The organism is Arthrobacter sp. 9V (assembly GCF_902506065.1).
Classification (GTDB): domain Bacteria; phylum Actinomycetota; class Actinomycetes; order Actinomycetales; family Micrococcaceae; genus Arthrobacter.
In genome coordinates this window covers 1,194,087-1,653,961 of record NZ_LR732912.1, presented here as the reverse complement: position 1 = coordinate 1,653,961, position 459,875 = coordinate 1,194,087, and the positions used below count along the sequence as shown (strand labels likewise).

Annotated in this window: 428 protein-coding genes, 4 tRNA genes, 1 other RNA gene, 1 pseudogene and 2 riboswitches (2 of these 436 cut by a window edge); of the genes and pseudogenes, 147 read left to right on the top strand and 287 right to left on the bottom strand. The window is 61.4% G+C overall.

The genetic code is table 11. From position 1 onward, the window contains the following. From BACI9J_RS07730 to BACI9J_RS07715, 4 genes are all read left to right on the top strand, one after another. Positions 1-452, top strand: partial view of a malate:quinone oxidoreductase gene (locus BACI9J_RS07730; RefSeq protein WP_159733872.1) — the final stretch only. Its footprint begins 1,054 nt before the window's first position; 452 of the gene's 1,506 nt are visible here — the last part of the coding sequence; its start codon lies off the left edge, out of view; the stop codon is at positions 450-452. 67 nt (positions 453-519) lie between these two features. Further along, positions 520-3,744 (top strand): efflux RND transporter permease subunit, encoded by a 3,225-nt coding sequence (locus BACI9J_RS07725; protein ID WP_159733871.1) that lies wholly within the window; start codon positions 520-522, stop codon positions 3,742-3,744. Positions 3,745-3,893: 149 nt separating this feature from the next. Beyond that, positions 3,894-5,018 carry an LLM class flavin-dependent oxidoreductase gene (locus BACI9J_RS07720; protein ID WP_159733870.1) on the top strand — a complete coding sequence of 375 codons (1,125 nt, stop codon included), beginning with the start codon at positions 3,894-3,896 and terminating at the stop codon, positions 5,016-5,018. After that, a complete protein-coding gene (locus BACI9J_RS07715) occupies positions 5,018-5,479 on the top strand; it encodes a MarR family winged helix-turn-helix transcriptional regulator (protein WP_159733869.1) in 462 nt (153 codons plus the stop codon). Before BACI9J_RS07720 ends, BACI9J_RS07715 begins: the two co-directional genes overlap by 1 nt. A 13-nt stretch (positions 5,480-5,492) precedes the next feature. Here the strand turns inward: BACI9J_RS07715 and BACI9J_RS07710 are convergent, their stop codons facing one another. Then, the gene (locus BACI9J_RS07710; protein WP_159733868.1) at positions 5,493-6,299 is read right to left on the bottom strand and encodes a transglutaminase-like domain-containing protein; all 807 of its coding nucleotides are present in this window, start codon (positions 6,297-6,299) and stop codon (positions 5,493-5,495) included. Between the two features lie 68 nt (positions 6,300-6,367). Beyond that, positions 6,368-7,231, bottom strand: coding sequence for a hypothetical protein (locus BACI9J_RS07705; RefSeq protein WP_159733867.1), 864 nt, complete (start codon positions 7,229-7,231; stop codon positions 6,368-6,370). A gap of 54 nt (positions 7,232-7,285) precedes the next feature. On the opposite strand from BACI9J_RS07705, the gene BACI9J_RS07700 reads away from it, so the two are divergent. Then, positions 7,286-7,954 carry a DUF1684 domain-containing protein gene (locus BACI9J_RS07700; protein WP_159733866.1) on the top strand — a complete coding sequence of 223 codons (669 nt, stop codon included), beginning with the start codon at positions 7,286-7,288 and terminating at the stop codon, positions 7,952-7,954. On the opposite strand, the gene BACI9J_RS07695 is transcribed toward BACI9J_RS07700, so the two are convergent. Further along, positions 7,951-9,147: an SLC13 family permease gene (locus BACI9J_RS07695; protein ID WP_159733865.1), complete on the bottom strand. Its 1,197-nt coding sequence runs from the start codon at positions 9,145-9,147 to the stop codon at positions 7,951-7,953. The two genes, BACI9J_RS07700 and BACI9J_RS07695, sit on opposite strands and share 4 nt — an antisense overlap. Before the next feature lie 134 nt (positions 9,148-9,281). Between BACI9J_RS07695 and BACI9J_RS07690 the strand changes: the two genes are divergently transcribed. The 3 genes from BACI9J_RS07690 to BACI9J_RS07680 all read left to right on the top strand — a co-directional run bounded on the left by BACI9J_RS07690 (position 9,282) and on the right by BACI9J_RS07680 (position 11,367). Continuing rightward, positions 9,282-9,884 carry a DM13 domain-containing protein gene (locus tag BACI9J_RS07690; protein WP_236558580.1) on the top strand — a complete coding sequence of 201 codons (603 nt, stop codon included), beginning with the start codon at positions 9,282-9,284 and terminating at the stop codon, positions 9,882-9,884. Between the two features lie 101 nt (positions 9,885-9,985). Beyond that, a complete protein-coding gene (locus BACI9J_RS07685) occupies positions 9,986-10,864 on the top strand; it encodes a fumarylacetoacetate hydrolase family protein (protein WP_159733864.1) in 879 nt (292 codons plus the stop codon). A 17-nt stretch (positions 10,865-10,881) separates the two neighbouring features. Continuing rightward, complete coding sequence (locus tag BACI9J_RS07680) at positions 10,882-11,367, top strand: GtrA family protein (RefSeq protein ID WP_159733863.1); 486 nt, start codon at positions 10,882-10,884, stop codon at positions 11,365-11,367. Positions 11,368-11,382: 15 nt separating this feature from the next. On the opposite strand, the gene BACI9J_RS07675 is transcribed toward BACI9J_RS07680, so the two are convergent. From BACI9J_RS07675 to BACI9J_RS07650, 6 genes are all read right to left on the bottom strand, one after another. Further along, complete coding sequence (locus tag BACI9J_RS07675) at positions 11,383-12,552, bottom strand: cysteine desulfurase family protein (protein ID WP_159733862.1); 1,170 nt, start codon at positions 12,550-12,552, stop codon at positions 11,383-11,385. A gap of 5 nt (positions 12,553-12,557) precedes the next feature. Then, positions 12,558-13,430, bottom strand: coding sequence for a carboxylating nicotinate-nucleotide diphosphorylase (gene nadC, locus BACI9J_RS07670; RefSeq protein ID WP_159733861.1), 873 nt, complete (start codon positions 13,428-13,430; stop codon positions 12,558-12,560). Next, entirely contained in the window at positions 13,423-15,324 is a 1,902-nt protein-coding gene (locus BACI9J_RS07665; protein WP_159733860.1) for an L-aspartate oxidase, read from the bottom strand. The genes nadC and BACI9J_RS07665 overlap by 8 nt, the downstream gene beginning before the upstream one ends. Before the next feature lie 84 nt (positions 15,325-15,408). Next, positions 15,409-16,716: a quinolinate synthase NadA gene (gene nadA / locus BACI9J_RS07660; protein ID WP_159733859.1), complete on the bottom strand. Its 1,308-nt coding sequence runs from the start codon at positions 16,714-16,716 to the stop codon at positions 15,409-15,411. After that, positions 16,713-17,432: an NUDIX hydrolase gene (locus BACI9J_RS07655; protein WP_159733858.1), complete on the bottom strand. Its 720-nt coding sequence runs from the start codon at positions 17,430-17,432 to the stop codon at positions 16,713-16,715. The genes nadA and BACI9J_RS07655 overlap by 4 nt, the downstream gene beginning before the upstream one ends. A gap of 112 nt (positions 17,433-17,544) precedes the next feature. Next, complete coding sequence (locus tag BACI9J_RS07650) at positions 17,545-18,018, bottom strand: Lrp/AsnC family transcriptional regulator (protein ID WP_159702128.1); 474 nt, start codon at positions 18,016-18,018, stop codon at positions 17,545-17,547. A 174-nt stretch (positions 18,019-18,192) separates the two neighbouring features. Here BACI9J_RS07650 and BACI9J_RS07645 point away from each other — a divergent pair, with 174 nt between their 5' ends. From BACI9J_RS07645 to BACI9J_RS07625, 5 genes are all read left to right on the top strand, one after another. Continuing rightward, entirely contained in the window at positions 18,193-19,578 is a 1,386-nt protein-coding gene (locus BACI9J_RS07645) for an amino acid permease (protein WP_159733857.1), read from the top strand. Between the two features lie 138 nt (positions 19,579-19,716). After that, positions 19,717-20,769 carry a thiamine pyrophosphate-dependent enzyme gene (locus BACI9J_RS07640; protein ID WP_159733856.1) on the top strand — a complete coding sequence of 351 codons (1,053 nt, stop codon included), beginning with the start codon at positions 19,717-19,719 and terminating at the stop codon, positions 20,767-20,769. Beyond that, entirely contained in the window at positions 20,762-21,835 is a 1,074-nt protein-coding gene (locus BACI9J_RS07635; protein ID WP_159733855.1) for an alpha-ketoacid dehydrogenase subunit beta, read from the top strand. The genes BACI9J_RS07640 and BACI9J_RS07635 overlap by 8 nt, the downstream gene beginning before the upstream one ends. Next, positions 21,828-22,157 (top strand): biotin/lipoyl-containing protein, encoded by a 330-nt coding sequence (locus tag BACI9J_RS07630; protein ID WP_159733854.1) that lies wholly within the window; start codon positions 21,828-21,830, stop codon positions 22,155-22,157. The genes BACI9J_RS07635 and BACI9J_RS07630 overlap by 8 nt, the downstream gene beginning before the upstream one ends. Before the next feature lies 1 nt (position 22,158). Next, complete coding sequence (locus BACI9J_RS07625; RefSeq protein ID WP_159733853.1) at positions 22,159-22,989, top strand: alpha/beta fold hydrolase; 831 nt, start codon at positions 22,159-22,161, stop codon at positions 22,987-22,989. A gap of 20 nt (positions 22,990-23,009) precedes the next feature. Here BACI9J_RS07625 and BACI9J_RS07620 read toward each other — a convergent pair whose 3' ends face one another. After that, a complete protein-coding gene (locus BACI9J_RS07620) occupies positions 23,010-23,423 on the bottom strand; it encodes a MarR family transcriptional regulator (RefSeq protein ID WP_159733852.1) in 414 nt (137 codons plus the stop codon). An 85-nt stretch (positions 23,424-23,508) separates the two neighbouring features. On the opposite strand from BACI9J_RS07620, the gene BACI9J_RS07615 reads away from it, so the two are divergent. Continuing rightward, positions 23,509-24,174, top strand: a complete 666-nt coding sequence (locus BACI9J_RS07615) for a phosphoribosyltransferase (protein ID WP_236558839.1) — start codon at positions 23,509-23,511, stop codon at positions 24,172-24,174. A gap of 57 nt (positions 24,175-24,231) precedes the next feature. Here BACI9J_RS07615 and BACI9J_RS07610 read toward each other — a convergent pair whose 3' ends face one another. Continuing rightward, positions 24,232-25,566 carry an MFS transporter gene (locus BACI9J_RS07610; RefSeq protein WP_159733850.1) on the bottom strand — a complete coding sequence of 445 codons (1,335 nt, stop codon included), beginning with the start codon at positions 25,564-25,566 and terminating at the stop codon, positions 24,232-24,234. 129 nt (positions 25,567-25,695) lie between these two features. On the opposite strand from BACI9J_RS07610, the gene BACI9J_RS07605 reads away from it, so the two are divergent. Both BACI9J_RS07605 and BACI9J_RS07600 read left to right on the top strand, forming a co-directional pair. Further along, positions 25,696-26,442 (top strand): IclR family transcriptional regulator, encoded by a 747-nt coding sequence (locus tag BACI9J_RS07605; RefSeq protein WP_159736396.1) that lies wholly within the window; start codon positions 25,696-25,698, stop codon positions 26,440-26,442. Between the two features lie 123 nt (positions 26,443-26,565). Beyond that, entirely contained in the window at positions 26,566-27,366 is an 801-nt protein-coding gene (locus BACI9J_RS07600; protein ID WP_159733849.1) for a MoaF C-terminal domain-containing protein, read from the top strand. 72 nt (positions 27,367-27,438) lie between these two features. Here BACI9J_RS07600 and BACI9J_RS07595 read toward each other — a convergent pair whose 3' ends face one another. Then, a complete protein-coding gene (locus BACI9J_RS07595) occupies positions 27,439-28,914 on the bottom strand; it encodes an APC family permease (protein WP_159733848.1) in 1,476 nt (491 codons plus the stop codon). A 236-nt stretch (positions 28,915-29,150) separates the two neighbouring features. Here BACI9J_RS07595 and BACI9J_RS07590 point away from each other — a divergent pair, with 236 nt between their 5' ends. Next, a complete protein-coding gene (locus tag BACI9J_RS07590; RefSeq protein ID WP_159733847.1) occupies positions 29,151-30,125 on the top strand; it encodes a helix-turn-helix domain-containing protein in 975 nt (324 codons plus the stop codon). 19 nt (positions 30,126-30,144) lie between these two features. Here the strand turns inward: BACI9J_RS07590 and BACI9J_RS07585 are convergent, their stop codons facing one another. From BACI9J_RS07585 to BACI9J_RS07560, 6 genes are all read right to left on the bottom strand, one after another. After that, positions 30,145-31,755 carry a sulfatase family protein gene (locus BACI9J_RS07585; protein ID WP_159733846.1) on the bottom strand — a complete coding sequence of 537 codons (1,611 nt, stop codon included), beginning with the start codon at positions 31,753-31,755 and terminating at the stop codon, positions 30,145-30,147. Beyond that, positions 31,752-32,606 (bottom strand): ABC transporter ATP-binding protein, encoded by an 855-nt coding sequence (locus BACI9J_RS07580; protein ID WP_159733845.1) that lies wholly within the window; start codon positions 32,604-32,606, stop codon positions 31,752-31,754. Before BACI9J_RS07580 ends, BACI9J_RS07585 begins: the two co-directional genes overlap by 4 nt. Beyond that, positions 32,603-33,382, bottom strand: coding sequence for an ABC transporter permease (locus BACI9J_RS07575; protein ID WP_159733844.1), 780 nt, complete (start codon positions 33,380-33,382; stop codon positions 32,603-32,605). Before BACI9J_RS07575 ends, BACI9J_RS07580 begins: the two co-directional genes overlap by 4 nt. Further along, positions 33,382-34,155 (bottom strand): ABC transporter permease, encoded by a 774-nt coding sequence (locus BACI9J_RS07570; RefSeq protein WP_159733843.1) that lies wholly within the window; start codon positions 34,153-34,155, stop codon positions 33,382-33,384. The genes BACI9J_RS07575 and BACI9J_RS07570 overlap by 1 nt, the downstream gene beginning before the upstream one ends. Before the next feature lie 26 nt (positions 34,156-34,181). Then, positions 34,182-35,174: an ABC transporter substrate-binding protein gene (locus tag BACI9J_RS07565; protein ID WP_159733842.1), complete on the bottom strand. Its 993-nt coding sequence runs from the start codon at positions 35,172-35,174 to the stop codon at positions 34,182-34,184. A gap of 91 nt (positions 35,175-35,265) precedes the next feature. Next, positions 35,266-36,963: an amidohydrolase gene (locus BACI9J_RS07560; protein WP_159733841.1), complete on the bottom strand. Its 1,698-nt coding sequence runs from the start codon at positions 36,961-36,963 to the stop codon at positions 35,266-35,268. 202 nt (positions 36,964-37,165) lie between these two features. Between BACI9J_RS07560 and BACI9J_RS07555 the strand changes: the two genes are divergently transcribed. Continuing rightward, positions 37,166-37,777, top strand: coding sequence for a TetR/AcrR family transcriptional regulator (locus BACI9J_RS07555; RefSeq protein WP_159733840.1), 612 nt, complete (start codon positions 37,166-37,168; stop codon positions 37,775-37,777). Here the strand turns inward: BACI9J_RS07555 and BACI9J_RS07550 are convergent. The 6 genes from BACI9J_RS07550 to BACI9J_RS07525 form a co-directional block, all read right to left on the bottom strand. Further along, positions 37,768-39,174 (bottom strand): MFS transporter, encoded by a 1,407-nt coding sequence (locus BACI9J_RS07550; RefSeq protein WP_159733839.1) that lies wholly within the window; start codon positions 39,172-39,174, stop codon positions 37,768-37,770. The two genes, BACI9J_RS07555 and BACI9J_RS07550, sit on opposite strands and share 10 nt — an antisense overlap. Before the next feature lie 86 nt (positions 39,175-39,260). Continuing rightward, a complete protein-coding gene (locus BACI9J_RS07545) occupies positions 39,261-42,299 on the bottom strand; it encodes an AAA family ATPase (protein WP_159733838.1) in 3,039 nt (1,012 codons plus the stop codon). Next, positions 42,296-43,477: an exonuclease SbcCD subunit D gene (locus BACI9J_RS07540; RefSeq protein ID WP_159733837.1), complete on the bottom strand. Its 1,182-nt coding sequence runs from the start codon at positions 43,475-43,477 to the stop codon at positions 42,296-42,298. The genes BACI9J_RS07545 and BACI9J_RS07540 overlap by 4 nt, the downstream gene beginning before the upstream one ends. Positions 43,478-43,546: 69 nt before the next feature. Beyond that, the gene (locus tag BACI9J_RS07535; protein ID WP_159733836.1) at positions 43,547-44,479 is read right to left on the bottom strand and encodes an MIP/aquaporin family protein; all 933 of its coding nucleotides are present in this window, start codon (positions 44,477-44,479) and stop codon (positions 43,547-43,549) included. Positions 44,480-44,654: 175 nt separating this feature from the next. After that, positions 44,655-44,999, bottom strand: coding sequence for a DUF202 domain-containing protein (locus BACI9J_RS07530; protein WP_159733835.1), 345 nt, complete (start codon positions 44,997-44,999; stop codon positions 44,655-44,657). Between the two features lie 2 nt (positions 45,000-45,001). Continuing rightward, entirely contained in the window at positions 45,002-45,358 is a 357-nt protein-coding gene (locus BACI9J_RS07525; RefSeq protein WP_286179515.1) for a YidH family protein, read from the bottom strand. An 81-nt stretch (positions 45,359-45,439) separates the two neighbouring features. Between BACI9J_RS07525 and BACI9J_RS07520 the strand changes: the two genes are divergently transcribed. After that, positions 45,440-46,510 carry an ADP-ribosylglycohydrolase family protein gene (locus tag BACI9J_RS07520; RefSeq protein ID WP_159733833.1) on the top strand — a complete coding sequence of 357 codons (1,071 nt, stop codon included), beginning with the start codon at positions 45,440-45,442 and terminating at the stop codon, positions 46,508-46,510. A gap of 80 nt (positions 46,511-46,590) precedes the next feature. On the opposite strand, the gene BACI9J_RS07515 is transcribed toward BACI9J_RS07520, so the two are convergent. Next, a complete protein-coding gene (locus tag BACI9J_RS07515; RefSeq protein WP_159733832.1) occupies positions 46,591-47,601 on the bottom strand; it encodes an exonuclease domain-containing protein in 1,011 nt (336 codons plus the stop codon). A 204-nt stretch (positions 47,602-47,805) separates the two neighbouring features. Here BACI9J_RS07515 and BACI9J_RS07510 point away from each other — a divergent pair, with 204 nt between their 5' ends. Continuing rightward, on the top strand, positions 47,806-48,561 hold the full coding sequence (locus BACI9J_RS07510; protein WP_159736395.1) for a DedA family protein: 756 nt from the start codon (positions 47,806-47,808) through the stop codon (positions 48,559-48,561). A gap of 83 nt (positions 48,562-48,644) precedes the next feature. Here the strand turns inward: BACI9J_RS07510 and rdgB are convergent, their stop codons facing one another. From rdgB to clpS, 6 genes are all read right to left on the bottom strand, one after another. Continuing rightward, the gene (rdgB, locus tag BACI9J_RS07505; RefSeq protein WP_159733831.1) at positions 48,645-49,319 is read right to left on the bottom strand and encodes an RdgB/HAM1 family non-canonical purine NTP pyrophosphatase; all 675 of its coding nucleotides are present in this window, start codon (positions 49,317-49,319) and stop codon (positions 48,645-48,647) included. Continuing rightward, positions 49,316-50,074, bottom strand: coding sequence for a ribonuclease PH (gene rph, locus BACI9J_RS07500; RefSeq protein WP_159733830.1), 759 nt, complete (start codon positions 50,072-50,074; stop codon positions 49,316-49,318). Before rph ends, rdgB begins: the two co-directional genes overlap by 4 nt. 95 nt (positions 50,075-50,169) lie before the next feature. After that, positions 50,170-50,967, bottom strand: coding sequence for an MBL fold metallo-hydrolase (locus BACI9J_RS07495; RefSeq protein ID WP_159733829.1), 798 nt, complete (start codon positions 50,965-50,967; stop codon positions 50,170-50,172). Continuing rightward, positions 50,964-52,028: a glutamate racemase gene (murI, locus tag BACI9J_RS07490; protein ID WP_159733828.1), complete on the bottom strand. Its 1,065-nt coding sequence runs from the start codon at positions 52,026-52,028 to the stop codon at positions 50,964-50,966. The genes BACI9J_RS07495 and murI overlap by 4 nt, the downstream gene beginning before the upstream one ends. 84 nt (positions 52,029-52,112) lie before the next feature. Next, positions 52,113-52,679, bottom strand: a complete 567-nt coding sequence (locus BACI9J_RS07485) for a DUF2017 domain-containing protein (RefSeq protein ID WP_159733827.1) — start codon at positions 52,677-52,679, stop codon at positions 52,113-52,115. Continuing rightward, the gene (gene clpS, locus BACI9J_RS07480; RefSeq protein WP_011775237.1) at positions 52,672-53,034 is read right to left on the bottom strand and encodes an ATP-dependent Clp protease adapter ClpS; all 363 of its coding nucleotides are present in this window, start codon (positions 53,032-53,034) and stop codon (positions 52,672-52,674) included. Before clpS ends, BACI9J_RS07485 begins: the two co-directional genes overlap by 8 nt. Before the next feature lie 37 nt (positions 53,035-53,071). On the opposite strand from clpS, the gene BACI9J_RS07475 reads away from it, so the two are divergent. Together BACI9J_RS07475 and BACI9J_RS07470 are read left to right on the top strand one after the other, a co-directional pair. Then, the gene (locus tag BACI9J_RS07475) at positions 53,072-54,400 is read left to right on the top strand and encodes a nicotinate phosphoribosyltransferase (protein ID WP_159733826.1); all 1,329 of its coding nucleotides are present in this window, start codon (positions 53,072-53,074) and stop codon (positions 54,398-54,400) included. After that, on the top strand, positions 54,400-55,026 hold the full coding sequence (locus BACI9J_RS07470) for an isochorismatase family protein (RefSeq protein ID WP_159733825.1): 627 nt from the start codon (positions 54,400-54,402) through the stop codon (positions 55,024-55,026). Before BACI9J_RS07475 ends, BACI9J_RS07470 begins: the two co-directional genes overlap by 1 nt. Before the next feature lie 83 nt (positions 55,027-55,109). Here BACI9J_RS07470 and BACI9J_RS07465 read toward each other — a convergent pair whose 3' ends face one another. The 8 genes from BACI9J_RS07465 to BACI9J_RS07430 form a co-directional block, all read right to left on the bottom strand. Beyond that, positions 55,110-56,885, bottom strand: a complete 1,776-nt coding sequence (locus BACI9J_RS07465) for a DEAD/DEAH box helicase (RefSeq protein ID WP_159733824.1) — start codon at positions 56,883-56,885, stop codon at positions 55,110-55,112. Positions 56,886-56,988: 103 nt separating this feature from the next. Continuing rightward, the gene (locus tag BACI9J_RS07460) at positions 56,989-57,327 is read right to left on the bottom strand and encodes a DUF3039 domain-containing protein (protein ID WP_141282720.1); all 339 of its coding nucleotides are present in this window, start codon (positions 57,325-57,327) and stop codon (positions 56,989-56,991) included. An 8-nt stretch (positions 57,328-57,335) separates the two neighbouring features. Next, positions 57,336-58,118, bottom strand: a complete 783-nt coding sequence (gene nagB, locus BACI9J_RS07455; protein WP_159733823.1) for a glucosamine-6-phosphate deaminase — start codon at positions 58,116-58,118, stop codon at positions 57,336-57,338. Positions 58,119-58,199: 81 nt separating this feature from the next. Further along, positions 58,200-59,771 carry a transporter gene (locus BACI9J_RS07450; RefSeq protein ID WP_159733822.1) on the bottom strand — a complete coding sequence of 524 codons (1,572 nt, stop codon included), beginning with the start codon at positions 59,769-59,771 and terminating at the stop codon, positions 58,200-58,202. Next, entirely contained in the window at positions 59,753-60,667 is a 915-nt protein-coding gene (locus BACI9J_RS07445) for an ABC transporter ATP-binding protein (protein WP_159733821.1), read from the bottom strand. Before BACI9J_RS07445 ends, BACI9J_RS07450 begins: the two co-directional genes overlap by 19 nt. 40 nt (positions 60,668-60,707) lie before the next feature. Then, positions 60,708-61,808 carry an NADH:flavin oxidoreductase/NADH oxidase gene (locus BACI9J_RS07440; protein WP_159733820.1) on the bottom strand — a complete coding sequence of 367 codons (1,101 nt, stop codon included), beginning with the start codon at positions 61,806-61,808 and terminating at the stop codon, positions 60,708-60,710. Beyond that, positions 61,808-62,806, bottom strand: coding sequence for a tetratricopeptide repeat protein (locus BACI9J_RS07435; protein WP_159733819.1), 999 nt, complete (start codon positions 62,804-62,806; stop codon positions 61,808-61,810). Before BACI9J_RS07435 ends, BACI9J_RS07440 begins: the two co-directional genes overlap by 1 nt. A 38-nt stretch (positions 62,807-62,844) precedes the next feature. Beyond that, a complete protein-coding gene (locus tag BACI9J_RS07430; RefSeq protein WP_159733818.1) occupies positions 62,845-64,662 on the bottom strand; it encodes a hypothetical protein in 1,818 nt (605 codons plus the stop codon). Positions 64,663-64,864: 202 nt separating this feature from the next. Between BACI9J_RS07430 and BACI9J_RS07425 the strand changes: the two genes are divergently transcribed. After that, on the top strand, positions 64,865-66,175 hold the full coding sequence (locus BACI9J_RS07425) for an AI-2E family transporter (RefSeq protein ID WP_159733817.1): 1,311 nt from the start codon (positions 64,865-64,867) through the stop codon (positions 66,173-66,175). Here the strand turns inward: BACI9J_RS07425 and BACI9J_RS07420 are convergent. Beyond that, positions 66,172-66,966, bottom strand: coding sequence for an alpha/beta hydrolase (locus BACI9J_RS07420; RefSeq protein ID WP_159733816.1), 795 nt, complete (start codon positions 66,964-66,966; stop codon positions 66,172-66,174). The genes BACI9J_RS07425 and BACI9J_RS07420 overlap by 4 nt on opposite strands. Positions 66,967-66,985: 19 nt before the next feature. Beyond that, positions 66,986-67,330, bottom strand: a complete 345-nt coding sequence (locus tag BACI9J_RS07415; RefSeq protein WP_159733815.1) for an ATP/GTP-binding protein — start codon at positions 67,328-67,330, stop codon at positions 66,986-66,988. Positions 67,331-67,387: 57 nt separating this feature from the next. Here BACI9J_RS07415 and nucS point away from each other — a divergent pair, with 57 nt between their 5' ends. The 3 genes from nucS to BACI9J_RS07400 all read left to right on the top strand — a co-directional run bounded on the left by nucS (position 67,388) and on the right by BACI9J_RS07400 (position 69,880). Continuing rightward, a complete protein-coding gene (gene nucS, locus BACI9J_RS07410; RefSeq protein ID WP_017199739.1) occupies positions 67,388-68,083 on the top strand; it encodes an endonuclease NucS in 696 nt (231 codons plus the stop codon). Positions 68,084-68,130: 47 nt separating this feature from the next. Then, positions 68,131-69,378: an N-acetylglucosamine-6-phosphate deacetylase gene (locus BACI9J_RS07405; RefSeq protein ID WP_159733814.1), complete on the top strand. Its 1,248-nt coding sequence runs from the start codon at positions 68,131-68,133 to the stop codon at positions 69,376-69,378. A 298-nt stretch (positions 69,379-69,676) separates the two neighbouring features. Then, a complete protein-coding gene (locus BACI9J_RS07400) occupies positions 69,677-69,880 on the top strand; it encodes a cold-shock protein (RefSeq protein WP_017199737.1) in 204 nt (67 codons plus the stop codon). A 178-nt stretch (positions 69,881-70,058) separates the two neighbouring features. Here the strand turns inward: BACI9J_RS07400 and BACI9J_RS07395 are convergent, their stop codons facing one another. The 25 genes from BACI9J_RS07395 to argS all read right to left on the bottom strand — a co-directional run bounded on the left by BACI9J_RS07395 (position 70,059) and on the right by argS (position 97,592). Beyond that, positions 70,059-72,575: a bifunctional lysylphosphatidylglycerol flippase/synthetase MprF gene (locus BACI9J_RS07395; protein WP_159736394.1), complete on the bottom strand. Its 2,517-nt coding sequence runs from the start codon at positions 72,573-72,575 to the stop codon at positions 70,059-70,061. After that, a complete protein-coding gene (locus BACI9J_RS07390) occupies positions 72,557-73,855 on the bottom strand; it encodes an alpha/beta hydrolase (protein WP_159733813.1) in 1,299 nt (432 codons plus the stop codon). The genes BACI9J_RS07395 and BACI9J_RS07390 overlap by 19 nt, the downstream gene beginning before the upstream one ends. A 5-nt stretch (positions 73,856-73,860) precedes the next feature. Next, a complete protein-coding gene (locus tag BACI9J_RS07385) occupies positions 73,861-74,292 on the bottom strand; it encodes a DUF2550 domain-containing protein (protein WP_159733812.1) in 432 nt (143 codons plus the stop codon). Positions 74,293-74,302: 10 nt separating this feature from the next. After that, positions 74,303-74,587, bottom strand: a complete 285-nt coding sequence (locus BACI9J_RS07380) for a F0F1 ATP synthase subunit epsilon (RefSeq protein ID WP_014922172.1) — start codon at positions 74,585-74,587, stop codon at positions 74,303-74,305. A 1-nt stretch (position 74,588) separates the two neighbouring features. Further along, a complete protein-coding gene (atpD, locus tag BACI9J_RS07375; protein WP_141282550.1) occupies positions 74,589-76,040 on the bottom strand; it encodes a F0F1 ATP synthase subunit beta in 1,452 nt (483 codons plus the stop codon). Positions 76,041-76,124: 84 nt separating this feature from the next. Further along, positions 76,125-77,015, bottom strand: a complete 891-nt coding sequence (locus BACI9J_RS07370) for a F0F1 ATP synthase subunit gamma (RefSeq protein WP_159733811.1) — start codon at positions 77,013-77,015, stop codon at positions 76,125-76,127. Positions 77,016-77,091: 76 nt separating this feature from the next. Further along, positions 77,092-78,729, bottom strand: a complete 1,638-nt coding sequence (gene atpA / locus BACI9J_RS07365) for a F0F1 ATP synthase subunit alpha (RefSeq protein ID WP_141282718.1) — start codon at positions 78,727-78,729, stop codon at positions 77,092-77,094. 84 nt (positions 78,730-78,813) lie between these two features. Continuing rightward, positions 78,814-79,641: a F0F1 ATP synthase subunit delta gene (locus BACI9J_RS07360; RefSeq protein WP_142938632.1), complete on the bottom strand. Its 828-nt coding sequence runs from the start codon at positions 79,639-79,641 to the stop codon at positions 78,814-78,816. Beyond that, positions 79,641-80,198 carry a F0F1 ATP synthase subunit B gene (locus BACI9J_RS07355; protein ID WP_011775260.1) on the bottom strand — a complete coding sequence of 186 codons (558 nt, stop codon included), beginning with the start codon at positions 80,196-80,198 and terminating at the stop codon, positions 79,641-79,643. The genes BACI9J_RS07360 and BACI9J_RS07355 overlap by 1 nt, the downstream gene beginning before the upstream one ends. 50 nt (positions 80,199-80,248) lie before the next feature. Then, positions 80,249-80,467, bottom strand: coding sequence for an ATP synthase F0 subunit C (atpE, locus tag BACI9J_RS07350; protein ID WP_011775261.1), 219 nt, complete (start codon positions 80,465-80,467; stop codon positions 80,249-80,251). A 79-nt stretch (positions 80,468-80,546) separates the two neighbouring features. Next, on the bottom strand, positions 80,547-81,347 hold the full coding sequence (gene atpB, locus BACI9J_RS07345) for a F0F1 ATP synthase subunit A (protein ID WP_159733810.1): 801 nt from the start codon (positions 81,345-81,347) through the stop codon (positions 80,547-80,549). Positions 81,348-81,428: 81 nt separating this feature from the next. Then, positions 81,429-81,764: a hypothetical protein gene (locus tag BACI9J_RS07340; RefSeq protein WP_159733809.1), complete on the bottom strand. Its 336-nt coding sequence runs from the start codon at positions 81,762-81,764 to the stop codon at positions 81,429-81,431. Continuing rightward, on the bottom strand, positions 81,751-82,242 hold the full coding sequence (locus BACI9J_RS07335) for a hypothetical protein (RefSeq protein ID WP_159733808.1): 492 nt from the start codon (positions 82,240-82,242) through the stop codon (positions 81,751-81,753). The genes BACI9J_RS07340 and BACI9J_RS07335 overlap by 14 nt, the downstream gene beginning before the upstream one ends. Positions 82,243-82,361: 119 nt before the next feature. Continuing rightward, positions 82,362-83,474: an MraY family glycosyltransferase gene (locus BACI9J_RS07330; protein ID WP_159733807.1), complete on the bottom strand. Its 1,113-nt coding sequence runs from the start codon at positions 83,472-83,474 to the stop codon at positions 82,362-82,364. Between the two features lie 277 nt (positions 83,475-83,751). Then, positions 83,752-84,708 carry a glycosyltransferase gene (locus BACI9J_RS07325; protein ID WP_159733806.1) on the bottom strand — a complete coding sequence of 319 codons (957 nt, stop codon included), beginning with the start codon at positions 84,706-84,708 and terminating at the stop codon, positions 83,752-83,754. Further along, the gene (locus BACI9J_RS07320) at positions 84,709-85,494 is read right to left on the bottom strand and encodes a WecB/TagA/CpsF family glycosyltransferase (protein WP_159733805.1); all 786 of its coding nucleotides are present in this window, start codon (positions 85,492-85,494) and stop codon (positions 84,709-84,711) included. After that, the gene (locus BACI9J_RS07315; RefSeq protein WP_159733804.1) at positions 85,491-86,309 is read right to left on the bottom strand and encodes an L-threonylcarbamoyladenylate synthase; all 819 of its coding nucleotides are present in this window, start codon (positions 86,307-86,309) and stop codon (positions 85,491-85,493) included. The genes BACI9J_RS07320 and BACI9J_RS07315 overlap by 4 nt, the downstream gene beginning before the upstream one ends. 12 nt (positions 86,310-86,321) lie before the next feature. After that, positions 86,322-87,194, bottom strand: coding sequence for a peptide chain release factor N(5)-glutamine methyltransferase (prmC, locus tag BACI9J_RS07310; protein WP_159733803.1), 873 nt, complete (start codon positions 87,192-87,194; stop codon positions 86,322-86,324). Between the two features lie 46 nt (positions 87,195-87,240). Then, positions 87,241-88,314, bottom strand: coding sequence for a peptide chain release factor 1 (gene prfA / locus BACI9J_RS07305; RefSeq protein WP_014922181.1), 1,074 nt, complete (start codon positions 88,312-88,314; stop codon positions 87,241-87,243). A gap of 254 nt (positions 88,315-88,568) precedes the next feature. Beyond that, positions 88,569-90,755: a transcription termination factor Rho gene (rho, locus tag BACI9J_RS07300; protein ID WP_159733802.1), complete on the bottom strand. Its 2,187-nt coding sequence runs from the start codon at positions 90,753-90,755 to the stop codon at positions 88,569-88,571. Between the two features lie 305 nt (positions 90,756-91,060). Beyond that, positions 91,061-92,035 (bottom strand): homoserine kinase, encoded by a 975-nt coding sequence (gene thrB, locus BACI9J_RS07295; RefSeq protein ID WP_159733801.1) that lies wholly within the window; start codon positions 92,033-92,035, stop codon positions 91,061-91,063. 2 nt (positions 92,036-92,037) lie between these two features. Beyond that, on the bottom strand, positions 92,038-93,141 hold the full coding sequence (gene thrC / locus BACI9J_RS07290; protein WP_159733800.1) for a threonine synthase: 1,104 nt from the start codon (positions 93,139-93,141) through the stop codon (positions 92,038-92,040). Beyond that, positions 93,142-94,458: a homoserine dehydrogenase gene (locus BACI9J_RS07285; RefSeq protein ID WP_159733799.1), complete on the bottom strand. Its 1,317-nt coding sequence runs from the start codon at positions 94,456-94,458 to the stop codon at positions 93,142-93,144. Beyond that, complete coding sequence (lysA, locus tag BACI9J_RS07280) at positions 94,451-95,923, bottom strand: diaminopimelate decarboxylase (protein WP_159733798.1); 1,473 nt, start codon at positions 95,921-95,923, stop codon at positions 94,451-94,453. Before lysA ends, BACI9J_RS07285 begins: the two co-directional genes overlap by 8 nt. A 4-nt stretch (positions 95,924-95,927) precedes the next feature. Further along, positions 95,928-97,592 (bottom strand): arginine--tRNA ligase, encoded by a 1,665-nt coding sequence (argS, locus tag BACI9J_RS07275; protein ID WP_159733797.1) that lies wholly within the window; start codon positions 97,590-97,592, stop codon positions 95,928-95,930. Between the two features lie 245 nt (positions 97,593-97,837). Here argS and BACI9J_RS07270 point away from each other — a divergent pair, with 245 nt between their 5' ends. From BACI9J_RS07270 to BACI9J_RS07245, 6 genes are all read left to right on the top strand, one after another. Continuing rightward, positions 97,838-98,332 carry an FMN-binding protein gene (locus BACI9J_RS07270; RefSeq protein WP_159733796.1) on the top strand — a complete coding sequence of 165 codons (495 nt, stop codon included), beginning with the start codon at positions 97,838-97,840 and terminating at the stop codon, positions 98,330-98,332. A 6-nt stretch (positions 98,333-98,338) separates the two neighbouring features. After that, a complete protein-coding gene (locus BACI9J_RS07265; RefSeq protein ID WP_159733795.1) occupies positions 98,339-99,211 on the top strand; it encodes an FAD:protein FMN transferase in 873 nt (290 codons plus the stop codon). Beyond that, positions 99,208-100,710 carry an FAD-dependent oxidoreductase gene (locus tag BACI9J_RS07260; RefSeq protein WP_159733794.1) on the top strand — a complete coding sequence of 501 codons (1,503 nt, stop codon included), beginning with the start codon at positions 99,208-99,210 and terminating at the stop codon, positions 100,708-100,710. The genes BACI9J_RS07265 and BACI9J_RS07260 overlap by 4 nt, the downstream gene beginning before the upstream one ends. Positions 100,711-100,818: 108 nt before the next feature. Next, positions 100,819-100,891, top strand: a tRNA-Arg gene (locus BACI9J_RS07255). Between the two features lie 181 nt (positions 100,892-101,072). Next, a complete protein-coding gene (locus BACI9J_RS07250) occupies positions 101,073-102,089 on the top strand; it encodes a M4 family metallopeptidase (protein WP_159733793.1) in 1,017 nt (338 codons plus the stop codon). A gap of 80 nt (positions 102,090-102,169) precedes the next feature. Continuing rightward, on the top strand, positions 102,170-102,472 hold the full coding sequence (locus BACI9J_RS07245) for a protealysin inhibitor emfourin (RefSeq protein ID WP_159733792.1): 303 nt from the start codon (positions 102,170-102,172) through the stop codon (positions 102,470-102,472). Positions 102,473-102,492: 20 nt separating this feature from the next. Here the strand turns inward: BACI9J_RS07245 and BACI9J_RS07240 are convergent, their stop codons facing one another. Beyond that, positions 102,493-103,461, bottom strand: coding sequence for a GlxA family transcriptional regulator (locus tag BACI9J_RS07240; RefSeq protein WP_159733791.1), 969 nt, complete (start codon positions 103,459-103,461; stop codon positions 102,493-102,495). An 81-nt stretch (positions 103,462-103,542) separates the two neighbouring features. Here BACI9J_RS07240 and BACI9J_RS07235 point away from each other — a divergent pair, with 81 nt between their 5' ends. From BACI9J_RS07235 to hrpA, 3 genes are all read left to right on the top strand, one after another. After that, a complete protein-coding gene (locus BACI9J_RS07235) occupies positions 103,543-103,713 on the top strand; it encodes a hypothetical protein (protein WP_201296532.1) in 171 nt (56 codons plus the stop codon). A 125-nt stretch (positions 103,714-103,838) separates the two neighbouring features. Next, positions 103,839-104,831: a helix-turn-helix transcriptional regulator gene (locus tag BACI9J_RS07230; protein WP_159733790.1), complete on the top strand. Its 993-nt coding sequence runs from the start codon at positions 103,839-103,841 to the stop codon at positions 104,829-104,831. 13 nt (positions 104,832-104,844) lie between these two features. Next, the gene (hrpA, locus tag BACI9J_RS07225) at positions 104,845-108,792 is read left to right on the top strand and encodes an ATP-dependent RNA helicase HrpA (protein WP_159733789.1); all 3,948 of its coding nucleotides are present in this window, start codon (positions 104,845-104,847) and stop codon (positions 108,790-108,792) included. Positions 108,793-108,860: 68 nt separating this feature from the next. Here hrpA and BACI9J_RS07220 read toward each other — a convergent pair whose 3' ends face one another. From BACI9J_RS07220 to BACI9J_RS07210, 3 genes are read right to left on the bottom strand one after another with little or no spacing between them, the layout of a single operon-like run. Continuing rightward, complete coding sequence (locus BACI9J_RS07220; protein ID WP_159733788.1) at positions 108,861-109,289, bottom strand: HIT family protein; 429 nt, start codon at positions 109,287-109,289, stop codon at positions 108,861-108,863. After that, positions 109,286-110,434 carry an NAD(P)-dependent alcohol dehydrogenase gene (locus tag BACI9J_RS07215; RefSeq protein ID WP_159733787.1) on the bottom strand — a complete coding sequence of 383 codons (1,149 nt, stop codon included), beginning with the start codon at positions 110,432-110,434 and terminating at the stop codon, positions 109,286-109,288. The genes BACI9J_RS07220 and BACI9J_RS07215 overlap by 4 nt, the downstream gene beginning before the upstream one ends. After that, complete coding sequence (locus tag BACI9J_RS07210) at positions 110,431-111,330, bottom strand: sulfurtransferase (RefSeq protein WP_159736393.1); 900 nt, start codon at positions 111,328-111,330, stop codon at positions 110,431-110,433. The genes BACI9J_RS07215 and BACI9J_RS07210 overlap by 4 nt, the downstream gene beginning before the upstream one ends. 93 nt (positions 111,331-111,423) lie before the next feature. Here BACI9J_RS07210 and BACI9J_RS07205 point away from each other — a divergent pair, with 93 nt between their 5' ends. Then, positions 111,424-112,506 carry a PLP-dependent cysteine synthase family protein gene (locus BACI9J_RS07205; protein WP_159733786.1) on the top strand — a complete coding sequence of 361 codons (1,083 nt, stop codon included), beginning with the start codon at positions 111,424-111,426 and terminating at the stop codon, positions 112,504-112,506. Here the strand turns inward: BACI9J_RS07205 and BACI9J_RS07200 are convergent. Continuing rightward, positions 112,503-113,156, bottom strand: coding sequence for an MBL fold metallo-hydrolase (locus tag BACI9J_RS07200; protein WP_159733785.1), 654 nt, complete (start codon positions 113,154-113,156; stop codon positions 112,503-112,505). The genes BACI9J_RS07205 and BACI9J_RS07200 overlap by 4 nt on opposite strands. 94 nt (positions 113,157-113,250) lie before the next feature. On the opposite strand from BACI9J_RS07200, the gene BACI9J_RS07195 reads away from it, so the two are divergent. Continuing rightward, a complete protein-coding gene (locus tag BACI9J_RS07195) occupies positions 113,251-113,718 on the top strand; it encodes a Fur family transcriptional regulator (RefSeq protein WP_159733784.1) in 468 nt (155 codons plus the stop codon). On the opposite strand, the gene BACI9J_RS07190 is transcribed toward BACI9J_RS07195, so the two are convergent. The 5 genes from BACI9J_RS07190 to BACI9J_RS07170 form a co-directional block, all read right to left on the bottom strand. Then, the gene (locus tag BACI9J_RS07190) at positions 113,715-114,605 is read right to left on the bottom strand and encodes a metal ABC transporter permease (protein WP_159733783.1); all 891 of its coding nucleotides are present in this window, start codon (positions 114,603-114,605) and stop codon (positions 113,715-113,717) included. The genes BACI9J_RS07195 and BACI9J_RS07190 overlap by 4 nt on opposite strands. Next, positions 114,606-115,439, bottom strand: coding sequence for a metal ABC transporter ATP-binding protein (locus tag BACI9J_RS07185; protein ID WP_201296531.1), 834 nt, complete (start codon positions 115,437-115,439; stop codon positions 114,606-114,608). A gap of 134 nt (positions 115,440-115,573) precedes the next feature. Continuing rightward, positions 115,574-116,575, bottom strand: coding sequence for a metal ABC transporter solute-binding protein, Zn/Mn family (locus BACI9J_RS07180; RefSeq protein WP_159733781.1), 1,002 nt, complete (start codon positions 116,573-116,575; stop codon positions 115,574-115,576). A 106-nt stretch (positions 116,576-116,681) separates the two neighbouring features. Further along, the gene (locus tag BACI9J_RS07175) at positions 116,682-117,752 is read right to left on the bottom strand and encodes a hemolysin family protein (RefSeq protein ID WP_159733780.1); all 1,071 of its coding nucleotides are present in this window, start codon (positions 117,750-117,752) and stop codon (positions 116,682-116,684) included. Then, positions 117,749-119,101, bottom strand: a complete 1,353-nt coding sequence (locus tag BACI9J_RS07170; protein WP_159733779.1) for a hemolysin family protein — start codon at positions 119,099-119,101, stop codon at positions 117,749-117,751. Before BACI9J_RS07170 ends, BACI9J_RS07175 begins: the two co-directional genes overlap by 4 nt. A gap of 486 nt (positions 119,102-119,587) precedes the next feature. Between BACI9J_RS07170 and BACI9J_RS07165 the strand changes: the two genes are divergently transcribed. The 6 genes from BACI9J_RS07165 to BACI9J_RS24760 all read left to right on the top strand — a co-directional run bounded on the left by BACI9J_RS07165 (position 119,588) and on the right by BACI9J_RS24760 (position 127,147). Next, a complete protein-coding gene (locus tag BACI9J_RS07165; RefSeq protein WP_159733778.1) occupies positions 119,588-123,382 on the top strand; it encodes a multifunctional oxoglutarate decarboxylase/oxoglutarate dehydrogenase thiamine pyrophosphate-binding subunit/dihydrolipoyllysine-residue succinyltransferase subunit in 3,795 nt (1,264 codons plus the stop codon). Positions 123,383-123,521: 139 nt separating this feature from the next. Then, positions 123,522-124,121 carry a GDSL-type esterase/lipase family protein gene (locus BACI9J_RS07160; RefSeq protein ID WP_141282482.1) on the top strand — a complete coding sequence of 200 codons (600 nt, stop codon included), beginning with the start codon at positions 123,522-123,524 and terminating at the stop codon, positions 124,119-124,121. Between the two features lie 2 nt (positions 124,122-124,123). Further along, positions 124,124-125,413, top strand: a complete 1,290-nt coding sequence (locus BACI9J_RS07155; RefSeq protein ID WP_159733777.1) for a serine hydrolase domain-containing protein — start codon at positions 124,124-124,126, stop codon at positions 125,411-125,413. Positions 125,414-125,495: 82 nt separating this feature from the next. Further along, positions 125,496-126,344: a DUF4097 family beta strand repeat-containing protein gene (locus tag BACI9J_RS07150; RefSeq protein ID WP_159733776.1), complete on the top strand. Its 849-nt coding sequence runs from the start codon at positions 125,496-125,498 to the stop codon at positions 126,342-126,344. Continuing rightward, positions 126,344-126,958, top strand: coding sequence for a PadR family transcriptional regulator (locus tag BACI9J_RS07145; RefSeq protein ID WP_159733775.1), 615 nt, complete (start codon positions 126,344-126,346; stop codon positions 126,956-126,958). Before BACI9J_RS07150 ends, BACI9J_RS07145 begins: the two co-directional genes overlap by 1 nt. A 114-nt stretch (positions 126,959-127,072) precedes the next feature. Next, positions 127,073-127,147 carry a 50S ribosomal protein bL37 gene (locus BACI9J_RS24760; RefSeq protein WP_369299106.1) on the top strand — a complete coding sequence of 25 codons (75 nt, stop codon included), beginning with the start codon at positions 127,073-127,075 and terminating at the stop codon, positions 127,145-127,147. Between the two features lie 120 nt (positions 127,148-127,267). Here BACI9J_RS24760 and rsrA read toward each other — a convergent pair whose 3' ends face one another. Both rsrA and BACI9J_RS07135 read right to left on the bottom strand, forming a co-directional pair. Next, entirely contained in the window at positions 127,268-127,528 is a 261-nt protein-coding gene (rsrA, locus tag BACI9J_RS07140) for a mycothiol system anti-sigma-R factor (protein WP_142938598.1), read from the bottom strand. After that, complete coding sequence (locus BACI9J_RS07135; protein ID WP_159733774.1) at positions 127,525-128,322, bottom strand: sigma-70 family RNA polymerase sigma factor; 798 nt, start codon at positions 128,320-128,322, stop codon at positions 127,525-127,527. The genes rsrA and BACI9J_RS07135 overlap by 4 nt, the downstream gene beginning before the upstream one ends. Positions 128,323-128,502: 180 nt before the next feature. Between BACI9J_RS07135 and BACI9J_RS07130 the strand changes: the two genes are divergently transcribed. The 7 genes from BACI9J_RS07130 (at position 128,503) to BACI9J_RS07100 (ending at position 135,753) form a co-directional block, all read left to right on the top strand. Next, positions 128,503-129,018, top strand: a complete 516-nt coding sequence (locus tag BACI9J_RS07130) for a DoxX family membrane protein (protein WP_159733773.1) — start codon at positions 128,503-128,505, stop codon at positions 129,016-129,018. Between the two features lie 6 nt (positions 129,019-129,024). Beyond that, complete coding sequence (aroA, locus tag BACI9J_RS07125; protein WP_201296530.1) at positions 129,025-130,404, top strand: 3-phosphoshikimate 1-carboxyvinyltransferase; 1,380 nt, start codon at positions 129,025-129,027, stop codon at positions 130,402-130,404. Between the two features lie 2 nt (positions 130,405-130,406). Continuing rightward, positions 130,407-131,522, top strand: coding sequence for a ribosome small subunit-dependent GTPase A (gene rsgA, locus BACI9J_RS07120; RefSeq protein ID WP_159733772.1), 1,116 nt, complete (start codon positions 130,407-130,409; stop codon positions 131,520-131,522). 55 nt (positions 131,523-131,577) lie between these two features. Continuing rightward, a complete protein-coding gene (gene hisN / locus BACI9J_RS07115; protein ID WP_091468486.1) occupies positions 131,578-132,390 on the top strand; it encodes a histidinol-phosphatase in 813 nt (270 codons plus the stop codon). 182 nt (positions 132,391-132,572) lie between these two features. Next, a riboswitch (SAM riboswitch) is annotated at positions 132,573-132,686 on the top strand. A gap of 32 nt (positions 132,687-132,718) precedes the next feature. After that, entirely contained in the window at positions 132,719-134,128 is a 1,410-nt protein-coding gene (locus BACI9J_RS07110) for an aminotransferase class V-fold PLP-dependent enzyme (RefSeq protein ID WP_159733771.1), read from the top strand. A 77-nt stretch (positions 134,129-134,205) separates the two neighbouring features. Further along, positions 134,206-135,030: a class I SAM-dependent methyltransferase gene (locus BACI9J_RS07105; RefSeq protein ID WP_236558837.1), complete on the top strand. Its 825-nt coding sequence runs from the start codon at positions 134,206-134,208 to the stop codon at positions 135,028-135,030. 9 nt (positions 135,031-135,039) lie between these two features. Further along, a complete protein-coding gene (locus BACI9J_RS07100; RefSeq protein ID WP_159733769.1) occupies positions 135,040-135,753 on the top strand; it encodes a metal-dependent transcriptional regulator in 714 nt (237 codons plus the stop codon). Positions 135,754-135,772: 19 nt separating this feature from the next. Here the strand turns inward: BACI9J_RS07100 and BACI9J_RS07095 are convergent, their stop codons facing one another. After that, complete coding sequence (locus BACI9J_RS07095; protein WP_159733768.1) at positions 135,773-137,227, bottom strand: MFS transporter; 1,455 nt, start codon at positions 137,225-137,227, stop codon at positions 135,773-135,775. Positions 137,228-137,258: 31 nt separating this feature from the next. On the opposite strand from BACI9J_RS07095, the gene BACI9J_RS07090 reads away from it, so the two are divergent. After that, a complete protein-coding gene (locus BACI9J_RS07090) occupies positions 137,259-137,627 on the top strand; it encodes a hypothetical protein (protein ID WP_236558563.1) in 369 nt (122 codons plus the stop codon). A gap of 21 nt (positions 137,628-137,648) precedes the next feature. On the opposite strand, the gene BACI9J_RS07085 is transcribed toward BACI9J_RS07090, so the two are convergent. The 14 genes from BACI9J_RS07085 to BACI9J_RS07020 all read right to left on the bottom strand — a co-directional run bounded on the left by BACI9J_RS07085 (position 137,649) and on the right by BACI9J_RS07020 (position 149,106). Then, on the bottom strand, positions 137,649-138,632 hold the full coding sequence (locus BACI9J_RS07085; protein WP_159733767.1) for a S1C family serine protease: 984 nt from the start codon (positions 138,630-138,632) through the stop codon (positions 137,649-137,651). A 173-nt stretch (positions 138,633-138,805) separates the two neighbouring features. Further along, positions 138,806-139,174, bottom strand: a transfer-messenger RNA (tmRNA) gene (ssrA, locus tag BACI9J_RS07080). A 98-nt stretch (positions 139,175-139,272) separates the two neighbouring features. Beyond that, the gene (gene smpB / locus BACI9J_RS07075; RefSeq protein WP_017198498.1) at positions 139,273-139,743 is read right to left on the bottom strand and encodes an SsrA-binding protein SmpB; all 471 of its coding nucleotides are present in this window, start codon (positions 139,741-139,743) and stop codon (positions 139,273-139,275) included. A gap of 76 nt (positions 139,744-139,819) precedes the next feature. Further along, positions 139,820-141,235: a M23 family metallopeptidase gene (locus BACI9J_RS07070; RefSeq protein ID WP_159733766.1), complete on the bottom strand. Its 1,416-nt coding sequence runs from the start codon at positions 141,233-141,235 to the stop codon at positions 139,820-139,822. A gap of 55 nt (positions 141,236-141,290) precedes the next feature. Next, positions 141,291-142,205 (bottom strand): permease-like cell division protein FtsX, encoded by a 915-nt coding sequence (ftsX, locus tag BACI9J_RS07065; RefSeq protein ID WP_159733765.1) that lies wholly within the window; start codon positions 142,203-142,205, stop codon positions 141,291-141,293. Beyond that, entirely contained in the window at positions 142,202-142,966 is a 765-nt protein-coding gene (gene ftsE, locus BACI9J_RS07060) for a cell division ATP-binding protein FtsE (protein WP_017198501.1), read from the bottom strand. The genes ftsX and ftsE overlap by 4 nt, the downstream gene beginning before the upstream one ends. Positions 142,967-143,153: 187 nt before the next feature. Beyond that, a complete protein-coding gene (gene prfB, locus BACI9J_RS07055; protein WP_159733764.1) occupies positions 143,154-144,272 on the bottom strand; it encodes a peptide chain release factor 2 in 1,119 nt (372 codons plus the stop codon). 93 nt (positions 144,273-144,365) lie between these two features. Continuing rightward, entirely contained in the window at positions 144,366-144,821 is a 456-nt protein-coding gene (locus tag BACI9J_RS07050) for a pilus assembly protein TadG-related protein (RefSeq protein WP_236558561.1), read from the bottom strand. Beyond that, complete coding sequence (locus tag BACI9J_RS07045) at positions 144,818-145,354, bottom strand: hypothetical protein (RefSeq protein WP_159733763.1); 537 nt, start codon at positions 145,352-145,354, stop codon at positions 144,818-144,820. The genes BACI9J_RS07050 and BACI9J_RS07045 overlap by 4 nt, the downstream gene beginning before the upstream one ends. Then, positions 145,335-145,760, bottom strand: a complete 426-nt coding sequence (locus BACI9J_RS07040) for a TadE family protein (RefSeq protein ID WP_159733762.1) — start codon at positions 145,758-145,760, stop codon at positions 145,335-145,337. The genes BACI9J_RS07045 and BACI9J_RS07040 overlap by 20 nt, the downstream gene beginning before the upstream one ends. Positions 145,761-145,768: 8 nt before the next feature. Beyond that, positions 145,769-146,008, bottom strand: coding sequence for a hypothetical protein (locus tag BACI9J_RS07035; RefSeq protein ID WP_159733761.1), 240 nt, complete (start codon positions 146,006-146,008; stop codon positions 145,769-145,771). A gap of 82 nt (positions 146,009-146,090) precedes the next feature. Then, complete coding sequence (locus tag BACI9J_RS07030; protein ID WP_159733760.1) at positions 146,091-147,032, bottom strand: type II secretion system F family protein; 942 nt, start codon at positions 147,030-147,032, stop codon at positions 146,091-146,093. Beyond that, positions 147,029-147,883, bottom strand: a complete 855-nt coding sequence (locus tag BACI9J_RS07025) for a type II secretion system F family protein (protein WP_159733759.1) — start codon at positions 147,881-147,883, stop codon at positions 147,029-147,031. Before BACI9J_RS07025 ends, BACI9J_RS07030 begins: the two co-directional genes overlap by 4 nt. Then, positions 147,883-149,106 carry a CpaF family protein gene (locus BACI9J_RS07020; protein WP_159733758.1) on the bottom strand — a complete coding sequence of 408 codons (1,224 nt, stop codon included), beginning with the start codon at positions 149,104-149,106 and terminating at the stop codon, positions 147,883-147,885. The genes BACI9J_RS07025 and BACI9J_RS07020 overlap by 1 nt, the downstream gene beginning before the upstream one ends. A gap of 284 nt (positions 149,107-149,390) precedes the next feature. Between BACI9J_RS07020 and BACI9J_RS07015 the strand changes: the two genes are divergently transcribed. The 8 genes from BACI9J_RS07015 to BACI9J_RS06980 all read left to right on the top strand — a co-directional run bounded on the left by BACI9J_RS07015 (position 149,391) and on the right by BACI9J_RS06980 (position 162,705). Then, a complete protein-coding gene (locus BACI9J_RS07015; protein WP_236558552.1) occupies positions 149,391-152,132 on the top strand; it encodes a GH25 family lysozyme in 2,742 nt (913 codons plus the stop codon). 257 nt (positions 152,133-152,389) lie between these two features. Continuing rightward, positions 152,390-153,736: a hypothetical protein gene (locus BACI9J_RS07010; RefSeq protein ID WP_159733756.1), complete on the top strand. Its 1,347-nt coding sequence runs from the start codon at positions 152,390-152,392 to the stop codon at positions 153,734-153,736. A gap of 118 nt (positions 153,737-153,854) precedes the next feature. Beyond that, entirely contained in the window at positions 153,855-154,679 is an 825-nt protein-coding gene (locus BACI9J_RS07005) for a hypothetical protein (RefSeq protein WP_236558550.1), read from the top strand. An 84-nt stretch (positions 154,680-154,763) separates the two neighbouring features. After that, positions 154,764-155,291, top strand: a complete 528-nt coding sequence (locus BACI9J_RS07000) for a hypothetical protein (protein ID WP_159736388.1) — start codon at positions 154,764-154,766, stop codon at positions 155,289-155,291. Next, on the top strand, positions 155,291-158,374 hold the full coding sequence (locus BACI9J_RS06995; RefSeq protein ID WP_159733755.1) for a chitobiase/beta-hexosaminidase C-terminal domain-containing protein: 3,084 nt from the start codon (positions 155,291-155,293) through the stop codon (positions 158,372-158,374). The genes BACI9J_RS07000 and BACI9J_RS06995 overlap by 1 nt, the downstream gene beginning before the upstream one ends. A 213-nt stretch (positions 158,375-158,587) precedes the next feature. Then, positions 158,588-159,343, top strand: a complete 756-nt coding sequence (locus tag BACI9J_RS06990) for a glycosyltransferase (RefSeq protein WP_236558548.1) — start codon at positions 158,588-158,590, stop codon at positions 159,341-159,343. Beyond that, entirely contained in the window at positions 159,340-160,368 is a 1,029-nt protein-coding gene (locus BACI9J_RS06985) for a lysylphosphatidylglycerol synthase domain-containing protein (protein WP_159733753.1), read from the top strand. Before BACI9J_RS06990 ends, BACI9J_RS06985 begins: the two co-directional genes overlap by 4 nt. 93 nt (positions 160,369-160,461) lie before the next feature. Then, on the top strand, positions 160,462-162,705 hold the full coding sequence (locus BACI9J_RS06980; RefSeq protein ID WP_159733752.1) for a hypothetical protein: 2,244 nt from the start codon (positions 160,462-160,464) through the stop codon (positions 162,703-162,705). 203 nt (positions 162,706-162,908) lie between these two features. Here BACI9J_RS06980 and BACI9J_RS06975 read toward each other — a convergent pair whose 3' ends face one another. From BACI9J_RS06975 to BACI9J_RS06945, 7 genes are all read right to left on the bottom strand, one after another. Next, a complete protein-coding gene (locus tag BACI9J_RS06975; RefSeq protein WP_159733751.1) occupies positions 162,909-163,640 on the bottom strand; it encodes an ABC transporter ATP-binding protein in 732 nt (243 codons plus the stop codon). Further along, on the bottom strand, positions 163,641-164,498 hold the full coding sequence (locus BACI9J_RS06970) for an ABC transporter permease (RefSeq protein ID WP_201296529.1): 858 nt from the start codon (positions 164,496-164,498) through the stop codon (positions 163,641-163,643). A 2-nt stretch (positions 164,499-164,500) separates the two neighbouring features. Next, the gene (locus tag BACI9J_RS06965; protein ID WP_159733750.1) at positions 164,501-166,507 is read right to left on the bottom strand and encodes a glycosyltransferase; all 2,007 of its coding nucleotides are present in this window, start codon (positions 166,505-166,507) and stop codon (positions 164,501-164,503) included. After that, the gene (gene glf / locus BACI9J_RS06960; protein ID WP_159733749.1) at positions 166,504-167,688 is read right to left on the bottom strand and encodes a UDP-galactopyranose mutase; all 1,185 of its coding nucleotides are present in this window, start codon (positions 167,686-167,688) and stop codon (positions 166,504-166,506) included. The genes BACI9J_RS06965 and glf overlap by 4 nt, the downstream gene beginning before the upstream one ends. 184 nt (positions 167,689-167,872) lie before the next feature. After that, on the bottom strand, positions 167,873-168,859 hold the full coding sequence (locus BACI9J_RS06955; protein ID WP_159733748.1) for a Gfo/Idh/MocA family protein: 987 nt from the start codon (positions 168,857-168,859) through the stop codon (positions 167,873-167,875). Continuing rightward, the gene (locus BACI9J_RS06950; protein ID WP_159733747.1) at positions 168,859-169,950 is read right to left on the bottom strand and encodes a DegT/DnrJ/EryC1/StrS family aminotransferase; all 1,092 of its coding nucleotides are present in this window, start codon (positions 169,948-169,950) and stop codon (positions 168,859-168,861) included. The genes BACI9J_RS06955 and BACI9J_RS06950 overlap by 1 nt, the downstream gene beginning before the upstream one ends. Further along, complete coding sequence (locus tag BACI9J_RS06945) at positions 169,947-170,564, bottom strand: acyltransferase (RefSeq protein ID WP_159736386.1); 618 nt, start codon at positions 170,562-170,564, stop codon at positions 169,947-169,949. Before BACI9J_RS06945 ends, BACI9J_RS06950 begins: the two co-directional genes overlap by 4 nt. 184 nt (positions 170,565-170,748) lie before the next feature. Here BACI9J_RS06945 and BACI9J_RS06940 point away from each other — a divergent pair, with 184 nt between their 5' ends. Beyond that, positions 170,749-174,912, top strand: coding sequence for an FtsK/SpoIIIE domain-containing protein (locus BACI9J_RS06940; protein ID WP_159733746.1), 4,164 nt, complete (start codon positions 170,749-170,751; stop codon positions 174,910-174,912). Here BACI9J_RS06940 and BACI9J_RS06935 read toward each other — a convergent pair. Next, positions 174,873-175,250 (bottom strand): hypothetical protein, encoded by a 378-nt coding sequence (locus BACI9J_RS06935; protein ID WP_442858636.1) that lies wholly within the window; start codon positions 175,248-175,250, stop codon positions 174,873-174,875. The two genes, BACI9J_RS06940 and BACI9J_RS06935, sit on opposite strands and share 40 nt — an antisense overlap. Before the next feature lie 361 nt (positions 175,251-175,611). Here BACI9J_RS06935 and BACI9J_RS06930 point away from each other — a divergent pair, with 361 nt between their 5' ends. Further along, positions 175,612-175,860: a WhiB family transcriptional regulator gene (locus tag BACI9J_RS06930; RefSeq protein ID WP_003804966.1), complete on the top strand. Its 249-nt coding sequence runs from the start codon at positions 175,612-175,614 to the stop codon at positions 175,858-175,860. Between the two features lie 90 nt (positions 175,861-175,950). Here BACI9J_RS06930 and BACI9J_RS06925 read toward each other — a convergent pair whose 3' ends face one another. From BACI9J_RS06925 to BACI9J_RS06910, 4 genes are read right to left on the bottom strand one after another with little or no spacing between them, the layout of a single operon-like run. Further along, on the bottom strand, positions 175,951-177,420 hold the full coding sequence (locus BACI9J_RS06925; RefSeq protein WP_159733744.1) for a sensor histidine kinase: 1,470 nt from the start codon (positions 177,418-177,420) through the stop codon (positions 175,951-175,953). A 31-nt stretch (positions 177,421-177,451) separates the two neighbouring features. Then, the gene (locus BACI9J_RS06920) at positions 177,452-182,308 is read right to left on the bottom strand and encodes an NAD-glutamate dehydrogenase (protein WP_159733743.1); all 4,857 of its coding nucleotides are present in this window, start codon (positions 182,306-182,308) and stop codon (positions 177,452-177,454) included. A 57-nt stretch (positions 182,309-182,365) separates the two neighbouring features. After that, entirely contained in the window at positions 182,366-183,679 is a 1,314-nt protein-coding gene (locus BACI9J_RS06915; protein WP_159733742.1) for an AAA family ATPase, read from the bottom strand. Then, positions 183,676-184,317, bottom strand: a complete 642-nt coding sequence (locus tag BACI9J_RS06910) for an SAF domain-containing protein (protein WP_159733741.1) — start codon at positions 184,315-184,317, stop codon at positions 183,676-183,678. The genes BACI9J_RS06915 and BACI9J_RS06910 overlap by 4 nt, the downstream gene beginning before the upstream one ends. 155 nt (positions 184,318-184,472) lie before the next feature. Here BACI9J_RS06910 and BACI9J_RS06905 point away from each other — a divergent pair, with 155 nt between their 5' ends. Beyond that, a complete protein-coding gene (locus BACI9J_RS06905) occupies positions 184,473-184,694 on the top strand; it encodes a helix-turn-helix domain-containing protein (protein WP_159733740.1) in 222 nt (73 codons plus the stop codon). On the opposite strand, the gene BACI9J_RS06900 is transcribed toward BACI9J_RS06905, so the two are convergent. Next, on the bottom strand, positions 184,691-185,278 hold the full coding sequence (locus tag BACI9J_RS06900) for a hypothetical protein (protein ID WP_159733739.1): 588 nt from the start codon (positions 185,276-185,278) through the stop codon (positions 184,691-184,693). The genes BACI9J_RS06905 and BACI9J_RS06900 overlap by 4 nt on opposite strands. A gap of 136 nt (positions 185,279-185,414) precedes the next feature. Here BACI9J_RS06900 and BACI9J_RS06895 point away from each other — a divergent pair, with 136 nt between their 5' ends. Further along, complete coding sequence (locus tag BACI9J_RS06895; protein ID WP_236558544.1) at positions 185,415-186,197, top strand: LysM peptidoglycan-binding domain-containing protein; 783 nt, start codon at positions 185,415-185,417, stop codon at positions 186,195-186,197. A 178-nt stretch (positions 186,198-186,375) separates the two neighbouring features. Then, entirely contained in the window at positions 186,376-186,798 is a 423-nt protein-coding gene (locus tag BACI9J_RS06890) for an Rv3235 family protein (protein ID WP_236558542.1), read from the top strand. Between the two features lie 93 nt (positions 186,799-186,891). On the opposite strand, the gene secA is transcribed toward BACI9J_RS06890, so the two are convergent. The 7 genes from secA to mtrA form a co-directional block, all read right to left on the bottom strand. Next, a complete protein-coding gene (gene secA / locus BACI9J_RS06885) occupies positions 186,892-189,633 on the bottom strand; it encodes a preprotein translocase subunit SecA (RefSeq protein ID WP_159733737.1) in 2,742 nt (913 codons plus the stop codon). A gap of 42 nt (positions 189,634-189,675) precedes the next feature. Then, on the bottom strand, positions 189,676-190,965 hold the full coding sequence (locus BACI9J_RS06880; RefSeq protein ID WP_159733736.1) for a winged helix-turn-helix domain-containing protein: 1,290 nt from the start codon (positions 190,963-190,965) through the stop codon (positions 189,676-189,678). Positions 190,966-190,994: 29 nt separating this feature from the next. Next, positions 190,995-191,723 (bottom strand): ribosome hibernation-promoting factor, HPF/YfiA family, encoded by a 729-nt coding sequence (hpf, locus tag BACI9J_RS06875; RefSeq protein ID WP_159733735.1) that lies wholly within the window; start codon positions 191,721-191,723, stop codon positions 190,995-190,997. Positions 191,724-191,894: 171 nt separating this feature from the next. Beyond that, a complete protein-coding gene (locus BACI9J_RS06870; protein ID WP_236558540.1) occupies positions 191,895-192,875 on the bottom strand; it encodes a ComF family protein in 981 nt (326 codons plus the stop codon). A gap of 86 nt (positions 192,876-192,961) precedes the next feature. Further along, positions 192,962-194,671 (bottom strand): LpqB family beta-propeller domain-containing protein, encoded by a 1,710-nt coding sequence (locus BACI9J_RS06865; RefSeq protein WP_442858657.1) that lies wholly within the window; start codon positions 194,669-194,671, stop codon positions 192,962-192,964. A gap of 5 nt (positions 194,672-194,676) precedes the next feature. Then, entirely contained in the window at positions 194,677-196,686 is a 2,010-nt protein-coding gene (mtrB, locus tag BACI9J_RS06860; RefSeq protein WP_159733734.1) for an MtrAB system histidine kinase MtrB, read from the bottom strand. Further along, entirely contained in the window at positions 196,658-197,332 is a 675-nt protein-coding gene (gene mtrA / locus BACI9J_RS06855) for an MtrAB system response regulator MtrA (protein ID WP_014922244.1), read from the bottom strand. Before mtrA ends, mtrB begins: the two co-directional genes overlap by 29 nt. Before the next feature lie 240 nt (positions 197,333-197,572). On the opposite strand from mtrA, the gene BACI9J_RS24305 reads away from it, so the two are divergent. The 7 genes from BACI9J_RS24305 to BACI9J_RS06825 all read left to right on the top strand — a co-directional run bounded on the left by BACI9J_RS24305 (position 197,573) and on the right by BACI9J_RS06825 (position 203,881). Beyond that, positions 197,573-197,773 carry a hypothetical protein gene (locus BACI9J_RS24305; protein WP_236558538.1) on the top strand — a complete coding sequence of 67 codons (201 nt, stop codon included), beginning with the start codon at positions 197,573-197,575 and terminating at the stop codon, positions 197,771-197,773. 95 nt (positions 197,774-197,868) lie between these two features. Continuing rightward, a complete protein-coding gene (locus BACI9J_RS06850; RefSeq protein ID WP_236558537.1) occupies positions 197,869-198,843 on the top strand; it encodes a glycerophosphoryl diester phosphodiesterase membrane domain-containing protein in 975 nt (324 codons plus the stop codon). Continuing rightward, positions 198,840-199,529: a DUF4129 domain-containing protein gene (locus BACI9J_RS06845; RefSeq protein ID WP_159733732.1), complete on the top strand. Its 690-nt coding sequence runs from the start codon at positions 198,840-198,842 to the stop codon at positions 199,527-199,529. The genes BACI9J_RS06850 and BACI9J_RS06845 overlap by 4 nt, the downstream gene beginning before the upstream one ends. Continuing rightward, the gene (locus BACI9J_RS06840) at positions 199,526-200,719 is read left to right on the top strand and encodes a DUF4350 domain-containing protein (RefSeq protein WP_159733731.1); all 1,194 of its coding nucleotides are present in this window, start codon (positions 199,526-199,528) and stop codon (positions 200,717-200,719) included. The genes BACI9J_RS06845 and BACI9J_RS06840 overlap by 4 nt, the downstream gene beginning before the upstream one ends. Beyond that, positions 200,716-201,777 carry an AAA family ATPase gene (locus BACI9J_RS06835; RefSeq protein WP_236558534.1) on the top strand — a complete coding sequence of 354 codons (1,062 nt, stop codon included), beginning with the start codon at positions 200,716-200,718 and terminating at the stop codon, positions 201,775-201,777. The genes BACI9J_RS06840 and BACI9J_RS06835 overlap by 4 nt, the downstream gene beginning before the upstream one ends. 31 nt (positions 201,778-201,808) lie before the next feature. Next, positions 201,809-203,101, top strand: coding sequence for a DUF58 domain-containing protein (locus BACI9J_RS06830; protein ID WP_159733730.1), 1,293 nt, complete (start codon positions 201,809-201,811; stop codon positions 203,099-203,101). A gap of 66 nt (positions 203,102-203,167) precedes the next feature. Further along, positions 203,168-203,881 carry a DUF4166 domain-containing protein gene (locus tag BACI9J_RS06825; protein WP_159733729.1) on the top strand — a complete coding sequence of 238 codons (714 nt, stop codon included), beginning with the start codon at positions 203,168-203,170 and terminating at the stop codon, positions 203,879-203,881. Between the two features lie 12 nt (positions 203,882-203,893). On the opposite strand, the gene BACI9J_RS06820 is transcribed toward BACI9J_RS06825, so the two are convergent. From BACI9J_RS06820 to mnmA, 7 genes are all read right to left on the bottom strand, one after another. Beyond that, the gene (locus tag BACI9J_RS06820; protein ID WP_159733728.1) at positions 203,894-204,928 is read right to left on the bottom strand and encodes a hypothetical protein; all 1,035 of its coding nucleotides are present in this window, start codon (positions 204,926-204,928) and stop codon (positions 203,894-203,896) included. A 3-nt stretch (positions 204,929-204,931) separates the two neighbouring features. Beyond that, entirely contained in the window at positions 204,932-205,321 is a 390-nt protein-coding gene (locus BACI9J_RS06815; RefSeq protein ID WP_159733727.1) for a chorismate mutase, read from the bottom strand. Between the two features lie 200 nt (positions 205,322-205,521). Next, positions 205,522-207,228, bottom strand: coding sequence for an ABC transporter ATP-binding protein (locus BACI9J_RS06810; protein WP_159733726.1), 1,707 nt, complete (start codon positions 207,226-207,228; stop codon positions 205,522-205,524). Beyond that, positions 207,225-208,235: an ABC transporter permease gene (locus tag BACI9J_RS06805; RefSeq protein ID WP_159733725.1), complete on the bottom strand. Its 1,011-nt coding sequence runs from the start codon at positions 208,233-208,235 to the stop codon at positions 207,225-207,227. The genes BACI9J_RS06810 and BACI9J_RS06805 overlap by 4 nt, the downstream gene beginning before the upstream one ends. 2 nt (positions 208,236-208,237) lie before the next feature. Next, a complete protein-coding gene (locus tag BACI9J_RS06800) occupies positions 208,238-209,329 on the bottom strand; it encodes an ABC transporter permease (RefSeq protein ID WP_159733724.1) in 1,092 nt (363 codons plus the stop codon). Positions 209,330-209,458: 129 nt separating this feature from the next. Further along, positions 209,459-211,087: an ABC transporter substrate-binding protein gene (locus BACI9J_RS06795; protein ID WP_159736381.1), complete on the bottom strand. Its 1,629-nt coding sequence runs from the start codon at positions 211,085-211,087 to the stop codon at positions 209,459-209,461. A gap of 173 nt (positions 211,088-211,260) precedes the next feature. Continuing rightward, entirely contained in the window at positions 211,261-212,400 is a 1,140-nt protein-coding gene (gene mnmA / locus BACI9J_RS06790; protein ID WP_159733723.1) for a tRNA 2-thiouridine(34) synthase MnmA, read from the bottom strand. A 159-nt stretch (positions 212,401-212,559) separates the two neighbouring features. Here mnmA and BACI9J_RS06785 point away from each other — a divergent pair, with 159 nt between their 5' ends. Next, positions 212,560-213,795, top strand: coding sequence for an NAD(P)/FAD-dependent oxidoreductase (locus BACI9J_RS06785; protein WP_159733722.1), 1,236 nt, complete (start codon positions 212,560-212,562; stop codon positions 213,793-213,795). Positions 213,796-213,816: 21 nt separating this feature from the next. On the opposite strand, the gene BACI9J_RS06780 is transcribed toward BACI9J_RS06785, so the two are convergent. From BACI9J_RS06780 to BACI9J_RS06765, 4 genes are all read right to left on the bottom strand, one after another. Beyond that, positions 213,817-215,034: a cysteine desulfurase family protein gene (locus BACI9J_RS06780; protein WP_159733721.1), complete on the bottom strand. Its 1,218-nt coding sequence runs from the start codon at positions 215,032-215,034 to the stop codon at positions 213,817-213,819. Between the two features lie 59 nt (positions 215,035-215,093). Further along, complete coding sequence (locus tag BACI9J_RS06775) at positions 215,094-215,774, bottom strand: helix-turn-helix transcriptional regulator (protein ID WP_159733720.1); 681 nt, start codon at positions 215,772-215,774, stop codon at positions 215,094-215,096. A gap of 63 nt (positions 215,775-215,837) precedes the next feature. Further along, positions 215,838-216,509 carry a hypothetical protein gene (locus BACI9J_RS06770; RefSeq protein ID WP_159733719.1) on the bottom strand — a complete coding sequence of 224 codons (672 nt, stop codon included), beginning with the start codon at positions 216,507-216,509 and terminating at the stop codon, positions 215,838-215,840. A gap of 51 nt (positions 216,510-216,560) precedes the next feature. Continuing rightward, positions 216,561-217,487 carry a diacylglycerol/lipid kinase family protein gene (locus BACI9J_RS06765; RefSeq protein WP_236558531.1) on the bottom strand — a complete coding sequence of 309 codons (927 nt, stop codon included), beginning with the start codon at positions 217,485-217,487 and terminating at the stop codon, positions 216,561-216,563. A 122-nt stretch (positions 217,488-217,609) separates the two neighbouring features. On the opposite strand from BACI9J_RS06765, the gene BACI9J_RS06760 reads away from it, so the two are divergent. From BACI9J_RS06760 to BACI9J_RS06745, 4 genes are all read left to right on the top strand, one after another. Then, positions 217,610-218,554, top strand: a complete 945-nt coding sequence (locus BACI9J_RS06760) for a J domain-containing protein (RefSeq protein WP_159736379.1) — start codon at positions 217,610-217,612, stop codon at positions 218,552-218,554. 51 nt (positions 218,555-218,605) lie between these two features. Then, positions 218,606-219,073 carry a tRNA (cytidine(34)-2'-O)-methyltransferase gene (locus BACI9J_RS06755; RefSeq protein ID WP_159733718.1) on the top strand — a complete coding sequence of 156 codons (468 nt, stop codon included), beginning with the start codon at positions 218,606-218,608 and terminating at the stop codon, positions 219,071-219,073. Between the two features lie 188 nt (positions 219,074-219,261). Next, positions 219,262-219,867 (top strand): ECF RNA polymerase sigma factor SigK, encoded by a 606-nt coding sequence (sigK, locus tag BACI9J_RS06750; RefSeq protein WP_201296661.1) that lies wholly within the window; start codon positions 219,262-219,264, stop codon positions 219,865-219,867. A gap of 1 nt (position 219,868) precedes the next feature. Next, a complete protein-coding gene (locus tag BACI9J_RS06745) occupies positions 219,869-220,699 on the top strand; it encodes an anti-sigma factor (RefSeq protein ID WP_159733716.1) in 831 nt (276 codons plus the stop codon). Positions 220,700-221,043: 344 nt separating this feature from the next. On the opposite strand, the gene BACI9J_RS06740 is transcribed toward BACI9J_RS06745, so the two are convergent. The 6 genes from BACI9J_RS06740 to BACI9J_RS06715 all read right to left on the bottom strand — a co-directional run bounded on the left by BACI9J_RS06740 (position 221,044) and on the right by BACI9J_RS06715 (position 227,555). After that, a complete protein-coding gene (locus tag BACI9J_RS06740) occupies positions 221,044-222,447 on the bottom strand; it encodes a GntT/GntP/DsdX family permease (RefSeq protein ID WP_159733715.1) in 1,404 nt (467 codons plus the stop codon). Then, a complete protein-coding gene (locus BACI9J_RS06735; RefSeq protein WP_159733714.1) occupies positions 222,444-222,989 on the bottom strand; it encodes a gluconokinase in 546 nt (181 codons plus the stop codon). Before BACI9J_RS06735 ends, BACI9J_RS06740 begins: the two co-directional genes overlap by 4 nt. A gap of 74 nt (positions 222,990-223,063) precedes the next feature. Further along, positions 223,064-223,843, bottom strand: coding sequence for a PIG-L deacetylase family protein (locus BACI9J_RS06730; protein WP_159733713.1), 780 nt, complete (start codon positions 223,841-223,843; stop codon positions 223,064-223,066). Positions 223,844-223,848: 5 nt separating this feature from the next. After that, positions 223,849-224,802 (bottom strand): electron transfer flavoprotein subunit alpha/FixB family protein, encoded by a 954-nt coding sequence (locus BACI9J_RS06725; protein WP_159733712.1) that lies wholly within the window; start codon positions 224,800-224,802, stop codon positions 223,849-223,851. A gap of 14 nt (positions 224,803-224,816) precedes the next feature. Continuing rightward, entirely contained in the window at positions 224,817-225,620 is an 804-nt protein-coding gene (locus BACI9J_RS06720) for an electron transfer flavoprotein subunit beta/FixA family protein (RefSeq protein WP_159733711.1), read from the bottom strand. 264 nt (positions 225,621-225,884) lie between these two features. Continuing rightward, positions 225,885-227,555, bottom strand: coding sequence for a S1C family serine protease (locus tag BACI9J_RS06715; protein ID WP_201296528.1), 1,671 nt, complete (start codon positions 227,553-227,555; stop codon positions 225,885-225,887). A gap of 320 nt (positions 227,556-227,875) precedes the next feature. Between BACI9J_RS06715 and BACI9J_RS06710 the strand changes: the two genes are divergently transcribed. Both BACI9J_RS06710 and BACI9J_RS06705 read left to right on the top strand, forming a co-directional pair. Continuing rightward, positions 227,876-229,930, top strand: coding sequence for a TPM domain-containing protein (locus BACI9J_RS06710; RefSeq protein ID WP_201296527.1), 2,055 nt, complete (start codon positions 227,876-227,878; stop codon positions 229,928-229,930). A 98-nt stretch (positions 229,931-230,028) separates the two neighbouring features. Beyond that, positions 230,029-230,817, top strand: coding sequence for a PspA/IM30 family protein (locus tag BACI9J_RS06705; protein ID WP_159733709.1), 789 nt, complete (start codon positions 230,029-230,031; stop codon positions 230,815-230,817). A 110-nt stretch (positions 230,818-230,927) separates the two neighbouring features. On the opposite strand, the gene BACI9J_RS06700 is transcribed toward BACI9J_RS06705, so the two are convergent. From BACI9J_RS06700 to BACI9J_RS06680, 5 genes are all read right to left on the bottom strand, one after another. Then, complete coding sequence (locus BACI9J_RS06700) at positions 230,928-231,725, bottom strand: GntR family transcriptional regulator (protein WP_159733708.1); 798 nt, start codon at positions 231,723-231,725, stop codon at positions 230,928-230,930. A 121-nt stretch (positions 231,726-231,846) separates the two neighbouring features. Then, positions 231,847-231,920, bottom strand: a tRNA-Met gene (locus BACI9J_RS06695). A 421-nt stretch (positions 231,921-232,341) separates the two neighbouring features. Next, a tRNA-Met gene (locus BACI9J_RS06690) sits at positions 232,342-232,415 on the bottom strand. A 131-nt stretch (positions 232,416-232,546) separates the two neighbouring features. Then, positions 232,547-235,543, bottom strand: a complete 2,997-nt coding sequence (locus tag BACI9J_RS06685; protein WP_159733707.1) for a UPF0182 family membrane protein — start codon at positions 235,541-235,543, stop codon at positions 232,547-232,549. A 125-nt stretch (positions 235,544-235,668) separates the two neighbouring features. Then, positions 235,669-236,805 (bottom strand): YlbL family protein, encoded by a 1,137-nt coding sequence (locus BACI9J_RS06680; RefSeq protein WP_159733706.1) that lies wholly within the window; start codon positions 236,803-236,805, stop codon positions 235,669-235,671. 210 nt (positions 236,806-237,015) lie between these two features. Here BACI9J_RS06680 and BACI9J_RS06675 point away from each other — a divergent pair, with 210 nt between their 5' ends. Continuing rightward, entirely contained in the window at positions 237,016-238,473 is a 1,458-nt protein-coding gene (locus BACI9J_RS06675; protein ID WP_159733705.1) for a zinc-dependent metalloprotease, read from the top strand. A 76-nt stretch (positions 238,474-238,549) separates the two neighbouring features. Here BACI9J_RS06675 and BACI9J_RS06670 read toward each other — a convergent pair whose 3' ends face one another. Genes BACI9J_RS06670 through nudC form a run of 3 tightly spaced genes read right to left on the bottom strand, consistent with a single transcriptional unit; the run spans position 238,550 to position 242,294 of the window. Further along, positions 238,550-239,176, bottom strand: coding sequence for a M48 metallopeptidase family protein (locus BACI9J_RS06670; RefSeq protein WP_159733704.1), 627 nt, complete (start codon positions 239,174-239,176; stop codon positions 238,550-238,552). Next, entirely contained in the window at positions 239,176-241,308 is a 2,133-nt protein-coding gene (locus BACI9J_RS06665; protein ID WP_159733703.1) for an ATP-dependent DNA helicase UvrD2, read from the bottom strand. Before BACI9J_RS06665 ends, BACI9J_RS06670 begins: the two co-directional genes overlap by 1 nt. Further along, positions 241,305-242,294, bottom strand: a complete 990-nt coding sequence (gene nudC, locus BACI9J_RS06660; protein WP_159733702.1) for an NAD(+) diphosphatase — start codon at positions 242,292-242,294, stop codon at positions 241,305-241,307. Before nudC ends, BACI9J_RS06665 begins: the two co-directional genes overlap by 4 nt. Positions 242,295-242,488: 194 nt before the next feature. On the opposite strand from nudC, the gene BACI9J_RS06655 reads away from it, so the two are divergent. Further along, a complete protein-coding gene (locus BACI9J_RS06655) occupies positions 242,489-243,634 on the top strand; it encodes a macrolide 2'-phosphotransferase (RefSeq protein WP_236558528.1) in 1,146 nt (381 codons plus the stop codon). 31 nt (positions 243,635-243,665) lie between these two features. Here the strand turns inward: BACI9J_RS06655 and BACI9J_RS06650 are convergent, their stop codons facing one another. From BACI9J_RS06650 to BACI9J_RS06640, 3 genes are read right to left on the bottom strand one after another with little or no spacing between them, the layout of a single operon-like run. Then, positions 243,666-247,169 (bottom strand): ATP-dependent helicase, encoded by a 3,504-nt coding sequence (locus tag BACI9J_RS06650; RefSeq protein WP_159733700.1) that lies wholly within the window; start codon positions 247,167-247,169, stop codon positions 243,666-243,668. After that, a complete protein-coding gene (locus BACI9J_RS06645) occupies positions 247,166-250,513 on the bottom strand; it encodes an ATP-dependent helicase (protein ID WP_159733699.1) in 3,348 nt (1,115 codons plus the stop codon). Before BACI9J_RS06645 ends, BACI9J_RS06650 begins: the two co-directional genes overlap by 4 nt. Continuing rightward, positions 250,510-250,926, bottom strand: coding sequence for an MGMT family protein (locus BACI9J_RS06640; protein WP_159733698.1), 417 nt, complete (start codon positions 250,924-250,926; stop codon positions 250,510-250,512). Before BACI9J_RS06640 ends, BACI9J_RS06645 begins: the two co-directional genes overlap by 4 nt. Before the next feature lie 65 nt (positions 250,927-250,991). Between BACI9J_RS06640 and BACI9J_RS06635 the strand changes: the two genes are divergently transcribed. The 4 genes from BACI9J_RS06635 (at position 250,992) to BACI9J_RS06620 (ending at position 254,489) form a co-directional block, all read left to right on the top strand. Beyond that, positions 250,992-251,702 carry a 3'-5' exonuclease gene (locus BACI9J_RS06635; RefSeq protein ID WP_159733697.1) on the top strand — a complete coding sequence of 237 codons (711 nt, stop codon included), beginning with the start codon at positions 250,992-250,994 and terminating at the stop codon, positions 251,700-251,702. Positions 251,703-252,027: 325 nt separating this feature from the next. Then, entirely contained in the window at positions 252,028-252,978 is a 951-nt protein-coding gene (locus BACI9J_RS06630; RefSeq protein ID WP_201296526.1) for an ABC transporter substrate-binding protein, read from the top strand. Positions 252,979-252,990: 12 nt separating this feature from the next. After that, the gene (locus BACI9J_RS06625; RefSeq protein ID WP_201296525.1) at positions 252,991-253,755 is read left to right on the top strand and encodes an amino acid ABC transporter permease; all 765 of its coding nucleotides are present in this window, start codon (positions 252,991-252,993) and stop codon (positions 253,753-253,755) included. Next, entirely contained in the window at positions 253,752-254,489 is a 738-nt protein-coding gene (locus tag BACI9J_RS06620) for an amino acid ABC transporter ATP-binding protein (protein WP_159733696.1), read from the top strand. The genes BACI9J_RS06625 and BACI9J_RS06620 overlap by 4 nt, the downstream gene beginning before the upstream one ends. 96 nt (positions 254,490-254,585) lie before the next feature. On the opposite strand, the gene BACI9J_RS06615 is transcribed toward BACI9J_RS06620, so the two are convergent. From BACI9J_RS06615 to hemE, 10 genes are all read right to left on the bottom strand, one after another. Then, complete coding sequence (locus BACI9J_RS06615; protein WP_159733695.1) at positions 254,586-255,872, bottom strand: glycoside hydrolase family 3 N-terminal domain-containing protein; 1,287 nt, start codon at positions 255,870-255,872, stop codon at positions 254,586-254,588. 113 nt (positions 255,873-255,985) lie between these two features. After that, positions 255,986-257,305 carry a glutamate-1-semialdehyde 2,1-aminomutase gene (gene hemL / locus BACI9J_RS06610; RefSeq protein ID WP_159733694.1) on the bottom strand — a complete coding sequence of 440 codons (1,320 nt, stop codon included), beginning with the start codon at positions 257,303-257,305 and terminating at the stop codon, positions 255,986-255,988. 42 nt (positions 257,306-257,347) lie between these two features. After that, entirely contained in the window at positions 257,348-258,466 is a 1,119-nt protein-coding gene (locus BACI9J_RS06605; protein ID WP_159733693.1) for an LLM class flavin-dependent oxidoreductase, read from the bottom strand. Then, positions 258,466-259,446 (bottom strand): porphobilinogen synthase, encoded by a 981-nt coding sequence (hemB, locus tag BACI9J_RS06600; protein WP_159733692.1) that lies wholly within the window; start codon positions 259,444-259,446, stop codon positions 258,466-258,468. Before hemB ends, BACI9J_RS06605 begins: the two co-directional genes overlap by 1 nt. Continuing rightward, the gene (locus BACI9J_RS06595) at positions 259,443-260,297 is read right to left on the bottom strand and encodes a uroporphyrinogen-III synthase (protein WP_159733691.1); all 855 of its coding nucleotides are present in this window, start codon (positions 260,295-260,297) and stop codon (positions 259,443-259,445) included. Before BACI9J_RS06595 ends, hemB begins: the two co-directional genes overlap by 4 nt. A 10-nt stretch (positions 260,298-260,307) precedes the next feature. Then, positions 260,308-261,306, bottom strand: coding sequence for a hydroxymethylbilane synthase (gene hemC, locus BACI9J_RS06590; protein ID WP_159733690.1), 999 nt, complete (start codon positions 261,304-261,306; stop codon positions 260,308-260,310). Then, positions 261,303-262,526 (bottom strand): ferrochelatase, encoded by a 1,224-nt coding sequence (locus BACI9J_RS06585; protein ID WP_159733689.1) that lies wholly within the window; start codon positions 262,524-262,526, stop codon positions 261,303-261,305. The genes hemC and BACI9J_RS06585 overlap by 4 nt, the downstream gene beginning before the upstream one ends. Further along, positions 262,523-263,224 (bottom strand): hydrogen peroxide-dependent heme synthase, encoded by a 702-nt coding sequence (gene hemQ, locus BACI9J_RS06580; protein WP_159733688.1) that lies wholly within the window; start codon positions 263,222-263,224, stop codon positions 262,523-262,525. Before hemQ ends, BACI9J_RS06585 begins: the two co-directional genes overlap by 4 nt. Positions 263,225-263,296: 72 nt before the next feature. Continuing rightward, positions 263,297-264,787, bottom strand: a complete 1,491-nt coding sequence (gene hemG / locus BACI9J_RS06575; RefSeq protein ID WP_159733687.1) for a protoporphyrinogen oxidase — start codon at positions 264,785-264,787, stop codon at positions 263,297-263,299. 5 nt (positions 264,788-264,792) lie between these two features. After that, a complete protein-coding gene (hemE, locus tag BACI9J_RS06570) occupies positions 264,793-265,905 on the bottom strand; it encodes a uroporphyrinogen decarboxylase (RefSeq protein ID WP_159733686.1) in 1,113 nt (370 codons plus the stop codon). A gap of 158 nt (positions 265,906-266,063) precedes the next feature. Here hemE and BACI9J_RS06565 point away from each other — a divergent pair, with 158 nt between their 5' ends. Continuing rightward, positions 266,064-267,386 (top strand): glutamyl-tRNA reductase, encoded by a 1,323-nt coding sequence (locus tag BACI9J_RS06565; RefSeq protein WP_159733685.1) that lies wholly within the window; start codon positions 266,064-266,066, stop codon positions 267,384-267,386. 8 nt (positions 267,387-267,394) lie between these two features. Here BACI9J_RS06565 and BACI9J_RS06560 read toward each other — a convergent pair whose 3' ends face one another. Both BACI9J_RS06560 and moeB read right to left on the bottom strand, forming a co-directional pair. Continuing rightward, positions 267,395-268,384, bottom strand: a complete 990-nt coding sequence (locus BACI9J_RS06560) for an SDR family NAD(P)-dependent oxidoreductase (protein WP_159733684.1) — start codon at positions 268,382-268,384, stop codon at positions 267,395-267,397. 38 nt (positions 268,385-268,422) lie between these two features. Continuing rightward, complete coding sequence (moeB, locus tag BACI9J_RS06555) at positions 268,423-269,625, bottom strand: molybdopterin-synthase adenylyltransferase MoeB (RefSeq protein WP_159733683.1); 1,203 nt, start codon at positions 269,623-269,625, stop codon at positions 268,423-268,425. Positions 269,626-269,631: 6 nt separating this feature from the next. On the opposite strand from moeB, the gene BACI9J_RS06550 reads away from it, so the two are divergent. From BACI9J_RS06550 to BACI9J_RS06540, 3 genes are read left to right on the top strand one after another with little or no spacing between them, the layout of a single operon-like run. Next, the gene (locus BACI9J_RS06550; protein ID WP_159733682.1) at positions 269,632-270,366 is read left to right on the top strand and encodes a TetR/AcrR family transcriptional regulator; all 735 of its coding nucleotides are present in this window, start codon (positions 269,632-269,634) and stop codon (positions 270,364-270,366) included. 50 nt (positions 270,367-270,416) lie between these two features. Further along, positions 270,417-270,641 (top strand): DUF3107 domain-containing protein, encoded by a 225-nt coding sequence (locus BACI9J_RS06545; RefSeq protein WP_159733681.1) that lies wholly within the window; start codon positions 270,417-270,419, stop codon positions 270,639-270,641. 37 nt (positions 270,642-270,678) lie between these two features. Further along, complete coding sequence (locus BACI9J_RS06540; RefSeq protein WP_159733680.1) at positions 270,679-270,981, top strand: hypothetical protein; 303 nt, start codon at positions 270,679-270,681, stop codon at positions 270,979-270,981. 72 nt (positions 270,982-271,053) lie between these two features. Here BACI9J_RS06540 and BACI9J_RS06535 read toward each other — a convergent pair whose 3' ends face one another. From BACI9J_RS06535 to thiO, 4 genes are all read right to left on the bottom strand, one after another. Continuing rightward, entirely contained in the window at positions 271,054-271,380 is a 327-nt protein-coding gene (locus BACI9J_RS06535; protein WP_159733679.1) for a 4a-hydroxytetrahydrobiopterin dehydratase, read from the bottom strand. Positions 271,381-271,410: 30 nt separating this feature from the next. After that, positions 271,411-272,211, bottom strand: coding sequence for a thiazole synthase (locus BACI9J_RS06530; protein ID WP_159733678.1), 801 nt, complete (start codon positions 272,209-272,211; stop codon positions 271,411-271,413). A 3-nt stretch (positions 272,212-272,214) separates the two neighbouring features. Beyond that, a complete protein-coding gene (gene thiS, locus BACI9J_RS06525) occupies positions 272,215-272,451 on the bottom strand; it encodes a sulfur carrier protein ThiS (protein WP_159733677.1) in 237 nt (78 codons plus the stop codon). Further along, complete coding sequence (gene thiO / locus BACI9J_RS06520) at positions 272,448-273,716, bottom strand: glycine oxidase ThiO (protein WP_159733676.1); 1,269 nt, start codon at positions 273,714-273,716, stop codon at positions 272,448-272,450. The genes thiS and thiO overlap by 4 nt, the downstream gene beginning before the upstream one ends. Next, positions 273,709-273,827: riboswitch (TPP riboswitch) on the bottom strand. Its footprint overlaps the gene before it by 8 nt. Positions 273,828-273,854: 27 nt before the next feature. Here thiO and thiE point away from each other — a divergent pair. After that, complete coding sequence (thiE, locus tag BACI9J_RS06515) at positions 273,855-274,526, top strand: thiamine phosphate synthase (RefSeq protein ID WP_159733675.1); 672 nt, start codon at positions 273,855-273,857, stop codon at positions 274,524-274,526. 61 nt (positions 274,527-274,587) lie between these two features. Here the strand turns inward: thiE and BACI9J_RS06510 are convergent, their stop codons facing one another. After that, a complete protein-coding gene (locus BACI9J_RS06510; RefSeq protein ID WP_159733674.1) occupies positions 274,588-275,256 on the bottom strand; it encodes a ferritin-like fold-containing protein in 669 nt (222 codons plus the stop codon). 156 nt (positions 275,257-275,412) lie between these two features. Between BACI9J_RS06510 and BACI9J_RS06505 the strand changes: the two genes are divergently transcribed. The 4 genes from BACI9J_RS06505 (at position 275,413) to BACI9J_RS06490 (ending at position 280,919) form a co-directional block, all read left to right on the top strand. Next, on the top strand, positions 275,413-276,372 hold the full coding sequence (locus BACI9J_RS06505) for a TM2 domain-containing protein (protein ID WP_159733673.1): 960 nt from the start codon (positions 275,413-275,415) through the stop codon (positions 276,370-276,372). A gap of 118 nt (positions 276,373-276,490) precedes the next feature. After that, complete coding sequence (locus BACI9J_RS06500; RefSeq protein ID WP_159733672.1) at positions 276,491-278,005, top strand: RNB domain-containing ribonuclease; 1,515 nt, start codon at positions 276,491-276,493, stop codon at positions 278,003-278,005. Between the two features lie 278 nt (positions 278,006-278,283). Then, a complete protein-coding gene (locus BACI9J_RS06495; RefSeq protein ID WP_159733671.1) occupies positions 278,284-279,996 on the top strand; it encodes a DEAD/DEAH box helicase in 1,713 nt (570 codons plus the stop codon). 8 nt (positions 279,997-280,004) lie between these two features. Beyond that, positions 280,005-280,919: a DNA-methyltransferase gene (locus BACI9J_RS06490; RefSeq protein WP_159733670.1), complete on the top strand. Its 915-nt coding sequence runs from the start codon at positions 280,005-280,007 to the stop codon at positions 280,917-280,919. Here BACI9J_RS06490 and BACI9J_RS06485 read toward each other — a convergent pair. Together BACI9J_RS06485 and BACI9J_RS06480 are read right to left on the bottom strand one after the other, a co-directional pair. Next, positions 280,892-281,500 carry a MarC family protein gene (locus BACI9J_RS06485; protein WP_159733669.1) on the bottom strand — a complete coding sequence of 203 codons (609 nt, stop codon included), beginning with the start codon at positions 281,498-281,500 and terminating at the stop codon, positions 280,892-280,894. The genes BACI9J_RS06490 and BACI9J_RS06485 overlap by 28 nt on opposite strands. Continuing rightward, positions 281,500-282,345 (bottom strand): PHP domain-containing protein, encoded by an 846-nt coding sequence (locus BACI9J_RS06480; protein ID WP_159733668.1) that lies wholly within the window; start codon positions 282,343-282,345, stop codon positions 281,500-281,502. Before BACI9J_RS06480 ends, BACI9J_RS06485 begins: the two co-directional genes overlap by 1 nt. Before the next feature lie 80 nt (positions 282,346-282,425). Between BACI9J_RS06480 and BACI9J_RS06475 the strand changes: the two genes are divergently transcribed. Then, the gene (locus tag BACI9J_RS06475) at positions 282,426-284,000 is read left to right on the top strand and encodes an aminopeptidase P family protein (protein ID WP_159733667.1); all 1,575 of its coding nucleotides are present in this window, start codon (positions 282,426-282,428) and stop codon (positions 283,998-284,000) included. Between the two features lie 90 nt (positions 284,001-284,090). Here the strand turns inward: BACI9J_RS06475 and BACI9J_RS06470 are convergent, their stop codons facing one another. Further along, entirely contained in the window at positions 284,091-284,927 is an 837-nt protein-coding gene (locus BACI9J_RS06470; RefSeq protein ID WP_201296524.1) for a general stress protein, read from the bottom strand. A gap of 76 nt (positions 284,928-285,003) precedes the next feature. On the opposite strand from BACI9J_RS06470, the gene BACI9J_RS06465 reads away from it, so the two are divergent. From BACI9J_RS06465 to BACI9J_RS06455, 3 genes are read left to right on the top strand one after another with little or no spacing between them, the layout of a single operon-like run. Beyond that, entirely contained in the window at positions 285,004-286,287 is a 1,284-nt protein-coding gene (locus BACI9J_RS06465; RefSeq protein WP_159733666.1) for a magnesium transporter MgtE N-terminal domain-containing protein, read from the top strand. After that, positions 286,268-286,996: a DUF1003 domain-containing protein gene (locus tag BACI9J_RS06460; protein WP_159733665.1), complete on the top strand. Its 729-nt coding sequence runs from the start codon at positions 286,268-286,270 to the stop codon at positions 286,994-286,996. The genes BACI9J_RS06465 and BACI9J_RS06460 overlap by 20 nt, the downstream gene beginning before the upstream one ends. A 4-nt stretch (positions 286,997-287,000) precedes the next feature. Further along, positions 287,001-288,128 (top strand): Mrp/NBP35 family ATP-binding protein, encoded by a 1,128-nt coding sequence (locus BACI9J_RS06455; protein ID WP_159733664.1) that lies wholly within the window; start codon positions 287,001-287,003, stop codon positions 288,126-288,128. 18 nt (positions 288,129-288,146) lie between these two features. Here BACI9J_RS06455 and BACI9J_RS06450 read toward each other — a convergent pair whose 3' ends face one another. The 3 genes from BACI9J_RS06450 to sigE are packed head-to-tail and all read right to left on the bottom strand — an operon-like array spanning position 288,147 to position 290,122. Then, entirely contained in the window at positions 288,147-288,530 is a 384-nt protein-coding gene (locus BACI9J_RS06450; protein WP_159733663.1) for a Sec-independent protein translocase TatB, read from the bottom strand. Positions 288,531-288,540: 10 nt separating this feature from the next. Continuing rightward, a complete protein-coding gene (locus BACI9J_RS06445; RefSeq protein WP_236558526.1) occupies positions 288,541-289,491 on the bottom strand; it encodes a hypothetical protein in 951 nt (316 codons plus the stop codon). A gap of 7 nt (positions 289,492-289,498) precedes the next feature. After that, the gene (gene sigE / locus BACI9J_RS06440; protein WP_159733662.1) at positions 289,499-290,122 is read right to left on the bottom strand and encodes an RNA polymerase sigma factor SigE; all 624 of its coding nucleotides are present in this window, start codon (positions 290,120-290,122) and stop codon (positions 289,499-289,501) included. Positions 290,123-290,358: 236 nt separating this feature from the next. Here sigE and BACI9J_RS06435 point away from each other — a divergent pair, with 236 nt between their 5' ends. After that, positions 290,359-290,991, top strand: a complete 633-nt coding sequence (locus BACI9J_RS06435) for an O-methyltransferase (RefSeq protein ID WP_024817450.1) — start codon at positions 290,359-290,361, stop codon at positions 290,989-290,991. 88 nt (positions 290,992-291,079) lie between these two features. Here BACI9J_RS06435 and BACI9J_RS06430 read toward each other — a convergent pair whose 3' ends face one another. From BACI9J_RS06430 to BACI9J_RS06415, 4 genes are all read right to left on the bottom strand, one after another. Continuing rightward, entirely contained in the window at positions 291,080-291,247 is a 168-nt protein-coding gene (locus BACI9J_RS06430) for a DUF3117 domain-containing protein (RefSeq protein WP_009357720.1), read from the bottom strand. Positions 291,248-291,473: 226 nt separating this feature from the next. Beyond that, positions 291,474-292,676 carry a hypothetical protein gene (locus BACI9J_RS06425; protein ID WP_201296523.1) on the bottom strand — a complete coding sequence of 401 codons (1,203 nt, stop codon included), beginning with the start codon at positions 292,674-292,676 and terminating at the stop codon, positions 291,474-291,476. A gap of 116 nt (positions 292,677-292,792) precedes the next feature. Further along, positions 292,793-293,134, bottom strand: coding sequence for a DivIVA domain-containing protein (locus BACI9J_RS06420; protein WP_159733660.1), 342 nt, complete (start codon positions 293,132-293,134; stop codon positions 292,793-292,795). A gap of 18 nt (positions 293,135-293,152) precedes the next feature. Then, complete coding sequence (locus BACI9J_RS06415; protein ID WP_201296522.1) at positions 293,153-293,992, bottom strand: TIGR00730 family Rossman fold protein; 840 nt, start codon at positions 293,990-293,992, stop codon at positions 293,153-293,155. A 163-nt stretch (positions 293,993-294,155) separates the two neighbouring features. Here BACI9J_RS06415 and BACI9J_RS06410 point away from each other — a divergent pair, with 163 nt between their 5' ends. The 4 genes from BACI9J_RS06410 (at position 294,156) to BACI9J_RS06395 (ending at position 297,451) form a co-directional block, all read left to right on the top strand. Beyond that, positions 294,156-294,911 carry an amino acid ABC transporter ATP-binding protein gene (locus tag BACI9J_RS06410; RefSeq protein WP_062072913.1) on the top strand — a complete coding sequence of 252 codons (756 nt, stop codon included), beginning with the start codon at positions 294,156-294,158 and terminating at the stop codon, positions 294,909-294,911. 55 nt (positions 294,912-294,966) lie between these two features. Beyond that, positions 294,967-295,845 carry a glutamate ABC transporter substrate-binding protein gene (locus tag BACI9J_RS06405; protein WP_159733659.1) on the top strand — a complete coding sequence of 293 codons (879 nt, stop codon included), beginning with the start codon at positions 294,967-294,969 and terminating at the stop codon, positions 295,843-295,845. A 92-nt stretch (positions 295,846-295,937) separates the two neighbouring features. After that, on the top strand, positions 295,938-296,588 hold the full coding sequence (locus tag BACI9J_RS06400; protein WP_159733658.1) for an amino acid ABC transporter permease: 651 nt from the start codon (positions 295,938-295,940) through the stop codon (positions 296,586-296,588). After that, entirely contained in the window at positions 296,585-297,451 is an 867-nt protein-coding gene (locus BACI9J_RS06395) for an amino acid ABC transporter permease (RefSeq protein WP_159733657.1), read from the top strand. Before BACI9J_RS06400 ends, BACI9J_RS06395 begins: the two co-directional genes overlap by 4 nt. A 72-nt stretch (positions 297,452-297,523) precedes the next feature. On the opposite strand, the gene dapE is transcribed toward BACI9J_RS06395, so the two are convergent. Continuing rightward, complete coding sequence (dapE, locus tag BACI9J_RS06390) at positions 297,524-298,648, bottom strand: succinyl-diaminopimelate desuccinylase (protein WP_159733656.1); 1,125 nt, start codon at positions 298,646-298,648, stop codon at positions 297,524-297,526. Between the two features lie 95 nt (positions 298,649-298,743). Between dapE and dapD the strand changes: the two genes are divergently transcribed. Continuing rightward, on the top strand, positions 298,744-299,769 hold the full coding sequence (gene dapD, locus BACI9J_RS06385; protein WP_159733655.1) for a 2,3,4,5-tetrahydropyridine-2,6-dicarboxylate N-succinyltransferase: 1,026 nt from the start codon (positions 298,744-298,746) through the stop codon (positions 299,767-299,769). A gap of 14 nt (positions 299,770-299,783) precedes the next feature. Then, positions 299,784-300,626, top strand: coding sequence for a hypothetical protein (locus BACI9J_RS06380; protein WP_159733654.1), 843 nt, complete (start codon positions 299,784-299,786; stop codon positions 300,624-300,626). A gap of 22 nt (positions 300,627-300,648) precedes the next feature. Here the strand turns inward: BACI9J_RS06380 and BACI9J_RS06375 are convergent, their stop codons facing one another. Together BACI9J_RS06375 and BACI9J_RS06370 are read right to left on the bottom strand one after the other, a co-directional pair. Then, positions 300,649-301,260 (bottom strand): hypothetical protein, encoded by a 612-nt coding sequence (locus BACI9J_RS06375; RefSeq protein ID WP_159733653.1) that lies wholly within the window; start codon positions 301,258-301,260, stop codon positions 300,649-300,651. Between the two features lie 98 nt (positions 301,261-301,358). Next, complete coding sequence (locus BACI9J_RS06370) at positions 301,359-301,985, bottom strand: TetR/AcrR family transcriptional regulator (protein WP_159733652.1); 627 nt, start codon at positions 301,983-301,985, stop codon at positions 301,359-301,361. Between the two features lie 80 nt (positions 301,986-302,065). Between BACI9J_RS06370 and galE the strand changes: the two genes are divergently transcribed. Next, complete coding sequence (galE, locus tag BACI9J_RS06365) at positions 302,066-303,082, top strand: UDP-glucose 4-epimerase GalE (RefSeq protein ID WP_159733651.1); 1,017 nt, start codon at positions 302,066-302,068, stop codon at positions 303,080-303,082. 70 nt (positions 303,083-303,152) lie between these two features. On the opposite strand, the pseudogene BACI9J_RS24755 reads toward galE, so the two are convergent. From BACI9J_RS24755 to fdxA, 5 genes and pseudogenes are all read right to left on the bottom strand, one after another. Further along, positions 303,153-303,244: pseudogene (locus tag BACI9J_RS24755) on the bottom strand (hypothetical protein); the annotation flags it as partial. A 1-nt stretch (position 303,245) separates the two neighbouring features. Further along, positions 303,246-303,416, bottom strand: a 171-nt coding sequence (locus tag BACI9J_RS24750; protein WP_442858656.1) for a helix-turn-helix domain-containing protein, incomplete at its 3' end; no start/stop codon positions are given. Positions 303,417-303,502: 86 nt separating this feature from the next. Then, positions 303,503-304,786, bottom strand: a complete 1,284-nt coding sequence (locus BACI9J_RS06355; protein ID WP_159733650.1) for a citrate synthase — start codon at positions 304,784-304,786, stop codon at positions 303,503-303,505. 232 nt (positions 304,787-305,018) lie between these two features. Further along, entirely contained in the window at positions 305,019-306,167 is a 1,149-nt protein-coding gene (gene dapC, locus BACI9J_RS06350) for a succinyldiaminopimelate transaminase (RefSeq protein ID WP_159733649.1), read from the bottom strand. 12 nt (positions 306,168-306,179) lie between these two features. Next, positions 306,180-306,506 carry a ferredoxin gene (fdxA, locus tag BACI9J_RS06345; RefSeq protein ID WP_017200392.1) on the bottom strand — a complete coding sequence of 109 codons (327 nt, stop codon included), beginning with the start codon at positions 306,504-306,506 and terminating at the stop codon, positions 306,180-306,182. A gap of 135 nt (positions 306,507-306,641) precedes the next feature. Between fdxA and BACI9J_RS24745 the strand changes: the two genes are divergently transcribed. Then, positions 306,642-306,908 (top strand): putative acetyltransferase, encoded by a 267-nt coding sequence (locus tag BACI9J_RS24745; protein WP_442858635.1) that lies wholly within the window; start codon positions 306,642-306,644, stop codon positions 306,906-306,908. On the opposite strand, the gene BACI9J_RS06340 is transcribed toward BACI9J_RS24745, so the two are convergent. Both BACI9J_RS06340 and typA read right to left on the bottom strand, forming a co-directional pair. After that, complete coding sequence (locus tag BACI9J_RS06340; RefSeq protein ID WP_236558519.1) at positions 306,826-307,254, bottom strand: hypothetical protein; 429 nt, start codon at positions 307,252-307,254, stop codon at positions 306,826-306,828. The genes BACI9J_RS24745 and BACI9J_RS06340 overlap by 83 nt on opposite strands. Before the next feature lie 37 nt (positions 307,255-307,291). Beyond that, on the bottom strand, positions 307,292-309,208 hold the full coding sequence (typA, locus tag BACI9J_RS06335; RefSeq protein WP_062072937.1) for a translational GTPase TypA: 1,917 nt from the start codon (positions 309,206-309,208) through the stop codon (positions 307,292-307,294). A 193-nt stretch (positions 309,209-309,401) separates the two neighbouring features. Here typA and BACI9J_RS06330 point away from each other — a divergent pair, with 193 nt between their 5' ends. Beyond that, the gene (locus BACI9J_RS06330) at positions 309,402-310,334 is read left to right on the top strand and encodes an SGNH/GDSL hydrolase family protein (protein WP_159733647.1); all 933 of its coding nucleotides are present in this window, start codon (positions 309,402-309,404) and stop codon (positions 310,332-310,334) included. A 173-nt stretch (positions 310,335-310,507) separates the two neighbouring features. Here BACI9J_RS06330 and BACI9J_RS06325 read toward each other — a convergent pair whose 3' ends face one another. The 4 genes from BACI9J_RS06325 to BACI9J_RS06310 form a co-directional block, all read right to left on the bottom strand. Next, positions 310,508-312,223 carry an ABC transporter ATP-binding protein gene (locus BACI9J_RS06325; RefSeq protein WP_236558515.1) on the bottom strand — a complete coding sequence of 572 codons (1,716 nt, stop codon included), beginning with the start codon at positions 312,221-312,223 and terminating at the stop codon, positions 310,508-310,510. A gap of 11 nt (positions 312,224-312,234) precedes the next feature. After that, on the bottom strand, positions 312,235-313,218 hold the full coding sequence (locus tag BACI9J_RS06320) for an ABC transporter permease (RefSeq protein WP_062072945.1): 984 nt from the start codon (positions 313,216-313,218) through the stop codon (positions 312,235-312,237). Further along, on the bottom strand, positions 313,208-314,137 hold the full coding sequence (locus BACI9J_RS06315) for an ABC transporter permease (RefSeq protein WP_159733645.1): 930 nt from the start codon (positions 314,135-314,137) through the stop codon (positions 313,208-313,210). The genes BACI9J_RS06320 and BACI9J_RS06315 overlap by 11 nt, the downstream gene beginning before the upstream one ends. Positions 314,138-314,346: 209 nt before the next feature. Then, positions 314,347-315,984 (bottom strand): peptide ABC transporter substrate-binding protein, encoded by a 1,638-nt coding sequence (locus tag BACI9J_RS06310; protein ID WP_159733644.1) that lies wholly within the window; start codon positions 315,982-315,984, stop codon positions 314,347-314,349. A gap of 430 nt (positions 315,985-316,414) precedes the next feature. On the opposite strand from BACI9J_RS06310, the gene BACI9J_RS24610 reads away from it, so the two are divergent. After that, positions 316,415-316,540: a hypothetical protein gene (locus BACI9J_RS24610; RefSeq protein WP_268891924.1), complete on the top strand. Its 126-nt coding sequence runs from the start codon at positions 316,415-316,417 to the stop codon at positions 316,538-316,540. Between the two features lie 122 nt (positions 316,541-316,662). Here the strand turns inward: BACI9J_RS24610 and ychF are convergent, their stop codons facing one another. Then, the gene (gene ychF, locus BACI9J_RS06305; protein ID WP_159733643.1) at positions 316,663-317,748 is read right to left on the bottom strand and encodes a redox-regulated ATPase YchF; all 1,086 of its coding nucleotides are present in this window, start codon (positions 317,746-317,748) and stop codon (positions 316,663-316,665) included. A 112-nt stretch (positions 317,749-317,860) separates the two neighbouring features. On the opposite strand from ychF, the gene BACI9J_RS06300 reads away from it, so the two are divergent. Beyond that, positions 317,861-319,090 carry a DNA recombination protein RmuC gene (locus tag BACI9J_RS06300; protein WP_159733642.1) on the top strand — a complete coding sequence of 410 codons (1,230 nt, stop codon included), beginning with the start codon at positions 317,861-317,863 and terminating at the stop codon, positions 319,088-319,090. 104 nt (positions 319,091-319,194) lie between these two features. Here the strand turns inward: BACI9J_RS06300 and BACI9J_RS06295 are convergent, their stop codons facing one another. Together BACI9J_RS06295 and BACI9J_RS06290 are read right to left on the bottom strand one after the other, a co-directional pair. Next, a complete protein-coding gene (locus tag BACI9J_RS06295) occupies positions 319,195-320,280 on the bottom strand; it encodes a 4-hydroxy-3-methylbut-2-enyl diphosphate reductase (RefSeq protein ID WP_159733641.1) in 1,086 nt (361 codons plus the stop codon). A 50-nt stretch (positions 320,281-320,330) separates the two neighbouring features. After that, entirely contained in the window at positions 320,331-321,194 is an 864-nt protein-coding gene (locus BACI9J_RS06290) for a hypothetical protein (protein ID WP_159733640.1), read from the bottom strand. Positions 321,195-321,377: 183 nt separating this feature from the next. On the opposite strand from BACI9J_RS06290, the gene xseA reads away from it, so the two are divergent. Continuing rightward, positions 321,378-322,655 (top strand): exodeoxyribonuclease VII large subunit, encoded by a 1,278-nt coding sequence (gene xseA, locus BACI9J_RS06285; RefSeq protein WP_159733639.1) that lies wholly within the window; start codon positions 321,378-321,380, stop codon positions 322,653-322,655. 72 nt (positions 322,656-322,727) lie between these two features. Continuing rightward, positions 322,728-322,985: an exodeoxyribonuclease VII small subunit gene (locus tag BACI9J_RS06280; protein WP_159733638.1), complete on the top strand. Its 258-nt coding sequence runs from the start codon at positions 322,728-322,730 to the stop codon at positions 322,983-322,985. On the opposite strand, the gene BACI9J_RS06275 is transcribed toward BACI9J_RS06280, so the two are convergent. The 9 genes from BACI9J_RS06275 to BACI9J_RS06235 form a co-directional block, all read right to left on the bottom strand. After that, positions 322,982-323,836, bottom strand: a complete 855-nt coding sequence (locus BACI9J_RS06275) for a polyphosphate kinase 2 family protein (protein WP_159733637.1) — start codon at positions 323,834-323,836, stop codon at positions 322,982-322,984. The two genes, BACI9J_RS06280 and BACI9J_RS06275, sit on opposite strands and share 4 nt — an antisense overlap. 53 nt (positions 323,837-323,889) lie before the next feature. Next, entirely contained in the window at positions 323,890-325,110 is a 1,221-nt protein-coding gene (locus BACI9J_RS06270; protein ID WP_159733636.1) for a pyridoxal phosphate-dependent aminotransferase, read from the bottom strand. Between the two features lie 371 nt (positions 325,111-325,481). Then, positions 325,482-326,438 carry an ABC transporter substrate-binding protein gene (locus BACI9J_RS06265; RefSeq protein WP_159733634.1) on the bottom strand — a complete coding sequence of 319 codons (957 nt, stop codon included), beginning with the start codon at positions 326,436-326,438 and terminating at the stop codon, positions 325,482-325,484. Next, positions 326,435-327,178: an ABC transporter permease gene (locus BACI9J_RS06260; RefSeq protein WP_159733633.1), complete on the bottom strand. Its 744-nt coding sequence runs from the start codon at positions 327,176-327,178 to the stop codon at positions 326,435-326,437. Before BACI9J_RS06260 ends, BACI9J_RS06265 begins: the two co-directional genes overlap by 4 nt. Beyond that, positions 327,175-327,915, bottom strand: coding sequence for an ABC transporter permease (locus tag BACI9J_RS06255; RefSeq protein WP_159733632.1), 741 nt, complete (start codon positions 327,913-327,915; stop codon positions 327,175-327,177). Before BACI9J_RS06255 ends, BACI9J_RS06260 begins: the two co-directional genes overlap by 4 nt. Next, complete coding sequence (locus BACI9J_RS06250) at positions 327,915-329,009, bottom strand: ABC transporter ATP-binding protein (RefSeq protein WP_159733631.1); 1,095 nt, start codon at positions 329,007-329,009, stop codon at positions 327,915-327,917. The genes BACI9J_RS06255 and BACI9J_RS06250 overlap by 1 nt, the downstream gene beginning before the upstream one ends. Before the next feature lie 154 nt (positions 329,010-329,163). Further along, entirely contained in the window at positions 329,164-330,348 is a 1,185-nt protein-coding gene (gene rsgA, locus BACI9J_RS06245; RefSeq protein WP_159733630.1) for a ribosome small subunit-dependent GTPase A, read from the bottom strand. Between the two features lie 213 nt (positions 330,349-330,561). After that, positions 330,562-331,014 (bottom strand): NUDIX hydrolase, encoded by a 453-nt coding sequence (locus BACI9J_RS06240; RefSeq protein WP_159733629.1) that lies wholly within the window; start codon positions 331,012-331,014, stop codon positions 330,562-330,564. Between the two features lie 31 nt (positions 331,015-331,045). Then, positions 331,046-332,842, bottom strand: coding sequence for a glycoside hydrolase family 35 protein (locus BACI9J_RS06235; protein ID WP_159733628.1), 1,797 nt, complete (start codon positions 332,840-332,842; stop codon positions 331,046-331,048). Positions 332,843-332,892: 50 nt separating this feature from the next. Between BACI9J_RS06235 and BACI9J_RS06230 the strand changes: the two genes are divergently transcribed. Next, the gene (locus BACI9J_RS06230) at positions 332,893-333,924 is read left to right on the top strand and encodes a pirin family protein (protein ID WP_159733627.1); all 1,032 of its coding nucleotides are present in this window, start codon (positions 332,893-332,895) and stop codon (positions 333,922-333,924) included. Positions 333,925-333,988: 64 nt separating this feature from the next. Here the strand turns inward: BACI9J_RS06230 and BACI9J_RS06225 are convergent, their stop codons facing one another. Then, a complete protein-coding gene (locus tag BACI9J_RS06225) occupies positions 333,989-334,924 on the bottom strand; it encodes an N-acetylglucosamine kinase (protein ID WP_159733626.1) in 936 nt (311 codons plus the stop codon). Between the two features lie 41 nt (positions 334,925-334,965). On the opposite strand from BACI9J_RS06225, the gene BACI9J_RS06220 reads away from it, so the two are divergent. Continuing rightward, complete coding sequence (locus tag BACI9J_RS06220) at positions 334,966-335,997, top strand: nitronate monooxygenase (RefSeq protein ID WP_201296520.1); 1,032 nt, start codon at positions 334,966-334,968, stop codon at positions 335,995-335,997. Here the strand turns inward: BACI9J_RS06220 and BACI9J_RS06215 are convergent. Continuing rightward, positions 335,972-336,979 (bottom strand): LysR family transcriptional regulator, encoded by a 1,008-nt coding sequence (locus tag BACI9J_RS06215; protein WP_159733624.1) that lies wholly within the window; start codon positions 336,977-336,979, stop codon positions 335,972-335,974. The two genes, BACI9J_RS06220 and BACI9J_RS06215, sit on opposite strands and share 26 nt — an antisense overlap. A gap of 66 nt (positions 336,980-337,045) precedes the next feature. On the opposite strand from BACI9J_RS06215, the gene BACI9J_RS06210 reads away from it, so the two are divergent. The 3 genes from BACI9J_RS06210 to BACI9J_RS06200 are packed head-to-tail and all read left to right on the top strand — an operon-like array spanning position 337,046 to position 339,506. Further along, a complete protein-coding gene (locus BACI9J_RS06210; RefSeq protein ID WP_159733623.1) occupies positions 337,046-338,275 on the top strand; it encodes an MFS transporter in 1,230 nt (409 codons plus the stop codon). Positions 338,276-338,306: 31 nt separating this feature from the next. Continuing rightward, complete coding sequence (locus tag BACI9J_RS06205; RefSeq protein WP_159733622.1) at positions 338,307-338,960, top strand: TMEM175 family protein; 654 nt, start codon at positions 338,307-338,309, stop codon at positions 338,958-338,960. A 39-nt stretch (positions 338,961-338,999) separates the two neighbouring features. Further along, positions 339,000-339,506: an Lrp/AsnC family transcriptional regulator gene (locus tag BACI9J_RS06200; protein WP_159733621.1), complete on the top strand. Its 507-nt coding sequence runs from the start codon at positions 339,000-339,002 to the stop codon at positions 339,504-339,506. A 19-nt stretch (positions 339,507-339,525) separates the two neighbouring features. Here the strand turns inward: BACI9J_RS06200 and BACI9J_RS06195 are convergent, their stop codons facing one another. Beyond that, positions 339,526-340,761 carry an MFS transporter gene (locus BACI9J_RS06195; RefSeq protein ID WP_159733620.1) on the bottom strand — a complete coding sequence of 412 codons (1,236 nt, stop codon included), beginning with the start codon at positions 340,759-340,761 and terminating at the stop codon, positions 339,526-339,528. A 175-nt stretch (positions 340,762-340,936) separates the two neighbouring features. On the opposite strand from BACI9J_RS06195, the gene BACI9J_RS06190 reads away from it, so the two are divergent. Genes BACI9J_RS06190 through zapE form a run of 4 tightly spaced genes read left to right on the top strand, consistent with a single transcriptional unit; the run spans position 340,937 to position 344,048 of the window. Continuing rightward, complete coding sequence (locus BACI9J_RS06190) at positions 340,937-341,452, top strand: Lrp/AsnC family transcriptional regulator (protein WP_159733619.1); 516 nt, start codon at positions 340,937-340,939, stop codon at positions 341,450-341,452. Between the two features lie 19 nt (positions 341,453-341,471). Beyond that, on the top strand, positions 341,472-341,897 hold the full coding sequence (locus tag BACI9J_RS06185) for a DUF1761 domain-containing protein (RefSeq protein ID WP_159733618.1): 426 nt from the start codon (positions 341,472-341,474) through the stop codon (positions 341,895-341,897). A 10-nt stretch (positions 341,898-341,907) separates the two neighbouring features. Further along, a complete protein-coding gene (gene corA / locus BACI9J_RS06180; protein WP_159733617.1) occupies positions 341,908-342,903 on the top strand; it encodes a magnesium/cobalt transporter CorA in 996 nt (331 codons plus the stop codon). Continuing rightward, positions 342,900-344,048: a cell division protein ZapE gene (gene zapE / locus BACI9J_RS06175; protein ID WP_236558513.1), complete on the top strand. Its 1,149-nt coding sequence runs from the start codon at positions 342,900-342,902 to the stop codon at positions 344,046-344,048. Before corA ends, zapE begins: the two co-directional genes overlap by 4 nt. Before the next feature lie 38 nt (positions 344,049-344,086). Here the strand turns inward: zapE and BACI9J_RS06170 are convergent, their stop codons facing one another. From BACI9J_RS06170 to arr, 7 genes are all read right to left on the bottom strand, one after another. After that, a complete protein-coding gene (locus BACI9J_RS06170; RefSeq protein WP_141285964.1) occupies positions 344,087-344,617 on the bottom strand; it encodes a ferritin in 531 nt (176 codons plus the stop codon). An 81-nt stretch (positions 344,618-344,698) separates the two neighbouring features. Further along, a complete protein-coding gene (crcB, locus tag BACI9J_RS06165; RefSeq protein WP_159733616.1) occupies positions 344,699-345,070 on the bottom strand; it encodes a fluoride efflux transporter CrcB in 372 nt (123 codons plus the stop codon). Further along, complete coding sequence (locus BACI9J_RS06160; protein WP_159733615.1) at positions 345,067-345,507, bottom strand: fluoride efflux transporter FluC; 441 nt, start codon at positions 345,505-345,507, stop codon at positions 345,067-345,069. Before BACI9J_RS06160 ends, crcB begins: the two co-directional genes overlap by 4 nt. Next, positions 345,497-346,018: a universal stress protein gene (locus BACI9J_RS06155; RefSeq protein WP_159733614.1), complete on the bottom strand. Its 522-nt coding sequence runs from the start codon at positions 346,016-346,018 to the stop codon at positions 345,497-345,499. Before BACI9J_RS06155 ends, BACI9J_RS06160 begins: the two co-directional genes overlap by 11 nt. A 28-nt stretch (positions 346,019-346,046) precedes the next feature. After that, positions 346,047-347,750: an ABC1 kinase family protein gene (locus BACI9J_RS06150; protein WP_159733613.1), complete on the bottom strand. Its 1,704-nt coding sequence runs from the start codon at positions 347,748-347,750 to the stop codon at positions 346,047-346,049. Positions 347,751-347,755: 5 nt separating this feature from the next. After that, positions 347,756-348,292: a PadR family transcriptional regulator gene (locus tag BACI9J_RS06145; protein WP_159733612.1), complete on the bottom strand. Its 537-nt coding sequence runs from the start codon at positions 348,290-348,292 to the stop codon at positions 347,756-347,758. A gap of 302 nt (positions 348,293-348,594) precedes the next feature. Continuing rightward, entirely contained in the window at positions 348,595-349,008 is a 414-nt protein-coding gene (gene arr / locus BACI9J_RS06140) for an NAD(+)--rifampin ADP-ribosyltransferase (RefSeq protein ID WP_159736372.1), read from the bottom strand. 225 nt (positions 349,009-349,233) lie between these two features. Between arr and BACI9J_RS06135 the strand changes: the two genes are divergently transcribed. From BACI9J_RS06135 to BACI9J_RS06120, 4 genes are all read left to right on the top strand, one after another. Continuing rightward, positions 349,234-349,842: a TasA family protein gene (locus BACI9J_RS06135; protein ID WP_159733611.1), complete on the top strand. Its 609-nt coding sequence runs from the start codon at positions 349,234-349,236 to the stop codon at positions 349,840-349,842. A 128-nt stretch (positions 349,843-349,970) separates the two neighbouring features. Next, a complete protein-coding gene (locus tag BACI9J_RS06130) occupies positions 349,971-350,720 on the top strand; it encodes a signal peptidase I (RefSeq protein WP_159733610.1) in 750 nt (249 codons plus the stop codon). Continuing rightward, complete coding sequence (locus BACI9J_RS06125) at positions 350,704-351,114, top strand: Hpt domain-containing protein (protein WP_159733609.1); 411 nt, start codon at positions 350,704-350,706, stop codon at positions 351,112-351,114. Before BACI9J_RS06130 ends, BACI9J_RS06125 begins: the two co-directional genes overlap by 17 nt. Before the next feature lie 91 nt (positions 351,115-351,205). Then, entirely contained in the window at positions 351,206-351,673 is a 468-nt protein-coding gene (locus BACI9J_RS06120) for a hypothetical protein (RefSeq protein ID WP_159733608.1), read from the top strand. A gap of 43 nt (positions 351,674-351,716) precedes the next feature. Here the strand turns inward: BACI9J_RS06120 and BACI9J_RS06115 are convergent. The 5 genes from BACI9J_RS06115 to galU form a co-directional block, all read right to left on the bottom strand. Continuing rightward, a tRNA-Ala gene (locus tag BACI9J_RS06115) sits at positions 351,717-351,789 on the bottom strand. Between the two features lie 46 nt (positions 351,790-351,835). Continuing rightward, on the bottom strand, positions 351,836-352,627 hold the full coding sequence (locus BACI9J_RS06110) for an SDR family oxidoreductase (protein ID WP_159733607.1): 792 nt from the start codon (positions 352,625-352,627) through the stop codon (positions 351,836-351,838). Between the two features lie 6 nt (positions 352,628-352,633). Beyond that, positions 352,634-353,524 carry a hypothetical protein gene (locus tag BACI9J_RS06105; RefSeq protein ID WP_159736371.1) on the bottom strand — a complete coding sequence of 297 codons (891 nt, stop codon included), beginning with the start codon at positions 353,522-353,524 and terminating at the stop codon, positions 352,634-352,636. A gap of 145 nt (positions 353,525-353,669) precedes the next feature. Beyond that, positions 353,670-354,281 (bottom strand): GNAT family N-acetyltransferase, encoded by a 612-nt coding sequence (locus BACI9J_RS06100; protein WP_159733606.1) that lies wholly within the window; start codon positions 354,279-354,281, stop codon positions 353,670-353,672. A 6-nt stretch (positions 354,282-354,287) separates the two neighbouring features. Then, positions 354,288-355,223 carry a UTP--glucose-1-phosphate uridylyltransferase GalU gene (gene galU / locus BACI9J_RS06095; protein WP_201296519.1) on the bottom strand — a complete coding sequence of 312 codons (936 nt, stop codon included), beginning with the start codon at positions 355,221-355,223 and terminating at the stop codon, positions 354,288-354,290. A 98-nt stretch (positions 355,224-355,321) separates the two neighbouring features. Here galU and BACI9J_RS06090 point away from each other — a divergent pair, with 98 nt between their 5' ends. The 3 genes from BACI9J_RS06090 to cpaB (BACI9J_RS06080) all read left to right on the top strand — a co-directional run bounded on the left by BACI9J_RS06090 (position 355,322) and on the right by cpaB (BACI9J_RS06080) (position 357,230). After that, a complete protein-coding gene (locus BACI9J_RS06090) occupies positions 355,322-355,957 on the top strand; it encodes a 5-formyltetrahydrofolate cyclo-ligase (protein ID WP_236558504.1) in 636 nt (211 codons plus the stop codon). A 133-nt stretch (positions 355,958-356,090) separates the two neighbouring features. Then, on the top strand, positions 356,091-356,357 hold the full coding sequence (locus BACI9J_RS06085; RefSeq protein WP_159733604.1) for an FmdB family zinc ribbon protein: 267 nt from the start codon (positions 356,091-356,093) through the stop codon (positions 356,355-356,357). Positions 356,358-356,420: 63 nt separating this feature from the next. Next, a complete protein-coding gene (gene cpaB, locus BACI9J_RS06080) occupies positions 356,421-357,230 on the top strand; it encodes a Flp pilus assembly protein CpaB (RefSeq protein WP_159733603.1) in 810 nt (269 codons plus the stop codon). Between the two features lie 26 nt (positions 357,231-357,256). On the opposite strand, the gene BACI9J_RS06075 is transcribed toward cpaB (BACI9J_RS06080), so the two are convergent. The 19 genes from BACI9J_RS06075 to BACI9J_RS05985 form a co-directional block, all read right to left on the bottom strand. Then, positions 357,257-361,414 carry a DUF4011 domain-containing protein gene (locus tag BACI9J_RS06075; protein WP_159733602.1) on the bottom strand — a complete coding sequence of 1,386 codons (4,158 nt, stop codon included), beginning with the start codon at positions 361,412-361,414 and terminating at the stop codon, positions 357,257-357,259. 160 nt (positions 361,415-361,574) lie between these two features. Then, entirely contained in the window at positions 361,575-363,164 is a 1,590-nt protein-coding gene (guaA, locus tag BACI9J_RS06070) for a glutamine-hydrolyzing GMP synthase (RefSeq protein WP_159733601.1), read from the bottom strand. Between the two features lie 105 nt (positions 363,165-363,269). Beyond that, positions 363,270-363,770, bottom strand: a complete 501-nt coding sequence (locus BACI9J_RS06065; RefSeq protein ID WP_159733600.1) for a DUF3817 domain-containing protein — start codon at positions 363,768-363,770, stop codon at positions 363,270-363,272. Then, positions 363,767-364,639, bottom strand: a complete 873-nt coding sequence (locus BACI9J_RS06060) for an SURF1 family protein (protein ID WP_159733599.1) — start codon at positions 364,637-364,639, stop codon at positions 363,767-363,769. The genes BACI9J_RS06065 and BACI9J_RS06060 overlap by 4 nt, the downstream gene beginning before the upstream one ends. Positions 364,640-364,709: 70 nt before the next feature. Beyond that, positions 364,710-365,198 (bottom strand): PTS sugar transporter subunit IIA, encoded by a 489-nt coding sequence (locus BACI9J_RS06055; protein ID WP_159733598.1) that lies wholly within the window; start codon positions 365,196-365,198, stop codon positions 364,710-364,712. A 47-nt stretch (positions 365,199-365,245) separates the two neighbouring features. Continuing rightward, positions 365,246-367,000: a glycerol-3-phosphate dehydrogenase/oxidase gene (locus BACI9J_RS06050; RefSeq protein WP_159733597.1), complete on the bottom strand. Its 1,755-nt coding sequence runs from the start codon at positions 366,998-367,000 to the stop codon at positions 365,246-365,248. A 101-nt stretch (positions 367,001-367,101) separates the two neighbouring features. Continuing rightward, entirely contained in the window at positions 367,102-367,749 is a 648-nt protein-coding gene (locus BACI9J_RS06045; protein WP_159733596.1) for a hypothetical protein, read from the bottom strand. After that, entirely contained in the window at positions 367,746-368,378 is a 633-nt protein-coding gene (locus BACI9J_RS06040; protein ID WP_159733595.1) for a hypothetical protein, read from the bottom strand. Before BACI9J_RS06040 ends, BACI9J_RS06045 begins: the two co-directional genes overlap by 4 nt. 49 nt (positions 368,379-368,427) lie before the next feature. Beyond that, positions 368,428-369,300, bottom strand: a complete 873-nt coding sequence (locus BACI9J_RS06035) for a hypothetical protein (protein WP_159733594.1) — start codon at positions 369,298-369,300, stop codon at positions 368,428-368,430. A gap of 155 nt (positions 369,301-369,455) precedes the next feature. Further along, entirely contained in the window at positions 369,456-370,592 is a 1,137-nt protein-coding gene (locus BACI9J_RS06030; RefSeq protein ID WP_159733593.1) for a GuaB3 family IMP dehydrogenase-related protein, read from the bottom strand. 48 nt (positions 370,593-370,640) lie between these two features. Then, entirely contained in the window at positions 370,641-372,533 is a 1,893-nt protein-coding gene (locus tag BACI9J_RS06025; RefSeq protein WP_159733592.1) for an ABC transporter ATP-binding protein, read from the bottom strand. Between the two features lie 103 nt (positions 372,534-372,636). Continuing rightward, a complete protein-coding gene (gene guaB, locus BACI9J_RS06020; RefSeq protein ID WP_159733591.1) occupies positions 372,637-374,148 on the bottom strand; it encodes an IMP dehydrogenase in 1,512 nt (503 codons plus the stop codon). A 259-nt stretch (positions 374,149-374,407) separates the two neighbouring features. Beyond that, a complete protein-coding gene (locus tag BACI9J_RS06015; RefSeq protein WP_159733590.1) occupies positions 374,408-376,492 on the bottom strand; it encodes an acyltransferase family protein in 2,085 nt (694 codons plus the stop codon). Next, the gene (locus BACI9J_RS06010; RefSeq protein WP_159733589.1) at positions 376,489-378,552 is read right to left on the bottom strand and encodes an acyltransferase family protein; all 2,064 of its coding nucleotides are present in this window, start codon (positions 378,550-378,552) and stop codon (positions 376,489-376,491) included. The genes BACI9J_RS06015 and BACI9J_RS06010 overlap by 4 nt, the downstream gene beginning before the upstream one ends. A 215-nt stretch (positions 378,553-378,767) precedes the next feature. Then, a complete protein-coding gene (locus tag BACI9J_RS06005) occupies positions 378,768-379,865 on the bottom strand; it encodes a flavin-containing monooxygenase (protein ID WP_159733588.1) in 1,098 nt (365 codons plus the stop codon). A gap of 185 nt (positions 379,866-380,050) precedes the next feature. Then, complete coding sequence (locus BACI9J_RS06000; protein WP_159733587.1) at positions 380,051-381,685, bottom strand: response regulator transcription factor; 1,635 nt, start codon at positions 381,683-381,685, stop codon at positions 380,051-380,053. A 175-nt stretch (positions 381,686-381,860) separates the two neighbouring features. Further along, complete coding sequence (groL, locus tag BACI9J_RS05995; RefSeq protein ID WP_159733586.1) at positions 381,861-383,486, bottom strand: chaperonin GroEL; 1,626 nt, start codon at positions 383,484-383,486, stop codon at positions 381,861-381,863. An 84-nt stretch (positions 383,487-383,570) separates the two neighbouring features. After that, a complete protein-coding gene (gene groES, locus BACI9J_RS05990) occupies positions 383,571-383,867 on the bottom strand; it encodes a co-chaperone GroES (protein WP_011775524.1) in 297 nt (98 codons plus the stop codon). Between the two features lie 191 nt (positions 383,868-384,058). After that, positions 384,059-384,421, bottom strand: a complete 363-nt coding sequence (locus BACI9J_RS05985) for a hypothetical protein (RefSeq protein WP_159733585.1) — start codon at positions 384,419-384,421, stop codon at positions 384,059-384,061. Between the two features lie 67 nt (positions 384,422-384,488). On the opposite strand from BACI9J_RS05985, the gene BACI9J_RS05980 reads away from it, so the two are divergent. Beyond that, positions 384,489-385,718 (top strand): class I SAM-dependent methyltransferase, encoded by a 1,230-nt coding sequence (locus tag BACI9J_RS05980; protein WP_159733584.1) that lies wholly within the window; start codon positions 384,489-384,491, stop codon positions 385,716-385,718. Between the two features lie 12 nt (positions 385,719-385,730). Here BACI9J_RS05980 and BACI9J_RS05975 read toward each other — a convergent pair whose 3' ends face one another. The 3 genes from BACI9J_RS05975 to BACI9J_RS05965 are packed head-to-tail and all read right to left on the bottom strand — an operon-like array spanning position 385,731 to position 387,917. Then, a complete protein-coding gene (locus tag BACI9J_RS05975; RefSeq protein ID WP_159733583.1) occupies positions 385,731-386,543 on the bottom strand; it encodes a shikimate 5-dehydrogenase in 813 nt (270 codons plus the stop codon). Positions 386,544-386,594: 51 nt separating this feature from the next. Further along, positions 386,595-386,717 (bottom strand): type B 50S ribosomal protein L36, encoded by a 123-nt coding sequence (ykgO, locus tag BACI9J_RS05970; RefSeq protein WP_159733582.1) that lies wholly within the window; start codon positions 386,715-386,717, stop codon positions 386,595-386,597. Between the two features lie 48 nt (positions 386,718-386,765). Then, positions 386,766-387,917 carry a GTP-binding protein gene (locus BACI9J_RS05965; RefSeq protein ID WP_159733581.1) on the bottom strand — a complete coding sequence of 384 codons (1,152 nt, stop codon included), beginning with the start codon at positions 387,915-387,917 and terminating at the stop codon, positions 386,766-386,768. Positions 387,918-388,082: 165 nt separating this feature from the next. Between BACI9J_RS05965 and BACI9J_RS05960 the strand changes: the two genes are divergently transcribed. Then, positions 388,083-389,234: a glutamate--cysteine ligase gene (locus BACI9J_RS05960; RefSeq protein ID WP_159733580.1), complete on the top strand. Its 1,152-nt coding sequence runs from the start codon at positions 388,083-388,085 to the stop codon at positions 389,232-389,234. An 11-nt stretch (positions 389,235-389,245) separates the two neighbouring features. On the opposite strand, the gene tsaD is transcribed toward BACI9J_RS05960, so the two are convergent. Genes tsaD through BACI9J_RS05930 form a run of 6 tightly spaced genes read right to left on the bottom strand, consistent with a single transcriptional unit; the run spans position 389,246 to position 394,570 of the window. Continuing rightward, positions 389,246-390,391 carry a tRNA (adenosine(37)-N6)-threonylcarbamoyltransferase complex transferase subunit TsaD gene (gene tsaD / locus BACI9J_RS05955; RefSeq protein WP_159733579.1) on the bottom strand — a complete coding sequence of 382 codons (1,146 nt, stop codon included), beginning with the start codon at positions 390,389-390,391 and terminating at the stop codon, positions 389,246-389,248. Then, positions 390,388-390,891 carry a ribosomal protein S18-alanine N-acetyltransferase gene (rimI, locus tag BACI9J_RS05950; RefSeq protein WP_159733578.1) on the bottom strand — a complete coding sequence of 168 codons (504 nt, stop codon included), beginning with the start codon at positions 390,889-390,891 and terminating at the stop codon, positions 390,388-390,390. Before rimI ends, tsaD begins: the two co-directional genes overlap by 4 nt. 13 nt (positions 390,892-390,904) lie before the next feature. Continuing rightward, positions 390,905-391,576, bottom strand: a complete 672-nt coding sequence (tsaB, locus tag BACI9J_RS05945; RefSeq protein WP_159733577.1) for a tRNA (adenosine(37)-N6)-threonylcarbamoyltransferase complex dimerization subunit type 1 TsaB — start codon at positions 391,574-391,576, stop codon at positions 390,905-390,907. Continuing rightward, positions 391,576-392,154 carry a tRNA (adenosine(37)-N6)-threonylcarbamoyltransferase complex ATPase subunit type 1 TsaE gene (gene tsaE, locus BACI9J_RS05940; RefSeq protein ID WP_159733576.1) on the bottom strand — a complete coding sequence of 193 codons (579 nt, stop codon included), beginning with the start codon at positions 392,152-392,154 and terminating at the stop codon, positions 391,576-391,578. Before tsaE ends, tsaB begins: the two co-directional genes overlap by 1 nt. Then, positions 392,151-393,419: an alanine racemase gene (gene alr / locus BACI9J_RS05935; RefSeq protein ID WP_159733575.1), complete on the bottom strand. Its 1,269-nt coding sequence runs from the start codon at positions 393,417-393,419 to the stop codon at positions 392,151-392,153. Before alr ends, tsaE begins: the two co-directional genes overlap by 4 nt. A gap of 56 nt (positions 393,420-393,475) precedes the next feature. Continuing rightward, on the bottom strand, positions 393,476-394,570 hold the full coding sequence (locus tag BACI9J_RS05930; RefSeq protein ID WP_442858634.1) for a carbohydrate kinase family protein: 1,095 nt from the start codon (positions 394,568-394,570) through the stop codon (positions 393,476-393,478). A 64-nt stretch (positions 394,571-394,634) separates the two neighbouring features. On the opposite strand from BACI9J_RS05930, the gene BACI9J_RS05925 reads away from it, so the two are divergent. Beyond that, on the top strand, positions 394,635-396,008 hold the full coding sequence (locus tag BACI9J_RS05925) for a 6-phospho-beta-glucosidase (RefSeq protein ID WP_159733573.1): 1,374 nt from the start codon (positions 394,635-394,637) through the stop codon (positions 396,006-396,008). On the opposite strand, the gene BACI9J_RS05920 is transcribed toward BACI9J_RS05925, so the two are convergent. Continuing rightward, on the bottom strand, positions 396,005-396,523 hold the full coding sequence (locus BACI9J_RS05920; RefSeq protein ID WP_159733572.1) for a GNAT family N-acetyltransferase: 519 nt from the start codon (positions 396,521-396,523) through the stop codon (positions 396,005-396,007). The genes BACI9J_RS05925 and BACI9J_RS05920 overlap by 4 nt on opposite strands. A gap of 110 nt (positions 396,524-396,633) precedes the next feature. Here BACI9J_RS05920 and mshA point away from each other — a divergent pair, with 110 nt between their 5' ends. Next, complete coding sequence (gene mshA, locus BACI9J_RS05915; RefSeq protein WP_159733571.1) at positions 396,634-397,878, top strand: D-inositol-3-phosphate glycosyltransferase; 1,245 nt, start codon at positions 396,634-396,636, stop codon at positions 397,876-397,878. A 98-nt stretch (positions 397,879-397,976) separates the two neighbouring features. Beyond that, positions 397,977-399,665 carry a formate--tetrahydrofolate ligase gene (locus BACI9J_RS05910; RefSeq protein WP_159733570.1) on the top strand — a complete coding sequence of 563 codons (1,689 nt, stop codon included), beginning with the start codon at positions 397,977-397,979 and terminating at the stop codon, positions 399,663-399,665. Positions 399,666-399,955: 290 nt separating this feature from the next. On the opposite strand, the gene BACI9J_RS05905 is transcribed toward BACI9J_RS05910, so the two are convergent. From BACI9J_RS05905 to glmS, 8 genes are all read right to left on the bottom strand, one after another. Continuing rightward, complete coding sequence (locus tag BACI9J_RS05905) at positions 399,956-401,041, bottom strand: inositol-3-phosphate synthase (RefSeq protein ID WP_159733569.1); 1,086 nt, start codon at positions 401,039-401,041, stop codon at positions 399,956-399,958. Between the two features lie 170 nt (positions 401,042-401,211). Then, entirely contained in the window at positions 401,212-402,249 is a 1,038-nt protein-coding gene (gene mgrA, locus BACI9J_RS05900) for an L-glyceraldehyde 3-phosphate reductase (protein ID WP_159733568.1), read from the bottom strand. 335 nt (positions 402,250-402,584) lie between these two features. After that, positions 402,585-404,357: a malto-oligosyltrehalose trehalohydrolase gene (gene treZ / locus BACI9J_RS05895; protein ID WP_159733567.1), complete on the bottom strand. Its 1,773-nt coding sequence runs from the start codon at positions 404,355-404,357 to the stop codon at positions 402,585-402,587. A 90-nt stretch (positions 404,358-404,447) separates the two neighbouring features. Next, the gene (treY, locus tag BACI9J_RS05890; RefSeq protein ID WP_159733566.1) at positions 404,448-406,760 is read right to left on the bottom strand and encodes a malto-oligosyltrehalose synthase; all 2,313 of its coding nucleotides are present in this window, start codon (positions 406,758-406,760) and stop codon (positions 404,448-404,450) included. Further along, entirely contained in the window at positions 406,757-409,054 is a 2,298-nt protein-coding gene (glgX, locus tag BACI9J_RS05885; protein WP_159733565.1) for a glycogen debranching protein GlgX, read from the bottom strand. The genes treY and glgX overlap by 4 nt, the downstream gene beginning before the upstream one ends. Positions 409,055-409,123: 69 nt before the next feature. After that, positions 409,124-410,701 (bottom strand): NAD(P)H-hydrate epimerase, encoded by a 1,578-nt coding sequence (locus tag BACI9J_RS05880; RefSeq protein ID WP_201296518.1) that lies wholly within the window; start codon positions 410,699-410,701, stop codon positions 409,124-409,126. Between the two features lie 16 nt (positions 410,702-410,717). Continuing rightward, the gene (locus BACI9J_RS05875; RefSeq protein WP_066277757.1) at positions 410,718-411,065 is read right to left on the bottom strand and encodes a holo-ACP synthase; all 348 of its coding nucleotides are present in this window, start codon (positions 411,063-411,065) and stop codon (positions 410,718-410,720) included. Between the two features lie 4 nt (positions 411,066-411,069). Then, a complete protein-coding gene (gene glmS / locus BACI9J_RS05870) occupies positions 411,070-412,953 on the bottom strand; it encodes a glutamine--fructose-6-phosphate transaminase (isomerizing) (protein WP_159733564.1) in 1,884 nt (627 codons plus the stop codon). Between the two features lie 139 nt (positions 412,954-413,092). Here glmS and coaA point away from each other — a divergent pair, with 139 nt between their 5' ends. Together coaA and BACI9J_RS05860 are read left to right on the top strand one after the other, a co-directional pair. Then, positions 413,093-414,064 carry a type I pantothenate kinase gene (gene coaA / locus BACI9J_RS05865; RefSeq protein WP_105690383.1) on the top strand — a complete coding sequence of 324 codons (972 nt, stop codon included), beginning with the start codon at positions 413,093-413,095 and terminating at the stop codon, positions 414,062-414,064. Between the two features lies 1 nt (position 414,065). Then, entirely contained in the window at positions 414,066-414,950 is an 885-nt protein-coding gene (locus tag BACI9J_RS05860; RefSeq protein WP_159733563.1) for a M15 family metallopeptidase, read from the top strand. Between the two features lie 71 nt (positions 414,951-415,021). On the opposite strand, the gene glmM is transcribed toward BACI9J_RS05860, so the two are convergent. From glmM to rplM, 3 genes are all read right to left on the bottom strand, one after another. Beyond that, complete coding sequence (gene glmM, locus BACI9J_RS05855; protein ID WP_159733562.1) at positions 415,022-416,386, bottom strand: phosphoglucosamine mutase; 1,365 nt, start codon at positions 416,384-416,386, stop codon at positions 415,022-415,024. Between the two features lie 162 nt (positions 416,387-416,548). Continuing rightward, complete coding sequence (gene rpsI / locus BACI9J_RS05850; protein ID WP_024817562.1) at positions 416,549-417,058, bottom strand: 30S ribosomal protein S9; 510 nt, start codon at positions 417,056-417,058, stop codon at positions 416,549-416,551. A 39-nt stretch (positions 417,059-417,097) separates the two neighbouring features. Next, positions 417,098-417,541: a 50S ribosomal protein L13 gene (gene rplM, locus BACI9J_RS05845; protein WP_024817563.1), complete on the bottom strand. Its 444-nt coding sequence runs from the start codon at positions 417,539-417,541 to the stop codon at positions 417,098-417,100. Between the two features lie 298 nt (positions 417,542-417,839). Here rplM and BACI9J_RS05840 point away from each other — a divergent pair, with 298 nt between their 5' ends. The 9 genes from BACI9J_RS05840 (at position 417,840) to BACI9J_RS05800 (ending at position 425,869) form a co-directional block, all read left to right on the top strand. Next, the gene (locus BACI9J_RS05840; RefSeq protein WP_159733561.1) at positions 417,840-418,484 is read left to right on the top strand and encodes a prepilin peptidase; all 645 of its coding nucleotides are present in this window, start codon (positions 417,840-417,842) and stop codon (positions 418,482-418,484) included. 323 nt (positions 418,485-418,807) lie between these two features. Continuing rightward, a complete protein-coding gene (locus BACI9J_RS05835) occupies positions 418,808-419,005 on the top strand; it encodes a Flp family type IVb pilin (protein WP_159733560.1) in 198 nt (65 codons plus the stop codon). Between the two features lie 94 nt (positions 419,006-419,099). Then, positions 419,100-419,546, top strand: a complete 447-nt coding sequence (locus tag BACI9J_RS05830) for a TadE family protein (RefSeq protein WP_159733559.1) — start codon at positions 419,100-419,102, stop codon at positions 419,544-419,546. After that, positions 419,534-420,598 carry a TadE/TadG family type IV pilus assembly protein gene (locus tag BACI9J_RS05825; RefSeq protein ID WP_159733558.1) on the top strand — a complete coding sequence of 355 codons (1,065 nt, stop codon included), beginning with the start codon at positions 419,534-419,536 and terminating at the stop codon, positions 420,596-420,598. The genes BACI9J_RS05830 and BACI9J_RS05825 overlap by 13 nt, the downstream gene beginning before the upstream one ends. 45 nt (positions 420,599-420,643) lie before the next feature. After that, positions 420,644-421,390: a Flp pilus assembly protein CpaB gene (gene cpaB, locus BACI9J_RS05820; RefSeq protein WP_236558492.1), complete on the top strand. Its 747-nt coding sequence runs from the start codon at positions 420,644-420,646 to the stop codon at positions 421,388-421,390. Next, entirely contained in the window at positions 421,387-422,583 is a 1,197-nt protein-coding gene (locus BACI9J_RS05815; protein WP_159733557.1) for an AAA family ATPase, read from the top strand. Before cpaB (BACI9J_RS05820) ends, BACI9J_RS05815 begins: the two co-directional genes overlap by 4 nt. After that, a complete protein-coding gene (locus tag BACI9J_RS05810; RefSeq protein WP_159733556.1) occupies positions 422,580-424,022 on the top strand; it encodes a CpaF family protein in 1,443 nt (480 codons plus the stop codon). Before BACI9J_RS05815 ends, BACI9J_RS05810 begins: the two co-directional genes overlap by 4 nt. After that, entirely contained in the window at positions 424,019-424,969 is a 951-nt protein-coding gene (locus tag BACI9J_RS05805) for a type II secretion system F family protein (RefSeq protein WP_159733555.1), read from the top strand. Before BACI9J_RS05810 ends, BACI9J_RS05805 begins: the two co-directional genes overlap by 4 nt. 9 nt (positions 424,970-424,978) lie before the next feature. Next, positions 424,979-425,869, top strand: a complete 891-nt coding sequence (locus tag BACI9J_RS05800) for a type II secretion system F family protein (protein WP_159733554.1) — start codon at positions 424,979-424,981, stop codon at positions 425,867-425,869. 140 nt (positions 425,870-426,009) lie between these two features. Here BACI9J_RS05800 and BACI9J_RS05795 read toward each other — a convergent pair whose 3' ends face one another. The 8 genes from BACI9J_RS05795 to BACI9J_RS05760 all read right to left on the bottom strand — a co-directional run bounded on the left by BACI9J_RS05795 (position 426,010) and on the right by BACI9J_RS05760 (position 431,330). After that, the gene (locus BACI9J_RS05795) at positions 426,010-426,900 is read right to left on the bottom strand and encodes a tRNA pseudouridine synthase A (protein ID WP_201296517.1); all 891 of its coding nucleotides are present in this window, start codon (positions 426,898-426,900) and stop codon (positions 426,010-426,012) included. Positions 426,901-426,932: 32 nt separating this feature from the next. Then, on the bottom strand, positions 426,933-427,493 hold the full coding sequence (gene rplQ, locus BACI9J_RS05790) for a 50S ribosomal protein L17 (RefSeq protein ID WP_159733553.1): 561 nt from the start codon (positions 427,491-427,493) through the stop codon (positions 426,933-426,935). Positions 427,494-427,559: 66 nt separating this feature from the next. Next, entirely contained in the window at positions 427,560-428,570 is a 1,011-nt protein-coding gene (locus BACI9J_RS05785; RefSeq protein WP_011775567.1) for a DNA-directed RNA polymerase subunit alpha, read from the bottom strand. 149 nt (positions 428,571-428,719) lie between these two features. After that, complete coding sequence (rpsK, locus tag BACI9J_RS05780) at positions 428,720-429,121, bottom strand: 30S ribosomal protein S11 (protein WP_014922380.1); 402 nt, start codon at positions 429,119-429,121, stop codon at positions 428,720-428,722. Between the two features lie 51 nt (positions 429,122-429,172). Beyond that, positions 429,173-429,550 carry a 30S ribosomal protein S13 gene (rpsM, locus tag BACI9J_RS05775; RefSeq protein ID WP_011775569.1) on the bottom strand — a complete coding sequence of 126 codons (378 nt, stop codon included), beginning with the start codon at positions 429,548-429,550 and terminating at the stop codon, positions 429,173-429,175. Between the two features lie 196 nt (positions 429,551-429,746). Next, positions 429,747-429,860, bottom strand: coding sequence for a 50S ribosomal protein L36 (gene rpmJ / locus BACI9J_RS05770; protein WP_011775570.1), 114 nt, complete (start codon positions 429,858-429,860; stop codon positions 429,747-429,749). Positions 429,861-429,932: 72 nt separating this feature from the next. Then, entirely contained in the window at positions 429,933-430,154 is a 222-nt protein-coding gene (infA, locus tag BACI9J_RS05765; protein WP_011775571.1) for a translation initiation factor IF-1, read from the bottom strand. Between the two features lie 195 nt (positions 430,155-430,349). After that, positions 430,350-431,330 carry a P1 family peptidase gene (locus BACI9J_RS05760; RefSeq protein ID WP_201296516.1) on the bottom strand — a complete coding sequence of 327 codons (981 nt, stop codon included), beginning with the start codon at positions 431,328-431,330 and terminating at the stop codon, positions 430,350-430,352. Between the two features lie 323 nt (positions 431,331-431,653). Here BACI9J_RS05760 and BACI9J_RS05755 point away from each other — a divergent pair, with 323 nt between their 5' ends. From BACI9J_RS05755 to BACI9J_RS05745, 3 genes are read left to right on the top strand one after another with little or no spacing between them, the layout of a single operon-like run. Then, entirely contained in the window at positions 431,654-432,637 is a 984-nt protein-coding gene (locus BACI9J_RS05755; RefSeq protein WP_201296515.1) for a carbohydrate ABC transporter permease, read from the top strand. Continuing rightward, complete coding sequence (locus BACI9J_RS05750; protein ID WP_159733551.1) at positions 432,634-433,554, top strand: carbohydrate ABC transporter permease; 921 nt, start codon at positions 432,634-432,636, stop codon at positions 433,552-433,554. Before BACI9J_RS05755 ends, BACI9J_RS05750 begins: the two co-directional genes overlap by 4 nt. 52 nt (positions 433,555-433,606) lie before the next feature. Beyond that, positions 433,607-434,953: an ABC transporter substrate-binding protein gene (locus BACI9J_RS05745; RefSeq protein WP_159733550.1), complete on the top strand. Its 1,347-nt coding sequence runs from the start codon at positions 433,607-433,609 to the stop codon at positions 434,951-434,953. A gap of 71 nt (positions 434,954-435,024) precedes the next feature. On the opposite strand, the gene map is transcribed toward BACI9J_RS05745, so the two are convergent. From map to rpsJ, 23 genes are all read right to left on the bottom strand, one after another. Next, positions 435,025-435,852 (bottom strand): type I methionyl aminopeptidase, encoded by an 828-nt coding sequence (gene map / locus BACI9J_RS05740; protein WP_159733549.1) that lies wholly within the window; start codon positions 435,850-435,852, stop codon positions 435,025-435,027. 183 nt (positions 435,853-436,035) lie between these two features. Continuing rightward, a complete protein-coding gene (locus tag BACI9J_RS05735) occupies positions 436,036-436,605 on the bottom strand; it encodes an adenylate kinase (RefSeq protein WP_174754477.1) in 570 nt (189 codons plus the stop codon). Positions 436,606-436,610: 5 nt separating this feature from the next. Continuing rightward, positions 436,611-437,921 (bottom strand): preprotein translocase subunit SecY, encoded by a 1,311-nt coding sequence (secY, locus tag BACI9J_RS05730; RefSeq protein ID WP_159733548.1) that lies wholly within the window; start codon positions 437,919-437,921, stop codon positions 436,611-436,613. A 185-nt stretch (positions 437,922-438,106) separates the two neighbouring features. Then, the gene (gene rplO / locus BACI9J_RS05725; RefSeq protein WP_159733547.1) at positions 438,107-438,589 is read right to left on the bottom strand and encodes a 50S ribosomal protein L15; all 483 of its coding nucleotides are present in this window, start codon (positions 438,587-438,589) and stop codon (positions 438,107-438,109) included. Beyond that, positions 438,589-438,795: a 50S ribosomal protein L30 gene (rpmD, locus tag BACI9J_RS05720; RefSeq protein ID WP_011775580.1), complete on the bottom strand. Its 207-nt coding sequence runs from the start codon at positions 438,793-438,795 to the stop codon at positions 438,589-438,591. The genes rplO and rpmD overlap by 1 nt, the downstream gene beginning before the upstream one ends. Positions 438,796-438,797: 2 nt before the next feature. Beyond that, on the bottom strand, positions 438,798-439,469 hold the full coding sequence (gene rpsE / locus BACI9J_RS05715; protein WP_011775581.1) for a 30S ribosomal protein S5: 672 nt from the start codon (positions 439,467-439,469) through the stop codon (positions 438,798-438,800). Between the two features lie 29 nt (positions 439,470-439,498). Next, entirely contained in the window at positions 439,499-439,882 is a 384-nt protein-coding gene (gene rplR / locus BACI9J_RS05710) for a 50S ribosomal protein L18 (RefSeq protein ID WP_011775582.1), read from the bottom strand. Positions 439,883-439,885: 3 nt separating this feature from the next. Continuing rightward, positions 439,886-440,422: a 50S ribosomal protein L6 gene (gene rplF / locus BACI9J_RS05705; RefSeq protein ID WP_062073167.1), complete on the bottom strand. Its 537-nt coding sequence runs from the start codon at positions 440,420-440,422 to the stop codon at positions 439,886-439,888. Positions 440,423-440,440: 18 nt separating this feature from the next. Further along, entirely contained in the window at positions 440,441-440,839 is a 399-nt protein-coding gene (gene rpsH, locus BACI9J_RS05700) for a 30S ribosomal protein S8 (RefSeq protein ID WP_011775584.1), read from the bottom strand. A gap of 78 nt (positions 440,840-440,917) precedes the next feature. Next, positions 440,918-441,496 (bottom strand): 50S ribosomal protein L5, encoded by a 579-nt coding sequence (gene rplE, locus BACI9J_RS05695; protein WP_011775585.1) that lies wholly within the window; start codon positions 441,494-441,496, stop codon positions 440,918-440,920. Then, complete coding sequence (gene rplX / locus BACI9J_RS05690) at positions 441,496-441,855, bottom strand: 50S ribosomal protein L24 (protein WP_062073171.1); 360 nt, start codon at positions 441,853-441,855, stop codon at positions 441,496-441,498. The genes rplE and rplX overlap by 1 nt, the downstream gene beginning before the upstream one ends. 3 nt (positions 441,856-441,858) lie before the next feature. Continuing rightward, the gene (gene rplN / locus BACI9J_RS05685; protein ID WP_003803789.1) at positions 441,859-442,227 is read right to left on the bottom strand and encodes a 50S ribosomal protein L14; all 369 of its coding nucleotides are present in this window, start codon (positions 442,225-442,227) and stop codon (positions 441,859-441,861) included. A gap of 353 nt (positions 442,228-442,580) precedes the next feature. Further along, positions 442,581-442,877, bottom strand: coding sequence for a 30S ribosomal protein S17 (rpsQ, locus tag BACI9J_RS05680; protein ID WP_011775587.1), 297 nt, complete (start codon positions 442,875-442,877; stop codon positions 442,581-442,583). Continuing rightward, positions 442,874-443,194, bottom strand: a complete 321-nt coding sequence (gene rpmC, locus BACI9J_RS24300) for a 50S ribosomal protein L29 (RefSeq protein ID WP_014922387.1) — start codon at positions 443,192-443,194, stop codon at positions 442,874-442,876. The genes rpsQ and rpmC overlap by 4 nt, the downstream gene beginning before the upstream one ends. Before the next feature lie 2 nt (positions 443,195-443,196). Continuing rightward, positions 443,197-443,613, bottom strand: coding sequence for a 50S ribosomal protein L16 (rplP, locus tag BACI9J_RS05670; RefSeq protein ID WP_003803795.1), 417 nt, complete (start codon positions 443,611-443,613; stop codon positions 443,197-443,199). Continuing rightward, positions 443,614-444,435 (bottom strand): 30S ribosomal protein S3, encoded by an 822-nt coding sequence (gene rpsC, locus BACI9J_RS05665; RefSeq protein ID WP_011775589.1) that lies wholly within the window; start codon positions 444,433-444,435, stop codon positions 443,614-443,616. Further along, positions 444,436-444,801 (bottom strand): 50S ribosomal protein L22, encoded by a 366-nt coding sequence (rplV, locus tag BACI9J_RS05660; protein WP_011775590.1) that lies wholly within the window; start codon positions 444,799-444,801, stop codon positions 444,436-444,438. 38 nt (positions 444,802-444,839) lie between these two features. Next, positions 444,840-445,121: a 30S ribosomal protein S19 gene (gene rpsS, locus BACI9J_RS05655; RefSeq protein ID WP_011775591.1), complete on the bottom strand. Its 282-nt coding sequence runs from the start codon at positions 445,119-445,121 to the stop codon at positions 444,840-444,842. 12 nt (positions 445,122-445,133) lie between these two features. Then, a complete protein-coding gene (rplB, locus tag BACI9J_RS05650; RefSeq protein ID WP_011775592.1) occupies positions 445,134-445,973 on the bottom strand; it encodes a 50S ribosomal protein L2 in 840 nt (279 codons plus the stop codon). A 29-nt stretch (positions 445,974-446,002) separates the two neighbouring features. Next, on the bottom strand, positions 446,003-446,308 hold the full coding sequence (gene rplW, locus BACI9J_RS05645; protein ID WP_024817589.1) for a 50S ribosomal protein L23: 306 nt from the start codon (positions 446,306-446,308) through the stop codon (positions 446,003-446,005). Further along, entirely contained in the window at positions 446,305-446,922 is a 618-nt protein-coding gene (gene rplD, locus BACI9J_RS05640; protein WP_142938370.1) for a 50S ribosomal protein L4, read from the bottom strand. The genes rplW and rplD overlap by 4 nt, the downstream gene beginning before the upstream one ends. A gap of 4 nt (positions 446,923-446,926) precedes the next feature. Further along, the gene (gene rplC, locus BACI9J_RS05635; RefSeq protein ID WP_011775595.1) at positions 446,927-447,577 is read right to left on the bottom strand and encodes a 50S ribosomal protein L3; all 651 of its coding nucleotides are present in this window, start codon (positions 447,575-447,577) and stop codon (positions 446,927-446,929) included. Positions 447,578-447,594: 17 nt separating this feature from the next. Next, entirely contained in the window at positions 447,595-447,903 is a 309-nt protein-coding gene (rpsJ, locus tag BACI9J_RS05630; RefSeq protein ID WP_003803825.1) for a 30S ribosomal protein S10, read from the bottom strand. A gap of 382 nt (positions 447,904-448,285) precedes the next feature. Between rpsJ and BACI9J_RS05625 the strand changes: the two genes are divergently transcribed. Continuing rightward, positions 448,286-449,716, top strand: a complete 1,431-nt coding sequence (locus tag BACI9J_RS05625) for a GH1 family beta-glucosidase (protein WP_159733546.1) — start codon at positions 448,286-448,288, stop codon at positions 449,714-449,716. Positions 449,717-449,757: 41 nt separating this feature from the next. On the opposite strand, the gene BACI9J_RS24605 is transcribed toward BACI9J_RS05625, so the two are convergent. From BACI9J_RS24605 to BACI9J_RS05595, 7 genes are all read right to left on the bottom strand, one after another. Continuing rightward, positions 449,758-449,883: a hypothetical protein gene (locus tag BACI9J_RS24605; protein WP_268891917.1), complete on the bottom strand. Its 126-nt coding sequence runs from the start codon at positions 449,881-449,883 to the stop codon at positions 449,758-449,760. Between the two features lie 30 nt (positions 449,884-449,913). Next, positions 449,914-454,161: a hypothetical protein gene (locus tag BACI9J_RS05620; protein ID WP_159733545.1), complete on the bottom strand. Its 4,248-nt coding sequence runs from the start codon at positions 454,159-454,161 to the stop codon at positions 449,914-449,916. 155 nt (positions 454,162-454,316) lie between these two features. After that, entirely contained in the window at positions 454,317-455,507 is a 1,191-nt protein-coding gene (tuf, locus tag BACI9J_RS05615; RefSeq protein ID WP_011775598.1) for an elongation factor Tu, read from the bottom strand. 232 nt (positions 455,508-455,739) lie between these two features. After that, on the bottom strand, positions 455,740-457,854 hold the full coding sequence (fusA, locus tag BACI9J_RS05610; protein ID WP_011775599.1) for an elongation factor G: 2,115 nt from the start codon (positions 457,852-457,854) through the stop codon (positions 455,740-455,742). A gap of 69 nt (positions 457,855-457,923) precedes the next feature. Continuing rightward, the gene (gene rpsG / locus BACI9J_RS05605; RefSeq protein WP_003803829.1) at positions 457,924-458,394 is read right to left on the bottom strand and encodes a 30S ribosomal protein S7; all 471 of its coding nucleotides are present in this window, start codon (positions 458,392-458,394) and stop codon (positions 457,924-457,926) included. 1 nt (position 458,395) lies between these two features. Continuing rightward, the gene (gene rpsL / locus BACI9J_RS05600) at positions 458,396-458,770 is read right to left on the bottom strand and encodes a 30S ribosomal protein S12 (protein WP_009358312.1); all 375 of its coding nucleotides are present in this window, start codon (positions 458,768-458,770) and stop codon (positions 458,396-458,398) included. A gap of 350 nt (positions 458,771-459,120) precedes the next feature. Continuing rightward, a protein-coding gene (locus BACI9J_RS05595; protein WP_011775600.1) for a DNA-directed RNA polymerase subunit beta' crosses the window boundary here: on the bottom strand, positions 459,121-459,875 show its 3' end. It continues 3,145 nt past the right edge of the window; the window shows 755 of its 3,900 coding nt (coding positions 3,146-3,900); the start codon falls outside the window, past its right edge — the gene reads right to left on this strand; the stop codon is at positions 459,121-459,123.

The window sequence follows — 459,875 nt, the reverse complement described above, 5'->3', positions numbered from 1 at the left end:
TAGCCAAGGACAACATGGACCTCACCGCCTACCTCATCAAGGAGGTTGCCAAACGGCACGAGGCCAAGGTTGAGGCCCTGCGCGAGTACTACCCGGAAGCTTCCGGGGGCAATTGGGAACTGATCACTGCCGGCCAGCGTGTACAGATCATTAAGAAACACCCGCAGAAGGGTGGTGTCCTGCAGTTCGGCACTGAAGTCATTGCTTCCCGCGATGGTTCCATCGGCGCACTGCTGGGCGCTTCCCCCGGAGCGTCCACCGCTGTGCCCATCATGATTGAACTGTTGCAGAAGTCCTTCCCCAAGAACTTCAAGGGGTGGCAATCCAAGCTCAAGGACATGATGCCGGGCTACGGCGTCAAGCTCAACGAAAACCCTGACCTGGCCGCCGAACTGGAAGCAAGCACCGCCAAGTCACTGCAATTGGAAGTGGCCAACGCCATCCAAAGCTAGGCCACACCCGGGGCTGCGGCCGGTTCCCGTCAGTCGAATCGTTACGTAGACCGCAGGAGTCAATGCAATGTTCCGCTTGGCCAAACTGTCCTTGGGAAACCGGGCCCTGATCGCGCTGATCACCGTCTTTGCAGCGGTGTTCGGCGTGATCACCATGGGTTCACTCAAGCAGGAACTCATCCCCTCCATCGAGTTTCCGCAGATCACCGTGGTGACCTCCATGCCGGGCGCCTCTCCGGAGGTTGTGGACAAACAGTTGAGCCAGCCGCTGGAAACAGCATTGAACAGCGTGGAGGGGCTTGAATCCACCAGTTCAACGTCCCGCAACGGCGTTTCACAGATCACCATGGTGTTCACTTACGGGTCCAACCTGGACCGGGCGCGCAACCAGATTGACCGGGCGATCTCGAACGCAAAGCGGGTGCTGCCGGCCGACGTCGAGCCCCAATCCATCGCGGGCAACATCAGCGACTTCCCGATCGTCTATTTGGCGGTCTCCTCTGACAAGCCCCTGAGCGAACTGAATGCTGATCTCCTGCGACTCAGCGTTCCCCGTTTGCAGAAGATCGAGGGCGTCCGGGGCGCCGATGTGACCGGCGGTTCCAGCCAGCACATCCTGATTAAGCCACGAGCTTCGGATCTGGCAACCAGCGGAGCATCTGTCCAGTCCATCAGCAATGCGCTGAAGAACAACGGCACGTTGGTCCCTGTGGGCACCATTGAAGATCAGGGCAAGACCCTGTCCCTCCAGCTCGGTAGCCCTGTGGATTCCCTGGACATCATCAAGGGACTCCCCTTGGCCGGTGCTAAGAATGCCGCCACGATCGGGGCCGTTGCCGACGTCAGCATTGAAGACGACGCCGCCACTTCCATCACGCGCACCAACGGTAAGCCAACATTGGCCCTTTCCGTCACCAAGAAGCCCGAGGGCGATACGGTGGCGATTTCGCATGCCGTAAGGGACGCCGTCGGCCCTATGGAAACGGAACTAGGGAACAACGCCACCTTCACTCCGGTCTTCGACCAAGCTCCCTTCATTGAAAAGTCCATCAAGGACCTCACCACCGAAGGGCTGCTCGGGCTGGGCTTCGCCGTGGCTGTCATCCTGGTTTTCCTGATGTCCGTACGTTCAACGTTGGTCACGGCCGTCTCCATCCCGTTGTCTCTGCTGATTACCTTCATCGGCATTTCGGCCACGGGCTATTCGCTGAACATCCTGACCCTGGGTGCCCTGACCATTGCAATCGGGCGCGTGGTTGACGACTCGATCGTGGTGATCGAGAACATCAAGAGGCATCTGAGTTACGGCGAAGACAAGCTGACAGCCATCTTGACCTCCATCAGGGAAGTGGCCGGGGCCATCACGGCTTCCACTTTGACTACTGTGGCCGTCTTCCTCCCCATCGCTTTTGTGGGCGACCTCGCTGGTGAGCTGTTCCGGCCTTTCGCCTTGACCGTGACCATCGCACTGTTGTCATCGCTGTTGGTTTCCCTGACAATCGTGCCTGTCCTGGCCTACTGGTTCCTCCCCTCCCCCCGAACAGACGCTGAGGCACAAGCATCTGCAAAGGAAGCTGCGGAGAAAGCCCGGGAGGCGGAGCAGCGGAGCCGCCTGCAGCGCGGTTACCTTCCCATACTTGCGAAGACGCAAAAACATCCCGTGATCACCTTGTCAGCAGCGGCATTGATTCTGGTAGCCACCATTGCAGTCTCGCCACTCCTGGCCACTGACCTTTTGGGCCGGTCAGGTGAGAACAGCATGACGGTGCGCCAGGTTCTTCCGGCGGGGACCAGCTTGCAGGCCACCAGCGATGAAGCTTCCAAGGTTGAGGAATCCCTCAAGGGCGTTGAAGGCATCAAGGACGTGCAGGTCACTTCCGGAAACGCCCAGACAGGCTTTGCTGCACTGACCTCCACTGGCTCGTCCAACTCCACGTTCACCATTGTCACTGACGAGAAAGTGAACCAAAGCAAACTCCAGGACGAGGTCCGGGCCAAGCTGGGCAGAGCCGCCGGCAAAATCACGGTGGGATCCCAGCAGGGCGGATTCGGCACGTCCTCCACAGTGGACATCACCATCAGGGCCGCAAATTCAGCTGACCTGCAGACGGCAAGCGATGCCATGCTCAAAGCCATGGAGGGTGTCCCTGGCAGCTCCGAAGTGGCCACGAACCTTGCTTCCAAGCAGTCGGTGGTGCAGGTCCGGGTTGACAGGGCAAAAGCAGTAGCGGCCGGACTGACCGAAGAGCAGGTGGGTGCATTCCTCGCATCCACGGTGAGCCCCATTCCGGCCGGGACGGTCCGCATTGAGACGAACGATTACCCGGTGCAAATCGGCGAGGGCACACGCTTTACCAGCATCGCCGCCGTACGTGCACTCCAACTCCCCACAGCCGGTGGAGGCGTGGCATTGCAGACGATTGCCGCCGTCGAGCAGGTTGACACTCCCGTCTCCATCACCAGCAGCAATGGACAGCGGACGGCACGGGTAACCGTGACGCCTTCCGGATCAAATCTGGGCAGCGTGAGCACCGCAGTTCAGGAGCGGCTGGCAGCAGTGGAATTGCCCGCAGGGGTGACGGCTACCATCGGCGGTGCCACCACTCAGCAGGCTGAGTCCTTCCGGCAGCTCGGCCTTGCCCTGCTGGCCGCAATCGCGATCGTTTACGTGATCATGGTGGCCGCATTCAAGTCGCTCATCCAGCCGCTCATCCTGTTGGTCTCCGTACCGTTTGCAGCAACCGGCGCCGTGGGACTGCTGTTGGTAACAGGTGTTCCGTTGGGATTGCCGTCGCTGATCGGCATGCTGATGCTGGTGGGCATCGTGGTCACCAACGCCATCGTGCTGATCGACCTCATCAACCAATACCGCAAACCACACGACGGCAGTCCGGGCACGAACGTCGCTGACGCCATCACCCACGGTGCCCGCCAGCGCCTTCGCCCCATCCTCATGACCGCCCTGGCAACTGTTTTCGCCCTGACCCCCATGGCGTTGGGCCTCACAGGTGGCGGCGGGTTCATCTCTCAACCGCTGGCGATCGTGGTCATCGGCGGGCTGGTTTCGTCCACCGCGCTGACGTTGGTGCTGGTTCCGGTTCTCTACAAGCTGGTGGAAGGCCGCCGGGAGAAGAGGGACCTGCAGAAGGCTCTGCTGGATAAGCCCACGGTTACATCCGGCGACGGGACCGGCCGCAACGGCAGTTCCGGTTCGGGCGAGTTCCAGGACTGGACCACTGGCATGATTCCTCGTGTAACCGGCCGCCGCGCGGCCCACCATCCCGCAGAATAGCGGGCTCTCAGCAGAATCACCCTTAATGGTCAGGCCCTGGAACAATTCCCGGGCCTGACCTGTTACAGGTATCGATACATGCAAATGCATCTAGTTTGAGGTACACTGTTTACAGAGCCCGGGACCTCGGGCAGGGAGAAAGGCACATCATGCAGATCGGCGTATTCAGCGTCAGCGACATCACCACTGACCCCACCACGGGCCACACACCTACGGAAAATGAGCGCATCAAGGCCTCGGTTGCCATCGCCAAGAAGGTCGAAGAAATCGGCATGGACGTGTACGCCATCGGCGAGCACCACAACCGCCCCTTCTTCTCTTCCTCCCCCACCACCACCCTGGCTTACATCGCAGCCCAGACCGAGCGCATCACGTTGTCCACGGCCACCACCCTGATCACCACCAATGATCCGGTCAAGATCGCCGAAGACTTCGCCATGCTCCAGCACCTCTCCGATGGCCGCGTGGATCTGGTCCTGGGCCGCGGCAACACCGCGCCGGTGTACCCCTGGTTCGGAAAGAACATCCAGGACGGCATCGAGCTGGCGATCGAAAACTACAGCCTGCTCCGCAAGCTGTGGGATGAGGACACGGTCAACTGGTCCGGCAAGTTCCGCACACCCCTGCAGAACTTCACCTCCACGCCACGGCCGCTCGACGACGTCGCCCCCTTCGTATGGCATGGCTCCATTCGCACGCCACAGATCGCAGAAGTCGCTGCCTACTACGGTGACGGTTTCTTCGCCAACAACATCTTCTGGCCCAAGGAGCACTACCAGCAGCTGATCGGCCTGTACCGTGAGCGCTACGAGCACTACGGACACGGCACGGCAGACCAGGCAATTGTTGGCCTTGGCGGTCAGTTCTTCATGAGGAAGAACTCCCAGGATGCTGTGAAGGAATTCCGCCCGTACTTCGACAACGCACCGGTCTACGGACACGGACCCTCGCTGGAGGACTTCACCTCCCAGACTCCGCTGACCGTGGGCAGCCCGCAGGAAGTCATCGAGAAGACCCTGACCTTCCGTGAGGCCTTCGGCGACTACCAGCGCCAACTGTTCCTGATCGACCACGCAGGCCTGCCGTTGAAGACCGTTCTGGAGCAGTTGGACCTCTTCGGCGAAGAAGTCTTGCCGGTTCTCCGAAAGGAATATGCCGCCATGAAGCCTGCTCACGTGCCTGACGCACCCACGCACGCCTCGCGCGTTGCCGCCGCCTTGGAAGCCAAGGTGGGGGAATCCGCAACCGCTGGTGCTGCGGGGCAGGACGCCTGATGTCCGGCCCTTCGGCGTCCTCCGCCGTTCGCCTCGCCGCCGAAACCTGGGAGTCGTTGTTCCGCTCCCAGGTGGCGGTGATGCGGAAGCTCCAATCGGGACCGGCGTTCAAGACACTCCCTGTCAAGGAATACGATGTCCTGTTTACACTGTCCAAATGCCCTTCGGGCCAGCTTCGGCTCAATGAAATCAACGACAAAGTCCTGTTGAGCCAGTCCAGCCTGAGCAGGTTGGTGGACCGCTTGGAAAAGCGCGGTTTAGTGGAGCGGACAACAGCGCCCGACGACGGCCGGGGAGTCCTGCTCTCACTCACCGAAGCCGGTAGCGAGCTCCAAAAAACCATCGGCCGTGAACATGTGCGGGACATCGCCAATCTGGTTGCGCCTGCGCTCACAGCCGCGGAGCAACAGGAACTGCTGCGGCTGACGGAGAAACTTCGCGCTTCAGTGGCCGGACACTAGGAAATTCTCCGCACTAACGCAAGCTGATGAGCTCCCGGGGGTCCTCCACCGGGAGCTCTCCGTTGACTGAGGCACTGACCTTGAGTGTCTTCAGGGTGAGGCTGCCCCCCACAGTGGACAGGAACGCCGTATCTGAAGAGTCCCGCCCGGCGGTAATGCGGAGCATGGATTCGCGGGGCGCGAGTCCGGTGGGATCAATAATGTGCCAAGCACCGTCGATGTGCGCCTCTGCAACGGCATGGAAATCCATCGGGCTCAACCCGGGCGCATACACCGCAGCCAAGCGCGCAGGAACATCTTTTGACCGCAAGAGGGCGATGGCCAGGTGAGCGAAGTCACGGCACACACCTTTCCGGTGAAGCAAGGTTTCCACGGCTCCATCAGTCCCCCGCGAGGACCCGCTGACGTAGCGCAGTTCCCCGTTCACCCAATCGCGGACTGCATGGAGCAGTTCGGCACCGTGCAGGCTTCCGAACTCCGCATAGGAGGTAGGAAGCAGCCTGTCCGACTCCGCGTACCGGCTGGGCCTGACGTACCTGATCAGTTCCATGGGACTGGATGTGTCCGGCTCCCCAAAACCATGGACCGTTGCCCGATAATCCACTGTCACCTCGCTCGGCTCGGTGAACTCCATGTAATGAAAGCGTCCACCGTGGTGGTCGCCGAGTTCGGCAAAAGGAACCTCGGCACCGTCACTTGTGATGGTCAGATTTTCCACCACGGACTCGTAACCGCGATTCTTGGCGACGGCTATGGCCATGGCCACCTTGGTGTTGGCTGCGGTCTTGAAAACGAGCGAGGCAGCAACATTGCGTTCCATTGATCTCCGGGGTGGGTTGCGGCGGGCAGCCCATGGCCGCCGTGTGGGTGAATCAGCCAATCGCAGGGCTACAGATTGACCTTCAGAGACAGTAGCATCCGCTGGACATTCGCAAATTCAGAACCATGAACCGCGTACTTCGCGGCCAGGTCCAATGTATCGAAAGCCTTGGCCGGGGCCACCTTCTCATCAGCGGCGAAAGCATGGATCGACGGGACGTCCCCAAAAGAGATATCCCCCTTTCCGGCAGGACCCAGAACCCTGTTCCGCAGCTCGCAGGACTGTCCATCAGCACCCGCCACCACGTTGGTGATGCCGTAGGAGCCAAAGAATTTGTAGCCTTGCACCACGCGGAAAACCACACGCGGGTCAATGGTATCCGGGCCGTCAGAGTGCGGGATGTCCAAAGGCACGCTGCTGATCACCACATAGGGGCGCGCCTGCCCGGCCGGGCAGTTGACAGGCGCGGCTTGAGGCAGCCCGGTGTGAAGCGTGGCCACATAGCGCCCTTCCGCATCCTTGATCTCTACCTTCACGGCGTTGGCCAACGATCCAGCCTCCGGAGTCGCCGACTGGGCAATCCATTCCTGAGGTAATTCGAAGCTGACCGTCTTGGCGGCATCTGTATACGTTTTCCACGACACCGCCGTTGCCACCGGGCTCGCACCGGCGCTGGCCGATGAGCTGGCGGTGCCTGCTGGTTCGCCGGGAGTTGCCGAAGGTGAGGCTGCCGCAGAGTCCGATGCCGGCGTCGTGCTTTCCGGTGTTGCCGTCTCCGATTCCGAACTGTTTGGCCGCGCGGAATCCGTGGAAGTTACCTGCGGGCCCTTGTTTTCGGCGGAGCACGCTGCCGTGCCCGCGACGACGCTGATCGCCAGTGTCAGCACGGCAAGCCGCCTGGGAGCGCAGCGTAAGTTCAGGATGCCCTTCATGACAACAGCCTATCGGCGGCGATCCCGCGACACGCACAGGACTAGGCTGAGGGTATGGCTCCCGATCAGCAGGACTACTTCGAGGACGATGTCCCCACCATGTCAGCGGTTGATATAGCCGACTGGCGGCTACGGACGTTCGCCCTCTACGACAAGGTGCGTCAACTCGCAGCCACCAACCCTTTCGACGCACACACGTTCTGGCGGCAGGAACGGGATCTGATGTTTGCTACGCATCCTGCTTCAGCGCTGACCGCGGACATGAAGGCCTCCTTCTCCGGACTTAAGACTGCCGGCTACGATCCTTCCTTCCGGAGGTACGCCGCGCTGTCACCCGAAGGAGCGGGCCAGGAGATGAACGTCCGAACGGGGACTGACGGGGTGGTGCCCTTCATCAGGATCGGAACTTTTGAGCTGCCCAGGCTGGGTTCCTTGGCCGCGTGGCAGCTGCGAAGCTATGGCGGCGGCATCTTTGTACCCTTCCGGGATGCAACCGCAGGCAAGGACGGCGGAAGCTACGGAGCAGGCCGGTATCTTCTGGACACTGTCAAGGGCTCGTTTCACGGGACGCGCAGGGCCGGGGCCGAACAAGAATTTGTCCTGGACTTCAACTTTGCCTACAACCCATCGTGCGCCTACAACGAAGCCTGGGCGTGCCCTCTGGCCGGACCAGCAAACCGGCTGGACACAGAGGTGCCGGTGGGAGAGCTCTACCTGGGCTAACCCAACAGTCCGCCACGGCCAAAAACTGCGAGCGCGCCTACTGCCGCCAGAATTGTCAGGGGTCCAACCATCAGGCCGAACACCGCATATCCTTTCCACTTGATCAGCACGTTCATGCGCAGCAACCGGTCATGCCACAACAGGGTGGCCAGTGACGCCCACGGCGTGATCAGCGGCCCCGCATTCACGCCCACCAACAGCGCTGCCATACGCTCCGGGCTTCCGGCCAATGGTTCGGCCAGGAGGTAGGCAGGGAGGTTGTTGACCACGTTGGACCCGAGGGCACCGGTCATGGCCAACCTCAATAGCTCAACAAACCCGCCGCCTTCGCCGGCCACCTGTCCGAGCAAACGGGACGCACCGAGGTATTGGGTGGCCTCAACCACCAGGAAAAGTCCGCAGGTGAACAACAGCAGTGACCATGGGATCAGCGTCACCTTGAGTACCTTGGGGCGCCGGAAGGCAAACATGGCCGCCAGGATCACTGCCGCCGCGGTGGCGGGGATCCATATGGCGGCCCCGGAAACCAGGGCCGGAAGGAGCAACACCAGGACAACTGCACTGCCCGCAAGCAGGACCCTGTCAGTGCCGCCGCTGGATAAGCGTGAGATGGGCGGACGGGCGGAATCAAGGGCGTAGGTCTTGCGCAGTTCGCGCCGAAAGATGACCCCTATGAAGGCCAAAGGAACCAGAACAGCGGCCAAAGAGGGCGCCCACATAAGTTGGGCGAACTGTGCGGGACTGATGCCGCCCAGGCTGTGTTGCGCCAAGAGGTTGGTGAGGTTGGAGATCGGGAGCAACAAACTGGCAGTGTTAGCCAGCCAAACAGTGGTCAGTGCGAAGGGCAGGACGGGGAGGCCGGCTTGGCGTGCGACCGTGACCACTACCGGGGTGAGGAGTACCGCGGTGGTATCCAAGGAAAGGAAGACAGTGCTCAACGTGGCAACCAGGGCCAAAAGTAGCCACAGCAGGACGCTCCGGCCCCGCCCCCATCCGCGCAGGTGGCGGGCAATCCACTGGAAAGCACCGGCTTCGCTGATTAGTTCTGTCACCACCGTCATGGCAACAACAAAGCCCAGGATGGGCGCCACCCGGTCCACAAGGACCGCCACTTCCTGCCAGGGCAGGACACCCGTGGCCACGGTGATCCCACCAGCCACGAGGAGGACCAACCCGATGATCGCCAGACGCATGGAACGGATTCTAAGCCCGGGTCCTGTGTTCTTCCTCCACGGCAGTTGATTCGGCATGGTGCGTGAAGGTGGCGTCACCGTCTTGTAAGCAATGGCAACCCCCAAAGCCGTACCGCGGAGCCTACGGTTGGACCATGAACAGACAGCGTCCCTTGACCCGGCTGCGGAGCGTGGACAGGCTGCGGAGCGTGATCCGGACCCACAGGATACTTGCACCTCTGGCAGCTGTGGTGGTCCTTGGCATGGTGGTTGTGGGGGCGGCCCTGTTCCAACCGTGGCGCATCTTCACCAGCAGCAGCGTCAATGAACCTCTGCCCACCGCGGCCGGTTCAGCGGGCGCATCGGCTCCCCCAACGTTGGAACCCGCAAAGCCACCTTCCCCGGCAGCGCCTGCGGCACCCGTGATTCTGGGCTCGGGTACTTTCCAATCACAAGAGCATGAGACCACTGGCACCGCCCGGTTGGTGAAGCTCCCTGATGGCAGCCATCTGCTCCGGCTTGAGGACCTGGCCAGCAGCGACGGCCCTGACGTGAAGGTCTGGTTGAGCAGCCTCGAGGCCGGGGGTGATTGGTTCAAGTACAGGTCCGGCCGCTATGTGGACCTCGGGCCGATCAAAGCCACGCACGGCAATCACAACTATGTTCTCCCGGCCGGAACGGACATCGCTGGCCTGACATCTGTGGTGTTGTGGTGCGACCGGTTCAGTGTTGCTTTCGGATCCGCCCCTCTCGCCTGATGCGTTGCGAGGCCCGCTCTGCGCCCCCAAAGGTGCGCGCAAGGGCGTAAAGCGGGCCTCACATCGGCAACCATCGCTTGGTGAGGACGTAGGATGTCATCATGACTTCGCCTCTTCCCCGACGTATCGCCCGTGTCCGGCCCGTACGGGAACCGCCAAAGGACGGCTTGGGCCTTGCCCGCCAGTTTCCTGACGAGCAGTTCTTTGTGGCTAACGACTCCCCCGATTTCGACTCCGTGGAAGGCAACCGGTGGACTGTAGTGGAGTCCCCTTTTCCGGCGTCGAGGGCAAATGCCAACAGCCCCTTCAGGGACGGATGGGAGCTCGGGGCGGTGGTCAACCAAGACGCGTTTACTTTCCTGGCTCCTTCAGTGCCTGTGAACGTCTTCGGTATGGCGCACAACACCGGGCAACCCGGCCGGGACCTGCCACCACAGGCCTTCCACAAAGCCGCGTCCAGCGTGATCGGCCCCGGCGAAGCCATCCAACTGAGCTCCTCCGTGGGTTACGTTGATCCGGAAGCTGAATTGACGGTGGTGGTGGGCCGGGTTGCGCGAGGCTTGACCTTGGAAACGGCGGGATCGGCAATTCTGGGGTACACCATCGGCAACGACGTCTCCGCCCGCGACCTCCAGAAGAGCGACGAGTTGTGGATCAGCGCAAAGAGCCAGGACACCTTCACGCCGGCTGGCCCGTGGATGGTCACAGACCTGGACCACTCGGATCTTGAGATCGGCATAGTCCACAACGGCAAAGCCCTCAAGACAGCCAGTGCAGCGGACCTTGGCTGGAAAGTTGAGGAGATCCTGGTCTACCTGAGCTCGTTCATGACCCTCCAGCCCGGCGATCTTGTCCTCACAGGCTTCCCTGCAGAGTGCGCACGCATCCAACCAGGGGACACTGTGATGTGCCGTATAGAAGGAATCGGCGAGCTTTACAACCCCGTCACCGGCGCTTCATGGGAACATCAGCCCGCTTAGTGTGTCAGGCTTAACCCATGGAGATAGCTGCGGAGGCCACAGAGCTACGCCCATCTCCCCCACATAGCCAGCAGCGCAAACGGCACCGCGGACTCCTGAAGTACCCGGTAGTGCGGCAATTGATCCGTTTCACAGGCGTTGGAATCGTGTGCACGGCAAGTTCGCTTGCCATCTACGCCGTGCTGCGTCCATGGATTGATCCCCAGTTGGCCAACGCCGTTGCCCTCATTGTGACCTCGTTGATGAACACTGCACTGAACCGCAGGCTGACGTTCAAGATCACCGGCCGTAAAAAGCGTGCGAAGGATCACCTCAGTGGAGTGATAGTGATTGGCATCGCGCTGATCATTACCGGCGGGAGCTTGGGCGTGTTGCATCTTCTGCGGCCGGAAGCCACGGTCACTGAGGAGTTGTGGACCACTACGTTGTCCGGTTTCGTGGCCACAGCGGTCAGGTTTACCTTGCTGCGGCATTGGATTTTCAGGCGCGCACGGCACGTCTGAGCACCCAGGCAATGGTTATTGCTTTTGTTGCGGGGCAGTCAAGTTCCTGACACGCCCGACGGCGGTTTCCACAGCGGCGGCGGCTTGTTCCAGCTCGGCGTCTGTGATGGTTGATGTGAAGCTGAAACGTACAGCCGTCTGGGCGGTTTCCGGGGCGATGCCAAGTGCTACCAGTACTGGCGAGGGCGCATCTGATCCCGCCGCGCAGGCCGAGCCACTGGAACACACCACGCCGAGCCGCTCCAGCTCCAGCAGCACCGACTCGCCACTGGTTCCGGGGAAGCAGAACGAGGCTACCGAGGGGAGTCGTTGGGTGGGGTGTCCGGTGAGCAGGGCGCCGGGTACGGTGGCGAGGATCCGCTGGATGAACTGATTTCTCAGCTCGGTAACACGTGTTGCCTGTCCGGGCTGCTCAGCGTGTGAGAGCCTGAGCGCGGTGGACAGTGCCACAGCCCCTGCAACGTTCTCCGTGCCCGAGCGCTTCGCCTTCTCCTGTCCCCCACCATGAACCAGGGGCTCGACGCGCAGGCGGCCTTTGGTGAACAAGACACCGGATCCCTTGGGCGCACCAAGTTTGTGCCCCGAAATACTCAAGGCGTCCACCCCAAGCGCTTTGACGTCCAGCGGTAACCATCCGGCGGCCTGTACCGCGTCCGTGTGGAACGGCACGCCATTTTCCCGGGCCACCGCCGCCAATGCTGCAATGGGCTGGACGGTTCCAACCTCGTTGTTGGCGTACATGATGCTCACCACAGCGGTTTGGGACCCCAACACCGCCCGAAGCTCATCAACGGAGACCAATCCCTCCGCGTCCACCGGGAGCACGTCCACGCTGAATCCATGCACGCGCTCAAGGTAGCGGGCTGATTCTTCCACGGCTGGATGCTCGATCGCGCTGATCACTATGCGGTTCAGCGAAGGGTCCGTCCCGTGCCGGGCCAACGCAATGCCTTTGACCGCAAGGTTGTCCGCTTCCGTGCCTCCCGAGGTGAAAGTTACCTCGCCGGCGCGGCAATTGAGGACCTTCGCGACGCCGGCGCGGGCCTCTGCGAGCGCGGCTGCTGCCGTTTCACCGAGGCTGTGATGGCTGGAGGGGTTGCCGAACTCACCGCTCAGGTAAGGCCACATGGCCTCAAGGGCCTCACGGCGAACCGGAGTAGTGGCTGCGGCGTCGAGGAAGATCATGGGTGTCAGGCTGTCTTTAGAACCACGTCGAGGCCCAGGTCAAGTGCGCTCACGCTGTGGGTCAGGCCGCCAATGGAGATGACGTCCACGCCCGCAGAAGCGATCTCGGTGACGGTGTTGATGTTCACGTTGCCGCTGGCTTCCACCACGGCACGCCCGTCTACCTGCTTGACGCCGGCGCGGAGCTCCTCGATGGAGAAGTTGTCCAGCATGATGGTGTCCACGCCGGCCGCCAGGACGGGCTCAATCTGATCGGCCCGGTCCACCTCAACTTCGAAGTGTGTGGTGTGGCCCAGCTGGGCTTTCGCGGCAATCAGCAGCTCGGTCAGTTTGCCGGAGTCGCCTCCGGTCATGACGGCCAGGTGGTTGTCCTTGGCCAGTACGGCGTCGGAGAGACTGTATCGGTGGTTCGCTCCCCCGCCGCAGCGCACTGCGTAGCGCTCCAGGACCCGAAGGCCGGGCGTGGTCTTGCGGGTGTCAGTGATCCGTGCCCGTGTTCCTTCAACCAAACGCACGAACTCCGCGGTCTTGGTGGCGATGGCACTCATCCGTTGCACCAGGTTCAGGCTCACCCTTTCGGCAAGCAGCACCGAGCGGGCACTGCCGCTGACCCGGGCGAGGTGGGTTCCGGCGTCGAACGCTTCACCGTCGGCGAAGAGCAACTCCACCTCAGTGCCCGGGTCCACGAGCTTCATGGCATCGCGGAAGACGGTTCCGCCGCTGAAGACGCCGGGTACGCGCGCGTTCAACACTGCCGTTGCACGGGCGTCAGCGGGGATCAGCAGTTGAGAGGTGATGTCGCCGCTGGGCGCGTCCTCCGCGAACGCCCGCTCCAGGATGTCCCGGACGGGGGCTGCAGGGAGGGTCAGGTTAGTCATGGACGAGGCTCACTTTCCGGCTCATGGTGTAACGCTTGTCAAAATCTTCGACGACGGCGGGTTCCTGCACGCTGTCACTGCGGTAGTGCGCCCCCAATGACTCCCGCCGTTCCCGGGCCGAATGCACCAGCAACTGCGCCGCCAGCAACAAATTCGAATCCTCATGCACCCGAACATCCAGGGAATCGGGAACATTCAAGGGCAGAACATCCCCTGCCCAAGCCGCCAACGCCACCCCGGCCTCACGAATCAGAACGCCATCACGCAACACACCGGCCTTGGCAGTCATCAACCGCCGCAAAGCCCCCCGGGAAAACGTTCCCGCGCGAGCAAAAGAAACCTCCCGGGCGCCCGGCCCAGGCAAAGACTCAAACTCCCAGTAAACCGGCTTCGGGACAACGTCGTGCCCCCGGGCGAGCGATGGCGCGAACAAGTCCCTGTTGGACGGAACCGGGTTGAGGTCAACTACCGGTAGTTCCAGAGGTCCCGACAGCGCCGTTGTCGCGTGAGTGGTGCGTTCGCTCTGGTCGACTGGCGGAGTCCCGGCAGCGTGCGTAAAAGCGAGGCCGCCCGCGGCCGAGTTAGCACGCAGAGGGACTGCGTCTGGCGACCCGCCGGACAAGCCAAGGAAACCCTCAACGGCACGCCTTCCGAACACGAGGCCTTCGAGGAGGGAGTTGCTCGCCAAGCGGTTGGCACCTTGCACCCCGGTACAGGCCACTTCGCCGGCCGCCAGGAGCCCTGGAACGGAGGTCCGGCCGTAGAGGTCGGTCACCACCCCGCCCATCCAGTAGTGGGCCGCTGGTGCCACGGGGACCAGTTGGGTGGTCCAGTCGATTCCGGCTTGCCTGGTCCGTTTGCTGAGGTTGGGGAAGCGCTTGGCCAGGAAGCCCCGGCCCCGCTGTTGTTCAATCACGGTGGCATCGAGGAAAACGTGACCGTTGAGGTCCTCGAGTTTTGCCAGGTGCAGGGCGATGCTGCGGGAGACGACGTCCCTGGGGGCGAGCTCGGCGTCAGCGTGGTAGTCGGGCATGAAGCGGTGGCCGTTGGCATCGAGCAGGATGGCACCTTCTCCACGAACTGCTTCAGAGATGAGCAGGGGGTCGCTATTGCCCTCGGTTTCCCGGGCGTCCTCGGCAAGAACCATGCAGGTGGGGTGGAATTGGAAGAACTCCAGGTCTGCCACGGCTGCACCCACACGCCATGCGAGCGCCAGGCCATCTGCCGTGGCCACTGCGGGATTGGTTGTTTGGGCGAACAGCTGCCCGGCTCCCCCTGTGGCGAGCAGGACGGAGTCGCCGTGGACGCCGAGGTGGCGCCCGTCGTGAAGGAAGTTGGCTCCCACCACGCGGCTTCCCTGTTCTCCACCCAAAGAGAGCGAGGTGACGTGGGCGTGCCCGATGACCTGGATTTTTCCTGCTGCCTGGAAGTCCAGAACGGTCTTGATCAGCGCGGCGGCGACCCCCGCACCGGTGGCATCGCCACCGGCGTGCAGGATGCGTGGCGCTGAGTGGGCGGCTTCGAGACCCAAGGCGGGATCGCCGTCGTCGTCAAGGTCGAAGCGAACGCCGAAACGTCCCAGCCCTGCGATGTCCGTCCGCGCCTCGGTGCATAACACCCGGACAGCTTCTTCATTGCAGTGGCCCGCTCCGGCTTTGAGAGTATCCGCGATGTGGGCTGCCACAGTATCGCCGGGGGCCGGCTCATCCAAAACAGCGGAGATCCCGCCTTGGGCGTAGTAAGTATTGCTGTCGGCCAGGGCACCTTTGGTTAACAGCACCACTTCCGCGCCGGCATCTGCAGCAAGCAGGGCTGAGTACAGTCCCGCGATCCCGCTTCCGACGACGACCAGCCGTTGGGGGGCGGGCCCGCCGGTAAGGCTCTCTGTAGTCATGTGAGGCTCGATTCGGCTAGTCGGGCGGTTTTGCCCGGATAGTTGTGCCGGTCTGTTGGTGCCGGTTGGCTGATGCCGGTCTGTCTAGGCAGGTTTGGCTGCCAGCATGCGTTCCAGCGCAATCTTGGCGTTGTCCTGCACGGAGTCGTCAACGGTGATGCGGTTGACGATCCGCCCCTCCACGAGTTCCTCCAGAACCCAGGCGAGGTACCCGGGGTGGATGCGGTACATGGTGGAGCATGGGCAAATAACGGGATCGAGGCAGAAAATGGTGTGCTGCGGGTTTTCGGCGGCGAGCCGGTTCACCATGTTGATCTCGGTGCCGATGGCGAACGTTGCGGGTTCGGTGGCGGCGGCGATGGCCTTCTTGATGAAGTCCGTGGATCCGGCAGAGTCGGCGGCGTCCACAACCTCCATGGGGCATTCAGGGTGGACTATGACGTTGGCGCCCGGGAAGTCTTGGCGCGCTTTCTCGATCTGGCCCACGGTGAAGCGCTTGTGTACTGAGCAGAAGCCGTGCCAGAGGATGACGCGTGAGTCCAGCAAAGCTTGTTCGTCGTTGCCGCCCAGTTCCTGGCGCGGATTCCACATGGGCATCTGCTCGAGCGGGACGCCCAGCGCCTTGGCGGTGTTGCGGCCCAAGTGTTGGTCGGGGAAGAACAAGACCCGCTGACCACGTTCGAAGGCCCACTCCAGAACCACTTTGGCGTTGGAGGAGGTGCAGACAATTCCCCCGTTCCGCCCGCAGAACGCCTTCAACGCAGCAGAGGAGTTCATGTAGGTGACGGGGATGACCGGCACCCGTCCGGAGTTGTCCGGTTCCGTGCCGAAGATTTCTTCAAGCTGCTCCCAGCATTCCTCCACGGAATCTTCATCTGCCATGTCCGCCATGGAGCATCCCGCGGCGAGGTTGGGCAGGATGACGGCTTGTTCAGGCGTGGAGAGGATGTCCGCTGTCTCGGCCATGAAGTGGACGCCGCAGAAGATGATCGCCTCGGCGTCCGGCTTGGTCAGGGCTGCATTGGCGAGCTGGAAGGAGTCGCCTACGAAGTCCGCGTACTGGATGACTTCGTCACGCTGATAGAAGTGGCCCAGGATGACGGCACGGTCCCCGAGTGTCGCTTTGGCGGCCCGGATGCGGGCGTCCAGTTCGGCGTCGGTGGCTTTTTTGTACTCTTCGGGAAGCTGACCTTGGCGCGGCGTGGCTTTGGGGGCGACGTCGTCGCTGGAGGCACCCGGGCCATAGGCGGGCTCACCGACAAGGGACTCTGCGAGATCGTATTCCCAGGGGCCCCTGGCCAAGGCCGGACTGCACGTGGACCCTGCGCGCGAGAGGCCTTTCTCGGCTTCTTCGCGAGTGATCAGCTGGACGGCAGTGTTGACGCTGCTCATGGTGTACTCCTGTTATCTGGCCCGAGGCCGGGCGTGCCGGTGAAGCGGTAGAGGCGTGGCGGGCGGTGCTTACCGCCTTGCAGGTATTCACCGGTTTCTTCGATTTCCGGTGTTGCCTTGACGTGCCTGCGGAAGTTTGCGGGATCGAGCTGGCGATCCAGCACAGCCTCGTAGACTTCGCGGACTTGGGCGAGGGTGAAGAACTCCCCCAGCAGGTGGTACGCAATGGACCCGTAGGCCATCTTGTTGCGGAGCCGCCACAGGGCGTAGTCCACTATTGCGTTGTGGTCGAAGGCCAGTTCGCCGAGCCTATCGGCCCGGAACCAGCGCACATTCTCGGATTCATCAGCAAGGGCGGCCTCGGTGGGCTGCACCAGGGCCCAGTACACGATTGAGACGACCCGCTGGGTGGGTGACCTGTGGAGGCCTCCGAAGGCGTAGAGCTGCTCGAGGTAATGGGGTGCCAGGCCGGTGGTTTCGCGGAGGTTCCGGGAAGCCGCGTCCTGGAGCGATTCGTCATGGGCCAAGGGTCCTCCGGGGAGCGCCCACATGTCTTTGTACGGCTCACGGATGCGGCGGACCAGTGGCAACCATAGTGTGGGGCGCCCGGACGTCTCGCTGGGCCGAAGGGCGAAGATCACCGTTGAAATAGCCAACGACGGCGGTGCGAGCCGCCGCTCGGCGACGTTGGCTGAGTTGGTGTTCACGGCGTTCACCTCGCTTCATCGCCGTCCGAAATGCTCCCCATTTACAGCGAAGCACTAGTTAAAGTCACCTTGACTAGAACTAATGGTACGACTCAAGAGGCGCCAAGCAAAATGCTTCACGTCACACTGGCTTGGCTGCCGCTTCCATCAACGGCAGAGTGCGGCCCTGGATGTGACTGTTCAGGACGATGACCGACGAGCACCGGACCACCGACTTGGTGGCGATCATGGCATCCAGGACGCGCTGCATATCCGGGTTGGACCGCGCCGCGATCCTCACCATCAGATCCGAATTTCCCGTGACTGTATGGACCTCGATGATTTCCGGGATGGCGCCCAGGCTTTCAATGATGGCGTCGTGGCCGATCTCCTGCGTGATGGTGACCGAACAGAACGCCACCACGGGAAAGCCGAAATTGGCCGGATCAGGCTGTGGAACCCAGGATCCGATGACCCCGTTTTCGATCATCCTGTCGATCCGGGACTGCACCGTAGCCCTGGCCACCCTGAGCACGCGGGAGGCCTCCAGCACTGAAGATCGCGGTGAATCAGTGAAGAAACGTACAATTTTTGCATCAAGCGCATCGACCAGCATCAAAGTTCCTGTCCCCGGGGATCCGTACCCATCACATCGCTACAGCAAAAAGTGATGTATCTTACAAACTGCGAGAATTATTCCACGGCTCTTGCTGCGTCGTCGACGCCCGCGTGCCACGCCCATGAGGCCAACACGCCAAACCAGCATGCAATCCATAGAAGGTAGACACGTATGACAACGAAGTCCATCGCGGCTCCTGCCCCAACTTCCGGCCTCGGCCACTCGCTCAAGCCGCGCCAGCTCACCATGATGGGGCTCGGCAGCGCGATCGGCGCAGGCCTCTTCCTGGGCTCGGGAGCGGGCGTCCAGGCCGCCGGTCCGGCAGTGCTGATTTCCTACCTCGTGGCCGGCACACTGATCATCCTGGTGATGTGGGCCCTTGGCGAGATGGCGGCCGCCAACCCCAACAGCGGCGCATTCTCCGTGTATGCAGAAAAAGCCATGGGCAGGACTGCCGGCGGAACCATCGGCTGGTTGTGGTGGCTTCAACTGGTGGTGGTCATTGCCGCCGAAGCCCTTGGTGCGGCCGGGCTGCTGTTCTCCATCTGGCCCGTCATCCCCGTGTGGGTCCTGGCATTGGTCTTCATGGTGGTGTTCACCGGCATCAACCTGGTGGGCGTCCGCAACTTCGGCGAGTTTGAGTTCTGGTTCGCCATCCTCAAGGTCGCCGCAATCATCATCTTCCTGCTCATCGGCGCTGCCCTGCTGTTCGGCTGGCTGCCGAACGTCCCCTCCCCCGGCTTCTCCGCATTCGGCGACTTTGCTCCCAACGGGATCGGTGGCATCGCCGCCGCGTTGTTCGTGGTGATCTTCGCCTTTGGCGGGACCGAAATCGTCAGCGTTGCTGCCGCCGAAACCGAAAATCCCGCGCACAGTGTCGGCAAGGCCATCCGTACGGTTGTGTGGCGCATCCTGGTCTTCTACATCGGCTCAGTGTTCGTGATCGCAGCCGTTCTCCCCGTGGGATCTGAAGGACTGAAGTCTCCGTTCGCGGGCGTCCTGGACCTGGCAGGCATCCCGGGAGCCGGCGCCGCCATTACCCTGGTAGCCGTAGTCGCTCTTCTGTCCGCCCTCAACGCCAACCTGTACGGCGCCTCCCGCATGATCTTCTCCCTCTCGGAGCGCGGCGAAGCCCCACGCTTCCTGTCCCGACTCAGTGGCTCGAAGGTTCCCGTTGCCGCCGTCGCAATTTCTGTTGCCTTCGGCTTTATTGCCACGGTTCTCGAACTCCTGTTTCCGGAGAAAATCCTGCCTGCGCTGTTGAACCTGGTAGGTTCCACCTGCCTGGTGGTCTGGGGTACGGCACTGGTGTCCCAGTTCATCCTTCGCCGCAGGGCTGACAGGGAAGGCACCGAGCTGCCATTGCGCATGAAGGGTTTCCCCGTCCTCACCCTTGTGGGCCTTGCCCTGCTGGGCCTGATCCTGGTGGTGGGCTTCGCCAACCCGGAGAGTGCCGGGCAACTGATCGGAACATTCGTCCTGATCGTCCTTATCGCAGCCGGCTGCTTTATCAACGCCAGGGCAAAAGCTGCCAAGCACTCCACGCGCGTCGAATAACCGTTCTGCTTATCACCGCGAAGAAGCCCTGCACAGTTTGTACTGTGCGGGGCTTCTTAGTCTGCCCAAATTGTACAAAGTGTTCCGTTTGAACTGAGCTGATTGCGCACACGCCCACCCGGTGACTAGGGTCACACCATGACTACCAAAGCCGTGCGGGGAGCCGTCGATGATGACGCGGCCCCGCTCACCCACCATCAACTTCGTGAGCTTTACACGCTCATGGCAGCCGTACGGCACCTGGACACCTGTGCGGTCGCCTGGCAGCGCCAAGGCATCATTCCCGGCTACGCTCCGGAGCTTGGCCAGGAGGCGGCTCAGGTCGGGAGCGGGTACGCCGTGGACCGGACGCGCGACTTCGTCTTCCCCACGTACCGCGAAATGGGGGTAGCCCGGGCCATGGGCCTGGACATGGTGGGTTACATGTCCACGCACAAGGCCACGTGGCACGGCGGCATGTACAACCCGCTGGAGTCCAGGTTCGCCCCCATCCAGGCAGTAGTAGCAGGTTCGGTGCTGCATGCAGTGGGCTGGGCCCACGGCCAAACCCTGGCCGACCACGCAAGGGGTGGGATGGGCGTAGCCATGACCTACTTCGGCGACGGCGCCTCCTCCCAGGGCGACGTCCACGAAGCCATGAACTTCGCCGCCGTCATGAAGGCCCCCGTGGTCTTCTTCATTCAGAACAACGGCTGGGCCATCTCAGTCCCCACCGAACACCAGGTAGCCGGCGGCTCCGTGGCGGCCCGTGCTGCAGGGTACGGCATTCCCTCCTTGCAGGTGGACGGCAATGACGTTGTAGCGGTCTACGAAGCGACGCGTTCGGCTTTCGCACACTGCCGCGCAGGCGATGGCCCTGTAGTCATCGAGGCCATGACCTACCGCCGCGGCCCGCACTCCACCGCAGATGATCCCGGCCGATACCGCACGCTGGAGGAGGAACGCCTGGATGCCGGCGTTGATCCGCTGGAGCGCTTCAAGCAGCGGCTCCTCGCCGAAGGCGTAGCCGACGACGCCTTCTTCGCTGAGGCACAGCGCCTCGCGGAAGAGGAAGAAGAAGCAGTCCGTGCGGGCATAGCGGACCTGGGTCCGCGGCCCGGGGCTGAAATGTTCAGCATGGTCTTCCAGGAACCAACGCCCGCACTTCAATCCCAGGCCACAGCGTGGCGCGAGGAGTCCGAACATGTCTGAGACCACCACGGCGCTGGCCGGCACTGAGACTGCCGCAGCAGGCCTCCAGCAGATGTCCATGCAACAGGCACTCAACCGGGCCTTGGACGAGATCCTGGCCGAGAACCCCAAGACTGTCATTTTCGGCGAGGATTGCGGCCGGCTGGGCGGGGTTTTCCGCATTACCGACGGACTGCAGGACAAGCATGGCCAGGACCGCGTCTTCGACACCCCGCTGGCCGAGTCCGGCATCCTCGGCATGTCCGTGGGCCTGGCCATGGCAGGCTTCCACCCCATCCCCGAGGTCCAGTTCGACGGTTTTGCCTACCCGGCCATCAATCAGATCGTCTGCCAGATTGCCCGCATGAACTACCGCAGCCGCGGCACGCTGCCCATGCCCATCACCTTGCGGGTACCCAGCTTCGGCGGCATCCGCGCACCCGAACACCACGGCGAAAGCCTGGAGGCACTCTTCGCCCACGTCCCGGGGCTCAAAGTGGTTTCCCCGTCCACCCCGCACGATGCCTACCATCTGCTGAAGTACGCTGCCACCCGGCCGGACCCGGTGATTTTCATGGAACCGAAGTCCCGCTACTGGCAGAAGGGGCCCGTGGACCTCACCTCCGCGGTGCCTTGCGAACCAACGCACGACGCCGAAACGTCCAACGGCGGCGACCTCACGGGCGCCCGCGTGGCCCGGGAAGGACGCCACCTCACCCTCGTTGCCTGGGGTGCCATGGTGGCCCGCTGCCTGCAGGTTGCCGAACTGGCAGCCGAAGACGGAATCGACGTGGAGGTTTTGGACCTGCGCTGGCTGAAGCCGATTGATGCTGAAGCGTTGGCAACCTCCGTGGGGAAGACGCGGCGCGCCGTCGTCGTCCATGAAGCGCCGCTGACCTCCGGGCTGGGTGCCGAAGTGGCCCAACTCATCACACAGAGCTGCTTCGCAACGCTCAAGGCGCCGGTGGAGCGTGTCACCGGCTTTGACGTGCCTTATCCTTCCGGGGACCTGGAAGACGAATACATCCCCAACATCGATCGCATCCTCTTTGGGATCCAACGTGTACTGGAGTACCGCCGTGGCTGAAATTTCCTTCCCGCTTCCCGATCTCGGCGAAGGCCTTATTGAGGCAACCGTGCTGGACTGGCTCGTGGAGCCAGGTCAGCAGGTGGAACGCAATCAGCCGATCGTGGAGCTCGAAACCACCAAGTCAGCCCTCGAATTGCCCAGCCCGCAGGCGGGTAAAGTGGTGCGTATTCACGGAGCGCCCGGTGAGACCATCAACGTTGGCGAGCCGCTGATCGTGTTCGAGGTCCCGGATGACACCGCCGGGATCGTGGGCACTGTTCCGAAGGACGAAGCACCCAAGCGCCGGGTCCGCCTGAGCGCCGTACTCGATGAGGACTGACATGATGACCGGCAGGCACACCATGGAACAGCACAGGCACACAGTTGAGGGCACGGACCCGGGGCTGTATGTGGAAGTCCACGAGCCCGGCACCGATGCCGGCCTGCGGCCTGTCCTGCTGATCCACGGCTTCTCCTCCTCCACCAAACTGAACTGGGTGGACAGCGGCTGGATCACCACCTTGCAGGATGCAGGACGCCGGGTGATCACGGTCGACCTCCCCGGTCACGGCAGAAGCCACTCCCCTGAGGACCTGGACTCGTACACACCCAGCCGTATCCGGGCCGACCTTCTCCAAATAGTGACCGACGCCGGAGCCCGGCCCCTGCGCGACGGCGACCCTTCCACCGGCCTGGACGTCATTGGCTACTCTCTGGGTTCACGGCTGGCATGGGAATTCGGCGCCACCCAGCCGGACCTGGTTCACCGCATCGTGTTGGGCGGACCCAGCTCGGCTGATCCGTTGGCCGCTTTCGACCTCATTGCCGCCCAGCGGCATCTATCCGACGGCACGCCCATTGAGGACGCGTCCACGGCCGGGCTGCTGAAGATGGCCCAAATGCTGCCCAGCAACAACCTGTTTGCAATGTTGTCGCTGATTGAGGCCATCAAAGGCGAACCCTTCGATCCCGCCGAAGCCGCCCCTCATATGCCCTTGTTGCTGGTAGCCGGAGAGAAGGACGAACGGGCAACCACCATGCCGGAACTGGCCGCTCTCGCCGGAAAACGCGGCGGCATGGTGGAGACCCTGGTGATCCCGGGGCGTACTCATACCAACGTGATAACCAGCCGGGCGTTCAAGGAAGCTGCCGTTCAATTCCTCGGGGTGTAGTTCTCAGGCTGCCTGCAGTCTCAGCGGGCCAGTCGCTCGGCGTTAAGGCTCATCCGTTCCAGCACGCTCAATGCCATGGCGTACTCGTCCATGCCGATTCCCATGGATAAGTCCTGGCGTGCATCGTCGATCAGGCGTTGGGCTTGGTGGTATTTCTCCCGGCCACGTTCGCTCAGTGCCAGCCTGTGATCGATCATGGTGATCAGCCCATGCCCTACCAAGGCAGCAAGTTCCCGCTCACGCAGCCTGGTATCGCCACCCCACAGCGGCTGAAGGATGTCCTCCAGCTGATCCGGCAGCATGGCACCATCCGAAAGCGCACCCAAGATGTGCCATTGGCGTCGGGTGAGCTTGATCCTGGCCAGGGTGGCATCCAACTGGACGTCCAGTGCGGCGTCGAGCCTCTTGATCCAATATCCGATGGGCTTGTTCACAAGGCCATGCTTTCAGCGGGGGCCGCACCGGGCAAGGTGTGGACTGTAGGCTGGACATGCAACGAATTACGTGGAAGTGGAGCAGATGGGCATGCGTTTCAAGGACCGCGCGGAAGCCGGTCGACGCCTGGCTGAAGGACTCCCCCAACTAAGGGAACGGCCGGACACCATCGTGTTGGGCCTGGCCCGTGGCGGAGTCCCGGTAGCCGCTGCAGCAGCTGCAGAGCTTTACCTGCCCTTCGGTGCCGTACTGGTCCGCAAGCTGGGCATCCCCGGCCGTGACGAGACCGCCTTCGGGGCCTTGGCGTGGTCGCAGGGCGACGTCCTTCGAATGGTCAACAGGCCCCTGAAGGAACTCATCCTCGCCCACGGAATTTCCCAGTCCGCCCTGGATGCCGTGGAATCCCATGAACGTGCCGAACTGATCCGCCGCGCCAAAACATATCCGGGCATCGACCACGATCTTCGGGGAAAGACAGTCGTGTTGACCGACGACGGACTCGCCACAGGCGCCACCATGCGGGCAGCTGTGGAATCAGTCCGGGCCGGCGGTGCAGCTACGGTGGTGGCCGCGGTGCCCGTGGCATCATTGGAAGCCTCAACGTCCTTGGCCCGGGTATGTGACTTCGTCATGGCCTTGCACACGCCCGGCAAGTTCCATGCTGTTGGCGCTTTCTACGAACGTTTCGAGCAGTTGACCGACGCCGACGTCGTAGGTCAACTCAAAGGTGCCGGTGCAGGCGGGCGCTAGCAGCGCAAAGACGGGCGCGGTCCAGCTGGACCGCGCCCGTCTTTTCCTTGTCCCCTGTTAGTGGTGAACGCTGTATCCCAGCGGACGGCCACGGGTTTCCTTGGCGAGGATCACGCCAATTGCGGAGATCACGCACAGAACCATGATGTAGATGCCCACGGAGCCGGACCACTTGGTGGTGTCCAGAAGCGCCTGTGCGATCAGCGGAGCGAAAGCACCACCCAGGATGGCGCCCAATGCGTAACCGATGGAGATTCCGGAGTAGCGGACCTGCGCCGGGAACATCTCGGCGTACATGGCGGACATGGGCCCGTAGGACAGGCCCAAGCCGATGGTGAGGACGAACAGGGCCGTACCGTAGAGCACGATGTCCTTGGAATCGATCAGAACAAACATGGGAATCATCCAGGCGAAGACCAGGCCGTAACCGATCAGGAACGTCTTGACGCGGCCAATCTTGTCCGACAACCAGCCGCCCACCATGGTGAAGATCAGCCAGCCGAAGGACGCCACGGTGGTGGCCAACAGTACCTGCGGCGTGGGCATCTTCAAGGTACGCGTGGCGTAGGAGATGAAGAAGGCAATCAGCAGGTAGCCTGCGGCGTTATTGGCGATGAAGATCAACGCTGCAAGAACAACTACCTTCTTGTTCTTACGGAACAGTTCGCCCAGGGGCGCCTTGCTCTCGGCCTTCCGCTGGGCGATCTCCTTGAAGACAGGGCTCTCACCAACAGCGCGGCGGATGAGGTAGCCCACCACAATGAGGACCACCGACAACAAGAACGGCACACGCCAGCCCCATGAAGCAAAGTCTTCCTTGGACATTCCCGACTGCAGCAGGAACAGCAGGCCCGTGGCCAGGATCATGCCGATGGGAACGCCGATCTGCGGGTAAGCACCGAAGAGCCCGCGCTTCTTGAGCGGCGCATGCTCCACAGCCATGAGTGCAGCACCGCCCCACTCTCCACCGGCCGAGAACCCTTGGAGCACGCGCAGGGTGATCAGCAAGATGGGCGCCCAGACGCCGATGGTGGCGTAGGTGGGCAGCAAGCCGATCAATGCAGTGGCAGCACCCATCATGACCAGTGTCATGACGAGTACAGCCTTGCGGCCCATCCTGTCCCCGAGGTGTCCGGCGACGAACGCCCCGAGGGGGCGGAACAGGAAGCTGATGCCAATTGTGGCGAACGACAGGAGCTGCGCGACTCCGGGATTGGACTTCTCAAGTGGAGAAAGGAACAACGGGGCCAACAGCGTAGCCGTGAGCTGCGCGAAGATGAAGAAGTCGTACCACTCAATGGTGGTGCCCACCAACGTCCCGGCCAGTACCCTGCGCTCTTCGCGCTTGCTGCTGGGGCCTGACGGGGAGTCGACAGTGGAAGTTGCGGTCATTGGAACTCCATGGGGTGAGAGTGACTGGTCGGCGCTTGACTTGCATTAACCGACAGAACGGTCAGTTAGGAAAGAATACTACAACCTGTGAGCCAAAGCACAGACCCCTGCGGTGTGGGCCACCATAGAATGGTTCGCATGAATCCCCGCAGCGACGTCAAGGGCCCACCTGAAGCATCAACCCAGGTTCCGCCGTCGCAAACCCTCTCCCGCGGAATCCGCGCGCTGGAGATCCTCGCGGCCGCCGAACGCCCCCTCAGCATCGCCGAACTCACCGAAGCCCTGGGCGTCCACCGCTCCGTGGCATACCGAATCCTCCGGACACTTGAGGACCACTCGCTGCTGGTGCGCGACGACTCCGGACGCGTTCAACCCGGCCCAGGACTCTCAGTCCTGGCCCGCGGCGTGTCACGAAGCCTCCAAACAGCCGCGCTCCCCGAACTCACGCAACTGGCCAACACACTGCACATGACAGCCTTCGTCGCGGTGTGGGACCACCAGGAATGCGTCAACCTGGTCACCGTTGAACCACGGCACTCCGGCACCGCCCTCGCCCAGCATCCCGGCAACCGCCACCCCATCGCCACCGGCGCCCCGGGGATTGCCATCCAATCAACCATGACCGAAGAGCGGTGGCAGCAAGTAGGAGCCCCGAACCCCTACCGCGCCGAAGCCCACGAAGCCCGTCGCCTCGGCTATGCCACCAGCCATGACGAAGTCATCGCCGGCCTATCCTCCATTGCCGCCCCCATCCGGGTCCCGGGCGGACGGCCGGCAGCGATCGCCGTCGTCTATATCCGCCTGGATCAAGACGCCGATGCCGTGGGCAAAGCGCTCGCCGCCAGTGCTGCCCGGATCGAAAGCCAACTGGCCTGATCCTTTCCTTGCAGGTCAAGCGCTGTGCCCCACAGCACAAGACGATGGTGGCTGTGAAGCGAATACTCGGATGAAGGACCGGACATGCCGTCCGGTCCTTCTTTCGAGCCCGAGAAGGAACCCATGAGCCTGAATCTCCTAGACACCTCCAACTGGCTGCCGTTGGACGGCCTGGCGCCCGGCTTCGATGCCAATAAAGCCCCCATTGTGCAAGACCTGGCAGGAAAACAGTTCTCCCTCAACAATGACGGCGGCCCCATGACGTTCAGCTTCGGCGACGAAGAAGTTCACTGGGCTGCAGCCGGCCATTCAGGAACCGCCCCCTATGAGGCCTTTCTGGTAGCCGAGGAACTGTACTACGCCCAATGGCAGAGCCAACAGGATCCCAGGCTTGCCGTCTCCCTGGTCCTTGACCTGCTGCACGGCAGGGCGCTCTACATTGGCGCCGCGCTCGGCAGGGCAACGGCCTCCAGCGTCGCCGTCCAGCACGATTTCCGCCCAGGGACGCTCGATGGTCACCTCAGCACGGGAGCGGCAATTTCAGAAAGCAACGCACTCATTGGCCGCCGCGTTGAGTGGGTCTACAGCGAATCCCACGCCTATGAGCACATCTATCTGAGCCCCACCTGGTACACCTGGCAGTGTCTGGCGGGTCCTGAGCGCGGACTGGCGGACACGGATTCCAACACCGTTTTTCAGGTCCGCCCCGGAATCTTCGTGTTCACATGGCGGGAGAAAGTCATCCCCTGCGGTTCAGTCACCATCGCGGACCACCGTGATCCCCACGCCATCAGGTCCCACGGCAGCCTCTTCGGATGGGACGAGGCAGGCACTGAACCGGTGCACTTCACTTTCGGCGCACACGGACGCCTGATCAGCATCAGCCATCACAGCCCGGGACTCAACCCGGCTACAGGAATGTAAACAACCAGACACAGAAAGGAAGCCCCGGCGAGAGGAACGTTCGCCGGGGCTTCCTTTCTGATTGAGAGGTTCTCAGTCTTCAGACCCATGGCCGATCCGGGCATACAGTTCCGGCTGCGAGCGCCGGAGACGCAGGCCCCAGATGAGACCAACAACTCCGGGCAGCAGCACCAGCATCGGCAGGACAAACGACGCCGCTGTTGACTCGGTCTGCCCCAGCAGGACATTGAAGTTGGCCATGATGAGCACAAAGACAACGGCCAGAAGCACGAAACCCAGGCCGGGAGCGATCACCCTGACCCATAGGCTTGCCCCGTGCCGCTGGCGGCGGAAGAATCCGATCACCGCCACCGACACCACGGCCATCAGCAGCACCAGCCCCATGGCGCCGCTGTTGGTTAGCCACGTGAACATGGTCAGCACGGGGTACAGCTCGCCCATTTCGGAGCCGGAGCCGGCAATAGCGAAGGCGATGGTTACGACGACGGCAATCACCGTCTGCGCCAGAGAACCGGCGAAGGGTGCCCCGCTTTCGGCCCGAACCTTGGCCAGGGCCGACGGCAGGACACGCTCGCGGCCGAGGGAGAAGAAATAGCGGGCTACGGCGTTGTGGAAGCTGACGAGTGCGGCGAAGAGGCTGGTGACAAAGAGGATCTGGGCGATGTCACTGAGCAGCACGCCGCCGTGCGTGCCGAGGAAGGCGAAGATCATGTCCGGGCCATTGGTGGTGGCTGCCTCAATGACGGCGGAAGGTCCCGCACCGACGGTCATGGCCCAGGCAGAGATTGCGTAGAAGACAGCGATGATGCCAACGGCAGCGAAGGTTGCCCGGGCTACGGTGCGCTTGGGGTCCTTGGACTCTTCACCGTAAATGGCAGCGGATTCGAAGCCCATGAAAGCCGCGATTCCGAACGAGAGGACCGCTCCGATCCCGGGAACAAACAGGCTTTCCGGGCTGAAGGTTACTGCGCTGATGCCCTCGGGTGCCACTGCGAGGCTGATGACGTCATAGGCAATGACCACCAGGAACTCCAGCGCAACCAGGACACCCAGCACCTTGGCGGACAGGTCCACCCTGTTCACGCCCAGCCATCCCACGATTGCGATGCACACCAGCACGGGAATCCACCACGGCACGCTGATGCCAAGCCGGGCGGACAGCAGCGATGAGACGGTGAAGCCGAACAACCCGTAGATGCCCACCTGCATAAGGTTGTAGGCCATGAGGGCAATCAGCGATGCTCCCACGCCGGCCGGCCTTGAGATGCCTTGCGCAATGTAGGCGTAGAAGGCCCCGGCATTGGTGACGTAGCGGCTCATTGCGGCGTAACCCACAGCGAACAGGGCGAGGATTGCGCCAAGGATCAAAAAGGACAGCGGAACGCCGGTGACGCCGGTGACCGCGAAGGTGGTGGTTACGCCGCCCGCGAGCACAGTCAGCGGCGCCGAGGCCGCGATAATCATGAAGGTTACTGCCGGTACGCCGAGCCGCCTCTTAATGTCTGCGGCTCCGGCGGCCCTGCCCTTGACGGGGTTGTCCACGCTCATAGTGTGCTCCTGCCTCGGTGCCGCGGGAGATTGCGCGGCACGGTGTCTGTCATTCCGCAATCTTCCACCGCCAGGTACCTAGGTGACTTGTCTCACACGGCAGGGTGTTTGTCGGTGCACGCAAGCACGGGCGCAGGGGCCGCCCGGTGTAGAATCGTGGGCAAGCTCACGTCCGCACAACCGGGCATTCCCGGCATCAGTGGCAGCGGCGCCGCGGGCCACTTAAAAGGAGTTTGATGACCGTCGCGGCTGATACGGGCCCCGCAACTGTGGAAACCATCGTGGCGGAGTCGTTCCAGGAGTGGAGCAAGGCAATCTCCACCTCCTTCGTTCCCCTGTTGGCAACAGGTCCCAACAATTCATCGTTCCAAGCCACTGATTTCCGCGGCACCATGCGTGCACGGGTGCTGGGACAGATCTCCGTAGTGGAAATTACCGCCGGGCCGCACACTGTCCAGCGCACACCGGAGCTGATTGGCAAGTCCACAGGACGCTACTTCAAACTCAGCATCCAGCTGGCGGGATCGGGTCGTCTGGTTCAGGACGAACGCGAGGCAGTGCTGCTCCCCGGCGACCTCTCCATCTACGACACCTCCCGCCCGTACCAATTAACGTTCGACGACGACTTCCGCACTTTGGTGCTCATGTTCCCGCATGTCCTGCTGGACTTGCCTGCTGAAGCAATGGGACATGTGACGGCCCTGCGCATTCCGGGCGATGAGGGCCTGGGCGAACTCATCAGCCCCTTCCTGGTAAAGCTGGCCGATAACCTCGAGGCCCTCTCCGGCACCAACGGGCTCCGGTTGGTCCATAACGCTTTGGACCTGGTGACCACGCTCTTCAACGGTGAACTCGATCAACTGATCGAAACAGGCAGGGATCCACATTTGCTGCTGCTTGGCCGCATCCATGACTACATCGAGGCAAACCTGGGTGACCCCGAGCTCTCCCCGGGAACCATAGCCGCTGCACACTACATCTCCACCCGGCACCTGCACGACCTCTTCCAGGAAATCGGAACCACAGTGGCTGCCTCCATCCGGCAGCGGCGACTGGAACGGTGCCGGCGGGACCTTAGGGACCCAGTGCTGGCCGATCGACCCGTAACAGCCATCGCGGCACGGTGGGGATTTACTGATGCTGCCCATTTCAGCCGCATCTTCCGCGCAGCTTTCGGGAACTCCCCCACCGGCTACCGCAACAGCCACTGACAGCTCGCCGGACCGCTGACTAGGCCGCCGCCGTCGGGGCTGTTCCTTGGTCCGTGAGGGCTGCCATCTCTTCCAGCATGGTTCGCAAGAGCCGTTCTTCCAATCCGGCATAGGCAGGATTGCCCGCACGATTAGCCAGCTCCCCGGGGTCTTCGCAGTGATCGTACAACTCGCCAATCCCGGAGCCGAAGTAGCGGGTCAGCCTGCCCTCAGCTGTGATGACCGTTCGCATACGGACCGGTCCCGGCAACCCGTCCAAGCCAAAGGGTTGTTCCTCCTCCACCAACAGCGCGTCCCGATGATGATCGGTATCCCCGCGCAGAAGAGGCACAAGAGAGCGCCCCTGAATCCCCCGGTACTCCTTTGACCCGGAGAGCTCAAGCAGCGTCGGGGCCAAATCCGCGCTGGAAACCAGGGCCCGTGTACGCCGCGCGGAGGTCCCGGGAAGGTGCACCAGCAAGGGGACGTTGGTCACCGCGCGGTAATGGACAAAGTGCTTAAGCATGAGGCCATGATCGCCAAAAAGGTCTCCATGATCGCTGGTGAACACCACTATGGTGTCCTCGGCCAGGCCTTGGCGATCCAGCTCATCGAGGATCCGGCCAATGTGCTCGTCCATCATGGTGATCAGGCCATACTGGGCGGCCGCTGCGAACCTGTACTGTTCCTCCGTGGCCGCCCATGTCATGGTGGGGTCCATGTTCGGCTTTCCGCGGTGTTCCACCATCTTCCGCACGTGGGCAGGCGAGGCGGCATGGCCCTGCTCGAATCCAAGCGGGAGCGGCAGGTCCTGAGGATCGTAAAGGTCTGAATATCCTGCCGGTGGCGAGAACGGATGGTGGGGGTCCGGGAAGGAGACAAACATGAAGAAGGGCTGGTCCTGACCCGCAGCATCCTTCAGGTGCTCGATTGCTTTCTCGCTCACATAGCTGGTGGGGTGCACGTCTGCCGGGATGGCCGTCTGGTACACCTGATCCCAGCCGCCGTATGTGCTGGAGGAATTTCCCGGACCTCCCAGCGTTTCAGGGTCAACGCCGCGCTCCCGCGCCCAATGGACGTAGTGACCGCCGGGCCGGTCCCCGTGGCCGATCACAAGGTCCACGTGCTGGTACCCGTAGTAGTCCGCGGGGAGCGGTATGAACCGGGCATCGTGGGCGTCGCGGTTCTCCCACTGATCCCAGCCCGGAGCAAAACCCTGACGGCGGGCATCGCTGACACCCGAGTCCAGCAACAGGGGGTCCGTAGCCCGGATCTCCTCCGCTTGGTGCGGTTCAAACTCCCACCCCATGTTCTGGTGGTGCAGCTTCCCCACGCCCACTGTGCGGTAGCCTCCCGCGCCCAGGGAACCCGGGACAGTCTGCGTTAACGGGTCCAAGGTGATGCCGTTGCAGCGGGTGCCGTGCGCAGAAGGCCATCGTCCGGTCATGAGACTGGCACGGTTGGGCATGCACGTCGGGTTGGCCACTGTGGCATTCTCGAAAACCACGCTCTTGGCTGCGAGCGCATCCAGGTTTGGCGTCTTGACTGTGGCGTTACCGCCGAAGCCAAGGTGGTCGGCCCGCAACTGGTCAGCGATGATGAAGAGGACATTGGGCCGGCGATCCGCGGACGCCGCTCCGTGCCCCGTCACGCGGGCCTCTTGATGAGGGACAGCACTTCGGTTCGCTGCCGGGCGAAGTCCGGCAGCGAACGTGTGGTGATTTGGTCGCGCGGTGCCGGCAGGTCCACATCCACCACTTTGAGGACGCGGGCGGGACGGGACCCGAGGACCACTACGCGGTCTGCCAGATAGACAGCCTCGTCAATGTCGTGGGTTACCACCAAGATGGTCATGTTGAAGTCCTTCCGAATCTTCAGGCACAGATCCTCCAGGTCAAAGCGGGTCTGCGCGTCCACTGATGCGAAAGGCTCGTCCATGATGAGGATCTCCGGCCGATACGCCAGTGCCCGGGCAATAGCCACGCGTTGCTGCATGCCGCCGGACAACTGCCAGGGGTACTGGTTGTGGGCATGTGACAGGCCGACGGCGGCCAGCGCACTGTCGCAGCGCTCCTTCAGTTCCGCTGCGGGCAACTTGAGGTGCCGCAGAGGAAGGACCAGGTTTTTTCGCACAGTGAGCCATGGCATGAGCGAGCGGTTGTAGTCCTGGAAAACCAAGGCCATCTCCGGTGGCGGGCCGCTGATGGTTCGCCCGTCAATGGCTGCCCGTCCGCTGCTGGCCGGGTGGAGCCCGGCCAGGCATTTCAGGAGTGTGGTCTTTCCAACCCCTGATGGACCAACGATGCAGACAACTTCGCCGGCATCCACGGTGAAGGTGAGGTCTTCGATGACCGTATGTGATTTTTCGCCGCTGCCGTAGGTCTTGGCGAGATGCGCCACGTCCAACCGAGGTGTGGTCGCACTGATGCGGGTTTCTGGTTGCTGTGCCATGGTGGACTTTCTGTTTCGGGTGGGAAGAGTCGGGACCTGCGGGGCGCTCATGCTGCACGCGCCATGCGACGGGATCCGATGTACCAGGACAAAACCTTGCGCTTGAGCAGGCTGAACAGGATGTTGACCAGGAATCCGATGACCCCCAGGAGCAGGATGCCGGCCCACATGTCAGCGGTCATGAAGCTCTGCTGTGCCAACAAGGTCATGGCTCCGATTCCCTGCGAACTCCCCAGCATCTCGCTGGCGATCATCACGATGAAGGCCACCTGAAGGCTCACCTGAAGTCCTGAGAAGATCTGGGGCATCGCCGCCGGCAGGAGGACGTTCAGCACCCGCTCCTTTCGGCTCAACCGGTAAACCCTGGCAACGTCCATGAGATCGGTGCTGACGCTGCGGATGCCGTCCACCGTGGCGATCATGGTGGGAAACAAAGCCGCCAGGGCGATGCTGGTGACGCGCATTTGGGTACCAAAGCCAATGAGGGAGATGAAGATCGGAACCAGTGCCACGGGAGGAATACCACGGAGGAAATGGATCAACGGATCGATCATCCACCGGACAGGAGGCACCAGCGCAGTGGCGAAGCCCAGACCGACCCCGGCCACCGCTGCGATGGCAAAGCCCAGGAACAGGTTGCCCAGGCTCAGGAGGACATCGGACTGGAAGTGGTCAAACAGCCACAGCTCCTGGAAACGGATGAGGATGGATTCCAGCGGTGGGAAAAACGGATCGATGGAGTTGGCGGAAAGGAACCACCAGGCCGCCAACAGCAGCACCGGGGTACCTGCACCGATCACCCAGTTTCGGATTGCGAGGTTTCTCATCAGGGCACCACTTCCCGGTAGGACTCATGCCAGTGCAGGACCCGGCGCTCGGCCAACCGGGTAGCACCTTGGAACAGCAGACCCAGGACACCGAGGACCATCACCAGAGCGTAGAGGCTGGCGTAGTCACCCGCAGCCTGTGCCTGGTAAATGCTCTGGCCCAAGCCCGGACCCCCACCAAGGAGGCCTGCCACCACAGTGACCACAAGGGCAGCAGGAGCTGCCACCCGCATGGCTGTCCCGATGTAGGGCATGGCACTGGGCAAAACCACCCGCGCCAGAATTTCTCCCTCGCCCATGCCGTAGGAGCGGGCAGTATCGCGTGCCACGGGATCGGTCCCCTGAACACCATCCACGGTCTGCATGACGATGGGGAGCAAGCACCCGAAGACCACCAGGAACAGCGACATCTCAGCAGTGGGGCCAAGCACCAGCACCGCAAGGGGAAGGATAACGATCGGCGGGACCGGCTTCAGGAATTCCAGCACTGCCAAAGTGGCGAACCGCACGGATTGGAAGCTGCCTATGAGCAACCCGAGGACTACTCCCGCCAGCGCCGCCAAAGCCAGCGCGAGCAATGCGATGCCCATAGTGGCGCCAAGAGCGGACCAGAACGTGCCCGTGCCCAAAATGGTGGCCAGCGTAGTGAACACCGCGGTGGCAGTCGGCAGGGCGTTTCCTGCCACGTTGGCCGCAGCGAGAACCTGCCAGATAATCAAAGCTCCGACGATGCCCAAGGTACTGAACGCATAGGGGCGGATGGATGCTTTCATGATGAATCTCCCATATGGCTTCCTGCCTACTTCCCGAAAATTACGTCTGCGGGCAGCTTCACGGGTTCCTTAAGGAAGCCGAGGTCGGCAAGGTTCTTGTTGGCGCGCTCGATGTCTTCAGGGCGGACCTCTTCGGGCCAGTAGTTCACGGCACCGGATTTGACCACGTCCAGCGGAGTCTTGGTGATTTCGGCGCTGAGCTGCTGGGCTTCATCTACGTGACCATTGGCGTAAGCGTTCGCCTTGTAGATGGCAGCTTTGAAACCCTCCAGCGCCTTCTCCTTGGACTTCACCGTGTTCGCCCCGGCTACCCACAGGCCAATAGCGCCCTGTTCAAAGAACTCGACGCCGGGCGAGGCCAGGAGCCTGTTGCCTTCCGCTGCGGCCTTGGACGTGAACGGGGCCACGAGGGATGCGGCGTCCACCCGTCCGGAATTAAGTGATTGGAGTGCAGATGAGGGATCGAGGACCATCCAGTTCACTTTGGCGGGATCTCCGCCGTCGTCCTTGACCAGTTTGCTGACCGTGACCTCCAACTGTGCTTTGCGGGCGGGGACGCTGACGCTTTTTCCCTCGAGGTCTTTGGGCCTGCTGATGGCGGACGTCTGCTGTACCAGAAGCCCGGTGTCATCTACGCGGTTCAGGTCAGCTCCTTCGCTGGCACCATCCTTGTAACCGTCAGCTGCGGCAATGATCTTCAATGGCACGTTCTGGCTCAATGCATTCAAGAGCGGGATGGAGGGAGTGTAGGTGAGATCAATCTGACCGCTCTGGGCAGCTGCGATGCCGGCCGGGGGGTTGGCAATAACAGAAGTCTCGACGTTGAGACCCTGCTCCTTGAAGTAGCCCTTGTCAGCTGCAAGACGGATAGCGGCATCCGAACCGATGCCAATGGTGCCCACTTTGAGGGTGGTGGTTCCACCGGCGGCCGGCGCGGCGGCCGGGTTGGACCCGCCGCCGCAAGCGGCCAAAGTCATGGATAAAACTGCGGCCAGGGCCAAGGGAATTGTGCGTCGCATGGTGCTCCTTGAATCACGGATGGTTGGAAGGGAATTCCAGCTGCTTGATGGGTGATTTACGTTGATTGGTCGATTACGTTGCTTCGGTGGACTACGCGGACTGGTGGACTACTCGGCCACCGCTCAGGGTGAGCCTGACCTCTGTGTCGAGGAGCTTTTCGATCTCCTCGTCCACCGGCCAAGGGTTGGACAACAAACACAAATCTGCTGCCATCCCGGGAGTCAAAGCACCCTTGAAGTGCTCCGCATGGTCCTGCCAGGCGGCGTTGATGGTCATGGCAGTCAGTGCCTGCAGCCCGGTAATCCGCTCCGGATCATGCGGGGCGCCCGGCTGGGAACGAGTGGCACGGCGGACGGCTGCCACTACGGTGCGCCGCCAATCGGGACTGGTCACGGGGGCATCGGAGGCCAAATTGACTTGAACTCCGGCTCCAAACGCCGATTGCAGGGGCTGGTGCCGGGAGAAGCGGTCCTCACCGAGAACCTGGCGCATGATGTCGCCGGCCTCTTGGCGGATGAGCGGGTTGGTGCTGTAGCCAATGCCGTGGGAGGCCATGGTGTGAAGCATGCCGGGATCCGCGAAGGCCCCGTGGATGACGTAGTGGCGGTTAGCTGATGACCTTGCGCGGTTCTTCGGACCGTCGGCTGTAGCCATGATGGCTTCAACTGCGGCGGCGGTGGCCGCGTCCCCGGTGGCGTGAACCCCCGCCTGCAACCCGGCGTCGTTGATCAGTTCCAGGATTTTGTGCAGCTCAGCAACCCGCTGAGCGTCGCTGGCCCCTTGGATCACCAAGCTTCCGTGCGTGCATGCCTTGCCGTAGGGCTCACTCATCCATGCGGTGCCGCTGCGGGGAATACCGTCGGCAAAGATCTTGACCCCCGCGATCCGCAACTGTTCAGGGTTGAGGCCGCGGTTCAGATAGGCAGCGGCCAATCCGCTGCGGAGACCCGCCTCAACCGCATGGGCATTGGCTCCGCCCGTTCCCGCGAAGAGCATCAGGACGTTGATTCTCATGGTCAGTTGGTTCGCTTCGGCGAGGTCACCCAGTAAGTCAAGTGCCGCCGTCGAACCTGCACCATCCATAAGCCCCGCGCTTGCCGGACCCAAACCAGGATCGGTGAGGGAAGTGATGCCCAGAGAATGCAGCTGCTCTTGGAGCGCCAGCAGGGCTGGCCGCAGCGTGGATTCAGGGACCGGCGGCATGGACCGAGAAAGAAGTTCCATGGCTCCGTCCTGGAGCAATCCCGTAGGACTTCCGTCAGAGGTCCTGGCCACGACGCCGCCGTGAACGTCCGGGGTTGCGGCGTCAATGCCGGCCCTTCTCAGGGCTTCCCCGTTGGCCAACAACTGGTGTCCTGTGCTGTCGAATGCCACAACGGGCGTGCCCGGCCTCGCATCAAGCAGAAACCCCTGTGCCTGTCCCAGCAGGGCTTCGTCCCAGCCATGGGCGCGCACCCAGCCGTCCTCCCCCGCCGGCGCTGATTCCAGGACGTTGACGACGGCCGCCCAGTCAGGTGCCACCGCCGGCTCCAAGCGCACATACCCGAAGGCGGCCATGGCAGCTGAAACGAAATGGAGATGGGCGTCGTTGATGCCCGGAATGACAGCACCACCTGCGGCGTCGATGACACGCGTAGCGGGGCCGATCCACTGGCTGACGTCTTTGTAGCCCAGGGCGGCAATGCGGCCTCCCTTGACAGCGACGGCATCGCTTAGGCGCCCTGGGACCGCCGGGTCCATGGTGTGGACCGAGGCGTTCATGATCACCAGATCAGCGAAGTCTTCCATCGGTTCTCCTCAGTTCACGGCATCGAAATGTGATGCAGACAACGTTCCTGAAAGAAGTATGTCGCTTGACTGGGTCACTTGACTAGGTTTTGATGTAAAATTTCTTTGGAGGACTTTTCCGCCCCCGGCACGGCCACAAGGACGTCACGGCGGATAGCGCCTACGATCGATGAGACCGGTTGAAAAAGAAGAAGGTGCATGAATGGCCAGGGTTCCCGCCGAGGAAAGGCGCCTGCAGTTCGTCCAAGCCGCAGCACGAGTGATCGCCCAGGACGGCCTCGCCTCAGCAACCACACGACGAATCGCCACCGAAGCCGATGCCCCGCTTGCCGCCCTGCACTATTGCTTCCGAAGCAAGGACGAACTGCTCGAAGAGGTTTACAACTTCCTCAGCCGGGACTACGCCAAGGCTTTGGAGCCCGTGGCCGATCCCGGAATGGGACTACGCCACATGGTGGGCGCCCACGCGCGACGCATCTGGAGTCGCATGTTGGAGAACCCGCACGAGCAGGTCACTACCTTTGAGCTGCTCCTCCGGCGATTCCGGGTAGAGACCGAAGACCAATCCCAGGCATTGCTCATGAACCGTTCCATGTACGACGGCTGGGTCAGCTCAACTCTGGAATTGTTCCGTGCCGCCGCCGAAGCCGCGGGAGAACCTGTCCCCGCCAACCTGGAGGACATCACCCGTTTGTTCATTTCCGGAATTGACGGCATCAGCATGCAGCATCTGGCCGACCCCGACGACGAACGGTCCCTGCGCTTAGTGGAACTCATGGCTGCGTCCCTCGCCGGGGCCCTCGATTACGCCTGAGGCCTGCGCTTCATGACAAGGGACGTGAGAACGCCCAGCAGCAAGAGGCCACCCGCGGCCGCCATTGAAACAACGAACGCCGCACCGGCTCCCTGCGTTTGCGCCAATTGCCCGGCCAGGTAGGAGCCCAACGCCGTTCCGGCCACGATTCCGCTGGCCAGCGCCGTCATCACCGTCGCCATCCGACCGGCCGGTGCTACCACTCCACCGATGCTGAACACTGTCACCATCACCGGCCCCACGGGGATGCCCAGAATCAGCAGGACAAAAACCATGGGCCAGATACCCGCAGGAAGCAGCAGCAGGAGCGACAAAACGGACATCGCCAGCGCCGCGGCAACCCACCGCGAAGCCAGGCTGAACCGTTGCGGCCAAAAAGCTACGGACAGCGCTGCCACGGCTGAACTCAGGCCCATCACGGCATACAAAAGTCCGGCGATCTCGGCCGGTGCATACTGTGCCGAGAAAGCGCTCAGGGCGTTTTGTGTTGCCCCAAAAAAGGTACCCATGCACACCATGGCCAGCACCGGGACGGCCACCACGGCCGCGGCCCAACGGTTCCGCCGCTGCGGAGCCTGGGTGGTTTGCTCAACGGGAGGCACCTCTCCGCTGGAAGCCACTTCTCCGATTGGAGGCACCTGTCCATTTGACGGCGCGAGGCCGGCACGGGGTTTCCGTGGCGCCGGCACCACCGCAAGCTGGCTTGGATGAACCGCGAAGGCAGGAACCAGGGTGATAGTCATGACGGCGGCCAAAGTGAGCGGCAACCACGGTGCCACCACGGACGCCAAGACCCCTACAAGGGCAGGGCCGAGGACGAAAGTGACCTCGTCCGCGGTGCCTTCATAGGACAACGCCGTATCCAGGTCAGCCCGATTGGCCGCGACACTCCTGCCCCCTTTGGCTGCGGATAAATTGCGGGTGGTCAGTGCCATCCAGCGAACACGGGCCATGGGACCCACCTGGGGACAGCTGGCTCCGGCGAGGAAAGCTGCAATGAGCACACCAACTGCATCACCCACTGAACCGTACCCGGTGGTGAGATAGGCAGCGGCGAGAAGTCCCGCCACGGCAAGGCTGTTGATGACTGCTGCGACCAGCAGCACAATCCGTTGGCCGGCCTTGTCGGCCAGGGAACCCAACACCGGAGCGCCCAAGGCTGAGCCGATGCCCACCGCGCCGGCCGCCATGCCCCCAATAGCGTAGGAGTGGCTGACGGCAGTAACCAAGGTCAGGGTGCCAACCGTCAGCATGGCCAAGGGAAGCCTGGCGAAGAGCCCCAAGGGCAGAAAGCCAGGTCCAGCCAACTCGGGAAGCCGCGCGAAACGGCCGGGCGAGCGTGAGGGGCGTGAAGAAGCCTGCGATACAGGCTGTGAAGCTACAGAAGTTTTTTCCATTAATCCGGGTTCGCTAAAGAATGCGCATCGTCCCTCCTCCCGATGCGCGCGACCCTGTGTAACGGGTTAAGTCTATCGGATAGGTCTTAGACCGGAACAGCTTCGGAAATCCGCACGCTGGAACCATTCCTGCCCTTGATCACTTGGAGCTGGTTGGTGATCCGCTGCTTCATTTCCGCGACGTGACTTACAAGGCCAACTACCCGGCCGCCGTCGCGCAGTCCTTCAAGAGCGTCCATCACTTGCTCCAGGGATTGCTCATCCAGGCTGCCGAAGCCTTCGTCAACAAACAGTGTCTCGATGTCCACGCCTCCCGCTTCCTGCTGCACCACATCGGCTAGGCCCAGTGCCAGGGACAATGAAGCCATGAACGATTCACCACCGGACAGGGTGGAAGTGTCCCGCCTCTGACCCGTCCATTCGTCGACGACTTCAAGTCCGAGGCCCGACTTTGCACCTCTGGCTGCCTTCGCATCCGTATGTTGCAGCGTGTACCTGCCATCGCTCATGGCCACGAGGCGCTCGGAGGCTGCCATGGCCACCTGCTCAAGCCTTGCTGCCAGGACATAAGTGTTCAGGCTCATGCGGTAGTTGTTATCTCCGGATCCCCGGACAGTGTCCGCCAATTCCGCCAGCATATGCGCCCGGCTCCTTGGCTCCTTTCCGGCGAGCGCCAGGGTCCGGTACTCCTTGCCTAGCCGGGCGACCGTATCCGCGGACTTACTTGCAAGGCCGGCCGCCAAGGCCTTGGCCCGTGCATCATCCGCGGCTTTGGAAGCAAGCAGCTTCAATTCAGCAAGTTCGGCCTCTGCCAAGGGGAGTTCGCCTATGCTGGCTTCCTTGGCGGCAAGGACCAAGTCCTCACCGCCAAACAGCTCGTCCAAGCGGGACGATTCGGCCTCGAAATCGGCCAGGTCTTTTTCGAGGCCCACAACATCGGCCGGCGACAGAATTTCCCGGCGGGCTTCGTCAGCTGAAGCGAATCCGGATTCCGCCAAGGCTTTTTCAAGGGAAGCGACGGCCTCGTGGGCGGCTTCTTGTGCCTGTTCCAGTTCCCGTTCTGCATCCACGGCTGCTTGCAGAAGCCCGCGCTCAGCCATGAGCGCTTTCAAGCGCGCGCGGAGGCTGGGGAAGCCGTCCTTCAAGCCGGCAAGTTCTGTTTCAAGGGCAGCACACTGCTCCTGAAGCAGGTTCACTCCCGAGGCGGCGCGGGCGGCCGCGTTCACGGATTCGTCGTGCTCTTGCTGCACCAGCGCAATCCGTTTGCTGAGGTCCTCGTGCCGGGTGCGGAGCTTCTCCAACTCCCCCGCAGCCTTGCGGGCCTCCGAGGCAGCTTGGCGGGCAGAGACAAGTTTGGACTCGGCTTCTGCAGCATCCACTGAACCACCCTGGGCCACCAGTCCGGCGAGCACCTGTGCTGCGGAGGACAGTTGCTCAGCGAGGCGCCCCAGGGCTTTCTCACTTGCCTCAAACCGTTCCTTGGCTTCTTCCTCTTCCTGAGCCAGGGAGAGAGCTGACTGTACGGCTTCGGCGGGGCGGGGATGTTCTTCGCTTCCGCAAACGGCGCACGGCTGGCCGCTCTCCAACGATGCCGCCAGTTCTCCCGCTGCGTTGGCAAGCCGGAGTTCACGGACATCAAGCCACTGCTGCCGGAGGTCCTGCGATGCGGTCCTGGCCTGGAGATGCTTCCGGGTAATCCCGTCCAACTCCCTGCCGGCAATTGCGTGCCGGGCCACAACCTCCACCAGCCCTGAGGCTCCAGCAACCTCCCGCTCCAGTTCCGTGAGTTGGCCTGCCAACGGCTCCAGAGGCTGAATCTCCGACTCCACGGCGGCCATGTCTACGCGTAACTGTTCCAGGAGGGTGCTCGAAGCCTCGGCAGCGGCCTGGTGTTCGGCCCTATCCTCACGCATGGTCGCGAGACGTTTTGTGATCGCCTCCAAGCGCTGCTCATCGGCCAGCCGGGCCTCAACAACCGCGCAACCGACCTTGACGGTTTCCAGAGCTACGTCAGGATTGCCTGCGTCCAAGCCCGATGCCCCGAGCTTCTCGCGGACGCCCGCAGCCCGTGCGTCGGCAACGTCGACTTTGCGCGCTGCCGAATCAACTGCTTCGAGCTGCCCACTGAGAACAGCGGCCCGGCGATGCTTTCCGAGCATCTCCTTGTTCTCCAATGCCCGGGGCGCTGCCAGCTCCAGCAGCACCCGCCGCTGCATCGCAGCAGCGAGCCGCCCATGCCTGAGAGATCTCTCCTGGGCCTCCTGGAACTGTTCCAGAAGGCCGGTGGACACCGACTCTGCCTCAGCAGCTTCGTCCTGGCGACGTTTCCACTCAGCCCGCGCTTCTGCCTCCACGGCGGCCAGCCAAGCCTCCGGCTCCTGTCCCTGCTGCTGTTTCGGCTCCGGTCCCGGCTGGTTCCCACTTGCCTGAGTAGCAGCAGCGGGAAGGTTAAGCTGGTCCTGCTCCGAAGCAACCCGGTCCAGCAGCACTTTAAGCTCTGAGGCATTCTCCTGCACGGCACGGGTTGCCTCGGCTGCTTGCTGCAGGAGTTGGCGTTCAACAGCTTCAAATCGTTGCGTGCCGAATAATTTCTGGAGAAGGTCCAGCCGATCATTGGCCTTGGACCTAAGGAAAGCGGCGAAGTCTCCCTGTGGCAACATCACTACACGGGTGAACTGCTCCCGGTCCATTCCCAGGACGTCCGCGAGCTCCGCACCAACCTCGTCATTCCTGGAAGATTTCTCTTCCCAACTCCCGGCTACACGTTCCCGAAGCAGGGTTTTGGCCTGCTGGGTGGTGAATCCATTGCGGCCGCGGGCACTCGGCCGGTCCCATGCCGGAGATCGGGTCACCTCAAAACGGCGGCCACGCGCGGAGAACTCACAAACCACACGGGGCTCCGCACCCGGCGCGGCATGATCGCTTCGTAGCCGCTTCCCTTCCTGGCGGGCGCCGGGAACGGAGCCGTACAGGGCGAAACAGATGGCATCCAGAATGCTGGTCTTTCCGGCCCCCGTGGCGCCGTTGAGGAGGAAAAGCCCCTGTGCACTCAGATGGTCGAAGTCAATGTGTTGGGGTGTTGCAAACGGGCCAAAAGCCTCAATGTCCAAACGATGGATTCTCACAGCCCCGCCTCCTGCAACCGGACAGCTTCCAGTGCTTCGCGGAGTGCAGCCTCTTCGGCATGGTTCGCACCCCGGTCCCTGACATGGTCCAGGAAGCCACAGCAGACTCCGAGGTCATCTTCTGCCGCCGCCAGACGATTGCTGTAGCTGGTAGAGGTCCGGGCTTGCACACCTTGGGGATCGAAGGAGAGAACCAGGGTGTCCGGGAAACGGGCGCGGACCCTCTCCATGGCCTGAGCGGGCCGTTGTGCATCCGTTAAGGTGACTTGGCAGTAGGCGCTTTCTGCCCACGCGTGCTCAGTGTCCCCCAACAAATCCTCCAGCGTGCCGCGCAACGTGGCCAGTGCTTTTGGAGCATCCCACAGAACCTCCTCAACAACGGCGACGCCGTGGGTGTCAAGGTCCACAAGCCAGGCACCTTTGCGGTGCTTGGCTTCTGAAAACGAATAGGCCAAAGGAGACCCGGAGTAGCGGACATTGGGCGCCAACTCCTGCCGCCCATGGAGGTGACCCAGTGCTGTGTAGGCGAAGTCCTCAAAGAGATCCAGCGGAACGGCGCCCAGCCCACCGATGCTCAAGTCCCGTTCGCTCTCGGAGGTAATGCCGCCACTGGCAAAGGTATGTGCCAGTACTACCGGATAAACCGGTCCGGATGCGCGGCGCTTTTGAACATCCTTCCGGATCAGCTCCACAGCTGCCAGGGTGACATCAAAATGGTTGGGGTTCTCAGCGCCCAACCTCTCAGCGACCAGCCGGGGTTCAAGGTAGGGAATGCCGTAGATAGCCAGTTGCCCCATCCCTGCGCTGTCCTGGGCGGTATACAAGGGGAACAGCACAGGTACGTCAAGCTCCTCCACTTGCGTCCTCAAGTGGACTCCCCCGCGTTCCAGCAGTCGCGAAGCAAAGCCCAGCCTGATGGCGGAGTCGTGATTGCCGCTGGTCAAGACCACACTGGCCCCTGCCTGCGTGATGCGCACCAGCGCGTCGTCAAGCAGCTTGACCACATCCAGCCCGGGCAAAGCGCGGTCGTAGACATCTCCGGCGATCAGCACGACGTCAACGGACCTGGATTCCACCAGCGCCACCAACTGGTCCACGAAGTTGCGTTGGGCATCAAGCATGCCAACGCCATGGAATGACCGGCCAAGGTGCCAATCGGAAGTGTGTAGTAACCGCATATTCCCAAGTTAACCGCCGGGCACCGACAATAAAGCGCAGGCGAGCCGTCCGCCGTCGAGCCCGTATGGCTATTTGCTCTTTTTACCGTCGAAGAAGTCCCGGGCGTCATCGTTGACCGGCGCAGCCGGAACCGCCCGGGAAGGCGCGGCGCCAGGCTTCGCAACGGATTCCTCCGCTTCAATGCCCTCAACCGGCTCGTCGTTGGCAGTGAAGGAGTCGTTGACCCCATCACTGCCGCCCTGGACGTCCATAGGCACGGCGACGGCAGAAGATGACAGACCTTGGAAGCCACGGAAGGCTAGGCCGGCAAGCGCCGCACCCATCAGCGGGGCCGCCCAGAACAGCCACAGGCCCTCAAGAGCCCACGGCGAGCTGAAGAATGCCTGGGCTGTTGCCCGTGCAGGGTTGAAAGGAAGGTTTCCCAGCACCTGGCCGAGCTGAAGCAAAACAGCCATGCTCAGGCCAACGGCGAAGGGGGCCACCGCAGGAAGAGCCCGACGGCCCGCGGTGGCGCCGAGGAACACTGCCACAATCAGGGCCGCGCCAAGAACTTCCACCAACAGAACTCCTGCCAGCTGTGTTTGGGCGGCGGCATGCTCACCAAAACCCGGCGAAACGACATCGAATGCGGCCCTGGCGTCGGTGAGGACGGGCACCGTGCTTACCACGAAATAGATCAAGGCAGCACCAACCACGCTGCCGATGATTTGCGCCGCCACGTAACCCAGGGCAGCCACAGCCCGGATCCTGCCTGCGATCAGATTGCCCAGGGTGATCACGGGGTTGAAATGGCCTCCTGAGACGTGGCCGAAGGCCAGCATGGCTGCTGTCACCGCAAGGCCGGTCGAAAGGGCTACAGGCAAGGGGGCAGCACCGGGATTGGAGAAAATCCCGACTCCAGCTGCGACAACCACAACGAACATCGATCCCAGAGCTTCAGCCAACAACCGGGAAACAAGTCCCGGTTGGGGTTCGTGTGCGGCGTGTACAGGAGAGGTCATGTTGCGTAAGTCCTTACAGTTGGTGTGGATGCCGGTTTGAACGGCTGCGTCGCGGCGTCGCTGGCATTTGGTGCTGGTGCTGGAGGGGCATTGCACGTGCAAATCCACTGAGTATCATGCCAGCCGAGTCTGGACAGTTGCTGAATCCCGTCTCCGAGCTTATCCGCCCGCGAGCCTAAGCACCCAGAGCGATGGCTGCGATGGCCGTGGCCCCAAGTCCCACTACAGCCAACGTGCTAACCATGATGAGTCCGACCGATGCTGCCTCGCTGCCGGCACGGAGTTGACGTGAGCGAACCCACACAACGGATGCCAGAACGACTGTGGCTGCGGCTGCCATGACAGCGCAAATCCCCTGGTAATCCAGTCCGGGAAGACTGGCCACGAGGTTGCCGGTGGAGGGTTCGGACGTCAGCCAGCTACGCCAGATGAACAAATCCACCACTACCAGGGAAATCAGCGTCCGGCGCCAGGCCAACGTAGTGCGCTCGGGCTGCAACCCGGGATCGCGGGCTTCCATCTTTATCGCGCCACCAGTATCAGCACCGCAAAGGCGAACGCCGCGACAGCAACCACAATGGTCATGAACAGCATGACCCTGGAGAACGGGAGCGCCTGATCGTTGCGCATCGCCGCTTCCATCTGCCCCCAGCGGCGGTAAGACAGGACCGCAAGCCCGGCCCCTACCAAGGCAAGCAGCACACAGAGGACCAGGCGAACGGGTGTAGGTGCGATGTTCGGAGCCAGCTGGTCAACGGCGACCGCGCCGGCGAGCAAGGCCAAGGAAGTACGGATCCAGGCAAGGAAGGTACGTTCGTTCGCAAGAGAAAACCTGTAATCGGGGGTCTTGCCTGTCCGTCGCCAAGCAGGTTCACGCAAAGAATTTCTCCAAGTTTTGTCAGTGCCGGGCAGCTTCCCCACCATATCAGCGGAGGTGGGCAGACACGGTAAGTTACTGGCATGAGTGTTGATCCTAAGTCCCCAGCCGTTCCTTCGTTCGAGTCCCGCGTTCACGGATCGCTTTTGGGCGGAGCGTTGGGTGATTCCCTCGGGTATGCAGTGGAGTTCGAGTCCATTGCCGCAGTTCGCGCCCGCTACGGTTCCGCGGGCCTGACATCCTTCGGTCAGCTCGAAGGTGGCAGCCACTTTTCGGACGACACGCAAATGACGCTGTACACCGTTGACGGCTTGGTGGAGGCCCTCGAGTGGGCCAATGATGGCGTTGCGGCCGACGAGATTGCCTGCCTGTGGCTGGCCTATCTGCGTTGGCTCGCCACCCAGGACGTAGCTGTTGCTTCCTCGGCTCCCGTGCCGCAGCCTCGCTGGATCGATGCCCAAGAGGTCCTGCGTCACCGCCGGGCCCCCGGAAACGCCTGCCTCAGCGGATTGGCAACGGGCGAGATGGGAACAGTTGCACGTCCGGTCAATGCCGATTCCAAAGGTTGCGGCACAGTGATGCGTTCGGCCCCGTTTGGGCTCATCCCCCACATTTCACGCGAAGCGGTGTACAAGCTCAGCTCGGATGCTGCTTCGCTGACACACGGACACCCTTCTGCACGGCTCAGCGCGGCAGCGTTCAGCTTGCTGATCCACAACATCGTGGCTGGAAGCGACCTCCGTACCGCCGCCGTCGACGCCCTCAGCTATGTCAACGCCGTCCCCACCAAAGCACCCGAACTGTCGGAACGCCTGGAGGCCGCCCTTCAGCTTTCACTGCAGCCCACCCTCTTGAACCCGGAAGAACTGACCACAGCCCTTGGCGAGGGCTGGGTTGCCGAGGAGGCGCTCGCCGTGGGGCTTTACGCTGCGCTGGCTACCAGCGGCAGCACGCCGGCTGAGCATTTCCGCAATGCAATAACAGTGGCCATCAATCACAGTGGCGACAGCGACTCCACCGGGTCCATTGCCGGAAACATCATGGGAGCTTACTACGGTGAGGACTGCCTGCCGGCCGACTGGCTGGAGGCCTTGGAGGCACCGGAAGTCATACGCGGGATGGCTGACAAACTGCTTGCCGTCACCACCGGCTAGTCAGGAGCTACGTCCGGCTGAACGCTGCCAGCGAAGCTGGACGGTTGCGCAGTACGACCGGATGGCCTTGCGGCCGGAGGTTACGCCCCGCCCACCATTTGCAGAAACTCACCCTCGGACACAACTTCGATTTGTTGGCCCTTGGCGTGGAGCTCCAGGACCCGCTTTGCTTTGCCTGTGAGTCTGCCGGCGCGGAGGTCGCCTGCCACGAAGCCATCACCAACAATCAGCACAGTGGTCCGCGCAGTGACCCGGCTTTCCGGACGTGCGCCCATGTCCGCGGCCCGCGACTTGGCCTCCGGCCGGGTGATGGCCAGGTCACCGGTGAACACCACCGTCTGGCCGAAGAGCGGGTGTCCGGGTTCCGCGGACGGGTTCGGCAACGGGTTTGGCCCCTCCTCCGGCCAGGTCTGGAAGCCACCCGTGATGTCCAAGGCACGTTCAAGTGTGCGTTCCGCCGCGCTTCCCGTCCTGGCCGCGAGCGCGGATACGGTGGCTTTGGAGAGCCCAAGCGCGGGATCAAAGGCGGGCTGCTTCGGAAGGTTCAAGCCAAGGGAAAGGTAGAGCTCGGCGATGCTGTTTGCATTGTTCCGCTTGGCGATGTCCACCAGAATGCCGGCGCAGGCGCGGGCGTCTTCGGCGGCGTCGTGATGGTTGACCAGGGGAACCCCGGCTTCCTCTGCGGCATAAGGAAGGGAATTCGAGACCAGTGAATAGCAGCGACGCGAAAGCATCACGGTGCACACGTAGTCGTAAGCCGGCCCGGCCAGGCCCGAGACTTCCAGTCCTGAGCGAATAACGCCGAGGTCGAAGGCAGCGTTGTGGGCGGCGAGTACGTCGTCCCCAATGAAAGCGCCGATTTCCGGGAAAAGCTCCCCGAACCTGGGGCGGCCTGCCACGTCTTCGGCGCGGATGCCGTGGATGCGGGTGTTGTGGAACTCAAAGTGATCGTGATTTTCCGGCGGACGCATGAGCCAGGAGGCTTCCTCCACAACAACGCCGCCGCGGACTTTGCTGAGGCCCACCGAACACGGCGAGCCCCGGAAGCCGTTGGCTGTTTCAAAGTCGATCGCCGTAAAGTCCAATGCCACTGGACAAGATTACAGCCGGAAAAGACCGCCCCTGCCGATTTCTGCGGCGGGGCGGCCCTTCGGGCCCTCATTGTGGTCAAGGTGACATTCCGGTGACGCACGTACGGCTGCGTCCAGTTGTGGAGGCAGACCAGGAACCAAGTATTGGTCCCGAAAAACCCGACGACGGCCGTCAAGTAGGCTTGATGGGTGATCTTTTCTGCGATAAGCGACCTTGCCGTATCCACAATCGGGGGCGCGGGCCCGGTTTCGCCGCCTACGGCTTCGTTCCTGCCGGACTGGCTGAACCCCCAGATCTTCCTCGCCGATCCTGCCTTGGCGCCATGGGTGGTGCTCTTGGTGTGCGGCATCGTATTCGCCGAGACGGGCCTTTTGGTGGGCTTCTTCCTGCCTGGAGACTCCATGCTGTTCACAGCCGGTCTCCTGGTAGCCACGGATACCATCAAGTTCAACATCTGGGCCTTGGCGGCTCTCATCATCGTCTCGGCCATCCTCGGCAACCAGACCGGCTATCTCATCGGTTCCAAAGCCGGGCCTGCAATCTTCAACCGTCCGGACTCCAGGCTTTTCAAGAAGGAGAATGTGGAGAGCGCGCATGCGTTCTTTGAAAAGCACGGCGGAAAAGCGCTGATCCTGGCTCGCTTCGTGCCCATCATCCGCACCTTCGTGCCCGTGATCGTGGGTGTTGCCCAGATGGACAAGCGCAAGTTCTTCCTCTTCAACGTCATTGGCGCCGTCCTCTGGGGCGGCGGCGTCACCCTGCTGGGCTACCTTCTTGGTGATCGTGTTCCGTGGGTCAGCCACAACCTGGACATCATCTTCATCGTCATCGTCCTGCTCTCGGTCATCCCCGTCTTCATTGAAGTCGGACGCGGGTACATGGCCAAACGAAAGGCCGCAGCCGAAGGCACCGACCCTGTGGAGGAGTTCATCGAAGAACACGAGGGCAACGAGCACTGACGCTCCGCTGAACCTCCAAGAACAAGAGGCACCCCGCGCTGGCGGGGTGCCTTTTTTGGTCCAACAGACGCTCCTGGAAAAAGCTAGTTGGCGTTCGGCTCAGACAAGGGCTCAGACAAGGCAGAGACAATGGCGGGCAGCAAAGCACGGAACGCCTGCCCGCGATGGCTGATGGCGTTCTTTTCCTCAGAGCTGAGCTCGGCGCAGCTGCGGTCCATTCCTTGCGGTTGCAGCACGGGGTCGTATCCGAAGCCACCTTCGCCACGGGGCTCGCGCAGGAGGGTCCCCTCCAGCTGGCCGTACTCCACGGTCTCGCGGGCAATGCCGTCAGGACCCGGGACCGCCAGAGCAGCCGCACAAACAAAGGCAGCCCCCCGGAAGGGATCCGGGACGTCAGAGAGCTGTGCCAGCAACAGGTTCAGGTTGGCGACGTCATCACCGTGAGAACCGGACCATCGCGCCGAGAAGATGCCCGGCGCCCCGCCCAGGACGTCAACGGCAAGGCCGGAATCATCGGCGATGGCTATCAGTCCTGTGGCTTCTGCTACTGCGCGGGCTTTGAGAAGTGAGTTCTCAGCAAAGGTCACACCGGTCTCGGCGACATCCGGGGCACCCGCCGCAGCAGCGTCCACTACCTGGGTGTCGACGTCGAGCCCTGGAACCTGGCCACGGAGTAATTCGCGGAGTTCCTTCAGCTTGCCCTTGTTGTGTGTTGCCAGGACGAGGCGCGGGACCCCTGAGGCGGGAGTGCCGCTCACGGAGCTTCCGCCAGTGTCTCTCGTTGGATAGCGGACAACTGGGTGGTCCCCAGGAGGGCGAGATCCAGCAGGGCATTGAGCTCGTCGCGATCAAAGGGAGCACCTTCGGCCGTGCCCTGAACTTCTACGAACTTGCCCGAACCGGTTACCACAACGTTCATGTCCGTCTCCGCACGAACGTCTTCGACGTATGGGAGGTCCAGCATGGGGACGCCATCGATGATCCCCACAGAGACGGCCGCAATGGTATCCACCAGAGGCTGCGCGTTACGGGCAATGAGTTTGTTCTCACGGGCAAAACGGATGGCTTCGGCAAGCGCCACATAGGCGCCGGTGATCGCGGCAGTACGAGTGCCGCCGTCGGCCTGCAGAACGTCGCAGTCCAAAACTATGGTGTTTTCGCCCAAGGCCTTGGTGTCGATGATGGAGCGCAGGGAGCGGCCGATGAGACGCGAGATCTCGTGGGTGCGGCCGCCGATCTTGCCCTTGACGGACTCACGGTCCGAACGGGTGTTGGTGGCGCGCGGAAGCATGGCGTACTCGGCCGTGACCCAACCACGGCCTTCACCCTTGAGCCAGCGGGGCACGCCCTCAGTCAATGAAGCCGTGCACAGAACCCGGGTGTTGCCGAACTCAATCAGCGCCGAACCCTCGGCTTGCTTGGACCAGCCGCGGGTGATGCTGATAGGGCGCAGCTGGTCCGGGGTCCGGCCGTCGGCGCGGATAACGGGTGTGGCTGTAGCTTCAGAAGTCATGGTTCCAGCTTAGCCAAGCCGGCGGCAGCATTCCGACGCACGGCAACCAAGACGTCGGCAAACCTGGACGCCTGGGGGACCAGGACGCCGCGAAACTAGATCGTGTAGTGAACTCCGGCGACGGCCACAGCGACGTCACCGGTGAAGACCGGCTTGGCCTCGGACAAGACTTTGGTCTGTGAAGTCCACACTGGGATATGCGTGAGGAGGAGTCGCTTGGCGCCGGCATTCATGGCAGCCTCGCCGGCGCGCTTGCCGGTGAGGTGAACATCCTTGATACCGTCATCCCGGCCTTCCTCGAACGCAGCCTCGCACAGGAACAGGTCCGAGCCCCTCGCGGCGTCTTCAAGACCCTGGCAGGAATCGGTATCCCCCGAATACGTGAGGACCTTGGTAACGTGAACGCCGTCCTTGCCCGGCTCCGTGGCGGTGACACGCAAGGCATAGGCCTCTTCGACAGGATGGTTCACGGCGAAGGGGGTCACTGTGAAAGGACCTACTGATACCGGTTTGAGTTCGGTCCAGTTGGTGAAGTCGAATTCCTCGTGCATGCCGGGATCGAGGTCCAACCCATATGCCGTGGCCATTCTGTCCGCGGTAGCTGCAGGACCCCAAACCGGAAGTCGATCCCTGCCCCATCCGCCGGGCTTCCAGCGGACCGCGACGTGCAGGCCGCAAAGGTCCATGCAGTGATCGGGGTGCAGGTGCGTGAGGAAGATCGCGTCGATGTCTTCCAGATCCGTGTACCGCTGGATGGCGCCCAAGGCGCCGCTGCCCAGGTCCATCACGATTTTCCACTCACGCTCACCGTCGTGGGCGGTCACCAGGTAGCACGACGCCGGCGAACCGGGACCGGGGAAGGAGCCTGTGCAGCCCACGATGGTCAGCTTCACAGGCCACGTCCCATGGTTGTGCTGCGGCTCAAGGTGTTTTCCGGCTCAACGAAGGACGAACGGCGGGACAGACCGGCGCCGGACCTTGCCGCTTCCAGCATTTCGGGTGTGATACGAGCCAGGCTGCCTGTGGGGTACTGGGCCGCGACGTGGTCCACGTGCTTCACGGAAAGAACCTCAGGACCCAGGAAGCGGCGGGCCAGGGTCTCAAACTGGGTGGCATCACCGGTAGCTATGAATTCGTGGCTGGGTGCCCGCGTTTCCGTCCGCTGGATGCCGTGATTGGCCAAGGCCCGGTAGACATCCTTGGCAGTCTCCTCGGCACTGGAAACCAGTGTGACGTCCTCGCCCATGACGAACGAAATGACACCGGTCAGCAGCGGGTAGTGCGTGCAGCCCAGGACAACCGTGTCCACTCCGGCCACTTTGAGCGGCTCAAGGTACTCATTGGCAGCCGCCAGAAGATCAGGTCCGGTGGTAATTCCGGCTTCCACAAATTCCACGAACGCCGGACAGGCCACGGAAGTAATGGTCAGGTCCGGGGCGGCAGCAAAAGTGTCCTCATAAGCTCTGGACCCTACTGTGGCAGAGGTTCCGATCACACCGATCTTGCCCGAACGGGTAGCCGAGACTGCGCGCCGGACTGCCGGCTGGATGACCTCAATAACCGGGATGCCATAACGGGCCGTGTAGCGCTCCCTCGCATCGCGGAGCACCGCGGCGGAGGCGGAGTTGCACGCAATGGTCAGCAACTTCACGCCGGAATCCACCAGTTCATCCATGACGCCCAGCGCGTTGGCACGAACCTCGGCAATGGGCAACGGGCCGTAAGGGCCGTTTGCAGTATCGCCGACGTACAGGATTGATTCATTCGGAAGCTGGTCGATGATGGATCGCGCCACCGTCAACCCGCCCACGCCTGAGTCAAAAATGCCGATTGGACGTGTCCCTATGAGTTGCCCGTTGCCGATGGGGGCTTCACTGCCCAATGCGTTGATTGGCGAACCCGAGTCTGAAGTCATAATTATTCGAGAATAAGGCTTCCCGGGGTGTGCGGCCATTAACTGTGCTCTCCGCCTCGTGTCTGATGTGTCACAGGGCAGCCGGATCTGTTTCCGGGCAGGAGCGGCAAGCCGCTGTCGCGCTCAGGATTTCGCCTGCCTTGCGGCCATCATCGCCTGCACCAAAGACTCCTGGAGCCACGTAGTGAAGTTGTAAACAAGGGCCAGGTAACTTTCCACGTCTTCGGCTTGGCTCCAGTCCTGCATGCTGTGAATGTGCTCAGCATCGGCCTCATCGCGAATATCCAGGCGTTCGGCCAGAACGAGCCGGACATCGTTCAGCGCCATTGACCATCGGGTAGCATCCTCGGGCGTCAAAACAAGCTCGTTCTTGTCCAAGCCCAGAGCGGCCGCCCTCAAGGCCCCGATTTTGCTTTCCCGGACAGAGCGCTCGGTGAGCTGGCGGAACTCCAGCGAACCGCCGTCGTCGTCCTTCATGACGTTCGGCAACAAACGCAGCAAGGCACGGTCGCTGGGCTGCTTGACGTCCATATCCAGGCCGATCAACGCAGCCAGAGGGTCTTCGTTCTCCCGGACGTCTGACTCCAGCATGGAGATGACGTCGTCCAGCAAGCCGCGCAGGAGGTCGCGCTCGGCGGGTTCGAGGTATCCGCTGATGCCCTTGAGACCGTACTTGAATGCCTTAGCCACGCTGGCGGCCGCCCTTTCCGGGTGTTTCGTTGCCGCTCGCGGCCTTTTCAACCGTGGCCCACAGACCAAAGCCGTGCATGGCTACGGCATGCTGCTCCACTTGTTCCTTGCTGCCGTGGGCAACAATGGACCGGCCCTTCTTGTGGACCTCCATCATGAGCTTGTGGGCCTTGGACTCGGAATAGCCGAAGTAACTCTGAAACACGTAGCTTACGTAACTCATCAGATTCACGGGATCATTCCAGATCACAAGGTTCCACGGGATATCAGGGGCTGTCAGGACATCGGTGGACGACTGCTCTGCAGCTTTCGTCCGCTCATCAATGTCCGTGCCGTACGCAACGCTAGGGCTCATCTGTCCATTCTATGGCGGCTCGCACTAGAGTGAATCCGTGAGTAGAGCTACGTCGTGGGACCACCCCGCAACTTCCTTGTACACAGACCACTACGAGCTGACCATGCTTCAGGCAGCCTTGCACTCGGGCGCCGCGCACCGCCGCTCGGTGTTCGAAGCATTTGCCCGACGGTTGCCGGACGGCCGCCGCTACGGCGTGGTAGGCGGCACGGGACGCCTCTTGGAGGGCATAGCGGACTTCCGGTTTGGTGAAGACGAGCTCGCATTCCTGGAACAAAACAAGGTGGTCAACCAGGAAACCCTGGACTACCTGGCGGACTACAAATTCAGCGGCGACATCTGGGGTTACGCCGAAGGCGACGCCTACTTTCCCAACTCCCCCATCCTTATTGTCGAATCCACGTTCGCCGAAGCGTGCATCCTTGAAACCTTCATCCTCTCGGTCCTCAACCACGACAGCGCCATTGCTTCGGCCGCATCAAGGATGACGTCGGCAGCCGGCACCCGCCCCTGCATCGAGATGGGCTCCCGGCGCACCCAGGAGGAATCGGCGACGGCGGCAGCCCGCGCCGCCGTGATTGCCGGCTTCGCCAGCACCTCCAACCTCGAAGCCGGACGGCGCTACGGCATTAGGACCGTGGGCACAGCCGCGCACTCCTTTACCCTGCTCCATGACACCGAGCGTGAGGCTTTTGAGGCACAGATCGCGGCGTTCGGCCCCGGTACGTCACTGTTGGTGGACACCTACGACGTCGAGACGGCGGTGCGCACCGCCGTCGAGCTGGCCGGTGACAAACTGGGCGCTGTCCGGCTGGACTCCGGCGACCTCATTGCCCAGGCGCAGTGGGTTCGGCAGATGCTTGATGACCTCGGCAACGTCAACACCCGCATTGTGGTCACCTCGGACCTGGATGAATTCGCCATCGCGGCGCTGCAGTCGGCTCCGGTGGACTCCTACGGCGTTGGTACCTCGCTGGTCACAGGGTCCGGCGCTCCCACGGCCAGCATGGTCTACAAACTTGTCAGCCGCACCAACGACGCCGGTGAGTTCATTTCGGTTGCGAAGGCCGCCAAGAACAAGGCAAGCATGGGCGGACGCAAATACGCTCTCCGGAAGCTCAATGAACGCGGCCGGGCCACCCAGGAAGTCGTTGGGATCGGCCACCGCCCGGAGGACGACGGCAACGACCGCGAGCTGCTCCACCAGTTCGTCAAGAACGGCGAGGTGCTACCCGGATGGACCGGACCGGAGGGGGTCATCCGGGCCAGGGAACGGCACGCAGCAACCATGGCCGAGCTGCCCGCAGTAGTGAACCGCCTCCAGCGGGGCGAGGCTGCCATCCCCACCGTCTACGAGGAGAACTGATGTCCAGGGCCCTGATCATCGTCGATGTCCAGAATGACTTCTGCGAAGGCGGAACGCTTGCCGTTGCTGGTGGTGCCGCCGTGGCAAATGCCATCACGGAGTATGTGGATGCCAACCAGCAACACTTCGATCACATCGTGGCCACCCAGGATTGGCACATCGAGCCCGGCGAGCACTTCTCAGAGGCCCCGGACATGGTGGACTCCTGGCCCCCGCACTGCAGGGCCGGAAGCAAAGGTGCCGAACTCCACGAGGACCTGGATCCCGAATACATCCACGCGTACTTCCGGAAAGGGCAATACACCGCGGCCTACTCAGGTTTTGAGGGAGTGTTGGCTCCTGAAGACGACGTCCCCACCGGCGACCTCAAAGCCGGAGCGGCCACAGTGGAGGTCCTCGACGAAGACGCGATCGGTCTCGATGACTGGCTGCAAAGCCACGACGTCGAGGAAGTGGTAGTGGTGGGACTGGCAACGGATTACTGCGTGAAGGCAACAGCATTGGATGCTGTCCAGGCCGGATACACCACCACGGTGATTGCCGGGCTCACCGCTGGAATCGCCGAAGACCTCAGCGATGCCTACGACGAAATGGAAGCCGCCGGCGTCGAGGTCGAACGCGACTGAATCTCCCTGATACCGCTGGAAACACAGCAAGGGCGCCGCAACTGCGGCGCCCTTGCTGTGTTTTGCGCTGATGCTGGATCCAGCTATTTCCTGCCGATGAACCAATCCTGAAGTTTGCGCAGGCGCGCCTGCAACTGCTCCTCGTTAGCCTGTGCCACAGCGGGACCGCCGCACACTTCGCGCAGCTTGGTGTGAACCACGCCGTGCGGTGTTCCCGTGCGGGCTGACCACGCCGCCACGTTCTTGGCCAGCTCGTTGCGCAAATCCATCAGCATGCGGTGGTCAGGCACCGCAGGGGAAGCCGCAGCTGCCAAAGGCGACTGGCGCTTCTTTCGCGATTGCTGTTCGTGCTGACGCTGACGCAACAGCGTGCCTACTTGTTCGGCGTCCAGCAGCCCTGGAATTCCAAGAAAGTCCAGCTCTTCATCAGAACCGATGTCTGCCCCGGTGCCGAACTCGCCGCCGTCGAAAAGAACGCGGTCGAAGGAGGCTTGGGAATCCAAAGCTTCGAACTTGCCCTTGGTGAGCTCGTCCGAGGCCTTGTCTTCACGGTTAGCCTCCGCCATGAGGTTCTCTTCAGGATTGAAGAGGCCGTCTTCGTCCTTCTCCGGGCGGTCCAGGGCGTGATCACGCTCTGCCTCCATGGTGTTGGCGAGAATCATGAGCGGGGGTACAGATGGCAGGAATACCGACGCCGTCTCACCCCTTTTGCGGGCACGCACAAAGCGCCCCACAGCTTGGGCGAAGAAGAGTGGAGTTGAAGTTGAGGTTGCGTAGACGCCCACCGACAACCGTGGAACGTCCACGCCTTCGGACACCATGCGGACAGCCACCATCCAGCGCTGGTCCCCTGCGGAGAACTCCTCGATCTTGCTCGAAGCCTTGGAGTCATCGGAAAGGATTACCGTGGGCGACTGGCCCGTGATTTTCTTCAGTTGACCGGCATAGGCGCGGGCGTCATCATGATCCGTGGCAATCACCAGGCCGCCGGCATCCGGCACAGTCCGCCTGACCTCGCCAAGGCGTTTATCCGCAGCAGCAAGGACGGCAGGGATCCATTCGCCGGTAGGGTTCAACGCCGTACGCCACGCCTGCGAAGTGATGTCCTTGGTTACGGCAGCTTCCCCCAAAGACGCCGCCATCTCGTCGCCCGCACTGGTCCGCCAGCGCATCTGGCCCGAATAGGCCATGAACAGAACGGGACGCACCACGTGGTCCCGCAGTGCATTTCCGTAGCCGTAGGTGTAATCAGCTTTGGATCGGCGAATGCCGTCGCGGTCCTCGGCATACTCAACAAAGGGAATCGGCGATGTATCTGACCGGAACGGGGTGCCGGTCAGGGACAAGCGTCGCGCGGCAGGATCGAAGGCCTCGCGCAGGCCGTCTCCCCAGGACAACGCTTCGCCGCCGTGGTGGATTTCGTCCAGGATCACCAAGGTGCGGGCAGCTTCGGTCTTCGCCCGGTGCAGCATGGGCTTGCTTGCTACCTGGGCGTATGTGACTGCGACGCCCACGAAACCGCGGCCGTGTTGGCCATCGGAGTTCTTGAAGTTGGGATCAATGGCTACCCCGACCTTTGCCGCGGCGTCCGCCCACTGCCGTTTCAGGTGGTCAGTAGGGGCAACGATGGTAATCCTGTTGACCACTCCGCTGTCCAGCAAGGTGGTGGCAATGCGCAGTGCAAAAGTGGTCTTACCGGCGCCGGGCGTTGCCACGGCAAGGAAGTCCTTGGGATTGCGGTTCATGTAGAGGTCCAGCGCCTCCTGCTGCCATGCACGGAGCTTGGGCGCCGTACCCCAGGCGGCACGTTCCGGATACGCCGGAGGCAGGGATGGTCCACCAAAAAGTGTTTCTGTCATACCAATTCCCCCGGGGTGATGGTCATTTCCGGTTTTCCGGGCACGCCAAAGCAGACCGTAAACCGGTGATGATCAGATAGGGCCGGTGTTCTTTTCCCACCCACTACTTGGAGTTGCCCGGGCCGCCGTTGTTTCCGCCGTCATTGCCGGGGCGGAGGCCTTCGTAAATCTCCTTGCACTCCGGGCAGACCGGGAACTTCTTGGGATCGCGCCCCGGCGTCCAGACTTTGCCGCACAGGGCAATGACGGGCTCGCCGGTCAGGGCCGACTCCATGATCTTTTCCTTGCGGACGTAGTGCGAAAACCGCTCGCGGTCGCCGGGCTCCACTTCCTGGCGCGTTTCCTCGCGCTCAATGGTGGCAGTGGACGTTCCGGCTCCGGAAAGCTCTCGCATGGGGTCGTTTTCGAATGGATCCGGAGGAAGCGTAGTCATGCCAAACATCTTACCGTCTACAGTCCCTGCCACTCCGGCTTGTTGTCGTAAGTGTGCCGATAATAATCGGCCAGTTTCAGCGATGACGCAGCAGCTTCATCCACCAAAATCGTGGCGTGCGGGTGCATCTGAAGGATGGATGCAGCGCAAATGGCAGCTACCGGTCCCTCGACGAAATCCCTCACGGCTTGGGCTTTCTGGGCGCCCGTTGCGACCAACACCACATGCCGGGCATCCATGATGGTTCCCAGCCCTTGGGTGACCACGTGGTGGGGAACGTCGTCGATGCTGTCGAAGAAGCGGGCGTTGTCCTTCCGCGTCTGCTCGATCAGCGTCTTGATGCGGGTGCGCGATGCCAAGGAAGACCCCGGCTCATTGAAACCGATGTGGCCGTCTGTCCCCACGCCCAGAATCTGGAGATCCACCCCGCCTACGGCCTTGATCGCGTCTTCATAGCCTTGACATGCAGCTTCAAGGTCCTTGGCTGCACCGTCCGGCCCGTGGACGTTCTCCGGCTTGATGTTCACCCGGTTGGTGAACTCGCGCCGGATGACTTCGCGGTAGGACTCGGGATGTCCCGCTTCAAGCCCCACGTATTCATCCAAAGCAAAACCATGCGCCTGGCTGAAGTCCAACCCCCCGGCCTCGTAGCGGCTGGCCAATTCGTCGTAGATGGGCAAGGGCGACGAGCCCGTTGCCAAACCCAGGACCGCATTGGGCTTACGGCGAACCAGCGCTTCGATGGCATCGGCTGCAAGTGCACCGATCTGTTTGGTGCCAGGGAGAATGACAACTTCCATCGTCACGGCCTTTCGTAGTTTTGAGCTATCTGACAAAGACGTTATCCCATGTCCCACCTACAGGGCATGGTTGTTACGCGATTAACGGTTGACGCTGAGTTGGGCGAACATCTCCGGCCCCCGCGCATCCAACCATCTTCCACCCAAGCGGACGCCAACCACGAACAGGATGACCCCCAACACAGGACCAACAATCAGGTTGATCCATCCGGCTTCACTACCTCCGCTGAAGGCCTGGACAGATATCAGGGCAAGCTCGGGAACGAGCAGAAGCGCCAGAACGCCCATGCCAACGGCTTGAACTGCCAGCGTCTGGGCTACATTTCCCGGCGGTTTCTTGAAGGGGCTGTCCCCGGGCAAAGGCACAGCGATGTTGTACCTTGCAGAAATCACCGATGAGAGCCCCAAGCCGGTAAAGAGAGTACCGAGGGACAGGCCCAAGAGATTGGGGAGCCATGCCCACTCCCCGGTGACAAAAAGCGGTCCGACGGTGAACAACAGAACCACCGGAAGGGAAATTGCCAAGCAAGCCAACGCGCGGCCAAGGCGGTCGTCGAGGCCCCGGACACCCGCCGCGAGGTGGAGCGCAAAGGCTGTGTTGTCATACGAGACGTCCGCGCAGATGGACCAAGCCATGACGAAGGCGGTCAACGGCCCAAGAATCATGAGGAGTCCGTAGCTGCCACTCTGGGACCCGCTGAAGAAAAAGAGGACCGGAAACAGCGGAACAATAACCAAGGATGCCGCATACCGTGGATCTTTCATCCAGTAGACCAACGCCCGGGCGGCAACTGCACCTGCCGGTGTTCCGGGAAGAAGCCCGAACAGCCCAAGCTTTCCCCCCTTCTTTGCTGACCCTCCGGAGTACGGTGGCGTCACCAGCGCCCGCTGGAGCAGAACATGCCAGCACAGGAGAAGACCGGCAATGGTCGCCGCGGAAATCAGGAACTTGAGCCCGGCGGCGGCAACGTTGCCGGATTCGAGATCGCCACCCAGAGACCACGCTGCCCCCAATGGGGACCAGGAAACAGCCCGGGCCAGCACGGGCAGGTAATCGGCGCTTCCGCGAACGCCTTCAATAACTCCCATCATGATGGGTCCCAACAGCACCAAGGGGATGAACACAATAATGCTGCTGACGTCCTTGAAGCGCCGCGACGCCGCGAGGCCGGCCGTCGCCGTCGTGACTACCTTGGACAGGACAATGCAGGTAACGGCACCCAGAACGGCGCCCAACAAAGCGCCGGCCACTGCCGGGAAACTGCGCCACCAGGTGCCCACCGTGCCCAGGGCCGTGAGCAGCGTGGCCAGACCGGGGATACCAATGAACCCCGCCAGGGCGAGGCCCGTCAGGAGCTGCCTCGGTGGGATGGCGAACGTGGTGAAACGGGCAGGGTCCAAGGTCATGTCCGCCGCCGAAGCGACGAGCGGAATGATGGCCCACCCCAGGACAGCGGCCGCTCCACCCAATACCACTGCAGTGTGGGCGATCTCAGGATCAGCCCACCGCAGTGCTATGAGGCCTCCAATCAGGAGGACCAGCAATCCCAACGCATAAAGAAGCCCCAAGGCCATGCCTACCAGCTGCCACGGACTGCGCTTGAACCCGTTGAGGAGCAGGCGCCACTTGAGCCTTAGAAGGTGCGCAACCATTCCAAACCCTCCGTCCGGTGTCCGCCGCCCACCAACTGGACGAAGCGTTCCTCCAACGAGGAACCGGCGCGGACCTCGTCCACGGAACCGGCCGCCAAAACACGTCCACCAGCCACCACGGCAACATGGCTGCACATGCGCTGCACAAGATCCATGACATGGCTTGAGACGATGACCGTACCGCCGGAAGCCACGTATCCCTCAAGGATGCCCCTGATATTCGCCGCAGAGACAGGATCAACCGACTCAAAGGGCTCGTCAAGGACAAGCAGGCGCGGAGCATGAATCAGTGCAGAGGCCAAGGCAATCTTCTTGGTCATACCTGCCGAGTAGTCAACAACCAGCGTGCCGGCATCCGCCTGGAGATCAAGGGCAGCCAGCAATTCGGGCACCCGGGAGTTCACCACTTCACGATCCATGCCGCGGAGCAATCCGGAGTAGGTCACCAGCTGTTCACCGGTCAAACGGTCAAACAAGCGCACGCCATCGGGCAGGACGCCCATGAGCTTCTTGGCCTCCAGCGGCCGCGCCCACACGTCCACTCCATGGATCAATGCCGTGCCAAAGTCCGGCCGCAGCAGGCCCGTGGCCATGGACAACGTGGTGGTCTTGCCCGCACCGTTGGGACCCACCATTCCATAGAAGGATCCGGCAGGCACTTCCAGGCTCACGCCGTCGACGGCGATTTTCTCACCGAATCGTTTGGCCAGGCCTCGGATGGACAGGGCAGCCAAAGGCGCTCCACCGGCGGAGTTTGCCGAGGGAACCGTCGAAGCGGCTGCTTGTGGTGGAACTACCTGCGGTGTAGTAGCCGCATGTGGTGAAGCGGATGCTTGTGGTGGAGCTGCGGGTGGCGGCTCCGAGATGGGCGTGGGTTCATGGCGTGATTCCGTCATGAACCCAGCCTAACCTTGCCGGGAGAAACCCGCGGAGGTCCTAGAAGCCGTGGCGGGGAACCGCCCGCTGGTACTGCGGAACCCACCTGATGTCATGGCCCAGTTCGTAAGCAGCCCTGAGCCACCAGTGCGGATCACGCAGGGCGGCACGGGCCATGAAAACCGCATCTGCCCTGCCGTTGGCCACAATATCCTCGGCCTGGGTGGGGCTGGTGAGTAAGCCAACCGCACCGGTGAGAACACCGGCGTCGTGCTTCACCTGCTGGGCGAACCCGGCCTGATAGCCGGGCACGGCCCTGATCTGTTGATGCGCAACTGCGCCGCCGCTGGAGACGTCCACCAGGTCAACGCCGCGTTCGGCAGCGGCACGGGCCAGCCGCACTGAGGCCTCCACGTCAACCCCGCCCTCTGCCCAGTCCGATGCGGAGATACGGAGCAGCAGTGGCATTGAGTCGGGAATGACTTCCCTGACAGCATCCACCACCGCCAGCATCAGCCGGTTACGCCCTTCTTCGCTGCCACCCCAGCGGTCCGTCCGCGTGTTGATCAGCGGGCTTTGGAACTGGTGAAGCAGATACCCGTGGGCTCCGTGAATCTCCACGGTGTCGAAACCCACGTCCACCGCGCGCTTGGCAGCGGCGGCAAAGTCTGCCACCACAGCGTGGATATCCTCTTCGCTCATAACCTCCGGGGAAGCATAGCCGTCAAAAGGATCGCTGCCCGGGCCCACGGTGACCCAGCCACCCTCGCTTTCCGGGACAGAGCCGGAGCGATCGGAAAACGGCCAGTACGTGGATGCTTTGCGTCCCGCGTGTGCAAGTTGGACACCGATCTTGGCGTCAACAGCACCATGCCGGTGGATGAAGGCCACTATCCGCTCCCATCCGGCGGTTTGCTCATCAGAGTACAAGCCGGCGTCCAGCGGACTGATCCTGCCTGCGGCGTTAACCGCAGCTGCCTCGGTAAGGATCAACGCGGCACCGCCAGCGGCAAAAGAGCCCAGGTGCATCAAGTGCCAGTCGTGAGGAACGCCCTCGCCGGTCTCCGGGTGGCAACTGTACTGGCACATGGGCGATACCCAGCCACGGTGCGCAACCGTGAGGGAACGCAGCTGAAGCGGCGTGAACAGGGCGGACGGCACTAGAAAAGAACCCTCGCGAGCCCCTGCCGGGCCTTGGCCACCCGCTCGTCCTGAGTACCTACAACCTCGAAAAGCTCAAGGAGGCGTACACGGGCAGTCTCGCGCTCGGGCCCGAAGTTCCTGCCAATGAAGGTGATGATGCGCTTAAAGGCGTCGTCAATGTGGCCGCCGGAAATATCGAGGTCAGCAACAGTCAACTGAGCCTGGACGTTGTCCGGTTCTTTCGCGGCCAGGTCACGGAGACTCTCTGCCTCGGGTGCGGAGAGTTTTTCCAACCTTGCCATCAGTTCAACCTGCGCCAAACCGGCTTTGGCATCGGCATCTGCAGGCTGCTCGAGAAGAGCCTGCTTATAGGCCGCTACTGCCCCGGCGTAGTCGCCGGCCTCAATGGCGTCAATGGCCGCTTGGTGAAGTGGCGGAAGAGGCGCCGGCTCCGCGTCTTCTGCCGCGGCAGCGTCACTGATGCTGCCCGCGACGCCGTTGGCTGCGGCAACCTTCAGGAGTTCCTCTACAAGGTTCCGGATCTGTTCATCATCTGCCGGACCTTGGAAAAGAGGGACGGGCTGTCCCTTGACCACAGCAACTGCTGTGGGAACAGCCTGAACCTGGAAGGCCTGTGCAAGCTGGGGGAAAGTGTCAACATCCGCGGCTGCAAGGACCAAGCGGCCACCGTAGCTTTCCACAACGCGCTCGGCTGCTTCGAGAACGGCAGGTGACTCCGGTGCGTAGCGCGACCAAAGCAGGAAGAGCACGGGGATCTGTGCTGAGAGTTGCACCAGATCCTGGAAATTCGATTCGGTGGCATCTACCCGAAGTGGCGCTTTGCCGGTTTCGCCCCCCGGCGGGGTGGCATCCGCAGATGATCCGCCGTCGGCTGGGGCAGAAGGCGCGGGCGCCGGCGGGGCGGCAGGGCGGCGCAGCGACGAAAGGTCAACGGCACCGCGAAGATTGAGCTGGCTGGCAGCGGCTGGAGTGGGTCGGTATCCGGGCGAACTCATACCGTCCACTCTAGCCGCTGCCCTGCCATGGGTATGCCCTATTTGAAGCTGGCCCCGACCAACCCGCGGGTAGCTGCCACGAGCTTCATGGGATCGGCAGAACCTGCCGGCGGAATGTACACGGCTACTGATTCAGCGAAGTTCAGAACCATGCCCGTGGTGGTTTCCTTCCCACCGGCGAACACTGCGGAATCGTCTTCTAGGATGAGTTTGTCCCCTGCCGCCTTGGGCGTGCCCTCAAAAGCGAAGTCCAGTCGTCCCACAACCACGGCCCCGCCGTCCGCAGTCCTCAGCACCACGGTCTGGTTGGTAACCGGCGTGTGGGTGAACTTGAAGTTGGCGCTGGTTCCGTTCTTTACGGTGTCCGCCTGGTAGGCCAGTGCCCCTGCAATGTACGGAGAGGACTGCCCATCGGCCAGCTTGCTGCGGTTGGGCGACTCCGGATTGGTGAGCATTTCACTCAGTATTTCCAAAGCCTGGTTACCGCTGTAGGCCAATCCTGTGCTGTCACTGGCCGGTACTGGCTCTGTTCCCTTGCGCGGAACCGGGAAGGAAGGGAAGTTGGTGCCAGGCTGGAGCGGCGCGCTACCCCACAGCTTGTAGTTTTCACGCGGCGAAAGCTGCACCAAGGTCAGAACCTGCGGCACAACGTTGCCCTCGCCCTGGGTGAGGGCAAAGACCGTACGCGGCCAGTCACGTTTGGTGCTGATAACGCTGCTTTGAAGCTTGGTAGCCCGGACCGGCATGCGCGGCTCGTACGCAGAAACGGTGGACCGGATCTTGTAATTCTGTGTCCGGATCTGCAGTTCCATCTTGTCGACGCGCGGAGCCAGCTTTGCTGCGTCCTTCGCCGCATCCGCTGCATCCACAGTGCTGGCTACCTGCTCAAGGATGCGCTGCAGCTGGGACTCCAGCATGACCGGCGTTCCGCCCTCGGCTGGAGCTGCGGCGGAGGAAGCCGGCGTGGCCTCGGGGGTCGTGGTGGCCTGGGCAGCGATCGCTGTCCCGGCCACCATGACCGCAGCCAATGTGGCAGCAAGTGCCGTGATCCGGAGGGCCGGCCCTTCTGTTCCGGCAGCTCCGGCACCACGACGGGGGCCTTCCTCACCCGTAGGCGACTTGACCTCAGGGGACTGAACCGTCGTCGACTTGATCTCAGGCGACTGTGTTGTTGAGGACTGGATCGGCAGCGTTGTGGTTTCCCCACCATCGCGCGGGTGATCGTCGTCGTCCTTGCGCCGGTTACGGAGGGCTTTGGCGATGAACGGCAGTGCCGCTCCCACCAGGATGATGATGATGCCCAGAACAATCAGCGGCACCGCCCAGGGGGTGGTGGCGTTGTTCGGGAAGGTCATGGAAATCGACGACGGCGCAGGCTGGGTACCGTCGCCGGCTACCAGCAGGGACCACTCACCTTCAGCGGGAGGGTTCCACGTATAGTCCAGATCGCCACTGGCGTTCTCGGTGCTGACCCACAAATCGGATCCAGCCGGGGACGGCGCCGTGGCCTCTCCGTCTGCGGTGGAAACTTCCAGCGACTTCTGGTCCGAGGAGACGCCCGTCAGCGTGTTGTGGGCCGTCTTGCCAACCCAGGCTTCGACGTCGTCCGGCCGTCCGGTAGCGACGATGAAGTTGCCTTCGCCCTGGATCTTGATCTTCACCGGCCCGTCATGAAGGTCAATCAACTTTTGGTCGATTACGGTCAGCGGGGCAGCTTTGGTATCGCTCGGAACCGACGCCGTCACGGTCTCAGCGGGGGCCCAAAAAGTCAGCTGGCCAATACCGGCCAGCATCGTCAGCAGGCCCAGCAGCACCAGCAAGGCTGCAGTCTTCAAACGCACAGGATCACCTATCATCAGCGGTCGTTGAACTTCAAGGGTAACCGTTTTGTTATCAGAGAGTCAGATCGAGGCGATCTCCCTGACATGCAGAAAAGCCCGCCACCGCGCCGCTCCGGTGCCATTCCGCGCTCCTGATAGTGTGGCGATGATCATGATCTCCGGGCCTCCCAACGCCTAAGTCCACCCTGTACCACCACTGAAAAGGCAGCTAAACCGCGTGAAAGACCACATGGAGCCCCGTCCCTCCGATGAGCCTGGCTCAAGTTCGGTGGATTCCCCTATAGCGGGAAGTGCTGCTTCCGAGGGCAAGGCTACGACGGTTCCTGTCCGCACCGGACGTCTCGCTGCCATCAGCCGCAGGCTTCGGCAGCCCATTCCCGGCGCCCGAAACCGGGTGCGCTTTGAGATGCCACCGGAGGCTGAGTCCGACGAGGGCAGCGAAGGCTTCCATCCGGAGGACGACCATGGCTTCGGCGCCCCTGGCCCGAGAATGTCGTCCCAGCATCCTGTGTATGTGGGATTCATGGGTACCGCCGGCGTCGGTATTGCCCTGGCCGTGTTCTACGTCGCCAGCAACACCACCCAACTCATTTTGTGGATCGTGGCCGCACTGTTCATTGCCCTTGGACTGGATCCCGTGGTGCGCTGGCTTGAAGGCCGTAAGGTCCCCCGGCCCGCCGGGATTCTCATCTCCGTCTCAGCGCTGGTGCTCGCGGTGGCCGGTTTCTTCGCCACACTGATTCCCACCATCGTGGAGCAGGTATCGGAAATCGTCCGCCAAGCCCCGGAATGGATCCGCGGCTTCCTCGATTCCGACTTCTTCCGCAACGCTGACAGCCAATTTGGCGTGCGCGACCGCATCACCACAGAGCTGGACAAATTCGTCAAAGACCCTGAGGCAATGGGCGGCATCTTCGGAGGTGTGGTCGGTTTCGGTTCCACAGTGGCCAACGGCCTGTTCGGATCACTGATCGTTCTGGTCCTGAGCCTGTACTTCCTGGCCGCCCTGCCGTCCATGAAGAAGTGGGCTTACCGCCTGGCCCCCCGGTCCCGCCGTCCGCGTGTTGAGGCACTCTCCGAGGCGATCACGGATTCGGTGGGCAATTACGTGATCGGCCAGGTGTGCGTGGCACTCCTCAACGCAATTTTCGCCTTCATCCTGATGACCATCCTGGGCATCCCGTTCAGCGTCCTGCTTGCCTTCGTTGTTGCCCTGCTGGCATTCATTCCCCTGGTGGGTGGAATGATCGCCGCTGTGGTGGTCATCCTGGTAGCTCTCACCGCCGGCTGGCAGACAGCCGTAATTTATGCGATCGCCTACTTCGCCTACCTCCAGTTCGAGGCATACTTCATCTCGCCGCGCATCATGCAGCGGGCAGTTGCCGTTCCGGGAGCAGTGGCCGTGATCTCGGTCATTGCCGGCGGCAGCCTGCTGGGGGTGCTGGGTGCGCTGATCGCCATTCCCACCGCAGCAGCGATCATGCTGTTGATCAAGGAAGTATTCATCGTCCGGCAAGACCGGCACTAGCTGACTGCTACGGGCCCCGCCCACTCCCGAGGCAGTCCGTGCGCGCCAGCACCTGCCGGAGTGACGTCGTCGACGATTTCATTCAAGACGCGGGCAGCGTACTTCTCGCCCACCCAGAGGTGCTTGGCACCGTCGACGCCGACAACCCGGGCCTGCGGAACCAGGCTGAATCGCCGGGCTGCTTCGGCAGGCTGAAGGTAGTCATCATGCTCAGGGACAAGAACCGTCAGAGGCTTCTCTGACTCCGCCCACTCCTTAAGGTGGACGTCCGTGGCACGGTGTAGGGGCGGGGAAAGCAACACAGCACCCTCGATCAGCGCCGCCACGGGCTCCACCGCCCCGTACATGAGGGCAAGCTCAGTGCCGAAAGACCACCCCACAAGCCACCGGTTGGGTAGCCCGCGTTCCACGGCGAAACGGACAGCTGCCTCGACGTCGTAGCGCTCACCGATTCCTTCCTCGAACCGGCCATCACTGGTACCGCGTGGCGACGCCGTACCGCGTGTATTGAAGCGCAGCACCGCAACGCCCGCCAGCGCAGGCAGCCTGTAGGACGCCTTGCGGTACACGTGCGAATCCATGAATCCACCGTGGGTGGGCAAGGGGTGGAGGGTAATCAGCGTGGCTGTGATCTCTCCCGATTCCGGGAGCGCGAGCTCGCCCAGCAGCACTTTGCCGTCCTCTGTGGTGAATTCCACATTCTCGCGCACGGCGGGCAGGACCGTTGACGCGCGGATTTCCGAGGGCGCGTCCTGCGGGGTGAAAACGAACGAGGCGGGGTCGAAAGTCATGCAACCAAGCCTAAAGGAATCAGCGGTACCGGTACGTCCGGCCCGTCCAGCAGTTGGTGTGCCAGTGCCTGCGTTCGGCCAGCCCTGCCGCTTGTCCGAACAAGTGGCTGTCAGACCACACCACCAGATGCGCGATCCCCGGGACGATCGCAGTGGAACACCCTGGGCAGATGTACTGCTTTTCCGCCTTCTTGGCCGTCATGGTACGCACTATCCAGTCACCATCCGGAGCGCTTTCCCGCCTGGCGATTCCGCCACGTGCCCGCTCCAGGTCAAGCTCCGGCGTCGCTTCTGTCCACTTGCCTCCGGCATTGCCGGAGCGTGCACTGGACGCGTTGCGACGAGGACGGTTGGAGCGGGGCATGGTTCCATTCTGCCCCAGCCACCGTGTTGAAGATGGTGAGACGGTAATGTGGAGCGGGTGCGACTCGTCATAGCCCGTTGTTCTGTTGATTACGTTGGCCGCCTTAAGGCCCATCTCCCCCTCGCTACCCGGCTTCTGCTGGTCAAGGCGGATGGTTCGGTGTTGGTGCACTCCGACGGCGGCTCCTACAAGCCGCTGAACTGGATGAGCCCCCCTGCGACCCTTCGGGTCACTTCACCTGAGGAGACCGAAGTGGAGGAAGGCGTGGTGGAACAGTGGACCGTTCAGTCCGCCAAAACAGATGATCGCCTCATCATCAACATCTACGAGCAACTGCACGACACCTCGCATGAGCTCGGCACCGACCCCGGCCTGATCAAGGACGGCGTCGAAGCAGACCTCCAAAGGCTCCTTGCCGAGCAAATCGAACTCCTGGGGTCCGGCTACTCCCTTATACGCCGCGAGTACTTCACGGCTATCGGACCCGTGGACATCCTGGCCAGGGACGCTGACGGCGCCACTGTTGCCATTGAACTCAAACGCCGTGGAGACATCGACGGCGTGGAACAGCTCACCCGGTACCTCGAATTGCTGAACCGCGACCCCCTGCTGGCGCCGGTGCGGGGAATCTTCGCCGCGCAACAGATCAAACCCCAAGCCAAGGTCCTGGCCAACGACCGCGGGATCGATTGCGTCACGCTGGATTATGACGCCATGCGTGGCGTGGATGACAGCGAGTCACGGCTTTTCTAAGTTCCTGTCTTCGGGAGACTATGCCGCAGGCCACTAGAATCAAAACCATGACTGCTGCATCCCCTTTTCCCTCCTCTTCCGCTCCGAGCCATCAGATCATCAGAGGAACGCTTGTCAGCGACGGCGAGGTGGTGGAAGACGGCCTGGTTGCCGTGGACGGCGACAGGATCGCTTTCGCAGGACCGGCCAGCGACTTCGATCCCCAAGAGTTCGACGGTTTTCAAAGCGCCATCCGCTTGGGCATTCCCAGCGGCAGTTACCTCTTTCCCGGCCTCGTTGACGTGCACTGCCATGGCGGCAATGGCGGAGACTTCCCCGGGGGCGAGGAAGCCTCGGCACGCAAGGCCGTGGATTTTCTCCATCGATCAGGAACCACCACCTTCCTGGCAAGCATGGTCACCGCTCCCCGGGAAGACCTCCTCCGAGGCATTGAGCTCTACGTGAAGCTCGTGGACGAGGGGCTGGTGGCCGGCATTCACCTGGAAGGCCCGTTCCTTTCCCACGCCCGCTGCGGCGCCCAGAACCCTGACTATTTGTTGGAACCTGACCTGGAACTCATGGACGAGCTGGTGGGCGCCGCGGCCGGCAAACTGGCCACCATGACTTATGCCCCGGAGCTTCCCGGGGCGGCTGCATTGGTGGACCTGATGACTTCCCATGGCGTCACGCCTTCGCTGGGTCACACCGATTGCGACGACGCCACAGCCGCAGCGTCGCTGGCTGCAGCCCGCGAGGGACTCGAGTCAGCAGGATTTGACGGCGTCAGCTCGCTGCCCACCGTCACGCACCTCTTCAATGGGATGCCGCCCTTGCACCACCGCGCCCCTGGACCCGTGGCTGCATGCCTGCGCATGGCCCAAGAGGGAAAGGCCGTTGTTGAACTCATTGCCGACGGAACGCACCTGGACCCGAGCACGGTGGCAACGGTCTTCCAACTGGTGGGAGCAGGAAACATCGTTCTGGTCACCGATTCCATGGCCGCCGCAGGATTGTCCGATGGCAGCTACATGCTCGGCCCGTCTCCGGTCACCGTCAGCGAAGGCGTGGCCACACTCGACGCCACCGGATCCATAGCGGGAGGTACCTCCACTCTCCTTGAAGTGGTCAGCAAAACTGTGGCTGCCGGCGTCGGACTTCCGGACGCTATCTGCTCAGCGACCGCGGTCCCGGCCGCAGTCCTGGGACTTTCCGACGAAATAGGTGGGCTCCGCCGGGGACTACGCGCCGACGTTGTTGTAACAAACCAAGATCTGGAACTGACGGGCGTAATGCGCAATGGGCAGTGGCTGTCCTAGCTCCCCGGTTTCAGATTCCTTGGAAAAGGATCCTGATGAATTGGGGAAGCGGACGTTACCTTCTTTTTACCGAAAATTTTCCTGAATTGGGCAAAAGACCGTTGACCTCCGGCAGAGCACATGAAAGTGTTGTAGCAGTCTTTGTGTAGGTGTTTTTCATGCTCGCAAGACCAGTTGCGAGCGTGAAGCTCCTGCTAATCAATCAAGCTTCGGCTTGTTCGGTATTCAGGTCTTCTCGCGGAGTAACAAACCCGGTACGAGGTGTATCGGACTGAAGTTCCAAAATGAGGAGATATACATGGCACTGGGAACCGTCAAGTGGTTCAACGCCGAAAAGGGTTTCGGCTTCATCACCCCGGATGACGCGGATGGCGACGTTTTCGTTCACTACTCCGAGATCCAGACCGGTGGCTTCAAGACCCTCGATGAGAACCAGCGCGTTCAGTTCGAGATCGGTCAGGGAGCCAAGGGCCCCCAGGCAACCGGCGTTACGGTCGTCTAGTCTTACCCGTTGATCCCTGCCTTTTGCAAGGACAACAAACACGTTGACCCTGGCTTTCGAGCCGGGGTCAACGCGTCTTAATGCCAGGAGCCACGGTCCCTATCAAAGACTTCTTCAGAACGACTATTACCAACCATGAAGAAATACCAAAAGCGCACTTCGAATAAGCGTTGACCATTCAACCAACCAAGCTTCTGAGCAGCCGTGCGGAATGCCGGACTGACAATCCTGGAAGGTACGCCCTGCTGAGCGCACGTCCAATTGCAGGAAGTTGCAAGGGGTCTTGGTAATACATGTATAACGTTCTGTACTCAGGTTGGAATCTGGACTTAAACGACGCCAATGACCTGAATCCGTAAACAGGTTCCAAAGCCTGTCCCACCACCTCCAGTATTCCCGCCAGGCCTTTGGCACGCTCCTCGATTTCGCCCTCTTCACGGGCAAGAGGCGAACCCGACAAGGAAATCACTTCCACGGAGTCCCGCAAGTGCAAAACGGCCGACGCGATCAGGAACTCCATGACCCCCGGGAAAGAATCGCCGCGCCTCCGCATGAAGTCCAGCGTCCAGCTGACAACCACGCCGTTTTCATAAACGGGAAGCCAACTGGTCACGCCATAAACGAAGCCAGCCCCGTCCACAGCAACGCAGCACAGGACGTCGTCGTCATCCAATTCGTCCAGACCGCCCATGGTGAAGCCCATTTCCGGAATCCGCTTTTGTGCCACCCATTCCTCCGAGACTTCACTTACTTGGGCACGCACTCCATGGTGGAGTTCGGAGTATCGACCCCAGCTCGCCGTGATCCCCATCTTCGCAGCACGGTTAAGGGAGGTCCTGACGTTTTGCCACTCTTTGCCCCTGAACTCCAAACCCCTGATGCGTAACCGGGTCTCCTGTGCAACCGGGACCCGGCGGAAACCACGGGCCTCCAGCATCGGCCAAAGCTCGTCTGTGCAAGAGTAGAGGCAAGGCGTCAACGCATGCCGGGAGCAGTAATCCAAGAACCCCTTGGCGGTGCCCGCGTGATGCTGGCGTGCACCAAAGGGGCCGGCCAAGGTCAACGCCACGTGGCTGTGCTGTTGGTAGGCCACTCCCCCGGACCCATCCGGTGTGAACCAGTACTTGTTCGGTTCCCAGAGCGCCATCCACGAAAGTGAATCCCCGCCCCGCTTCACCAGAGCACGGGCCGCGTGTCGCGCCTGACGGTCAAGCCCTCCTGTGTGATGTCCGCGGATCAGCAGCACCCACACACCAAGTAGCGCTACAAACCAAAACAAGGTGCCTGAGTAGGAAAACAGGAAGACCTCTAGCACATCTCGCTCTGCGAAGACCTTACGGTATACCCCGGGAAGGGGAACGGGGAGATACTGCCTGGCAAGTTCAGCCACCAAACCCAGGAGGCCGCCGTCGCGAACCAACCCGCCGGAGGCAAACCACACCACCGTATAGCTCAGACCCAACCCTCCCCCGGTCAGCCCGACCAGCCAGAACACCTTCCGGCGGAGACGATCCGAAGTTTCTACCCTGAAGTGGCCCCTGTACGCGAACAGGAGCAGTGCCAAGGCCAAAGGAACCACTACCAGCGGAATGATGTGTACCACAGGCGAATTGAGCATGCCCGACTGTGGCCGGCCCGGGGGCCGCGGAATGCCGGCAAACAGCCCCAGGTAGATGGTGGACAAGGCCACCACCACCAACTGCACGCCGATTGCGATCCCCAGCGCCAATCGGCGTCCGCGCCTCATTCCGTCCGCACAAATCAGGAGCAATACAACAGGCACCACGGCCAAAGCCAATCCGAACGGACCCGTATACCCTTGCCGGGTTACTTCAAGGCAGGCAACGTCGATGGTTCCGCCGCAGCTGCTTTCCAGTTGGCTGAGGGTGGGTAGCGGATTGAGAATGACATCCCGCAAGAGAGCCAAGGGTCCGGCAGGACTCTTAGCGGCCGCGGTCACGATGGGACCCACAGCGAAAATTGCCATGGTCAGTGAAAGAAGGTTGCGGATTTCCCGGCTGGTTGACCTGTGCAGGTGGAGATGGCCCTGGCTGCTTTGCAGCCACCACCCGGTAAGCAACCCAATGAGCGCGCCCAGGAGACCAACCACCGTCTCTGCGTGTCCCACATACAGCACCAACAGCAAGGAAATGGCGAGTACCACTGTCCGCAGGCGCCGCTGCCACAAGGTGGACAGGAGCGCACTGGCGGCCAACACCGTAGCGAGGACTGCACCGTAGGGGCCGATCAGCCGAATGTCGGCCATCCCCGAAAGCCAGCCATCACCAAGGTATTGCGCAATTTGGGTTACCAGGAGAAACGCCGATACGCACGTGAACTGACCACCCAGGAAGACCCCTGCTGTACGCAGGGAACCCAAGCGTCGCTCTGCCAAGCCAAGGAGGAACAGGATCATCAGAACGGCGGTTGCATAAGCCAAAGGATTGGTCGCGAAGAACAGCGACGTCCAGATAGACCACCATTCACCCGACCTCAAACCCTCCAGCGAAACACTGGCAAAAGGAAGCCAGGACTGAGGTGGACCCGTCAGAAAGCTATCGGCAACCAAGGACAAGCCCGCAAAAAGGATGAGAACAAGCGTGGTAAACGGTGTTGACCGCACATGGCGCCCTGCTTGCCCCAATGCAGGTTGGATCACGCCTTTGAAGGCAAGGCTCACCGCGGCAACTCCCAGCGGGCGGCCAGGAATTCAAGTCCGCCGGGCATACCCCGTATCACTGCGTCCCAGGAATGCCCGGCCTGTGAAATGGCATGTTCTTCGGTTTCAAAGCCGGCATTTCGTGCAGCCTCAGCAAGTTCGTGCATGTAGTCAGTGAACTCATGGTCAGCCTCCCCTGAGACGAGATAAACGCCGCTTCCGGAAAAATCCCGTTCATGCATCAACACCAATGGTGTCCTGGACTCAAATGCCTCAACATCACCGTCGAACGAGTCTGTGATGGTTTTGTTTCTATCTTTGGCCAGGGCAGGTTCCCTCTCGGCAGCGAAGGGCAGAATTGACCTGAACAGCTCCGGATGCGAGGTTCCCATCTGCATGGCGCACGTGCCGCCGAAGGAGAACCCACCAACGGCCCACTGCTTGTGATCCTTGGAGACATCCAACGTCTCAGAGATCCAGGCAGGTACGTCCTGTGAGAGATACGTATCTACGGAAGCTATCTTGCTGTCCATACACATGGTGTTGGCATTGGCTGATCCATTGGGGTCCACCACCACCGTGACAGGGGCGATCCCGTGAAGGGTTTCAGCGAACTGGTCCAGAAGGGAACGGAGCTGGCCACCAGTAAGCCAATCAGCAGGACCACCTGGTTGACCAGCGAAGAGAATAAGCACGGGAAGTGGTGGCCGTTCTGCCGTCTGATAAGCGGGCGGCAAGTAAATGTAGGCTTCCCGTGCGGTAAAACCGGAAGTCGTGCCGGGAATGTCAGCTTTGCGCAGAATGCCGTTTCGTGGCATGGAGTCCGGGGCTTTCCATGCGGAGAGCTCAGGCCCGGGCTTTGCATCCGGGGTACGTTTGAGACTCGCTTCCAGTGGTTGTACGCGCGCCACCGCAGTACCCAGCAGGTCCGAGACCGTGTTGTTCAGACCGAAATAGAGGTTCACTTGGACCACGGATAACAGCAGAACCCCGAGCATCGCCGCCACGCTAAGGGTGCGGCCTCGCCAGGTATTCCGGGGGAAGCGCGCAGCGCAGAGGAGAAGGGCGGCGACAGCCGGGACCGCCCATGCCACCGTTTGAAACGGCAGGTTCTCCGAGAATGTGGCCATAAGATCCACGAGAATCCAGTGAACCAGCGCCACAACAACTGTGGCCACCACCAGGCAAACCGGGACCAGCAAAAGCCAGGAGCGGCGTCGACGCCAGAGGAGGTAGGCCGCGCCGGCTGAACCGCAAACGACGCTGAACCACAGGAATGGCCCATCCACCAGACTGATGTCGGAAAGAAAATCCATGGCGCCTAACGCCAGGTTCCAACGCCAATGACCGGCCCGGCTTCGAGCCAGGACGACAAACCGGCATAGGCATCAAAGTTCATGGCCAACATGAATTCCTTGCCTTCATACTGCAGCTCGACCACCACCACACCAGGCTGAATCCTGACCAGCTCATCTTCCGTGGGCTGTCTGCGCCCCAGCAATTCAAGGGAGCTGCGCGTGAACTTGTGCTTGGGGAGGACGCTCAGAGACATCAGGCGGAACCACTCGAGCTCGTTGTCCTGATAACGACAAACCCCCATCTGCCAGCTGTTTCCAGCCATGCAAATGGAGGCGTCAACCGTGCCCAGGGCGCGCCGCAGATTGAAGCGGCGCACCCCGAAAAGGCACAGTGAAATGATCAGCAACGTAAACGCTGTTGCCAGGGCGATGAACGGAATAAGGGAATCGTCCATCAAGGTCGTGCTATCGGATCCCCGCTGTAGCCGCTTCGCCCAATTTGGCGTTGTCAGCAACAATCACCACGCGATCGTTGTCGACGGAGAAGAATCCGCCGTCAACAACTACTGCAATGCGATCACCGGAAACCGGCTGGATTGCCAGCTCGCCCGCGGCCATGATGGCCAAAAGGGGCGAGTGGCCCGGCAGGATTCCGATTTCACCATCGCTGGTGCGGGCCTTCACCATCTTGGCCGCACCGGACCACACAAAGTGGTCCGCCGCGACAATCTCAACCTCGAGCTCAGCCATACTACTTGGTCTGTTCCTGGATCTTGGCCCACTGACGCTCGACGTCATCCAGGCCGCCGACGTTGAAGAACGCCTGCTCTGCGATGTGGTCAAGCTCGCCGTCGCAGATGGCCGTGAAGCCTTCAACAGTGTCCTTGATGGACACGGTGGAGCCTTCGACGCCGGTGAACTGCTTGGCGGTGTAGGTGTTCTGCGAAAGGAACTGCTGGATGCGACGTGCACGGGACACGACGATCTTGTCCTCTTCAGACAATTCGTCAACACCGAGGATGGCGATGATGTCCTGAAGTTCCTTGTTCTTCTGCAGGATCTGCTTAACACGGACAGCCGTGTTGTAGTGATCCTTGCCGATGTACTGGGGATCCAGAATACGGGAGGTGGACGTCAGCGGGTCAACGGCCGGGTACAAACCACGGGAGGCGATTTCACGGGAAAGTTCCGTGGTCGCGTCGAGGTGTGCGAAGGTCGTTGCCGGAGCCGGGTCGGTGTAGTCATCAGCGGGCACGTAGATAGCCTGCATCGACGTGATGGAGTGACCCTTGGTGGAGGTGATTCGCTCCTGGAGCAGACCCATCTCGTCCGCAAGGTTCGGCTGGTAGCCCACAGCGGACGGCATACGGCCGAGCAGCGTGGAAACTTCCGAGCCTGCCTGCGTGAAGCGGAAGATGTTGTCGATGAAGAGCAACACGTCCTGGTTCTGAACATCGCGGAAGTACTCCGCCATGGTCAGTGCCGACAGTGCCACGCGAAGACGCGTTCCCGGCGGCTCATCCATCTGGCCGAATACAAGGGCGGTGTCCTTAAGAACGCCTGCCTCTTCCATTTCAACCCAGAGGTCGTTACCTTCACGGGTACGCTCGCCAACACCGGCGAATACGGAAGTACCACCGAAGTTGCGGGCAACACGGGTGATCATTTCCTGGATCAGAACGGTCTTGCCAACACCGGCACCGCCGAAGAGGCCGATCTTTCCACCCTTGATGTACGGGGTGAGAAGGTCGATGACCTTGATGCCGGTCTCGAGCATCTCCGTGGAGCCCTCGAGGGAAGCGAAGGACGGGGCCTTGCGGTGGATCGGCCAGTAGGCGTCTGCCTTGATCTCGGACTCTTCGACGTCCAGCGGCTTGCCGAGAACGTTGAAGATGTGGCCCTTGACGCCGTCGCCGACGGGCACGGAGATGGGAGCGCCGGAGTCCTGCACGGTGGTGCCGCGGACCAGGCCGTCGGTTGCCTGCAGGGAGATGGCGCGAACGAGGTTGTCACCCAGGTGCTGGGAGGTCTCGAACGTGATGGTCTTCGTCTGGCCGTTGAGAGTGATCTCAGTGGTCAGAGCGTTGTAAATCGAGGGGATTGCGTCAGCCGGGAATTCGACGTCGACAACCGGACCAATAACACGGGCAATGCGGCCGGTGGCACCGGCCGTAGCTACGTGTTCGGTAGCAGTGGCAGTCATCTCTCTCACTTCACTCAGTAGATGGCGTGGGGTTAAGTTTATCTGTTTGGTGCAGGTGCGGCTTCGAGCCGAAGACGTTTCAGGCTAGGACGCGAGGGCGTCGGCGCCTGCCACGATCTCGGAAAGCTCCTGCGTAATCTCGGCCTGGCGGGCCGTGTTGCGAAGGCGCGTGTACTTCTTGATCAAATCCGTAGCGTTGTCACCGGCCGACTTCATAGCGCGCTGGCGGGCTGCGAGCTCGGAAGCTGCGGCCTGCAGCATGGCTGCGAAGATGCGGGACTCGATGTAACGCGGAAGCAGTGCGTCAAGCACCTGCTCTGTTTCCGGTTCAAACTCGTACAACGGCAACAGTTCGGTTTCCGAGGCTGCTTCCTCTTCGACGACCTCCAGCGGGAGCAAACGGATAACCGTAGGCTCCTGCGTCACCATGGACTTGAAGCGGGTGTAAACAACATGGATTTCGTCCACGCCACCCTCTTCGAAGTCAGTGGAGAAGTCTTCAAGAAGTGCAGCTCCGACTTCCTGGGCGGTTTCGAATTCCGGTGCGTCCGTGCCGCCGGTCCATACGCGGGAGTAGGACCGGTTGCGGAAATCGAAGTACGCCTGCGCCTTGCGGCCAACCAGGTACGCCTTGACTTCCTTGCCTTCTGCGTGAAGAAGCTCGGTGAGACCTTCAGCCTGCTTGAGCACGCTCGCCGAATAGGATCCTGCAAGGCCACGGTCCGATGTAATGATCAGGACTGCGGCGCGGCGGATCTGCTCCGGCTCGGTGGTCAGCGGGTGGTCGATTTCGCTCTGAGTTGCGACAGCAGAAACGGCGCGGGTAATCGCGTTCGCGTAAGGCAGTGAAGCTGCTACGCGGGCGCGGGCCTTACCGATGCGCGAGGTAGCGATCAGTTCCATCGCCTTGAAGATCTTGCGCATCGACGTCGTCGAGCTGATCTTCTGACGGTAGACCCGAATCTGGGCTCCCATACTTATCCTTTCCTAAGTTCCCGATGTGCTGCCCTGCCGGGGCCCTTTCGGACCCCGGCGGAGCAGGTTATCGGAACTAGCGCTTCTGCTTGACGATCTTTTCCTGGTCGACGTCGCCGCCGGAGATCGCTGCGTGCTCCTCGTGGCCGGCGCCAACCAAGTGGTTGTCGCCCTCGCCGAAGAAGCCCTTCTTGAAGGAAACAATTGCTTCCTTCAGAGCTGCAGCGGTGTCGTCATCCAGGACGTTGGTCTGAGCCAGCGTGGTCAGGATGGAGGACTTGTGCGTGAGGTGCTCCAGGAACTCGGACTCGAAGCGGTTGATGTCCTCAACCGGAACGTCGTCCAGGTAACCGTTGGTGCCGGCCCAGATCGATACAACCTGGTTCTCTACCGGGAACGGAGAGTACTGGCCCTGCTTGAGCAGTTCCATCAGGCGAGCACCGCGGGTCAGCTGCTGACGGGAAGCAGCATCCAAGTCAGAGGCGAACATTGCGAATGCCTGCATGTCGCGGTACTGAGCCAGGTCCAGCTTCAAAGTACCGGAGACCTTCTTCATGGACTTGACCTGTGCAGCGCCACCAACGCGGGAGACGGAGACACCAACGTCAACAGCGGGACGCTGGTTGGCGTTGAAGAGATCCGACTGCAGGAAGATCTGGCCATCAGTGATGGAGATCACGTTAGTGGGGATGTATGCGGAGACGTCGTTTGCCTTGGTTTCAACGATCGGAAGACCGGTCATCGAACCCGCACCGAGCTCGTCGGAGAGCTTGGCACAACGCTCCAGCAGGCGGGAGTGCAAGTAGAAAACGTCACCCGGGTAGGCTTCGCGTCCCGGCGGACGACGCAGCAGCAGTGACACGGCGCGGTAAGCTTCGGCCTGCTTGGACAGGTCATCGAAGATCACCAGAACGTGCTTGCCGCCGTACATCCAGTGCTGGCCGATGGCCGAACCTGCATACGGTGCCAAGTACTTGAAGCCAGCGGGGTCAGATGCCGGGGACGCCACAATGGTGGTGTACTCCAGTGCGCCGTGATCCTCGAGGGTCTGGCGGACTGCTGCAATGGTGGAAGCCTTCTGGCCGACACCAACGTAGACGCAACGAACCTGCTTGGTGACATCTCCGGAAGCCCAGTTGGCCTTCTGGTTGATGATGGTGTCCACGGCGATGGCGGTCTTGCCGGTCTGGCGGTCACCAATGATCAGCTGACGCTGGCCGCGGCCGATCGGGATCATGGCGTCGATAGCCTTGAGCCCGGTCTGCATCGGTTCGTGAACCGACTTGCGCTCGGTAACGCCCGGAGCCTGAAGTTCCAATGCACGGGTGGCTTCGGCCTTGATCTCGCCGAGGTCATCGATGGGCTGGCCCAGGGGGTCGACAACGCGCCCCAGGAAGGCATCGCCAACCGGAACGGACAGGATCTCACCGGTACGGTGAACTTCCTGGCCTTCTTCAATACCGGTGAAGTCACCGAGGATAATGACACCGATCTCGCGGACGTCAAGGTTCTGGGCCAGGCCCAGCGTGCCATCTTCGAAGCGAAGCAGCTCGTTCGCCATGACCGAGGGAAGACCCTCAACACGGGCGATGCCGTCACTTGCGGTGGTCACACGACCAACCTCTACGCGCTCTGCGTTACCGGGTTCGTAGGACGCCGCGAACTCGTTCAACGCATTACGGACGTCGTCGGCGTTGATGGTCAATTCGGCCATCTGCAGTCCCTGCTCTCCTGTTTTCGTGATCATCGTTGCTCACGATGACCGGGTTTTATATCAGTTAAGTTGTGCTTGTCTTCGCTAGCCAGCGAGCTGGCGGCGGAGTTCAGTCAGACGGGCGATAACCGAAGCGTCAAGCACTTCGTCACCCACCTGGACCCGAATTCCACCGATCAGTGCGGGGTCAACATTGACGTTGACCTTCAGTTCGCGGCCGTACAGGGCATCCAGCCCGGCCTGCAGACGGCTGGCCTGCGTTTCCGTCAACGGACGGGTAACGCTGACAGTTGCAATCCAGCGCTGCTGACGCTTGGCTGCAAGCTTGGCGAATGACTCGACGAGCTTGCTCGGCTTGACACCGCGCGGCTGCGTAACTGCCTGGCTGATGAGAACCTTTGCTTCCTCGCTGCTGCCAGGAACCAGTTTCTCGGCCAGTGCAATCTTCGCCGCGGGAGATGCCTGCGGCTCAGACAAAGCACGTTGTACTTCGTGGCTGGAGGCGACGGCCTGATTGAAGGCAAACAGATCGTTTTCCAGCTCTTCCAGCCCCGTGATACCGGAGGCAGAAACGGCCGACTTGTTTTCAGCTACGGCAATGACAACCGTGGCGGCAAGCGTCTCGAGTGCATCGCCGATATCGCGTGCCGATGCCCAGCGCGAGCTGGCCAATCCGCCTGCAATCTCAGCAGCATCAGCGGAGACTTTCCCGCCAACCAGCTGCTTGACCAGCGCCGACTTCTCGTCACCGGAACGGGACGGGTCAGTCAGGGCGCGGCGCAAGCCAGCCGAGCTGTCCACCGTTCCCAGGATTCCGAAGAGGTCCTTAGCCAACTGCAGCGAGGCGAAGGGAAGCTTGGCTTCCAACTGCGCCAGCGCTGTGGTCAGCGATTCGCTCGATATACCTGCCATTACTTAGCTGCACCTGCGCTCTGGGTCTCCAGATCTGCCAGGAAGCGGTCCACAACGCGTGCGGCGCGCTGGTCGTCGGTGAGTGCTTCCCCAACGATGCGGCCTGCCAGCGTGGTAGCCAAAGTGCCAACCTCGGAACGAAGCGAGACAACAGCTGCCTGGCGCTCCGACTCGATGGCAGCGTGTGCCTGCTCGGTGATGCGTGCAGACTCTGCTGCAGCCTTTGCCTTCAGGTCCGCGAGGATCTGCGCGCCTTCGGCGCGTGCTTCTTCACGGATACGGTTGGCTTCGGCACGGGCATCGGTGAGCTGCTGCTTGTACTCTTCAAGAGCTGCAGAAGCTTCCGCCTGGGCCGCTTCGGCCTTTGCAATGCCACCTTCGATTGCTTCGGCGCGCTCTGCGAAGGTCTTCTCGAACATCGGGACAACAAACTTGACCACGATGTACATGAGGACTGCAAAGCCTACGAGGACTACGCCCATTTCCCAGACGTTGGGAACGAGCGGATTAGCCTCCGCAGCGCCTTCAGTGGCGGCTGAGATGATCAGCTGATTCATATTTCACCCGTCCTATCTACTCGTGCTTGGGATTCGCTTGGTTCTAAGGACTAGGAAAGAACGAAAGCGAAGACCAGGCCGAGGATGGCGAGAGCTTCAGTCAGTGCCAGACCAAGGAACGCGATCGGCTGCAGCACACGCTGAGCTTCCGGCTGACGTGCAACACCGTTGATGTACGCGGCGAACACGAGACCCACACCGATACCACCGCCGATGGCCGAAAGACCGTAGCCGATGAGGTTGAGGGAGCCGTTGATGGTGCCTTCCATTTTTTCTTCCTTTCAAGATGCCGCCCGTGCGGCAGGTTGTTTGGGTTGCTTCATCCCCGCGAGGGGAAGTTTTGGGAGCCTAGTGGCTGTCGGCGTGCAGGGCGCCTTCGATGTAGATCGCGGTCAACAATGTGAACACGTATGCCTGCAGGGCCATGATCAACGCTTCGAGCATGTACATAGCTACGGCGCCTACCAGGACAAGTACCGAAGCACCCTTGAGCAGGACGTTCTCCTGCATGACAAGGAACTCGATGCCGGAACCGGCGAGCATGACGATCAAGTGGCCGGCCAGCATGGTTGCAAACAGACGGAGGCTGTGAGTGACCGGGCGGACCAGGAAGTTGGAGATGATTTCGATCGGTACAACGATCAGCAGGATGTACCACGGGATACCCGATGGAACGGTGGCCAGCTTGAAATACTTAATACCGTTCTTCTTGACACCGATGGCAATCCAGGTGAAGAACACGATGCCTGCGAGTACGTAGGCGCCACCTACGTGCGAGAAGCTCGGCAGCTGGATCACCGGGATGGCGCCGTAAATGTTGTTCACCAGAATGAAGAAGAACAGGCTGAACAGCAGCGGCACGTACTTGATGAAGTCCTTGCCGCCGATGATGTCCTTGGCGATGCTGTTGCGGACGAAGCCGTAGGCCATCTCGCCTGCAAACTGCAGCTTGCCGGGAACCAGCTGCTGCTTACGTGCAGCGAGGATGAAGAATGTAGCGATAATGACGACCGAAAGGATCACCAGCAGCATCTGCTTGGAGAATCCATCGTGCGCACCCCAAGGCAGGATTGCCGGCAGGTGCATTTCGTCGATTCCGGGTGGGGTGAATGACCCCGAATCCTGGGCGGGGAGCGCAAGCGCGATCAACGCGTTTCCTCTCTGCTGTGTCCATCATTGGGCATTGGTTGGAATGCGGACGCGTTGGACGCATCTGTAATCCATGTGAAATTATTTGGCATTACTGTCCCCGTCCGTGGACGGACCGCTGTCTGCGTTGCTCTCGCCAGAAGACGAACTTTGCCTGGTGAGGCCGTGCATATGGGAAAGATAGAACCCTCCTGCGGCTCCCAGCAGAGCGCCAAGGAGCACAATCCAGCGGGTCCCCCACAGATTATCCAAACCCCAGCCTATCAAACTCCAGACAATGATCCCGCCAATGATGTAGCTGAAGACGGCCATGCCGGCGTTGTATCCGCCGTCATTTCCGGCTTCAGCGCTTTCACCATGTTTGACAGGCTGCTGAGCAGTGGGGGCCGGGCGTGAATATCGCTTACGCGGAGACATTCGGGTCACCTTTCTGCTCCTCAGGATCGTTGAAGATCTGCAGGCGGGCCTTGCTGAAGCCGTAGATTTCGGCGGCTTGCCAGAAGACAACCGAGACCACGGCGCCAATGAGGAACCACCGGCCGTGAAGCCATTCCGGGGCGCCGAGTACAAACAGCACCACAGCAAACCCGACCACCTTGATGAAATATGTTGCAACAAAGAGGCCGACTGCGCCGGAGGGGTTGTTTCGGCCAACAAAGTGGCCAATCAGAAGGCTGATCCCAAAGAAGAGCATGACCAGCACGGCACCGAACGCCGCTGAAAGCGCGCCCTGCCCGCCGTTCATGAAGGCCGCAATCACGCAGGTAACGGCAGTGGCAGCTACTGCTGATGCGGCGCTAAGAAGAAGCAACCGGAGCCACAACGAGGACGGCTTGCCAACAGGTCCAACACCACGTTTACCGGAGGAGTGTCCGGTTTCGGCGTTGGATGTCATGGGGATACCAATCCTCGTGGCACAGGTGCCATATTCTCAAAGTGGGGATACGGGCGAGTGACTGTCCGCAGTAAGAATTCTACATGAGATAGAACTGTGACCATAACCAACAGTCACAACTACTCCCCCGGTCGGCTCGAGTTCCGGGTGAAGTAAGGCCATGCTGTCACGGCAGCCATGACAAGCGCAGCCGCTATGAGGACAATGAGCACGACTTGCCAGGGGAACACGGCAAAGGCGACGCCGCCGAAGGCAAGGATGCACGTCCAGACATACAGCATGACGACGGCGCTGCGGTGCGAGTATCCAAGGTCCACCAACTTGTGGTGGAGGTGCCCGCGGTCAGCGGACCAAGGTGACTGACCCCTGGCTGTTCTTCGCACAACGGCCATCCCCAGATCAAGAAGGGGAAGAGAGAGCACAGCAAAGGGCAGCAGGATGGGAACGATCGTGGGGATACCGTTGGCGCGATCGTAGAGGCCGGATCCGATCTGACCCGTGGCCACGACGCCTGCGGAGGCCATGAGTAGACCTATGAGCATGGCCCCTGAGTCGCCCATGAAAATTTTGGCTGGAAACCAGTTGTGTGGAAGGAACCCGATGCAACTGCCCACGAGGATGGCCATCAGCAGGGTTGCGAGGTCCGAGTTATCCGTGGAGGGGTTGTTCCGGTGAACCCAGTACGCGGTGAGGAAGAAGGCTCCCCCACCGATGATGGCGACTCCGGCTGCCAGTCCGTCCAGTCCATCAATGAAGTTCACGGCATTCATGGTGGTGACTATGAGCCCTGCAGTGAGCACAATCTGGACGACTTCGGACTCAAGGAAAATCGGTTCCGGAATGAAGGGCACAACAGACATCCGCACCCCCCAAATGGCCACAATGAAGGCGGCTGCAGCTTGGCCCAGCAGTTTGATCCACCAACGGATATCCAGGATGTCGTCCGCGACACCCACAGCGACGATCACCACGGCACCGGCCAGGATCCCCCAAGGGGCATCATTGTGCCTGAAGATGTCCTTGACGAAGAAAGAATTGCTCGCTACCACCAGGGCGGCGAAGAAGCCCACAAAAATACCCAGCCCGCCAAGTTTGGAAATGAGGGCCGAGTGCATGTCACGGCTGCGGATGGGTTGGTACAACCGCAGCTTGTTTCCCAGCACTCGGGCGCCCCACGTCCCGGTATATGACACAACGGCCGCCGTGAGGGCCATCAGCATGTACATGATCATGACGCGGCCCCGGAAAGCAGCCCGCACAAACGGTAAGAAGGGACCATCGAATGCAACCGGCGGGATTGAATGCCGTCGGGTTGCGGGCAGCTCAAGGTGTGGAAATCTGTCTTTGGATAAATGGAACTACTCCGTCGCCATGCCTGCACCGGCTGTGCCGAATGTTGCGGGATTTCTGTGGACTCTAGTCACGATACTAATGCCAATGGCCGTGACCACCCTGTGACGCAGCCGCCAAGCTCCAGCGTGTTTGGCTGGGATTCACGCGGCGTGAACGCTACCTGGCAGGCTCTTGGACGTTACGCAGTGCGTAGATCCCGTTCAGCACCTGGGCGTTGGGACGAGGGGCCTTCAAGCTGTGGCGCAGGCCCTTGAGAAGCCCGGCCAACAGCACTTTGCGATTCGGCGAGGCGGCAATCGTGCGTGTCCAGTTCCGCAAGGAAGCGCCTGTAAAAAGGATTTTCTCCCACGGCGCCAATGCGCTTGAGCGGGTGTAAACCCAGAGTTTGTTCCGCACTTCGTAGTAGAAACGCGGGCCGGGATCCGCTCCGGCATCACCAAAGACCTTCGTGTGGTGGTTGGCCACCGACGCGTTGGTGGTCAGGGCGGTCCCGCTACGTGAAATCCTGGCGGTGTATTCCAGGTCGTCGTTCCAGATGAAGTAATCCGCTATGGGCAGGCCATGCTGCCTGATTTCTTCGGCACGAATCAGCACCGACACAAACGACGCACTCCTAATCTGGGTTGCGCCCAGCCGGACTGCAGCAGTGCGCTGGTTTTCGCTCGCGCCCATCCGGGGCCGCATCCGATTCATCGGATGATCGCGGCCGTCAGTCCAGACCACACGGCTTGCGATGAACGCCGGGGCGTCGCCGGTTTCTTTCTTGTAAGACTCGGAGAGGTCCAATGCTTCGCGCAGGGCGTCGGGCTGCGGTTCTGTGTCGTCGTCCATGATCCACACGTGGTCCGCATCGTGGTCGAGCAGGGCACGTTCCATGCCGACGACGAAACCACCGGCACCGCCCACGTTGGTATTCAACGTCACCACATCCGTGGTCAGCGGACCTTGGTACTGCCGGAGGAACTCTGCGGTTCCGTCGGTGGAAGCGTTGTCCACTACGACGACGGCGTCCGGCACCTGAGTACCTGCAGCAATGCCATCCAAGGTGGTTTGGAGGAGTTCACGCCGGTTATAGGTCACTACGACAGCGACCACGACAGGGTGGGACGTCATTTACTTGCCTTTGGTCTTGGATGGTTGAAAACGGCGCCCGATCAGCAGGGCTGCCAGCTTCCAAGGTTCAACGAAAACTCTGTAGGCTACGCGCCCCGGGTGAAGGACCAGGCGCCAGGCCCACTCGAGCCCCAGACGTCCCAGCCAGCGCGGCGCCAGTTTTTGGATTCCCGCAACCTGTTCGATTGCACCACCGACGGCACAATAAACGGCAGGCGGCAGATTCTGGAGCCGGCGGTGAAGGACAGTCTCCTGCAGGGGCATCCCCAGTCCGAGCAGGACCAACTGCGGACGGAAATCCGCCAACCAGTCCACTACAGCGTCTTCCAGGGCGTTGTCCCAGCCCTCACCGGGCATGCCGTCCACTTTTGCACCGGGGACGATGGAGCGCAAACGGGCCACGGCCTTTGTATTGGCAGTCCGTCCGGCGCCCACGACGGCGATGCGCTCCAGGCCCTTGACCTGGCCGAGCTCCGGGATCCAGTCCATGGAACCGAGCCGGTAAGACATGGTTCCCGCCCCCAGCGCCTGCAGTTGGCGCTTGTGCGCGAGCCCCCAAAGCATCGCTACCGGAGCGCCGTCCAAGAGGACAATCGAGCTGTTCCGGTACAGGGAACGGATATCCGGGCGGGAGTGAAACAACGTGATGCTGTGGAGGTTGTGTCCAAGTACGGTGGCGGTTGTTCCTGCTGCGATGATCCCGCCCATGGCATCAATGACCTCATCGACGCGCATCGGAGTGGCGTCGACGTCAAGGACGGGGACGCGTTGACGCTCCGGACTCATTCGGACTTGGCTTTGCTGGAGTCCTCCGGCTTTACCGTGTCCTGGATCGAATCCTCGACGGCGGCGGCCTGTGTGACCTCGACCGGAGCATCGTCCGCTGTTGCAGTTTCTTCAACCGTCGCGTCCGCCGCAGCAGGTACCTCTGCCGGAATGGTTTCCCCTACGCCAAGGATCGAGGGAACGATCTCACGAAGCCGCTCCAGCTCAATGGCTCCCTGTCGCACTACGCGGAAGGGCGTGGACGTGGCGTCAACAATCGTCGAGGGCAAGGCAGCAGTTCCCTTCACAGGACGGAAACCGCCTTCAAGGTAGACCTCAACGGACTCCGCCAACTGCAGACGGGCTTCGGACGCTGTCTGCGCCGCTTCCTGACCCGTCCGGTTGGCCGAAGAAACAGCCAAAGGACCAGTGAGTCCGAGGAGGTCCAGAGCGATCTGGTCATCGGGCATCCTGAGGGCGACTGTGCCCTTGGTTTCGCCGAGGTCCCAATCCAGTGACGGCTGTGCGTGCAGTATCAAGGTGAGACCACCGGGCCAAAAAGCCTGAGCCAGTGCCCGGGCATCTGCAGGTACGTCGGTGGCCAGCCCGTCCAGGGCGTTGACCCGGGGAATCAGGACCGGAGGCGGCATTTGCCGGCTGCGCCCTTTGGAGGCCAACAACATGGTCACGGCCAACGGCGAGAAGGCATCTGCGGCGATGCCGTAGACGGTGTCCGTCGGTAGAACGACGCACTTCTTTTCGCTGATGGCGCGCTGGGCGTGCTGAAGCCCTTCAGTCCGCTGGTCATCGGAAGTGCAGTTATAGGTTGTGGTCACAGCGCTATTCTTTCACTCATCAGGAGACGGGCTGGCCAGTGTGGCGCTGGTGGCACGTTCCTTGCCGTTCAGGTCGTAGTGTGTGGTGACGTTGTTCCAACGTCCGGTTCGTTGCAGCATGCCCGCGATCCATGCGGCTTGGACTTCCGCGTGCTCCATCACAAAATAACCCCCGGGCTTAAGGAGCCGGGCCGCCGAGGCCGCCGCCGCCGTCGGAAGTACCATGCCGTCCGCTCCCCCGCCGTACAGCGCCTCCGGCGGATCGTGCAGAGCGACTTCAGGCTCCGTGGGGATGGCTTCGGCGGGAATGTACGGCGGATTGGATACGACGACGTCGAATGTTCCGTTGTGCTCGGGCAGGGCATCGCGCAGATCGCCTTCAATCAGCAGGACGCCAAGCGGTTCAAGGTTCCTGGCAGCCCAGGCATGCGCCAGGGTGCTGTACTCCACCGCGTGAACTTCCGCGCCCGGGACCTCATAGGCGATGGAGCCGGCGATGGCGCCGGACCCTGTGCCCAGATCCACCACTTTGGGGTGCGGGATTCCTAAGAGATGATCGATGACCAACTGGACAACAGATTCCGTTTCAGGACGGGGAATAAAGACGCCAGGGCCCACACGCAACTCCAGGTGCCGAAAATAAGCGATGCCGGTGATGTGCTGCAGCGGTACGCGCCCGGCCCGCTCCTCCACAAGTTCCCCATAGCCTTCAGGCGCGGGAGAATCGCCGAGCATCATGGCACGCAGGCGTCCGAGGCCGACACCCAAAAGGTGGTCGGCGAGCAATTCTGCGTCAACACGCGGGCTGGGCACACCGGCGTCGGATAAGACGGCAGTAGCCTCACGAACAGCGTCCGCGAGGCTCTGGCCTTGGTAAAACGTCATGGATGTACTCTGCTGTGCTTGTCCGGCGCGGCTGGTGTGAAGTCCGTTATTCGCCGATCGCATCCAGGCGTGCCTGCTCGTCAGCTTCGATCGCTGACTGGATGACGGGTTCCAGATCACCGTTCATGACGGCGTCCAGGTTGTACGCCTTGTAGCCGGTGCGGTGGTCAGCAATACGGTTTTCCGGGAAGTTGTACGTGCGGATACGCTCCGAACGGTCCATGGTGCGGATCTGCGACTTGCGCTGTTCGGAGTTGGCGGCGTCGATCTGTTCCTGCTGGTGGGCAAGGAGGCGGGCGCGGAGAACGCGCATGCCGGCTTCGCGGTTCTGCAACTGTGACTTCTCATTCTGCATGGCCACCACAATGCCCGTGGGCAAGTGGGTGATGCGGACGGCGGAGTCGGTGGTGTTCACGGACTGCCCGCCCGGACCCGAGGAACGGTAGACGTCGATCTTGAGGTCGTTCTGGTTGATTTCAAGTTCTTCGGGCTCATCAACTTCGGGAAGCACCAGCACGCCGGCGGCCGAGGTGTGGATGCGGCCCTGTGATTCCGTGACGGGCACACGCTGGACACGGTGGACGCCGCCTTCAAACTTCAACCGTGCAAAGACGCCCTGTGCAGGGTCATTGGAGTTGCCCTTGATGGCGACGGCAACGTCCTTGTATCCGCCAAGATCAGACTCGGTGGCGGAGATCATTTCGGTCTTCCAACCACGCGATTCCGCGTAGCGCATGTACATCCGCAAGAGGTCACCGGCGAACAAGGCAGCTTCGTCGCCACCTTCGCCACCCTTCACTTCAAGGATCACGTTGCGGGCGTCGTCCGGATCACGCGGGATCAGCAGACGCCGGAGCCGCTCCTGGGCCGCGGGAATCTGCTCTTCCAACTGCACCACCTCAGCAGCGAATTCCGGATCCTCGTCAGCCATCTCCTTGGCAGCTTCCAGATCATCATTGAGCCCGCGCCACTTGTTGTACGCCTCCACAATGCCCTGAAGCTGAGCAGACCGCCGCCCCAACTTCCTGGCAGCAGACTGATCGGCATAAACAGCAGGATCACTCAACTGCGCCTGAATAGCAGCATGCTCATCAAGCAATCCCTGTACGGACTCAAACATTTTCAAACCTCTTTCGACTCGCAGACAAGTCTAGTTGCGACGATTGGTGTCTTGACGACCAACCGCTCAAATAAGCCGGCCAGCGAAGGTGACGGCCGGACGCAAAGGTGACGAGTCCGCCGTCGAGTAATTTTGCCGGCCCGGGAGTGGCATCGGGCCTGTCGTAGCGTTGCTGCTGACGTACCCAGTACGTCAGCAGCAACGCGAAGGGGCGGGGCCGGCAAAATTACTTGACGGCCCCACCCCACATAACGCTATTTGTCGTTGTCCGACTTCGCTCCGAGCGTGGTCTTCTGTACCTGCATAAGGAACTCGACGTTGCTCTGCGTCTCCCGGATCTTGTTGGTCAGCAGTTCAAGGCTCTGCTGCTGCTCCAGGCCGGAAAGGACGCGGCGCAGCTTCCACATGATCTTGACTTCTTCAGGCGAGAGCAGGTTCTCTTCGCGGCGTGTGCCGGACGCGTTAACGTCCACGGCCGGGAAGATGCGCTTGTCTGCCAACTGGCGGGACAGGCGGAGTTCCATGTTGCCGGTGCCCTTGAACTCTTCGAAGATGACTTCATCCATCTTTGAACCGGTCTCAACGAGTGCGGTTGCAAGGATGGTGAGTGAGCCACCGTTTTCGATGTTGCGGGCCGCACCGAAGAAGCGCTTGGGCGGGTACAGTGCTGCAGAATCCACACCACCGGACAGGATACGGCCGGACGCCGGTGCTGCCAGGTTATAGGCGCGGCCCAGGCGGGTCATGGAGTCCAGCAAGACCACCACATCCATGCCCATTTCCACGAGGCGCTTGGCGCGTTCGATGGAGAGCTCGGCAACCGTGGTGTGGTCGTCGGCGGGACGGTCGAAGGTGGAGGCAATGACCTCACCCTTGACGGTGCGCTGCATGTCCGTAACTTCTTCGGGACGCTCGTCAACCAGAACCATCATGAGGTGAACCTCAGGGTTATTGGTGGTGATTGCGTTCGCGATGGACTGCAGGATGAGCGTCTTTCCGGCCTTCGGCGGGGAGACGATCAAGCCACGCTGGCCCTTGCCGATCGGTGCAACGAGGTCGATGACTCGCGGGCCGATCTTTTTTGGATCCGTTTCGAGGCGCAGGCGCTCAGACGGGTACAGCGGCACAAGCTTGGCGAACTCGACTCGATCCTTGAGTTCTTCGGGCGTCTTGCCGTTGACGGACGTGACACGGACCAACGCGTTGAACTTCTGGCGTGCAGACTGCTGGCTGCGGTCTTCTCCGTCTCGCGGTGCGCGGATGGCGCCGACGACGGCGTCGCCCTTGCGGAGGTTGTATTTCTTGACTTGCGCCAGGGAAACGTAGACGTCGTTTGCGCCGGGAAGGTAGCCGGAGGTCCGGATGAACGCGTAGTTTTCCAGGACGTCCAGGATGCCTGCTACGGGGAGCAGGACGTCATCTTCAGTGACCTCGACGTCGTCAACGTCCGGGCCCTGCGCACGGCCACGGCGACGTTCATTGCGGTCGCGGAAGCGGTCGCTACGGGTATTACCGTCACGGCTGTCCTGACCCCCGCGACGGTCGCTCCGGTCGTTCTGCTCGTTGCGGTCGCGACGATTGCGACGGTTCCGGCGGTTGCCGGTGTCGTCGCCGTCGTTGTTGTCTTCACGGCGTCCGCGGGTGTTGTCGCGGCGTTCGCGCTGCTGGTCGCCAGAATCGGACTGTTCGCGCTGCTCACGCTGTTCGGTGCGGTCAGCACGCTGCTCACGCTGTTCGGTGCGGTCAGCACGCTGCTCACGCTGTTCGGTGCGGTCAGCACGCTGCTCACGCTGTTCGGTGCGGTCAGCACGCTGCTCACGCTGTTCCGTACGGTCCGCACGTTGTTCGGTGCGGTCAGCGGGCTGCTCGGCGGCCGGTGCTTCTGCTGCCTCGGCAGGCGCTGCGGCTGCTTCGCCACGGCGCCGGTTACGGGTGCGGGGCTGACGACGCTCTGTTGCGGCCTCGCCGGTTTCAACGGCTGCCGGAGTTTCAGCAACGGGTGCGGCTGAGGGCTCTGCAGGCGCAGCGGTCTCAGCCGCTGCAACTACGCCGTCGCTGGTGGCGCGGCGGCTGCGGCCACGACCACGGCCTCGGGGTGCTTCCTGGGCCGGGGCCTCGGGAGCGGTGTCAGCAGGTGCGCTGCTTTCCCGTACAGCCTTCGGCTCTGCGGCCGGGGCTTCCTTGGCCACGGCTGCCTTCGCCGTGGCCTTGGCAGGCGCTTTGGTGGTGGACGTTCCGGCACGATGTGCCGAAATGGCCGTTACCAAGTCCCCCTTGCGCATACGGGATCCCCCGGAGATGCCCAGCTGGCTCGCAAGAGCCTGAAGTTGGGCGAGCTTGAGGCCTGCAAGGCCGCTGCTCTTGGTGGTTGCTGCAGTTGACGAATCAGCAGCAGAAGATGTTGTGTCCACAGCTGAAGCCAGCTCAGTGGTTTCTGTCACGAAGGATCCTTCCCCCTCGACGGCGTCCAGAGCGAGAGCTGGACGCGATGATTTGTTCTGGGCTGCAGTTCAGATCTGCAGCCGGTGATTTGGGCCGTGCCTGATGGATTGTGGCCAACAGGGCCGGATACTGATCGTCATCACTGGATCCGGTTGCCCGGACAGCCGGCGTAGCGTTCAGGGAACAGAGAGATTTCTGCGGCACCTGAGACAGGCCGGAAAGAGACGACACCACCAACGTTGGCACAGTTGACGAAAGGTACGGCAAAACACCGAGATCCAAAATCAGGGAACTGCCCGCGGCTTTACCGGCGGTGCACTTCCACTCTAGCACCTTGATCGTCTACAGCCAGCGTCATCACACGCCAGCTGACCTCGGGTGTGTTGACTGCGGTGAACGCCTCAATGAATTCAACAACCGCGGCCGCTTGGTCTGCACCATCTGCCAGCACCATCACCGTGGGACCCGCGCCGGATACGACCGCCGCGTGGCCCGCACTCCGCAGGGCTGCGAGGAGGTCGGCGCTGGGCCGCATGGCCTGTGCACGGTAGCTCTGATGGAGATAGTCTTCCGTGCCGGGAAGCAGCAAAGCGGGATCGGCAGTCAGCGCATGAATCAGCAATGCGGCCCGTCCGGAATTCATTGCTGCTGCGTGGTGGCCCACTGAGGCCGGGAGCAGTCCACGCGCCGTTTCCGTAGCCAGCTCGTAATCCGGGACTGCAACCACGGGAATAACCGAGGATGCGACGTCAGCGCGCGTGCTGCTGTACTGCTCGCTGTCCTGCCATGACAGCGCCAGTCCGCCAAAAATCGCGGGTGCGACGTTGTCCGGGTGCCCTTCCATCTCGCTGGTCAGCTGCAGGATCCAGTCACGGTCCTGCCGGGATTCTGCAGGAACCAGCGCATTGGCGACAGTAACAGCGGCCACCACAGCCGAGGCTGAGGACCCCAATCCCCTACCATGCGGGTTGACGTTGTCCGCAATGATTTTCAGACCGGATCGCTGGTAGCCGAGGCGATCCAAAGCAAGATCGATGGCACGCACCACGAGGTGGCTGGCATCCCTTGGTAGAGTTTCGGCACCCTCACCGGAGAGCTCGAACTCAAGCTCTCCGGTGCTGTGCGTTTCCACCGTCAAGGTGTCGTAAATAGATAAGGCCAAGCCGAGGCTGTCGTAACCGGGGCCCAAGTTGGCACTCGTACCAGGGACCTTGACGGTCAGCCGCTGGCCTGCCGCGACGAGCGCACGATCGGTCGCGGTGGGCTGCGTTGATTCCACTCTTAGTTTTCTTCCAGTCCCAGTTCCGCGGCAACGGTGACGACGTCGTTCGGAACTTTGACGGGCTGGACATCGCTGCCGTCTTCGGTACGGAGGGCCCACTGCGGGTCCTTGAGTCCATGGCCCGTAACAGTGATGACGATGGTTTTTCCGGACGGAACTTCGCCGGCGGCGTGCTTCTTGATCAAGCCGGCAACACCGGCAGCAGAGCCGGGTTCGACGAAGACGCCTTCCTTGGCGGACAACCAGCGGTGGGCGGCCAGGATCTCATCATCGGTGACGGCTTCGATCAGGCCGCCCGATTCCTCACGCGCTGCAACTGCGCTGTCCCACGATGCCGGGTTACCGATCCGGATGGCAGTGGCGATGGTGTCCGGTTCAGTGATGGGGTGTCCGGCAACGAACGGCGCGGCACCTGCAGCCTGGAAGCCCCACATGACCGGTGTCTTGGTTGATACAGCCGGAAGAGTTCCGTTGGCGGTCTCGAAGGGCGCCGAGTATTCCTTGTAGCCCTTCCAGTAGGCGGTGATATTGCCGGCGTTACCTACGGGCAGTACGTGGATGTCAGGGGCATCTCCGAGGCTGTCCACAACTTCGAAAGCACCGGTTTTCTGGCCCTGGATACGCGCCGGGTTGACGGAGTTCACCAGAAACACAGGGTATGCCTCGCCAAGCTTGCGGGCGATGTCCAGGCAGTTATCGAAGTTGCCGTCAACCTGGAGCAGCGTGGCGCCGTGAGCGATTGCCTGGCTCAGCTTGCCCATGGAGATTTTGCCCTCAGGTACCAGCACTGCGCACTTGAGGCCGGCGGCCGTGGCATAAGCTGCGGCTGAAGCGGAGGTGTTGCCTGTTGAAGCGCAGACTACAGCTTTGGCACCGGCCTCCACGGCAGCGGTCATGGCCATGGTCATGCCACGATCTTTGAAGGAACCCGTGGGGTTCATTCCTTCAACTTTCAGGTAAACCTCGGACCCGGTCAGCTCGGAAAGCTTCTGCGCGTGGACGAGCGGCGTGCCGCCCTCGCCGAGGGTGATGACCTTGGTGGCTTCCGTTACAGGCAAACGATCAGCGTATTCGCGGATTACTCCGCGCCATTGGTGAGCCACTTAGACCCCTTCTACCCGCAGTACGGATGTTACAGAATTGATGACGTCCAGGCCTTTGACGGCCTCGACGGTTGCCGCGAGTGCAGCTTCGGACGCACGGTGCGTCACGATTTTCAGCTCGGCTGACTCGATGTTCGAGGCAGAGTCGCGGTGGATCGTTTGGCGCATCGTTTCGATGGAAACGCCATTCTCGGCAAAGATGTGCGCGATCCTGGCCAGCACGCCGGCTTGGTCAGCGACATCCAGGCCGATGTAGTAACTAGTGGTGGACGCATCAATGGCCAGCACCGGGACGTGGCCCGTGGTGGTTTCCGTCCGGCCGGGACCGCCGAGGACCAAGCGCCGCGCAGCGGACACGAGGTCGCCCAGGACCGCAGATGCGGTGGGGGTCCCACCAGCGCCCTGTCCGTAGAACATCAGCTCACCTGCGTTCTCGGCCTCGATGAAGACGGCGTTGAAAGCACCTCGCACAGCAGCCAGCGGGTGTTCACGCGGCAGGAGGGTGGGATGGACGCGCACGGAAATGCCGCTTCCGTTCTCTGATGAGTCGATCTTCTCGGCAATGGCGAGCAGCTTGATCACAAAGCCGGCTTCCTTGGCGGAAGCTATGTCCGCAGCGCTGACCTTGGTGATGCCTTCGCAATAGACGTCATCCAGGGAGAACCGTGTGTGGAAGGACAATGACGCAAGGATCGCGGCCTTCGCTGCAGCGTCGTGGCCTTCCACATCGGCGGTGGGGTCTGCTTCGGCGTAACCCAGGCGCTGGGCTTCGGCCAAGGCATCGGAGAACTGAGCGCCGGTGGTGTCCATCTGATCAAGGATGAAGTTGGTGGTGCCGTTGACAATGCCCAGCACGCGGGTGATGCGGTCGCCGGACAGGCTGTCGCGGATGGGTCGCAGGATGGGGATGGCTCCGGCGACGGCGGCCTCGTAGGACAGCTGGACTCCGGCCTTGTCGGCCTCTTCGTACAGTGTGGGGCCGTCCTGTGCGAGGAGGGCCTTGTTGCCGGTGACAACGCATGCGCCGTTTTGGATGGCAGTGAGAATCAGCGAGCGGGCCGGTTCGATGCCGCCCATGAGTTCGATGACCAGGTCCGCGTCCTTGACCAAGGTATCGGCATCAGTGGTGAATAGTTCGCGCGGAAGTTCGACGTCACGCGGAGATTCGATATTGCGCACGGCGATGCCGGAAAGTTCCAGGCGTGCACCGCTGCGGGCAGCGAGGGCCTCGGCGTCGTCAATCAGAATCCGCGCAACCTGGGCCCCAACGTTGCCACAGCCCAGCAGGGCCACCTTCAAGGTTCGCACTTCAGACATTCGCCACTCCCATGTCGCGGTTCAAGAGATCTTCTTCGGTTTCCCCGCGGACAATGAGCCTGGCGGCTCCGTCGCGTACAGCGACAACGCCAGGCCGGGCCAGGTAGTTGTAGTTGCTGGAAAGGGCCCAGCAGTAGGCGCCGGTACCCGGTACTGCGAGCAAATCACCGGCTGCCACATCCGCGGGCAGATATACATCTCTAACAACTATGTCGCCGCTCTCGCAATGTTTGCCCACTACTCGGGACAGTTGCGGGGCCGCACTTGAGCCACGGGAAGCCAAAATTGCCGAATAATCCGCGTCGTAAAGCACCGGACGGGCGTTGTCGCTCATGCCGCCATCCACCGACACATAGCGCCGCGGATACGTAACGTTCTCCTGCCCGTCGTCGCCACCCGGGGCGTCCACGCGGACCGTTTTCAGCGTGCCCACTTCGTACAGCGTGAAGGTGGTACTGCCCACAATCGCGCGTCCAGGTTCGATGGAGATCCGGGGCGGGGTGATGTTCAGCTCGGCACACTTGGAACGCACGACGGCGGCCATCGCCTGCGCAATTTCCGCTGGCGGCCGTGGAGTGTCCACTGGGGTATAGGCGATTCCATAGCCACCACCGAGGTCCAGCTCGGGCATGACGATGGAGTATTTGGACTGCATGGCGGCCAGGAAGCCCAGTAGCTTCTCCGCTGCAACGGCAAAGCCGTCGGCCTCGAAGATCTGCGAGCCGATGTGGCAGTGCAAACCCAGAAGCTCGATGCCGGCGTAAGACGTTGCTGCTGCCACCGCTTCTTCGGCTGCAGAGAGGCCCGCTTCTTCGGTGGAATCCCCGGCCATGGAAAGCCCAAACTTCTGGTCTTCGTGTGCGGTGGCGATGAACTCGTGGGTGTGCGCGTGCACGCCAGGGGTCAGGCGCAGCATGACCTTGGCAACCTCGCCCCGGCTGGAAGCTATCTTGGCAACCCGCTCAAGTTCGTCGAGGCTATCCACAACGATCCTGCCAAGTTTCATGTCCAGGGCGCGGTTGATCTCTGCGTCAGACTTGTTGTTGCCATGCAAACCGAGATTGGAGCCGTCGACTCCGGCACGGGCAGCGACCGCGAGTTCGCCGCCCGAACACGTATCCAGGCGGAGACCCTCTTCTGCTACCCAACTGGCCACGGCGGTACATAGGAAGGATTTCCCCGCGTAGTAGACATCCACTCCCCCGCAGATGTCATCAAACGCGGCGTCGAAGGCGTCTTTGAAAGCCCGCGCCCGGGATCGGAAGTCTGATTCGCTCATGACGAACAGCGGAGTTCCGAACTGTTCCTTGAGCTCACTGACGGAAATACCGTCAACGGTGACTTCACCGGCGTCGTTCTTCCCTACTCCGGAGGCCCACATGGGCTCCTGCAATGCGTTGAGGTCCGCGGGGACGGCCAACCAGTCGGGCGCCAGCGGAGATGCGTGATCAGCGGCTGCATTCATTGCCTTACATCCGTTCCGGCGCCGAAACGCCCAGCAGTTCGAGTCCGTTGGCCAGCACTTGGCTGGTGGCGTCATTGAGCCAGAGTCGGGTGCGGTTGACGTCCAGGACAGGATCATCACCCTGCGGCGACACCCGGCAGGCGTCGTACCAGCGGTGATAGGCCCCGGCAATAACTTCAAGGTGCCGGGCCACACGGTGCGGCTCCCGCAGTTCGGCGGCCTTGGCCACGATGGAGGGATAGCTGCCCAGGTAGGAAAGCAACTCGTTTTCCGTGGCGTGGTCCAGGAGCGAGGCGTCGAAGGCATCCACTCCATCAACCTGCCGCTCCACGCCGGCTTCGGCAGCGTTGCGCGCCGTGCCACGGGAACGGGCGTGGGCGTACTGCACGTAAAACACGGGGTTCTCGTTGCTGTGTTTTTTCAACAGCTCCGGATCCAAAGTCAACGGCGAGTCGGCCGGGAAGCGGGCCAGTGAGTACCGGACAGCGTCCTTGCCAAGCCAGGAGATGAGATCCTTGAGCTCGATGATGTTGCCGGCACGCTTGGACAACTTGGCACCATTGACGGACACAAGCTGGCCGATCAGGACCTCGATGTTGACTTCGGGATCATCGCCCGCGCAGGCCGCAATGGCCTTCAGGCGGTTGATGTACCCGTGGTGATCCGCGCCGAGCAGGTAGATCTTCTCCGTGAACCCGCGGTCCTTCTTTGAGAGGTAATACGCAGCGTCCGCAGCAAAATAGGTGGGTTCGCCATTCGCACGGATCATGACACGGTCTTTGTCGTCACCGAAGTCAGTGGTGCGCAACCAAACGGCACCGCCGTCATCGAACACGTGGCCTTGCTCCCGAAGGCGGGCAACGGCGGATTCGATCGCACCGGCGTCGTGCAGTTCCTTCTCCGAGAAGAAGACATCGAACTCCACCCCGAACTCCGCCAGGGTGGTCTTGATGTCCGCCATCTGTGCCTCATAGGCAGCGGCCCGGATAACGGGCAGGGCTGCCTCATCGGTCAGTTCGCGGATGCCGGGGTGAGCCTTGAGGACTTCGTCGCCAAGTTCACGAATGTATTCGCCCGGGTAGCCACCCTCCGGAACCCCGCGGCCATGAAGCCGGGAGAGGACGGAGTTGGCGAAAACGTTCATCTGCGAACCGGCGTCGTTGATGTAGTACTCAGCGGTGACGTCCGCACCGGAGGCGCGCAGGACCCGTGCAATCGCATCACCCAGGGCCGCCCAGCGGGTGTGCCCGATGTGGAGCGGACCGGTGGGATTGGCCGACACAAACTCCATGTTAACCACGCGGCCCGCGAGGGCCTGGTTGGTGCCGTAATGGCTTCCGGCCTCAACAATGGCCTTTGCGAGGGCACCGGCAGCGGCTGCATCAACGGTGATGTTAAGGAAGCCGGGACCGGCAATTTCCACCCCGGTTACGCCGGGAATGCCCTGCAGATGGCTGCTAAGGATTCCCGCGAATTCGCGCGGATTCATGCCGGCTTGCTTGGAGAGCTGCAGGGCGATGTTGGTGGCCCAGTCTCCATGATCCCGGTTCTTGGGTCGCTCCACTCGCACTGATTCGGGCAAGGCAGATTCCGTCAAGGTGATTTCGCCGGTAGAGACGGCGTCCTTAAGGCAGGCGGATATGGCAGCAGAGAGTTCTTCGGGAGTCACGCTTCTAGCCTACCGGGGGCCCGCAAAGTCGCGGAATTGAGGCTCTCCTATGTGGATAATCCGGACACAAGCCACGCACAGGAACGGCTCGCAGACGGCACAGACTGAACCATTACGCTGAATTCAACGTTGTGAACACGTAGGGGGTGGCCTTAGTGGTTGTCCCGATACCCGCAGTATTCACAAAAATGACGATTGACGAATTCTTGTCCCAGTTGACTTGTCCAGTTGAAACGAGCAGAACCATGACTACGCCACTCCGCAAGAGCCTCTACGTTGGTTTCGCCGGCCTCTCCATCATCGGAACAGCCGCGGCATGCGCCCCCACTACGCAAGCACCTGCAGCCCAAAATCCGGCTACCCAGGAAGCCGGTCAGGCGTCAACAACCAGCCCGACAGCTGCCGGCACGTCATCATCGGAGACTGCAGCCTCCACCGGCGAGTCCACCTATAAAGACGGAACTTACAGCTCGGATGGCACGTACACCTCCCCAAATGGCCAGGAAACGGTAGGTGTTGAACTCACGTTGGCAGCTGACAAGGTCTCTGCTGTCAACATCACGGTCCACCCCTCCAACCCCAATACAAAGAAATTCCAGGGTGAGTTCGCCAGTGGCATTGCTGCGCAGATCGTGGGTAAGGACATCGACGAGCTCAATGTATCCAAGGTAGCCGGCTCGTCACTGACTTCCGGCGGCTTCAACGAAGCCGTGGAACAGATCAAGTCCCAGGCCAAGTAGCGGGACATGCCGCACCCTGGCTGGAGCACCTGCAAGTTCGAAGGGATCGGTACTCAGTGGGAAATTTCGACGCCGCTCGATGTTGCTCCTGCTGTCCGGGACGAACTGCTTGAAACAGTCGCGGCGTACGACAAGACGTGGTCGCGGTTCAGGTCCGATTCCATAGTCTCCTGCCTGTCCCGCGGCCCAGGCAGGATCACGTTGCCGGAGCATGCATGCGACCTCCAAGAGGTGTACTGCGCCCTGTATCGCCTCAGCGGTGGCACCATGACCCCGCTGATCGGTACCAGCCTGGAGCGGCTGGGTTATGACTCCGCCTACACCCTTATGCCCGCCGGAAGTCCCGTCGCTCCGCCATCCTGGGAAGACGTCCTTGACTGGTCCGGCACCGGGCTCGCTGTGAAGGAGGCGGTGGTCCTGGACATTGGAGCCGCCGGAAAGGGCCAACTCGTTGACCTGTTGGGCGACGTCCTTCGGAATCGGGGGCACAGCGACTTCCTGGTGGATGGAAGCGGAGACATGCTGCACGCGGGCAGCCATCCGGTCACCGTTGCGTTGGAGCACCCCTACAACCCACGGCAAGCAATCGGCACAGTGGAGCTGGACAACGCTGCACTGTGTGCTTCGGCTTCGAACCGCCGTGCTTGGGGAGATGGCCTCCACCATGTTCTGGACGGGACCACGGGTCACCCGATACAGACCACTGTGGCTACATGGACCATTGCGGCGAGCGCCTTGGTGGCCGACGCACTGGCCACGGCTTTGTTCATGGTTGAACCTCCACGATTGGAGGAGGAGTTTGAATTCTCGTGGCTTACGGTGTCCTCCGGTGGCGCTGCCGCATATTCGAACCTTTTTGAGGGGAGACTGTTCACATGATTGCCGCTAAGTCCCGAGTAGACACCTGGTTGGGCCGTTTCACCATGTATCGCTTGATTCTCTGGGTGCTGGGCGTGTTGGCGGTCTACAGCATGGTCCTGAATGTCCTGGGCTGGTTGACCTTTGGCCTGCCTGAGATGTTGGTCCATTTAGCGCTTTGCCTTGGGGTGACCTACGCGTCCAGCCGGCTGCTTGCCTTGCTCTTCGGGGTCAAACCGCACACTGAGTCCTCGTTGATCACCGGGTTGTTGCTGTACTTCCTGTTTTGGCCCGCCTTTGGGTTGATGGATATGGCCGGGGTCGCTTTGGCATGCGTGCTGGCCAGCGTCTCCAAGTACGCCCTGGCCTTCCGTGGGCGGCATATCTTCAACCCGGCTGCAGTGGGAGCGTTCATTACGGGTCTGACCGGGCTGAACATTGCCACGTGGTGGGCTGCCACGCCTGCCATGCTTTGGCTTCTGGTTCCGGGAGTGGTGATGGTCCTGTACCGTACCCGGAAAATGCTCATGGCCACGGTCTTCCTGGTGGCTGCTGCAAGCATCATCACCGTGGAGTTGCTTGCCCGCAATATGACATTGGGCCAAGCCCTGTGGCAGACCCTGGCGCAACGGCCGTTGCTGTTTTTCGTGGGGTTCATGCTTTCCGAGCCCCTCACCCTTCCTCCCCGGCGGTGGCAGCAACTGGCGATTGCCGGCGTCGTGGGTGTTGTTTTCGCAGTTCCGTACAATTTCGGGTTCATTGCCAACTCCCCGGAGCTGGCGTTGTTGTTGGGCAACCTCATTGCTTTCTTCCTGGGACAGCGTGGAGGCGTTCAACTCACGTTCAAGGGTTCGCGCCCTCTCACACCGGCCACAACTGAGTTCAGGTTCGAACCGCGGAGGCCGGTGCGCTTCGCGGCAGGGCAGTTCATGGAGCTGAACCTTCCTCACGCAGGCTCTGATGGGAAAGGGCGTCGACGGGTCTTCAGTATCACCAGCCCGCCCGGCGCGGAGGAAGTCACCTTCGGCGTGGGCACCGCCGGGCCCCTTTCCACAGCGAAGAAAGCACTGCTTGCACTTCGGCCAGGGGACAGTGTTTCCGCAACAGCGGTGGGTGGCGACTTTGTCCTACCGAACGACGCCGGGAAGCCGGTCCTGCTCATCGCCGCAGGAATCGGCATCACTCCTTTCCTGTCGCAGCTGGCGGCCAAGGACGCCGCACGCGACACCGTGGTGCTGTATCTGGCAAAAAGCCGCGATGAGCTGGCTTGTGTGGAACAGTTGCGGGCGTCAGGCGCCAAGGTTATCGCGCGTCTCGCGGACGGGTCCGCTCCCCCGGAGTTCATGTTCGACGCCGGCGCCTCCAGGATTGATGCATCGCGGCTTAAGGAGCTGGTTCCGGACATTGGGGATCGGGAAGTGTTCGTCTCCGGGTCCCCGGCGAGTGTGGATTCCCTGCGCTCTGCAGCACGTGGAGCCGGAGCGCGCCGGGTCCGCGTGGACTCGTTCGCCGGCTACTGATCGGAACGTTCCCGGCAGGGCTCGCCGCGGGGGCACCGGGTTTTCATTTGCGGCGCAGTGGCTGCTAAGCTCTAGGACGTCCCACCGGCAACGGAGGGAACCCCGGATGCCCTCGTAGCTCAGGGGATAGAGCGTCTGCCTCCGGAGCAGAAGGCCGTAGGTTCGAATCCTATCGAGGGCACAATGAATACCCCGCCAGCATTGCTGGCGGGGTATTTTTTTGTCCCGGATACTGACTATCAGTTCGGGGCTTGCCGGACCTGAACCGCAATAATGTCCGCCCCTGCTCCTAGGCTGAATTCAGTTGGTCATACCGATAGCCAAAGGGGTTTGCCGTGATGTGCTCGATCGTCCCGCCGTACATGCTTCGCAAGATAGCCGCCCAAAACGAGCCCCGGCTGCGTGCCGTTGCCAGGGCAGCCAAAGAGTCTCTGCTGCACATCAAAGACTTGCAAGCCATCCGCACAGCTCCCCTCCCGCCGGCGCCACCCAGTGCCCGCCAGGCCAAGCCCGGTCCGCCGAAGCGGACCATTTACGATGCTGAGTCTTCAGAATCGCTGCCCGGACGTGTGGTCCGAAAGGAAGGGGCGGCACCTGTTGGGGACGTGGCCGCCGACGAGGCCTATGACGGCCTCGGGAGCACGCATCGCCTGTATGGCGAGGTTTTCGGCAGGGACTCGATTGACGATGCCGGCCTCGTCCTGGATGCAACTGTCCATTACGGGAAGCTCTATGACAACGCCTTTTGGGATGGCTCCCAAATGGTTTTCGGCGATGGCGATGGGCAGATCTTCCAGCGCTTCACCAAGTCCCTCAGCGTCATCGGCCACGAACTCACTCACGGGGTTACCCAATACACTGCCAACCTGGCCTACCGGAACCAGGCCGGTGCGCTCAACGAGTCCATGTCTGACGTGTTCGGCGTCCTTGTGGAGCAGTACCTGAAGAAGGAGTCAGCCAAGCAAGCAAGCTGGCTCATCGGTGAGGGGCTCTTCACGGACCAGGTTCAAGGCGCCGCCCTGCGCTCCATGAAGGCTCCGGGCACTGCCTACGACGACGACGTCCTCGGCAAGGATCCCCAGCCGGACTCCATGGATACGTACGTGCGGACCAGTGCTGACAATGGCGGAGTGCATATCAACTCCGGAATCCCCAACAAGGCTTTCTATGTGGTGGCCACAGAACTTGGCGGCAATGCGTGGGAGGCGCCGGGCCAGATCTGGTACGGCACACTGACCAGCGGAAGCCTCCCCGCGACATGCACGTTTGGAAAATTTGCCAAGACCACCGTGTCCACCGCCGAAGAACTCTTCGGTTCCGGTTCAGCGGAGCATGACGCCGTCCTGAAGGCGTGGGAGACTGTGAAGGTCAAGGTTTAGTCAGCTGGCGGGGCCGGACTGTTCGCTTCCGTCCCTGCCGTTGGCTGGCTACGGAGCAAAAGAACGAGAAGCAGCCGGTCATGAAGATCACGGTCCAACGCAGTGGGGGAATTGCAGCGATGACTCGCGTCTGGAGCGTGGACGCGGTCTCCCCCGATGACAAAGATCGATGGGTTCCGATCGTGGAGGCTTGCCCTTGGGATGAAGCCAAAAGCCAGTCGCGGGCAGCCAACGAGCCTGACCGCTTCATGTACTCCATCAGGGCAGGCCAACGCCGTGCCACTCTCCCGGACCGTGCTGTCACCGGCCCTTGGCAGGAACTGGTGGAATGCGCCAAAGCTGAAGGATCAGAGTCACGGGGCCAGCTGGGCAGCCGCGGCTAGTCCCCGGCAATTCGGCTGGCTCAGATGGCTTCTGCCAATTGCCCGCGGAAGGCACGCCGGTAACTTTGGGGACTCGTGTCCAGCACTTTGGTGAAATGGTGCCGGAGCAGCACCGAATGTCCGAACCCTGCCTCCCTGGCAATTTCATCGATGTTAAGCTCGGTGGTTTCCAATAGTTCCTGCGCACGCAGCACGCGTTGGGAGTTCAGCCAGGCTGCCGGGGTCGCTCCGGTTTCAGCCCGGAATTTTCGGGCGAACGTCCTGGGCGACATATGGAGCCGTCCAGCCAGATCGTTCACGCTGTGCTCCTCGTCGAGGTGTTCCACCATCCAGCGCAGCAGCGCTTCCATTGGCGCGGAACCACAGCGGGGCATTGGTCTGTCGATGAACTGGGCCTGTCCACCGTCGCGATGCGGGGGTACCACCATGTCCCGCGCTATGGCCGCAGCCACATTCGCCCCCAACTCCTCACGGACAAGGTGGAGGCATGCGTCGATCCCGGCGGCCGTTCCCGCGCTGGTGATGATGGTTCCGTCCTGCACATAGAGGACGTTTTCATCCACGATCGCGGTCGGATAACGGCTCGCCAGATCCTGGGAATAGTGCCAGTGCGTGGTGCATCGGCGACCGTCCAGAAGCCCGGCGCGTGCCAGAGCATACGCTCCGGAGCAAATGGACATCACCCACGCACCCCGCTCATGGGCCGCCCGCAGGGCTTCCAAAACCGACTCGGGAATTTCCTGGTCCCGGCCGAACGGCGCCATGATGACAAGGTCTGCATCGGCTGCTGCTTCGAGGCCCAGGTTTACGTGAAGCGACAGTCCGGACTTCATCTGGACGTCGCCCGGTTCCGGGGCAACCACCCGGAAATCGAAGGCCGGCACCCCGACACCGCGATCCGATCGGTCGATGCCAAAAACCTCGAATGCCGTTCCAAATTCGAAGACCGAGAAGTTGGGGACAACGATCACCGCCACCGATTTCAACATAACTCCAGTGTGGCAGAAAATTATCTAAATGGGGCATTTCTGCCACTGTTTCTTGGTCTTCCACAAGAGCAGGCTGGAGGTATGGAAATCTTCGGAATCATCCTCTTCATAGTCCTCATCACCGCGATCGCTGCCACCATTTCGGCCTTACTGAAGGATGGCCGCGGACACAACCCGCCCATCACGTCCAAGGAAGCATGGAGCGCATTCGACGCTCCCAGCACCCCGTACTGGAACCCCCGCATCTACTAGGACATGCCGGTCCACTGCACTCATGTCTTCAGCCGCGGCCGCCTCCGGCCGCGGCTGGCGCGCCGAATCCATCCCCGGATGCGGCGGTCCTCCATGCTGAACGCACATGGACTAGATTCACTTGCATGATCCAAACCTCCGCCCGACTCCTCCAATTGCTATCGCTGTTGCAGGTGCGCAGGGAATGGACGGGACCGGCGCTTGCTGACCGTATGGGCGTGACGGAGCGGACCGTTCGGCGCGACATCGACAAACTGCGCAATCTGGGATATCCCATTCACGCATCCCCTGGAATCGCGGGCGGCTACCAACTTGGTGCAGGTGCGCAGCTCCCTCCATTGCTGCTCGATGACAATGAGGCACTGGCAGTAGCCTTGGGATTGAACTCTGTGGCCGCAGGTCCTGTTGCCGGCATTGGCGAGGCCTCAGTCCGCGCGTTGGCGAAGCTGGAGCAAGTACTGCCGTCGCGGCTGCGACCCAAGTTCGCAATGTTGAAAGCCGCAGTCACCACCCTCCCCAGCAACGCGGGAACCGTTGATCCTCAACAACTGACCGTAGTTTCGGCCGCGATTTCAGACAGGCGGCAAATCTCCTTCGACTACGTCAAGTCCGACGGCGAGTCTGCACGCCGGCTGGTGGAGCCCTACAGGTTGGTGGACACCGGCCGTCGCTGGTACTTGGTGGCTTGGGATGTTGAGCGGGAGGATTGGCGGACTTTCCGGGCTGACCGTCTGGCATCCCTGCCATCTGAACGCAAAAAGTACACCCCGCGCCCCCTGCCCGCGGAGGACCTCGCCGCCTACGTGCAGCAGTCGATCACCCGCTCGCCGTACAGATTCGACGTCGTGGTGCGGCTCCGCGCGCCCCTGGCCGAGGTGGCCGCCGTCGTCAATTCCCAGTACGCCACCCTTGCAGCCGACGGCCCCAAGGCCACCATGCTGCGGTCCGGATGGGACAATCTGGCAGCCCCGGCGGCGTATCTGGCAGCGCTGGACATGGACTTCGAGATCCTTGAGCCGGGTGAATTCAAGTCCTATGCCATGGAACTTTCGCACCGCCTGAGCGCCGCAGCCGGTACTGTGACGGACACCGCGGACGCCGAACCGCAGCCACAGTAGACTGGCAGCAGCCATGACACTTCATATTTCCTACCCCGCAGAGCTGCCCGTCTCCGAGCGCCGCGAGGATCTGATGGCGGCCATTGCCGCAAACCAGGTGACCATCATTGCCGGCGAGACCGGCTCGGGTAAGACCACCCAGATCCCCAAGATGTGCCTCGAACTTGGCCTTGGAGACAAGGGCCTGATCGGGCACACCCAGCCACGCCGGCTGGCAGCCCGTACTGTAGCCGAGCGAATCGCCTCTGAACTGGATGTGGAGATTGGCCAGGAAGTGGGCTTCCAGGTCCGGTTCACCGGCGAAGTCAGCGCATCCACCAAGATCAAGCTGATGACCGACGGCATCCTCCTCGCGGAGATCCAGCGGGACAAACTGCTGCGGAAGTACAGCACCATCATCATCGACGAGGCCCATGAGCGCAGCCTCAACATCGACTTCATTCTGGGCTACCTCAAGCGCATCCTCCCCCAGCGCCCGGACCTCAAGGTCATCATCACCTCGGCCACGATCGATCCCCAACGTTTCGCCAAGCACTTCGGCAGCGAGGAAGATCCAGCGCCGATCATCGAAGTGTCCGGACGAACATATCCGGTGGAGATCCGATACCGGCCCCTTTCCCAACCTGCGGGCGGGGACGACGACACCTCGGATGACGAACTCGAAGAGGACCGCGATCCCCTGGACGCTGTGTGCGACGCAGTGGACGAGCTCGCCAAGGAAGCACCGGGCGACATCCTCATCTTCTTCTCCGGAGAACGCGAAATCCGGGATGCCGCCGAGGCGATCAACGGCCGTATCCAAACAAACAGGCGCCTTGCCGGGACGGAAGTCCTGCCCCTCTTTGCCCGTTTGAGCCTGCAGGAACAGCACCGAGTGTTCAACCCCGGTGGAAAACGACGCATCATCCTGGCCACCAACGTTGCCGAGACGTCGCTGACCGTACCCGGCATCAAATATGTGATCGACACCGGTACCGCCCGTATTTCCCGTTACTCGCACCGGACCAAAGTCCAGCGGCTTCCCATTGAGCGTGTTTCCCAGGCCTCGGCCAACCAGCGCTCAGGCCGCTGCGGGCGCGTGTCCGAGGGCATTGCAATCCGCTTGTACTCAGAGGAGGACTTCGAGTCGCGTCCGCTGTTCACGGATCCTGAGATCCTCCGGACCAACCTCGCTGCCGTCATCCTGCAGATGACCGCCATGGGCGTTGCCCGTGGACCCAAAGACGTAGAGAACTTCCCCTTCGTGGAGCCACCGGACTCACGGGCCATCAACGACGGCGTCACGCTCCTGCGTGAACTCGGCGCCTTGACCTCTCCCAAGTCCGGTGACGCCGGCGGCAACGGTCGCAGCGGCAGTGGACTGACCGCCGTAGGGCAGAAACTTGCACAGCTGCCGGTGGATCCGCGGTTGGGCCGGATGATTGTGGAAGCGGGCAAGCGCGGCTGTGTCCGCGAGGTCATGATCCTGGCGGCTGCCCTCACCATTCAGGACCCCAGGGAACGGCCCACGGACAAGCAACAGTTGGCTGCTGAGAAGCATGCACGTTTCCGCGATGAGTTGTCGGACTTCACCGGCTTCCTGAACTTGTGGAACTACATCCAGGAAAAGCAGCGCGAGCTCTCTTCCACACAGTTCCGTAAGCTGTGCCGCAACGAGTTCATCAATTACCTGCGTGTCCGTGAGTGGCAGGACCTTTTCACCCAACTCCGGCAGATGGCCAAACCCCTCGGCATCGCGCTGGACAACAAGCGCGAAGCTGATCCGGTGGGGAACTATGAGGGCATCCACATCAGCCTGCTTTCCGGCTTGCTGAGCCACATCGGCCTCCTGGATGAGCGCAAGCGTGAGTACGCCGGTGCCCGCGGAAGCCGCTTTGCGATTTTCCCTGGTTCAGCGCTGTTCAAGAAATCGCCCACGTTCGTCATGGCGGCGGAACTGGTGGAAACAAGCCGCCTCTGGGCTAGAGTTGCCGCCAAGTTCGATCCCCTATGGGCCGAGCAGGTAGCCCCGGACCTGGTGAAGCGGTCCTACAGTGAACCGCATTGGTCTTCCCGGCAGGGCGCCGTCATGGCCCACGAGAAAGTGACGCTGTACGGCGTACCCATCATCCCCAACCGCCGTGTCAACTACGGGCGCGTCGATCCGGAGTTGTCGCGCGAATTGTTTATCCGCCATGCCCTGGTGGAGGGCGAGTGGAAAACCCACCATAAATTCTTCCACCGGAACCGCGCCTTGCTCCAGGAGATCGAAGAACTCGAAACCCGCATGAGGCGCCGGGACATCCTGGTGGACGATCAGACGCTTTTCGAGTTCTACGACGCCCGGGTGGGCAAGGAAGTGGTCTCCGAGCGGCACTTTGACAAGTGGTGGAAGGACGCCCGCCAGTCCGACCCCGATCTCCTGGACTTCGACCAATCGTTGCTGATGAGCGAGGATGCCGAGGCACTGGACGACTCCGCATATCCAAAGAGTTGGCACCACAAGGGCTTCGAGCTCCCGTTGAGCTACGAGTTCCACCCTGTGGCGCCCGGCTCGGCCCCCAATCCCTCCGATGGCGTCACCGCTGAAGTTCCTGTGTTGTTCCTCAACCAGATGGATGACTCCCCCTTCCGCTGGCAGATCCCCGGCCAACGGGTAGAGCTGGTGACGGCCCTCATCAAATCGTTGCCCAAGCAGGTCCGGAAGAATTTCGTGCCTGCCCCGGATGTTGCGAGGCAAGCAACAGCTGCACTGGAAGCTGACTTCGATCCCGCCACCGACGAACTTGAGCCCTCCTTGGAACTGGTCCTTCGCCGGCTCCGCGGGCACGTCATTCCCCCCGGATCCTGGAACTGGGAAGCCGTACCGCCGCACCTGCGGGTGAGCTTCAAGGTGGTGGACAGCCGCGGCAAGGTACTTGATGAAGGTAAAGATCTTGCCGAACTCCAGGAAAAGCTGGCACCGGCTACCCGCCGTGCAATCGCTGAATCGCTCGGCGCCACGCCCGCGACGACGTCCCGCGCCAAGGGTGGCAAGGGAACGGATAGGACAGGCACGCCCAACGGCAACACGCCTGCCGCCGGAGAAACCCGCGCCGGCGATGGATTGCTTGCCGAACGCGGCGGCATCACCACGTGGGACTTCGGCACCATGGAGCGTCAGGTGACGCGAACCGTCAAGGGGCATAGAGTCACAGGTTTCCCTGCCATTGTGGACGAAGGAAAGTCCGTTGGGCTTCGGGTTTTCCAGACCCGGCAGGAACAGGAAGCCGCCATGCGGGCCGGTGTCATCCGGCTGCTCGCCCTGCGGATCCCGCCACCTGACCGGTACGTGCTGGAACACCTCAGCAACACGGAGAAATTGACGTTCAGCCAGAACCCGCATGGTTCCGTGAGCGCACTCATCGCGGACTGCGCACTGGCAGCAATCGACAAATTGGTTCCCCAGGATCTGCCGTGGAACAAGGAAGCCTTCGATGCTTTATACGAGGTTGTCCGGGCAGAACTGATTGATACGGTCTTCACAGTGACAGCCGTCGTCGAACGCATTTTGGCCAGTACGCGGCGCATTCAGAAGCAGCTGAAGTCCAACACCAGCCTGCATCTGATCAGCGCCCTCAATGACATGAAGAGCCAACTGGAGCAACTGGTGTTCCCTGGTTTTGTGGCACAGACGGGCTATGGACAGCTTAGTCAATTGCCGCGTTACCTCCAGGGAATCGAGAAACGGCTGGAAAAACTTCCCGGCAATGTCCAACGCGATGGCCTGAACATGGCCGTGGTTCAGGCGTTGGAGGACGACTACGACGACGCCGTGTCCGCGCTGCTCCCGGGACGACGCGCCGGCACGGAGTTAACCCGCGTGCGCTGGATGATTGAAGAGCTGCGGGTGAGCCTCTTCGCAGTTGAGCTGGGCACGGCCTACTCGGTGTCGGAGAAGCGCATCCGCACAGCACTGAACCAGGCTCTGGCGCCGGCGTAGACCCACAGGCACGAAAAACCCGGCGGTGCTAAAAGCACCGCCGGGTTAACTCTGCCCGTTGTAGTGACTCAGCCCTCAGGGACGGCGTCCCCATGGCCAGCATCGCGTAAAGCCGCGCGAAGCTTCACTGCGGTGGCGTCCATGATGGCGGGATCCGGGTTGTGGTCCACGTTGTGGAGTTCAAAATCCGCCGTGGAATACGCCGGCCATACATGGACGTGCAGATGGTCCACCTCGAAACCTTCCATCAACACGCCCACCCGCTTGGCGTTGAAGAGAGACTCCTGCACTTTCCCGATGCGCTGCGCCACATCCATGACCTTGGCCAGCAACTCAGGGCTGGCCTGCGTCCAGGAATCCACTTCTTCGCGGGGCACCACCAGGGTGTGCCCTTGCGTGATGGGTGAGATGGTCAGGAATGCCACCACCTCCTCGTCCTTCCAGACGAAGCGCCCCGGAATTTCCCCGTTGATGATCTTGGTGAAGAGCGTGCTCATGCGTCTGCCCTTTCGGCTGGTTCCTGAAGTGTTGCGGTGTCCAGTACGAAGCGGTACTTCACGTCCCCGGCCACCATACGGTCGTACGCTTCGTTGAGTTGGCCGGCTTCAACCATCTCAATGTCGCTCACAACCCCGTGCTCTGCGCAGAAGTCCAGCATTTCCTGCGTTTCCTCGATCCCGCCGATCAACGAGCCCGCATAAGCGAGTCGTCTCCGAATGAGCAGGCCGGGGCTGACCGGTGGCATGTCATCGGCGGGAAGCCCCAACTGGAAGAGGGCCCCATCCAGGCGAAGGGTCCGGAAATAGGGGTTGAGATCATGAGGGGCTGCCACGGTGTCTATGATGACGTCGATGCTCCGGTTGGCAGCTTCCATGGCCTCTGCATCCTTGGACAGGACCACGTGGTCCGCACCCAATTCCCTGGCAGCCTCGAACTTTGACTCAGACGTAGTGAAGACGGTGACCTCGGCTCCCATGGCCTTGGCGATCTTGACGGCCATGTGCCCCAAGCCACCCAAACCCACAACACCCACGGAGTCGCCTTCTTCGACCTCGAAATACCGAAGCGGAGAGTACGTGGTGATTCCCGCACATAACAGTGGCGCCGCTGCTGCCGGATCCAGCGCATCCGGGACCCTTAGCACAAAGCGCTTGTCCACCACCACCGACGTCGAGTAGCCGCCTTGGGTGATTTGCTCGCCCTGCCGCGGATCCGCCGCACCGTAGGTGCCCACATTGCCCCGCTCGCAGTACTGCTCCAGTCCCTCAAGGCAGCTCTCGCACTCGCGGCAGGAGTCCACCATGCAGCCAACGCCCACGCGGTCGCCCGGGGCGAAATCCTCAACAGCGGAGCCCACACGGGATACTCGGCCAACTATTTCGTGACCTGGAATCAACGGGTAGGGAGGAACCCGCCATTCACCGCGCGTTGCGTGCACGTCAGAGTGGCACAGACCGCAAAATTCGATGGCGATCTCTACGTCGTCGGCTGTGGGGTTTCGGCGTTCAACAGTCAGCGGCACCAAACCACTCTCCGGCGAGGTAGCACCGTAGGCTGCCGCCAGCGTTCCGGGCCGGTCCCCTTTTGTTTCCGGCGTGACGGGTTTGGCGAGGGGCGGGGGCACAGGGCGTCCGGGTGTCATGCTCCGACGCTACTCCCGGAAGCCGTGGTCGTGCCACTTGGGCCAGGGGCTTGGACGCCAAGAGGCGTGCTGCCCACAGCAATATCGTTCAAAGCATTGTTGGACCATTGCGAGAACGAGCCTGGATACAGTGCAGCCCGGTATCCTGCGATCTCCAGTGCGGCGATCTCATGGGATGCCGTCACGCCGGACCCGCAATAAACGGCCACCCTGGACGACTGATCCAGGCCCAGCTCCTCAAAGCGCCGCCGCAGCTCCTCCACGGGAAGGAAGGTGCCGTCAGCGGTGACGTTCTCCGTGGTCGGCGCGCTGACTGCGCCCGGTATATGCCCGGCCCTGGGATCGATAGGTTCCACCTCGCCCCGGTACCGCTCCCCTGCCCTGGCGTCCAGCAGCACACCGTCGCGGTGCCACTGCCCGGCCTCCTGCTCCGTGATGGCCGGCATGCGACCCTCACCCAAGGTGACATTCCCGACGCCGGGACGCACCTCACCTGACTCCACCGGATAGCCGGCCGTACGCCAGGCGGCCAGGCCGCCGTCGAGCAGGTACACAGAGTCAAAGCCCGCATTCCGCAACATCCACCAAACACGTGCCGCGGCCATGCTGCCGCTGTTGTCGTAGGCCACTACGGTGTCGCCGTCGTTGATGCCCCATTTCCGCGCGGAATCCTCAAAGCGCTCACGGGCGGGCAAAGGGTGGCGGCCCAGCGCCGGCTCTGCGTGGTCAGCCAGCTCTGTGGGCAGATCCACGAACACCGCGCCCGGGAGATGGGCGCTCCGGTACTCAGCGTGCCCATCCGTTCGGCCCAAGACCCAGCGGACGTCGAGGATGACAGTGCGCTCCCCGGTTTCGAGCCGCTGGCCCAGTGCCGAGGCACTCATCAACGTGGCCATCATTTCTCCTTCATTCCTTCGGCATGGGTGCCCTTGCTGCCGGCACCCGGTCTCCAGCCTAGGCTCATCCGCCGGAGACATTAGGCTTATGCGGTGAGCAATTCGTGTATTCAGGACAGGGCATGGGCCAACGAGGCCATCCGCAAGATCGAGGCCGAGAACAACCGTTCGGCCGACACCCACCTTTACGCGGTTCCGCTCCCGGAGCACTGGGGAGTGCACCTGTACCTGAAGGACGAGTCAACCCACAGATCCGGCAGCCTTAAGCACCGTTTGGCCCGGTCCTTGTTCCTCTACGGCCTGGTCAACGGCTGGATCACCGAAGGCACCACAATCGTGGAAGCCTCAAGCGGGAGCACTGCGGTATCCGAGGCCTACTTTGCCCGACTGATCGGCCTGCCGTTCATCGCGGTCATGACCAAGACCACCAGTCCGGAGAAGATCGCCCTGATCGAAGAGTTTGGCGGTGCGTGCCTGCTGGTGGACCATGCTTCGGAGGTCTACGCAGTAGCAGAGGAGACCGCAAAAACTTCCGGCGGCTACTACATGGATCAGTTCACTTACGCGGAGCGGGCAACGGATTGGCGCGGCAACAACAACATCGCGGAATCGATCTTTGAGCAACTCTCTTTGGAAGAGCACCCCGTTCCGGAATGGATTGTGGTGGGCGCAGGCACGGGCGGTACCAGCGCCACCATTGGCCGCTATCTTCGATACAACCGGCATAGCACCCGCCTGGCCGTAGTGGATCCCGAGAACTCCGCCTTCTACCCGGCCTGGCGGGATGGGGACGCGGCTGCCGCCACAGGCCTGCCGTCCAGGATCGAAGGGATCGGCCGGCCCAGGTCTGAGCCAAGCTTCGTCCCGGCAGTGATCGATCACATGATCCAAGTGCCCGACGCCGCCTCTGTGGCTGCCATGCGGCACCTGCACAAACTCACCGGCCTGCACGCAGGGCCATCCACGGGGACCAACCTTTGGGGCGTTTGGCAACTGATGGCCGCCATGGTGGCGGAGGGTCGCCGGGGCAGCATCGTTTCACTCATGTGCGACGCCGGCGACCGTTACGCGGGCAGCTACAACGACGCCGGGTGGCTGGCTGCGAAAGGCCTGGACCCCGCACCTCACGAGGCGGCCCTGGAGCGGTTCCACACCACGGGACTCTGGACCGGTTAGACCTCTACTGAGTCGCGCGGTACAAGACGCTCATATCGGGTTCCGTAGCGGGCACCGATCCGGGTTACATGGCCTTCAACAATCCCGCGGCCGAGTTCGTTGAGCAATCCGTCGTGGACCGGGAAGGCCCTGGGAGCACGGACGGAGATGACGAAGTCCACCACTTCGCCCACCTTGGACCACGGAGCATGGATGGGAACAAGGAGGGTTTGGACCTCGATTCCATCAGGGACTACAAACGAGTCCCCCGGGTGGAAGACGTTCTCATCCACCAGATATCCGATGTTCGCTACCACCGGGATTTGTGCGTGGATGAGGGCATGTTGTCCCCCGAATGTCCGTATGTTGAACCCTGCCGCTTCAAAGCCCGAGCCAGGCTCGACGGTATGCACCCGATCGGCCACATCTGCGTTTTCCTGCAGCGCGGCGGCCACCCCTGACGGCGCATGGACCTCCAGTGCGTTGTTGCTGCGCAAAGCTGCCAGCACCGCCGTCTGATCGATGTGGTCATTGTGCTCATGCGTGACAAGTACGGCGTGGGCCCCGCTCAATGCTTCCTCAGACTCAGAGAACGTCCCGGGATCGAGCACCAGGACCCTTCCCTCTTTCTCCAACCGGACACAGGCGTGGGTGTACTTGGTGAGCTTCATGGAGACAGCCTATGGGCGCCCACTGACAGTTTCCAAGCCTCCCCTGCTGGTAAAATTGGGGTTTGCCAGCATCCCCAGGGAAGTGAGTCTTTCAATGCCACAAGGCACCAATTCCGCCACGACCGGCACCGCAACGCCGGCCACCAGCGGTGTGAAGGAGCAGCGCGTCACCAAGCAACGCTTGGCCGTCAGTGCCGCCCTGGACGAATTGGATGACTTCGTCAGCACCCAGGAGCTCTACCGGCTGCTGCAGAACAAGGGGATCTCAGTTTCGCTTGCCACTGCCTACCGGATCCTGCAGTCCTTGGCTGACGACGGACTTATTGATGTCCTTCGAAACGGGGACGGCGAGGCCGTATATCGGCGATGCGCGGTCACCGGCCACCACCACCACTTGCTGTGCCGCAACTGCGGCAAGGCCGAAGAAGTCGAAGCGCCCGCCGTCGAGACCTGGGCTGCCCGGACCGCTGCTGAACATGGCTTTACCGAGGTGGCGCACACCGTGGAAATCTTCGGGCTATGCGCCGATTGCACTGCCAGGAAAGCAGCAGGAGAGCTTTAGAGGGCGCCTGCAGGCTGGTCCCGGGACACGCGGCCGTTCAAGCCCTTGTTGGCACGGACCCGTCCGATCACCCGGCACACCACGTAGATCAGGAACGAGAGCGTGGTGACGTAAGGACTGATGGGAATCCGGCTGCCGAGAGCAAGGAGAATTCCACCCACTGTGGCCGTCATTGCGAAGACCACGCTCAACAGCACCACCAGCCGGGGCGATGTTGTAACCCTTAGCGCAGCGGCCGCCGGAGTGATCAGCAAGGCCAGCACCAGCAACGCGCCAACAATCTGGATGGACAAGGCCACACTGACACCCAACAGCACCATGAACCCGATTGCCAGGCCGCGCACAGGGACGCCCCGGGCCTCGGCCATTTCCGGGTCCACGCTGGCGAAGTTCAGCGGGCGCCAGATAGCCGCCAACGCAATCATCACCACAACAGCCGTGCCGGCGAGGACTTGAAGTTGCACCGTGTCAACTGAAACGATCTGCCCCGTCAGCAGACCGAATTTATTAGCCGCGCGGCCCTCATAAAGCGCCAGAAACAAGATGCCAAGGCCAAGTCCGAACGGCATGATCACACCAATGATCGAGTTCTTGTCCCGCGCCCTTACCCCCATGAAACCCAGGAGCACAGCGGCAGCCACGGAGCCAATGAGGGAACCGAAGATGATGTCGGCTCCGATCAACAGGGCAAAGGCCGCACCGGCGAAAGACAACTCAGAGATACCGTGGACTGCGAAAGCGAGGTCCCGCTTCATCACGAACGTACCAATAAGCCCGCCCAGGAGCCCCAGCACGGCACCCGCCCATATGGAGTTCTGGACGAGGACCAGCAATTCACCGTAGTTTTCAAAGTTGAAGATGGTCTGCAGCATGCTCTCGAGGTCCACCTAGAACTCCTCTCCGGTGGTTGCATGGGCTTCGTCATGGAAGTGCGTGGTTGCGTCGGGGAGACCCACCACCACGATCCTTCCATTGGCGTGGATGACTTCCACGTGACTCTCGTACAGCTCTGAGAGAACTTCCGTGGTCATCACTTCCTGAGGGGTGCCCACACGGAACTTGCCGCCGGCCAGGTAGAGCACACGGTCCACGTAGTCGATCACAGGGTTGATTTCGTGGGTCACAAAGACAACGGCACTGTTCCGCTCGTGGCATTGCTTGTTGATCAGTGAACTGACACCCTGCTGGTGATGCAGATCCAAGGAGAGCAGCGGCTCATCGCACAGGAGAACCTGCGGTTCGGTAGCCAATGCCTGCGCCACCCTGAGACGCTGTTGCTCTCCACCGGATAACTGTCCCACCGGCACTCTGGCGTAATCCGACGCACCGACTTGTCCCAGTAGTTGGTCGATCCTCTGGTTGATCGCGCTTGAGGCAAACCGCATTCCCCAGCGGTGCCCGTCAATCCCCAGTCCAACCAGATCGCGGGCGCGCAGCGGAGTGTCCGGTGCAAACGCTTTTTGCTGAGGTATGTAACCAATTCTTTTGCTTCCCCGTACCACGGGGTGGCCGCCCAAGGACACTGTTCCGGAGTGTAGTTCCTGCAATCCGAGCAGGACTTTCAGGAAGCTCGTCTTGCCGCTGCCGTTGGGGCCAAGGACAGCGAAGAACTCGCCCGGGTTGATGTCCAGATCCAGGTCCCGCCAGAGTGTCCTCTTGCCGAACTGCAGGCTGGCTCCGCGGAGGCTCACTACCGGTGTCAAAAGTTGTCCTCGATCCATGCGTTCCGTGGAACACAGTTGTTGTGCTGCTGGTGCTGGCCACCGGGCTGGTGGCAGGGAAAAGGCCCCGCAGCCATCCTGAATATCTTAGGACGCCTGCGGGGCCCATCACCCCAAAACGGGTCTCAGGGAGCCTACTTCTTAAGTGCGGAGGAAACTGACTCCACGTTATCCGTCATCCACTGGATATAGTCTTTCCCCTCCGGCAGCGTCTCGGTGAAGTTCACGACGGGTACGCCGGCGGATTCTGCAGCCCGCTTGACGGACTCGGTCTGAGGCCCTTCAGTCTGCTCGTTATAAGCCAGGAACCGGACTGATTTGGCGCTGACGAGGTCGGTAACTTCCTTCAGCACAGACGCCGGGACATCGGTCTCTTCTTCAATGGCGGCACTGTATGCCTCAGGTGTCTTGTTTTCCAGTCCGGCTGCTTCGAGGAGGTACAGGGGCACAGGCTCAGTAACCGCTACAGGAGCGTGATCGTTGTCCGTTTTGAGGGCAGCGAGCTTTCCAGAGAGTCCGGCGAGCCTGGTCTTGAAGGCGTCCGCGTTGGCGGTGAACGTGGATGCGGACTCCGCGTCCAGGCTTCCGAGCTTGCCCGCTACGGCATCGGCGAGCTTACCCATGGTGTCCAGGCTGTACCAGACGTGCTCGTTGAACTCGCCATGGTTGTGCGTGTGGCCTTCTTCGGCGGTGGCTTGCCCGCTGTGGCCCTCCTCCTCAGGAGCAAGGCCTGAGACTTCGACGGCGCTGAGCATGTTCTCGTGGCCCACCTTCGTCTCATCAGCAATCTTGTGGAGGAATTCGTCGTAGCCACCGCCGTTCTCCACCACGAGCCTGGCCTTGGAGATCACCAGCTTGTCTTGGGCGCTTGCCTCGTAGGAGTGCGGGTCCTGGCTTGTCTTGGTGATGATGGAGCTCACGTTAACCTTGTCTCCGCCGATGGCCTTCACCACATCCCCGTAGACGTTCGTAGAAGTGACAACCTCAATGGCGCCTCCGGATGCTGGGTTGTTCGCTCCGGCAGTACCGGCGCAGGAAGACAGCAGGAGTGCTGAAAGAACTGCTGAAGCGGCCACGGACAGGCGGAGGGCGTTGGAACGCACGAAGACCTCGGATCTACTCAAAATGAGAATCAAACACAATTACTGGCAGATTTCAGTGTAGCCCTAAATAGGAATGATTCCTATTAGACAGCTCTGGCGCTACCCCTTCCGGGGTAGCGCCAGACTCCTGCGTTGCGAACTACTGCACCTGTTGGCCGCCGTAGCGGCGGATGCCGGTTGCCTGGGTGGCGTCGCGGATCTCACCCACCAATTGCTCAATGACGTCTTCCAGGAACAACACACCCTGGGTTTCCCCGCCTGCACCCACCACACGGGCCAAATGGGAACCGGTGCGCTGCATAACGGACATTGCCTGCTCGATTTCGTCATCCGGGGCAAGGTTGGCCAGTGACCGGATCCGCCCCTCGGCAATCGGATGCTTTCTGCCCTCATCCGGAATGGACAGGATGTCCTTCACATGCAGATAGCCGGCGAGTTCGCCGTCGTCGTCAATCATCGGGAACCGCGAGAATCCAGTGCGGCTGACCGCCTTCTCCAACTCGACGGGAGTGGACGCGGTCTTCAGCACCACCAGCTTGTCCAAGGGAACCATGATGTGTGAAGCCGTGTGTTCCGAGAATTCCAAAGCACCGCTCAACAGCCCCGCTTCGTCGTCCACCAGCCCGTGGCGTGTGGACTCCTGGACGATCGACTGCACTTCTTCAAGCGTGAAAGAAGAGGACACCTCATCCTTGGGTTCAATCTTCATCAACCGCAGGATGTGGTTGGCCAGCCAGTTCAGTGACCAGATAATCGGGTTCACCACGCGGGCAATGAACATCAGCGGCGGGGCCAGCAAGAGAGCTGCCTTGTCCGCAACGGAAACCGAGATGTTCTTGGGCACCATTTCACCGAAGGTGACGTGCAGGAACGTGACGAACAGCAACGCGATGGCAAAGGCGATGATGTCTGCCAGTTCCACCGGAACACCAACCAGCTCAAGGGGCTCAGCCAACAGATGGTGGATGGCAGGCTCTGCAACCTGAAGGATCAGGAGGGAGCAGACCGTAATACCCAACTGCGCACAGGCGAGCATCAGCGAGACATTTTCCATGGCGCGCAATGTTGTTTGAGCGCGTTTGGACCCGGCTTCGGCCAACGGCTCAATCTGGCTGCGGCGAGCGGACATAACCGCGAATTCGGCACCCACAAAAAACGCGTTGCCAATCAGGAGTACTACCAGCCAGACGATTCCTACCCAGTCACTCATAGTGCACCTGCTTCATGACGCGGATTCCCGGCGTCCTCGGCAGCCGAGGTGTCCGTCTCAACGTGATGGAAACAGATTCTGTCTATCCTTCGGCCATCCATCCTGGTCACAGTCAGCGTGCCGCCGGCAGTTTCGACGACGTCGCCGGTCCTGGCGATACGGCCCAGTTGGCTCATGACGTACCCGCCCACAGTCTCGTAGGCAGACTCATCCGGAACAGTCAGGTTGGGAATTTGCTCGGATACTTCATCAGGCCTCAGCAAGCCCGGGAAGTACCAGTCGCCGGATGCGCTCTGCAGCACTCCCGGACGGACTTTGTCATGCTCGTCAGCGACTTCTCCGACGATTTCCTCCACAAGGTCCTCGAGCGTGGCAATGCCGGCGGTTCCACCATATTCATCCAGCACCACCGCGAGTTGCAGGTTTCCTTCGCGCAATTCAGACAAGAGTGCGTCCAAGTGAATAGTCTCAGGGACCTGCAGGACATCGGTCATGATCGCGCCGGCCTCAAGCTTGGCCCGACGCTCCGCAGGCACAGCCACCGCCTTCTTGACGTGAACCACGCCGCGGATGTCGTCAGTGGAATCCCCTATAACGGGGAATCGGGAATATCCGGTTCGCCGCGCGGCGTCCAGGACATCGGAAACCGGCTGGTCGGCGTCGATCGTTTCCATGCGAATACGCGGCGTCATGACGTCCGCCGCTGTGCGCCCGGAGAAGTTCAGCGTGCGGGCCACAAAGTTGGCAGTACCGGCATCCAACGTCCCCAACTCGGCGGAGCGCCGCACCAAAGACGCGAGTTCCGCAGGGGTCCTTGCCCCTGAGATCTCTTCCTTGGCTTCAAGGCCGAACAGGTTCAGCACCTTGTTGGAAAAACCGTTCAGCACCACGATTGCCGGCTTGAAAACGGCCGTGAACATCAGCTGGGCGCGTGCAAGCCGCTTGCCCAAAGGGAACGCGAGGGCAATGGCCATGTTCTTGGGGACCAACTCGCCCAAAAGCATGGACAGGAGTGTGGCGAAAGCCATGGCAACAATCAATGCCACGGAGTGAGCTACTTCAGGAGCCAGACCCAACAAGCCGAGCGGGCCTACCAACAACTGACCAACAGAGGGCTCCATCACGAAACCCGTCAGCAGAGTGGTCAGGGTAATCCCCAACTGGCAACTGGAAAGCTGCGTCGAGAGGGACTTGAGGCACTTCAGCAGCGGAGCGGCGGCGTGGTCGCCGTTATCCACCGCACGCTGAACGCTGGCTTGGTCCAAAGCCACAAGGGAAAACTCAACTGCTACAAAAAAGCCGGTGCCAAGAATCAAAGCAAAGCCGGCAAGGAGAAGAATCCATTCCACTTAGCGCATCACTCCAAGAGTGGGCACGTGCAATGGTGATAATGCCTCCGACGCGGGGATTTGCCCCGGCGGAGGCTGGTCGGGTCCCGCGGACGCACGGTCCTCGGCACCACCGGCAGTGAGGGCCGGCGCGTGATGGGCATGTGAACGGGTGTTGCCGGCTCGACGGGCACGCTGTGCGGAGGTGCCATAAAGGCTCCCCCGACAGTTCCCAGGCCGGCACCTAGATTTACTGTCCATAAGAATTCCAGTCTACAGTCCGCCCGCTCGGGAAGCCTCGCAGGCGTCACGTAGGCTTCCAAGAACAAGGACATGGCCATTAAGTCAGCCGCAACATGATTTAGGTCACCACTATTGGCAGTTAACCAACGATGCTAACTAGACTGACATGGGTCTGAGTTCGCGGGACCCGGACCCTGGCCCGTCATTGTGGAGAGCATCTGCGGCCAGCGGGAAAACAACACTCATGGAAGAGGCGTATTTCAAGTGCCAGAGCAGCCCAGCCACCGTCTACCAGAGGAATTTGGCGGAAACGAGTGGCTCGTTGACGAACTGTACGAGCGGTACCAACAGGATAAGAATTCGGTCGACGCCAAGTGGTGGCCGCTTTTCGAGTCCTTTGCTTCCGGTGACGGCACTTCTTCCAACGGATCCTCCGCAGCCGCTTCGGCTGTTAATCCCCCAACCCAAGTACTTCCCGTGGTAGCTCCGGCCGCAGCGTCACCGGCACAGGCGCCGGCCGCTCCCGCTGCTGCCCCTGAGGCTGCACCGGCGGCGCCCGCGCCGGCAAAGAAGGCACCGGCCACGGTTGCCCGGGACGGAGCAAAGAAGCCCGTCGCCGGCGCCACGGCCCAGCCCATCCCGGCACAGCTGCCCAAGAGCACCAAGGCCCCCACAGCACCGGAGGAAGACGTCGTTTCCGTCCTCCGCGGCCCGGCCAAGGCCATTGCCACCAACATGGTGACCAGCCTGGAGGTGCCCACCGCCACGAGCGTCCGGGCTGTTCCTGCCAAGCTGCTCATTGATAACCGTGTGGTCATCAACTCCAATCTGGCCCGCGCCCGCGGTGGCAAGGTCTCCTTCACGCACCTCATCGGCTACGCCGTTGTCCGCGCGCTCTCCCAGTTCCCCTCGATGAACGTCTACTACGACGAAATCGACGGCAAGCCGAGCGCCGTGCAGCCGGCCCACGTCAACTTCGGCATCGCCATTGACATGCCCAAGCCCGATGGCACCCGCCTCCTGATGGTTCCAAACATCAAGAAGGCCGAGACCATGGACTTCGCCGAGTTCTGGCACACGTACGAGGACCTCATCAAGCGCGCCCGCAACGGCAAGCTCACTGCTGACGACCACGCAGGCACCACCGTTTCCCTCACCAACCCCGGCGGAATCGGCACCGTCCACTCGGTACCGCGCCTTTCCAAGGGACAGGCTGCCATCATCGGCGTCGGCGCCCTTGACTACCCGGCCGAGTTCCAGGGTGCCAGCGAAAAGATCATCGCCCAGAACGCCATCAGCAAGATCCTCACCCTGACCTCCACCTATGACCACCGCGTCATTCAAGGTGCCGGCAGCGGGGAATTCCTGAAGCTTGTTCACCAGCTCCTCCTCGGTGCCCAGAACTTCTACGATGAAATCTTCGAAGCCCTTCGCATCCCCTACGAGCCCGTGCGCTGGAGCCCGGACCTCCAGGTTGACCCTGCAGACGAAATCAACAAGGTTGCCCGCATCCAGCAGCTGATCCACTCCTACCGCGTGCGCGGCCACCTCATGGCCGACACCGATCCTTTGGAGTACGTGCAGCGCAAGCACCCGGACCTTGATGTCCTGACCTATGGGCTGACCCTCTGGGACCTGGACCGTGAGTGGCCCACCGGTGGGTTCGGCGGCAAGCCACAGCTCAAGTTCCGCGACATCCTTGGCGTTCTGCGTGACGCTTACTGCCGCACCACGGGCATTGAATACATGCACATCCAGGAACCTGCCGAACGCAAGTGGTTCCAGGATCAGCTGGAACACCCGTATTCCAAGCCGAGCCGCGAAGAGCAGCTGCGTATCGTGTCCAAGCTCAACGCTGCCGAGGCTTTTGAGACGTTCCTGCAGACCAAGTTCGTTGGCCAGAAGCGCTTCTCCCTCGAAGGTGGCGAGTCACTGATTCCGCTGCTGGACGCCGTCATCTCCGACGCCGCCGACGACGGACTGGACGAAGTTGCCATCGGCATGGCCCACCGTGGGCGCCTCAACGTGCTGACCAACATCGCCGGCAAGACGTACGCACAGGTCTTCCGCGAATTTGAAGGTACCCAGGACCCGCGCTCTGTCCAGGGTTCCGGTGACGTCAAGTACCACCTCGGCACCGAAGGAACCTTCACCTCGGATAACGGCAAGCAGACCAAGGTCTACCTCGCCGCCAACCCGTCACACCTGGAGGCCGTGGACTCCGTCCTTGAAGGCATTGTCCGTGCGAAGCAGGACCGCCTGGACCAGGGCGAGTCCTTCCCGGTCCTGCCCATCATGGTCCACGGTGACGCCGCTTTCGCCGGCCAGGGTGTTGTGGCAGAAACCCTCAACCTCTCGCAGCTCCGCGGCTACCGCACCGGCGGCACCATCCACGTGATCGTCAACAATCAGGTCGGCTTCACCACTGCGCCTTCGTCCTCGCGTTCGTCCACGTACTCCACGGACGTTGCCAAGATGATCCAGGCACCGGTATTCCACGTGAACGGCGACGACCCCGAGGCCGTGGTGCGTGTTGCGCAGCTGGCCTACGAGTTCCGTCAGCGTTTCCACAAGGACGTTGTCATCGACATGGTCTGCTACCGTCGTCGTGGCCACAACGAGGGCGACGACCCCTCGATGACCCAGCCGCTGATGTACAACCTGATCGAAGCCAAGCGCTCCGTTCGTAAGCTGTACACCGAATCGCTCATTGGTCGCGGGGACATCACCGAAGAAGAAGCTGAGCAGCTGCTCCGCGACTACCAGGAACGTCTGGAGCGGGTCTTCGCTGAGACCCACGCAGCTCAGACGTCGCCGATCCCCATCATCACTGCGGACTCCGCGGCTGTCTCCGACATTGAGCGGCCCATTGCCCAGCAGGCTGATTTCGGCACGAATTCCCCGGCTTCCACCGCAATCTCCGCTGAGACCCTGGCCCGCATCGGCAAGGCTCACCTGGAAATCCCGGAGGGCTTCACCGTTCACTCCAAGCTCAAGCAGCTCCTGGAGAAGCGTGAGCAGATGTCCCGTGAAGGCGGCATCGACTGGGGCTTCGGTGAAATCGCGGCATTCGGTTCGCTGATCATGGAAGGTGTGCCCGTACGCCTTGCCGGCCAGGACTCACGCCGCGGCACCTTCGTTCAGCGTCATGCCGTTTTCCACGACCGCGCCAACGGCAATGAGTGGCTGCCCCTGGGCAACCTTTCCGATGACCAGGCGAAGCTGTGGATCTACGACTCCTTGTTGTCCGAATACGCTGCCATGGGCTTCGAATACGGCTACTCGGTGGAACGCCCGGATGCCTTGGTCCTTTGGGAAGCCCAGTTCGGTGACTTCGTCAATGGCGCCCAAACCATCATTGACGAGTTCATTTCCTCGGCTGAACAGAAGTGGGGCCAGCGTTCCTCGCTGGTGCTCATGCTGCCCCACGGCTATGAAGGCCAGGGTCCGGACCACTCTTCGGCACGCATTGAGCGCTTCCTGCAGATGTGCGCCGAGGACAACATGATCGTGGCCAACCCCACCACCGCTTCCTCGCACTTCCACCTGCTGCGTCGCCAGGCTTACAGCCGCCCGCGGAAGCCGTTGATCATCTTCACGCCCAAGCAGTTGCTCCGCCTCAAGGGTGCTGCTTCGGCTGTTGAGGACTTCACTACTGGTGGCTTCAGGCCCGTCATTGCTGACCCTGAGGTACAGCCGGCCAATGTGGACCGGGTCATCCTGGTCTCCGGTCGTCTGTACTACGACCTCCTGTCCAACCGCCAGAAGTCCGGCGATACCTCTACCGCCATCATCCGCGTGGAGCAGCTCTACCCGCTGCCCAAGGCTGAGATTGATGCCGAGCTCGCCAAGTACCCGAACGCTGACATCGTGTGGGCACAGGACGAGCCGGCCAACCAGGGTCCCTGGCCGTTCATGGGCCTGAACCTGGCACCGGAGCTTGACCGCAAGCTCCGACTCGTGTCGCGTCCGGCTTCGGCATCCACCGCTGCCGGGTCCATGAAGCGTCACGCCGCTGAACAGGACGCACTGATCAAGCAGGCATTCGAACGCAAGTAAACGAAACTGCCCGGCCTGAGGAGCGATGAGCGCGCCTTGGGCCGGGCAGTTCTGTTTAATGGGACAGGTACCCGGTTCCCGAACCGGCCGATGATCCGGCAAACCGTGCAAGGACCGTAACGAGTGTGAAGAGGTAACCGTGGAAGACAGGAAGCTGCGCATTGCAGCTGTAGGAGATGAACTGCTCGCGGGCCTGGGGGATCCCCGCGCCTTGGGTTGGCTCGGAAGAGTGCTGGCCCGCACGCCCCAGGATTCCGTCGTGGTGGAAAGTTTCCCGCTCCCCTGCCCCATGGAAGGCACCGAGGGCCTTGCTGCGCGTTGGCAGGATGAAGCCGGAAGGCGCTTCAGCGATCAGCATGAAAATCGGCTGGTGATCGGCCTTTCCGGACGCGACCTTGAGTTTGGGCTGTCCACGGCACGCAGCCGACTGAATCTTGCCAACATCCTTGACGGCGCATCCCACAGCAGTGTGGAGGTTTTTGTGGTGGGTCCGCCACCCACCTTGGACCCCGCCCGGAACAAGCGGCTGGCCGAACTGAACACGGCCTTCGCAGATGTCACTACCAGGCGGAACCATCACTACGTTGACACGTTCTCTCCCTTGCTCAATCATGAGCAGTGGAGGACGGACCTCGCAGCCAATGGGGGAACACCGGGCCAGGCGGGCTACGGATTGATTGCGTGGCTTGTCCTGCACCGTGGCTGGTTCCAATGGCTTAATATCGCTCAACCGGAGTAGCCATGAAGCGGAACGTTCAGGTTTCTGTCAGAGCAGCATTTGCAGCGGTCGCCGCAGCCGCGCTTGCAACAACAGTCTCCTGCAGTTCCAGCCCGCCGGTTCCATCCACATCGACGTCCGCAGCGAAGTCAACGGTGGAATCCTCTACGTCTCCGTCAACTGCCCCATCATCGGCGTCGGCTTCACTTCAGCCATTCGACGCTGCCACCCTGCGGGCGGAATTCGAGCGGACGGCCAAGGAACTTCTTGTGCCCGGCGCCGTGGTGCTGTTGCAGACCCCTCAAGGCTCGCTGACCGCGTCCTATGGCACGGGGAGCCGTGGGGCCAACCGTGCCGTGTCTGCCGAGGACCATATCCGGGTAGGTTCGGTCACGAAGACCTGGACTACCACGGTGGTCCTGCAACTGGTGCAGGAAGGAAAGCTGGCACTGGGCGACCCGGTGTCAAAGTTTCGCCCCGACGTTCCGAACGGGAGCGCAATCACGGTCGAACAGATGCTGACCATGCGCAGCGGCCTGTTCAACTACACCGAGACCCTCGAGCTCAATACAGCTATGGACCAGGATCCGCAAAGAGTCTGGCAGCCGGAGGAACTTCTGGCCCTGGCCTTCGCCCAGCCGCCCTATTTCGCCCCGGGCCAGGGGTTTCATTACTCCAACACCAACACGGTTCTGCTGGGACTGATTGCAGAGAAGATTGAGGGAAAACCCCTTGCGACTCTTTTCAAAGAGCGGATTTTTGATCCTCTTGGCTTGAAGGGGACGGTCTTTCCCGAGGCCTCGTCCAACGCAATTCCGGAGCCCCATCCCCAGGGATACTTCTATGGCGACAACGTCCTGACCATGACCAATCCGGCTCTGCCCGATGACATGCAGAAGGAAGCAACAGCCGGCACCCTTGCGCCGCACGATGTCACTGACGTCAATCCTTCATGGGCTTGGGCCGCCGGATCCGGGATTTCCACTGCTGCCGATCTCAAGATTTTGGGTGAAGCACTGGTTGATGGTCGGCTCCTGAAACCTGAACTCCAGAAGAAGCGGCTTGAAAGTCTTACGCCCACCAATCCGGATACCCCCGGCGGTGCATCATACGGGCTGGGAATTGCCAAGTTCGGCATGATGTACGGGCACACCGGCGAACTGCCCGGGTTCAATACCTTCATGGGAAATGACCCCGTCAACTCCGTCACGTTGGTGGTTTGGACCAACTTGGCGCCCGCCGCCGACGGACGGGATCCTGCCACCACCATCGCGCGCGCCCTGATTGGTAAGTTGTACCCTCCGGCTTCGTGATCCTGCAGAGACCATTGCCTCTCCCGCGATCACGATATATCGTGTTGTATATCAACGCGATATATCGCAACTTGGAGGGATCATGTCTGAGGAAGTCTGGACCGTGACGGGCCCGCAAACCATAGATGTAGAGAATGTCCGCTCTCTCAAGCTGGGCATCGTTAAGGGCCGTTTCGACGTCGTGACGCACCACGAGCCATTCGTGCGCCTTGAGATCAGCGAGGTTGCCGGGGATCCCCTGACGGTCACCCTTGTAGACGGGAGGCTGGAGGTACGCCACCAACTCCAGGGACCGCAAGGTTGGTTCCGTAACCTGATGGGTACCGTCAACAACACGAGCACAAACTCGGTGATCATCAGCGTCGCTTTACCATCCGGCGTCGACGTGGAGGCAGGTACCGTCAGCGGTGACGGCATGGTCTCGGGCATCAGTGGCCGCACCCGGCTGAACACGGTCTCGGGTTCGGTCCTGGCGGACGGAACCAGCGGCGAATTGCACGTCAACACAGTCAGCGGCGAGGTCATCGCCAGAAATCACGACGGCGTCCTGACCGCCAAAAGTGTCTCAGGCGAAGTTACCGCCTCCGGGACATTCAAGAATGTGCGCGCGAGCACAGTGAGCGGTGACCTCAGCTTCGATCTCCAGGACTACACCAATGACCTCGGAGCCAATTCCGTCTCCGGAGACCTCACCATACGGCTGCCGCACGACGTCGGCTTGGACATCGTGGCGAAGTCGGCAAGCGGAACGGTGGTCATCGATGACCGGATGTACGCGCAGCCCGGCAGCAACGTCCACACTATTGTGGGCCCGGACGACAAACTGATGTTGGTGAGGACCAACACCATATCCGGCAAGACCTACATCATGCACGGAGCGGCGCCCGCACCGGAAAACGGCCATCCGGCCTCCGGGGAAGCCGGTCTCTGATGGCTCCTGTCTTCGCGCACGGGGCACTGCGCCTCTACCTGCTTGCGCTGCTCGAAACAGGTCCGAAGCACGGCTACGAGCTGATCAAGGCCTTGGGCGAGCGATTCGGCGGCACGTACTCCCCCAGCGCCGGAACCATCTACCCACGTTTGGGCAAGCTGGAGGAAGAGGGCCTTGTTGCTACGGAGACTGAAGGGCGCCGCACCAAGTACCTCATTACGGAAGCCGGCCGCACTGAGCTGGACAGCCGCCGTGAAGAGTTGGCCGGCATCGAAGACAGCATATCTGCCTCCGTGAGGCGGCTCGCCGACAACCTGCGCGAGGACATTCGCACCAACATGCGCGGCCTTCGGGCAGATCTGGCCGCCACAGCAGAGGCTGCCCGCACCAGCGCTTCTTCGGCTTCATACAACGGCAGGACGGCGGGGTACACACCGGACAGCCAGCGGATCCTCAAGGAAGCTGAATTATTGGTCCAGTCCTTCCGGGATGACATCCGCGTGGAGTTGCGCCAGCATGGCGCCTCCCAGCCACTCACCCCGTTAGCGCTTGAAACAGTCCGCACCGTATTGGACCAAGCCCGCATATCGATCAGGAATTCGCTGCGGACCTGACTCCACGGGGGATCTAAACCACCACACCACCCGGTCCGGTTCGCGGCGCAGCACCCGGATGTGCGAAACTGGAGGGCAGCTTTATTGAGTATCAATCCTTGAAGGAGGCCAGCTATGAGCAAGCGTGCACGTAAGCGTCGTGACCGTAAGCGCGGCGGCGCGAACCACGGCAAGCGTCCCAACACCTAAGCCACCGGCTTAGCGTTACAGGCTTTAAAGCGAAGGCCCCGGAAACCATGCGGTTTCCGGGGCCTTCGAAGTTAACGCTGATCCTTCAAAAGAATCAGGGTCTGCCACATCCAGGAAGGATCAGGCGTCCACTGGCTTAATGGCGTGGATTCTGTCAAGTATGGAGTTTTTCAGGTTCTCCGGGGCAGATTCCGTGCATGAGCGCTTAACCATGGTGCGAATGAGGCACTCAAGGTCATACTGCTCGGCACACTCCTCGCAGGTGTCCAGGTGCTGCTTGATCTCAGTGAGGTCCTCGCGGGTCAATGCGCCGTCGAGGTACTCGTAGATCCGCTGCATTCGCGTATCGTCGCAATCGCCCAATCCCTGGCAGTCGCTCATTTCTCTTTCTCCTGATTGTTGCTTCCGGCCGAGGCCTGATCATCGGTTTGGGCCCTGAAGCCCCGTTCGGCGGCATAGTCCGCCAACATATCCCGCAGCATCTTCCTGCCGCGGTGCAACCGTGACATGACCGTGCCGATCGGGGTGTTCATGATTTCTGAAATTTGTTTGTAGGCGTACCCTTCAACATCCGCGAAGTAGACCGCCAGCCGGAATTCCTCAGGAATCGACTGCAAGGCGTTCTTCACGTCGGAGTCAGGCAGATGGTCCAGAGCCTCAGTCTCTGCGGACCTTAGGCCTGCCGAGGTATGGGACTCGGCCTTGGCCAACTGCCAATCCTCGATCGTGTCCGAGTTGGACTGCAGCGGTTCCCGTTGCCGCTTCCGATAGAGGTTGATGTACGTGTTGGTCAGGATGCGATACAGCCAGGCTTTGAGGTTGGTTCCCGGCTTGTACTGATGGAAAGCCGAAAACGCCTTGGTGTAGGCCTCTTGGACCAGATCCTCGGCGTCGGACGGGTTCCGCGCCATCCGCATGGCTGCCGAGTACAGCTGGTCCACGTACTGCATGGCGTCGCGCTCGAAGCGCGCCCGCCGCTGTTCTGGAGTTTCCGAAGCAGGATCGACGTCGTTTGCCGCCGTCGCGTCGTCATCCGCGCCGGCTGCCTGGTACATGGCCGCTGCGGCCGGTTCAGTGGTGCTCATCGTTGCCAAGTCTACTGTCAGCTGCCGGGATTCCGGCTGCATTCCATATCCAGGCTCCGGAAGCACTACCCGGTCCTTAACCAAAGTCAAAAAACCAACTCCGTTCAACAAGCGGCACACACCATGCCGCAGTCCGGTCTCCACCGCACCTGATGTTCACAACGGTTGCTGCCGGGTAAATATTCCGCAAAAGTGCAAGACTAGAGCAGACTGCACCCCTTGAACACAACACTCACCGAACTAATGTGGCAAGCCATCAGGAGGCAAGACATGTCTGTTATCCGTTTTCTCGCACGTCCCATGCTCGCGTCCAGCTTCGTCGTCGCAGGGCTGGACAAGCTCCGGAATGCGGACGACACTGCGAAGCAACTTTCGCCCGTCCTTCGCCGCGCTTCCGAGTCCCTGCCCTTCAAAGCTGACGAAAAGACGCTTGCGCGCGTGATTGGCGGGGCACAGCTCGGAGCGGGTGCGCTTCTGGGCCTCGGCAAGCTCTCACGCTTCGCCGCTACGGTCCTCGCCGTGACGTCGGCTTTGAACTCCTACGTCGAGTGGCGTTCTGCCGATATCAGCACCAAGGAAGGCCGCAGCGCCCGCAAGGCCCGGCTGCTGAAGAACATCTCCCTCACAGGTGGTGTGCTGTTGGCATCCGTTGATACGGCCGGCCGCCCGAGCATCGCTTGGCGGGCAGAGCATTTGGCAGCCGACGCCAAAAAGGTGACGGGCAAGCAGATCAAGCGTGCAGATAAAGCAGTTCGCAAGGCCGTTGACAACGCAGTTGGAGCATAAGGAAGCATGACCGGTACCACCGCCGCAAACACCGAATCAAACAAGTCCGCCACCACGTTGCCCTTGTGGCCGGCCCCTTATGCAAAGGAGCCGGTAGACGCAACGGTGACGGTCCCCGGTTCAAAGTCGCTCACCAATAGGTTCCTGGTGTTGGCGGCGTTGGCGGATGGTCCCTCACGATTGCGGGCTCCGCTTCACTCCCGCGACTCCGCCCTGATGATCCAGGCCCTCCGGCAGTTGGGCGCCACCGTTACCGAGGTACCCGGCGACGGTGACTTCGGGCCGGACCTGGAAATTACTCCCTTGGATCCGGCAATGTCCGGGGCCAAGACCGCGATCGACTGCGGGTTGGCGGGAACGGTCATGCGGTTCGTTCCGCCTTTGGCCTCGCTGCGAAACGGCGTTACAGTCTTCGACGGCGACCCCCACGCCCGTAACCGGCCCATGGGCACCATCATTGAAGCCCTGATCGCCCTCGGCGTCCCGGTGGCGGCAGATGGCGGCAGGACGCCGTCGTCCCTTCCCTTCGCTGTGGAGGGTACGGGCGAGGTTCGGGGCGGGCACCTGGTGATCGACGCCAGCGCGTCCTCGCAGTTCGTTTCCGCGTTGCTGTTGGTAGGTGCCCGGTTCGTTGAGGGCCTGCATCTGGAGCACGTGGGCAAGCCCGTTCCCAGCCTGGACCACATCACCATGACCGTTGAAGTCCTCCGCAGCGTCGGCGTCGTCGTTGATGACTCGGTACCGAACCACTGGCGGGTTTCCCATGGTCCCATTCGGGCTTTTGACCAGCGGATCGAACAAGATCTCTCCAACGCAGGACCCTTCCTCGCCGCTGCCTTGGCCACACGCGGCACCGTCCGTATTCCCAATTGGCCTGCCGGCACCACGCAGGTTGGTGATCAGTGGCGCACCATCCTGGCTGCCATGGGAGCAGATGTACGTTTCAAGGACGGAACCCTTACGGTAACCGGGGGTGCGGAGATCAAGGGTGCTGACTTCGACGAAACCAGCGAACTGGCACCCACTGTGGCTGCCCTGTGTGCCTTGGCCACCGGGCCCTCGCGGCTGACCGGCATAGCGCACCTCCGCGGACACGAAACGGACCGGCTTGCTGCGCTGGTTGCCGAGATCAACGGCCTCGGTGGCGACGCCGAAGAAACGGCCGATGGCTTGGTGATCCGCCCGACTGCCCTGCACGGCGGCGTGGTCCACAGCTATGCCGACCACCGCATGGCCACTGCCGGCGCCATCCTTGGGCTCGCCGTCGAGGGCGTCCAGGTTGAAGACATCGCCACGACGTCCAAAACCATGCCGGAGTTCCCCCACATGTGGGGGGCTATGCTGCAGCGCAGCAACAACGACGATCTTGATGAGGCCAGCAACTGACCATGGGCCGTGACGCACGCTCCTGGGACGAATCCGATGTCCGGATCCGGCCCAGCAAAAAAGGATCAAGGCCACGCACCAAGGACCGGCCCAGCCACGATGATGCCGTGATAGGCAGGATCATCACTGTGGACCGCGGACGGTACAGGGCAATTGTTGACGAAGACTCTGCCGACGAACGCATTGTCATTGCGGCCCGCGCCCGTGAACTACGCCGCAATCCCGTTGTTCCCGGCGACTTCGTGGCTCTGGTAGGGGATGTCTCAGGCTCACCGGACACCTTGGCGCGCCTCGTCCGCGTGGAAGAAAGAAAGACGCTCCTGCGCCGCAGTGCTGACGATACCGATCCGATCGAACGGGTTGTGGTGGCCAACGCCGATCAACTCGTGGTGGTTGTTGCAGCGGCAAACCCGGAACCGCGTACCGGATTCATTGACCGTGCGCTGGTTGCAGCATACGACGCCGGCATCGAGCCGCTGCTTCTCATCACCAAGGCTGACGTCAAGGATCCGGCAGAACTGCTGGCCAATTACCTGAGCCTGGACTTTCCCGTGATCATCAGCCGCACCGCTGACTCCGAGGCCGGGGGCATCGACGCCCGCTCGGATGATGGGCTCTCCGCCCGACTGGACAAGGACGCCGTATCCCAGTTGCATGCACATCTCGGTGGCAAAGTCACCGTCATGCTCGGCCACTCCGGCGTGGGTAAATCCACCATGGTCAACGCCCTGACAGGTGCAGAACGCGCCACCGGCGGGGTCAACGCGGTGACTGGCCGGGGCAGGCACACATCGTCCTCGGCCTTGGCACTTAAGCTTGACGATGCCCCCTCCGGCAGCTGGATCATCGATACTCCCGGTATTCGTTCCTTCGGTCTGGCACATGTGGATCCGGACAGGATCCTGCATTCGTTCCCGGACCTTGAGCCCGGCACCGAGACGTGCGACCGCGGCTGCAAGCACGGTGCCAATGCCACCAACTGCGGACTGGATGCGTGGGTGAATGACGGCCATGCCGGCCCGTCAGGCGTGGCCAGGCTGGCATCCCTGCGCCGCTTGTTGGGTGCAGACCCACGGCTCGAGGCCAAAGAGACCAAGGAACTGGGCACTGTCAACTGATCGTTGCCAGCTGCACCTCCCCGCTGCAGCGGCTGATTCAGGATAGTTTGGTGGCATGACCCATCCCGTTTCCACGTACAACGACGACCTGCGCCTTGCCCATGTCCTCGCCGATTCAGTCGACGCCCAGACCATGGATCGCTTCAAGGCACTGGACCTGCAGATCGAAACCAAGCCCGACCTCACGCCGGTCACTGACGCTGACAAGGCCGCTGAAGAAGCAATCCGCGGCCAGTTGTCCCGTTCACGTCCGCGTGACGCGGTCCTCGGCGAGGAGTTTGGCAGCAGTGGACACGGTTCGCGTCGTTGGATCATCGATCCCATTGACGGCACCAAGAACTTCGTCCGCGGCGTTCCCGTGTGGGCAACATTGATTGCCCTCGTGGACGAAGGGGAACCCGTTGTGGGCGTCGTCAGCGCGCCGGCCCTGGGTAAGCGATGGTGGGCTGCCAAGGACATGGGAGCGTACATGGGCCGCTCCCTCGCCTCGGCAACACGCCTCAAGGTGTCCAATGTTTCGCGCCTGGCCGACGCCTCCATGTCATATTCCAGCCTTTCGGGGTGGAAGGAACGCGGCAACCTGGACGAATTCCTGGGGCTCACCGAAGACATCTGGCGCACGCGCGCTTACGGCGACTTCTGGTCGTACTGCCTCGTGGCCGAAGGTGCCGTGGATATCGCCTGCGAGCCCGAATTGAACCTCTACGACATGGCAGCACTGGTCCCCATCGTCACTGAAGCCGGTGGTCGCTTTACCTCATTGGAGGGCGAAGACGGTCCTTTCGGCGGTAATGCCCTTGCCACCAACTCCATCCTGCACTCGGAAGTCCTCAAGCGACTGAACCCCGGATTGGACGACCTCCTCTAACATCATGGACGCACCGCCGATCACGCGGGAGACGGAATTTTCAGACGGCGGAGGCCCCTTTGGAGGGGCTTCTGCCGTTTTTTATTCGGCCAAGCTTGAGATTTCCATTCGACGTAACAAAGAGCTTAATAATGGGCGGCGGCTTTGGATGGGGCACCGGACGTGCCTTAGCCTTTTTTACAGGTCACGAGTGCCAGCGCTAAACCCCGGTTTGCTGGCCGGCAACCCTCCATTCGCGGTGGGGTGCCCCGGGTGACGACCCGGCCGGTCCGGAACGGATGCGGCAAGCGCGGATTCCCCTATGGGGGTCCCTCTTGAGCGAGGTCCCATGAGCACTGTCACGTTGAACTCAAACACCATTCCTTCCTTTGTTGAAGAATCCCAGCCGGAGGCAGCCGCAGCGGCACGTCCTCTCGCCGCAGTTACAGGCGCTGAGTTGCAGGCACCACTGATCCAAGGTGGCCACGTCCGCTACGCCAACCTCGACTACGGTGCATCGGCTCCCGCCCTGACCATTGTTTCGGCCTACCTCAACGAGGTCCTTCCTTACTACGCCAGCGTTCACCGGGGAGCCGGATACGCTTCCCAAATCAGCACCTCGGTGTACGAAAATTCACGGAACATCGTCCGCGAGTTCGTTGGTGGGCGCCCTGGCGACTCCGTGATCTTCACGCGCAACACCACGGACTCCTTGAACCTGCTGGCCGGATGCCTCCCGCAGGTGGACGGCGAGTTCGCCGGCGAGGTCCTCTACCTGGACATCGAGCACCACGCCAACCTGCTTCCCTGGCAAGGAGTCCCCCACCGCAGCGTCGTGGCGGCACCCACCTTGGCCGAAACGCTGGACAAGCTCCGCGGCGAACTTGCCCAGGGCGGGGTCAGCCTCCTGGCCGTGACCGGCGCCTCGAACGTCACCGGGGAAATCCTTCCCATCGCGCGGCTCGCTTCCCTTGCCCACGAATACGGCGCAAGGATCGTGGTGGACGCCGCCCAGCTGGCACCGCACCGCCGGATCAACATCACTGAGGCCGATGTCGATTACATCGTCTTCTCCGGCCACAAGTTGTACGCCCCCTTTGGCGCCGGCGTGGTAGTAGGCCGTCCGGACTGGCTCGACGCCGGAACTCCCCACCTGGCTGGTGGCGGCGCGGTTCGAGAAGCCCGCCTGGATTCAGTCAGCTGGGCCGCCGGGCCGGCGCGGCACGAGGGCGGCTCCCCCAACGTGCTGGGTGCTGCAACCCTCGCCCGCGCAACTCAGGTGCTGGCAGGCCTTGACCAGGATGCATGGCACGCTCATGAAGCAGCCATTCGCTCATACCTGGTGAAGGGCCTGGAATCGATCGACGGCGTAACAGTGCACAAAATCTTCACTGATTCGCTGGACACCATCGGTGTGGTCAACTTCTCCGTAGAAGGATTCGACGCCGGATTGGTTGCCGCTTATCTGGCAGCCGAGCACGGAGTGGGCCTGCGTGATGGCCGCTTCTGCGCACACCCGCTCCTCAAGCGCCTGGGGCTCCCCTCGGGTTCCTTGCGCGCCAGCTTCGGCGTGGGGTCCCGGTTGGAGGACGCCACCAGGCTGCTGGCAGGCATCGAAGAACTCAAGCGCAACGGACTGGGCTGGGACTACGTGGTGGACGAAGGCCGCTGGGTTCCTGCCAACGACCACCGCAGCTACCCCGAGTGGGCACCGAACACTCCAGGCACTGCCGGCGCCGCTCCCTGCACCGTCGACTAGAAACGGTGAAGGCCGGATGCAATGCGGTAAATTCGTAGGGTACTTTTAGCCACCCTTTGAAGGAGTTCCGCGTGTCACTGCCTTCCCAGGGCGCCGCACATGATGCGGCCGGCATCCCCGGGCCAGCAGGACCGCGTGGTCCAAAGCTGCATGCCACCCGAAGGCTCGAGCTCGGGCAAAGCTTTCAGGACGGCGGCGAGCACTACGAGCTCGTGCGTCCTGGTTATCCGGCGGATTCCGCGGACTGGCTCGTTCCTCCAGGGGCGCACACCGCAGCCGACATCGGAGCGGGTACAGGCAAATTCACCGCACTCCTCGTCCAACGCGGACTGGAGGTGGCCGCCGTCGATCCTTCCACGGACATGCTGGAGCAACTGCGAAAGGCCTACCCCACCGTCAACGCGGTGGAGGGAACGGCAGAGGTAACAGGGCTGACGGACTCAGCATTCGACGTCGTCAGCGTTGCCCAAGCCTGGCACTGGTGCGAGCCCCTGGCCGCGAGCACGGAGATTGCACGCATCATGCGCCCGCATGCCGTCCTGGGGCTGATCTGGAATCAGCTGGACACTTCAATACCTTGGGTACACCGCCTTTCACGCATCATGCATGCAGGCGATGTCCACAAACCCGGCTTCCGGCCAGTCATCGGACCGGAGTTCGAAGGCCTGGAGAGCCACCTGACCACGTGGGAGGATGCCCTGACGCCGGAGGACATCATGGAATTGACCAAGTCACGCAGCTACTATCTACGCGCAAATGATGCCACCCGGGCAAAGGTCATGGGAAACCTGAAATGGTACCTCTACGACCACCTTGGCCATGCCCCCGGTGAATCCATCGGCTTGCCCTATATGACGCAAACCTGGCGGGCATTCAAGAAGCAAGGTCCAGCGCCACGGTAGGCTTGGGGTGTGAAGACCAGTACGCCCTCCTCCTCCATTGAGGACTACGTCAAGGTCATCTACTCCTATACGGAGTGGCAGGACAAGCCCATTACGTCGTCCCAGCTCGCCCAGCGCCTGGGGGTAGCCAATTCCTCCGTGTCCGAAATGGTGCGCAAACTCAAGGACCAAGGACTGGTTGACCACCAGCCCTACAGCGCCATCAGGCTCACCCCGGAGGGCATGCGCCTGGCACTGTCCATGGTTCGCCGGCACCGGCTCATTGAGACCTACCTTGTGGAGGAACTCGGCTATAGCTGGGACGAAGTCCACGACGAAGCTGAGATGTTGGAGCATGCGGTGTCCGATACGTTCATTGAACGGATGTCCGCCAAGCTCGGCCACCCGTCCCGGGACCCGCACGGAGACCCGATTCCCTCAGCCGATGGCTCGGTGGAATTGCCCCACGCCTACCGCATGATCGAGCTCGATCAGGGCCATTCGGGGCGTATCACGCGGATCAGTGACGAGAATCCGGACCTCCTCAGGTACCTTGCGGCAGAAGAGATCGCTTTGGACGCACCTATTGAAGTGGTAGGGCGTAAACCGTTCGGTGGAGCCCTGGTGGTGCGCATCGGCAGCGGGGCTCAAGGCCGGGAATTCGATCTCGCGGACGAAGTCACCTCTGCATTGTGGGTCCAAAGCGCCGAAGCTCACGAAGGATGCGTTCTTCCGCTCCGGTGACCCCAAGGCCCGCCCAAGGTCAGTTGCGCTGCCCGGCGGCGTCGCCGTCGTCGGAGGCTGCATCAGGTTCGCTGAGAGCGGCGCTCGCGTCCGCCCGCACGGGATTCCTGATCCCTACAGCTGACGCCAACCCGCCCAACGCGAACAGGCCTGCCGTTGCCAGCAAGGCGTTGAACAAGCCTTCCCTGGTAAAGGCCGGCCCCACAATCACCCCGGCGAAAGCAATCGAGATCAAACCAGCGATCCTGGCCACAGCATTGTTCACGGCCGAACCAATACCTGCCTCTTCGGAAGGGACAGCACCGAGGATGGCAGCCGTGAGAGGCGCCACCAAGGTGGCCAAACCGATTCCAAAGACTATTTGGCCCGGCAGCACCTGCGTCCAGTAGTTGAGGGGCTCCTGCACAGTGAGCGCCATGAGGAAGCCTGCAGCGCACAGTAGCGGGCCTACAGTCATGAACCATCTGGGCCCGTACTTACCTGCAAGACCCCCGAAGTAGGATGCGCCCACCATGAGGATGACAGTGCCGGGAAGCAGCGCCATGCCCGCCATTGTGGCTCCCATGCCACCCACCTGCTGAAGATAGATGCCCAAAACGAAGAAACCCAGGGAGATGGCGGCGTAGATGGCCAGGGTGGCCAGATTGCCCCAGGCAAAATTGCCGATGGTGAAAAGACGCAGGGGCAACATGGGCTCGGCCGTCCGTGCCTCATGGATCAGGAACAAGGCCATTGCCGCTATTCCCAGCAGCAGCGGGACCCACACTTGCGGGCTGCCCCATCCCATCCGCCCCTGTTCAATGAAGGCATACACCGGGCCGCCCAGACCGACCATGGCCAGGAAAGCTCCCAGGTAGTCAATGGTCTTGCTTTTGTCCCTGGCGGCGTCAGACGCGCGTAAACCCGCTAGCATCGGCCAAATGGCAACCGCCGGGATGACATTGATGAAGAAGATCACCCGCCAGGACAGCAGGTCCACAGCCGCGCCGCCGATCAGCGGACCCACAATGGCAGCAGCGCTGGTCCACCCGGACCACTGACCAATGGCCTTGGACTGCGCCGGCCCTGAGAACGAGGAAATGATCATGGCCAGCGAACTGGGGACCAGAAGGGCGCCGGCGATCCCTTGCAGTGCACGGGAAACCACCAGTACTTCACCGCTCCATGCCAGCCCGCACATCACGGAGGTAACGGCAAAACCGGCCAGTCCCCATTCAAGAATCCGGGCCCTGCCGAAATGATCGGACAACGAGCCGGCCACCAGGATCAGCGCCCCCAGCGTGAGCAGGTACGCGTCCACCACCCACTGCTGGATGACCAGGCCACCCCCGAGTTCCCGCCCGATGGCAGGCAGTGCGAGATTCACCACAAAACCATCAAGGATTGCGATGAATGAAGCCACAATTGCCACCACGAGGACGCGCTTCTGGAGCGGGGTACTCGGGAGCAGAGCCGCTGCGTCAGTCATGTGCACAGCCTACGCCGTGAAAGTCCCGTATCGTTGAATGGTGATTAGCAGACGTGATGCCGCATTGGCCCTGGATATTCCGATGGAAATGGCCCAACGCCACGGCATTCCGTCCCGCCTCTCCGAGGCCGAGCTCAGGGACATGCAGGACAATCCTCCCGCGTGGCTGGTACAGTCCCGGGCCAACCGCACCGGCAAGCGGCCGGTCTGGGTCCACCTGACGTGTGCCGTGTGCGGATACACCGAGGCTGTCCGCCCCAAGAAGTGGTGGCCGGACTTCTCCTTCGTCTTCTGTGGAACCCACAGGAACAGCGAACTGCCCGAGCTCTTCCTCGGTGACGTACGCAGCGAATATGAAGGCGTCGGAAGCCGGTTCGTAGGTGTAGTAGATGTTCGCAAGGACTAACTTGCAGAGGACGGATGCAGGCTAGGTCTGCTGGCTCATCTCCGACGGGACAGCAGCGAGCTCCACTGTTTTCCCTTCCCGCAGGACCGTCAACGGGAACGGTCGGCCAATAGCCTCGGCAAACAGCAATTTCTGCAGGCTTTCAGCACTCGACACCGCACGGCCCAGAGCGCGCAGCACCACATCACCGGGCTGAAGTCCGGACACCTCCGCCGGCGAGCCCGGGATCACTTCCACCACACGCAGGCCCTCCTTCTGGCCCGTCCGCACCACTGCGCTGGCATCCAAGGGAATCGGAGTGCTCACCAGGCCCAGGTAAGCACGACGGACCCGTCCATCCTTCAGCAGTGCGGCGATTATGCGTTGAGTTGTGGTGTTAATAGGTATCGCCAAGCCCAGCCCGAGACCCGCAACAGCGGTGTTGATACCCACGATGCGCCCCCGTGTATCGGCCAGCGCGCCACCGGAATTACCCGGGTTGAGCGCAGCATCGGTTTGGATGACATCCTCGATCACACGCCTGTGCTCCCCTGCCCGCACAGGAATGGAACGTCCTAATCCGCTCACCACGCCTGCAGTCACCGAGCCAGCCAAACCCAGCGGATTCCCCACAGCAATAACCAACTGGCCCACCCTCAACGTCTCTGCGTTGCCTAACAACGCCGGCGGCGGGGCTGCCTTCAGTCCGCGGACTATGGCGAGATCGGAGAGGGGATCCGCGCCTACCAGCTCCACCCCCGTGTGCTTGCCGTCTGCGAAGACAGCCCGGCCGGACTGTATGCCAGCCACCACGTGGGCGTTGGTCAGCATGTACCCGTCACCTGTGAAGACCACAGCAGAACCGCTTCCCCCGCGAACCCGGCCGCGGCGGTCTGTGCTCGTCATCTCGATGGCAGCAACGTGGGGTGTCACCGACTCAGCAACTTGTATGACGATCCGCGAGTAAGCGTCCAGGGCTTCATCATCCCCGGCCGCAGGCTCTTCGAATGCCCGGTCCGTAGTCATCGCGCGCCTCCTGCCAACGCCTTGCCACGCCTCACCGCAAACCTCCGCAAGGCGCCTACCCACTACAACTGCCAACCGCGTGCCGGTAGTCCGGAAGTCACTACGCCCTAGGTGAACGCTCATGATTTCAACAAAAGAAAGCCCCCGGATCCAGAGGATCCGAGGGCTTTCCGGGGTGGAGATGGGGGGAATTGAACCCCCGTCCGATGTCGTTTTGTCAGGGCTTCTCCGGGCGCAGTTCGCGTCGGATTTTCTCGGCCCCAGCCATCCTGCGAACAGGTGGCTGATCCGGGCCCAGTCATCTAAGAGTCCCGTTTACCTCAATGACGAAGGCAAACAGCAGTGGCTATCTAAATGACGCCAGGAACCGGGGCGATAGCAACCCCGGGCTGACGGACTGTCTTACTGCTTAGGCAGCGAGAGCGAAGTCAGTGCGCTTAGATTCGGCACTTATTGGTTTGCAGACAGCGTTTACGAGATAATTCTGCATCCTCGGCCCGCTTCACCTGTCGCGACTAACATCGTCGAAACCGATCATCCCCGTATTTTGTTACCAAACCCGCCAAGAGTCTTTGAACTCCTGTCGGACTACCTATCATAACGCATTCATCCGGTGGATCATTCCCCCGACCACTGCTGCCTAGCGTCGGTTGCGTTCCCGCAACTCACGCAGCGATTCACGCTTATCCTGCTGTTCACGGAGGGTCTGCCGTTTGTCGTAGTCCTTCTTGCCTCGGGCTATGGCGATTTCCACCTTTGCCCGGCCGTCCAGGAAGTACAACTGAAGGGGCACAACAGTGAATCCGGACTCCCGGATCTTCTGCGAGATTTTGTCCAGTTCATCACGGTGCAGCAGCAGCTTACGACGTCGGCGTGCAGCATGGTTGGTCCAACTCCCCTGATGATATTCAGGGATGTGGATGCCCTCCATCCACAATTCGTCATTGTAGAAGGTGCAGAAGCCATCAACCATGGAGGCGTGGCCTTCACGGAGGGACTTCACCTCTGTTCCCATGAGGGCAATTCCTGCCTCATAGGTATCCAGGACATGGTAGTTATGCCGGGCCTTCCGATTGGTGGCCACTACCTTACGGCCACTTTCCTTGGGCACGGTAGAACTCCTTGTTAGATGCGGATTTCAACTAGTGTACGCCAGCGCGGCGGGGCTTCCGTGCGCCATCCGAACCCTAGAGGAGGGTCATGGGGTCCACTGCGGCACTGTTCAGCCAGGTTTCGAAGTGTGCGTGGCACCCTGTGGAGTTACCCGTGCTGCCCGAGTATGCGATGAGTTGGCCCGCCGATACCTGCTGGCCGTTTGCTACCACAATGCTGCTGTTGTGGTAGTAGATGGTGGTCAGCGAGTTTCCCTGGACCACGCCATGGGAAATCTTCACTCGCCATCCACCGCCGTCGGCAGAGTTCCACCCCGAATTGAAGACTTCGCCCGCCGCCGCTGCATAGACAGGCGTGCCGCATGCCGCCCCGAAGTCGATCCCGGTGTGCATGTATCCACCGGTGCCGTAGAAATCAATGGTGCCTGGTGGTGTTGCCCGCCAGCCGAATCCGGAGGTAATAGGGACAGCGCTTGCGAAGGGATGACGAAGACCGAACGCCGACGGCGAACCGGCGGGCGGAGGAGAATACGGCGGCTCGGGGGGTGCGGGCCTGCCTTGGGCGGCTGCCGCAGCTGCCGCCGCAGCCGCAGCCGCTTCAGCGATCCGACGCTGCTCGGCTTCCCAGGCCTCCCTGAGCTTCCGGTCCCTCTCAACGATTTCAGCGGCAACCGTATTCTGTTCCGCCTTCACCCGGGCAAGGTTGGCTTCGATGCCGGGCTTGGCCGCTTGCAGCTGTCCGTTCAGGCGGGTGGTGTCCTCGATCAGCTTGTCGACTTCAGCTTTCTTGCTTGCAGCTTCGTCCCTTGCCGACTTCTCACGCTCCAGTGCGGCGTCTGCCTTGCTCTTCAGGTCCTGGATCTCTTCCTCAACAGCTACAAGCCTCGCCTGGGAGTTCACGTTGGTAGCGTTCTGCTGAGTGAGTTTGGTCATCGCCGCGTTTTGGCTACGCATGGCCTGATCAGCCAAATCCATGGACTCAGTCAGACTGCCGGACTCGCTCGATCCGAACAACAAAGCAATGTTAGTGGGCACGCCACCGGACTTATATGCCTGGGAGGCGATCTGGCCGATCAGCTTCTTGGTATCGGTGATCTTTTGCTTATCACTCTCCAGCTGCTCTGTGATCTTGGCCTTGTTCTGCTGGGCAAGCTCAACCCTGGCAGCCAGCGCCTCGACTTCCTTGACCGCACTCGCAACCCGGCCCTGAGCCTCCAACAGGGCTTGCTGGGCGCCGGGAAGGCGGCCCTGGTAGATCACCAAGTCACCTGCCGCCTTGGCTATATTGGAGTCAACAAACTCCAGCGAGGCCTGAACCCGGGCCGCTTCTGCTTCCAGGGCAGCTTGCTGGTCCTCCAGGCTGTCCGCCATTGCAGGCGGGGCACCGGACAGCAAACTGACTGCCAAGCCCACCGCAAGAACCGCCCCCAAAAACCGGGCATGGCCGGACGCGAAACGCCGGCGCAGGGGGTTCGGGTCCAACGTGGTCATCAGGAGTCCTTTTCGCTTGTTGTCTTGGCAGTTGTTTCAATCCGGGCGTCCACGGCTACACCTTCAGATAACGCCGGAGGGTCAACAGCGAAGATATACCAGCCAGACCGGCACCGAGTGCAATCAGCACCGGGGCTATCACCAGCACTTGGGTGGAAGAGATGAACGGCGTGTTCAGGAACTGCCGCGACAAATCACCGTTGAGCCAGAAGTGCGCCATGAGCCAGAGAGTGACCGAGGCCAGCAGCGCCCCCACAACGGCAGCAATGACTCCTTCGAGGATGAACGGCAATTGGATCACCATCTTTGATGCGCCCACAAGCCGCATGATGCCCGTTTCCCGCCGTCGGCTGAACGCTGAGAGCCGGATGGTGGTGGTGATCAGCAGGACCGCGCAGAAGATCATCACCGCTGCCACGCCTATGGCCGCAACCGATGCTCCGTTCATCCAGGAGAAGATGCGTTCCAACACCTGCCGTTGGTCGCTGACGGTCTCAACTCCGGGTTGCGAGGAAAAGGTCTCGCTGATGATTTCGTACTTCTCCGGGTTCTTCATGTTGATCCGGAAGGAAGCCGGCAGTTGGTCTTCAGAGACGGAATCCACTATCGGCGAGTTGGAGAACTGCTCCTTGAAATGCGTGTACGCCTCAGCTTGGGACTCAAACTGGAAATCGTTGATGTACGGCTTGACCGCCGGGGATTCGAGCATCGCCTGAAGGTTTGCCTGCTGCTCCTTGGTGGCCGAGCCCGACGCACAGCCAACCGCCGTCGAACCGTCATTGCAGAGGAAGACCGCCACCTGGACTTTGTCGTACCAAAAGCCCTTCATCTGGTTGATCTGCATCTGCAACATTCCTGCCGCACCAACAAACGTCAGGGAAACAAAAGTTACCAGAACCACAGAGATAACCATGGAGAGGTTCCGGCGCAGGCCACTGCCGATTTCCCCCAGAATAAACAAAAGCCTCACAGCTGTGCCCCCTGCGCGCGGTTGAGCTCCTCGCCGCTGGCGTCCCTCAACCGGCGCGACTCGCCAACCACCGGAATCATCGAGGTGTACAGCGCCTTCGCTTCGTCGCGAATAACCTTGCCGTTCTTGAGTTCCACCACCCGGCGGCGCATCTCATTGACGATGTCGTCGTCGTGGGTTGCCATGACTACCGTGGTGCCGTTCTGGTTGATCTTGTCCAGGACTCCCATGATTCCCATCGAGGTAATGGGGTCCAGGTTTCCGGTCGGTTCGTCCGCCAGCAAAATACCGGGACGATTTACGACGGCGCGGGCGATCGCCACGCGCTGCTGCTCACCACCGGAAAGTTCATGGGGCATACGGCGTTCCTTGCCCTCCAGGCCAACTGTCTTCAAGACCTCCGGCACCGTCTCCCGAATTATGGAGCGGCTCTTGCCAATCACCTGCATGGCGAAAGCGACATTCGCAAAGACGTTTTTCTGCGGGAGCAACCTGAAGTCCTGGAAGACAACGCCGATACCGCGCCGAAGCTTCGGGACACGCCAGCTCGATATGTTGGCAACGTTCTGGCCGGCGACATACACAGAGCCGGACGAGGCTTTGTCCTCTTTTAGGATCAACCGAAGGAAGGTGGACTTGCCCGAGCCTGAGGCGCCCACCAGGAAGGTGAATTCGCCGCGGTTGATCTCAAGGCTCACAGAATCGAGCGCCGGTCGGGCATTCTGCTCGTAGACCTTGGTGACATTCTCAAATCTGATCATGGCCCTTTAGTACCCCGCCGGACATGACGTAGCCGCCCAGTCCAACAGCCGGAGCGCGGGCTTTCGATGGGGGAAGTGAGAGCACCGGCCACTCGACTATACGCATGGGGCAGTTGTGATCCGGCAGCTTTCAGAGGCGTGTCGCGGAATCCGAACGCTTATGTGTGCCGCGACATGCCGCCGGCTCCTAGTTGGCTGCGGCGTTTCGGTTGCCCGTACGCCAACGGATGCCGGCGTCGATGAAGTCATCAATATCGCCGTCAAGGACTGCGGAGGTGTTGCCGACTTCGTGCTCCGTCCGCAAATCCTTGACCATTTGGTAGGGATTAAGGACGTAGGAGCGCATCTGGTCGCCCCAGGACGCCTTAACGTCTCCGGCAAGCGCCTTCTTTTCGGCGTCCTGTTGTTCCTTCTTAACCAGCAGCAATCTCGACTGGAGCACACGCATGGCGGCCGCCCGGTTTTGAAGCTGCGATTTTTCATTTTGCATGGAGACCACAATGCCCGTAGGAATGTGCGTCAACCTTACTGCGGAGTCGGTGGTGTTAACGGACTGGCCGCCCGGGCCGGAGGAACGGAAGACATCGACGCGGATTTCGTTGTCCGGAATTTCGATCGAGTCAGTCTGCTCGATCAGGGGGATGACTTCCACTGCTGCGAAGGATGTCTGGCGGCGCCCCTGGTTATCGAAAGGACTGATGCGAACCAGACGGTGCGTGCCGGCTTCGACGCTCAAGGTGCCGAAGGCGTAGGGCGCCTTCACTTCGAAGGTGGCCGATTTCAAGCCTGCTTCTTCAGCGTAGGAGGTATCCATGACGGTGGTCGGATAGCCATGGCGTTCTGCCCACCGCAGGTACATCCTCATCAACATCTCGGCGAAGTCGGCAGCATCCACGCCCCCGGCTCCGGCCCTGATGGTAACAACGGCCTCGCGCTCGTCATACTCGCCGGACAACAGCGTTGTTATTTCAAGCTCCGCCAGCGCTTTGCGGATGGAGGAAAGTTCTTTGGCCGCTTCGGCCATGGAATCCTCATCGCCCTCGTCCTGGCCGAGTTCCACCAAGACTTCGAGATCGTCAATCCGGGAAGCAAGCCTGGACAGGCGCTCTACTTCCGATTGCCTGTGCGACAAACGCGACGTGATTACCTGAGCGGAAGCGGGATCGTCCCAGAGGTCCGGAGCACCGGCCTGCTCGCTCAACTCGGCTATCTCAGCCTTTAAGGCATCAACATCGGTGACGTTCTCGATTGAGCTGTACGTTGCTCGAAGTGCGCGGATTTCCGCGGGAAAATCAATTTCAGCCATGATCATCCCAGCGTACGCTATCCCTTGCACTCCCTGAGGGCTCCCCACTCCCGGCCCAAAGGTTACTCCCGCACGGCCTGCCCATACGGATCATTATTGGATCAAACGGGATCGGGCCGTGGCCTTCGCCTCGATGAGAATCCCATCCGGCAGCAGAAAACTGACCACAGGCGGGTGCACCACTGCGGTGAGGACCACGACGGCTGTGCCGCCGGGCTCGCTGCCCGTACCTCCCGCCACACTCAGATGATCATGGCGTGAAGAGGCGCTGATGGCTTGGAGATAAGAATTTGCAGCGGCCAACACTCTCGCGTCCACCAATGATGTGGACGGGAGATTGCCTCCACCGATGTCCCCCACCGTGTAGGAATCCACAGCTGCCAGCGCCGCTCCGTCCGCCAGGGACAGCAGTTTCTTGTGCTCCAGATACACCGCTGAAGCAGCCATCACCACTGAAGCGAGAAGGAGGGCCAAGAGCACGAAGCCAACAATGAGAACCGTTATTTGGCCTTCTTCCCGCGGCGCGCCCTTCGATGCCGAACTGGTCACTGGTAACGCCCCACAACCTGCGATGCAGAGGCACTGAGCCGGCTTGCCTTCAAGTTCAGTGAGTCGCCCAACGGCATCATCGGCAACGAAACGTCCAACTGCACCGTTACAGTCACTGTTGTACCGGCCGACAAACAGCCCGCACGGTCACATGTGATGGTCACGCTGGTGGACTCAGGTGAATGACCGTAGTCCTTAAGGGCAACCAGCACGCTGCGCTCCGCCGCAATCCTTGCGCTGGCCGGGTCCGATTGAGTCACGAAGACTTTTGCTGCTTGGTCAGCAGCACCCACCACCGCAAATGAACCCCCTTGAATCTGGCCTACAGTTACCACGAAATAGACCACGGGAACCATGAGCAGCACTGCGAGAAACGTGAATTCCACGACGGCACTGCCCTGTTGCGCTCCGGAACCTGCAATCCCGACATGCTCTTTGCCCGGAGGCCTGGCAGGCAAGCACAGGGCTTCGCGCACCCTTTGCCGAAGAGCGTTCAGCCGAGCCTCGGACATATCAGCCCCGGAGATCTGCATGCCCTTTGACCTCCAGTATTTTACCGGGGCCAATAAGACCAAGAACCGGCAAAGGGGCCCTCACTGTCACTTCCAAGGTTCGGAGCCCATCAATGGTGACTTCAGTCGACGTGACGTCGCGGGCAAAATCATCATTCAACGCATCACCGATCAACTCAGCAGTCCTGGCCCGGGCATCCATCAACGTGCGGTCCGACAGCGTTCCGTAACGCGCCCCGGAAGCGGCTGCATCAATGAGTGTGTTCCGAACGTGCAGGACCAGCATGAGTTGAACAATCGACATGAAGAACAAGGTCAGCAATGCACCGACCAACACGAAGTCGACCACCGCGGATCCGCGCTCGTTCGCCGTTCCTTCCGCCACCAAACCGGGACGGTGGTGGGCGATCCAGGTATGGTTCTTCATCCCGCGTCCTAGTTGCCTACCTTGGTCATTGCCTGATTAAACAGGTCGCTCAAGGCCGGTGTGGCGATGGCAAGTAGTCCGGCTACGAGGATGGCGGACATGAGTGTAATCATCACCCAGCCGGGTACGTCGCCACGCTCGCGGTCATCCAGCGGGGGCAACACCTTCCGGACTGCCACCACGAACATCCAAGAAGAGCAGAGGAGCAGGATGGAGACAGTGGACGGTTTCTTAACACTTCGTTTCATGTTTTTCCCTAATGTACTTTCAGACGGCGCCGGGTTGGCGTGGTTGGTGAATGGACTGGCGCGTGGATCGGAGGCTGGGATGTTAAAGGCTCATTTCCAAAGCAGCGATGGCAGGAAAAGCGGCAAAAACGACCGTCAGGGGGAGCACGCCGAAGACGAGGGGCACCATCATGGCAATTTCTTTTCGGCCCGCGGACTCCATCAGGTCGCGCTGGGCGGCGTCGCGGACGTCCGCCGCCTGCGCCCGGAGGACCTCTGCCAGGGGCGTTCCGCGCTCCACCGCCACCACCAGACCATCGATGAACCTGACCAAGGGTGGCAGTTCCGCCCTGGAAGAGAACGCCTGGAGCGATTCCGTGAGCGGCTTTCCGGATCGCGTATCCGCCAGGATGGTGGCGAACTCACCGGATAGCTCGCCGTTGGAACTGCGGCTCACCCTATCCATGGCGCCCATTGCGCTCTCCCCCGCAGCCACAGCGAGCGCCATTAATTCCGCGAGGCTGGGAAACTCAGACAGCATCCTCGATTCCCGCCGTTTGATCGTCTGCCCCAACAGATAGTCGCGAAGCAAATAGCCGCCCAAAGCGCTTCCAATGACTGCAATGAATGACACGGTGGGGCTGAAGTTGCCTGCGCTGACACCAGCGACAACAACGAGGACCGCAATCACAAAGGCGATACCAGCCCAAAGGAGCTGCTCGGCCCGGAAGTCCAGCGTGGATTTTGTCGAACCGGCACGGGCCAGTCGCTTCGCAAGGGCCGTGGAACCCACGTTCAAGCGGTACATGGAGGAAAGTGCATCGCGAATTATGGGTCGAAGAATTCGCTCCAAGGGTCCGAACGGCGTGAGATTGTGCGTGGGTCCGCGAAGAAGGCGGGATTCCAGGTTCTGCGACTTCAACTGTGGTTCGATCCGATCGGAGAATCTTGTTGCCCGCATGAAGGGCAGCCTCACCAGAATCAACCAGCATCCGGCACCCAGAAACAGTCCGCACAGCACGGCGAAAGCGGTTGTCGTGTTCATCCAAACACCCGCTCGTCCTCTGGCAGTGCACCGACGCGGAGCATCACGGAGTAGCAGAAAACGGAGACCAGGAGGCCTCCAAGCAACACCATGGCGCCAGTGCCGGAGTTGAAAGCGAGCATGGCTTCAGGCCTGCTGGCCATGACCACCAAAACAATCCAGGGCGCAGCTACGGCAAGCCGGGCGGCATTGATGGTCCAAGACTGCCGGGCTTCAAGCTCGCTGCGCGTCCGAGCGCTATCACGAAGGAAGCCCGACAGAGTCCCCAACATTCGTCCAAGGTCGGAGCCACCCACTTCGCGGGTCATTCGCAAAGCCTCTATTATGCGGTCGGCCACGGGATCAGCGAGGCGATCTTTCAGTTTGTTCACCGCAGCCTCAAAATTACCCGCAGCTCTGTAGTCAGCCCCGAAATCGAGGAACAATTCCCTTAATTCTTCGGGTCCGTTATGTCCCAGCTGGATCAGGGCTTCCGGAAGTGCGAGGCCTGCACGGATCGCCGAGCGCAAATGGTCCACTACATCCGGCCACAGTTGCCGAAGCGCGTTCCTCCGTTTCCGTGCCCGCCATCGCACCGTGGCAAAAGGAACCCAGGAACCGAAAATTGCAAAACACAGTGAAACCGGCGGGGACCCTGTCACTACATAGAACGCAAGCAGCGCAAAGAGTCCACAACCGCCACAGGTGGCAATGAGCCCGCCACCGGAGACTTTCTCGATTCCTGCTGACATCAGGAGAAGGTCCAAGCGACGGGGCCTCTTCGTCTTAGGTTCAGAGGGTGGCTGGACCCATGCGGACCACCACACGAGAAACACTCCTAAACCACCGACGATCCCCAAGAGCGGCGCCATCAGTTCAACTCCAGGAGGGCCGCCACATCAAAACCTGCCCGGGCAAACTTGTCCGCTGCGGGCATGGAATTGGCTCTGGGTTGGAGCTGCCCCGAGACCATTCCGAAAACGCCTGAGGATTCGATGATCCCGTTCTCTACCCTGCGTCCCAAGGACAGGATCTCGGTCACCTGCCTGCGTCCCGTTGAGTTCCGCCCGCAATGCACTACGAGGTCAATGCACGATGCGACGGTGGGCACTACGAAAGCACTCGAAATATTTGCCCCTGCCAAGAGCGGGAGGGTGCAGATCTTAGTGACGGCGTCGTGGGCAGAGTTGGCGTGTACTGTACACATCCCGGGCAAGCCCGAGTTCAGGGCAATGAGCATGTCCAGGCTTTCCGCCTCGCGAACCTCTCCCACTATGAGCCGATCCGGACGCATCCGAAGTGCTTCCTTGACAAGTCGCCGCAGGGGAATCCCGCCTTCACCTTCGAGATTGGGTTGACGGCATTGCAGGCCCACCACGTCACGCAAAGGCAGCTGTAGTTCAAAGATCTCCTCTACAGTAATGACGCGTTCACGGGAGCCAATGCTTGAAGCCAGGCAGTTGAGCATGGTGGTCTTTCCCGCTTGGGTTGCGCCTGAGACCAGAATGTTGAGTCCGCTGGCTACCGAGGCCCCAAGGAATCTGGCGGCCTGGGGCGTCAGGCTCCCGAGTTCCACCAGGTGTTCGAGGCGGCTTGCTCTGGCGTTGAATTTCCTGATGTTGACAGCCCAGTGCTTCCGGGTGATGTCCGGGATAGCCACGTGCAGCCTTGAGCCGTCCGGAAGGGCCGCATCAACGAAGGGGGACGAGACGTCCACACGGCGCCCTGAGCTCTTGAGCATCCTTTCCACGAGGTCACGTACCTGCTGCTCAGTGAGACATATGGCCGTCAACTCGGATTCACCGTTGCGGGCCACATAGATTTCATGCGGCGCGTTGATCCATACCTCTTCTATGCCGGGATCATCCAAGAGCGGCTGCAGGGGACCGAATCCTGCTACAGCATCAAAAATGTGCTGCCGGGCGGCCTCCAGGTGTCCAAGCGAAGGCAGCGGGCCCAACAATGCCCGTTCGTCGTAGTCGTTGACTGCAGCATCCACCAGGAGCCGCACATCCTTTGCCTGTTCCAGGGGATCCAGACCGCGGCGTCGGATGAGTTCGCGGACTTCTCCCTCGACGATTTCTACAGCATCCACATCTTTCCCCGATGATCACGAGCACTTAAACGAGAGGTGCATCTCGAGTTCCTCACGCTAGGCGAGCGGATTCGGTGCCTCAAGTTGCTGGGAAACACATGTGGATAAGTCTCATCATCTGTCACATCAGTATCGTTCATCCCTCTAGTCACTCCAGTCCCGGAATGTTAGGGTAAAGCCCGTTAGGAGCTGGCCTTTGGTCTCATGCGCAAGCGCCCGCCCCGGAGCTTGTCCGCAAGCCACACCATGCGCCGCTGAGCCGCGGTACAGGGCCGGATGTGAAAATGAAAACTAATTCGATGGACCCGGCCCACCGCATCCCACTGGCACGCGCAGCCCTGGCGCTTACTATCGCCTTGGTGGGGGGCAGTTGCCTTGGAGTGCCGGCATGGGCACAGACTTCCGGACCGCAACCGGCTCCACAGTCGGCCACCCAGGAAATTCCGCCATCCGAAGGACCGCGTCCGGCCGGAAACGGCCCCGGCACGGCAACCCCCGGCAGCGAGTTGCCGACCGAAACGTCGGTGCCCAACCAGCAAGTGCCGTTGCCCGCCGTCGAACCTTCCCCAACGGTCGCACCTGCACCATCCACAAAGGCCCTGGGGTCTGATGTTGCCCAGCCCTCAACGCCCCAGGCATCGCCTGGCACTGCGAGTGATGCCGACGCCATGAAAGCAGCCATGCGGGCAGCCATTCCGGCCGGTGGCGCTGAAATGGGCCAGCGATCGCCGAGAGTCTTGTCAGCCAAGCAACAGAAGGCAAGTTCACCCGCGTCCGGAGCCAAAGGGATCGGCGGAGCAGTGAAATCCGTGGTCCCCATGGCGGCTGATACGGGTCATTGGCGCCCCACCATCGGGGTGGCAGGGCAGGATGTCAGCGCCCACCAAGGCAACGTCAACTGGCAAAGTCAATGGAACCTGGGCTCCCGCTGGGCCTACGTCAAAGCATCCGAGGGTAACTACTACCTCAACGAAAACTACACCCAGCAGTACGACGGCTCCCGGGACGTGGGGATGGTCAGGGGTGCCTACCACTTCGCGATCCCCAATTGGTCCTCGGGTGCGGATCAAGCCAAGTACTTCGTGGCCAATGGGGGCGCGTGGTCGGCTGACGGTTACACGCTCCCGCCCGTCCTGGACATCGAATACAACCCCTATGCCGGACGCACCATCAACGGCTTCTACTTCGGCAACACGTGCTATGACATGTCCAAAGCCCAGCTGGGGCAATGGGCAGCCGATTTCGGAAACACCGTCAAGGCGCTCACAGGCCGCTTCCCGGTCATCTACAGCACCACCGATTGGTGGGACACCTGCGTGGGCAACTCCACCTTCGGAAACTATCCCCTGTGGATCGCCTCCTACTGGAACAACCCCACGAATTCGCCCGGGGACATGCCCCTCAGCTGGGGCAACTACAGCATGTGGCAGTACAGCAGCACCGGCCCCTTTGAAGGTGATTCAAACATCTTCAACGGCACCTATGACCAGCTACGAACCTTTGCACGAGGCGCCTCCCGCCCTTCCAGTCCCTCCATCCGGTCCGGTGCCGACGTGCTCGCCGCCATGCCCTCGGGGCGCCTTGATAACTTCCCCGCAGACGGACAGGGCCGCATCACCGGACCGGTAGCCATTGGCTCGGGGTGGGCAACTGCGCAATCCGTGCACGTCGTTGACTGGAACCAGGACGGAATCCAAGACATCCTCGCCCAGTGGCCTGACGGCTCGCTCCAGGTCTTCCGGGGAGCGTCGGGAGGCGGCTTCCTCGCTCCCCTACTGGTGGGAACCGGCTGGCAGGAGATGTCGCTCACTGTTGGATGGTGGAACTCCAAAGACGCCTACCCCGGTGTTATCGGTCAGGACGGCGACGGAAACCTATACCGCTACAGGAATGCCGGGGCCGGCGCCCTCAGCGGTGGCGTGTTGATCGGGACAGGATTCGGGGGGCACCAGTTCAACCAACTGGACTTCGACGGCGACGGAAACCAAGACATCGTCTCCCGAACAAATGATGGCATTATGCGCCTCTACCGCTCCAACGGGGTGGGATCTTTCCTCTCCGAGCCGAGCCAGGTGATAGGCAATGGCTGGTCCACCGTGACATCGGTAAGCTCCGCGGCCGGTTTCAACGGCGCCGGTTCGCAAGGGCTCCAAGTCCGGACAGCCAACGGCGACCTCTATTACTACCCTGCTTTGTCCGGGACCTGGGGCAACCGCTTCCTCATAGGGGTGGGATGGAATGACGCGAACGTTATCAGCGGTGCCCCCGTCAACGTTGAAACCACCTTGGGTGTCGATATCCAGGACGTCGTGGCTGCCCGTCAAGACGGCAACCTGTACCGCTACCCGGGATCAGGTTCTACCTCCTTGCTGCCTGCCGAACTCATCGGCTCGCAATGGACCGGTTTGAAGGCAGGCTTCCTTACGGACTGGAACGATGACGGCGCCTTGGACATCCTGGCGCAATGGAGCGATGGGCGACTCAGCGTCTACCCGGGCTTCAAGGGCCGGGGTTATGGGGCGCCGATCAGCCTCGGTACGGGTTGGAAGGACTGGACGCTCACAGTGGGTTCGTGGAAGAAGTCGGACGCCAGGCCCAGCATTGTGGGATACGACCCCTCAGGGCGCTTGTTCCACATCAGCAACCCGTCCGGCACCGGCCTGGGATCGCGTGTTCAGATCGGAACGGGTTGGGCCGGATTGGGCATTATTCAGATGGACTTCGACAAGGACTCCAACATGGATCTCCTGGCCAAGAATGCCGCCGGCGATTTGGTGCTCTACAGATCCAATGGCAGCGGAGCATTCGTCCAGGAGGCAGCCGACACCGTAGGAGTTGGCTGGAACATCATCAACAGCTTCGGAGCAATCGGAGGATTCGCCGGAACGGGTTCCACCGGAATCCTGGCGCGGACAACCGGAGGCGATCTGCGCTATTACCCGGTGGGGCAGAATCGCAGCTGGGGTACTGCCGCCAAAGTGGGCACCGGCTGGGGCGGCCTGAAAATCCTCTCCCCCGCCAGTTAGACCAGGCAGGGCTCAACGCATGGAATTAGGGAAGGGCCCGCACACTTCGAAAAGGAGTGCGCGGGCCCTTTCGTATTTGCCAAAAACTCCGCAAAGGAAACAAATAATGTTTGAGTCAGAGGACTGGCTTAAATCAGAGGATTGCGTGATCTAATGAAGGTGGTCTCACGTATTGGCTGTTCAGCGCATTCGGGAAACGGGCTTTGTTTGGGGGCAAGCGAAGGTCACCAATGCGCACAATCAAGGAGTGATCTTTCATGGCGTTTACCGTTTCAACGGCCAAGGTCAGCATTTCGCCGCCGCTTGACGTCAATCCCTACATGGCGGGGTACGGAACCCTCGATGGCGGCCGGGAGGCTACCAGCAGTGCACCCTACGAATCACTATGGGCCCGGGCAATCGTGTTGTGGGAAAACGGGTCCCCCAATCTGATCATGAGCGTTGACATTCTTGCCCTGCCCAGGTCAATCCACCAGCGGGCACGTCAACGCATTCTTGCCCTGGCGGGTTGGTCAAACGGAGACATCCTGATCCAGTCCACCCACACCCACAATGCGCCCGTGGTGATCGATACTCTCCACCCGTTCATGTGTTATGGGTTATCGGACTTGTCCATGGTGGAGACGTACAGCCAGCACCTGGAAAACGACCTCGTGGAAGCTGCAAGTGAAGCGCTCGATGCTGCGCAGACGCCGGTCACGTTGGACTACAAGGTCACTACAGCCAGCATTGCGTACAACAGGGTTGGACTTCCCTATCTCGAGAACACCGTTCCCGTCATCGTCGCTCGAAAGTCCAACGGGAACGCCGCGGCAGTGATATTCAACTATGCCTGCCACCCTGTGGCAGCGGGCATGCGCACACTTTTCGACGGCGACTATCCCGCCGGAGCATGTAACTACATCGAGAACAACAACCCGGAATGTTTTGCCTTGTTCCTGCAGGGAGCGGGCGGAGACCAAAATCCCATGGGCGTGCCCAGTTGGGAGCTGAGGGACGAGTACGCCACAACATTGGGTGCTGCTGTTGACGTTGCCATGCAAACACCGGGAAGGGCAATCGGCAGTCCCCTGCAGACCAGTTACAAGGAAGTCCAGATTCCGCTGGATATCACGCCAACGGCCGGGAACATGGCGGCTGTACGCGCCGCTTACGCGTCCCGGCTGCCGAATCTGGATGGCAATCCCGCCTGGTACGGTCGCCATGCCCAGGTCATGATTGGTCGAATTGATAGCGGCAGCTATCAAACGTCCGTTACCTGCCCCTTCCAGGTCTGGAAGTTCGGCGGGAGCCCTCAGTTGAGGATCGGGATCGTCGGAGGCGAGCTGGTGAGCGGCTACGCTGCCTACTTCCGGGCAAAGTACGGCGGAGCGAATGGCGTTATTGTGGGCGGCTACGGAAACGAGTCGTGCTACTACTTGCCCAGCGCGCAATTCCTGCCGCCATATTCAGCCGGCGGTAGCTACGAGGGCGGATGGGACCCTGACCACCCGGGTATTGCCGGAGGCGCCATGACTGTCTATGGCCACATCGGTCATTTCCAGGGCGGAACCTCCGGGGTGGAAGCAACAGTCATCAACACCCTGACCTCGATGTTCGCCTGAGGACCATCGCCATCGAAGGCCTTGCTCCCGGAGCAGGGCCTTCGACGATGCCCTTCACCGTTTTGTAGCGGGATCGATACCTGATTCACGGCCAAATTCATTGACCGGCGTTCCGGTTATGACAACCATGGAGGTGGAGGTCACCATGCGAACCTTGTACCCCGCTGCTGCGGCGCTGATACTGCTGCTTGCCGGGTGTTCCGGCACCACAACACCCCCAATCACGGAACCACCGGGCACCTCCGCATCGGCAACTCCCACCCCATCGCCATCCTCGTCGGCAACATCGGATACTGAACCGACAAGCCCTGGCAATGGCAGCGGTCAGGGTGCCGGCGCCCCTGATGACTCCGGCCGGTTCTCTTACGTGTGTTCGAACCTCAACGCGGCTGTTCCGGACGTTACCTTTTCAAGTCTTACGGAGGTCTGGGCTTCTACGGAATACGTCCGGTTGGCTTCCTGCACCGCGAGCTTTGAAGGCCCCCTTCCCTTCGAACCCACGGAGGATGAGGCAAAGATCATCTCCGTGGCACAACCTGGCATCAATCCATCCGACGGCCTCGACGCTTACCTGATGGCCTTGACGTTGTGCACTCGCGTCAGCGACGACGCAGCTTCCGACCTTTTCGGACGCAGCAGCCGGCAAATGCTCCAAGCCGCAAGCGAGCTTTGCCCCAGGGCGCCACAGGGAAAAGTCATCGGACTCTGGGCATCCGGCGAACGGGCTGGAGACGGTGAGTACACCGTGGCCAACGGCGGCCTGGTTCCTGGAAAGTTTCATCTCCGGAAGACCCCGCCCGAGGGCTGCACATGGTCAGTGTCGGCTTCCGACGGCAGCATCAAGGCAAGCGGCGGGGCCGCCGAAGGTCAATCCGGAATAATACTTGAAGAAAAAGACGTCCTAACTAGTGACAAATGTGGAATTTGGGAGAAGATGGAGTAATGCAGCCGGCAACGGCTGGGGCGAAAATCCAACTGCATGCGGAGCTGGGGAGCATCCGAATGAAGTGGGGATCCCTCGGTGGACATGCCAAGACGCGTTGTCGTCCAGCTTGGCCTAGCCGGTCTCGTTCTTACAGGCTGCTCGGTCAAGGTCGTAGAAAATGTTGAGCCATTCAAGCTGGGCGTGACGAATGCCGGCGATGCCGACAAACCACGCGTCGAAAGACCCGAACCAGTAAAGCGCTACCAATTCGAATGCCGCGGAGTTAATGGAAATCCGCTCATCATCTTGTCGAGCCTTGAAGAGGTTTGGGCAAACACTCAATACAAGAAATTCGCCGATGTTGTAGTGACTTATGTCGGCCCACAGCCCCAAGTATTGGCGGCGGAAGAAAATGCCGCCGTTAATGTTGCCGTGGAAGCCGGGGCAACAGGCTCGCGCAATGACATTTGTCTGGCGATTATCAAAGCCTGCACCAGAAACAATCCCCCAACCATCAATACGGCACTCTACGGCCTTGGCGGCGTTCCCATCGTCAAGGGAGCACTCACGCTGGCGCCCATGGCACCACAAGCCGCAGTCCTGACCAAGTGGCTGAAGGAAGTGGCGTAATGGAACAGCAAACAGCGCACGACGCCGGTTGGCAGCTTCGCGGACACAAGGTCATCACGGCACTCGCTGCGGTTCTCCTGACGGTTGCAGGTATGACAGCGGTCGTTTCAAGCACCCCTGCCCATGCGGACCAACAGAAACAAATCATAGGGATAGGCCTTACAAAACCAGCGGGGACCGTCCTGGACCCCATTGGCCGGATGTGGGTGTCAGACAGTGTTGCCGGATTCTGCCGAATGTCTGAAGCAGTCAACGGAAACGCGGGCACCATTGAGCAGGACACGTGCCTCGGTGGAAGCTTGCCTGGAGCCGGCCCCGGCCCCAAGGTTCCGGGAGTCTCAGTGGTCCTTGACCCGACGCCTGGGTCCGTAGGCAACGGAGACGAAACAGTCTTCATTCCGGACTCAGCTGTTGGGAGTTCACATCTGGTCCGGGCAGTGTGGAACCCTCCGCTGGACCTCTTCGAATACAGCAGCACGCTGACAGTCCTCGATGGCGATGTCCGCCCGAACGCAGTTTCCGACGGCCCGGACGGAAACATCTATTTGTCGTTCGCGAATGCGCGCTCAATCATCAAGATCGTCGACCCCACCATCATGCACCCAAGCATTGAATCCATCGCATCGGTAGCCACCCGTGCACTGGGTCTTGTTGCGGCGGGCTGGGACAGCAACGGACATGCCAGCGTCTATGTCCTTGAAACCACTGGCCTCAGGGCATTCTCGGCCCCGGGCGACGGTGAAATGACGGACTACGTACCATTGGCCTCCTACAACGTGGGCGTCGCGTCCTCGATCTTCTACGACTACGATGCCAATGTTATTTACACGGGGACGAGCAGCGGCACTACGGCGGGTGCAGACAAGGTCTCGCGCCTTAACCTCAGCACCGGCGCAGTGGACAACCAATGGGCCTTGGGATTCTCCAAGATCAGCGGTCTGGGCATGCGTGGCGGACAGTTGCTTGTGCTCGATGATCCCGGTCAGTTGAGCACGACTCCGGGAACCGGCCGGGGCAGCATCAGCATCCTCGGCGGCGCCGTGGCCAAGATTACTTCCGGCCCAACGCTGGCAAACGGTGCACAGGCTCCTAACCTCGAGTTCACTAATGACACCACTCCAACATTTATTGTCACCGCGGAACCGGCCGGAAGTGCCTTGGAGTGTTCCATGGGCGGCACATGGGTTAACTGCACCGGCGGCACCTATACCTCCCCCGCACTGCTCAACGGACTGCAGACTTTCTCCGTAAGGCCCGCCCCGGGTGGAGTTCCGGTTTCACGGACCTTCACAGTGGACACCGTTGCACCCGCTGCACCTGTCTTCACTGCTCCGAACAGCGGTCAGGTGGTCAACGGCAAGCCTGTCCTGGGTGCCACGTTTGAGCCAGGAACTACGCTGACCTGTTCAGTTGACTCCACTGCCGATGCCGCTTTCCAAGTTTGTGTACCTGGTGACACTTTCACGCTCACCACAGCGGGTGCCCATACTCTGCGGATCCGCAGCACGGACAAGGCAGGCAATGTCAGCCCCGTGACTGCTCAGACAGTCACAGCTGATCTGACTGCACCGCAGGTGGCGATCACGGCTCCGGCCAGCGGGGCCACCGTCGGAGCCGGCTACCAGTTCCAATTCAGCTCCACATCCTCGGATGTAGCGGGATTCCGTTGCCGCTTGGGAACTGATGCCTTCACCGCATGTACTTCGCCGAAGGTCTATGCGGACATCGCGAACGGACCAAACAGGTTCGAGGTAGAGGCCAGGGACGTTGCAGGCAACACCACTGTTGCAGGCGTCAACTTCACAGTCTTCGTAGCTGACACCACTGCACCTACTGTGACAGCCAATCCGGTAGGCGGCACGTACGGCCCTGCAACCAAGGTCGCGCTGACAGCCAGTGAGGCCGATGCCAAGATCTACTACACGGAGAATGGCACCACTCCCACTACGGCAAGTACGCTCTACACCGGTCCCATCACCATGGGTAGCAAGACCATCACGTACGTTGCCGTGGATGCAGCCAACAACGTTTCCGCTCCTCAGTCGCAGGTGTACGTGCTGGACAACGTTGCTCCAACGGTCACTGCAAGCCCTGTGGGCGGAAACCTCACCCTTGGTCAGAAAATCACATTGACCACCGAGTCCGGGGCGAAGATCTACTACACCACGGACAACTCCACACCAACGGTCTCCAGCCTTTCCGGGACCACAACAGTGTCAGTGACTCCAGGGGCCACCACCACGGTCAAGTACTTCGCGGTGGATGCTGCTGGAAACCAGTCCGCAGTAGCCTCGCAGACTTACACCCTGCCTGCGGCGCCGGCCAATACCTGGAAGGACTATAACTCCGATGCCAAGAATGACGTCCTTGCCAGGGACGCTGCAGGTACGTTGTGGCTCTACCCGGGCAACGGTACGGGCGGATGGTTGGGCAAGGTCAACACAGGAACATCGTGGAACAACTACAACCTGATCATTCCAACGCGGGACTTCAGCGGCGATGGACGAAGCGACGTCCTAGCCAGGGACGCATCCGGCCAGATCTGGCTCTTCAGGGGAAACGGTACAGGCGGGTGGCAATCTCCTGAGGTTGTCGGCTCCGGCTGGAGCGGCTTCACAGCTGTGGCGGCGCCAGGGGACTTCAGCGGAGATGGTAAATCCGATGTCCTGGCCAGGGATGCTTCCGGAGTGCTGTGGCTGTACAAAGGCGATGGATCGGGTAAGTTCAGCGCTGGTCGGACCCAGGTCGGAGCGGGGTGGAACGTCATGAATGCCGTCTTCAGCACCGGAGACTTCAACGGCGATGCGAAGACCGACGTTATTGCCCGCGATACGGGGGGCGCTTTGTGGCTCTACCCCGGCAACGGCAGCAGTGGCTGGGGTACACGCACGCAGATCGGCAGCGGGTGGAACGGCATGACGGCCCTGCTCGGACCAGGTGATTTCAACGGCAACGGCAAAGCCGATGTGCTCGCCAGGGATGCCAGTGGCAATCTGTGGCTCTATCCCGGCAACGGTTCCGGCGGCTGGCTCGCTTGGAGCCAAGTGGGCAACGGATGGCAGGGATTCACTTCACTCCCCTAACAAGGGTCTGACGTAGCTTGCCGTTTCGAGGGGTGCATCGGAGAATATCCGGTGCACCCCTTTCGTCTGCCACCGGCGGTGAAGCTTCTGCCTTTCCACAGAAGGCATCCGACAATGAACTAGACTGAGGGTTTGCAAGGAACTCGTGACACCAGCGTTGCGGGCTGCGGCTGGCGTCCAAGAATTCGTCGGCACGAACTACCGAGGAGAGTCTTGACTTTCGACCAGGCAGGCCAACCGGATCTCTCCGTTGTGATCCCGGTCTATAACGGAGAACGGATATTGGCGGCAACAATGGCCCGTCTTTCCGGCTACTTAACCAGTGGCACCTCCGAGATCATCATCGTAGAGAACGGTTCTTCCGACAAAACACTTGAGGTCGCCCTCAAGCACGCGGTGGACACCCCCAACGTCACTTTCCAGGTTCTCCAGAGCCAAAAGGGCATGGGAAATGCCTACCGCAGGGGCATCGAAGCCAGCTCCGGCCGCCGGGTACTCCTGACGGCGGACGACCTCCCCTTCGGCACGGACGATCTCGACGAAGACAAAAAACTGGCGTCAAAACCGCACGTTGTTATCGGCTCAAAGGCCCACAAGGAATCGATCACTGAACGAAGTGCGATTCGTGGCATTACCACCTTCGGCTTTAAAACCCTGCGGCAAGTAATCCTTGGATCCAAGATCGGAGACTCCCAAGGGACCCTCATTGTCGATGGCGAGTGGCTCAGAAGCATGGTTGACCGCTTTGACGACCCCGGGTTCCTCTTCAGCACCCAAGTTGTCTACGCTGCTGAGAAGCAGGGCTTCAAGATCGTTGAAGTGCCCGTCACACTGGCGCCCGATGACGAGCCGGGCGAAACCACTATCCGGACTGCCGACGTCGTGAAGATGTTCAAAGGACTCGTTGCCATGCGCCGCCGTCGGCGTGAGTTCGCCGCGGCTCCCAGCGCGGGGACGCGCGCCTCATGACGGACTCAATCGCAGAAACACCTTCGGACGAGAATCGCCTCAATCAGGAACAGCCGCCTCCAAAGAGCACCAAGGCCAAGCTGGTTGACTTTGCACGACGCGCCCTCGTGGTGATCGTGTTCGCCGCCGCGGTGTATTTCATTGCTGTCCAGTGGCCACAAGTTCAGGCCACGGTTTTCGCCCTCCACTGGTGGCAGGTTCTGCTGTCCCTGCTGGCTCTCATCCCTGGTGTCCTTCTTGGGATGTACATGTGGAGGGTCGTGATGGCGAGCCTGTTGAGGTCCGTTGACATCGAACCCCAGGGATTGGTGCTCAACCAGATCTATCTCGTCGGCCAAATCGGCAAATACCTTCCCGGTTCCGTATGGGCATTCGTGCTGCAGATGGAACTTGGCCGTAAAAATGGCATTGCACGTGCGCAGGTCTTCGTGGCATCGCTGGTGAGTACCGGAATCACCATTGGAGCAGCTCTGGTTGTTGGAGCATCGGCACTTCCCATCCTGGTCCAACGGCAGCCCAATCTGCAGTGGCTGTACGTGATCCTTCCCGTGGTGATCCTGGCCATGAACCCGAACGTTGTGACGTTCCTGGTCAACATCGTCCTGCGCGTCTTCCGCCGCCCCCCGCTTCCTGAGCGTATTCAAGCCAACACTATGGTGAAGGCCTTCATCCTCGGCGTTCTGATGTACCTGTGCTTTGGCCTGCATTTGTGGATCCTGGTCGGCCACGAGGCCACCCTGGACCTTGCAACGTTCCTGGTGCTAACCGGGGCGTTGGCTCTTGGCATGACATTGGGTGTACTGGCATTCCTGCTTCCCGCCGGCGTTGGTGCCCGCGAAGCCATCCTCATTCTTGCCCTGGCCGGAATGATGAGCGCCGGCGCCGCTACAGCCATCGCAGCCTTGTCACGCATCATGTTCACCATCGCGGACCTCCTGTGCGTCGGTATCGCCTTTGTTCATTTCCGCTGGCGGCAACAGTCCGCCCCCAAGACCCCCGCCGAGCCCATCTCCGAGACCAAATAGCGGTTCCGGTTGCCCCCGGGCTTTCCGTGAACCAAGCAGGCCCTTGGGCAGATTTTCATACTTATGCCGCGCGCTAAGGAGCAAGCCAACACCATGACAGCAGGAACTTCCGGGGCTACCGCCCAGCGCCCGCCGGTTGCCCGAAGGCGCTACTTCTTGCAGCACGATTGGCACTGGGGCATCGTCACCGCCGCCATAGCAGCCGTCGCCTCCATCATTCCCCGACTCTTCAATCCCACGTTCTACTACTGGGACGACATGATGCAGTCCTTCCTGCCACTGTGGCGGCACATGGGCGAGGAAATACGCTCCGGCCGATTCCCGTTGATGGAGCCAGGCGGCTGGGTGGGCGGCAACATTGTGGCGGAGGTGGGCTACGGTATTTTCAACCCGGTCAACATCGTCAATTCAGTTATTGTTTCGAACTTCGAGAACCTGTCTCTCGCGAGCTACTTCATCATCGTCCAGTTCATCGCTTTGCTGGCTTTCGGTACGTTCATGCTGGCCCGTGATTACGGTTCCAACCGGCCACTTGCCCTGGCAGCCGGCGTAGCCATCCCCTTCAGCGGCTTTACGCTCTTCTACGAAGCAGCGCGCTGGCCGGGCGGTCTCATGGCTTTCGCCTGGATTACCGTCTTCTGGTGGTCAGTCCGACGCTACGCTCGTCGCAACACTTCGCCATTCCTGCCGTTCCTGCTGGGCTTCCTCACCATGACTGCAGGAAACCCGTACGGAGCCATCGGCGTCATTCTGGTCCTCGCAGCAGTCGCCGTCGAGTTGATGCTGATGAGACACTGGCGTCGCCTCATTCCAATTGTCATCGTCGGCGCACTGGTGGGTCTTACAGCAGTTCTGGTCTACTTCCCGTTGCCGCTCAGTTCCGCAGTGACAGTACGCCAGCAGAACGAAATTCTGAATGACCTGTTCCTTTCCCCGGACATGTCATCGCTGCTGACAATGAGCACATCCTCCATGAGGCCTCGAATCAATAACTTCTGGGCTCCCATCGACAACGTCCCCTCAAGCTATTTGGCATGGTTCGTCCTGCCGCTGCTTCCTTGGCTTGATTTCCGCAGCTTCCGGAACCGCTCGCGCCAAATCTTCAGCATCTACATCATCACCGGAATCTATTTCCTCCTGACCTTTGCCCCTTCGCAGGTGCTCGTCTTCCGCTGGCCGATCCGGCTTATCGAGTACGTGTACCTTGGGGTCATTGTCCTCGTCGCCGTGGTTGCCTCGGCTGGCCTGAAGACCAGTTCCTGGAAGAAACGGTTGTTCATCACCGTTGCCATTCTTGGTTTTGGAACCTACCGGGCCTGGTCCATGGTCCCCGGTGGCGGCAAATGGCAAGTCTTCACTCTGGCCGTGACGCTCGTTCTGGTGGGGCTGGCCGTTCTCGGCTGGAAACGGTTCGGCTACCGAGGCCTCGCAGCGGTGATGGTGGTGGGAACGATCGCTACTTTGGGAATGCAATCCAGGCAGTTTGTTCCCAACAACGCCGTTGCCGGGATCGGTTCGCCCGTGGACGCAGATACGCTCCGTGAATCCACCAGTAATTACCGGGGCAACACCATTCAGATCTTCAACACCATGAAGATCACCGGTGAGGAATTCACTGAGGGCCGCCTCCTCTATGGCAACCAGATCCTCAATGCCGACGTCAACAACAGCATGGGCCGCTACAGCGGAATCAGCTTCACCACGTACGTCAATGCCCTGTGCATGAACTACCGGGGTGAGACCTGCCCGCTCGCCTACACGGAACTTTTCAAACAGGCATCAGGTGAAATCGACGTCACCCTAGCCGATGTCCTTCAAGTGGAAACCGTGGCGGTTCAAAAGACGATGATCGCGCCGGACCAACTCACCGTAGCCCCGGGCTGGTCCATAGTGGCTTCGGACGAGACCAGGACAATCCTTCAGCGGGAGAACCCACTGCCTTACCCAGGCACCGTTTCCTGGGCCTCCAAAGGTCTCTCTGTCAAAGATGCGGTAAGGAAGGGAAATGATGAACACATCACCCTCTCCGGAGACGGTACGGCAGGAAAGCTGACCCTTGCCCGACTCGCGTGGCCAGGTTACACCGTCACAGTGGATGGCCAACCACAGAAGCTGACGCAGGGTCCGGCCGGAGTAATTCTGGTGGACGTACCCGCTGGTGCCACATCAGTGGACATAACCTTCACGACACCGGGCCTCACCATGGGCCTTGCCGCTCAAGCAGTCGCGTGGTTGGGGATTCTGGTCTTCACTGTATTCCACTACATTCGCCGACGTCGCGTCAGGGCATCGGAAGAACACACGATTCCGGAGTCGGCCGATAAGGTCTCTGTCTAGCCAAGCCGGCCTGGACCCGGAGGCGTCTTCAAAATAAGAGAGCGTCCGTCCCGCCAGGGGACGGAGGCTCTCTTTGTAAGGAGCCGCTAAAACGCTTCAGACCGACTACTTCACCTCACATACAACAAGGGCCGCCCCACATCCTCCGGAGAGGACGTGGGGCGGCCCTGTGGCTGACCTGCAGATCAGATGCGTGAAATCCTTTAGTTACTGTCGCGCAGCCAAGCTACGGCCTCGTCCGCCGGGCCTTCGAACTGCACCGTACCGGAAGCAAGGACGACTCCCCTGTCGCAAATACGGGAGATCATGTCCAGATCGTGGCTGACCACAACCAGGGTCCGTCCCTCAGCCGAAAGCTGTTTGATCTTGGCCAAGCACTTCTTCTGGAACGGTTCGTCGCCCACGGCCAGAATCTCGTCCACAAGGAAGATATCCGGCTGCGTGTGGACCGCTACGGCAAAAGCCAGCCTCAGGAACATGCCCGAAGAGTAGAACTTTACTTCGGTGTCGATGAATTGCTCGATCTCGGAGAAGGCAACAATTTCGTCGAACTTCTCGTTAATTTCCTGTTCAGTCATTCCCAGGATCGCAGCGTTGAGGAACACGTTCTCACGCCCGGACAGGTCAGGGTGGAAACCAGCTCCCACCTCGATGAGGCCGGCCACGCGACCTTTAGTGCGGACTGTTCCCTTATCCGGCAGGATAACGCCGGAGATAAGTTTCAACAGCGTTGATTTTCCTGAACCATTGAAGCCCAACAAAGCCACGGTTTCACCCGGCTGAATTTCGAAACTCACATCATGGAGCGCATCGAACTTCTTGCTAAGGTCGCTTTTCCGCCCCTTCACCAACCAAACAAGCGTCTCCTTGAGGGAGTGCGAATGGCGAAGATTGAACGTCTTCTTCAGGCCCTTGACGATTATTGCGGCGCCCATCTAGACCTCCTGCGCAAAATGGCCCTCAAGTCGTCGGAAGACGAGCTGACCGATGATAAGGAACAGGGCTGCCATACCGAGACCGATAAGTCCCGTCCACATCAGATGCGGTGGCAGTTCGACCGGACGATCCACTGTGGGGTACCAAAAGGCCCAGTGAAACAATTCCACAGCTACTGTGATCGGGTTGAGCTGATAGATGACCAACACCCATGGGGGCGCCAGACGGCGGATCATGGTCCAGTCATAGAGCACGGGCGACGTCCATGTGACGATCATCATCAGCATGTCGACGATGTTTTCAGCATCGCGGAAGAAGACGTTGATGGCCCCGGCGAGGAGGCCCAAACCGGTTGCCGTCACTGCCACAATGACGAAGCCCAAGGCAGCACCAATGAGCTGCATGATGTCCGGCTTCCAACCGTTCAGCAGAGCAGCAGCCAACAAGACCACCAGTTGCGGGAGGAAGTGAACTGCCGCCACCCACACTGAAGCAACCGGGAACAATTCCCTTGGGAGGTAGATCTTTTTGACCAATGCAGCATTGGACACAATCGACCTCGTAGCGTTTGAGAACGCTTCCGAGAAGAAATTGATGACGATGACGCCGGAGAACATGTACAGCGCGTAATTGGGAATCTGGTCCCCCACGCGAAGGACAATTCCCAAAGCAAAGAACAGCACAACGTACTGAACCAACGGCTTGACGTAAGACCAGGCAAGGCCGAGGACAGAACCCCGGTACCTTACACGGAGTTCCTTACGGACTATCAATTTGAGGAGGTAGCGGCGCCGATATACGTCCAGCAGCCCCGCACCTACACCCGGAACAGCATATGTATCAGTGGAAGTTGTCATTTCTACTTGCCGGGCTCCGAAGCTTCGAATGTTTCCCTCCAGGATTCCATGGACGTGATCTCAGGAAGGGCGTCCCGGTACTGAGCCCGAAGGGTCTCCCAGTTTGAGAAAAGCTGAGCATGAAGTTTGGCCGATTCGACCACCAGCTGCCGTGCCATCTTGGGATCCCGCAAATGCCAGGAAGCTCCGGTGCCGTCCGCGTTCGACACCACGGCACTGTCCAAGTGAGCCAGGCTCCACCATTTGCCATCCTGATGGGCCACGTGTGCCTCGGGGTTGGCCTTGGCGGTATCGCGCACGGGGGCCAGCGTCTGCTTAAGGACAGTCTTCACTGCCCAAGGAAGCAGGCCCAGCGCGCCGGGCTGCTTGTAGGACTGCGGCTTCTTGGGGGGACGCTTGCGGAAGACTTCCGGGAACGCCGCGGGGTCGGTCTTGACCTGCGAGTCCGGGAACTCCTCGCGCATAGCGCGGAGCTTCGGCATGGTGGTGGGCAACTGTTTGTGCAGGTTACCCGGTCCGGCCAGCACATCGCGAAGAGCCATCACACGGGCCTGCTCCGGGTAGTACTGCATGGACACCAGGTGCTTGACGTCCGTGTTCAAGCTCTCCCGCAAAATACGTCCACCCTTGGGGAACGGGGAGTGCAGGAGCGTCGCAATGAGACGGTTGCGCTCGTGGTAGTAAGCCTGCCAGTCCACGGAGTCGTCTTTATCAGCCCAGGAGACATGCCAGACCGCTGCGCCGGGGAGGGTCACTGTGGGGAAGCCGGCTGCGCGGCCCCGAAGGGAGTACTCAGCGTCATCCCACTTGATGAACACAGGAAGGGACAGGCCGATGGTTTCCACTACGGTCTTGGGGATAAGGCACATCCACCAGCCGTTGTAGTCCGCGTCCCAGCGGCGGTGAAGCTGCGGCGTGGAACGCAAACCTGCATTGGAGAAGTCGTGATTGCCGAGTCCTTCCACCGGACCCCAGAGGAACCGGTAAAAGTTAACAACCTCGGAGTATGCGTGCAGGACTGACTTGTTGTACATGTCGAACATGTGGCCGCCAACGATGGTCGGCTTGCGGCAGAGGTCGGCAAACGCCACTGCGCGCATAACGCCCTCTGTTTCAAGTTCGATATCGTCGTCCAAAAGCATGACGTAGTCGCTCTTGTCGGAAACCACCATCTCGTACATGTTCCGGGCGAAACCGCCCGAGCCGCCCAGGTTGCCCTGGTTGATGATTCGGAGCTGGTCACCCATGGACTCCGCCACGGTATCGAACCCGGCTTCGTCGGCTACCTTCTTATTGCCCTGATCAACAATGATGAGCTCGGCCAGGATCTCCCGGAGGCCGGCGTCAGCATCAATGGACTTGATGGTTTCGAGGCAGTAGTCGGCGCGATTGAACGTTGTGACGCCCAGAGTGACACGACCCTGCGGGCGTCCCTCGTCCGGGACGGCCCAGTGAGCGCTCTTGAGCGTCATGCCGTCACCGCCGGCAATGAGGTCGAACCAGTACCAGCCGCCGTCGCCAAAGGGAGCCAATGTCAGCTCGAAATTATTGGTGGACGAGCCGTCCACCAAAATCGAATCAACACGCTGGGCTGCGCCACGAGCGTTGGAACGGTAAACGATGACCGTTCCTTCACCCTCGGTTTCAATGTGAAGCACCGTCTTCGAAGCGATGGTCCACTTACGCCAGTAACTGGCAGGGAACGCGTTGAAGTAGGAACCGAAGGAAAGGCGCTCACCACGGCGGACCTGGACTGAGCCGCGGCCCAGGATGTCCTCCGGGTGGAGTTTACGTGCCATGCCGATCGCCTGCACATCGGCGCTCCCGCCGCTCCTTTGAACCTTGTTGGTGTCAGGATCCACATACAGCGGCAATGTGTCGAGGTCGCGGTTGGCGGGAAAAATCACGCGCTGGACAATCCGCAGGTTCTGTTCCGTGGATGCCGGGGTTTCAGCGGCAGTAGTGGCCGTCATGGCGATCTCCTGGCTTTCGTTTGTTGTAGCGGTCATGCGTCCACTCCCCCGCTTTCAAGCTTGGCTCCGCCGGTAAAGTGCGGCTTGATCTTGTTGTCGTACATGGACAAAGCCGAACCAATGGCCATGTGCATGTCGAGGTACTTGTAGGTTCCAAGACGGCCACCAAACAGAACCGACTTCTCTCCCTTGGCAAGATCACGGTAAGCCAGCAGCTTCTGACGGTCATCGGAGGTGTTTACGGGGTAGTAGGGCTCGTCACCCTTCTCCGCAAAACGCGAGAACTCACGCATGATGACCGTGGCGTCCTTGGTGTAGTCGCGCTCAGGGTGGAAGTGACGGAACTCGTGGATGCGCGTGAAGGCGGCATCAGCGTCCGGGTAGTTCATTACTGCACAGCCCTGGAAGTCCTCGATCGGCAGGACTTCTTCTTCGAGATCGATGGTGCGCCACGACAAATCGCCTTCGGCGTAGTCAAAGTAGCGGTCAACCGGACCTGTGTAGATGACCGGCACCTGACCCAGGACAGAGGACCGGCCAAACTCGCCGTCGTCGAAGAAGTCCGTGTTCAGAACAACTTCAATGTTCGGGTGATCCGCCATGCGTTCAATCCAGGCGGTGTAGCCGTCTACCGGAAGACCCTCGTACGTGTCGTTGAAGTACCGGTTGTCGTAGTTGTAGCGCACGGGGAGCCGCGAGATGATCTCAGCGGGCAGGTCCTTCGGGTCCGTCTGCCACTGCTTTCCCGTGTAGTGCTTGATGAAGGCCTCGTAGAGGGGACGGCCGATGAGCTGGATCCCCTTGTCATTGAGGTTCTGCGGATCGGTGCCTGCAAGCTCGCCGGCCTGCTCGGCGATGAGAGCCTTTGCTTCCGTGGGGCTCATGGCCGAGCGGAAGAACTGGTTGATGGTGCCCAGGTTAATAGGCATGGGGTACACCTCACCCTTGTGGCTGGTGTACACCTTGTGCTGGTAACTCGTGAACTTGGTGAACCGGTTCACGTATTCCCACACACGTTCATTTGAGGTGTGGAAGAGGTGGGCACCGTAGCGGTGTACCTCAATTCCGGTCTTCGCCTCATTCTCGCTGTAGGCGTTTCCACCAATATGGTGGCGGCGATCGAGCACCGCAACCTTCAGCCCCAACTCGGTAGCGGCGCGTTCTGCAATGGTCAGGCCAAAGAAACCCGAGCCGACGACGACGAGATCAGCGTTCACAAACTCTCCTGTGTATTGGCGTGCGGGCACAGAGATGCCCACGTCTACTGGTCAAGGCTACCCGACGTTACGATCGTTCCTCGATTCGGCGGCACGCGGCAACCGGGCAACAATTGTCCGAAAAAACGAACGGGAGGCTGGGCACAAGGCCGGCCTCCCGTTCGATACTGCTAAGAGAACAAGGCTACAGCGAGATCACGGAGCCTGTACCTGCTGACTCGAGCACGGCCTCAGCAACGCGAAGGGTCTCAAGGCCCTCGGCCATTGTGACAATGTTCATGGACTTTCCGAGCACAGCGTCACGGAATGCTTCGTGTTCCATTTTGAGCGGTTCGCGTTTTGCCAGGGCAAAGCGCGTGGACGATCCCTCAGACACGCCGCGGAATGCCGCAACAGAGTCCCAGTCGGTCTGGAAAGTCCCATTCTCGATGAAAGTCAGGTCAGCCGAAATCGTATCGGCGATGTAGGCACCCCGCTCACCCAGAACCACAGTGGTGCGCTCCTTCATGGGCGAGAGCCAGTTGACGATGTGGTTGGTGACGACGCCGCTCTTGAGATGACCAATGGCGGTGACCATGTCCTCGTGCTCGCGGCCGCTCCTGGACGTTGTGTGTGCCACGACGTTCACGAAGTTGCTCTGCGCAAGCCAGGCCGTGAGATCGATGTCGTGGGTTGCGAGGTCCTTGACCACACCGACGTCAGCGATGCGGGATGGGAACGGACCCTGGCGGCGGGTCGAGATTTGGTAGACCTCACCGAGGTCGCCGTTGCCGAGCCGTTCGCGGAGGCTTTGCAATGACGGGTTGAAGCGCTCAATGTGGCCGACCGCCCCAATCAAACCGCGCGAGTCAAAAGCCTCGGCAATACGTCGGCCGGACTCGGAGTCGTTGGCAATGGGCTTTTCCACCAAGCAGTGCACTCCGGCTTCAGCCAATTGCAGCGCCACTTCTTCGTGAAGGACAGTTGGCACTGCGGCTACAGCCATATCGATTCCCTGCGCGATGAGCTGTTCAACCGAGCTGCAGACCTCAAGTCCACTGGCTACGTTGTGAGGATCCCCGAAGGAATCAGCCACGGCAACGAGGTCAACGCCTTCAAGCTCGCGAATAACGCGGGCGTGGTGACGGCCCATCATCCCCAGTCCGATGAGACCTGCACGCAAATTTGCCACTAGCTGCCTGCCTTCGCAATGGCGTTGACCGCGGAAACGATCCGGTCAAGATCGTCCTGGCTCAGCGACGGATGTACCGGGAGCGACAATACGCTGGCCGCGGCTTCCTCCGTAACCGGCAGATCATCCGAGGTCTGGAAAGGAGCGAGACGGTGGTTCGGGATGGGGTAGTAGACGCCGCAGCCCACGTTGTATTCCTCGCGCAGTGCCTTCGCGAAACCATCACGGTCCTCAGCTATGCGGATGGTGTACTGGTGGTAGACGTGCTCGTAGCCTTCAGCCACCTTCGGAGTGACGACGCCTTCGATGTTGGCGTCAAAGAAGGCAGCGTTTTCCTGACGGGTCTTGGTCCAGGCGTTGATTTTGGTCAGCTGCACGCGACCGATCGCCGCGTGGATGTTGGTCATGCGGGCGTTGAAACCAACAAGTTCATTTTCGTACTGGCGCTCCATGCCCTGGTTACGAAGCAGACGGAGACGACGCTCGACGTCGGACAGGCCGGTGCTGACCATGCCACCTTCGCCGGAGGTCATGTTCTTGGTGGGATAAAGGCTGAACATGGCAAAGTCACCGAATGTACCCACCTTTCGGCCGTTGACTGCCGCGCCGTGCGCTTGGGCTGCGTCTTCGAAGACCTTCACCCCGTGCTTGGAAGCGACAGCGCCGATTCCATCCACGTCGAAAGGGTGGCCGTAGAGGTGGACGGGCATGATGGCCGCCGTGCGATCCGTGATTTTCGATTCGACGGACGCGGGATCCAGGGTGTAGTGGTCCAGGTCCACGTCAGCGAAGACAGGAGTCGCGCCCGTCAATGCCACGGAGTTGGCTGTAGCGGCGAAAGTGAAGGACGGAACAATCACTTCGTCACCGGGGCCGATGCCCGCGGCCAACAGACCAAGGTGCAGACCGGACGTACCGGAGTTGACTGCTACGGCAGCCCTGCCATCGAGGAGGACCTGCGAGAATTCCTGCTCAAAGGATGCGACCTCCGAGCCCTGGGCGAGTTGGCCGGAGGCCAGCACGGCCTCTACTGCCTTGCGCTCGTCATCACCGATGATGGGTTTAGCGGGGGGAATGAATTCGGGGCTCATGCCTCTACCTCTCGAAGGGTCTCGTTCTGTTCAACATATGTGGCGCCGGTCTCCGGGCATACCCAGTTCCCGCCCTGGCGCTGCAGCGGGAAACCGGCCTTTCCGACCCAACCGTGGCGCTTGGCCGGAACTCCGACCATCAGGGCAAAATCAGGGACGTCTTTGGCGACAACAGCACCGGCAGCCACTGTGGCCCATCGTCCTATTGTCACTGGAGCGACGCAGACGGCACGGGCACCGATCGACGCACCTTCACGAATGGTGACACCAACGGGCACCCAATCGTGAGCGCTCTTCAGACCGCCGTCCGGGCTGACCGCCCGGGGATAAGTATCGTTTGTGAGTACAACAGCCGGGCCAATGAAGACGCCGGCTTCCAGCACTGCGGGCTCGTAAACAAGTGCATAATTCTGAACTTTGCAGTTGTCCCCCATCTTGACCCCGGTGCCAATGTAGGCTCCGCGTCCTACGATGCAATTGACGCCCAATTCGGCCTGCTCGCGGACTTGGGCCAGATGCCAAATCTTCGATCCATCACCAATTACCGCCTTGTCTGAAACATCGGCGCTCTCTGCAACCACTATCACCGGTGAAGGTCCTTCCTCATTGAGCACACGCGACAACGAGATTCATCTTAGCTGAGACACCAAGCCACGGTGTCAAGGCGGCGCGTGTATGAGCTCTGGGAAAAGTTGTCCACATAGGCCAAAACGGCCCCGGCGCTTGGGTTCGCTGGCCCGTAGCGTGAAGTGTGTCAGTCCGACGAACAATATCCGCCAAGTTGCAGAGGAAGAACCCATGGCCTTGGAGTGCACATTGGTACGCGCCCCTGGTGCCGCTGAAACTACGGAACCGGAGGAGCTCAGCATCGCCGTCCCGGAGGGCACATCCGGGACTCACATCCAGCAGCTTTTGACGGATGCACGCGGAACAGGCCTTCTCTCCGTCAGGGGTCAACCTCTGACCAGTCTTACGGTGGGAGAACCGCCTCTTATCCCGGGCGCTGTTCTTGTCGATCATGCTCCGCTTCACCGAGAGGAAAAGGATACGTCCTCTTCCCTGATGCTGCTGACCCACTCAGGGCCCGGCGCAGGAGCCATCTTCAACATTCAACGAGGCCGATATCGAATCGGCAGGGCTTCGGCCGAAATTTCGGTAGCGGATCCCGGGATGTCCAGGGAACACGCGATCTTGGAAGTGTCCAGCACCTCCATCACGCTGAGGGCTGCGGGCCGCTCGAATTCAGTGATTGTGGACAATCGATCCATAAATCAGGCTTTGCTGACGTCCTCGTCCACGGTCCAGTGCGGAAGCTCCACCTTTACCGTCCTCACAGACAGCGGTCCTCAACCTCGGATTACCAGTGAATCAGGGCTGTCTATTGAACAACCCCTGCAAATACGTCATTCCCGCCGCAACGGAAACCGGCTGGCCATGGTGTTGGCAGCCGGGCTGCCCTTGGTGGCCGGAGTCGGTCTTTCCATGGCCACAGGAATGTGGATGTATTTGGGATTTACCGCGATCTCAGCGATCAGCCTTCTCGTCCCGTTGACCACAGGGCGGAAAGGCCGCGTGGAGGGCAAATTGGCCATAGCGCGCGCAGTTCAGGACGACATCGAACGCCGACGCCGTTGCTCGCCGTCGGCGGCAGAGCTGATTGCTGCAGTCCACAGTCCGGCCTCAGTGGAACAGTCGTCGATGCAACGTGTAGGGAGAGAGGCGCCTGCCCCCACGCCGACGGCTTCAGCGGCAGAATTCCTCCCCTATGGACCCGGGGCATGGCTCCGTCTCGGAATCACACAAGCGGTGGCAAACATCCAGCTCATTCCTGACGATGCACACTTTCGGCAGCCGCCCATTGGGGGCGCAGCGATCACCTTGGATCCCAAATACCCCGAAGTAACCCTTTGTGGACAGCCTCACCATACAGATGCACTTCTGCGCTTCGTCTTGATGCAGCTAGCCGTTTTCCCCAGTGCCGCACGGACGTCTGTCATTGTTTTGGGCCGAATCAGCAGGTTGCCTTTGAGTGCCCGGTTCCTCCCTCGGGTTACGCTGACAAACAGCCCAGCCACCGCCCTTGCCACCCTGCAACAGGCGAACGGCGAGATGAACGGCAAGCTCTTCATGGTGGATGACCTTCCACCTGAAGACGCGGAATTCCAGCTGTCCCTTGTGGAGGCCGCACGAACGGCCGGGTGGCAAGTGCTCCGATGCTGCGTTTCCTCCCAAAGTACCGCGCCGGTCATCAAGCTCTTGCCATCAGGAACTGAAGGCTACTTGAAGGCGGGCGGGGAGCCCCGGGCGTTCGTTCCAGACTTGGTATCCACCGAAGTCTTCGACAGTTTCTGCCGTCAGGCGCGGGCCGCTTCGTTTGGCGAAGGCCCTGTTACGGGCATGGCGATTCCGGAAGAATGTTCACTCGCTGAATTGCTTCCCCTGGGCCAGCGAAGAGTCCTCCGCAGGTGGACCAAGGCGGCCGGGATGCCCGGCCCCAGCGCCATGCTTGGCACAGGCAACAACGGTCAGGTGGCCTTTGACTTCAAGCTCGACGGGCCGCATCTTTTGGTGGCCGGAACCACGGGTTCCGGTAAATCCGAACTTCTCAGGACCCTTGTGGCATCCATGGCCCTCAGTCATTCTCCGGATCACACAACTTTCCTTTTCTTTGACTTCAAGGGCGGGTCCGGGTTGCAGCCACTTGCACGCCTTCCTCACTGCGTTGGCCTTCTAACAGACCTCAGCAAGCACCACTTGGAGCGCGCCCTTGTTTCACTGCGCGGAGAGATCCGATACCGCGAAGAGCTATTCGCTGCCGCCAACGTCCCTGATCTTGGGCAGTATCGAAGTGCAGCCTCCTCCGGCGACGCCAATGTTCCGTATCTGGTCCTGGTCATTGATGAGTTCCGCATGCTGGTAGACGAGGCTCCCAGCACGCTCCGTGAACTCATGCGCATCGCCACCATCGGGCGGTCCCTGGGCATTCATTTGGTCATGGCTACGCAGCGTCCCCAAGGGGCTTTGACCGCCGATATCCGGGCAAACGTGACCTCAAGCATCGCCATGCGCGTGCAATCGGAAGCGGAATCCATGGACATCATCAACACGAAGGCAGCTGCCCACATACGGTTAGGGAGCCCGGGTCGGGCGTACCTCGCCAAAGCTTCGAGTAGCCCGGAAGAATTTCAAACAGCTTCGCTCGCGCTTTCACCCCACACCGCCGTATCCGACAACACCGGCCTTGGCAGTCCCCGGCAGGCCGTACTGTCGGCTGCGCTTGCTTTGCAGCAGCGTTCCGGGGTCCGTTATGTGGCCAGTGAGCAAGGTTCCCTCCCGGATTCCGGTCCCGAGGAAGTCGTTTCAATAGTCCGCGAGGCTTGGCGGTCACTGGGCAAGCCCCTCCCCAAACGTCCAATAGCAGCGCCACTGCCCATATCGATTCCCTGGCACGAAGACGTACCTTCGAAAGCCGCTGCCTCCGGCATGGAGGACAAATGGACAGTGGGACCGCTGGCAATCGTCGACCACCCTACCCACCAATTGATGGAACCGCTGCTGTGGTCCCCCTCCGAAGACGGCCATCTGGCAATGATCGGCAGTGACTCCAGCGGCATGCGGGACTGCTTCAGGGCTGCGTCGGCAATGCTGGCTATCCGGAAGCCACAACCCCACCTCTACATCCTCGACGCTACCGGCATGCTGGGTCACCTCGACGACGAGCTTCCCATCGGCGCCGCAGTTGGCCTGCACCAACTGCACCTGGCGGCGCGGGTCCTGCAGCGCATCGCCGCAGAAATGGAACGTCGTCGCAACCCTGGTGTATTCGGGGCGGGCAATCCGCCCTTGGTCTTGATAGTGGCCGGGTGGTGCTCGTGGGCTACTGCATTGAGGACCGGACCGTTTGGTTATGCAGAAGGAATCCTGCAGGACATCGTCAGGGACGGTAGTTCCCTTGGCGTTACAGTTCTCATCTCCGGGGAAAGGGAGCTCGTCAGCTCACGCTTTTTTGCCGCAATCCGGAATCGGGCGTATTTCCCTGCGGGCTCCACTGAAGAGTCGCGCTTCCACTGGCCGCGCCTTCCGGACGTGGAGCCAATTCCGGGGCGCGCCGTGGTCATGGGAAGTTTCACTAAAGCAGACAGTACTGTGGCCCAGTTCCGCGGGGCGCCGGTGGATGGGCACTGGCCCTTCGATGACCTTGTGCTTTCCGAACCGCCGTTCCGGATACGCCCGCTCCCCGACCATATCAACGCAGAGGATTTTCGGGCTTTGCTGGCCAGATTTCGGGGGCCGGAAGCGCTGGCCGGGTCCTACGCCGGGCCGGCACTCCCTTCAGAGCACCCCCGATTCGCGCATGGCGATGTGCAGGTTCGACTGTGGGTCGGCGTAGGTGGGGACGAAGCCGTCCCCGGATCCTTGCCCCTGGGCGCAAACGGAGTCAGCATCATCCTTGGCGGGCAACGTTCCGGAAAGAGCTCTGCTCTGGCATCACTTCAAGCCCTGAACCCATCGGTTTCATGGGTTTTCCCACCGAATGCGTCAACAGCCGGCACCTTTTGGCTTTCCGTGGCGCGCGAGGCTGCAACGGGGACCCTCGCCGCCACCAGCATCCTTCTCGTGGACGACGCCGATTTACTTGATGCTCAAGGCCGTCAGGCTCTGGCTGGCTTGGTCGGAAAAGTCCGCGGCATCATCCTCACGGCACAGCCAGGGCCATCTCTGCTTTTACACCTCCCGCTTGCAAAGGAAGCGCAGAGCTCCGGCACGGGTTTGGTGTTAGCGCCCGGAACACCTCATGACGGAGACCTCCTCGGAGTAAGACTTGAAGCCGATCGCACCGGGCGCCCCGGGCGTGGATTTCTCATCGCAGGTGGGGAGACAACGCCCTTTCAAGGAGTGTTTACCGGACGAGTCCCCGGTGTTCAGAGCGCAGCTGACGTTCCTCCGGTTCGTGAGGCATAGGCCACAACGTCTTTCTGAAAGAGGAAAACAATCGCAACCAAGGCCGGGACCAGCATCGCCAGTCCCTGCCACACCAGCCCGCCGGTCATTGTGGGAAAGCCGATGGTCAGGGCAAATAATTGGGCCACCAATGCTGCTGCACGCGTCCATCTATAGCCGCGGAACAAGAAGTGGCCTACCGCGAACAACCACACAGAGAAGGCCAGCAGTAACCCAAGCGTGAAGATCGCTCCCCAAAAAGTCAGCACAGGAGCACCGCTAAGAAGTTCAAATGCGTACCATGCAGCGGCACCGAGGAGGGCGAGTGCTTCAAGCACAACAACCACTGAGATAATCACAATTCCCAGGGGCCGGCGAGCTGGGCCGGGTCTGTTCGAAGCGAGGCTTCCCGTCGCTTTGGAATCATCGCTTCCGTCCGGGCCGGAAGCGGGCTGGGCTGAGTTTACGGGAGGTCTTGACACACTGGCACACTACCGGACATAGTCATCTAGCAGTGAGGGCACTGGCGGCTGATGTGATGCATCGCTCACGGATTCCGAGCATTTCGACCACTAACACCCCTTGTTTACAAGGCGTTAACATGAAACGCTTGACTCAGACGACCAAGGGGGCCCATGCGGGCCCCTTTCCTTTGGAGCCTCTCGTGAATGTTTTCACAAAAGGCCCTTCTAGTTCTCACGAATGGAGTGACTGATCAGCATGGATTGGCGTAATCGCGCAGCCTGCCTCGACAAGGACCCGGAGCTCTTCTTCCCAGTAGGCAACACGGGACCAGCACTTCTGCAAATCGAGGAAGCCAAAAGCGTCTGCCGCCGCTGCCCCGTTGTGGACACCTGCCTGCAGTGGGCCTTGGAGTCCGGACAGGACGCCGGCGTTTGGGGCGGAATGAGTGAAGACGAGCGACGCGCGCTCAAGCGCCGCGCTGCCCGCGCACGTCGCGCTTCCTAAACCCCAGGACCGAAAACGGCCGCGGACCATATGGTCCGCGGCCTTTTCGTTGGCTTCTGTTCCCTGAACAGTCACCCGAGCCTCGCCAGGCTACGCCCTGGCGAGGTTAAGGACGATCTCGACGGCGGTTCCGCCTCCTTCGCGCGGGATCCATTGGATGGACCCACCGAGTTCACTAGTCACGAGTGTACGAACAATTTGCAGGCCCAGCCCCTCGACGTACTGGCCGTCCGGCAGGCCTACGCCATCATCTGCAATGGTGACGGTCAGGAACTCGTCGTCGCCCTCGCCTTCTGCTCTGTCTGCCAGCAGCCACACCGTTCCTGTACGCCCCTCAAGTCCATGCTCAACGGCGTTGGTAACCAGCTCATTGATGACCAAAGCCAGCGGAGTGGCAAAATCGCTGGGCAACTCCCCGAAAAGGCCCGAACGTTCAGTCCGCACTTGCTGGGACGGGGAGGCTACTTCCGCGGACAGCCGGAACTGGCGCCCAATCAATTCGTCGAAGTCCACGCTCTGCGTCAGCCCCTGCGAAAGAGTTTCATGGACGAGCGCGATGGTTGCCACGCGTCGCATCGCTTGCTCCAAGCCCTGTTTGGCTTCGTCACTGACCATTCGCCGCGATTGCATTCGTAGAAGAGCTGCCACGGTCTGAAGGTTGTTCTTGACCCTGTGATGGATTTCCCGGATGGTGGCATCCTTGGTAACAAGCTCCATCTCCCTTCGCCGCAATTCTGAGACATCGCGGCAAAGAACAAGGGCTCCGAACCGGTGCTGTTCATCGCGCAGAGGGATGGCTCGCAGCGAAAGACTGACACCCCTGGATTCAATTTCACTGCGCCAAGGCATACGGCCTGTCACCACCAAGGGCAGTGTCTCATCCACCATCCGCCTGTCCTTCAGGAGGCCGGCCGTCACCTCCGCCAGCGAACGACCTTCCAAGGATTCCACTTCACCGAGTCGGCGGAAGGCGGAGACGCCATTCGGGCTGGCGTACTGCACGATGCCGTCGGCGTCGAGTCTGATGAGTCCGTCGCCTACTCGCGGCGCTCCTCGACGGGAACCCGTCGGAGAGGCAAAATCCGGCCATAGACCCAACGTCCCCATCCGCAGAAGATCATAAGCGCACTGGCGATATGTCAGTTCCAGCCTCGAAGGCATGCGTGAGCTCGATAAGTCCATATGGGACGTGACAACCGCGAGTGTCCTGCCGTTGCGCACCATCGGTACAGCCTCAACGCGGAGTGCCATCTCGCTGCTCCAACTCGTTTCACTGGAGCGCTCGATCGACCGGCTGTTCCACGCCTTTTCTACCAGCGGGCGCAGATCCGAACGGATGCCCTCGCCCACGAAGTCCGCGTGGAACACCGTATGCGATGTGGACGGACGGACGTGGGCGAGGGCAATGTAGCCGAATTCCGGATGCGGAAACCACAGAGCAAGATCCGCAAAAGCCAAGTCAGCAACCATTTGCCAGTCACCGACGAGGAGGTGCAGCCATTCGGCATCTCCAGGCCCGAAATCAGCGTGTTCCCTGATGGGGTCTGTAAAGATTGCCACTGCACCTCCATTTGCGACGCCGGGACTGACCCTAGCGTCGAACGATTGACCTCAAGAGCCTTAATGCTACCGACAGTGAAGCCATGTCGTCGGCTTCAAGCGCGTTGACCTCGTCGAACATGGTCTTGGCGCGCCCCAACTGTTCGGCATTTTGGCCTTCCCATTCCCTGAGGCGATCCTCAGCCACGGTGCCTGACGCTGTCGATTCAAGGACCGACGTCGTCATATCCGCCACTGTGGAGTACAGGTCGTCCCGAAGGGCTGCCCGCGCCAGGGCCTGCCAGCGGTCATCGCGGGGCAGGGAACTGATGCGTTCCAGGAGCGAATCCACATGGAAGCGGTTGAACACCGTGTAGTACACGTGCGCGACGTCCTCCACGCCTTCTTTTCCGGTTTGGGCAATTCGCGCAATGTCCAACAGTGCGTAGCTCTCGAACAGCTCCGCCCACCTGTGTGCCAGGTGATCCGGCAATTCCCAGCCACGGGCTTTATCCAACCAACCCGAGATGCGTGTCTTGTCCTCGCCGCGGAGGTAGTCCAGAAGCTTGGCCCGCAGAGGAGCCAGCATGGGCTTAAAGGATTCCACCACGTCAGCTATGGGCTGTGACGCCATCCCCTGCCCCAGGACCCAACGAACTGCCCGGTCAAGCAGGCGTCGGATGTCCAGGTGGACTTCACTCCAGTGTTCGGTCGGGAACGATGCCGGAAGCGCATTCAGCTCAGCCACCATCGGATCCAGATCATAGATTTCACGCAGAGCAACAAAAGCCTTGGCTACCGCTACCTCGTTGGCTGAAGTTTCTTCTATGGCCCGGAAAGCGAAGGTTATGCCACCCAGGTTGATGATGTCGTTGGCAACCACCGTGGCAATGATCTCGCGCCGTAGCGGGTGCGTGTCCAGCTCAGCGTCGAACTTCTCCCGCAGCTGCTTCGGGAAATAGTCACGGATGGTGTCCGCAAACCAAGGATCATCCGCGAGGTTGCTGTCCCGCAATGCTGCAGCGAGCTCGATCTTTGCGTAGGCCGCCAAGACCGCCAGCTCGGGCGAGGTGAGTCCTTGTCCCTGCTCCAGCCTCGAGCGCAGCGTTTCAGTGGTGGGAAGTGCTTCCAGATCGCGCTTGAGATCCGCGGACTTCTCCAGCCAGTCCATGAGCCTCTCGTAGCTCGGGCTCCAGTCCGCCACACGCGTGCGGTCATTGAGAAGCAGGATGTTCTGGTCGATGTTGTCCTGCAGGACAAGCCTTCCCACCTCATCGGTCATATCGGCCAGGAAGCCGGCTCTTTCTGCGGCGTCAAGTTTGCCTGCCGCAACCATTCGGTCAACGAAGATCTTGATGTTGACCTCATGGTCAGAGCAGTCCACGCCAGCGGAGTTGTCGATGGCGTCGGTGTTGAGGATGACCCCTTGCAACGCGGCTTCAATGCGGCCCCTTTGCGTCAGGCCCAGGTTGCCTCCTTCGCCCACGACTTTGACGCGCAGGTCCCGGCCATCTACGCGGATGGCGTCATTGGCTTTATCACCCACGGCAGCATGGGTTTCGGAACTGGCTTTGACGTAAGTGCCGATACCACCGTTGTAAAGAAGGTCTGCCGGCGCGAGCAGGATCGCACGGAGAAGTTCCGGCGGGCTCAGCTGAGTAGTTCCGTCCGGCAAACCCAACGCCTTGCGAACCTGCTCCGAAACCGGGATGGTTTTGGCTTGACGTGGGTAAACGCCGCCGCCTTCGCTGATAAGCGTCCGGTCATAGTCGTCCCAGGAAGACCGGGGCAGCTCGAACAACCTCTGCCGCTCCTCGAACGACGCAGCAGCATCAGGTGCGGGATCAAGGAAGATGTGGCGGTGGTCAAAGGCGGCAAGCAACCGGATATGACGGGAAAGCAGCATGCCATTGCCGAAGACGTCGCCGGACATATCGCCAACGCCAACAACCGTGAATTCCTCCGTCTGGGTATCAAGGTCGAGTTCGCTGAAGTGCCGTTTGACTGACTCCCATGCTCCGCGCGCAGTGATGCCCATGGCTTTGTGGTCGTAGCCCACAGAACCGCCGGAAGCAAAGGCGTCACCCAGCCAGAAGCCGTACTCGGCAGCCAGCCCGTTGGCGGTATCGGAGAACGTAGCGGTGCCCTTGTCCGCTGCCACAACGAGGTATGAATCGTCACCGTCGTGCCGGACAACGTCCGACGGCGGCACGAGCCTTTCGCCCTCTGCTGAGGTAACAAGGTTGTCCGTGATGTCCAGAAGGCCCCGGATGAACGTCTTGTAGCTCTCGATTCCTTCAGCCATCCACGCGGCCCTGTCCACCGCCGGATTAGGAAGCTTCTTGGCGAAGAAACCGCCCTTGGCGCCCGTGGGAACGATGACGGCGTTCTTGACGGTTTGCGCCTTGACGAGGCCCAGGATCTCGGTCCGGAAGTCCTCCCGGCGGTCGGACCAACGTAGGCCACCGCGGGCTACCTTGCCGAACCGTAGGTGCACACCTTCGACTCTCGGAGAGTAAACCCAGATCTCGTACATGGGGCGTGGGAAGGGAAGACCCTCAATGGATGTCGGGTCCAGCTTGAAGCTGAGGTAATCCTTGTTTTGGTAGTAATTAGTCCGCAGAGTCGACTCAATAAGGTTCACGAAGGTACGCAGGACCCGGTCCGCATCCAACGTGGCCACCTGGTCAATCGACTCCGCGAGTGCTGTCCGCGCTGCAGCCTGACGTTCGGGCCGTTGCTCTTCGGCAACAGAGGGGTCAAAGCGCGCGGAGAAGAGCTCGTTAAGCCCCCGCGCAACGTCAGGGTTACCCAAGAGCGTGTCAGCGATAAATCCGAACGAGTTGGTGTTGCCCATTTGCCGCATGTACTTGGCGTAGGCGCGGAGCACCACCACTTGACGCCAGTGGATGCCTTCGCGGAGCACCAGCCGGTCAAAGTTGTCCGACTCGACAGCGCCCGTGATGGCTGCGCCGAAGGAATCGCTCAGAAGCTCCCCTGTGGCCAAGGGGTCCACACCCGCAGGGTACTTGAGTCCGAGATCGTACAAGAAGAAGTCGCGATGATCTGAGGTTTCAATTTCGAAGGGCCGCTCATCCAGGACCTCAAGGCCGAGGTTGTGGAAGTAGGGAAGGATTTGGCTAAGGCTCTTGGGCTCCATCAAGTAAAGCTTGACCCGGGCATCCTCTTCCAGGGCATCACCGGCACCCTCGGGAAGATATACGTGGACGCCGGGCCTGATTTGCTTGGTAACCCGTCCTGCCCGCTCTGCCTGCGCCCCGTATTTCTCGAAGCGTTCGATGTCCTCAAGTGCGTCTTCCACTTCGTAGTCGACGCGGTAGCCGGCAGGGAACGCCTCGGCCCATAGCGCAGACAGGACATCGGCGTCCGCGGAAGACCGGTGCTCGCGGAGAACCTCCGAGATGCCTTCGCTCCAGGACCGGGACGCACGCATAAGCCGTTGTTCCAGCTCTTTGACGTCGACTTCGGCCAGTTCAGCTGTGCGGGGCAACCTGATCCGGAAGAAAACACGAGCCAATGCCGACTCAGTGATCCTGGCCTCGTAGTCGATGCTCTCGGCGTGGAACGTTTCGCGAAGTTCCTGCTCGATCCGGAGGCGAACGCTGGTGGTGTATCGGTCACGGGGCAAGTAGACCACTGCTGACATGAACCGGCCGTAGATGTCCGGACGCAGGAACAGCTTGGTCCGCCGACGCTCCTGGAGTCGCTGGATCCCCGTGGCCGTGGCGGCCAGATCGGGAATCTCGATCTGGAAGAGTTCGTCGCGGGGGTACGTTTCAAGGATCCCTAGAAGATCTTTGCCGGAATGGGAGTCGATGGGGAAACCGGCGTTCCGAAGAACAGCGTCCACTTTGTCCCGAACGATCGGAATACTGCGCACGGATCCGGTGTACGCACTTGTTGCGAAAAGTCCGATAAAGCGGCGTTCGCCATTAACGTTGCCCATCGCATCGAAACTTTTGACGCCGATGTAATCGAGGTAGGCGGGTCGGTGCACTGTGGAGCGCGAATTCGCCTTGGTAATCACCAGGGCGCGCTTCTCCCTTGCGCGCTTACGGCCGGCATCGGTGAGGTGCTGGACTTGACGCGTGGTGTCCCCGGCGCGCAGAAGCCCGAGACCGCTGTCCTCACGGAGCTGAAGAACATCCTCACCGTTCTCATCCACGAGGTCGTATTCGCGGTAACCAAGGAACGTGAAGTTTCCATTGTCGAGCCAACGCAAGAGGTCTTGTGCTTGCCTGAGTTCGGCCACTTGCTCAGGGTGGGTGACTCCGCCCAACGCCTCCGCCAGCTCGAGCGCCTTGCTGCGCATCTTGGGCCAGTCCTCTACAGCGGCCCTGACGTCGCCGAGAACGCGCTGGAGCCCGGCGATCAGTTCGTCGCGCGCATCATCACTCACCCGGTCAATTTCGACCGCGATCCATGACTCCATATGTGAGGCGTTATCGCCATCGCCCAGGAGATGGGCGATGCTGGGGAGCGCAGCGGTGTCGCCACTTGATATGCCAACGTTCGAAGGGACCCTTGAAATGCCGCTGAGCTCGCCTGACTCCCGATCCCGGGTGACTACGAACAACGGGTGCATCACTAAACGGATTGCGCAGTTCTGGCGAACAAGTTCTGCATTGACGGAGTCAACGAGGAACGGCATATCGTCAGTAACAATATAAACGACGCTCCGTTCGGGCTCACCGGCGATTTGGACGACGGCGTTTCCGGGTCGACGCGACTGGGCCACATCTCTGTGCTTGGTTGCCCGCGCAATCAAGACCTCAGGTGAATACGCTCGTGCATCCTCCTCTGCAAGGTGTTCATAGTAGTCACCGAAGAACCCTTCACGGACAACTGCTGCATCGGACCGATCCTCCACGCTGGATCCTGACGACATCTACAAACGCCTCCATCACATGTTGATTGCTGCGACTCTGCAGCCCACAACTCGACCCTAGCGCTTTAGGAGGTGCAAAGCTCTGATAGTTCGGCCAAAGGAACTGTCATTTTGCTGGACGGGTGCACAGACCAATGCGGCTATGGCCCTTCTTAAAGCCGAGTCAGGTGCGATTTCCATCAGCACCATGCCTGACCGGAGGGCGGCATCACAGGCCCCGGGGTCAGCTGGTAGATAGGCATCAACCCCTACTCCCGGGCCGTACCGGTCCCAGGCATCGTCCAGTTGCTGGTTGGGCGAATGGCCTACCGCCGAGCGTTTCACCTTGTTCAGCACAACACGGGGGGATACCTCCGGAAGCGCGGATTCAAGCTCCGCCAGGCCCCGTACCAGACGCGGTACTCCAATCGCATCCGCTGCACCTATGGCAAAGACGACATCGGCCATTTCCAAGCTGCGCAGTGTGGCAGCATTCCGGCGCGGAGCCAAAGTGTCGAAGCTAAGCTCTTCATCAGATTCCAAGCAGAAACCTGTGTCAACCACAACATGATCTGCCAATTGCCGGGCCGCATCCAGAACCGTCGAGACGGCCCCCGCCCTGAGTTCGGTCCAACGATCCGCCCTGGTGGTACCCGTGAGAACCCTGAATGTCCCGCCTTTAGTGAAGACGGGACTGGCCACCGCGCTGAGAGCTTCAACGTCGAGCAAGCCTTGGTCCGCCAATCGGCAGGCCTGGGCCATGCCTGCTGACTCATCCAAGAGGCCGAGCACAGCCGATACGCTTGCACCGTAACTGTCAGCATCCACGAGAATGACCGATTTTCCCTCCGCTGCCAGCTCCGCAGCGATGTTAACGGCGAGGAGCGTTCTTCCCGGAGAGCCGATCGGTCCCCACACGGCGATGATCTGACCCCCTCCCCCGGGCGCAGCCTCATCCACAGGGTCCGTCACGGGCATCAACTTCAGGCCCGCCCCTGGATCTGCAAATCCGGCGTCTCGAGCGGGCACAGGCCCGCTTTGTCGGCTCTGGCGACCCACCGCCTCCGAGATTTTGGCAGCGAGATCGGCAGCCTCGATGCCCGTCACAGCCGGTACTGCGCCTATGGAGGACAGTCTCCTGGTCTCAGCCGGATCATCCGTGAGGGCAATGATCGACACACCCACAGCCCCGAGGCGATCAACCAGCGTAGTGGTGAGTTCCTCGCAACCTTCTGCCACGACAGCGGCCACAGCGAGGCCGCTTTGGCAGGCAGCAATAAGTTCAGCAAGCTCCGAACAACGGCGAACCACGGTCACGGGGCCGTGCAATCGCTCCAACCCGCCCACCACTGCCTCCTGGGCAGAACCGACAGTAACAACAGGAATGCTCATCGGACTACGCCTGCGGGATTCCAGACCACTGAGACCTTAGCCTTGTTGGCCAGGGCACCCAGCAATTTTGGCATCTGCTCGTCCGTCACCAGCACCATCACCACAGTGGTTTTGGCCGATCCCAAGGTGGAATTTCCGGCAGTCATCGCGGCAATCTCAGCGCTCGGCAAAAGCAGTTCCGGTTCATCAAAAGCACTGCTGGAACCCGGCATTGAAACCCAGACGTCAACCCTGGCACCTGGAACAGCCTGCGCAGGCAGTTCTTCCTCCATGGCAATGGCCACGGGTTTGCGGTCCAACGCGTCAGCAAGCCCAAGGCTGTCGCGAGGGATCAAGTGATTCTTGCCTATCCGCTGCAGTGCAACTTTGCCCTCTACGAGCCCATGCTCCACAGTAAGGTAGCCGGCTTCGACGTCATCCAAGCGCACCTTGACAATGGAAAGGTCCTCCGGCGTGATCGTCTGGCCTACCGCGATGTCATCCCTGGCCGCGAAAACCTGCGTTGTCCTGTCGGCAGTGCCTACCAAGGCAATGACCCCTGCGATGGAGCCGAGAACCAACAGGATTCCGATAAGTAGCCGGGGATCTTTCCATGACGGCTTCTTTAGCCTGGCGGCGACGCCGGCACTTTGACCCATTTTCCTGCTCCCCCGCTATGAGTTACGGCATGGCAAAAGCGCCTGCCTTCCTATTCTTACCGGCGCGTTTTCGCGGATCCAAAGCCATTGCCCCCAAAAGGGCCGAAACTGTGGATAACTACACCAAACGGCAGCAACGGTGGCAAAATGAAGCCATGCCCCGATTCCTGACTCTTGCGGACGTCGCAGAACAACTTCAAATTAATTCACCTCAGGCCTATGCCTTGGTCCGCAGCGGCGAGCTGAAGGCCATTCAAGTGGGCGGCCGGGGACAGTGGCGCATTGAGGAAAAGATGTTGGAGCAATACATTGAGGATCGCTACGCAGAAGCAGGCCGCATGATCGAAGAGGCCAAGGTCAAGACCGGCCGATCCTAGCCACTGCCGCTGCTGAAGCTCTGGTTGCCCGCTGAACAAAGCGCCGCCAACGAACCGAAGGGGATGGTCATGACCGTTGCTACATTGCCGGCCCTTCGCACTTCGCCGTGCTGGAGGACTGCAAGGTCAAAGTAATCCCGACCCACCCTGTCCATCACTCCCTGCACCTTGTATCCATCACCTGCCGCCACCTTCAGATGAACAACCAACTCAGCGCGGTCCCGCGCCAGCGCCCTTAGCGCAGAAGCGATTCCCAGCGACTGCTGTATCCGCGATTCAGACTTCAGCGCCACTCTCCCCAGGCCTTGGTAAGACAGTATGGAGGAAAGAGGCAACAACCACTGCCGCACCTTCTCCGTCAGAACGAGCCATTCGCTTCCCACGTGGCTCAGCCGTCCACGTAAGACCCGTCCGTCAATGAGGACGACCTTGATTTCCGCTCCCAGGGCTCCACGGAGACGGTCCCCCAGTTCGATGCCTGCGAGCTCAACCCTTGCCCGCTCTGTTATTTCGGCTTCGGCCTCCAAGGCACGCGCATCCGAGAATTGTCCTTCCAAATCGCTGAAGAGAGAGTCCCATCTCATGTGGTCAGACTAGGCTGCATCATAGGTGCGTCGCGAATCCTTGAGGTACATCAGGATTGGAAGTAGACACAACAACGCAAATGTGTTCAGAATGTGTAAATTAGATCAAACTGCATCAAAGTGCATCAAACAAAGCATGGGGGCTTCAGTGGTAAAGGCATGGCGTAGTGACTTCGCCCTCGCAGCATTCGTTTTCGGCTTGGGGATCACCTTAGTAGTTGTAGGTAATATGCTCCTGGCGCAGTGGCAGGATGCTGAGCGGCACAGGCAGAATTTCACCTTCGAACACCTTCTCGGTTTTTCTGCCAGCGCCGCAGGACTGTCGGTTGTCGCATGGTGGGCGCTGACCTTCCTGATAGCCTTCCTGGCCTCGGTGTTGCATCGAACTGGGCGCAGGAAAGGAGCTGACTTCCTCTCCAAGTTCAGTCCGGCCTTTATGTTGCGGCTCGCGGCGGCTGTCATGAGCCTGAATGTTCTGGGCGTAGGCGTAGCCCAAGCGGATATCGTGTCACCTGAGCCAGGCTGGCATAGTGCGTCTCCCCACAACATGGCGCCCGGGCAAGCGGCATGGAAGCCTGGTTCCTTGAATCGGGTGAGTTCCACTCCACCGTTCTCCGAAGACATCCATGCCTCCCGGTCCAATGACCCGCGGTGGCACCCGAGGACTCCCGTACCCGATCCGGGGCTGCTCAGCCGACAGTCGATGCGCTCAACCACCCTACCGGCAGAGGCAGCCGTCGTGGTCAGGGATGGCGATTCGCTCTGGTCTATTGCGGCCTCCAGGTTGGGACCCTTTGCCACCGACGTGGAGGTCGCACGGACGTGGCCCAAGTGGTACTCCGCCAACCGGGCAGTCATCGGAAGCGACCCCGCTGTGCTGCTTGCGGGGCAGATTCTCCAACCACCCGCACCAAGCTAGCCACCCGCACCAAGCCAACAGTGCCGGGCCTACAGTGCCCGCCTTCTTTACAAGGACCGTCCGCTCAGGGGCAAACGTCCACATTCTCAAAACCAATTCCTAGCGTCATCCCAGCAGAAGCCATCGAGCAAAGCGTCCCCACGCTGCAGCTCATGTAGTGAATGCCAGAGGTATGACCATGACCCTTGCAACAACAACCCGACCAGCAAAGCGTACGAGCACATCACGTACAACACCTGCGATCGGCCAGGGCACACCGGACATCGACGTCCGACTCGTTGCCCGGAGCATTGCGCAGGCAGCCCTGGAAGTACTGGCAGGCACCCGCCCTGTGCACCAACTCTCCCGCTCACTGGATTCGGACTGCTACGTGTCCCTCCAGCATCGTGCAGCATTGACGCGAAAGCACGCAGCCAGAAGCCGAGGTACTTCTCAACCGCACCGCAGTCCCATGGTCCGTTCCGTTCGGGTCTGTTCCATTTCCGCATCCATTTGTGAGGCAAGCATCGTAGTGGCGGAAGAACAGCGGTGCCGTGCCGTTGCCATGAGGCTGGAGCGGCTGGATGGAGTTTGGCAGGTTACCGCGTTGGAAATTGGGTAGGCACAACCAGTCAAAGCCTCGGTATTAGAAGGGTGAAGCCCGGACGTTTAGTCCGGGCTTCACCCTTTTAAGAGGTCACATAACGGTAGCGGGCTAGCGACGCTTCTTCTTTGCCTGTTTCCGCTGGTCCTGGCTCGCCGCTTTGGCAGGATTGCCTGAGCGTCCAGATGCCCGCCCCTCGATGCGTGTCTGAGTCGCCCCATCTTCTCCAGGCGCGGTGTACTGGAGCTGTGCAGGCTTCTCCGGCGCTTGAAGGCCGGCCGCGCGGATTTGCGGATCGTGATGCTCTGTATGTGCGCCCGAGGCCGAATCGTCTGCTACTACAACGTCTTCAGCCGGTGTTACTTCAACTTCGAGGTTGTAGAGGAAGCCAATGCTTTCCTCGCGAATGGCTTCCATCATGCTTTGGAACATGACAAACCCTTCGCGCTGGTATTCCACCAGGGGATCGCGCTGGGCCATTGCACGGAGCCCGATTCCCTCTTTGAGGTAGTCCATCTCGTAGAGGTGTTCCTGCCATTTGCGGCCAAGGACCGAGAGGACCACCCGGCGCTCAAGCTCGCGCATGCTCTCGGAGCCGATGGCTTCTTCCCGCGCCTGATAAACAAGGCGGGCGTCGGAGAGGATCTCCTCCCGCAGGAACTCTGCAGTGACCCTGGACTTACCGCCTGCCTCGTCAATGATTTCCTCGGAAGTCACGGTTGCCGGGTACAAGGTCTTGAGGTTTGCCCACAGCTGGTTGTAATCCCAATCGTCGCCGGACCCCTCGGCAGTCGCGGCATCAATGAGCGAGTTGATGGTGTCTTCCAGGAAGAACTGGACCTTTTCGTGCAGGTCATCGCCTTCAAGGATCCTACGACGGTCACCGTAAATGGCTTCACGCTGGCGGTTCAGGACGTCATCGTATTTGAGGACATTCTTGCGCTGCTCTGCGTTGCGGCCCTCTACCTGGCCTTGGGCCGATGCGATGGCACGGGACACCAGCTTCGACTCCAGCGCGACATCGTCAGGCACGGAGCTGTTCATGAGTCGTTCGGCCGCACCTGAGTTGAACAACCTCATGAGGTCGTCCGTCAGGGAGAGGTAGAACCGGGATTCACCGGGGTCGCCTTGGCGTCCGGAACGTCCACGTAACTGGTTATCGATCCGCCGGGACTCGTGGCGCTCGGTGCCAAGGACATACAAACCACCAAGGTCCAAAACTTCTTCGTGCTCGTCCTTGACCGCTTGTTTGGCTGCGGCCAAGGCCTCCGGCCACGCGGCCTCGTACTCTTCCGAGTTTTCTTCAGGATCCAGCCCGCGCTTGGCAAGTTCGGCAATGGCCGTGAACTCGGCGTTGCCGCCGAGCATGATATCCGTACCGCGGCCCGCCATGTTGGTTGCAACGGTAACTGCGCCCTTGCGCCCGGCTTGAGCCACGATGGACGCTTCCCGCGCGTGGTTCTTGGCATTCAAGACTTCATGACGGATGCCTTCTTTGGCCAAGAGCTTTGAGAGGTACTCGCTCTTTTCAACACTGGTGGTACCTACGAGGACGGGCTGGCCCTTCTCATGCCGTTCAGCGATGTCCTGAACGACAGCATCGAACTTAACCACCTCATTCTTGTAGACGAGGTCCGGCTGATCGATGCGCTGCATGTCGCGGTTTGTGGGGATGGGTACGACGCCGAGCTTGTACGTGCTCATGAACTCTGCGGCTTCGGTTTCGGCAGTACCGGTCATACCAGCCAGCTTGGAGTACATGCGGAAGTAGTTCTGGAGTGTCACTGTGGCGAGAGTCTGGTTCTCTGCCTTGATCTCTACATTCTCCTTGGCCTCAATGGCCTGGTGCATACCTTCGTTATAACGACGCCCGGCAAGGATTCGGCCGGTGTGCTCGTCAACGATCAGGACCTCGCCGTCGAGGATGACGTAGTCTTTGTCCCGCTTGAAGAGTTCTTTGGCCTTGATCGCATTGTTGAGGAAGCCGATCAGCGGGGTGTTGGCGGATTCGTAAAGATTCTGAATACCAAGGTAGTCCTCTACCTTTTCAATGCCGGCTTCCAGCACACCCACGGTTCGCTTTTTCTCGTCGACCTCATAGTCGACGTCGGGCTGCAATCGGAGGACCACTTTGGCAAATTCGCTGTACCACCGGTTGGTGTCACCTTGCGCGGGACCGGAAATGATCAGGGGTGTGCGTGCTTCATCGATCAGGATGGAGTCGACCTCATCCACGATCGCGAAGTTGTGCCCGCGCTGGACCAGTTCACTGGCATCCCAGGCCATGTTGTCGCGCAGATAATCGAAGCCGAATTCGTTGTTAGTACCGTAGGTGATATCAGCGGCGTACTGCTCCCGGCGCACAGTGGGGTCCTGGTTGGACAGGATGCAACCACTGCTAAGTCCAAGGAACCGGTAGACCCTGCCCATGAGTTCGGACTGGTACTCGGCAAGGTAGTCGTTCACGGTGACAACGTGGACACCCTTGCCCGAAAGCGCATTGAGGTAGGCAGGAGCTGTGGCAACAAGGGTTTTGCCTTCACCGGTTTTCATTTCCGCGATGTTGCCAAGGTGTAGCGCGGCGCCACCCATGAGCTGGACATCGAAGTGCCTCATTCCCAAGGTCCTTGAGGAAGCTTCGCGGACAGCGGCGAAGGCTTCCGGGAGGAGTGCTTCCAAGGTTTCGCCATCTTGGTGACGGGACCTTAGCCGGTCCGTTTCCTCACGGATTTCAGCGTCCGAGAAGGACTTGAAAGTGTCTTCCAGGGCATTGATGGAATCGGCATAGTTCCGCAGTGTCTTGAGTGTCTTTTTGTCACCCGTGCGGAGAAGTTTTTCGATTAGTGATGCCACGTGAAATTGCTCCCAGTCTCATGCTGCCGAATTCTGGCTGTTTCAGTCTACGGGAGAGACCAGCGCCACGTTGCCGGGTTCACCTCTGAGCGGACTGTCCGACTGGAGCTGCTCTCCCGGGACAACACCATCTTTTGCCAAGGCCTCGGACACCGCCCGGGCGAGGTCCCCTACCGGCCAGACCACCACTTCTTGAAGGCCAAGCCAGGTAGCCATGAGCCTGAGTTCCGCGGCAAGCTCGACGGCGGTATCCGCCGGCGCGTTCAGCTCACCAAAAGCGGAGCGCACCAGAAGCTGACGGGATGCCCGGTCCGCCTTCAAATCCACTCTGGCAACGATTGCTTCCCCGAGCAGGAACGGCAGGACGTAGTAACCGAAACGCCGTTTGGCAGCAGGCGTGTAGATCTCAATCCGGTAGTGGAATCCGAACAACTCTTCCAGCCTCCGCCTTTCGAAGACCAGGGAATCAAAGGGGCTGAGAAGTGCGCGGCCTGTGGCCTTCCGCGGCAGAGTGGCGGCTACATGCTGGAAGGTTTCCCTGTCCCATCCGCGAACCTTTACGCGTTCAAGGCGGCCCGCACGGACCAGGCGTTGCACTGATGCTGCACCCGCTTTCAAGGGGGTACGGAAGTAGTCGGAGAAGCACCGCACCGTGCCAATGCCGTGGGCTTGTGCGGCTGCATCCATCAGACGGTCAAGGGACGCTTCAGCATCGACGTCGATCGGTTGGGCGTCTGGAACAACCCGTGAGATGAGGGTGTACTTTCGTTCGAATTGCGAAGTCCTGGAAGCCGCGGAAATCCTGCCTTCCTCGAAGAGATGCTCCAGGACCCGCTTGACGATGTTCCAGTTCCAGCCCCAGTTGTCCCGCTCCGGGTCCTCTTCATGGCCGAGCTCTGCAGTCAGCTCGGATGCTGTCATGGGTGGTCCTGCAGTGAGGGCCATCAGGATACGGTCTTCCATGTCCTGCCGTACGGCGGGATCAAGCCGCCCCGCTCCGACCCAGGCCCGCTTTTGCCATATGAGCAGATCGTGGAAGTGTTCGGGGCGGATAAAGCTGGCCTCGTGTGCCCAGTACTCCATCATTTTGCGCGGTTTGCGGCTGGCCATCGATTGAAGGATGAGGGGATCATAGTTGCCCAGCCGGGAAAAGAACGGGAGATAGTGGCTGCGGGCCACAACGTTGACAGAATCGATCTGGACGAGCTGGAGCCGGGCAAAGGTCCGGCCCACAGCCCGTGAAGTCACGGGGCCTGCGGGCCGGGCTTTTGCCAATCCTTGAGCTGCCAATGCGATCCGCCGTGCCTGTGAAAGGCTCAGCGAAGCGGTCATTGAAGTCCCTTCGTGGCTATGGTGAAGCTTTACTTGGCGGTGGCCGCCTGATCATCAGAGCGGTAGGCGTGGATCTTCTCTTCCACGGCTTCCTCGCCGGGCTCGCAGGTGGAGTCGAGGGTAATCACACCATAAGTCCAGCCACTGCGCCGGTATACAACCGAAGGCGCGTTCGTTTCCTTGTCCAGGAACAAATAGAAATTGTGTCCGACAAGCTCCATGTTGTCCACAGCGTCATCGAGGGTCAGCGATGCGGCAGGGAAAACTTTCCGGCGGATCAGCACAGGTGAGTCGCCTGCCGGAATGTCGTTCTCAATATCGTACGGAGACCGCTCATCGAGCGCCGGTGCGGACTCGTGGTGATTGCTCGCCTCGACGTACAGCGGCTCACTCGCGCTGGCTGGCTCAAGTGTTGCCGTAGCTTCCCGCACAGCCTTTGGCGTGTGGCGGCCGTGGTGCACCTTTTTACGGTCCTTCGCCCGACGAAGCCTCTCAAGCAGCTTGTTGTACGCGAGATCGAAGGCAGCAAACTTGTCAGCGGCTGTGGCCTCGGCACGGATAACAGGGCCCCTGCCCAGGACAGTCACTTCTACGGTGAGCTCGCCAGGCGTCTGCCTTGGATTGGTTTCCTTGGAAACCTTTGCGTCAACCCGCTGGACCTTATCCCCCAGCGATTCAATCTTTGAGATTTTTTCGCCGGCATATTCGCGAAAGCGGTCAGAAACTGTCAGATTTCGTCCGCTGATCATGAACTCCATGGTGCCCTCCAAATAACTCAGGTGACACGACAACGGCGCTGTTGGGGGCTTGTCTGACGGACAGTCGAGCCCCTTTCCGAGCCGCTATCGACAGGTACATCTTTTTCTTGGTACCCACAACCGACGTTAGTTCATCGCCACCGGTTATTCATCCTTTAGCCACTTATTTTTTCATTGAGTCTTAATGACTGATGCGGGGTCGTCCACGGCAGCGATGGAAGCGTAGGCTGGTGGCCTCGTGGCTGCGAGCACAACAGCGCCGGAGACCACGCCTCCGGCTGCCGTGACCGCCCGTGCTGCTTCAGCGAGCGTCGCGCCGGTGGTTAGGACATCATCAACAAGAATGCACTTCCGGCCCTTCAACTCGCCGGTTCGTCCGCGCCGTAGTCTCATGGATCCTCTGACCCGGCGGGCACGTTCACCCCTTCCCAAGCCCTTTTGACCTCCACCTCCGTGCTCCACGGCCGCATGTCCGGAGACCTCGTCAATAAGCCGGCCAGTCACCTGTCGGATAGCGTCGGGGCCAGCCATGAGTGCCGGCGGCTCCCCTGATTTACGCAGCACGTCAAGAATTGGACATAGGGGCAGCATCCGGCGCATGCGAATGAAAAACAGCAGGAGATGTACAGGGCTGAAGCCTCGCTTGCGGTAAGCCTTGCCGCTGCTGGGGACGGGAACCAGGCAGTAGCCGGAGCGGCCACCAATGGCGGTCTTCACGGCTTTGCTTAGGCAGGGAGCCAGGACAGCGGCAAGACGCCACTGCCCATGGTGTTTAAAGGCGAGGAGGCTCCGGGCCAGCTCATCCCGGTACGGCCCCGCCGCCACCACCCCGATCTTTGCTTTTCCATCGACATCAAGCAACGCGGGCGATTCCAGTTCGGCCCGGAACGGCTGCTTGCACAGCTGACGGACCCTCCTTGCGCAACTGTCGCAAAGCACTGCATCTTCCCTCCCGCAGGAGACACAGTCCATAGGGATGAGCACGGCCAGCAGATCAACCAGGGTGCCCTGCAGCGTGGCGATTATCCTGCCTGTTCTTCGGGGGTCCGGACCACGACGACGCGCGCCAACATGTTGGGGCATGTTCAAGTCGGGATCGAATCGGCGCAAGTGATGGCTAATGAGCCACAGGTCAAGGAAAAAGGAGGTCACCCTCCCAGTCTGAACGTGCAGGCCCTACCCCGGGAGGGCCTGTAGCCCGACATGTGGATAAGTGAAGCAGGCCCGTTCCCGGGAAGTCAGCCCGGGAATGCCGGCTCGGTAGGTCCTTTCAGCTGGAGCTCCCAGCCATTTCCAACTCGTTGGAAAATACCGGCAGCCGACTGTCCGTAAATTTGCTCGGCACCGTTTCCGACGCTGAGGCTGGTTAGTCCGTCCCAGGGTGCCAGTTGCTGCGGTTCACCCGATGCCAGCGACAAGAGCTCCGGAACCACCGTTGCAGTAGCCGAGCCGGACATTACAGCTACCGTCGACCCGTTGACCCACGCGCCTTGGTCAGCGGCACTGTTGCTGAGCAGGGTGATAGGAGCAGTGAGGTCCTTTGGAACACCGTCCGGGTTCCGGACTATGCCCGTAATCTGCACGGCGGACTTACCGTTTGCCTCGGAAATCACAAGCGCCCTTGTTCCTTCGCGGGAAACCCTGAAGTCCTTCACCGTTCGTCCGGTGAGCCAGGCCGGCGTCATGGTGACGCTGGGAATTGCGGCACCGGCAGCTATGCCTGTGGGCTTGTAAGCCACCACTTCGGCAACACCGGTGGCACCAGGGCCCGCTGTCCACACCCAATCGTGCGGGCTGAAGGAGGGACCGGTGAGAGTGCTTCTGGTGGTAAGTTGCCGCGGGGCCTGCCCCGGTTCGATGGAGTAAAGAGTGGTTTTGTCCCCATTAAGAAAAGCAGCAGTCTGGGAGACCGGCGACTCTGCGGGCGAATGCGGACCGAGACCGGCAACCGACGCTATGTCCGGCAGCGGCGTGACCCTGTTGTTCTCGTAGCGCACCAGATCGCCGTTGTTCACAGCGATCTGGCGGGCCGGGACACTTTTGTCCAGCACCGGAGGCAGAACAGTCCCGTTGTCTTCAACGCGTACCAGATCCTGATCAGCGCGGAGCTGAACGTTGATGACATCCGGCTGACTACGGAAAGTCAAAGCCAACTGGTTTTGCATCCTCTGGCGGTCCTCGGCGGAGGCGTCAAAAAGTTCCTTGGCAGAGAGGTCAACTTGCGCCGCACCGGAGACAACCGGCACCGATTCCCGGGCGAGTTTCATCCCGGAGGGGAAGGCACTGACTACTGCCCCTCTCAGATACGGGGCCGGGCCGGCAAGCAAAGCACTGGTCATGGACTTGACGGTGTTCTTCTTAATGAACCACCGGTAGTCCGGTACCGCGTAGGTAAACGTCGGGTCATAGAAGTAGATGGGATTGGCCCCATAGATCACCTTGAAGGTTTCCTCCGGGATGGCCGTGCCATCAGGCACCTTGGAAATCCGCCATTCTCCCTCCACCTGCTCGAGCGTTATGGGAATGGTTTCCTTGGTGCCGGGAGGAAACTGGGTTGCCACACCATCGGCGTCCACTGAATATGCGAGGTCGAGTTCATAGAGGTACTCGTTCTCCCCCGCTGCTTTAACCACGTGTGCCTCTCGAAACACCAGGGCCCGCTTGTCCGGCTTCCACGTCACGGACTGCGCTTGCGTCAGGTACTGCCGGGCCACCGGGTAGTCATCCTCATAACCGCTGCCGGCCATGTAGAAATCCTCGATCACAGTCTCGGGACTGGAACCTGCCCGCGGAGCAGCAGGGAAAAAGACAGGTGCATTGGGGTTGCCGGCGCCTTCGTCTTTGCTCTTGCCGACCGGCCCGGAGCGGGGAATTTGTGCGCAGGATGCCAGCAGGACCATCAGCACAGTAAACAGCGCGACCACTGCCCTCCTGCGCCCTGAACTCAGCGGTCTCACGAGCTACCCCTCGCTGCGTCGTCGCCAGGCACGGCTTGCCCGCCGAGGGTTTGGGGCCGGGGCAGAGTGCTTCCGGATTCCGGGCCCAGCACGAGCATCTGCCGTTCGCTTGCTGATCCGGGAAATTCGATGTCCGCAGGTTCGAGCTGAAGCGGAGACTTCACAATGGTGCCGCCTTGCCGCAGTGGAAGCGTCAAGCGGAAGTTCGAGCCGGACCCTTTTCGTCCCCATGCCTGCAGCCAGCCGTTGTGAAGCTTGGTGTCCTCAGCAGCGATGGAAAGACCCAGGCCGCTGCCCCCGGTGGTGCGGGCACGTGCAGGATCTGCCCGCCAAAAACGGTCGAAGACTCTGGCTGCCTCGGTCTGGGTCATTCCGATGCCGTGGTCCCGCACGGACACTGCAACTGCATCATGGTTGGCCGCAACGGAAATATGAATTGGTTTCCCCTCGCCGTGTTCCAGGGCGTTGAGCAACAAGTTACGGAGAATGCGGTCAATCCTGCGGGAATCCATCTCCACGATGATGCTCTTCTGGCGCGCATTCAGCCGCACTTCCGAGCCGTACTCCGCGGCTACCGGAGCAGCGCCTTCCATGACATGGGAGACCACTTGGAAGATGTCCTGTGGTTCCGCGTCAAGAACGGCGGCACCGGCGTCAAAGCGTGAAATCTCCAGCAAGTCTGAAAGGAGGGACTGAAAGCGCTCAACCTGGTGGTAGAGCAACTCTGCGGACCTCTTGTTCATGGGGTCGAAATCTTCACGGGCATCGAACAGGACCTCAGCAGCCATGCGTACCGTTGTGAGCGGGGTACGCAGTTCATGGGACACATCGGAAACAAAGCGTTGTTGCATCTGCGACAAGGTGGCCAACTGGGTGATCTGTTCCTGGAGGCTTGCGGCCATGTGGTTGAAGGACGCGCCCAACCTCGCGACTTCGTCTTCCCCCTTGACCACCATGCGTTCCTGCAATTGGCCGGCAGCGAGCTTTTCAGACACCACGGCAGCGTGGCTGACCGGACTGACAACATTGCGGGTCACGTACCAGGCAATGGCACCGATCATGAGGACCAGGGCCGCCCCGCCCGCCCACAGCACATTCTGGATCTCGTCCAGTGTTTGTTGAGCGGTATTGAGATCGTAAATCAGGTACAACTCGTAGGCCGTTCCATTGAACGTGACCATATTTCCCACGGCGATACCGGGTCTGTCCTCATTTCCCACGGGGAACTGTGTCGAGGCCCAGAACTGCTGTTTACCGCCGCTTTGCACGGCCTTTCGCAACTCGGGGGGAATCACTCGAACGGTCAGCTGGTCCGAAGCGCGCGACTCAACCCAGCGGTTGCGGGGTTTTGTTTGTTCCGGAGCCGCTTCGAAGACATACCTGCGCTGGATGACCGAGCCACGGCCTTCCACGGCAGTCAAGGTGTCATAGACCAAGGTGATGACACTTGACTGATCGGTGACCTGGGCGCCGTCGAACGTGTCCTGGACCTGCTTGACGTTGAAGCGTGACTCGGATTCCGCCTGGGCCAGCCGCTCCTGAAAGAGGTTGTTGGCAATTTGGTTGGACAGGTATGCGCCCACAATCGCAAACGAGGTCACCGCCAGCAGCAATGTGGTCAGGACCGTTCGGAACTCCAAAGACCGGCGCCAGCGGCGCAGGAGTGAACGCCAAACGAAGCGCAGGCCCGGCCGGATCTGTCGCACGCCAAGAGAAACCAGCCGCGAAACACGAAGAACCAGGATCAGGCCGCGGCGTGTCCAGATCCGCGCCCTGGAAAGGAACCAGGAGAGACTCCGGACGTTCCTGCCGGGCAGCGTATCTGGCGTGACAGGATGCTCCGGCGACGCTTCCTGGTGCTCAGCGGAAGCTTTCGGGGACTCTGACGGTGCCGGGGTCACTTGATGGACACCGGCCGGACCGGGATTGTTGGTCGCCGGGCCTCCGCCCTCCGTGCCGGTCTTGCCGACCGGGGACTCAGGAACCTGCTTTATATCCGACACCACGCACCGTCAAAACGACCTCGGGCGCTTCGGGATCGCGTTCAATTTTGGAGCGCAGCCGCTGGACGTGGACATTGACCAGTCGCGTGTCAGCGGCGTGGCGGTATCCCCACACCTGTTCGAGCAGAAGTTCGCGTGTGAACACCTGCCACGGCTTCCGTGCCAAAGCGACCAGAAGATCAAATTCAAGGGGCGTCAACGAGATCCGTTCTCCGCCCCGGGTCACCAAGTGACCTGCGACGTCGATGGTGACGTCTGCAATACGCAGGGTTTCAGGGGCCTTCTGGTCACCGGGCCGAAGCCGTGCGCGGACCCGCGCTACAAGTTCAGCAGGCTTGAAGGGTTTGGGCACATAATCATCTGCGCCGGATTCAAGACCGCGGACCACGTCCGAAGTGTCAGACTTCGCAGTGAGCATGACGATGGGTACGTCCGATTCGCCGCGGATTTGCCGGCACACCTCAATCCCGTCCGAGCCCGGGAGCATCAGGTCCAGGAGCACGAGGTCCGGCTTCGAGGAGCGGAAGACCTCCAAAGCTTGGCCGCCGTCTGCGCAGAACACCGGCTCGAAGCCATCATTGCGCAGGACGATGCCAATCATCTCTGCAAGTGCTTCGTCGTCGTCAACTACCAGAATGCGTGCCTTCATAGTTATATATTCCCTTATCGCCAAGTCTTTGTCCCGTTGGGCGCGGCGCACGGCATGGCGCCCGCGGAGCACTTCCACCGTACTGCACCCATCACTCACTACCCCCGCGAGGGACGTTTGGGCAGCAGTGCTATGTGGGACGACGGCGGGACTATAGGCTGGGTGCGAAGGTCCGTTTGGGGGACGTCGGGAGTCGGCGGGCCGGATCTTATGGGGAGGGAAACGTGTCACAACCAGAGCATGGCCAGAATCCGCCGCCGGGTGGTCAAGCACAGTGGGGTGGTCAACCACAGTGGGGTGGTCAACCACAGTGGGGTGGTCAACCGCAATGGGGATCTCCCCAAGGTTGGGCTGCGCCGCAGGGCGGCGGACACAATCATTCAGGCCAGCCTCCTGCGGGATGGCCAGCAGGACCACCCTACGGTCAACCTCTCTACGTAGCTCCCCCTAAGCCGGGAGTCATTCCCCTTCGGCCGCTGCAGTTCGGTGAGATCCTTGACGGCTCTTTCCAGACGATCCGCCGCAATGCTGCCTCCATGTTTGGCTCCGCGCTGATTGTACAAGCCCTCGGAGCAATCCTGATCGGCCTTGTCACGGTGGGTATGGTCCAGATGTCGACGTCCTTGGAATCCGTCAGTTCGGAAGCAGAGTTTACCGACGCGATGGGCCCCTTCTTGGCCTTCATGGCAGGCACCCTGGGGGTTTCGGTGTTGATCGGGTTCCTGGGATCCGTGCTTCAAGGGGTTCTGGTGGTGCCTGTCTCGCGCTCTGTGCTCAACCGGCGGACAGGTTTCAAACAGATGTGGAAGCTTGCGATCCCCCGCATACTGCCGCTGCTGGGCGTTGCGGCGCTGCTGACCTTGGGTGGCTTGCTCGCCGTTGCCGCGCTGATCGGGATTTCGATCTTGTTGTTTACAGCCATGGGGCCGGCCGCGCTGCTGATCGTCCTGCCATTGGGTCTGGGAGCGGTTGTGGCCTTCCTGTGGATCGGCCTGAAGTTGATGCTGGCCCCCGCCGTGATCGTGGTGGAACGGACCGGCGTTTACGACGGCCTGCTCCGGTCCTGGCAGCTGACAAAGAACAACTGGTGGCGCATCTTCGGCATCACCTTGGTGGTAGCCATCATGGTCGGAATCATCGCCCAAATTGTCCAAATTCCTGTTTCTTTGGTCTCTGCCGCAGTCGGTGGTGTAGTTGCTCCGCATCCGGACCCCGATTCGATGACCTCCACCTTGATTTTGACTACCGTGATTTCCACGGCAATCGCAGCGTTGGTGGGTTCCGTGACGTTCGCCTTTCAAGCGTCTGTATCCGGCCTGATCTATATGGACCTTCGTATGCGGCGGGACGGCCTGGACGTTGAATTGATGAGATTAATGGAAACCGGTTCCGATCCTGAAGGCATCCCCGGCGGACCTTCCACTGTGCCCGGCAACACCGGAAACACCTCCTGGCCACCGAGCGGCGGACAGTTTCCATCCACTCCCCCCGGGCAGCAACCTCTCGCATGAGAGCAGCAGCAATCGGGATTTTTTCGTCATTGGCCTTGATGGAACCGCCTGTCACACCGGATCGGGACGAAGCGCGACGCTGGGCTGTTGAGGAGCTATCCAACCCCCGGTACCCGGACGCAACGCCCGGCTGGCTTGAACAGATGTGGCGGGATTTCATGGATTGGCTTTCATCTTTGGATGGTGGATCAGGGGCCGGCCCTGATTTTGCTGTCCCCTTGATGGTGCTTCTGGCTTTGGTGCTCATTGTCGCTGCCATCATCTTCGTGCGGCCGAGGCTTAACGCCCGGCGGGCTAAGGAGTCCGGCGACCTCTTCGGAGACGACGACACTGTGGACGCCGCGGGCTACCGTACGCGGGCGGCGTCAGCAGCCGACGGCGGCAACTGGTCTGCCGCCGTCGTCGATCAGTTCCGTGCTTTGGTCCGTTCCGCAGAAGAACGGGACATCATTGATGCTCGAGCCGGCCGGACCGCAGATGAAGCCGCCGCTCAGCTGGGCGGAGTTTTTGGCACGGCGCAAGCCAAACTGATTGACGCTGCCGGTATTTTCGACGCTGTGCGGTACGGCGAGCACCCGGCAGCACGTACGGACTACGAGTCGGTCCGCCAATTGGACGCTGAACTTCTTACACTGAAGCCTGACTTCGCAGGACAGGCCAATACCGGATTTGCGGTACCCCGATGACAATCAAGGAACCCCTGGTACGGGAGAACGCTGCGCCCCCGGGACGTTCAGCCGGGCAAGGCTTCAAAGCCTGGTTCCGGAAACACTTGGTATGGATTGCCCTGGGAGCCCTGCTTGTTGGCTTAGTGATTTTCCTCGCCATCGATTCCGTTGCCGGTGCCACAGACTCCCGGCGATTATCCGCACGGAACCCGGCACCGGATGGCGGCATGGCGGTGGCGGAAATCCTGGGACGCCACGGTGTATCCGTCACGCCGACAGAGACGTTCGAGGACACGTTGGATGCGCTGGCAACCAGGGATGACACAACGGTCTTCCTCTTCGACGCGCAGGGCTTCCTTGAACGATCCCAGCTTGAGGAGATCACAGCAGCCGCAGACCGTGTTGTGGTGGTTACCCCGCGGCTGAGGACACTCAATGGGCTCACTGATGAAATCCGCCCCGGCGGCGTGGTTCCGGAAGCGACACAGAACATTGAACCCGGCTGCGACCAGGATGACGCCCTGGAAGCGGGCCGGGTAACTGCGCAGGGCTCCGTCTTTTCAGGGCCTGTCGTTTGCTACTCCCCGCGTGGAACCGGACCCGGGCTGTATGCGGAAACGGCCGATGGCAAGGTCATTGTTCTGGGCAGCAGGGAGCTCATGGACAATCAACACCTGGCGCTGGAGGGCAATGCCGCCCTCGCCCTCCGAACGTTGGGGAATAACACCGACCTCGTGTGGTACATCCCCGGCGTGGGAGATATCCCGGCGTCCAATGCGAGCCCCACGCTTAACGAACTTGCGCCACGGTGGCTTGCCTTTGCGGGACCGTGGCTGGGCTTCGTGGCCCTGCTGGCCATCGCATGGCGGGGTAGGCGCATGGGTCCCCTGGTTTTTGAACCTCTGCCCGTGGTGGTCAAAGCCGCCGAAACAGCAGAAGGCCGTGCACGTCTGTACCAAGACTCCAGGGCTGTGGAAAGAGCCGCCCGGAACCTGAGGGCAGGAACCCTGTCACGGCTGGCCAAGCACTTCAACCTGGGACCTGACGCCACCACCGAAGCACTTCTGGACACAACAGCCCGCCACGTAGAGCTGCCTCCCACCGAGATCCGCTCCGTCCTGATCGACTTCAGGCCGCAAAGCGAAGGACAACTGGTGCAGTGGGCACAACGAATTGAACGAATCGAACAGGAAGCGATCGCCCGATGAGCAGCCACACGGACAGCAACAGCCACTATGCGGATACGACGCCCCAGCCGGACACCCTGCAGCCGGAGGCACCCCCGCAAGGAACGACCAGCCAGAGGCAGCCCCTCGAGGATCCGGCGCGGCAGTCGTTGCTCAATGTCAGGAACGAGGTAGGCAAAGCTGTAGTTGGTCAGGATGCCACCGTAACCGGCATGCTGATCGCCCTGCTTTGCGGGGGACATGTTCTCTTGGAAGGCGTCCCCGGCGTTGCGAAGACCCTCTTGGTCCGGGCTTTGTCTACGGCGCTGAGTCTGGATACCAAACGCGTCCAGTTCACACCGGACCTCATGCCTGGTGACGTCACGGGATCTTTGGTCTACGACTCCCATACCTCAGAGTTCACTTTCCGTGAGGGCCCGGTGTTCACCAACATCATGCTGGCCGACGAGATCAACCGGACTCCGCCGAAGACCCAGGCATCACTCCTGGAAGCAATGGAAGAACGCCAGGTCTCCGTCGATGGCGTGTCCCGTCCGCTGCCGAGTCCCTTTATTGTTGCGGCAACCCAGAATCCTGTGGAGTACGAGGGCACCTATCCCCTGCCGGAGGCGCAGCTGGACCGCTTTCTCCTCAAGCTGACCATGCCGCTGCCCGGGCGGGCTGAGGAGATCGAAGTCATCCGACGTCACGCCGCTGGATTCGATCCGCGTAATCTGTCCGCAGCCGGCGTGCGGCCGGTGGCCGGCGCCGTCGAGCTTTCCAACGCCCAGGCTGCCGTTGAGCAGGTGGCTGTGGCCCCGGAAATCCTCGCTTACATCGTTGACGTCGTCCGCGCCACGAGGTCTGCGCCGTCATTCCAACTCGGCGTTTCGCCCCGCGGGGCCACCGCGCTGCTCAAAACGTCCAAGGCATGGGCCTGGTTGTCCGGCAGGTCTTTTGTCACCCCGGACGACGTCAAGGCGTTGTCCTTGCCTTGCCTGAGGCACAGGGTTGGCCTGCGGCCCGAAGCCCAAATGGACGGGATCGTGGTGGACGATGTCCTGGGCAGCATTCTGGCCTCCGTCCCGGTGCCCCGGTGATCACGGGACGTCGCCGGCCAAGGGGGCTTGAGTGGCCATAACGGGTCGTTTTGTGTTGCTGGCCCTTCTGGGTCTGGTTCCGTTGGTGGCTTTCCCCACCTGGAGCACCGTGCTGGTTGTTGGTGCGGGACTGGTTCTTGTGCTGGTCTTGGATGTGGTGCTGGCGGCTTCGCCCGCTCAACTTGCCCTGGATCGCATCCTGCCGGGAAACGTCACCCTCGAGGGCAAAGCGGACTCCGTCTTGACTGTCACAAACCCCACCAAGCGCAAGCTGCGGGCCGAGGTGAGGGATGCCTGGCAGCCTTCCGCGGGGGCCGTCAATCCTTCGCAGTCCCTTGTAATCCCGGCCGGTGAGCGTCGCCGCATGACAGTAACCTTGGTTCCCAGCCGACGCGGGGACCTCAAAAGCCCCCACGTGACCATCCGCTCCATGGGTCCTCTGGGCATGGCGGCAAGGCAGCGAACACGCATCCTGCCCGGCCAGCTGCGGGTCCTCCCACCCTTCCATTCCAAGCGCCATCTTCCTTCCAAACTCCGGAAGCTGCGGGAGCTGGACGGCAAGGCGGCTGTGCAAATCCGCGGGGCCGGCACCGAGTTCGATTCACTGCGCGACTACGTCCGCGGCGACGACGTCCGGTCCATTGACTGGCGTGCTACCGCGCGCCGCACCTCTGTTGTGGTACGGACGTGGCGCCCGGAGCGAGACCGGCGAGTGGTGATTGTTCTTGATACTTCACGGACAGCTGCGGCAAGAATCGAGGATGAACCACGGCTGGATACCGGAATTGAGGCGGCCCTGCTACTCGCAGTACTGGCCGAGCGCGGGGGCGATCGCGTGGACTTCCTCGCCTACGACCGCAGACTGCGCGCACGGGTGGAATCGGCGTCCAAGGGGAATTTACTGGGTCAGCTCGTTCAGGCCATGGCCCCCTTGGAGGCTGAACTGATCGAGCTCGATTGGCAGCAGGTTCCCGCCCAGGTGCGTGCGGTCTCGGCGCACCGCTCCATGGTGGTGCTCTTAACGGCGCTCGACGGCGGCGCCCCCGAAGAAGGGCTCCTCCCCACGGTGGCCCAATTGTCCCGCCAGCACGTTGTGGTGGTGGCCTCAGTCCGGGATCCCGTGCTCTCTGTCATGAAGGAAGAGCGGACCACCGCCAGTCAGGTGTTCCGTGCAGCCGCTGCCGAGCGTGCGCTGCTGGAACGCTCCGCGGTGATGGTTCAGCTCCGGCAACTCGGAGCCGAAGTGGTGGACGCTGAGCCCCATGACGTTCCCCCACTGCTCGCTGATGCCTATATAAGGCTGAAAGCAGCCGGGCGGCTCTAACGCGAGGATGTAAGTCCGCGCTCCGACAAAAGATATCGCTCCACTTGTGTCCAAGGAAGGACCGCCATGAGTACCCCCATCTACCAACTGGCACTTGGCGAGGAATTCGCCCGGCTTACCCCGGAGCTCCAAGAGTATTTTTCGTTGGCGGCCGGATCCGGCTCCTACGGAGTTGGCCAAGGAGTCTTCGATGTTGTGGGATGCCGGCAGAAGTGGTTGCGGCCGCTCCTTGCGCTAACAGGCAGCGAGGAGGCCTTCTTTCCTGAATATGGAGAGGGCATTGCGTTTCGGATCGAAAACCATGCCCATGTGGATCCCTTCGGACGCCCGGCCTTGACCGCTCGCCGGGAGATCTACTTTCCTCAAGGAACGCGCCTCTTCCACGATACGACCAGTGCCATCCTGCCTGAGGACGGGGATGGAAACGCCCGTTTGGTGGACCACGTGGGCCGATACCGTCGCTTGGTCACTGACCTGGACGTGAGCGTAACTGCCGAGGGCCGGCTCCGGGGTGTGTCCAAAGCCAGCAGGCTTTTGCTGGGCCCCCTGCGCATTCCGCTGCCCGCAGCCCTCGATGCCCGTGCTTATGCCGAGCAGTGGTGGGATAGTGCAGAGGGAAAACACCGCATCCAAGTCAAGGTCATCCAGCCACAAATCGGTCTGGTGCTTGTCTATGCAGGACGCTTCGACTACCGCCTGGTGCCTTATCTGCCGGGAGCAGCCCCGGGCACTGCGCTGCCCCGGTACGCGGAACCGGACCGCTGGGAAAAAAGAATCTGAGGCTTATGGACGTCAGCCCTGAGCCAGCTGGTCCAGTCCGTCAGCCACGTGGGTCAGTTTTTTAAGAACGTCCTTGGCCGTTGACGGAGTGAAGTCCGCCAATCCCGTCGACGGCGTGACGCGGAGTCCGGCTAGTCCGGCGGCAGGAAGGCCCAGTTGGCGCCACGGCTTCCAGATGCTTTCGATGACCTCAGCCGTGCGGGGAAGCTGTGCCCGGGGGTCTGTGGTGGAAAGCGCGCCGGCCCACACACGTTTCCCGTCCTCCACAGCTGCGGCCAACTGCTCCCACTGCCGGGTTGTCAGGGCCTTCAAGGGCACCGCCACGCCGTCGGCCCCGGCGGCGAGAATCCGCTCGATGGGCGCTTCGATTTCCGGCACGGAAACCACAGTCTCCACGACGCCCGCAGATTTCAGGGCGTCGATCACCACCTTCCAGGCACCTGTGACTTCCTCCCCGGAGATGGATCGTAGAGTTCGGTAACCGCTGGCCGTTGGAATGGTCCCTGCCATGACTGATGCAATCTCCGGCTCGTCAAGCTGAACCACCAGGCGGACACCCGGGACGGCCGCGGCGATTCGGGCCAGGTGCCCTCCGACGCCGGCTGCCAAAGATTCGGCGATGTCCCTGCGGGCGCCGTAATCCAGGAGTGCCCGTTCACCGCTGTGCAGGTGAAGACTTGCCGCGAGGCTCATGGGTCCCAGCAATTGGATCTTGAACTCGCTTGCTGAAACGTCCTCGGCCCCGGCGACGTCGGCCAGAATGTTGATGTCGGTGGACAATGCCGAGCTGGCGCGGCGGGCGTCCTTTCCCGGTCTGTCCACCAGGCGCCAGCCGTGCGGCTGGACGTCGAGTGCCAGGTCAACCAGTAACGAGCCTGTCCGTCCCGCAGCATCCGACCCCACCCCGCGATCCGGCAATTCGGGCAGGAAGGGAAGGTGTGGGTCCCCCAACTCGCCCCGGATGATCCGGGTTGCTTCCGCGGGATCGGTGCCGGGCCACGGCCCCAATGCGGTGGCGCTTGCGCGTACGCCATCGAGTTCGGTCATGGTTTACGCCTGCTGGCTGGAAATCTGGTGATCCTCGGCGATTGCTTCGTGGTGGCGGATCACTTCGCTGATGATGAAGTTAAGGAATTTCTCTGCGAACGCCGGGTCCAGGTGCGCATCCTCGGCGAGTCTGCGCAGGCGTGCAATCTGAGCCGATTCACGGCCGGGATCTCCGGCGGGAAGCTTGTGTGTGGCCTTCAGGATTCCCACTTTTTGGGTGGCCTTGAATCGTTCCGCGAGCAGGAAAACAAGCGTTGCGTCAATGTTGTCGATGCTCGACCGGATGGACAGCAGCTCATCCATGACAGCACGGTCCACGTGGCCGGCCAAGGAGCTCGCTGCCGGGTTGAAGGAATCGGCGTCATGGGAAAGGGCGTTGTTCTGCTCGGTCATGCACCCCAGTCTATGGTGTGGGGCGGTGCCCTCGCGGGTGTTACCTGCCGCCGGATCCGGGGCCGCCAGGGCATCCGTGGTGTTTGCCGGTACGGGACCGCTTCACGCGCAGAAGGTGCGCCCCTCCCCTCGACCAGCCAAGGCGAGCGGCGCACCTTCTTTACTTATTACGTTGCCCGTTCATCTGCCCGCCAGACGGTTCAGCCACCCAACAGCGAGCGGTGAGCTTCCCGACGTCGTGCTTGTTCATCAGGGTCCGGCACCGGCAGGGAAGCGATGAGCCTCTTGGTGTAGTCGTGTTGCGGTGATCCCATTACATGGTTGCCAATCCCCTGCTCCACCAGCCGGCCCTTATACAGGACGCCCACCCAGTGGGACAACATGTCCACAACAGCGAGGTCATGGCTGATGAAGAGAGCCGCGAAACCGTACTGCTCCTGGATGTCCTTGAACAGATCCAGGACTTTGGCCTGCACCGAGACATCCAAGGCGGAGGTGGGTTCGTCAGCGATCAAGAGGCGCGGGTTGAGCGCCAGGGATCGCGCCAAGGAAGCGCGTTGGCGTTGCCCGCCGGAGAGCTCGTGCGGGTAACGTTCAGCGTACGACGCCGGCAGCTGGACTGATTCGAGCAACTCACCTACCTTTTTCCTCGCCTCAGCCGCGCCTGGCCTGGTGTGGATCAGCAGCGGTTCGGCGACGCATTCACCGATGGTGAGGTGCGGGTTGAAGGACGCCGCCGGGTCTTGGAACACGAATCCGATGTCCTTGCGAAGCGGACGGAAGGAACGCTCCTTGAAGTCCAGCATCTCGTACCCGAGGACCTTAAGGCTCCCCCCGGTGGTCCTGGTCAGTCCGGCTATGGCCCGGCCAATGGTGGATTTTCCGGAACCGGATTCTCCCACCAACCCAAAGACCTCATTCTCCGAGACCGTGAAGCTGACATCATCCACGGCTTTGAATCCGTGCCTGCCGAAACGCCCCGGGTACTCGATGGTGAGGTTCTTTGCTTCCACCAGGATTTTGCCGTCCTGGTGGAGCCGGCCACGGGCACCCTCGGATGCAGAGTTGCGTCCGAGGTGGGGCACTGCGGCCAGCAGTTTCCTGGTGTACTCCTGACGGGGCTCAGCAAACAGGACCTTGGCCGGAGCCTCCTCCACAACATCGCCTTGATACATGACTACAACGCGGTCCGCCAGATCCGCCACCACTCCCATGTTGTGGGTGATGAGGACGATCGACGTACCGTAGTTGTCCCTCAGGTCGCGCAGGAGCTGGAGAATTTCGGCCTGGACTGTGACGTCCAGGGCCGTGGTGGGCTCATCGGCCACGATCAGCCCGGGGTTGAGCGCCAGCGCAGCGGCTATGACCACACGTTGCTTTTGGCCGCCGGAGAACTGGTGCGGGTAGTAGTTGACCCGCGTTTCAGGGTCAGGGATTCCCACTTTGCGAAGTGCCTCGGTCGCCCGTCGTTTGGCTTCCTTGGCGGAGATGCGCCGTCCGTCGGTGGAGTGCGCGCGAATGCCTTCTGCGATCTGCCAGCCAACGGTAAAGACCGGATTAAGGGCCGTGGAGGGCTCCTGGAACACCATGGCCACATCGCGGCCGCGGATTTTGCGGAGCGTGTGTTGGCTGACGCTGATGACGTTGTTGCCGTTGATTACCACGGCGCCGGAGCTGATGGCTGTTTCCGGAAGCAGCCCCAGGATGGTCTTGGCCGTCACTGTTTTGCCGGAACCCGATTCACCCACGATTGCCACAACTTCGCCGGCTCCGACCTTCAAGCTCACATCTTTCACAGCATGAACATCCCCGCCGTCGGTGGCGAACGTGACTTGAAGCCGGTCAATGGCGAGTACCGGCTGATCGGTTCCCTCGCGGTCTGCGACGTTTCCTGTGTTGGTGGTCATGACTTCCCTGCCTCTGCCGGGTTTGTTGGCGTTTCCGGTGCCGGCGCTACCGCTGCCGTTGTACGGCCCGCGCGTTTGCGGCCACGGATCCGGGGGTCGTTGAGGTCGTTGATGCTCTCGCCCACCAAGGTCAGCCCCAGGACCGTAAGGACGATCGCGATGCCGGGAAACACGCCGGTCCACCAAATACCGGATGAGGTATCAGCCAGTGCCTTGTTGAGGTCGAAACCCCATTCAGCCGCGGACGTGGGCTCGATCCCGAAGCCGAGGAACCCCAAACCTGCCAGTGTGAGGATGGCTTCCGAGGCGTTGAGGGTGAACATGAGCGGCAGGGTCCGGGTGGCATTCTTGAAAATGTGCCGCCCGATGATGCGAACACTGGACGCGCCAAGAACCTTTGCCGACTCGACGAACGGCTCGGCCTTGAGCCGGATGGTCTCCGCGCGTATGACCCGGAAGTACTGAGGAACGAAGACCACGGTGATGGAGAAAGCACAGGAGAAGATGCCGCCCCAAAAGCTGGACTGCCCGCGGCTGATCACGATTGAAATAACGATTGCAAGGAGCAGGGTGGGAAATGCATAGATGGCGTCCGCCACGACCACCAGGATCCTGTCCAGCCAACCTCCGAAGTATCCACTGAGCAGCCCCAGGATCACGCCGAGGAACAGGGACATGGCCACGGACACGATAATTACGGTCACCGCGGTTTGGGAACCCCAAATCACCCGCGAAAGGACGTCATAGCCACCAACTGTGGTTCCCAGCAGGTGCTTGCCGCCCGGAGCTTCCTGGGTGGGAAACGAGCCGGAAGCGTCGCTGAGTTGCGAGTATCCGTATGGAGCGAGGAGTGGGGCGAAGATGCTGGTGAGCAGGAAGAGTCCGCTGAGGACAACACCCACAATGAGCATGCCCCGCTGGAGTCCTACGCTCTTCTTCAGGTGGCTTATCACCGGGAGCCGTGAGGACAAGGGCTGCTTGTGCCGGGTCAACTGAGGAGTGCTCATGGTCAGTACCTCACTCGGGGGTCGATGAGCGCGGCAATAATATCCACGATGAAGTTGGTGACGGCAACGATGATGGCCAGAAGTACCACGATGCCTTGGACTGCCACGAAGTCGCGGGCATTCAAGTACTGCACCAATTGATAGCCCAGGCCCTTCCACTCAAAGGTGGTTTCAGTGAGGATGGCACCGCCGAGCATCAGGGCAATTTGCAGGCCCATGACGGTAATGATGGGAATCAGTGCCGGTTTGTAGGCGTGTTTGGTCACCAGCCGGAACTCGCTGACGCCCCTGGAGCGCCCTGCCTCGACGTAGTCCTTACCCAGCGTTCCGATCACGTTGGTGCGGACCAGTCGAAGGAAAACACCCGCAGTGAGCAGGCCGAGTGCGATTGCCGGGAGGACTGCGTGGGAAGCCACGTCAGCGAGTGCCGTGAAGTTTCCGCTGCGTAGCGCGTCCAGCCAGTAAATACCGGACGGGGCCGCCAGCGCACTCATGGTCAGTTCGGTACGGGTGGAGGCCCTGCCGGCCACCGGGAACCAGCCGAGCCATACGGAAAACGTCAGTTTGAGGAGTAGTCCGGAGAAGAAAACCGGGGTTGCATAACAAAGGATCGCGAAGAACCTCAGCACGGCATCGGGGGTCTTGTCCCGGTGTTGGGCGGCAATAAGCCCGAACGGAATGCCGACTGCAAGTGCCACGATCAGTGCGTTGATGGAGAGTTCAAGGGTGGCTGCGCCGAAGGTGGTCAGCACCTCCACTACCGGACGCCGGTCAGTGATGGTGGTGCCGAAGTTCCCGGTGATCAGCTGGCCGAGGTACTCGAAGTACTGAACCAGGACAGGGCGGTCGTACCCGGCGTCGTGGATGCGTTGGGCCAGGACGTCCGGGGGCAGGCGCCCGCCTTGGGATGCGGTGATGGGGTCGCCTATGACCCTCATCAGGAAGAAAACCAGTGTCACCAGGATAAAAACTGTGGGAATGATCAGGAAGAACCTGATCACGATGTATCTTCCCAGCCCTCCCCCGGCTTTGGACTTGCTCTTGGGAGCAACGATGCCGGGTTCAGCCTCGGGTACCTCAATAAGTGTTGTCATTTGCTACCTGCATTTCCTGCCCGTGGATTACGCGGGGTTGTCTCATGCGTGCCGGCCATGTTGGTGGTCAGCAAAGGAGGCGGGACACCGGATCAGTGTCCCGCCTCCCAACTAGTCGCAGAGGTGCGGTTACTTGGAAATTACGCCCAGGCGGAACTTGAAGGACGGATCCAGTGTCTTCTCAACTCCGTTGACGCCGCTTCCGACCACCGCCACCTGTGCACCCTGGAGCAGGGGCAATGTGGAGATGTCCTTGGCCAGCGCGTTCTGGACGTCCTTGATGGCCGCTTCGCGCTTGGTCTTGTCCGCTTCGGTGAGTTGCTTGCCGATGAGGTCGTTGACCGTGGCGTTGTTGTAGTGATTCTTCAGGAAGCCGCCCTCAGGGAAGAACGGTGTGAGGTAGTTATCGGCATCGCTGAAGTCCGGGAACCAGCCGAACTGGAACAACGGGTATTCGTCAGCACGGCTGGCCTTGCTGTAGGTGACCCATTCGGTGGACTGCAGGTTCACAGTGAACAACCCGGACTTCTCCAGCTGCTCCTTGACCATGGCGTATTCATCTCCGGAGGATCCACCGTAGTGGTCCGGGTTGTACTGCAGGTTCAGCGCCACCGGCTCGTTGATGCCGGCATCCGTCAGGACTTTCTTGGCCTTGTCCAGGCTGGGCTTTCCGGCATCGCCATATGCGTCCTTAAAGGACTCGTTGGCGCCGAGGAATCCGCTGGGAACGTTGGAGTAAAGGGGCAGGTAAGTGCCCTTGTAGACCTGATCGGCGATTGCTTGCCGGTCCACAAGGTTGGCAATGGCCTGGCGAACGGCCAGGGCCTTGGCAGGATCGGCACCTGCCGCTTTGGTTCCGAACGGCATGGTGTCGAAGTTGAAGGTGATGTAACGGATCTCTCCACCCGGACCGGTGAGGACCTCTACCTTGGAGTCCTTGCGGAGATCGTCGATGTCCGTGGCGCTGAGGCTGCGGAAGGCTACGTCAATGGCGCCTTGCTGGATTTCCAGCTTCAGGTTGGTGGGGCTGGCGTAGTACTTGATGGTGGCGGCATCGTTGGCCGGCTTGCCAAGCACACCCTGGTAATCGGCGAAAGCCTTGAAGCTGACAAGTTCGTTCTTCTTGTAGCTGTCAATGGTGTACTGGCCGTAGAACGCGTTTGCCTTGATGATCTCGTCATCCGAAAGGATCTTGTCGGCCGGGAAGACTTCATCGTCCACAATCGGCGCGGCAGGGCTGCTGAGGATCTGACTGAACGTCTGGTCATTGGCGTTCTTCAACTTGAACACCACTGTGGTGGCGTCCGGTGTGCTGACGCTTTCGATGTTGGTCAGCAGCGACGCAGGCCCGGCGGGGTCATTGATGGCTACCTGCCGGTCGAAGGAGTGCTTAACGTCCTTGGAATCCAAGGTGTGCCCGTTGGCCCATTTGAGCCCGGACTTGAGTTTGACCGTGTATTCCGAAGGCGCGGTGAATGACGATGATTCGGCGAGATCCGGAACGGGTTCCGCACCGCCTGGCTTGGAATTGAGCAGGAACGAGTAGACCTGGTTCATCACCATGAACGAACCATTGTCATAGGATCCTGCGGGGTCAAGCGAGGTGACTTTGTCAGTCGTGCCGTAGGCGATGGGGCCCGCGGCGGCCGGCGCGGACGATGAGCCGCCGCCGGAGGGTCCCGTGCATGCCGTCAAGGCGAGCGCGGAGATGCCCGCCAGCGCGATAACGCCGTGCAGGGCCTTCTTGTTCAGTGCCATCTGGTGAACCTTCTGTTCGATGGATTCGGCGCGCCGCCGTCGGATATTTGTGACGACGCGCACTCTTGATTCCACGATTCAACCAGACTTCGAAGGTCACAAACCCCTTATTTTGTGATTCGAGACACAAAATTTACTTTCCAGTAGGGTTTTTGCTGCGAAGGCTCGGGACCCTATAGGACTTCCCGCTGCAGGCTCCGGGCAGCGTCGATGGTTGCCTGGCCCAGGACGCGGCTGCCCTGATACAGGACAACGGTCTGGCCGGGGGCCACGCCACGCAGTGGATCCGTCAGGGTGACCACCAGCTGGGCTCGCTCCACCCCGGTATCATCGGCGACGTTCTCCACCCGGGCTATGGCCGGAACGGGATCACCATGGGCCCTGACCTGGGCATGGCAATCGAACTCAGCGCCGCTGGCAACCTCGGAAATGGGCAAACCGGCCCATGAAACCTTGATTCCGCGGATCTCGTCGATCGCCAGCAGTGCTTCCGGTCCCACAACTACCTTGTTTTCCTTGGGACGGATCTCCAGGACGAACCGTGGCTTGCCATCCGCGGCGGGGGTGCCCAGCTTCAAGCCGCGGCGCTGCCCCACGGTAAAGGCGTTGGCGCCCGGATGTTCGCCTACCTTGGCACCTGTTTCATCGACGATGTCTCCGGTGGTCATGTCAATTTTCTCGGCCAGCCAGCCGCGGGTATCTCCGTCTGAGATGAAGCAGATGTCATGGCTGTCCGGCTTGTTGGCCACGGACAAGCCCCGGCGCTCTGCCTCGGCACGAACCTCGGCCTTGGAGGGAGTGTCCGCGAGGGGGAACACGGAGTGCTTGAGTTGCTCGTGGGTCAGGACCCCCAGAACGTAGCTCTGGTCCTTGGCCCAGTCTGCAGCGCGGTGGAGTTCCCGATTGCCGTCGGCGTCCTCAATGACTTTTGCGTAGTGTCCGGTGCACACCGCGTCAAAACCCAACGCTATGGCCTTCTCCAGCAGGGCTGCGAACTTGATCCGCTCGTTGCACCGCATGCACGGGTTCGGCGTCCTGCCGGCCGCGTACTCGTCAATGAAATCCTGGACGACGTCTTCCTTGAAGCGCTCTGAGAAGTCCCACACGTAATAGGGAATCCCCAGGACATCGCAGGCGCGCCAGGCATCGCGTGAATCTTCGATGGTGCAGCAGCCCCGGCTTCCCGTGCGCAGGGTGCCGGGCATTCGCGACAACGCAAGGTGGACTCCCACGACGTCGTGTCCGGCCTCGACGGCCCGGGCTGCGGCTACGGCTGAGTCAACTCCGCCGCTCATTGCTGCAAGTACTCGCATGCTGGCTTTCTGTCTGTGGGAGTTTTAGCAACTGATCCGGCTGGGAGCAGCCGGCGTGCCCATCTATTCTAGCGTGCGTGGCCGTTTGCCCTGAAACCCCTTGACCGCCCCGGATTCTGATTCTAAAGTCAAAATTATTGGTTTTAGAAACGAGCTGACATGGCAAACGATCAGATGGTGATCCTGGGCGGTGGACTTGCCGGGGCAACGGCAGCCAAAACCCTCCGGACCGAAGGCTTTGAAGGACCGGTCACCCTGGTGGGCGCCGAGAACCGGACGCCTTACATTCGTCCTCCCCTGTCCAAGGAACTTCTACTGGGCAAAGCGGATGCAGATTCTGCTCTGGTGGTGCCGGATAACTGGTACGCGGACAACGACGTCGAGCTCCTCCTTGGCAGCCCGGCCAGCCGGGTAGACCCCGACGCCCATGTGGTGACACTGGCCGGCGGCCGGAGGCTTCACTACTCCAAACTCCTCCTGGCCACCGGCGCGCGGCCCCGCACCATCGCACTCGAAGGCGCGGACCTGGAGGGCGTCATGACCTTCCGGACACTTGATGACAGCCTGAAACTTACAGCCCTCCTTAAGGGCGGGGGCCGGAAGGTAGTGATGATCGGGTCCGGGTGGATTGGCATGGAACTGGCCGCAGCAGCCCGCACCTACGGCAACGAGGTCACGCTTCTGGGACTCGAAGAAATTCCCCTGAGCGCCGCCATCGGATATGAACTCGGCAGATATTTCCAGCGGGTCCATGAAGAACAGGGCGTGAGTTTCCGCCTCCCGGCGAGCGCGGCGGCTATTGACGGGCAGGACGGCAGAGCCACCGCGGTCCGCACCACCGCCGGCGAAACCCTTCCGGCCGACGTCGTCATCATCGCCGTTGGTGTGGTGCCGGACACCACGCTGGCCGAAGCCGCAGGGCTTGCCCTGCGCAATGGAATCCCAGTGGATGCCGGACTACGGACCAGCGCGCCGGATATCCTGGCTGCCGGAGACGTTGCCAATGCACTCCACCCCTTTACCGGCGAACACCATCGCAGTGAACATTGGGCCAACGCACTCAACGGCGGCAAGGTGGCTGCGCAGTCCATGTTGGGTTTGGACGCCCGGCTGGACGTAGTGCCCTACTTCTACACGGACCAATTCAGCGTGAGCATGGAATACTCAGGCTTTCCTTCACTGACTTCAGGAATCGTTCCAGTGATCCGCGGCTCCCTGGATGAAGGAAGCTTCATTGCTTTCTGGCTGCGGGAGAACAACGTAGTAGCTGGAATGAGTGTCAACAAGCGCCGGGTTCAGAAAGCCATCAAGGCCTTGATTTCTGCCCGTGTCCCGGTGAATGAGGCAAAGCTGCGGGATCCCGGGGTGCCGCTGGACTCGCTGTTGCCGGCCTAGGCCAAGCTCAAAAGTCTGCAGCTAGCTTTGCCGGGCTACAGTCGCCGCTGTCTGGATGGTGGATTCGTGCCCGGCCATTCCTGCCTGCCGCGCCCTGAGGCACGCCTCAGGAAGTGCCTTCAGGAGCACATCCACATCCTCTTCGGTGGAGTCATGGCCCAAGGTGAAGCGCTGGGCGCCACGGGCTGTGTCCTCATCCAGGCCCATGGCCAGGAGGACGTGTGAAGGCCGGGGCACCCCCGCAGTACACGCGGAGCCGGTAGAGGATTCAACCCCGGCAAGGTCCAGGAGGAAGAGCAGGGAGTCGCCCTCGCACCCGGGGAAGGTGAAATGCGCGTTTCCCGGTAGCCTCCCATCGCCTGATGCACCCCTGAGCACAGCGTCCGGAACTGCCGCGCGCACACCGCTGATGAGTCGCTCCCGCAACTTGCTGAGGCGCTCATGCTCAGCTGCAAGATTCGCAGTGACAGCTTCCGCGGCTGCGGCAAAGGCGGCAATCGCGGGAGTATCCAGCGTTCCCGAACGCACATCGCGCTCTTGGCCTCCGCCGTGCTGCACCGGGGTGAGCTTCACAGCCCTCCCAAGGAAAAGAGCACCAACGCCCACGGGACCACCAAGCTTATGCCCGGAAACGGACATCGCCGCGAGTCCGGAGCCGCGGAAATCCACGGGAATAGATCCGAAGGCCTGAACGGCATCGGAATGAACAGGAATTCCGTGCGGCTTCGCCAGCTCCACGATCTCCCTCACGGGCTCAATGGTGCCCACTTCATTGTTGGCCCACATCACGGTAACCAACGCCACCGATTCCGGCTCGCGCTCAATTTCCTGCTTGACTGCTTCGAGCCGGACCTTCCCTTCGCCATCCACGGGAATCCACACAACGTTTGCACCTTCGTGCTTTTCAAGCCATTCCACGGTATCCATGACCGCATGATGCTCGACGGCGGAGCACAGGATGCGCGTGCGGCGAGGGTCCTCGTCGCGCCTGGCCCAAAAGAGGCCCTTGACCGCCAGATTGTCAGCTTCGGTACCGCCGGAGGTGAAAATTACCTCGGATGGATGGGCCCCGGCCGCAGTTGCCAGCGTCTCCCTGGCGTCTTCTACTGCGCGCCTGGCGCGGCGACCCGCGCCGTGCAGCGACGAAGGGTTACCTGTCCGCGCCAGCTCGCGCGTCATGACAGCGAGCGCTTCGGCCGAGAGGGGCGTGGTTGCGGCATGGTCAAGGTATACAGGCACCCTCTTATTCTACCGACGCCGTCATTCGGGCCATGCGGGTGTTCACGAGCCTTCGCTGCTCAGGAGTCCTGATTGAGGCTGGTGATGCGCGCGCAACAATGGCCCGGGCCATGGTCCGGGACCGGCACCACAACGTCGGCGCTGAGTCCGGAGGCCCTCGCAGCTCCGGCCAGGAACGCGCCGTTCATGGCGCAGACTACTTCCCTGTGGTCCTGCGACAACCGGTGGAACGGGCAATTGAGCAGCCGGTATCCCCCGGAGGTGTCGGACACGGGTTGGTATCCGAGATCCCTGAGCACTCCCGGAAAATCGTCAGGCCTTCCCAGCTCGCTTCCTTTGGCTGCAGCGACCTCTTGCAGGGCTGCCGCTACCGGCGCGCCATCGCCGGCGCGTTTGAGGGCAGCTGCCATGATGTGGCCCGCAAGGTCATAATGCCTCTCAGGGAAGGAGACTCCAATCTCGTCCACCACCGGGCAGTACAGCTTCGATGGCCTCCCGGATCCTGGTCCTGATCTCCCGGGTGACTTCCTGAACTCCACCTGCAGCAGTCCGTCGTCAACCATGCGGTCCAAGTGGAAGGACACCGAACTCCGGGGAAGCTCCAACACTGAGGCAGCTTCGTCCCGACCCACCGCGTATCCCGCTGCCACAACGTATCCGTATAGCTTTCGGCGGTTCTCATCGTTCAAGGAAGCGGCCGCTGCGAGTTTCCGGATCCACGGGAGGTCAAAGGTGCCCATGCATCCACGGTAACTCTAAAAACAAGAATTACTTCTTTAGCCCGTAGCCGCTTTCTGCAGCGATCAGGACGGCGGGACAACCACAAGCCGGGCCAACACCTCTGCACGCGCAGCGGTCAAGGCAGCATCATTCGGGCACGACAAGGAGACATACACCGAGGACGCGGGGGCACTGAATAACCTAGCCAGGACAATCGCCGGTTTACCACCGGATGTTGCCGAAGATTCCAAGCTTAGGAACTCCACGCTGTGCTGCGGTTTGTCGGATCCTTCTCCCCAACGCAACGATGCCGGCTTCAGACCGTCCAGCGCACCAGCATTAAGGTAGGCGAATAGTTCCTTGGTCGACGCTGCGTCATCGCCTGCCACCACCAGAGGGCCCTGATTAACACTGACCCGGACTGCGAGCGTGCACCCGTCAGTCTTCTTGTACCTGTTTTCGCCCTGCAGTGCCGAGTGAAACACCGACCACCCAGGAACTTCCTCCAACCGCGTGGAGACCGTCACGGGATCCCCCGGCGCCAAAGTGCCCCCTGCCGCAAGCGGCAAGTCCTTCGCAGCAACCGCCGCCGCGTCGTGACCCGGAGTAATGGTGGGAGTTGACAGCGTAGATTCCGTCGGCGACGGCTTAGGCGCAGCAGGATCAGGAACATTAATGCTGCAGCCAGCCAACAAAACACCAGCAGCTCCGGTGGCAACAAAGCCGGCCAATCGTCGTCGAACGTTGCTCGCCACTAAGTCTCCTTGCCCTCTGGCCCTGTCACCGCGAACGAGTCTAGCTGCCCGCTAGGCGAGAACCCACAAACCTGCAGGAACAACCTCCACGTCCACCGGCAATTCAGCTATGCGCTCGCCGTCCGCATAGGCCACTACCCCGGGCGCCTCCAAATGCACTCTACGGACGCGCCTGATCTCCACCGCAGGATGGCTGGTGTGCTTCCCTGCGAAAACCTTGGGAAACACGGCAAGAAAACGCAACCTGGTCAGAGGCTTCACTACAAACATGTCCAGCCAGCCGTCATCGGGCACAGCCTCAGGGGTGATCTTCATGCCTCCGCCAATGGACTGCCCATTTGCTACCGAGATCAGCAAAGCGGGCTGGCTCCACGTCACGTCGTCGGCAGTGACGGTGTAAGTGATCGGCCGGAAAGAGCCCAGCTCCCTGAGCATGGCCAGGTTGTAGCGACTCTTCCCGCGGGGCCAGCTCCACGAGTTCGCCCGTTCATTGACGGCGGCATCAAACCCGGCAGACAGGACACCGGCGAAGTACGTATTCCGGCCACCTGCGGTAACCCTGCCCGCGTCGATTTTGCGCCCGCCGGTTTTCAACGCACCCAGCAAATGGCGGCACGCGGCCGCGGTGTCGTTCAGCGGCAAACCCAAGAGCCGTGCCACATCATTGCCGGTCCCTGCGGGAACAATACCCAGCGGAATCTGCAGACCCGCGAGCGCATTGACACCCAGATGAACCATGCCATCACCCCCCACCACTACCAAGGCATCCACCCCTTCTGCCAGTGTCCGCTCCACGGAACTGCGCAGGGCGCCATAGCTTTCCGCTTCAAGCACGACGACGTCCCGGCCCGCGGCGCGGATGTGCGCTACGGCCTGGTGCCCGGCGGGGCGCGCACCGCCAAAAGAGGCTGCAGGATTGATGGCAACGGCGATCTTCATCGGCGTGCCGGAAGGGTTCTCGGCCGCCGGAGGTTTCACAGCTCGAATTATGCCAGCGGGAACCACGCACCCCGTTACCGACGTTCACATAATGGCTGGATAAACTTGCCAGTACCGCGCCTCTCCAGATGCGCGACCACATCATAGAGAAGGGCCCGTGCTTGGCCGAGGGCAGCAGTTCGCACTATCAGGTTCTCCGCGTCTCCGTCACCGCTACGGACAAAGAGATCAAAGTGGCCTACCGCAAGGCTGCCCGGAAAGCCCATCCTGATCACGGCGGAGAACCGGAGATGTTCCGACGCGTAACCCTCGCATACGAAACTCTCATTGATCCCCAACGCAGGGCCGACTACGACCGCAGGTACGCGCGCGGCTCCTCGGATGTGAGCCAGCCGCGGCCCGGCGATTACACAGGCACTCCCGCGCCGGGTCCCTCCGCCACAACAAACATCAAAAAACCCCGGGCCCAGCGCAACACAGCAGGCGATCCTGCAGTCTATGTTCCTGCCTTCGAGGACCCCAACGAGGTTCCGCTCATCCCGGCGGAGGAAGCAGCCCAACAAGTCCACGGCCTCCCCCGCAAACGCGGCATATTCGGCGCCGAGGCCCGCATCCAGCGGGAAATGCGCACAGTTCAGCTCATCAGCCGGCAAGTCCTGACCGCCATACCCGCAGCCCGGCTGATCAACGGGTTGCGTTCGCCGTCGGACAACAACCACATAGACCACGCTGTCCTGTCCGGCTACCGGCTGGCATTGGTGGGTTCCATGCTCCTGCCCAAAGGCGCTTACGCCTGGGACGGCCATTCGCTGCGGCATGGCGGGCGTTCGGTGGCGCCTCCCCAGCTCGCCCACATCGTCCGGCATATGCAGGACCTCTTTCCCGAACTCAATGTCACCGGCTGGGTGGTCCTGCACAGTCCTGACGGAAATCTTCACGAACCTGTCATTGACCAATACGGCAAGGGCCAGTCGGGGAACAATTCGGTGGAAGTAGTTAACGCCGCAGGGCTGGTAAGGGGACTCAAGCATTTCCTCAGCTCAGGGCCCGCGCCAAACACCGTAGTAGTGCCTGTCCTGGCGAGACTCCTTCGCGGAATGCACTAGATCCACCTCGATGCAGCGGCCGGCCCGCACGGGGCTGACTAAGATGGGACAGTGTTCCGCATCCTCTTCCACACTCCAGAAATCCCGGGCAATACGGGCAATGCCATCCGTTTGGCCGCCATTACCGGGGCCGAACTTCATTTGGTAGAGCCCCTCGGCTTTGATTTTTCCGATGCCAAGCTGCGTCGCGCCGGGCTCGATTACCACGACCTGGCCGTAGTCACTGTCCATAAAGACATCGACGCCGCGTGGGCTGCCCTCAAGCCGGAACGGGTTTTTGCCTACACCTCCGACGGCGAGACCTCCTACACGGACATCAGCTACCGCGAGGGCGACGTCCTGATGTTCGGACCCGAATCCGTAGGCCTGCCGGACTGGCTCAAGCAGGATCCACACGTCACCGCCCGTGTCCGCCTCCCCATGAGACCCTCACTGCGCTCGCTCAACCTGGCCAACGCTGCCTCCATCGCGGTCTTTGAAGCCTGGCGACAGAACGGTTTTGCCGGCGCCAAGGTCTAGCCCATCCAACGGCGCGGCAGCACCGAATACCTTATGCAGGACAACTCCTGCCTTGGAGATTCGTTGAGGGAGCCTACGTGAGCGCGCTGCAAACCAGGGTGATGACGGCAAGCCGCTGCACCGCCGCGCCGTCGACGCAATCCCGTGATGCTGCCGGTTTCAAACGGGACGACATATGCTGGACGGTGATGGACATCCCCAACAATCCCGGCCCCCCGGTCTTCGAAGCTACCGGCTCTGCGACTGATCTGAACTCGCAGCTGACTGGCTTGCTCGAACAAGTGGCAGCAGGCGACCAGCAGGCTTTCGCCGAGTTCTACCAGCTGACTTCCCGGCGCGTCTTCGGCATGGCCAGACGCGTCCTCATAGACCCTGACCTCAGCGAGGACGCCACCCAAGAGGTTTACATCCAGGTCTGGCAGGGCGCTGCCAAGTTTGACCGCGCCGCTGGGACCCCGCTGGCTTGGCTGATGACCATCGCCCACCGGCGGGCCATCGATCGCGTCCGGACCGTACAAGCGGCAACTGACCGTGAAGCAAAGTACGGTGCAGCCAGCCAGGACTTGGACCGTGACCTGGTGGCGGAGGAAGCCGATACCAATCTTGAAGCCGAAGCTGTCAGCCGGTGCCTCGGTACGCTGACGGACACACAACGCGAATCTGTCCGCCTCGCGTATTACGGCGGATTGACGTATCGGGAAGTTGCCGAGCACCTCGGTGCGGCGGTCCCCACCATCAAGTCGCGCATCCGTGACGGGCTGCTGCGCCTGAAGACATGCCTGGGGGTGGGTTGATATGAGTGAAAACACCAGTGGAGGCTTTATCCGCAGAATGTTTGCCAACGACATCGCTACAGACCTTGCCGAGGGCCGTGTGCTCGAACTGGCGGAAATCTATGCCTTGGACGCTGTGAGTGACGACGAACGAGCCATGATTGACCGCTACGTCAAGGACGCCCCGGAAGGTCCTGAATTCCTGGAGCGTGTTCGCGAAGCCCGCGAGACTCTCGCCGTCAGCTTCGCCCCCGAAGAAGCGCCGCCGGCCGCCCTCCTGGAGAACATCATGGAGCACATCGCCCGGGATGCAGCCCAACCCGCTGCAGAGCCGTCGACCGCCCGGGTGGCGGCTCCCGCCGTCGACGACCTCGCCGTTGCCAGGGCCAAGCGTGAAGAACGTACGCGCGCCGGTGGCGCACGCCGGTGGATCGTCGGGGCAGCCGCTGCGGCTGTCATCGCACTCGGCGGCATCGGCGTGGGAGCCTACGTCTCCTCGCAGAATGACCCGGTCAACCAGGTGCTCCAGGCGCAGGACGTCCAGAAAAAGTCTGCTCCTGTTCCAGGTGGTGGTACGGCCACCATCTCCGCATCATCGGCCAAGGATTCCTTTGTGGTTCTGATGGACGGCGTTGCACCTGCGCCCGATGGCAAGGTCTACCAGTTGTGGACCCTCCCCAAGGACGGTTCCGCCCCGGTACCGCAGGGCACCATGGATGCTGAAACACTCTCCAAGCCGGCGGTGGTAAAGGGCCTGTCTACAGCTTCGTCCGTAGCCATCACCGTGGAGCCCACCGGCGGTTCAAGCGCCCCGACCACGGACCCGGTGCTGGTGGTCGGGCTCAGCGCCTGACTCCCAACGACGTACGACGGCGGCCGTCCCCCTTGGGTTCTAGCGGTCGTTGCAACACCCTAGATTTTTGGGAGTTGCAACGACCGTGCCGCATTTAAGCGATGTTTCCTCGGAGTCCCGGAAGTTTGCGAGATCTACCCCTGAGCAGAGGGAGGCTTTCTTCAGGGCTTGTCGCCCAGGAACTCAACGGCCGCCCACGCAAAACGCTCGACTGGGATACCCCAGCCGAGCGTCTGCGTGATCTACTAATGACCACATAACACCAGCAGTGTTGCAACGACCACTAGAAACCGCCCCCCTTGGGTGGGACGGCCGCCGTCGTACGTTTGGGTTGCTTTGGGCAGCTACAACACCAGCGAAAGAAGCATCACGAAGCCGAAGCCCACCACGGAGATCAGTGTCTCCATCACGGACCAGGTCTTGAAGGTCTGCCCAACAGTGAGCCCGAACAGTTCCTTGACCAGCCAGAATCCGGCGTCGTTGACGTGGGACAGGAACAAGGAACCTGCGCCTATTGCCAAAGCCAGCAGGGCCGCGTGCGTCGGGCTCAGGCTGCTTGCAAGCGGCGCCACGATGCCCGCCGCCGTCACAGTGGCCACAGTCGCTGATCCCGTAGCAAGGCGCAGGGCTACCGCCACGATGAAGCCAAGCACCAGGACTGACATGTTGGCACCTTCGGCCCATTTCTTGACGGCATCGCCCACACCGGCACCGATCAACGTCTGCTTGAAACCACCGCCGGCCCCCACAATCAGGAGGATTGCGGCGATGGGCCCCAGGCTTTCACCCAGCTTGACCGTGATCCGGCTGCCCGTGAACCCCACGGCGTATCCGAACGTCACGATCGCCAGGAGAACCGCCAACGTCATGGCCACCAGAGGCTGGCCCACAAAGTCGAAGAAGATCCTGATTGCAGGCGCCGTTTCAGGGTCCGGCCAGATGATGCCGCCCAAAGCTTTCAACAGCATGAGCACTACGGGGAAGATGGTGGTCAGCAGCGTCACAAGGAACGACGGCTGGCGCTTCACTTCACCCAGGTCAACTGCGTGCCGGGTGTCGATGCCACCGGCCACAGCCGGCGCGTCAACAGGTACCCAACGCGCAGCCAGGCGGGAGAAGAGCGGACCACAGATAATGACCGTGGGGATCGCCACGAGGATGCCCAGGCCAAGTGTTGTTCCCAGTTCCGCTTTGACCGCGCTGATGGCGATTAGTGGTCCCGGGTGGGGCGGCACCAGCCCGTGCAGCACGGACAGTCCGGCCAACGCCGGGATGGCAATGCGCATCAGTTTCATCTTGGACCGCTGCGTCACCAGGACGATCACCGGAAGCAGCAGGACGAGCCCGATTTCGAAGAACATCGGCAACCCGATGATCACAGCCACAAGGGTGATCATCCACACCAGCTTGTTGCCACTTGCTTTGGCCAGCAGGGTATCCACCACCCGGTTTGCCCCACCGGAATCAGCCAGCAGTTTCCCGAGCATGGCACCGAGGGCAATGAGCAGGCCGACCTCTTTGAGGACACCGCCCACGCCGTCCTCGAAGTTGGTGATGGCCTTGCCCGGTTCAACGCCTGAAGCCAGCCCCACAAAGGCCGAACCCAGAACCAGCGCCAGGAACGGGTGAAGCTTCAGCTTGGCGATCAACACAACAATCAGTGCGATGCCCAGCCCTGCGACCACGAGGAGTTGGGTGTCGTGCGCCGTCCACTCCTGTACCTGCGTCGCCGTTTCCAAGGCCTTCACGAGGCGGTCTCTTCAGTAGCGATCCCAAGAGGCCGCAGACCCAGCCGTTCAATGACTTCGTCAGCTTCTTCGGCCGGCGAAGCGGAGACACACAAGGAGATGTGGTTCTCATCCTCTGTGGGCTCCTCAAGCGCATCGAACTGCGACTCCAAGAGCGACGGTGGCATGAAGTGGCCATGCCTGGAGGCAAGGCGATCCGAGATCTTGTCTTTGCTCCCCTGAAGGAAAACAAAAACAACGCCTTCCCCGCGCAGCACATCGCGGTACTTCTTTTTTAGCGCCGAGCACGTGATGATGGCCGGTGTTCCGGACTCCACATGTTGCTGAATCCAAGCCGAGATGATGCCCAGCCAGGGCCACCGGTCCTCATCACTGAGGGCCTGCCCGGACTGCATCTTGGCCACGTTCGCCTCGGGATGGAGGTCGTCGCCTTCGGCAAGGTCCCATCCGAGCTTCCCGGCAAGTACGCCGGCTACTGTCGATTTGCCCGAACCGGAGACTCCCATAATCACCAGTACGGGTTGTTGCGCAGTCTTCGCCATCAAAGTCTGCCTTCCTCGAATAAATATGATTTAACCGAGATCAAGCATATGACACGGGTTACACCACGGCAACGTCAGAAGCCGGCGATAGTGCTGGACCCGTTGACGGATACTACGTGGAAGGCCTCTGCGCTGGTCCCGGCGGGCAGGCCGCCGCGCTCCCCGTTTGCCAGCATCATGCGCCGCACAACCTGGTCCATACCTTCAATATCCGGATGCTGGCTTGCATGGACACGGATGGCTTCCAGCTTGGCATCCACGTGCTCAGACACGTCCACGAAGTGGTTCTCCCTGGCATCCGGGCTGGAGATAAACCACAACCAGGGCAGCTTGTAGGCTGCGAGCCCCTCAGCGGCCAGTTCCGGGTAGGCAAAGGGATTCTCCACCGCCGGGTAGACAGCCCGGGTAACAGCTTCGCCGGCAGCGAGGTGATCGGGGTGGCTTTTTTGAAGGCGGTCCCAGTTCCGTTCCGGGTGCATGGTCAGCACGATGTCCGGGCGGATTTGGCGAATCAGCCTCACTACCTGCTTGATGACGCCATGTGTCGGCTCAAGGTAACCATCAAGCTCGTGCAGGTAATGAATGTCCGTGACGCCCACCAAAGCGGCGGCCCTTCGTTGCTCCTCAGCGCGGAGTTCAATGATCCTTTCCCTGTCCACGGGGTCGAAGCCGCCGGCATCGCCGTCGGTCATGATGCAATAACTGACCTCGACGCCGGCAGCCGTCCAAGCCGCGATGGTGCCGGCTGCGCCAAAGTCGATGTCGTCAGGATGGGCAGTAAAACAAAGCACCCGCTCGACGCGCTCCGTAGAGGCGTCGAACGGGCTCTTTGCTGACGTGGTGTCAGTAGGCAAAGGGATCAGCCTTTCCGCTTCTTGATCTCTGCAGTGGCCTGCGGAAGAACCTTGAAAAGGTCACCGATGATGCCGTAATCGGCGATCTCGAACACCGGCGACTCTGCGTCCTTGTTGATGGCCACAATGACCTTGGACGTCTGCATTCCGGCCTTCTGCTGGATGGCACCTGAAATACCGGCAGAAATGTACAACTGCGGCGAAACCGTAACTCCGGTCTGGCCCACCTGGGCATCGTGGCCGATCCATCCGGCATCAGTTGCAGCGCGGGACGCACCCACCGCCGCGCCGAGGGCGTCAGCCAGCTCTTCCAGCGGTCCGAAGTCGCCATCCACTCCGCGACCCCCTGCAACGACGATCCTCGCTTCGCTGAGGTCAGGTCGTCCACTGACAGGCTTCTCCGTGCGGGCTGCGATGCGAGCGGAGTTCGCCAGGCCCTCGGCGGGAACCTGGACCGTGGCAGTTGCCGGTGCAGCGGCGGCACCGGCGGGAGCAGGCTCCACATTGTTGGCCTTGACCGAAAGGACCGTCACAGGAGTCGTGGCTTTGGCGGTGGTGTTGTACGAGCCAGCAAGAACCGACTTGTGCGCAGTACCATCAGCCTCAACACCCACAACATCGGTAATAACACCGGCGTTGAGCTTGATGCCCAGCCTGCCCGCAATCTCCTTGCCCTCAGGCGAATTGTCCAACAGAACTGCCGTGGCACCGGACTCTGCCACGGCAGCAGCCAGGTAAGCAGCCTTCGGCCCTACCAGGTAGTTGTCGAGGTCTTCCACTGACGGCTGGTAAACCGTAGTGGCGCCATAGGCACCCAAGGTGGCCGCGACGTCGTCGTTCAACTCGCCGGTGAAAGCGACGGCGGTCTCCCCCAGTGAGCGGGCGATGGTCAGGAGCTCCAGGCTGCTCTTCTTGAGAGCTGCTCCCGGGTTGTCAATGAAAACAAGTGCATTTGCCATGGTTGGAGTCCCCTTTAGAGCAGCTTCTGTGCGGCGAGGAAGTCGACCAGCTTGATGCCGGCGTCGCCGTCGTCCGTGATGATGGTTCCAGCAGTCCGCGGCGGGCGTGCCTCTGCGGACTCCACCACCGTCCAGGAACCGGCCAAGCCCACCTGTGAGGCGTCCACGCCAATGTCAGCCAGTGACAGCGAGGCGATCTTCTTCTTCTTCGCTGCCAGAATGCCCTTGAAATTGGGGTAGCGCGGTTCGTTGATCTGGTCCGTGACCGAAACTACAGCAGGAAGCTGTGCTTCAACCGTCTCGGAGAAGGCGCCGGCGTCGCGACGGGCGCTTACCTGGCCTCCCGAAACTTCAAGGCTGGAAGCGAAGGTTACCTGCGGGAATTGCAGACGCTCGGCCAGCTGTGCCGGAATGAGCGAGGTCTCGCCGTCGGTGGAAGCCATGCCCGTCAGGACCAAATCCACTGGGCGACCATCGGCCGAGATATGACGGATGGCAGCGGCAAGCGCCAGCGAAGTTGCGGCAGCATCGGAACCCGCCAAAGCGTCGTCGCTGAGGTGGACGCCGGAATACGCCCCGATCTGGAGTGACTTCTTCACGGCATTGACCGCACCGGACGGGCCCATGCTCAAAGCAATGACCTCATTCCCGGCCTTCGGTCCGCCGCGTTCCTCCGCCAACTGGAGCGCTGCCTCGAGGGCGTACTCGTCCAGTTCAGACAAGATGCTCTCATCACGGTCGGTGGTGTTGCCAGGTCCGGTAATGTGCCGGTCAAACTGGGCGTCCGGGACGTGCTTGACCAGAACGACAATCTTCAATGTCTCTTCCACTGTCTTCGAAGCAGCCTTCCATGCTTGTGGACGGCCAACCGCAACAGCGTGGCCGTGGATTGCCCAGCGCGTGGGCTCGTCCTAGCTAAGCATATTGCCCGCAGAAAACCACTCCCCGCGTTAAGCCCTGTTTCAGCTACGCGCGATGCTTTCGCAGTTGCCGCCTTGATGCCGAGGTATCGCAAAACGGCGGGCAGCATCTGTGAGATGCCGCCCGCCGTCGTGAATTGTTCTTGCCTGCCGCTAAAGCGCCTACTGCTGCGCGGCGTCGAGGGTGACCTCAACTTCCTGCGTCTGGCCACCTCGCTGAATGGTGACCTTGACCTTGGCACCGGCGGGCTGCTCCCGGACTGCCGCGGTCAGCTGGTTGGGGTCGCTCACGGCGTAGTCACCGAACTTGGTTACCACATCGCCAACTTTGAGTCCGGCCTTTGCAGCAGCAGACCCCGAGGTCACTGAGGCAACCTCGGCACCAACAGAGAAGCCTGAATCGCTGCCCGTGGACGACTTCGAACGAACTGACACGCCGAACTGGCCATGGCTGGCCTTGCCGGTTTCGATGATCTCCTGCGCCACACGCTTGGCGTGGTTGATGGGAACACTGAAGCCGACGCCGATGTTGCCGCTGGAGGATTCCGAGGTTCCGCTGCCCGCCGAAGCGATGGCCACGTTGACCCCGATCACTTCACCCTTGCTGTTCACCAGAGCGCCACCGGAGTTACCGGGGTTGATAGCGGCATCAGTCTGGATGACGTTGATGGCAATCGAGCCCTCGTTGGCTGTGCTCTGGCTCTGGCCACCGTTAGGCGGTGCGAACTGGAAGCCTTCGTCCCCGCCCTGACTCTCGTCCGGTGTTCCTTCGGGGACGGCAGAGGACGCCACACTGATGGTGCGGTTGAGCGTGGACACAATGCCATCGGTCACCGTCCCGGTCAGGCCCAAAGGCGAACCGATGGCGACGGCGGTGTCCCCCACGTTGATTTTGGACGAGTCACCGAGCGTTGCCGGAACCAACCCGGAGGCATCGCTGACCTTGATGACTGCGAGGTCGGATAACGGGTCAGTACCCACTACGGTGGCCTTGAGGACCTTCCCGTCGCTCGTACGGACCTCAATGGCGGCGTTTGCGGTGGCACCATCCAGCGTGACCACGTGAGTGTTGGTGAGGATGTGGCCTTGGTCGTCCAGAATGATGCCGGAACCGGTGCCGCCCTCGTTCCCGCTGGTTGCCTTGATGGTCACAACGCTGGGCGAGGCCTTGGCGGCCGCAGCTGTAATAACGTTGACGTCATCCTTATTGTTGACGATCACCGTGCTGGACTGTCCGCCTGTTGAAGCTGCCGGTGCCGGGTTATCCCACAGTGCGTTACTGCCGGCCACTACACCGCCACCGATCAGGCCCGCCGCGAGCATGCTTGCCACCAGGGTACCGACGCCGAATGCCGGCTTGCGCTTGGTGGTAACTGCCGAAGAGTGCCCTGGCGCGTGCTGCATGCCGGGGCTGTTGTGAGCCTGTTGGTTCTGGAATCCTTGCTGGTTCGGGTATCCCTGCTGGTTTTGAAACTGGGAAGCGGGGTTGTTTCCCGTGCTCGAGCCACCGTAGAACGGCTGGTGCTGCGGGTAACCGGGGCGGTGAGCCGGATCGTGCTGCTGCGGAGCGCCGTAGTGCTGCGGATGTTGGGGCTGCGGCTGTTGGGGCTGCGGCTGCTGTTGGGTCTGCGGCTGCTGGGGAGAGGCCGGAGGCTGGAAGGCGGGCAGAGGAGTCGTGGGCTGTGCCTGGTTTTCGGTCCCGGCCCCCTCCCCCGAAGTCCAAGCGGGCTGCTGCCGGGTGGCGCCGGAATCGCCGTGCACCCCCGTTGTATCCCGCGGCTCTGATGGGTCGCGGTTCTCTGGTGCAGTGCCCTGCGCTGGGTTCTCCGTCATGGGTCTTCCTTTCATCCTCGTCTTCACCAACTATGTACCCAATAACTGGAACAAAAGCGGACGTTCGCTGGGAGCTTCCTGAAAGACCTCATGAGCATGTTTGCCCTGGTCCAGAGGGCCCTCAACGCGTCAACAATTCAGTCCTCTCCTATATTTCGCTGCTGGCATATTCACTCCTGTGGACGGGTTTGGGGGTGCACCATAGAATCAAGAGGAATTGCCACAGCGACCTGCGGCTTTACACCATGCGTGGGGGCGCTGAGCATTCTGTGACGATTGGTACGCCTTGTTCCAGTCGCAGACGTGCTGAAGGGTTGCACATGCGGTCAATAGTAAAACGCGCACTCGCCGTGATCGGCCTGGCTGGAATGTTGGCCCTACCGGCCACCTCCGCTTGGGCGGCCGATCCGGTGACCATACCGTCCGGCCAAAACATCGTGGACGATGCCAACGTCCTGGGCAGCCGAAAAGGCGAAGTCCAAGAGGCCATTCAAAAGACTCTCAAGGACCACAAGTACAACCTGTACGTCGTCACTGTGGACTCCTTCACCAACCCGTCGGTGCCTTCGGAGTGGGCCAAGACTGTGGCCACCAACAAGGGAATGGGCAAGGCAGACGCCATCTTGGCGATCTCCAAGGCCGGGCAATACTACTTCGCCCTTAACTCTGCTAGTTCCATCGCCTCAAAGCAGTCCAACATCACGCAAAATGCTGTTGCCGCCAATTTGGGTGCGGGGAAGGCTGACTTTGCCCAGGCCGCAATCGATACGGCCGCTGCAATCGGCGACGCAGCAGGCGGAGGCAGCGGGACGGTTCCCAGCGGAAACGCCGGCGTCGGAGTGCTTGTCGGGGTTGGTGTGGTCGCAGCCGGTGGCGCAGGCACATACCTGTACCTCCGTAACCGGCGCAAGAAGGGCAGCGCCAAGGCTGTCAGCGCCAGCTACGGACCACAAGGTGAACAGCTTGACCCACTGGCGGGCCTGACCATTCCCGAGCTCCGCCAGAAGAGCGGCTCGCTGTTGATCGAGGCGGACGACGCCATTAAGTCCAGCGAGCAGGAGCTTGGCTTCGCTCAGGCTCAGTACGGCGATTCGGCGATTGGCAATTTCACCAAGGCCTTGGAAGAGGCTAAGGGCCACATGACGGAGTCCTTCAAACTGCAGCAGCAGTTGGATGACCACATACCTGACACCGAAGAGCAGCAGCGCAGTTGGCTCGGCGAAATCATTCGCCGCTCAGAAGCCGCTCTTGCCTCGCTGCGGGATCAGAAGGCTGACTTCGACTCGTTGCGCGAGCTTGAAAAGAACGCGCCCCAGGCCTTGGCGGCCGTGACCAGCGGAGCCAGGGAGGCTGATGCGAAGATCGCCAACGCAGAGCAGTCCCTCGAAAGCTTGCGCGTCAAATATGCCGAATCCGCTTTGACACAGGTCTCCGACAACATTCTTCAGGCCAAGGAGCGGCTGGCTTTCGTACAGAACGCTGCTACGGCCGCCCAAGAGAAGCTGGCAAACGGCGAGAACAGCCTAGCTGCTGTTGCCGTCCGTGCTGCCGAGGAAAGCCTCCACCAGACCAACGTCCTGATTGATGCCATCTCCAAGACGGCCGGCAGCCTGGATGAGGCCCGTGCTTCCTTGGAAGGCGCCGTAGCGGAAACGAGTCAGGACCTTGCGCAAGCACGGGCGATGATTCAGTCCGGTGCGCACCCGGAGCTCGCCGGTCCTGTGGCGGGCGTGGAAGCGGCCTTGGCGCAGGTCAAGACCGAGATCCAAGGCGGCAAGATCGATCCCATAGCGACGCTCAGCCGCCTGGAATCAGCTCACCAGGCGCTGGACCAGTCTCTGTCCGGCGTCCGCGATCAGCAGGAGCAAGCCCGCCGAGCGCAAGCTTCACTTCAGCAAACCATCATGGCTGCGCAGGCACAGATCAGTGCCACATCGGATTACATCACAGCGCGTCGCGGCGGCGTGGGCACGGAGGCTCGGACGAGGTTGGCAGAGGCCCAGCGCAACCTCGACTACGCGCTTTCCATCTCCCGGAATGATCCGGTCACTGCCCTTACCTATGCCCAGCAGGCGCATTCCCTTGCGGCACAGGCCGCTCAACTCGCCCAGTCCGACGTCGATCAGTTCGGCTACGCCGATCAGGGCTACGGACGCGGTGGAATGTTCGGCGGAGGTGGCGGAGGCGGCGGCCTCGGTGGTGCCATCCTCGGCGGCATTCTCATTAACTCCATCCTGAACGGAGGAGGCGGCGGCTGGGGCGGCGGCAACGACGGAGGAGGCGGCGGTGGATTCTTCGGCGGCGATTCCGGCGGCGGAGGAGACTTCGGCGGAGGCGGGGGCGACTTCGGTGGCGGAGACTCCGGCAGCTTCTAGCCAGACAGACTAGGCGGGGTCAACGCCCCGCATAGAAGCGGTACAACAACTGATCACTGATTTCAGTGTCACCACTGAGCAGGACGAAAGGCAACACCATGGTTAAGCAGTCCATTTTCGGTCGGATCTCACAGCTCGCCAAGGCAAACATCAACGCCTTGCTGGACCAGGCTGAGGACCCGCAGAAGATGCTGGACCAGATGGTCCGCGACTACACGAACAACATTGCCGAGGCCGAATCAGCCGTGGCCCAGACCATCGGTAACCTCCGGATGCTGCAGGCGGACTACAACGAAGACGTCAAGAACGCACAGGACTGGGGCAACAAGGCTCTGGCAGCGTCGCGTAAGGCAGATGAGTACCGCGCTGCCGGTGATCCCGTTGATGCCCAGAAGTTCGACAACCTTGCCAAGGTAGCCATCCAGCGCCAGATGACCGCCGAGTCCGAGGCCAAGGCCGCAGAACCGAGCATCGCCTCCCAGACCGAGGTAGTGGACAAGCTCAAGACCGGGCTTGACCAGATGAAGAACAAGCTGAACCAGCTGACTGCCAAGCGCAACGAGTTGGTGGCCCGTTCCAAGACCGCCGCTGCGCAGTCCCAGGTGCACGATGCCCTCAAGAGCATCGACATCATGGACCCCACCAGCGAAGTTGGCCGCTTCGAAGAGAAGATCCGCCGCGAAGAGGCCAAGGTCCTCGGCCAGCAGGAACTCGCCAGCTCCAGCCTCGATGCCCAGTTCAACCAGCTCGAAGACCTCGGAGAGCAAACGGAGATCGAGGCCCGGCTGGCAGCCCTGAAATCAGGCGGTTCCAAGCCTGCCATTGGCGCAGGAGCCCCGGCATCATCCGGCGCAACCGTGGATGAAGCTGACTTCGACAAGCTCTAGGAGCTAAACCGGGCTGCAACCGTCAATCGGACGGGCTGCCCACATACTGCAACAAGAACCGGGCCGGATCCTGAAAGGGATCCGGCCCGCTTCTGTTGTACGCGCCTGACCTACCCCACGGCTGGAACCTGTGAGTCTTGCCCCGGACTGACATCCGTTGCTACCTCGGCGCGGATTTCGAATCCCTTGGGATGGAAGTAGGTCACCGTGCACTCCAGAACCTCCCCGTGATCCCCAAGCGTCGTCCGTTCCAGACGGGGAACCATGGCGAACCCGCGCACGTTCAGAGCATCTGCCAGGTGCTCAGGCGGTGCGTGCATGGTGACCGTGATTTCGGCGCGGTGCAGGGGCTTCAGCGTCCTGTCCTGGATCACCTGGTAAATAGAGTTCCGTTCAGCATCCGCCAAACTGATATGGCGGCCGATGTGCGAGGGAATGAAGATCTCCGCGATGGCATAAGGCCATCCGGCGCTTGAGTAGGAGCGCCGGATGACCAGAACCAGGTTGTCGTCGGACACCAGCTTTGCTGGTACTGACTGGTCCTTCTCCATCCACTTGTATTCGATGAGTCCCTTGACAGTCTTCATCCCGGCTGCGGTAAACGTCTCCATGAACGGCGCCAGCCGATTCAGCATCTTGACGGGGCGCTGGGCCATCACGAAAGTACCCTTGCCTTGCCGTCGGACCAGCAACCCTTTGATAACCAGGCTTTCTATCGCTTTCCGGACAGTGGTCCTGCTGATGCCATATGCGTCCATCAGGGTCTCTTCCGTGGGTATCCGGGATCCCGGCTCCAGCCGGCTAACCTGGTCCGTTAGAACGTCAGCCACCTGCTGATACACGGCAACCGGACCATCCCTCTGAAGAACTTCACGCTTGAGGCCAAATCCATAGTCTTCGTTGACCATTGAGCGTCCCATCCATTTCTTGCCTCAGCGAATCCGGCTTTGATGCTAGCACCCGGCAGGCCTGCGACTCGTTAAACAAAAGATCCGGATCAGTCGTTACTGATCCGGATCTTTTCTCCAGTTGCGGGGACAGGATTTGAACCTGTGACCTCTGGGTTATGAGCCCAGCGAGCTACCGAACTGCTCCACCCCGCGTCGCAAGAACAACTCTACCGCACCCCTTGGGGTGCTTCTGACCATATGGCACTCAAGGTGCCGCAGATCACTCGCCCGTTGTCTGCGAGCCTGGCTGTGGTGGTGGCCGAGGGTCGGAAGCCGATCCCAGGCCGGCCGCCGCTGTCCCTTCTTCACATGATCCTAGGACGATACGGACCAAGCATCCTTCCGCTCGAAAGTGAAAAGGGTTGGGGCCAAACCCGAGGGACATAAAGAAGGGTTGGGGCCAAACCCGAGGGACATGAAGAAGGGTTGCGCTCAAGCACGAGGGACATGAAAGAGGGTTGGGGCCAAACCCGAGGGATGTGAGAGAGCGCCGGACTGTGGAGGTGCGGCGCGGCAGTTTGGGGCAAAACAAAAGGTCCGGATCAGTGAATACTGATCCGGACCTTTTCTCCAGTTGCGGGGACAGGATTTGAACCTGTGACCTCTGGGTTATGAGCCCAGCGAGCTACCGAACTGCTCCACCCCGCGTCGCAAGAACAACATTACCGCCCGGTGAATGGCAGACCAAATCGAGGGGACGTGATGTGCATCTCCCCTACGCAAAAGGCCGGCACCCGCCCCGGAAAGGAGCAAGTGCCGGCCCTTAGCCAGCTCCAGATCTAGCTGCTTGGCGTAGCCGAGGGTGTCGCACTGGGAGTAGCTCCCGGCGTCGTTGTTGGAGCCGGGGTGGCATCCAAGCGGCCCTGAGCATCGATCGCCTTCTGCAGTGCCTCAGACAACTTGGTCTGCTGCGCACCGTAGCCGGCGAAGTCACCCTTAGCCAAGGCTGCCTGGCCCTCTTGGATGGCCTTGTTGGCCTCGTCCAGGGCAGCCTTGAGGTCTGCCTTGGCATCGGTGGGGCCAGCCGGCGGTGTAGTAGTGCCCGGAGGCGCCGTTGGTGTCTGGCCATTGTTGGCGACATCCCCGGCAGAAGCGCCGGAGTCTCCACCGAACAACTGGTTCAGTGCCTCGTCAAGGGTTGGCGCGAAGCCGATCTTGTCACCGAAGGCAACCAGCACACGCTGCAATGTGGGGTATGACGTCTCACCTGTGGACTTCAGGTAGACGGGTTGCACATAGAGCAGACCGCCACCCACGGGAAGAGTCAACAGGTTACCGTTCAGAACATCTGATGCCCCCTGGCGCAGCAGGTTCAACGCCTGGGACACGGTGGGATCGGAGTTGAACTTGTTCTGCGCCTGGCCCGGACCCGGCACCTGGGTGTCGGTTGGCAACTCGAGGAGCCGCAGCTTTCCGTAACTATCGGCCTTGACCCCCTTCTCGTTTCCGGCATCAGAGTCAGCTGCAAGGAATCCATACAGAATGTTCCTCGCACTGCCATTGACAGTCTGCGGAATGAACGACGACGTCAGCTGGAAGGCCGGCTTCTCCTGGTCAGGCATTTGCAGTGACATATAGAACGGAGGCTGCTTGACTGCCTCGGAAACGGTGGGATCGTTCGGAACGCTCCAAGCATCGTTGTTCTGGTAGAAGCTGTCCGGATCTGTCACGTGGTAGCGGCCCAGAAGTTCACGCTGAACCTTGAAGAGGTCTTCGGGGTAGCGAACGTGGCTCATGAGGTCGCCGGACATTTCCGAGTACGGCTTGATGACTGTGGGGAAGACCTTCTGCCAAGCCTTCAGGATGGGGTCCTGATCATCCCACGCATAGAGATTCACCGAGCCGTCGTAGGCGTCCACGGTGGCCTTGACCGAATTCCGGATGTAGTTCACCGAGCTGTTCGGCAAGGCTACTGTGCGCCCTGCGCTGGTTTGGGAATCGGCCGTCGCATTCTGCAGTTGTTGAGGCTGGGAGTACGGGAAGTACTGGCTGGTGGTGTAACCATCAACAATCCACTTGACGCGGCCGTCCACCACTGCAGGGTAGGCGTTGCCGTCAACGGTCAGGTACGGGGCGAGCTTCTCAACGCGTTCGCGCGGATTGCGTTCATAAAGAATCTGGGATTCGGCGTTGACGCCATCAGAGAGCAAGAGATCCGATGACTGGAACTTGATGGAGTAGAGAATCCTATTGAGCCAGTTGCCAACATTCGGTCCGCCGTTGCCGCTGAAGGTGTATTGCGTTTCGCCGCCGCCTTCACGGCCCGCCGGCCGGTCCTGCTCGCGGTTCGGTGCACCATCCGGCGCTCCGACAATGGAGTACTCAGGTGAATTCTCACCAAAGTAGATGCGCGGCTCGTAGGAAGCGTCGTTTCCGAGGACACCATTGGACGGAATGCCCGACTGCAGGAATTCCGGCTTGCCATCGGCAGTGAACTTATTGCCCTTGGCTGCGACCACGCCATAACCATGGGTGTAAACGATGTGCCTGTTGACCCAGGTCTGCTGGTTGGCGCTGAGGCCATCAGGGTTCAGTTCGCGAACAGCAATAACCGTGTCCTGGACTTTGCCGTCCACCATGTAACGGTCAACATTCAGGGTCTGCGGGAACTGGTAGTACGGACGGTACTGCTCCAACTGGGCAAACGCCGAAGAAATAAGGTTCGGGTCAAGGAGGCGGATGTTGGCAGTGGTCTGTGCGTCCGCGGCCAAGGCACCCGTTGTGGCGGTGGTGGTGGCGTTGTAGGCGGATACATCAATCTTGTCCAGACCGTAGGCAGCCCGCGTCATCTTGATATTTCGATCGATGAAGTCCTTTTCCAAGGTGTTCTCGGACGGACGTACCTGGAACTGCTGAATGACCCACGGGTAGACGCCACCGGCAAGGATGGCCGTGATGACCAACATGGCGGTACCGATCACCGGAAGGCGCCAGCGGCCAATAACCGCGGCAATGATGAACAGGATGGCGACAAGACCCGCGGCCACAGCAAGGATCGCCTTGGTGGGCACCACGGCATTAACATCCGTGTACAGTGCGCCGGCCCAGCGGCCCGAGTTGCTCTGAACGGTGGTGTACCTGTCCAGCCAGAAGTTGATGCCCAGCAGGACCAGGAAGAGAGCGCCGGTGACGGCGATATGGATCTGCGCGGCACGGCTCGTAAAGATCCCGCGTTCCATGAGGCGGATGCTGCCATAGAGGTAGTGAGTCAAGATGCCGGCAATACCGGCAACTACCGCGATGCTGATCAGGAAACCCGTGACGAAACCGAGGAACGGCAGCGTCATCAGGTAGAAGCTGATGTCCATGTTGAAGAGCGGATCGTTCTGCCCGAAGGGCTCCTGGTTGAAGAACAACAGAGCCTTTTGCCACTGGCTGGCGGCTGCACTGCCGGCGAAAAGCCCGAACAGGATAGGTAGGCCGATCATGACAACCCTGCGAACAGGCTCGAGCTGGGCCTGGTAACGGTTCAGGTTGTCCCGGGCTTCAGCATCCGGAGCGTACACGGGCCGGGAGCGGTAGGCGATCCTGATGGCGAAGAAAACTGCGGCAAACATCATGGCGAAACCGATGAGGAACGTGATGATCCTGGCGAGGTTTTCGCGGATATAGACTTCGAAGAAGCCAAGCTGCTGGTACCACAGGACGTCAGTCCACACATTGGCGAAGAAAATGAACCCGACGACGGCCACTGCCACAACAATGAGAGTGGGCGTAAGGGCACCTCGTCTCAGCGGTGATCTTCCGGGCGGATTGGAGCTGGCGGGACGGGACAAACTCTGTACCTCATTGGTGTCAGTGAACAGTCGGTGTGCGCGTGCTGACAGTCTCTACCGCTGGGAGTTGGCAGAGGCCGTCATCTATGCCACGAGTGGCAGTGAAGCTAAGTTCCACCGTCAGTCTAGTTGTTTGTGCAGGTGGGAAGGCTCCCCGTGTCCTGGCCGGCTCCGAGCCGCTCCACCGCGGACTTGGCATCGGCAAGGGTTTCCACTTTTACTACCTGAAGCCCGTCCGGTACGTGGCCCACAACATCGGAACAATTGGATGCCGGAGCGAGGAACATGGTTGCCCCTTTTTGGCGGGCTCCTATCATTTTTTGGGCAATGCCTCCGATAGGTCCAACAGCACCATCGGCTGTGATGGTTCCCGTGCCCGCGACGTGTTTTCCGCCGGTGAGATCCCCCGGAGTGAGGTTGTCCACGATTCCCAGGGCAAACATCATTCCTGCGCTGGGTCCACCAACGTTGTCCAGGGAAATGCTGACGTCAAAGGGGAAAGTGAAGTCGCTTGCCAGCAGCACGCCCAGAACGTACCTGTCTGCCTGGTTCTTGGTGGGGGTTATGGTTTCGGAAACGGCAGCGCCTTTTCTGTCCAAGCCAACTACCGCGGGCGCGCCTGCTCCTGCAGCCAGTTCTGCCTGAACCACGCTCATGGAGGTGATGGCCTTGCCATTGATGGAGACCAGGCGGTCACCTTCCTGGATCTTGCCGGCGGACGGAGAAGGATCCGACAAGCCTGCCACGTTAAGCCGCTGCTCAAACGGGATCTCAAGCTCACGCAATGCTGCGGCGACCGCGTTCTCCTGCGACGTTTCCATGGCAATTTCGCCTTGTTGCACCGTCTGCTCAGCGGTGGTGCCCTTGGGGTAGATGAGCTCCTCCGGATAGATGGCCTTGGAAGGATCCAACCAGGCCCGGAACACATCGAAAATGGTTGCGGGAGTCTTCGGACCGCCGGTCATGACCACGGTGGTCAAATCAAGGTTGCCATTCGCGGGAAAAGACTCGCGACCGGAAATAGTGATGACCGGTTTGTCTCCGTCCTTGCCCAAAGTATTGAAAGTGGGACCCGCTGACTCGATGACATACGGAACCGGCAACGCTGCCGCCCCGATGCCGAGGCCCAGTGCCAAGAGACCGGAGATCACCATGATCATGTACCGGCCGTCACGGGGAGGTGACGGAGGCACGGAGGCGGAATCGGCGTCGGGCGTCTGACGCGGGTTCAATGAGCCCTCGGGGCTGGGTGAAGTAAGCATTGAGGCCTCTCTATGCCGGCATTGCGTGACCGGATCAATGGCTCCTGCCACCACGAGCGGCGGCGGCACGTACCAAACATCAACACTACGCGGTCTGCAGTAGCAGGACTGCTTTGCCTACAGCGAACGGGACCTCATCCGGGCAGACAGCCTTCGGGCCGCGCGGTACGGTGAAAGAGATCACCAGCCAGTTCGACGATCGGCGGCACCATGACTTCCAACCCCAACAATCCGTCCAACGACGATGACGAGACCCCCAAGGATCCACTGGCAGAAATGCTCCAGAACCTGATGGGCGGCCAGGGCATGGGCAACATCGATCCCGCCGAGCTGGCCAAAGCCGCAGGCCTGCCCAACGATCCCCAACTCCTTCAGCAGATGTTCGCCCAGGTTCAGGCCATGATGAGCTCCACCTCTGATGGTCCGGTGAATTGGCAACTCGCCCATGAGAACGCACGGCGCGTCGCAGCCGCCGGAAGCGATCCTTCCGTCAACGCCCAACAGGCAAGGGAAATCGACGAAGCACTCAGGCTTGCGGAACTTTGGCTGGACCCCGTAACTGACCTCTCGGCAACCGGATTGATCGGCCGGGCATGGTCCCGGGCGGAATGGGTTGAGGCGACCCTGGGGACGTGGAAGCGTCTGACAGAGCCGGTAGCCAACAGCATCGCCAACGCCCTGTCCAACGCGCTCACCCAGCAAATGCCTGAAGAAATGAAGTCCATGATGGGCGGCGCGTCCTCCATGCTGCAAAACATGGGTGGAGCGATTTTCGGCATGCAACTGGGACAGGCGATCGGCGCACTCTCAGCGGAGGTTGTCAGTTCCACTGACATCGGAGTACCCCTGGCAGACCTGGAGATGGCTCTGTTGCCGGCCAACGTCGCCAAATTCGGAGAAGGCCTCAGCCTTCCGGAGAACGACGTCCGGCTCTTCCTTGCCGTACGTGAGGCCGCCCACGCGCGCTTGTTCGTCCAAGTTCCTTGGTTGCGTGGTCATCTGCTCGGAGCCATTGAGGCCTACGCCCGCGGTATCCACATTGATATGTCCCGCATCGAAGACCTCGCCCGGGACCTGGACCCGAGCAACCCCGAAGGAATTCAGGCAGCACTGTCCCAGGGGGTCTTCACACCCGAACGCACCCCCATCCAGACGGCCGCCTTGGAGAAGCTCGAAACAGCGCTTGCCCTGGTGGAAGGCTGGGTGGACGAACTCACGGCCGAAGCCACTGACAAACTGCTGCCCTCCGCTACTGCACTGCGTGAAACCGTTCGTCGGCGTCGTGCTACAGGCGGACCTGCCGAACACGCGTTCTCGTCCCTCGTCGGCTTGGAACTACGCCCGCGCCGGCTCCGTGAAGCGGCAACCCTTTGGGCGACGCTGAAGGAAGAGCGAGGCATCGCCGGCCGTGACGCAATCTGGCACCACCCGGATCTCCTGCCAACAGGTGAGGATTTGGACGACCCCAAGGGCTTTTCTGAACGTCGGCGCCTTGCCGAAGCAAGTGACAGCGATGTTGACGACGCCCTGCAGAAGCTCTTGAGCGGCGGCTACGAAACCACCGAAGACGATACTCAGGCTTCGAATTCCGGGGGCGATTCCGCAGAGAACGAATCCGGCCAAGCCCCGGAAACCGACAACACGGACCCCGAGGCACCGAGCAAGTAAGCAGCACCATCGGAAGAAACGCTGAGTAACGGCCGCCACTACCGGGCGGCCGTTACTGCGTTAAACGTCTGCCGCCCTAGTCAGCTATGTCGGCGGCGGAATCGCCGTGGCCCTCCGGGTCAGGTTCCGTAGGGATACCCCGCGATGTAGCGAACGCAACGCCCTCCAGGAAGGCCTTTGCCCGCTGAGTTTCAGGGTATGCCTCAACCAACTTCCAGAACTGGGCATTGTGCCCTGCCACCAGCAAGTGGGCGAGCTCGTGCACCAGGACGTAGTCAATAACCCACTGCGGCATACGCTGCAACTTGTTGGACAACCTGATGGTGCCGTCCGCAGGAGTTGCCGAACCCCACCGGGAATTCTGGTTGGAGACCCATCGGACCGAGGACGGGACGGCTCGACCACCGAGGTACGTTTGCGAGAGGTGTTCAGCATGTTTGGCCAGTGCTTGGTCCGTGGCTGGACGCCTCCTGCCGGAACCTGTTTGGCGTTCCCCCTGCTTCTTCAGCTTGGCCAGCATCCGCCGAACCCACTCCCGTTCCTGGGATTTGGTGAAGCTGGCGGGGATGGCGATCACAGCACTGCCGTCTTCCCAGAAGGCGGCAACGGTTCGGCGCCGTCTTGCTGATCGACGCACGACCACCGGCGCGCCGTCATCGGTGGTGTGAGGGACGTCGGCGTCGGAGCCGGGCCGGCGGGCCATCAGAGTTCGCTGCTCTCAGCGAGTACAGCCAGGACAGCTTCCCCATACCGTTCGAGCTTGGAGGGGCCAATACCTGCCAGGCCAGCCAGTTCCTCCAGCGATGAAGGCTTGGCCTCTGCAATGGCGGTCAGCGTAGCGTCCGTGAACACAACGTACGCTGGAACATCAGCCGATTGGGCTTCGTCCCTTCGCCATTGCCGCAGGGCGTCGAACGTTTGTTCCTCATAGGTTGGCGGACATTGGTTGCAGCGCCCCACCTTGCGTTCGGCTCCACTGGCCAGCATGCTCCCGCAGACCTTGCACGACGCCGGGGCCGCGGCTTTCCGTCGCGTGGGACCCGTCTTACTGCGTGCGTTGGCGGAAGCCACGGAATTAGGGCGAAGCCCGTCAAGGAAACGTGACGGCTTCCGGTTGGCCCGACCACCCGGTGTGCGGGCTGTAGACCATGAAAGATTCAGGTGCTCGCGCGCCCGGGTGATGCCGACGTAGAGCAACCTGCGTTCTTCGTCCACATCCTCGGGGGTATCTGCAAAGGAAATGGGCATGAGGCCTTCGCTGAGGCCTACAAGAAACACTGCGTCCCATTCCAGGCCCTTCGCTGCGTGCAGGGAAGCAAGTGTCACACCTTGAACCGTCGGGGCGTGCTGGGCGACCGAGCGCTCCTGTAGTTCGTTGACGAACTCAGCCAAGGTGAAGGACTCTCCGCGGCTGATGGCAAGCTCATCAGCCAACGCGACCAAAGCTGCCAAGGATTCCCACCGCTCACGCAGCGCTCCCCCGCTGTGCGGGGCTGCATCCGTGTACCCGAGTGAGGCAACGATATCCCGGACGATCTGCCCCAGTGCTTCCTGGGGCCCCTCGGCCACGGCACGGGTTGCCGCCCGCAGCTGGAGGATGGCATCGCGGACTTCCTTGCGTGCAAAGAACCTCTCGCCTCCCCGGAGCTGGTAGCCGATCCCGGCCGAGGCAAGGGCTTGTTCGTACGCTTCAGACTGGCCGTTGGTCCGGAACAGGATGGCTATTTCGCTGGCCTTGACCCCGGTGTTGAGCAGTTCCTGAATTCTGCCTGCCACTACCGCTGCCTCAGCCTCATCATCCGGGCACTCCATGAAGCGGGGCTCCGGACCGGAGGGCCGTTGGGCTACGAGCTTGAGCGGCGAAGCCCACGCGGCATCTGCCACCGGGCCGCCGCTTCGGCGGGAGCCCAGGAGGTCGTTGGCCAGCTTGACCACTTGCGGTGTAGACCGGTAATCACGAATGAGCTTGACGACGGTCGCTTCGGGAAACTGGGCTTTGAAACCCAGGAGATGCTTGGGTGAAGCTCCGGTAAAGGAGTAGATGGTCTGGCTGGCATCGCCCACCACACATAACTCGTTCCGCCCCCCGAGCCACAAATCCAGAAGCCGCTGCTGCAAGGGCGAGACGTCCTGGTACTCGTCCACCACGAAATGACGGTATTGCTCCCTGACCGTTGCCGCTACCTTGGGATCCTCCTGAAGAATCCCCACAGTGATCAGCAGAACATCTTCAAAGTCGATGACATTGCGGTCTGTCTTGATGTCCTCATAAGCCTGGAACACCCGGGAAACGGCGGTGAGATCGAAACCTCCGGGCGTTCCACGCCCTTGCGCGTTCTCCAGGTAATTAGCCGGGGTCAACATGGACACCTTGGCCCACTCAATCTCGGCCGCCAGATCCCTGATGGATGCGCGATCCGTACTGAGGCGAAGCCTGCGGGAAGCTTCGGCAATCATGTTGGCCTTGTGGTCCAGCAAGCTGGGCAACGTGCCTCCTATTGCTTGCGGCCAAAAGAACTGCAGTTGCCTCAATGCGGCTGCGTGGAAGGTGCGGGCTTGAACACTGGCAACCCCGAGATCACGGAGCCTGCTGCGCATCTCGGCCGCGGCCCGGGCAGTGAACGTCACGGCCAGCAGCCTCTGCGGGCTGTAGACGCCGGAGTGAACTCCGTAGGCAATGCGATGCGTGATGGCACGTGTCTTACCCGTGCCTGCACCCGCCAGGACACACATGGGTCCCGTCAAGGTACTGGCTACTTCGCGCTGCTCTTCGTCCAAGCCGCCGAGAATGCGTTCCTCAAGTGAGACACCGCTGTTGAAAATCTCTTCGGTCACGGCTGGAGGTCTTCGATGACGCCGCCGTACCAGTGCTCAATCAATGAACGCGCAATGGACAGGCGCGTTGAGATGGTGATTTCACCGCTCAAGACGGCCGCCTGCAACTCCTCACGACTGAACCACCGGGCACGGGTGACCTCTACGCCGTCGGGCCGCGCAACGGCGTCGTCCGTCTTGGCTGTAAAGCCCAGCATGAGGGAAGCAGGGAAGGGCCAGGACTGCGAACCGAGGTACTGGCAGGCAGTCACCCGGACACCTACTTCTTCCCCGATTTCCCTGACAACGGCCTGCTCCAGAGATTCACCGGGTTCAACGAATCCTGCGAGCGTCGAGTAATTTTTGGCATCCAGCGGCCCGCCTCCGCCGAGCAGGAGCCGGCCATCAGGGCCCACCACCGTGACAATGATGGCCGGATCAGTCCGGGGATAGTGCTCTGAATTGTCCTTGGGACAACGACGGACCCAACCGCCTGCCTCGATATCCGTGGGTGCCCCGCACTGCGGGCAATGCGTGTGGGTTGCGTGCCAGTTGGAGATTGCACTGGCCTCGATGAACAACGCGGTGTCCTTGGCATCCAGACGTGCCGCGACGTCCCGGAAGCCGGCCCACTCCGCATCCAACGGCACCGTTGCCGTGCCGGGAGCAGGCGGTTCCGCAACCGTGAACAGCACGATGGATGTGCCTTCCGGCAACGAAGACGACGTCAAGGTGGTCCCCAAATAGATGGCAGCAACACCGGCGGCAGCTGATCCACCAAGAGCATTCCAGAGCGGAGCTGCGTCCCCGAGCCACAATCCATCAGTGGTAACCAACGCTTTGCGCTGAGAAATGACCATGGCCTTTGCCGATCCGGAGGCGATGAGCTCCTCAACCATTCCCGGCTTCATGCGGATGCCCGAGCCGCGATCCACCATGGCAGGGCGAACGGGAAGGACAGTGTCCATCAGGTGGTTGGCTAGCCCCGGTGACTCCGTATAACTCATGTATCTACCGTACTGACTCGTACCGACAAAAAACATTTTGAAAGGTCCCCGGCTGTGGACACCTTCCCCCGCCATTGCCGGCTTGGGTATCAAAGCGGGGTTTTGCCCCGGATAACCTGCGCATTTGCTGCGGATCTGAAGACTCGCCGCACTGCATCATGGCCAGAGGCCACACTCAATCTACCGTTGAGAATGTGAGAAGAACACCGCTCGAACTGGCCGCCATAGCAACCGCGGCGGTGCCCGGCCTGGCGCCGACGGCCGCCGCCTATTCCCCCGACGACGACGCCGACTTCGACTCAGCGTTGCTGCTGGACGCGGAAGGCAAGCGCTGGCGGGTTCGTTCACCGCGCCATCCCGAAGCCAGCGCGCGGCTTGAAACCGAGTTCATGGTGCTGCGCGCCTTCGCTCCCGCCATCCGGGCCGAGCTGCCTTTTCATGTGCCCACCATCGCCGGCACAGTCCAGCAGGGTGCCCTGACGACCTTCGTCTACGCACACCTCCAAGGCTCCGTGCTCTCCATCGAAGAGCTCTCAGCCGGCAGCCCCGACCTGGCCCGGGAAGTGGGCACTGCCCTGGCGGCGATTCATGACTTGCCACTGACCCTGGTCATCAATGCAGATCTGCCCAGTTACTCAGCCAATGAGTTCCGGCAGCGCAAGCTCAACGAACTCGACCAAGCAGCCACCACCGGCAAGATTCCGGCCACCCTGCTGCGCCGCTGGGAGCACGCCCTGGAAGACGTCGCCTTATGGCGATTCAATCCCTCGGTGGTCCATGGGGACCTCCATGAAGACAACTTGATGGTTCAGGACGACACTGTCACAGCTTTGACGGGCTGGACGGATGTGCGGATCGGCGACCCTGCGGACGATTTCGCGTGGCTGGTGGCATCCAACGAAGCCTCGTTCGTCGAGGCGGTTCTCACCCATTACACCCAGGCACGCCGGGATGTCCCCGACGCCCACCTTCTCCGCCGCGCTGCACTGCTGGCCGAGTTTGCCCTTGCCCAATACTTGGTCAAGGCCATGGCGGCAGGGCACCGGAGCATGACCGCAGAAGCAGAATCAATGCTCCAGTCGCTTGCCGACGACATCGACGATTCGATGCGCCGGGACGAAGAAGCTGCGAAAGCCGCTGAGCACGAGGCTGCCCTGCGGGGAGCGTCAGATTCCTCTGCAGGCGTTCCGGCCGTGAGTGTCGCCGCGATTCCCGATGCCGGCAAGTCGACGGCCTCCCCGGACAGCGATGCCTCCACGACCCCAGGCTACGACGACACCTCTACGGCTGCTATCAGCGTGGTCAGCGTAACGCCGCTCAGCGCGGCCGAACGCTCCTGACTTTCGGAGCCTTCAATGAGTCAGCTGTAGTTCAACTGCCGCTCTTCAACGCCCTCTCGACAATCAACTCCAGCTCCTTGGCGCTGCCAAGATCGTGTGGCCGTACTACGGCGTCATCCGCCACGTAGTAAAAAGCGGCGCTGACATTCTCAAGGGGAACGTCCTTGAGTCGTGCCCATGCGAGCCTGTAAACGGCAAGCTGGACCGCCCTGGTTGCCAGTTCCCGGCCCGCAGGGCGACGTCCGGTCTTCCAGTCAATGAGTTGCCAGCGGCCGTCAGCATCACGGAAGACCGCATCGATGCGCCCACGGACTACGACGTCGCCGATCCGGGTTTCTACAGGTACTTCGACGAAGGCAGGAGCACGTTGCGCCCATTCGGACTGCTTGAAGGCGGCCACCATGTCATCCAGGCCGTAGGCCTCATCAATGTGCGAGTCCGAACCCGGCGCTTCATCAAGGTCCAACATGCCGGTTGTCCCGAAGTACTCCTCCACCCAAGCATGGAAGGCTGTACCTTTGCGGGCGAAAATGCCCGGTTCGCGAGGAACCGGCCTGCGCAGCTGGGACAAGACAGCCCCGGGGTCAGCTCCCAGGTCAACAAAAAGGGATGCCGAAATGTGGCTGGGCAGGTGAACATCCTGAACAGTTTTCAGCTGGCGTTGCCGGTCCAACAACAGTTCTGCCTCCTTCGACCATTTCCCGGCCATGCCTGCCAGGTCTGCTGTGGTTGCCTCGGCGGGTTCCTCCATGTATCCGCGGACCAAAGCTGCAGCTTGGTTCATGGCCAGCCTTCTGCCGGGAGTCAGCCTCAGACGGGCGCCGGTGCGTGGGTCTGAAGGCCCTTCCAAGGGGTCATAGGGAAATTGTGCAACCTCGAGCACTGCGGTCAACGGGCTTTCCTCGGGCAAGGCCTCCTCGGCCACAGACTCAGCGTGAACCGTCGCCGCTCCGGCGGAATGCACCGGTCCGCCGTTGTTGTCCTCTTGGCCAAGTCCCGCAAGCGGCGCCAGTTCGGAAAGGAAGGAGGACATGCCCGCCATTCCGGATCGAGAGCCATTCCACGCAGCGCTGGAGGCCCAGAGGACGAACTTCGCCCGAGTGTACGCAACATACGCAAGCCTCCGTTCTTCGGCCTCACCATGATGCTGGACCTCGGATTTGAAGTCTTTCTCAGCGTCCAGCCATCCCTTTTGGTCAGGCTGGTCCAGGTCCCATTGGGGAAGGTCAGCGCGATCGCCCCGCAATGGCCATGGCAATGCAGCTGCGCCCGTACTCCACCGCGAATCCCTGCTGCTGGGGAACGAACCAGCGTTGAGGCCAGGAACAAAGACAACGTCCCATTCCAAACCCTTGGAGGCATGGACAGTCAACAATTGCACCGCCTCCCGGTTGGTCTCAGCGGGGGCAACGTCCAGGCCTCCTTCCTCTGAGGCGGCGGCTTCCAGCCACGACAAGAACGCCAGCAAATCAATGCGCTGTGATGTCTGGAGGAACCCTGCCGCTGCATCCTGGAAGGCATCCAGGTTCCGTCGCGCCTGGTGAATACTGATTCCCGGCTTGGCTGCCACTTCAATGTCCAGGAGCATGGCACGTTCCACCTCGCCCAGCAGTGTGGTGAGGTCGTCACCGATGTAGCTCCTGAGCGAGCGAAGCTCTGAGGCCAACCTGGTCAGGCGTTCCAAGGCAGCAGCGCTCAAACTTCTTCCATGACCCGAGGTCCAGCCGGGCCGCGGGAGAAAGTCAAGGGCCTCCACGAGGCTTGCGGCATCGGTGATATCGCTTTCAACCACGGCCATGGCGGGTTCTTCGTTGTCTTCAAAGGAGTCGTCGCGGGCCGGCGGGGCCGATCTGCGGCGGGCAAGGAAGCGGGACCAGTCACTGAAAGCCATCAAGTCTGCCGGACCAATCCTCCACCGCGCACCGGCCAACAACCTCATCAGCGCATCAGAACGTCCAGGATCGGACAGGACCCTTAGCGTGGCCACCAAATCCACGATCTCAGGCGTGTCCAACAATCCGCCCAGTCCAACGATCTCGTAGGGAATACCTTGGAGCTCGAACTCGCGGCGAAGGCATTCCATCTGTGCCCGGCGCCGGCACAGCACCGCCATGGTTGGTTGAACCGCGGTGCCGTCCTTTTCTTCCTCAAAAACAGTCTTCCGGTACCGACGGACATTGCGGGCTATGACAGCGGCCTCGTCTTCATCGGTACCAAACCGGGCGATCACTACGCTTCCATCCACCGCGGCGGGGCTGGGAACCAACGCCGGGACCGAGACGCTCCCCGCAGCCTCCCTCTCCCCTGCGGGTCCGCCCGACGCCGCCGCCCTGTTCAGGGGCCCTGCAATGGTGTTGGCAGCCTGAAGGATGTTCCTCCCGTTCCGCCAGGCAGTGGTCAGATAGGAGGTGGGCGCAACGGAGTAGGATGCCTCGCCGCCGGGCTGCTCCGCTTGCCGCACAGGAAATTCCTGCACAAAGTGGAAGAGCTGGCCCGCCGACGCGCCACGGAACCCGTAGATGGACTGATTGGGGTCACCCACAGCAGTGACTGCGTGGCCCTGACCGAAAAGGCGTGAGAACAGGACAAGCTGTGCATGGGAGGTGTCCTGGAACTCGTCCAGGAGCACCACTTTGTAGCGGGCACGTTCTGTGGTGGCAGCGAGCGGGATGTCACTTGCAATGCGCGCCGCGAGCGCCACGAGGTCACCGAAATCAAGGACACCCCGTTGGCGCTTTGTTTCCTGGTAGCGAACCACCATATCGGCAACACTGGCGCGGGTCCGGAGCATGGCCGCGAGGTCTCCCGCAGCCTGGCTGGGATTCTTTTTGGCCCCGGCAATATAGGGAAGCTGTTCAAAAGCCTCAACGCATTCCAGAACCCATTCCCGGACCTCCCCCGGGTCCTGAAGGTGCTCGGCGCACTCCCCGGCAAGCTGGATGACCGCATTGACGAGCGTGGATTTCGCGGCTGTGAAGTGCTCGTAGTCGCCGTCGTATGACTCCACCACTTCGCTGGCCAATTGCCAGGACTGCGCGCCACCGAGCAAAACGACGTCCCGTTCGATACCCAACCGGAGGCCGTAGTCCGACACGATGCCGCTTGCATAGGAATGGTAGGTGGACACCTTTGGTTCGAGGTCGTCGGCACCAAGAAGCCCCTCCGGGAAACCAATGCTGCCATCATCCTCGGCCGCGATCCGCTGAAGAGTGGCCAGCTTGGACCTTATCCGACTCGCCAGCTCTCCTGCGGCTTTCCGGGTGAATGTCACGCCGAGAACTTCCTCCGGACGCACCCAGCCGTTAGCCACCAGCCACACCACACGGTCCGCCATGGTGGCCGTTTTGCCCGAGCCTGCTCCTGCGATCACCAAGCGAGGTGTGAGGGGCGAAGAGATTATTGCCGCCTGCTCGGGCGTAGGGTGGTTCTTCTCGCCGAGGATACCGGCAAGTTCGGAAGGCGAAAATCTAGGCTCAGGGACTCCTGCGAAGTCCGGGGTGCCGGAGGCCAGGTCTTCCAGGAGCTCGGTTGTCATTCGGTGACCTGCTTTCCTCTGGCGCACAACGGACAGATATCCGGCAGACGGCATCCATGGCCGCCATGCCCGCCTTTGCCGGGATCATGCCGTGCTTCGAACGTTGCCCCTGCCATCAGCGATGCCGCCTCATTGACCAGGGTCTCTGCCCAGTTATCTGCCGCATCCAGGGGTTCCTGCTGCTGTACTGCCGGGCTCTTGGTCTTGGTCCCGAGCTGGGCCAACACGGCCCCGCCGGGAACGAAGCCGGTTGCCAACCCCGCTTCCGGGACTCCAGCGTCCTGGAAAGCTCCCTTGAGGACCGCTGCCTGATAGGCACCCAGTTGCGGGTGCCGGGCAACCTCGGCCTTGCCTGGTTGCCGTTTGCCGGTCTTGAGGTCCACGATCACGAGCCTGCCTTCCTGATCTATTTCGAGTCGATCCACCTGGCCGCGGAGTACCGCATGACGTGTGGCCTCCTCTTCAAGAGTTTCAGGACCCTCAGCGCCAGCGCCATCCACAGTGGCGCCAGCGTCCACAGTGACATCAGGGAGTTGAACTTCAAAGTCGTGCTCTACCGCCAGCAAGCTTCTGCCATCGGCGCGCATAAGGAGCACATACTGGGCCAACTTCCGGACCATGAGTTCCGCACGCTGGAAATCGAGCTTTCCCTCCCAGTTATCCTTCATGCCCAAGGCGGGCCAGCGGCGTACGAGTTCAGCAACATACTCCGCTCCCGAGGCTTCGGGAAGCTCCTGCGCAATGCTGTGAACCAAAGTGCCCAGGCTGCGTGCGAAGTCGGTGGCAGCTTCCCCGCCCGCTGCTTGGACGAACCAGTCCAGAGGGGATTTATGGACAGCTTCGACCTTGGAAGGTGAAACGGACACGGTACCCCCGGGCGGCACCACAGCATCCTGGGAACTCAGCTCCGCCAAGCCCCACCAGGTGTCCGGGTGCGCCCCTGGAACCTGTGGGTGGGTGCTGGCGAGCCTGGCCAGTATCCGGGCGGCCTCGTGTGCTGTATTGGCGTCTCCAACACCGGCGTCCTCCACCTGGGCATGCTGCCTGAGTTCGGCTACAAGGGCCCTCAAGGTCATGGGACGGTCAACGGGGGTATAACCGCGTTTGTACTCACCGGAAGCCAGCGGGGACACGTAATCAAGGAAAGCGGAAGGTTGTTCATCCTCGGACGAAACTGCCGTGCAGATCAAAACTTCACGGGCTCGCGATACGGCGGTTGAGAAGCTCCTGAGTTCGTCGTAGCGGATATCCCGGAGCCGGCTCAGTGGTCCACGCCGGAGAGCGTAGTCCACTCCATGCTCTACGGCGTCAGCGTAGACGGTGCTGCCCAGCAGCTCTCCACGGAGGCGGGTGTTGGGCCAAACACCCTCTTGGAGGCCCGCTACGATTACCACCGGCCATTCACGGCCTGCAGCACTTGCTGGAGTCATGATCTCTACGCACGCCTCGAGCTGCGCCCTTGCGGCAAGGGTGTCCATGGGCAGTTCCTGATTCAACAGGTAGTCCAGGAACTGTTCGGGTCCGGACCCGGGCAACTGGTCCACGAAGCGCTCAGCCGTATGGAACAGCGCCATCATGGCGTCAAGGTCCCGATCGGCACGAGCCCCGGCGTTGCCGCCTTCAAGTGCTGTTTCCGCCCAACGGGAAGACAACCCGGTAGCGTGCCATAAAGCCCACAGGACAGATTCCGCATTGGCCCCGGGCTCGGCTGCGGCAGCGGTACCGGCTGCGATCATGCGGGCCAGCCTGCGGGCAGAGCTGCCTTCAATTCCCAACGAGGCCAGAGCACCAGGCTGGAGCAGGGCCTCCACTAACAGGGCGTCGCTGGAGCGGCCTCCACCGCCCAGGAGTTCCTCGCCGCGCAGGGATTGCCGCAGCCTGCGCAATTCGATGGCGGTGGCTCCTCCGATCCGTGATGTCAGGAGCGAAACTGCAGTTTCCGGCGTCAGCTTGGCCGGGTCCAGGACAACGGCAAAGGCTTCCAGCAACGGGCGAACGGCCACCTCGTCACGGACAGCTGAGTCCGCTACCGGAACGCGCACCGGAATCCCTTGGCCGCTCAGATAACGCTGCAACTGAGAGATCTGTCCCCCGTTCCGGACGATCACGGCGATGTCGCTGAACTCCCGTGATTCACGGAGCTGTGCCTCGAGGATGCGTTGTGCGACGTAGCGCAGCTCGTGAACGGCGGACGGCAGCACGTGCCCCTCGACGCGACCAGCCAGGCCTTGTGCCGGGAAAGTGCCCTCTTGAATTTGGGGTTGTTCCAACTGCCTGGCCAATTGGCCGCCGGAACGCTGCGATATCCGGGCCGCCACTCGGGTCCAGGCCTCAGCTACTTCCGGCGTGTGCCTGTGGGTCACCGACAGCGGACGTTCGAGAACAGTTTGCCGCGTGCCGCCCAGCAGCGTTGGCAGCTCTGAGACCAAGTCCGGACGTGCTCCGCGAAAACCTTGCACGACCGTATCCGGGGAGTAGGTGACCACTATGTCCTTCCCTTCGCCGATGTCGGCGAGGAGTTCGAACACCGCCGGGTTCGATTCCTGGGCGTCGTCTACAAGGATGAGTTGCAGGCGCTCCCTCTCCGCGGCCAGGAACTCCGGCGAATCCTGGAAAATCTGGCGGGCGGTGGTGATGATACCGGCTGGGTCAAAGGCCTCAGGCATACGGAGGTCCAAGACATCCCGATACTCGCTGTAAAGCCGGGCAGCCGCCATCCAATCCGGCCGTCCGCACTCGTAGGCAAGACCCACCAGGTCATCTGCAGTGCGCCCCGATTCGATGATGCGGTCAAACAACTGCCGGATCTCGTGGCGGAAGCCGCGGGTAGGAAGTGCCGCCGCAAGGTCCTCCGGCCAAGGCAGTTGAGATCCCGGACGGGAATGGCCCTCAAGCAATTCCTTGATGATGAGGTCCTGTTCAGGGCCCGACAGGAGCTTCGGTGGGCGCGTCAAGGACAGGATACCTTCAGCCTTTGCCCGCCGGATTACGTCGAAAGCGTACGACGCCCAGGTGCGTGCCGGCGTCGTACTGAGGCTGCGGTCCAGCCGCCCAGTGAAGGTGTCCCGCAAGTCCGCGGCGGCGTGGCGACCGGGAGCAAGGATGAGGATCTGCTCCGGATTCAGTCCATCTTCACGGACTCGGCGCACCGCGGATTCCACGAGTACCGTTGACTTCCCCGTGCCCGGGCCTCCGGGCACAAGGACCGGGCCGCTCCCCTGCCGGAGGGAAACGACCGAATGCTGGTCCGGGGATAAGCCGGGTGCCGCGTAGTGGGTCTCCCGCGGCGGGAGCAGGCGGAGGGCCGCCGGTGCTTGGCGGGTTTTGGCAGGAGTCGCGGTCACACAGTCATTTCATCATCGGGCACTGACAATTTATGGAGTTGACGCTCCAACTGGTCGGAGATCACATCAAGTTGATCGAAGTCAGAGTCCGAAGGCGCCCATCGGGCGTTTGTTAGATCGACGCGCCAACGGCCTTCACCGGTGACCAGGAAGGCTTCATAAGCGCCATGTAGCGGAGTGGACTCTTCCACGTAATGTCGCAATGCGTCCACTTCATGGCCGGGAGGCGCCTCCCCGCTGGCTCGAAGCACGCGCCACCAGGCTACGGAGCTTCCGTAATGGCTCATGACTGCGCCCACCTGCCGCGGCCCGCCGGCGCCCAGGAGCTCAGCGACGTCCCCATAGGCGACCGCCGAGCCCGACGGAACAAGGTCTACGACAGCCAGAACCGCCGTCACGTACTCCATCCGCATGTGTTCAGCGTAACGGCAGAGTGTCGTGCCCAAAGAGTGTCGGACCCACCCGGTAGCTTGAACATATGAGCTCCTGGAACACCCTCTCCCGTGCCGCATTCGACCTCGAGACCACCGGGAAGAATTCGCGGTCAGCGCGGATCGTCACCGCTTCCATCACTGTTGTGGATGACCACGGCGAGCTCATCGCAGAGCACGAGTGGTTGGCGGATCCCGGCGTGGAGATCCCGCTCGAAGCCAGTGAGGTGCATGGAATTTCCACGGAGAAGGCCCGCGCTGAAGGCCGCCCGGCAGCAGAAGTCACCCGGGAAGTCGCCGGGGTACTCCAAGGGCTGTTCGACGACGGCACTCCCGTCATTGCCTTTAATGCCAGCTATGACTTCACGGTGTTGGCAGCCGAGTCCGCCCGCTACGGCGTTCCTCAATTGAGCCGCTTTCCCGTGCTGGACCCCTACGTGATGAACAAGCAGGTGGACCGCTACCGCAAGGGAAAGCGCACCCTGACCGCGCTATGCGAGGAGTACGGGGTTGATCTGACCAACGCGCATACCTCCGCTGCGGACGCTTTGGCTACGCTCCGGGTCTTGGATGCCATGGCGGGCAAGTTCCCCAAGCTGCAGATGCCGGCCTCCACACTGCACCAGCTGCAAGTAGACTGGGCGGCATCCCAGGCCGCTGATTTCCAGCAGTACTTGCGTCGGAGCAAGCCCACCGCCGTGATTGAGGGCGAGTGGCCGGTTCTTCCTCCTGAGGATGCAAGCCGGGGCGGCTTCTAGGCCGACGGACTTTCCCTCATCATGACGTTCTGCGACGCAAGTCACAGGAACTTCAGGCACTCCCAAGCAGGGCTTATTGGCTCGCGGATTCCACGCTTGTCCACCCTGCCGAAATAGTCCGTAGCTCACGGACTCGGTTGCCTCAACATTATTCGAGTAAATCGGGTGTAAGCAACCGTTTGTTCGATTCAACGTGCGTTGGTGGGCTGGTGACATAATTAAGTTTGGCGGGTTGAAGTCTGCTAGGGCAGCCAACCTCCTCTCGGTTGCCACATTCCCCGCCCACCGTGAAACGTCTCCGTGACCCGATGAAAGTGATTTCTTTATGAAATTCAAAGCCCCTAAGTGGCTCTCTGTTGCCCCCGTGGCCGCAGCCTTGGTGATTTCCCTGGCAGCATGCGGCGGAGGAACCTCCGAGCCCAGCGGCTCGCCCACCGATGCGCTGGCCGGCAGCGACCAGAAATCGCTGGACACGTTCACTACCGCGGACGTAACGCCGCTGGACAAGATCGATAAGTCCAAGCTGGGACTTATCACCGACGGCACCCTGCGCGTGGGCACCCTCTCTGACGCCCCGCCGAACATCTTCATCGACCCTTCCGGTAAATTCACCGGCTACGACAATGAGCTCCTGCGCGCCATCGGCGACAAATTGGGCCTGAAGGTCGAGTTCGCCTCCACTGACTTCTCGGCGCTCCTGTCCCAGGTGGGTAACAAGCAGTTCGACGTCGGATCCTCCTCGATCTCCACCACCGATGCCCGCCGCAAGACGGTCGGTTTCACCAACGGTTACGACTTCGGCTACATGGCGATCGTCACCAAGAACGACTCCAAGATCACCGGCTTCGCCGACGTCAAGGAAGGCCTCCGCATCGGCGTCGTCCAGGGCACCGTCCAGGATGACTACATGACGAACACGCTCAAGATCGAGCCCGTCCGTTTCCCTGACTACAACACGGTCTACGGCAACGTGAAGAACGGCCAGATCGACGCTTGGGTTGCTCCTTCCCAGCAGGCCGATGGCCAGGTCAAGGAAGGCGACAACACGAAGATCGCCGAGAAGGTTGTCAACACCCAGAACTTCACCGCGTACGCCGTGAACAAGGACAACAAGCCGCTGATCGACGCTTTGAACTCCGGCTTGGATGCTGTCATTGCTGACGGTACCTGGGCCAAGCTCACGGCCGAGTGGTACAAGGACCGTCCGACTGCTGCCGAGCAGACCCCCCAGGGCTGGAAGCCGGGCAGCAAGGCCGTCCAGCTCCCCGCCAAGTAACCAGGGCGTTCCATGGATATCCTCAATCAACTGGCCGAGTCCTTCTTTGACTGGCAGGCAATAGGCGAAGTTCTCCCCAAGATGTTCGCTGTCGGCCTGCCCAATACCATCGTTCTGGCGGTCGTCTCGGGCATCATCGGGACTGCACTTGGGATGCTGCTCGCTCTGATGGGGATTTCCCGGAACGCAGCAGCCCGGTGGGTCGCCCGCATTTACACGGACATTCTCCGCGGGCTTCCTCCGGTGCTGACCATTCTGGTGATCGGCTTCGGTTTCGGTCCGATCATTCGCGAACTGACAGGGTCCACCAGCCCATACCCCATGGCCATCGCTGCTTTGTCCTTGATGTCCGGCGCGTACATCGGTGAAATCTTCCGTTCCGGCATCCAGAGCGTGGACAAGGGCCAGCTCGAAGCCACCCGTGCACTCGGGTTCAGCTACGGCTCGTCCATGCGCCTGGTGGTGGTGCCCCAGGGCATACGTCGGGTTCTTCCTGCCTTGGTAAACCAGTTCATTGCGTTGATCAAGGAATCCTCGCTGGTGTTCATGCTCGGTCTTTTGGCCACGGAGCGTGAGATTTTCCAGATCGGCAAGGACGCTGCCGCCAACAGCGGCAACCTATCCCCGTACGTGGCCGCTGCCATCTTCTATTTGGCGCTGACCATCCCGCTGACGCACTTTGTGAACTGGATTGATGCCCGCATGCGTTCCGGCCGGCCGGAGAAGAAGGAACCGGACGAAGCAGCAGCCGTGGTAGGAAAGGGAGCCCAGGCATGAGCGAATTCGCATCAGGCACATTGACGGCCAAGAACATCCATCTATCCTTCGGCAGCAACCACGTGTTGCGCGGCATCGACCTACATGTGGAGAAGGGCACCACGGCCTCCGTGATTGGCCCTTCCGGCTCGGGCAAGTCGACGCTCCTGCGCGTCATGAACCGGCTCATCGAACCGGACCAGGGCGACATCCTCCTGGACGGACGTTCCGTGCTCAAGGACAATCCGGACGAACTGCGCCGCCGTATCGGCATGGTCTTCCAGCAGTTCAACCTGTTTCCCCACAAGACCGTGGCCGAGAATATTTCCCTGGCCCTCCGCAAGCTCCGTGGCATGTCCAAGGAGCAGGCGCGCGATGAAGCCCTGGCTCAGTTGGACCTGGTGGGTTTGAAGCACAAGGCTGACGCACGTCCGGCCAACCTCTCAGGCGGCCAGCAGCAGCGTGTGGCGATTGCCCGCGCGCTTGCCATGAAGCCCGAGGTCATGTTCTTCGACGAAGCCACCTCCGCTTTGGACCCGGAACTGGTCAAGGGTGTCCTGGCCCTCATGACGGACTTGGCCCAAGGAGGCATGACCATGGTGGTGGTTACCCACGAGATGGGCTTCTCCCGCAACGTCTCTGACGTCGTAACCTTCATGGACGCCGGCGTGGTGGTTGAATCCGGCCCACCGGAGCAACTGTTCAGCAGCCCGGAAACGGAACGCCTTCAGGGCTTTCTTTCGGACGTTCTCTAAGGAACCTCCTCATACCCGGGAAGTGAATCCGGTGAAAAGAACCCCGCCTTCTCACAGAAGGCGGGGTTCTTTGCTGTTCCGCATTGCGTTGCGCCCCTATTGACCAGCCTTGACCCGCAGCACAGTGAGGGCGGCGGCATCCACCTTTGCGCGGAAGGAAGGGTCTGCCGCGGCCTTCTGCACCACAGCTTGGTGCATGGCCGGAATGCTTGTGGGATCGGCACAGACCAGCATGGTTCCGCCGGCACCAAAGAAGTTCAGGGCACGATCGGCATCGGACCAGGCCTCCAATTGCGCGGCACTGCAGAGGTCATCCGATAGGACAATTCCTGTAAAGCCTGCGTCAGCGCGCAGCATGGTGTCCATGATGGTCGGTGAGAACGGTGCGATGTTGGCGGGGTCGATCTTGTCGTAGTACGCGTTCGAGACCATCACCCAACGGGTGCCTGCCTGGATGGCTGTGTGAAACGGCTCCAGCGAAGGATCCGTGCGTGTGGTGGCCGTGTCACGGACGTCGCTGCTGACATCCGTGTTGGGAATCACCCTCCCAAGTCCCGGAAAGTGTTTCACCACCGGGGCAACCCCGGCATCCCTCATACCGTCGGCAAACGCATTGCCCAACAGCGAAACGTTGGCGGGGTCATAGCCGTACTCCCGCTGAAAGTGGCCGATGGGGGCGTTGGAGGGTGCAAACTGCGGGCTGGTCACTGTATCCAGGACCGGTGCGAGGTTCACATTGACCCCTACGCTGCGGAGTTCCTTCCCCCAGGTCGCCGCATCCGAACGGAGCTTTGCGGCTCCGGAAGAGGCCTGCACCAAGGCGGTAGGAATCGTGGAAAATCCCGGGCCGGAGAGCACCTGGACGTACCCGCCTTCCTGGTCAGTAGCAACAAAGAGTGGTACCCCGCCGGTTGTGGCAATGGAGACTGTACTCGTCAAAGAAGACACAACGTTTGCCGTCGGAGCAGTTCCAGCTTTGCTGCGTCCGCTGAGGTAAACGTTTCCGGCGTGATACTTGGTGAGTGCCTGCAGAGTTGCGGGTTCGGCGCCGGTGGCCTTGGCTGCCACCATGAACAGTTGACCTACGCGCTGCTCAAGGCTGAGGCCGGCGAGTTGCTGCTCGGCGGCTGACACGGTGCCCGGGGCCGGTGCAGGCGAGGCAGCGGCCGGCGTGGAAGGCGGCGCCGATTGCGTGGGTGAAGCGGCCTGCGGGCTTGGAGTCGGCACGGCCGATGGCGAAGAAGGGACGGGCGACGGCGTCCCCTCTGCCGGGGTTTGGCCGGAGTTCGCTGTGCCACTGGAACATGCAACGGCCGTTGCCAGGAGCACTCCTGCCGTGGCGATGCTGACACTTATGGATGCAGTGGACGGGGAATTGCGCATGGTAAACCGTGAATTCGTTGGGGGTGGGTTTCCATCTACGAGCCTACCCCGGGAGAAGCAACGATGCCCCGGCCGAGCTGCTTCAAGCAGTGCGGCCGGGGCATCACGAAGAATTAGGCCGTAGCGCCCGCCGCAGCCTTCGCTGCCGCAGGGAGGGCCTCAATAATCCGGTTCATGGCTGCGTCGTCATGCGCAGCGGAAAGGAACCAGGCTTCGAAAACGGACGGCGGCAGGTAGACGCCGGAGTCAAGCATGGAGTGGAAGAACGGGGCGTAGCGGAAGCTTTCCTGCCGCTGGGCGTCGTCGTAGTTGTGCACGCCGCGGGCAGAGGTACCGAAAGCAACGGAGAACAGATTGCCGGCCCGCTGGATGGAATGGTCAACGCCGGCGTCATCAAGGGCAGAGGAAAGCGCAGCGGAGAGCTCCAGCGAACGGGCATCAACGTAGGCATAGACCTCAGGAGTTGCGTGGCTCAGCGTTGCCACACCTGCGGCCATGGCCACGGGGTTTCCGGAGAGCGTACCGGCCTGGTAGACGGGTCCAACCGGGGCGAGGTAGTCCATGACGTCGGCACGGCCGCCCAGTGCCGCCGTCGGCATTCCACCGCCAATGACTTTGCCGAAGGTGAGCAGGTCCGGCGCCCAGCCTTCCTGCCGGCCGGTCAGTCCCCAGTAACCGGCGTAGCCGGTGCGGAAACCGGTGAGGACTTCGTCCAGGATGAGGAGGGCACCGTGTTCCTTGGTGATGCGGGACAGCCCTGCATTGAATCCCTCCCCCGGCGTGACGACGCCCATGTTGGCCGGGGCCGCTTCGGTGATGACGGCGGCGATGTTCTTGCCGTGCGCTGCGAACGCAGCCTCGACGGCGGCGAGATCGTTGTAGGGCAGAACCAGGGTTTCAGCGGCGGTGGCCTCTGTAACACCGGCAGAGCCGGGCAGAGCCAGGGTTGCCACTCCGGATCCTGCCGCTGCCAGCAGCCCGTCCAGGTGGCCGTGGTAGCAACCGGCAAACTTGATGATCAGGTTGCGGCCGGTGAAACCGCGGGCCAGGCGAACGGCCGTCATGGTGGCTTCGGTTCCGGTGGACACCATCCGCAGGCGTTCGACGGCGGACACCCGTTCCTTGACGATAGCGGCAAGGTTGGCTTCATCCGGTGTGGAGGCTCCAAAGGACAGTCCACGGTCCACAGCTGCGTGCACGGCGTCGAGGACGGCGGGGTGGGCGTGACCCAGCAACGCCGGTCCCCAGGAGCAGACGAGGTCCACGTATTCCTTACCGTCCGCGTCCGTCAGGTAGGCGCCCTTGGCCGAAACCATGAACTTCGGGGTGCCGCCCACTGAACCGAAGGCCCGCACCGGAGAGTTCACACCGCCGGGCATCAGGGACCGTGCACGGTCGAACAGTTGATCGGACACGGGGGTATTTGAGGTCATGGTTCCTATTCTTTCAGTGATTCAGGAGCAGTGAGGCGGGGTCTACGTTGCAGCCAGCAGCTCGGCAACGCGGGGAGCCACCTCAGTGCCGTAGAGCTCAATGCAGCGCATCATGGATTGATGCGGCAACGTTCCATTGCTGTATTTGAGGTCGAAGCGATCCACACCGAGATTCCGCTTGAGCAGGGCAATTTTCTGCGCCACGGTTTCCGGCGATCCAACGTAGAGGGCTCCTTCAGGACCGCACATGGCGTCAAACTCACCGCGGTTCCCCGGACCCCACCCACGTTCGGCGCCGATCCTGTTGCGCTGCTCCAGCCAGTGCGGGAAAAGCTCGTCGCGGGCAGCCTCGTCCGTGTCAGCGATGAATCCTGGTGAGTGTGTAGCAATTTGGCGCATGGGGTGGCCGTACTTCCCCATTGCCTCGCGGTACAGGTTGACCAACGGTGCGAAGCGGCGTGGCTCGCCCCCGATAATGGCGAATATGATGGGATAGCCGTATTGGGCGCAACGTAGCACGGACTCCGGAGTGCCGCCGACGCCAATCCAAGCGGGCAGCAGGTGGTGCTCAAGTTTGGGGTACACCTGCAGACCGTTGACGTTCGGCCGCGTGCGCCCCTCCCAATGAACCGGTTTCTGCGCCCTGACTTTGTCAAACAGTTCCAGTTTTTCCTCGAACAGGACTTCGTAGTCCGCCAGATCCAAACCGAACAGCGGGAACGACTCCACGAACGAGCCCCTGCCGAGCATGACTTCGGCCCTGCCGTTGGACAAAGCGTCTACTGTGGCGAACCGCTGAAATACCCGGATGGGATCATCGGAGCTAAGTACGGTAACGGCGGACCCCAAGCGAATCCTTGTGGTAACCGCGGCGGCCGCTGCAAGGAAGACCTCGGGTGCGGACACAGCGAAATCGCGGCGGTGGTGCTCCCCCACACCGAAGGCATGGATTCCGACGGCGTCAGCCAGCTTCGCTTCCTGCAGCAGCTCGCGCAGCACTCGCGCATGCTCCTTGGGGTTGCCCTCGGCATCCACCCCGGCATCGCCGAAAGTGTTCAGGCCAAGCAGGATCTGGTTCGCCGCCACCGGGGCGGCAGGATCGGAAAGTCCAGAAGACTCAGACGGGGCGGGAGATTCGGATTCGGGGGGAAGAGAGGACATCAGGACTCCTTCAGCCAGCCTGCCAGTTCGGAGGCCCAGTAGGTCAGGACGGTATCGGCTCCGGCGCGCTTGATGCCGAGGACGGATTCGGTGATGGCACCCCGCCTGTCGATCCAGCCGTTGGCAGCGGCCGCTTCGATCATGGCGTACTCACCCGAGATTTGGTAGGCCGAAACAGGTACCGGGCTCATGGCTGCGACGTCGGCCAGAATGTCCAGGTAGCTCATGGCAGGCTTGACCATCACCATGTCCGCGCCTTCTTCGAGGTCCAGTTCAACCTCCAGGATGGCTTCCCTGCGGTTGGCCGCGTCCATTTGGTAGGTCCGGCGATCACCCTTGAGCTGGGAATCCACGGCCTCTCGGAAGGGGCCGTAGAACGCTGAGGCGTACTTGGCCGCGTAGGCCAGGACGGCTGTGTTCTTGTGTCCGGATTCTTCCAGCGCCTGGCGGATAACCGCGATCTGGCCGTCCATCATTCCCGAGGGCCCCAGCACATGGGCTCCGGCCTCGGCTTGGGCCACTGCCATCCGGCCATAAATCTCCAGCGTGGCGTCGTTGTCCACATAGCCTTCGGAATCGAGGACGCCGCAGTGGCCGTGGTCGGTGAATTCGTCGAGGCAAACATCGCCCATGATCACCAAGTCATCGCCCACCTCGGCCTTGACGTCGCGGATGGCCTTGTTCAAGACGCCCTCGGGGTCCAGCGAAGCGGTTCCTTGCGCGTCACGTACTTCAGGCACACCGAACAGCATGATGCCGCCCACTCCCAGTTCAACGGCCTCGGCTGCTGCCCGCTTCAAGGACTCGGTGGTGTGCTGGACAACGCCCGGCATGGAGCTGATGGGGCTGGGCTCCGTGAGGCCTTCCCGGATGAATGCCGGGAGGATCAGGTCCGCGGGCGCCAAGCGGTTCTCGGCGGTGAGCCTGCGCATGGCCGGAGTTGTGCGCAAGCGGCGGGGACGATGGTTCGGAAAGCTCATTGCGGATTCCCTTCGTTGGCGAAAACTGTTTGCAGGGCGGCCACAATGCCGTCCGGGGTTGGTACTTTGGCGGTGGCTGCCACGGTGAGGCCGAGCCGGGAAGCCTCCGCCGCCGTCGGCCGTCCAATGGCGATCAGCCGGCAACGGCCCAGTGGCTGCAACGTTGCAGCAATACGGCGCGCAGCACTCGGAGAAGCGGCCACCACGGCGTCCACGGTTCCGGCGTCCAGCGCCGCCCGCGCCTGTTCCGGGCTGAGGGTCTTCGGTGCGTCGGCAACGGAAATCACGACGTCGGATGGAAGTTCCGTTGTCAGGCGAAGTTCCGCTCGGGCCGGATAGTCGACAGTGCGGTAGGCCACTACGGTCGTCACGTCTGCTCCCTTAGCCGCAAGGCCGCCACGCAGGCCGGGAGCCGCTATGTCAGCTTGGGGCAGGAAAACCCGTTCCGGGGCTGCTTTCCACGCAGCAAGGAGACCCTCCGCTGACTGGACATCGGTAGGTGCCAAGGAAACGGTAAGGCCAACGGATTCAAGGACTTCCCGGGAGGAGGGGCCAATAGTGGCAACCTTGGTTTCCGATGGGACAAGGTCTGCCAAGGCCATCCCGCGTTGGGCGGCCTTCTCCAACAGAACCCGGACGGTGGTGATGCTGCTGATCACCAGCCAGTCAAAGGCACCGGCCTTCAATCGGCCCAAGGCCTCCTCAAGGGGTGCCTGGTCCCCGGCCTGTTCGAAGTCGATGAGCGGAAGCACCAGCGGCTCCGCCCCCAGGTTGCTCAGGAGCGCAGCCAAGGGGCGCGCACGGTGGGCGGTCCTGGTAATCAGGACACGCCTACCGGCCAGCCCACTCATTTCATTCGGATCAGGACGCGGCAAGGTCCGCGATCTCCGCGGCGCCGGCAGCGAGCAAGAGCTCTGCCACTTCGATGCCGAGCAACGTGGCTCCGACGTCCGTGAGACCGTCGGTTGCTTTCTTCTCTCGGACCGTCTTGGTTCCATCCACGGCACAGACCGCTGCTTCAAGGTGCAGCATGCTGCCCTTCCGGAAGGCGTAGGCGCCCACGGGGGCTGCACAACCGGCTTCAAGCCTGGCCAGGACGGCGCGTTCTGCTGTGACGGCTAGGCGGGTATCGTCGTCGTTCAATGCCGCAAGGGCCTGGGCCAGCACTCCGTTGGACCCGCCGGTGGAACCGGCCACGCGCGGGGCGTCGGCGGACCGGCACTCGATGGCCAACGCTCCCTGGCCGGGGGCGGGCAACATGACGTCTGATTCGAAGAACTCGCTCACCGTGTCCAACCGACCCATGCGCTCCAAGCCGGCCGCGGCCAACACCACGGCGTCAAGATCGCATGATTTGCCCGGGACAACTTCATCGGTCACATTTCCCGGCAAGCCCGGAACACGACCGAGGCGCGTGTCCACGTTTCCGCGAATATCAAGTACCTCAATGTCCGGACGGGCGGCCCGAAGTTGGGCAGCACGCCGTGGCGAGCCTGTGCCTACCTTGGCACCGCCCGGCAGTTCGGCGAGCTTCATGCCATCACGGGCACAAAGGACGTCGCGGACATCCACCCTTTTGGGAGTTGCGGCGATGCTCAGGCCCAGTGCGGCGCCGGTAGGCAGGTCCTTCAGGGAATGAACGGCAACATCACAGGTCTCAGCAAGCAGGGCATCCCTAAGTGCTGCCACGAACACGCCGGTTCCGCCCATCTGGGACAAAGAGCCGGTCTTGACGTCGCCTTCGGTCTTGATGTGCACGAGCTCCACCGGGAAGCCGCCCACGGCCGCCAACCGGTCCGCAGTTTGCTGCGTCTGCGTCAGGGCAAGCTTGCTCGCCCTGGTGCCGATGCGAACGGTCACTTGGCAACCTCCGGAGCGGGGTAGGCGTCGTGGCCAGTGCCGATCCCGACGCCAACTTCTGAAATGACGGGCTTTGCTCCGCGGAAGTTTTCGCAGCAGTTGGGGCGGCAGACGTCGTACCAAGGGCCCAGATCCGTCACGTGGGGACGTTCGGCAATGTTGTTCTCCACGGTGCGTTCACAAATGAGATCAACCAAGCCGGACACGAAAGCCGCGTGAGTACCCGGGGTGGGAACACGGGTGGCTTCAATGTTGAGGTTTTTGCAGGTTTCCAATGCCTCGGTGTCGAGGTCCCAGGCAACTTCCATATGGTCGCTGACGAACCCAAGAGGAACGATGACCACACCACGGACGCCGTCGGGGGCGATCTCTTCGAGGTGGTCATTGATGTCCGGTTCAAGCCAGGGAATGTGCGGCGCGCCGGAGCGGGACTGGTACACCAGGTCCCAGGCAACGTTCGGCGCCACGGTGTCCATGATGGCCTGGGCATTGGCCAGGTGTTGCGCGGCGTAGGCGGATCCTTCGGCAAATTCGCGGGGCTCGTCCACGGACCTTCCCGCTGCCTCTGCATCCCGGGTAGGAATGGAGTGCGTGGCAAACAGCACCCGGATCTTCGAATCCGGATCAGTTTCGCCGGCGGCGGCCAGCTTGCCGCGGATCTCTTCCAAGCCCGCGGCAGTTCCCTCAAGGAAGGGCTGGACTACGCCGGGGTGGTCAAAGTACTGGCGGATCTTGTCCACTTCAAGCTTGCCGTCCAAACCGGTTTCGGTCAGGGCAACACCAATGTCCTCGCGGTACTGGCGGCAGCTGGAGTAACAGGAGTAGATGCTGGTGGTGAGCATCAGTATCCGGCGGTGTCCGGCGTCGTAAGCGTCCTGCAGTACCGGTGCGATGTACGGGTCCCAGTTCCGATTGCCCCAGAGGACCGGCAGCTCGATGCCGCGACGGGCCAGCTCTGCCTCGATGGCAGCCTTCAGCTCACGGTTCTGCTGGTTGATGGGGCTGATGCCGCCAAAGGCACGGTAATGGTGTGAAACCTCTTCGAGGCGCTCGTCCGGGATGCCGCGGCCTCGGGTGACGTTGCGGAGGAAGGGAATGACGTCGTCCTGGCCTTCGGGACCACCAAAGGAGGCAAGCAGCACGGCGTCATACTGCTTGGGTTCCTGGCGGCCACGCTCGGTGACGGCGTTCGGTGCTGTGGAGACAACGGGCTGGGTCATGCGAGGACCTCGGCAATCTCGGCAGCCGATACGCGGCGGCCAGTGTAGAAGGGGATTTCTTCACGGACATGATGACGTGCCTCGGTGGCGCGCAGGTGACGCATCAGGTCAACGAGGTCCACCAGTTCAGGTGCTTCGAGACCAAGGATCCATTCCCAGTCGCCCAAGGCAAAGGAGGAGACCGTGTTTGAGATGACCTGCGGGAATTCACGGCCCAGCAGGCCGTGGTCCCGGAGCATCTTGCCGCGCTCGTCCGTGGGAAGGAGGTACCACTCGTAGGAGCGCACAAACGGGTAAACGCAAAGCCAGGTACTGGGCTCGACTCCGCGCGCATAAGCCGGCACATGGCTCTTGGAGAATTCAGCTTCGCGGTGCACGCCCATGGCGGACCAAACGATCTCGGTTCCGGCGAAGAGCTTGCTGCGGCGGATGGAGCGCACTGCGGACTGCAGGTCCTCGGGCTTGGGACCGTGGAGCCACACCATGATGTCAGCATCCGAGCGCATGGCCGAGACGTCATAGCTGCCCCGGAGGATCACGCCGCCCTCCGCGAGCTTCTCCGCGAGGGCTTCGAACTCCTGGGCAGCATCGCCGCTGCGCAGGACGTCGGCCGAGCGCTTGAAGACCGTCCAGAGCGTGTAGAACTGTTCTTCGGTTTCAGCAGTTTTAGTGACAGATTCGGCAGAAGTGTGGCTCATGGTTCAAGTTTGCCCCGTGCCAGCCGCTAAGTCGAAACGGAACAGTTCTACAAGGCGTAGAAGTGATGCAAATCACAAAATCGGGGATCCGTCGGTACGCAACGAGGCCAGTTGCGTCCGGGTGTCGGCCACCACCGCAGCAAGGCCATTCCCAGCCAACCAACCGCCAACCACGGTAAGGCGGTCCGCAGCGGCGCACACCTGACGAGCCTGCGCCACGCGCTGTTTATGACCGACGGCGGCAAAGGGCAAGGCACCTGCCCACCGCACCACATCCCAGTCCACAATGTCCGCCCGGGATACCGGCACGGTCAGCAACGCGGAAGCATCTTCCAGGGCCGAAGCAAGGAGTGACTCATCATCCATGACGACGTCCGCCCCACCGCCTGCTTCCTCCCGCCGGCCATAGGACAGGCGCAGGACATGCGTGCCGGGACCGGCTTCGCCAGCCAACCAATCCCACTTCGCCGTTGCATGGGTCAATGCTTTGGCCTTGATGCCCGGGGTTTCAGGCGCCACCAGAATTCCGGTCCCCCGGGGCCTGTCATCGAGCTGCGGCAAGTCCACCACCATGGTTACCAGGCTCACCAACGGCCCTGGAGCCGGACGCAGGCCGGACAGCTCAGGCAAGGACTTCTCCAGCAACCCCACAGCCGCCGGGCCGTCAAGGGCAACAACCAGGCGGCCGGCGTCGTACTGTGAATCCCCGGCGGTGACCCGCCAACCTTGCCGGGTCTTCACGACGTCGCTGGCGCGCCGGTCCGTGAGCAACTGCACCCCCCGCTCCCGCAGGTCAGCCACGAGCGCATCCACCAAGGTGTTCATTCCACCCTTCAAGCCCGCAACAGCGGAACCCGCCTTTGCAGGACCTGAAGATGCCCCGGAGGAGGATGAGGCGCCCTTGCGTTGAGCCGCAACAGCAGCAGCGAGTGAGCCATGAGCGCGGATCCCTGCACGCAGGCCCGGGGCCACCATGTCCACGTCCAACAAGGCCGGGTCAGCCGAATGAACGCCGCCCACCACGGGCGAAACAAGCCGCTCCAAAACCCTTTTGCCCATCCGGGTACGAACCAAAGCCGAAACGCTGGTGACATCCGAGGACGTCCCTACGGAGGCCGGGAGCCAGCGGTCAAAGGACGCTCTGATGGCTCCGGCGAGCCCCAGGGATCGTCGAACCTCGGGGTCCCAGGCATTGGCAGGAATACCGAGCACTCCGGTTTTGGGGAGTTCCTGCGGCCCGTCCGGAAGCTGCACCCAGGCACCTCCGGGGTGAGGAGCTACGATCCGGTCCGCCAGTCCCAATTCACGTGCGAGATCGGCTACGGCTGAGGACCGGGTGGCAAACGACTCCGCACCGCTGTCCAGGTGCAGCCCGGCAACTACGTGGCTTCCCACGCAGCCACCCCATGCGCTGCTTGCCTCGAGGACCGTAACCGCTGAACCGGCTGCAGCCAGTTCCCGAGCGGCGATCAGGCCGGAAATACCGCCCCCCACCACCACGGCAGGTGGCCGTGCAGCTGTTGCTGCGGGGTTTGACGCGGGCGTTGGGTGCCCTCCGCGCATTGTTGCTACTCCGCGATGGAGTGGATGAGCTCCACCACGCGCGTCAGGACTGTGGGATCCGTTTCGGGAGGAACTCCATGGCCAAGGTTCAGGACGTGACCAGGCGCGTGGGAACCGGCGGCAATGACCTCGCGGACATGGGCTTCAAGGACCTCCCACGGAGCGGACAGCAGGGCGGGATCGATGTTGCCCTGCAGTGGCACAGTGCCACCCAGGCGGCGGTTGGCCTCATCCAAGGGCAGGCGGTAATCGACGCCAACGACGTCAACACCGACGTCTCGCATGGCCACCAGAAGCTCGGAGGTGCCGGTTCCAAAGTGGATCAGCGGTGCCCCTAGTCCGCGGACATGGTCCAACGCGCGGGTGGAAGCCGGCGCCACATACTTGGTGTAGTCAGCCAGGCCCAGGGATCCGGCCCAGGAATCGAAGAGCTGTGCGGCCGACGCGCCTGCCTCAAGTTGGGCCTGAAGGAACATGCCGGAGGTGTCGGCAGCCCAGTTTGCCAGGGCGGTCCAGGTCTCGGGATCGGCGTGCATCATGGTGCGCGGCCCGAGGTGGTCGCGCGAGGGCTTTCCTTCAACCATGTAGGCCGCAAGGGTGAACGGGGCACCCGCGAAACCGATCAGCGGCGTCTTTCCGAGTTCGGCAACCGTCAGGCGGACCGCTTCACGGATTGGTTCGAGGGCTTCCCACGTAAGGGTTGGCAGTGCGGCAACATCAGCTGCGGTGCGGACCGGCTTGTCCAAAACAGGTCCCACACCGGGGACGATATCCACGCCCACCCCGGCGAGCTTCAACGGAATGACAATGTCCGAGAAGAAGATGGCGGCGTCAACATCGTGGCGGCGAACGGGCTGGAGGGTGATCTCGGAAGCGAGTTCAGGCCGGAGGCAGGAGTCCAGCATGGCCACACCTTCGCGCACCTTCAGGTACTCCGGCAGGGAACGGCCGGCCTGTCGCATGAACCAGACGGGCCTGCGGGACGGTGTTCCACCGCGATAGGCCGTGATCAACGGCGAGTCCGAGGTACGGCCGTCTTTCAGCGGGTGGTTGGCGCCAAGGGTTCCCGCCGGTGCGTTGGAAGCCGTACTGTTGGATGCTGCCGCGCTAGAAGTCATGCCTTCGATTGTGCCCAAAATCCGGGGCAAAAGATAACGACAAGCTGTCACGTAGCGTCCCGCCCGGGCCGTTGTGGCGGGGATCACCGACCTTCGTGGGGATCACCACGGCGCAGTATTGTTCTACCGGGCTGCGAAAAAGCTATGATTGGGGTGCTGTGGTTCTTTTCTCATTGGTGGCTACACACGCCGACATCGACCTCGAAACTGTCGCTCAGTTGAGCAACGGTTCCTCTGAGCTTGCCTCGGCAGCCCTCACGGACTCCTCAGTGGTTTCCGGTGCGGTGGTCCTGGCTACGTGCAACCGCTATGAAATTTACGGCGAAACCGCCAACGGTGCCGACCTCGAAGCGGCCCGTTCTGCCCTTGTTTCACAGATCAGCGAACTGAGCGGCCTCAACGAGCAACTCGTCTCCCGCTCCTTTGCCACGAACACCGGTCCGGATGTCACACGGCACCTTTTCGCTGTCAGCGCCGGGCTGGATTCTGCCGTGGTGGGTGAGCGCGAGATCGCAGGCCAGGTACGCCGGGCACTGATCACCGCGCAGCAGGAAGGTACCGCCAGCTCGGGCCTTGTGCGCCTCTTCCAGGCCGCCTCCAAGACCGCCAAGGATGTTGGCGCGCAGACCGCCCTCGGCTCCCGCGGGCTTTCGATCGTTTCGGTCGCTTTGGACCTCGCCACGGACCTGGCAGAGAACGAGGATTGGTCCACCAAGAAGGTTGTGGTTTTCGGAACCGGGGCCTACGCCGGCGCTACCATGTCGCTCCTGCGTGAACGCGGCTGCAGTGACGTTTCTGTTTATTCGTCTTCCGGTCGTGCCGAGGGCTTTGTAGCCACTCGTGGCGGAACAGCACTGGACGCCGACTCCCTTCCCGCTGCAGTTGCCGCAGCTGACGTCATGATTGGCTGCAGCGGCTCGGACAACCGGGTGGAAGCTGCAGATCTTGCCCGGGTCCGGGCAAACTCAGGCAAACCGTTGATTGCGATCGACCTCGCCCTCACCCATGATTTTGACCCCGCAGTGGGCGAACTCGACGGCGTTGAACTCCTGACGCTTGAATCCGTCCGGCTTGCGGCGCCTCAGGAACAGGCAGAGTCACTCTCGCAGGCAAGCGCAATTGTCAACGGTGCGGCCACCTCCTTCGAGTCAGAACGTGAAGCCCGCTCGGTGGACACTGCCATCGTGGCTCTCCGCCGGCACACCATGAATGTCCTTGACGCGGAAATGGAAAAAGTCCGCGCCCGGCACGGTTGCACGGCCGCTGCCGAAGAGGTGGAGTTCGCCCTGCGCCGCATGGTCAAGCAGCTCCTTCACATCCCCACCGTAAGGGCCCGCGAACTGGCAGCCAACGGCCAGCAGGATGACTATGTTGCCGCTCTGGAGGCCCTCTACGGCATCCAGGTGGAGCAGCCACAGGCCGCTGCGCCGGCAGCGGAGTGCCCGGTGGATCACGAGCAAATCCGCTCCGAAAGCGCCTGACGCCAGGCTTACCCGAACGCGTTCATACCAGTCAGTTCAGCGGACAGGTTCCATAGTTTCTTTGCTGCCTCCTTGTCCACGGCGTGGGCATCCACTCCCTGATAGCGGGCGAGGGGCGAATCCTTGTCCGTGGGGCGCGCAATATCGCAGTCTTCGCAGTAGACGCCACCCTTGCCGGCCAATGCCGGGGACGTCGCGGCCCATACTGAGGTTGCTGCACCCTGCTCCGGCGTCTTGAACCCTTCCCGCACGGTGCCCTCGGCATCCATCCACCCTGCGGCAACCATCTCTTCCTTGGGCAGATGCCGTTGCAGTTCAGTCATGATGCCGCCTGGATGCACTGCGAACGCCCGAACTCCGGAGCCTCTGCCCAGCCGATCCAGCTCCACGGCAAAAAGTGAATTGGCCGTCTTGGCCTGACCATAGGCGCGCCATTTCTCGTAGCCGCTGGAGAAATTGAGGTCATCGAAACGAATAGGAGAGAGTTTGTGCCCGGTGGAGGACAGCGAAACAACCCGGGCGTCAGCAGCAGCAGCCAATGCCGGCCACAATGCATTCACCAACGTGTAGTGCCCCAAGTGGTTGGTGGCGAACTGGGCTTCCCATCCCGGGCCAACCCGTTGTTCCGGGCTCGCCATGATGGCGGCATTGTTGATGAGGATGTCCAACGAATCGTGGCCGGCCAGGTATCGCTGGGCGAATGCTTTAACGCTGTCCTGGTCTGCGAGGTCCATCTCATCCACTGAGACGGCCTCGCCGAGCCCTGCGGCGTCCAGCACTTCCTTGGCGTGTTGGAGCCGGCGCGCCGGTACTGTGACCTCCGCACCCGCTGAGACAAGGGCGCGCACAGTCTCCAGGCCAAGCCCGGAATATCCGCCGGTGACGATCGCACTTTTGCCGGTCAGGTCAATGCCGTCGATGACCTCCCGGGCCGTGGAACCGTGCCCGAATCCGGAGTCGATGGGCTGTTGCGGGGTCTCTTTCCAGTCTTCGCTCATGGTTGAGCTTCGCAGATAAACGCCGGAACGGGCAATGATCAGTAGACGGGCTTCTCCGGCTCAACGTCGCGAACCCAGGCGAGAATACCGCCGTCGAGATGGCTGACCCGCGTGTAGCCGGCCTTTTGTGCCGCCTCGAGGACCGCTGCCGAGCGTGTCCCTGCCTTGCAGTGGAAAACAATGTCCTTGTTCTGCGGCAGCTCAACCCAAGCTTCGCCGGAGAGAATGCGGCCCTGCGGAATGAGGACCGAGCCCTCGATGCTCACAATGCTGTGCTCGCCGGACTCCCGGACATCCACGAGCTCGAAGTCCCGCTCCCCCATTTCCCTTTCAGCCAACATTGCGGCGAGGTCCTTGGCGGTCACCGTGTGATCCTGGTCGGTGGCAAGCGGCGGCGTCACGCCGCAGAAGGCCTCATAGTCTGTCAGTTCCGTGATGGGTTCGGCTTCCGGATCTTTGGAGACCTTGATCTCGCGCCAGCTTCCGCCCAAAGCATCAAAAAGTGCCACCCGGCCCAGCAAAGAACGCCCGACGCCGGTGATCAGCTTCACGGCCTCAGTAACCATGAGCGAGCCAACCGCTGCGCACAGCATGCCGAAGACTCCGCCCTCGCCACAGGAGGGGACAGAGCCGGCGGGAGGCGCTTCGGGGTAAAGGTCCCTGTACGTGGGCCCGTGTTCGGCCCAGAAGACGCTCACTTGGCCGTCAAAACGGAAGATGGATCCCCAAACGTAGGGCTTCCCGAGGATGGCTGCGGCGTCGTTTACGAGATACCGCGTGGCGAAGTTGTCTGCGCCGTCCAGGATGAGGTCATACTGCGCAAACAACTCCAGCGCGTTTGAGGAGTCGAGCCGGAGGTCATGCAGGACAACATTGACCAAGGGGTTGAGCTCAGCGATGGCTTTTCGCGCGGATTCGATCTTGGGCGTACCCACGTCCTTCACACCGTGGATGACCTGCCGCTGAAGATTACTGAGGTCCACCGTGTCATCATCCACAATGCCCAACGTGCCCACTCCTGCCGCAGCCAAATACAGCAACGCCGGGGAACCCAGGCCACCGGCGCCTATGACGAGGACTTTGGCATTCTTAAGCCTGCGTTGGCCCAAGGAGCCAATTTCGGGAATGATGAGATGCCGGGAGTACCGCTCCACCTCGGCCGGCGTGAGTCCGGCGGCCGGTTCAACGAGGGGCGGAAGGACAGCGGACGCAGCAGTGTGGGCAGCAACAATTGAGGCCATACCCCAATGTATGCCTGCATATGCCGCCCGGTCATATTACCCCCCGGTAGAGTAGTCATAACTGCAAAGGAAAGGCGGCAGACTGTGGCTGACGGCACACGGGCAAACGGTGAGGCACCGGCCAAGCAGGAACGGGCAGGCACAACGCGTTCACCAAGGTTGCCACGCGACGAGCGCCGGGCACAGTTGTTGAACGCGGCATTGGAAGTTTTCGTCTCCAACGGCTTCCACGGGGCGGCCATGGACGAGATCGCCGAAGCCGCACATGTGAGCAAACCAGTGCTGTACCAGCACTTCCCGTCCAAGCGTGAGCTCTATATGGCCCTGCTGGACAGCCACCTGGCAACACTGACGCAGCTAATGCTCAACGCCTTGAACTCCACCACGGACAACAAGGAACGCGTGAAGGCAGTCATGCGCGCCTATTACAGGTTCATTGCCGACGACGACCAAGCCCATCGCCTGGTGTTCGAGTCGGACCTGATCAACGATCCCGATGTCAGCTCGCGTTTGGAGACTTTCAACAAAACGTTCGCGGATGCGGTGGCTCATGTCATTGCCGAGGACACCAAGCTGCCCCCTCTTGAGGCGCAGCTTCTTGGGCGTGGTTTGGCCGGGATGGCGCAGGTCAGCGCCAGATATTGGCTTGAGACCGATGGAAACCTGGACCTCGATGTGGCCAGTGATCTGATCTATCGTTTAGCTTGGCGCGGAATCAGTCGATTCCCCAAAGAGTCCTAGGCTACAAATAGAGGACTGACTTACAACTTGATTGGCTTGGAGGCCTTGCTGTGGAAGTAAAGATCGGCATTCAGAACGTTGGCCGTGAGATCGTGCTCGAATCCTCCTTGGATGCTGACGCCGTAGCCAAGATTGTGGCCGAGGCCGTCACCAATGGCTCCGAGCTTCGCCTCACTGATGAGAAGGGCCGCCAGATCATCGTTCCCGGCAACGTGTTGGGCTACGTGGAGATCGGCGCCGAGGAAGTTCGCCGCGTAGGCTTCGGCGCCCTCTAGGGCTTTCCCACTTATCGTCGTCCGCTAAGGAGTTTTCATGCTTTCTCTCGTCGTGGTGGTTCTGGCCACCGTTGCCACCGGGTTCATCGTGTGGGCCAACGACAAGCGGCACGGTAAATACGGGATCGCTTTGCCGGCCGGTGTCTCAGCAGCCGTGGGCACCCTGAGTTGGATCCTTTTCATCAGCGCCGGACTGGGTTACCAGCCTGGCGCGACCTGGATCCCGTGGGTCTTGCCCATTGTCCTGGGAACCGCTGTTGCCGCCGGTGTAGTAGTGTTCCTGGGCCGGACGCGCACCAAGCACGATACTGCGGCGCTGACCAAGGCGCTGCGGCTCTAGGGTTAAAACAGCCATACCGCACTGCAACAGTGACCGTCACCCATGGGTGACGGTCACTGTTGCTTAACCGCTTTACGACGCCGGATACCGCTCCGGCTGCGCGGTGGCGCCTTTTCCGGCAGTTGTTTCGCTCACTGCTTTGGCCGCGGCGAGGTCACGTTGAGTTACCTGTCCGCCGGCATCGTGGGACACGTAGCGGAGGAACACCCTGTTGTACCGCCATTCCAGATCAGGATGGTGGTTTTGTTCCTCGGCAATCCGACCGATCGCGGCGATGAGCGCCAAGGCGTCGGCCGCCGTCGAGGTTTTATAGACCGTGACCAGGCCTTCCAAGTACTTCCAGTCCGGAAGGTCTGCGAGGGCGGCATTGATGGCTTCTGCAGTTAACTGCTCTGACATGGCTGCTCCTCCATTGTGCGGAAGTCACCGCTAAAGGAACTCTGCCCGGCCTTCCATCGCGGAGGACGCCAGCGCGTGCTCCCGCCGTGGAATCCGGCCCGCCTGTCTGGCCAGCCTACCGGCGATCACCGCGTGTTTGAAGGCCTCCCCCATCTGAACCGGGTTCTGCGCGCGGGTTACAGCGGTGGCAAGCAGCACGGCGTCGCAGCCCAATTCCATGGCGAGTGCGGCATCGGACGCTGTCCCGATCCCGGCGTCGAGAACCACGGGCACAGAGGCCCGGGACACGATCAACTCAATATTGTGCGGGTTCAGGATGCCCAGCCCGGTCCCGATGGGAGATCCCAACGGCATCACGGCGGTGGCGCCCAGGTTTTCGAGCCTGAGCGCCAGGACGGGATCGTCATTGGTGTAGGCGAACACCTTGAAGCCGCGGTTGACCAGTTGTTCGGTGGCATCCACCAATTCCACCGCATCAGGAAGGAGTGTGTGTTCGTCGGCAATAACTTCCAACTTCACCCAATCGGTCTCCAATGCTTCCCGGGCCAGTTCCGCGGTCATCACGGCATCTTTGGCCGTAAAGCAACCCGCAGTGTTGGGCAGCACACGGATGTTGTGGTCCACCAGGAGTTGGAACAATGAGCCTGTTTCGGCCGGCGAGTAACGGCGCATTGCCACCGTGGTGAGCTCCGTGCCGGAAGCAAGAAGCGCAGCACCCAAGCCATCCAGGCTCGGGGCGCCGCCGGTACCCATAATGAGTCGGGACCCGAATTCGACGCCATCGATCACCAGCGCGTCAGTGGTACGGACGTCAACGTTTGCTGTTGTCATGTTTCAGCCTCCTTGGACTGCTGTTACGAGTTCGAGTTCATCTCCGTCGGCGAGCGCTGTGGCGGCCCATTGGCTGCGCGGCACCACCTCGGAATTACGGGCGACGGCGACTCCCAGCTTGCCGCCGTCGGCCGCTTGACCGCGGGAGTCAAGAGCACGACCGGTGATGGCGGTGACGAGGCTGCTGACGGATGCGTCATCGGAGACTGCGTGATCGGTTCCGTTGAGTTTGATGTTCATGCGGATTCCTTGGTGGGGGTTTGTGCTGCTGGTGTGAGTACGGCGGGGAGGGAAGCGCTGCTTGTAAAACGGTCGGGACGGAAGGGCGCCCATCTCGGGTCGGCGGAACCGTTCATGAGTTCTCCCACGATCTTTGCCGCCACAGGGGTCAGGAGGACTCCGTGGCGGAAGAAGCCTGTGGCAATGACCAAGCCGTCAACGTCGCCTGCAGGACCGGACACCCGGCCAAGGAGCGGCGCGTTGTCCGGCGTTCCGGGGCGGGCGCGGGCGGTTGCTTCCAGGAGTTCCAGCTCGGCCACTGCGGGTACCAGTTGTTGGGCGTCCCTGAGCAGTTGGTACACACCGCCGGCGGAAACTGCGTTGGAAGACGCCGACAATCCGTCCTCGCGCTGGGTCGCTCCTATCACCACCGTGCCGTCGTCCCGGGGAACGATGTAGACGGGCACCCCGTGAACCATCCCGCGGACCGTGGAGGAGATCAGTGGGCGTAGGTGCCCGGGGACGCTGAGCCGGAGGATATCGCCGTAAACCGGCCTCACCGGAAGGTTCAGATCTTCAGGAAGCCCGGACAGTTGAGGCGCTCCCAGTCCGTTGGCCACCACCGTCTCCTGGGCGTGGACGACGCCGCCGGACTCCAGCTGAACACCAGTGACGCGCCCGCCGTCCCACAGCAGGCGGCGTGCCGGCGAAGCCTCGGCGTATCCCTCGTGGGCTCCTTGCACCCAGGATTGCTCGTCCGGCGCATGGGATGTCAATTCCGCCAAGAGGCATGCCGCCAGCTTCCGCGGATCCACGTGATGGTCTGCGGGGATGTGGAAAGCGCAGGAAATCTGCGGACTGAGCAGCGGCTCGCGCTGCCTCGCGTCCCGGAGGGCCAGCGGTTCAACGCCCAGGCCGGCCGCAAGCTGCACTGATCTCAGGTCTGCGAGCGCCCTGCGATCGGCGGCATCCGCGCCCACGGCGAGTGTCGGCGTCGTGCGGTATCCGCTGTCCCTTCCCTCGCGGTGCAGTCCATTCACGAAGGAGGGCCAGAGCCGGGAAGATTCAAGCATCAGTTCCAAGAGGTCTTCCTCCTGGTAATGCAGCTCGCTGACGGGTGCAAGCATTCCGGCAGCTGCAAATGTTGCGCCCGAAGCCGGGTGGGGATCGATCAGCACCACTGACCGGCCCTGTCGCCTGGCTTCGTGAGCGATGCCAAGTCCTATGACGCCGGCGCCGATGACGGCCACGTCTGCCATGAGGTGGGTATGGCGGGAATCTGCCATTCGTTTCCTTCCCTACGCCGGTACTAGCCGGATCAGGTCAAGCGGTCGGCTCTGAAGCCCTCTCAGCCGGACAGTCATATGACGATCGTCGCGGCTCCCGCAGTACGTGCCCAGTTTAGAGGAACTACTCTGGTTTCCATGACCCAGCCTGACGCTCTCGCCTCTGCCCGCCTCTACCTGTGCACCGACGCCCGTAAACGGCAGGGCGATTTTGAAGACTTTGTGGATGCCGCTTTCGAGGGCGGCGTGGACATCATCCAACTCCGGGACAAGACTCTGGAAGCTGCAGAGGAACTGGAAATGTTGGCCGTCCTGCGGAGCGTCGCGCAACGGCACGGGCGCCTGTGGGCCGTCAATGACAGGGCCGATGTTGCCAGTATTTCCGGGGCTCCCGTGTTCCACATCGGGCAAAAAGACCTCCCACTGACCGCCGCCCGGACCCTCTTGCCGAACGTCACCGCCATTGGTCTCTCCACCCACACACCCGAACAAATTGACGCAGCAGTTGCCACCGCCCAGGGCCCTTTGGGATTGGACTATTTCTGCGTGGGTCCGGTCTGGGCGACACCCACCAAACCCGGCCGCGCGGCTGTTGGGACGGAGCTGGTCACATATGCCGCAGAAGCGCTGAAGCGTTCACGCGGCGAGGTGACACTTCCCTGGTTCGCCATTGGCGGCATCGACCACAGCAACGTTGAGCAGGTAGTGGCCGCGGGGGCGAGCAGGATTGTTGTGGTCCGCGCCATCACCGAGGCAACGGACCCGACGGCGGCAGCAAAGTCGCTGCTGCAGGCGCTGGACACTGTCTGACCCGCCGCCCGCTTGAGGGCAGTCCGGAGGCGCGAGGTCAGCCTCCCACGACGTCAGAGTCCTATGCGGTGAGGCCAAGGCCCGTCATCCGGAGGGCATGCTTCCTGGCCAATTCGCTCGTCAGCGACCTCACCTCGGCACGCGCGTCCCCGCCGCTTTTCAGCACCGGACCCAGCAGGGGGTGCTCCATGCCTACCCGCTGCGCCTGGGTCAAGGCCTCACCCACCAAACGACGTCCCCACAGGGCAAGGCGCGAGGCCAGGCGCGGGTCATCGGCCAGGGCCCTCCTGAGCAGGACGCGGAGGACCTCAGTGGCTTGGTCCGGGGAAGCCACGCGTTTTACAAAACGTTGCGTTGTTGGGTCGAGGAACATCGAGACGGCCCTGTAGAAGTCCGATGACACGGTGTCTATGACATAGGCCTTCATGACCGACTCGAACCAGTCCCCCGGATTGGTGCGCTCATGAAAGTGATCGAAGGAACGCTGGAACGGCAGCATGGCATGCTCGGGGTCTACACCCATCTCGGACAGTCGGTCGCTGAGGAGGGCGAAGTTCCCGTAGGCTCCCACCGCGATCTTGGCCAGCACTGACCTGTCATGCAGTGTGGGTGCATACCGGGAATCCAGGGAGAGCCGCCCGAAGGCGGACAGTTCCCCATAAGCCATGGCACCAAGCAACTCCGCGGAGAGTTGCCCGGCGGAGGCTGCGGCGTCCGGGGAAATGCCCATGGAGCCAGCCTATCCCCGGCCGGCCGTAAGGTTCCGGGTTTGGGTTCCCGCTTCCAGCGCCATTCCCACTAGGCTGGCTCGAAGTGAGTCGACTGTCCTCATGCCCTGCATGCCGTAAGTCCTCCTCCTCGCACCCACTTCACTGAAGGATCTTCCATGAGTCACCCAAGTTACCCTCCCGCGCCCCAAAACGAGGACGGATCAGGGATTCCACCGGTTCCCACAGCGCCCTACGCCTATGGCGGCCAGTTCCAAAACGGTGCACAACCGGGCTACCAGGCCGGACCCGAGACCAGCCCCTATGGAACACCGGGCGGTGCACTCCCGGCGAAGTCGTTCATGACCACGTGGATTCTGGCCCTTCTCCTGGGCGGCTTGGGTGTGGATCGTTTCTACCTGGGCAAGATCGGGACCGGAATCGCGAAGCTGCTCACTGCCGGTGGCTTCGGCATCTGGTCCATTGTGGACCTCATCATCACACTGACTGGCAACGCCCGGGACAAGCTTGGCCGGCCGCTGGCAGGTTACCCGGAGAACAAGAAGAAGGCATGGATCATCACCATCGTCGTCTGGTTCGCTGGCCTGATTGCAGGAATCGTCTCCGCGGTATTGTCATTCACTCTTGTAGCTGCTGCAGTCCAGCAGGGAGCAACAACGCCTATAGCGCCGCTCCCCTCGGCAAGCCAGGGGCCGTTGTTGCCGTCATCGGGTACTGCCAGCGAAGCGAATTCCTTCACGGTGAACGTTGATGAAAGCACCACGGTAAAGGTGGGTGTGGTCGATTCCCTTTACACCCGGGAGATCCCCTCCATGTCCTACATGAAACCTGCCAACGGAGGTTTCCTGGTACTGGAAGTGTCCTGGGAGACAGTGACCGGGACCAGTTTCACTGCGTCAACAAACTTCGAAGCCTACGATGCTGACGGCAAGCAGGGAGAACCCCTGTTCCTTGAGGAAGGCTTGGGCAGCCTTCCCATGGGGAACGTTGCCGCAGGAGAGGTACAGCAGGGAGTGATCGCGTTTGATATCAAGAACGGCCCCACCACCGTGGTTATCACTGACGTCTACGGCGAGGAAGCCGCAACCTTCACCCTGACACCCCCGGCGGGTCAGTAACCCATCCGGCAGCACACACTGATTACGGGCAAGAACCCGCCGCTCCCTGTTCGGGACGGCGGGTTCTTCTGCGAGGGCATCCAAGACTATCGACGCATTTCGGGCTAACCTGATTTTCGTGTCACATCATCGGATTGCGCCCAACGTCGACGACTCGTCGGATCAGCTCGCCGCGGCCCTTGCCGCCCTGAGGACAGAGCTGGAACTCCCGGGTGAATACCCGGTGGAAGCAGTGGCAGAAGCACGTCAAGCAGTGGAAAACCTTGAGTTGCCGGCTCAGGACCTGCGGGACATACCGTTTGTGACCATTGACCCGGCCACGTCCACTGATTTGGACCAGGCCCTGTTCATCGAGCGCGCCGGCCAAGGCTATAAGGTCTTCTACGCAATCGCCGATGTTCCCTCCTTCGTAACGCCCGGTGGCGCCCTGGACACCGAAACGCGACAGCGCGGACAGACCTTCTACGCACCTGACGGCCGGATCCCGTTGCATCCGGAGATCATCAGCGAGAACGCCGGCAGTCTCCTGGCCGATCAGGATTGCAGTGCTTTCGTCTGGGACTTTGAGTTGGATGCCCGGGCCGAAGTTCAGGCCGTCACTGTTGCGCGCGCGGCCGTCCGCAGCCGCGCCAAGCTGAGTTACAAGGGCGCTCAACAGCAGATCGATGACCATACAGCCCCGCCCGTCCTTCAGCTCCTCAAGGAAGTGGGACTTAAGCGCGTCGAACTGGAACGGCTGCGCGGCGGCGCAAGCCTGAACCTGCCGGAACAGGAAATTGTCCAAGCCACCGACGGCGGCGGGTACCGGATCGCTGCTGCCCCGTCCCTCCCCGTTGAGGACTGGAACGCACAGATCTCCTTGATGACCGGTATGGCTGCCGCCCAGATGATGCTCGACGGAAAAGTGGGCGTCCTGCGCACCATGCCCGCACCGGACGACCGGTCGCTGCTCCATTTCAAGCGCCAGACCTCTGCACTCGGCAAACCTTGGGACGGCCAGGTCAGCTACGGCGAGTACCTGAGGACCTTGGACGCGTCCGATCCCAAGCAACTGGCCATCCTGCATTCCGCCGGCACGTTGTTCCGGGGAGCCGGTTACACCCCCTTTGACGGTGAGGTGCCTCCAGAGGTGATTCAGGCAGCCATCGGGGCACCCTATGCACACACCACCGCGCCGTTGCGGCGCCTTATCGATCGCTTTGTCCTGGTGATCTGCGAATCGCTCAGCAACAACCGGGAAATCCCTCAGTGGGCGCGTGAAGCCCTTCCATCGTTGCCGGAGATCATGGCCTCCTCGGACCAGGTGGCCGGCCGCCTTGAGCGCGCGGCCCTGGACACTGTGGAAGCAGCCCTGCTGGCCAACCACATCGGCCAGGAATTTGACGCTGTTGTCATTTCCGGGTCCAAGCCCTCCAACGGAGCCGGCGCCAGAGCTTCCAATGGAAATGGCAACGGAAACGGGAACGGGAACGGGAACGGCAACGGCAACGGGCCCTATGGCGTCATCCAGATAGCAGACCCTGCCGTCACAGCCCGGTGTGACGGAGAAATGGAGTCCGGAACCAACGTGCGGGTTCGGCTGCTGAAGGCCGATATCGCCAGCCGGGAGATCAGGTTCGAGCTACTGCCCTGACGGGCATTCATGCGGCGATCCGGGCTTTCGGGCCCCCAGAGGATAGACTGGGCATGTAGTAATGGATGCCCGGTCGTTGATTCAGTTAATTTTTGAACTCAACAAGCCCGCCCCTACGCGATCTTGAGATGTACCAACTGGTCACCAGTGCCAGTACTTAGATAGCCCGCGATCGGCTTCCACTGGACTTGCTTGCGCGCCCGTTCGTGCTCCGGTACGGCTCCGCCGCCGCCGTTGAGCATGCAGCGCCAATGCCCAAATGAATAAGGAAACTCCCTGTGAGTGAATTGCATACCCACGAAGTCCTGACGGACTCCACCGGAACAGAATCCATCGAACCCGAGGAAACGATCATCTCGGATGAGACGCCCCACGAGATCGAAGAGAAGTCATTCGCTGACTTCAACGTCCGCGCGGACATCGTTGAGTCCCTGGCCGACGCCGGAATCACGCATCCCTTCCCCATCCAGGCCATGACCCTGCCCGTGGCCTTGAGCGGCCACGACATCATTGGCCAGGCGAAAACAGGTACCGGCAAGACGCTGGGCTTTGGCATACCCGCCCTGCAGCGTGTGGCCGGTCGGGATGATCCAGGGTATGCGAAGCTCGCCGTCCCGGGCGCACCGCAAGCCTTGGTGATCGTTCCCACGCGTGAGCTTGCCGTGCAGGTTGCCAACGACCTCCAAGCCGCTTCACGCAAGCGCAATGCGCGCATCGCCACAATCTATGGCGGTCGCGCCTATGAACCCCAGATTGATGCCCTGCAGAAGGGCGTCGAGATCGTGGTGGGCACCCCTGGCCGGCTCATCGATCTCTACAAGCAAAAGCACCTGAGCCTCAAGAACGTCAAGATGGTCATCCTTGACGAAGCCGACGAAATGCTGGACCTCGGCTTCCTGCCCGACGTCGAGACCCTGATTGCCGGCACCCCCGCCGTTCGGCAGACGCTCCTCTTCTCGGCAACCATGCCCGGCCCGGTCATCGCAATGGCGCGCCGCTACATGACGCAGCCCACCCATATCCGGGCAGCTGACCCGAATGATGAGGGCCTCACCAAGCGCGACATCCGCCAGCTCATCTACCGTGCGCACAGCATGGACAAGACCGAGGTTGTTGCCCGCATCCTGCAGGCACGCGGACGTGGCCGCACCATCATCTTCACCAAGACCAAGCGCACCGCTGCAAAGGTTGCCGAGGAACTGGTTGACCGCGGCTTCGCTGCCGCAGCCATTCACGGCGACCTCGGCCAGGGCGCCCGCGAGCAAGCCCTCCGCGCCTTCCGCAACAACAAGGTGGACGTCCTGGTGGCTACCGACGTCGCAGCCCGCGGCATCGACGTCGATGACGTCACCCACGTCATCAACTACCAGTGCGTGGAAGACGAAAAAATCTACCTGCACCGTGTCGGCCGTACCGGCCGCGCCGGCAACAAGGGCACTGCCGTCACGTTCGTTGACTGGGACGACATGCCTCGCTGGGGCCTGATCAACAAGGCTCTGGGACTCAGCGTTCCCGAGCCTGTAGAAACGTACTCCTCCTCTCCGCACCTGTACTCGGATCTGGACATCCCCGAGGGCACCAAGGGCCGCCTGCCGCGCAACAAGCGCGTCCTGGCAGGCGTAGACGCCGAGGTCCTTGAAGATCTGGGTGAGACCGGCAAGAAGAACGCACGCTCCGGCGGCTCAGGCCGCGATGCCGGACGTGAGAACAAGCGCGACGGCGGTCGGGACGCCGGCCGTGGCCGCTCCACCAGGTCCGGTGACACCGAGTCCAGTGAATCCAAGGGCGAGGGTGGCCGCAACCGTACGCGCCGCCGTCGTACTTCCGAGGGCGAGGCAGCACCCGCTGCCGCCGCAGCGGAGACCCGCACTGCCAGCGCCGACACTGCAGAGAAGCCGGCCCGCACACGTCGGACCCGCACACGTCGCCGCAACGGCGAAGTGGTTTCCGGTGAGACCGCAGCTGCCCAGTCCGGCAGCACCGAGGCCTAAAAACCTCAATGACTGAATCTGTTTGGGCGCCGGACGGCGGCAATTTGGTGGTGCACGCGGACAACGCGGAGTTCCTCCCTACGCTGCCGGACGGCGCCTTCACACTCATCTACGTGGACCCGCCCTTCAACACGGGCCGGGTCCAACGCCGCCAGGAAACCCGCATGGTCCGCAATGCGGACGGCGACGGCGACCGCGTTGGCTTCAAGGGCCGCTCTTACGACACCATCAAGGGCGCACTGCACAGCTACGACGACGCCTTCAGCGACTACTGGTCTTTCCTGGAACCCAAGCTGGTGGAAGCCTGGCGCCTGCTGGCTGACGATGGCACTCTGTACCTTCATTTGGATTACCGGGAAGTCCATTACGCCAAGGTGATGCTGGACTCGATCTTCGGCCGGGAATGCTTCCTCAACGAGATCATCTGGGCCTATGACTACGGCGCACGCGCCAAGAACCGATGGCCCACCAAGCACGACAACATCCTGGTGTACGTCAAAAACCCCACCAAGTATCACTTCGACAACGCCGAAGTAGACCGGGAACCGTACATGGCACCTGGTCTGGTCACTCCCGCCAAGCGAGAGCTGGGCAAGCTGCCCACGGATGTATGGTGGCACACCATTGTTTCGCCTACAGGCCGTGAAAAAACGGGTTACCCCACTCAAAAGCCTGAAGGCCTGGTTCGGAGAATTGTCTCCGCATCAAGCCGCGAGGGCGACTGGTGCCTTGACTTCTTTGCAGGCTCGGGGACTCTGGGCGCCGTGGCGGCCAAACTGGGCCGTAAGTTTGTGTGTGTCGACCAGAATGAGCAGGCCATTGAGGTCATGCGGAAACGGTTGGGCACCACAGCGGATTTCCTCCGGAGCGGCTCCATGCCAGACACCGCACTGGATCAGGCAGCACCCTTCACGAAGGCCTGAACGGCGTCGGCGATCATCTGAACGGCGATTGCTGACAGCAGCAAACCGGCGATCCTGGTGACGAGTTCCACCCCGTTTTCACCCAGGACGCGCTGCACCACACCCGCGAACCGCATTGCCAAGTACAACGACGCCAACACCACGGCAATGCCCAGGCCCACAGCCAGGTACTCCGAGAGCTGGCTGGACTGCTGCACAAACACCATGACGGCGACGATCGCGCCGGGCCCTGCCATAAGCGGGGTTCCCAGAGGCACGAAAGCCACGTTCTTGTACTTGGCGGCGTTCTCCTCGCCGCTGGTTGAGCCGGTCAGCAGCTGCAGTGCGATGAGCACCAAGAGCAGGCCACCGGCACCCTGCAGGGCCGCCAAGGAGATGTGCATGTAGTTCAGGATGGACTGCCCGAAGATCGCGAACACAACAATCACGCCAGTGGCCACGAGAAGAGCTTGGAACGCTGAGCGATTCCGGTCCCTGGCTGACATCTGTGCCGTCAAGGACATGAAAATCGGCACGGTACCCGGCGGGTCCATGATCACGAACAGCGTGACGATCACGGAGGCCAGCAGTTGCAGATCCATTACCGAAGGACCGTGCTTCCCGTAGCCAGCTCCTCTATCCGCGCCAAGACCTCCGGCGATGTGGTGTTTTCGCCCAACAGGTTGGGTTTGCCCGCGCCGTGGTAGTCCGAGGAGCCTGTCATGAGCAACCCGTGCTCGGCGGCCAGCCCGCGGAGAAACGCACGGCCCTCTTCCGGGTTGTCACGATGTTCAACCTCAAGTCCCAACAGTCCGGCATCAATCATGTCCAGGTACGCGCGCTCCCCCACGATCCGTCCCCTCGACGACGCCACCGGATGAGCGAAAACGGGAACACCACCGGCAGCACGGACGAGCTCCACGGCCACCGCCGGGTTGGGGGCATAGTGCTGCACAAAGTACCGCGAATGGGAGGTGAGGATGGAGGTAAAGGCTTCCGTTCGATCCGCCACCACGCCGGCGGCCACCAGAGCATCAGCAATATGCGGGCGGCCCACCGTAGCACCGGGAGCAACATGGTGGATCACGTCATCCCAGGTCAACGGATAATCCTCGGACAACAAAGTGACCATGTGCTCAGCCCGGGTGAGCCGGGCATCCTTGGATTTGGTGATCTCCTCCAGCAAACCGGCATGAGCGGGGTCGTGGAGGTAACTGAGCAGGTGGACGCTGATCCCTTCCTCCGTCCGGCAGGAAATCTCCATCCCGGGGACAAAAACAATGCCATGTTCACGCGCAGCAGCGGCGGCAGCCTCCCAGCCATCCGTGGAATCGTGATCGGTCAAAGCCACGGCGTCCAGCCCGGCCGAGACGGCGGAGATGATCACTCCGGTCGGCGTCTGGGTTCCGTCAGAAACATTCGAGTGTGCATGCAGGTCTATCCTCACTTTCCCAGCCTATGGGATGCGGCCCCGCTTGGAGCGTTGCGCCGTTGGCCTCCTCCCTTAACTGGTGGGACGATGTAACGGTGAACGATGCCGAAAACACCCAGAACTCGTCCTCCCAGCCACTGCAGGAGCGCGTCAACAACCGCTCGCAACGGCCCACGTCCGATGCCTTCAAGGCATTCATGGCCAGCAACTGGGCGCCCGCCCCGCAGGTAACCCCTGCGCGTGACGCCGTTGCAGACCACGCCGCACGCCGTCGTCGTACTATTTCCGAACAGTTCAAAGGCGAACGTCTTGTAATCCCCGCGGGTCCGCTGAAAGTCCGGTCCAACGACTGCGACTACCGGTTCCGTCCCCACTCCGGTTTCGCCCACCTCACGGGCCTCGGCCTGGACCACGAGCCCGACGCCGTGCTCATCCTTGAGCCCGTGGCTGAAGGAAAGGGCGACGACGGCGGTCACCACACTGCTACCCTCTACTTCCGTCCGCTGGCCGGCCGGGACACTGAGCAGTTCTACGCTGACTCGCGCGCCGGCGAGTTCTGGATCGGTGCGCGTCCCACGCTGGCCGAATTCGAGGCCCGCCTTGGCCTCCCCACCGCGCACATCTCCGAGCTTGAAATGGCCATCACCAAGAATGTTGGCGCCCCGGAAATCGGCGGCATCTCCATTCGGCTGGTCCGCAAGACTGATGAAAACATCGACGCCCTGGTGGACACAGCCCGCTACAACACAGCCAAGGACCCCGAGAACCTTGATCTCGGCGAACTCGACGCCTTGGATGAGAAGCTCAGCGAGGCTCTGTCCGAGTTGCGCCTGCTCAAGGACGAGTGGGAAATCGAGCAGATGAAGATTGCTGTGGCGGCAACCGTGGAAGGCTTCGCCGACGTAGTCCGTGCCCTCCCACGTGCGCTGACCCACAACCGCGGCGAGCGTGTAGTTGAAGGCGCATTCTTCGCCCGTGCCCGCGAAGAAGGCAACGAACTGGGCTACGACACCATTGCCGCCTCCGGCAACAACGCCACAGTGCTGCACTGGAACCGCAATTCCGGAACCGTCAACGCCGGCGAACTCCTCCTCCTCGATGCCGGTGTGGAAGCTGACTCCCTTTACACAGCAGACATCACCCGCACCCTTCCGGCCACAGGAACCTTTACTGCTGTCCAGCGGAAGGTCTATGAGGCCGTACTCGACGCCGCCGATGCCGGTTTCGCTGCCGCACAACCCGGAGTGAAGTTCCGCGACATCCACACCGCTGCAACCACCGTGCTGGCCGAGCGCCTCGCCGAATGGGGCTTGCTCCCCGTTTCCGTCGAGGAAGCCATCAGCCCGGAAGGCCAGCAGCACCGCCGTTGGATGCCTCACGGCACCAGCCACCACCTGGGACTGGACGTCCACGACTGCGCGCAGGCCAAGCGTGAACTCTATCTCGATGGAGTTCTCACAGAGGGCATGGTCTTCACAATCGAACCCGGCCTGTACTTCAAGAACGAAGACCTCGCCATCCCCGAGGAGTACCGAGGGATCGGCGTCCGCATTGAAGACGACATCCTCATGACCGCAGATGGCCCCGTCAACCTCAGCGCCGCGTTGCCGCGCAAGGCTGATGACGTCGAGTCCTGGATGGCCGGCATCTACCAGGAAGCCCAGGGCTAAGCCAGGGAGTTAAAATCACAAAAAGGGAAGGCCACCGGAGATCCGGTGGCCTTCCCTTTGCCCTGCTGAAGAGTGGAACTGTGGAGCGCCCTACTGCTTGGCGGAATCCTCGGAGTTGGACTGCTGCCCGTCTTCCTGCGGCGCATTCTGTGCATGATTCGGCGCCGGGTTCTGTCCGTCAGTTACCCGGACTCCGTACTGTGGACGGCCATCCGGGAGATCGGGGTATCGGACAGCGGCCGGCGTGGGCGCCTGCACCGGCTGGCTCACCGGGGCTGCGTTCTGTCCTTCCGAAGCGCTGGAGCCGGTGGGCTCCGGGCCGCGCTGACCATAAGGATCATTCCAGGTGGAAGGCCGCTCGGGCGCCTGTCCCGGCTGCTGGAACGGCGCATTTTGCTGGTTGTAGTTACTGGCCTGGGGCGTGGCGGCCTGGGACGGGTTCATCGGCAGCTGGTGAAGCAGGCGTCGGGCCTCGTGGGCTGCCTCGACGGCGACGATCACATCGTAATTGGTGGCCACCACCTGGCTGGTGGAGGTGAAGTCTCGCTTGCCACGCTGCGTGGCATAGGTGACGATGCCGAACAGCATGAAGAAAGCCGCACCCATCAGTACCGAGGTGATGATGGAGAACGGTCCCCCTGCAGGGGTGAAGAAGGAGAGCATGACGCCCACGAAGAGGCCGAACCACATGCCGCTCAGGGCGCCGGACAACGCCACCCTGGGGTAGCTCAGACGACCGGTCACCCGCTCCACCATTTTGAGGTCGTTGCCCACGATGGACACCAGCTGGACAGGGAACTGCTGGTCTGCCAGATAGTCCACCGCCTTTTGGGCATCCAAATACGAGGTGTACGAGCCTACGGTGTCCCCTTGGGGAACACTGCGGGACTCCTCAACGGCTTTGGGACCACCAAAAATGTTTGACATAGCCCCATTGTGTCTCATGGACATGTGTACCGGCTGGAATTCAGCTAAAAGAGAGCAGACTCGGTAGCCTGTAAATATGAGCACACATCCTTCACGCGTCTTCGTCGCGCGCTTGCTGGGCTTGGACGTCTTCGACCCCCTGGGCGATCGTCTTGGCCGGTTGCGCGATGTTGTGGTGCTCTCCCGCGGCACCCGTGGTGCTCCGCACGTGGTGGGCATCGTGGTTGAGGTTCCGGGCAAAAAGCGCGTATTCGTTCCCATGACACGCATTACGTCCATCGATCAGACACAGATCATCTGCACCGGTCTGGTGAACCTGCGCCGCTTCGAGCAGCGCGGTGCCGAAACCTTGGTGGTGGCTGAGATGTTCGACCGCCGCGTGACGCTGGCCGATGGCAGTGGAGATGCCACCATCGAGGACATCGCCATGGACCAGCACAGGTCAAAGGACTGGTTTGTCAGCAAGCTGTTCGTCCGCCGTGGCCACTCCCTCTCCCCCTTTGGCAGGCTCCGCCGCAACGAGACATTGATCATCAATTGGGCTGATGCCCAAACCGGCGCCCACAACGAGCCCCAGGCCGCAACACAGTTCGTTGCCACGCACGAAGACCTCAAACCTGCCGACTTTGCTGAAGCCCTCCAGGAGATGAGCGACAAACGGCGTTTTGAGGTGGCCAGTGAACTTCAGGATGAACGACTCGCCGATGTCCTCCAGGAACTTCCGGAAGATGATCAGGTGGAGATTCTCTCCGCACTGGATGTGGAACGCGCCGCTGACGTCCTCGAAGAGATGGATCCAGACGACGCCGCCGACCTCTTGGCCGAGCTTCCCTCTGCCCAGGCCGAAGAACTGCTTCAACTCATGGAGCCCCAGGAAGCCGAGGACGTGCGCCGCCTCCTTGAGTACGACGAAGACACCGCAGGTGGCCTCATGACTCCGGTCCCGGTAATCCTGCCGCCGGAAGCCACTGTGGCAGAAGCCCTGGCCCACGTCCGTCGGGAGGAGCTCTCACCGGCGTTGGCCTCATCGATCTTCATTGCCCGTCCACCTTTGGAAACCCCCACCGGGCGTTTCCTCGGAGTGGTGCATATACAGCAGCTTCTGCGCTTCCCCCCGCCGGAACCGCTGGGCAACCTCGTGGATAAAAACCTGGAGCCGCTCTCGGACCAGGCCCACATCTCCGAAGTAGCCCGGACCTTGGCCACGTACAACCTGAATTCACTCCCAGTGGTGGATGACGACGGCCGCCTCGTGGGGGCGGTGACTGTTGATGACGTGCTGGATCACCTGTTGCCGGATGACTGGCGCGCCCACGAGGACGACGCCCCTATAAGGAAACTTGGAGGCCGCATTGGCTGATATCAACGCCCGAACCGCCAAGTCCACCGGACGCTCCAGCAGCAGCCTTGACACGCCGTTGAGCGGACGCCAACGCATCCTGCCCAAATTCTCACCGAACCCGGACGCCTTCGGGAACGCCACGGAAGGCTTCGCCCGGTTTATGGGTACGCCTACGTTCCTGGTCTACATGACGGTGTTTTGTGTGTTCTGGCTTGCCTGGAACTCGTTCGCTCCCACGGACTGGCAGTTTGACCGAATGGAGCTCGGCTTCACCCTGCTGACGCTGATGTTGTCCCTGCAGGCCTCATACGCCGCGCCTCTCCTGCTGCTGGCCCAAAACAGGCAGGACGACCGCGACCGTGTCTCGCTCCAACAGGACCGGCAACGTGCCGAACGCAACCTCTCCGACACCGAGTACCTGACTCGGGAATTGGCCTCCCTCCGCATCGCCCTGCGTGAAGTGGCTACCCGTGACTACGTACGGACCGAACTGCGGAGCCTGCTTGAAGACATCATTGATGCCCAGGAGGAACTCCGCGAGAACGAAGGCGCCCCTGATGGGACGGAATCGCCAGGCGATAAGGTCAAGGAGAAATTGAAGGAAAAACGCGACAAATCGCGTAGCCCCCGGACTCAGCAGATACCCAAAGTCCGTGCCCCGCGAGCCGCAGGTCCACAACATTCAACCGCCAAGACATCGCCCCAAAACCCCGAAAGCCGAGCCTGACCCCATGAGCACCGCATCGGCCGAGGCGCTGCATGCTGCCTTGGCAACCGTCATTGATCCCGAGCTCCGGCGCCCCATTACGGAACTCGGGATGGTGGAGTCTGTCTCTTCCGATGATGCCGGCGCCGTGCGTGTGGCTGTTCTACTGACCATCGCCGGCTGCCCACTGCGCGAAACAATCACCAAAGACGCTACCGACGCCCTCATCCGCGTGGACGGCGTCACCGCAGTAGACGTGGAATTAAAGGTCATGACCCCCGCCCAGCTCGAAGCCCTCAAGGAACAGCTCCGTGGTCCCGGCGGACAACGCGGCATCCCCTTCACCAAACCTGGTTCCCTGACCAAGGTGTACGCCGTGGCCAGCGGGAAAGGCGGTGTGGGCAAGTCCTCGGTCACCGTCAATCTGGCCTGTGCACTGGCCGCCCAAGGCCTTCGTGTGGGGATAGTGGACGCTGACGTGCACGGCTTTTCCGTGCCGGCGCTCATGGGGATCACCCAGAAACCCACCCAGGTGGACGACATGATCCTTCCCCCCGTAGCCTACGGCGTGAAGGTGATCTCCATCGGCATGTTCGTTGCAGGCAACCAGCCGGTGGCATGGCGCGGCCCCATGCTCCACAGGGCCCTTGAACAGTTCCTTACCGATGTTTACTTCGGCGACCTCGATGCCCTCTTCCTGGACCTGCCTCCCGGCACGGGAGACATCGCGATCTCCGTAGCGCAGCTTCTGCCCAATGCAGAAATCCTGGTGGTCACCACGCCGCAGGCAGCGGCCGCGGACGTAGCTGAACGTGCCGGTACAATCGCCACCCAGACCGGCCAGAAGGTTGCCGGCGTCATTGAGAACATGTCCTACTTGGAAATGCCCGACGGCGGACGCATGGAATTGTTCGGAAGCGGCGGTGGTGCCATCCTGGCTGAAAGGTTGAGCGCTGCCGTAGGCTCCGACGTTCCGCTCCTCGGACAGATTCCGTTGGACATACGCCTAAGGGAGGGCGGCGACGCCGGGCACCCGGTAGTTCTGGCAGCACCTGAAACGGCTGCCGCGAAAGCCATGGAAGGCATTGCTTCTTCCTTGGCCACCCGGCCGCGCGGTTTGTCCGGAATGCCCTTGGGAATCCAGCCCCGCTGAGGTTGTGACGCTGTCGGCTCAGGTTGCCTCGGAATCGAAGGGTGCAGCCTCGCCCTCGGCAAGTCGCTCGATGACCCGCACCGGGGTCTTGGGTTTGACGCCTGCGGCTGCGGCAGCGGCCACAGGGGCTCCGGCACTGACGGGTTTGTCGTCCTCGAGCAAGGCATCCTTGATGATGCGCCGGGGATCGTACTGGCGGGGATCGTACTTCTTCCAGTCGACCTCGTCGATGTCGATGCCGACTTCTTCTTTGATCTGCTCGCGGGCACCGGATGCCATCCGACGCACTTCCTTGACCAGGTTGGCGAGCTTTTGAGTGTATTCGGGCAAACGGCTGGGACCGATGACGAGTACGCCGATAATCAGAAGGAGTATGAACTCCGGGCCGTTGATTCCAAGCACGTTACGAAGATTACCTTGTCTCCGGTGCCGCTCCTAAACCGGCAGGACGGAGGAGGGTCTGGAGGCCTCGCAGCACCCTTTTGTACCATGCCTCCCGATCTTCCGGGGCGGAAGCGGCGGACATGGAATCCCCGGCGCGGACGATTTCAGGGACAGCATCGTCGGCAGTGTCAGCGGGGAGGTCGGACGCGTAGCTAATGACGGCCGCCGGCATGGTGTAGACGGCCTTCCAGGGGGTTCCCTGTGTGACGGACAGTTGCGCTGACGTCGATCGGCCACGTCCGGTTCCATGGGCAGGCAGGTGTTCCTCCACGATGGTGGCGTAATGGCCGTTGTTTTCGAGCGTGATCTCCACGGCCGGGTTGCCATTGTGCCTGGTGGCTTGGGCTGACACCACGTGGAAACCCAAACCGGACAGTTCGGGGCATGCCCAGCCTTCTTCGCGCAGTGACTCCAACTGTCCGGGGTTCAAAGTGACCGTGCTGCCGGCCCTGAACGCCGGCCCCACCATGACCTCGGCGGGGATACCCGTCCAAGCGCCGGAAAGCAGGCCCGCGTCACTTGCTTCCGAGGGGGCTTGCGGTTCAGCATCACCGGCGATCACATAGGCCGACGCAGCCAGGGCACCCGCGCTGACCGCCAAGGTGGCCACAGCAACGCCCGCGACCCTCAGGCCCCGGAAACGACTGTACGGACGTTGGAGTGACGGGTATTGCAGCGTTGAGCCCAACTCCCCCGGCTCTTTGGCCAGGCGTTCCGTGTGCTGGATCAAGCGCGCGGCAAGATCCTGGCTGGCTTCGGGTACCGCTGCGCCACGGAGGCGCTCAAGGTACTGCCGCTCACGGCGTAGCGCTACTTGGCATTGCGCGCAGTGCTGCAGGTGTTCCGGGTTGCGCGTATGGCGCAGCGCAGCCAATTTGCGCCGGGACAGGGCTCCCGGACGAAGGGGACGTCGAGGCATCGACAACCTAAAGAATGCTGGCGATGCGGGGCATCTTCAACCGCGTCTTGCGCGCCTCTGCCGGGCGGGGGTCGCGGTGGGCAAGTTTCTCACGCAGCATGGTCCGTCCGCGGTGGATGCGGGACCGCACGGTTCCCAGTTTCACGCCGAGCGCCTCAGCCACTTCGTCATAGGAAAGGCCTTCGAGATCACACAGTACGACTGCGGCGCGGAAGTCCGGCGGAAGTTCTTCCAATGCCCGTTGGACGTCAAGGTCAAGGTTGTTGTGCTCAAAGCTCTGCTCCGGGCCGGGTTCGCGGCCCGGCAGACGGGATTCAGCATCCTCTGCGAGCGCGTCGAAGCGGATACGGCTCTTGCGCCGTGCCCCGTCCAGGAACAGATTGGTGGTGATTCGGTGCAGCCAGCCGTCCAGGGTTCCCGGCTTGAAGTTCTCCAGGGAACGGAACACCCGGACGAAAACCTCCTGGGTGAGGTCTTCGGCGTCGAACTTGTTGCCGGTCAGGCGGTAGGCGAGGCGATACACCTTGGCGGAGTGGTTTGAAACCACTTCCTCCCAGCTGGGCATAACCCAATCAGTGACGGCCTCAAGGCTTTCCGATGTTTGGACTGGCGCAGCATGCGATGCCGGCATCGTCCACTCCCCTCAAACTGTGGTTCACCGTTTGCCCGGTGCCGCCCACCTCATGGATGACCGGAGCAATATCATCCCAAGTTAGTCTGGGAATTTCCTGACTGACCGGTGATTTCTCCGCAGGGCTGAAAACGGTGCCGGACACAGCCCCAAGGAGCAGCTCTGCAGCAGGGTTACAGGTGCGGACACAGTAGTCTTGGTACAAACACCCCTACCCGCGGAAAGCGAACCCCTTCATGAGTGCCGACAAGTCAAGCAGCTGGTCCTACGCAGAAGATCTGCCGGCTGAAGATGACGTGTTGTTGCGGGCCCGTGAGCGTTCCTTTGAGCTGGGTGTTACACCCATCAGCCCCGGAGTGGGCGCCGTGCTGACAGTGCTCGCGGCCGCTTCAAAAGCGCAAACAGTGGTGGAAGTGGGCTCAGGCGCGGGCGTGTCCGGAGTTTGCTTGCTGCGTGGCCTCAGCCCCCATGCTGTGCTGACCACCATCGACGTGGACGTCGAACACCTGAAGGCCGCCAGGGAAGCATTCCTGGAGTCCGGCAGCCCGGCCAACCGTACCCGCACTATTTCAGGCCGTGCAGCGGATGTGCTGCCACGCCTGACTGACTCCGCATACGACCTCGTGTTCATTGATGCCGACAAGCCAAACTTCCCCAAGTATGTGGAACAGGCAATCCGCCTCCTCAAATCAGGCGGCACCCTGGTGATCAACGACGCCCTGGATAAGGACCGCGTGGCAAACCCGGCAGCACGTGAGGCTACCACCGTGGTTTTGCGTCAGATTGTCAAGGCCATTCGCGACGACGAACGGTTGGCTTCGGCGATGCTGCCCACGGGCGACGGACTCCTGGTGGCCGTCAAGAAGTAGGCCCCCGTGCAGGAAGTGCGAAAACACCCTTAAACAAATGCAGGGCCCTGGCTTGCCGGGCCCTGCTTTGTAACTCTGGTGAAAATGCCTATTCAGTAACGCCTACGAGGCATTCCTTGAGGTTGGCCGCTTCCGCAGCGTTGAGCTCGACCACGAGTCGTCCTCCGCCTTCGAGCGGCACACGCATAATCAAGCTGCGTCCCTCTTTGGTAACTTCCATAGGGCCGTCGCCGGTACGTGGTTTCATAGCCGCCATTAGGAAAATCCCCTCCATTTGTCCCAAGTCACGCCAACCCGGCCGGGCTGGTTCCGCGTCGCAATTGCAGCCGGCGGCACCGCTTGGGAGGCCGCCTTGGCCGGGCACTTTTCGGTGCTTTGTCCTTGCTCTTGGTCCATTATCCCGTAATTACCCGTCCGTAGCGAATCAAACGCGCATTTGTCCGGACTTTGTACATACTCAGTCGGCGCGGCAAACGTCCACGTCAGGGCGGATAGTCGCCGCCGCCGGGGAGCGGAGCCCACGCCCACAGCCACACCACCCAGACGATCTGGAGAAGGACAAACATCACCACAATCGTGCCCCGGTACGCTTTGGATTTTGAGAGCAGCGCCACGGCCAAAGCCAGCGGGAAAAGTGGGAGGAGCATTCTGAAGGTACTGGTCTGGGGATGAAGGAAGACAAGCAGGTAAGCCATGTAGCAAGCGCACCAGAGCCGCAGCTCGGTTCCCAGTGCCCTAACCGGCCTGGACATCATGACCACTACAAAGAGGGCTGTGAAGACGAACGGGGCCAGCACACCCAGCACGGGACCAAACAGCATCCGTCCCGTATCAAACCACGGCTTGAAAGGCACAAGATCGTGCCCCCGCCACGCTGTTTCCGTCCGGGTGTAGGCAGTGAGTTCACCGGTAGTGGCCCAGGCAATGGCAGGCCAGGCGAGGGCTCCGATACCCGCCGCCAGCACCAGTGCACCCATGGAGAACAAACTGCGCACCGCCACGGGCCGGTCCTCACCTGCTGCCGGGGGTGCCGACAGGATGGTGGCTGGCCGGAACCGCTGCCATAAACGCCACAGCAACAGCAACCCCATCATGGCTGCAAAGGGGACTCCCGTTGGCCTGGACAGACACATCAGAAGCACTACCGGGATGGCGGATAGATATCGGCGCCGGACCACCAGCAGCAACGAACCGGACAACAACAAAAGATTCAAGGACTCCGCGTAGGGAACCTGCAGGATGGGGGACACGGGAAACGTGGAGACGAAGACTACACCCCACAGCGCAGCACGCTTCCCTGCGAACTCCCGGAAGAGTTTATAGATCACCAAAGCCGCACCCATGCCTGCCAGCATCGCAATGGTGGTCAGGGCGGGCAGGGTTCCCATCCCTGTGGCAGCTCCAAGACCCCGGGCCAGGAAGGGGAAGAGCGCATAGAACGCCCAGGCGTTTTGCTGGACAACGCCGTTCGCATCCACCGGGAGTACCGACGGGTAGCCCTTATCGGCAGCTTCCTGGTACCAGCGTCCATCCCAGATCGTAATGAAGTTCCAATAGTCCGGAGCCGGCGGGAACCAGGGGTTCGTTCCCTGATGAATAGCGGCCGCCATGAAAATACAGGCGCTGACCAGCCGCGCCGCGGCAAAGATCAAAGTGACCTGCAGCCACCAAGGCCATCCCGCCATTTTTGCTGCCGCGGTTGATAGCCCCAAGGAAACCCGGTCCGCGGGTCCCCGCTGTCCCTGTGATGCGGGCGTCCCTGTCTGATTAGCGTGAATCCGGGGTTCCGGGATGGGCGGGGTCACTGCGGGGTCCGGCCGGTTTCGCCGTCCTCAAGGCGAGGCTGAACCAAAGCTCCAAGCCGTTCGATTTCGCGGTCCTTGGCCTGCAGCAGGTCTCTGAGCTCGTCCAGTACCTGGTCGACCTGATCCATTCGGTACCCGCGCAGACCCAGGGCAAAACGCAGCGAATCCACATCGCCGGGTTTGGCGTCCTCGGGCAGCAGGACCGCGGGCAGGTTGGGAACAGGCTGCTCAAGCCCCAAGCCAATGGAGCGCCCCCGAACTATTCCGGCACCGAGGTACAGCGCCGCGCCGACGAGGACTATCGCGAGAAACACCAGAAAAAAGCTCACAGTGTCCATCGTGCCAGAAACAGCGGATTACTCCGGGCGCTGGTTTCCGTTGCCGGCAGGTGGAAGGGGTGCGCCGTGCAGGACGCGGTGCACGGCATCGGCAGGGTCATCCACCAACTGGATCAGGTCAAGGTCCTTCTCCGAGACCATGCCTTCTGCCACCAAGGTTTCCTTGATCCACTCGATCATGGGCCCCCAGAAGCGAACACCCAGCAACACAATGGGGAACGAGGTCACTTTACGGGTCTGGACCAAAACCATGGCCTCAAACAACTCATCCAGGGTACCGAGTCCCCCGGGCAGCACCACAAAGCCCTGCGCGTACTTGACGAACATGGTTTTGCGGGCAAAGAAGTACCTGAAATTTATGCCCAGGTCCACCCATTGGTTCAGTCCCTGCTCAAAAGGCAGTTCGATGCCCAAACCCACGGAGACGCCATTGCCTTCCACGGCGCCCTTATTGGCGGCTTCCATGGATCCGGGTCCGCCGCCTGTGATCACGGCAACTCCGGCTTCAGCGAGCTTGCGGCCCACGTCCACGGCCATCTCGTAGTATTCGGTTCCCGGCTTGGTCCGCGCGGAACCGAAAACACTCACAGCAGGACCCAGATCAGCCAGGGCGCCGAAGCCCTCCACAAATTCACTCTGGATCCTCAGGACACGCCACGGATCGGTGTGGATGAACTGCCCTGCACCGCTGGTATCGAGCAAATGCTGGTCCGACATTCCCGTGTCCGCTTGTTTGCGTCGAAGCTCCAAGGAGCCTTTGTGCTTGGCGGGGGCGATCTCCGAGGGGAGGGGCACGTGGGTGCCCGTGACGCGACCGTTGGCATCCGGACGGGGAACGGGGTGCTGGCTCATGCTCATTGCCCAAGGCTAGCGCGGATGGAGGCTTGCTCCGCGGCAGCGACCCGCTTCTTGCATTGCAGTCTGGTACATCGATGCGGGACAGGTTTCTGTTCAGTCACGATCTTCAGGAAGTTGCCGTGACCGTGGTCATATTTGCTTCTTTGTTCGCTAGATTCGTCGTATGACTACTCAAGCGTCCGGCGATGCCCTCGTCTCCCTGAACGGCGTCAATAAGCACTACGGTCAATTGCATGTCCTCAAAGACATCAACCTTCAGGTTAAGAAGGGTGAAGTCGTGGTGGTCATTGGACCTTCCGGTTCCGGTAAATCCACTCTTTGCCGTGCAATCAACCGCTTGGAAACCATCGACGACGGCGACATCGCCATCGACGGGAAGAAGCTTCCCGAAGAAGGCAAGGACCTCGCGCACCTGCGTGCCGACGTCGGAATGGTCTTCCAGTCCTTCAACCTGTTCGCCCACAAGACGATTCTTGAGAACGTCACACTGGGCCCCATCAAGGTCAAGAAGGTGGCCAAGGGCACGGCCGACAAAGAAGCCATGGCCCTCCTTGAGCGTGTAGGCGTCGGACACCAGGCCCCGAAGCTTCCCGCCCAGCTCTCCGGCGGCCAGCAGCAGCGTGTGGCTATTGCCCGTGCTCTTGCCATGAAGCCGAAAGTGATGCTGTTCGACGAGCCAACGTCCGCGTTGGACCCCGAAATGATCAACGAAGTGTTGGACGTCATGATCCAGCTGGCCAAAGAAGGCATGACCATGATCGTGGTCACCCACGAGATGGGCTTTGCCCGCAAGGCCGCTGACCGCGTGGTGTTCATGGCCGACGGTCAGATCGTGGAGGACGCCACCCCCGAAGAATTCTTCACCAACCCGAAGAGCACCCGTGCCAAGGACTTCTTGTCCAAGCTCTTGACCCACTAGCTCCTTACCGCCAGCACCCCCGGCCGTAAGGCGGCCACCCAATGAAAGGAACACCATGAAGTCTCTTATTACCCGGAGGAAGTCACTCCTGGTGGCCGCATCGGCTGCGCTTGCCATCTCGCTGAGCGCTTGCGGCGGCGGCAGCAGCACCACCACTCCCCCGGTTGCCTCGGCGAGCTTTGAAGCCGGCACCACCATGGAGAAGCTGAACAAGGCCGGGACCATCAAGATCGGTACCAAGTTCGATCAGCCCTTGTTCGGCCAGAAAGGCCTTGATGGCAAGCCTGTCGGTTTCGACGTCGAAATGGGCAAGGCAATCGCCGCCAAGCTGGGTATCCCGGCTGACAAGATCGAGTGGGTAGAAACGGTCTCCCAGAACCGTGAGTCGTTCATCGAGCAGGGCCGCGTGGATCTTGTGATCGCCACGTACACCATCAACGATGCCCGTAAGGAAAAGGTCGCCTTCGCGGGGCCGTACTACGAAGCAGGCCAGGCGCTGCTGGTGAACAAGGACGATAACTCCATCACCAAGCCCGAGGATGTCGCCGGCAAGAAGGTCTGCTCCGTTACGGGTTCCACCCCGGCCAAGACCATCGCGGAGAAGTACAAAGCAGAGGTAGTCCCCGCGGCCACCTACACCGCTTGCCTGGAGCCGCTGCGCAACAAGCAGGTTGTTGCGGTCACCACTGACAACGTGATCCTTGCCGGCTACGTGGACAAGGAACCGGATGCTTTCAAGCTCGCCTCGGATGAAACCTTCACCAAGGAGCCTTACGGCATCGGCCTGAAGAAGGACGACACCGTTTTCCGGAACTGGATCAACGACCAGCTTGAGGGATTCGCCAAGGACGATACCTACAAGAAGGCTTGGGAAGCCACTGCAGGCAAGGTCATCAAGACCGCCCCTGAACTTCCTACGATCAACCGCTACTAGTCGGGACCCGTCAACTGCCGCCGCCCCTTCGGGTGGCGGCAGTTGACGAATCCAGGACCCTGTTCCCTGATTAGCTGCAGCCAAAGGAAGCCATGGACGCCGTCATAGCAAGCCTCCCCGAATACTGGGACGGATTTCTCCGAACCCTGTATCTCTCCGTAATTTCAGGAATCATTGCCCTTATTGTCGGCACACTCCTGGCGGCCATGAGGGTTTCCCCCGTGGCAGCACTTCGCGGTTTCAGCATGTTCTATGTTGAAGTGGCGCGTAACACCCCGTTGACCATTATTTTCTTTTTCGCCGCCATTGTTCTCCCCAGGCTTGGCGTCAAGTTTGAACAATTCGAAGTTGCTGCCATCATCGCGTTGAGCAGCTACACGGCCGCCTTCATTGCCGAAGCAGTCCGTTCCGGCGTCAACAGCGTTCCGGTGGGCCAGGCAGAAGCTGCCCGCAGCATCGGCATGACCTTCACCCAGGTTCTGGGCTTCATTGTCCTCCCACAAGCCGTGCGCACCGTTATACCCCCGTTGATCAACATCCTGATCGCATTGGTAAAGAACTCCTCGGTAGCAGGCGCGTTCTTCGTCCTGGAGCTTTTCGGTTACGGCCGCCAGCTCTCCAACGACTACGGCAACCAGGTCCTCTGGATCCTCCTCGGGGTGGCTTTCTTCTACCTCTTGATCACAGTTCCCTTGGGACTTCTGGCGCACTTTGTTGAACGAAAGGTGGCGATTGCCCGATGACATCGGTCCTTTACGACGTCCCCGGGCCAAAGGCCCGCCTCTATTCGCTCATCGGCTCAGCCGCGGGCGTCCTGATCATCCTTGGCATCCTGGCTATCGCTGTCATCACGCTGGCGCAGCAAGGTATTTTCGACGCCGAGCGCTGGGCCATCTTCTACGGCCCCATGGCGCCGGACGTGTGGAGCCTGATCGGCCAAGGCATCCTCTCAACGTTGGCTGCGGCTGCCGTGGCGGCCGTCATCGCGTTCCCTTTGGGCATCGCGCTGTGCCTGCTGCGTATCTCCTTGATCGCCTGGATCCGGATTCCTACCCAGGTGGTGCTTGAGTTCCTCCGCGGCATGCCTGTGGTCCTCATGATGTTGTTCGTCCTGCTGGTGTTCGCCACGGGCCAGTTCCAGGCTGTCGTGGTGGGCCTGACCCTGTACAACGCCGCCATTTTTGCTGAAATCCTCCGCGCCGGCATCCAGTCCCTCCCCAAGGGTCAACGCGAAGCCGGCCTGGCCATCGGCTTGCGGAGCTTCCAGTCGCGGATGTCCATCGAGTTCCCCCAGGCAGTCCGGCGCATGCTTCCATCCTTGGTAGCCCAGCTGGTGGTACTGCTCAAGGACACCTCGCTTGGCTACATCGTGGGCTACGAGGAACTGCTCCGGAAGATCCAGATCATGGCCGACTTCCTGGGCCCTGACTTCCTGTTCCCGGCATTCTTCGTGGGCGCTGCGATCTACATCCTGATCAACCTGACGGTCTCACGGATCGCAATCTTGATTGAGCGCCGCGGTTCCAAGAAGGCCGCCGGCGGCATGGCGTCGGCCATCAAGACGGTGGATCTCGAAGTCAACGTACCGGGTACGGACAAGAAATAATTCTCCACTAAAGCAGAAGGTCCGCAGCTACCAAGCTGCGGACCTTCTTTTTGTTGCGCGGGAATTCCAGGGCTACGGCGCCAGCCACGTCCTCAGCGCACGCAGGCACTCACGGATGGCATCGGCGTCGACGTGTTCGTTGTCTTTGTGCGCCAGGAGAGGATCGCCGGGGCCGAAGTTCACCGCCGGGATACCCAGCTCACTGAAACGCGCGACGTCGGTCCAACCGTATTTGGGCTTGGGCTCGGCACCCACTGCGGCAACGAAGGACGCAGCTGCGGGGTGGTTGAGTCCGGGCCTCGCGCCGGCAGCAGCGTCCGTACGGACGACGTCGAATCCTTCCAACAACTCTCTGACATGGGCCTCGGCCTGGTCAGGGGTTTTGTCCGGAGCAAAGCGGTAGTTGATTTCCACCACACAACGGTCCGGAATGACATTGCCTGCAGTTCCACCCTTGATCTTCACCGCGTTGAGGCTTTCGCGGTAATCCAGGCCATCCACGTTGATGGTCTCCGGCTGGTAAGCGGCCAGCCGAGCCAGGATGGGGGCTGCGGCGTGGATGGCGTTCACACCCATCCATGCGCGTGCGGAGTGGGCTGTTTCGCCGATGGTGGTGGCTTCAAAACGACTGGTCCCGTTACAACCGCCTTCCACAGTGCCGTGCGTGGGCTCCAAAAGGATCGCGAAATCACCCTTCAGCAGATCTCCGTGGTTCCGAACCAACCTGCCGAGGCCGCTCTTGGTCGCTTCCACTTCCTCGTGATCATAAAAGACGAACGTGACGTCCTTGTCCGGCTGCCGCCCGTCGTCGAACAGTGTTGCCGCAAGCGCGAGCTGCACCGCAACGCCACCCTTCATATCCGTGGTTCCACGGCCATACAGCACGCCTTCCCCGGGAATACCGGACTCCCAGGTGGCCGGGACGGTGCCCAGAGAACCCTCAACGGTGGGCAGGGGCACGGTGTCCAGGTGTCCGGCCAAGATCACACGCTCCGAGCGGCCGAGCTCGGTCCGGGCAATGATGGCGTCGCCGTCACGGATGACTGTGTAGGCGGGGATGGCACGCAGGGCGGACTCGACGGCATCGGCGAGCTCGGTCTCGTTGCCGGATACGCTGTTGAAGTCAATGATGGCTGCCGTCAGCAAGGCAACGTCCTGGCGAAGGTCAAGGAGGGCGGGTGCAGGATTCAAGGTCACCCGTCCAGCCTAATCCCAGGCATCAACCGTAAATGCGACTTCTACGGCGTGAGACGGGTTTTAACCGACCTCTGCCTGCTGGATAGACTTGGCCCATGACTGAAACTGCTTCCTCTGCTGTGCCCGCAACCGCGCCCGCCAACCCCCGATCGGCCTATGGCTTCGGCCTCGCCACCATCGCCACCTCGGCGTCCGGGGAAGCAACTGTGTTGGATGTCTGGTACCCCGCACCCGCGCTTGGTGTCGCCGCCGAGTCTTTGCGCGACGTCGAGAACGCCGATCCCGCACTCACGGCACTTGCCGAGGAAGGCAAGGACGCCGATCGCGGCACCGAGCAGAAGGTGGTCTTCGCACAGATCGACCTCGACGCCGCCCCGGCAGACACCGCCGATGCTTACCTGCGCCTGCACTTGCTTTCGCACCGCTTGGTGAAGCCGAACAGCATCAACCTGGACGGCGTCTTCGGCAAGCTGCCCAACGTAGTGTGGACCAATTTCGGCCCCGCCGCCGTTGACGGCTTCGAACTGACCCGCGCCCGTCTGCGCAAGCGCGGCAACGTTGTGGTGTACGGCGTGGACAAGTTCCCGCGGATGGTTGACTACGTGGTACCCACAGGCGTGCGCATCGCCGACGCCGACCGCGTCCGACTGGGTGCCCACCTCGCCGAAGGCACCACCGTGATGCACGAAGGCTTCGTGAACTTCAACGCCGGAACCCTGGGCACCTCCATGGTGGAAGGCCGCATCTCTGCAGGCGTCGTAGCCGGCGACGGCACGGACGTCGGCGGCGGAGCGTCCATCATGGGCACGCTCTCCGGCGGCGGCAAGGAAAAGATCGCCTTGGGCGAGCGCGTCCTGCTTGGCGCCAACTCCGGTGTGGGCATCAGCATCGGCGATGACTCCGTTGTAGAGGCCGGCCTGTACGTCACCGCCGGCACCCGTGTACGGATTCCCGGCCCCAAGGATGAGAACGGCGAGGACACCAGCCAGATCATCAAGGCCGTGGAACTCTCCGGCGTCCCCAACCTCCTCTTCCGCCGTAACTCCACCACCGGTGGCGTGGAAGTTCTTCCGCGCAAGGGCCAGACCGTGGAGCTGAACGAGGCTCTCCACGCCAACTAGCAGGAGATAAACCAATGCGCCGGTTCCGCCGCGCCATCGTTGCGGTGCTGGCTTTGGCCCTCGTGGCAGGTGCCGTTTACGCAATAGTTGCGGTGCTGCAGCGCTCCGAGACCCTGGTCACGGAGCGCTGCTTCGCCGTTGTGGGCCCCGAAAGCCATGAACTCGCCACCGATCAGGTTGCCAACGCTTCGCTGATCTCGGCCATCTCCGTTCGGCGAGGACTTCCGCCGCGGGCGGCAACCATTGCCCTGGCCACAGCCATGCAGGAGTCCAGGCTGCGGAACATCAACTACGGGGACGACGCCGGCCCCGACTCCCGCGGTTTGTTCCAGCAGAGGCCCTCGCAAGGCTGGGGAACCGAGGAACAGGTCATGGATCCCGTCTATGCAGCGAACGCGTTCTTTGATGGCCTGGTCAAGGTTCCCGGCTACGAGTCCATGGAGATCACCCAGGCCGCCCAAGCAGTCCAACGTTCCGCCTTTCCCCGCGCCTACGCTCAGCATGAAGGAATGGGCAGAGCCTTCGCTTCTGCCCTGACCGGGCACTCCGAGGCGGCGCTGAACTGCGAACTGCGGATGCCCGAAGCGGCTGGTGACCCTGCCGCCGTCGTCGATGAACTCACGACGGCGTTCGGCACCCAAGCGGCCACCGTTCAGGGCCGCTCGGTTCAGCTGGAGACTTCCGGAACGTTGGCCTGGGCTGTGGCCCATTGGGCAGTGGCAAACGCCAAGACGTTGTCCATCACGCAGGTGGACGTGGCCGGGCAGACGTGGAACCGGGAGAAGCGAGACGGCTGGCATCCATCTGCCGCTCCTACAGAGGCAGTCACCATCACTGTTTCAGCTCCGGCTACCTAAGTTCTCGTAGACAAAAACTCGCTCAGGCGAGCATCTCCACCACGGGCTGAACGTAGCTGCGGAACACATCAGGCTCGTTGAGCAGCTGGTGGCTCATGATCATGGTGCTTGGTTCCAGATACCAAGCACGCGGCTCGTTAAGTGGCAGTTCAATGATGGTGAGTTCAAAGTCGCGGGAACTGCGGCCCACCTCCAGGAGCCTGTCCTCAACCAATTCATTGAGGACATGAGTCTCCCCGTTGGCCTCACGAGCGGCCTCAAGGTGGGCATACTCATCGATCCTGTCCGTGGCCCATCCCAATGCTGAGCCAAAATGCGCCTGCAGGACGCGCTGGAGTGCCGGCGAATTGCCAAAGGCTTTGAAGCTGGGCGGTGACAATTCGGGAGCCGGATTGGGATACGACTTCACCAGGCTCTCCCACCACGCCTCCCACTCAGTTTTCAGCGCCGGGAATCCCCCAACATCAGAGGTGAGGTGCTTGTGGTCCGCGTGCCGGACTTTGGGAGCTGCTTGGGAGAGTACGGGTTTTCCGGCACCATCGAGTCCCGCTACATCGCGCAAGTACAGAGCGATGAGCATCGGCCCGGACGTATCCATGGTGATGCGCCATCCCGGGCCGCCTGATTCGTGCATGCGAATTCCTCCCTTTGGCAGGTCCCCGACATATCCCAGTCTATTCCCGATGCCGCCGGACGGTAATGGCGCCAGGTGCCTCTTGTAAAGTGAGCGGCCTACCCGTGGGAGGAAATGGTCCTGAGGGACCGCAGGTGAGCCGTGAGGACGTCGCTGCACATCTCCGCTGTCATCCACTCTGGCTGAAGCAGCGCGTGCATGCACAAGCCATCCATGGTGGCCAAGAGCCTCTCCGCTTCTGTCACGAGGGTTTGTTGCGCGTCGGCTTCGCCGGGGTTCAGGACCATGATGAGCCGGCCCACTACTGCAGCCACTGTGCGGTGGCTGCGTTCGGCTTCGGCGGCCAGGACAGGCTTGATCCGGGCAGCATGCCGGAATGCCATCCAGACGCAAGCATCCACGGCTAGCTCTTCGTCCAAGGGCAGGAACTGGCCTAGGAGGTTCAGCACGGCCTGCTGTTGCTCTGAGGAGTCCGGCGAGGCATCCTCCACGGATGCAAGCGCTGCCTCAAGACGGCCGGCAATGCGATCGATCACTACTCCGAAGGAGAAGACCAGAAGCTCATCACTACTGGCGAAATAGTGCCGCACCGAACCAACAGCCAAGCCGGCTTCGTCAGCAACTTCCCTCAGGGATGCCCGTTCCAAGCCGTCGCTGGCAATGATCCGGAAGACTGCTTGGACAACGTCATGGCGCCGGGCTTCGGCATCAACAATTTTGGGCACCAGTAGTTTTTAGCACGAACGTGCTTCAACACCGCTCAACACAGAGCGGCGTGGCTCCGATTTCCGATAGCGTAGGGACCATGAAAATTCTTGTCACGGGCGGCACCGGCTACATCGGTTCCCACACCGTTTTGTCCCTTCAGGAAGCCGGTCACGACGTCGTTGTGCTGGACAACCTCGTGAACTCCAGCGAGGAATCCCTCCGTCGGGTCTCGGAGCTCACCGGTAAAACCGCAGTCTTCCACAAGGTGGATTTGGTGGATGAACCGGCCGTTGAGGCCGTCTTCGATCAGCACCAGATCGACGCCGTGATTCACTTCGCCGGGCTGAAGGCCGTGGGCGAGTCCGTCCAGGAACCACTCGCCTACTACTACAACAACATTGTGGGCACCCTGAACCTGCTCCGCGCCATGGACAAGCACAACGTGCGCTCCATCGTCTTCAGCTCCTCCGCCACTGTGTACGGCGAGCACAACCCCATCCCCTACATCGAGAAGATGGAAATCGGCGCCAACAACCCCTACGGCCGGACCAAGGAACAGATCGAGGACATCCTCTCTGACCTGGGCAACGCCGATGACCGCTGGCATATCGCACTGCTGCGCTATTTCAATCCCGTGGGTGCACACCCGTCAGGCCGCATTGGCGAGGACCCCCAGGGCATCCCGAACAACCTCGTCCCCTTCATTGCACAGGTAGCCGTGGGACGCCGCGAGAAGCTCATGGTCTTCGGCGGTGACTACGACACCCCTGACGGCACTGCCCAGCGTGACTACATCCACGTGGTGGACCTGGCCGACGGCCACGTAGCAGCCCTGAACTACATCGCTGAGCGCCCCGGGGTTCGGCGGTGGAACCTGGGCTCCGGTCGTGGCTCCTCCGTCTTGGAGGTCCTGCGGTCCTTCGAGAAGGCCGTGGGCCAGCCCATCCCCTACGAGATCACCGAACGCCGCGCCGGCGACCTCCCCGCTTTCTGGGCGGACGCTTCCTCGGCCCTGGCAGACCTTGGCTGGTCCACCACCAAAACCGTGGACCAGATGTGCGAGGATCACTGGCGCTGGCAGAAGAACAACCCCTACGGATACAACGCATCGTAAGGGAAACGACGGCGGCCGCTCACCTCGCGCGAGGTGGCGGTTTCTAGTGGTCGTTGCAACACTGCTGGTGTTATGTGGTCATTAGTAGATCACGCAGACGCTCGGCTGGGGTATCCCAGTCGAGCGTTTTGCGTGGGCGGCCGTTGAGTTCCTGGGCGACGTNTCCAGCCTTGCGAACCCACTGATAGCAGGTGTTCCGGTTCAATCCGAGCCTAGCGGCGGCCTCTGTCACACTCGCTAATCGATCAAAAGCCCTGAAGAAAGCCTCCCTCTGCTCAGGGGTAGATCTCGCAAACTTCCGGGACTCCGAGGAAACATCGCTTAAATGCGGCACGGTCGTTGCAACTCCCAAAAATCTAGGGTGTTGCAACGACCGCTAGAACCCAAGGGTGAGCGGCCGCCGTCGTTAATGCCTTGGTCCTAGTTGGCCGGGTAGTTGCGCTCCGGCTCCCCTGTGTAGAGCTGCCGCGGACGGCCGATCTTGGTCTGGGGATCATTGATCATTTCGCGCCACTGGGCAATCCAGCCCGGGAGACGTCCAATGGCGAAGAGGACGGTGAACATCTTCTCCGGGAAGCCCATGGCCTTGTAGATCAGGCCGGTGTAGAAGTCCACATTCGGGTACAGCTTGCGCTGGATGAAGTAGTCGTCAGCCAGTGCCTTCTCTTCGAGGCGCATGGCGATGTCCAGCAGTTCGTCGTTGCCGCCGAGCTTGCCCAGAACTTCGTGTGCCGTTGCCTTGATGATCTTGGCGCGGGGATCGTAGTTCTTGTAGACACGGTGTCCGAAGCCCATGAGGCGGACACCGTCTTCCTTGTTCTTGACCTTCTCCATGTAGTCCTCGGGCTTGATGCCGTCGGCTTGGATCTGGCGAAGCATCTTCAGCACTGCCTCGTTGGCACCACCGTGAGCGGGGCCGAAGAGGGCGTTGATGCCGGCCGATACCGATGCGAAAAGGTTCGCGTTGGAGGAGCCCACAAGGCGCACGGTGGAGGTGGAACAGTTCTGCTCGTGGTCCGCGTGCAGGATGAGCAGGAGGTCCAGCGCCTTGACCACTACGGGGTCCATTTCGTACTGCTCGGCGGGGAGGCCGAAGCTGAGGCGCAGGAAGTTCTCCACCAGGTTCTGGGAGTTATCCGGGTACAACATGGGCTGGCCGATGGACTTCTTGTGCGCATAGGCAGCAATGACCGGCAGCTTGGCCATCAGGCGGATGGTGGAAACTTCCACGTGCTCCGCGTTGAAGGGATCCAGCGAGTCCTGGTAGAACGTGGACAGCGCTGAAACAGCCGAGGAGAGCACCGGCATGGGGTGCGCGTCACGCGGGAACCCGCCGAAGAAGCCCTTGAGCTCTTCGTGCAGGAGCGTGTGGCGTCGGATCTTCTGGTCAAACTCTTCCAACTCTGTGGGAGTGGGGAGGTTGCCGTAGATCAGCAGGTAGGAAACTTCGAGGAAGCTCGAGTGCTGCGCGAGCTGCTCAATGGGGTAACCGCGGTAGCGCAGGATGCCTGCGTCGCCGTCGATGTAGGTGATGGCCGAGGTGGTGGCCGCTGTGTTCATGAAGCCGGGGTCATAGGCAACGGCGCCCGTCTGCTTCAGCAGCTTGGAAACGTCGTAGCCTTCGTTTCCTTCTACAACCTTGATGCGCGGCAGTTCGAGTTCGCCGCCGGCATGGCGCAGTGTCGCGCTGGTGGTCTCAGTCATGGAGTCCCCTTCATGAGGCCTCAGGGCCTCTATCGAACGCTTGTCCAACCACCTTCTGGTGCCGCCGCCTTCGGCCCTACTGTTGCAGGGCTCCAACGGCCGAAGTGCTTTCTTAGAGAAGGCCACCATTGATAGTCAGTTAAAAAGCTACCGCCAGTAACCCTACGGAACTAATCCGTGCCGTCCGGTTACTGGCGGAATGACGCTATAAGTGGTGCAAGTCACAGCATTGTTATGAGGCTGTGGCAAGCCGTTCGACGGCGGCATCAATTCGTTCATCACTGCCGGTGAGGGCCACCCGGATGAAACCGTTGCCGGCGTCTCCATAGAAAACGCCCGGGCCTACGACGATCCCCAGTTCAGCGAAGCGCGCCACCGTGTCCCAGGTGGCTTCTCCAGCCGTGGACCACAAGTACAACCCGGCCTTGGAGTCGTGGATGGTCAGCCCGAACTTCTCCAGCGCCGGCACAATCCTTTCGCGGCGCCCACGGTACAGGTCCTTCTGGGCCAGGACGTGTGCGGAATCGCCCAAGGCCACGCGCATTGCTTCCTGCACCGGGTAGGGAACGATCATGCCCGCATGTTTGCGGCTATTGACCAGATTGGCCATGATCGCGGAATCACCTGCAACGAACGCAGCACGGTATCCCGCGAGGTTGGACTGTTTGCTCAGTGAGTAAACGCTCAACAGGCCATCCGTGGAGCCACCACTGACACGCGGATCCAGGATGCTGGGGACGGCTTTCCCGCCACGCTGGGCATCCCACTCCCCCCAGCCAAGCTCGGCGTAGCACTCGTCGGAGGCCACCACCGCGCCAAGCTCACGGGCCTGGGCCACAATTTTGCGGAGTGACTCAACATCGCGGACGCTGCCGGTGGGGTTGCCCGGGGAATTGATCCAGACCAAACGGACCTTCGCCCGCGTGGCCGGATCCAGTTCGTCGAGGTCATCCGCAGCAACAGCCGTGGCGCCCGCCAGCGACGCGCCGATGTCATAGGTGGGGTAGGCGACGGTGGGACGCACCACGACGTCGCCTGAGCTCAGACCCAGCAGGAACGGCAACCACGCCACCAGTTCCTTGGAACCCACCGTGGGCATGACGTCTTTGGGATCCAGCCCCGGAACGCCCCGGCGGCTGGCGAACCAATCCACCACAGCCTGCCGCAAGGCCTCCGTGCCGTGAACCGTGGGATAACCGTGGGCATCGGCAGCGTTGGCCAACGCCTCTCGAATCAACCCGGGTGTGGGGTCCACAGGCGTGCCTATGGAAAGGTTCACTATCCCGCCGGGGTGCTTGGCGGCCGTGGCAACGTACGGCGCCATGGCCTCCCACGGGTAGTCAGGCAGGTTCAGGCCGAAAGCCGGCGCCGCGGAAATCACAGAAACTACCGCCTAGTGGTCTTGGTTCTGCGGGGGCAGTGCAGCGATGTACGGGTGATCCTTGCCCGTGTTGCCGATCTTGGCAGCACCACCCGGCGAGCCGAGGTCATCAAAGAACTCCACGTTGGCCTTGTAGTAGTCAGCCCACTCCTCCGGGGTGTCATCCTCGTAGTAAATGGCCTCAACCGGGCATACAGGTTCGCAGGCACCACAGTCGACACACTCATCGGGGTGGATGTAGAGGGAACGCTCACCTTCGTAAATGCAGTCCACAGGGCATTCTTCAATACATGCCTTGTCCTTGACATCCACACACGGCTGCGCGATTACGTACGTCACGTCCCAGACCTCTCCACGGTTTGTCCCGGCGATGGCCGGGGTAATACGGCCGGCATCATGCCGGGCACTGAACTTCCGAGCCTATTATCCAACAGTGCGCTGACGCCAACCTAGCCCGCGTCTTAGTATGAAACGGTGACTCCCCCGAATTTGCCGCCCCAACAATTCCTCCTCCAGGCAGAACCAGGAATCCGGGTGGTGGTCCGGTACAGGCTCGAGGACGGATTGACCGATGCCCTGGGCTATCTGGTGGGAACCGCTGAAGGCTCCTGTACCGTCCGGACCCGCACGTCCGACGTCGAGATTCCGTTGGCACTGGTTATTGCGGCGAAAGAGGTTCCCCCACCGCCGCCGCGGCGGCAGTCCGTTCGGGCCGCGTCCGACTCAGAACCAAACGGCTGATAACAACAAGCATGATTAACGTCACTCCGCCGATGCCGAAAACCCACACGTTGCCCACGGTGTCTCCCGGGATCAACTGCTTGGCAGGACCGGCAGAAGACAAGACGCCGACGACGCCGTAGCTCACCACGCCTGCCACCGCTGCCGGCACCACTGAGCGGGACCAGGCAGCGAGCCACAGTTGCACCGACGCCAACAGCAGCAAGGCTGCAGCCACGCCCCAGGGGATTTCGACGCCGGACCAGACCACGGCCTGCCGGTGTAGCCCTGTTCCGGCCAGGGCAACGAAAAGAGCCGCCAGTACGGCCGTGGCAATTCCACGGACCGAACCGGCGGCTCTTCTCATCATTCAGCTGTTCCGGGCTGGTTCAGACCAGTACGGGCTAGGACTTGGCGCGGGCGCGGTTGGCCTTGGCGCGCTCGTTGGAGTCCAGGATGACCTTACGGATACGAATGGATTCCGGGGTTACCTCGACGCACTCGTCTTCGCGGGCGAATTCGAGCGACTCTTCGAGCGTGAGATCGCGCGGCGGCGTCAGGTTCTCGAAGGTGTCGGAGGAAGCGGCACGCATGTTGGTGAGCTTCTTTTCCTTGGTGATGTTGACGTCCATGTCATCGGCGCGGGAGTTCTCGCCAACAATCATGCCTTCGTAAACCTCGGAGGTGGGCTTCACGAAGAAGGAACCGCGCTCCTGCAGGTTGATCATGGCGAAAGGCGTAACAACGCCCGCGCGGTCGGCAATCATCGAACCGTTGGTACGGTATTCGATCGGTCCGGCCCACGGCTCGTAGCCTTCGGAGATGGAGGCAGCGATACCGGCACCACGGGTGTCCGTCAGGAAGCGGGTACGGAAGCCAATCAGACCACGCGCAGGAACGATGAATTCCATGCGGCACCAGCCGGTGCCGTGGTTGGCCATGTTGGTCATGCGGCCCTTGCGGGCAGCCATGAGCTGCGTGACGGCGCCGAGGTATTCCTCCGGCACATCGATGGTCATGTGCTCCATCGGCTCGTGCAGCTTGCCGTCGATGGTCTTGGTGACAACCTGCGGCTTACCCACGGTCAGCTCGAAGCCTTCGCGACGCATCTGCTCCACCAGGATGGCCAGCGCGAGCTCGCCACGGCCCTGGACTTCCCAGGCGTCGGGACGCTCGGTGGGGAGGACCTTGATGGAGACGTTACCGATCAGTTCCTTGTCCAGGCGATCCTTCACCTGGCGGGCAGTGACCTTGGCACCCTTGACCTTGCCGGCCAGCGGCGAGGTGTTGATACCGATCGTCATGGAGATCGCGGGGTCATCCACAGTGATCAGCGGCAGCGGCTGCGGGTTCTCGGCATCAGTAAGGGTTTCACCGATGGTGATTTCCTCGATACCGGCAACAGCAACGATTTCGCCCGGACCGGCGGACTCGGCCGGGACACGGGTCAGAGCCTTGGTGGCCAGCAGTTCGGTGATCTTGACGTTCTTGAGCTCACCGTTGGCGCGTGCCCAGGCAACGGTCTGGCCCTTGCGGAGGGTGCCGTTGTAAATGCGGAGCAGGGCGAGACGTCCGAGGAACGGCGAGGCGTCCAGGTTGGTCACGTGTGCCTGCAGCACGCCGTCCGGGTTGTAAGTAGGAGCCGGGATGTGCTCAATGATGGTCTTGAAGAGGGGCTCGAGGTCCTCGTTCTCCGGAGCGGAGCCGTTAGCCGGCTGGTCCAGGGAAGCGCGGCCAACCTTGGCTGCCGCGTAAACAACGGGAACTTCGAGGACCTTGTCCAGGTCCAGGTCCGGGACTTCATCGGCGAGGTCCGAGGCGAGGCCCAGGAGCAGGTCCATGGACTCGTGGACAACTTCGTCGATCCGGGCATCGGGACGGTCGGTCTTGTTGACCAGGAGGATGACCGGCAGGTGTGCGGCAAGGGCCTTGCGGAGCACGAAGCGGGTCTGGGGCAGCGGGCCCTCGGAGGAGTCGACCAGCAGGACGACGCCGTCAACCATGGACAGACCGCGCTCCACCTCGCCGCCGAAGTCGGCGTGGCCGGGGGTGTCGATGACGTTGATGGTGATGGTCTCGCCGTTGGACGACGGGCCGTTGTAAGCAACCGTGGTGTTCTTCGCGAGGATGGTGATGCCCTTTTCGCGCTCCAGGTCACCGGAGTCCATGACACGGTCCTCAACCTCACCATGGGAAGCGAAGGAGTTGGTCTGCTTGAGCATGGCGTCGACCAGGGTGGTCTTGCCGTGGTCAACGTGTGCGACGATCGCGACGTTGCGCAGATCGCTCCGCGACGCAGTGTTGGTGATGGTTTCAGACATGCGTTAATGACTCGTTTCAGTGGTGAAGTCAGCTGTTTGTATCCGCGCGCATACCTGATCGACTTGATCGGAACACACAGCGAAAAGACCCCGGGACACAGGGCACCTGCATCCAGTCTAAACGCAGATGCATTTCTGAGCCTAAAAAGCAAGCTATTGGGTAGCGCATTGTGGCCCCGCTCACACCCCTGTGATGTTACCTAAACGCAAGTCAAGATGCTGGATTTTCCCGGTCCCGTGGACCATGATTGGCTCCAGAACCAGTGCCACGTGGAGAACAAAGATGCGACAAGCTCCGGCCGCGTTCCGCATGCTCGCACCATTGATCGCCGCAGGCGTTCTTCTGGCGGGCTGCGGACCAAGCCCAGCGCCAATCACGGCCCCCCTCGGATCAAACGCGCCCGTGCCCGCGCAGACAGCAGCCGCGGATAAACCACTCAGGGTTGCCCCTGCCCCTAGTTCCCTGAACTTGCCGGTGGGCTCCTTATACAAGAACCCAGCGAACAACCGCAGCGAACTGGTTCTCGCGGACGTGCGCCACACCGCCGTGCTCATCGGCGATTCCCAGTCCATGCCCAAGGATTCCTGGCCGCAACAGGGCATCGCAGCCATGGGCTACAAACTGCACGTAGTGGGCATGGGCGGCACCGGCTACGTGGCAAGCAATGGGAAGACCGGCAACTACGTCGACGCCTTGCAACGCGGAGACTGGGTGCTCCCCTTTGGCGATCCCCCGTTGATCGTCATCCAGGGCGGCGGCAATGACGCCACCCAGCGTGCCACCGACGCCCAGATCACCAGCAACGCCGAACGCCTCCTGGCAGCACTGAAAAAGAGCTATCCGGGAAGCACCCTTGCCATGATCGGTACCCTTGCCAGGGGCGTGAGCAACGGCGGAGGACGTCGTACGGAGATCGACGCCCTCTTAGGACGCATCGCGGCCAAGCACGCCATCCCGTTCGTCAGCGCGGGCGACTGGCTCACCCGCTACGACGCAATCGGGGATCTCCAGGACGGCGTGCATTTGAAGCCTTCCGGGCATGCAAAGTTGGGCGCTGCACTGGCTCGCGAACTCACCGCCCTTGGCCTCACGGCACGCCCGGACACCGCCGAGCCGGCAAAGTAGCCCTCGCCGTCGTCGGCTTCTGGCATTGTGAGGCCCGCTCTGCGCGCTTCGCGAGTGCTTTGGCGCGCAGAGCGGGCCCCGCAACAAGCGTTTAACGGCAAGAGCCGGTGGTTCCCTTTCGACGGGAACCACCGGCTCTGTTGCTTCACGGCGAAGTCAGACTACGACGCCGGTCAGGCCACCTCTGGGGGCAACAGCAGCGAACCACCCGGAATGGCATCCAGGAGTGCTTGTGTGTAGGCCTCGCGCGGGTTGTCGAAGACGTCATCCGTGCTGCCCGTCTCCACAAGCTTGCCTTTCTGCATAACGCAGACGTGGTCCGCGATCTGGCGAACAACGGCGAGGTCGTGGGTGATGAACAGGTACGTCAGCCCCAGGTTGTCCTGAAGATCGGCCAACAGGTTCAGGACCTGGGCTTGGACGAGGACGTCCAAGGCCGAGACCGCTTCATCGCAAATGATGACTTCCGGATCCAGAGCCAAAGCCCGCGCAATGGCAATGCGCTGCCGCTGGCCACCCGAGAGTTCGTTGGGGTACCGGCGCATGGTGGACTGCGGCAAGGCCACCTGGTCCAGAAGCTCCCGCACCTTCTTTTCACGACTGGCTTTGTTGCCGATCTTGTGGGTCCTCAACGGTTCTTCTATGGTGCGGAAGATGTTGTACATGGGATCGAGAGAACCGTAAGGGTCCTGGAAAATGGGCTGCACCCGGCGACGGAACTTGAACAAATCCCTGCTGTTGAGGGTGGACGTATCCACGCCGTCGAAGATGATCTTCCCGGACGTAGGTTCCAACAGGTTAAGAACCATCTGTGCCACGGTTGACTTACCTGAGCCCGACTCGCCAACAATTGCCGTGGTGGTTCCGCGCTTGACTGCGAACGAGACCGAGTCCACGGCAGTGAAGTCAGTGGTCTTTCCAATGCCGCCGCGAAGCTTGAACACCTTTGTCAGGTCTTCAACCCTCAGGACGTCCTCGGGAAGTGCAGTTTCAACAACAACGGGCTCCGTGGGAGCCAACAGTTCCTCGGATTCGATTCCCTGTTCCTTGGCCACCTGGATACGGCGGGATGCCAGGGACGGTGCCGAGGCCACTAGTCGCTTCGTGTAGGGGTGGCGCGGATTGCGGAGCAGCTCAAGTGAAGGACCGGATTCCACAACCTGGCCCTTGTACATGACAACCACTTTGTCCGCACGCTCGGCTGCCAGGCCGAGGTCGTGGGTGATGAGGAGTACAGCCGTACCCAGTTCGGAAGTCATCTTTTCCAAGTGATCCAGAATCTGGCGCTGAACCGTAACGTCAAGTGCCGACGTCGGCTCATCGGCAATCAGCAGACGCGGCTGGCACGACAACCCGATCGCAATGAGCGCACGCTGGCGCATGCCGCCGGAGAACTCGTGCGGGTACTGCTTGGCTCTGCGCGAAGCATCGGGCAAGCCTGCCTCGGAAAGCACCTTTGCAACATCTTCAGGTCCGGAAGGGAGCCCGTTCGCCTTCAAGGTCTCCTTGACTTGGAACCCGATTTTCCACACGGGGTTCAGGTTGGACATGGGGTCCTGGGGAACCATGCCGATGGAATTGCCGCGGAGCTCGATCATGCGCTTCTCGCTGGCATGCGCAATGTCTTCGCCGTCAAAGAGAATTTCTCCGCCGGCTACCCGGCCGTTTCCGGGAAGCAGTCCTATGGCAGCCAGCGCGGAAGTCGATTTTCCTGACCCTGACTCCCCAACAATCGCCACAGTCTCACCCGGCATGACCGTCAGATGTGCGTTCCGCACCGCATTGACCTCACCGTTACTGGTGGTGAAGTTGATTGCCAGGTTCTTGATCTCCAGCAGCGGACGTTCCGAGCCGGCGATTTCTTCCTTGATGTGAACTGAAGAGTTCATGGCTTCGCCTTTCATCGTTTACGCGCCTTGGGGTCCAGAGCATCACGCAGGGCATCGCCGAGCATGATGAAGCTCAGGACGGTAATCGACAAAGCGATAGCCGGGTAGAGCAGGGGCATCGGGTTGGAGCGCAGCGAGGCCTGCGCTGCCTGAATGTCGTTACCCCATGACATGACGCTCGGCGGCAGCCCGATTCCAAGGAAGGAGAGTGTTGATTCGGCCACGATAAAGGTACCGAGGGAGATAGTGGCCACCACAATGATCGGTGCCAACGAGTTAGGCAGTACGTGGCGCAGCAGTGAACGGAAACGCGAGACACCAAGGGATCGCGCGGCCACCACAAAGTCAGCATTCCTGACCTCAATCACTGCGCCGCGGGTGATGCGTGCAATTTGTGGCCAGCCAAAGACGATCAGAATCAGCACCAGCGTCCACACCGTGCGGTTCGCACGGAAAACGGGGAGCTGCATCATGACGATTGCGCCGAGGATCAGCGGCAATGCGAAGAAGATGTCCGTCAGGCGTGCCAGGAGCGCATCTGCCCAACCGCCGTAGTATCCGGCGAGGGCACCAACGATGCCACCGAAAAGGACGACGCCGATGGTGGTGAACAGGCCAACCGTCACCGACGACCGGGTACCAAAGATGACGCGGGCGTAGACATCGCAGCCCTGCTGGGTAAAGCCAAGAGGGTGGCCTGATGCAGGTCCGCCGTCTGAGTTGGACAGCTGGCAGGCCTCGTTGGAGGGATCAATTTGTGAGAACAAGCCGGGGAAGAGCGATACCACCACAACGGCAAGGATCATGATGGCCGAGATGATGAAGAGCGGCTGCTTGCGCAGGTTCTTCCACGCCTCGCCCCACAGGCTTGAAGGAGCACTGTCTTCCTTGACCTTGTCTGTAGCCTGGAGCGGCGTTTCGTCAAGGTCGGCAACAAAGTGCTCGATGTGTCGGCGGGTGGTGTCCTGCCCGGTCAGATTACTTTCAGGAGTCATAGCGGATCCTCGGGTCAAGCCAGGCGTAAAGGAGGTCAACAAGCAAGTTGGAGAGGCAGTAAATCAACACCAACACCGTGACAATGGAGACCACTGTGGGTCCCTCACCCGACAAGACGGCCCGATACAGCCTGTTGCCCACGCCGGGGACGTTGAAGATACCTTCGGTGACAATGGCTCCACCCATCAGGGTGCCAAGATCTGCACCCAGGAACGTCACCACAGGAATAAGCGAGTTGCGCAAGATGTGGACGTTGACCACTCGGAAGCGGGACAAGCCCTTTGCCGTGGCCGTCCGGACATAGTCAGCGTTCATGTTTTCGATGACGCTGGTCCTGGTCAACCGCAGAACGTAGGCGAACGATGCCAGGCCAAGAACGATTGCAGGCAGGATCAAGTCCTGCACTGTCGCGGCCGCACTGACAGTTGGTTTAGCCCACCCCAACTGAACGCCGATGAAGAACTGGAGAATGAAGCCCAGGACGAAGATCGGAATGCCGATCACGATCAGCGAGGCAATCAGGACGGTGCCGTCGAAGAACTTGCCCTTGCGAAGACCTGCGATCAGGCCGAAAGCAATGCCGAAGACTGCTTCAAAGATGAGAGCCATCACAGCAAGCCGGGCCGTGACGGGGAATACCTCGCCGAGGACGGCGGCAATGGGCCGGCCGGAGAAGTCCTGGCCAAGGTCAAAAGTGAAGATGCTCTTGAGGTAGAGCAAATACTGGATAATGAAAGGCTGGTCCAGGTTGTACTGAGCCCGTAACTTCGCAGCAACAGCTTCGTTAACAGGCTTGTCGCCGAACAGGGCGGCAATGGGGTCGCCGGGAAGGCTGAAAACCAGGAAGTAAACCAGCAGCGTAGCGCCCAGGAACACTGGAATCAGCTGGAGGAATCGTTTGAGGATGTATGTGGCCATCAGCGCATCACACCCCGATCAGCAGGCACCCTGTCCAGGGGTGCAGCGGAGTTGTTCATCGAAGAACCTTTTCGTCTGATGTGCAAACGTTCCCTGCCGGGGCAAGTAAGCCTGCACAAGGACGCCCAACCGGAGTTGGGCGTCATTGATTTGCAACGTGATACGGCGGCGGATGCACTCAACTGAGCACCTCCGCCGCCGTTTCGCGGTTACTTGCCAGTGATGTTGTAGTACAGCGGAACGCCGTCCCAACCGTAGTCAACATTCGAGACGCCTGTGCTCCAGCCACCCTGCGATACCTGGTACCACAGCGGAATGGCGGGCAGGTCCTGCAGCAGGATTTCCTGTGCCTTGTTCATTGCCTTGTTGCCCTCGGCAACGGAGGGGGCAGACAGACCGTCAGAGATCGCCTTGTCAAAGGTGGGGTTCTCATAGCGGGCGTCGTTCGATCCTGCACCGGTCTTGTAGATCGGGCCGAGGAAGTTGTACAGCGACGGGTAGTCTGCCTGCCAGCCAGCGCGGATTGCACCGGTCAGCTTTGCGGTAGTGGCAAGGTCGCGGGCTTCCTTGAAGGTTGCGAACGGAAGGCCCTCTGCCTTGATGCCCAGGTTGTTCTTCAGCTGGTTGGTAAGAGCTTCAACCCAAGCCTTGTGGCCGCCCTTGTCAGCGTTGTACGCAATGGTGAAGGCCGTGTTCGGGTCCCACTTCTGGATGGCGTCTGCCTTGGCCCAGAGGTCCTTGGCCTTTGCAGCGTCAAACTTCAGGTTGTCCGAGCCCGGGATGCTGTCGCTGTAGCCGTCCAGGACGGGAGCAGTGAAGTCCTTGGCCGGCTGACGTCCACCGCTGAAGATCACCTTGGTGATTTCTTCCCGGTTGATGGCCATGGAGATTGCCTGGCGACGAAGCTTGCCGGCTTCACCGCTCCACTCCGGCAGGTATTCCGGGATAGCAATGGTCTGGTTGCCTGCGTAAGGCTTCTCAATGAAACGATCGCCCAGATCAGACTTGAAGTTCTTGAGCGCGCTGGTGGGGATGACCTGAAGGATATCCAGGTTGTTGGACAGCAGATCCTGGTAAGCAGCGTCGTCGTTCTGGAAGATCTTGAACGTTACGCCACCGTTCTTTGCCTTACGGGGACCGTTGTATTCCGGGTTCGGGACCAGCTGGATCTGCACGTTGTGCTGCCAACCGTTTTCCGCCATCTTGTACGGGCCGTTGCCTACCGGCTTTTCGCCGTAGGTCTTGGGATCGGCAAGCGCTGCAGCCGGAACCGGCATGAACGCCGTGTAACCGAGGCGCAGCGGCCAGTCAGATTCAGGCTGCTTGAGTTCAACGGTGAAGGTGGTGTCGTCCACAACCTTCAGGCCGGACAGGGTGTCCACGGTGGAACCCTCTGCACTGGCTTCGTCGTAGCCCTTGATGCTCTCAAAGAACGTGGCGCTCAGTTGCGCGTTCTTTGCTGCCGCACCGTAGTTCCAGGAGTCAACAAAGGTCTTTGCCGTGATGGCGTCACCGTTGGTGAACTTCTGGTCCTTCTTGATCTTGATGGTGAAGTTTTGCGCGTCAGGCGCTTCAATGGACTCCGCCAACTCGTTTACCGGCTTGCCGGACGGGTCATAGCTGACAAGTCCGGAGAAGATCAGCGTGGCAATCTTGCCGCCGCCGACTTCGTTGATGTCTGCCGGCATGAGCGGGCGCTGCGGCTCGGAGCCGTCGGCAATGATGACCTTGTTCGGGTCGCCCGCGGATGTACCGGAGTCGTTGCTGCCGCCGCCACCGCAACCGGTAGCTGCGAGGGCGATGATCGCCGCTACGCCTAGAGCTTTGGAAGTGCGCGAGAAACGCATTCCGCCTCCTATGAGTCGTGGAGTTGAGCAGGGGAAATTCGTGATTCCCCCCAGGCACAGGCACAGTTTCCTACTGTGACGTTGCCTACATGTGAGTGTAAGCCTACCCACATTGTGTCCGGATGATGGGACATGCTGGCCAAACTGTAACCGTTCCGCAACCTACACATGCCTAAATTGGCGCGGATTTCAAGTCAAACGTTACTCGGTGGTAGCATTCGCTGTCTGACAGCAGGACAGGAGCCCTTTGGCCCCAAGAAAGAGCCGCTTCGCGAAGCGACTCCCTCTTCCCCCGCTTGTCGCAATCGAATCTTCGCGGGGCCGTTGCCGCCACCTCGCCCCATCTGGCTGAGATCGTCAGGTCCTACTTCCTGGTCGATCTCCCAGACAACGCTGTGTGGTAATTTCCCCGAGCCACTATGCTGGGCGGATGTCTACAGATGAAGAGAAAGATCCACCCATCCCGGCTGATGTTGAGGGCAAGATTCCCAAAAAGGTCCACGACAATGTGGACACCAAGCCAGAAAAGGATGACGCGAAACCTGCCGGTTCTTAGCCGCTCCATGCTGGGCACAGCAATGGTTGGTGCAACAGCGAAGGCCGCAGGCAACGAAGCCTGAACTTCGTTGCCTGCGGCCTTCGGAGGGCAATGCAGATTTCTTGGATTGCCGAAGCGGATCACACGTTGAAGCGGAACTCCACAACGTCGCCGTCGGCCATCACGTACTCTTTGCCTTCGATCCGGACCTTGCCGCGGGACTTTGCCTCGGCCATGGAACCGGCATCAATGAGGTCGTCGAAGGAGACAACTTCGGCCTTGATGAAGCCACGCTGGAAGTCTGAGTGGATTACGCCGGCGGCCTGGGGTGCGGTGTCGCCCTGACGAATGGTCCACGCGCGGGTTTCCTTGGGACCGGCTGTGAGGTAGGTCTGCAGGCCAAGGGTGTGGAACCCGACACGGGCCAACTGATCCAGGCCGGATTCGCTCTGGCCGTTCATTTCCAGCATCTCGCGGGCCTCTTCCTCGTCCAGTTCAACGAGGTCGGCTTCGAGCTTCGCATCAAGGAACACTGCATCAGCAGGGGCTACCAAGGCACGCAGCTCGTCCTGCTTTTCCTGGTCACCCAGTATTCCTTCATCGGCGTTGAAGACGTAGATGAACGGCTTGGCGGTCAAGAGCCCGAGCTCCTTGAGGTGAGCCATCTCCAGTTTGTCGCTCTTGATCGAGGAGAAGATGGTGTCGCCGCGTTCCAGAACGGCCTGTGCTGCCTTGATGGCGGCCAGTTCTGCGGCATCGCGCTTCTTGATCTTGACTTCTTTTTCGATGCGCGGGATCGCGTTCTCGATTGTCTGAAGGTCTGCCAGTATCAGCTCGGTGTTAATGGTCTCCATGTCGGAGCGTGGATCAACCTTGCCGTCAACGTGAATAACATCCGGGTCATCGAAGACACGGACAACCTGCGCGATTGCCTCTGCTTCGCGGATATTGGCCAGGAACTTGTTGCCCAGGCCTTCGCCCTCCGAAGCGCCCTTCACGATGCCGGCGATGTCCACAAAGGACACCGGAGCGGGAAGCAACTTCTGCGAACCGAAGATTTCAGCCAGCTTCGCCAGACGCGGATCCGGGAGGTTGACCACGCCAACGTTGGGTTCAATAGTTGCGAACGGATAGTTCGCAGCGAGGACCTGGTTACGGGTCAGTGCGTTGAAAAGGGTTGATTTGCCGACGTTGGGCAGTCCGACGATGCCAATAGTAAGAGCCACGAGCATTGATTCTACCCGCTGGAGGCATGTCCGGGGTTGTCAGCACCCGCGAACCGGGGCCCACGCGCTGAGCCTCGCTAAAACTGTCGTACCCCTGTGACAGGGTTGCCCCATGGATGGATTTGGATTGGTATTGGCTCTGCTCATGCTGCTGATTGGCGCCGCGATTGGTCTCGCGGCCGGCTATGTTGTCTTCCGACGCAGGGGCGCGGGCTTGGAAGAGGACTTCGACGCCGTTTCCTCTCGGCTTTCGGAAGTGACTGCACAGCTTGCAGCGGCCGACGCCGAGCGGCGGCTGTTGTTTACACAGAACCGGGAGCTGAGTGCAGCAAGGAATTCGGACGGCAGCGTTTTGCGCGCGCTCGCTCCCGTGGCCGAAAAGCTCACAGCAGTACAGCAGCAGGTTTCGCTCCTTGAGAGGGACAGGGTGGAGCAATATGGCCAACTGGCCCAGCAGCTGCAGGATGCACGTTCGTCCGATGAACAGCTTTTGCGGTCAACGCATGCCTTGGCCTCAGCACTTCGCTCCAACAGTGCACGCGGCCAGTGGGGCGAGGTCCAGCTCCGTCGGGTGGTTGAGGCCTCGGGAATGCTGAGGCACGTGGATTTCCATGAGCAAGTTCATTCCGGACGTAACGACAACACGCTGCGACCGGACCTGGTGGTTCAGCTCCCGGGCGGTAAGCAGCTGGTAGTGGATGCCAAGGTCCCTTTGGCCTCCTACCTCGCTGCGCAGGAACAGCTTCACGGGGACGGCTCCTTCGGGGAGTCCGTGGGTCCCGCCGTCAACCATGACTCCAAGACGCTCCTGGCCCAGCATGCAAAGGCGCTGAAGGCTCATATCGATGCTCTGGCGGCCAAGAAGTACTGGGACATCCCGGGGAACTCCCCCGAGCTGGTGATCTGCTTCCTTCCTGCAGAGTCCATTCTGGCGTCAGCCCTCGAGGCCGATCCTGCCTTGCTGGAGCACGCCTTGTCCCGGAATGTGGTTCTCGCGTCGCCAGGAACGTTGTTGGCAGTCCTCAAGTCAGTGGCTTTTACGTGGCGACAGGATGTCCTCACCGATAGCGCCCATGAATTGTTTGAGCTCGCAAAGCAGCTCTACGAGCGCATGGGCACACTCGGTGAGAATGTCAGCAAGCTGGGGAGCTCGTTGAAGACCTCCGTGGATCGCTACAACGCCATGGTGGGAACGCTGGAGGCGCGAGTGCTGCCGACGGCGCGCAAGCTCAACACCATGGACGACGCCGGCCTCGCCGCCCCGATGTCCGTTGAAGCTGTCCCGCGCGCCTTGGCAGCACCGGAACTGCTTGCCGTGGAGGACCGGGAGTCGGCCGCCTAACAGGCAAGGCAGTCAACAGGCAAGAAGCTTAAATGAATCGGCCCGCAGTGGAAGCCTCCCGGAGGAAGGCAGCCACTGCGGGCCAATTTTGTAAAGAGCTTGGGCTAGGACGTCGGACGGTTTCCGCGGCCGCCCAGGGCACGTGTCACATCGCCGGCCTTCTTCAAGGTGGCGCGCAGTTCCTTCGGAAGTGAAAACAGCAGGTCTTCCTCCGCAGTGACGACTTCCTGAACCTCGCCGTAACCGTAGTCGGCCAGAAGCCGCAGAACATCCTTCACGAGGACTTCAGGAACAGAGGCACCGGAAGTCACGCCCACGGTGGCAACGCCCTCGAACCAGGACTCGTCCACTTCATTCGCGAAGTCCACCCGGTACGAGCTCTTGGCGCCATATTCAAGTGCTACCTCAACCAACCGCACGGAGTTGGACGAGTTGGCCGAACCCACAACGATCACCAGGTCAGCCTGCGGGGCGATCTTCTTGATAGCCACCTGACGGTTGGTGGTGGCATAGCAGATGTCGTCGCTGGGCGGATCCTGCAACGTGGGGAACCGGTCCTTGAGGAGACGAACTGTCTCCATGGTTTCGTCCACACTGAGGGTGGTTTGAGAGAGCCAGATGGTTTTCTCCGGATAACGCACTGTGACCTTGTCAACCTCGTGCGGCCCGTTGATGATCTGAATGTGTTCCGGGGCTTCACCGGCTGTTCCTTCGACTTCCTCATGGCCTTCGTGGCCGATAAGCAGGATGTCGTAGTCTTCTTTGGCGAAACGTACTGCTTCCTTGTGCACCTTGGTGACCAGCGGGCACGTTGCGTCGATGGTACGCAATCCACGATCCTCGGCTGACTGGACTACTGCGGGCGAGACACCGTGAGCGGAGAAAATCACCAGGGCACCTTCGGGGACCTCATCGGTCTCCTCCACGAAGATGGCCCCTTGTTCCTCCAAGGAGCTGACCACATGGACGTTGTGGACAATCTGCTTGCGCACATAGACGGGAGGGCCGTAGTGCTCCAGGGCCTTCTCCACAGCAATGACAGCGCGGTCCACACCGGCGCAATATCCTCGGGGAGCCGCCAACAGGACCTTCTTGGGACCCGTTACGGGAGCCGCTGCCTGAACCTCTTCCGGAGAACGGCGTCTGCGGGGCACCGTGGGCATAGGAATGGAAACTGCTGTGCTGGTCATTCCTCCATGCTACCGGGCCTGACTTTACCTCCCTGCTATCGGCCCGGACTTTAGCTGCCGGCCGAACGTGAGCCTCGTCGCCCTGAGACGAAGGAGCCTATGACGCCTGCCACAAAGACGGCACCGGATACCACTGCTGCTGTCAGGGTCCATTCTCCGAAGCCGGCTTTGGCTGCCGTGAGGAACTCTTCCTTGAACAGCTCAGCCACGCCGTTACCGCTGGACAGATTGCCAACCACTCCCCCCGCAAGGTCCGCGCCCGCCGTCCACAGTGCAGCAAGCGCCAAGCCGCCAAGCCCAAGGAAGACCAGCACTAAGGAACGCCGGCGGGCGGCGACCAGCGCCAGCAGCAAGGATATAAGAGCACCGAGTGCAGCCACCCACCATAACGGCGCAAACGCTGCCACCCGCTCCACCAATTGGCGGTGGGATGGCTCCCCCAGGGAAACCCGGCTTTCAGCTGGAACATCAATACTGATCCGGGTGGCCTCGGCGAAGTGATCGCGAATGAGCCTGACCATCGGGCCGATATCGAGGACCAATGCAGTGCTGGAGGTGCTCTCTTCGCTTTGGTTCACCGCGCCAAAGTTCAGCCTATGGCTGTTGCGTACCGTCTCCTCCCAGGCTTGCGGGTAATCGCTCCAGGACTGCATACCCGATGTAGCACTGCGGAGTGCACCGGCCGCCAAGGATTGGATAGGTCCTGGAAGATCCACCGAGGATTCGAAGGTGGCAACGGCGGCAGTGGCTAGCCGGCTTTGGAATTCCGGATCACGGCCCAGCGCACCCGCCAAGCGGACAAACCCCTCTTCCTTGACAATGTTCTGGTCAACCCATGCGGTGGGAACCGCAACTGCTGTGAGGAGTAAGGCGAGGATCACTCCCAATGCTGAAACAAAAGTACGCAAGGTCATCCTCGGGGCTCGGGGGCAATGCCACCATCCTAGATCTGTCCACATGGCAGAAAAAATGTCGGAGGCCTCGCTCAAGCTATGGATAGAGTTGGAAGGCCGGTTGGCACTCACAACCGCACCCCTGAGCGAGGACTATGACAATGCAGCTACAAACACGGCGACTGAACCGGGCACGGACTACCCATGTCCGCTGAACCCACGCCGGAATCCACGCTGCCGGGGACCGCCGCGGAGACCAGCCCGGACAACCCCTGGCCCCTGCAGTTACTCTCCCGCAAGCTCAAGGCTCACATCGAGCGGGCGCCCGCTGCATGGATTGAGGGTCAGGTCATTGAGTTGAACCGCCGGGGTGGCAACGCATTTTTGACGCTGCGTGATGTTGACGCTGAAATTTCCCTCCCCGCCTCGGTTTGGTCAACGGTGCTTGATCGCCAAAAAATACCCTTGGAGCGCGGCTCACGCGTGGTTGCCTTGGTCAAGGCGGACTTCTGGGTGAAGACGGGGCGCCTGAATATGTCCGTGAAGGACATCCGTCCGGTAGGCCTCGGAGACTTGCTGGCCAGGATCGAACGGCTGCGCCAAGCGCTGGCGGCCGAGGGGCTGTTCGCGGATTCCCGGAAACGGAAATTGCCGCTTCTCCCCCACCGCATCGGGCTCATCACCGGCAGGGATTCCGATGCCAAGAAGGACGTCATGCGCAACGCTGCGTTACGTTGGCCAGCGGTGGAGTTTGACGTCCGTGAAGTAGCCGTCCAGGGCAACACCGCAGTTTCGCAGATCATCGCCGCCCTGAAAAAACTGGATGCTGACCCGCATATTGATGTCATTGTCCTCGCCCGCGGCGGTGGCGCCCTGGAAGATCTCCTGCCGTTCAGCAACGAGGACCTCATTCGCGCTGTATCGGCAGCCACCACACCAATTGTCAGTGCGATCGGCCATGAAGCTGACCGGCCCATTTTGGATGACGTGGCGGACCTCCGGGCATCAACGCCCACGGATGCGGCCAAGCGAATAGTTCCGGATGTGGCCGAGGAACTAGCCATGGTTCGACAGGCCCGGGAGCATCTCCGCCGAAGTATCAGCCGCATGGTGGACCGGGAGACGGATAGACTCCACGCGCTCAGGTCCCGGCCCGTATTGGCCACTCCCTCTTCAATGGTGGACGCCCGCTCCGAGGACATTCATCGGCTCCAGCGAAGGACCCATGCTGCGGTCAACACCGCCGTACTCCGGGCTTTGGATCAAGTCCATCACCTGCGTGCGCAGGTCCGCGCCCTGTCACCGCAAAAAACGTTGGACCGCGGCTATGCGGTTGTTCAGCTCATTGGTGAGGACCAGGCGGGTCACCACGTGGTCAGCAGCCCCGAAGAAGCTCCGGAGGGGACATCCCTGAGTATCCGCGTAGCTGAGGGACGGTTCAGGGCTGTCTCTGCTGGATCGGGCGAGCTTATGGAACACTGACACCTCTTAGCCCACACCCGCTCAATCAGACTGGATTCGCTGGTTACGCCGCCACACTCACAAAGGACCACCATGACCGAGAACAACCAAGCAGCACAGACAGCACCCACGCCGGATTCACTCGACGGACTGAGCTATGAAGAAGCACGCGAGCAACTTGTGGCCGTGGTGGGACGTTTGGAGGCAGGCGGTGCCAGCTTGGAAGAATCGCTGGCGCTCTGGGAGCGCGGAGAGGCACTGGCCAAGCGCTGCGAGGACTGGCTTGAAGGCGCCCGTCAGCGCCTTGCAACCGCCCGCGACGCAAGCAACGACGCCGGAGCCTCGAGCTAAGACTCCAACACGAGGGCACGCTCGGCGGCAACATCAAAGTCAGCCTTGGGCCAGTCCAGCTTCAGCCCACTAAGGGCATCCAACAGCAGCTGCTGGACTGCGATGCGCGCGTACCACTTCTTGTTGGCCGGCACCACGTGCCATGGAGCAGTCTCCGTTGAAGTCTTCTGGAAGGCAACACTGTAGGCGTCCATGTAGTCATCCCAGAATGCACGTTCCGCGAGGTCGCCGCGACTGTATTTCCAATGTTTAGTGGGATCGTCAAGTCTGGCAATGAGTCGCTTCTTTTGTTCGTCCTTGCTGATGTTGAGCATGACTTTGACAATGGTGGTTCCTTGCTCAGCGAGACCGGCCTCGAACTCATTGATCGCGGCATACCGGCGCTCCAACTCGGAAGCATCGGCCCACCCGTGGACGCGGTGGATCAAGACGTCCTCGTAGTGTGAGCGGTCGAACACCCCTACTGTCCCGGCTTCGGGAACCCGCTTTTCGATCCTCCACAGGAAATCGTGCGATTTTTCCTCGTCAGTGGGGGCCTTGAACGCGGACACCTGAACACCTTGAACATCCATGGCCCCCACCACGTGGCTTACGATGCCACCCTTGCCGGCGGTGTCCATTGCCTGAAGGATCAGCAGCAGCCGCTTGGTGCTGCCGAACTTCCCCTCGGCAAAGAGCTTTTCCTGCAGTTCCTCGAGCCGATCATCCTGAGCGGCCAGCAGCGCTTTCCCATCAGCCTTCCCACCGGTGTATCCGGGGGTGGACTCACAATCCACGCTTGCCAGCGAGAACCCCGGCCCCACCCTCAGTACTTCGGCCGGACTTTTGGCGAACTCCACTGCAGCAGCCATCGGCATGCCTTTCTGCCCGGCCGCGCCCCCGTGGCGCGGCTATGGACCTCAGGCTAGTTGCCCGGGTACCTCGACAGGAAGTCCGCCATGCGACCAATAGCTTCTTCAATGTCTTTGACGTTGGGCAAGGTCACCATACGGAAGTGGTCCGGGCGAACCCAGTTGAAGGCACGTCCATGGGACACGAGGATTTTTTGCTCTTTCAACAGATCCAGGACGAATTTCTCGTCATCGCGGATATGGAAGACCTCCGGGTCCAACTTAGGGAACAAATACAGGGCGCCCCGTGCCTGTTGGGTGCTGACGCCCGGGATCGCGTTCAGGAGGTCATAGGCCTTGTTCCGCTGCTCCAGGAGCCTGCCACCGGGCAGGATGAGATCGTTGATGCTCTGGTAGCCGCCCAGCGCCGTCTGGATGGCGTGCTGTGCAGGGACGTTGGCACACAACCGCATGTTGGCCAGCAGGTTGATGCCCTCAAGGTAGTCCGCAGCGTCCTTCTTAGGACCGGAAATAGCCATCCAGCCGGCACGGTAACCACACACCCGGTAGGCCTTGGACAACCCACTGAAGGTCAGGCACAGAACGTCATCCCCGGTGAGCCCGGCAAGGTTCACATGGACGGCGTCTTCGTAGAGAATTTTTTCGTAAATCTCATCCGCGAACAGAACCAGCCCGTGCTTCTCCGCCAATGCCACGATCTTCTTGAGGGTCTCCTCCGGATACACGGCGCCGGTGGGATTGTTGGGGTTGATCACCACAATGCCCTTGGTCCGGGGCGTGATCCTGGCTTCCATATCCTCAAGATCGGGCTGCCATCCGGACTCTTCATCGCAGAGGTAGTGCACGGGACGGCCACCGGCCAAGGCCACGGATGCGGTCCACAATGGGTAGTCCGGAGTGGGAATCAGTACTTCGTCCCCGTCGTCCAGGAGCGCCATGAGGGACATGGTGATGAGCTCACTGACACCGTTGCCGAGGTAGATATCGTCAACGTGGATGTTCTGGATCCCACGTGTTTGGTAGTACTGCGAGACGGCGGTGCGGGCAGAGAAAATGCCGCGGGAATCGCTGTAGCCCTGGGCGTTGGGCAGGTGGCGGATCATGTCCACCAAAATGGCGTCAGGCGCTTCAAATCCAAAGGGTGCCGGATTGCCGATGTTCAGTTTGAGGATCCGGTGACCCTCCGCTTCCATTTGCTGAGCGGCCTGAAGAATCGGTCCACGGATGTCGTAGAGGACATTATGAAGCTTGGTGGACTGCTTGAAATTCGCCATTCCTCAAATATGCCACACGGGTGATGGGGTTCAGCTGAGACATGACTCACACATACGACGACGGCGGTGACGGTCCCGCGCGGGTCTTGGGTTCTAGCGGTCGTTGCAACACCCTAGATTTTTGGGAGTTGCAACGACCGTGCCGCATTTAAGCGATGTTTCCTCGGAGTCCCGGAAGTTTGCGAGATCTACCCCTGAGCAGAGGGAGGTCGCCCAGGAACTCAACGGCCGCCCACGCAAAACGCTCGACTGGGATACCCCAGCCGAGCGTCTGCGTGATCTACTAATGACCACATAACACCAGCAGTGTTGCAACGACCACTAGAAACCGCCGGTCCGTCACCGCCGTCGTACGCGGTTTTGTTCAGGTGTTACTTGACGATGCCCTTGTCCTTCAGCCATGCGGCCGCTGCGTCCTTGGGTGCCTGCTTCTGGTCGCCGCTGACTGCCCGGTTGAGGTTGATGAGGTCCTCCGTGGTGAGGATCTTGGAGACGTTGTTCAGCGCTTCCTTGGCCTTGTCCGTCATCTTGGCTTCCTTGACCAACGGCAGGACCTGCTGTGCCTTGAAGTTGTTCTTCGGGTCTTCAAGGACTACCAGGTCATTGTCTGCGATGGACGGCGTGGTGGTGTAGATGTCCGCCACCTGGACTTTGTCCTCAAGGAGGGCCTGGAGCGTCAGGTTGCCACCGCCGTCGTTGAAGGGCTGCAGGCCCTTGAGCTCGCAACCGTAGTTGGCCTTCAATCCCGGGAAGCCGTAGGCACGGGTCTCGAAGGTTGCCGGTGCAGCCATGGTGAAGTCCTTGCAGACCTTGGCCAAGTCCTCGATGGACTTCAACTGGTACTTCTCGGCCGTGGCCTTGGTGACCACCATGGCATCCTTGGACTCCGCCTTGGCCGGCTCCAGGACTGCCAGGCCGTCCGGAAGCTTACCCGGGAGTGCCTTGTAAACGTCCTCGGCGGATACCTCGGTAGCTTCCGTGTCCACGTAGGACAGCAGGTTGCCGGAGTAGTCCGGAACGAGGTCAATGGAGCCGTCCTGGACAGCCTTGAAGTAAATCTCACGGGAGCCGATGTTGGGCTTGGAGGTTGCCGTGAGACCAGCGGCGTTGAGGGCTCCAACGTAGATCTCTGCGATGACCTGGCTCTCCGGGAAGTCAGCCGAACCAACCACCAGTGAGCCGCCACCGGCGGAACCGCTGGGCGCCGAAGTGGAAGGCGTGGCCAAGGGGCTGCCACCGCACGCGCTCAGTGCGAGGGCCACACCCACTCCGGCGGCGAGGCCGCCGAGACCACGGCGCGTAAGGGTCATGGGGACGGGGTTTTTCATGGTGTACCTCCTTGAACGGCAGCCCCGGCGGGAACCGGTGCTGTGAGATCGTCGGCTGCCTTCTGGCGGCCGATTGAGTCGAGGGTGAGTCCGGGCGAGATAACAAGCCTCTGCACACCGGCAAGAACCAGGTCCACGGCGATGGCGAGCCCGGCGATGAGCAGGGAACCACCCAGCATCCTGGGGAAATCCTGCAGCACCAGGCCGTCGAACAAGTACCGGCCCAGCCCGCCCAACGGGAGGTAGGCCACCACGGAGACTGTGGCGATGACCTGCAAAACTGCCGTGCGGATACCACCGAACATGACCTGCAAGCCGTTGGGTACTTCCACCCGGAAGAGGATTTGAAGTTCGGTCATGCCCATGGCCCTGGCGGCGTCAACCACGTTGGCGTCAACGCTGGAAATGCCGGCATAGGTCCCGGCGAGGAGCGGCGGCACAGTGAGGATGACCAGAGCCCAGACGGGCGGCATCAGGCCGCTACCGGCAAGCAACGCAAAGAGGACCAACAATCCGAGTGTGGGGAGGGCACGTAAAGCGCCGGCCACGGCAACCGCAACCACCCGGCCACGGCCGGTGTGCCCGATGTACAGGCCAATGGGCACTGCGATGGCCGCCGCGATGAGCAGGACCAGGCCGCTGTACTGCAGGTGCTCCAGCAATCGGGTGGGGATTCCCCCGGTTCCGGTCCAGTTCTTGGGGTTGGTCAACCATGCGATGGTTTCAGCAAAAATGTTCATGCGGACGCTCCCGGGTCCGGGCGCAGCGCCGCGTGCGGTGTGGCAGTTCCGGCCTTGGGCTCAGTGGCCAGCGCGTTGGCGTCCGGGCGCGGCGATTTTCCGCCTGCTGCCCGGGTCCACGGAGTCAACAGTCGCTCCAAAATCACCAGAACCGCATCCATCAACAGTGCCAGGACCAGAATCGCGATGATGCCCACCACAACTTCGGTAATGAACGTTCGCTGCAGGCCGTCAGTGAACAGGACACCCAGGTTGCCAACTCCCAGCAGGGCCGCCACGCTCACCAGGGAGATATTGCTGACCGACACCACGCGAAGTCCGGCGAACAGCACCGGCAAGGACAACGGAAGGTCCACCTGGAAGAAGCGGGCCAGGGGTTTGAAGCCCATGGCCACGGCAGCGTTCCTGAGGTCATCGTCCACGGAGTCGAAAGCATCCATCGCGGCGCGCACCAGCAGGGCCACCGCGTATATGGTCAGCGCCACCACCACGTTCAGCGGATCCAGGATCCTAGTGCCAAGGATGGTGGGAAGAATAATGAACAGGGCCAGTGATGGAATGGTGTAGAGCAATGACGTGGCTGTGGCCACCACTGACCTCAGCACGCTGTTGCGTCTGGCCACCTGGGCCAAAGGAACCGAAATCAGCAGGCCCAGGATCATGGGGATGATGGCCAGCACCATGTGCTGGCCGGCCAACCCCAGAACCATGCCACTGTTGGCAAGGAACCACTCCATCAGGTGGCATCCTCCCTGTGGTGGCGGACTTCTTCGATCAGTGCCAGGACTTCCGGCGCCTTCAGGACTCCAGCCACCCGGCCGTCGTCGTCCACCGCAACGCCGAGGCCCGACGGCGACGACAACGCCGCATCCAACGCGCGCCGCAACGTATCTCCCTTGCGGAACAGTGAACCCCCGGGGATCAACCCGGCACCGTCACGCGGCGAGGACCAACCGAGCGGACGCGAATCGTCATCCACCACCAGGGCCCATTCCCCTGATTGGCGGCCTGCGTGCCGTCCATCGGAGGCATTCACCATGGTCACCGGGTGCAGGGTAACGGCGTCTGCCGGGTTGAAGGCAAGGTGCCGGAAACCGCGGTCCCGTCCCACAAAGGAAGCCACGAAGTCGTTGGCAGGTGCGCGAAGAATCTCTTCCGGGGCCGAGTACTGCGCAAGTTTGCCCCCGACGGCGAAGACCGCCACTTTGTCACCAAGAACAGTGGCTTCGTCGATGTCGTGGGTGACAAACACAATGGTTTTGGCCAGCTCCCGTTGCAGGCGCAGAAGTTCCTGCTGCAGTTCATCACGAACCACCGGGTCCACGGCACTGAAGGGTTCGTCCATCAGCAGCACCGGCGGATCAGCAGCGAGCGCGCGGGCAACCCCGACGCGCTGCTGCTGACCACCTGAGAGTTGGGACGGGTAACGCTTGCCCAGGACAGAAGCCAGCCCGACGACGTCGAGCAGTTCCGCCGCGCGTTTCCGAGCGGTGGCCTTGGGAACGCCGTTGAGCCGTGGAACCGTAGCGATGTTGTCCAGCACGGAACGGTGCGGCAGCAGTCCCGATGACTGCATGACGTACCCCATGGAGCGGCGTAGCTGGGCTGCTGGTACCTGTGAGACGTCTTCACCCGCAACAGTGATGGTGCCGCTGGTGGGCTCCACCATCCGGTTGATCATGCGCAGGGAAGTTGTTTTTCCGCAGCCCGACGGGCCGACGAACACCGTAATGGCACCTTTGTCGATGGACATGGTGAGCGCATCCACCGCCGGTTGCCCGCCTTGGTATTGCTTGGTGACGCTCTTGAACTCAATCATGGCTTCGGCCATACCAGGGCTTACCTATCTGTGGTGGAGAACATCGGTAGAGCCAGATGATCATATGCACTCTTATTACTTGGCTGCAAAGCAATCTTCACCCAGCGTAGCCAGCACCACCGAGGATGTCAGCGCCGCCACGAGTTCTGTAATGAATCGGCAATGTTCAGCGCTTGCGTCGCTTGCCACCCTTCCCCGCGCGGTCCTCGGCTTGATCGTGCCTGTATCGCTCAGCTGCACGCTGGCCCCGGTCCGCCGACATCACTTTTTGGTGCCATTCGCGCTGATACGCGCGACGCGCGGCCGCATCGTGTTTCCTGGCCAAAGCTGCCAGTTCGCGTTGCAGCTTCAGGTAGCTTGCCCAGCGCCTGGGATCAAGGGTTTCGCCGGCGAGCGCCTCTTGAACTGCGCATCCAGGTTCTGCCTGATGCGCGCAGTCGGCAAAGCGGCATCTGGAAAAAAGTTCCTCAAGATCGCCGAACATTTCCTCCATTCCCTCTTCTGCGTCGAAGAGTCCGAACCCGCGGACTCCCGGCGTGTCCATCAGCACCGCGCCACCGGTCAAGGGCACCAGCTCCCTGGAGGTGGTGGTGTGTTTGCCCTTGCCGTCACCGGCCCGCACCGCGCCCGTCTGTTGGACGTCCCGCCCCGCGAGGGCATTAATGAGCGTTGATTTCCCGGCACCGGAAGGACCCAGCAACACCAGCGTTGCACCTTGGGGAATGTGCTGCATCAGTTCCTCGAGGCCGTCACCCTGCTCCGCGGAGGTGGTGACAACATCCACGCCTGCGGCTTGCAGGATCACCTCCCCCACAACGTCGTCCGCGAGGTGGGCGAGGTCGGCTTTGGTGATGACCACTAGTGGAGTAGCACCGGAATCCCACGCAGCCACCAACGTCCGTTCAAGCCGGTTGTGGGTCAGCGGACGGTCCACGGGGACCACTACAGCAACAATGTCGATGTTGCTGCCGAGGATCTGCTCCTCCGAAGAGGCTTCGAACGCGCGCTTACGGCTGAGCGCTGAATGCCGTGGAAGGACCTCGACGACGGCGGGTTCACCCGCGTTGTTGTGGCCGAGCCACACCCAGTCCCCTGTGGCCGGCAGAACGCCGCTAAGTGGATAAGGCAGATGCAGGAGACCTCCGGCAGAGGCCACGAGAACCCGGTTCCGGTCCAAGCGCACTACCCTGCCCGGAACAGCAGATTCCTGGGAATCAGGTGCAGGGTTGGCACGGAAAAGTGCTGCGGTTGTATCGGTGAAGCCGTACTCGACGGGCCCCGGTAAAGAGTCAGCGGAAAGTTGTTTGGTGGTACTGATAAACGGGTCGCTTGTTGAAGCGTGAGTGTTCAATGAAATGCCTCTGATGAGGCCCGGCCGCCTAGTTTTGGCAGGCGGATGCCGGGACAGGAATGGTGGGCTGATGACGGCGCGCCGCAACTGAGTGCGGGGCGCGCAAGATCGCTGCAATCATCAAAATCCACCTCCTCGGCATCCAAGGCCGGCAACAGGAGAGCCGGCAACGATGTTCAGCCTAGCCAAGATGGGGTCTCCTTGGCTAGGGCTTTAGCTCAGCTTTCCATCGGCGGGCCGCTCCCGGTGCAAGCGGAGTGCCGTGTCCACCAAGGACACCCGGTTGAGTTTTTCTATGTCCTTGAGAGGGATCCATGCCGCGTGGGTGGTGCTGCCGTCCACCTCGTGGGTCAGTTCGCCGCCCACCACGGTGGCCTCGTAGACCAGTCGGAGGGCCTGAAAGTCCTTGTCCGAACCATCGGATCGGGCCTCGCCGGGCCAGTGTCCGACGTCGATTCCCAGCATGCGTTCAATCTGCGCTTCGTATCCGGTTTCCTCGTAGACCTCCCGCCTGCAGCCATCCACTGGATGTTCAGCCAGGTCCAAGCCCCCGCCCGGTAGTGTCCAGCCTTCCTTGCCGTCCTGCTTCCAATACGCCATCAGGATCTTCTCCTCCTGGATAATCACGGCGTAGGCGGCTGGGCGGGTATCGAATTGGAGGGTCATGAAGTCAGCATAAATCCTCGCGCGCCGAAGGCTACGGAAGTTCGGCGGCCTCGATCGGACCGGCTTCTTCGGGTCCAAGATCCGGCTCTTCGCGGAGTTCGACGACGCTGCCGTGCTTCACGAGTTCCAGCACCTTGATACTGTTCCGGCCGGCGTTCAGCAGCGGCCCTGGTACGTAGAGAGTCACCTGCGGGCCCTTCTCCCAGTAGCGCCCCAGGAGGAAGCCGTTGAGCCAGACGAAGCCTTTTCCGGAATCGGGCAAGGCAAGGTAGGTGTCGGCCGGCTCGTCCACCTCAAATTCGGCTCCTGCCAAGGCTTCCAGGTCTTCAAGCTTCCAGTCGGCGAGCGCCACGGGGATCTGCGTCCAGTGGAAGGTGTAGCGCTGGTTGACCAGAACACCGCGCAGAATTCCCTTGCCGTGTCCCGTCAGGGGGCCGTAGTTGATGCGCCCCAGGTTCTCCACCAGGATTTCCAGCTTGGCGGCGACGCCTGTTCCCGTAACGGCGAGGCCCTCCGCTCCGGTGACGTCGTCCAGGACTCCGGCAAAGGTGCCGTCCACCCACACGTAGGCACGGTCGTTGAGCCCGGTGATCTTCAACCGGCTCTCTGTGGGAGCATCGGCGCGACCGGGAAGGATGGCCTCGGAAGTGTAGAGGACCATGCCGGCGTCGAGTCCCAGCTCTTCGAAGCCAAGTGGCTTGACACTGGTAATCGGCGTTCCGGCGGAGCGCACCAACTCCAACAGATCCGGACCATCGCTCAGAGGCAGGGACCGGGCGGGCAGCACGGGAGCGTCAACCAGCAATTCAGCGGGCAGACCGGGCAGCTCTTCGATTCCCTGCGCGCGGAAGAACTCCTTGCGGAAGGCATGAAACTTTGGCGTTAGTGCCCCGTTCTCTGCAATGGGCGCGTCGGAGTCGTAGCTGGTGACGGTCGGTTGCAACATGCTGCCATGGTGATTACTGCCGGAGGTCAAGCCAAAGTTGGTCCCGCCATGGGCCATGTAGACGCAGAGTGAACCTCCGAGGTCAAGCATTTTGCGCGCTTCCGATGCGGCGTCCTCTGCGTCCCGTCGGTGGTGGTGTTCGCCCCAGTGATCAAACCAGCCGCCCCAGAATTCAACGTTGAAGAACGGTTCACCCGGCCGGCGTCGCTGCCACGTGGCCACGGCTTCGTCACCCCGGCTTCCCAGCGTTGCCGTTGCCCAGGTTCCTTCTATGGAACCGCCGTCGAGGAAGTAGTCCGTGCCGCCGTCGGCCGTAAAAAGAAGCTCAGTGATGCCGCGGTCTTCCAGGACACGCCGGTTCCAGCGGATGTACTCATGGTCATCGCCATAACTGCCGTACTCATTTTCAATCTGTACGGCCGCCACCGGGCCGCCCGCAGACGCTTGCCGAGAGGCGAGAATCGGGAGGAGGTGATCGAACCACTCCTCGATTGCAGCGGTGAACAGCGGGTCCATGCAGCGCAGACCGATCCCGGGAATCCCGGTCAGCCAGGCCGGGAAGCCGCCGTTGTCCCACTCGGCGCAGATATACGGGCCGGGGCGGACGATGACATCCAGACCTTCCTGGCCGGCGAGGTCAATGAAGCGGCCCACGTCCCGCCAGCCGGTGAAGTCAGGCGCTTCATCGCGCTTAGGCTGGTGGAAGTTCCAGGCAACATAAGTGTCCACCGTGTTGGCACCCATCGCTTTGAGGCGACGCAGCCGGTCCTGCCACAGGGCCGGGTGAACACGGAAGTAGTGGATGGCCCCGGCGAGGATGCGATACGGTTCACCCGAACGGTAAAGGACAGCGTCGCGGTAGCTCAGGAGGGCGTTGTTCACGTGGAACAGATTAGCTCAATTTCCAACATTTATGCACAGGTGATGATCACATGACCAATCTTGATACTTCCCCCGCACAGGAAGTCTGCCCCGCGGCACCGGAAGGTCAAGGTCCCTGCGTCCAGCTCTGGCCCGAGCGCGAGGTTCCCCTGGGTGGCGTGCGCGCCATGAACGTGATGAGGACGCTGCCCCAACGGGGGCTGCCCACTGTGGGCGCGTGGTGCTTCCTGGATAGCTTCGGTCCGGACCGGGTTGCCATGAGCGTACTCCCCCACCCGCATTGCGGACTTCAAACCGTCACCTGGCCCCTGGAGGGCTCGGTCCGGCACCGCGACAGCGTGGGCAGCGATGTTGTGGTTCAGCCCGGTGAGCTGAACATCATGACAGCAGGCCACGGGATCTCCCACTCCGAGTTCTCGGTGCTTGCAGCCGGCCCCGAATCCGGGTCCGGTGCCTTGGTGGAAGAGATTCCCATGTCCCGGGGGCTCCAACTGTGGGTTGCCCTGCCGGATGAACACCGGCACCGTGCGCCGTCCTTTGAGCAGGTGAAGGACCTGCCGGTGGCAGTGGGCGAAGGCTTCAGGGCAACCGTGATGGTGGGAGAATTTGCCGGCCAACGCTCCCCCGCCACCATGTTCAGCCCCATTGTTGGGGCGGACATCACCGGCACAGGCTCCCTGGAACTGCCGTTGCGGCCGGACTTTGAACATGCCGTGCTGGTCCTGGACGGACACCTCGTGATCGATGACCAGGAGATCGAGGCCGGTCCGCTGGCCTACCTCGGCGCTGGAAGGTCCAGTCTTGCTGTCCACGCGCAGCCCGAAACCCGCTTCATGCTTTTGGGCGGGGAACCGTTCGGCGAAGACCTGCTCATGTGGTGGAACTTTGTGGGCAGGACGCACGAGGAAGTGGAAAAGGCGCGCGAGGAATGGGAAGCCGAGGGATTGCTCGACGACGCCGCTGCCGCCGCCTCACGCTTTGGCTTCGTTCCCGGCCATGGTCCCGACGCAGGGCCGGAAGCCGGACGCATACCCGCCCCGCCCCTGCCGGGAGTGAAGTTGCGCCCACGAACCCGCGGCTGAGTTTTTGTACAGCTAATGCCCTCAAGAAGCGTTTTAGGGGGCATTGGCTGTACAAAAACTCCCGCTAGGCCTGCTGCTCCGCCACTAGCCGCGGGACTCCGAACACCGGATCCTGCTGAAGAATGCGCACATCAGTGATGCCGTTTTCGGCCAGCTTTGCTTTGAACGCTTCCTGAAGCCGCGGGACGTTCATGCCAAGTCCGCTCCCAAGGATCACCGGACCCTCGAGGCCCAGTTGGCGAACGGCCTGTTCGGCAAGGTCCGCAAGGTCGCGGCCCGCTTGCTCCACCAACGCCATACTGGTTCCGTCGCCGGCGTCGGCCGCTTCCACCACCAGCCGGGCCTGCTGCGCCCAATAACGGCGGCCGGTGTCCGGTGAATGGAACAGTGCAATGAGTTTGCCGGGTTCTTCCACTCCAACCGAGTCCAGCAGGGCACGGCTGAGCTGGTCGGGCTCCAAGCCTTGGTTCATCCGCCGCAAACTGTGACGGACAGCCTCGCGCCCAAGCCAGTAGCCGCTTCCTTCGTCGCCCAGCAGATAGCCCCATCCGCCCGCCCGGGCTTCCTCGCCGGCCTCATTCTTGCCCCATGCTGCCGAGCCGGTACCGGCGATCACTGCCACACCCGTACTCGCTCCCCCGGCTGCCAGCAGCAGGCGGGAATCGTGCACCACAGTGATGCGCGCGCCCGGCGCCTGGGGAGCGATCAAATCGGCGAGCGCCCGGGCATCTTCGTCGGTGTCGATACCGCCAGCACCGGCGTACACCTGATCTATGTGGCCGCCACCGATTTTTCCGAACAGCTCAGCGAGGTTCGCCGCAGCTTGTTCGCGGCTGACGTTCTGGACATTGGAGCTGCCCGCGCTCTCATCGCGAACCGGAGATCCGTTGTGGAAACGCACGCCGCGCGTTTTGGTCCCCCCGATGTCCAGCCCTATGACGGTGCCGCTCACGGGCTCCGGCTGGGCGTGGGAATGCTGGGCAGAGTCAGGATTGTTCACCGTGAAAGACTAGCTTGGAGCGTCAAGAGGAGAAACCGCACATGCCTGATTCCTTGTTTGGTACACCGTTTATTGCAGCTCCCATGGCCGGAGGAACGTCCACGCCGGCGTTGGTGAAGGCAGTTCATAAGGGCGGCGGGCTGGGTTTCATAGCTGCCGGCTACAAGAGCGCCGAAGCCATGACTGCCGAGATCGCTGCCACCCGGCAACTCAATATTCCGTTTGGCATGAATGTGTTTGTACCGGATCCGCGTCAGCTGCCGCCCGGCCCTGAAGACCGAGCCCTCATTAAGGCCTATCGGAAAGAATTGGAACCTGAGGCAGCCCGGTACGGTGTGACGCTTCCTCCCCTTCGGCTCGATGACGACGACGCATGGCAGGACAAGATCGACGCCCTGCTGGCAGATCCCGTGGACTTTGTGAGCTTCGCCTTTGGCCTGCCTGGTAAGCCGGTGATCCATGCCCTGCACAAGGCAGGCAGCCGGGTCATTTCCAGTGTCACCAGCGTCGAAGAAGCCCTTGCTGCTGCGGAGGAGGGCCCTGACGCCATCGCAGTGCAGCATGGCTCGGCAGGCGGCCACACGGCAGCTTTCCTGCCCGGCAGGAGAGGACAAGCAGCCCGGACGACGGCGGAGCTGGTGGCCCAGGTGCGTAACGCCGTCGGACTTCCGGTCATCGCGGCAGGCGCCATCACCGATAGCGCCGCCCTGCGTGAAGTGCTGGCAGCGGGCGCGGTGGCAGCGCAGGTGGGTACCGCTTTGGTTCGCACGGAGGAGAGCGGTGCACGGCAACTGCACAAGGATGCGCTAGGCGATCCATCGTTCAAAGAAACTGCCATGACCCGGGCGTTCACGGGACGGTGGGCGCGTTCACTGGTCAATGAATTCGTCCGGGATCACGGGGACGCGCCCGAGGGCTATCCCGCCATCCACCACCTCACCAGCCCTGTCCGGGCTGCAGCATCTGCAGCCGGCGATCCCCACCGCCTCAACTTATGGGCCGGGACAGGCTGGAAGCAGGCACGGGAAGGATCCGCTGCGGATGTGGTCAGGGAGTTCCTGAACGGGCTCTGACAAGTTCGGCGAGCAACTCACCGCCCTCCTCGGTAACCAGTTCACGGAATAGCCTGACGGCGTCAGGCTCGAAGCTTCGCTCCCGCCAGGCGATACCGATCTGCCGGAACGCCAGGTCTGATTCGATGGCCACTTCAACCAGCCCAAGCTCGGCCTCCGGAAGATACTGGCCTGTTCCCGAGCCGGGCCCTGCCGGCGGAAGTATGCTGAACCCCAGCCCGGCGGAGGCCAAGCCGCGGGCCGAGGTGGACTCCTGAACTTCAAAGGCAATGCGGGGACGGAAGCCGGCTTCCCGCAGTAGCGCCTCCCCGAGCGCCCTCAGTCCTACTCCTTCGGGAAGGGTGATGTAGGGGTCGTGCCGAAGCTCGGAAAGGTGAACACTGGATCGTTGCGCCAAGGGATGGAGGTAGTGGAGCACTGCCCGGAGGGGCTCGCGGTACAGCGGCATGGCGTGAATGCCACGCCCCTCCGAAGCGATGGGTGCCGTCAAGGCGAAGTCCATGTCCCCGTTGGCAAGCTGCGTCAAGCAATCGTCCCGCGGGCCCTGCCAGAGATCGAAAACAGCGTGCGGGTGGCGGCCTCGAAAGGCGCTGATGAGCAAAGGCAGCGTCGCTTCACCAAAGGTGTGTTGGAAGGAAACCCCGATCCGCCCCCGCACCACGTCCGATTCGTGCCGAACCCTGTCCAGCCCGGCTTGGAAATCCTGGAGAGCTGACTCGATGTAAGGCAGCAGGGTCCTGGCAGCGGGGGTCAGCCGGATTCCCCGGCCATCCCGGATCAGCAGGTCCATTCCCACTATTGAACTCGCCCTGGCCACTGCCCGGCTCACCGTTGACTGCGGGACACCGAGGATTTCCGCGGTTTCCGTCATGTGTTCCGTGCGGCCAAGCTCTGCAAGGACGGGCAACAGCGGGAGAAGCTGAATGAGTTGCTGATGATCCGGCTCCACTGCAGTCCTCCGCTGGCCCGTTGATTGATGCATTTCTGCATCAATCCTAGATGACCAATGCATTGGAACAAGGAGTTGGGTCCGGCCTAATCTGGCTCGGTGAGCAAAGCAACTTCCGTGGCCTGCACTGAATCCTGGGACGGTCACCCCAAAGGATCCCGCGGCTATAGCCGTGTCCTGGCCGCCTTGGCCCTGGCCGGCGTCGCCACCTTCGCCCAGTTGTACTCCACGCAGGCCGTGCTTCCCCTCATGGCCTCTGAGCTGCAGATCACCGCAGCCGAAGCCGCATTGAGCATTTCCCTCGCCACGGTGGGCCTTGCCGCCACCGTACTTCCATGGTCGTTCCTCGCGGACAGGATTGGCCGGGTCCGTGCCATGACAATCGGCATCGCCACTGCCACGCTGATGGGATTGCTGGTGCCCCTGGCACCCACCGTACCGGTGTTGCTGGGACTGCGGACGTTGGAAGGCATGGCGTTGGGCGGCATCCCTGCGATCGCCATCGCGTATCTCAATGAGGAAGTCACCAAGGTCCACACAGCCCTGGCAGCCGGCACCTACGTTGCAGGTACCACCTTGGGCGGTTTGGCCGGCCGCTTGGTAGCCGGGCCCGTTGGAGAACTTTGGGGATGGCGTGCCGCAGCCTTGGCGGTATCCCTGTTGGCAACCGTTGCGGCCGTGTTGTTCCTGGTGATTGTTCCCAAGCAACGCCGGTTCAGTCCGTCCCCCGCCATGGGATTCCGCGGTGCCCTCCGAACGCTCGGCGGGCACGCCGGGAATCCCAAACTACTATCGCTGTACCTCCAGGCTTTCCTGCTCATGGGCGGGTTTGTGGCCGTCTATAACTACCTGGGCTTCCGTTTGCATTCAGAACCCTTTGGGCTTCCTGCCACTATTGTCAGCCTCATCTTCCTGGCCTACTTGTCCGGGACGGTCAGTTCGCGTTGGGCCGCGGGACTGACCACCCGGTTCGGCCGGAGAAACGTCCTGGTGGCGGGCATCGCCATCATGTCGGCTGGTTTGGCCATGACCCTGGTGGAGAACCTGGCAGCCGTCTTGGCCGGGCTGGTGATCTTCACCGGCGGCTTCTTCGCCGCCCACAGCGTTGGTTCCGGATGGACCGGGGCCATCGCCACTACCGGCAGGGCGCAGGCAGCATCCCTTTACAACCTGTCCTACTACCTGGGTTCCAGCGTGATCGGTTGGGCTGGCGGCCTCGCCTTTCAAGCATTTGGATGGCCGGCTTTGGCATTGAGCGTGATTGCACTCTCATGCACGACGGCGGCCGTCACCTTGGTAGTTCACCGCCCGCCGCGCTACTCCCGCTGATTTCACCCCCGCTGCCCCTACAATCGGAGGCATGACACAGGTCACAAGAGCCCGGGAATTGTCGCCCCCGGAACGTGTGCAGCCGTTCACGGACGCAGTGGTGGCGATCGCCCTGACGCTGTTGATCCTGCCTCTGATGGACAGCGTGGGTGAACTGGCTGACCATGACGGCACTACCGCCCAGTGGTTGGCCGAGGAGCAGTTTGCCCTGCTCGGTTTCGGTTTGAGCTTTGTCCTCATCGCCGTGTTCTGGGTTCACCACCACAAAATTTTCCGCAGCGTCAAACGCGTGGACCCGGGCTTGCTGTGGTTGACGGTGGCATGGATGTTCACCATTGTGGTGATGCCTGTGGCTACATCGCTTTCCACCCAGATGGAGTCTGACTGGGCTCAGCCCCTGGTCTACATAGGAACCTTGTTCGCCACCAGCCTGATGCTTCTCCTCACCCGCACTTATCTGCGGTCCCACCCGGACCTCCATGACATGGCTGAGGGTGAGGCCGTGATGGGCATCCGGGCGAGTGGGATTGTTTCCGGACTCTTCCTCGCGGCGCTGGTCCTGGCAGTTGCCATTCCCGGGGCAGGAAACTGGCCCCTGCTGTTGATGCTGCTCAGTGAGGCGCTACAACGACTGGACCGGGCACGGATTCGCCGGGCATCCGCCCAAGAGGATCTGAAGAATTGACCGCCTAAGATGGATAAAAGGCAATTTTCAGGAGGATCCGTGAGCAACCCCACGAAGAATGTTCGGCTAGGCACCGGCAGCGCAGAGCCACTGGACGCGATTGATGAACGGATTCTCGCAGCGTTGGTGGACGACGCCCGCATTTCCAACAAGCAGCTGGCGGAACTGGTGGGGATCGCACCGTCTACGGCCCTCATGCGCACCAGGGCGCTCTCTGAACGCGGAATCATTGAGGGCTTTGAAGCAGTCTTGAGCCTGCCGGCAATCGGCCGCTCCGTTCAGGCTCTCATCGCTGTCCGCCTGCGCGCCCATGACCGCGACCAGATCGACCGCTTCACCGCGCGCGTCCCCAAGCTTCCGGCGGTCATTTCCACGTTTCACACCACAGGTTCGGTGGACTATCTACTCCACATTGCCGTCGCTAATACGGACGACCTCCGCAACTGGCTCCTGGACAACCTCGCCACCGACCCCGTGGTGGGCCACACGGAAACCACCATGGTCTTCCAGCACATTCCCGGCAACCGCGGACCGTTGCCCGAATAAACCCGGGAATCGAGCCAACCTAGGAATCCAGGGCACCCCGGAGGGCCACTGCCGCGAGCGCCAAGGCTGCAACACCGCACAAGGCGGTGAAAACCACGACGGCGGTCTGCAGACCGAGTGCCGTCACCGCCAGTCCCAGTCCAATCACCGGAACGGCACTGCCGAGGTAGGTGATGACGTACACGGTGCTGATAACTTGGGCGTGCCGTGCGGCTTCCACCTTTCCGGCTACCTCGTTGAAGACCTGCCGGAAGGCGATCCCTTGGCCTGCCCCGGCCGTAATGCTGGCCGCCACCAGGAGCCATGGACTGGACCACGCCGCGGCGGCTCCTACCAGAACCACCGAGGCGCCCAGGACGGCAAGTGCCACAGGAACAACGAAGCGTCCGCGGGCACCCAGCAGCTGGCTCAAGGCTGAAGCTCCCAGGGTTACCCCGGCAAGCAAGCCGATCAAGGGCCTGGAATCGGCGTGGACTACCGTGGCGAAATAACCGGGCGCCAACGACAGGCAAAAGCCGAACACCGCGAAGCTGAGGAACCCGGTGGAGGCAGCCATCCAGAACGCTCCCCGCGCATCACGGGAAATGGACGGCTTCCTTGGGGCAAGGACCTTAAGGGGCTTGGGTCCTGCCGCCGGAGCGATGGCAGGCCTGGCTTTGAGGAGCCACAGAGGTACCAAGGCGACCAGCAACACCGCCGCATGGATGTAGTAGGGGGTGCGCGTAGGGTCCGGCAGAAGTGACAAAAGGCCGCCGATTGCAGGGCCCGCGGCTACACCTCCTGCCGAGGAAAGCAACGTGAAGCGGGAGGCCCAATCGGGCCGCTGGGGAAGCAGTTCGCGCAGCGCCGCGGAACTGGCTCCGGTGGCGAGTCCCACCGCTACACCTTGCAGCGCCCTCCCCAAGGACAACGTGAGCAGCGAGTCCGCGTTCGCGAAGATCACTCCGCCTACCAAACCGACCAGCACAGCCAGTACCAGCGCTGCCCTTCGCCCGATGTGGTCCGACCAATGACCAGCCACCATGAGAACCGCTACCAAGGCAAGGACGTAGCTGGAGAACGCAACAGTGACGCCCAGCGAGGACATCCCAAGCCTGGCTTGGAGCAAGGGATACAAGGGCGTGGCGAGGTTCGCGCCAACCAGCAACGTAAAGATCACAACGCCGGCCAGGACCAGCCGGGCAGTGGTGGAGGCATCCCATCCCCAGCGTTCGGCGGTAGCCGGACGCATGCGGAGTTCGCTCAAGACAGTCATTTCATTGCCTTCGGGCTCGGTGGCCGGGCTGTTGGTTTTCCTTGTGGGAAGAGCAAACCCGGCTAACTATTGATGGCAACAGACTGCACCAGCACTAATCCAAAAGGTCTATAGAGATGCAACAATTGAGCAAAATAATCAAACTACTGCGAGCCAAGTGATCTGGAGTGACCATTTGAACACCCTTGACCCCATGGACTTGAAAATCCTCCTGGAACTCATCAAGGATCCGCGTATCCAGATAGCCGAGTTGAGCGACGCCCTGGGCATAGCCCGCAACACCGCTCAAAGCAGGGTCAAGCGCCTTCTTAGGTCCGGTGTGCTTCATGCAGCGGGGCGTGAAGTGGACCTCGAAAAGGTGGGGTACGACGTCGTCGCTTTCGTCACCATTGAAGTCACCCACCGGGAACTCGACGGCGTTATTGGCGCCTTGCGCCTGATCCCCCAAGTGTTGGAGGTCCACGAGATTTCCGGTCGCGGTGACCTGTGGTGCCGGGTAGTAGCAACGGACACCCACAATTTGCAGTCAGCCTTGCGCTCGGTGCTCCGAACCAAGGGAGTCATCAGGACCGAAACCGTCCTGGCCCTGCACACCCACATTCCCTACCGCACTGAGCCCCTTGTCGGCAGAATGGCGGCAGCACCAACACGGTCCAGGCAAGAGGGCCGGAGCACCGGGTCAGAGGCTTGAACGCACTAGGATTTTAGTCATGGATTGGCTCTCACACATCTCCCAGATCAACTGGTTCGCCGTACTATTGGCTTTCGTTTCAAGCATGGTGATCGGCTTCGTCTGGTACATGCCGGCCGTTCTCGGCCGCAGGTGGATGCAGGCGATCGGCAAAACAGAAGAGGACCTCAAGAACATTGAAGGCGGTCCAGGCATTTGGGTCCCCATGATGGTGGCCGCGGCCGTAACCAGCATTCTCCTGGCGGTCCTCATCAGCGCCCTGGACCTCAATACTCTTGTTGCCGGCGGTTTCTTTGCACTGATCCTTGCTCTGGTATTCCGGGCCGGCGGCCATGTCATCCACAACGGCTTCGCCGGGCGGCCAGCTGCAGTAACCGTCATCGACTCCGGCCATGACCTTGTGGCTATGACCATTGCGGGCGCGATCATCGGAGCCATGCAGTAGCGTTCAACCAGTGACCATCATCGATAACGCCGTATATGTAGACGGCGTCCGCACCGCCACCCCTCACAACCTCGAGCAGACCTTTGAGATGCTCGCGGAGCACGGCGGCATGGCTTGGATCGGACTGTACCGTCCCACCAAGGACGAGATGGCTGCCGTTGCCCAGGAATTCGGACTTCACGAACTCGCCGTGGAGGACGCCGTTTCAGCGCACCAGCGTCCAAAGTTGGAGCGCTACGACCACAACCTCTTCACAGTTCTCCGTCCGGCCCGGTACTTGGACGAGACCGAAACGGTGGAGTTCGGCGAGCTCCACGTTTTCACCGGACCGAACTTTGTGGTGACCATCCGGCACGCCGAAACCGGTGGGGTGGCCCGGGTCCGCCACCGGCTTGAGACGCGCCCCGACCTCCTCTGCCATGGGCCTGAGGCCGTGCTCTACGCTCTCCTGGACCAAGTGGTGGATGATTACGCCCCCGTGGTGGCAGGCCTCGAAAACGACATCGATGAAATCGAAGACCAGCTTTTCAGCGGCGACAGCACTGTGTCGCGTCGCATTTACGAGCTCGCCCGTGAAGTAATCCAGTTCCAGCGGGCTATCCAGCCACTGCCGGACATGATGGCACTTCTGGAAAAGGGGTTCGAAAAGTACGGCGTGGATATTGAACTGCAGCGCTCCCTCCGCGACGTCGAGGACCACGTGCAGCGCGTCATCTCCCGTGTGAACTCCTTCCGGGACCTGTTGCAGAACGCCCTGACCCTGGATGGCACCTTGACGGCAAACCGCCAGAACGAGGCCAGCGCTGCGCAAAACGAGCAGGTCAAGAAGATCTCCTCATGGGCTGCCATCCTCTTCGCACCCTCCTTCGTGGCGGGCGTCTACGGCATGAACTTCGACCATATGCCTGAGCTGCACTGGGACTTCGGTTATCCCCTCGCGGTGGGGCTGATGTTCGGCGCAGCACTGCTGATGTACCTCATTTTCAAGCGCAAAGGCTGGCTGTGACGCCCTCCTTGGGACGTCCTCGAGGCCAGCATGACACCGCACGCACCTTGCTTGCGGGCATAGTGCGCGACGCCGGAAGGTCAGGTTTTGAGCTTGAACCCAATCAGCGGTCAGCAGCTGAGCGGTTGGCCACTTTTGGTGCCCAAGTGACGGGCCGCCGTCGGGCGCTTCCCGGAAAGCGGCCACGAAGCCTTTACCTTCACGGACCTGTAGGCCGTGGAAAAACGTGGCTGATGGACGCTTTCTACGGAAGGCTTGAAGCTCGGAAACGGCGTGTCCACTTCCACGATTTTTTCCGCAGTCTTCACGGCGGCCTCCACGGGATGGAGTCCGGCAACGGTACAGCGATCCAGAGGTCTGTGGACGCCTTGCTGGACGGCGTCGACGTGTTGTTCTTTGACGAGTTCCACGTCCACGACATCGGCGACGGCATGTTCATCTCGCGCCTGCTACGAACTGCGGCGCAGCGCCGTGTTTCCATGGTGGTCACCTCAAACTACGCGCCTGAGGACTTACTGCCCAATCCCCTGTGGCATGACCACTTCCTGCCAACCATTGAGGCCATCAAGGACATGATGGATGTGGTGGAGATCAACGGCGCCTCGGATTTTCGTCGCTACCCGGCAGCGGGAACCCGTCCTGCCACGGCTACCGGAGCATTCCGCTCAGGACGCATCATCTCCCCCGGTACACCCGGACAATTAGGACGCCTCGGCCTCTTCAGGCCAACACCATCCCAAAGCCGTGTCCTGCAGCCCACAACCCAGCCGATCGTGGTCAAGAACTCGGACCCTGACCTTCTCTGGGTAAGTTATGAGGAACTGTGCGGCGGGCTGACCTCCACCTCGGACTTCCTGTCCCTGGCCGAGACGTTCCGGACCTGGGTCATTGACGACGTCCCGTCGCCAAGTGAAGGGGATGCCGCTACCGCCCCGGCGTGGCAGCGGTTCAGCAACGTGGTGGATGTGCTCTACGACCAAGACGTCACCTTGTTCCTGATCGGCTCCGCCCCCCTTGACTGGGACATTGAGGCGGGCGGGAGCGTTTTGCCTGTGGATCTCGCGCGCATCGCCAGCCGTTTATCCCTGCTGGGCCGATCCCATCAGGACGAACCATTGGAACGCGAAGAAGCCGCTGGAAGCTGAGCTTCGAGCGGCTTCTTCAAGCAAGTACCCCGGGCCAGTTAGATGACGCCGCCGGCGGCGGACGGAGCGCTGGTGTCGTTTCCGCCGTCACCTACGGTCTCGCGGGCTACGTAATTCTCGATGTCGAAGAGGTTCTCGGCACGTTCAGTAATGTTCAGCAGCGTGGTCATGGAGGCAACTTCCTCAACCTGCTCCTTCAGGAACCACAGCATGAACTGCTCACCCAGGGCGTCACCTTCTGCACGGGCAACGCGGAACATCTCCTCGATGTTGCGGGTGACTTCCTTTTCCTGCTCCAAGGCGAGCGCAATGGGTTCCTTGGCGTTGGTGAAGTTGTTGCGAACCGGAGCGATCCCCGGGATTTCCACGTGTACGTTACGGTCCAGCATGTACTGGACCATCATCATGGCGTGATTACGCTCTTCAAGGGACTGGCGATAGAAGTGACGCGCCAGCTGCGGCAGATCCTCGCCATCAAAGTACACAGCTACTGCAATGTATTGCTGGGAGGCCGCAAACTCATTGGCAACCTGGGCGGACAACAGCTCATTGAAAGTCTTCTTAGCCATGGCTCGATCCTACAGGCGGGCAATGACACTCAGACTGGTGAGCTTGGCCACTGCACACCTCAGGAACAGGTCAGCAGCGGGTCAGGGCAGCAACAGGCTGATGCCTACTCCGGAAGCTGCAGAAAGAACGCTGGCCGCCATGGACCCTAGGCCATTGATGAGCGCCAAACCCGTCCTTCCACTCTGGATGAGCCGGATGGTCTCCACGCTGGAAGTACTGAACGTGGTGTATCCGCCCAGAAAGCCCGTCCCGAGGATCAGGAACAGGGACCCGGACGCCTGGCCCCGCATCATCAGTCCAGCGAGGAACCCCAGAGCAAAGGAACCAGTGACATTGATCAGGATGGTTCCCCAGGGCAGTGCGGTCTTAATGCGCTGCCGGATCCAACCGTCCACCATGAACCTGACCGCTGCACCGACTCCCCCGGCGAGAGCAAGGAGTATGACCGTCACGAAGCTGGTCCGCTGACGCGCCGGTGCTGCCAAGCACCCAACCAGATGCCGGCAATTGTCGCCGCGGCTCCCCCGAACAAGCTTGCGGCCAGGTACCCGAAAGCTCCGGGCGCCGCATCCGCCGTGAACAGCCGGACAGCATCCACAGCGAGGGTGCTGTAGGTCGTATATGCCCCCAGGAACCCTGTTCCCAACGCCAGCCGCAAAACCCGGCGACTACCGACGTCGGGCCCTCTGCGGGAGAGTCCTTCCAACAACGCCCCAAGGGCCAATGCCCCTGACAAGTTGATGACCAAGGTAGGCAGTGGCCAGGCATCCGGCGCTGGTATCACCAGTCCAAGGCCGTAACGGGCAAGCGCTCCGAAGACGCCCCCGGCGGCCACTATGCCGATGAAGCCCCAGTGAAAGTGAACCGGCTTTCCTGCCTCAGTCGTCATCGTGATCGTCCCGGACCCGGGGGTTCACGGGGACAACGAGGACCGGCAGGTCCTGGCGATGCAACAAATGCCGGGCCACGGAACCTGCCGTCAGCTCTTTGAGCGCAGCAGTCAGCTTGTGCTCACGGGTTCCCACCACGATCATGGAGGCACCAATGGTTCCGGCTTGGCGGGCCAAGGCATGCGCGGGCTCTCCCGCAAGCGGTACTACGGACCACTCAACATCCATGCCGGCCAGTTGTTCGGCCAGGTCTTTTTCCAGTGCTTCCGGGATGCCTTGGGCTCCATCAACGCCATCGGGGTCGATCGGCGCCGCCGGCCCTCCGGTTGTTCCATCCATGGGATACACCGTGACATCGGAATAGGCGCAAACCAGCCGCAGGCCCGCACGAGCAGCAACCTGTGCTGCCTGCTCCACGACGATCGGCTGTTGCCCGGGCATCACTCCTACCAGGATAGGGCCGGACATCTTGCCGGCGGCCTCGGGATGGGGTTCGGGGGTCTCAGTCACAGCGCAATTCTACGACGACGGAAGTGGCTCACTGAGTGCCGCGTCCGGGCCAAAGACCATAGAGCAGCGGTAAGGCCGAGGCGATCATCACCACGTTGCCGAGCACCAGGTCATCGGATCGAACCACAGATCCAGCCACCAGCAGAGCTGCGAAGATCACTGCCGCCACAGCTCGCCGGACCAACACGATGAGCCGGGACATTTGCCGTTCCAGACGACGGTTGGATACTTGGAGCGTTCCGTCCTCGAACCGGGTCACCAGTCCGTCCAGTCGTTTCGGCAGACGCAAGGCGACAGCAGCGGCGTCGAACGCCTGCCCTGCGATGTCAGAGACGAGGTTGCCGCGTTCATCCCGAAGCAGCTGTGCTGCGTACGGTTCCACTGAGTCCCACAGGTTAAACCGGGCATCCAGCGAACTACACACCCCCGACGTCAGCGACATGGCGCGGATAATGAGCAGGAAATTCTCCGGCAGCTGGAACGGAAGCGACCTGATCACCGTGCCGAACTCCGCCCCGAAATCGCGGAACTCCCGCGGGTCCACTTCGCGAAGTTCAGCGAAGCCCATGCCGCCAAAACGGGAGAAGAGTTGCGTCATGGCCCGTTCCAACTCAGCCGTATCAGCCGAAGGCATCAGCACCCCCACATCGCTGATAGCGGCCACCAGGCCCTTTCCATCCCGCGACGCTGCCGCGATCAGGAGTTTGCGCAATCCGCTTCTGGTCTTCGCCGGAACCTCGCCCATCATCCCGAAATCGATGAACGTTAGTTTCCACGGGCGTTCCACCGACGTGGAATCAGGGGTGACAAAGATGTTGCCTGGATGCGGATCGGCGTGGAAGAAGCCTTTGGTGAACAACTGGTCAAACATCACCGACGCAAAAACGGGAGCAACCGACGCCGGATCAATCCCGGCCATGCGAAGCGACCCGGCATCAGTGATCTTGATTGCAGTGACATCTTCCAGAGTGAGCACCCGGCGTGTGGTCCGTTCCCAAACGACTCCCGGCACAGTCACCCGGTGGTCGTCCACGAAGTCAGCTGCAAAGCGCTCTGAATTTGCAGCCTCGTTAAGGTAGTCGATCTCCTCAAGACTGGTGTGTGCGAATTCCTTGATCAGGGCGGGCACGTCAGCGCGGTTCGAGACGATGCGGATGCGGCTGAGCCACCCTCCTACGCGTCGCAAAGCGGCCAGATCGACGTCCACGATCGTGTCGATGCCCGGCCGTTGTACTTTGAAAACCACGCTGCTCAGGCCGGTGTCTTCGGCTATGCCGGGCAGGAGTTTCGCCCGGTGCGCCTGTCCAAGGGATGCCGCGGCTATGGGCACCTCCTCGATCGAAGCGAACACGGATTCCAAGGGCGCTCCCAGCTCAGCTTCGGCGAGGGCCCTGATGGCGGGAAAGGGAACCGGCGGCACTTCGTCCTGAAGGCCCTCCAGTTCGGCCGTGATCTCAGGCGGAAGCACATCCAACCTGGAAGACATGAACTGACCCACTTTGATCATCAGGCCACCGAGCTCCACAGCAAGGCCATGGAATCGCCTGGCAAAACGCCGCATCCTTTGCGGGCGGTTGCGCTCAGTCAGTTTTCGCAGACCCACCCGAGGCAGGAACAGCTCGAACCACCACGTCATCAGCAAGTGCCATGCGGCAAACTTGAGGATTCGTCGATAGCGGGCACGGGCTTCCCCGGCCATGGGATCCGTCCGGTCGCGTCGAAGCGACGTCACTCCCTTCAGTCCTGGGCGAGGATCGAATACAGCCGGCGACGCGCCTCTTCCAGCACCGTCACAGCCTCCTGAACCTGCTTTGGGGTTCCGGTCCGCCCCACTTGGGCCGCCGCTTGGGCAAGCTCCACCCCCGCCTTGGGTAGTGCTGCGAAACCTGAAGTGTTTCCCGTGGATTCCCAGGGCGCCGCTGTTTCGGCGCTTGCAACATCCTCGCGGCCCGCCTCCGTGAGGGAGTAAATTTTGCGGCCGTTGGCTTCCTCTGTACTGACGAAACCCTCATCGGCCAGCAGCTGAAGGGTTGGGTATACCGACCCGGCGCTCGGCTTCCAGCTTCCACCGCTGCGCTCTTCGATTTCACGGATGATCTGATAGCCGTGCATGGGGCGCTCAGCCAGAAGAGCCAGAATGGCTGTCCTCAACTCACCTCGGCCGGCGCGGGTGCCGGAGCGCTTTTCAAACCGCGAGCGAAACTCCTCCACGGCCTGCCACATGCCGTCCAGGTTGTTTCCCATAAATCCGTTTGCAGGAAATGAGTTGTGCATCAGGTCCACCTCTGTATGTCGCGAACGATACTGAACGATAGTTAACGATATACATGCTTGGTCCCCAAAACAATGGCCACTCTGCGCAGGGCCGGACAGCACTTCTGGGTGATGCCGTCCGGCCCCTGCCGCGGATCCTGGGGCAGCTCCAGCGAACGAGGGGGGTCGTCGCCGGTGCGTGGATCCGCTGGATCCAGTAAAGGCTCCCCGCTTAGCGGGTGCACGAGTAGTGGGTACTCGACTTTTGTGGCTCCCGCGGCATGCACTACTTGTCCGCTCGGGAAGGAGCCGCCGACACATCCTTAGTTGATGATTTCTCCGCGTTCATCCGCGACGATTGCTGCGAGGCGTGCCCGCCATTCCTGCAGTGCTTCGGGAGTTAAGCGAATCCAGTCAGTAACCTCACCGATGACTTTCAGCGGGGCGCTGCTGCGAAACGAACGGGTGGGGTTGCCGGGAAATTTCTTATCCGTCACGTTCGGATCGTCCTCGAACGCAGCGGTGGGTTCAACGACGTAGACGCGCGGTTCACCGTCGCCGGCCGCGAGCTCGGCAGCCAAACCTGCGCCGTCCCGTAGGGCCGTGAAGTAGATGTGGTTCATCACCACTTCAGGACGGTAGTTCGATCTGAAGCCTGGTCTCAGGAGATCGCCGTCCCTGAGATCGGCCTTCGTCCCGTGATAGAAGGGACCTTCGTCCAGCGGTTGATTTACCAGAGGCTGACTCACGGTTACAGCCTACTTCCAGGCTCAAGGAACTTCGTGAGCCAGGGCCGGATTCCTGCGCTGCGGGAGTCTTGAGGTTTTCCTGAGGAAGTGTTGACCGTTCACAGGATTCCTTCTTGATCCGGGCCCGGCACAGTAGTTCTTGTCAGCCAGAGAGGCTGGAAAATGAACGGCCGGCCGGTCTCACGGTGGCCTCCCGAAAGGAAACTGATTCCCATGGCCATCAGCCTCAAAACCACCTCCGGCAAGATCCTCGCCTCCGTCGCACTGGTAGGCACCGCAGCCGCCGTCGCCGGCATGGGCACCTACGGCGCGTTCACCTCCTCCACCTCCGCCTCCCAAGCCGTCACCGCAGGCACCGTCGCCATCGCCCTGGGCGCCCCCGGACCGGCCAACACCCTCAACGTCCCCATCGCAGGAATGCTGCCCGGAGACAAAGTCGAAAAACTCGTCACCCTGGCCAATACCGGCAACTCGGACCTGAACAACGTCACCCTCACCACCTCCGCCGGCGCCACCGCCTCCCTGCTCACCACAGACGCCACCAACGGCCTGCAACTGACCATCGAAAACTGCTCCGTAGCCTGGACCGGCGCCACCGCACCCTACAACTGCGCCGGCACCCGAAGCACCGTCCTGGCCTCCGGCCCCGTCATCGCAGCGAACAAGGCCCTGAACAACCTCACCTCGTTGACCTCGGCCAAAACCGACAACCTCAAAATCACCACCGCGTTCCCCACCACCGCAGACAACACCTTCCAAGGCGCCACCTCCACCATCGCCTTCGCCTTCACCGGCACCCAACGCACCGAAACCACCAAGTAAGCACCACCACCAGCCCCGCCGGGCCTGGTCGGGCGCCCCCCCTGCCCGATCAGGTCCGCCGGTATTGACCCACCAGCAAGCTCGATTCCCACTACGAGCTCCACTCCCCACGGAAGGAACGCCAGGCAATGAGCACTCTCACCAGCATCACCGCACCCGCAGTCCATGGCCGACGTTCCGCCGAGGAGGCTAGCGCCGCCGTCGGGATCTCAGCGGCTCAGGCCGCCGAAGCTGCCGCGAAGGCCACCACCGAGACCGCCGCTGTGAAGCAGCCCGCAGCGGCCACCACCGTAGCCACCGCTCAACCGGGCACATTCCGCCGGGCCGCCGGCAAAGCAGCCAAGGGCATCGGCGTGGGAATGCTGGTCCTGGGCGCATTGGTGTTCCTGCTCCTGGCCATCGGCCCCCGGATCCTGGGCTACCAGACCTCCACCATGCTCACCGGATCCATGGCCCCGCTGATCAACCCGGGCGACGTCGTCGTCACCATCCCCACCCCCGTCACGGACATCAAAGTAGGCGACATCATCACCTACCACATCCCCGTCGAAGACCAACGCGTGGAAACCCACCGCATCACCGAGATCACCACCACCGCAGACGGCGGCACCGCAGTCCAAACCAAAGGCGACGCCAACAACGGCATCGACCCCTGGATCGCCACCCTTCAAGGCAAAACCGTGGACAAGCAGATCGCCACCATCCCTTACGTCGGCAACGCCATCCGCACCCTCCGCGAACCCATGGTCATGAACACCCTCATGTACGGCGCACCCGCCATCCTGGTGATCGGAATGCTCGCCTCCATCTGGACCAAAGACCCGGGCAAGACAACCCCGGAAGACGTCGCAGGAGCCGGGGATGAAACCGCCGCGTAGCGCCGCCGCCGGGGACTGGGACCTGAGTCGAATCCAGTCCTTGGCCGACGAGCTTGGCAACCCGCAGCCGGCATTGCGGTTCCTGGCGCAGTACCTTTCAATGCTCCCGCAGCGGGTGGAAAGGATAGTCCACGCACTGGACGAGGGCGACGCGGCAGAGACCACAACCGCACTCCTCAGCTTGAAGATCAGTTCCGCCATGGTGGGAGCCTTGGAAACCGAGCACCAGTGCCGGGCCATGGAATCGATGATCCGTGAAAATCATTTCGAGGACGCCGCTCAAGCGCTCCCGTCACTGCGGCACACAACAGACCGCTGCCTCGCGTCGCGGTCCAACCTCATCCGCGCAGCACACGCATCTCTGAACAGGCACGGCGGATTATTCCGTTCTTGAGCGGACCTTGAGTGTTCACCGAGGCGTTTCCTGAGGCCGGTTGGGCACACTGGACAGTGGAACATCCACTCGACAGGAACGGTAACGAGCAATGCAGGGCAAGGGCATCAGCTGGCAAGTACCGGCGATTATTCTGGCCGCTGTGCTGCTGTTGATGGGTGTCCAGATCTCACCAGCCCACGCGCAGTTCAACGACACAGAGACGGGCGCCATGCCCGTCGCCGCTGCCAAGCTCACCGCGCCGGCAGCCAACACGGTCGCCGTGACGAAGTCGTGCGATTCGTTTTTGTGGTTCGGCCAGGCAAAGATCAGCGTTGGAGCCTTCACCGCCGTCCCGTACGCCAATTATCACGAGTTGAAGATCATTGACCCTGACGGCGTCGTGCAGTTCACCGGTGACATGAGCAAAACAGCCGGTAAGTCTTACAGTTCAGGAGTCCAGAACGCGAGCAACCTGTCCGGGACGTGGACGTACCAGATCCGCGGCTTCTACAAAATACCCAACTCAACGAACGCGTGGGCAAGCCAACCCCTCACCGGTACGTTGAACTGCCCATAAGCACGCGGCGGTTTGGCTTCCGGAAACCGGCTCTTGAAAAGAGTGGAGCTAAGGAGATTCGAACTCCTGACCTCTTCGATGCGAACGAAGCGCTCTACCAACTGAGCTATAGCCCCTGAACCGAGCCTCAACTCTCCGGCCGGTGTCCTCAGGCTACAAACTTTACCGGCGCTTTTCCAACCACGACACGAACGACTCCTTGCCGTACGGCTGCTCGGGAGACAGATTGTGTCCGGCGCGAAGAAAGTCACCCATCGGTCCTGGTAAAGGCAGCTGGATAATTCTTCCCCGCGCACCTGTTGTTGACTTCCAGGATTCCGCCATCTCCCGCATGGTCAGGGCTTGCGGCCCCGCTATGGTCACCATGCTGTGATTCTCCGGCTGCGAATCATCCACAGCCGCAGCAAGCAATGCTGCTGCAACGTCTACGGGCGAAATCGACTGAAGGCTTACATCTTTGAATGTCGGAATCAGCCGGACCTTGGCACCAGCAGCGAAAATCATTGCTACCAAACCGTGAAACTGGGTTGCCCGGACCACTGCAGTCTGCAACGCAGACTCGGCGTACCTCCGTTCCTTGGCAGCCTTGGAGGCGTAGTAGGCGGACGAGCTCAGGTCGCAGTTGATGATGGAGAGCGCCACCGCCTTGCCAACACCGGCCAGCTGCGCGGCGCCAAGAAGCCTGCCACCGCCGTCGGCGAACTGCTTTTGCGCTTTGCCAAATTGCCCCTCAAGGCAATCAATAACGACGTCGGCGCCCGCCAAAGCGGCCGACAAACCGTCTCCGGAGGTGACATCGCCCGCAAAGTACGTGGCGCCGTCGACGTGCTTTTTAGAGCCGACTGGAGGCACGTGCCGGCTTAGGACCGAAACCTTGTGACCGGAAGCCACTGCCAGCCGGACGACTTCACGGCCAACCTGGCCCGTCCCACCGGCAACGCAAATGGTTGTCATGGGCTCTTAGGCGCGGCGACGCTGCAGGACATCATCCAAATTGCTCAGGGCACTGTGGCTCTTGGCAGTTGCCACAACAGAGCCTGCTGCCTCGGCCTGCTCAACGTTTTGTTTCAGCACAGGCTTGCCAACGGGCTTTGGTGCCTCGGGCAGATCCAATGGCTCAGGAGCCGGACGGGGCGCTTTGGCAGCATCAACGTAGGTGGGCTTCGGGACCTCCACCGGCTGCCAACTGGCACCCTTGGAGTCACTGGCTAACTCAGCGGACTTGTCTCCCGCGGCCACAGCAACAGCAAGCGCTGCCTCCCGCAGTTCCACGGCGGACAACCGCGCAGCTTCACGAGTGGTGGCTTCGGCGTCGAAAACCGTGGTTATCTTCGTTTCGGCCGCCGGTTCCTTCGGCAGGTAACGCGCAGGCGTCGGAATGGGCGAGGCTTGAGCTGCACGGCGCGCCCGCCGTTCGCGAAGGTCACGCAGGGCGAGCTTCCGCAAGGTCACGACGGCGAGGACTGCGCCAATGAGCGACACCAGCGGCAACCACACTGAGCCGATGCCGAGAATCCGTAGAACTCCGGAAACCGCGGCCGTTACCAACAGGGCAAGGCCCGCCAAGGCCAACGTGAGCCGGGCGTAACGGATAGTGAACGGCGTGGTGGGCGCCTTCCGGAGCGACGGCTCCGCCGCTGGGGATTCCTGGGGCGACGCCGGTGCTTTGCTGTGCATGGTCTCCATTGGTTTCTCCTGCTGAGGTGCCAAAGTCAGTACCACCCCTGCCTGCGTTTCGTCTGGTTCGTCGTCAAAAGCCTCTGCTGGAACAGCGGCCGTTTGGACTTGTTGCCGCCTGTTCCGGAGAACATAGGGCGCCACCCAGACCATCCACAGCGCGACAGTGACCACGAGTATCACTGAGCTGCTGAGAGGGAAGTCCACATTCAAAACCGTAGAAGCAAATCACCGGGTGCGGCGGCATTGCGGCCGGTGTGTCGTGGCCGAGTCCGCAAATGACTGGAGATAAGAGCAAAAAGGCCGATGACCTGCCCGTTTATCCTCTAAGCCACCGGCGCAGGAGTCCCTCCGGCACTTCCTCGGCAGTTAAGGCAAAGGATCGGTGATCGGCCCATTCGCCGTTTATGTGCAGGTACCTTTCCCGGTAACCCTCATCGCGGAATCCGAGCTTTTCCACAACCCGCAGACTCGGAGAGTTCTCCGGTCGGATGTTGATTTCCATGCGGTGCAAACCCAGCACCCGGAAGCAGTGGTCGGTTGCCATTGCAACCGCCGTTGGAGCAATCCCACGCCCTGCACGGTCCCTATCAACCCAATAGCCGAGGGTGGCCATCATGGCCGACCCCCACACGATGGACGAGACCGTCAGTTGTCCGACGATTTGCGGCTCGCGAAAGCCGGCGGTTCGCTCCACAATAAGAAACGGCAAAGCGGTTGACTGGCGCGCCTGCTCATTCAAGGAAGCCACCATCTGGCGGTAGCTGGGCAGGCGCCCACCCGGAGCCGGGTTGGACGCCTCCCACGGCGCTAGCCACTCGCTGTTCCGCGAACGGACTTCGGACCATTCCCGCTTGTCACGGTATCGGATGGGCCGAAGCAGCAGGTCTCCGCTTTCCAGCGTTACCGGCCAGATCGCAGAGCCGTACATTCTGGACTATTTGGGAAGCGCGGCTGTGAAGTTGGGCAGCCACTCACGAAGCTCAGGACCGAGGTCCTCGCGTTCGCAAGCAAGTTCGATGCACGCCTTGAGGTAGCTGAGCTTGTCACCGGTATCATAACGGCGGCCGCGGAAGACAACGCCGTAGACGCCGTAGCCTTCACCTTCGCCGGCAGCGAGCACCTCAAGGGCGTCCGTCAGCTGGATTTCTCCACCACGACCGGGAGCCGTCTTTTCCAGGACTTCGAACACGGCCGGGTGCAGCACGTAACGCCCGATCACAGCGAGGTTGGACGGCGCCTCTTCCGGAGAAGGCTTTTCAACGAGCTGCTTGATGCGCACATAGCCGTCCTCACCGTTGTCCTCAACATCTGCGCAACCGTAAGCGCTGATCTTGGAAGGCTCCACCTCGATGAGGGCAACCACCGAGCCGCCGGTCTTCTGCTGAACAGCAATCATTTCGCTCAGCAGGTCCTCGCGGGCATCGATCAGGTCATCGCCAAGCAGCACGGCGAAGGGCTCGTACCCGACGTGCTGCTTTGCACGAAGGACAGCGTGGCCGAGGCCGTTCGGGTCACCTTGACGGACATAGTGAATGTCACCGAGGTTGGTGGCGGACTGAATGGCTTCAAGCTTGGCGGTGTCGCCCTTTTCAGCCAAGGTGGCTTCAAGAGCCGGCACACGGTCAAAATGGTCCTCCAGTGCCCGCTTGCTGCGCCCTGTAATCATCAGGACGTCATGCAGGCCCACCTTGACTGCTTCTTCGACTACATACTGGATGGCAGGCTTGTCCACCACGGGCAGCATTTCCTTCGGCATCGCCTTAGTGGCGGGAAGGAACCGGGTGCCAAGGCCTGCTGCGGGAATGACAGCCTTACGGACAGCGTTGTTTTCTAGAGTCACCGGACTAATGTAACGGACGGAACACATCATCGGCTAAACCCCTCGCCGCGTGGATAGCACATTTGGTTTCCTGCGTGGACAACCCCTGCTGCCCAACGCGCATGCTTCAACCACAGGATCGGACACAGATGGCATCGAAGGAAGACATTCGCAGCAGCCGACGACTTCACAGGCGGACCCTCAGTCCGGAGCACTTGGCCCGCGCCGGAAGGTCGCTTGCGGAGCACGGCACAGCTTGGGCGGCAACGGTGTCCCCCGCTGCGTCCGGTACCTTCGCCGTGTACCTCGGCGTGGCCTTCGAGCCGCCCACCATCCCGCTGATTAATTCGCTGCACCAGGCCGGCCACCGGGTCCTCTTGCCCGTCTGCGAGCCGGGGCGGCTCCTGAGCTGGGTGCATTGGACACCTGAAACAGTGTTTGTCCGGTCTTCCTATGCGCCCATAGACGAGCCGGAGGGTGAACGCCTTGAAAGCTCAGTGGTAGCCGGTACCGCGGGAATCTTCATGCCCGCCACGGCGGTAGACCTCGATGGCAACCGCATCGGCCAAGGCGGCGGCTACTATGACAGGCTCCTTCAGGGCCTCGACGCTTCCGGTGGCCGTCCGCCCACCATCGCAGTGGTGTTTGACGACGATTTGTTACCTTCAGGTTCCATACCCGCCGAGGCGTTTGATCAACCCGTGCATCAGGTTCTGACGCCTTCCGGAGTCATCCAGCTCCATCCCGGCGTCGAGCAGGCTGACCGAGGACGGGTGGGGAAGTGAGGTCCCGCACAACCACTGGTACACCCGCTGGCTACCGATGATAGAATTGGCACTCAGGCCCTGCGACTGCTAAGGCGGAATTTCTCCGTCAACGCTGCACAGGACCTGAACTTTGTCCTAAAGGAGGAACTCAGTGCCCACATACGCATACGCCTGCAAAGACTGTGACCATGCCTTTGACATCGTCCAGTCCTTCTCTGACAGCTCTTTGACGGAGTGCCCCGAATGCAAAGGTGCGTTGAGGAAGAAGTTCAACAGCGTGGGCGTCGTTTTCAAGGGCTCGGGGTTCTACCGGACTGATTCCCGTGATGCCAAGGGCAGCACCGTTTCGGCGTCACCCGCGGCTCCCTCGGCCGCGGCACCTGCTGCAGCACCGGCAACCGCAGCGGCAACCAGCTAAGCGTTTTCCACATACGTCAACCTGGCGCTATTTGCGGCCCGGCAAGCTGGCTAACGTGGCGTCATGCCACATATGTCACGCAGCGCCCTCCTCGCCCGCGCCGAACGCTCGACGAACGGCCCCGGTGATGGGCCAACGCTGAGCCGTACGCCTTCCCTGCCTCCGCCTTCCCCCGCCCGGACCAACACACGGTTCGGCCGCAATGGACCACGAGTTCAGGCTGGTCAGCGGGGCTACCGGCCGGGTTTCGGCTCCTGGCTTGCCCGCAACCGCCGGTTGGCAGTGGCGCTCCTGTTATGTGTGGCTGCCGGTATTGCAGTCCAGCAACTCACCCCTGCGTCGGAGCAGCGAGTAAGCATTCTTGTGGCAGCCCGGGACCTGCCAACGGGGACCAGCCTTACCGCCACTGATTTCAGCAGTGTTGAGGTGCCCCCCGATCTTGCTATCGGCGGAGCTTCGGACACCGTGGACGCCTTTGTGGGCCGCCAACTCGCATCCCCCCTCGGCAGGGGCCAGATACCCTCGGAATCAAGCCTCCTGGGCCCTGGCCTCCTGACGGGAGCGCCCGTGGGCTCGGCTGCCGTCCCACTCCGGATGGCCGATCCATCATCTATCCAGCTTCTCTCCCCCGGGCAACTCGTCACAGTGGTCCTCACCGCATCCGGGTCCTACGACGAAACAAGGCAAAGCCAGATTCTTGCAGGCCCAGTACCCGTGCTCTGGACATCGGCCCAAAGCGGCAAGCCAGGTGAATGGCTGGGGACAGGCGACACTGATGGACTGGTGGTGGTGGCCGCCGATCCTCAACAAGCAGAAAAGCTTGCCGGCGCATCAACGCAAGGCAAGCTTTTCTTTGTTTTGGTCAACCCGTAACCGGCCGCTGAATGCGCCGCCGCTGCTTAGCCCCAGTGCGGGGGCTTCTGTTCCTTCAGCCACTGCTCATGGTCGTAACCCGAGTCATCGCCCCACCGCCGCGGATCATCCTCCGCGGCTTTGGTAGGAAGAATGCCGGTGGAACCCGTCTTGCCAGCAGTGGACTTCTGGTCCGCAGCTTCGTTCCCGGAACCGCTGACGATCTTATCCCCGGATTCCTCAGCAGCGCGGTCCTCGGCGTCTGTTTCCTGATCCATCAGTGGTGCTTCTTTCGGGTTCTCTGTCTCATGAACGTCGCTTTGGAGTACTTCATTTTCAGTATGGTCAAGGGAATCTCCAGGCAACAAAGGCTGCTCGTTTCCCGTATTCAATTCTTCCCCATCTGCGTGAAGGAAACCACTGTGGGCCGACGCCGATTGGGCGAGGTGATTCTCAAGACCCAAGTAGGAACCGATGCGGTCCGCGCAAGAGGAAGGATCGGTGAAGACCTCGATCGTCCAAAGCGACATGTAGCGCCACCCCATGCGCTCCAACAGTTGCGGCCGCAACCGGCTCCGCTCCCGGACGCTCATCCGCCTGTAACGTTCAGTACCGTCGGACTCGATGGCGACGGGGGTGGGAATTTCAGCGCCCTCCCGGCCAATGGTGTGTACCGGGTCAGCCGCCGCCGCGATGTCCAGCACGCCGTCGTAAAGGTGCCACACCCGCGCTCCACGGGCGCGCAAGCGTTCGCCAAGATCAGCCACCAGGGGATCTTCGCCCAAAGCCTGCTCGCTGGCTACAGCACGGGAGGCAGGAGTTCCCAGGTTGCTGTTTCCGGAGAGCTCACGGTCCAACAGTTCGTAGAAGTCCACCGCGCCATGAGCCAGGCGATCGAGGTCAAGGTCCTCGGGCCGGAAGCACGTGAGCACATGCATGGAGCGTCGGGCACGTGTCATCGCAAGGGCGAAACGGTTACGCCCGCCCTCGGTGGACAGGGGACCAAACGAATGGAGCGCGCGGCCATGCGGCGTGCGGCCATAGCCCAAGGAGAAGATCACGTGGTCACGCACCAGACCTTGGGCACGCTCGAGGTCCACCACACGGAAGGACTCAGGCCCCGCTCCGAAGAAGCTGGACAGCAGAGGGTGGTTAGGCAGTTGAAGCCTGATGGCCTCGCCAATCCTGGCAGCATGGCGCAAGCTCGCCGTCACTACGGCCAAGGATGTGCGGGGCCGGAGCCTGGCATGTTCAAAGACAAGATCCACCACGCGGTTTACCTCCGCGGTGACGGACTCGACGCCCTCGTGATCAGCCCCGGGCAAGCCGGTACCGTCCGGAATGTACTCCACGTGGATCGAACGGTCCAGGCCCGTGACCGAGTTGCCGTCGGGCAAACGGCGCAGTCCGCCGTCGTAATAGTTCTTGCTCAACTGGAGGATCAGGTCCTCGTCCACCGCACGGTAGACCCAGTTCAGTTGCCATGTGGGAAGGACCCTGGACAATGCCTTGAAGGCGCTGTCCACGTTCTCATGGCTGGCTACACCGGCAACGGGGGGCTCCACGGCAACGCTGAACGTGCGCGCGTGGGCAATCTTGGCATCACCGAAGGCAACCACTTGGCGCGCTCTCGCGATTGCCGGGAGAACGGCCTGCAACGAAGTGGATTCGGCGTCGATGATCACCACGGCGTCGAATTTCTGCTCTGCGGGGAGAACCCCGGTGAGCAAGTAAGGGCTGACGGACCAAACCGGGACAAGCAGCGGTACCAGATCCGGCGCCTGGGCGCTCAGCGCGGGCAATGTCACCCGGCCATCCTTCAACAGCGCACGGAGCAGTTCCGCCTGCCGTGGGTGCTCAAGAAGACCCTGACGCCATTTCTGTGCCAGCTGCCAACGGAGGCGAGCGGCGCCACTGGCAATATGCGCTTGGTCGGCAAGGCGGTACTCCGCTTCGAGCCGGCGCAAGGAATCACCGTCAGACATGGCGAGGTAATCATCACCGCTGATCATGGCTTCCAAGGCGGACTGCCACCAGGCCAGATCCAATTCGGCGGCTACGGACGACGCCTGGACTTCCCGGGCAGCAAGGTCAGCCAGCAGCTCCCCGAGTCCGTGCTCGCGCATTTCCTCGATGAGGAGCGTCCGCTCCGGAAGTGTCTCCAACGTGGCCGTGTCAGCAACAAGCCGCTCCAGCCGTTCCATGAGTTGCAGGTATGGTGTCCCGTGGAGGGAGCCGCCATCCGAGGTGTGCTTGAGCGCATCACCAAGTCGGCGCAGCTCGCCATCGAGTTCCCGGTAGAGCGCGCCGAGGTCGGCGAGGCCCGAGGGAACTGCCGGGTGTCGCTGGGTGGTGGCGTAGCCTGCCCACAGAGCCCGCTGCTCCTGGACCAGGACCAGGGAGCTGTGGAGGTCCGCAATGTGAACACCGGGCCGAACATATTCCTTAGCCACCCTGCGCAGACGGGAGCGCTGCATCGAGGGCATCTCAAGATTACGTTCACGGCGCCAGGCAGAGCTGGCAGTGGCGGAAATGAGATCGTGCACCGGACGGTCGAAGATGTCCGGTGTGAACTTATCCAGGCTCTCCCGGACGGCGATCAGCAGTTCCAGCTGGGCGCCCCACTCAGTGAAAGTCTCACCCAGGCGAATCTCGGCGTGATCGGAGACCTGCTTCATTCGGTCCCGCAGGACCGGCAACTTCTCCTCTGCCAGGCGCGCAAGCTGCTGTGCTTCCTCGGTCTCCTTACGGGTCACCAAACGGGCGCCGTACCACGGGCTGGAAGTGGAGGCACTGCTAAAGCTGCCAAGCTCTGCAGCCCGACGCAGGCGGCCCGCGAGTTCTTCACGATCCTTGATGTTGTCCAGGACGCTTCGCTTCAGGCGCACCGTTGTGGAGGGTGCCGGGTGTATCGATGTCAGTTCAGCAAGCGACTGCATTGCCTGATAGGGCGAGCAACCCCAGCGTTCCCGAACGTTATGCAGGGACGCTACGTGGTCCATCAGGGCATGGCGGTGGCCGGTCAGTGTTTGATGGAGGTTGCCAAGCTGTGGTTCAAGCGCTTTCTCATTGCGCATGATGGCCCTGACCAGCTGGCCTTTGAGCTGCTGCGGCGTGGTGCCGTTGCCGGGCCTGAAGAGGATGGATTCGAGGCCCAACGATTCAAGGTGGCCCGAAAGTCCCGCCAGGCTTGCTTGCCTGTCTCCCACCACCAGGACGGACTTGCCTTCGCTGACCAACGCACCGATCGCATTGATAGCGGTTTGCGTCTGGCCGCTGCCCGGTGGGGTGCTGACAACCAGGGAGTCGCCGGCCCGAACGGCATCCACCACATACTGCTGATCAGTGTCGGCATCGAGCAAAAGAAGTTCATCAGCCGGATCCCGAAGGTCCAGGCTGGGGAACCGGCCCGCTTTGATCGGCTCGGGCTCAATATCTCCACCGTTGGCGGCAGTTGAGAGCGCCGCCACTGTGGGGTTGTTCATGTTGATCCAAGGATCATCGAGGTTGCCCGACAAGTCAGCCAGCGTAGTGACCAGCAGGTTGAACTCCACCTCGGCACCGTGGATCGGCTGAATCAGCGTTGACAAACGGTCCAGGACAGGCTGGGGATCAAGCCGGGCAGTGTTGTAAGCCATGCGCGCCACGGCGTTGACGTCGAAAACGATGCCGTGAACTGTCTTCAGATGACGCACCAGTGCCGGGTTCATTCGCGCTTGCTCGGTGAGCTGGAGCTCAAAGTCGTCCTCGCCCGGCCTGACAGTCAGCACGATGGACGTGAGCATCACGGGTGCCGAAACGCGCTGGGGCTTGCCTCCTACGGCGGAAGTCCACACCACGGTCCCGGCGGACAAGTACCCGGCCTCTATGCCGCGGTCGTTGCTGAGCTCGAAGATCTTGGACCGGATGTTGCGGGCCGCCCTGGCCGCCACCAAGTACTGTTGACGATCCCTGATGAGGGTGGACAGACGTGTTCGTCTGCCTGCGAGCAACTGCGCCAGCCCTGACGGGTGGGCATTGCTGAGATCGATAGCGCCTTCAGGCGTCTTGACGAAGCGCAGCATTGTGTCCGCCCCGGTGACGGGTTTGAGACCAGACAGCCATTTACGGAGCTCTTCGGAGCCCTCTTCCTGGCCTTGACCTACTGACACGACTTCTGCCTTCTTTTCTGTACTAGCTTTAGACGCCTTGGACCATACCGGCATACTTTCGAGGGTAGCGGGAATCCTCGGACACCTCGCTCCGCAACGCTGTTCCACGCGAAATTCGCCGTCATTTCACAGCTGCCGGTGGTTGGCAGGACGGAAGCACCCCGGATTCAAGCAAAATGGCCGGCCTCCCAAAGGAAGCCGGCCACTCAAAGTGCTATTCCCACTCGATGGTTCCCGGTGGCTTGCTGGTGACGTCCAGTACCACGCGGTTAACTCCATCCACCTCGTTGGTGATCCTGTTGGAGATCCGGGCAAGAAGGTCATACGGCAAGCGCGACCAGTCCGCCGTCATGGCGTCTTCCGAAGACACCGGACGAAGCACGATCGGGTGGCCGTAGGTGCGGCCGTCGCCCTGGACTCCCACACTGCGCACGTCGGCCAAGAGGACCACGGGCATCTGCCAGACGTCGTTATCCAAACCTGCGGCGGTGAGCTCCGCGCGAGCGATGGCATCAGCCTTACGCAGCAGGTCCAGGCGTTCCTTGGTCACTTCGCCCACAATGCGGATTCCCAGGCCCGGACCCGGGAACGGCTGGCGGCCGACGATTTCCTGCGGCAAGCCAAGCTGCGCACCCACGGCGCGGACTTCATCCTTGAACAAGGCCCGCAGCGGCTCAACGAGCTCGAACTGCAGATCCTCCGGGAGCCCACCCACGTTGTGGTGGCTCTTGATGTTTGCCGCACCTTCACCGCCGCCTGATTCGACGACGTCCGGGTACAGGGTGCCCTGGACAAGGAACTTGATCTTTTCACCCTCGGCAGCGGCCTGGGCGATGATGGCCCGCTCCGCTTCCTCGAAGGCGCGGATGAATTCGCGGCCAATGATCTTGCGCTTGGTCTCAGGATCGCTGACGCCGGCCAATGCCGACTGGAAACGTTCTTGCTCGTTGGCAACGTACAGCTTGACGCCGGTGGCTGCCACGAAGTCGCGTTCCACCTGCTCGGCTTCGCCTTCACGCAGGAGTCCGTGATCAACAAACACACACGTCAGCTGGTCACCGACAGCGCGCTGAACCAAAGCGGCAGCTACGGCTGAGTCCACTCCACCGGAGAGGCCACAGATGACCTTGGAGTCGCCGATCTGCTGGCGGATCCGGTCCACCTGCTCTTCGAGGATGTTGCCTGTGGTCCAGTTGGGGCTCAAGCCCGCACCCTTGAACAGGAAGTTCTCCAGGACGTGCTGTCCAAGGACGGAGTGCTTAACTTCGGGGTGCCACTGCACACCGTAGAGGCGCTTCTCATCATTGGCGAAGGCAGCCACAGGGGCACCGGCCGTCGTGGCCAGAACTTCGAAGCCCTCCGGGGCTTCGTGAACCGAGTCTCCGTGGCTCATCCACGTGTTCTGGGACGACGGGACACCGTCCAGGATGGAGCGTGCATCACCCACGAGAAGTGCTTCGGTGGCACCGTACTCCCGCAAACCGGTCTGGGCCACCTTGCCGCCCAGGGCGTTCGCCATGGCCTGGAATCCGTAGCAGATGCCGAAAACGGGAACGCCGGCCTCGAAGAGGTCAGCACCCACGAACGGCGCGCCCTCCGCATAAACGCTGGAGGGCCCTCCGGAGAGAATGATGGCTGCCGGGTCTTTGGCCAGAAGCTGCTCGGTGGTGAAGGTATGCGGAACAATTTCCGAATACACATTCGCTTCGCGGACGCGGCGGGCAATCAGCTGCGCGTACTGGGCACCGTAGTCAACAACCAGCACCGGCTTCTGGGAAGTTTGGGGTGCGGTGGGAGTAGTCACCAGACAAGACTACTTTGCCGGGCCGCCCCGGTGCACGTCGGCAAAGGCGCTTGAGGCCCAAAACGGCCCCGCCGTTAGGGATCTCACATTTGGATCCCTTACGTCCTAGTAGCGCTTGGACGCCTGCGGATTGGCTGCGAGTTCCGCTTCCACCTGTGCGTGGAACTTCTTCTCCACAATGAAGGAGAGCAGCGGAACGACGCCACCAAGCGCCAAGAGGACCATTTTGGAGAACGGCCACCGCATCAGAGACCAGAGACGGAAGTTCGAAATCAGGTAGACCACGTACATCCAGCCGTGAACAATGAGCACCGAGGTGGAGATGTTGAAGCCGCCAATGACGCCCTTGGGTTCTGACTCTGCAAAACCGAAACCAAACGGCTGGCCCGTCACTGCGTCGGTACCGCCGGCAAAAAGTGAGACACCGAAGCCGTAGCGGGCGATCAGCTCGGCGCACAGCAGGAGAAGCATGGCGCCGGTGAGGTACGCCATGACTTTATAGAACTTCAACGCCGAACGGATTTGTGCTTCTGTCCCGCCGAATCGCCGCTTCTTGGGCTTGGGTCCGGACTGTTCGGGCTGGATGGCCGGTTTTGGCTCAATCATTGCTGCACCTTTTGTTCTGGCTCTGGGCTTGTAGGTTCTGTGGTTGTCTCGGGTTGGCCGGCTGCTGTGGCCTCGTCGTCGTCGAACTCGTCGTCCTCGTCCTCATCTTCTTCGAGGTCGCGCCGGTAGTCGTCCTTCACCAGCCGCCACCAAATGAAAATCGAGAACCCGGCGAACACAACCCATTCCACTGCATAGAAGAGGTTCAACCAGTTGACCTGCTCTGCAGGAGGCTGCGGCGGGATGTTGAGCGCCTTGACGTCGTCTCCAAGGGGAATCGCGGCACCGCCCGAAACTTCGGAGGTGGCGGCGATGAAGCCTTGGTAACTGGACACTTCCCACTTGTTGATGAGCTCCGCTGAGGAAACTGCCGACGCGCGGTCCGGACCGGCGTCGACGTTTGGAACGGGCGCTTCAGAGGGGATCAGGCGACCGGTGACAGTGATGGTTCCCGACGGCGGCGGGCCGGCTTGGGCGGCATCAGCCACCCAGCCGCGGGCCACCGGAATCCACGTCCGGGAAGAGGCACCGGCGCCCTTAAGCGTGGGGGCGTCGTCGACGGCAAAGGCGGAGACAATCCAGAAACCTTTTTGGTTGTTGTAAAGGCGGCCCTCTACGAGGACCTGCTTCCCGGGATCATACGTACCAGTGGCGGAGACCATCTGGTCCGAGACGGAACCGGGAAAGAACCCGCCCGGCTGGAGGACGTCCACCAGGGGTTTTACTTCCTCGATGCTGGACGGCGCCGGGGGCTCGTGTTGGGCGGACCGGCTGAGCTGCCATTGGCTGAGCAGCACAAACACCCCGGACAGCAGAAGTGCAAAGATCAGTCCTGCGATCCAGCGGGGTTTCAACGCGGTTTTCAACACCCCTTAACCGTACTTCGTCCGGCTGTAGAACAACGAAACGGCCTGGAATGGGTCAGCAGGGCCCCAATCTCTAGTGGTCGAAAAACACCAGGCTGGAGTTGATGAGTTCGGAAATGACCTCGGTGTCGTGCGCCCGGCGAAGGGACTCCCGGAAGGACTCCTTCGAAAGGGACCGGGCCAAGGTGGCAAGAACCTCGAGGTGATCCGAGAAGGAACTGGCGGGCGTGGCGATGAGGAGGATCAGGGTTGCCGGACCGTCAGTGGCGCCGAAGTCCAAGGCATGCCCGAATTTGGTCACACCAACGGCTATTGAGATCCTGTCCACGAACTCACTGCGGGCATGCGGTAGGCCGATTCCGCCGGGAAGACCGGTGGCAAGCTGGTGCTCCCGTGAGTGCACCTGCTCCAGAAAGCCCTCGAGATTGGTAATCCTGCCAGCTGCGTGGAGCCTGTGAGCGAGTTGCGCTGCGGCGTCGATTTTGTCCTGGGCAACAAGTTCGAGGATGACCGTATCCGGGGTTGTCAGTTCCGCGTCGTACCGGTCAAGTGGTTCAGCCAAGTTGTGTTCCCTCCGTGTGGCCTGCCGGCCTCAATTCCTTGAGCTGGTCAGCGAAGGGGGACGATGTCATCCACTCCCATGCGCGCAGCATCGGCCGATTCGTCATCGGGTTGCTGCTGGCTGAGCCTTTCGGCTTCCACGCGCGCCAGGTAGTGCCTGATTTCGCTTTCCCGCTGGGTTTCGCTCCAGTCCAGGATTTCTCCCATCAGCTTAGCTACTACAGGCGCAGCAGACACACCCCGGTCCCATGCTTCGATGGAGATACGGGTGCGGCGGGTCAGGACGTCGTCAACGTGGCGTGCGCCCTCGTGGGTAGTTGCATAAACAACTTCCGCGGCCAAGTAGTCGTCCGCTCCGGGGAGGGGCTCCCCCAGTTCCGGCCGGGCGGCGATGATCTCAAGGACCTCGGGGGTCATGGATCCGAAGCGGTTGAGCAGGTGCTCCACCCTTGCTACGTGCACTCCAGCCTGTTCTGCCAGCCTGCTGCGCCGGTTCCAAGCAGCCTTGAATCCCTCTGCCCCAAGGAGCGGAATGGTCTCTGTGCAGCTGGATGGAACGCGTTCGTCCATGGCCCTGGTTGCCTCGTCCACGGCATCCTTGGCCATGACCCGGTACGTTGTGTACTTTCCGCCGGCCACCACCACGAGTCCGGGCACCGGATGCGCCACCACATGCTCCCGGGACAGCTTGGCGGTGGAGTCATTGTCCCCGGCCAGCAGCGGGCGGAGGCCTGCGTACACTCCTTCCACATCTTCACGGGTCAGGGGGCGTTTGAGAACTTTATTGACATGCTCCAGGACATAATCGATGTCCTTGCTGGAAGCTGCCGGATGGGCTTTGTCCAGCGTCCAATCAGTATCAGTAGTGCCGATGATCCAGTGGCGACCCCAGGGGATCACAAAGAGCACGGATTTTTCGGTGCGAAGAATCAGCCCCACGGTGGACTGGAACCGGTCCCGCGGAACCACAAGGTGGATTCCTTTGGATGCGCGGACCTTGAGCTGGCCACGGTCCGTCACCATTGCCTGCGTTTCATCGGTCCAAACGCCGGTGGCGTTGACCACTTGTTTGGCCCTTATCTCAAAGACGCTGCCGTCCTCTTGGTTTTCCACTTTGGCGCCAACAACGCGTTCCCCTTCACGGAGGAAGTCCACCACCCGGACCCGATTCGCGGCGTGGGCGCCATAGTGCGCCGCGGTCCTCACGAGGTTAACTACCAAGCGGGCATCGTCTACCTGGGCATCGTAGTAGCGGATGGAGCCTACGAAGGCATCTTCCTTGAGGCTCGGAGCTGCGCGGAGTGTTCCGCGACGGAACAGGTGCTTATGCATGGGGACGCCCCGGCTGTTGCCGGAGGTCAGACCCAAAGTGTCATAGAGCATAATTCCCGCACCCACATAGGGGCGCTCCCAGATACGGCGCGTCAGAGGGTAAAGGAAAGGGACTGGGCGCACCAGGTGCGGAGCAATGCGCTGGATCAGCAGCCCCCGTTCCTGGAGGGCTTCCTGCACCAAGCCGAAATCGAGCATCTCCAGGTATCGCAGTCCACCGTGGATGAGCTTCGAGGATCGGGACGACGTGCCGGAGGACCAGTCCCGGGCCTCGACGATGCCTACCGTGAGCCCACGGGTAACGGCATCCAAGGCTGCGCCGGCACCCACCACGCCGCCTCCAACAATCAGGATGTCCAGCTCTTTGCCCGCTTGAGCAGTGGCTTTCAAGACTTCGATTGATGCGGCGCGGGATTCCGGGCTCAGTGCTCCCGGTGAATGTACCTGCGGACCGCCTGCAACATTGCTCATCGGACCCCTCCTCAAACGCAACAGCTTGGTAGTCCCCTACCCTACTTGTTGCTTGCCGGCTTGGGCAGGGCGCTCAGGGACGGTCTTCGGCAATGCGCCTGTCAGAGTGGGCCGAACGGCCGGTTCCCCGCGGGGTCGTGCCATGTCACGGACATCTCTTCAAGCGCTCGGCGAAGCTGCGGGTCGGCAGCAATCCTCCTGCGAAAATGCTCCCGGGCATGTTGGGCGAAATACGCCGGGGCAGCAAACAGGCTCCCTGTGGCCAGGAGCAACAAGAGGAATGCCGCGAAAAAACCGATGATGTGGGCGGGCCCTTCATCAAGCAACGGACTTACGACGGGGAAAAGCCCAACTCCAAAGATCACCGAGAAGAAGGCCGCAAGCCCAAGGCCGGAGGAGAACTTACCCGGAGCCCGTGAGCCCATGACCGGCCGGATGCGGGGCACTTGGTTCAGCTTGCTCCGAAGCAAGGCCGCGATGAGCAACAACACAAGGCCCATGCCGGCAAAGGAAACAACAACCCCGATGCTCCCTGCGAGCATCAGAACCAGGAGTGCGGTCCCAAACATGCTGACCGCTGCACCGAGGCATGCAACGGCAAGCCCCAGGTACTGCCCCCTGTTCCAGGCCATGTCGCGCAGGACCGAGGGAGCAGAGACCGGTGCCATGGCGGCAGGACCGGAGGCGATCCAATAGTCCAAGGAAGCCTGGCGGTTTGGCTGTTCCGGGTACTGGAATTGCTGGCTCATGCGAAGGTCAGTGCCGCCGCGAATTCGTCGAAGGCCTGATCTGCCGGAACAGGACGGTGCGGAGGGTTTTCCTCATCGCCTGTGGCCAGGGTCCAGCTTCCGTCCGCACCTGCTTTCAGGTGGGCCGTCAGGGGTGTGCCCTCGGCCCGGTGGTGCTTGATCATGGCTGCAGCCGGCAAACCATCCGGACCGTCTACGAGGTAGCTTCGGGCGATCTCGATCCCGAGCGGGAGCATACCGGACCGCGATTCGATCGGTTGGACCTCGTGGACGCCGTAGCGGCTGAGATTCACCAGGACGGCCCCTTGCTCTGAGCCCGCCGTGAAAAGCACATGGTCAGTATTGGGTGTCACCAATGCCATTTCCAGCCATTCATCAGCGCTGGAAACTACAGCCGCCACAATGGCACCCCGGTCTACGGGAACGATGTCCTCGCCGTCGACTTCGGCCAAACCGCGCACCAGCAGCGTGGTGATTCCGGCTTGTTCGAGGATTGCCTTGTCCTCCACGCCCGAAAGCCGGAACAACTCACTGGTCTTCTTCGCACCGGCGCTTGGGCGCATGGCCAACAAGGCCAAAAGCTCGTGGTCCGTCAGTCGCAGGGTCTCAAGGTTTGCCGTCTCAGTCATGCCGTCCTCACGTTGGTTGTCTGGTTCCACGCTATCTCAGGAAGCCAGGTCAACCGCCGAGCCAACCCCAGACCTTCTTTGCACCGTCCGCCACCGCTTTGGCTCCATCCTCCACGGCGCCGGCAACAGCCTTGGCACCGTCAACCACCATTTCCGACGTGGAATCGTAGCCCAGCCCTTTTGCCAGGAAGCCCATGCCGGCCCAGGCAAGGCTGGCCCCGGCGAAGAAGGGGCCAACTACCGGTATGAAGCTTCCGGCAGCCAGAACGGTAGTAATGCCGCCATCGGCCATCGCGTAGCCGTCGCCGCGAATATAGCCGTCAGCGAATTGGGCCACGCCCCCGATGACGCTCAAGACGCCGGCTGCCCGTCCCACCATCGACAGGCCGTTGAGCAACTGGGTGCCCTTCAGGTAACCCACACCAGGCATCTGCGTGAACTGAGTACCCAACAGGCTCCACGGCTGACGGAGCAGGAGGTTCGCCTTGCTCATCTTGTTCAGCAGGATGTCACTGATGAAACCGGCGCCGGAGGCCGTAAAGTTCAGCGCTTGGTAAACGGTATTGCCGTTGGCATCCACCACGGGCGAAAACGGCGTGGTCCCCTGGCTTGCCCCTCCTGAGGTGGATCCCGAGGATGATGAGCCGGAGGATCCCTGGCTTGCCTGTTCCTGTTCATCGGCCTGGGCAAGAAGCGCCTTGGCCTGCGTGCGCAAGGATTCGCTGGCCTTATGGAGCATTGGGCGCATCTTCCCGGACCATTCGGAACGAAAGCGCTCACCGTCCGCGCCGCGCCATGCAGTGGACGAAACAACGCCGTTGATATTCAGCTCGAGGTTGGACAAGGTGTTACCCGATGTGCCCATCACTTTGGACAGTGACCTCAACTGAGCAATATCTGCCCCATAAATGCCCGGCGCCATTCTCTACCCCACTTCTTGCCAGCAATGTATCTTCTCCGCGTCAGACTACGGGGGAATGCCGGGAGCTGCGATGGGGAGAACTTCCCGGTCAGCAAAAAGCCCCTGTTGACGCCGTAGTAGGTCGACGGCCAACAGGGGCCTTCAGGGAGTAGTTGTCAGTTGCCTGCGTACGGCGAAACGACGACGTCCACCCGCTGGAACTCCTTGAGATCCGAGTACCCGGTGGTCGCCATGGAGCGGCGCAGAGCACCTATGAGGTTGGATGTTCCGTCAGTGTGGTGGCCTGGTCCGAAGAGGACCTCTTCCAACGGACCGACTGTACCGACGTTGACCCGATCGCCACGGGGAGACTCAAGGTGGTGTGCTTCAGGGCCCCAATGCCAGCCTCGACCCGGTGCTTCCTCGGCACGCGCAAGGGCACTGCCCAGCATGACGGCGTCGGCGCCCATGGCAATCGCCTTGACGATGTCGCCGGAGCTGCCCATCCCGCCGTCGGCAATGACATGGACATAACGTCCGCCGGACTCATCCATGTAATCACGGCGCGCGGCCGCGACGTCCGAAATGGCCGAAGCCATGGGCGAGTGGATGCCGAGGGCGCGGCGGGTGGTGGTGGTTGCTCCGCCGCCGAAGCCCACCAGGACGCCGGCAGCGCCGGTGCGCATGAGGTGCAGGGCAGGCGTGTAGCCGGCCGCACCGCCAACGATCACCGGAACATCGAGTTCATAAATGAACTGCTTGAGGTTCAGGGGCTCGTGGTTCTTGGAGACATGCTCAGCGGAAACTGTGGTTCCGCGGATGACGAAGATGTCGACGCCGGCAGCCACCACGGTCTTGTAATGCTCCTGGGTGCGTTGCGGGGTCAGGGACCCGGCAACAGTCACGCCGGCGGCGCGGATCTCGGCCAGGCGCGAGCTGATGAGTTCAGGCTGGATAGGCGCTTGGTAAAGGTCCTGCATGCGCCGCGTCACGGCGGTGCTGCTGGTCTCATTGCCGAGGTGGGCGATCTCGTCCAGTACCTTCTGCGGATCCTCGTAGCGCGTCCAGAGGCCTTCGAGGTCCAGGACACCCAAGCCGCCCAGGCGCCCAAAGGCGATGGCGGTGTCCGGGGACATCACTGAGTCCATGGGAGCAGCAATCACGGGGGTGTCGAACTTGTAGGCGTCGATCTGCCAGGAGACAGAGACGTCCTTCGGGTCGCGCGTCCGGCGGTTCGGAACGATCGCAATGTCATCCAGGGAGTAGGCACGACGCCCACGCTTGCCACGGCCAATCTCAATCTCATAAGTCACTGCTCGAGTTTATCCCACCAAATCCAAGGGCCCGGTTCCTGTCCGCGGTCAGGGAATGTTCCGGCTGGTCTCGTCCGCCGAAAGCTGGGATTCGAACATCCGGAAGTATCTTCCCCTCAAGGCCACTAGTTCCTTGTGTGTTCCTTGCTCCGCAATGCGGCCGTCTTCGAGCATGTACACGATGTCCGCTTTCTCGATGGTGGCCAAGCGGTGGCTGATGGCAATGATGGTGCTGCTCCGGTCCGCGAAAAGCCGGGTGAAAATGCGGTGCTCTGCCAGTGCGTCAATGGCGGATGTGGGCTCGTCCATGACCATGAACGAGGCGTCCCGGTAGAAGTTCCGCGCCATGGCCAGCCTCTGCCATTGGCCACCTGAGAGCCCGCTTCCCTTGCGTCCCCGTGGGTCCTCCATCCAGTTGCTGACGTGGTTCTCCAGGCCGTTGGGCAACTTGTTGATGAACTCCATGGCTTCCGCGTCAGAGGCCGCCCGCCGAATGCGGGCATCGTCCCGGGGCTGGTCCACATCTCCCAGGTAGATGTTCTCTGCCGCAGTGGCGAACTCATACTTCAGGAACTCCTGGCTCAGAACTGCCAGATGCCGGTGCCAGCTGGTGACGTCAATCCCGGCAAGGTCCACGCCGTCCAGCAGGACCTGGCCGGAGTCAGGCCGGTATAGTCCGGCCAGGATACGGATCAACGTGGACTTCCCGGCACCGTTCTCCCCCACAATCGCGATGTGCTGACCAGCCTTGATGGTCATGGAAATGCCCTTGATGACCTCGATGTCGCTCCCCGTGTAGCTGAATCGGATGTTCCGCAGCTCCACGGTGGTTGGCGAGTTCGGGAGCGGTTTCTCTTTCCCGCCGGGGACCGGCAGGGCCATGAAAAGCTCGTAGTCCTTGAGGTTTGCAAGGTCCTCGTCAATGGAACTCAGAGAGGAGACGAGGCTGTTTGCGGTGGACAGTGCACGGCTGACGATCTGCTGCACATACAGGAACTGCCCCACCGGCTGAGCCCTTGCGATGATTTGTCCAACAACCCAGATCAAGGACACAACCTCGGCTCCGTATTGGAGGGCATCTGCGGCCAACTGTTTGGGAATGTAGCGTTTCTGGAAGTCCAGGCGCCTGCGCTCATCAGCATCGCGCAGCCTGGACCTCAGGTCCATGAGGTAAGCAACGATTCCGTAAAGACGCATCTCGGCAATGTGCTGGGGACGGAGCAGATTCTGTTCGATCATCCGGCGTTGCCGACGCGAATCCACCTGCGTATTCCAGTGGGCGATCTGCTCGCGGGACAGTTTGAACTGCAGGTACACGCTGGGCACGATCGCTACTAACACAATGACAGCGATCCACCAACTGACCAGCAACAAAGCACCGATTGCCAGGACCACTGAAACGAACTGCGTGAAAATGGCTGCTATCCGGTCCAGCACCCGGGCATACGAATCGGAGAACCGCTTGGCGCGATCATAAAGATCCACGGTTTCTTTGTCGTCATAACGCCAGAACTCAAGCGCCAGGAACCGCTGGTACATCATGTCCCCCACGATTGCGCCTACTTTGAAGCTCATCAGCTGTTGGATGTAACGGTCAACGCTGTTGAAGGCGCCCCAGAACAACCCGAGCGCCGCAGTGATGATGACGTACAGAACGGCCCGCGGACCGGCGTCGGGGTCGCCCGCATAACCGGCCGCCAACGCGGTGGTGGTCAGCGCGGCGAAGTAAGTGGTCACCAGCGGTAGGGTGGCAGAGATCAAAGACCCCGCCACCTTCATGATGACTGCACCGGGCGAGGCTTTGAAGCTCACCTTAAGGACCTGGCCGACGGCGCGTGCGTACGGCCGCAGGGCCAGCTTGCGGGGCGGAGCCTTGCCCGGTGGGACTGAATTCAGCCGGACCGACTCCGGGTGCCGCGGTTGCGCGGGCTTTTCTGACATGTGCCCAGCCTATTCTTCGGGACCGACAATTCTGCCGCGTCTGGTTAAACAAGTGTTCCCCGTGGAAACTTCCACGGGGAACACTTGTTTAGCAGCTGATGGATCAGCGGGAACCGTAGTTGGGTGCCTCGACAGTCATCTGAATGTCATGCGGGTGGGATTCCTTGAGTCCCGCCGGGGTGATACGCACGAACTTGCCGCGTGCCTTCAGTTCCGGGATGGTGGGCGCGCCGGTGTAGAACATGGTCTGGCGGAGGCCGCCAACCAGCTGGTAAGCCACCGAAGCCAGCGGGCCTCGGAAGGCAACGCGGCCTTCAATGCCTTCGGGAATGAGCTTGTCATCTCCGGAGACGTCAGCCTGGAAGTAGCGGTCCTTGGAGTAGGACGTGTTCTTGCCGCGGGACTGCATGGCGCCAAGGGAGCCCATGCCACGGTAGCTCTTGAACTGCTTGCCGTTGACGAAGATGAGCTCGCCCGGGGACTCCTCACAGCCGGCAAGCAGGGATCCCAGCATCACGGTGTCAGCGCCGGCAACCAGTGCCTTGCCGATGTCACCCGAGTACTGGAGGCCGCCGTCGGCAATCAGCGGAACGCCGGCAGGGATCGCAGCCTTGGCAGATTCGTAAATGGCGGTAATCTGCGGGACACCCACACCGGCAACCACGCGGGTGGTGCAGATGGATCCGGGGCCTACGCCCACCTTGATGCCGTCAGCGCCGGCGTCGATCAGCGCCTGGGCACCTTCACGGGTGGCGGCCTGGCCGCCGATGATGTCCACGTGGGCAGCAATGGGATCGGACTTCAGGCGGCGGATCATGTCCAGCACGCCCTGGGAGTGTCCGTTGGCGGTGTCAACAAACAGTGCGTCCACGCCGGCGTCGATGAGCTTCATGGCCCGCTCCCAGCCATCGCCAAAGAAGCCGATTGCGGCACCCACGCGGAGGCGGCCTTCGTCGTCCTTGGTGGCCAACGGGTACTGCTCCGCCTTGGTGAAGTCCTTGGTGGTAATGAGGCCCTTGAGTCGGCCCTGCTCGTCCACGAGCGGAAGCTTCTCGATCTTGTTGGTAGCCAGCTTGTGGGACGCTTCCTCACGGCTGATGCCCACGTGACCGGTGATGAGCGGCATCTTGGTCATGGCGTCGCTGACGCTGCGCAGCGGGAATTCCGATTCCGGAATGAAGCGCGTATCGCGGTTGGTAACAATACCCAGCAGGCGTCCATCGGTGTCCACTACGGGAAGGCCGGAGACGCGGTAGCGGGAACACAGCTCGTCCAGTTCCTGCAACGTGGCCTGCGGGCCAATGGTCAGCGGGTTGGTGATCATGCCGGATTCGCTGCGCTTGACGCGATCAACATGCTCGGCCTGGTCATCGATGGAAAGGTTGCGGTGAACCACACCCAAACCACCCTGGCGGGCCATGGCGATGGCCATGCGGGACTCGGTCACGGTGTCCATTGCTGCTGAGAGCAGAGGTGTTTGGACGGAAATCCGCTTGGAAATGCGGGAAGACGTGTCGGCCTCGGACGGGATGACATCCGTGTGGCCGGGGAGCAACAGGACGTCGTCGTAGGTCAGGCCAACAAAGCCAAAGGGGTCGTGTTCGGGCTGGGTCATGAGTGTGCGCCTCTTACCTGGGTTCCGGGGGCTTAACTGGTAGGGGTTGCAACTGATGACCAGCCCGTCATTACGGGACTGGCCTGTGCATTAAGGTACCTGTGCAAAAGTCACCTGTGCAGAAGGTATTGGATAAATACTAGAACCTCCGCGCCGATCGCCATATTCCGCGAGGCCCGAGTGTGAGCAACGGCACTGGCGGCAACAACGCCGGCGGCAGGACGGCGTCGTACGTTCGCCCCGCCCTGCGTCGCTGAACCTAAGCGGCGGACCAACCGGTAGCGGCCAGCAGCCGCTCTTCAAACATGGGAATCATGGTCTGCACGTAGGTCTTGGACAGGTGGTTATCGTCCTTGTAGACATAAACATTTCCCACCACCGCCGGACACGTGCCTTGCTCGCAGATGAAGTCGCTCATGTCCATCAAATAGAGCCCCTCCACCTTGCCGAGGTAGTCATCCAAGGGTGAGGACTCAGCCAATGATTGTTCAAGCGGCACGTTGCAGTCCGGGGAGTCCTTGCCCTTTTTCTGGACGCACTCAGGCATGTTGAAACTGAACCGAGGGTTGTCCCGGACGCCCACGACGTCAATTCCCAGGTCCGTGAACGGCTTGATACCCTCCAGGTACCCCGGCACTTCGGTCTCAAAAGGCGCGTCCACGTGCGTCAGCGACGCCACCGTGAACACGGCGTCGGGTTTGTGCTCCAGAACGTAGGCAGAACTCGCCCTGTTGAACTCGTTGCAGAACTCCGGGCGCTCGGGCGATTGGGCGCCAAACCGGCAACCACCCTTGAGCAACGTCACCACTTCCCAGCCGTGCTGCTTGGCAATCGGGCCGAGGGCAGCCATGTACTGCTGGGAGTGGGAGTCGCCCAACACAACAATCCTCTTGGTAATTACCTCGGGTTCCTCATTTTGCAGGCATCCCTCCAGCACCGGATCTGTAGGAACGTTGTCCCCCGTGCACGCCCCGTCCACGTTGGCCCACTCGTCCTTCATGGCCGCCGGTGCCGGGATGATCAGCGCTTCTTCGCTCGGCTCACCGGCGTAGTCGGGGGCCAGCGCTGCCGCACCGGGCGTCAGTTCGTGAGGCTGACCCGCGATTGCTGCCGCTTCCGCGGTGATGGCGCTTTGCCATGCGGAGACCGGTAACGCCAACAACGCACCGCAGGAGACAATCACGACGGCGGCCCGCCAGGACGGCACGTCCGGCCACTTCCAGCTGCGCAGGGGAACTTCGACGAACCTCGTGGTGGCTACCGCCAGCAGCAAGGAAACCGCCATGATTCCCAAGCCTTCCAGGAGGCTGGGCACGGTGGCACTTGAGGCAAGAAGGAAGAACACCAACACCGGCCAGTGCCACAAGTAGAGTGCGTATGAATTGTCTCCAAGCATGACCAGCGGGCGCGAACTCAAGAGACGATCCGCGCCGAAGCGGCTTCCGCTGTGACCGGCCACAATAACTGCGGCCGCCGCGAGGGTGGGCCACAGAGCTACGAAACCCGGGAAGGAACGGTCCACCGGGAGTACCAACCCGCAAGCGAGCATTGCCGCAATACCGGCCCAGCCCAGCACAACGCGGACCCGGCGTCCCGGCTTCAGGTACGGGATCGCCAAGGCCAGGAGGGAACCCAAAGCGAACTCCCACAGGCGGGCACGGGTGTCAAAGTAGGCGTAGGCCTGATTGGTGGCTGTCTGCTCAATGGAGAACTTCAGCGATGCCACAAAGACCGCACCGAAAGCGATAAACAGCAGTTGCCTGTGACCCATGGCTTTACGCTGTGGAAACAGCCGGGCCAGCAGCGGCTGCAGAAGGGCAACTCCGGCGAAGATCAGCGGCCACAGAATAAACACCTGGCCCTGGACTGACAGCGACCAAAAATGTTGGAGGGGACTGGCGTCCACATGCTGCTGGGCGTAGTAGTCCACCGCAAAGGCGGCAAGCTGCCAGTTTTGCCGGTACATCAGCGAGGCCCACGCCTCAGTCAGGACATCAGGCCACCGGCTCTGCGGGATGAGCGCCCAGGTGCCTGCAAGGATGGCAAGCAGGACCACCACGACGGCGGGCAACAGGCGTTTGAACACGTGGAGCCAGTGCCTCAGCAACCTCAGTGGCTTGCCACTTTCGAGCTTGCGGGTGAAGGACAACGTCAGCAGGAAGGCCGAGATCAGCAGAAAGACGTCCACGCCGCCGGAAACCTTGCCCAGCCAGATATGGTAGGCCGCAACCATCAGCACCGCCAGGGCACGCAGGCCCTGCACTTCGGGACGGAAGCCCGGCTTGGACCGGGGCTCCGGCTTATCTGCAGAAATGGCCGGCGCGTCGGTACGTGACTCCATCATCGCTGCCACCCTGTCGCGGCAAACCACCTTTCATCCAGCATCCCTGCCATGCTCTTGACGTAGGTTTTGGTCAAGTGGTTGTCATCGAGGTAGACGAACGTGTTACCGATGATCGGGGGGCAGTAGAGTCCCACGCAGATCAGGTCAGTCATATCCAGCAAGGAAAGATTCTGGAACTTACCCGTCACAGCATCAAACGGGCTGGGTTCGGCCAGGACATCAGCCTTGAGCGGACGGCAATCCGGGCTATCCACGCCTTTGGCGAGGGCGCAATCCGTCAGGCTGTAGCTAAACCGCGGGTTGTCCCGCACTGCCACTACCTGAATGCCCAGCCCGGTGACCTCGGGAACGAGCTCCTCAAAACCGTGGGTCAGCCTTTCATCCGGCAAGGAGGAAACAGCCGCGGTACCCACCATGAACACTGCGTCCGGCGCATGCTCGCGTATATGGCTGCGGACTTCACTGTTGAACTCATTGCAGCCCGGCTCGGACTCGGGATCTTCGGTCATGAAGGGGCACGCCCCGTACAGCAGGGAGTAGAGGCGCCAATGGTGTTGCTCCGCCAAAACTTCCATGGCGGCAAGCCACTGCTGGGAATGGGAGCTGCCTACTACGAGGACCGTCTTGGTGGCATCGGCTCCCACCTTGTTCTGCTTGCAATTGTCCTGCAGCAGTTGCGATTCAGGTTTGGTATCACCCGAGCATCCGTCGGGCAGATTGGCCCAGTCACGCCCAATCCTCTCCGCGGTGGGTTGGGTGAGGGCATTCGGAGCCACTTCGTTGACATAGGTGGGCAGGAGCGACTTGGCACCGGGGTTATCGAAGACCATCCGTGCCTCGGCAGCTTGCTGGTCCAGGTCCAAACGGTATTGGAAAGCCATGAGGGGCGCGGACACCACGGCCAGGCACGCCACGATCGCTATGACCGAGCGGCGGCGCTTTACCTCCGGCCACTTCCACTCCCGGAACGGCTTCTCCACGAACGTGGTGGTCAGGAAAGCCAGGACGAGCGATAACGCAATGATGGCCGTACCGGAAAGCCAGCCGGCGTGATCCTTGCCGCTCCAAGCCAGGGCGATCACCAGGATAGGCCAGTGCCAGAGGTAGAGGGCGTAAGAGTTGTCACCGAGCCGGACCAGGAATTTGGAACTCAGGATCCGGTCCACACCGAGACGGCTCCCCGTCTGGCCTGCCGCGATCACGGCCACTGCAGCCAGCGTTGGCCACAAAGCGACGAATCCGGGAAATGCCGTCTGTACCTGCAGCAGTATCCCGCAGCTGAGCATCGCGGCCACCCCAACCCAGCCCATCACAATACGGACAGGTTTGGAAAAGTTCTGGGCGGGCAGGATCAGTGCCACCAAGGTGCCCAGGGCAAACTCCCATAAACGGGCAAAGGTATCGAAGTACGCCACCGCCTGGTTGCTGGCAGTGAAGATGATGGAGTAAACGAATGAGACCAGGAAGATGATCGCGAAGACGTACACCAGCGTGGCACGGTAGCGGAGGGCGAAGCGGCGGCACACCAGCGCTGCGGTGGCGAAGATGATGGGCCACAGAATGAACACTTGCCCCTGGATGGACAGAGACCAGAAGTGCTGTACAGGGCTGGCCATGCTGTGGTCAGTGGCGTAATAGTCCACCGCCAGGTCCTGCAACAGCCGGTTTTCAAAGTAGAACAGCGAGGCCCAGGTCTGCTGGACGATCTCAAACCAGCGCGTGGCCGGCAGGAAAATGAAGGTTGCCGCGAGCGTTGACACCAGCACCACGACGACGGCGGGCAGCAGCCGCCTGAACAAGTGCAGCCAGTGGCGCACAAGATCCATGGGGCGGCCTTGTTTGTACCGTCCGGTGAACTGGAGTGTCATCAGGAAGGCTGAGATCAGGAGGAAGACATCTACACCTCCGGAGACCCTGCCGATCCAGATGTGGTAGCTCACCACCATGAGGACGGCCAAGGACCGAAGGCCTTGTATTTCGGGGCGGAACTTGGATTTCGCAACGGGTCCGGAAGCCCGCCTACCGTGGTGGGCAGGGGCTGGAATCGTTGGCGTAGTCACGGTAGGCAGTTCCTCAGAGCGGTGGCACAAAGCATCAATATTACGCGTTTTCAGTCGCGCAACCCATGTGGGAGAGTGTCCCTGGCCGCCATCCGAAGCCCCATCAGCACAGGTCCAGCCATACATTGTGCCACCCGAACCTGTGCGTGACCTGTGCTGATGCTCCTTTAGTCCATCAACGTCGCCGCCCGGCACAATCTCCCGAACGTGAGCTATTACACCTTGATCAGGCCGCTGGAACGCTGCGCCATAACCTGTCCGGCGAGGAACCGGGCGTCCCGGCAGGTTCCCGGCAGTGTTGCCGACGCCGCCGAGAACAGGAACTCCTGGCCAATGAAGTACAGGCCCGGGACACTATTGGCCACTCCCCTGGTTTGCTGCGGTTCACCGTGGTCATCAAAGGCCGGCAGCTTCACCCACGAGTAATCCTCGTGATAGCCAGTGCACCAGATGATGTTGGCCACCTCCAGCCGCTGTCCGTCTTCCAGGACGGGGAGGCCATCCTGAACACCAGCCAGCCTGGGATTGAGTTGGACACCAGCGGCGGCCAGGTCCTTGCTCTTGGTGCGGATCAGCGGGGCAGCCATGGCCTTGAACTTAGGGGCCGCTTTCCGTCCCATAGGTGTGTTGAGGTTGAGGATGTACAAGCCCAGGAACCGGACCAGGGGCAGGGCGAAACGTGCAGCAGTCCGGCCATGCCGCATGGGCATCTCGGAACTGGGCTTACCCGCAAGAAGGGTGGGACGGAAACGGGCAGTTTCAAGGGCGATCTCCGCTCCGGAATTTCCCAGCCCCACCACCAGTACAGGACCTTCCTTCAACTGGCCCGGGTTCTTGTAGTCCTGCGAATGCAGTTGCCGGATGCCAGGATCCAGCTCCCCTGCGAAGGCAGGCACCTTGGGGATACGGTGGCCACCCGTGGCAATCACCACATTCTTGCTTTTCCATTCACGGTCACCCGCCCGGAGCAGAAATGTTTCACCGTCCCGGCTGATGTCCTCCACGTCTACGCCGGGGACGTAAGGAAGGTCAAAGCGGCGAACATAATCCTCCAGGTAGTCAGCCAATTGATCCTTGGTAGGAAAAGCCAGGGGGTCGCCAGGGAAAGGGGAACCGGGAAGACCGTCATACTTGGCGGGCGTGAAGAGCCGCAGGGAGTCCCAGCGTTGGCGCCATGCAGCCCCTGGCCTTTGATGCTGGTCCAGAATGAGGAAATTCCTCCCTTGCCTGGACAACCAGTACCCGAGTGCGAGCCCCGCCTGGCCACCTCCCACAATCACGGTGTCAACCTCCGCAGTGCTGTTAATGGACATCATCGTCTCCTATCCCGCTAGCCGTGGATCACTGAACTGCCCGGTGATCTGAACTGTGCAGTGATCTGAACTGTGCAGTGACCTGATAAGAGCAACGCTAGGAGCCCGGACACCGGGGCCGCATCGGTCAAATGGGCCACTCGTACCCGGGGGCATGGGTATTTCTGCGCAGCAGCAGTGGGTCTTCAGCGAATCAATCCGTGTTCGAAGGCGTAGCCGGTTGCGGCAGACCGGGACGGCACGGCGAGCTTTGAGAGGATGTTGCTCACATGCCTGGCTACCGTCTTCTCACTGAGGTAGAGCTCCCGGGCAATGGTCCTGTTGGCATGCCCGCCGGCCACGAGCCGGAGCACTTCCAGTTCGCGCTCAGTCAACGGGGAACCACCTTTGTTCTTCTCGCCAGTGAGTTCCAAAACCTCTGCAACCGCCGGGGTCGCCCCCAGATCCGCGAACTCGGCTTTGGCAGCCTCGAACTCCATGGCGGCAGAATCGGGATCGCCCAATAATGCGCACGCACGTCCGGCAAGTACCCGGCAGCGGGCAGCCTCGTAGGGAGCTTCGAGGCTGTACCAAATCCGCCACGCCCTTCTCGACTCCCTCAGGGCGGCTTGCGGTTGGGCTTCGGCCAACAGCACCTGCGCAGCTGCGTGGGCAGCCATGGCCAGTTCGAGCGGCCGGCCGTCCTCGTGAGTTGGTTCGGACAATTCATTCAGCGCAAACCTGGCAGCAGCCATGTCTCCGGCGGCAAGTTCAACCTCGACGACGGTTGGCAGCAGGCGACGACGGTTGATTGAGTCGGCACCTGCCATGGCCCGGCGCAACGTGGCTTGCGCCTGGGCCGTTTTGTGCTCCGCCAGCTCAAGCAGTGCAATGCCGGGGACGGGCTCGAACCCGGTTCCGGCGGCCGTAGCGTATGCCTTGGTTGCTTCCTCCACGAAACCCTGCAAGCGGAATACCTCGCCCTGCTGATACCAGGATCCGAACGTTGCATCCGGATCGCCCTTCCGAACCCTGCCTTCGGCGGCGCGTGCCACAGCCAAGGCCTCCTCCCACGCGCCATGGAGGATCAGGAGTTCGGCGCGGTAAGCCTGGCACTGTCCACTGAACATCACCATGTCCGGGCGATCACCACACCAGCGTTCCAAGGCTGCGGTCCATTCGTGGGCGCGGCGGACATCATTTGAAAGACGGCAACTGCCCAGGACCGCACAAAAGATGATGCCCGCCGGGATGGGAGAGACTTCACCAGCGGTGACGGAAACCATCACTTCATCCAGGAGCTCCAACCCTTCTTCCACTTGCCCAAGGGAAACGTGGGACGTGCCGATGCCAAGCCGGGCCATGGCCTGGAGGTCTTTGTCGTCGAAGGTGGTACCCAGCTCCAATGCCCTGGAGAACAGTCCCTGCCCGACCTCAGGGGCTCCGCTGCGCAACAACCCCAAGGCAGCCGGGATAAGGAGGTACCCCTCGGCTGCACAAGGACCTGGCATCCCCTCCAGCAAGTGCTTGGCGCGGGACAACCACCCATTGCCACGGGCGGGCTCGCCCATGTCCTTCAGGAACATGACCAACCACGCCGCACACCTGGCGGCGCTGTCGATGTCTCCCATGGTGAGGAATTCGTCGTGCGCCCTGGCCAGATACTCAATGCTTTGGGTATTCAAGCCAAGCAGCATGGCCACTGATGCGGCCAATTCGATGTCCTGCGGAGGCAGTCCGCCCTCGGAATCGGCGCGTGTGAGGCACTCAAGGGCATCACGCCAACGACGCTCGTGGAATGCCGAGCGTCCCAAATCCAAGTCTGTATCCGGAACTGACATGGCTCACCTTGCGGACCCGGGAACAGACCGGTTGGCGCACCCAAGCCGCCCTAGTAGCGTCAGGTTACCGCCGCCGTCGTACGCTCACAATAGCTTCGCGACACCTGACGGACACGTCCCGGAAAACAACAGAAGCCCCGGTCAAAATGACCGGGGCTTCCGTGGAACGGCGGCCTTAGTGCTGGTGGCCTGCGTGTGCGTCTTCTTCTTCAGCCGGCTTCTCAGCAACCAGGGTCTCGGTGGTGAGAACCAGGGCAGCGATCGAAGCGGCGTTACGGAGTGCCGAGCGGGTGACCTTGACGGGGTCGATCACGCCGGCGGCGATCAGGTCCTCGTACTCGCCGGACTTGGCGTTGAAGCCGTGGTTGGCTTCCAGCTCGGAAACCTTGGCAACAACAACGAAGCCATCGAAGCCGGCGTTTTGGGCGATCCAGCGCAGGGGCTGAACCAGGGCGCGGCGGACGATGCCCACAGCTGCTGCAGCGTCACCCTCCAGTGCCTTGACGGCCGGGGACTCGTCCAGTGCCTTCAGGGCGTGGATAAGAGCGGAACCGCCACCGGAAACGATGCCTTCTTCAAGGGCTGCACGCGTGGAGGAAACTGCGTCCTCAATGCGGTGCTTCTTTTCCTTCAGCTCAACCTCGGTGGCTGCGCCAACCTTGATCACGCCGATGCCGCCTGCCAGCTTGGCCAGGCGTTCCTGCAGCTTTTCCTTGTCCCAGTCGGAGTCCGTCCGGGTGAGCTCAGCGCGAAGCTGTGCAACGCGGTCTGCAACGCGGTCTGCAACGTCCTCAGCCGTTCCGGCACCGTCAACAATGGTGGTGTTGTCCTTGGTTACCGTGATGCGGCGTGCGGTACCAAGTACCTCCAGGCCAACGGTGTCCAGGCTCAGGCCGAGATCCGGGGAAACAACCTGCGCGCCCGTGAGCGTGGCAATGTCCTGGAGCATGGCCTTGCGGCGGTCGCCGAAGCCCGGAGCCTTGACGGCAACAACGTTGAGCGTGCCGCGGATGCGGTTGACGATCAGCGTGGACAGGGCTTCGCCTTCAATGTCTTCAGCAATGATGAAGAGCGGCTTGTTGGCCTGGAGGGCCTTCTCCAGCAGCGGCAGGAAGTCCTGCAGCGAGGAGATCTTGCCCTGGTTGATCAGGATAAGGGCGTCTTCAAGGACGGCTTCCTGGCGCTCAGCGTCGGTGACGAAGTACGGGGAAAGGTAGCCCTTGTCGAACTGCATGCCCTCGGTGAGGACCAGTTCGGTCTGGGTGGTGGAGGATTCTTCGATGGTGATGACACCATCCTTGCCAACCTTGCCGAACGCTTCGGCCAGCAGTTCGCCAACCTCGTCGCTTTGCGCGGAGATGGCTGCGACGCTGGCAACCTGGGTGCCTTCGACTTCGCGGGCATTCTCCAGGAGGCGGGCTGCGACGGCTTCAACGGAAACCTCGATGCCGCGCTTGATTTCGCCCGGGGCGGCGCCGGCAGCAACGTTGCGCAGGCCTTCCTTGACCAGGGCCTGTGCCAGCACGGTAGCCGTGGTGGTGCCGTCGCCTGCGACGTCGTTGGTCTTGGTTGCTACTTCCTTGGCCAGCTGTGCGCCGAGGTTCTCGTAGGGGTCATCAAGCTCAACTTCGCGGGCGATTGTCACGCCGTCGTTGGTGATCGTGGGAGCGCCCCACTTCTTGTCCAGCACGACGTTGCGGCCGCGCGGGCCAAGCGTCACCTTGACAGTGTTGGCGAGCTTGTCGATACCGGCCTCAAGAGACCGGCGGGCAGCATCGTTAAAAGCAAGCTGCTTTGCCATGGTTGTGTCCTTTCAAGACAGAAAACCCGCACCGCTGACGGCTGGAATGATTCCAACGCGACGGCGGTGCGGGGCTCCGGGAAGTTACTTTACGACGATCGCAAGGACGTCGCGGGCGGACAGAACGAGGTACTCGTTGCCGCCGGTCTTGACTTCGGTTCCACCGTACTTGGAGTAGATGACGACGTCGCCAACAGCTACGTCAACCGGTACGCGGTTTCCGTTGTCATCGAAGCGGCCGGGGCCGATTGCAACAACTTCGCCTTCCTGCGGCTTCTCCTGTGCGGAGTCCGGAATGACCAGGCCGGAAGCCGTGGTCTGCTCTGCTTCGAGCGGGCGAACAACAATACGATCCTCAAGAGGCTTAATCGAGACCGACACTCGGACTCTCCTTTTCATGAGCTGATTCATGGACTAAGAACTAGGGTGCCGGAGCGTACATCCGTCGTCGCGGTGCCGGAAGACGCTTGGCGTGATTAGCACCCTCCGGAGGAGAGTGCTAACAAGACTCTATGTAAGCGTTAGCACTCGGTCAAGGCGAGTGCCAGCATTTCGTCATGGGTGAACGTTCCTCACCTGCCGGTGAGGTCCTCCAGATCGTAGTCTTCGCCGTCGTCATCCTCGTCCAGCGGACTGTTGCCTCGCTTCAGGTACAGCAGCACGGCGGCGGCAACTGCTACGACGCCGGAGATCACCAACGTGATGATTCCGCCGGCCCTGGCGCCGCTGTACAGTTCGCGGATACCCCTCGCTTCATCAGTGGCATCGTTAACGCTTTTGCCGGCTACCGAATAGGTTGCGGCATTGAAGGAATCCAACGCGAAGATGATGATCAGCAGGCCGATGCAGACCAACGCGATCACAACCCCGGCTATGAGGGCGGGGCGCGCGAACTTCATCAGGGTGGAGGGGTGTGGTGCTGCGTTGTCTTCCATGAAAACAACCCTATCCGGCTGATTCGCCGGTCATGTTCCCAAGCGCCGCGCCGTTAGGCTTGATCCCATGCCTCACGCACCGCAGGAACAGATTGCCCCCTTGCTGACTACTGAAGGATGGGAGCTTCTTGCCTCACTGGGACCCTACCGGGAGGCCGACTCATTCAGCGTCAATGCCCACCTCCGAAAGGCGGGGCACTCCCCTGAACTCGTAGCCGCGGTCCTCACGCAATCGCGGCTGAGGACACGGGCAGAGGCCAAGTTCGGCGAGTTTGCCCGGCAGATGTTGTTCACTCAAGCCGGCTTGGAGCAGGCCACGCGGTTGAACGTCGCCGCCCGGCATGCCGAGCGTTTCGCGAAGGCCGGCATCTCCCATGTTGCAGACCTCGGCTGCGGCCTTGGTGCGGATTCCATGGCGATGGCTTCCATGGATATTTCCGTGACCGCCGTGGAAATGGATGAGACCACTGCCGCCTGCGCCACCATCAACCTCATGCCTTTTCCGCATGCCACTGTGGTGCACTCCGACGCAACGTCCGTGGATCTGGAGGGGATCGACGGCGTGTGGCTGGATCCCGCCCGACGAACCACTTCCACATCAGGAACCAAGCGGATCTGGGACCCCGAGGCTTTCTCTCCACCGTTGTCCTTCGTGGAGCGCCTGGCGGCTACAGGCCGGGCCATCGGCGTCAAAATGGGCCCCGGCATCCCCCATGAATCCGTGCCATCAGGCTGCGAAGCCCAGTGGGTTTCGGTAGGCGGCGATGTTACCGAGGTGACCCTGTGGTTCAACGGAGTCTCCCGCCCCGGTGTGCGTCGGGCCGCACTGGTGATTGGCAGCCAGGGCGCGGCCGAAATCACCAGCAGTGAAGACTTCGACGGCGGCCCGGTAGCCGGCGTCGGGCCCGTTGAGGGTTACCTCTACGAACCCGACGGCGCAGTGATCCGCGCAGGACTGGTAGCCGACGTCGCTGAACGGCTGGACGGGCACCTCGTGGACGAGCACATTGCCTATATCTGCGCTCCCCAGCTGCACGACACCCCGTTCGCCCGCGCCTACAAGGTGCTTGAGGTGATGCCCTACAACGTCAAGGCGCTCAAGTCGTGGGTGAAGGTCAACAACATTACCGTGCTTGATATCAAGAAGCGCGGAACTGCCGTGACTCCGGAAGAGCTGCGGAAACAACTGCTGCCCGCCAAACCCGCAAAAGGCATGGATACGAAAACGGCCACCCTGGTCCTCACCAGGATCGGCGAGGAAAGAGTGGCCATAGTCGTGGAGCCTGTAACTTCCTAACGTCCGGCAACCCTAGCGGCGCGAAAACTCCGAGGCTTCGCGGACCTGCTCAGGGCTGGGGCGCACGCCGGTATATAGGACAAACTGTTCCTCGGCTTGGATGGCAATGACCTCCGCGCCCGTGATCACCTTCTTGTCCGCCTTTCGGGCAGCGCTGATCAGCGGCGTCTCCGACGGCAACGCCACGACGTCGAACACCACCTGTGCTGCGGCAATGGTGGCGTCATCAAAGGACTGGGCCGTCTCATCCGCGCCCGCCATTCCCAGTGGAGTGACATTGATGATGAGGTCCGCGGTTGAACCGTTGACGTCGTTCTGCCAGTCCAAGCCGTAGAGATCTGCAAGGGCACGGCCGGTGTTCTCATTGCGGGCCACGATTGTCACTGCGGTGAACCCGGCGTCCCGCAGTGCTGCGGCAACAGCCTTGGCCATGCCGCCGGCACCACGGAGCAGCACCGTGTGGCTGTTGGGAACCTGGTGGTCCTGCAAGAGCCGGGCAATGGCGATGTAGTCCGTGTTGTAGGCCGTGAGGACGCCGTCATTGTTGACGATGGTGTTCACCGAATCAATGGCTTTGGCCGACGGGTCCATCACGTCAACCAACGGAATGACAGCTTCCTTGTACGGCATGGACACCGCGGCGCCCCGGATGGGGAGGCCGCGGATGCCCGCCACTGCAAGGCCGATGTCCGCGGGGGCGAATGCCTTGTAGACAAAGTTCAGGCCAAGCAGATCGTACAAATAGTTATGGAACCTGGTCCCGATATTGCTGGGCCGGGCCGCAAGCGAAATGCACAGGGACATGTCTTTGTTCAGGATGGGCATTCCCCCATTAAACAACGCCCTTTCAGCGCTGCCGTCTGCGGACTGCCGGGTTTAGCCCTGGCGCGCCTTCATCCGTGGGTTGTTCTTGTTGATAACAAAGGTGCGCCCCCGCCTGCGGACAATCTGGGCTCCGGGGATCTTCTTGAGGGCACGCAGCGAATTCCTGATCTTCATGGTGTTTCTCCTTTGCGTTGGGTGTTTGGCCTGGATGATGTTGCTGGTTCAGAGGGCGTCGCTGAGCTCCAAGGGATCATCCCAGACGCCGGGATCCTGTTTCATCTCTGCTTCGGTCAGTTGGCAACCGTCCAAAAGCTCACTGAATTCCTGCTGATCAATGTCTTCGGCCCGTCCAGTGATAGCCAGGACAGTACCGCGGTCGCCATGGCTGGAGTGCCAGTCGAGGAGCGAGTCCACGTCCGCACCCGCCTTTCCGGGGCGAGCAAGATCCGGCACGGATTCAACGCAGTCCGCCAACCACTTCCCGGTGCTTTCGAGCCACACACGGGGCCCGATTCCTTGGACGGCGATCCTCGTTGTGGGCGCTGATGCGATCCAGAGCCGGCCCCGCAGCCAGTGCGTTCCGGCCGCCAGATGAGGAAGGGCCTCGCGGAAGCGTCCAGGGTGCAACGGACGGACGGCCTTGTGGAGCACCGTCCGGTAGGAACCGTCCGCTTCGCTGACGGGCACACGCACGACGCCGGGCCGGTTGCGGGCCGCTGCCTCGGCGTCATCGAAGCATCCCGGCCGGTAGTCCTCAGCCGCGCCCACAACGCTTGCATGGGGGGCCAACTCTCCCAGCAATTCAACGCCCAGCAGCCACTGCGCGCTGCCTTCGCGAGGGTCACCAGTAAGGACCGCACCCAGGCCAGGGTGGACCATCACGGTGTCCACCTGCCCGAACTCACCGATCAGAAATTCTCCGCTGGTTCGTTCATCGGTGGGCATGGACGTAAATCCGGACTCAAACAGCGTGTGACGGTCCCAGACATGGTCCTCCAGATCTACCGGGTCCAGCGCAAATATGGCGTTGTCGATCACCGCAGGCCGGCTGAGGCCATGCCGAAGCTCTGTAACGGCCATTGCCGCGGCAACTCCGGGCGGAAGGCCAAGGACAACGTGGTCGAATCCGCAGGAGGCGAGGCGCTCCGCCGTCGGGACTACATCCAACCTGACGGTGCAGCTGAGGCAACCATGCTCCAATACCGTGGTTTCGCGCTCGAACAACAGGCCGTTCCGATGGACCCGGCGTAACACCAGGGAGCCGTCCAACAGGTCGTGAAGGACCACTGCGGAATTCTGGTGGCTTTGACCAAGCCTCACCGCAGCGGACTCGCGGCATTGGCTGTCCAGGGAACTGAGGACCGTAAGATGCATGCATCGATTCTATTGAGAAGCGTTCTCAATAGCAAATGACGGAGGTTTTCCTTTAAAGGACCGCAGCAGAAACCTCCGTTCCGGCTGCATTAGACTTGATCCGACCGCTGGCGGCCCCACAGCGGGGAACCGTGTCCGGCTGAGACCAAATAATGAGGGGACTACGTGCAGATTGATTTTGCGCCATCCAGGCAATCGACACTGGGTGTGGAATGGGAGTTGGCGCTCGTCAATGCACGCACCGGGGAATTAGTATCAGTGGCCAACGACGTCCTCAAGGGCGTCGCCGCGAACCACCCCGACCTCAATGAGGACGACGAACACCCCCATATCAAGCGCGAACTGCTCCTCAACACGGTGGAACTGGTCACAGGGATCTGCGAGACCGTCAAGGATGCCAAGGAAGACCTCAGCCGCTCCCTGGCAGCGGTACGCGAAGTCACCGATCCCATGGGCGTGGAAGTGTTCTGCGCAGGCAGCCACCCGTTCAGCCCTCCCCTGCTCCAGCCCGTCACGGACAAGGAGCGCTACGCCAAGCTGATCGAGCGGACCCAATGGTGGGGACGCCAAATGGTCATCTACGGCGTTCACGTCCATGTGGGCATCGACCGCAGGGACAAGGTCCTCCCCATCCTGGACGGCCTGGTCAACTACTTCCCGCACTTCCAGGCTCTGTCCGCCTCCAGCCCTTACTGGGCCGGGGAAGAAACCGGCTACGCGTCCCAGCGTGCGCTCATGTTCCAACAGCTTCCCACCGCAGGCTTGCCCTTCCAGTTCGACAGCTGGGAGGCCTATGAGTCCTACGTCCAGGACATGTTCACCACCGGCGTGATCGATGCGACGTCGGAAATCCGTTGGGACATCCGGCCCGTCTCCAACCTGGGCACCATTGAGATGCGCATCTGCGACGGCCTGGCCACTCTTGAAGAAGTAGGAGCCATCGCAGCGCTGACCCAATGCCTGGTGGACGAGTTCTCTTCCATCCTTGACGCAGGCGGCAGCATCCCCACCATGCCTCCCTGGCATGTGCAGGAGAACAAGTGGCGTGCAGCACGCTACGGCATGGAAGCCATCATCATTCTCGACGCCGAGGGCAACGAGCAACTGGTCACAGAACACCTCGCCGAGACCGTGGCGCGGCTTGAACCCGTTGCGGCCAAGCTCGGTTGCTCCGAAGAACTGGCAGACGTCCTGAAAATCATCGAGCGCGGAGCAAGCTACCAGCGCCAGCGCCGCGTCGCCGCAGAACATAACGGCGATCTTCAGGCCGTCGTCATGGACCTCGTGCAGCAGATGCGCAAGGGGCCTGACGCGTAGTTGGTGCTGCGCTAGGCAGGCACTGACACCGTAGTTACGGGCATGGACGAGTCCGGCGCGAACCGCACACCGCTGGGAGCAATGCCGGCCATGATCAGCTGAGCTCCGAGCGCGGCAACCATGGCCCCGTTATCCGTGCAGAGGTTCAACGGTGGAACGTGCAGCGTGATTCCAGCAGAGGTACAGCGCTGCCCGGTCAATTCCCTGAGGCGCGAGTTCGCTGCAACGCCGCCACCAAGCAGGACATCCGTGATGCCATGCTCCTTGCAGGCCAGGACCGCCTTTGAACTGATGACGTCCACCACGGCTTCCTGGAACGCTGCGGCGATGTCCGCCACGGGGACTTCCTCGCCGCGGGCTTCGAACTGCTCCACGCACCGGGCCACGGCAGTCTTGAGGCCGCTGAAGGACCAGTCATAGCGGTGCGGGCCTTTTTCCTCTGCAGTACCCATGTATTTGGGTTGAGTGAGGCCCCGGGGGAAGCGGATGGACTTGGGATTTCCCTGGCGCGCCAACTTATCGATTGCAGGGCCGCCCGGGTATCCGAGGCCAAGAATGCGGGCCACTTTGTCGTAGGCTTCACCGGCGGCGTCGTCAATGGTTGAACCCAAGAGCTCTACATCGTCCGTGATGCTCCGGATGCGCAGGATTTCCGTATGCCCGCCCGATACCAGCAGTGCTCCGAGGTTCTCCGGCAGCCTGCCGGCACCCAAGCCGGCGGCAGCACCGGCGTCGGGCTTGCGGCTGGACCCTGGATTGCCGTCCAGCAGCCCCACGCCAACATGCGCCACCAGATGGTTGATCGCGTACAGCGGCTTGCCCGTGGCAACGGCCAAGGCTTTGGCGGCGCAGACACCCACCATAAGGGCACCCGCCAGGCCAGGACCGGATGTCACGGCAATGGCGTCGATGTCCTCCAAAGTGACACCGGCCTCCTGCAGAGACTCCTGCAAAGTGGGCACAAAAGCGTCCAAGTGCGCGCGCGACGCGATTTCCGGGATAACACCGCCAAAGCGAACATGCTCCTCCATGGACGAGGACACTGTGTTGGTCAGCAGGGTGGTTCCACGCACAATTCCCACACCGGTCTCATCACAGGAGGACTCGATGCCCAGCACCAGCGGCTGCTTTGACTGTTCCGGATACTGCCCGCTCACGCCGTGGCTCCTTCATTGGACTGTGGTTTGTTCAGTTCGAGCCGCATGATCAGGGCGTCGGTACCGTCCCGGTAATAGCGGGGACGGACGTGGATCTGTTCGAAGCCGAACCTCAAATACAGTTGCTGGGCGCGGGGGTTGTCCGCCCGGACCTCCAGCAGGACGTCCGCAGCACGGCGGCGCCGCGCTTCATCAATCAGTTCGGTCAGGACAGCGGATCCAATGCCCTTACCCTCGAATTCAGGCACGACGGCGATCGTCTGGACATCCGCGATCGGCTCGATGCACATCAATCCGGCATAAGCCACAATCTCCCCGCCGACCTCTGCCACCACGTAACGCCGGGTCTCGGGCTGGGCAAGCTCGTCGAAGAACATCTGCAACGGCCAGGCATCCACAGGGAACAACCGGCGCTCCAACGTCTCCACTGCCGGGATGTCGGCCTCGGTCATCTCACGCAGGGAGACACCGGCGAGTTCCAGTTTGGGTGAAAGTTTCACAGTGTCCCTCCCATCACAATGCGCGCTTTCTTGGCCCGGGCACCTGTGCGTCCGATTCGCGCAGGTACAGCGGGGTGGAGTCCAACAAGGCCTGGCCGGCGGTGAGCTTGGCCAAAGCGAACTGACCCAGCGAGGCGGCATCCGGTTGGGTCTGCGCGAAGTCTTCATTGGCTGTGAGGACTTCGGAGTACAAGCCTGCGCCCGCCCCGAAAACCGGCAAGTCCGGAAGTTCGGAGGCGAAGCCCACATGGGGGCCCTCCACGAGCTCCGGAAGCCGCCCGTCAGCCAAAGTGTACCGGGCCCAGTAGACCTCTTTGCGTCGGGCATCTGTGGCCACCAGGAAATCGGGGGCGGCAGCCGTTGACTCCGCCACTTCCAAGGCGATGGCATCCAGGCTCATAAGCCCGTACAAGGGCTTGTTCCACACGAAAGCCAAGGTACGGGCAGTCGCAATGCCGGAGCGGAGTCCGGTGAAGGGTCCCGGCCCCACACCGGTGACGATCGCGTCTATGTCTGCACCCGTGACGCCCGCACCTGCCAAAAGCTTTTCAATCCCGGGGGCAAGGACTTCGGCGTGGCTACGGGTGTCCTCCGTAGCGAAAGAGTCCACCACGCTTTCCATGGCATCGTCCGAAATCAACGCAGCGCTGGCAACCGCCGACGTATCAATGGCCAGGAGCAGCATTAATGACCTTCCACTTCAGATGTTGTTTCAAAAACCTGCGGCGCTTCCACCCAGCGGGGACCGAACCCACGGAAAACGATGGTGCGGGGTTCGTCGTCGTCATCAATATCGAAATCCAAGACCACCCCGTCTGCGGGGGGCGGCGCAATGTCCCCACCAACAGACCTGTGCAGGTCAACTTCCAGGCGGCTGTCCGAGAGGTGCTCCACCCGGTCCCGGCCCCACTCCACCACGGTGACGGCCGTGTCCATGGTGTTCTCAAGATCGATGTCGTCGATCTCTGCGGCCGAGTCCAGCCGGTACGCGTCAACATGGACAAGATCCGGACCGCCGGGCCTGGGACCATCAGGAAGATTGGGGTGGATCCGCACAAGGACGAACGTTGGCGAAATGATGCCCGCACGGACCCCCAGGCCCTCGCCGAGGCCCTGGGTGAACGTCGTCTTGCCGGCACCCAGCTCACCGGTCAGGACCAGGAGATCCCCGGCCTCAAGCACCCCGCCCACAGCTGCTGCGAGCGCATGGGTCTGCTCCGCCGTCGTGACCGTAAGCGTGCGCTCCCATTGGGCTTCGCTCACAGCACTGCCGTCCCGGCTGCGTTTTTGGCGTCGGCAGCTTTGGCGTCTGCGGTGGTGTCCGCGCTGGAGGGCTTTTCGTTGACATAGCTACGCGGGACCCGGGGGCTGATGCGCGTCACAATTTCATAGTTGTTGGTTCCCGCTGCGGCTGCCCAATCATCTGCGGTGGGGCCACCGTCGGCACCGTTGCCGAACATGAGAGCCTCGGCGCCTTTGAGGCCGGCCGCCGCTTCCGGGGACAACGGTCCCAGGTCGATGACCATCTGGTCCATGGCAATCCGGCCAACCACCGGGTAGGTGATGCCGTTCACCCGCACGGGACCCCCAGTGGCAATCCTTGGGACGCCGTCCGCATAACCCAGCGGCACCAGGCCCAGGGTGCTTTCTTCGCTGGTCCGGTAATTGAGCCCGTACGAAACGCCTTGGCCTTGGGGGACTTTTTTGCAGTTGGACAGGAGTGTCCGCACCGTCATGGCCGGACGCAGGCCAAGTTCGGCTGAGGTTGCCCCTTCGAAGGGGGAGAGTCCGTAGATGCCCAGGCCCACACGGACGAGGTCAAAGTGGGAATCCGGGCGGGATATTGCTGCCGGCGTGTTGGCTATGTGGCGGACCTCGGTATCCACTCCGGCATCCTCAGCCATGGCGATCGCTTCACGGAACACGGCCAGTTGGTCATCTGTTTCCGGGCGTTGCGGTTCATCCGCTACTGCGAGGTGGGAGAAAATCCCCACTACCCTGAGGAGGCCCTGATCCTGGTATTCCATGGCCTGACCCAAGAGTTGGTCCCAGTCGGCCATGGTGCAGCCGTTGCGCCCCAGCCCGGTATCCACCTTGAGATGTACGCGTGCGGGCCGCTCTTGTTCCCGCGCTGCTGCCACTACCGCTTCGAGCTCCCAGCCGGAGATGCCGACGTCGATTCCGGCAGCGACCGCAGCTTGGAAGTTGCTTTCGCGGGTGTGCAGCCAGGCGAGCAGCGGGGCATCCACTCCGGCGGCGCGTAAGGCGAGCGCCTCAGAAATGTGCGCGACCCCGAGCCAGGCCGCTCCGGCGTCGAGGGCTGCACGGGCAACCTGCACGGCGCCGTGTCCGTAAGCATCCGCCTTCACCACGGCCATTACAGCAGCCGGAGAGGCGATGCCTACGAACTGACGAACGTTGTGCCGCACAGCGTCGAGGTCGATCACGGCGGAGCGCTCCAGCACCGCTGACTTTGCTATGGAGGCCCTTGACCCGATCCCGATATCTGCAGCTGCTTCGTAAGTCACCCTAGAGATTCTAGTGCTGTCAGTGAACTCGGGTTAACTGCGGGGCACTGCTCCGGCTATTGAGCATCGGACAAGTGTGCGATGGTGGCCCTGGCTCGTCGTTGGGCTTCGGCAGGGATGTCCTTCACGATCGGTTCCAGGAAGGCGAAGCGCCGCAACCATTGACTGGACTGACGCTCCTTCCGTGCATTGGCCCGTTGCCACCAGTCGGCGATGTCACCCCACCCCGGTGCAGCCAATGAGCCTCCCACCTCCTGGACCGCCAGGGAAGCGCAAAGGTTCGCGAACCGGAGCCGGTCCCCCAGCCTCCACCCTGCAAGGCATCCCACAATGAAGGCAGCTCCGAAACAGTCCCCGGCACCTGTGGGATCAGAGGCTGCTACGGGCAGGGATGGAACCCATTCTTCTTCCCCAGTTTCAGAGTCCACTGCCACCGCGCCTTGGGGGCCAAGGGTTACCACGGCCACCGGAACACGGTCAGCCAGCGAATACAACGCCGCCCACGGGTCGGCTTTACCGGTGAACGCCATCGCCTCGGGAGCGTTGGGCAGGAAGGCGTAGAAGTTCGCCAATTGGTCAAGGCGACGCTCGGACCACTCCCCTGTGGGGTCCCAGCCCACCACGCCAAAGAGTTTGGTGCCTGAATCCTTCGCTGCGAGCATCCACGGTTCGAGTTCCTCGCCTAAACCAGCGACGGCGGCGAGCGCCTTGGGTGGCTTGCCGATCAGTTCCGAGGAACTGATCGGGGCGGGGTGCCCATGGGTGACCATGGAGCGGTCCTGGTTCACGCACATGGATACAGTCACCGGTGAGTGCCAGCCGGGAACTCTCTGTGAGAGGGAGAGGTCAACATGCTCCTGGCTTTCCAGGATCTGCCAGTTGTAATCCCCGTAGCCGTCGTCCCCGAACGTTGCCGCGAGGTTGGTTCGCAAGCCGAGCCTCGCTGCCGCAATGGCTTGGTTGGCTACGCCGCCGGGGCAGCTGCCCATGCCTTCGCTCCACACTTCCGTGCCGGGCTCGGGTGCGTGCGGGAGTCCGGTGAAGATGATGTCCTGGAAAACCGTTCCTGTGAGGAGGAGGTCACACCGTTGGTCCCCGTCCGACCGCAAAGCAGCCAGGGGGTCGAATCGTCGCTGGGGCATTGCGTCCATGCACGGCAGACTACGCTGCACGTACTGGGCTGCATAGTGTTGCGGGCCTGCATAGACTCGGACCATGCGGCTCATGATCGCCGGTGGCGGCGGATTCCGGGTTCCCCTCGTGTACAGGGCTTTGTGCGAGGGCCCATTCGCGGGTTTGGTGGACGAGCTTGTGCTCTTCGACGTGGATGAATTACGGCTCGCCGCCATTGAGGCAGTGCTCCGGGATATGCCAACCGCCCACGGGCCTGCGCCCGTCGTCGTGGTTTCTACGGACCTTGGGCAGGCGCTCACGGGGACAGACATGGTGTTCGCGGCGATCCGCCCCGGTGGTACTGCGGGGAGGATCGCGGACGAACAGATTCCCTTGGAGCTGGGGTTGCTCGGCCAGGAGACCACCGGCGCCGGAGGCATCTCGTATGCACTGCGCTCCATTCCCCGGATGCTGGACCTCGCCGAGGCCATGCGTCGCCATTGTCCTGAGGCGTGGCTCATCAACTTCACCAATCCTGCTGGCATGGTTACCGAGGCTCTGGTCCCGGTAATGGGGCGCCGGGTGATCGGCATCTGCGATTCTGCGGGGGGCTTGGTCCAGCGTGCTGCCCGCGCTGCCGGGGCGCCCCTTAAAGAAGGAAGGCTCGACGGCGTGGGCTACTACGGGCTGAACCACCTGGGCTGGCTTTACCGCTTGGCCCCTGAGGGGCGGGATCTACTACCGGCCCTCCTGTCCGATCACGCTGCTCTTGAGACCATTGAGGAAGGCCGCTTGTTCGGGCAACACACACTGCTTCAACTCCGTTGCCTGCCTAACGAATATCTTTATTACTACTACCAAACCCCGCAGGCCACCGAGGCAATCGGACATCAACGGCAAACCCGTGGAGCGTCCATCCATGGCCAGCAACAGTCGCTGTACCCGTCGCTTCTTCAGGATGCGCACCCCTATGAGCTCTGGGATTCCGCACGACGTTCCCGTGAGGAGGGCTACCTGGCCGAGGCCAGGACCCATGGCGAGCAGCGGGACGAGTCCGATCTCGCAGGCGGCGGCTACGAACGCGTTGCGCTCTCCGTCATGCGTGCGCTTTCCGGCGGCGGGACCGCCCAATTGATCCTCAATGTGCCCAACTCACCGGTGTCACTTGCCGGGCCCACTGCCGGGGCGGCGGTGCCAGGCCTGCCCGGGGACGCCGTCGTCGAGGTTCCTTGTGAGGTAACGCCCGACGGCGCGTTGCCGCTCGCGCAGGAACGGCCGGAGGGTCGGTTCCTGACTCTGATGCAGCACGTCAAGGAGGTGGAGCGACTGACTATCCGCGCTGTGGTTTCCGGCGAGCGCGAAGCCGCTGTCCGAGCGTTCGCCGCGCATCCGTTGGTGGGTTCACTCCCCCTGGGCAGGCAACTACTGGCAGGGTATGAGGCCGCTTTCCCCGAATTAACCCAACTGTGGTCCTAAAGCTTTCTGTACATCACGTGAAGGCCCACGTAGCCGATCTCCGGGTGGTTGAAAGCTTCCGGTACCGTGGCCAGAATGGTGAAACCCATGGACTGCCACAACCACACGGCGCGCACGTTGCTCTCCACCACGGCGTTGTATTGCATTGCACGGAAGCCTGCTGCCTTGGCTTCGCTCAAGGAGTAGGCGCAGAGGGCCCGTGCAATGCCCTGGCCCGAGTGGTTGGCCCCCACCATGTAACCGGCGTTGGCAACATGGCTTCCGCCACCGGCTTGGTTGGCGTGAAACTCCCCCGTTCCCAGGATCCCGCCAGTATCGCGGGCCACCGCTACGAAAGTTTGGCCGGGAGCTTCTTTGATCCACTTCGTCCTGGCTGTTTCTTCGCTGGTGTCGCGGTCCCAGGTGAAGGTCTCGCCCTCTCGGATCACGGGCTCAAGAATCGACCACATACCGGGCCAGTCCTGCGGTGTTGCCTTACGGATGTCAAAGGATTGTTCTTCGCTCACAGCGGCCACGCTAGCAGCCTTGTCCACATAGCGGAGTTCGCCCGGCCCGTTACCCAACGGCAGGAGTAGTGTTTTCTGCAGGGCAAAAATGACTTTGCTGTGATCTTGAGGAGGACCGGGTGCCGTTGATCCGTCGTGTGGCGTTCCTGTCGTTACACACCTCCCCCATGGAGCAGCCGGGCGCAGGAGACGCCGGCGGAATGAACGTCTATGTCCGCGCCCTGGCCATGGCACTTGCTGAAAATGGCGTTGAGGTGGAGATCTTCACGCGATCCACCAAAGCCGGTCAACCCGCAGTCGAACATCCGGGCCCCGGCGTCTGCGTCCATAACGTCATGGCAGGGCCACGCCGCAAACTACCCAAAGAAGAGTTGCCGGCGCTTCTGCACCACATGGTGGAGGAAATCGACAAAATCCGCCACCAACAGCTCCACGGCCGCTATGACGCCATCCACTCGCATTACTGGGTTTCCGGGGTGGCCGGGCTCGAGTTGTCAGAACTCTGGGGGGTCCCGCTGATCCACACCATGCACACCATGGCCAAGGTCAAAAACCTCGTGTTGGAATCCGGTGAACGGCCCGAGCCGCGCCGCCGGGAAGACGGCGAACAACGGATTGTGGACGGTGCCTCCAGACTGATTGCCAATACTCCTGCCGAAGCGGAGGAGCTGGTTTCCCACTATGGAGCGGACCTGGACAGGATCGACGTCGCACCGCCCGGAGTGGACCTCAAAGTGTTCACGCCATCGTTCCGGCGGAAGTCCCGTGCCTTGCGGGGCGTCAGGCCGGACAGCTTCCACATTCTCTTTGCCGGCAGGATCCAGCGGCTCAAAGGGCCCCAGGTGTTCGTTAAGGCCGCCGGAATCCTACGCAAACGCCGGCCGGACATTGATTTGGAGATGACCATCCTGGGATCCCTCAGCGGGGCAAAAGACTTCAACCTCCAACACATCATTGAGGACGCCGGGCTGGCCGACGTCGTCACTCACAGGCCGCCTGTTGTGGCACCGGAGCTGGCAAGCTGGTTCCGTTCCGCAGACGTGGTGGTAATGCCCTCCTTCAGCGAGTCCTTCGGCCTGGTGGCTTTGGAAGCACAGGCGTGCGGTACCCCCGTGGTGGCCACCAACGTTGGTGGTCTCTCCCGCGCTATCTCGGACGGGCGAACCGGCATGCTGGTGGACGGACATGATCCCTCCGACTGGGCAGATGCCCTGGAGGATCTTTACGACGACGTCCAAACGCGCGAGGACATGGGCAGGCTCGCCGCCACCCATGCCGAGTCCTTCGGCTGGCAAAGGACCGCGGCCATCACCTTGGAAAGCTACCGTGAGGCTGTAGGCGGCCTGTTGGTCCCCGGGCGCTGAGTCTTCGCTTGTATACGCTCCCGGACTGATAGATTGTGCCGCACAGCGTAAGAACCCAGCAGCAGCATCCCCGCTGCGGGCAGAGCCGAAGGACAAAGATGTCTGAAAACAAGGTCCTAAGTGATCTTGAAATTGCCCAGCACGCCACCATGCTTCCCATCGAAGCAATCGCCGAACGCGCCGGTATCACCGTGGAGGCCTTGGAGCTCTACGGGCCTTACAAGGCCAAAATCAATACGGGCAAACTCGTACTGCCTCAGGACAAGGCTCCAGGCAACGTAGTGCTCGTCTCTGCCATGTCACCCACTCCTGCCGGGGAAGGTAAATCAACAACCACTGTGGGACTCGCGGACTCCCTTGCCCGCGCCGGCCACAAGGTGATGATCGCCCTGCGCGAGCCCTCCCTGGGTCCAATTCTGGGTATGAAGGGCGGAGCCACAGGCGGCGGTTACTCCCAAGTGCTGCCCATGGAGGACATAAACCTGCACTTCACCGGCGACTTCCACGCCATCACGTCGGCGAACAACGCCCTCATGGCTCTGGTGGACAACCACATATTTCAGGGCAACCAACTCGGCATAGATCCACGCCGCATGACGTTCAAGCGTGTACTGGACATGAACGACCGCTCACTGCGGGAAGTCATCATAGGACTCGGCGGCCCTATGCAGGGAGTGCCCCGGCAAGATGGCTTCGACATCACTGTAGCCTCGGAGATCATGGCGGTCTTCTGCCTCGCCTCGGATCTTGACGATCTTCGGGACCGGCTGGGACGCATTACCTTCGGATACACCTTCGATCGCACGCCCGTCACGGTATCGGACCTCGGCGTGGAGGGCGCGCTCACCATGCTCTTGAAGGACGCCATCAAACCCAACCTGGTCCAGACCATCGCAGGGACCCCCGCACTGGTCCACGGCGGTCCTTTCGCCAACATCGCGCACGGGTGCAATTCGTTGATCGCCACACGCACCGCCATGCAACTTGCCGACATCGTTGTTACCGAGGCCGGCTTCGGCGCGGACCTTGGCGCTGAGAAGTACATGGACATCAAGGCGCGCATCGCCAACGTAGCGCCATCCGCCGTCGTAGTGGTGGCAACCATCCGCGCGCTCAAGATGCAGGGCGGAGTTGCCAAAGAGAACCTCAGCGAGCCGAACGTCGAGGCCATGGCCGCCGGCGTCGAAAACCTGAAGAGGCATGTGGGCAACGTGGCGAAGTTCGGCATCTCCCCCGTGGTGTCCATCAACAAATTCGCTACCGACAGTCCTGAGGAACTTCAGTGGCTACTGGCCTGGTGCGCGGCAGAAGGCGTACAGGCGGCAGTTGCCGATGTCTGGGGGCGCGGAGGCGGAGGCGACGGCGGCGACGAGCTCGCCACCAAGGTGGCTGCTGCCTTGGAAGCGCCCGCCGACTTCCACCACCTGTACCCGCTGGAACTTAGTGTGGAGGACAAAATCCAGACCATTGTGCAGGAGATCTATGGGGCCGACGGCGTGGAATTTTCCGTGCCGGCACTCAAGCGCCTTGCCGAGATCGAAAAGAACGGCTGGGCAGGGCTCCCCGTCTGCATGGCCAAGACCCAGTATTCCTTCACTGACGATGCCTCCAAGCTGGGGGCACCCAAAGGATTCCGGGTACATGTGCGCGAGCTGATCCCCAAGACCGGGGCCGGTTTCATTGTTGCTTTGACCGGCGCCGTGATGACCATGCCCGGACTCCCCAAAGAACCGGCCGCCATGCGCATGGACATAGATTCCGACGGCAACCCCACCGGCCTCTTCTGACCATCTCTCACATCCCAAGCCCTTCCGGCCAACCATCTCTCACTTTCTTAAGGGAAGTGATAGAGCGTTGGGCCCAAACCCGAGGGAAGTGATAGCGCGTCGGGCCCAAACCCGAGGGAAATGATAGAGCGTCGGGCCCAAACCCGAGGGAAGTGATAGCGCGTCGGGCCCAAACCCGAGGGAAGTGAAAGAGCGTCGGGCCCAAACCCGAGGGATGTGAAAGAGAGTCGGGGAGACGCAAAAACGCCCCCGGAGTGCGGGGGCGTTTTTGCGATTGGCGTAACCGGTGTTTAGCGTTCGATGTCGCCGCGGATGAAGGCTTCAACCTTGTCGCGTGCGAGGTCGTCGTTGAACTGCTCCGGCGGCGACTTCATGAAGTAGCTGGACGCGGAGAGCAGCGGGCCGCCGATGCCGCGGTCCAGGCCAATCTTCGCGGCGCGGATGGCGTCGATGATCACGCCGGCAGAGTTCGGTGAGTCCCACACTTCGAGCTTGTATTCGAGGGAAACGGGAGCGTCACCGAAGTTACGGCCCTCCAGGCGGACGAAGGCCCACTTGCGGTCATCGAGCCAGGCAACGTAGTCAGACGGACCGATGTGGACGTCGTCAGCGTGAAGCTCGGCCTCGACGTTGGACGTGACAGCCTGGGTCTTGGAGATCTTCTTGGACTCGAGGCGGTCGCGCTCCAGCATGTTCTTGAAGTCCATGTTGCCGCCGACGTTCAGCTGGTACGTGCGGTCCAAGGTGACACCGCGGTCTTCGAACAGCTTGGCCATGACGCGGTGCGTGATGGTGGCACCGATCTGGCTCTTAATGTCGTCGCCCACAATCGGGACGCCGGCTTCGGTGAACTTGTCTGCCCACTCCTTGGTGCCGGCGATGAAGACGGGCAGGGCGTTGACGAAAGCTACGCCGGCGTCGATGGCGCACTGGGCGTAGAACTTGGCGGCCTGGTCCGAACCGACCGGCAGGTAGCAGACCATGACGTCGGCCTTGGCTTCACGGAGCGCAGCGACAATGTCAACAGCTTCGTCCGGAGCCTCGACGATGGTTTCGCGGTAGTACTTGCCGAGGCCGTCGAGGGTGTGGCCGCGCTGGACGGTCACGCCTGTTGCGGGAACGTCGGCGATCTTGATGGTGTTGTTTTCGCTGGCACCGATGGCGTCTGCGAGGTCAAGTCCAACCTTTTTGCTGTCGACATCGAAAGCAGCAACGAACTGAACGTCGTTGACGTGGTACTTGCCGAACTCGACGTGCATCAGACCCGGGATCGTGGCCTTGGGGTCAGCGTCGCGATAGTACTGAACACCTTGGACCAGCGATGCGGCGCAGTTACCTACGCCGACAATGGCAACACGAATCGGATGTGAAGACACGGAACTCCTTTTTGAGAAATAACCTCAGGTGCCAGGCGCTTCCCTGACAGAGACCAGGGCACGTCTGATTGGCACGGCGCCATTCGGCGCACACTTGCATTGTAGCCAACACAGCGGAAGCCGGTTTTGTTCCCTACCGGCTTCCGCTGTTTTATGTCAGTTCCAGGAGGTTACTTCTGTGCCCACAGATTGATGTCCGACTCCACGGCGAACTCATCAATGGCCGTCAGCTCATCTGCGGTGAACTTCAGGTTGTTGATGGCGCTGAGAGTGTCCTCAAGCTGGGCCACGCTGGAAGCACCAACAAGGGCAGAAGTCACAGGCGAGCCCTTGGGCTGATCCCGGAGGATCCACGCGATGGCCATCTGGGCCAGTGTCTGTCCACGCCCCTCGGCGATCGCGTTCAGCCCTCGCACGCGGTCAAGCTTGTCTTCCGTCAGCGCAGACTCGGACAGGAACCGTTCCTTCGCTGCACGGGAGTCGGCCGGCACACCGTTGAGGTACCGGTTGGTGAGCATGCCCTGTGCCAGCGGCGAGAACGCGATGGAACCGGCGCCCACTTGGTCCAAGGACTCATACAGGTTGGGGGAGCCGTTCTCCGTCCACCGGTTCAGCATGGAATAGCTGGGCTGATGGATCAGCAAAGGTGTGCCGAGTTCCTTCAGTATCCGGGCCGCTTCGATCGTCTGTTCCGGTGTGTAGGACGAGATTCCTGCGTAAAGGGCCTTGCCGGACCGGACAGCGTAATCCAGCGCGCCCATGGTCTCTTCAAGTGGCGTCTCAGGATCGGGACGGTGGCTGTAGAAGATGTCCACGTAGTCCAAGCCCATCCGCTCCAGTGACTGGTCCAGGCTGGAGATCAGGTATTTGCGGGACCCCCACTCCCCGTAGGGGCCGGGCCACATGTAGTAGCCCGCTTTGGTGGAGATGACCAGTTCGTCACGGTACGGCTTGAAGTCGTCCTTCAGGTGACGCCCGAAGTTGGTCTCCGCCGAGCCATCCGGCGGCCCGTAGTTGTTGGCGAGGTCGAAGTGGTTGACACCCAGATCGAACGCGCGGCGCAGGATGGCGCGCTGTTCGTCGAACCGTTTGTCATCGCCGAAGTTGTGCCAGAGGCCCAGCGAGATCGCGGGGAGCTTCAGCCCGCTGCGTCCGACGCGGCGATAGGGCATGGTTTCGTAGCGGTTTTCCGCAGCCGAATAAGTCATACGTACCATCCTGCCACTGCCGAAAGAGAGGTGACGGCGCCGTCCGCTACTTGGGTTCTAGCGGTCGTTGCAACACCCTAGATTTTTGGGAGTTGCAACGACCGTGCCGCATTTAAGCGATGTTTCCTCGGAGTCCCGGAAGTTTGCGAGATCTACCCCTGAGCAGAGGGAGGCTACGTCGCCCAGGAACTCAACGGCCGCCCACGCAAAACGCTCGACTGGGATACCCCAGCCGAGCGTCTGCGTGATCTACTAATGACCACATAACACCAGCAGTGTTGCAACGACCACTAGAAACCGCCCTATGTGGGCGCCGTCACCTCGCTTTGTGCGGCTTAGAGGACGCGTACGACGGCGGCGCTACCGCCGGGAAGCGTCAAAGTGCCGTCTTCCAGTACTGCTTCGTCGTCGGTAGCGAGCAACACGGAGCCGTCCAGGGGCGTCCCGAGTGCTTCATCCCCAAAGTTGCAGACTACGCGCACTGTTCCGCGGGAAAACTGCAGCCAATGTTCGTCGTCGTCGAACTCAACGGACGTCGCGCCGAAGCCGCCGTCCACCAGCTCCGGGATGTTACGGCGCAGTTGTGCCAAATCCTTGTAGAGCTGCAGCAAGCGGGCGTGTTCCCCCTCGGCCGCTTCGTCCCACTTGAGTTTGGAGCGTTGGAAGGTCTCCGGGTCCTGTGGATCGGGAACAACCGCCGGGTCCCATCCCATGCGTTCGAACTCCTTGATGCGCCCTTCGGCTGTGGCTTTACCAAGCTCAGGTTCCGGGTGGGAGGTGAAGAACTGCCACGGGGTGGAGGCAGCAAACTCCTCACCCATGAACAGCATGGGCGTGAAGGGGGACGTCATGGTCAGCACTGCGCCGATGGCCAGCTTTCCGTAGGACAACGAGGCCGTGAGGCGGTCGCCGGTTGCCCGGTTTCCGATTTGGTCATGGTTCTGCAGGCAGACAACAAGCGCGGAGGGGTGTGCAAGATCGTGCCGGATAGGCCGGCCGTGGTGCCTCCCCCGGAAACTGGAGTAGCTGCCATCGTGGAGGAAGCCGTGTTCCAGGACCTTGGCCAGGACTGCGAGCGAGTCGAAGTCCGCGTAGTACCCGGTGGTCTCCCCGCTGAGGTTGACGTGCACGGCGTGGTGAAAATCGTCGCTCCATTGGCCTTCCAGCCCGTAGCCGTTGTCTTGGCGTGGGTAAATGAGCCGCGGGTTGTTCAGATCCGATTCCGCAATCAGCGTCCTGGGGATCCCCGTTGCTGCCTCCACCTCGTCTCCCAATGCCCCGAACTCCTCGAGGATGTGAACGGCACGCTCATCGCGCAAGGCATGCACGGCATCGAGACGGAGTCCGTCTACGTGGTAATCCCGGAGCCACATCGCCGCATTCTCCAGGATGTAGCGGCGGACGTCGTCCGAACCTGCACCATCAAGGTTTACAGAATCACCCCAGGTGTTGCCCTCCCCTGATTTCAGGTACGGGCCGAACTTCGGCAGGTAGTTGCCGCTTGGGCCGAGGTGGTTATAGACAACGTCCTGGATGACGCCCAAGCCCGCAGCATGCGCCGCATCCACAAAGCGCTGATACGCTGCCGGGCCACCGTACGGCTCGTGCACGGCGTACCAAAGGACGCCGTCGTATCCCCAGTTGTGGACACCGTTGAACCCGTTGACCGGGAGCAACTCTATGAAATCGACGCCAAGCTCCACCAAGTAGTCCAGTTTTGCGGCAGCGGCATCCAACGTGCCCTCGGGGGTGAAGGTGCCCAAGTGCAGTTCGTAGATGACCGAACCCTTGAGGCTCCGCCCCTTCCATTCGCTGTCTTTCCACTCATGGGCGGAGGGATCGAAGGTGGCGGACAGTTCGTGAACACCGTCCGGCTGCCTCCGCGAGCGCGGATCGGGAAACGGGCCTTCCCCGTCCAGGATGTAGCCGTACCGCGTCCCGTCGCCTTCCTGGGCGGCCACGCCAGCCGGCGCCCGCCACCATCCGGCAGCGGCGCCGTCGTGAAGTCTCTCCATGGCGTACTCGCGGCCGTCGGCGAGCAACCGTACTGAATCGGCGTTCGGCGCCCAGAGATCGTAAAGATTTTTTCCAGCAGCGTGCTCCAGCATCATGCTCCCCTGTACGTGTTTCAAGCGTGCTTTGCAATGACGGTGTTGACGGTGCGATCAACGCGATGCGGTGATCGCACCGTCAGGCAATCAGTCCGTGGGAACCAGCAAGGCCACCGGGTAGTGCTCCAGCAAGGTGGCCAAAGGGACGCTACCGGCCCTGTAGCTGGCACCGGTGAGTTCGTCCCGGCAGTCCACTGTCAGCTCAATTGCCGTGTCCCGCCAACCGCCCTCCCGGGCCAGGCGTTTGGGCAGGCGGGTGGCAACTGTGAGGGCTCCCCGACGTTCTGCTCCTCGATCGAACGCCACCACGTGTCCCGCCGCGGCGCCGTGGGCAGCCACCGGAAGGTAACCGGCGAACAGCTCCGGCCTGTCGCGGCGCAGCCTCAGTGCACGCGAAACCACCAGCAACTTGGCGGCTTCATCCGTGAACGCAGGCTTGGCACCAGCGTCCAACTCTTCCAGGGCGGCCATGCGAGCCTTGAAATCCACCGGGCGCCGGTTGTCCGGGTCGGTCAGTGAACCGTCCCTGAATTCCGTCCCTTGGTAAACGTCCGGGACGCCGGGCATGGTCAGCTGGATGAGCTTGGCAGAGAGCGAGTTGGACGTTCCGTAGGGTTCGAGCTCGTTGACGAAGTTCGTCAGGGCGGCCGCTACTTCCGGAACATCAAAAACGGCGTCGACGGCGGCTGCCAGCTGGCGCTCGAACTCCTGGTTGGGATCGGTCCAGTTGGTGGAGTTCCCGGCTTCACGTGCCGCTTTCAACGCATAGGACTGTAGCCGCTGGCGATCTGCCGGCCACGCGCCTGCGATCGACTGCCACACCAATGCGGAGAGGGGTCCATCCGGGATGGGTGCGAGTTCATGGACGATGCCCAGGAAAAGCTCCCATTCCGGTACAGCCTCCGAAATGATGGAGATCCTCGCCCTGGCATCCTCGCTCCGCTTGGTGTCATGGGTGCTCAGCGTTGTCATGGACAGCGGCAGAAGCTCCTGACGCCGGGCCATGCGCTCGTGGAAGACATTGCCGGGAAGGGAGAATTCCGTGGGATCCGCGCCGACTTCCGTCAGTGACCCAAGCCGGGTGTAACGGAAGAATGCGGTGTCCTCCACGCCCTTGGCCATGACCATGCCGGAAGTCTGCTGGAAACGCTGAGCCAGCAGACTCGACTCATCCAGCAGGAGCGGCTGAAGGTGGCTGAGGACAGTTGCCAGGTCAGGGCGCTGCTTGGCGGCGCTCTCAACGGACTCGATCAGCGTCTTCCCGCCATAGGGCAGATACGTCCGGTAGATGGGGAAACAGCAGATGACTTCCGCCAGGGCATCGGCTACCTTGGCGAACGGCAGTTCCAGCGATTCAGGCACAAGACGGGCCAGCCGCAGGACTTCCGAGCGCAGGATGCCATCGGCGATCCGGCGCTTGGTCGCATGAATCATGGCATGGTAATCCGCTGGAGCCTCTGCATTCCGGAGTCGGGCGTCGAGGGAGTTCAGGTACTCCTCCGCAGCCGGGTCCACAAAAAGACGGTCGACGTCAGCCAAGGCGTCGTATCCCGTGGTCCCTTCGCACTCGAAGCTGTCCGGCAGCTGCTCCCCCGGTTCCAGAATTTTCTCGACAAGAAGGTACGCCCCTCCGGTCGCCTCGCGAAGCCGTGCGAGGTAGCCCTCGGGATCTGCAAGCCCATCCGGGTGGTCGATTCTTAGCCCGTCCACCAGGCCATCACGGAACCAACGGACGATCTCTGCATGGGACTCATCAAAAACCCACGGAACCTCAACGCGCACACCGGCCAGGGTGTTCACGGCGAAGAACCGGCGGTAGTTCAGATCGGCGTCGGCCCTGCGCCAGCCCACCAACTCATAGTGCTGCCGTGCATGGACCTCGCGCGGGTTGTCCCCGGAGGCATAGGTCCCGTCGGCGAGCGGAAAACTGTGGTCGTAGTACCGCAGTTCGTCGTCCACGATTTTCAGTTCGTCCAGGTCGTCATCGCTCCCCAGGACGGGGATGCGGATCTTCCCTCCGCCGAAATCCCAGTCGACGTCGAATGCCTCGGCATATTTTGAACCGCGGCCTTCCTTGAGCAGCTGCCACCACCAGGCGTTTTGCTTTGGCGACGCAACGCCCATGTGATTGGGCACAATGTCAGCAAGCAGGCCCAACCCCTTGTCCTTTGCTGCCTTGGACAGCGCGGCAAGGCCTTCGGGGCCTCCCCGGGAGGGATCAACACTGGAGGGATCAGTCACGTCATAGCCGTGATCCGAGCCCTTCTCGGCAGTCAGGATCGGTGAGACGTAAACCCAGTCGATTCCCAAAGAACGCAAATATCCTGTGAGCTCAGCTGCGTCCTGCAAGGTGAAACTTGGGCGAATCTGGAGCCGGTAGGTTGAAACAGGCGTCCTCATGCTTCCGTCTCCTCCGTTTCACCTTCATCATCGTCCGCTTCGGACTCAGAAGCCTCAGCCTCGGAACCCTTGTAATCGAAGGGCAAGGAGGTCACAGCAGGGGCCGTGATGGATGCAGTTTCCGGAGTGCTGGTCTGCGTCAACGCAGCAAGGGAAGCTGCCACCGAGTGATCGGGTTCAATTTCCGGAGTGCTGTGGGCTCGGAGTACCACCAGTGACTTTCCGCCTACCATCAGGATCTGGTCCGGCTTGATGACGCCCGCTTCAGCACCTTCTCCAGCGGTATCGATCATGACATCCCAGGCCGGCGCGTACTCGTCGGAAGGAATCCGGAAGCCCACCTCCTCTTGGTCGGCGTTGAAGTACAGCAGGAAGTTGACGTCGGTGATGCGACGGCCCTGGGTATCCTGGCCATGGATGCCGTCACCATTGAGGAACACGCCCACGGAGCGTCCCAGAGCTTCGTCCCAATCGGACGGAGACATGGTGCTGGCGTCGGCATCGAGCCATACGATGTCCGGGAGCCGCTCGCCTTCACCGCGAAGCACAGGACGGCCATCGAAGAAACGGCTGCGACGCAGGCTGGGGTGTTTGGCCCGGAGTGCGCTGACCGCTGCGGTGAACTCGATCAGGGGCTGGTCCACGTTGTCCCAGTTGATCCAGGTGAGTTCGGAGTCCTGGCAGTAGCCGTTGTTGTTGCCGTTCTGTGTCCTGCCAAGTTCGTCGCCGTGCAGAAGCATGGGAACGCCCTGGGACAGGAACAGCGAGGCAATGAAGTTGCGCTGCTGACGTGCCCGCAGGCCAAGAACGGTGGGATCGTCCGTGGGCCCCTCGGCACCGCAGTTCCAGGAACGGTTGTGGGATTCGCCGTCGTTGTTGTCTTCGCCGTTGGCCTCGTTGTGTTTCTCGTTGTATGACACAAGGTCGGCCAGAGTGAAACCGTCGTGCGCGGTGACGAAGTTGATGGACGCCACAGGACGGCGCCCCGAGTGTTCATAGAGATCCGCCGAGCCTGTCAGGCGGGAAGCGAACTCGCCAAGGGTGGAGGGTTCACCGCGCCAGAAGTCACGCACGGTATCGCGGTATTGGCCGTTCCATTCCGTCCACTGCGGCGGGAAGTTGCCCACCTGGTAGCCGCCGGGTCCAACGTCCCACGGCTCCGCGATGAGCTTCACCTGGGAGACTACCGGGTCCTGCTGGATCAGTTCGAAGAACGTGGACAGTTTGTCTACGTCATAGAACTCGCGTGCCAGCGTGGAGGCGAGGTCGAACCGGAATCCGTCAACGTGCATCTCGGTAACCCAGTAGCGCAGGGAGTCCATGAGCAGTTGGAGGGAGTGTGGGCTGCGGACGTTCAGCGAGTTGCCCGTGCCGGTGTAGTCCATGTAGTACTTCTGGTCATCTTCCACCAAGCGGTAGTACGCGGAGTTGTCGATGCCCTTGAATGACAGCGTGGGTCCGAGGTGGTTTCCCTCGGCGGTGTGGTTGTACACGACGTCCAGGATGACTTCGATGCCGGCCGTGTGCAGCGCCCGCACCATGGCTTTGAAGTCCTGGACCTGCTGTCCGGTATCGCCCTTGGAGCTGTAGCTGTTGTGGGGTGCAAAGAACCCGATGGTGTTGTAGCCCCAGTAGTTGTTCAGGCCCTTGTCCTGCAGGATGCCGTCGTTGACGAACTGGTGCACCGGCATGAGCTCGATCGCGGTGATGCCCAGCTTCTGCAGATGCGAAATAACTGCAGGGTGGGCGACACCGGCATAGGTGCCGCGCTGTTCCTCGGGAACCTCGGGGTGCATTTGCGTGAGGCCCTTGACGTGGGCTTCGTAAATGACCGACTTGTGGTACGGAATCCTCAGGAGTTTGTCGCCGTCCCAGTCAAAGAACGGATTGATGACCACGCCCAGCATCATGTGCGGTGCCGAGTCCTCGTCATTCCGGGAATCCGGGTCACCCATGTTGTAAGAGAACAAGGACGGGTCCCAGTCGATCTGCCGGTGGATGGCCTTGGCGTAAGGGTCCAGCAGCAGCTTGTTGGGGTTGAAGCGTTGACCGGCATCGGGGTCATAGGGGCCGTGCACCCTGTATCCGTACTTCTGCCCAGGCTGTACCTGCGGCAAATAGCAGTGCCAAACATAACCGTCAACTTCGGTAACCTCTACGCGGACTTCCCCGCCGTCGTCGTCGAAGAGACACAATTCCACTTTTTCGGCCTTCTCGCTAAACAGCGCGAAGTTGGTGCCGGTGCCGTCAAAGGTGGCACCCAGCGGATAAGCCGATCCAGGCCAGACTTCCATGCGTTCTCCTCTTGATGATGCGAACAACTGTTGCAAGCCTACTCAAGCCCCCAGACACCGACAGCAACCTTAGGGTCTTGTTGGGTCGTATTCCGCGCTGAGCGAACCAATGACGCGCGGAACCGCCGTCATGATGGCCGAGGCTGTAATAGGACCTTCGTCGAAATCTGCCGATGCCAGGGTTCCTGCTCGTCCATGAACGCTCGCGGCAACGGCGGCCAGGGCAGCCCAGCGGTCGGCGAGGTCCAGGCCCAAGGAGGCATACGCGCCGTCGTCGCTCCGGATCAACTCCGCAGACTGTGCCAGCAAGGACCCCAGTACGCCGGCAAGGACATCGCCGCTGCCTGCAGTGGCCATCCACGCAGTGCCTTCAGACTGGCTGAAAACAACGCCCGACGGCGAGGACACCAGTGTGGTGGCACCCTTCAGAAGCACTGTGGCACCGGTTTGTTCAGCGGCCTCCCGCACATAGTGCAGTGTTCGGGACTCGACGTCGTCGCGGGTAACCCTTCGTTTGCCCGTCGAGGGAAGCGAGTTCAGCAATGTTGCCAGTTCGCCGGCGTGCGGTGTGAGTATCCAATGGGCGGGGCAGCGGTCCGGCAGGAGGCTCAAAGCCCCGGCATCCACCACCACCGGCAAGTCATCGGCCAGGGCCAATGCGGCGGCGTCCCTTGCCCGTTGCAACTGTTCCTCCCCGTCAACCCCGGATCCCAGAAGCCAAGCTTGGACACGGCCGGGGTGATCGCTTTCCCACAGGGCCTCCGGGGTTCGGGCCAGCACCAGCTGCGCCGCTTCCTGAGGCCCGACATAGCGCACCATTCCCGCTCCGGCGAGGGCCGCAGCGTGAACACTCAGCGCAGCAGCTCCCGCGAAGCGCGGCGAGCCTGCTACTACGCCCAAAACGCCCCGTGAATACTTGTGGGCACGGCGGCCAGGATCGGGCAGCAAAGCCCCGAGGTCCGGGGCCGTAAGTCGGCGGACTTCAGGCCGGCTGTGTTCCAGCGATTTGCCGATCCCGATGGGCACCAGCTCCACGCGTCCGGCACACCCTTCACCGGGATCCGTCACAAGCCCGGCTTTGACGCCGCCAAATGTCACTGTGACGTCCGCATCCAGCACCGGCCAATGCACTTCACCATTGTTGGCATCCAGTCCGCTGGGGAGATCGCAGGCCACCACCAGTCGTGGACGCAGCTCCTGGAGCGACGCCACCAATTCAGCCGAGGCGTCCCGCAAACCACCACGGGCGCCCGTCCCCAGCAGCGCATCGATGATCACGTCATTGCCCGCACAAAGTACGGCAAGTTCTTCCGCGTTCGCGGCTTCCAACCTCAGAACAGTCCCGCCGGCCGCGACAAAAGCAGCCAGCCCCTCCTGGTGCACCTCAGGGGCGGCCAGTACCGCCGTCGTCCGCATCCCGCGACCGGCCAGGAAAGCTGCAGCGAAGAGACCGTCGCCGCCGTTGTTGCCCTTTCCAACCAGCACACTGACGCTGGCTCCCGCAAGCTTTCGCCTGCTTTTGACCTCGCGAGCCACCACTTGGGCCAACCCGTAGGCGGCCCGCTGCATAAGAACAGCGCCCTCACCGGAGTCCAGGAGCGGCTGTTCCGCATCCCTGATCTGTTGTCCGGTGAAGGCGCTGATCATTGCTTATGAATTCCCTTTAGCCCTCGGCGAGGACAGTAGCCGTGGCTATGCCGCCGTCGTGGCTCATGGACAGGTGCCACCGCTTGACGCCCTTGGCCTCGGCCACGGCAAGCACCGTTCCCTTGACCTGGACGGTAGGCCCGTTCTGGTCAAGGCCGATCCAGCAATCCTGCCAGTTCATCCCTGCCGGAGCGCCCAGTACTTTGGCCACAGCCTCCTTGGCCGCGAAACGGGCGGCCAGGGACCGGGTGTTGAGTTCCCGCTCGGCAGGAACAAACAGACGGTCCCGGAGTCCCGGTGTCCGTTCCAACTGCCGACCGAACCGCTCGATGTCTACGACGTCTACGCCAATGCCAACAATCATGGCGTTATTCTACGGTGACGCTCTTGGCCAGGTTACGCGGCTGATCGACGTCGTAACCCTTGGCACCGGCCAGTTCAGCAGCAAAGATCTGCAGCGGAACGGTGGTCAGCAGCGGCATCAGCAAGGTGGGGGTCTCCGGTACGTAGAAGACGTGCTCTGCGTAGTCCTTGACGGATTCGTCGCCTTCTTCAGCGATGACCAAGGTGCGGGCACCACGTGCACGGACTTCCTGGATGTTGCTGACAACCTTGGAGTGCAGCGAGTCGCGGCCACGGGGGGACGGCACCACAACGAAGACGGGCTGTCCGTCGTCGATCAGGGCGATCGGACCGTGCTTCAACTCGCCGGCAGCAAAGCCTTCAGCGTGGATGTACGCGATTTCCTTGAGCTTCAGGGCGCCTTCAAGTGCTACCGGGTAGCCAACGTGGCGGCCCAGGAACAAGACCGACTTCTCGTCCTTCATGCTGCGGGCCAGCTCGCGCAGGGGTCCCGCGTTGTCCAGGATTTTCTGGATCTTCGCAGGGATCTTGTTCAGGTCAGCGAGGACATCCTTGATCTGGCCGGAGAAGATGTTGCCCCGCAGCTGGGCCAAGTACAGGCCGAGCAGGTAAGCAGCGGTGATCTGCGCCAGGAATGCCTTGGTGGAGGCGACAGCGATTTCCGGGCCTGCGTGCGTGTACAGCACAGCGTCGGATTCACGCGGGATGGTGGAACCGTTGGTGTTGCAGATGGAGATCGTCTTGGCGCCCTGTTCGCGGGCGTAACGGACAGCCATCAGCGTGTCCATGGTCTCGCCCGACTGGCTGATGGAAACCACCAGGGTGTTGGAGTCAACAATGGGATCGCGGTAGCGGAACTCGTGGGCGAGTTCGACCTCCGTGGGGATACGGCACCAGTTTTCGATAGCGTACTTGGCCACAAGACCAGCGTAGGCTGCGGTACCGCAAGCCAGAACGATGATCTTGTCCACCTGCTTGAGGAGTTCGGGATCGATGCGGACTTCGTCAAGGGTGAGCTTGCCGTTGAGGTCCGAGCGGCCCAGGAGGGTCTGCGCTACGGCGTCCGGCTGGTCGTGGATTTCCTTCTCCATGAAGGAGCTGAAACCGCCCTTTTCGGCCGAAGCCGGGTCCCAGTCAACGTGGTATTCCTTGCCTTGGGCGGGGGCGCCGAAGAAGTCGGTGATCTCCACGGAGTCCGCGGTGATGGTGACGATCTGGTCCTGCCCCAGTTCCACCGCGCGGCGGGTGTAGTCAATGAAGCCGGAAACGTCCGAGCCGAGGAAGTTCTCGCCATCGCCCAGACCCACTACCAGCGGGGAATTGCGGCGCGCGGCCACGACGACGTCGGGCTGGTCTGCGTGGACGGCCAGAAGTGTAAAGGCGCCTTCGAGGCGCTGGCAGGCCAGGCGCATGGCCTCGGTGAGGTTGCCGCCCTCGCCGTTGAGCCGGGTGCGGAAAATGTCACCGATGAGGGCGGCTGCAACTTCGGTGTCCGTTTCGGACTCGAAGGTGACGCCCTTGCCCAGCAGTTCCTGCTTGAGCTCAGCGAAGTTTTCAATGATGCCGTTGTGAATGACCGCGAGCTTGCCGCCGTCCGAGAGGTGCGGGTGCGCGTTACGGTCGGTGGGTCCGCCGTGCGTAGCCCAGCGGGTATGGCCGATGCCGGTCAGGGACTCGGGAACCGGGCTTGCTTCCAGTTCTGCGATCAAGTTGCTCAGCTTGCCGGACTTTTTACGGGAGGAGATGCTCCCGTCAGCCACTACTGCGACGCCTGCGGAGTCATAGCCGCGGTATTCCAGACGGCGCAGCCCTTCCACCACAACGTCAAGAGCGCTGTATCCAGCTGCCTTGCGAGACGAATTGCCAACATAGCCTACGATTCCACACATGGGTACAAGCCTAACGGCTAGTGCAAACAACTGATGTGGGACATCCCCCCTCCTCGGCCTCCGCTCAACGCAACCGGCCCCCACAATTCACCTGCCCGTCGTCGCGCATTTCCTGATCTGCCCTGTGGAGGGCAGAATCATGAGCGTGACTTTGCAACGCACCGAAGCTAATGGCGACGGCGCTTCCCCGTTTGTAGAGCTGGACCGTCAAACGTGGTCCAGGCTTGCAGCGCAGATGGAGCAGCCCCTCAACGAAGAGGACGTCTTCCGTCTCCGCGGGCTCGGCGACCCCCTGGACATGAAAGAAGTGAGGGAGGTTTACCTCCCGCTCTCACGGCTTCTGCATCTGTACGTCGAAGCCTCTCACCAACTCCATGCAGCCACCACCACATTCCTTGGCGAGCAGACACAACGTACGCCGTTTGTGATTGGTGTGGCCGGTTCAGTTGCTGTGGGCAAGTCCACCATTGCGCGCGTGCTCCGGGAAATGCTCCGGCGGTGGCCTGGTACACCCAATGTGGAGCTCATCACCACGGACGGTTTTCTCTACCCTTTGGCTGAGCTGAAGCGCCGGCACCTGCTGGAGCGGAAGGGTTTCCCTGAGTCCTACGATCGCCGCGGCCTTCTTCGCTTTGTGTCCGAAGTCAAGGGCGGCGCCGAGGAAGTACGCGCACCTTGGTACTCCCACGTCACCTATGACATCGTTCCGGGCAAGGAAGTTGTGGTGCGCCGGCCCGATGTCCTGATTGTGGAGGGCCTCAACGTCCTGGCCCCCGCCCGTCCGCGAATGGACGGGAAACAAGGACTGGCCGTCAGCGACTTCTTCGATTTCTCCATCTACGTGGATGCCAAAACCTCCTACATTGAGGAGTGGTACGTGGACCGCTTCCGGAAGCTGCGGACCACGGCCTTTGCCCAGCCCGAGTCCTACTTCCACCGCTACGCAACGCTCTCCGACGACGACGCCGAATCAACGGCACGTGGCATCTGGAAACGCATCAACGAGCCCAATCTTGAGGAAAACGTGCTGCCTACCCGCGGACGTGCGCAGCTGGTGCTGACCAAGGACGCAGATCATTCCATCCGCCGCATGCTGCTGAGGAAGGTCTAGAGTGCCCAACGCCCCTCGACCACTGCCCAGCCGGCGGGTCTTTGCCGGCTTGCTGACTGCAGGTGCGGGAATGGCAGTCCTCGCCGCCTGCACGCCTGAGAATGCCTCGCCCTCCCCGGTTGCGGCCAACGCCGCCAGCGAGGTTCCTTCGGCTTCTGCAACGCCCTCAGCCATCAGCTCCAGCGCAGCGGCTTCTGAGCCTGCACCTGCTGAACCCTCCTCTGTAGAACCAGCGCCCAGCGCAATGCCCTCCAGTGCTGCGCCTTCGCGGGCCGTTGCCCCGCAACACTCCCTGACGGATCCCACGAGTCCTTGGGTTGTGGTCAACAAGCACCTGCCTCTGGTTCCCCAGGACTTCGTTCCTGCAGATTTGGTGCAGCCCGGCGTGCAGCTGGCCGTCAGCGGCGAAGCGGCCTTGCTCAACAGCACGACGGCGGCTGCCGCAGAAAAGATGTTCGGCGCCGCAGCCTCGGAGGGCATCATCATGACGCTGGCTTCCGGCTACCGTTCCTATTCCACGCAAGTGGCGACCTACAACGGATACGTCGCCAGCACCGGTCAGGCGGCCGCGGACCGAGCATCCGCCCGCCCTGGCCACTCCGAGCACCAGACGGGCTGGTCATTCGACATTGGCGACGGCGCGGGAGCGTGCAGCTTTCAGCCCTGCTTCGCCGAACAACCTGCCGCAGTGTGGGCCAAATCCAATGCCCACAAGTTCGGATTCGTAGTGCGCTACCCATGGATGTTCCATGACACCACCGGGTACTTTTACGAGTCCTGGCACCTGCGGTACATAGGTGTGGAGGCAGCCACGGACATGTTTACTCGGGGCATCGCAACCTTGGAAGAGTATTTCGGGCTCGAAGCAGCGCCGGACTACCTGTAATGCCTTAAAACACTAAGGCCCGCTCCCCTGCTTCTACTCAAGCTGGGGTGCGGGCCTCAAAAGCGTGTTTCCTAGACTGCCATTTCGCTGGGGGCGCCCAAACGCTCCTTGACCACGGCTGCAAGGCCTTTGCAGACGCGCTCGGCAGTTTCCATGTCAGCGGCTTCCACCATGACACGTACCAGGGCCTCGGTGCCTGATGGACGGAGCAGCACGCGGCCGGTCTCCCCCAGCTCGAGCTCCGCTGCAGCAACAGCCTCAGCAACGCCTTCATCGGTGGCGGCCCGGGCCTTGTCAACGCCCTTGACGTTGATCATGAGCTGCGGAAGCTTGGTCATGGCGCTGGAGAGCTCTTTGAGGCTGCGGCCAGTCAGAGCAACCTGCGCTGCAAGCTGGAGTCCGGTCAGGACGCCGTCGCCAGTGGTGGCGAAGTCCGAGAAGATCACGTGGCCGGACTGTTCGCCACCCAGGTTGTACCCGCCGTCGCGCATTTCCTCCAGCACGTAGCGGTCGCCAACACCGGTCTCACGGATGGTGATGCCGGCCTCGCGGAGGGCAATCTTGAGGCCGAGGTTGCTCATGACCGTGGCCACAAGGATGTTGTCCTTGAGCTTTCCAGCGTCCTTGAGTGCCAGTGCCAGGATCGCCATGATCTGGTCGCCATCCACCTCGTTGCCTTCGTGGTCCACTGCCAGGCAGCGGTCAGCGTCGCCGTCGTGCGCTACACCGAGGTCCGCGCCGTGCTTGACTACAGCTTCTTTCAACGGACCCAAGTGTGTGGAGCCAACGCCCTCGTTGATGTTCAGGCCGTCAGGCTCAGCTCCGATGACCACCACGTCAGCGCCGGCGTCCTTGAACACCTGGGGCGAACAGCCACTGGCGGCACCATGGGCGCAGTCGAGGACTACCTTGAGGCCTTCAAGGCGCTTGGGCAGCGTGCCGAGCAGGTGCACTATGTATCTGTCCTCAGCGTCCGAGAACCGCTGGATGCGTCCGACGTCGGCGCCTACCGGGCGCTGCGGCTCTTTGCCCAGCTGCGCCTCAATGGCGTCCTCAACGTCGTCCGGCAGCTTCTGACCGCCCCTGGCGAAGAACTTAATGCCGTTGTCCGGGGCCGGGTTATGGGATGCCGACAGCATGACTCCGAAGTCGGCGTCGAGGTCCGCCACGAGGTAAGCAGCGGCAGGGGTGGGGAGCACACCGGCGTCGTAGACGTCGATACCGGAGCTGGAAAGCCCGGCCTCAACGGCGGCGGCAAGGAACTCGCCGCTGGCCCTGGGGTCCCGGGCGACCACGGCGCGCGGCCGCTTGCCATCAGTAGTGCGGTCATGGCCGAGTACGACGGCGGCTGCCTGCGCGAGCTGCATGGCCAGTTCGGCGGTGAGCAATCCGTTCGCGAGACCGCGGACGCCATCTGTTCCAAATAATCTAGACATCGGGTCAAGTTTAGACGACGTCAGGACACCACTGGTTCAACAAGTCGCCGAAGGGTCACCCGCGGCGCGGTCCCGGGCTACCGGACGGGGTTCTTAACGGCGAAAGCCCGCCCCGCCGAAACGGCGGAACGGGCTTTCGATACCCCTGTGGGGCGAAGCGGATTAACGCTTGGAGTACTGCTGAGCCTTACGTGCCTTCTTGAGACCGGCCTTCTTGCGCTCGATGACGCGGGCGTCACGGCTCAAGTAACCGGCCTTCTTGAGGGTGGCGCGGTTGTTGTCGACGTCGATCTCGTTCAGCGAGCGAGCAACGCCCAGACGCAGCGCACCGGCCTGGCCGGAGATGCCACCGCCGTGGATACGGGCGATGACGTCGTAGGCGCCTTCGAGATCAAGGATCTTGAAGGGCTCGTTGACGTCCTGCTGGTGCAACTTGTTGGGGAAGTAGTTGTCCAGCGTGCGGCCGTTGATGGTCCACTTGCCGGAGCCCGGTACAACGCGAACGCGTGCAACGGCTTCCTTGCGGCGGCCAACAGCTGCGCCGGCAACGGTCAGTGCCGGGCGCTCCTTCTTGGGAGCATCCTCGGCAGCGTTGCTGCTTTCAGAGGTGTAGCTGGTGAGGGTTTCCTCAGCCTCGACGGCTTCGGCGGTCAGTTCTTCGTTCTGAGCCACGGTTCTCCTTGTAATAAAAAGTTTAGTTGGTGGCCAGGACTACTGGGCGACCTGGGTGATTTCGAAAGTCTTCGGCTGCTGTGCAGCGTGGGGGTGCTCAGCGCCACGGTAGACCTTGAGCTTGCCCAACTGCTGTGCAGCGAGAGAGTTCTTGGGGAGCATGCCCTTGATGGCCTTCTCAACAGCGCGAACCGGGTTGGATTCCAACAGCTCGGCGTAGTTGACGGAGGTCAGGCCGCCCGGGTAACCGGAGTGGCGGTATGCGCGCTTCTGCTCCAGCTTGGCGCCGGTGAGGGCAACCTTTTCAGCGTTGATGATGATGACGAAGTCGCCCATGTCCATGTGGGACGCAAAGGTCGGCTTGTGCTTTCCGCGCAGCAGTGTTGCGGTCTGGCTGGCAAGACGACCAAGGACAACGTCGGTGGCGTCAATGACGTGCCACTGGCGGTTGATATCGCCGGGCTTCGGGGTGTACGTACGCACGGTTTTGCCTCGTTCTTGTTCTGGCGTTCATGTTTTAGGCGACACGCAGTGAGGCGTGTACCTACTATGTATGCGCTACCGGAGCAGAGGTGAGGGCTCTATGTACCAGTTATCCCAAGATCTCGATATGCCTCAGGAGTTAGCGATCCTGCAACTGGATCCCCCGGAAGGCATGTGTCATCGAGATAGGACACGCACAACGACTCTAAACAATACCGTCATCAGGGCGTCCGGGTCAAAATGGGGTAACCGCCCCTCGGGGTAGCGCAGCTGACCGGCACCGTACCAAGGGAGAAATATGACCGATGGCCCCGGCCTCTTGCTCCTTCTTGCGGTCCTTGGGCTGATGCTTAGCCCGGCTGCTGAGCTCATGATCGCGCGCACACTGCCGCGGCTCGGCAGCCTCCCTGCCCGTAAGGTCCGGATCACGACGGCGATGGTCACCGCGCTGCTGTTTGGCTTGCTTGCGTGGCGTTTTGGTTTTTCGCCGGAGCTGCCGGCATTTCTTTTCCTGGCGCTCCTGGGTGTGCAACTTTCACGGATTGATTTCACTCTGCATTTGCTGCCCAACCCCCTTGTAGTGACTCTTCTGGGTGGCGGCTTTCTGCTCTTACTTATTTCCTCAGCCCTCACTCCGGGCTGGGTGGACCTGCTCAGAGCACTGGCCGGAGGGGCCATCCTGTTCGCGGGCTACCTAATTCTCGGACTTATTTCGCCGGGAAGCCTCGGAATGGGCGATGTGAAGCTCGCAGCACCCTTGGGACTGTACTTGGGGTACTTGGGTTGGGGGCAAGTACTCCTCGGGGGGCTACTGGGATTCGTGGTGGGCGGGGTGCTCACGGTGCTGATGTTGCGGCTGCGACGCGCTGATACGCCAGCAGAAACGGCGCATGGACCCGCAATGGTCGCAGCAGCGCTGGGCGTCGCTTTCTTCATGAACTAAGCATTGGTTAGTACGCCCTTACTCCGCCTTTAGAGTGCCACGCAAATAATAAGGCTTCTTTGCAAAGCAAGTAGTTTCCGCCTGTTTCGGCGTCGAAACTGAGTACTTAACGTCTCCAGGCTTGGCCACCAAGTAATGGGTCCTCATTGAAATCGAGTACGACTACGCATTGTGGCCTACGCATGCACTGGTGAATTCTTATCTCATCGAATTCCGAACGGCCGTAGGTAACAAAGGGCAGTTCGGATCTCAAGCGAATTACCGTTCGCTATTTCTTATTTATCATTCGCTAAATCAAGTTTCATTCTGGGAAGGATTTTCCAATGTCATCTCTCATGGTTTCAGTTATCTCATTCATCGCCGGCGTCAAGGACCGCTTCACCTCCGAGGAGAAGGGCGCCACAGCTGTTGAATACGGTCTGCTCGTGGCCCTGATCGCGGCAATTATCGTCGGCACTGTTCTCACGTTGGGCCAAGACGTCCTGAAAGGCTTCGAAACCGTCGAAAAGGCTTTGCCGTAACCCCCACCGGCCGGCTTCACTACCGATCCCGGGCCGGCTGCCCCGATGCTCTCATCGGCTGCAGCCGGCCCGGACTCGTTTTCTGGGAGTTGCTATGAGATTCAAAGCTAAGAAGAGTACAGCGCTCACGCGACGGCGCTCTACCGTAAACAGCCAGTCTGGCGCGGTAGCTGTTGAATTCGCGCTTGTACTACCGATATTCCTCGTCCTGGTACTTGGGATTTTTGAGTTCGGCCGGGCTTTCAACATCCAGATTTCATTGTCTGAAGCCGCTCGGGAGGCCGCACGCTACGCAGCCATTCACCAGTCGGAGTCCGGCTATGCGGTGGGCGATGCCCAAGCCGCCGGTGTGGCCGCCGCGCCTTCAGTCGATCTGGACCCTGGCGACATCTCCATCGCTTCAACAGGAACCAGCCCTTGCAACGTGGAAGTCAACATCGCCTACAGCACGCCGTGGATGACCGGCTTTCCCGGGCTTGTGCCTGGAATGCCGGCTGAACTCGCTGTCTCAGGGACGGGAGTCATGCGATGTGGCGGCTGAAGCACGATGATCCCGAACGCGGTGCCGTCGCTCCTATGACTGCCATGCTAATGGTGGCCTTGCTGGGCATGACAGCTTTCGCCGTAGATGTGGCCATGATGTACTCCGAACACGCCCAGCTGCAGAATGGTGCCGACTCATCAGCCATGGGCATCGCCCAGGCTTGCGCTACTAATGCCAGCTCAGCCGATTGCGCTGGTCCCACTTCCGCCGCAACATCCTTGGCCGGGCTGAACGCCCTCGACGGCGTCAGCAACGCACCAGTGGCCACGGTAAATCTGAGCACCGGAACCGTGGACGTCACCACCCAGTCCCGGAACACCTCCGGTGATAACCACTTCAGCTTGGTGTTCGCCCGGGCACTGGGCGTTCAGACGGCGGACATCAAGGCCTCCGCCCGGGCCAAATTCGGCGGCTTTTCCGCTACTGACGCCATACCTCTGACGTTCTCGCAGTGCGAGTCGGACCCCGCCTTCACCAAGGGCTTGCAGTTCTTCCCTGTTCACGGCACCACTCTCGCGGATGACCCTAAGTACACCTGCAAGCACAAATCGTCCTCCGGTTTTGAGCTTCCGGGTGGCTTTGGCTGGCTCAAGCACCCTGGCTCAACCTGCAATGTTCATCTTGACATCGACGATCCATGGATCGAGGCCAACGAGGGCGCGGATTTCGATTCAACCTGCGCATCCGCTTTCGCCTCCTGGGAGGCAAAGCTCAAAGCGGGCAAGCCTGTGCAGCTCCTCATTCCGATTTTCGACACCGCTTGCCCTTTGAAAAAGGGCAAGGGTACGAATCCCTGTGCTTTATCGCCGTACACGAAATCGTTTAAAATCGAGGCTTTTGCCCAGATTTCGCTCAGGGGATGGCATTTGACGGGTGGTGGCACGGACTACATGACTTCTGATGCGGCTACCCTTCAATCCTCCTTGAAACTCAAGAACAGTGACACGGGCTTGTACGGCACCTTCATCAAGAAAGTAAGTCTGACGGAGGCCGCGACTCTGGGCGGCCCAACCACGTACGGCGCCTTGGGCGTCCAACTCACCGAGTAGTAACCAATCTGGGAGAAAACTCCATTGCACTAAAGGAGAAATCAAGTGAAAACTCGCCTACTGGGAGGCATAGTCGCGGTGGTGCTGGCAATAGTCGGCACGCTGCTACTGGTCACATACGTACAAGCAGCAGACGCACGGGCACAAAAGGACCTCCAGCCTGTTGACGTCCTCGTCGTTCAGAGTCAAGTCCCCGAGGGCTCGGATCTCCAGCAGATCAAGTCCGCTGTCAAGCTCACTTCCCTACCTTCGGCTTCTGTTCCCAACGGAGCGCTCAAGAGTCTGTCCGGGATGGAAGGCAAAGTCGCCGGAGCAGAGCTCATGCCCGGTGAGGCCTTGCTGGGAAACCGCCTGGTGGATCCCACCAGCCTGGCGGCTCCGGGTTCGGTCCCGGTGCCCGACGGTCTTCAAGAAGTTTCAGTTCAACTCGATGCCCAGCGTGTGGTGGGCGGGCGTCTGGCTGCCGGCGACACCGTGGGCGTCATGGTGCTGCTTGGCCAATCCGGGCAGGCCGAATCTGAGGCATCAGCGCAGCTCGTCTTCCACAAAGTCCTGGTGACCAGCGTTCAGCGGGCCACCGGGCGAAATAGCAATACAGCCCAGGCAAGCTCCGAGCAGGCCAATACCCAACTGCCGGAAGGTTCGTTCATCGTGACCCTGGCCCGTAGCGATCTGGACGCAACCAAGATTGTTTACGGCGCCAAGTACGGGGACATCTGGCTGACAAAAGAACCTGCAGAAGCTCAGGAAAGCGCACGCGTCACCATCAAGAAGGCAGAGGTACTCCAATGAGCCGCTTTCTAGTCATCACGGCTGATGTTGAGTTCGAAAGGCGCGTAAGGCAAGCAGCTTCGGGCATGCACGGCGACGTGCAGTCCATCATTGCCGATTACTTGCCGCAAGGCCCCGACGATGTCCTGCGCGTGTTGTCAGGTCAGCTGTTGGAAGTCCTTGTCCTTGGTCCCGGCCTGCAGGCAGAAGACGCCATTCGCCTGGCCAGTCTGTTCGACCTTCAGTATCCGGAGATCAGCGTAGTGCTCGCGTCGACGGATGCAGCCGAGGTGGCGCTGCCGGCAATGCGCGCAGGGATCCGTGACTTGTTGGAGCCGTCCGCGGATTCGGGCACCATTCGAGCGCTGTTGGAGCGTGCAAGCCTCGCAGCTGCCGGGCGTCGCAGGGGCTTGGGTGCACAAGTAGACGCAGGGCCACAGGGAGGGCGCATTATCGCGGTCATGTCGCCCAAGGGCGGAGTAGGCAAGACGACTATCTCAACCAACCTCGCTATTGGTTTGGGGCGTACCTCTCCCATGCGGGTGGTCATCGCCGATTTGGATCTCCAGTTCGGCGATGTTGCCTCCGGACTTCTCATAGACCCGGATAGGACAATCGCGGACGCTGTGACCGGCGCGGCAGTCCAGGACAGCATGGTGCTGAAGTCATATCTCTCTGTCCACCCTGCCGGGATTTATGCCCTCTGCGCACCCCGCAGCCCCTCCCAGATAGAACAGATATCGGCGGAACAGGTGGGGCACCTCCTGGAACAACTGGCCAGGGAATTCGACTACGTGATTGTGGATACTGCACCGGGCCTTGGTGAGAACGTCCTGGCTACTCTCGAACGTGCGTCCGATGTCGTATGGGTTTGTGGAATGGATATCCCGAGCATCAGAGGACTGCGGAATGGTCTTGAGATTCTGGACGAGATCGGGCTGGTCCCCGAACAGCGCCACGTTGTCCTGAACTTCGCCGACAAGCGCAGCGGGCTCACGTTGGTCGATGTGGAAGCAACCATTGGATGTCCGGTGGATGTCACCCTGCCACGGTCCCGTTCACTCCCCTACTCAACCAATCGTGGCATTCCTGTGCTGCAGGACGGAACAAAGGATGTCACGCTCCGCGGTCTCCGTCAGCTCGTGGAGCGGTTCAAGCCAGGTTGGGAAGAACGGCCGCACAAGCAGCTGCACCGAAGGGCGGTAGTCAAGTGAACCTCGCAAAACGCCTTCAGACTGTTCGGGGCCTGGAAGTTGAGACCCCGGGTACCTCAACATTGGGTGATCCGTGGGCAGGGCCAGCAACTCACACCCCTGACTACATCGCCGATTCAACGGGATCAGGAGGAACTACCGAGGACTCCAGCCAAGCGTTGTCGGCAGTCAAGGAACGCACCAGTTCAGCGTTGTTTGATCGTATGGGTTCCCGAATTTCAGACACCACACTGGATGAGGCGGAACTCCATCGTTACGTCAAAGAGGAACTCCGGGCCGTCATTGATGAAGACGACATTCCACTGACCTCCCAGGAGAGACAACGCCTGGTCCAGGAAATCGCTGACGACGTTCTTGGTCTTGGGCCGCTTCAGCGGTTCCTTGACGACAAGGACGTCACGGAGATTATGGTGAACGGTGCCGACAAGGTCTACGTGGAAATTGCCGGAAAACTTCACTTGACCAACGTCCATTTCAGCTCTGAAGAGCATCTTCGCCGAATCATTGAGCGGATTGTCTCTAAAGTTGGTCGCCGTATAGACGAGTCCTCTCCTCTGGTGGACGCACGGCTTTCGGACGGATCCCGAGTCAATGCGATTATTCCTCCGCTTGCCATCAATGGATCGTCACTGACGATTCGAAAGTTTGGCCGCGTTCCGCTGACAGCCCAGAATCTCATCCAGTTGGGAACCATGAGCCCGGAGATCACGGAACTGCTTCACGCTTGTGTGCAGGCTCGGCTGAACATCATCGTCTCTGGCGGTACTGGAACGGGAAAGACAACACTCCTGAACGTCCTCTCATCGTTTCTGCCTTCAGATGAACGCATCGTCACTATCGAAGACGCAGTAGAACTGCAGCTCCAGCAATCGCACGTTGTCCGGTTGGAAAGCCGACCAAGCAACATCGAGGGAAAGGGTGAGATTGCCATCCGGGACTTGGTGCGCAACTCACTGCGCATGCGCCCGGACCGGATCGTGGTGGGCGAAGTTCGTGGCGGCGAAGCCTTGGACATGCTGCAGGCCATGAACACCGGCCATGACGGCTCCATTTCCACAGTGCACGCCAACTCACCACGCGATGCGATCGCCCGCCTCGAAACGTTGGTGCTCATGGCTGGTATGGATTTGCCGCTCCGGGCCATCAGAGAGCAAATTTCGTCCGCGGTGAACCTGGTCGTACAAATTTCACGTTTACGCGATGGAACCCGTCGCATCACGCACGTGACTGAAGTTCAGGGCATGGAAGGTGACGTTGTCACCTTGCAGGATGCCTTCACCTTCGATTACTCAGCGGGCATGGACGCAAATGGTCGTTTCCTTGGCAAGCCGGTTCCTACAGGAGTGCGGCCACGGTTCGTAGATCACTTTGCGGATTTGGGTATCCATATCTCACCAGCCGTTTTCGGATCGATGGTGGCTGGCGGTGGACAGCGATGATCACCGCAACCAGCCCCCTGCTGCTCATCGGTGGGATACTCCTCGGAATTGCGGCTTTGGTCACCGGAATATTTCTCATCCCACGCTCGAGGAACTCGTCCATCGCTTTGTCGCGGAGACGTCCCAATGCCGGCAGCCAAAGTTCCGTACTGACCCGAGTCACTAATTCCGCCGTCGCGCTGGTTGATGGCTCCGTTTCGGCAACCCGTGCCTCAGGAACCAGAATTCTGCTGGAGCAGGCGGGCTCCAGGATGCGGCCGGCTGACTACGTGCTGTTTGTCATCTGCGCTACATTCACTGGCGCCGTCGTCGGCTTCATCCTGGGTGGCCTCCTGGTGGGAGTACTTTTCGGAATCGTAGTGCCCATCGGTTCACGCATGGTTTTGAGCTTCATGACATCCCGACGCAGGGCGCAGTTCGAAGCTCAGCTGGGTGACACCCTGCAAATGCTGTCCGGCAGCATGCGGGCCGGCCATAGTCTACTCCGGGCTGTCGATGCTGTGGCTCTGGAGGCACAGTCACCTACCAAGGAAGAGTTTGCCAGGATCGTAGGAGAAGTACGTCTGGGGCGCGATCTACGCCACGCGCTCCTGGATGCGGCCTCGCGTCTCCACAGCGAGGACTTCCTTTGGGCTACGCAGGCTGTCGAAATTCACCGTGAAGTGGGGGGCGACTTGGCCGAGGTATTGGACCAGGTGGCTGAAACGATTCGCGAGCGATCTCAAATAAAGGGCCAAGTGCGGGCACTCAGCGCGGAAGGCCGGCTTTCTGCGTATGTGCTCATAGCGCTGCCGACCGGCATGTTTTTGTACCTCAGCCTCGCCAACGGGACGTACATCCAACCCCTCTTCACGCATCCCGTGGGCTGGATCATGCTGGTGGTTGCCGTGGTCCTTCTAGGCTTGGGCTCGTTTTGGCTCAGCCGTGTCGTCAAGATCAAGTTCTAGGGAGTAACCATGAGTGCTATTGCATGGGTATCCGTCGCATTAATCGTAGTTCCCATCGCCTTTATGGCGTGGGCCTTCATTTCAGTGGACCGTACCGGCCTTGCGACCGTTCGCACCAACTTGAGTCGAAGCGCCGGAATGGCCACCGATTTGGGTGCACAGGCGTCATCATTCAACCTGCATCGCCTAGGCGCCAAGCTGACCCCCAAGGGATACACCATCTGGCTGGACAAGTTGCTGGCAAGGTTGGGCCGACCAGCAGGTATGCCCCTTGGACGCCTCCTGATCGTCAAACCGGCGCTGGCCCTGGGAGCAGGACTCGTGGGACTGTTGTTCTTTCTGAGAGCCCCGTCGGGCCAGGGTTTCCTGTTGTACCTGGCCGCAGTGTTGCTGGTGTACTTCCTCCCTGACCTGCTCATCCACGGCCGCGCTGCCGAACGGCAGAAAGCCATCCAGACTGAGTTACCCAATACTCTGGACCAGATGCTGATCTCCGTCGAGGCCGGCCTTGGTTTTGAAGGAGCCATGTCCAGGGCCGGGCAGAATGGCTCGGGACCGCTGGCCATGGAAATGCTTCGAACACTGCAGGACATGCAGGCAGGACGCAGCCGCAAGGAAGCTTACGTTGCTCTGGCCGAGCGTGTGGACGTCCATGACCTCAGGGCATTTGTCGGGGCCATAGTTCAAGCCGACACCTACGGGATCGCGATTGCGAATGTCCTGCGGACGCAAGCCAAGCAAATGCGTATCAGGCGACGCCAAAGGGCTGAAGAGCAGGCGATGAAACTGCCGGTAAAGGTTCTTTTCCCCTTGATGTTCTGCATCCTGCCAGTACTGTTCATCGTCATCATGGGTCCGGCCGTCATCAATGTGATGAGTAATTTAGCCGGTACATTTTAGGGCTCTGGCGTTCTGCCCTACAGACCGGCACTTCGCGGATCCCAGACCACGAGGTGCCACAACGGCCCCCTTCCGGTACCCAGAGCCGGGAGGGGGTCCTCCCATGTCCTGACAAGTTGCATTGTCGCGATCGGAAAGAGTTATGCGCGTCGGGCCCGCGTCAGTTCGGCCCGGGCCAGCAGATCGCTATCCGAAGGGTACGCAACTTCTTCCAGCACCAGAGGGTGCGGTGCAGCAAGAACGGACTTGGCATCGCGCTGACGCTCCAGGAGGCGCGAGTACAGCCACGCAGGAGTTTCCAAGCCCTCCCCCACACGCAAGGCGGAACCTACAAGGGACCGCACCATGTTGTGGCAAAACGCATCAGCCTGAACGGTGGCAACAATGACGCCGTCGCTGGCACGGGCAAACGAGAACTCTTGCAGCTCACGGATGGTGGTGGCGCCTTCGCGCGGCTTGCAGTATGAACGGAAATCCTGAAGCCCCAGCAGCGAACGCGCACCGGTATTCATGTGCGCAACGTCCAAGGGCGCTTTGTGCCACAATGTGATGCCACGCAGAACAGGGTCCCAGCGTTCAGGACCGTCTGCAATCCGGTAACTGTACCTTCGCCACAGGGCCGAAAAGCGAGCGTCAAAACCTTCCGGCGCCAGACCGGCGTCGTGCACTTCAACAGCTCCGGTAAGGTCACCGAGAATCCGGCTCAATGCGCCGCGGAGCCGCCTCAAGAGCGCGACGCCGGGATCAAGTTCGTGCCCACGCGGCAGTGAGAGCCACTCGGCTTCGCTCAGGTCCAGGTGAACCACTTGGCCGCGGGCGTGTACGCCGGCGTCAGTGCGACCGGCAACGGTGACGCGAACTGGTCGCTGCATAAGGAGCGCCAAAGCCTCTTCAAGGGATCCTTGAACGGTCCGAAGACCCGGCTGCAGAGCCCACCCGTTGAAAGGGCCACCGTCGTACGAAAGATCAAGCCGGACACGCAAAAGCCCGCCGCCCCCCAAAACGGGGGCAGCGGGCTTTTGTTCGTTCATAGACTTAAGTCTACTGGGAAGAATTCAGTGAATTACTTCTTGTCCTCAGCGGCCGGAGCCTCTTCGGTTTCAGCAGCTTCAGCTTCCGGAGCCTCAGCCTCAGCGGCCGGAGCCTCTTCGGTTTCAGCAGCTTCGGTCTCTACAACCTCTTCCTCAGCAGCCGGAGCTTCGGCAGCCGGAGCAGCCTTGGCAGCAGCGGCGGTTGCTTCAGCAACAACAGCCTGCTTGGGGGAAACCGGCTCGAGAACGAGCTCGATGACAGCCATGGGAGCGTTGTCGCCCTTGCGGTTGCCGATCTTGGTGATGCGGGTGTAGCCACCATCGCGGTTGGCAACGGCGCCGGCGATGTCGGTGAACAGCTCGTGGACAACGCCCTTGTCGCTGATCAGGCCGAGAACGCGGCGGCGGGAAGCGAGGTCGCCACGCTTGGCGAAGGTGACCAGACGCTCTGCGTACGGCTTAAGGCGCTTGGCCTTGGTAACCGTGGTGGTGATGCGCTTGTGCTCAAAGAGAGCAGCTGCCAGGTTCGCGAGCATCAGGCGCTCGTGAGCCGGGCCGCCTCCGAGGCGCGGACCCTTAGTGGGGGTAGGCATAGTTATTTCTCCTGTTATGTAAGCCGGTCAGGTCCATCGCTGGACCCGGCGGCCAAGATCTGCTGTTTAGAGCTCGTCGTCGCTGAACGCGGCGTCGTCCTCTTCGATGGCTGCGGCGCGGGCTGCGAGATCGAAACCGGGAGGGGAGTCCTTGAGGGACAGACCCAGTTCCACGAGCTTTGCCTTGACCTCGTCAATGGACTTCGCACCGAAGTTACGAATGTCCATCAGGTCAGCCTCGGAGCGGGCAACGAGTTCACCCACGGTGTGGATGCCCTCACGCTTGAGGCAGTTGTAGGAACGGACGGTGAGGTCCAGATCCTCGATCGGCAGAGCCATGTCAGCTGCCAGGGCAGCGTCCGTCGGCGACGGGCCAATCTCGATACCTTCAGCTGCGGTGTTCAGCTCACGAGCCAGACCGAACAGTTCCACCAAGGTGGTGCCTGCGGAAGCAACAGCATCGCGCGGGGCGATGGCCTGCTTGGTCTCGACGTCGACAATGAGCTTGTCGAAGTCGGTGCGCTGCTCAACACGGGTAGCTTCCACGCGGAAAGTTACCTTCATGACCGGCGAGTAGATCGAGTCAACCGGAATACGGCCGATCTCGGAGTCGCCGGACTTGTTCTGAGCTGCCGAAACGTAGCCACGGCCGCGCTCGATGGTCAGTTCGAGTTCGAACTTGCCCTTCGAGTTCAGTGTGGCAATGTGCAGATCCGGGTTGTGGAATTCGACGCCGGCCGGCGGAGCGATGTCCGCGGCGGTGACGACTCCGGGGCCCTGCTTGCGCAGGTAAGCAACAACCGGCTCATCGTGCTCGGAGGAAACCGAAAGGTTCTTGATGTTCAGGATGATCTCGGTGACATCTTCCTTGACACCCGGAACCGTGGTGAACTCGTGCAGCACGCCATCGATCCGGATGCTGGTTACAGCGGCACCGGGGATGGAGGAGAGCAGGGTACGGCGGAGGGAGTTTCCGAGGGTGTAGCCGAAGCCCGGCTCCAACGGTTCAATGATGAAACGGGAGCGGTTCTCGGATACAACTTCTTCAGACAGGGTGGGGCGCTGTGCAATGAGCACTTAGGTTTCCTTTCGGCGAGCATCCGCTATATGACGCAACACAGGTGGTGGAAATCGGCTTCGGTTTCCAGCCTGACCAGCCGGGCCATGCTGATGGATGATCGAAACCATCCATAGCAGGCCCGGCCGGTCAGGCGGGGAAGACCTAATTAGACGCGGCGGCGCTTCGGCGGGCGGCAACCGTTGTGGGCGCTGGGGGTGACGTCCTGGATGGAGCCAACCTCGAGGCCAGCGGCCTGAAGCGAACGGATAGCGGTTTCGCGTCCGGATCCCGGGCCCTTGACGAATACGTCAACCTTGCGCAGACCGTGCTCCTGAGCGCGCTTTGCAGCAGCTTCGGCAGCCATCTGGGCAGCGAACGGGGTGGACTTACGGGAGCCCTTGAAGCCAACCTCACCGGCGGAAGCCCATGAGATTACAGCACCGTTCGGGTCCGTGATGGACACGATGGTGTTGTTAAAGGTGCTCTTGATGTGCGCCTGGCCAAGCGCAATATTCTTCTTATCCTTGCGACGCGGCTTACGAACCGCTCCACGAGTCTTCGGGGGCATTGTTTCTCCTACAGAAAGTTATCGGGGGAAAACCGGATCAATCCCGAGGGATTAACGTCCGGCCTTCTTCTTGCCGGCGACGGTGCGCTTCGGGCCCTTACGGGTACGAGCGTTGGTCTTCGTACGCTGTCCGCGTACGGGCAGGCCCTTGCGGTGGCGCAGGCCTTCGTAGCTGCCGATCTCTACCTTGCGGCGGATGTCAGCGGCTACCTCGCGGCGAAGGTCACCCTCAACCTTGTAGTTGCCTTCAATGTAGTCACGCAGCTGGACCAGCTCGGCGTCAGTCAGGTCCTTGACGCGAACGTCAGCGCTGATGCCGGTGGCAGCCAGGGTTTCGTGTGCACGGGTCTTGCCCACGCCGTAGATGTAAGTAAGCGCAATTTCCAACCGCTTTTCGCGGGGAATGTCTACGCCAGCGAGACGAGCCATAGTGGCAGTACTCCTTGAATAAACCGGAGGTCGTAGGCAGTACACCCACACGTTCAGTGTGGCCCCAGCCTCCGACCGGGGGTTCGCTGACCAGGCTCTGTAATGCAGTCCTGGCACAGCTTGTGCTGCCTTTATTTACTTGCGTGGGCTAGCAGCCCAGGTTTGTCCTTGCGGACGCATATTCCCGAAGGGGGAATTAGCCCTGGCGCTGCTTGTGGCGCGGGTTCTCGCAGATCACCATGACCCGGCCGTTACGGCGGATCACTTTGCACTTGTCGCAGATCTGCTTGACGCTCGGCTTGACCTTCATGGCGTTCCTTTGCGTGTTTTGCAGTTGATCTGCTGGAGCGGCTTAGGCACTATTGCCTTGCCGCCCAGCAATTTACTTGTAGCGGTAGACGATACGACCACGTGTGAGGTCGTATGGGCTCAGCTCAACCACTACCCGGTCCTCGGGGAGGATTCGAATGTAGTGCTGTCGCATCTTCCCAGAGATGTGTGCGAGAACGACGTGCTTATTGGTGAGCTCAACACGAAACATCGCATTGGGCAGCGCCTCAGTCACAACGCCCTCGATCTCAATGACCCCGTCCTTCTTGGCCATATCCTCCGCTAACTGTTGTTTGCCGCCGTCCTTCAGTTAGGCACCGAAGATCCAGCGGACGTTTTTTGTTTGCTTGGCCCTCTTGGAACCACGACACTAAAAAGGGCGTGGCTGCACAGACAACCAACAAATAACTCTACGCCAATGAAGCCGGAAAGTTAAATCCGTCCATGGTAGCGCACCTGTCTCCAGCCGTCACTCCCCCGCTGGCCGATAAGCCGGAAAGTCCCCTGCCGCCGTCGAGACGCTTTCCGCCGCAAGCACGCCATCCAGAATGGCCAGTCGAGCGGCTTCCGCCGCGGCGCTTTGGAGCGTTATGAGCGAGACTTGCCGCGCCTGTTCGGTACTTCGGTCAAGCTCGACGGCGCCGGTCGCCAGGGCGAAAACGGTGTCACCGTCCGCCAAAGTATGGGACGGATCCAACGCCCGCGCCAGCCCCGCATGCCCGGCACTGGCAGTCCGCTTGCACTCAGCCGCATCCAGGACAGCATTCGTCGCGATCACCACAAGCGTGGTGTTGAGTCCCTGCTGTTCCGCTTGCGGGTCTGCGACCCTCTGCGCGCTCGGTCGTTCCTCCCTTAGACGCGCGCTGCCGGGTCCCAGCCCCACCGGCGATCCCAGGGCATTGACGATGGCAATGGCCCCCACAATCACCCCGCCATCAAGAGTGATGGACGACGTACCAATCCCGCCCTTGTACTGCCCACGCGCAACAACGGCACCGGTACCGGCTCCCACGTTTCCACGCTCGACGGCGGCGTGGTCACCTGAGGCGAAGGCCTCGGCGGCTGCCTGGTAACCCATGTCCGCGCCGGGCCGGGCTTTGACGTCGCCACCCCGCCCGAGGTCGAAGATGGCAGCAGCGGGAACAATCGGCACCACGGTCCCCGGAACGGCGAACCCCCTGCCCTGCTCCTCACACCACAGCTGCGCCCCGCCAGCCGACGCCAACCCAAAGGCACTGCCCCCTGTCAACACCACAGCGTCCACGGTGGATACCAATGTTGTGGGGTCCAGCGCATCAGTCTCATGAGTCCCCGGCCCCCCGCCCCGAACATCCACGGACCCTACCGTGCCCACAGGAGGAAGCACCACGGTCACCCCGGACAACCACCCCTCCCCCATCTTCTGCACATGCCCGACCCGTACCCCGGCAACATCGGTGATCGAACCCATGGCTCCATTCTCCACCTTGGGACCCAAACAAACTGCGGTCGGGCTGGACCCCGGCAGCGCGCGTCTAAGGGAGGCACGACCGAGCGCGCCGAGGGGTTCAGCCCGACCGCAGGGTGGGGCCCAGCGCCAAAGTGGGAGCCAAGCCTCAAGTACGAACACCCGAGTAACACCGAGTAAACGGGCTTGGAAGTGTAAGCCAACTATCGCTACGGGGCCCTCTTTTGGCTAAAACAGTGGCTTTCGGTGTGGTGAGCTAGGCCTGTCTTCGCCGCCCCGGCAAGGGAGCTGGCACCCCCATATTCGCCTGAAATCGTGAGTGACTCATGTGTACGCAACAGATTCACAGCAGCAGTGCTGCGCCCGCAGGCAGGCCCGAGCCTGCGGTTCCGCCCATCCGGGCAGTCAGACCGGCTCAGGACAGAAGGGGCTGGTCCGGCCGTAGCCGCAGGGACTTCCTGGTCTTCCTCGCCATGGCCTTGCCGAACCTCCTGCTGATCGGCACCTTTACGTATTGGCCATTGATCAACAACATCTACTACTCCACTTTGGATTGGACCCTCGGCTCTGCTTCGGCCACGGTGGTGGGCTTGCAGAACTATGTCACTTTCTTCACCAGTGAGGATGCTCCCAAGGTCCTTGGTACTACTGCCATCTTCACGCTGGTGACGGTGGGCGGTTCCATGGTCCTTGGTCTGTTGGTTGCCCTGGCCTTCAATTCCAAGGTCCGCGGCACCACGTTTGCCCGGTCTGCTGTGTTCGCGCCGTATGTACTGTCCGGTGTGGGAGTTGGTTTGGTGTGGTTGTTCATTTTCGATCCCGGCTATGGAGTACTCACCTGGATGCTGCGCGGCTTTGGCCAGCAGAGCCCGCAGTGGATTAATGATCCCCAGCTTTCGTTGGTGATGGTGATCGTTGTGTATGTCTGGAAGAACCTGGGCTACTGCGCCGTGGTTTACCTGGCCGGGCTGCAGTCATTGCCACGCGACGTCATGGAGGCCGCCGCGCTGGATGGTGCCAACAGCGCACGGAGGTTTTTCAGCATCTCCATGCCGTTGCTTTCACCCACCACGTTCTTCCTGCTGATCACCACCATGCTGAGTTCCTTGCAGGCGTTTGACCTTATCCGCATCATGACTCCGCTGGGCAACGGCACCAGCACCTTGATTTATGAGGCTTACCTTCAGGCGTTCGGTGCGTACAACCGGGCCGGTTATTCAGCAGCAATTTCGGTGGTCCTCTTCGTGATCCTGCTGATCATCACTGTTTTGCAACTGCGGTTCGTTGAGCGAAAGGTCCACTACTCATGAGCGCGCCCTCACCCGCCGTCGTCGTTGATCCCGCACGGGAGGCCCCGCGGCAGGCCGCCGAGCATGACCGGCCGCGCCCTCTGTCCGCAACCAATGTCCTCCAGACCATAGCGACGGGCTACGTTCCCTTGATCATCGCCACGCTTGTGGTGTTCCTCCCGCTGCTCTGGATGTTGCTGAGTTCCTTCAAGCAACCCGGCGAGATCGTCACCATGGACCTGAAGATCCTTCCGGAGTCATTGAACCTGGAGAACTACGCCACAGCGATGACCACTGTTCCGTTCGCACAGTTCTTTGCCAACAGCCTGATCGTCACGGTGGTGGGTTCCACCATCAAGGTCATTCTGGCCATCCTGACGGCGTACGCGTTGGTGTTTGTTCGCTTCCCGTTCAAGAACGTGATCTTCGTGCTGATCCTGGTAGCACTCATGGTCCCCGCGCAGGTCTCCATCCTGCCCAACTACATCCTGATCGCCGGCATGGGTGGGAAGAACACGTTGTGGGGCATCATCCTGCCAGGTCTGGGGACGGCATTTGGCACGTTCCTGCTGCGTCAACATTTCCTGACGTTGCCGCCGTCCATTCTGGAAGCGGCCGAAATAGACGGAGCGGGCCACTGGCGGCGGCTATGGCAGATCATCGTGCCGGTCTCAGTGCCGTCGATCGCCACGGTGGCACTGGTCACCGTGGTCAGTGAATGGAACGACTACATCTGGCCGCTCATCATCACTGATCGTCCGGAAACCATGACGCTGCCCGTGGGCCTCACTTTGCTGCAGAATTCCGAGGGCAACGGCGCCGGCTGGGGAATCCTCATGGCCGGAGCGGTTTTGGTGATCGTTCCCATCCTGCTGGTGTTCGCAGCGCTCCAGCGCTACATCGTTGCCGGACTGACCCAAGGCAGTGTCACCGGCTGAACTTCTCCAACCGCACCATTCGCATCGAAGCACTTTATTGAGAGGAAACACCATGCGCACCAACCTTGACCGCCGCCACTTCCTGGGGCTGGCAGGCCTCGGAGCCGGAGCTGCGGCCCTCGCCGCATGCGGCGGGCCATCGACGGCGGGCACGGCAGAGGCCGTGGACACCACAACGATCGACTTCAGCGGCGTAAAGCCCGCCGCGTCCATCGACTTCTGGACCAACCACCCGGGCAAGTCCCAGGACGTGGAGAAGGCGATCATCGAGAAGTTCCATGCCAAGTTCCCTGACATCAAAGTCAACCTGGTGACGGCCGGCGCCAACTATGAAGAGATCGCACAGAAGTTCCAAACCTCCCAGGCAGCCAAGACGGGCCTGCCGGGATTGGTGGTCCTCTCGGACGTCTGGTGGTTCCGCTATTACTCCAACGGCAGCATCATCCCCATTGACGGCTTGGTGAAGCAGCTGGATATCAAGATCGACGACTTCCAGAAGTCCTTGGTGGATGACTACAAGTACGAAGACAAGCAGTGGGCACTCCCCTATGGCCGGTCCACGCCGCTGTTCTACTACAACAAGGATCATTTCAAGGCCGCCGGACTTCCGGACCGAGCCCCTGCCACATGGCAGGAGTTCGCAGAGTGGGCACCTAAGCTGAAGGCCACCTCGGGCGCGCAGTACGCATACATCTACCCTGCCCTTGCCGGTTACGCCGGCTGGACCCTGCAGAACAACCTCTGGGGCTGGGGTGGCAGCTGGTCCAAGGATTGGGATATCACCTGTGACTCTCCTCAGTCCGTGGCCGCGCTGCAGTGGGCGCAGGATTCGATCTACAAGGACGGCTGGGCCGGCGTCTCCTCCAAAGAAGCGGCAGACGACTTCGCCGCCGGGATCACTTCGTCCACTATTTCCTCCACTGGCTCTCTGTTGGGCGTCTTGAAGGCGGCCAAGTTCAACGTGGGAGTCGGTTTCCTGCCCGGCGGCCCGGAGGCACCCAGCGGAGTCTGCCCCACGGGCGGTGCCGGCCTGGGCATTCCCAGCGGCATCAGCAAGGAAGAACAGCTGGCCGCAGCGACGTTCCTCAAGTTCATGACTGAGCCAGAGAACACGGCCGCTTTCTCGGCAGCCACCGGCTACATGCCCACCAGGCTCTCTGCCGACATGTCGTCCGTCCTTGCAACAACACCACAGATCAAGACGGCCATGGATCAACTGGCGGCAACCAAGGTCCAGGACAACGCACGGGTATTCCTGCCGGGTGCCGATCAGGAAATGGCAAAGTCAGCGGCCAAGATCCTCACGCAACAAGGCGACGTACAAGCAACCATGACCGAGCTGAAGAAAACCCTTGAGGGCATTTACACCAAGGATGTGAAGCCCAAGCTGAAGGCATAACCGCTTCGGAACCGCTTCAGAACAAGAAAGAGCCGGGCTGCTTTTGCGGCCCGGCTCTTCTCTTGCAGTTGTTACGGGATAGGCACGGGCACGACGCCGAGCGGCGCCAGCTGCCCGGCGCCTCCATCCGGGGCGGACAGCACCCAGATGCCCTTGTCATGGACAGCCACGGAATGCTCCCACTGGCAGGACCGCTTGCCGTCGGTGGTCACCACAGTCCAGTCGTCGTCCAGTGTTGCGGTCTCGATGTCACCACGGACCAGCATGGGTTCAATGGCCAGGCACAGGCCGGGCCGGATCTTGGGGCCACGGTGGCCGGTCCGATAGTTCAAGACGTCCGGGGCCATGTGCATCTCGGAGCCGATGCCGTGGCCCACGTAGTCTTCCAGGATGCCCAACGGCTTCCCTGGGACCGAGGAAACGTAGTCATCAATTGCGTTTCCGATGTCGCCCACAAACTTGCCCTTGGCGAGTGCTGCAATGCCGCGCCACATAGCTGCTTCAGTCACGTCGGAGAGACGCTGGTCTTCCGGATCCGCGGTACCCACTATCACGGTCCTGGCGGAGTCGGAATGCCAACCGTCAACTATGCAGCCTCCGTCAATGGAGATGATGTCGCCATCATTGAGGACCTTGCCGCCCGGGATGCCGTGGACCACTTCCTCATTGACCGAAGTGCAGATGGTGGCCGGGAAGCCGTGGTACCCGAGGAAGTTGGATTTTGCTCCGGCATCATTGAGCACCGCGGCGAAGACGTCGTCCAGGTCCTTGGTGGTGACACCCGGCTTGGCCGCCGCAACGGCAGCGTCGAGTGCACGGCTCAGCACAAGGCCGGCCTGGTGCATGGTGCGCATCTGCTCGTTGGTTTTGTATTCAATGCGGGGCTGACCGAACGCCATGATCTCCTCTGGAAGGTTTGCTGTAGAGGCCGAACCGGCCCCCTGCTTCAACCATTTTCCCGTACCGGGAAGCGTGGCCGAAATTCAGATGCTGGGTGGAAAAGGAAAAGGGTGCGTCCCGCACTCACAGTACGGGACACACCCCTCACTCCAACGCCGGATGAACGGCTATGTGGAGAACTACTAAACAGCCTTGGCTGACTCGATGGCCGTCAGCACACGGTCGGTAACTTCATCGATACCGCCGATGCCATCAACCTGCGTGAGGATGCCACGCTCGGCGTACTTGGCCACGACTGCCTCTGTCTGCTCGTGGTAGAGATCCAGACGGTGACGGATGACGGTTTCGTTGTCATCCGAACGGCCCGTTTCCTTGGCACGGCCAAGGAGGCGGGCTACCAGCTCTTCATCATCAGCGGTCAGCTGGAGCACGACGTCGAGCTCCTGCTCACCCTCAGCGAGGATCTGGTCCAGGTAGTCAACCTGTGCGGTGGTGCGCGGGTAACCGTCCAGCAGGAAGCCGTTCTCGACGTCGCTCTGGCTCAGTCGGTCGCGAACCATGTTGTTCGTGACGCTGTCCGGAACGAAGTCGCCGGCATCCATGTACTTCTTGGCTTCAATGCCCAAAGGCGTTTCGCCCTTGACGTTGGCACGGAAGATGTCGCCGGTGGAGATGGCGACTACGCCGAGGCGCTCGGAAATCCGCTCAGCCTGTGTACCCTTGCCCGAACCGGGAGGTCCAATGATCAGCATTCTCGTCATCGCAAAAGCCCTTCGTAGTGACGTTGTTGTAGCTGCGCATCAATCTGCTTGACGGTCTCCAAGCCAACACCCACCATGATCAGAATTGATGTGCCACCGAACGGGAAGTTCTGGTTGGCGTTGATCAGGACGAGTGCAACCAAAGGAATCAATGCCACGAAGCCCAAGTAGAGGGCTCCAGGCAAGGTGATCCTGGAAAGCACGTACTGCAGGTAGTCCGCGGTCGGTTTACCCGCCCGGATGCCCGGAATAAACCCGCCGTACTTCTTCATGTTGTCCGACACTTCTTCAGGGTTGAAGGTGATGGCTACGTAGAAGTAGGTGAAGAACACAATCATGGCGAAATAGAGTGCCATGTAGATGGGGTGGTCGCCACGGGTGAGGTTGTTGTTGATCCACTCAACCCACGGGGCCATCTGCTCCCCTGGCGCCGGCTGGTTGAACTGCGAAATCAGCCCGGGCAGGTACAGCATGGAGGAAGCGAAGATGACAGGCACGACGCCGGCCATGTTCACCTTGATGGGAATATACGTGCTGGTGCCGCCGACTGTGCGGCGTCCGATCATCCGTTTGGCGTACTGAACGGGAACACGGCGCTGCGACTGCTCCACAAAGACCACCAAGGCCACGGTAAGCAGCCCCACGGCCAGAACGATGAAGAACGTTCCCGGGCCCTTTGACGTCCAGATGGAACCCAGCGAGCCGGGGAAGCTTGCAGCGATCGAGGTGAAGATCAGCAGCGACATGCCGTTGCCCACACCCTTTTCGGTGACCAGCTCACCCATCCACATGATGAGGCCGGTGCCGGCCGTCAAGGTGATGATGATGAGGATGGTGGTGATGATGCTCTCATCAGGGATGATGGGCAGGTTACAGCCCGGAAGCAACTGACCGGATCGGGCCAGCGACACCAGGGTGGTGGCGTTCAGCAGGCCGAGGGCGATGGTGAGGTACCGGGTGTACTGCGTCAACTTTGACTGACCGGAGGCGCCTTCTTCATAGAGCAGCTGGAACCGGGGAATGACTACCCGGAGCAGCTGCACAATGATGCTCGCCGTGATGTAGGGCATGATGCCCAAGGCAAACACTGAAACCTGCAGCAACGCGCCGCCGCTGAACAAGTTCACCAGCTGGTAGATGCCCTGCGAGGTGTCACCGGTGTTCAAGCATTGCTGGACATTCTGGTAGTTCACACCAGGCGAGGGGATGAAAGCTCCCAAGCGGAAGATTGTGATGATTCCCAGCGTGAACAACAACTTGCGTCGCAAATCAGGCGTCCGAAACGCCCGGCCGAATGCGCTTAGCAAGCGTCCTCCTGAGTAGAAAGTACAAGGATGTGGATTGGATCAATGAAACCCAACAACCGAGTCTAACCGCTTGTGACGCCCTCGGAATAATCGAGAGTCAACAATCACGCAAAAAATCCCGGTATACAGGGCCGAAGCCCCGCATACCGGGATCCTTTTTCAACGGGCATCAGCCCCACTGGCTACTAGAGCGCAGTGGTGGTTCCGCCTGCTGCAGCAATCTTTTCCGAAGCGCTGGAAGAGAATGCGTGGGCGGTGACGTCAACCTTGACGGTGATGTCGCCGGTGCCCAGCACCTTCACGGGCTGGTTCTTGCGAACGGCACCCTTCTCAACCAAGGACTCGACGGTGACAACGCCACCTTCCGGGAACAGCTCGTTGAGCTTCTCCAGGTTGACAACCTGGAACTCAACCCGGAACGGGTTCTTGAAGCCGCGCAGCTTCGGCAGGCGCATGTGCAGCGGCAGCTGGCCGCCGGCAAAGCCAGCCTTTACCTGGTAGCGGGCCTTCGTACCCTTGGTACCACGACCAGCGGTCTTACCCTTGGAGCCTTCACCACGACCAACACGGGTCTTGGCTGTCTTGGCACCCGGGGCGGGGCGCAGGTGGTGGACCTTCAGAGCGTGCTGCTTCTCAGCAGTCTCTTCGGCGGTCTTGTTCTCTGCCATTACTTCGCCTCCTCTACATTCACGAGGTGCGGAACCGTGTTCAGCATGCCAACAGTCACGGCGTCAGCGTTGCGGACAACGGTGTGTCCGATGCGCTTCAGGCCGAGGGACCGAAGGGTAGCCTTCTGGTTCTGCTTGGCGCCAATGACGCCCTTGATCTGGGTGATCTCCAACTTGGCGTCGGAGGGAGTCAGGTTCTTAGCCATGACTAAACACCTGCCTTCTGGTTCTGGAGCGCGCGCACCAGAGCAGCAGGAGCAACCTCATCCAGCGGCAGGCCACGGCGGGCAGCCACGGAAGCGGGCTCTTCGAGCTGCTTCAGAGCGGCAACAGTCGCGTGAACGATGTTGATCGCGTTTGAGGAACCGAGCGACTTGGAGAGGATGTCGTGGATACCCACGCACTCCAATACCGCGCGGACCGGACCACCGGCGATAACACCGGTACCGGCGGAAGCCGGACGCAGCAGGACTACACCTGCAGCGGCCTCACCCTGCACACGGTGCGGGATGGTGCTGCCAACGCGGGGAACGCGGAAGAAGGACTTCTTGGCCTCTTCAACACCCTTTGCGATAGCCGCGGGAACTTCCTTGGCCTTGCCGTAGCCAACGCCGACCATACCGTTGCCGTCACCGACGACGACCAGAGCGGTGAAGCTGAAGCGACGACCACCCTTGACGACCTTGGCAACGCGGTTGATGGTGACAACGCGCTCTACGAACTGGCTCTTCTCAGCCTCACGACCGCCGTCGCGGCCACCACGGCCACCACGGTCGCCGCGGCCCTGGCCACGGTCGCCGCGCTCGCCACGACGTCCGCCGCGGCGGTCATCGGTAGCGGGAGCGGTCTCAGTTGCTTCAGCAGCTACAGCTTCAGTCACCTGAATGTCCTTTTCGTTATTTTCAACGGTCACAGTGCCAGCCCACCTTCGCGAGCACCGTCAGCGACGGCGGCGATGCGGCCGTGGTACTTGTTACCGCCACGGTCGAAGACAACAGCCTCGACGCCTGCAGCCTTGGCACGCTCGGCAACGAGCTCGCCGACGCGCTTGGCCTTGGCAGTCTTGTCTCCGTCAAATGCGCGGAGGTCAGCTTCCAGGGTGGAAGCGTAAGCCACGGTTACACCCTTGCTGTCATCGACAACCTGGACGAATACGTGACGTGCCGAACGGTTGACGACCAGACGAGGACGTACAGCCGTACCGGTGATGCGCTTGCGGATACGAAGCTGGCGACGGCTGCGTGCAGCAGACTTGCTCTTGTTCGAACGCTTCTTGTTAATTGCGATGGCCATGGTTTACTTACCAGCCTTTCCGACCTTGCGGCGGATGACTTCGCCGGCGTAACGGACACCCTTGCCCTTGTAGGGGTCAGGCTTGCGCAGCTTGCGAATGTTGGCAGCAACCTCGCCGACCTGCTGCTTGTTGATACCCGCAACAGAGAGCTTGGTCGGACCCTCTACTACGAAGGTGATGCCTTCGGGTGCAGAGACGCTGACAGGGTGGCTGTAGCCCAGAGCGAACTCCAGGTCAGAACCCTTGGCCTGAACGCGGTAACCAGTACCAACGATTTCAAGCTTCTTCTCGTAGCCCTCGGTAACGCCCTGGATCATGTTGGCGATCAGGGTGCGGGTCAGGCCGTGCAGCGAACGCGAGTTGCGCTCGTCGTTCGGGCGGGTGACCGTGAGAGTGTTCTCTTCCTGGGTAACCTCGATCGGGCTGGCCACAGTGTGGCTCAGCTCGCCTTTGGCACCTTTGACGCTGATGACGGAGCCATCGAGCTTGACCTCAACTCCGGCAGGAACGGTGATGGGGAGACGTCCAATACGTGACATTATTCTCTTCCTTTCCCGTTACCAGACGTACGCGAGGACTTCGCCGCCCACGCCCTTCTTGCCGGCCTGCTTGTCAGTCAGGAGGCCGGAAGAGGTGGACAGGATTGCGATACCCAGGCCACCCAGCACGTGCGGCAGGTTGGTGGACTTCGCGTAAACGCGGAGGCCCGGCTTGGAGATGCGGCGGACGCCAGCGATGGAACGCTCGCGGTTCGGACCGAACTTCAGGTCGATGGTCAGCTTCTTGCCAACCTCGGCGTCTTCTTCCTTCCAGCCGGCAATGTAGCCTTCTGCCTTAAGGATGTCAGCAACGCGTGCCTTCAGTTTGCTGTACGGCATGGACACGGTGTCGTGGTATGCCGAGTTTGCATTGCGCAGACGCGTGAGCATGTCTGCGACAGGATCTGTCATTGTCATTTGGGCTATAGCCCTTCCTCGTACCGGTTTCCGCTGCGCCTGCTCTTAGGAGCCTGCGCGGACGGACCTGTCACGTAGTTAGTTTTCGGTCTTGAACGGGAAACCAAGCGCCTTGAGCAGCGCGCGGCCTTCGTCATCGGTCTTGGCGGTGGTGACAACCGTGATGTCCATACCGCGAACGCGGTCGATGGAATCCTGGTCGATTTCGTGGAACATAACCTGCTCGGTCAGACCGAAGGTGTAGTTACCGTTGCCATCGAACTGCTTGCCGTTGAGGCCGCGGAAGTCGCGGATACGCGGCAGTGCAAGCGAAACCAGACGGTCCACGAATTCCCACATGCGGTCTCCACGCAGAGTTGCGTGTGCACCGATGGGCATGCCTTCGCGCAGCTTGAACTGAGCGATCGACTTGCGGGCCTTGGTTACCTGCGGCTTCTGGCCGGTGATCAGGGTGAGGTCGCGGACAGCGCCGTCGATCAGCTTGGAGTCCTTGGCGGCATCTCCAACACCCATGTTCACTACAACCTTCACCAGGCGGGGAACCTGGTTGACGTTCGCGTAGCTGAATTCGTCCTGCAGGGACTTCTTGATGGTCTCTGCGTACTTCGTCTTCAGACGCGGAACGATCTTTACTGGAGTCTCGAGAGTCTCAGTCATTAGATGTCCTTCCCGGTGGCCTTGGACACGCGGATACGGACGGTCTTGGTAGCGCCATCCTTCTCAACGGTGTCGAGACGGAAACCAACACGGGTCGGCTTCTTGGTCGACGGGTCAACCAAAGCAACGTTGGAAACGTGGATCGGGGCTTCAACAACCTCGATGCCACCGGTCTTGGTGCCGCGCTGCGACTGACCGACCTTGGTGTGCTTGGTGACGCGGTTGATTCCCTCTACCAGCACGCGGTTGGTGTCAGGGAATACGCGCAGGACCTTGCCCTGCTTGCCGCGGTCGCCGCCACGTTCCTGCTTGGCGCCGGTGATGACCTGAACGAGGTCACCCTTCTTGATCTTAGCCATGGACTAAAGCACCTCCGGGGCCAGCGAAACGATCTTCATGAACTTCTTGTCGCGAAGTTCACGACCAACCGGGCCGAAGATACGGGTACCGCGGGGGTCACCGTCGTTCTTCAGGATCACAGCTGCGTTTTCGTCAAACTTGATGTAGGAACCATCCGCACGGCGGCGTTCCTTCTTGGTACGAACGATGACAGCCTTGACGACGTCACCCTTCTTTACGTTGCCGCCAGGGATAGCGTCCTTGACGGTTGCGACGATGACGTCGCCAATGCCTGCGTAGCGACGGCCAGATCCACCGAGAACGCGAATGGTAAGGATTTCCTTAGCACCCGTGTTGTCGGCGACCTTCAGTCGCGACTCCTGCTGAATCAATTTTTACTCCTTGCGTCGCGCCGGTTCTCAGACCGAAATCATGCATACGGAATGAGCCTTGCGGAACGGTTGATCGGGGTGTCTCTTGACCCGTCTGGATTTTGCCAGGACGGGCCTAAACGCCCGTGCCACAAGCATCAGCTTCCCTTGCAGAAAACTCTGCGCGGGGCAGTATGCAGCAGCACGATTGTTTACGAGGTAGTGGACGACGCACAAGTGGCGCCATACAAACTCAATATCCTAGCACGTTTACAGCTCTAAACCGAAACGGCTGGACAAGCGGAAAGGCCCGCATTCCCTGAGGAATGCGGGCCTTTCCAGTGAATCACTGCCAGGCGTGCCCGGCGTCGGATTTACTTGGCCTTTTCGAGGATCTCCACCAGACGCCACCGCTTGGTAGCGGAGAGCGGGCGGGTCTCAGAGATGAGAACGAGGTCGCCGATGCCGGCGGTGTTCTCTTCGTCATGAGCCTTGATCTTCGAGGTGCGGCGAATAACCTTGCCGTACAGAGCGTGCTTCACGCGGTCTTCAACCTGAACAACGATGGTCTTTTCCATCTTGTCAGAGACAACGTAGCCGCGACGCGTCTTACGGTAACCGCGCTGTTCAGCGCTGGCTGCTGCTTCCGTCACAGTTTCCTTCTCGCTCACTTGGCGTCCTCTCCAGCTTCAACCTCGGCCTTTTCAGCCTTGGCAGCCTTCTTGGACTTCTTTTCTTCCTTGGCTTCCACAACCGGTGCGGCAACCTCGGCACGAATGCCCAGCTCGCGCTCACGGAGAACGGTGTAGATGCGTGCGATGTCCTTCTTTACCGCGCGCAGGCGACCGTGGTTCTCCAGCTGTCCGGTGGCGGACTGGAAACGCAGGTTGAACAGCTCTTCCTTGGACTTGCGGAGTTCTTCAACGAGACGCTCGTTGTCGAAACCGTCCAGCTGTGCGGGTGCGAGATCCTTCGACCCTACTGCCATTTCTATTCACCACCTTCGCGACGCACAATGCGTGCCTTCAACGGGAGCTTGTGGATTGCCAGGCGCAGGGCCTCGCGAGCTACCTCTTCATTGACACCGGAGAGTTCGAAGAGAACCCGGCCCGGCTTGACGTTTGCGACCCACCATTCCGGAGAACCCTTACCGGAACCCATACGGGTTTCAGCAGGCTTCTTCGTCAGCGGACGGTCCGGGTAGATGTTGATCCAGACCTTACCGCCACGCTTGATGTGGCGGGTCATCGCGATACGAGCGGACTCGATCTGACGGTTGGTAACGTATGCCGGGCTCAGAGCCTGGATACCGTACTCACCGAAGCTGACCTTGGTGCCGCCCGTTGCAGCGCCGGAACGACCCGGGTGGTGCTGCTTACGGTGCTTGACTCGACGTGGGATAAGCATTTAAGCCTGTCCTCCTTCTGCTGCCGGAGCAGCAGCTTCAGCGGCCGGTGCTTCAACGGCAGCGGGTGCTGCCTCAGCTGCCGGACGGTCGTTACGACGACGGCGGTCGCCGCCCGGGCGGCCCGGACGGTCTCCTGCACGGCCACGGGACGGAGCAGCAGCTGCCTGCTGAGCCAGTTCCTTGGCAGTTACGTCACCCTTGTAGATCCAAACCTTCACACCGATACGGCCGAAGGTGGTCTTGGCTTCGTAGAAGCCGTAGTCGATGTTCGCGCGGAGGGTGTGCAGGGGCACACGGCCTTCGCGGTAGAACTCCGAGCGGGACATTTCTGCGCCACCCAGACGACCCGAGCAAGCAACACGGATACCCTTGGCACCCGCACGCTGTGCGGACTGCATGGCCTTCTTCATCGCACGGCGGAAAGCCACGCGGGAAGTCAGCTGCTCAGCGATGCCCTGGGCAACAAGCTGTGCTTCCATCTCGGGGTTCTTGACCTCGAGGATGTTCAGCTGAACCTGCTTGCCGGTGAGCTTTTCGAGCTCGCCGCGGATGCGGTCTGCTTCAGCGCCGCGGCGGCCGATGACGATGCCCGGGCGTGCCGTGTGGATATCCACGCGGACGCGGTCACGGGTGCGCTCGATTTCAACCTTGGCGATGCCGGCGCGCTCCATGCCGGTGGACATGAGCTGACGGATCTTGATGTCCTCACGGACAAAATCCTTGTAGCGCTGTCCGGGCTTGGTGCTGTCAGCGAACCAGTGCGAAACGTGGTCGGTGGTGATGCCGAGTCGGAACCCGTGCGGGTTTACTTTCTGTCCCACTTAGCGAGCCTCCTCTTTCTCCGGGGTTGCGACAACCAGCGTGATGTGGCTGGTCCGCTTCCTAATGCGGTAGGCGCGGCCCTGGGCACGCGGCTGGAACCGCTTCATGGTCGGGCCTTCATCAACAAATGCTTCGGTGATGAAGAGGTCGCTGTCGTCGAATGCAACGCCGTCACGGTCCGCGAGGACACGTGCGTTGGCCATTGCCGACTGAAGTACCTTGAATACCGGCTCCGAAGCTGCCTGGGGGGCAAACTTCAGAATTGCCAGAGCCTCATTCGCTTGCTTACCACGAACAAGGTTGACGACGCGCCGGGCCTTCATAGGCGTTACGCGGATGTGACGCGCAATAGCCTTGGCTTCCATTGCTTTCCTTCTCTCGTCTAAGACGTAAAGTCAGGCGCCTAGCGGCGCTTGCCCTTACGGTCGTCCTTAACATGGCCGCGGAATGTCCGCGTGGGAGCGAATTCGCCGAGCTTGTGCCCGACCATCGACTCAGTGACAAACACCGGGATGTGCTTGCGTCCGTCGTGTACGGCGATCGTGTGCCCGAGCATGTCGGGGATGATCATCGAACGGCGGGACCAGGTCTTGATGACGTTCTTGGTGCCCTTATCGTTTTCCCGTGCGACCTTCACAAAGAGGTGCTGGTCAACGAAAGGACCTTTTTTCAGGCTGCGTGGCATGTGTCCAGGCTCCTATCGCTTGTTCTTGCCAGTACGGCGGCGACGAACAATAAGCTTGTCGCTCTCTTTGTTCGGACGGCGGGTACGGCCCTCGGGCTTGCCGTTCGGGTTAACCGGGTGACGTCCACCGGAAGTCTTACCTTCACCACCACCGTGCGGGTGGTCAACCGGGTTCATGGCTACACCACGGACGGTCGGGCGAACGCCCTTCCAGCGCATACGGCCGGCCTTGCCCCAGTTGATGTTCGACTGCTCGGCGTTGCCGACCTCGCCGACGGTTGCGCGGCAGCGCACGTCAACGTTGCGGATTTCACCGGAGGGCAGACGCAGCTGGGCGAAGCGGCCTTCCTTGGCAACGAGCTGTACCGAAGCACCTGCGGAACGTGCCATCTTGGCGCCGCCACCCGGACGCAGTTCAACTGCGTGGATTACGGTACCAACCGGGATGTTGCGCAGCGGCAGGTTGTTGCCCGGCTTGATGTCGGCGTCAGGACCAGCCTCGACGAAGTCACCCTGGGACAGCTTGTTAGGAGCGATGATGTAACGCTTGGTGCCATCAACGTAGTGCAGGAGTGCGATGCGAGCCGTGCGGTTCGGGTCGTACTCAATTTCGGCAACGCGGGCGTTGATGCCATCTTTGTCGTGACGACGGAAGTCGATCAGACGGTACTGGCGCTTGTGCCCACCACCCTTGTGACGGGTGGTGATCTTACCGGAGTTGTTACGGCCGCCTGTTTTGTGCAGCGGACGCAGCAACGACTTTTCCGGAGTCGATCGCGTGATTTCAGCGAAGTCGGCTACGCTCGAGCCACGACGGCCCGGGGTAGTCGGCTTGTATTTACGGATTCCCATAATTTATTTCCTCGTTAAAGTGGTCTCCGCTACGCGAGCGGACCGCCGAAGATGTCGATTGTGCCTTCTTTGAGGGTGACAATTGCACGCTTGGTGCTCTTGCGCGTTCCCCAGCCGAATTTGGTGCGCTTGCGCTTACCGGCACGGTTGATGGTGTTGATCGAGTCAACCTTGACCGAGAAGATCTTCTCAACGGCCAATTTGATTTCGGTCTTGTTCGAGCGAGGGTCCACCAGGAAGGTGTACTTGCCTTCGTCGATCAGACCGTAGCTCTTTTCCGAAACGACGGGTGCAAGCACGACGTCGCGCGGGTCCTTGATGGTGGTTACGCTCACTTGGAGGCCTCCTCGTTCTTGGCCTTGTCAGCGACGAACGCCTCGAAAGCAGCCTTGGTGAAGACCACGTCGTCGGAGATGAGTACGTCGTAGGTGTTCAACTGGTCTGCGTACAGAACGTGAATACCTTCGAGGTTGCGCACGGAGAGTGCAGCAACATCGTTGGCGCGCTCGATTACGACGAGCAGGTTCTTGCGCTCGGAGACTGCGCGCAGCGACGCCAGTGCTTCCTTGGCGGACGGCTTGGTGCCGGCTACCAGTTCAGCGATGACGTGGATACGGCCGTTACGGGCGCGGTCAGACAGGGCGCCACGGAGTGCAGCAGCCTTCATCTTCTTGGGGGTGCGCTGGCTGTAGTCACGAGGGGTCGGACCGTGGACAACGCCACCGCCGGTCATGTGAGGAGCACGGATTGAACCCTGACGGGCGCGGCCGGTGCCCTTCTGCTTGAACGGCTTGCGACCTGCACCGGAAACCTCGGCGCGGGTCTTCGTCTTGTGGGTACCCTGGCGTGCAGCAGCGAGCTGTGCGACGACGACCTGGTGCAGCAGCGGCACGTTGGTCTGGACGTCGAAGATCTCTGCAGGCAGGTCTACCTTGACAGTGCTAGTCATTTAACTAGGCTCCCTTCACGGCGGTGCGTACGAGTACGACCTGGCCGCGGGCACCGGGAACGGCACCCTTGATAAGGAGCAGCGACTTCTCAGCGTCAATCGCGTGAACCGTGAGGTTCAGCGTGGTGTGACGCTCGGCGCCCATGCGGCCGGCCATTTTCAGGCCCTTGAAGACGCGGCTCGGGGTGGATGCGCCACCGATGGAGCCAGGCTTACGGTGGTTCTTGTGGGCACCGTGGGAAGCGCCAACGCCGTGGAAGCCGTGACGCTTCATAACACCGGCAAAGCCCTTACCCTTGGAGGTGCCGACGACGTCGATCTTCTGGCCGGCTTCGAAGATCTCAACAGAGAGCTCCTGGCCCAGCTCGTAGGATGCGGCGTCTGCGGTACGCAGTTCGACGACGTGGCGGCGAGGGGTTACGCCTGCCTTTTCAAAGTGACCAGCCAGCGGCTTGGTTACCTTGCGAGGATCGATCTGGCCGTAGCCGATCTGTACGGCGACGTAGCCATCTACCTCTGCGTTACGCAGCTGGGTGATGACGTTGGAGTCAGCCTGGACAACAGTTACCGGGATGAGCTTGTTGTTCTCGTCCCAGACCTGGGTCATGCCGAGCTTCGTGCCCAGCAGGCCCTTTACGTTACGGGTTGCGGTCATAGTCTCTCAGCACCTCCCTAGAGCTTGATTTCGATGTTCACGTCGGCCGGCAGGTCGAGACGCATAAGCGAGTCAACAGCCTTCGGCGTGGGGTCGATGATGTCGATCAGACGCTTGTGAGTACGCATTTCGAAGTGCTCACGGCTGTCCTTGTACTTGTGAGGAGAGCGAATAACGCAGTAAACGTTCTTCTCCGTCGGCAGGGGCACCGGGCCGACTACCGTTGCGCCTGCGCGCGTGACCGTCTCAACGATCTTCCGCGCTGAAACATCAATGACCTCGTGGTCATATGACTTCAGCCGGATGCGGATTTTTTGTCCCGCCATGTCGCCTGACTCTCTTTCAGCTAGTGCTGCTCTAGTTAGGGCTGCTCTGTTTACTTACCTGTTGATGTGGCCGCCGAAGCGTTTGAGGTTTTACCACCACACGCCGCACAAGCTGAATCCGGAATAATCCGGGTTCCTCACCTTGTCGGCGCACCGACCCCCGCGGTCGGGCGTGTCGCGATTTCCACGCAAACTCGACCGCAATCATGGGGTTCAGGGTTATGTTTGGGCTTCAGCCTGGACCCTGACACCCGGCATTATCCGGATCGGGACACGAAGAAGCGCTTGAACAACTCATCCAGTATGGCGGAAATATGGTGTAAAGGCCAATCGACCCGGAAGAGCCATTGCCCGGCCTTCAAACGGTGAGGATGATGGGGTCATGAACGCCCAGGATTCAGGCTCTGTGGAAGATCTCGCCGCCCGCCTGCGTCCGGGGTTTACGTTAGGCGTGGCGGCTGCCGCTTTCCAGGTTGAGGGTTCGTTGACCGCAGATGGACGCGGGCCCTCGGGCTGGGACGCGTTCTCGGAAAAGCCCGGAGCCATAGTCGACGGCGGCTCCCCCACCGTAGCGTGCGATCACTACAACCGCTCCGATGAAGACATCGCCCTGATGCAGGAACTTGGCGTCGACTCCTACCGCTTTTCCCTCTCGTGGCCCCGGATCCAACCTGGCGGCAAAGGCGCAGTCAACCAGCGTGGGCTGGATTTCTACGACCGCCTGATAGACAAACTCCTGGCTGCAGGCATCTCCCCCATGGCCACGCTGTACCACTGGGATACCCCGTTGGAGCTGGAGCATGCCGGTGGGTGGATGAACCGGGACACTGCCGAACGCTTTGCTGTCTACTGCGAAGCCGCCGCCGAACGCTTTGGTGACCGCGTGGATCACTGGGTCACCATGAACGAGCCCGTCTCCGTGACCGTGCAGGGGTACTCACTGGGAGTGCATGCCCCGGGCCGGCAGTTGCTTTTCGATTCCCTGCCTGCTGCACATCATCAGTTGCTGGGGCACGGCATGGCCGTGCGGGCTCTCCGCAGCGTCGGCGTGAAAGGGCAGATCGGGGTGTCCAACATGCATTGCCCCGTGGAGCCCGCCGGCACCAGTATTGGCGACCGGCTGATGACGCAGGCCCTGGACCTGATACTCAACCGCATCTATGCCGACGCGATACTGCTCGGCCAATATCCCAAGCCACCCCTGCCCATGAAACCTTGGTTCCGCTCATTGGGGACGGTCCACGATGGCGACCTTGAACTTATCAGCCAGCCCCTGGACTTCTATGGGCTCAACTACTACTACCCCGTAAAGGTGGCAGCGGGCCCCGGGCCTGCGGAAATTCCCACTGGAACGTCACCGGAGATGACTAAAGTTCCTTTCCACCTGGCCGCCTACCAGGAGTACGAGACAACCGGGTTTGGCTGGCCCGTTGCACCGGAGTATCTGGCTTTGCTGCTGCGCCAAATGAAGGACCGGTACGGGGAGGCCCTACCTCCCGTCTACATCACAGAAGGCGGCGCAAGCTTTCCCGAGCCAACCCACGTTGATGGACCTATCCAGGACACCAACCGCATCACTTACCTGGCTGAACATCTGGGCCATGCATTGACGGCAACCGGTCCTGGAGGCCTCGCCGAGGATGTGGATCTCCGCGGCTACTACGTCTGGACCTTGCTGGACAATTTCGAGTGGGCAGCAGGCTACTCGCAACGATTCGGCTTGATCCACGTGGACTTCGACACCTTGGAACGAACCCCCAAGGAGTCGTTCTACTGGTACAGGTCCTTGATCCGGGCACGCCATCATCACTAGTAGCCCGCATGGGTTAAATCGAGCAGGCCAGGCGAATCGCCCTAGTGGTTTTTGTTGGCCCGGCGTATCCGCTTTGCACGTTCGATCTCGCTCTTGAAGTTCTTTCGCCCCCACAGCACACCGCCGCCGATAGCAGCAATGACCGCCAGGAAAATCAGGAATTCCATGGTGCGCTCCTCTTTTCGTAGACTGCAACATTATCGGATTCCGTCACGGGTCCGCGCACCAGGGACGCCGCTCGGATCTCCGCTTGGGCCCGGCCCGCCATCGCTTGGCGGCTTGCGGTTCAAACGCCACACTGCCAGCACAATCAGCCCCAGGGCAACGAGGGCAAGCATGGCAAAGGCATAGGAGCGCAGCGCCCACATGATGCTCAGCGCTACGGCGATGGCACCCCACCACACCAATATCCGTTCAGCCAGAAGCAGGCCCGCTGCCAGCAGCACAACGTGTGCCACGAGTACGTAGAGCTGCTGAGAGGACGTTCCGGCGAAGATGGTTCCCAATGACGTAAAAGACAGGGCACCAGCTGTGATGCACAGGCGAAGGAAGCCTTCCCTTCCATGCCCCATTCCATAGCGCACCCCTGCTATAACGGCCCCGGCCGCCACGTACCATTGCGCGGTCCAGAACAAATCAGGACTGGACCCGTCCACGAAGAGCACCGCCCGTTGGAGAGCTGCAACAGAGACAATTCCCGCAAGCTCGGCTGCCACCCACTTGCCCCGCGGTACCTCAACCACCACCAGCACCCCGGTTACCACCACCAGGACAAACCCCAGCATGGATGTTTGGTCCCGGCCCAGCCCCACGGCCGCCGCTGTTGCAACCCCCAAGGCGGCAGTGGCGGCCAAGGAGATACGCCGCCAGCCATTCCCCTTGACTGAAGGCCCGCCGAACATCCTCAGGGAATAAAGAAGCACCGCGGTCCCCACACCGGCACTGAGCCAGACAGCGTAGTCGCTCCAGGTTCCCGGAGGCAGCCCCCGCAGCAAACCGTCGACGGCGGGTACAGCCCCTACCAGCACCGCCGGAGCAGCAGCCGCATACAGATGCGGGAGCCGTTCAAAGTGCGAGGCCGCAAACAGGACGCCCGCCAAGACCAGCACGGACAGTCCGGTCAGGGAGTGCGAAATACCCAGGGTCAGAAGGCCGCCAACCAGTGTGAACGCCAACGCTGAGACGAACCAGAACCAGCGCTCAGTGGCGCCGGCTACCGAATCCTCGGGCGCCTTCTCCGGGCGGAACATCATCCGCGCAGCAACCATGACCATTGCCAGGGCCAGCAGGACAACAGGGACTTGGGACTTATCCAGCAGCGGCTGGTGCAGCCATGTTGAAACCGGGAATACGAGTCCCGGCCCGGCAGCGATGACCCCGGCCCCAATTGCTGCGGTAGCGAAGTACCGGGATCCGCGGGCGTCGAGCATGCGCCAGGCAAGGGCCGCAGAAGCTGCGACCAGCGTAAACTCAAGCATCGCCACCCAGCGGCCGCCGCCGTCGTAATCCCTTGCAAGTAAGTAAGTAAACGGCAGCAAGAGTTGAGCACCCAAAGTGACGTGGACTGTTGCCTTTTGGAAGGCAACATCAACACCACTTGTGCGTAGGACGAAAGTCAGAACGTGCTGCAACACGAGAACCAGAGCCAGGCACAAGGACACCGCTGCCGGCGAATCCGTCACGTCTGCTACTACCACCGCGACGAGTACGCCTGCAAGAACCCGGACCGCCAACAAGTAGCAACCGCGGACCAATCGCTGGCGAACCGCACCCATCATGAAGCCGCTGTACGCCGCAAATATGCCCAGCACTATTTCTACGTCCCGGATGTTCCCCCAGCGAAGTGCTAGGAGAAGGACGAAAGCGACGGGAGCAAAAATCCAGCCAATGGCGTGGCGTCTGAAAATTGCACTGACCAGGACGGCGGCAAGGGCAGTTGTTACCGCCGCAACTCCAGGCTGCCAGCTTTCCCGAACGGTTCCCCCGAACAACGCACCGGTGAGACCAAGGACTGTGGTTGCCCCGGCCATGATGGCAAATACCACGCCAGCATCCACTACGGAAGCTTGAGGATAGCGGCGTCGGCTGCCGGCGAGGAGGGGAAAGACCAGCTGGAACGCAGCAGCCACCACCAGAACAAGTGCTGCGGAAGGACCTTCACCGGCGAAGCGAATACTCCAGCCATGCTGCGTTGCGTCGCCGTAGGCCGACACCACCAGCAGCGTCCCCGCCGCCCGGGAAAGCCACCAATAAACCTGCCGGTGGAACGACTTGGAAATCCTTAGGGCAGTGACCACGAAGTAAGCAAGCAATGCCAGAAGGACGCCATTTCCCAGCGCCCAGGACACGAAGGCTGCTGCCACGCTGCCCGCGATGAGGGCAGTTAGCGGGCCAATGACTTCGGCCACCGCGGCACGCCAGGCAACCTTGGCACCTGATGCCGGATGAGCCGGCTGAAACAGCAAGATGCCCGCTGCCAAAGCTGCCACCAAAGAAACGAGTACCGCTGCGGCAACGATAGGACGGCCGGCGGCCTCGTCAAATATCGGCAAGAGAAGAAGTCCTGCCACAGCGCCACCGCCAAAGCCGGCCACCGATGCCTGGGGGGCTACCAGCAGGACTCCCCCACGCGCGAACCCGGCACTCACCAATTGCTGTGCAGCTGCAGCGACCACGAACGTCATCAAGGAGTAGGAAGTCCTGTCCGAACTTCCAGTCAATGCACCAGCCACCGCCACGGGAACAGCCAGAGTCAGCGCAACCCTGCCCGCAAGAATGAAGAACTGACGCAAAGCGGTTGGCCGAATCAACGCACGCAGGAACCAGTAAAGCGATGCCGAAGCCAGGAGCACCGAGACGGGCCACGCTCCCAGCAGCCCACCAAGAGCACCGGCCGCGGCCAGCACGCCGGCCGGGGTAAACTCCATGCCCCGGCCCAGTTTCCAACCAATCACCATGGCAGTCAGCATGGTGGCGGCGAGGGGAACATAATTGGGAACATCGAACGGCCTGAACTCCAGCACCACGGTGAGGATAGCCGAGGTGAGAAGTTGCAGCGCCAAACACGAAACGGTGTCAGCCCACCAGGAGCCGGGCAGCAACTTCCTGCCGCGGAAGGCAACACCCAGCGCCTGGACTCCAAGGCAAAGCACCGCGGCCAGCAACACAGTGCTCACGTTCGCGGTGACATCCCACACCAGCCCAAGCAGAGCCAGCGTCAACGCAGCCCGCGCACCGTAGAGATGCTGCACACGGTAGCGAGCCCGCGGAACGAAGAACATCACAGCGAAATAGATGCCGCACATCAGCATGACCCAGGCATACTCCCCCTTGGACAAGAGGTGCGGCGTGAAGGTGACAGCAACAGCCACGAGGGGAACCAGCGCCGGGTGCAGCACCATCAGAGGACGGACGTAGAGCGGGGGAAGCCACGCGGGACGCAGCAAAGACACAACCGTCAGGAGAACTGCCACTGCGATCAGAGCCGTGAAGTACCAAACCAGTGCGCCACCAAGAACGGAAACGCCGGACCACGCCGTTGAGACGACAAAGCTGAGGGACAGGAAGGCCAGGACTTTGTTGTCCAGCCTTACAGCGGTGTACGCGTAGACGGCTGTCCCAAGTAGCGACGTGACCAGCCAAGCCGCCGGGCCGTTGTGAAGCACAAAGTTGTACATGGCCAGGCCCGTGACCGGGACCAGCGCAAGCCCAGTTCCGACGAACGCAACGGCCGCGGGACGCAGGCGCGGCACGCGCGAGTGGATGACCATGCCCGAAACGTAGAACAGGGCGGTGATGAACCAGATCCCCACGAAACGGAAGAGGGCCGGAAGACTTGTACCCACGAACAGGGCACCGGCAGCTACCAGCAAGAGGCTGGCGACGTAGAGCGTGACGTTGATGTTCTGCTGATCGCGCTTCTCCTTGCGCGCAGCGGCGGCTTCCGGAGACTCGTGGAGTACGGGCGGTTGCGTGACCTGGAAAGCAGGTTGCTGCCGGGCGGACGCCTGCTGAACAGGCTGCTGCGGCGCGGGCGCTTGGATAGCCGGCGCTTGGCGCGGCGTTGGGTTATGGACCACAGGCGGAGCCGGCATGGGTGGCAGCGGCATGGGCGGCAGCTGCATGGGCGGCTCAGGCAAGACGGGCGACTCCTGCAACACGGGCGACTCCGGCAACACGGGCGACTGGACATGAGCCGGAGCGGGCGGTGGATTCACGGTTGCTGGAGTGATCGTCCGTCCCGGTGAGCCGTCCTTGTACAGTCCCTTGGCCTCAGCGTCCCGCCAACCAGCCAGATGGCCCGCCAGAAAGCCCGCCTGGTATGAAGCGGCGTTCTGGCCCGCAGAAGGCTCATGAGCCGCACTTCTACGTCCCTTCGCCAACCCGACTGCAAAGCCCACCCCGCCAACGACGACGAGGAGCAGCAGTATGAGAAATGCAGTCATGGAAGCTCCTTGGTTACGGAAGACGCAGTAAGAATACGGCCTTTATCCATTCGATAGAGTAACTATAGCAAAAAGAAACCCCACCGCCGTAGCGGTGGGGTTTCTTCCAGCTAACTACCGGCTGGGCCGGAGTATCACCGATCTACAAGTAGAGACTACTTGATGATGCTGGTAACACGTCCCGAACCAACGGTGCGGCCGCCTTCGCGGATAGCGAAGCCGAGGCCCTCTTCCATAGCGATCGGCTGGATGAGCGCAACGGTCATCTCAGTGTTGTCGCCAGGCATAACCATTTCCGTGCCTTCCGGCAGGGTGATAACGCCGGTTACGTCCGTGGTACGGAAGTAGAACTGCGGGCGGTAGTTGGAGTAGAACGGGTTGTGACGTCCGCCTTCGTCCTTGGAAAGGATGTAGACGTTAGCCTCGAAGTCGGTGTGCGGGGTGATGGAACCCGGCTTGACGACAACCTGGCCACGCTCGACATCGTCGCGCTTCAGACCGCGGAGCAGGAGGCCACAGTTCTCGCCGGCCCATGCTTCGTCGAGCTGCTTGTGGAACATCTCGATACCGGTAACCGTGGTCTTCTGGATCGGGCGGATGCCAACGATCTCAACCTCGGAGTTGATGGCGAGGGTTCCACGCTCGGCGCGGCCCGTAACAACGGTGCCACGGCCGGTGATCGTGAAGACGTCTTCGATCGGCATCAGGAACGGCTTGTCGCGGTCACGTACGGGGTCCGGAACGGACTCGTCGACAGCTGCCATCAGGTCCTGGACGGACTTGACCCAAACCGGGTCGCCTTCCAGAGCCTTGAGGCCGGAAACGCGAACAACCGGAGCCTCATCGCCATCGAAGCCCTGCGAGCTCAGGAGCTCACGAACTTCCATTTCGACGAGGTCGAGGAGTTCTTCGTCATCAACCATGTCGGACTTGTTCAGTGCGACCAGCAGGTAGGGAACACCAACCTGGCGGGCGAGCAGAACGTGCTCGCGGGTCTGAGCCATCGGACCATCGGTTGCGGCAACCACGAGGATTGCGCCGTCCATCTGGGCAGCACCGGTGATCATGTTCTTGATGTAGTCAGCGTGACCCGGGGCGTCTACGTGTGCGTAGTGGCGCTTCTCGGTCTGGTACTCCACGTGGGAGATGTTGATGGTAATACCGCGCTGGCGCTCTTCCGGAGCAGAGTCGATCGACGCGAAGTCGCGCTGCTCGTTGAGATCCGGGTACTGGTCGTACAGCACCTTGGAAATGGCGGCAGTCAGCGTCGTCTTACCGTGGTCAACGTGACCAATGGTGCCGATGTTGACGTGCGGCTTAGTCCGCTCGAACTTTGCCTTTGCCACAGGTTCCTCCTAGAACGATTTCAAGTGAACGTGCTCCTCGGCCGCGCTTTTCGCGGCAGAAACTTTAGCAAGTCTACTTGGGGGCTTGGTTTTGGTGAAATTGCAGATTCAGGAACCAATGGTAGTTCCTCGAGCCTGTTTGCGCAGGGGCCGGGCCGCGGCTTTCGCCGCAGCCCCGCCTCAAGCGCTCAGATGCCTTCCCGATACCGGAATTGCATCCGTTACCGGGAGATTACTCGCCGCGGGTTTTCTGGATGATCTCGTCGGCTACTGCCTTGGGGACCTCCGCGTAGCTGTTGAACGTCATGGAGTACACAGCGCGACCCTGGGTCTTGGACCGGAGGTCACCGATGTAGCCGAACATGCCGGACAGCGGAACGTGTGCACGGATAACCTTCACACCTGCTGCGTCTTCCATGGACTGCATCTGGCCACGACGGGCGTTCAGGTCACCAATAACATCACCCATGTATTCCTCAGGTGTGCGGACCTCAACATCCATCAGCGGTTCAAGCAGAACAGGGTTCGCCTTACGTGCAGCTTCCTTGAAAGCCATGCGTCCGGCGATCTTGAACGCCATTTCCGAGGAGTCAACATCGTGGGACGCGCCGTCAATCAGCGTGGCCTTGATGCCGACAACCGGGTAACCGGCCAGGACGCCGTCGTTCAGTGCATCCTGGATACCAGCGTCAACGGACGGGATGTATTCGCGCGGAACGCGGCCACCAGTGACCTTGTTTTCGAACGCGTACAGCTCGCCGGAAGCGGTGTCCATGGGCTCGATCGCAATCTGGATCTTTGCGAACTGACCCGAACCACCGGTCTGCTTCTTGTGCGTGTAGTCAAGGCGCTCGACGGCGCGCTTGATGGTTTCGCGGTAAGCAACCTGCGGCTTGCCAACGTTTGCCTCGACCTTGAATTCGCGACGCATGCGGTCCACCAGGATATCCAGGTGGAGCTCGCCCATGCCGGCGATGATGGTCTGGCCCGTGTCTTCGTTGAGGGAGACCTGGAAGGTCGGGTCCTCAGCGGAGAGCTTCTGGATGGCCGTGGAGAGCTTCTCCTGGTCACCCTTGGTGTTGGGCTCGATCGCAACCGAGATCACGGGCTCCGGGAAGCTCATGGACTCGAGGACGATCTGGTTGTTGGCATCACACAGGGTGTCACCCGTGGTGGTGTCCTTCAGACCGATGGCTGCATAGATGTGGCCGGCGGTAGCGCCCTCAACAGGCATTTCCTTGTTGGCGTGCATCTGGAACAGCTTGCCGATGCGTTCCTTCTTGCCCTTGGTGGAGTTAACCACCTGGGCGCCTGCCTCAACGTGACCGGAGTACACGCGGACGAAGGTCAGCTGGCCGAAGAACGGGTGCGCAGCAATCTTGAAGGCGAGGGCCGAGAACGGCTCGTCAGCAGAGGGCTTACGGGTGAGTTCCTTCTCTTCGTCGCGGGGATCGTGACCGATCATCGGCGGGACGTCGAGCGGGTTCGGCAGGAAGTCAACAACGGCGTCAAGCATCGGCTGGACACCGCGGTTCTTGAAGGCAGAACCACAGAAGACCGGGTAGAGCTCAGAGTTGATGGTCATCTTGCGGATGCCGGCTTTGATCTCTTCGAGGGTGAGTTCTTCACCTTCGAGGTACTTCTCCATGAGTTCTTCGGAAGCCTCGGCCACAGTCTCAACGAGCTGTGCACGGTACTCTTCGGCCTTCGCCTGGAGGTCCGCCGGGATTTCCTGCACTTCGTAGGAAGCGCCCATGGTGACGTCACCCTTAGCGTCGCCAGGCCAAACCAGGGCGCGCATTTCGAGGAGGTCAACAACGCCGATGAAGTCGTTCTCAGCGCCGATGGGCAGCTGCATAACCAGCGGCTTGGCACCAAGACGGGAGATGATGGTGTCTACGGTGAAGTAGAAGTCAGCACCCAGCTTGTCCATCTTGTTGACGAAGCAGATACGCGGAACGTTGTACTTGTCAGCCTGGCGCCAAACAGTCTCGGACTGCGGCTCCACGCCTTCCTTGCCGTCGAACACTGCAACTGCACCGTCGAGGACGCGCAAGGAGCGCTCAACCTCAACCGTGAAGTCAACGTGGCCCGGGGTGTCAATGATGTTGATCTGGTTCTTGTCCCAGAAGCAAGTCACGGCGGCAGACGTGATGGTGATGCCGCGTTCCTTTTCCTGTTCCATCCAGTCAGTCGTCGAAGCGCCGTCGTGCGTCTCGCCGATCTTGTGGTTCACACCCGTGTAGAACAGGATGCGCTCGGTAGTGGTGGTCTTGCCGGCATCGATGTGGGCCATGATGCCGATGTTGCGGACCTTATTAAGGTCGGTAAGCACGTCCTGTGCCACGGGGTCTCCCTTTCGGATGGACTACACGTTCGCCGCCGGCTCAGTGAGCCGGCGGCGTCCGGAAAGTTTTTACCAGCGGTAGTGTGCGAAGGCCTTGTTGGACTCGGCCATCTTGTGGGTGTCTTCGCGACGCTTCACAGCGGCACCAAGACCATTGGAGGCATCCAGGATTTCGTTCTGGAGGCGCTCGGTCATGGTCTTCTCGCGGCGGGCCTTGGAGTAGCCCACGAGCCAACGCAGAGCGAGAGCGGTGGAGCGACCCGGCTTGACCTCAACCGGAACCTGGTAGGTAGCGCCACCAACACGGCGTGAACGCACCTCGAGCGAAGGCTTGACGTTGTCCATGGCCTTCTTGAGAGCGGCAACGGGGTCGCCGCCGGACTTGGCACGTGCACCTTCGAGTGCACCGTAAACGATGCGCTCTGCGGTGGACTTCTTGCCGTCAACAAGAACCTTGTTGATCAGCTGCGTGACCAACGGGGAGCCGTAAACGGGATCGGAAACTAGCGGCCGCTTCGGGGCCGGACCCTTGCGAGGCATATTACTTCTTCTCCATCTTTGCGCCGTAACGGCTGCGAGCCTGCTTGCGGTTCTTGACACCCTGGGTGTCGAGTGCGCCGCGGACGATCTTGTAGCGGACACCCGGAAGGTCCTTAACACGACCACCACGGACGAGCACGATGGAGTGCTCCTGGAGGTTGTGGCCAACACCGGGGATGTAGGCGGTAACTTCTACGCCACCGTTGAGACGCACACGTGCCACCTTACGGAGAGCCGAGTTCGGCTTCTTGGGGGTGGTGGTGTAAACGCGGGTGCAAACACCGCGGCGCATCGGGCTGCCCTTCAGCGCGGGAGCCTTGGTCTTGGAGACCTTCGGCGTGCGGCCCTTGCGGACCAGCTGGTTAATCGTAGGCACTTTCGTGTTCTCCGTTGTTTGATCTCTGCCCCCACACACAGGCGCCAGCCTGGGTAAACGTGGGAACTTTGGCGTTGCTCGTGCAGCCGGCCGAAACTCCGGTAGGCGTGCAAAAGTGCGGCATTCGTTGCGCATGTTGCCCGCAACCCGGAAACAGGCTCCACCCAGCACCATGAGAACAAAACCAAAATGATGCTGCGGCGGCCTTCATCCACTGCCACACAGAACAATTAACAAAAGTCTAGCACGGCTTGATCTAGGGCCTTAATCGGGTGTATGGCGTCCAAACGGGCGAAGGCCCCCTGCCCTTGCGGACAGGAGGCCTTCACCTTTGCAGCTGGCGCTTCCGTTTAGCGGAAGTCGTTGCCGAGATCGTAGTCATCCAGCGGGATGGCGTGGAACTCGGGAGCACCGTCGCCACCCAGGGCGTCATAGGAGAAGTCGGTGAAAGCGCTGGGGCCCGTGAACAGGCTTGCCTTTGCTTCTTCCGTCGGCTCCACAGTGACCTCTGTGTAGCGGGGCAGACCCGTACCAGCCGGGATGAGCTTACCGATGATGACGTTTTCCTTGAGGCCGAGCAGAGGATCGCTCTTGCCTTCCATGGCCGCCTGCGTCAGGACGCGGGTGGTTTCCTGGAAGGAAGCCGCGGACAGCCAGGACTCGGTAGCCAAGGAAGCCTTGGTGATACCCATGAGTTCCGGACGACCCGAAGCCGGAGCCTTGCCCTCGGACACGACGCGGCGGTTCTCGTCCTCGAAGCGTGCGCGCTCTGCAAGCTCACCGGGGAGCAGGTCGGAGTCGCCGGATTCAATGACGGTCACGCGGCGCAGCATCTGGCGGACGATAACCTCGACGTGCTTGTCGTGGATACCAATACCCTGGCTGCGGTAAACGCCCTGAACCTCGTCCACAAGGAACTTCTGTGCGGCACGGGGGCCCATGATGCGCAGAACCTGCTTCGGGTCCACGGGACCGTTGATCAGCTTCTGGCCTACGCTGACGTGCTCGCCATCCTCAATGAGGAGACGTGAACGGCGCAGCACCGGGTAGGCAATCTCTTCGGAACCATCGTCCGGAGTGATGACCAAACGCATCTGGCGCTCGG

Bases quoted from the DNA above. Each gene is read 5' to 3' on its own strand.
- BACI9J_RS06940 (WP_159733746.1), top strand. From the start codon at position 170,749: ATGGCCTTGGAGTGCACATTGGTACGCGCCCCTGGTGCCGCTGAAACT.
- murI (WP_159733828.1), bottom strand. From the start codon at position 52,028: ATGGCCGCACACCCCGGGAAGCCTTATTCTCGAATAATTATGACTTCA.
- BACI9J_RS06050 (WP_159733597.1), bottom strand. From the start codon at position 367,000: ATGAGCAATGTTGCAGGCGGTCCGCAGGTACATTCACCGGGAGCACTG.
- BACI9J_RS07230 (WP_159733790.1), top strand. From the start codon at position 103,839: ATGATCCAAACCTCCGCCCGACTCCTCCAATTGCTATCGCTGTTGCAG.
- BACI9J_RS05965 (WP_159733581.1), bottom strand. From the start codon at position 387,917: ATGCATCTTACGGTCCTCAGTTCCCTGGACAGCCAATGCCGCGAGTCC.
- glmM (WP_159733562.1), bottom strand. From the start codon at position 416,386: ATGTCTAGATTATTTGGAACAGATGGCGTCCGCGGTCTCGCGAACGGA.
- BACI9J_RS06530 (WP_159733678.1), bottom strand. From the start codon at position 272,211: ATGACAACAGCAAACGTTGACGTCCGTACCACTGACGCGCTGGTGATC.
- BACI9J_RS07045 (WP_159733763.1), bottom strand. From the start codon at position 145,354: ATGCAGATCTCCGGGGCTGATATGTCCGAGGCTCGGCTGAACGCTCTT.
- BACI9J_RS24610 (WP_268891924.1), top strand. From the start codon at position 316,415: ATGTCTACAGATGAAGAGAAAGATCCACCCATCCCGGCTGATGTTGAG.
- BACI9J_RS06170 (WP_141285964.1), bottom strand. From the start codon at position 344,617: ATGGCTAAGAAGACTTTCAATGAGCTGTTGTCCGCCCAGGTTGCCAAT.
- thiS (WP_159733677.1), bottom strand. From the start codon at position 272,451: ATGAACATCAAACTCAACGGAACCGATCACGCAGTCTCCGATGACGCA.
- BACI9J_RS06985 (WP_159733753.1), top strand. From the start codon at position 159,340: ATGACGGACTCAATCGCAGAAACACCTTCGGACGAGAATCGCCTCAAT.
- rplV (WP_011775590.1), bottom strand. From the start codon at position 444,801: ATGGAAGCCAAGGCTATTGCGCGTCACATCCGCGTAACGCCTATGAAG.
- rpmD (WP_011775580.1), bottom strand. From the start codon at position 438,795: ATGGCTAAGAACCTGACTCCCTCCGACGCCAAGTTGGAGATCACCCAG.
- guaB (WP_159733591.1), bottom strand. From the start codon at position 374,148: ATGACCCAGCCCGAACACGACCCCTTTGGCTTTGTTGGCCTGACCTAC.
- BACI9J_RS07360 (WP_142938632.1), bottom strand. From the start codon at position 79,641: ATGGCAGGTATATCGAGCGAATCGCTGACCACAGCGCTGGCGCAGTTG.
- BACI9J_RS07240 (WP_159733791.1), bottom strand. From the start codon at position 103,461: ATGTTGAAATCGGTGGCGGTGATCGTTGTCCCCAACTTCTCGGTCTTC.
- BACI9J_RS07085 (WP_159733767.1), bottom strand. From the start codon at position 138,632: ATGACTACGGACCGGGCATTCGAAGAGCCTGCGGCCGGGGATGATGAA.
- BACI9J_RS06025 (WP_159733592.1), bottom strand. From the start codon at position 372,533: ATGTCAGAAAAGCCCGCGCAACCGCGGCACCCGGAGTCGGTCCGGCTG.
- tsaB (WP_159733577.1), bottom strand. From the start codon at position 391,576: ATGCTGCTCCTGGCCATTGATACGTCGGCGGTTGCCAGCGCTGCGTTG.
- BACI9J_RS07040 (WP_159733762.1), bottom strand. From the start codon at position 145,760: ATGAAGAACCATACCTGGATCGCCCACCACCGTCCCGGTTTGGTGGCG.
- BACI9J_RS07600 (WP_159733849.1), top strand. From the start codon at position 26,566: ATGAGCCTGAATCTCCTAGACACCTCCAACTGGCTGCCGTTGGACGGC.
- galE (WP_159733651.1), top strand. From the start codon at position 302,066: ATGAAAATTCTTGTCACGGGCGGCACCGGCTACATCGGTTCCCACACC.
- BACI9J_RS06535 (WP_159733679.1), bottom strand. From the start codon at position 271,380: ATGTCAGAGCAGTTAACTGCAGAAGCCATCAATGCCGCCCTCGCAGAC.
- BACI9J_RS07210 (WP_159736393.1), bottom strand. From the start codon at position 111,330: ATGGCCACGTTGATGAGTGCCTCGGCACTGGGCCAGCGGCTCGAAACC.
- BACI9J_RS06850 (WP_236558537.1), top strand. From the start codon at position 197,869: ATGTTTGGCTCCGCGCTGATTGTACAAGCCCTCGGAGCAATCCTGATC.
- map (WP_159733549.1), bottom strand. From the start codon at position 435,852: ATGGCGTTCGGTCAGCCCCGCATTGAATACAAAACCAACGAGCAGATG.
- BACI9J_RS07370 (WP_159733811.1), bottom strand. From the start codon at position 77,015: ATGGGAGCCCAGATTCGGGTCTACCGTCAGAAGATCAGCTCGACGACG.
- BACI9J_RS06135 (WP_159733611.1), top strand. From the start codon at position 349,234: ATGGCCATCAGCCTCAAAACCACCTCCGGCAAGATCCTCGCCTCCGTC.
- BACI9J_RS07150 (WP_159733776.1), top strand. From the start codon at position 125,496: ATGTCTGAGGAAGTCTGGACCGTGACGGGCCCGCAAACCATAGATGTA.
- BACI9J_RS06845 (WP_159733732.1), top strand. From the start codon at position 198,840: ATGAGAGCAGCAGCAATCGGGATTTTTTCGTCATTGGCCTTGATGGAA.
- BACI9J_RS07325 (WP_159733806.1), bottom strand. From the start codon at position 84,708: ATGACGTCCCACCCTGTCGTGGTCGCTGTCGTAGTGACCTATAACCGG.
- BACI9J_RS06915 (WP_159733742.1), bottom strand. From the start codon at position 183,679: ATGAGCATTCCTGTTGTTACTGTCGGTTCTGCCCAGGAGGCAGTGGTG.
- BACI9J_RS06065 (WP_159733600.1), bottom strand. From the start codon at position 363,770: ATGATTGAGCCAAAACCGGCCATCCAGCCCGAACAGTCCGGACCCAAG.
- typA (WP_062072937.1), bottom strand. From the start codon at position 309,208: ATGTCTGAAACCATCACCAACACTGCGTCGCGGAGCGATCTGCGCAAC.
- BACI9J_RS07695 (WP_159733865.1), bottom strand. From the start codon at position 9,147: ATGCGTCTGGCGATCATCGGGTTGGTCCTCCTCGTGGCTGGTGGGATC.
- sigE (WP_159733662.1), bottom strand. From the start codon at position 290,122: ATGCCGGCATCGCATGCTGCGCCAGTCCAAACATCGGAAAGCCTTGAG.
- BACI9J_RS06290 (WP_159733640.1), bottom strand. From the start codon at position 321,194: ATGACCTTGCGTACTTTTGTTTCAGCATTGGGAGTGATCCTCGCCTTA.
- BACI9J_RS06230 (WP_159733627.1), top strand. From the start codon at position 332,893: ATGACCAATCTTGATACTTCCCCCGCACAGGAAGTCTGCCCCGCGGCA.
- groL (WP_159733586.1), bottom strand. From the start codon at position 383,486: ATGGCAAAGCAGCTTGCTTTTAACGATGCTGCCCGCCGGTCTCTTGAG.
- BACI9J_RS07610 (WP_159733850.1), bottom strand. From the start codon at position 25,566: ATGACCGCAACTTCCACTGTCGACTCCCCGTCAGGCCCCAGCAGCAAG.
- BACI9J_RS06700 (WP_159733708.1), bottom strand. From the start codon at position 231,725: ATGGTCAACGAAGACTATGGATTTGGCCTCAAGCGTGAAGTTCTTCAG.
- BACI9J_RS07710 (WP_159733868.1), bottom strand. From the start codon at position 6,299: ATGGAACGCAATGTTGCTGCCTCGCTCGTTTTCAAGACCGCAGCCAAC.
- BACI9J_RS06815 (WP_159733727.1), bottom strand. From the start codon at position 205,321: ATGACCGAGCAGAACAACGCCCTTTCCCATGACGCCGATTCCTTCAAC.
- BACI9J_RS06380 (WP_159733654.1), top strand. From the start codon at position 299,784: ATGCGCCGGTTCCGCCGCGCCATCGTTGCGGTGCTGGCTTTGGCCCTC.
- BACI9J_RS05975 (WP_159733583.1), bottom strand. From the start codon at position 386,543: ATGCCCATCCTGAACAAAGACATGTCCCTGTGCATTTCGCTTGCGGCC.
- BACI9J_RS06340 (WP_236558519.1), bottom strand. From the start codon at position 307,254: ATGAGAAGAGCCGCCGGTTCGGTCCGTGGAATTGCCACGGCCGTACTG.
- BACI9J_RS06745 (WP_159733716.1), top strand. From the start codon at position 219,869: ATGAGTGAAAACACCAGTGGAGGCTTTATCCGCAGAATGTTTGCCAAC.
- BACI9J_RS06295 (WP_159733641.1), bottom strand. From the start codon at position 320,280: ATGACCAGCACAGCAGTTTCCATTCCTATGCCCACGGTGCCCCGCAGA.
- BACI9J_RS06825 (WP_159733729.1), top strand. From the start codon at position 203,168: ATGAGTACCCCCATCTACCAACTGGCACTTGGCGAGGAATTCGCCCGG.
- BACI9J_RS07635 (WP_159733855.1), top strand. From the start codon at position 20,762: ATGTCTGAGACCACCACGGCGCTGGCCGGCACTGAGACTGCCGCAGCA.
- rpsM (WP_011775569.1), bottom strand. From the start codon at position 429,550: ATGGCTCGTCTCGCTGGCGTAGACATTCCCCGCGAAAAGCGGTTGGAA.
- BACI9J_RS07130 (WP_159733773.1), top strand. From the start codon at position 128,503: ATGTCTGTTATCCGTTTTCTCGCACGTCCCATGCTCGCGTCCAGCTTC.
- BACI9J_RS07540 (WP_159733837.1), bottom strand. From the start codon at position 43,477: ATGCGGTTACTACACACTTCCGATTGGCACCTTGGCCGGTCATTCCAT.
- BACI9J_RS06420 (WP_159733660.1), bottom strand. From the start codon at position 293,134: ATGGACACTGTGAGCTTTTTTCTGGTGTTTCTCGCGATAGTCCTCGTC.
- BACI9J_RS07005 (WP_236558550.1), top strand. From the start codon at position 153,855: ATGACAACCATGGAGGTGGAGGTCACCATGCGAACCTTGTACCCCGCT.
- BACI9J_RS06145 (WP_159733612.1), bottom strand. From the start codon at position 348,292: ATGCACAACTCATTTCCTGCAAACGGATTTATGGGAAACAACCTGGAC.
- BACI9J_RS06630 (WP_201296526.1), top strand. From the start codon at position 252,028: ATGAAATTCAAAGCCCCTAAGTGGCTCTCTGTTGCCCCCGTGGCCGCA.
- rpsS (WP_011775591.1), bottom strand. From the start codon at position 445,121: ATGCCACGCAGCCTGAAAAAAGGTCCTTTCGTTGACCAGCACCTCTTT.
- BACI9J_RS07595 (WP_159733848.1), bottom strand. From the start codon at position 28,914: ATGAGCGTGGACAACCCCGTCAAGGGCAGGGCCGCCGGAGCCGCAGAC.
- BACI9J_RS07185 (WP_201296531.1), bottom strand. From the start codon at position 115,439: ATGGATCGAGGACAACTTTTGACACCGGTAGTGAGCCTCCGCGGAGCC.
- rsrA (WP_142938598.1), bottom strand. From the start codon at position 127,528: ATGAGCGACTGCCAGGGATTGGGCGATTGCGACGATACGCGAATGCAG.
- atpE (WP_011775261.1), bottom strand. From the start codon at position 80,467: ATGGAAGGCACCATCAACGGCTCCCTCAACCTCATCGGCTACGGTCTT.
- rplC (WP_011775595.1), bottom strand. From the start codon at position 447,577: ATGACCGCAACCCGTAACGTAAAGGGCCTGCTGGGCACGAAGCTCGGC.
- atpD (WP_141282550.1), bottom strand. From the start codon at position 76,040: ATGACTGCCACTGCTACCGAACACGTAGCTACGGCCGGTGCCACCGGC.
- rplB (WP_011775592.1), bottom strand. From the start codon at position 445,973: ATGGGAATCCGTAAATACAAGCCGACTACCCCGGGCCGTCGTGGCTCG.
- BACI9J_RS07175 (WP_159733780.1), bottom strand. From the start codon at position 117,752: ATGAGTGACTGGGTAGGAATCGTCTGGCTGGTAGTACTCCTGATTGGC.
- BACI9J_RS07090 (WP_236558563.1), top strand. From the start codon at position 137,259: ATGGTGATTAGCAGACGTGATGCCGCATTGGCCCTGGATATTCCGATG.
- BACI9J_RS07720 (WP_159733870.1), top strand. From the start codon at position 3,894: ATGCAGATCGGCGTATTCAGCGTCAGCGACATCACCACTGACCCCACC.
- BACI9J_RS07700 (WP_159733866.1), top strand. From the start codon at position 7,286: ATGGCTCCCGATCAGCAGGACTACTTCGAGGACGATGTCCCCACCATG.
- BACI9J_RS06455 (WP_159733664.1), top strand. From the start codon at position 287,001: ATGAGCACCGCATCGGCCGAGGCGCTGCATGCTGCCTTGGCAACCGTC.
- BACI9J_RS05910 (WP_159733570.1), top strand. From the start codon at position 397,977: ATGTCTGAAAACAAGGTCCTAAGTGATCTTGAAATTGCCCAGCACGCC.
- BACI9J_RS06270 (WP_159733636.1), bottom strand. From the start codon at position 325,110: ATGGCGAATTTCAAGCAGTCCACCAAGCTTCATAATGTCCTCTACGAC.
- BACI9J_RS05760 (WP_201296516.1), bottom strand. From the start codon at position 431,330: ATGGGTTCGATCACCGATGTTGCCGGGGTACGGGTCGGGCATGTGCAG.
- BACI9J_RS07690 (WP_236558580.1), top strand. From the start codon at position 9,282: ATGAACAGACAGCGTCCCTTGACCCGGCTGCGGAGCGTGGACAGGCTG.
- nadC (WP_159733861.1), bottom strand. From the start codon at position 13,430: ATGACTAACCTGACCCTCCCTGCAGCCCCCGTCCGGGACATCCTGGAG.
- BACI9J_RS06315 (WP_159733645.1), bottom strand. From the start codon at position 314,137: ATGGCCACATACATCCTCAAACGATTCCTCCAGCTGATTCCAGTGTTC.
- treY (WP_159733566.1), bottom strand. From the start codon at position 406,760: ATGAGGACGCCTGTTTCAACCTACCGGCTCCAGATTCGCCCAAGTTTC.
- BACI9J_RS06000 (WP_159733587.1), bottom strand. From the start codon at position 381,685: ATGTCAGTTCCGGATACAGACTTGGATTTGGGACGCTCGGCATTCCAC.
- BACI9J_RS06965 (WP_159733750.1), bottom strand. From the start codon at position 166,507: ATGACCGCTACAACAAACGAAAGCCAGGAGATCGCCATGACGGCCACT.
- BACI9J_RS07320 (WP_159733805.1), bottom strand. From the start codon at position 85,494: ATGAGTCCGGAGCGTCAACGCGTCCCCGTCCTTGACGTCGACGCCACT.
- BACI9J_RS05875 (WP_066277757.1), bottom strand. From the start codon at position 411,065: ATGATTGTTGGCATTGGCGTAGACGTCGTAGACATCGAGCGGTTCGGT.
- BACI9J_RS07555 (WP_159733840.1), top strand. From the start codon at position 37,166: ATGGCCAGGGTTCCCGCCGAGGAAAGGCGCCTGCAGTTCGTCCAAGCC.
- BACI9J_RS06710 (WP_201296527.1), top strand. From the start codon at position 227,876: ATGCGGTCAATAGTAAAACGCGCACTCGCCGTGATCGGCCTGGCTGGA.
- BACI9J_RS07535 (WP_159733836.1), bottom strand. From the start codon at position 44,479: ATGACCTCTCCTGTACACGCCGCACACGAACCCCAACCGGGACTTGTT.
- BACI9J_RS07565 (WP_159733842.1), bottom strand. From the start codon at position 35,174: ATGCGACGCACAATTCCCTTGGCCCTGGCCGCAGTTTTATCCATGACT.
- BACI9J_RS06325 (WP_236558515.1), bottom strand. From the start codon at position 312,223: ATGAACTCTTCAGTTCACATCAAGGAAGAAATCGCCGGCTCGGAACGT.
- BACI9J_RS06255 (WP_159733632.1), bottom strand. From the start codon at position 327,915: ATGGAGTGGTTCCTTGCCAACAGTGGCATGGTTCTGGGGTTGGCCGGC.
- BACI9J_RS06675 (WP_159733705.1), top strand. From the start codon at position 237,016: ATGACTTCCAACCCCAACAATCCGTCCAACGACGATGACGAGACCCCC.
- BACI9J_RS05620 (WP_159733545.1), bottom strand. From the start codon at position 454,161: ATGACTGCATTTCTCATACTGCTGCTCCTCGTCGTCGTTGGCGGGGTG.
- BACI9J_RS07385 (WP_159733812.1), bottom strand. From the start codon at position 74,292: ATGGACGATTCCCTTATTCCGTTCATCGCCCTGGCAACAGCGTTTACG.
- BACI9J_RS07705 (WP_159733867.1), bottom strand. From the start codon at position 7,231: ATGAAGGGCATCCTGAACTTACGCTGCGCTCCCAGGCGGCTTGCCGTG.
- BACI9J_RS07235 (WP_201296532.1), top strand. From the start codon at position 103,543: ATGGAAATCTTCGGAATCATCCTCTTCATAGTCCTCATCACCGCGATC.
- BACI9J_RS06585 (WP_159733689.1), bottom strand. From the start codon at position 262,526: ATGACCCAGCCCGTTGTCTCCACAGCACCGAACGCCGTCACCGAGCGT.
- BACI9J_RS07445 (WP_159733821.1), bottom strand. From the start codon at position 60,667: ATGACGGAATCACGCCATGAACCCACGCCCATCTCGGAGCCGCCACCC.
- moeB (WP_159733683.1), bottom strand. From the start codon at position 269,625: ATGGCCTCAATTGTTGCTGCCCACACTGCTGCGTCCGCTGTCCTTCCG.
- hpf (WP_159733735.1), bottom strand. From the start codon at position 191,723: ATGGAGTTCATGATCAGCGGACGAAATCTGACAGTTTCTGACCGCTTT.
- BACI9J_RS07435 (WP_159733819.1), bottom strand. From the start codon at position 62,806: ATGAGTTCGCCCGGATACCGACCCACTCCAGCCGCTGCCAGCCAGCTC.
- clpS (WP_011775237.1), bottom strand. From the start codon at position 53,034: ATGAGCCCTAGCGTTGCGTACGGCACGGACATTGATGAGCGGACGAAA.
- sigK (WP_201296661.1), top strand. From the start codon at position 219,262: ATGGACATCCCCAACAATCCCGGCCCCCCGGTCTTCGAAGCTACCGGC.
- BACI9J_RS06640 (WP_159733698.1), bottom strand. From the start codon at position 250,926: ATGCGGATGGAGTACGTGACGGCGGTTCTGGCTGTCGTAGACCTTGTT.
- BACI9J_RS06275 (WP_159733637.1), bottom strand. From the start codon at position 323,836: ATGGCTGCTGCAGTGGAGTTCGCCAAAAGTCCGGCCGAAGTACTGAGG.
- BACI9J_RS06260 (WP_159733633.1), bottom strand. From the start codon at position 327,178: ATGAACATTTTTGCTGAAACCATCGCATGGTTGACCAACCCCAAGAAC.
- BACI9J_RS07420 (WP_159733816.1), bottom strand. From the start codon at position 66,966: ATGACTTTCGACCCCGCCTCGTTCGTTTTCACCCCGCAGGACGCGCCC.
- BACI9J_RS07000 (WP_159736388.1), top strand. From the start codon at position 154,764: ATGCCAAGACGCGTTGTCGTCCAGCTTGGCCTAGCCGGTCTCGTTCTT.
- BACI9J_RS06185 (WP_159733618.1), top strand. From the start codon at position 341,472: ATGGATTGGCTCTCACACATCTCCCAGATCAACTGGTTCGCCGTACTA.
- BACI9J_RS07415 (WP_159733815.1), bottom strand. From the start codon at position 67,330: ATGCCCCGCTCCAACCGTCCTCGTCGCAACGCGTCCAGTGCACGCTCC.
- BACI9J_RS06445 (WP_236558526.1), bottom strand. From the start codon at position 289,491: ATGCCTCGACGTCCCCTTCGTCCGGGAGCCCTGTCCCGGCGCAAATTG.
- BACI9J_RS07725 (WP_159733871.1), top strand. From the start codon at position 520: ATGTTCCGCTTGGCCAAACTGTCCTTGGGAAACCGGGCCCTGATCGCG.
- BACI9J_RS06100 (WP_159733606.1), bottom strand. From the start codon at position 354,281: ATGTACGGCTCTGCGATCTGGCCGGTAACGCTGGAAAGCGGAGACCTG.
- BACI9J_RS24305 (WP_236558538.1), top strand. From the start codon at position 197,573: ATGGCCAGAATCCGCCGCCGGGTGGTCAAGCACAGTGGGGTGGTCAAC.
- BACI9J_RS06415 (WP_201296522.1), bottom strand. From the start codon at position 293,992: ATGAGCATGAGCCAGCACCCCGTTCCCCGTCCGGATGCCAACGGTCGC.
- BACI9J_RS06835 (WP_236558534.1), top strand. From the start codon at position 200,716: ATGAGCAGCCACACGGACAGCAACAGCCACTATGCGGATACGACGCCC.
- BACI9J_RS06895 (WP_236558544.1), top strand. From the start codon at position 185,415: ATGGGGGCTTCAGTGGTAAAGGCATGGCGTAGTGACTTCGCCCTCGCA.
- BACI9J_RS07460 (WP_141282720.1), bottom strand. From the start codon at position 57,327: ATGTTTGGCATGACTACGCTTCCTCCGGATCCATTCGAAAACGACCCC.
- ftsE (WP_017198501.1), bottom strand. From the start codon at position 142,966: ATGATCAGATTTGAGAATGTCACCAAGGTCTACGAGCAGAATGCCCGA.
- BACI9J_RS07110 (WP_159733771.1), top strand. From the start codon at position 132,719: ATGAGCACTGTCACGTTGAACTCAAACACCATTCCTTCCTTTGTTGAA.
- BACI9J_RS06425 (WP_201296523.1), bottom strand. From the start codon at position 292,676: ATGGCGGGATGGCCTTGGTGGCTGCAGGTCACTTTGATCTTTGCCGCG.
- coaA (WP_105690383.1), top strand. From the start codon at position 413,093: ATGAGCGTGACTTTGCAACGCACCGAAGCTAATGGCGACGGCGCTTCC.
- BACI9J_RS06840 (WP_159733731.1), top strand. From the start codon at position 199,526: ATGACAATCAAGGAACCCCTGGTACGGGAGAACGCTGCGCCCCCGGGA.
- BACI9J_RS06910 (WP_159733741.1), bottom strand. From the start codon at position 184,317: ATGGGTCAAAGTGCCGGCGTCGCCGCCAGGCTAAAGAAGCCGTCATGG.
- BACI9J_RS07195 (WP_159733784.1), top strand. From the start codon at position 113,251: ATGCCACAAGGCACCAATTCCGCCACGACCGGCACCGCAACGCCGGCC.
- BACI9J_RS06725 (WP_159733712.1), bottom strand. From the start codon at position 224,802: ATGGCAAATGCACTTGTTTTCATTGACAACCCGGGAGCAGCTCTCAAG.
- BACI9J_RS06320 (WP_062072945.1), bottom strand. From the start codon at position 313,218: ATGACTCCTGAAAGTAATCTGACCGGGCAGGACACCACCCGCCGACAC.
- BACI9J_RS06205 (WP_159733622.1), top strand. From the start codon at position 338,307: ATGACACAGGTCACAAGAGCCCGGGAATTGTCGCCCCCGGAACGTGTG.
- BACI9J_RS06265 (WP_159733634.1), bottom strand. From the start codon at position 326,438: ATGAAAAACCCCGTCCCCATGACCCTTACGCGCCGTGGTCTCGGCGGC.
- BACI9J_RS05985 (WP_159733585.1), bottom strand. From the start codon at position 384,421: ATGGAAGACAACGCAGCACCACACCCCTCCACCCTGATGAAGTTCGCG.
- BACI9J_RS06490 (WP_159733670.1), top strand. From the start codon at position 280,005: ATGACTGAATCTGTTTGGGCGCCGGACGGCGGCAATTTGGTGGTGCAC.
- BACI9J_RS05880 (WP_201296518.1), bottom strand. From the start codon at position 410,701: ATGATCAGCGCCTTCACCGGACAACAGATCAGGGATGCGGAACAGCCG.
- BACI9J_RS06800 (WP_159733724.1), bottom strand. From the start codon at position 209,329: ATGACAACACTTATTGAGGTACCCGAGGCTGAACCCGGCATCGTTGCT.
- BACI9J_RS06470 (WP_201296524.1), bottom strand. From the start codon at position 284,927: ATGTCAAACATTTTTGGTGGTCCCAAAGCCGTTGAGGAGTCCCGCAGT.
- BACI9J_RS06625 (WP_201296525.1), top strand. From the start codon at position 252,991: ATGGATATCCTCAATCAACTGGCCGAGTCCTTCTTTGACTGGCAGGCA.
- BACI9J_RS05755 (WP_201296515.1), top strand. From the start codon at position 431,654: ATGTGTACGCAACAGATTCACAGCAGCAGTGCTGCGCCCGCAGGCAGG.
- BACI9J_RS07220 (WP_159733788.1), bottom strand. From the start codon at position 109,289: ATGAGCACGCTCTTCACCAAGATCATCAACGGGGAAATTCCGGGGCGC.
- rplF (WP_062073167.1), bottom strand. From the start codon at position 440,422: ATGTCACGTATTGGACGTCTCCCCATCACCGTTCCTGCCGGAGTTGAG.
- BACI9J_RS06890 (WP_236558542.1), top strand. From the start codon at position 186,376: ATGACCCTTGCAACAACAACCCGACCAGCAAAGCGTACGAGCACATCA.
- rpmJ (WP_011775570.1), bottom strand. From the start codon at position 429,860: ATGAAGGTCAAGCCGAGCGTCAAGCAGATCTGCGACAAGTGCAAAGTG.
- BACI9J_RS07590 (WP_159733847.1), top strand. From the start codon at position 29,151: ATGACCGTCGCGGCTGATACGGGCCCCGCAACTGTGGAAACCATCGTG.
- BACI9J_RS06355 (WP_159733650.1), bottom strand. From the start codon at position 304,786: ATGACTGAGACCACCAGCGCGACACTGCGCCATGCCGGCGGCGAACTC.
- BACI9J_RS06810 (WP_159733726.1), bottom strand. From the start codon at position 207,228: ATGACCACCAACACAGGAAACGTCGCAGACCGCGAGGGAACCGATCAG.
- BACI9J_RS06395 (WP_159733657.1), top strand. From the start codon at position 296,585: ATGACATCGGTCCTTTACGACGTCCCCGGGCCAAAGGCCCGCCTCTAT.
- BACI9J_RS07665 (WP_159733860.1), bottom strand. From the start codon at position 15,324: ATGACTACAGAGAGCCTTACCGGCGGGCCCGCCCCCCAACGGCTGGTC.
- rpsG (WP_003803829.1), bottom strand. From the start codon at position 458,394: ATGCCTCGCAAGGGTCCGGCCCCGAAGCGGCCGCTAGTTTCCGATCCC.
- prfB (WP_159733764.1), bottom strand. From the start codon at position 144,272: ATGGCTGAAATTGATTTTCCCGCGGAAATCCGCGCACTTCGAGCAACG.
- BACI9J_RS06670 (WP_159733704.1), bottom strand. From the start codon at position 239,176: ATGGCCCGCCGGCCCGGCTCCGACGCCGACGTCCCTCACACCACCGAT.
- BACI9J_RS06635 (WP_159733697.1), top strand. From the start codon at position 250,992: ATGAGCTCCTGGAACACCCTCTCCCGTGCCGCATTCGACCTCGAGACC.
- BACI9J_RS07675 (WP_159733862.1), bottom strand. From the start codon at position 12,552: ATGATCTTCCTCGACGCCGCAGCCACTACTCCGGTTCGCCGTGAGGCC.
- BACI9J_RS06540 (WP_159733680.1), top strand. From the start codon at position 270,679: ATGCTTTCTCTCGTCGTGGTGGTTCTGGCCACCGTTGCCACCGGGTTC.
- BACI9J_RS07145 (WP_159733775.1), top strand. From the start codon at position 126,344: ATGGCTCCTGTCTTCGCGCACGGGGCACTGCGCCTCTACCTGCTTGCG.
- BACI9J_RS07200 (WP_159733785.1), bottom strand. From the start codon at position 113,156: ATGAAGCTCACCAAGTACACCCACGCCTGTGTCCGGTTGGAGAAAGAG.
- hemQ (WP_159733688.1), bottom strand. From the start codon at position 263,224: ATGAGCCACACTTCTGCCGAATCTGTCACTAAAACTGCTGAAACCGAA.
- BACI9J_RS06090 (WP_236558504.1), top strand. From the start codon at position 355,322: ATGGCATCGAAGGAAGACATTCGCAGCAGCCGACGACTTCACAGGCGG.
- BACI9J_RS07355 (WP_011775260.1), bottom strand. From the start codon at position 80,198: ATGAATCAGCTGATCATCTCAGCCGCCACTGAAGGCGCTGCGGAGGCT.
- BACI9J_RS07270 (WP_159733796.1), top strand. From the start codon at position 97,838: ATGACTACGCCACTCCGCAAGAGCCTCTACGTTGGTTTCGCCGGCCTC.
- hrpA (WP_159733789.1), top strand. From the start codon at position 104,845: ATGACACTTCATATTTCCTACCCCGCAGAGCTGCCCGTCTCCGAGCGC.
- cpaB (WP_159733603.1), top strand. From the start codon at position 356,421: ATGCCACATATGTCACGCAGCGCCCTCCTCGCCCGCGCCGAACGCTCG.
- BACI9J_RS06400 (WP_159733658.1), top strand. From the start codon at position 295,938: ATGGACGCCGTCATAGCAAGCCTCCCCGAATACTGGGACGGATTTCTC.
- BACI9J_RS07070 (WP_159733766.1), bottom strand. From the start codon at position 141,235: ATGACCACGTTGGACCCGAACCCCCTGCGCCGGCGTTTCGCGTCCGGC.
- BACI9J_RS06805 (WP_159733725.1), bottom strand. From the start codon at position 208,235: ATGAGCACTCCTCAGTTGACCCGGCACAAGCAGCCCTTGTCCTCACGG.
- BACI9J_RS07340 (WP_159733809.1), bottom strand. From the start codon at position 81,764: ATGTCTCCGCGTAAGCGATATTCACGCCCGGCCCCCACTGCTCAGCAG.
- BACI9J_RS06375 (WP_159733653.1), bottom strand. From the start codon at position 301,260: ATGCACGAATCAGGCGGCCCGGGATGGCGCATCACCATGGATACGTCC.
- BACI9J_RS06405 (WP_159733659.1), top strand. From the start codon at position 294,967: ATGAAGTCTCTTATTACCCGGAGGAAGTCACTCCTGGTGGCCGCATCG.
- BACI9J_RS06125 (WP_159733609.1), top strand. From the start codon at position 350,704: ATGAAACCGCCGCGTAGCGCCGCCGCCGGGGACTGGGACCTGAGTCGA.
- rplX (WP_062073171.1), bottom strand. From the start codon at position 441,855: ATGGCTAAGATCAAGAAGGGTGACCTCGTTCAGGTCATCACCGGCGCC.
- BACI9J_RS06310 (WP_159733644.1), bottom strand. From the start codon at position 315,984: ATGCGTTTCTCGCGCACTTCCAAAGCTCTAGGCGTAGCGGCGATCATC.
- BACI9J_RS07380 (WP_014922172.1), bottom strand. From the start codon at position 74,587: ATGGCTGAGCTCGAGGTTGAGATTGTCGCGGCGGACCACTTTGTGTGG.
- treZ (WP_159733567.1), bottom strand. From the start codon at position 404,357: ATGCTGGAGCACGCTGCTGGAAAAAATCTTTACGATCTCTGGGCGCCG.
- BACI9J_RS07430 (WP_159733818.1), bottom strand. From the start codon at position 64,662: ATGATAGGTGATCCTGTGCGTTTGAAGACTGCAGCCTTGCTGGTGCTG.
- BACI9J_RS06485 (WP_159733669.1), bottom strand. From the start codon at position 281,500: ATGGATCTGCAACTGCTGGCCTCCGTGATCGTCACGCTGTTCGTGATC.
- BACI9J_RS07520 (WP_159733833.1), top strand. From the start codon at position 45,440: ATGAGTGTTGATCCTAAGTCCCCAGCCGTTCCTTCGTTCGAGTCCCGC.
- BACI9J_RS06715 (WP_201296528.1), bottom strand. From the start codon at position 227,555: ATGACGGAGAACCCAGCGCAGGGCACTGCACCAGAGAACCGCGACCCA.
- nagB (WP_159733823.1), bottom strand. From the start codon at position 58,118: ATGGAAGTTGTCATTCTCCCTGGCACCAAACAGATCGGTGCACTTGCA.
- BACI9J_RS07470 (WP_159733825.1), top strand. From the start codon at position 54,400: ATGTCCAGGGCCCTGATCATCGTCGATGTCCAGAATGACTTCTGCGAA.
- BACI9J_RS06930 (WP_003804966.1), top strand. From the start codon at position 175,612: ATGGATTGGCGTAATCGCGCAGCCTGCCTCGACAAGGACCCGGAGCTC.
- atpA (WP_141282718.1), bottom strand. From the start codon at position 78,729: ATGGCCGAATTGACCATCAACGCCGACGACGTCCGTAATGCGTTGAAC.
- BACI9J_RS06995 (WP_159733755.1), top strand. From the start codon at position 155,291: ATGGAACAGCAAACAGCGCACGACGCCGGTTGGCAGCTTCGCGGACAC.
- BACI9J_RS06430 (WP_009357720.1), bottom strand. From the start codon at position 291,247: ATGGCGGCTATGAAACCACGTACCGGCGACGGCCCTATGGAAGTTACC.
- BACI9J_RS07010 (WP_159733756.1), top strand. From the start codon at position 152,390: ATGGCGTTTACCGTTTCAACGGCCAAGGTCAGCATTTCGCCGCCGCTT.
- BACI9J_RS06980 (WP_159733752.1), top strand. From the start codon at position 160,462: ATGACAGCAGGAACTTCCGGGGCTACCGCCCAGCGCCCGCCGGTTGCC.
- rph (WP_159733830.1), bottom strand. From the start codon at position 50,074: ATGACTTCTGAAGCTACAGCCACACCCGTTATCCGCGCCGACGGCCGG.
- BACI9J_RS06195 (WP_159733620.1), bottom strand. From the start codon at position 340,761: ATGACTGTCTTGAGCGAACTCCGCATGCGTCCGGCTACCGCCGAACGC.
- glmS (WP_159733564.1), bottom strand. From the start codon at position 412,953: ATGTGTGGAATCGTAGGCTATGTTGGCAATTCGTCTCGCAAGGCAGCT.
- BACI9J_RS05925 (WP_159733573.1), top strand. From the start codon at position 394,635: ATGCGGCTCATGATCGCCGGTGGCGGCGGATTCCGGGTTCCCCTCGTG.
- BACI9J_RS07715 (WP_159733869.1), top strand. From the start codon at position 5,018: ATGTCCGGCCCTTCGGCGTCCTCCGCCGTTCGCCTCGCCGCCGAAACC.
- rpsH (WP_011775584.1), bottom strand. From the start codon at position 440,839: ATGACAATGACAGATCCTGTCGCAGACATGCTCACGCGTCTGCGCAAT.
- hemG (WP_159733687.1), bottom strand. From the start codon at position 264,787: ATGCGCGGAGGGCACCCAACGCCCGCGTCAAACCCCGCAGCAACAGCT.
- BACI9J_RS06975 (WP_159733751.1), bottom strand. From the start codon at position 163,640: ATGGGCGCCGCAATAATCGTCAAGGGCCTGAAGAAGACGTTCAATCTT.
- BACI9J_RS05750 (WP_159733551.1), top strand. From the start codon at position 432,634: ATGAGCGCGCCCTCACCCGCCGTCGTCGTTGATCCCGCACGGGAGGCC.
- BACI9J_RS07330 (WP_159733807.1), bottom strand. From the start codon at position 83,474: ATGATCATGTACATGCTGATGGCCCTCACGGCGGCCGTTGTGTCATAT.
- BACI9J_RS07650 (WP_159702128.1), bottom strand. From the start codon at position 18,018: ATGCTGGTCGATGCGCTTGATGCAAAAATTGTACGTTTCTTCACTGAT.
- rplP (WP_003803795.1), bottom strand. From the start codon at position 443,613: ATGCTTATCCCACGTCGAGTCAAGCACCGTAAGCAGCACCACCCGGGT.
- thiE (WP_159733675.1), top strand. From the start codon at position 273,855: ATGACCCAGCCTGACGCTCTCGCCTCTGCCCGCCTCTACCTGTGCACC.
- BACI9J_RS06240 (WP_159733629.1), bottom strand. From the start codon at position 331,014: ATGACCCTCCAATTCGATACCCGCCCAGCCGCCTACGCCGTGATTATC.
- BACI9J_RS07390 (WP_159733813.1), bottom strand. From the start codon at position 73,855: ATGGATTTTCTTTCCGACATCAGTCTGGTGGATGGGCCATTCCTGTGG.
- rpsJ (WP_003803825.1), bottom strand. From the start codon at position 447,903: ATGGCGGGACAAAAAATCCGCATCCGGCTGAAGTCATATGACCACGAG.
- BACI9J_RS07680 (WP_159733863.1), top strand. From the start codon at position 10,882: ATGGAGATAGCTGCGGAGGCCACAGAGCTACGCCCATCTCCCCCACAT.
- BACI9J_RS06160 (WP_159733615.1), bottom strand. From the start codon at position 345,507: ATGACGACTGAGGCAGGAAAGCCGGTTCACTTTCACTGGGGCTTCATC.
- BACI9J_RS06280 (WP_159733638.1), top strand. From the start codon at position 322,728: ATGACCGAGAACAACCAAGCAGCACAGACAGCACCCACGCCGGATTCA.
- mnmA (WP_159733723.1), bottom strand. From the start codon at position 212,400: ATGCGAGTACTTGCAGCAATGAGCGGCGGAGTTGACTCAGCCGTAGCC.
- BACI9J_RS07030 (WP_159733760.1), bottom strand. From the start codon at position 147,032: ATGAACACGACAACCGCTTTCGCCGTGCTGTGCGGACTGTTTCTGGGT.
- BACI9J_RS06005 (WP_159733588.1), bottom strand. From the start codon at position 379,865: ATGTCCATTAACAGCACTGCGGAGGTTGACACCGTGATTGTGGGAGGT.
- BACI9J_RS06970 (WP_201296529.1), bottom strand. From the start codon at position 164,498: ATGACAACTTCCACTGATACATATGCTGTTCCGGGTGTAGGTGCGGGG.
- BACI9J_RS06465 (WP_159733666.1), top strand. From the start codon at position 285,004: ATGAGCACACATCCTTCACGCGTCTTCGTCGCGCGCTTGCTGGGCTTG.
- BACI9J_RS06130 (WP_159733610.1), top strand. From the start codon at position 349,971: ATGAGCACTCTCACCAGCATCACCGCACCCGCAGTCCATGGCCGACGT.
- hisN (WP_091468486.1), top strand. From the start codon at position 131,578: ATGACCCATCCCGTTTCCACGTACAACGACGACCTGCGCCTTGCCCAT.
- BACI9J_RS06920 (WP_159733743.1), bottom strand. From the start codon at position 182,308: ATGTCGTCAGGATCCAGCGTGGAGGATCGGTCCGATGCAGCAGTTGTC.
- BACI9J_RS07260 (WP_159733794.1), top strand. From the start codon at position 99,208: ATGATTGCCGCTAAGTCCCGAGTAGACACCTGGTTGGGCCGTTTCACC.
- mgrA (WP_159733568.1), bottom strand. From the start codon at position 402,249: ATGACTTATTCGGCTGCGGAAAACCGCTACGAAACCATGCCCTATCGC.
- BACI9J_RS24605 (WP_268891917.1), bottom strand. From the start codon at position 449,883: ATGGAATTCCTGATTTTCCTGGCGGTCATTGCTGCTATCGGCGGCGGT.
- BACI9J_RS07245 (WP_159733792.1), top strand. From the start codon at position 102,170: ATGAAGATCACGGTCCAACGCAGTGGGGGAATTGCAGCGATGACTCGC.
- BACI9J_RS06560 (WP_159733684.1), bottom strand. From the start codon at position 268,384: ATGAGCGAAGACTGGAAAGAGACCCCGCAACAGCCCATCGACTCCGGA.
- rplE (WP_011775585.1), bottom strand. From the start codon at position 441,496: ATGACTGAGACTCTCGAGACTCCAGTAAAGATCGTTCCGCGTCTGAAG.
- BACI9J_RS07615 (WP_236558839.1), top strand. From the start codon at position 23,509: ATGGGCATGCGTTTCAAGGACCGCGCGGAAGCCGGTCGACGCCTGGCT.
- mtrA (WP_014922244.1), bottom strand. From the start codon at position 197,332: ATGAAGGCACGCATTCTGGTAGTTGACGACGACGAAGCACTTGCAGAG.
- BACI9J_RS05735 (WP_174754477.1), bottom strand. From the start codon at position 436,605: ATGCTGATCATTGGACCTCCCGGTTCGGGCAAGGGTACACAGGCTGAG.
- BACI9J_RS06795 (WP_159736381.1), bottom strand. From the start codon at position 211,087: ATGGCACTGAACAAGAAGGCCCTGCACGGCGTTATCGCGCTGGCGGGC.
- dapD (WP_159733655.1), top strand. From the start codon at position 298,744: ATGACTGAAACTGCTTCCTCTGCTGTGCCCGCAACCGCGCCCGCCAAC.
- BACI9J_RS06550 (WP_159733682.1), top strand. From the start codon at position 269,632: ATGTATGCCTGCATATGCCGCCCGGTCATATTACCCCCCGGTAGAGTA.
- hemB (WP_159733692.1), bottom strand. From the start codon at position 259,446: ATGAGCTTTCCGAACCATCGTCCCCGCCGCTTGCGCACAACTCCGGCC.
- rpsK (WP_014922380.1), bottom strand. From the start codon at position 429,121: ATGCCCCCGAAGACTCGTGGAGCGGTTCGTAAGCCGCGTCGCAAGGAT.
- hemL (WP_159733694.1), bottom strand. From the start codon at position 257,305: ATGACCTCAAATACCCCCGTGTCCGATCAACTGTTCGACCGTGCACGG.
- BACI9J_RS07530 (WP_159733835.1), bottom strand. From the start codon at position 44,999: ATGGAAGCCCGCGATCCCGGGTTGCAGCCCGAGCGCACTACGTTGGCC.
- BACI9J_RS06595 (WP_159733691.1), bottom strand. From the start codon at position 260,297: ATGAGTGGGCTGGCCGGTAGGCGTGTCCTGATTACCAGGACCGCCCAC.
- BACI9J_RS06735 (WP_159733714.1), bottom strand. From the start codon at position 222,989: ATGGCGAAGACTGCGCAACAACCCGTACTGGTGATTATGGGAGTCTCC.
- BACI9J_RS06110 (WP_159733607.1), bottom strand. From the start codon at position 352,627: ATGACAACCATTTGCGTTGCCGGTGGGACGGGCCAGGTTGGCCGTGAA.
- BACI9J_RS06250 (WP_159733631.1), bottom strand. From the start codon at position 329,009: ATGGCCGAAGCCATGATTGAGTTCAAGAGCGTCACCAAGCAATACCAA.
- BACI9J_RS05815 (WP_159733557.1), top strand. From the start codon at position 421,387: ATGAGCCGCTTTCTAGTCATCACGGCTGATGTTGAGTTCGAAAGGCGC.
- BACI9J_RS05830 (WP_159733559.1), top strand. From the start codon at position 419,100: ATGAGATTCAAAGCTAAGAAGAGTACAGCGCTCACGCGACGGCGCTCT.
- BACI9J_RS07335 (WP_159733808.1), bottom strand. From the start codon at position 82,242: ATGACATCCAACGCCGAAACCGGACACTCCTCCGGTAAACGTGGTGTT.
- BACI9J_RS07605 (WP_159736396.1), top strand. From the start codon at position 25,696: ATGGTTCGCATGAATCCCCGCAGCGACGTCAAGGGCCCACCTGAAGCA.
- BACI9J_RS07640 (WP_159733856.1), top strand. From the start codon at position 19,717: ATGACTACCAAAGCCGTGCGGGGAGCCGTCGATGATGACGCGGCCCCG.
- BACI9J_RS05625 (WP_159733546.1), top strand. From the start codon at position 448,286: ATGAACGCCCAGGATTCAGGCTCTGTGGAAGATCTCGCCGCCCGCCTG.
- BACI9J_RS07015 (WP_236558552.1), top strand. From the start codon at position 149,391: ATGAAAACTAATTCGATGGACCCGGCCCACCGCATCCCACTGGCACGC.
- BACI9J_RS06900 (WP_159733739.1), bottom strand. From the start codon at position 185,278: ATGAGATGGGACTCTCTCTTCAGCGATTTGGAAGGACAATTCTCGGAT.
- BACI9J_RS05930 (WP_442858634.1), bottom strand. From the start codon at position 394,570: ATGGACGCAATGCCCCAGCGACGATTCGACCCCCTGGCTGCTTTGCGG.
- BACI9J_RS07580 (WP_159733845.1), bottom strand. From the start codon at position 32,606: ATGAGCGCCCCGCAGGTCCCGACTCTTCCCACCCGAAACAGAAAGTCC.
- BACI9J_RS06435 (WP_024817450.1), top strand. From the start codon at position 290,359: ATGAGTGCCGACAAGTCAAGCAGCTGGTCCTACGCAGAAGATCTGCCG.
- BACI9J_RS07645 (WP_159733857.1), top strand. From the start codon at position 18,193: ATGACAACGAAGTCCATCGCGGCTCCTGCCCCAACTTCCGGCCTCGGC.
- BACI9J_RS07250 (WP_159733793.1), top strand. From the start codon at position 101,073: ATGCTTCGCAAGATAGCCGCCCAAAACGAGCCCCGGCTGCGTGCCGTT.
- BACI9J_RS05805 (WP_159733555.1), top strand. From the start codon at position 424,019: ATGATCACCGCAACCAGCCCCCTGCTGCTCATCGGTGGGATACTCCTC.
- BACI9J_RS06820 (WP_159733728.1), bottom strand. From the start codon at position 204,928: ATGACCGAACTCGATGGCGTACGCGCAAGCGCCACCGCATTGGGGCCG.
- ykgO (WP_159733582.1), bottom strand. From the start codon at position 386,717: ATGAAGATCAGGAATTCGCTGCGTGCCCTCAAGAAGATCCCCGGAGCC.
- lysA (WP_159733798.1), bottom strand. From the start codon at position 95,923: ATGAATGCAGCCGCTGATCACGCATCTCCGCTGGCGCCCGACTGGTTG.
- BACI9J_RS06605 (WP_159733693.1), bottom strand. From the start codon at position 258,466: ATGTCCTCTCTTCCCCCCGAATCCGAATCTCCCGCCCCGTCTGAGTCT.
- xseA (WP_159733639.1), top strand. From the start codon at position 321,378: ATGTCCGCTGAACCCACGCCGGAATCCACGCTGCCGGGGACCGCCGCG.
- BACI9J_RS07155 (WP_159733777.1), top strand. From the start codon at position 124,124: ATGAAGCGGAACGTTCAGGTTTCTGTCAGAGCAGCATTTGCAGCGGTC.
- BACI9J_RS06775 (WP_159733720.1), bottom strand. From the start codon at position 215,774: ATGGGCACCTTTGACCTCCCGTGGATCCGGAAACTCGCAGCGGCCGCT.
- infA (WP_011775571.1), bottom strand. From the start codon at position 430,154: ATGGCCAAGAAGGACGGGGTCATTGAGATCGAGGGCGTTGTGACTGAG.
- BACI9J_RS06705 (WP_159733709.1), top strand. From the start codon at position 230,029: ATGGTTAAGCAGTCCATTTTCGGTCGGATCTCACAGCTCGCCAAGGCA.
- glgX (WP_159733565.1), bottom strand. From the start codon at position 409,054: ATGGAAGTCTGGCCTGGATCGGCTTATCCGCTGGGTGCCACCTTTGAC.
- BACI9J_RS06045 (WP_159733596.1), bottom strand. From the start codon at position 367,749: ATGAGCCAGCAATTCCAGTACCCGGAACAGCCAAACCGCCAGGCTTCC.
- BACI9J_RS05840 (WP_159733561.1), top strand. From the start codon at position 417,840: ATGACCGATGGCCCCGGCCTCTTGCTCCTTCTTGCGGTCCTTGGGCTG.
- BACI9J_RS07625 (WP_159733853.1), top strand. From the start codon at position 22,159: ATGATGACCGGCAGGCACACCATGGAACAGCACAGGCACACAGTTGAG.
- prfA (WP_014922181.1), bottom strand. From the start codon at position 88,314: ATGTTTGAGTCCGTACAGGGATTGCTTGATGAGCATGCTGCTATTCAG.
- rplQ (WP_159733553.1), bottom strand. From the start codon at position 427,493: ATGCCTACCCCCACTAAGGGTCCGCGCCTCGGAGGCGGCCCGGCTCAC.
- thiO (WP_159733676.1), bottom strand. From the start codon at position 273,716: ATGGCAGATTCCCGCCATACCCACCTCATGGCAGACGTGGCCGTCATC.
- BACI9J_RS07035 (WP_159733761.1), bottom strand. From the start codon at position 146,008: ATGAAACGAAGTGTTAAGAAACCGTCCACTGTCTCCATCCTGCTCCTC.
- BACI9J_RS06040 (WP_159733595.1), bottom strand. From the start codon at position 368,378: ATGACTGAGACGGCAAACCTTGAGACCCTGCGACTGACGGACCACGAG.
- galU (WP_201296519.1), bottom strand. From the start codon at position 355,223: ATGATGTGTTCCGTCCGTTACATTAGTCCGGTGACTCTAGAAAACAAC.
- BACI9J_RS05800 (WP_159733554.1), top strand. From the start codon at position 424,979: ATGAGTGCTATTGCATGGGTATCCGTCGCATTAATCGTAGTTCCCATC.
- rplR (WP_011775582.1), bottom strand. From the start codon at position 439,882: ATGGCCATCGCAATTAACAAGAAGCGTTCGAACAAGAGCAAGTCTGCT.
- BACI9J_RS05835 (WP_159733560.1), top strand. From the start codon at position 418,808: ATGTCATCTCTCATGGTTTCAGTTATCTCATTCATCGCCGGCGTCAAG.
- BACI9J_RS05980 (WP_159733584.1), top strand. From the start codon at position 384,489: ATGCCTCACGCACCGCAGGAACAGATTGCCCCCTTGCTGACTACTGAA.
- BACI9J_RS06330 (WP_159733647.1), top strand. From the start codon at position 309,402: ATGTTACCTAAACGCAAGTCAAGATGCTGGATTTTCCCGGTCCCGTGG.
- prmC (WP_159733803.1), bottom strand. From the start codon at position 87,194: ATGACGTTTTACCAAGGCCAGAGCCTCGCGGACGCTGTTCGTGAGGCT.
- nudC (WP_159733702.1), bottom strand. From the start codon at position 242,294: ATGAGTTATACGGAGTCACCGGGGCTAGCCAACCACCTGATGGACACT.
- BACI9J_RS06215 (WP_159733624.1), bottom strand. From the start codon at position 336,979: ATGCATCAATCAACGGGCCAGCGGAGGACTGCAGTGGAGCCGGATCAT.
- BACI9J_RS06120 (WP_159733608.1), top strand. From the start codon at position 351,206: ATGCAGGGCAAGGGCATCAGCTGGCAAGTACCGGCGATTATTCTGGCC.
- BACI9J_RS06880 (WP_159733736.1), bottom strand. From the start codon at position 190,965: ATGACCGCTTCGCTGAGCCTTTCACAGGCACGGCGGATCGCATTGGCA.
- BACI9J_RS06680 (WP_159733706.1), bottom strand. From the start codon at position 236,805: ATGCTTACTTCACCCAGCCCCGAGGGCTCATTGAACCCGCGTCAGACG.
- BACI9J_RS06950 (WP_159733747.1), bottom strand. From the start codon at position 169,950: ATGAGCCCCGAATTCATTCCCCCCGCTAAACCCATCATCGGTGATGAC.
- BACI9J_RS05825 (WP_159733558.1), top strand. From the start codon at position 419,534: ATGTGGCGGCTGAAGCACGATGATCCCGAACGCGGTGCCGTCGCTCCT.
- BACI9J_RS06300 (WP_159733642.1), top strand. From the start codon at position 317,861: ATGGATGGATTTGGATTGGTATTGGCTCTGCTCATGCTGCTGATTGGC.
- BACI9J_RS07025 (WP_159733759.1), bottom strand. From the start codon at position 147,883: ATGGCGCCGCTCTTGGGGATCGTCGGTGGTTTAGGAGTGTTTCTCGTG.
- BACI9J_RS05795 (WP_201296517.1), bottom strand. From the start codon at position 426,900: ATGAACGAACAAAAGCCCGCTGCCCCCGTTTTGGGGGGCGGCGGGCTT.
- BACI9J_RS06905 (WP_159733740.1), top strand. From the start codon at position 184,473: ATGCCCCGATTCCTGACTCTTGCGGACGTCGCAGAACAACTTCAAATT.
- BACI9J_RS06410 (WP_062072913.1), top strand. From the start codon at position 294,156: ATGACTACTCAAGCGTCCGGCGATGCCCTCGTCTCCCTGAACGGCGTC.
- BACI9J_RS07400 (WP_017199737.1), top strand. From the start codon at position 69,677: ATGGCACTGGGAACCGTCAAGTGGTTCAACGCCGAAAAGGGTTTCGGC.
- nadA (WP_159733859.1), bottom strand. From the start codon at position 16,716: ATGAGCAGCGTCAACACTGCCGTCCAGCTGATCACTCGCGAAGAAGCC.
- rsgA (WP_159733772.1), top strand. From the start codon at position 130,407: ATGGGCCGTGACGCACGCTCCTGGGACGAATCCGATGTCCGGATCCGG.
- BACI9J_RS07285 (WP_159733799.1), bottom strand. From the start codon at position 94,458: ATGTCTGAAGTGCGAACCTTGAAGGTGGCCCTGCTGGGCTGTGGCAAC.
- rpmC (WP_014922387.1), bottom strand. From the start codon at position 443,194: ATGGCAGTAGGGTCGAAGGATCTCGCACCCGCACAGCTGGACGGTTTC.
- rplD (WP_142938370.1), bottom strand. From the start codon at position 446,922: ATGACTAGCACTGTCAAGGTAGACCTGCCTGCAGAGATCTTCGACGTC.
- BACI9J_RS06220 (WP_201296520.1), top strand. From the start codon at position 334,966: ATGCCTGATTCCTTGTTTGGTACACCGTTTATTGCAGCTCCCATGGCC.
- BACI9J_RS07560 (WP_159733841.1), bottom strand. From the start codon at position 36,963: ATGGAAGACTTCGCTGATCTGGTGATCATGAACGCCTCGGTCCACACC.
- BACI9J_RS06785 (WP_159733722.1), top strand. From the start codon at position 212,560: ATGGCAAACGATCAGATGGTGATCCTGGGCGGTGGACTTGCCGGGGCA.
- aroA (WP_201296530.1), top strand. From the start codon at position 129,025: ATGACCGGTACCACCGCCGCAAACACCGAATCAAACAAGTCCGCCACC.
- BACI9J_RS07570 (WP_159733843.1), bottom strand. From the start codon at position 34,155: ATGAAAGCATCCATCCGCCCCTATGCGTTCAGTACCTTGGGCATCGTC.
- BACI9J_RS07405 (WP_159733814.1), top strand. From the start codon at position 68,131: ATGACTGCTGCATCCCCTTTTCCCTCCTCTTCCGCTCCGAGCCATCAG.
- BACI9J_RS06510 (WP_159733674.1), bottom strand. From the start codon at position 275,256: ATGGGCATTTCCCCGGACGCCGCAGCCTCCGCCGGGCAACTCTCCGCG.
- BACI9J_RS07465 (WP_159733824.1), bottom strand. From the start codon at position 56,885: ATGACAGAAACACTTTTTGGTGGACCATCCCTGCCTCCGGCGTATCCG.
- BACI9J_RS06650 (WP_159733700.1), bottom strand. From the start codon at position 247,169: ATGACAACCGAGCTCCTGGAAGACCTGGCCTCCGGCACCCCGGACTTC.
- BACI9J_RS07550 (WP_159733839.1), bottom strand. From the start codon at position 39,174: ATGGAAAAAACTTCTGTAGCTTCACAGCCTGTATCGCAGGCTTCTTCA.
- BACI9J_RS06505 (WP_159733673.1), top strand. From the start codon at position 275,413: ATGAGTCACCCAAGTTACCCTCCCGCGCCCCAAAACGAGGACGGATCA.
- BACI9J_RS07450 (WP_159733822.1), bottom strand. From the start codon at position 59,771: ATGGTTGCGCACCTTCTAAGGCTCAAGTGGCGCCTGCTCCTCAACGGG.
- BACI9J_RS06075 (WP_159733602.1), bottom strand. From the start codon at position 361,414: ATGCCGGTATGGTCCAAGGCGTCTAAAGCTAGTACAGAAAAGAAGGCA.
- hemE (WP_159733686.1), bottom strand. From the start codon at position 265,905: ATGACTTCTAGCGCGGCAGCATCCAACAGTACGGCTTCCAACGCACCG.
- BACI9J_RS06620 (WP_159733696.1), top strand. From the start codon at position 253,752: ATGAGCGAATTCGCATCAGGCACATTGACGGCCAAGAACATCCATCTA.
- BACI9J_RS07265 (WP_159733795.1), top strand. From the start codon at position 98,339: ATGCCGCACCCTGGCTGGAGCACCTGCAAGTTCGAAGGGATCGGTACT.
- BACI9J_RS07685 (WP_159733864.1), top strand. From the start codon at position 9,986: ATGACTTCGCCTCTTCCCCGACGTATCGCCCGTGTCCGGCCCGTACGG.
- BACI9J_RS06615 (WP_159733695.1), bottom strand. From the start codon at position 255,872: ATGCGCAATTCCCCGTCCACTGCATCCATAAGTGTCAGCATCGCCACG.
- BACI9J_RS07215 (WP_159733787.1), bottom strand. From the start codon at position 110,434: ATGACACCCGGACGCCCTGTGCCCCCGCCCCTCGCCAAACCCGTCACG.
- BACI9J_RS05745 (WP_159733550.1), top strand. From the start codon at position 433,607: ATGCGCACCAACCTTGACCGCCGCCACTTCCTGGGGCTGGCAGGCCTC.
- BACI9J_RS06015 (WP_159733590.1), bottom strand. From the start codon at position 376,492: ATGATGGAGTCACGTACCGACGCGCCGGCCATTTCTGCAGATAAGCCG.
- BACI9J_RS07575 (WP_159733844.1), bottom strand. From the start codon at position 33,382: ATGAGAAACCTCGCAATCCGAAACTGGGTGATCGGTGCAGGTACCCCG.
- rplO (WP_159733547.1), bottom strand. From the start codon at position 438,589: ATGGCAGAGAACAAGACCGCCGAAGAGACTGCTGAGAAGCAGCACGCT.
- BACI9J_RS06035 (WP_159733594.1), bottom strand. From the start codon at position 369,300: ATGGCGCCGGGCATTTATGGGGCAGATATTGCTCAGTTGAGGTCACTG.